Here is a 454,872-nt window from a genome sequence, read left to right as displayed (position 1 = left end):
GGTTTATCCATTCCAGATCAATTGATCGACGGCGCGCTTCGGGCACGACAGCGCGCCGCTTCATCTCAAACGAGAGCGTAATGACATGAGCGACAAACTGCAGCTGATCCTTGAAGACACCGACGGCACGCAACTGGAAACCTCCTGCACCCGCGTCGCGGTCATGTGGCAAGGCAAAGAGCTGTGGATCCAGCACGATGGTCGTGGCCAGTTGCTGATCGGTGTGGACGTCGAAGAAGGCGATGCCGAATACGCAAACCTGCTGCTGCGCCCATTGGCGACTAATCTGGTAAGTCTGCAACTGGAGATGGAACCGGCTGACCTCACCGACGAGGAACACGTTCACGGCCCGGATTGCAACCAAGACCACTAAGGAAACCGCTCTATGCTCGCCCTCGGCAAACTGCTTGAACTGACCCTCGCCGGTCGTGAACCGGCGGAGAAGACTCAACTGACTGTCGAAGGCGTGCGCATGCGCTGGTTGAGCGAAGGTGCGCTGGAAGTCCGGCCGCCCGAAGCGCGCGACAACGGCCTGGACCTGCTGCTGTCGGCGGGGATCCACGGCAACGAAACAGCGCCGATCGAGTTGCTCGATCGCCTGTTGCATGACATTGCCCGCGGCGACTTGAAGCCGCGCGCACGCATTCTGTTCCTGTTCGGCAACCCCGAAGCGATTCGCAAAGGCGAGCGTTTCATCGAACAGGACGTCAATCGGCTATTCAATGGCCGTCACGAACAAAGCAGCGGTTCCGAAGCCCTGCGCGCCTGTGAGCTGGAGCGCCTGGCCGCGAGTTTCTTCAGCGTGCCGGATCGCCAGCGTCTGCATTACGACCTGCATACCGCGATCCGTGGCTCGAAAGTCGAGCAGTTCGCGTTGTACCCCTGGAAGGAGGGGCGCCAGCATTCGCGCCTGGAACTGGCTCGCTTGCGCGCCGCCGGCATGGAAGCGGTGTTGTTGCAGAACAAGCCATCCATCGTGTTCAGCGCCTACACCTATGACAAGCTCGGTGCAGAGGCTTTCACCCTGGAGCTCGGCAAGGCGCGGCCGTTCGGACAAAACGCCGGGGTCAATGTCTCGCTGCTGGAGCATCGCCTCAAGCAGATCATTGAAGGCGCCGAGCCGGAACTGACAGAAGCGGCACTGGATGGCTTGCAGCTGTACAGCGTGGCGCGGGAAATCATCAAGCACAGCGACAGCTTCCGCCTGAACCTGCCGCCGGACATCGAGAACTTTTCCGAACTGGATGTGGGTTATTTGCTGGCGGAAGACATCGCCAATACCCGCTGGATCATCGAGGAGGAGGGTGCCCGGATCATCTTCCCGAATCCCAAGGTGAAGAACGGCCTGCGTGCCGGCATCCTGATCGTGCCGACCACCGACGAAAACCTGGCCTGAATACAACACATAACAAATGTAGGAGCGAGCCTGCTCGCGATGAGCGTAAGAACACCGCGGGATATCAGATTTCCCGCGTTATCGTTGACGACCATCGCGAGCAGGCTCGCTCCTACAGGGTTATGCGGTGATTAGACTGCTACTGCGCGTGGTTCACTGCGGCGCAGCGAGCGGATTTTCATCAGCGTATCCGCACACGTCTTCGCCGCTTCCTGGCCTTTATGCAAGAAATGCTCGAAGAAGAACTTCTGGTGCTCTTCGCCGGCATGGAAGTGGTGCGGGGTCAGGGACACCGAGAACACCGGCACTTCGGTTTCCAGCTGAACCTGCATCAGGCCGCTGACGACCGACTGGGCAACGAACTCGTGGCGGTAGATCCCGCCGTCCACCACCAGGGCTGCAGCGACGATGCCGGCATAACGGCCGGTCTTGGCCAGCAGCTTGGCGTGCAGGGGCATTTCAAAGGCGCCGCCGACTTCGAAGAAATCGATGTCGGACTCCTGATAACCCTGGGCAATCATTTCGGCGACGAAGCCTTTACGGCTCTGATCGACAATATCCTTGTGCCAGCAGGCCTGGATGAACGCGACGCGCTCGCCGTGGTGGTGTTTGCTTTTGCTGTCGATTGCGGTGGGTTGCATGTTCTGACTCCTGTTTGTGTGAAAAACAGGGCGTTATGAATCGAAGGGGATCCAAGGGGACGCACGCTCGCACGAATGCTGGCGGACGGCCCTTTGCTGTCAATCCCGTTCTCTCTTCATCCGGACTATGACCGTCGGCCCCGGGATCACACCGGGTCTGCTGACCTTGCTGCCAGGCACCGCCGAAGCCGTGCTGTCACCAAGCGCTCGCGGGCTATGCGCATTGCGCGCAATTACCGCCGGTGGGGAGTTGCACCCCGCCCTGAGAACGTTTTTGCCGCCGGAATGTTTGGCGGCGCAGCGTTTTTATCACATATTTGCGGTATGCGCATGGCCCCTTTTGGATGATTGTTATCGACTTTTCTGTTGGATTGATCGGCCTTTTCCTACGCAAGGGTTGATTAATCGTCACCATGCCCGCAGTAATTCTTTCCTGAAAGGGATTTCCCCTGCTTACCGAGGCCAGATTCATGAGCGTTATCGATCTTCGCAGCGACACCGTCACCCAACCTTCCGCCGGCATGCTCGACGCGATGGCCAACGCCGCCACCGGCGATGACGTGTATGGCGAAGACCCGACGGTCAATCATCTGGAAGCCGAACTGGCCAGGCGCCTGGGGTTTGCCGCGGCACTGTTCGTGCCGACCGGTACCATGAGCAACCTGCTTGGGTTGATGGCCCATTGCGAGCGCGGCGACGAGTACATCGTCGGCCAGCAGGCCCACACCTATAAATACGAAGGGGGTGGTGCTGCGGTACTCGGCTCGATTCAGCCGCAACCGCTGGAAGTGCAGGCCGATGGTTCACTGGACCTGGCCCACGTCGCGGCGGCGATCAAGCCGGATGACTTCCACTTCGCCCGCACCAGGCTGCTGGCGCTGGAAAACACCATGCAGGGCAAGGTCCTGCCGCTGGAATACCTGGCGCGGGCGCGCAGTTTCACCCAAGAGCATGGCTTGCAGCTGCACCTGGACGGCGCACGTTTGTATAACGCGGCAGTGAAGCTGGGAGTGGATGCCCGGGAAATCACCCAACATTTCGATTCCGTCTCGGTTTGCCTGTCCAAAGGGTTGGGTGCACCGGTGGGTTCGGTGCTGTGTGGCTCGGCCGAGCTGATCGGCAAGGCCCGGCGCCTGCGCAAAATGGTCGGTGGCGGCATGCGCCAGGCCGGGATTCTGGCGGCGGCAGGCCTGTATGCACTGGATCACAACGTAGAGCGCCTGGCCGACGACCACGCCAATGCACAATTGCTGGCCGAAGGCCTGCGTGCGGCGGGCTTCGAGGTCGAACCGGTGCAGACCAACATGGTTTACGTGCAGATGGGCGACAAGGCCGAGGCGCTCAAGGCGTTTGCCGCCGAGCGCGGGATCAGGCTCAGTGCTGCCGCGCGCCTGCGCATGGTCACGCACATGGACGTCAGCCGTGCGCAAATCGGGCAAGTCGTCGCGACATTCGTCGACTTTTCGCGCAAGTGATAGCGTTAGCACTCCAATTGACCGTTTCTATCGTATAAACACGCTGTACCCCGCGCGCAGGGCCGATATAATGCGGCCCTTTGCCGTCGCTTCGTCTGTTGACGTTTCGAACAGGCCTTTGGCCGCAGCCTCCGTGGAAGAACCTAATGAAAAGCGCAGAAATCCGTGAAGCCTTCCTTCGCTTCTTCGAAGAGCAAGGCCACACCCGTGTAGCCTCCAGCTCTTTGATTCCGGGCAACGACCCAACCCTGCTGTTCACTAACGCGGGGATGAACCAGTTCAAGGACTGCTTCCTGGGCCAGGAAAAGCGCGCGTACACCCGCGCGGTCAGCAGCCAGAAATGCGTGCGCGCCGGCGGCAAGCACAACGACCTGGAAAACGTCGGTTATACCGCTCGTCACCACACTTTCTTCGAAATGCTGGGTAACTTCAGCTTCGGCGATTATTTCAAGCGTGACGCCATCAGCTACGCCTGGAACTTCCTGACTTCCGACAAGTGGCTGAACCTGCCGAAGGAAAAGCTCTGGGTCACCGTCTACGCCAGCGATGACGAGGCGTATGACATCTGGACCAAGGAAATCGGGGTTCCGGCCGAGCGCATGGTGCGCATCGGCGACAACAAGGGCGCGCCGTACGCCTCCGACAACTTCTGGACCATGGGCGATACCGGCCCGTGCGGTCCTTGCACCGAGATTTTCTACGATCACGGCGCCGACATCTGGGGTGGCCCACCGGGCTCGCCGGAAGAAGATGGCGACCGTTACATCGAGATCTGGAACAACGTGTTCATGCAGTTCAACCGCACCGCCGATGGCGTGTTGCACCCGCTGCCAGCGCCGTCGGTCGACACCGGCATGGGCCTGGAGCGGATCAGTGCCGTGCTGCAGCACGTTCACTCGAACTATGAAATCGACCTGTTCCAGAGCCTGCTGAACGCATCGGCCAAGGCCATCGGTTGCACCAACGACGCTCAGGCTTCCCTGAAAGTCGTGGCTGACCACATCCGTTCCTGCGGTTTCCTGATCGCCGACGGCGTGCTGCCGTCCAACGAAGGCCGCGGCTACGTGCTGCGCCGGATCATCCGTCGCGCCTGCCGTCACGGTAACAAGCTGGGCGCCAAGGGCAGCTTCTTCTACCAGATCGTCGCGGCCCTGGTCGCGGAGATGGGCGAAGCCTTCCCGGAACTGAAATCCCAGCAGGCGCACATCGAGCGCGTGCTGAAGGCCGAAGAAGAACAGTTCGCCAAGACCCTGGAGCAGGGCCTGAAGATCCTCGAGCAGGATCTGGCCGAGCTCAAGGGCGACGTGGTGCCGGGCGACGTGGTGTTCAAACTCTACGACACCTACGGTTTCCCGATGGACCTGACCGGCGACATCGCTCGCGAGCGCAGCCTGACCATCGACGAAGCCGGTTTTGAACGTGAGATGGAAGCCCAGCGCGTCCGTGCCCGTTCCGCCAGTTCCTTCGGCATGGACTACAACAGCCTGGTCAAGGTCGATGTGGACACCGAGTTCACCGGTTACACCGCTCACAGCGGTTCGGCCAAGATCGTTGCTCTCTATAAAGACGGGCAATCGGTTGACGTGCTGAGCGAAGGCGAAGAGGGCGTGGTCGTTCTGAACCAGACGCCGTTCTATGCGGAATCCGGTGGCCAGATCGGCGATTGCGGCTTCCTCCAGGCTGGCGCTGCGCGTTTCGACGTGCGCGACACCACCAAGACCGGCGGTGCGTTCCTGCACCACGGTGTGCTGGATTCGGGTAGCCTGATTGTCGGTGCTCCGGTCGAGGCTCATGTCGATGCCGAAGTGCGTCACGCCACTTCGCTGAACCACTCGGCGACTCACTTGCTGCATGCCGCATTGCGCCAGGTGCTGGGCGATCACGTTCAGCAGAAAGGCTCGCTGGTCGACAGTCAGCGCCTGCGCTTCGACTTCAGCCACTTCGAGGCCATCAAGCCTGAACAGCTCAAAGCGCTGGAAGACATCGTCAACGCCGAGATTCGCAAGAACTCCGAAGTTGAAACCGAAGAAACCGACATCGAAACCGCCAAGCAGAAAGGCGCCATGGCGCTGTTCGGCGAGAAATACGGCGACAACGTGCGCGTGTTGAGCATGGGCGATTTCTCCGTCGAACTGTGCGGCGGTATCCACGCCAACCGTACCGGCGACATCGGCCTGCTGAAAATCATCAGCGAAGGCGGTGTGGCATCGGGTGTGCGTCGTATCGAAGCTGTCACCGGCGCGCAAGCGCTGGCCTACTTGAACGCAGCGGAAGAACAACTCAAGGAAGCGGCCAGCCTGGTCAAGGGCAGCCGCGATAACCTGATCGACAAGCTGTCGGCTGTGCTGGAGCGCAACCGTCTGCTGGAAAAGCAACTCGAGCAGTTGCAAGCCAAGGCTGCCAGTGCCGCGGGCGACGACCTGTCGGCCCAGGCGCTGGACGTCAAGGACGTGAAAGTGCTGGCCGTGCGTCTGGACGGTCAGGATGGCAAGGCGCTGCTGGCGCTGGTCGATCAACTGAAAAACAAACTCGGCCGCGCAGTGATCCTGCTCGGCAGTGTCCATGAGGATAAGGTCGTTCTGGTTGCAGGCGTAACCAAAGACCTGACTGGCCAACTCAAAGCCGGTGATTTGATGAAGCAAGCCGCTGCGGCAGTGGGCGGGAAGGGTGGTGGTCGTCCAGACATGGCGCAAGGCGGCGGTACCGACGCTGGCGCACTGGATGCGGCACTGGCCCTGACCGTTCCGTTTGTAGAGCAGGGTCTATAAGGCAGTGCTTGCGGCTCGCAGTCTAGTGGCGGGCCGCAACGCTGTTTGAGTGATTATTTGGGCGCCCTTCATGGGCAGAGGCGGCTTTGAAATGGCTTTGATCGTACAGAAATTTGGAGGCACCTCGGTCGGCACTGTCGAGAGAATCGAGCAGGTCGCCGACAAGGTTAAGAAATTCCGCGATGCCGGCGATGACCTGGTGGTTGTGCTGTCTGCAATGAGCGGCGAAACCAACCGTCTGATCGATCTGGCCAAGCAAATCAGTGGCGACGGTCAACCGGTTCCGCGCGAGCTGGACGTGATCGTCTCCACCGGTGAGCAGGTGACGATTGCCCTGTTGGCCATGGCACTGATCAAGCGTGGCGTGCCGGCGGTGTCCTACACCGGCAACCAGGTGCGGATTCTGACGGATAGCGCACACAATAAAGCGCGTATCCTGCAGATTGATGACCAGAAGATTCGCGGTGATCTGAAGGCCGGTCGCGTGGTAGTGGTCGCCGGTTTCCAGGGCGTCGACGAGCACGGCAATATCACCACCCTCGGTCGTGGCGGTTCCGACACCACCGGCGTGGCGCTGGCGGCAGCCCTGAAGGCTGACGAATGCCAGATCTACACCGACGTCGACGGTGTCTACACCACCGACCCGCGTGTGGTGTCCGTGGCTCAGCGCCTGGACAAGATCACCTTCGAAGAGATGCTGGAAATGGCCAGCCTCGGTTCCAAGGTATTGCAGATCCGCGCGGTCGAGTTCGCCGGCAAGTACAACGTTCCGCTGCGCGTACTGCACAGCTTCAAGGAGGGTCCGGGCACCCTCATTACTATTGATGAAGAGGAAACCATGGAACAGCCGATCATTTCCGGTATCGCTTTCAACCGCGATGAAGCCAAGCTGACCATCCGTGGCGTGCCAGACATTCCGGGCGTTGCATTCAAGATTCTCGGCCCGATCAGTGCCGCGAACATTGAAGTCGACATGATCGTGCAGAACGTCGCGCACGATAACACCACCGACTTCACCTTCACCGTGCACCGCAACGACTACCAGGCGGCGCAAGCCGTGCTGGAAAAGACCGCTGGTGAGCTGGGTGCCCGTGAAGTCGTGGGCGACACCAAGATCGCCAAGGTGTCGATCGTCGGCGTTGGCATGCGTTCCCACGCAGGCGTTGCCAGCCGCATGTTCGAATCCCTGGCCAAGGAAAGCATCAACATCCAGATGATCTCGACTTCGGAAATCAAAGTCTCCGTAGTGATCGAAGAGAAGTATCTGGAACTGGCTGTGCGCGCTCTGCACACGGCGTTCGAACTGGACGCACCGGCCCGCCAGGGCGAGTGATGCGTTTGCCAAAAGGCGCGGTCTGACCGCGCCTTTTGTTTTTTTGAATGGCGTGCCCCCCCGAGCCTGTTCTTTTGCTCGCGCTAGTCAATACTCAGGCATGTAGGGCTGCGACCGCTCCGGTTGTGGGTCGAGTGCCTTTTTTTTGCAGACTGTAGTCCCTGAAATGAAACGCGTGAGGAGAAAGGTATGCTGATTCTGACTCGTCGGTGCGCAGAAAGCCTGATTATCGGTGATGGCGAAATCACCGTGACCGTGCTCGGCGTCAAAGGAAATCAAGTGCGCATCGGTGTTAATGCTCCCAAAGAGGTAGCTGTTCACCGGGAGGAAATTTACCTGCGTATCAAGAAAGAGAAGGACGAAGAACCAAGCCATTAATTTTTATCGTTTTTTATGTTTGCAAACGGGGAAGAAGCTGGTTAATATACGCCCCGTGTTGCGGAGAGCTGGCCGAGTGGCCGAAGGCGCTCCCCTGCTAAGGGAGTACACCTCAAAAGGGTGTCGGGGGTTCGAATCCCCCGTTCTCCGCCATTATTTGCGTAGTACGTTGTAATCTGGCTTCTTCGGTAAGTTGTTGAAATTACTAGAAAAAGTGCTTGACATAGAGATTGGACGGCCTATAATGCGCGGCAACAAATGCACTCGTAGCTCAGCTGGATAGAGTACTCGGCTACGAACCGAGCGGTCACAGGTTCGAATCCTGTCGAGTGCACCATTTAAGAGTTGTTTGCAGTGATGCGAATGACTTGGCTTCAACCAGTTGTGATCTGGTCTAAAAACACAAATTGCACTCGTAGCTCAGCTGGATAGAGTACTCGGCTACGAACCGAGCGGTCACAGGTTCGAATCCTGTCGAGTGCACCATACAAACAAAAAGCCCGCCTTTAAAGCGGGCTTTTTGCCGTCCGGGATTTGGCTTTTTCTTTCGTGCATCCCCTCTCGTCGAACTCCACCTGTGCGCTGCGACCTTTGCGGGTGTCGTAACGGTAGGTCGTGGCCGAATTGCGAATACTGATCTTGTCTGGCTTGCCGAGTGCGCTCTCGACGTCTTGCTGGCTCATGCCCGCGACCACCCGCTGATGGATGATCGCTTCCCGGCGCTCCCTGGCGCTGATCAGGTTTCCACACTTGTCCTGCGTTTGGCCGACCACGGTTGGCTCTCTGCTGTTGATGTTCATTGCTGGTGTTTCACGGAGCTCGGCCGGCGGCATAAGCGCCATCGTGCTGCCAGGTGTAAAGGCGCGGGCGTCCTGAAGTGAAGCGCGTTCTCCCGCGGCGCAGCTCAGCGTGGTGAAGGTAATGCGTCCATCGGGCGCTTCACAGCGTTGAACGGTGGTGGCGAGCGCCAGGGGCAGGGGGCCGAGCAGGCTGAGCAGTAAAAGGCATTGTGAAATCGGTGGCATTGGCCGTCCTCCATGACGTTCCTTTTCAAGGGTAGCGGCTACAATTTTCGAAGCGGTGTGTTTTCTTTTCAGAATACGTCGTCGCATTTCGATGGATCAGGACGACGCTCAAGATTGTTGTGCAAGCGCTTGTTTCAGCCACGATTTTTTAACGTTTAAAACCGTCAGGCGGTGTATCATTGCGCCCGTCAGCCCCGCCGGGGCTTGTGGAATACCTCCATGGACTTACCCAGTAGTTACTCAGTACCCCGTTTTACCAATCATGAATTGACTGATTGATCCTTCCGGCGTGCCCCGCTGCTGGGAGTGGAGTTCGCCTATGTCTGAAGTTGAAGTAAAGAAAACGCAGGAAAGCTTGCAGGATCGCCTGGCTCAGGTGGTTGAGTTGCTGCAGCGCCAGCGAGTGGTAGAAGACCTGACTCACCGCCAGGAAGGCCCGCATCATGACCGGGTCGAGAACCTGGTCCACCGGCAGAACCTTGTCGAGTTGCAACGCAAGCTCGATGACCTGCACTCCGCCGACGTCGCCTACATCCTTGAAGCCTTGCCGCTGGACGATCGTCTGACGCTCTGGCAATTGGTCAAGGCCGATCGCGACGGCGACATCCTTCTCGAAGTATCCGATTCGGTTCGTGAATCGCTGATCGCCGACATGGACGATCACGAGCTCCTGGCAGCGGCCAAGGACATGGATGCCGACGAACTCGCTGACCTGGCCTCCGAGCTGCCGCGAGACGTCGTCCATGAGCTCATGGAGACCCTCGACCAGCAACAACGCGAACGCGTGCGCTCGGCACTGTCCTACGACGAGGAGCAGGTCGGTGCGTTGATGGACTTCGAGATGGTGACCATCCGCGAGGATGTCAGCCTTGAAGTTGTCCTGCGTTACCTGCGCCGTCTCAAGGAGTTGCCGGGCCATACCGACAAACTGTTCGTGGTCGATTACGACGGCGTCCTCAAGGGTGTGTTGCCGATCAAGCGCTTGCTGGTCAACGATCCGGACAAACAGGTTGCCGAGGTGATGGCCAGCGATCCGGTGAGTTTTCACCCGGACGAAGACGCTTACGATGCTGCTCAGGCATTCGAGCGTTATGACTTGATCTCCGCACCCGTGGTCGACAAGAACGGCAAGCTGATCGGTCGTCTGACCATCGATGAAATGGTCGACCTGATCCGTGAAGAGAGCGAAAGCGAAGTTCTCAACATGGCGGGTCTGCGTGAAGAAGAAGATATTTTTGCGTCGGTCTGGAAATCCCTGCGTAACCGTTGGGCCTGGCTGGCGATCAACCTGATTACCGCGTTCGTGGCTTCCCGGGTCATCGGTTTGTTCGAAGGTTCGATCGAGAAGCTCGTGGCGCTGGCGGCATTGATGCCGATCGTGGCGGGCATCGGTGGTAATTCGGGCAACCAGACCATCACCATGATTGTTCGGGCCATGGCACTGGACCAGGTGAGCACCGGTAATACCTCGCGCCTGATGCGCAAGGAATTGGCGGTCGCGTTGATCAACGGTGTGATCTGGGGTGGGGTGATTGGTGTGGTTGCCTACCTGCTCTATGGCAGTTGGTCATTGGGCGTGGTGATGACCGCCGCGATGACGCTCAACTTGCTGCTGGCGGCGTTGATGGGGGTCTTGATCCCGATGACCCTGGCGAAGATGGGGCGCGACCCGGCAATGGGTGCCAGTGTGATGATTACTGCCATGACCGACAGCGGCGGCTTTTTCATCTTCCTTGGGCTGGCGACAATCTTCCTGCTCTGAAGCCCCGTTCATTGAAAACCCGCCTTTGGCGGGTTTTTTTTGCCTGGATTTCAGGCAAAAAAAAGCCAGCGATCAGGCTGGCTTGAGCTTTCTACTTGAATCAGGACGCGTCGGCGGTCATTTCAGCATCATGCGCGATCAGCGAAACCAGGGCGTTCTGCTGTCGGTGGGAGAGTTGGCGGAAGCGTTGCAGCAGCTCCCGTTCGTGCAAGGAAAGCTCCGGGCTGTCCAGGCGCATGCTCAACTCTTCTCCCAGTGCGCCTTCCTGAATAAGACTCTGCTCAAGGCGCGCAATGATTTCGGAGTTCATGCTGCGATGATGATTGCGAGCCACCTCGGCAATGCGTTCACGCATTCCGTCTGGCAGACGTACGACGAACTTGTCAGCCGTACGGCTGGAATAAATTGCCTGTTTCAATGGGCGCATATATTTAACCGGTTAGTTCAGGGGAGCGGTTTTCGGGATTGGCCGCAGGATGTCTGGTAGGACAAGCGCTCTGACCAAATGTTCAACCTGAATTGATAGAGGCGCGCATCATGCCTCAAAGCAGCCAGATCCTTGGCGTCAATTCTGTGACAAATATTGAACTGGATAAAGGCGTTCTGCCAGCACCAATTATCAGAAATGCGGACTGGTTTGAAAAGTTCGATCGGGCCCGTAATGCTTAATGCTCCCTCCGCCCGACGAAAGGTTTCTGTCGGGAGAAAAAGGTGGACTCGATCCCTGTTCCTTGCCTTTACAGAATAGTGGCAAATGGCCGATTTACTAGGTGGAAGTCTTCTAGGGGGTTAATTGAGGATGGGTGGCAGGCCCTTGCAGCCGGTCTACCAGGCCGGGATCAACGCAGTACCGGATCGAACTTGATCTTGCGTCCGGCGATCAGTGCGAGCACGAACAGGCCGCTGAAGACAACGCAGGCGATCAGGGGGAGGGTGACGACCATGTCCTGGGTCAATGACAGATGGAAAATGCCGCTCAACAAGGCGAGGATGAAGAAACTCGCGGCTGATCTGGACATGCTGTGCTCCTGGTGGGTGATTCAAAATACCAAACGCTCGGATGACGGCGCCGGTAGCAGGATGTTTTCCTGGCTCACTTGCGGGCTGACAAATCCGTGCCGATCACTCAATTGCGCCAGTTGCGGCGCCTTCTGCAACTGAAGGTAATGCGGCATGAGCTGGGCAACCTGCGTAGTGCTGTTCTCGGGAACAAAATGAAATCCCGATAAAACGGCCAGTGCGATTGCATTCGAGAGTAAAAGGACGCTGTTCATGGCGTGGGCCTCGGTTGCTCTGTAAGAACAGTAGAGGCAGCTCGCATGCCAGAGTCTATCGGCAATTAAATTCTTAAAAAACAATGAATTAAGTTATTTTTGGTAAAACGCCATATTGCATTTTGCAAGGGTGGCTTTTTACAGCGATGCAATTTGCACGGTAAACAGGTCCGCGCCCTTCTGAGGTGTCTGCCTACACTTAAAAAGCCCTATGGACGACATGACAAAAGCCGGCCCTGCCGTTAACATGCACGCCGTCCATCGCGCCACGTTTCGTTGCGCTCGACTTGTGTCTCAGTAGCTCAATTGGATAGAGCATCCCCCTCCTAAGGGGAAGGTTGGCAGTTCGAACCTGCCCTGGGACACCATATAATTCAAGCGGTTACGGTGTTTCCCCGTCTTTATAGAATTGCCGGGGTTACGCTGGGGTTACGTTTCAGGAATATCCAGCTGCCCTTCTTGTAAAAAATGCCTCGTTTCTCAGCCATGCAAAGCGGCAAAGCATCGAGCAGAAGGCGGTGAAATTCGATGCAGCAGAGCGCCTGACTTGTAATCAGTAGGTCCCGTGTTCGATTCCTGATGCTGGCACCATATACAGAAAGGCCCGCAGCGATGCGGGCCTTTTTTGTTTCTACACTGGCTAGCGCCAACTCCGAAACCAATGCGCTGAACTTCTTGGATCACCATGACGTGGCCGTCGGACTCCAAGACGAAGCCATCATCGATTACTGCAAAATTGCACCCAGCTTGACCGCCCGCTTGCATTCGTCCTGACACCGATTGCACAGGATTTGACCAGCACGCTTTGTCACAATGATCGGCAGAGAACGGCCAAAAGCAGCCCCCGATCAGCGGCTGCTCACACCTAAAACTGATGCTCTTGATGGGCACCCACGGGTGTTAGACTTGCGCTTTTGCTCCTACCTCCAAGGTGTTGTTGCGTGAATATGGAAAATCATTCCCAGACGGCCGCTTTTCTCTGGTCGATTGCCGATCTGCTACGCGGTGACTTCAAGCAGTCTCAGTACGGTCGCATCATCCTGCCATTCACCCTACTTCGGCGCATGGAGTGTGTGTTGGCGCCGACCAAGGATGCCGTGATTCGCGAGTTCTACGCCCAGGAGGGCCGCCCAGACACCGTGCGTGAAATGTATATGCTGCGTGCGGCAGGTGGCCTGCAGTTTTTCAACGCCTCGTCGCTGACCCTCGGCACTCTATCCGATACCCAGACCCCAGCCGACCTGATGAGCTATGTCCAGGCCTTCAGCAAGGACGCCCGCGAGATATTCGAGCACTTCCACTTTGAAGACTTTGTTCAGCAACTGGCCAGCGCTAACCTGCTCTATCAGGTTGTGCAAAGGTTTGCTGCCACCGACCTGAGTCCCGAGAGCATTAGCAACTTCGGCATGGGCATCATCTTCGAAGAGTTAATCCGCAAGTTCGCCGAAAGCTCCAACGAAACTGCGGGTGAGCATTTCACTCCGCGCGATATCGTGCACCTCACCACTTCGTTGGTGATCACCGATCAGGACCACAAACTCGCGCCCAACAGCATCGTCACCATCTATGACCCAACGGCGGGTACGGGTGGATTTCTGTCCGAGGGCGATGAGTACATCCAGTCCATCAGCGAAAAGGTCAGCGTATCCCTGCACGGTCAGGAGCTAAATCCCGAGTCCTACGCCATCTGCAAAGCTGACATGCTGATTAAGGGGCAGGACGTTGCCAGCATCAAGCTCGGTAACACGCTGTCCAACGACCAGTTGGGCAACAAGCACTTCGACTTCATGCTCAGCAACCCGCCGTTTGGCGTGGAATGGAAGAAGGTGCAAAAGCAGATCACCGACGAGCATATCCACAAGGGTTTCGACGGCCGTTTCGGTCCTGGCCTTCCGAGGGTGTCTGATGGCTCGTTGCTGTTCCTCTTGCACCTGGTCAGCAAGATGCGTGACCCGCGCGACGGAGGCTCGCGCATCGGTATCATCCTCAACGGCTCGCCGTTGTTCACCGGTGGCGCGGGTTCGGGCGAGTCGGAGATTCGCCGCTATCTGCTGCAAAACGATCTGATCGAAGCCATTGTCGCGCTGCCCACGGATATGTTTTACAACACCGGTATTGCGACCTACGTGTGGATTTTAAGCAACCACAAGACCAAAGCACGTAAGGGGCTGGTACAGCTGATCGATGGCAGCCAGCACTTCGCCAAAATGCGCAAATCCCTTGGTAGCAAGCGACAATTCATCAGCGACGAGCAGATCGACGAGCTGGTGCGCCTGTATGGCCGTTTCGAGCAAACCACGCAGAGCAAGATTTTTCCGATTGAAGCCTTCGGCTACCGGCGAATCACCATTGAGCGTCCGCTACGCCTGAACTTCCAGACCAGTGCCGAGCGCATCGCTAAAGTGTTGGAAGAAAAAGCCATTCAGAGACTTGATAACGCCCCCCAACAACAGCTAATCCAGGCCATACAAGCGCTAGACGGCAGCGTGCTGCACCGCAACCGCGAGCAGTTCACTAAGTTGCTGAAAAAGGCCTTGAGCGACCAAAATGTGCTCCTCTCCACGGCGGAATTTAAAGCGCTGCTGAATGGACTGAGCGAGCGCGACCCCGAAGCGAATATCTGCAAAACCAAGGCTCAGTTTGAGCCGGACACTGCTCTGCGCGACAACGAGAACGTACCGCTGGGCGAGTCGGTGCATGACTACTTTCAACGCGAAGTCATCCCCCACGTGCCGGATGCTTGGATCGACGAGAGCAAAACGGATGCTCAGGATGGCGAGGTCGGCCTTGTTGGTTTCGAAATTCCGTTCAATCGTCACTTTTATGTATTTCAGCCGCCGCGCCCACTAGAAGAAATCGACCGCGACCTCAAAGCCTGCACTGACCGCATCAAGCAGATGATCGAGGGGCTTTCCGCATGAGTTTTTCTTCCTATGGGGCATACAAAGGCACTGACTTACCTGAGCTGGGAGCGGTTCCGGCGCATTGGGATGTGTCCCCTTTGAAGCATATTGTGGCAACCCCAATCACTGACGGTCCTCACGAAACACCTGAGTTCATTGAAGACGGTATCCCATTCGTATCTGCTGAAGCTGTTTCGACGGGTGAGATAAACTTTTCAAAATCCCGATTTATTTCTCAGACGGATCATGACCGCTATACAAAAAAATACAAACCTCGTAGAAACGATATTTTTATGGTTAAGTCCGGAGCTACTACTGGAGTAGTGGCTATTGTTTCTACTGATCGGGAGTTTAATATTTGGTCGCCATTGGCAGTGGTGCGGTGCTCTCGCTTAGCTTTACCTCGCTACGTACTACAAGCGATGAGATCTCGTAATTTTCAAGAGAGCGTTAGGCTAAATTGGAACTATGGGACGCAGCAAAATATTGGAATGTCAGTGCTCGAAAATCTGCGTATTCCATTACCCCCGATTGTCGAGCAAGCCCAAATCGCCCGCTTCCTCGACCATCAAACCGCGCGCATCGATGGTCTGATCGAGCAGCAACAGCGCTTGATCGAACTGCTTAAGGAAAAGCGCCAGGCCGTTATCTCCCACGCTGTTACCAAAGGCCTCGACCCCAACGTTTCGATGAAAGACTCCGGTGTGGAGTGGCTAGGCGAAGTGCCTGCGCATTGGGATGTGAAAGCATTGCGTTTTTTGGGGGAGTGCCAAAATGGTATCAACATCGGGGGAGAGGCTTTTGGATCTGGCTTCCCTTTTGTAAGTTATAGCGACGTACATAAGAATGACGTATTACCAGCTGAAGTTACAGGGCTCGTTCAGTCAACGGCTGAAGACCGGCAGCGTTACTCGATTGACTACGGAGATGTGTTTTTTACCAGGACATCGGAAACAGTTGACGAGATAGGTTTTAGTGCAACCTGTTTGCAAAAACTTCAAAATGCTGTTTTTGCTGGATTTCTTATTCGATTCAGGCCGAGTGGTAAATATCTGATTCCTGGATTTTCGAAATATTATTTTCGAAACCAACGGCTGCGGATTTTCTTCAACAAGGAAATGAATTTGGTTACCAGGGCATCTTTAAGTCAGGATTTATTGAAGCAACTTCCGGTAACTCTTCCGCCTGTTATTGAACAAATAAAAATCACTGATTTTCTAGATAAAGTCACTGCGGAATTTTCTTCGTTGTTGGAGCAGGGACTTGGGTCTATTGACTTACTAATCGAGCGCCGCTCCGCCCTGATATCCGCCGCCGTCACCGGCAAAATCGACGTGCGTGGCTGGCAGTCATCGGCCAACGTGGCATCTCCCGAATTAGAAATAGAGGCCGTGTAATGGCGGACAGCAAGGAAGCGCAATTTCAGCAAGACATTATCGACGCCCTAACCGCTCAGGGCTGGTTGGTGGGCACAGCCAGCGGATACGACCGGCGCACCGCGCTTTATACCGAAGATGTGCTGAGCTACTTCAAGGACGCCTGGCCCGAGCGTTGGAACAAGTTTGTAAAGGCCAATCCCAACAACCCAGACGCCGTGTTAGTGGAGAAGCTCGTGCGCGAGTTGGAGCTAAGCGGCACCCTGGATGTGCTGCGTCATGGTTTTAAGCTGCCAGCGGTAAAAGTGGAGTTATGTAGTTTTCAGCCCGACCACGACATGAATCCTGACACCCTCAAACGATACCGGTGCAACCGCTTGCGGGTGGTGCCGGAGGTGTCTTATTCGCCGCACGCGCGTGAGGCTGGCAGCAGTGGACAGAGCTACAACCCACGGTTGGATTTGGTGCTGTTTGTCAACGGAATCCCCACCGCCACGCTGGAGCTAAAAAGCGAGTTCAAGCAGTCAGTCGAGAATGCCAAGCGCCAGTATCGTTACGACCGCCCGGTAAAAGACCCGCTGACGCGCAAGCCCGAGCCGCTGCTGACCTTCAAGCGTGGCGCGCTGGTGCATTTTGCCGTAGGGCAGAATGAGGTGGCGATGACCACAAAGTTGACAGGTAAGGACACCTTCTTCCTGCCCTTTAACCTCGGTAGTGAAGAAGGCGGCGCGGGCAACCCAATGCCTGTCGACGACAGCCAATACGCCACCAGCTACCTGTGGCAACGCCTGTTGCAGCCGGATGCCTGGCTCAATGTGCTGGGGCGCTTTCTGCACCTGGACAAAAAAACCAGCGAAGGCTTCGACGGAACGTTGGTTACCAAGGAGACTATGATCTTCCCGCGTTACCACCAATGGGAAGTAGTCAACACGCTGATCAAGACCACCCGCGCCGAAGGAGCTGGCAAACGCTATTTAATCCAGCACAGCGCCGGCTCGGGCAAGTCCAACTCCATCGCATGGACGGCCCATCAACTGGCCTCGCTATACGATGATACCGGTCAGCGGTTGTTCAACTCGGTGATAGTGGTCACCGACCGCACGGTGCTGGATAGCCAACTACAAAACACCATCTACCAGTTCGAGCACGCCCAGGGCGTGGTCAAACCGATCAGTCGTGATGTCGGCAATCAGAGCAAATCCGAACAACTGGCTGAGGCGCTGGCTGAGCAGACGCGCATCATCATCGTCACCATCCAGACTTTCCCTGCATTGTTCGATGCCCTAGACAAGTACCCAAAGCTGGCTAGCGGGCGTTATGCGGTAATCGCTGACGAGGCGCATTCCTCGCAAACTGGCTCGTCCGCCAGCAAGCTGAAACAGATTCTCGGTAGCGATGCGCTGGAAGCCGAGGAAGTCAGCGCCGAAGAGTTGCTGGACGCTGCTGTACAGGCGCGCCAACCGAATGAGCGCATCAGTTACTACGCCTTCACCGCCACGCCCAAGGCCAAGACTCTGGAGCTGTTCGGTCGCCCGGCCAACCCCACGCTGCCAACCAGTTCCAGCAACAAGCCAGAGGCTTTTCATCTGTATTCCATGCGCCAGGCCATTGAGGAGGGTTTCATCCTAGATGTGCTGCGTAACTACACCACCTACAGTACCGCCTGGAAGATCGCCCACCCAGTTGGCGAAGACGACGAGGTAGACAGTAAGAAGGCGCGCATCAAGCTAGCGCGCTGGGTGCGTTTGCATCCATACAACATCAGTCAAAAGGTTGAGGTGATCGTCGAGCACTTCCGCGCCAATATCCGTAATCTGCTCAATGGCCAGGCCAAGGCCATGGTGGTGACCAGCAGCCGCCAGGAAGCGGTGCGATACCAGTTGGCGGTGAGAGCCTATGTACAGCAGATGGGTTACAACGATGTGCACCCGCTGGTAGCGTTCTCCGGCAGCGTGCTACCGGATGAGGTGATCCCCGAAGAAGTAACCGAAAGCAGCAGTCTACTCAACCCCGACCTGAATAGCCGCGATTTGGCAGTGGCGTTCGACACCCAAGACTTCAACGTGATGATCGCGGCAAACAAGTATCAGACCGGCTTCGATCAGCCCAAGCTGTGTGCCATGTACGTGGACAAAAAGCTGCAAGGCGTGGACTGCGTGCAGACCCTGTCGCGGCTGAACCGCACTTTCGGTGACAGCAAGGAAACCTTCATCCTCGACTTTTTCAACGAGCCGCAGGATATCCTCGACGCCTTCTTGCCGTACTACACCAAGGCCGAGCTGACCGATGTAACCGACCCGCAGATCATCTATGACCTGCAGAGGACGTTGGATGCCGAGGGGATCTATCACTGGCAGGAGGTCGAGGCGTTCTCTATGGCCTTCTTCGACCCCAAGGCGGCAGCCAGCAAACTCAGCTACTACTGCACTCCGGCCAAGGAGCGCTTTGCCAAGCGTTATGCCTTCTCGGTGGAGTCGCGCCAGCAAGCACTGGATTACAGGCGCACAGCCGAAGCCAACGGCGACAGTGCTGGCCTGAAAAAAGCCGAGCATGCGCTGAAAGAGGCCGGCGAACAGATAGACCAACTAGACCTGTTCCGCAAAAACCTGCAGAGCTTTGTGCGCCTGTACGAGTTCCTCTCGCAGATCGTGCCCTATGAGGACCGCGAATTGGAACAGATCTGCGTATACGCCAAGCACCTGCATCCGCTGCTGCGCGTGGATCGCTTGCAACAAGACGACGTGGACGTGGGCGAGCTGCAACTGAGCCACTACCGCCTGAGCAAGCGCGCCGAACACCAGCTACGCCTGAACGAGGAGCACGGTGAATACACCCTCAAACCTGGCAGTGATGTGGGCAGCGGAAAGCCCCATGACCCGGAGAAGAAGCGTTTGTCGGAAATCATCGAGGCACTGAACGATATCTTCGGTGCCGAGGTGAGCGATGACGACCAGCTGCAGTTCCTCACCGGCATCGCCCAGCGCATCAGCCGCCAGGAAGATGTGATGGCCCAGGTGAACAACCACTCGGTGGATCAAGTGATGCACGGACTGTTCCCCAAGCGCGTTCTGGACACCGTACTGGATGCCATGACCGACCACGAGAAGCTGTCGCTGGAAGTGCTGGATAACGAGACCAAGAGCCGAGCTTTTGCCTTGGTGATTTTGAAGATGCTGAAATCGGCAGCCGCCCTCGATGAATCCGGCTTGCACGATGCCTGAAACCATATAAATCGAATCAACGAAATACGCGCCAACATCTGCTTTTTGCCGATTTATGCTCGTTGTCACCGGCCGCAATGGGTCGGTTGTTGTCCTTCGCGACAGGCAGCAATCGGCCCAGAACCGGACAGTCAAAGCAGACACAGGGGTGGTTGGTCCTATGTCTTCTGGAAACGCTTGCAAACAAAGTGCTGTGTCCACCGCGATAGCTTTCATACCGTTCCCGTCGGCGGTGAAGTAACCCCTGCGTGCATGAGGGCCTCCCGCTCACGGAAAATGCGACATGCAGGTCGCAATCTCGGGCTATACCCAGATCGCTCCCAGCAACCTTTTATTCTTTATCTATCCTCCATCTCGACATATGCCTACAGCCCTCGGTATCGTTGGGTATTGATCGCTGATGCCCCTTGCCCGGGGATTCCCAGCAAAACATGGAATAATTTGAGGAATTTATGGATAGCACTGCAATTCAGTCTCAACTAGACGCCAATCGCAGATCTGTGTCATTCGACAGCTACGACGTCACGGTAAGGCAACTGTACGACATGATTTCAGAAGAAATCATCGATGTAACACCAGAATATCAACGACACTTTATTTGGACCCAGGAGAGACAATCTCAACTGATTGAATCAATCCTACTTGGTATCCCCGTGCCGAGCTTATTCATGGCCACCAACAAAGATTCAACCTGGGAGGTAATCGACGGCCTTCAGCGCCTTACTACCATTGTGAATTTCATCGGCAACAAAGACGTTATAGAACTAATCAGTGAAAACAGCGTCCCACTGAAGTTGAAAGGACTTGAGAAGCTAGATACCCTGAATTCTCTTACTTTTGGAGAAATCCCCAAAGCAATACAATTAATGTTTATGACGCGCCCCATCAGAATTACTGTACTGAATGACAAAAGTGATTTCGGGCTTCGCTTTGACTTATTTGAACGCCTAAATACAGGCGGTGTAATTCTCCATCCGCAGGAAATTCGCAATTGCGTTTATCTAGGCCCCTTCAATGATTTCATTAAAGAATGCGCAAAATTCGTGCCTCTAAGGAACTGTTTGAGACTTAGCTCGAACGCAGAAAAAAATGGAAACGTTGAAGAACTGGTTTTGAAGTTTTTCGCCTATCTCGAAAAGCGTGATGAATTCGTGCATAGCGTAAAAGGATTTCTTAACGACTACATGGCAGAAAAAACTGAAAGCTTTAAGAATAAAAAGCAACTGAAAACCTTGTTCGAGAAAACTTTTACCTTTATTAGCACAAGCTTGCCCGACGGAATAGTACGATCAACCAGAAAAAATACCACCCCCCTTATTCTATTCGAAGCAATCTCGGTAGGTGTAGCTGATTCTCTGAACGCTGGAAAAATTGTACGCCCTGCAAAACTCAAGGCTCTTTTAAATGACGCAACCCTAACCACTTTGACGACAGGGGCAACGAACAGCAGAAAAAAACTTACCGACAGGATTAGGTATGTAAAGGACCACGTATAAAATGAGTTATGAGGGAGTTAAACAATTAGCTAGAGAAAGGCTCACTGAAGTTCAATTACTCCTAAATCACATCACATCCTTGGAGCCCGAAGATGCTACCACGCCTCACCCACCTGAGGTTAAAATCTTAAGAGGCTTCTTTTATGTTCATCTTTATGCGGCCCTGGAAAAGAGCATTAATGAAGCAGTGCAACTTACCTTGCGCTTAATCGCAGATCACAATGCTCCCGCAAAACATTACGAATTTAACTTTGGCAGCATCGCAGCGCGGGGAAAGTTGCAATCATTCAAAAGTTGCAGTCATAAATATTACCATGACAATGCACTGGCTATCTTCACCACACTTAACTCTACTGAAATAATAAATATAGACGAAACCCAGTTCTCGGATACGCTTATGAATGTTTGGATGAAATCTATCACCGAGGTCTTAGACTCTTTTGGAATAGAATTCCCAGTCGAGCCCAGAATTCGCACCACTATTAACGAGCTAGTTGAAAATAGAAATAAGGTGGCGCACGGTCGAGAAAGCGCGCTTACAGTCGGAGAAAGGCATCGCTCAAATGTTCTGCGCGATAAATTCACAATAACGACTAACCTGATTGATGCAGTGACAAACAAGCTTGAGATATTTTATATCTCACGGTCATTCATAAAAGTCTCCGAGCGAGGCTTGTATTAACATGGCAGCTCATTTTGGTGTATTACTGCCCTGAACAGCGCTTTAAAAATTGTAGTTGCAGACTTCTGGCGGCAAGCATGCTGATATCAATAAATTTTTCGGCATTGCGATGGTACGCGTTCTGACGTCAACGGTGTTTCGACCCATTTAACGGATTCAGAGTTGAACATGATCAAGAAGGCTGGGTAGGGATTATCAAAAAGCGTACTGCGTAAAGCATCGACTGTAGCCAAGAAAGGCCAGAATGAGCCCGCATTGAGGCGACAGTCCGCTTAGGGTTGTTCTCTGCCGGTCATGTCCACGAATCGTGCTGGTCAAATCCGATGCAAATGCTGGTCAGGTCGAATGCAAATGGGTGGGCAAGTCCGTGCAATTACCCAATTACCATGACGAAGCCGTCATCGATCACCATGACGTGGCCATCGATCACGTCGCCTAGGTTGTCGAGACCGCCATCTCGATCAAATCAACCTACCCGGCATAACGGCGCGATCGGCTGGCCGCTATTTCCTATCCGTTTCGCTTGCAAGTCATTGATTCTGTGTACGCAATGACATCTGCCAATTTTTTTTAACGGAACCTGGAGCACTCCGCCGGTAATTGTCGGCATTCGGGCGGGAGGCGCCCGGGCGGGAAAGGCGCGCCATCAAGCGCCATACCGTACAAACAAAAATTTCCGTGCATGGACCCAACACACCCCCTACCGCTGATCCGAACCTCACCAGCAAACCCATGCCGCACGCACACTGCGCACGGTCCACCTCATCCAGCACCTGAACCAAACACAAAAAAACCGCACAAAAAAACCGCACAAAAAGCGCACTTTTTTGCATTGGCCGGTATCTGCCGACATTCAAAAACCAGCAGGCAGCCGAAAGCCTCGCCCGCACTGGTACGCGGCGTCCAACAAATAATCTGGAAGTTGAACCTACAAGTGGAAACGTCCGGCCAGGTCCAAGCCTGCTCCCATGGCATTACCGACGCCTTGCCAGAGTTCCAACGCCTGCCGCTTCAGCCTCGACAAGTCCGCCTGCACATAGGTGGAGGTCAGCCCCGGCATGGCGTGATTCAGCAACAGCTCCGCTGTCAGATAATCCACCCCCAGCAGCGCCCATCCCGCCCGCGCCATCTTGCGCAAGTCATGACTGGAGAACGCCCCACCACTCAGATCGCGGACGATCAACTGCGCCGCCTGCTCCGACAGCGGTTTACCCTGCGCCCCAGGGAACAGGTAGACACTCGGCTTTCGCGTTTGCGTTTCCTTGTATCGGCACAGCAGCTCCACCAACCCTGGTGCCAAGGGCACTTCCAAGCGTGTCCGGGTTTTGGTGTGTTCGGGCGGAATTACCCACACCCCCGCACCCAGGTCGAACTCAGCCCAGCGCGCTTGCCGTGTCTCGCCGATCCGCGTGCCGGTGCACAGCATCAACGTCGGCAACATGCAGGCGACCGGCTTGTTCGGGAAAAGCTCCGCGAGCCGCGCCAGCACCACCCCGGCGTCCTTGGGCAACAGCCGTGCCGGCTTCGGCCTGATCGGCCCGACGCCGAACTCCGGGAACTTCACCCCCTCCAGTGGATTGCGCGGCAGGCGTTTCAGCTTCTGCGCCGCATGGATGGCCGCCACCAGCACCCGGTAAACCTTCGCCACCGTGGCCGGCGCCAGGACTGCCTGAATCGGCTGAATCAACAGCCGATGCACCAGCGCCCGGTCCAAATCCTCTACCCACACCGCACCCAGGCGCGGCAGCAGCCATTTCAGGATTACCGTCCGACAGCTCGCCTTGCGTGCCTTCGACAGTGCGGACTTACTCAGTTGGCACTCCAAATACCAGCGCAGCAGATCCTCTACCATGACCAGTTGGCCGAACCGAGCCGCTGGGTGTCCACCGGACGCCCGACTCGCCATCACTCCCGGCAACGCAGCCTCCATCGCAACCCAGGACCAGCGCGGCCAATCGCCGGCCTTCTTCCATTTCCCGCCTTGGCGAACATCCCAGGTCGCCTGCCGTCGACTATCGCGGAACCGCAGCCTTAGCTCTGGATAAAACTCATCGCGCAGGACGCGCACATCCTCATCCTTCGCCGCCCGCTTGATCACCGCATCACTGAAGTTCACATACTCAGTCGCCATTGTTCACCTCGACATCTGGGCGCAGTTCGGCAGCAACCTCGACCACCTTCCCGCCTAACAGCCCGCCCAGGTTCAAGACTTCATGCCAGGATTCAAACACCGCCAGCAGTTCTGCATCATGCCCGCGAGCAAGATCCAGGTCGGATGGGTATGCCAACTCGCGCTCGCGCTTATTCCGCCATTCAGCATCAGCCAGATTTGGACACCGCGTCCGTGCCAGCGCCCCTAGCCCGTACAGCGAGATATGCCCGCACGTAAGGAGTAACACTCCGTCATCGGCCAGTGCCTTGCCCAGCACCGCGCCACCTGAAACCGCGAACAGGTAATCATCCGGAGCGGCACCAGCACAAAACAATAAGAGCCGGTCCAGTACCGCCAGCGCCTGCGCCGTCAGCGGGAGCCGGGCGCCACCCAACCGCAACAGCCACGCCTTTCGGTCGATGGCCGACCACCGTACTCGGAACAACACGTCCGGCGGCAAGCCGTAACCCAGCGTCAGCAACCCCGCCGCCGCTGCCTTCGGATTAGTAGCGAATCCCTCTCGAAGCCGCTTAGCTGCTTCCCTCGCCAGTAAATTTTGCTTATTCAATGGAACCCCCAGGCCGGCGAACCGGCGAGCAGACCACGATTACCACGACGAAGCCGGCATCGGTCACCATGTCGAAACCGTCGATCACCACACTCCTTCTGATTACCCGCAAGCAAAGCGTGCAGGGCGCAGCCTATGGCGTGAAGGAGCGAAACGCCGGTGACCCAAAGCCCAGGCCGTGCGCGCAGTCAACTCGGCGTGCAGCGACTGGAGCGCCATCGAACACAGCATGAGTTACCCACCCCCTACGGCGCTGCGCTCCTCCAGGCGTGGATAACTGCACCAAGGCAAAAGCATGCTCAACCCCGCAAGCGGGGACCCCTTTCGCACAGAGCCAAAGCGGATCAATCCATTGATCTAAAAATCAAAAGTAGGCACCCTTTTTGAGAGGGGTCTTGATCGACTTTTTTCTAAAGGCAGGATGAAGAGGTGCCTCGATCACAATTTCGCCGCATCCGATTCGTCGAGTACGGGGGAGGGGATTCGATAGAAGGTGCTCCCGTTTTCGAGAAGGTGCTCACAGTTTTCTGTGAGCACCTTCTGGTTTTTTGGAGCGCCTTCTGCGGTGAGCTGCCAAACCCATTGCTGTTTTTCATCGCCAAAACGACCGCCTTGCTTGACAGCTATAGCACCGACTTCCTTCTGAGCACGACGGATTGTCGCCCAGGAATAGCCGGCATCGCTCGCGTCTGCTTTTATCTGTTTGGTGGGTACGGGGCCGCGCTTGAGGGTGTCTCGCAGGAAGTCGCAAGCCTCTTCCATTTCAGTGCGCCGCTCGTCGTCGCTCGTGCTCTCGACATCGGCTAGGATGTCGCGAGCGCTGCCCTCAATGCGGTCGCCCCACAGCACGCGAGTTGTCTCCAGTCCGTCGCCGACAGTGCAGGGTTCCACCATGTAACCGACACCGCCCTGATCGTCGCTGATGTTGGACTTGGCGCGAGCGAGCACGCGTACATCCGAATCCTCTTGCTTGGCGGTTACCAGCACGGCGCGGGCGAGTGCGCCGAAGGCCTGGCTACCAATCACGCGATCTGCCGGCGAGGTACCGCCACTGCCCTTGCTGAAGTGGCTTATGCCCAGCACGGCACATTTATATGCTTCGGCAAAGTCAACTACAGTCTGGAGCGCCCGACGGACATCGTTGGCGCGATGCATGTCTCCCTTTATCACGTTGACCACAGGATCAAGTAGCAGCAATGAAGCTCCGCCAACCGACTCTACCGCCTCGCGCAGCAAGTTGAAGTCTGCGGCCGGGTCGAATGGCTCGCGCTCGCCAAACACGTTAACGCGGCCTTGGATGATGTGCACGCGCTCCAAGTTCGCACCGGCTGCCATTAAGCGCGGTACCAGTGTGTCTGCAGGGTCGTCCTCGGAAGACCAGATCAGGACATTGGCGGGCTCGTGGCAGCGCTCACCGTCAGGCCACCGACCACCGCTGGTTAGGATGCCTATCAGGTTTATTGCTAGGGTCGTCTTGCCGCTGCCACCAGCACCCGCCAAGACGGTCAACTTACCCCTAGCGATCCAACCAGGCCATAACCAGTGGATCGGCACGGGGACGATAGATGCCGCTGAAGTCATATCCGCACGCCAGATGGACTTTAGGGTTTCTGACTCGGCACACTGAGCCACGCACTTCCTGATTGAAGTACCGGTTTGACGGTCTGAATCGATGGTCTGATTGGGAGTGACTGGAGGATTCATTGACAGCCACTCCCGCCGCTTGGGTTGGGGGTATGGCAAATTACAGTGCTGTGAGGGTGCCACGAGCTACCAAAGCCTTGGCCATCCAACAAAACTAAATAGTGCCCAGTGTTTTGGCCTGGCAAGTCACCATCGGCGTGGTATCGGTGAATTTTTCCATCAAGCTCAGGCTCGCCACCAATTAGCCTGCGCAGGGCCTGTATGTCGTCTTTTGGGCTCATCAGGACCTCCCTCGATCAAGTGTTTTTGCGAGTGCGCGTTTCTAGCCACTCATCAAGGTCAGATAGGCGATAGCGAACCTTGCGGCCCACCTTCAAAAATGGAAGTTGATACCGACCAGTGCTGCGCCAGACAGATAAAGTGCCTGGGCTAACGTCGAGGTGCTTGGCTGCTTGAACTTCGTCAAGCAGGGGGCTGGCTACGATCATTGGGTTAGGCTCCGTCGATTACGAGTTGCTTTTGTTGCCTTGCGTAATCAAAAGATAACCAACATGCAGTTGCATGGAAGGGGCTCAACTGTCGCGATTTAACACCGCGACAGTTCGAGTCGTTGAGGACGGGGCTTTCAAGAAGGTGAAGCGGATCAGATCACGACAGTTGCGACAGTTTGTCTCTGTAATAGCTGCTCGACCTAGCGCCACTACGGAAAGAACAAATGTCTTTTAAGTCGCTCTTGAACGTTTTTTCGGACATCTCAAATACACGCGGATGCAATCTATGGCAAAGCTCCAGCAGATCTGCGCGAATACCCGGCATGGCGTTGGTGTGTAGATTTTGGTCAATGGCCTTGAGTCCCTCGACAACTTGGCGAAGCAGTCCTAGGCGGTGCTGGCGTGCTTGGCTGGGTCTTCCTGGGCCGACCAAGTAATCACCAAGCCAGTGCTTGAACTGTTCGCTTATCCCGTCCATTGGTTGCCGAATAGATTTAATCCACCGAAGTGCCGTCGGACGGTCGATGGATGCGATTAGCAAATCAATATGCTGAATTGTATAGTCGGTATGCTTAGGGTCGTCACCGACCCAGCGCTGTTGGGACGCGCCCATTGTCCAGACCATACTTGCCCAGGTCTGCCAGTCTTTTGAATTAACATCCTTCGTTCCGGCCAGCAGGTTAACCATGCCCATGCGTGGTATGCGCCCTGGGTAGTCGGTGCTGTCGATTACAAGCTTTTTGCACGCCGTAGTCATGAAATCATCGCCTAAGTCGGCCATCAGCGCTTACCTCTCTGGCGGAGGTCCAGAACTTCGGCTGAATTTTTTTGACTTCCAGCAGCCATCATTGCAGCAGTGGCGGTATTTACAGACTGCCGCACCGGGTCGTCATCGAGGCGCGCATAAATGCGTGTTGATTGCGTAGATTTGTGGTTTAGGCTCTTGCCGATAATCACCAGTGAAGCGCCGGTCTTGGCTTGCCAGCTACCCAAGGTGCGACGCAGATCGTGAATGCGCAGGTCAGTCATATCGTAGGTGGTTGGGTCGATATTGTGAGTGCTTGCCATTGCACGGTAGCGCTTCTCTGCCGTGACCGGGGCTTCGGCTAGGAGCTTGTCGGCGTGTTGGCGCTCTTCTTCGTTGAGATTGCTTTCAGCTTCCAACAGTTCAAGGATGCGGTAAGTGGTGGCGCGTCGAAGAATCGTTGCCCAGGCGGTTTTTGGTTCTACCAAATGGCCGGTTTTTCCGGAGCTAGCGAATACGAATTGTGACATACCGACGTTGGACCTGCGTGACTTGAGGGTGCTGACAGCTTCAGGTGAGAGGGTTACGTTCTGCGGTGTACCGTTCTTAGTCATGCCAATGCGCCAGGTGCCTGCCTCTAGGTCGATATCGCGCCAAGCCATTTCTTGTACATTTGAGCGGCGGGCTCCAGTCAGCAGCGACAGCAGAAAGTAGTCACGCAGCGTCGAGGCCTCCATCGCGGTCAGTAGATGAGGTAGTTCGTGCGGCAGGGCAAAGCGATCGCGTTCGACAGCTTCGTTTTTTTGAATGCGGCTTGCTGGGTTCAGCTTGTCGAACAACTCTAAGTCGATAGCGAAGCTGAACACTGCGGAAACAAGCCTTACAGCCCGATCAGCTTGGGCGTGGCTCTTCATTGATGCCTTGGTGTGAATAGTTTTCAGCTCCGAACGGGTGATCTGGCTGAGCTTTTTGTTTTTGATTGTGTTCAGGTAAATGCGCACTACGTCGGCATAGTTGATTTTGGTTTTTTCAGTCAGGCGCGTGCCGTTGCGTTTCTTCTTTTCGACCAGGTAGCGGTTGAAGACCTCTAGGAATGTCGGCTCGCTACGGATGGCGCGGCGCGCCTTGGCTGGGCTGGCTCCGGCTTCGATCTCGGCATTTATCGCAGCAGCGGATTTTCGCGCCTGCTCTACGGTCATTGCCGGGAAGCTCCCCAGTGTTATGCGCTCTGGCTGTCCGCCTTTTATCCGGCGATACACGGAAAACGTCTTGTTTCCGGTTGCTGAAACCCGGAGCTGTAGACCTTGAGCTTTTGTGTCGTGATAAACCTTGCGTTTGCCAGCCTCGGGCGTCGGCAGCTTCTCTAGTCTGTCCTTGCCGAACGTGATGCGTACTTCATCAGTCATGCCGCGCCCTCCAGTTGGGGTTACGCTGGGGTTACGGTTTAGGTCTAATTTGGTCTGTTTTCGTGTAACCCCATTAAAGTTATTTTAGATTGAAATGCAGGCTCTGTGTAGGTTTGTTAAGGTTGGTGTGCCTCAATAAATGAAGCAGCCTTCAAACTCCTAAGGGGAAGGTTGGCAGTTCGAACCTGCCCTGGGACACCATATTTCGCAGAACCCCCGCCCGTTTCAACGCGTCATTTTCACGATATGCAGATAAGGTTCGACAAATTCAGATGCCTGGATTGATCGAATCCATCAACTCTACCTTCGCGACTTTCCATCTCCTCTCCCAAGTAGTCTGAATCTCCCATCCCGTCTGGGAGTATCGGCCGATGTGCCGCCTCCGATGCCTGTTCATAGTTGTGACCAATAGAACCGAAAATGGTCCACGTTCGGCCCCCGATGACTGGACCCACTGAGGAGAAAGTCATGACTATGCGCAAGAAAACCTCATCGTCAACGAGTGACCTGGCCAATATCGCTGGTGACCATCCTTCACCCGTCAGCCACGACTGGACTTTTACCTACGTAAGCGACCGACCTCGTCTTTACACTCCGCTAGTCACCACCGACCTGAAAGACTATGCCCCCGGCAGCACCGCCATCATCACGGCCAGCGGTTTCGCCGCCGGCAGCACAGTGACGCTCGAAGTGGACCACGCCATCGGGGCTGGTGCGGATGCTGTGTGGGGCACGTCCGACGATGTGCTCGACACCAACACCGGCGAGGGACACGAGCCCTGGTCCGTGACCGACGGAGGCGTCGGTGATCTCGATGGCCAGGTCAACGGCAGCGTCACCACCTCGTGGTACGTGAATCCCGACGACTCGGCGGGCGCGACGTTTTTACTCACAGCGGCCTCTGCGGGCGTCGATGGAGTAGTCGGCACCGCTGACGACGCCGTGGCGACTATGTCCTTTACGGACAGCGTTTTGAGCGTCGTGGCGACTGGCGAGGACGTTACGCTGGACGAAACGGCCGGGTTGCAGAACGGCACTGCCACTCCGGGCTCTGCTGGAGACGCAGACGACAACGACATTCTGGTGGCGTCCCTGCCCACGACCTTCGCCAGTCGTTTGGCCGGACTTGGGGCAGGTACCGCCACGGGTGCGGCCTTGAGCGGCTACACCGGTGTCGCGGGCAACACAGGCAGCAATGCGTTCACCCTTACCTCTACGCCTGGAGCAAGCATTACCGATGTCAGTTTCGTCAGCAGCACTGGCGCACCACTCAATGGCGTGGACAGCGGGCTGTTGACCCTCGACGGCGCCAGCATCTTTCTCTATACGGATACGAACAACAACATCGTTCTGGGCCGAGCCGGTGGCTCAAGCGGCGCGATCGTGTTCGCTGCCTATATTGAAGAAAGCGGATCGCCGGTCACGGGCGGCAAGATCTGGACCGTGGAGTATCAACCGCTCAAGCATCCGGATATGACCAACGCCGATGATTCGCTCAATCTGCTGAACAAAGTTTTCATCGGAGCCAGCCAGGACCTGGAATTCAGTCTGGCCAATGCCCCCTCCGGTCAGAACCTCTTCCTGATGTTTACGACGGCAACCCCGACCGTTGTCAACGACGCTGGTGTCTTGCGGATCACGGACCCTACGATCATCGCCACCGGCAAGGACCCCGCTGACCAGTCAAGCGGCGCCAATATAACGACTGGCGACACGATCAATACCAGCCAGGCGGGTGGCCCGACTACCTTCGGTACCAACAATCAGATGATTGTGGAGCAAGAGGGCATCCGCTTTTCGTTCGTCACGGGTGCCAGGCAGAATGTGACCATTCCCAATCTGGATCAGAACGAAGCAGATGTTGAATCCAACATCGACTTTACCAGCGTCTTCAATGCGAAATCGGCCAGTTTCGACGTCGTGCAGTTGCAAAGCGGCAAGAGCGCTATCGTAAAAGTCAGCGCATTCAGCACTGCGTACGAACCCGGTGTGAATTTCATCAACGGATACGCGGGCGATTCGTCGATTGCAATCACCAATGTTCGCGTCATCAACAAAAGCACCGGGCAGGTGATCGAGAACTCAGACGGATCGGTAAATAGCCCGAGCATTGTCATCAGCGTTGTTGGCGGGGTTGCAACCATCACCGGCGTTTTGGCCGGCTACCAGATTCAATACACCACAACGTTGGATCACAACCGCGTGCTCGTCGAAAACGGGGCGGCTGTCGACGCCAAGGGCACTAACCACGCCGACTTTGATATCGGTGGCTTCAAGCTGGTCCAGGCCTCCATTGCAAAAACCGAAATCGGCTCCAGGATCATCTTCGACGACGATGGGCCGAGCATCAGCACCACCGGTACGGAGCCGACGCTGACGGTGGACGAAACGGTACTGACGACCAACGTCACCCAGAACTTTGCCGCCAACTTCACCTCGGCGTTTGGTGCCGATGGCGCGGGCACCCTGACCTATACGCTGGGCGTGGTGGCCGGTGCCTCCGGGTTAACCGACACGGCCACCGGTGAGGCAGTGAATCTGTCGCTCAATGGCACCGTGGTCGAAGGCCGCACGGCCACCACCAGCCTGCTGGTGTTCACGGCCAGCGTGGCCGCCAACGGTGATGTCACCCTCGACCAGCTCCGCGCCGTGGTGCATTCCAATACCAGCAATCCGGATGACTCGACCAGCTTGACTTCGGACAGCCTGGTGACGCTGACGGCAACCAAGACCGACAGGGACGGCGACAGTGCTCAGGCGACCCTCAACATCGGGCAGAACCTGGTGTTCAAGGACGACGGGCCGAGCATCAGTACCACCGGTGTGGAACCGACGTTGACGGTGGACGAAACGGTACTGGACGCCAACGCCACCCAGAACTTCGCCGCCAACTTCAGCTCGGCATTTGGCGCCGATGGTGCGGGCACCCTGACTTATGCGCTGGGCGTGGTGGCCGGAGCCTCCGGGTTGACCGACACGGCCACCGGTGAGGCAGTGAACCTGGCGCTCAATGGCACCGTGGTGGAAGGGCGTACGGCCACCAGCAACCTGCTGGTGTTCACGGCCAGCGTGGTCGCCAACGGTGATGTCACCCTCGACCAGCTCCGCGCCGTGGTGCATTCCAACGCCAGCAATCCGGATGATTCGAAGACGTTGACCTCGGACAACCTGGTGATGCTGACGGCAACCAAGACCGACAGGGATGGCGACAGCGTCCAGGCAACTCTCAACATCGGGCAGAACCTGGTGTTCAAGGACGACGGACCGAGCATCAGTACCACCGGCGTGGAGCCAACGCTGATGGTGGACGAAACGGTACTGGACGCCAATGCCACCCAGAACTTCGCCGCCAACTTCACCTCGGCGTTTGGCGCTGATGGTGCGGGCACTCTGACTTATGCGCTGGGCGTGGTGGCCGGGGCCTCCGGGCTGACCGACACGGCCACCGGCGAGGCGGTGAACCTGGCGCTCAATGGCACCGTGGTTGAAGGCCGCACGGCCACCACCAGCCTGCTGGTGTTCACGGCGAGCGTCGCCGCCAACGGTGATGTCACCCTCGACCAGCTCCGCGCCGTGGTGCATTCCAATACCAGCAATCCGGATGACTCGACCAGCCCGACCTCGGACAACCTGGTCACACTGACGGCAACCAAGACCGACAAGGACGGCGACAGTGCCCAGGCGACGCTGAACATCGGGCAGAACCTGGTGTTCAAGGACGACGGGCCGAGCATCAGTACCACCGGTGTGGAGCCGACGTTGACGGTGGACGAAACGGTACTGGACGCCAATGCCACCCAGAACTTCGCCGCCAACTTCAGCTCGGCGTTTGGCGCCGATGGCGCGGGCACCCTGACCTATGCGCTGGGTGTGGTGGCCGGGGCTTCCGGGCTGACGGACACGGCCACCGGCGAGGCGGTGAACCTGTCGCTCAATGGCACCGTGGTCGAAGGCCGCACGGCCACGGGCAACCTGCTGGTGTTCACGGCCAGCGTGGCCGCCAACGGTGATGTCACCCTCGACCAGCTCCGCGCCGTGGTACATCCCGACGCAACCAATCCCGATGATTCGAAGACGTTGACCTCGGACAACCTGGTAACACTGACCGCAACCAAGACCGACAGGGACGGCGACAGTGCCCAGGCGACGCTCAACATCGGGCAGAACCTGGTGTTCAAGGACGACGGACCGAGCATCAGTACCACCGGTGTGGAGCCAACGCTGACGGTGGACGAAACGGTACTGGCGACCAACGCCACCCAGAGCTTCGCCGCCAACTTTACCTCGGCGTTTGGTGCCGATGGCGCGGGCACCCTGACCTATGCACTGGGTGTGGTGGTGGGTGCTTCCGGGCTGACCGACACGGCCACCGGCGAGGCGGTGAACCTGTCGCTCAATGGCACCGTGGTCGAAGGCCGTACGGCCACGGGCAACCTGCTGGCGTTCACGGTCAGCGTGGCTGCCAGTGGTGATGTCACCCTCGACCAGCTCCGCGCCGTGGTGCATCCCAACACCAGTAATCCGGATGACTCAACCAGCCTGACCTCGGACAACCTGGTCACGCTGACGGCAACCAAGACCGACAGGGACGGCGACAGTGCCCAGGCGACGGTGAACATCGGGCAGAACCTGGCGTTCAAGGACGACGGACCGAGCATCAGCACCACCGGTGTGGAGCCAACGCTGACGGTGGACGAAACGGTACTGGCGACCAACGCCACCCAGAGCTTTGCCGCCAATTTCAATTCGGCGTTTGGCGCTGATGGGGCGGGCACCCTGACTTATGCGCTGGGCGTGGTGGCGGGTGCTTCCGGGCTGACCGACACGGCCACCGGCGAGGCAGTGAACCTGTCGCTCAATGGCACCGTGGTCGAAGGGCGTACGGCCACGGGCAACCTGCTGGTGTTCACGGCCAGCGTGGCTGCCAACGGTGATGTCACCCTCGACCAGCTCCGCGCCGTGGTGCATTCCGACGCCAGCAATCCGGATGATTCGAAAACGTTGACCTCGGACAACCTGGTCATACTGACGGCAACCAAGACCGACAAGGACGGCGACAGCGCCCAGGCGACGCTGAATATCGGGCAGAACCTGGTGTTCAAGGACGACGGTCCAAGCATCAGCACCACCGGCGTGGAACCGACGCTGACGGTGGACGAAACGGTGCTTTCGACCAACGCCACCCAGAGCTTCGCCGCCAACTTCACCTCGGCGTTTGGCGCCGATGAAGCGGGCACCCTGACCTATGCGCTGGGCGTGGTGGCCGGGGCCTCCGGTCTGATCGACACGGCCTCGGGCCAGGCGGTGAACCTGTCACTCAACGGCACCGTGGTGGAAGGGCGTACGGCCACGGGCAACCTGCTGGTGTTCACGGCCAGCGTGGCCGCCAATGGCAGCGTCACGCTCGACCAGCTAAGGGCCGTGGTGCATTCCGACGCCAGCAATCCGGATGATTCGAAGACGTTGACCTCGGACAACCTGATCACGCTGACGGCAACCAAGACCGACAGGGACGGCGACAGCGCCCAGGCGACGCTGAACATCGGGCAGAACCTGGTGTTCAAGGATGACGGGCCGACACTCACTTTCGGTAACCTGATCGGGACCGGTAGCGTCCTTGCGCAATCCGGGTTCTGGAGTATGGCCACGGGAGCCGACGGGCTGGGTGCAGCCGGTCTGGATATCTCGTTGGTCAATAACCAGTTCACCCTCGTCAGGCCAGACAACTCGACCACGACCGGGACCGGCACGCTCCACGAGCTGTCGCCATCACCGGATGTCAATGGCGCGTACCAATTCGCGGGAACCTTGACCGGTGATTTCGATAACAACGCCGCTACGGCGAATACCACCGTCGACTACACGCTGACTGCCTATGCCGATGGTCGCTATGCACTGGATCTGGTGCAAGGCTTCAGTTCGACGATAGTGCTCAGCAGTGCCGACGGCTCGCTCGCTGCCGGTGGCCCGGATTCTGTGCGCACCTTGTTGATTCCGCAGACGAGTAACCCGGCCATTCCTTCGACCTCCGAGGAGATTGTGTTTTTTTCCGCGAAGGCGCTGGCGTCGACTGCGGACATCCTGGCCGGCATCGGGCTCGGAGCACCCGACCCCACTGAAGCCGCGCTACAGACCAACCCGCTGCCATCGTACATAGACCCGGCGGCCATGAACGTCAGTACGTCCGGCATCGGCGTCGGCAATAACGTTTTCCAGGGCGATAACCTGGCGGCAATCAGCGCCGCCGATGAAAGTTTCGTCATCAACCCAGAGAGCCTGCTGACGGGAATGAAGGTCTTCATCGACAACTCCGTGGCGGGTTACAACACGGCGACCGAGGACCTGTACTACAGGATCTACTACGCGGATGGCTCGTTTTCGAGCCGCGTCGAGGTGAACACCCTGACTCCGGAGGCGGGTGGACAGGTGTCCTTCCTCATCCAGAAGGAGGGGGCGACACTGATCGACGCTGTGCAGCTGACGATGGGCCGGGGTGATGTCAAGATCCCGGTAATCCAGTTCATTCAGCAGAGCGAGAGCCTGGCCAGTGATGTCCAGCTGGTGTTCAGCGCGACGCTGACGGACAAGGATGGGGACTCGGCGACGAGTACATTCGACGCCAACCTGTTCGCCAACGACCCGGCCAACGCATCCTTCGACTTCACGCTGGTTGGCACAGGCGGTGAGCAAGATGCGTTCAACATCGATCTGTCAGTCAATGAGCACCTGTACCAGGTCACCGGCTTCGATGTGGGCCCGGGCGTGCGGGACAAGCTGGTGCTCAATGGCGACCCGAACGCCGTTGTCCAATCGATCAACAACACCGGCGCAGACAGCGTCGTGACGGTTGCCGAGACTGGCGGACAAACAACGACCATCACCTTGGTCGGGGTTGATGTACTGAATACCGACGTCTTTTTTGGCAGTGCCTGAAGTGTTGCGCGCATGAACGGATGCGAGGGTGGCCTGGAAACCACCCTCGCATTCTTTTTGCGGTTCCAATACGAGACTTCCCATGATCGCAGCCGCTGTGAACTGGTGAGCAGCACAGGGTTTACAGAGCGCGGCGGGTAGATACAGGATGACACGGCAGGATAGGCCGAGAACGACTTGTACTGGCTTGATACTCAGTCCAGCTCCACCCAGGTGGACTTGGGCGGTGCTTCGTTGTTGGTGAGCCCGTGTTTCAGCGCATACATCAGCAAGTCGATGCGATTGATGAGATTCAGCTTTTGATAGATGTTGCTGAGATGGTTGTGCACGGTGTGCTCGCTGATCCCCAGGCGCCCGGCGATGCTCACATATTTGGCCGACGGTTCGCCTACGATGGCGCAAATCAGCTCTCTCTCGCGCAGCGTCAACCGCGCCTGTTTCGCCTTCTCCAGATTGCATTTCAAGGGTGCATGGCCGGTCGCGGCATAGCCGGAAAGGCCGCCGGCCCAGGCTCTATCCATCGCGATGTCGCTATGGTGGACCTTGAGGATGGCCTGGGTAATCGATTCCGTCGGGTCTTCCGCCAGCACGATGCCGCGAGCGCCTGCCTCTATCGCCTGGGCAACGGGAACGGCTTCGTAAAGACCCTTGAACAACAGCACTTTCATTTCAGCGTTGCGGGTGAGTCCCGCGACGACCTCCAGAGGATTCAGCGCATCCGGGAAGAAACTGAAAAAAATGACATTGGGCTGTAACTGATCGGCAAGATCCAGTGCATGGGTATAGGTGGTAGCCTGGCCTGTCACTTCCATTCGTGGCTTTCTGGCATCAATCAAGTCGTGAAGGCCCTTGAGCACGAGGGGGCGGCAATCGATCAGCATCACGCTAATTGGCTCTTTTAGGTCAGTGATCATCTTCCTGACCTCCTTGAAAAACCAACGAAGGCCTCCGTCTGATGGCTTTTGCGGGGCAGCAACTGGCTTATCTGGTCGCCGCGATTGAAGGACAGATTTGGACGCCGGCAGGCCGCGATGATGCCCACCCAGGCATTGGCACCGAGCAGCTCCGGGGTCATCTCCATCAATATCGCCGGCAAGGAGGGCAAACATTTCAAAAAGGCAGGCAAAGCCCGAGAGAGATAATAAATACGAATAATGATCAATGGATTGCGCATGACGATGTACTCCCTCACCCCTCAACGGAGTCTAGGTCAGCCCAGGGCGCTGCCGGCCTGACCATCCGTCAGTCGTTGATGCAAGCCCGGTGCGGCCAGGCCTGACCGATGTTCCAAAAGGACGGGGTAATCCTCGAAAATCAAGGTATTAGGCTCGTCACAGATGACCTGCGACCAAAGTCCGACTCTGATCAAAATCGTCAATTAATCGACGAGTGGCGTTAACTTAGGAGTGCTATTTTGGTTTAGTCAATTTATCGGCGTATCTTGCCGGGTCGAGCCACCTGCAAGCCAGGGCCTGGCGAAATCAGTGGGTAGCACTGACCGCTCCCGTCCTTTGGGTTTGAATTGGCAGTTACTGATACCTGCGCCACGACATAGGCGTCCGGCAATTGCGGGCGTTCATTTATCAGCACTTTTTTGTGCGCGATGTCTCGTTTTCAGTAACGTCTTCACCTATTCGAAGTGAGCGTTGGGGAAGGTTCTCAAGGGAACACCACTGCTGGCCGATAACACGGGCAGTCAGGGGCCATTTTGCCTTTTGCGGTTGGCTTGGGGGGAGCTCATCTCTATGAGAAGGTGTTTGATAGCCTAGTGCCACCCGTTATCATCTGCGCGCCAAAACAAGGGCTGCGAAGCTGAGTCCGTCCGTGTATTTGCCTGTGGGTTCTTCTTCTTAAATTGCCTGGAAATCTTCGATGCTGTCGTATCACCAAAAGCGTTTTCTGATCGTCGATGATTTCTCGGACTTCCGCAGTTCGGTTCGGTCGATGCTGCGCGAATTGGGTGTCAAGGAAGTGGACACTGCCGATACCGGCGAACAGGCGCTGAAAATGTGTTCGCAGAAGCAGTACGATTTCATCCTGCAGGACTTTCACCTGGGTGACGGCAAGAAAAACGGCCAGCAGGTGCTTGAAGACCTGATGGAGGAAAAGCTGATCAGTCATGAAGCGGTGTTCGTCATGGTCACCGCCGAAACGAGCCAGGCCATGGTGCTCAGTGCACTGGAGCACGAGCCCGATGCCTATCTGACCAAGCCCTTCAACCGTTCCAGTCTGTCCCAGCGCCTGGAGCGCCTGGAGCAGCGCAAGACCCTGCTCAAGCCAATCCTGCAGGCCCTAGACCGCGGCAAGCCGATGGAGGTGCTCAACGCCTGCATCGCTTTGTGCAAGCAAGACATCCGCTATTCGCCTCTGTGCCTGCGCTACCGCGCCGATGCCCTGCGCGACCTCAATCAGAACGAAGCGCTGGAGCGGCTGTACGACGGCATCATCGCCGACCGCCCGTTGCCATGGGCGTTTGCCGGATTGGGCAAGTTGCTGTTCAAGCGTGGTCAGGTCGGGCAGGCCAAAGGCATTTACGAAAAAGCCCTTAAAGTCTTCCCGATGATGCCGTCGCTGTATGACGGCATGGCTGATGTGCTGGTCGCCGAAGGGGATACCAAAGGTGCACAGCGCGTTCTGGAAGAGGCGGTTCGCCTGTCGCCGCTGGCGGTGCGCCGGCAAGCGTTGCTGGGCAAGCTGGCAATGACCAACGAGGACTTCGATACGGCGGCCAAGGCTTATCGCCAGGCCGTGAGCCAGGGTGCGCAGTCGCGGTTCAAGGATGCCGAGAGCAATCTGGGCCTGGCCCACGCATTGATCAGCAAGGGCAGCGAAAGGGGGCTGGACACGCGGACCCGACTGGAAATCAACACCACATTGAGTGCCGTGGCCAAGGAAAACCCCTCCGACCCGGGCCTGCAAATCCGCGCACGCCTGATGAAGGCCACCAGCCTGTTGCTCAACGATGCCGAGACAGCTGACAAGCTCACCGAGCAAGCCCTGTTGCGCCTCGATGGCATGGAGCAATTCATGAGCGCCGAAGCGGCGTTGCTGGTGGCCAAGCAACTGAAAATGCTCGGGCAGAGCGAAGCCGGCACCGCAATGCTGAAAAACTGCGTGGAAATCTACGGCGACGATCCGGCAGTCATGAAGGGCATCGCCAAGCAGACCGACGACCCGAGCATCCTCAATTCCGGTAGCGCCGCGGCCGAACTCAACCGGCAGGGCGTGCGCGTGTACAAGACCGGCAATCTGGTGGAGGCCCGGCAGGTCTTTCGCAAAGCTCTGGCCATGCAGCCGAAGAACATCAGTATCGCCCTGAACCTGGCGCAGTCGTTGTTGCACGGCACCGATACCAGCGCACCTTCAGCGGAGCTGGAAGAATGCCGGACCTGCCTGAAAATGGTTGGCCTGATGCCCGACACCGACGCGCGCTATCCGCGTTACCAGAAGCTCAATAGCAAGGCGTTTGGATAATGAACGACAACCGGCAGGCACTGGATTTCTCCACGGTGATCGCCTCTACCGTGCACGACATGAAGAATTCGCTGGCCATGCTGATGCAGGCCCAGAGCCAGTGGCTGGCGCGATTGCCGGCGTCGGCGCAGCAGACGCCGGAGCAGGGCGTGATCGACTTCGAGTTCGCCCACCTCAACGGCATGCTGGTGCAGTTGCTGGGCCTGTATAAGCTCGGCGTCAACCAGATGCCGTTGCAACCGGCCTACCATGAGCTGGACGACTTCATCGAAGCGCAGTTGGCTTGTCATCAGGAAGTGTTCGCCAGCCGCGGCATCATGGCCACCTATGAAGTGGACCCGCTGAGCCCGCTGGGTTTCTTCGACCGTGAGTTGATCGCGTCGGTATTGGCCAACTGCATCAACAACGCCATTCGCTTTGCACGGCATGCCGTGTTGATCAGCGTCAGCGACGAAGCCGGACAACTGGTGTTGACCATCAATGACGATGGCGAGGGTTATCCGGCGCAGATGATCGAGCGTCAGGCCGATTACGTGCAGGGCATCAATCAAAGCACCGGCAGCACCGGGCTGGGCCTGTATTTTGCTGGACGAATTGCCGCATTGCATCAGCGCAACGGCGTCGGCGGACGCACTGAAATCGGCAATGGCGGCCCATTGGGCGGCGGGGTGTTCCGTCTTTACCTGCCCTGACAGGCAGCATATTTATCGGCGCTGCTTGAAATTCCGAACACGTGGAGCCTATTTTGTACGGTCGCCGTTCGCGGCCCGCACAATAACAAGGATAGCGTCATGACGACCGTTGGCCTGAGTTCACTCGCGCAGCGATTGACGGGCATTGATGAAGTTGAATGTGTCACGCCGGATTTGAATGGCGTTCCACGGGGCAAGGTGATGACCAGCGAGGGGTTTCTCGACGGTCGACGATTGCAGATGGCGCGGGGTGTGCTGCTGCAATGCATCATGGGCGGATACCCGCCGGCGCGTTTTTACGGCAGCGACGATGGCGACCTGGCGCTGATTCCGGACCCTGCGCAAATCCACCGCCTGCCCTGGAGCCATCCACCGCGGGCTTTCGCCATCTGTGATGCGGATGAACTGGGCACCACCACCAGCTGCAATCTGTCGACCCGTGGCCAGCTCAAGTCGGTGATTGCCCGTTATGCGGCCCGTGGCCTGGCCCCTGTGGTGGCGACCGAGCTCGAGTTTTTTGTTTTCGCTCCCAACACGGATCCGACCCTGGCTTTTCAACCGCCACTGGGGCTGGATGGTCGTCGCGAGGATGGTCAGTCGGCGTTCAGCGTCAGCTCCAACAATGGACTGCGCCCCTTCTTCAATGAAGTCTACGAGTGCATGGCTGCGTTGGGTTTGCCGCGCGATACCTTCATGCACGAAATGGGCGTCAGCCAGTTCGAGATCAACCTGCTGCATGGTGATCCGCTGTTGCTGGCCGACCAGACGTTCCTGTTCAAGCACCTGCTCAAGGAAATTGCCCTCAAGCACGGCCTGAGCGTGGTGTGCATGGCCAAGCCATTGGCACATACGCCGGGCAGTTCGATGCATATCCACCAGAGCGTCGTCGAGATCGATTCGGGGCGCAACGTGTTCAGCGATGAGGCGGGGCAGGAGACGGCCACCTTCCGCCATTTCATTGCCGGCCAGCAAGCTTGCATGGCCGACTTCACCGCGTTGTTTGCGCCGAACGTGAACTCCTATCAGCGCCTGTGTCACCCTTACGCCTCACCGAATAATGCCTGCTGGTCCCACGATAACCGGGCGGCCGGCCTGCGTATTCCGGCCAGCCTGCCGGTGGCCCGTCGGGTCGAGAATCGCCTGCCGGGCGCCGACGCCAATCCGTATCTGGCGATTGCCGCAAGCCTGGCGGCGGGGTTGCATGGCATCGAGAACGCGCTGGAACCGAGCGCGCCGATCCAGGGTGAATTCGAAGTGCCGGACAATCTTTCGTTGCCGTGTACCTTGCATGCGGCACTTGAGCGTCTGAAACGTAGTCAGTTGGCCAAGGAACTGTTTGGTGCGGAATTCATCGAAGGCTACATTGCTTCGAAGAACCTGGAGCTGAGCAGTTTCCTTGATGAAATTACTCCCTGGGAACGGCGTGTATTAGCCGCCCAGGCCTGACGATCCGTCGACATCCGGCTATCGTTTAGCGATAGCCGATTCTCACTGCAAGGAGCCGCTCGGAACGCCGATGCGCCAAATCTGGAAATCCTTTCGAGCGCTGTATTTCGCCTCGCTGATGATGTTGATCGGCTCGGGCCTGTTGAGTACTTACCTGGGCTTGCGCCTGGCTGCCGATCATGTCGACAGCCTGTGGGTCGGTGCATTGATGGCCGCCAACTACTTCGGCCTGGTGCTGGGGGGCAAGATCGGTCACCGGTTGATTGCCCGGGTCGGGCATATCCGGGCCTACTCGGCCTGTGCCGGGATTGTCGGCGCGGCGGTGTTGGGCCATGGCCTGATCGATTGGTTGCCGGCCTGGCTGTTTCTGCGGGTGATCGTCGGCCTCGGCATGATGTGCCAGTACATGGTGATCGAGAGCTGGCTGAACGAGCAGGCCGAAGCCAGGCAACGCGGCTTGGTGTTCAGCGGCTACATGATCGCCTCTTACCTGGGCCTGGTGATGGGGCAACTGATTCTGGTCATGCACCCGGCGCTGGGGCTGGAGCTGCTGATGCTGGTCGCCCTGTGTTTCGCCCTGTGCCTGGTGCCCGTGGCCCTGACCCGACGGATTCACCCTGCACCCTTGCATCCGGCACCCATGGAACCACGGTTCTTTATCAAGCGTGTGCCACAGTCGTTGAGCACGGTGCTCGGGGCAGGCCTGATCGTCGGTTCGTTCTACGGTCTGGCGCCGCTGTATGCCTCGCAACAAGGGTTGTCCACAGAGCAGGTCGGCCTGTTCATGGGGTGCTGCATTTTTGCCGGGTTGCTGGTGCAGTGGCCGTTGGGCTGGTTGTCCGACCGCTATGATCGGGCTGTGCTGATCCGCAGTTTTGCATTCAGCCTGGCCCTGGCGGCATTGCCGCTGGCGATCATGCCGCAGGTGCCGCTGGAGGTTCTGTTTATCGCCGGTTTCGTCTGTTCGCTGGTGCAGTTCTGCCTGTATCCGTTGGCGGTGGCGTTCTCCAACGACCATGTCGAAGGCGATCGCAGGGTGTCCCTGACGGCAATGTTGCTGGTGACCTACGGCGTTGGCGCGAGTATCGGGCCACTGGTGGCTGGCGTGCTGATGAAGTTGTTCGGTAGCCAGATGCTCTATGCGTTTTTCAGTTTCTTCGCGTTGGTACTGGTGTGGCGGATTCGCCCGAAAGCGGTGACCAATCTGCATCAGGTGGAAGATGCGCCGCTGCATCACGTGGCCATGCCGGACAACATGACGAGTTCACCGCTGGTGGCCTGCCTCGACCCGCGTGTCGATGAGCAGGTGGTTCAGGATCAGATGCACGGTCCGGTGAGTGCCGGGGCAGAACCTGAACCTGAAACTGTCACCGAAACTGAATCCGATCAGCCGCCGGAAGATCCCGATACAGGGCGGGCCCCAGACTTCAGTGAGCTCAGGCCTTAAACCCCGGGCGCAAAAAAAAAACGGGCAGTCACCGCAAGGGGCTGCCCGTTTTTTGTTGGCGCTTTATCAGAAGTCGTCTTTGTCGAAGCGGCGCGCTTCGCGTTGTAACTGGTAGACGAAGCGTTCGACCTGGCGCTGCACCAATCCGCTCATGTTGTGGAAGCGAACGCCAGCGAAGGTGGTGGAAATCTTTTCTTCGAAGTGCAGATAACGCAATTCGACCGGAGCGGTCATTTTGCCAAAGGGCAGGTCGGCATTGAAGCGGTCGTAAACCTGACCCAGTTGCAGGCTGCCAGTGATGTCGCCCTCGAAACGCAGTTTGCAGCCGGTCGCGGAAATATCCAGCAGCTTGCCGCTGATGGGGGCCTTGAGCTTTTCGCCGTCGAGGTTGACGTTGACCAGTTGTGCCAGCTTCAGTGCCGCACGGAACGCATTGCGGCGCTGGTGGTAGACCACTTCATCGGGCAGGCTGCCGCGATAGCAGCGGCTGTCACCGGATTCGTCGATGTTCAATTGACCGTTGCTTTCCCAGGCAATGCGCACACCTTCGTGGAAGCCTTCGACCTTGAACGGTTCGCCCGCCAGCAGGAAGCGTTCGCCATCTCGGGGAATCATTTCGTCCAGGGCAATCATGTTGCTGTCACGGTCCAGATCCACCAGATAGCTCTGGAAGCGCTGGCTGCGCTCGTGGAACGTGATGATCAGCGGGTCATGGCTTTCGATCAGCTGGCGCAGGTTGCCGGAGATTTCCAGGGGCGTGGAGAGCACCTTGGGTGGCTGCGGGGCATCATCCACGTTTAAGGCATTGGACACGGTTAATCAATCTCCAGACAAAATTTGACTACGGCTGGCCAGCATTTTGCCAGCATTTTTTGCGTCTTGGATAGAGCGGGCTCATCGAGCGGGCTAAGCCTGACTGAGCGGGCGTGGCTTGACAAGCTTGGAGAATGTTCCGCTGGCATCGTACAGCGCCGGGGTTTCACCGCCGGTGAGGATTTTCAGCTGGGTGGCCGTAGCGGCCTGCTGAGTGAGGATCGACTGACCGTTGTTGGCATTGATGGCCTGGCACTGGGCCAGGAGATCGGTCAGCACGTCACTTTGCGCCAGCAACTGGTCGCCAATGCTCGACTGACTGGCCAACTGCTCAAGGCCGCCACGGTTGGTCGGCAGGTTGAGGCTGGCGAGAGTTTCACTGCGCTTGCGGCCATGCTGTTCGAGCAAGACGATCAATGCCTGTTTCTGCGCCAGGATGTCCTCGAGCAATGGCATGTCGCGGCCATGCAATGCGAGGGATTCGGTCTGCAGCAATTCCAGCAAGTGTTGCGCTGGAGCAAAGTCGTCGGTGATCAGTTGCAGTAAATTAGTGTCGTGCATGGCTGGCCTTGGGTTTTAAGCGTCCAAAAGCCTGGCGCCGGCGGTGGCCTAGCGCTGGGCTTCGAAGTTGAGCAGTTTGCTGGCTACACGGTTGCTGTCGACCTTATAGCTGCCATCGGCAATCGCTGCTTTCAACTCGGCCACGCGGGCTTTGTCGACGGCAGGCTGATCGCGCAGCTTGTCAGTGACCTTCTGCAACTGTTGAGCCTCATTGCTGAGATGTACCGATTCCCCGCTTTTGACGGTACCGGCCTGTTCGGCCGCGGACTCCAGCGGCGCGGATTTGCCGGCTTCGGCGCTTTCCTTGCTGGCACTGGTACGTGTACTGCCCGTAAGGGACGAGGAGCTGTTCAAACGGCTGAAATCGATGACCATGATAAAAAACCTCTGGGAATTTGGACGCTTGCCATGGTTTCGGCCATTCCCTGGAAAACTTTAGGCTCATTTATCAATGAACCTCGCGCGCGTCAGCGCTTGCCCTGCATGGAGCACAGTCTAGGGAACAGCCGCGGCAAGCGCCACATTCCGGTGAACAGAGCGCCTTACATGGACACTTCCACCTGCCCCGGCGCCATGACCTGCGCCTTGATGATTCGCTGGGAGTTGAGGTTTTTAACCCGGATCTGTTCGCTCAGGCCGCCATTTGACAGGGCTTCGCCCGGCATGCGTACGCTGAGCGTCCCGCTGCGGGCGGTAATCACCACCTGATCTCCCTTGCGGATGACCTCGGCCTGTTCGATGTGCACCAGGGTAATCACCTGGTCGGCGACCGTTGGTCGGGTCAGTCGCTGCCCGATCGCCTGATCAAGGGAGGTCAGGTAGCCCTGGCTGATGAGGCTGATATCACGTTCGCGCAGGACCACATCCCCGGGCTCGACAATGGCGGTGCGGCGCAGTGGCCGGGCGGTGGTCACGACATCGCGAAACAGGCGGACTTGAGCGGGCACGAAGACGGTCCAGGGGGCGGCGCCCTCGCAACGGACCTTGACCGTGACCCGTCCCAGCGGCTTGGGGCTCTCAAGGGTTGCTGTCAATTCCTTGTCGCACACGGGCATGTGCATGCGCGGATCGAGCGGGTTGACCTGGATCTCGTAGCGACCTTCCGTTTGACTGGTAGCCAGATAGTCTTCTACGGTGAACTCAAGAAAGCCCTGAGTGACGCCGATAAGCATGTCAGGCAAGGTAACCGCGTCAGCAAGGGCAGGGCTGCCAGCGTTGAACAGGCAAACAGCCGCCAGCACGCCGGGCAATTTGCGGCAGAGTGTGGTCAGGCGTCGAAAAAATGTCGGTTCTGTGTTCATAACGATTAAAAAAGCAAGCGCCGTGCCGTTTAGTGATGAAGGCGCGTCGCAACAACACTTGGCGTTGGTGTAGGAGTCTGGGCATGGCTGGTGTAATGGATGCGGTAAACCAGCGCACGCAACTGGTGGGGCAGAATCGCCTGGAGCTGTTGTTGTTCCGTCTCGACGGCCAGCAGCTGTACGGGATCAACGTGTTCAAGGTTCGGGAGGTGCTGCAATGCCCCCAATTGACGCTGATGCCCAAATCCAGTCCTGTCGTGTGCGGCGTGGCGAACATCCGGGGGGCGACCATACCGATTCTTGATCTGGCGATGGCGACCGGCTCCGGTGCATTGAAGGACAAGAACAATCCCTTCGTGATCATCACGGAGTACAACACCAAGACCCAGGGTTTCCTGGTCCGCTCGGTGGAACGCATCGTCAACATGAACTGGGAGGAAATCCATCCGCCACCCAAGGGCACCGGGCGCGATCACTACCTGACGGCGGTGACGCGGGTCGACAATCAGTTGGTCGAAATCATCGACGTCGAGAAAGTGCTGGCAGAGGTGGCGCCGACGCCGGAAGCGATTTCCGTCGGCGTGGTGGATGTCGAAACCCAGCACAAGGCGCTTTCGTTGCGGGTGCTGACGGTCGACGACTCTTCGGTGGCACGCAAGCAGGTCACGCGTTGCCTGCAAACGGTTGGCGTCGAAGTGGTGGCGTTGAACGACGGTCGGCAAGCGCTGGATTACCTGCGCAAACTGGTCGATGAAGGCAAGAAACCGGAAGAAGAGTTCCTGATGATGATCTCCGACATCGAGATGCCGGAGATGGACGGGTACACACTGACGGCGGAAATCCGCAACGACCCGCGCATGCAAAAGCTTCATATCATCCTGCATACTTCGTTGTCGGGGGTTTTCAATCAGGCGATGGTCAAGAAGGTCGGTGCCGATGACTTCCTGGCCAAATTCCGTCCTGATGACCTGGCATCCCGGGTAGTCGACCGGATCAAGGCAGCAGATATCAGCTAGGGGCCTGCGCCCCTGGCAGTCAACATGATTTAAGAGGCGGCATCATTGTCTACGGGTAATTTGGATTTCGAACAGTTCCGGGTGTTCCTGGAAAAAGCCTGTGGCATTTTGCTCGGTGAAAACAAGCAGTACCTGGTCTCCAGCCGTCTCAACAAACTGATGGAACAGCAAGGCATCAAGTCTCTGGGGGAGCTGGTTCAGCGCATGCAGACCCAGCCGCGCAGCGGTTTGCGCGAGCAGGTGGTAGACGCCATGACCACCAACGAAACCCTGTGGTTTCGTGACACCTACCCGTTTGAAGTCTTGAAGAACAAGGTACTGCCCGAAGCGATCAAGGCCAGTCCAGGCCAGCGCCTGCGTATCTGGTCGGCGGCGTGCTCCTCAGGCCAGGAACCGTATTCGCTGTCGATGTCCATCGACGAGTTCGAGCGGGTCAACATGGGCCAGTTGAGGATGGGCGTGCAGATTGTTGCCACCGACCTGTCCGCCACCATGCTGACCAACTGCAAGACCGGCGAGTACGACAGCCTGGCCATCGGCCGTGGTCTGTCGCCAGAGCGCCTGCAGCGTTATTTCGACCCGAAAGGGCCGGGACGCTGGGCGATCAAGACGCCGATCAAGAGCCGGGTGGAGTTCCGTTCCTTCAACCTGCTGGACAGCTACGCGAGCCTGGGCAAGTTCGATATCGTGTTCTGCCGCAACGTGCTGATCTACTTCTCCGCCGAGGTGAAGAAGGACATCCTGTTGCGCATCCACAGTACGTTGAAGCCGGGCGGTTACCTGTTCCTTGGTGCCTCCGAAGCGCTGAACGGTTTGCCGGATCATTACCAGATGGTCCAGTGCAGTCCGGGGATCATTTACCAGGCGAAGTGATTTTTTGGCAGTATCAAAAAAAACGGGAGTCCTCATGGGCTCCCGTTTTTTTATGCCTGCTGATTTCTTGCAAACGCTGCTGGCCCTTGTGGGAGCGAGCCTGCTCGCGAAGGTGCCCTGACAGGTGAGATCAATGTTGCCTGACACGCCGCCTTCGCGAGCAGGCTCGCTCCCACAGAGGTAGGCGGTGTTCTGAAAAGTGGAGGAAGCGGCAGAAAAGCGGCAGGCGGCGGAAAACCGTTGCCGCTTTTCTGGCATTGCCGCGTTGCCATGGCCGGCAAAGCCCCGGTTTCCGGGCTTTTTTGAATTGGCATGGGGCTTGCTAAGTTGATCCTACGAAAAATCAGGTCACCCGAAGGTTTCCCGACATGAGCATCAGCTTCGATAAAGCGCTCGGCATCCACGAACAAGCCCTGGGCTTCCGCGCCCAGCGTGCCGAAGTCCTGGCCAACAACATCGCCAACGCCGATACCCCGAACTACAAGGCTCGGGATCTGGATTTCTCGACAGTGCTCGCCGAGCAGAACGAGAAAACCAAGAACGGCACGTTCGCCTTGAACATGACCAACAGCCGTCATATCGAAGCTGAAGGTCTGGGCAATGGCGATGAGTCGTTGCTGTATCGCACGCCGATGCAACCGTCGATCGACCAGAACACCGTGGATGCTCAGCTGGAACAGTCGAACTACGCGGAAAACGCGATCGGCTTCCAGGCCAGCTTCACCCTGCTCAACAGCAAATTCAAAGGGCTGGTATCAGCCCTGCGCGGAGAGTAAGCCATGTCTCTATCCAGTGTTTTCAATATCGCCGGTAGCGGCATGAGTGCGCAGACCACGCGTTTGAACACCGTCGCTTCGAACATCGCCAACGCCGAGACCGTCTCGTCGAGCATCGACCAGACCTACCGCGCGCGCCACCCGGTATTTGCCACCATGTTCCAGGGCGGCCAGAGCGGCGGCAGCGACTCGCTGTTCCAGAGCCAGGACGCCGCCGGTCAGGGCGTGCAGGTGCTGGGTGTGGTTGAAGACCAGAGCAATCTCGAGGCGCGCTACGAGCCGAACCATCCGGCGGCCGATGCCAAGGGCTACGTCTACTACCCGAACGTCAACGTGGTTGAAGAAATGGCCGACATGATTTCCGCGAGCCGTTCGTTTCAGACCAACGCCGAAATGATGAACACCGCCAAAACCATGATGCAGAAAGTCCTGACCCTTGGTCAGTGATAAGGGGCGACTCAGATGAGTGTTACCGATTCCACCAGTGGATTGAGCCTCAAAGACATCCTGGCCAACTCCTCGATCAAGACTAACCCCACGACTGACGGCCTCGCGTCGGCAGCCGGCAGCGCCACGGGCAACAAGGCCCTGGGCAAGGATGCGTTCCTGCAGTTGCTGGTGACCCAGCTGAAAAACCAGAACCCGCTGGAGCCTCAGGACAACGGCGCGTTCGTGGCCCAGCTGGCGCAGTTCAGTAGCCTGGAAGGCATTACCACGCTCAACGACACCGTGAGCGGCCTGGCCGGCAACTACAACTCGTCCCAGGCACTGCAGGCATCGTCGCTGGTGGGCCGTTCGGTCATCGCACCGGGCGACAAGGCCGTGGTCGATACCAACAAGAGCCTCAGCGGCACGGTGGTGGTTCCGTCTTCGGTGGCGTCTGCCGCCCTGAAGATCGTCGATGCCAGCGGCAAGACCGTGCGCAGCATCGACCTCGGTGCGCAGAAGGCCGGCAATGCCAGCTTCATCTGGGACGGCAAGGACGATGCGGGTGAGACGGTGCCTGCGGGCACCTACACCTTCGGCGCCACGACCACGATCGATGGCAAGTCCGTCGCGTTGATCACCAATCTGCCCGCGACCGTCAACAGCGTGACCATCAGCCAGACCGGCGGTGAGTTGATGCTCAACCTCGCCGGACTGGGCAGCGTTGCCCTGTCCAAAGTACAAACCATTGGTATGTAGAGCCGACTAACACGGCACAAAGGAGTGATGATGTCTTACAATATCGGCCTTAGCGGTCTCTATGCAGCCAACAAACAACTGGACGTGACCGGCAACAACATCGCCAACGTCGCGACCACCGGTTTCAAATCGTCCCGTGCAGAATTCGAAGACGTGTACTCGGCGACCCGCCTGGGCACCGGCAGCAAGACCGTTGGCAGCGGCGTGCGCCTGTCCAACGTTTCCCAGCAGTTCGGCCAGGGTGACGTGAGCAACACCGGCAACGTGCTCGACATGGGTATCCAGGGCAATGGCTTTTTTGTTCTGAGCAACAACGGCTCGCTGACCTACACCCGTGCCGGTACGTTCAAGACCGACAAGGACGGCTACGTCACCAACAGCGACGGCACTGCCCGCCTGCAAGGTTACGGTGTGGACTCCAACGGCAAGATCGTCAATGGCGTGCTGACCGACCTGCAGATCGATACCTCCAACCTCGCGCCGAAATCCACCAACTCGGTTTCGTCGACCATCAACCTGGACTCCACGTCGCCGGTGATCGACCAGACAGTAGCGACCAACAAGTTCGATCCGTCCAAGACCGAGACCTTCACCAAGTCGTTCAGTACCCCGGTTTTCGATACTCAGGGTAACCAGCACCCCATGGATCAATACATGGTCAAGACCGGGCCGAACACCTGGGATACCTATACCCTGATCGATGGTCGCAACCCTGACGGCAGCGATCCCAAGGTGATCGCGCCGATCCCTTCGACCATGAAGTTCGACGCCTCCGGCAAACTGGTCTCGGTCAGCACGCCGGTGACGCCGCCAACCACGCCACCGACTTCGGTGATCAGCAATGACCTGAAGATCACCAACTGGACGCCGGGTACCGTCACCAATGGCGTGTGGACAGTCAACGGTGCTGCCGCCGACCCGGCCGGTGTGACCATCTCCATGGCCAACACCTCCCAGTTCAACGCCGATACCGCACGTTCGATTCCTTCGCAGAACGGTTACGCCACTGGCCAGATCACCAACCTGACCATCGACGGCAGCGGTGTGCTGCTGGCCAACTTCAGCAACAACCAGACCAAACCGATCGGCCAGATTTCCCTGGCCAGCTTTACCAACGAGCAAGGCTTGCAGCCGGTGGGCGGCACCAGCTGGAAAGAAACCTATGTGTCGGGCATCCCGGGTTACGATGCGCCGGAAACCGGCACCCTGGGTTCGATCGTTTCCAACTCCCTGGAAGAGTCCAACGTCAACCTGACCAACGAACTGGTCGACCTGATCAAGGCGCAGAGCAACTATCAGGCGAACGCCAAGACCATCTCCACCCAGAGCACCATCATGCAGACCATCATTCAGATGACTTGATGCTGGATTGCGCTGCATGAAAAGCCCCTCGAGAGAGGGGCTTTTTTGTGGCCCGGGGTTTGGTATTGGATGTGATGCCCGCCTGTAGGAGCGAGCCTGCTTGCGAGGAACCTGAAATCACCGCGGGGTATCAGGCATCCAACGTTATCGTTGACGACCATCGCGAGCGAGCTCGCTCCTACAGTTGAGCGTGTTTATCCAGGAAAAAACCGGCCCTCTGTAGGAGCGAGCAGGCTCGCTCCTACGGTTGATGGTGTTTATCCAGGCAAAAGAAAACCCCCGACAAGCCGAAGGCCTGTCGGGGGTTTTTGTGTTACCGGCTCAGCTTATTGGCAAGCTTCGCAATCCGGCTCGTCGATGGCGCAAGCCTTCGGTACTGGAGCAGGGCCGGCTGGCGCTGCCAGGACCGAATCTTCACCGTGGTTGCCGCCGCTGGAAACAGCGTTCAGCTTGCCGGTGTTGATGGTCGACTTCTCGGTGCTGGTCGCGGCCAGGGCACGGAGGTAGTAAGTGGTTTTCAGGCCACGGTACCAGGCCATGCGGTAGGTCACATCCAGCTTCTTGCCCGAAGCGCCGGCGATGTACAGGTTCAGCGACTGAGCCTGGTCGATCCACTTCTGACGACGGCTGGCGGCGTCGACGATCCACTTGGTGTCCACTTCGAATGCGGTCGCGTAGAGCTCTTTGAGTTCCTGCGGGATACGCTCGATCTGCTGCACCGAACCGTCGTAGTACTTCAGGTCGTTGATCATGACCGAGTCCCACAGATCGCGAGCCTTCAGGTCGCGAACCAGGTACGGGTTGATCACGGTGAATTCGCCCGACAGGTTCGATTTCACATACAGGTTCTGGTAGGTCGGTTCGATCGACTGCGAGACGCCGGTGATGTTGGCGATGGTCGCGGTCGGTGCGATGGCCATGATGTTGGAGTTACGAATGCCTTTCTGTACACGAGCGCGAACCGGTGCCCAGTCCAGGGTTTCGTTCAGGTCGACATCGATGTACTTCTGGCCGCGAGCCTCGATCAGGATCTGTTGCGAATCCAGAGGCAGGATGCCTTTGGACCACAGCGAACCCTGGAACGTCTCGTACGCGCCGCGCTCGTCGGCCAGGTCGCAGGAAGCCTGGATCGCGTAGTAGCTGACCGCTTCCATCGACTTGTCGGCGAACTCGACGGCGGCGTCGGAACCGTAAGGAATGTGCTGCAGGTACAGCGCATCCTGGAAGCCCATGATGCCCAGGCCGACCGGACGGTGCTTGAAGTTGGAGTTCTTCGCTTGCGGCACCGAGTAGTAGTTGATGTCGATCACGTTGTCGAGCATGCGCACGGCGGTGTTCACGGTGCGTTGCAGCTTGGCGGTGTCCAGCTTGCCGTCGACGATGTGGTTCGGCAGGTTGATCGAGCCCAGGTTGCAAACGGCGATCTCGTCCTTGTTGGTGTTCAAGGTGATCTCGGTGCACAGGTTCGAGCTGTGGACCACGCCGACGTGCTGCTGCGGGCTGCGCAGGTTGCACGGGTCTTTGAAAGTCAGCCATGGGTGGCCGGTTTCGAACAACATGGACAGCATCTTGCGCCACAGGTCTTTGGCCTGGATGGTCTTGAACAGCTTGACCTTGCCCGGGTACTCGGTGAGGGCTTCGTAGTATTCGTAGCGCTCTTCGAAGGCCTTGCCGGTCAGATCGTGCAGATCCGGCACTTCGGACGGCGAGAACAGGGTCCACTTGCCGTCATCGAAGACGCGCTTCATGAACAGGTCAGGGATCCAGTTGGCGGTGTTCATGTCGTGGGTACGACGACGGTCATCACCGGTGTTCTTGCGCAGCTCGATGAACTCTTCGATGTCCATGTGCCAGGTTTCCAGGTAGGCGCACACAGCGCCTTTGCGCTTGCCACCCTGGTTAACGGCAACGGCGGTGTCGTTGACGACTTTCAGGAACGGCACGACGCCCTGGGATTTGCCGTTGGTGCCCTTGATGTACGAACCCAGCGCACGAACCGGCGTCCAGTCGTTGCCCAGGCCACCAGCGAATTTCGACAGCATGGCGTTGTCGTGGATCGCGTGGTAGATGCCCGACAGGTCATCCGGCACGGTGGTCAGGTAGCAGCTCGACAGCTGTGGACGCAGGGTACCGGCGTTGAACAGGGTCGGAGTCGAAGCCATGTAGTCGAAGGACGACAGCAGGTTGTAGAACTCGATCGCACGGGCTTCTTTGTGCTTCTCTTCGATCGCCAGGCCCATGGCCACGCGCATGAAGAAGATCTGCGGCAGTTCGAAACGCACGCCATCCTTGTGGATGAAGTAACGGTCGTACAGGGTTTGCAGGCCCAGGTAGGTGAATTGCTGGTCGCGCTCGTGGTTGATCGCCTTGCCCAGTTTTTCCAGGTCGAAGGAGGCCAGCACAGGGTTCAGCAGTTCGAACTCGATACCTTTGGCGATGTACGCCGGCAGCGCCTTCGCATACAGGTCGGCCATTTCGTGGTGAGTGGCGCTTTCGGCCACACCGAGGAAGCCCAGGCCTTCGGCACGCAGGGTGTCCATCAGCAGGCGCGCGGTCACGAACGAGTAGTTCGGCTCGCGTTCAACCAGGGTACGGGCAGTCATCACCAGGGCGGTGTTGACGTCGTTCAGGGCCACGCCGTCGTACAGGTTCTTCAGGGTTTCGCGCTGGATCAGGTCGCCGTCGACTTCTTCCAGGCCTTCGCAGGCTTCGGTGACGATGGTGTTCAGGCGGCCCATGTCCAGCGGCGCCAGGCTGCCGTCGGCACGGGTGATGCGGATCGACGGGTGAGCGTTGTTGACCGCTTCCTCGGCCGGCGCACGCACGGCACGTTCCTTGGAGCGGGCATCACGGTAGATCACGTAGTCGCGAGCGACTTTCTGTTCGCCGGCACGCATCAGGGCCAGTTCGACCTGGTCCTGGATTTCTTCGATGTGGATGGTGCCGCCCGACGGCATGCGACGCTTGAAGGTCGCGGTGACCTGTTCGGTCAGGCGGGCAACGGTGTCGTGGATTCGCGACGAGGCGGCAGCGGTGCCGCCCTCAACTGCGAGAAACGCTTTGGTGATGGCGACGGTGATTTTGTCATCGGTGTAGGGAACGACAGTGCCGTTACGCTTGATCACGCGCAGTTGGCCAGGCGCGGTGGCGGACAGATCCGAATTCGAATCAGCGGCCGGCGGCAAGGTGCCCTGCGGGTTCTCGCGAGTTGTGTCGGTTTGCATGGGGGAGTGTCTCCACATTCTCTATGTTTGTTTGGGCACCATCACGGTGCCCACCGTTCCGTCCTGAAGCACTACAACCGGCGAGCGCCGGGCATAACAACTTCGGGACAGTAGGAAGGGGCTTTATCGGGCGCCGCTTCCATGCCGAAGTCTTTGGTTTCACGCCTTGGGCCTGAAACCGGGATCCATTGCAGGTGACAGTCGGGACTGCAACACCCGTACCGTTTTCACCACTCGGGGCCGAAATACGGTAGCCATCCGCACGCGCGGTTTGGTCTTTCGAAAATACGTTTGGTTCAACCGGACAGAGGCAATAATAGCGCTTGAAATTGGTGTCTGGTTTGTGTTTGGTTTTTTGCGCAAAACCCTATATCTAGGGTTTTTTTAGCGCCGGGCTACAAGATAATGCGTTTTAGGGGGGGATTGCAACGTACTACCTGTGGATAAACCTGTGCGTAAATTGTGTGTGAAAGAGGGAACCGGCGTGTAGGCCGCGACGCTGCTGGACCGGACCTTTTTTCAGCGATTTTCTACGATCGAAAACGCTCGTTCGGATTTTTAAGGGCGCGAACCCTATCACAAAAAACCCTGTTGTCCGAACGCATTTACCCGCTTGTGTTCTCGACGGGCGGCGTTTATACAATCGGCCCAGCGTGTATACATATTAGTCCCCCCGAATCATTACAAAAAGACGGGTGGATCCTTCCTTATTAGTGTTTTTGGCAAGCAGAGGTCACCCGTGGAGCAAGAAGCCTGGCAGGTATTGATTGTGGAGGACGACCAGCGACTGGCCGAACTGACCCGCGATTACCTGGAAGCCAATGGCCTGCGTGTATCGATCGAAGGCGACGGTGCACTCGCTGCGAACCGCATCATCAAGGAACAACCGGACCTGGTGATCCTCGACCTGATGCTCCCCGGTGAAGATGGCCTGAGCATTTGCCGCAAGGTCCGCGCCCGATATGACGGGCCGATCCTGATGCTCACGGCCCGCACCGATGACACTGACCAGATTCTCGGCCTGGACCTGGGGGCTGACGACTACGTGTGCAAACCGGTACGTCCGCGTCTGCTGTTGGCGCGCATCCAGGCCTTGTTGCGTCGCAGTGAAACGCCCGAAGCCGCCCCGGAAAAACAGCGGCGACTGCAGTTCGGCCCGCTGATGGTCGACAACGCTTTACGCGAAGCCTGGTTGCAGGGCAACGGCATCGAACTGACCAGCGCCGAATTCGACTTGCTCTGGCTATTGGTGGCCAATGCCGGGCGCATCCTCTCCCGGGAAGAGATCTTTACCGCCCTGCGGGGCATCGGCTATGACGGTCAGGACCGCTCCATCGATGTGCGCATCTCGCGCATCCGCCCGAAGATCGGCGATGATCCTGAGCATCCACGGTTGATCAAGACTGTGCGCAGCAAAGGCTATCTGTTCGTTCCCGAGGCTTGCGTAGACCAGACCCTGTGAACTCGATCTTCCTGCGCATCTATGGCGGCATGTGTGCCGCGCTGATTCTGGTGGCGGTGCTCGGTGTGCTGGCGTTGCACCTGCTCAATCAGGTGCGCAGCGAGCAATACCGCGAGCGCCTGGCCCACGGCACGTTTTCGCTGATGGCCGACAACCTGCAACCGATGAACCAGACCGAGCGCCACCGGGCCTTGCTGGTGTGGGAGCGGCTGCTGGGCATTCCGCTGGCGCTGAAAACCTTTACCGAGACTGACCTCGACCTGACCCAGCGCACTCGTGTGCTGCGTGGCCAGGCATTGGTGGAGCAGACCGGGCCGCACGCGGCGAAGGTGTACAAGCTGGTCAGCGACAAGGAGCAGTTGATGCTCACCGGGGAAGTGCAGCAGATCAGCGAACAACTGGCCCGGGCGACCATCTACCTGTTGACCGATGAACTGGTGCGGACTCCGGTAGCCGACCAGCCCTTGCGCCTGGCGCAATTGAAGGAAAGCAAGGGCTTTGGCTTCGACCTGCGCCTGGTCACGGTTGACGAGGCGGACATGGACGAAGACCAGAGCCGCCGAGTGTCCGAGGGCGACACGGTGATGGCGCTGGGCAAGGGGGGCGATTCGATCCGGGTGTTTGCCGGCATGGTCGGCACGCCGTGGGTCCTGGAAATCGGTCCGTTGTACCAGATGAATCCTTATCCCCCGGAATGGCTGGTGCTGATCGCCGCGCTGGGCCTGACGCTGATCGGCTTGATCGTTTATCTGCTGGTGCGTCAGCTCGAGCGCCGCTTGCGTGGCCTGGAGGCCGCGGCCACGCGCATCGCCAAGGGCAGCCTGGAAACCCGGGTGCCGGCGCGCGGCGCGGATTCCGTGGGGCGCCTGGCCTCGGCCTTCAATGGCATGGCCGAGCACTTGCAACAGTTGCTGGCGATCCAGCGTGAACTGGTGCGCGCGGTGTCCCACGAATTGCGCACGCCGGTAGCGCGCCTGCGCTTTGGCCTGGAGATGATCGGCTCGGCCACCACACCGCAAGCCCTGGAAAAATACTGCCAGGGCATGGACCACGACATCGAGGACCTTGACCGGCTGGTCGACGAGATGCTGACCTACGCACGGCTCGAACAGGGTTCTCCGGCATTGAACTTTCAGCGGATCGACCTGGATGCCTTGGTCAACCAAGTGATTGAAGAACTGGCGCCGTTGCGCGCCGACGTCACGGTACAGCGCGGGTTGTGCCTGTCGGCGGCCGATAACGACGACGCCTGGGTCGAGGCCGAGCCGCGTTATCTGCATCGGGCGATCCAGAATCTGGTGAGCAATGCCATGCGCCATGCGCAATCACGGGTGACCATCAGCTATCAGGTGGGGCAGCAGCGATGCCGGGTGGATATCGAGGATGACGGGCCGGGGGTGCCGGAGTCGGCCTGGGAGAAGATCTTTACGCCGTTCCTGCGTCTCGATGACAGCCGCACCCGTGCTTCTGGAGGCCATGGGTTAGGCCTGTCCATTGTGCGACGCATCATCCATTGGCATGACGGGCGGGCGTTGATCGGCAAGAGCAAAAGCCTGGGTGGGGCGTGTTTCAGCCTGAGTTGGCCGAGGAATCAGGAGAAGCGCTGAGTCTTGTGTCGTTTTATAGGGCCCCATCGCGAGCAGGCTCGCTCCCACAGGGATTTTTGGTAGCGACGCGGATCCGGTGTAGGAGCGAGCCTGCTCGCGTTGGCGGCCTGACAGACGCCAAAGACTTCAGGCCTTTATGCTGACCAGACTCAACAACTGCCCATCCTTGACCCCGAACTGCGCATCCAGCTCGGTGCCGTTGCGCCATTCGCAGGACAGGTCCGTGAGCAGTCGCAACTTAACCTCACCCGACTCACGCCACTCCAGCACTTCGGCGTGTTCGAAATAAAAACGCTGCTGAACGATCGGATAGAGCGCCTTGAACAGGCTTTCCTTGACCGAGAAGGTCAGGGTGACCAGCAACGCCCGCTGATCGTGATGAGCGGCCGCCATGCGCTGCAGCTCCGGCGGATTGAGGATCTCCCCGGCCAGGCGTTCGGCCCGATCGGCATTGAGCAGGTTTTCCAGATCCATGCCCAGGCCGCGCCAATGGCTTTTGTTCGCGACAATCGCCGCAGCCCGGCCAGTGCTATGGGTGATCGAACCGGTGATATGGGCAGGCCAGACTGGTGCCCGGTCTTCGCCGATGGCCGGAATGAAACCCAAGCCTTCGAGCCGCTGTAACGCGGCCCGGGCGCACACCCGCCCGGCGAGAAACTCCGCCTGACGTTTGGCGACAGAGCGCTGAATGCTCGCCGGCGCCTCCACAGCGCTGCGCTGAAAATCATCGATTGCCAGCCGGGTGCTATCGAAATGAGTGCTCACCAGAACCGTATCGGGCAGCACAAACGGCAGCGGCCAATGGTCATCGAGGGGGGTGCAGCAGACGGGCAGGGCAGGAGTGGAGTTCATGCCGGGCATTTTGCCGGGTTGCCCTGGGGCTGGGTAGTGGCAGACGGCTTTTGTGGCGAGGGGCTTGCCCCCTCGCCACATATATCAGGGTTAACCAAAGATCCTTTTGAAGAAGGCCTGCATGTCCGCCCAGGACTTTTCATCCGCAGCTTTGTTATAACCAATGTCCGGCCCGCCATGATCGCCATGGCCCAATCGATCGGCATCCGGGTTGGTGAAGCCGTGCCTGGCGCCGTCGAGGCTGACGAATCTGTAGTCGGCACCGGCCTTGTCCATCTCGCTCTTGAACGCCGTGATGTTTTCCGGGGTGACGATGCTGTCCAGCGCCCCGTGTTCCACAAGGATCTTCGCCTTGACGCTGCCTGGTGTTGCCGGCGTATTGGTGGCCAGCGCGCCATGGAAACTCACCACGCCTGCCAATGGCACGCCCTGTCTTGCGGCATTGAGCACCACACCACCACCGAAGCAGTAGCCGATGGCGGCGATTTTATGCGGATCGGTCTGCGGTTGTTGCTTGAGCAGGTCGAGCCCGGCCTTGAACCTCGCGCTCGACACGGCACTGTCTTTTGCCACGGCTTGCATGAAGGCCATGGCGTCTTTGGGGTGCTCGGTATTTTTGCCGTCACCGTACATGTCGATGGCCAGGGCGCTGTAGCCCAGGCCGGCGAGATCCCGGGCACGCCGCTTGGCGTAATCGTTCAGGCCCCAGAACTCATGCACCACCACGACTCCGGGGCGCGGCCCTTTGAGGGCATCGTCGTAGGCGTAGTAGCCAATCATTTTCGTGCCATCGGCACTTTGGTAAGGGATTTCCCGGGTCTGGATGGCGGCCTGGCTGAGCCCGCTCATGGCCAGCAGGAGGGCGGCGAAGAACATGCGCATGGTCGGAACTCCTCTTGAAAAGTGTCGAAACATTCGGGAGGGGCGGTTCAGCCCGGGTTCAGAGTGCGTTCAGGGGGAGTTCAGGGCTCGGTGCGTAACCTTGCCCCGTACCCGAAAAACAAACGGCACATGAGGACACTCCCAATGACTGGATTCAAAAAACTGCTTCTGGCATTCACAGTTCTGGGCGCAAGCACCGCAGCCTTCGCGTCCGACGACAACTTCGCCAGCCTTATTCTTGGACAGACCAGCGACAAGGTCAAAAAATCCCACGCCCTGAATGACAACCTCAACCACCCGAACGCCGATGGCGTGATCGGCAAGGACACCACCTGGGGTGTTCGTCTGGGCCAGCAAAACACCAAGGGCCGGTACTACGCCACTTACGACAATGTGTCGGGCTCGCACAACGGCATTAAACTGCGTCAGGAAAACCTTCTGGGCAGCTACGATCTGTTTTACCCGGTGGGCGGTAGCACCAGGCTGTTCGGTGGTGCGACGGCCGGCCTGACCAAAATGACTCAGGAGTCGCCAGGCTTCAGCCGCGACAGTGATATCGGCTACGCCATCGGTGGCCAGGCGGGTGTGCTGCAACAGGTTTCGCAGAACACCTCGGTTGAACTGGGTTACCGTTACCTGCGCAGCAACGCCAGCACCGAGATGAGTGAGCGTGGTGGCAGCAAGCAGGGTTCGCTGGACCTGACCAGCAGCGCCCAGACGTACCTGTCCGCCAACTACGCTTTCTGACAAGCGTTTCGTGAGCGGCTTGCGCCGGATCAACCCGAGGGGCTGATCCGGCGTTGCCATGTTAGCTATCGAGGTGCGACGTTGCGCCTCTGGAGATGTTGATTTGCCCGGGAGAGCGTTATGAAACTGCTGGTCGTCGAAGATGAAGCGCTGCTGCGTCATCACTTGAAAACCCGCCTGACGGAGAGCGGCCATGTGGTCGAGTCGGTAGCCAACGCCGAGGAGGCGTTGTACCAGACCGCGCAGTTCAACTTTGACCTGGCGGTGATCGACCTCGGTCTGCCGGGCATGAGCGGGCTCGACCTGATCCGGCAGTTGCGCTCAAGCGGCAAGACCTTCCCGATCCTGATCCTCACCGCACGAGGCAATTGGCAGGACAAGGTCGAGGGCCTGGCCGCCGGTGCCGACGATTACGTGGTCAAGCCGTTTCAGTTCGAAGAGCTGGAGGCTCGCCTGAATGCCTTGCTGCGCCGCTCCAGCGGCTTTACCCAGTCGACCATCGTTGCTGGTCCGTTGCTGTTGGACCTGAACCGCAAGCAGGCGACCCTCGATGAACAGCCGTTGGCACTGACTGCATATGAGTACCGCATTCTCGAATACCTGATGCGTCACCATCAGCAAGTGGTGCCCAAGGACCGCTTGATGGAGCAGCTCTATCCGGATGACGACGAGCGTGATCCGAATGTGATCGAGGTGCTGGTCGGGCGTCTGCGCCGCAAACTGGAGGGGCCGGGCGGATTCAAGCCGATCGACACTGTGCGCGGCCTGGGCTACCTGTTCAATGAGCGTTGCACTTGATCCGTTCGCTGCGCATCCGCTTGATGCTCGCCGCCACGCTGTTGGCGGTGTTGTTCATGCTGGCGTTGTTGCCGGCGATGCAAGGGGCCTTCAGCCTGGCGTTGCAGGACTCCATCGAGCAGCGTCTGGCCTCGGACGTGACCACATTGATTTCTGCCGCCCGAGTGGAGAACAACAGCCTGCAGATGCCGGCGCAACTGCCCGACGAACGCTTCAACCTCACCGACAGCCGATTGCTTGGCTACATTTATGACCGTGAGGGGCATCTGGTCTGGCGTTCGAAGGCGACCCGGGAAGAACCCATCAATTACAAGCCGCGCTACGACGGACGTGGCAACGAGTTTGCGCGGATCCGCGAAGAAAATGGCCAGGAGTTCTTCGTCTACGACGTCGAGGTCAAGTTGCTCGGCGGCAAAAGTGCCGCCTTCAGCATCGTGGCGCTGCAGCCGGTTCGCGAGTACGAACTGACCCTCGAAGGCCTGCGGGAAAATCTCTATCTGGGCTTTGGCGCGGCATTGCTGGTGCTGCTGGCGCTACTGTGGATCGGTCTGACCTGGGGATTGCAGGCATTGCGGCGCTTGAGCCAGGAACTGGACCAGATCGAAGGTGGCACCCGCGAAAGCCTCAGCGAGGAACATCCCCGGGAATTGCTGCGCCTCACCGGTTCTCTCAACCGTTTGCTGCACAGTGAGCGTGAGCAGCGCAGCCGCTACCGTGATTCCCTCGATGACCTGGCCCATAGCCTGAAAACGCCCCTGGCGGTGTTGCAAGGCGTCAGCGAAGACATGGCCCAGCGTCCGGAGGATCGCGATCAGGCCTGGGTTCTGCAAACCCAGATCGAACGCATGAGCCAGCAGATCAGCTACCAGTTGCAGCGCGCCAGCCTGCGCAAAAGCGGTCTGGTACGTCACCAGGTGCGTTTGCATCCGGTGCTGAAAAGCCTGTGCGACACGCTCGACAAGGTCTATCGCGACAAGCGCGTGCACGTCGCGTTCGACCTGCCCGACCCGTGCTATGTACCGATCGAGCAGGGCGCTCTATTGGAGATGATGGGCAACCTGCTGGAAAACGCCTATCGCCTGTGCCTCGGTGAAGTACGCATTAGCGTGCGTGAAACCCTCGGCGGCATCGAGTTGTGTGTCGAGGACGACGGCCCCGGCGTACCACCGGATCAGCGCGCACGGATTCTCGAGCGCGGCGAGCGCCTGGACCGTCAGCACCCGGGGCAGGGCATCGGTCTTGCGGTGGTCAAGGACATCATCGAGAGCTACAGCGCCAAGCTGACCCTGGATGACTCTCCGATGGGCGGGGCGGCGTTCCGGATTCACTTCCCGGTGGTATGACCTTGAGTTTGGTCGTGCTCTTTCGGGCCTCTTCGCGGGCAAGCCCGCTCCCACAATGATCGGGGTCGCACACAATTGCTGTGGACGCAGTGAATCCCTGTGGGAGCGGGCTTGCCCGCGAAGGGGCCGGTGAACACACCAGATAAAATCGCTCTTGAACCTCAGCACTCCTGCGCCCGATAAGCCCCCGGCGTCAGCCCCGTCCACTTCTTGAACGCCCGGTGGAACGCCGACGGCTCGGAAAACCCCAGCTGCTCGGCGATCTGTTGCAACGACAGGTCAGCGCGGCCCAGGTGATAAATCGCGATGTCCCGGCGCATCTGGTCCTTCAATTCCTGAAAGCTCGATCCCTCTTCCCGCAAATGCCGGCGCAAGGTCTGCGGACTGATGTGCAACTGCGCAGCCACTGTTTCCAGGTCGGGCCAGCGTGAACTGTCGCGACTGAGCAAGCGGCGCAAGCGACTGCTCAAGCTGTCGCCATCGTCCGGGCGCGAGAGCAGGTCGGCGGGGGAACGCTCGAGGAAATGCTTGAGCGTGCGTTCATCCTGCAATAGCGGCATGGCCAGGTAGCGGCTGTGAAACAACAGGCTGCTCTGGGGGCTGGAAAACTCGAGCGGACAGGAAAACAGCAGGTCGTACTCGGCGCCGTGTTCCGGCCGGGGGAAGCTGAACGCGGCCTGTTCCAGGCGAATGCGCTGGCCGATCAGCCAACTGCCGAAACGGTGCCAGATCACCAGCAGGCTTTCGCTGAGAAAATGATCCGGGTCCCACAGTTGCGAGTCATCGAGGCTCAGGCGGACCCATTCATCTTCGCGGCTCAGGGTCAAACGCGGAGCTCCGGGGAATAGGCTATAAAACAATAAGCCGCGGTTGAGTGCCTTATCCAGGCTGCGGCAGTGAATCACGGCATGGCACATCATCGCGAAGCTGCCCGGCCTGCTGGGGGCTTGCCCGAACCCCAGGTACTCGTCGTCCAGTGCCAGCCACAAGGCCTGAATCAATTGGGTGAATTGCTCTGGAGCGATGCGCGCCCGGGGCTCGTCCAGCAACTCGGGGCTGATCCCCAGTTGCTGTAGCAGGCCCGAATAGTCGTAGCCGTGCCGACGCGCACCACCAAGGACGGCGCGGGCGAAATGACTGGCAATGGTGCGTTCGCGCATGGCAGCAGTTCTGACCGTTGAACGACGGATGGTAGCTGCGCACTGCGGGCGTGAACAGGGCGGATATCCGCCAAATTGCAGGACGACTTTTAATGGAAGGGCGGAAATCCGCCACATGATTGTAACCGTCCGGTGACAGGGAATTCGCTGCGACCCTTGATATCAAAAGGCTCGCAGGGATTTTGCGCAAGGTGGCACGGGCCTTGCGATACAACATGTAGATGCCTGCCGTTGCGCAGCTCGAAAAAACAAATCCCTCCAGTGCAGGAGGGTTCGCAATTGCGGTGTTGCGGGCAACAGATGGATGTTGTCACCGGGCACCCTTGAGGAACTTTGCAATGACGACTCGTCAGCCACTGTACAAATCCCTGTATTTCCAGGTGATCGTTGCAATTGTCATCGGTATCGCACTCGGTCACTACTATCCACAGGTCGGTGTGGCCGTGAAACCGTTGGGTGACGGGTTCATCAAGCTGATCAAAATGATCATCGCGCCGATCATCTTCTGTACCGTTGTCAGCGGTATCGCCGGCATGCAGAACATGAAGTCGGTCGGCAAGACCGGTGGTTATGCGCTGCTGTACTTCGAGATCGTTTCGACCATTGCCCTGCTGGTCGGCCTGGTCGTGGTCAACATCGTGCAGCCAGGCAATGGCATGCACATCGATGTCGCCACCCTTGATGCCTCCAAGGTGGCCGCCTATGTTGCAGCCGGCGCTGACCAAAGCGTTGTCGGCTTCCTGCTGAACGTGATCCCGACCACCATCTTCGGCGCCTTCGCCACCGGCGACATCCTGCAAGTGCTGATGTTCTCGGTGATCTTCGGTTTTGCCCTGCATCGCCTGGGTGACTACGGCAAGCCGCTGCTGGACTTCATCGATCGTTTCGCCCACGTGATGTTCAACATCATCAACATGATCATGAAGCTTGCGCCAATCGGTGCCTTCGGTGCCATGGCGTTCACCATCGGTGCCTACGGCGTCGGCTCGCTGGTGCAACTGGGCCAGTTGATGGCGTGTTTCTACATCACGTGCCTGCTGTTCATCCTGGTCGTGCTGGGTTCGATTGCCCGCCTGCACGGTTTCAGCGTGCTGAAAATGATCCGCTACATCCGTGAGGAACTGCTGATCGTGCTGGGTACTTCGTCGTCGGAGTCGGTGCTGCCACGCATGCTGATCAAGATGGAACGTCTGGGTGCGAAGAAATCAGTCGTGGGTCTGGTGATCCCGACCGGCTACTCGTTCAACCTCGACGGTACCGCCATCTACCTGACCATGGCCGCGGTATTCATTGCCCAGGCCACCGATTCCCATATGGACATCACGCACCAGATTACCCTGCTGGTGGTGTTGCTGCTGTCGTCCAAGGGCGCTGCGGGCGTGACCGGTAGCGGCTTCATCGTACTGGCGGCAACCTTGTCCGCCGTGGGCCACCTGCCGGTTGCCGGCTTGGCGCTGATCCTCGGCATCGACCGTTTCATGTCCGAAGCCCGTGCCCTGACCAACCTGGTCGGTAACGCTGTGGCCACCATCGTTGTGGCCAAGTGGGTCAAGGAACTGGACACCGATGTGCTGCAAGCCGAGCTGGCTTCGGGCGGTCGCGGCATTGCCGAAGAGCCTAAAGACGATGTTTTGGGCCACGTCGAAGGGGCAACCCCGACGAACGCCAAGTAAGCCTTGTCGCTATGAAAAAACCCGCTTTGGCGGGTTTTTTCATGCCTGGTGTTTGAGCGCAACGGTCACTGCACATGGCACATAAGGTGATTGCTGCAATGCCAACGGCTGCCTAGGCTGGGTGCATCGTCAAGGGAGAACGCTCATGCTCGGTCCACTGGCATCACTCAAGGTTCTGGATTTCTCGACACTGCTGCCGGGGCCGTTCGCCTCGTTGCTGCTGGCGGACATGGGGGCCGAAGTGCTGCGCATCGAATCACCGACCCGCATGGATCTGCTGCGGGTGTTGCCGCCTCACGATCAAGGCGTGTCAGCCAGCCATGCCTACCTCAACCGCAACAAGCGCAGCCTCGCCCTGGACCTCAAGCAGTCCGAGGCGCTGGAGGTGATCAAGTCGTTGCTGCAGGATTACGACATTGTGCTCGAGCAGTTCCGCCCGGGTGTCATGGAGCGTCTGGGCCTGGGTTACGAAGCCCTGAAGGCGATCAATCCAAAATTGATTTATGTGTCGATCACCGGCTACGGCCAGACCGGCCCCTATAAGGACCGCGCCGGCCATGACATCAACTACCTGGCCTTGTCCGGGCTGGCGAGTTACACCGGCCGGGCCGACAGTGGGCCGCTGCCGTTGGGCATGCAGGTGGCGGATGTCGCCGGTGGCTCGTTGCACGGGGTGATTGGCTTGCTGGCGGCGGTCATTGCCCGGCAGCAAACCGGTCAGGGCCAGCACCTGGATGTCAGCATGACCGACTGCGCGTTCAGCCTGAATGCGATGGCCGGTGCCGGGTATCTGGCCTGTGGCGTCGAACCGGAGCCGGAAAACCAGGTGCTCAATGGCGGCAGCTTCTACGATTACTACCGCTCCCGGGATGGGCGCTGGCTATCGGTGGGCAGCCTGGAGCCGGCATTCATGAAACAGTTGTGTACGGCCTTGGGGCTGGAGGAACTGGCTGGTCTCGGCCTGTCACCGCAATTGGCGCATCGGCAACAGCTTAAAGAGGTGCTGAAGGTCGAATTCGAAAAGCATGACTTTGCCGAGTTGTGCGCGCTGTTCGCAGAGCTGGATGCTTGTGTCGAGCCAGTGTTGAGCCTGGGAGAAGCGCTGCGTCATCCGCAGTTGCAGGCACGGGAATTGGTGGCGCAAGTGCCACGGGGCGACGGATCAAGCCAGGCGCAGATGGCGTGCCCGCTGAAGTTTTCAGGCGGGGTGCCTGAGCCTCGGTATATCGGCGCTGCGCTGGGGCAGCATACGGATCAGGTGTTGGGGGAGTTGGGGTTCAGCATTGAGCGCATCGAGCAGTTGCGGCGGGCCAAGGTGATTCTCTAGTGCCTGTCAGGCCGCCATCGCGAGCCTGTTCGCGAAGAGTCCGGTACTAACACCGAGAGTCCCGCTATTCGACCCGCATCTCCCCACTGAACACCAACGTATGGCGACACCGCCGACACAAATACCTGCGTCCCTGGCGCACCAGGCTGTGGCGCTGGGCCGAGAACGGGAAGTCGCTGTCGGCGCACGGGCACTTGTAGATGTAGCGGGTCACGCTGCGGCGTTTGACGTCATAGGTGTGGCAGCGGTTGGGCGGCAGTTCGTACACGCCGCGCATGATCAATTGCCACTCTTCGCCATGGGGCTGGATGCTGTCGCCGAACAACTGGTGGGCGATCAGGTGGGCGACTTCATGGGCTACGGTCTGCTTGAGGAAATCTTCGGTGTTTTCCCGATACAGCTGCGGGTTGAAGCGCAGCAGGTTCTCGTGCAAATGCGCGACACCGGCTTTTTGCCCACGCAGCTTGAGGCTCACCACGGGGCGTTTGAAAGGTCGTTTGAAAAAGGATTCGGCTAGTTGGAAACAGTCTTCGACGCGGGAATTGAGTTGCTCGGGCATGCTTGATGGATCTCCAGAGCGGTCGAGTATGCCGCAACCCTCCGGGCTTGCGAATCGCCAAGGTGCCGAATGGTCGTGTGCCTCCTCGTTGCTGAAGAATCAAAAGGCCGCCTTGCGGCGGCCTGTATCGTTGGTTTCTGATTATCAGTGATGGGCGGCTAATTGGTGTAGACCGGCCCCACGCCGAGTCCCCAGACAATCACGGTGAACGCCATGATGGCGACCAGCACCACCAGGCCTACGGCGAGCACCGAACTTGAAAACAGAAAGCCCTCGTCAGATGGAATGTTCATGAATGTCGGTAAGCCCACGTACAGCAAGTACACCGTGTAGCAGATGGCTGCGGTGCCGACGATCATCCCCAGCCACAGGTGCGGGTACAGGGCGGCGAGGCCACCGATGAACAGCGGTGTAGCGGTGTACGTTGCAAACGCAATGCAGCGGGCGAGGCTTGGGTTGGCGTCATAGGTGCGGGCCATCCAGTGAATGAATGCGCCCATTACCGCAACACCACCGAGCATCGCCACGTACGACATGATCGTCATCCATATCGCGCTTTCCACGGTCAGCATCACGGGAGCCCGACTGCCGATGACCCAGCCGACCTGTGTGGTGCCTATGAAGGCAGACACGGCGGGGATCGCCGCCAGGATCAGTGTATGGGTCAGGTACATGTGGCTGATGCTTTCCTCCTGGTCGCCACGGATCTCTTTCCATTCTTGGTCAGGGTGGGTGAAGAGCCCCACTACGTGATGGATCATGCCAGTCACTCCTCTTTTTTACCGTCGCCCCCCAGTGGAGCGCCTACGGGCCAATGTGGCCAAGCAACTCACAGGTCTGAAGTTTTCATGAGACCTTATGTCGCAGTATAGGGATGAGTTTCCCCAGAAGGAGTAGGGGCTTTAGAGCAAATCGCGCTGTAAACACCTCTGTTAATCGCCGCTGGGACTGTCAATGGATCTTTGTGGGAGCGAGCCTGCTCGCGAAAGCGATAGGTCAGACAATACGATGTTGGCTGCTGAAACCGACTTCGGGAGCAGGCTCGTTCCCACAGGGGGATAGGGGGCACTTCGCCCCTGAGGTGTTTTTGCGTAAAATGCCCGCCTTTCGTCACACCTCACGGATTTCGCGTCATGGGCACTCTCACGGTCAACCAGAACAAACTGCAAAAGCGCCTTCGCCGACTGGCCGGTGAGGCGGTTGCCGATTTCAACATGATTGAAGATGGCGACAAGGTCATGGTCTGCCTGTCCGGTGGCAAGGACAGCTACACCATGCTCGATGTGCTGATGCACTTGCAGAAGGTCGCGCCGATCAAGTTCGAGATCGTGGCCGTGAACATGGACCAGAAGCAGCCGGGCTTTCCGGAGCACGTGCTGCCGGCCTACCTGAAAGAACTGGGTATCGAGTACCACATCGTCGAGAAAGACACTTACTCGGTGGTCAAGGAGCTGATTCCGGAAGGCAAGACCACTTGCTCGCTGTGTTCGCGCCTGCGTCGCGGCACGCTCTACACCTTTGCCGATGAAATCGGCGCGACCAAGATGGCCCTCGGTCACCACCGCGACGACATCGTCGAAACGTTCTTCCTGAACATGTTCTTCAACGGTTCGCTCAAGGCCATGCCACCGAAGCTGCGCGCCGACGATGGGCGTAACGTGGTGATCCGTCCGCTGGCCTACTGCAACGAAAAAGACATCCAGGCCTACTCGGACTTCAAGCAATTCCCGATCATTCCGTGCAACCTCTGCGGCTCCCAGGAAAACCTGCAGCGTCAGGTGGTCAAGGAAATGCTGCAGGACTGGGAGCGCAAGACCCCGGGCCGTACCGAGAGCATTTTCCGCAGCCTGCAGAACGTGATCCCGTCGCAACTGGCGGATCGCAACCTGTTCGACTTCACCAGCCTCAAGATCGACGAAAGCGCCGCATCGCGTTTCGTCAATGTCGTAAACCTTTAAACACCATTGTGGGAGCGAGCCTGCTCGCGAATGCGTCCTGCCAGTCGACATTAATATTGAATGACAGACCGCCTTCGCGAGCAGGCTCGCTCCCACATCAGGTTTTTCGTTTTATTCCTCAGGAGAGGGCATGCGCGACTACAAGTGGCTGAACGAATACTGCTTGAACCGCTTCGGTTCGGCGGCTGAACTGCAAGCCCATCTGCCCGTTCCCAAGACTCCCGAGCAACTGCGCAAGATCAGCGACGATCGCTACCTCTCGATGATGGCGCTACGGGTATTCCGTGCCGGGCTCAAGCACAGCCTGGTGGATGCCAAGTGGCCGGCCTTTGAAGAAGTGTTCTTCAGATTCGACCCGGAAAAAGTCGTGCTGATGAGTGCCGAGCACCTTGAGCGCCTGATGCAGGACACGCGGATCATCCGTCACCTGGGCAAGCTCAAGAGCGTGCCGCGCAATGCCCAGTTCGTGCTCGATGTGGCCCATGAAAAGGGCAGCTTCGGCGCGCTGATCGCCGACTGGCCGGTGACCGATATCGTCGGGCTCTGGACCTTCCTGAAAAAGCGCGGACATCAGTTGGGCGGGCTGTCCGCCCCGCGCTTCTTGCGGATGATCGGCAAGGACACCTTTGTACCGAGCTATGACGTAGTGGCGGCATTGAATGCGCAGGACATCATCGACAAGGTGCCGAGCAGTCTGCGTGACCTGGCTTTGGTGCAGGACGTGTTCAACCAGTGGCATGAGGAAAGTGGCGGGCGGCCGATGAGCCAGATTTCGATGATGCTGGCTTATACCGTCAACCATTAAGACCGCGTCGCCCCATTCGCGAGCAGGCTCGCTCCCACAATGGATCTGTGCCATTCACAAATCCCCTGTGGGAGCGAGCCTGCTCGCGAAAACGGTCTGTCAGGCGACGGAGATTTCGCCCTCGCCAGCCAGCTTGCGATTCAACTGATACCGCCAGCGCACATACAGCAGCGCCGAGCAAAACACCGCCAGGCTCGCGCCCATCTCCAGCAAACCGAAAATTTGCCGGTTCGGGTCATAGGCAGCCAATGCTCCCTTGATGAAATACAGGTTTACCACAAAGCACATCCACGAATGCCCGCGAGGGTTGCCGAGGATCATCCCCGGCGCCAGGATCAATAGTGGCACCAACTCGATCAACAGAATCACCCAGGGCCGGGCGCCGTGCAGATCGGCTACAACCAGGTAGTAGATGCACAGCAGACCCACCAGACCGAAAAAACACAACAGACTGATCACGCGCATGGCCCGGACACGAGGTTCAAGCCATTCAATGGCGGGCAGGATCTTCGGCTTCTTGGCCACCCTCAGCCCTCCAGTTTCTGTGCAGTATTGGCCAAGCGCATGCCCAACGCGCGGCACAGCGCCACTTCGTGCGCGTCCAGGCCGTTTTTGCCGTCGGCACCGGCGTGGTGGCTGGCGCCGTATGGTGTGCCCCCGCCCTGGGTTTCCAGCAGGGCCGATTCGCTGTACGGCAGGCCGGTGATCAGCATGCCGTGGTGCAACAACGGCAGCATCATCGACAGCAGGGTCGTCTCCTGACCGCCATGCAGGCTCGCCGTGGAGGTGAACACACCCGCCGGTTTGCCCACGAGTGCGCCGGTCAGCCACAGGTTGCTGGTGCCGTCGAGGAAGTACTTGAGCGGTGCTGCCATGTTGCCGAAGCGTGTCGGGCTGCCGAGTGCCAGGCCGGCGCAGTTCTTCAGGTCGTCGAGGCTGGCATAAAGCGCACCTTCGTCGGGAATCTCCGGCGAAACGGCTTCGCACTCGGTGGAAATCGCCGGCACCGTGCGCAGGCGGGCCTCAAGCCCTGCCTGTTCGACGCCACGGGCAATCTGTCGGGCCATCTCGTTGGTCGAGCCGCTGCGGCTGTAGTACAGAACCAGAATGTAGGGCGCACTCATGGCAACAGTTCCAGGATCTGCTCCGGTGGGCGGCCGATGATGGCTTTGTCACCGACTTCGAGAATCGGCCGCTCCATCAGTTTCGGGTGGGCGGCGATGGCGGCAATCAATTGCGCTTCGCTCAGGCTGCTGTTGGCCAGGTCGAGGGTTTTGTACTCGTCCTCGCCGGTGCGCAGCAGTTGCCGGGCGCTGATCCCGAGTTTGCCCAGCAGGCTCTGGATTTGCGTGGCGTCCAGCGGAGTGTCCAGGTAGCGGACCACGGTCGGGGTCAGGCCACGGGCTTCAAGCAGTTCGAGCGCACCGCGGGATTTCGAGCAGCGCGGGTTGTGATAAAGCGTCAGATCGGTCATGAGCGGGTCGCATCTTGCGTAAGGTGGCGGCTATTCTAACTGTGCAGCGCGCAATCCAGAACCGTGAGAGGCGATGGGTCGCAGGCGCATTCAATTTTTGACAAGGAACACGACATGGCAAGGCGACTGGCAGCAGCATTGGCGATCATTGGAGCGTTGATGCTGGGGGGCTGCGGTAATGACTATGGTATCGACCAGGACGGCCACAAGATCGCCTCCAACAGACTGGACGGCAAATGGCTGGTACTCAATTATTGGGCAGAATGGTGCGGGCCTTGCCGTACCGAAATCCCGGAATTGAACACCTTGGCCGAGCAGCTCAAGGACAGGAAAATCGGAGTGTTCGGGGTCAACTTCGATAACGTCCAGGGTCAAGAGCTGAAGGGCGCGAGCGAGAAAATGGGGATCAGGTTCACGGTGCTGGCCCAGGACCCTTCCGAATTGTTCGAGTTACCACGTAGCGAGGCGCTGCCGGTGACGTACATCATCGATAACAAGGGCAAGGTGCGTGAGCAGTTGATGGGTGAACAGACGGCGGCGGGAGTGATGGCGAAGCTTGAGGCGTTGCAGGCGAAGAATTGAGCTTGCAGGAGCCGGCAAGCCGGCTCCTGCAGGTTTCCGATCAACCCTCCTCGAGCCACCAGCGCAGCGGCTTGCCTTCGGCTGGCCAGAAGCGGATCTGCTCGATTGGGGAAACGTCCCAGCGCTGGACGTTTTCCAGCGCAGAAAGGAAGCGTTTTTCCTGTTCCATCAGCGCCGGCGCGCACAGTTTGCGGGTGCTGCCGATTTTGCCGAAGGTCAGTTTGTCGCCATCAAGGGTGTACGGCGCGAACCAGTGGTTGCAGCCGCCATTGCCGTAGGCCCGGCCGTCTTCGCCGAGGGTGATGGTCAGGTGGCTGTAGTCCATCAATGGCCGCTCGCCGATCCACTCCAGGATGTAGCTGCGATTGTGTTCAAGTTGCACCGGCTCGGCGGCGCAGCCCAGCAGGCTGGCGCCGACCGTAGCGGTCAGAGCGAGGCGTTTCATCACGCAGGCTCCTGGCATTTCGGGCACAGGTGTTTCTCGCCAATGGTGGTCCAGCCCAGTTCGGCAATCCGCGCGGTGGCGGCAGGTTTTTCAGCCTTGTTGCCCAGTTTGGCATCGACGGCGAACTCGAAGCTCAGCTCTTTGGCGCAGCTGTCGCAGTTCACTTGCCAGGTGTGGATCGCCAGTTCGCCGAACACGGGGCCACTGGCTACCGCAACCCATTGGCCGGGCGGGTTGATCAGGTGGCGAACCGTTTCGACGGTCAGGCGCATGGACAAGTCCCTGGCACCCTTGAGGGTCACGACCAGCACGTCGTTGTTGCGAATCGAGCCACCGTTGCCGGTGACCTGATAGCGCCCCGGCACCAGGGCGCGGCATTCGGTGAGGGTGTGTTGCGGGTTCATCAGGCTGTAGCGGAAATCGTGTTCGACCATGGGTCCTCCAAATATGCGCGATATGCTAGCACGGGCTTGCACGCCGCATCGCGCAGGCAGATGACCTTCGATCCGTTTCAGTCTCCCGTGACCTGATTTTCTGCTGTGCCCGCCGCCCAGGCTGCAATGTTGCGTATCGTGGTGGCGGCAATCGCGTCCAGCGCTTCGCGGGTCAGAAAAGCCTGGTGCGCGGTGACGATCACGTTGGGGAAGGTGAGTAGCCGTGCCAGCACATCGTCTTGCAGCGGCAGGTCGGAGCGGTCCTCGAAGAACAGTTGCGCCTCTTCCTCATACACGTCCAGTCCCAGATAACCCAGGCGCCCGTCTTTCAACGCGTCGATCAGCGCGGGGGTGTCCACCAGGCCACCACGCCCGGTGTTGATCAGCATCGCGCCCGGTTGCATGTGTGCCAGTGATTCACGGTTGATCAAGTGCTTGCTCTGTTCATTGAGCGGGCAGTGCAGACTGATGATCTGTGATTCGGCCAACAGTTGCGGCAGGCTCAGGTAGCGCGCACCGAGGGCTTCGACCTGCGGGTTGGGGTAGGGGTCAAAGGCCAGCAGCCGGCAGCCAAACCCGTTCATGATCTTTGCGAAGGTGGCGCCAATCTGCCCGGTGCCGACCACGCCGACTGTCTTGCCTACCAGGTCGAAACCGGTCAGCCCCTGCAGTCTGAAATCCCCTTCGCGGGTGCGGTTATAGGCGCGGTGCAGGCACCGGTTGAGCGCGAGGATCAGCGCCACCGCGTGTTCGGCCACGGCGTGGGGCGAATAGGCCGGGACGCGCACGACGGCCAGGCCCAGGCGCTTTGCCGTCGGCAAGTCGACGTGGTTGTAACCGGCCGAGCGCAAGGCGATCAGGCGTGTGCCTCCAGCGGCCAGGCGTTCGAGCACCGCGGCGCCGAGGTCATCATTGATGAACGCACAGACCGCTTCGTACCCCTGAGCGAGCGCCACCGTGTCGAGGCTCAGGCGTGCAGGCTGAAAGTGCAACTCGATGCCGGCCGGTTGCCCGGCGGCGAGAAAACTGTCGCGGTCGTAGTTCTGGCTGCTGAAAAGAATCGTACGCATGATTTCCCCTTTGTCCCGATCCTGCAGAGTTTGCGCTGATGTTCAATCCGCGCGATTGCGCTGCATCAAGCATTCATGCGCGCCTGGGCTGCCAGGCGATTGATCGCCCGGTCGAGCTCATCCAGTGCAACACTGGCTTTCGGGTCCTGTTGCTTGAGCAGGGTTTCGCTGCGTTGGCAGGCCGCGCGCAATTGCGGTACGCCGCAGTAACGTGTCGCGCCATGCAGGCGATGGACCCGTTCGATCAGGGCGTTGTGGTCATCGCTTTGCTGGGCAAGACGGATGGCTTCGCGGTCAGCCTCCAGGGATGCCAGCAGCATCGCCAGCATGTCTGCAGCCAGATCAGCCTTGCCGGCAGCCAGGCGCAATCCTTCCTCGTGGTCGAGCACCAACAGGTCATGGGCGCCGCCATGCCCTTCGCCGGAGCGCTCCGGGCTGTGATTGCGCAGCGCCAGGCCGCTCCACTTCAGCACCACCTGCGCCAATTGCCGTTCGCTGATCGGTTTGGTCAGGTAGTCGTCCATACCGCTTTGCAGCAGCGCGCGTTTTTCGTTGGCCATGGCGTGGGCGGTGAGGGCTACGATCGGCAGCGGCGTGCAATGCCGTTCGCTTTCCCATTGGCGTATCGCCTCGGTGCTCTGGCGGCCGTCCATGCCGGGCATCTGCACGTCCATCAACACCAGGTCGAATGTCTCGTTCTGCACCGCTTTGAAGGCGGCATAACCGCTGTCCACCGCGAGCACCTTGGCGCCCATGTCTTCGAGCAGGGTCTGCACCAGCATCAGGTTGGCCGGGTTGTCGTCGACGCATAGCACCTTCGGGGCACGGCTGGACACCGGTTCGCTCGGCTCGCTGCGCATCGGGCGCGGGCTGACCAGGTCAGACAGGGAGCGTCGCAGCTTGCGGGTGCAGGCCGGTTTTGCCTGGAGCTGGCTATGCGGGTTGGGCACGGAAAGATGGAACAGTGTCTGTTCCGTGGTCGGGCACAGCACCAGCACTTTGCAACCAAGATGCTCGAGGTCCCAGATGTACTGGTTGAGGCGCTCAGGGGGCATGTCGTTGCTGGTGATGCCGAGCACGGCGAGGTCGATCGCCTGATCGGTCTGGTGGGCAGCGGTAACGCCATTGGTCAGGCTTTCCAGGGTATTGAATGCTGTGGTGCTGAGGCCGCAGTCTTCCAGTTGATGTTGCAACGCCTGCCGCGCCAACTCGTGGTTTTCCAGCACCGCCACCCGGCGCCCGAGCAAGGGTGCGGCGGGCAGGTCTTCGGCATCGTCGCGGGTTTTCGGCAGGCTCAGGCTGATCCAGAACTCCGAGCCTTCCCCCGGCGTGCTGTCGACGCCGATCTCGCCGCCCATCTGTTCGATCAGACGCTTGGAAATCACCAGGCCAAGACCGGTGCCGCCGGGTTGCCGCGACAGCGAGTTGTCGGCCTGGCTGAAGGCCTGGAACAGGGCGCGCACGTCCTGGCTCGACAGGCCGATGCCGGTGTCCTGAATGCTGATGCGCAACTGCACGGTGTCTTCGTGCTCGTCTTCGAGCATGGCACGGGCGACGATGGTGCCTTCGCGAGTGAACTTGATCGCGTTGCTCACCAGGTTCGTCAGGATCTGCTTGAGCCGCAATGGGTCGCCCACCAGTGACAGCGGCGTGTCCCGGTACACCAGGCTCACCAGTTCCAGCTGCTTGGCGTGGGCGGCGGGGGCGAGGATGGTCAGGGTGTCCTGCAGCAGATCGCGCAGGTTGAATGGAATATGGTCGAGCACCAGCTTGCCGGCCTCGATTTTCGAAAAGTCGAGAATCTCGTTGATGATGCCCAGCAGGCTGTCGGCGGATTTTTCGATGGTGCCCAGGTAGTCGAGCTGGCGTGGGGTTAACTCGCTTTTTTGCAGCAGGTGGGTGAAGCCGAGAATGCCATTGAGCGGCGTGCGGATTTCATGGCTCATGTTGGCCAGGAATTCGGACTTGATCCGGCTCGCCTCCAGGGCTTCCTTGCGCGCCAGGTCCAGCTCGATGTTCTGGATCTCGATGGTTTCCAGGTTCTGGCGTACGTCTTCGGTGGCCTGGTCGATGCTGTGCTGCAATTCTTCCTGGGCATTTTGCAGGGTGCCGGCCATGCGGTTGATGCCCGAAGCCAGCTCGTCCAGCTCCTGGCTGCCGAGGGGCGGCAAGCGGGTTTCCAGATGACCGTCCTTGAGTTGGGCCACGGCCTGCTTGATCTGGCTCAGTGGCCGATTGATCGTGCGGCCCATGCGCAGGGCCAGCAGTGCCGCACCGATCAGCCCGGCACTGATCAGCATCAGGCTGGCGAACAGGCTGCGGTAACCGCGCAACAGCATGCCGTTATGGGACAGTTCAAGTTCGACCCAGCCGAGCAGGCGGTCGGCTTCTTCGGGAATCAGGTCCCCGGCGAGGTTGCGGTGTTTGCCGAATACCGGCAGCAGATAGCGGGTTGCATCGTTGCCACTACGGCGCAGCAACTGCGTGCCAGTGCCGGAGGGCGTCTGATTGAGCATGGTCGGGCCGGCGTGAGCCAGCAGCGTGCGGTCGGGAGCCAGAAAGGTCACGGCCCGCACGTCGGTCTGTTCCAGGGCCTGGGTGGCGATGCGTTCGAGCAGTTCATTGTCCTGATGGCCCATCGCTGGCGCCGCCAGTGGTGCCAACTGCTCGGCGATCATTTCGCCGCGCTGCATGAGTTGGGTTTGCAGGTCAGCCTGTTGCATCCAGGTAAAATACCCCCCCAGCACCAACGCCATCAGGCTGGTTGGCAACAGGGTCAGCAACAGCACGCGGCCTTTGATTCCCAGTTTCTTGAGCACGCCTCTCTCCCGCATCCCGCAATTTATAAAACGGCACGTGCATCCGCCATGCGTCACTTGCGCAGTGTAGCGATTTGCTCGCGGGCAATCTTCGTAAAAATGGTGCCGTCATTCGTCGGTCCGGGTGGCTCGTTGGTGATACGGACAAACCGTGGGTTGCCCATGGCGAGGCAATCTTGAATAATCGGCTCAACTGAGAATTGTTTGCAGATAATCATGACTCCCATCACTGCCGGCCTCCCCCGAATCCTGTCCATCGAAGACGACCTTGTGCTCGGCGCCTACGTCCATGAGCACCTGGACCGCAGTGGCTTCCAGGTGACCTGGTGCCAGAACGGCCAGGAGGGCCTGGACATTGCCCGGCGGCAACCTTTCGATGTGGTGCTGATGGATATTCTGCTGCCGGGCATGGACGGCCTGGCGGTACTGACCCAATTGCGCCAGAGCCATTCCACCCCGGTGCTGCTGATGTCGGCCCTCGGCGCCGAGGCCGATCGCATCAGCGGCTTTCGCCTGGGGGCCGATGATTACCTGCCAAAGCCCTTCAGCATGATGGAGTTGCGGGTGCGCATCGAGGCCATTCTGCGGCGGGTGGCCCTCGACCGCCGACCCGCACTTGCAGTGCCGGCCCCTTCGATGGACAGCTTGCGTTTCGACGACGACAGTTTCGAGGTCTTTTATGGCGAACAGGCCGGCGGCCTGACCCGCAGCGAGTATCGGTTGCTGGAGACGCTGTACCGCAGCGCCGACGAAGTATTGAGTAAAGCCTTCCTTTATCAACAGGTGCTGCAGCGCGGTTACGCGACCCATGACCGCAGCCTGGACATGCACATCAGCCAGATCCGCCGCAAGCTCAAGGCCATTGGCTACACCGAGCGCGAAGTGCGCACGGTATGGGGCAAGGGTTACATCCTGAGCGCCGCCGATGAAATGTAACTTGCCGGGCAGGCATTCGCTGTTCTGGAAGCTTGCTTGCCTATTGGTTGCGTTCTGCTTGTTGATGATCTGGCTCAGTTGGTCCTGGGGGCGTTATATGGAGCAACGCAACCAGTTCCTCTCGGACGAAGCCCGCGGCACCCTGACAGGCTATGCCGCCGAAGCCGAACAGGCGTGGCAGCAGCGCCAGAGCGCGGGTGTCGATGACTGGCTGCAAGGCATGTATCAGCGGGAAAACGGCTGGGTCGGTGTCATCGGCGGTGATTTGCAGTCCCTGAGCAACCGATCGCTGACGGACAAGGAAGTCGAACGCCTGACTTTCTTGCGCGGCCTCGATTGGCCGATCCACAAGAAAGGCCGGCCGTGGATGCGCATACCCTTTCCCGGAGACCCGTCCGCCGGCAGCCTGGTGATCGAACTGCCCAAGCGTTTTGTGCCGGGGCATTACCGGGTGTTCTGGCGCGTGATCACCAACGGCGTGATTCCGGGGTTGTTCACTTTGCTGCTGTGCGTCGGCCTGTACCGCTTGCTGGTGGTGCCGCTCAACAGCCTGCGTGAACAGGCCAATGCCTGGCGTGCCGATCAACTGAGCGTACGGCTGTCGACCCGGACCACCAATCGATCGGATGAACTGGGCGAGTTGGGCAGGGCCTTCGATCACATGTCTGAACGCCTGCAAACCACCGTGGCCTTGCAGCAGCAACTACTGCGCGACTTGTCCCACGAATTGCGTACGCCCTTGAGTCGCCTGCGAGTGGCCAGTGAAAGTGAGCAGGGACTGGAGTTATTGCGCGAACGCATCGGCCGTGAGGTTGATGGCATGCAGCGCCTGGTGGAAGACACGCTGCAACTGGCATGGCTGGACACCGAACGTACCCGGTTGCCTGACGAGGCGATCCAGATCCAGGCCCTGTGGGAAATGCTCACGGAGAATGCCTGCTATGAAAGTGGCTGGCCCAATACTCAGCTGCAATGCACGGTGGATGCATCCTGCTGGGTGCGGGGTCATCTCAACACCCTGGCCCAGGCACTGGAAAACATTCTGCGCAATGCAATTCGGCATTCGCCGGCCGAAGGCATTGTCCAATTGGGCGGGCGGCGTGATGGCGATTTCTGGCACCTGTGGCTGGAAGATCAGGGCGGCGGTGTCGAGGAAGCAGATCTAGAGCGGATCTTCCTGCCGTTCACGCGCCTCGACGGCTCACGACCTGGTGACGGCGGGTTTGGCCTGGGTCTGAGCATCGCCAGGAACGCGGTGCAGCGTCAGGGCGGAAAGCTTTGGGCGCAGAACACGGGGGGCGGGTTGCGGATGAATATGCGGTTGTTGGTTCATGCGTCGCCGGTTTAACCGGCGATGTTCAGATTGTAGTTTTGAGACAATTCGCAACATCTTCACATGGCATTTTTTGGATAAAATTCTCAAGGTTTAAAGTTGGGTGGCGATATCTACCTTGAGAATAAAAAAGCCAAGGAGATGTTTGATGAATGTTAATTATCCGGCGTTGTCGATGAAGGCAGATGCCTATTTTGTCAAGAATCCTCTCGAAACAACCAACAGATACACAAAGGGGAACGTCGATGATGCCGTTGATGCGCTAAAGCTAAATGGCAAGCTTTCACTTGAAGAGCTGAAAAACTCATTGAAGGGGTATGATTTCACGTCAGTCAGTACCTATGAACTTGCAATGGCAGGGTCTTTGCTTTTTGAGCACGGCCTGTTAGGCCACGATGTGGCGCATTTTTTTACTTCCGGCAGGAGGGCCTATGATGAAACTGGTCGTCCAACGGGAACGGATGTTAAATTCAATGCAATAGCCATGTTCAATCAGATGCTTGAAGAAAGGCTGGCGGATGGTGAAACGCACGCGGAAGGTTTTCATAGAATAACCAAGGGCTTGATTCAAGCGAACCATGTCTTGGGAGCGCTCTCTTATTTTGCGAACTCGGCTCAAAGTGACCTTTCGGTCAGCATCCAAGCCTGACCTGCCAATGCCCGCCATGGAGCAGGCGGGCATTGGCAGACTTACTGTTTATCGACCATAACGCGTAGTGCCGGAATATCCTCTGGCCACGTTATTATCATTTACATGACGAACCCTATATGTACCTAGTGGCCCAAGTGTCGAAGCAGTGCTGCGATTGCCTCCGTCAACGTGCTTCCAGGTTGAGCCATCCAGTTTTTCAATTACAAGGCCCGGAGGGGAGCCCACTCCCAAGGCCGTAATGGTAGAAGTGATATTTGCTTGTCGGCATCCATTTGCGCCAGTGATGGTGAAAGGGCCTTGTACGATAACCTCAGAGTTGGCAGGCACAATTCCGCTATAAGTGTTTTGAATGTAAATGCATGCAGCAGAAACTTGGCCGGTCGCAAGCATCAGAGCGGCGAAGGGTAGGGCAAGTAAAGTCTTCATTTGTATTCTTCCTTGATATAAATCCAGCTTGGAAAAACTTTAAGGCGTAGGCATCGTAAACGAGTTGCTGCGTTGCCCGGCAGCCTATGCCCGGGCAGACATCTTGTTTGACTGAGCATTGAAAAAGATTATCTGCTGCTTCGGGAGCGCACTAGTTCATGCATGTCTTTATGAGGTGCAGGAAACTTCCGATGAACTCATTCTATTTTCCTACAGAAAATTGCGTTTTCTGACAGCGATTTCTTACCCCGCGTTTTTCAAGGCGGGTCGGAAGGCTGCGACCAGACCCTCCCATTCCTCGCCGAATCCGCCCTTATTCCCATAAACCATAAGCACCACACTTTGCGTGATATGGCCTGCGAACGTTTGCCGGTATGATAGTCGCCCCCGCAGTCTGGATTGCGAATACGCCATGACCTTGCAGTACCCAACCATCGCCGATTGCGTCGGCAACACTCCGCTGGTCCGTTTGCAGCGCCTGCCCGGCGCCACCAGCAATACCCTATTGCTCAAGCTCGAAGGGAACAACCCGGCGGGTTCGGTCAAGGACCGTCCGGCGCTGTCGATGATCACCCGCGCCGAACTGCGCGGGCAGATCCACGCCGGCGATACGCTGATCGAAGCGACCTCGGGCAACACCGGGATCGCCCTGGCCATGGCCGCTGCGATCAAGGGTTACAAGATGATCCTGATCATGCCGGACAACTCCAGCGCCGAACGCAAGGCGGCCATGACGGCCTATGGCGCCGAGCTGATTCTGGTCAGCCAGGAGCAGGGCATGGAAGGTGCCCGTGACCTCGCGCAGAAAATGGAAGCCGAAGGTCGCGGCAAGGTGCTGGATCAGTTCGCCAACGGGGACAACCCCGAGGCGCACTACACCGGCACCGGCCCGGAAATCTGGCGCCAGACCGAAGGCACCATCACCCATTTCGTCAGTTCCATGGGCACCACCGGTACCATCATGGGCGTGTCGCGCTACTTGAAAGAGCAGAACGACAACGTGCAGATCATCGGTCTGCAACCCATGGAAGGTTCGGCGATCCCGGGCATCCGTCGCTGGCCCCAGGAATACCTGCCGAAGATCTACCAGGCCGATCGCGTGGACCGCATTGTCGATATGGCCCAAAGCGAAGCCGAAGACGTGACCCGTCGCCTGGCTCGCGAGGAAGGCATCTTCTGCGGCGTGTCGTCGGGCGGTGCGGTGGCAGCGATGCTGCGCCTGTCCCGGGAAGTTGAAAACGCGGTGATCGTCGCGATCATTTGCGACCGCGGCGACCGATACCTGTCGACCGGCATTTTCGATGCGCCCAACTGATGGCCAAGCATGAAAGAGGCCTGCGCTTCCAGCCCACCGGCGGCAGCAAGGCCCCGCAAATCCCGACCGGCAAAAAGCAGCGCCTGACCATCGAGCGCCTGGCCAATGACGGTCGCGGCATCGCGTTTTTCGAAGGTCGCACCTGGTTCGTCATCGGCGCATTGGCCGGCGAAGAAATCGAGGCGCGGGTGCTCGGTGCCCACGGCAAAGTGGTCGAGGCGCGGACCGAACGGGTGTTCACGGCCAACGATTTGCGCCGCCCGGCACCGTGCGCCCATGCCGGCCGTTGCGGCGGTTGCAGCGTGCAGCATTTGCCGCACAACGAACAACTTGCCCTGAAACAGCGCATGCTCGCCGAGCAGTTGGCGAAGGTCGCGGGCGTCGAACCCGAAGAGTGGGCGGCGCCTTTGAGCGGTGCGGAATTCGCTTACCGACGTCGCGCCCGTGTGGCGGTGCGCTGGGACATGAAGGCGAAGAAACTCGAAGTCGGGTTCCGTGCCGCTGGCAGCCAGGACATCGTCGCCATCGATGATTGCCCGGTGCTGGTACAGCCCTTGCAACCGATCATGAGCCGTCTGCCGGAGATGTTGCGGCGCCTGAGCAAACCTCAGGCACTCGGGCATGTGGAGTTGTTCAGCGGTTCGACGCTGGCGGTTTTGCTGCGGCACATGGCGCCGTTGTCCGACGCCGACCTGACGATCCTCAAGGATTTCTGCGCGTTCCACGAAGCCCAGTTGTGGCTGCATGGCGACGGTGAACCGCAGCCGGTCGAGGCCGGTCAGTCGTTGGGCTATCGTCTTGAACGGTGGGATCTGGAACTGGCGTATCGTCCCGGGGATTTCATCCAGGTCAACGCCGGCGTCAACGAAGCGATGGTTGCTCAGGCGCTGGACTGGCTGAAGCCGACAGCGGATGAACGTGTACTCGACCTGTTCTGTGGCCTGGGCAACTTTGCCTTGCCGCTGGCCAAAGCCGCTCGCGAAGTGGTGGCGGTGGAAGGCGTACAGGTGATGGTCGACCGGGCAGCGGCGAATGCCGTTAGCAATAATCTGCATAACACGAAGTTTTTTCAGGCCGATTTATCCCAGCCTTTGACGGACGCTGAATGGGCCGCCGAAGGCTTTTGTGCGGTACTCTTGGACCCACCGCGCGACGGTGCTTTCGAGGTTGTGCGCAAGCTCAAGACCCTGGGTGCCGAACGGTTGGTGTACGTGTCGTGCAACCCGGCGACTCTGGCGCGCGACACGGTCGAATTGATCAAGCAGGGCTACCGGTTAAAACGTGCCGGGATTCTCGATATGTTTCCTCAAACGGCACATGTCGAGGCCATGGCGTTATTTGAAGCGAGCTAGGATGCTCGTCTGGTCCGACTGGCCCGCCCGTGCAGCCGCGCACCAGCCCGACGTGGGTGCACGGGCAACGAAGGTCAGCGATTTGACGCATTGAATCTGCGTCGTAGGGAAGGTAAGCAAGATGGTACAGGTGAGAGCACACCAGCCGATCAACACCGACGGCAGTATCAATCTCGAGGCTTGGCTCGATCACGCGGTGAGTGTCGATCTGGCACTGGATCGCGAAGCCTTGAAGGAGGCCTGCGAGTATGCTCGCGAGGCCGAACAACAAGCCAATGCGGCACAGAATCTGTGGTCGGAAGGTAACTCGACTTTTCGTACCGGGCTTGAGATCGCCGAGATCCTCGCCGATCTCAAGCTGGATCAGGACTCTTTGGTCGCCGCGATCCTGTATCGAGGCGTGCGCGAAGGCCAGATCAAGTTGCCGGCTGTCAGCCAGCGCTTCGGTCCGGTGGTGGCCAAGCTCATCGACGGCGTGCAGCGCATGGCCGCGATCAGCGACAGCCTGAGCCCGCGTAAATCCCTGGTGCTGGGCACCCAGGGCCAGGTTGAAAACCTGCGCAAGATGCTGGTGGCCATGGTCGACGACGTTCGCGTCGCCCTGATCAAGCTGGCCGAACGCACTTGCGCAATCCGTGCGGTGAAAACCGCCGACGACGAAAAGCGCAACCGCGTGGCCCGTGAAGTCTTCGACATCTATGCGCCATTGGCCCATCGCCTGGGTATCGGTCACATCAAGTGGGAGCTGGAGGACTTGTCCTTCCGTTACCTGGAGCCGGACCAGTACAAGCAGATCGCCAAGTTGCTGCATGAGCGGCGACTGGATCGCGAGCGCTTCATCAGCGACGTGATGAGCCAGCTGAAAAACGAATTGCAGGCCACCGGCGTCGATGCCGACATCAGCGGCCGGGCTAAACACATCTATTCGATCTGGCGCAAAATGCAGCGCAAGGGTCTGGAGTTCAGCCAGATCTACGACGTGCGTGCGGTTCGCGTGCTGGTGCCGGAAATGCGCGATTGCTACACCGCGCTTGGCATCGTCCATACCCTGTGGCGACACATCCCGAAAGAGTTTGACGACTACATCGCCAACCCCAAGGAAAACGGCTATCGCTCGCTGCATACAGCGGTGATCGGGCCCGAGGGCAAGGTGCTGGAAGTGCAGATCCGCACTCACGCGATGCATGAGGAAGCCGAGCTAGGCGTGTGCGCGCACTGGCGCTACAAGGGCACCGACGTCAAGTCCGGTTCCAATCACTACGAAGAGAAAATCTCCTGGCTGCGTCAGGTGCTCGAATGGCACGAAGAGCTGGGCGACATCGGTGGCCTGGCGGAACAGCTGCGGGTCGATATCGAGCCTGACCGGGTCTACATCTTCACCCCGGACGGTCACGCCATCGACTTGCCGAAGGGCGCGACGCCGCTGGACTTCGCTTACCGCGTACACACCGAAATCGGTCACAACTGCCGTGGCGCCAAGATCAACGGGCGCATCGTGCCGCTCAACTACAGCCTGCAAACCGGTGAACAGGTCGAGATCATCACCAGCAAGCACGGTACCCCGAGCCGTGACTGGCTGAACCCGAACCTTGGGTACGTCACGACGTCGCGGGCACGGGCGAAGATCGTTCATTGGTTCAAGTTGCAGGCTCGTGACCAGAACGTCGCGGCCGGTAAAACGCTGCTTGAGCGCGAGCTCAATCGCCTCGGTCTGCCCGTGGTGGATTTCGACAAGCTGGCCGACAAGGCCAACATGAAAACCGCCGAAGACCTGTTCGCCGCCCTCGGTGCCGGCGATTTGCGCCTGGCGCAACTGGTCAACCTGGCGCAGCAACTGGTCGAGCCGGAACGCGGCAACGAACAGCTGGAACTGATTCCGCGTAAAGCCACCGGCTACAAGCCGGGCAAGCGCGGCGATATCCAGATCCAGGGTGTAGGCAACCTGATGACCCAGATGGCTGGCTGCTGCCAGCCGTTGCCGGGCGATGCAATCGTCGGTTACATCACCCAGGGCCGCGGCGTCAGCATTCACCGCCAGGACTGCGCCTCGGTGCTGCAACTGTCCGGGCGCGAGCCGGAGCGAATCATCCAGGTCAGTTGGGGGCCGGTACCGGTGCTCACCTATCCGGTGGACATCGTTATCCGTGCCTATGACCGTTCGGGTCTGCTGCGTGACGTTTCGCAGGTGCTGCTCAACGAGCGGATCAACGTGCTGGCGGTCAATACCCGCTCGAACAAGGAGGACAACACCGCGTTGATGTCCCTGACCATCGAGATTCCGGGACTGGATGCATTGGGTCGCTTGCTGGGGCGGATTTCGCAGTTGCCGAACATCATCGAAACCCGGCGTAACCGGACACCATAAGACATGTAGGAGCAAGCTTGCTCGCGATGGACGTTAACGATGACGCGTGCAACCTGGTTAAACGCGCCGTCCTCAGGTTCTTCGCGAGCGAGCTCGCTCCTACAGAGAGCGGGCAGAAATTGATCGATGTATAGCCTTGAAGATTTATTGCACCTGATGAGCCGCCTGCGCGACCCGCAGTACGGTTGCCCGTGGGACATCAAGCAAACCTGGGCCACTATCGTCCCGCACACCCTTGAAGAAGCCTACGAAGTTGCCGACGCCATCGAACGCGGCGACTTCGATCACGTGCAGGGTGAGCTGGGCGATCTGCTGTTCCAGGTGGTGTATTACAGCCAGTTGGCCCGGGAGGAGGGGCGCTTCGAGTTCGCCGGCGTGATCGACAGCATCACCCGCAAGCTGATCCGCCGTCATCCCCACGTGTTCCCCACTGGTGACCTGTACGCACCGCTGGATGTCCCTCGTCTGAGCGAGGAACAGGTCAAGCAGCGCTGGGAAGAGATCAAGGCCGAGGAGCGCGCGGAGAAATCTTCGGCACCCGAACAATTGTCGTTGCTCGATGATGTTCCGGCCGCACTGCCGGCGTTGTCCCGTTCGGCCAAGTTGCAAAAGCGCGCAGGGCAGGTCGGCTTCGACTGGCCGGACGCCTTGCCGGTGCTCGATAAAGTGCGTGAGGAGCTCGATGAGGTCCTCGAAGCCATGTCGGAAAACGATCCCGAAGCCGTGGCCGACGAGATCGGCGACCTGCTGTTTTCCGTGGTCAATCTGGCGCGGCATCTCAAGGTCGACCCGGAAACCGCGCTGCGTGGTGCCAATGGCAAGTTTGAACGACGCTTTCGTTTTATCGAACAGGCATTGCGCGACACCCGTCGTCCCATGGAAGATTGCACCCTCGAAGAGTTGGACGCCTTGTGGGGCGAAGCCAAACGTCAGGAAAAGAATTTGCCCAGCTGCGGTTGAGCAGTGGCCTAAGTGAGTAATAAGCACCATGAGCATTTCCCTTCGCGACCAGTTGCTCAAAGCAGGGCTGGTCAACCAGAAGCAGGCCAAGCAGGTCAGCAAAGACAAGCAGAAGCAACAACGTCTGGCCCACAAAGGTCAGATCGAACTGGATGACTCGCAGCAGCGCGCGGCACAGGAAGCCATGGCCGAGAAGGTCAAGCGCGACCAGGAACTCAACCGCCAGCAGCAGGAAAAGGCCGAGGCCAAGGCCCGTGTCGCGCAGATCAAGCAATTGATCGAAGCCACGCGCCTGCCGAAGTTGACGACCGAGGACTACTACAACTTCGTCGACGACAAGAAGGTCAAACGTCTCTCGGTCAACACCCTGATGCGCAACAAGCTCAGCAACGGTTCGCTGGCCATCGTGCATCACGCCGGCGGCTATGAAGTGATCCCGCGTGAAGCGGCGCTGAAGATTCAGGAGCGCGATCCGCAACGCATCGTGCAGATGAACGTGAAGACCGAAGAGGTCAGCACCGAGGACGATCCATACGCGGCCTACCAGATCCCTGACGATTTGATGTGGTAAGCCGTTAGCCGCAGCAACAACGACAAACCCCGCTCATGGCGGGGTTTGTCGTTTTCAATGCTGTGGCAGGATCAGGCGGATCGTAAATCCCGTTGTTGTTCTTGCAGTTCCAGTTCGGCCTTGTAGTTGTGGGCATCGATTTCGTTGTGGAACATGCCGACCAGCAAGTCTTGTTGATGCACATCCCAGATCCGTACACCGGCGGCTACGCCTTCATGGGACATGTGTGAATCGTCGCGTTCAGTTACTTTTACAGTCATCTGCTAGCTCCAATCTCTGTTATCTGCAGCAAGGCGTGTGCAGGCCTCTGTTATAGGTTTTGTTAGCTTGCTAAGTAAACTCCTCGATTTGGCAACAGTCTTTTGCAGATTTGAATAAAGTCCTGTAGCCCGTCTAGCACGCGACATTCGGTCGCAGGGTGGTAAGTTTCATGACAAACGTTTCATCTTTCTGCCGAAAATCTGCGGGCAAAACACCGTCCCTGTGGGAGCTGGCTTGCCAGCGATAGCGATGGGTCAGGTGACGCTGATGTTGGCCGTGCCGACGTCATCGCTGGCAAGCCAGCTCCCACAGGTTTTGTGTTTGCTTCGAGGTTTTCTCAAGGCAAAAAAAACGCCCCGAACCAGTCGGGGCGTTTTCATGTGCGGCTCAGCAGCGGGAAATTACTTGCCTTCCCAGCGCTTCAGTACCAGCGTGGCGTTGGTGCCACCGAAACCGAAGCTGTTGCTCATCACGGTGTTGATGGTGGCGTTTTCGCGGGTCTTGGTCAGCACCGGCAGATCGGCCACTTCAGGGTCCAGCTCGTCGATGTTGGCGGAGCCGGCAATGAAGTTGCCTTCCATCATCAGCATGCAGTAGATCGCTTCGTGAACGCCGGCGGCGCCCAGGGAGTGACCCGACAGGCTCTTGGTGGAGCTGATGGCCGGAGCCTTGTCGCCGAACACTTCACGCACACCTTTCATTTCCGCGACGTCGCCGACCGGGGTCGAAGTGCCGTGGGTGTTCAGGTAGTCGATCGGAGTGTCGACGGTGGACAGCGCCTGCTGCATGCAGCGGATCGCGCCTTCGCCGCTCGGGGCAACCATGTCGTAGCCGTCGGAAGTCGCGCCGTAGCCGACGATTTCCGCGTAGATCTTCGCGCCACGGGCCAGAGCGTGTTCCAGCTCTTCAACCACGACCATGCCGCCACCGCCAGCGATGACGAAACCGTCACGGTCGGCGTCGTAGGCACGGGAGGCCTTTTCCGGAGTGTCGTTGCGCTTGCTGGACAGGGCGCCCATGGCGTCGAACAGGAACGACTGGCTCCAGTGCTCTTCTTCACCGCCACCGGCGAAGACGATGTCCTGCTTGCCCATCTGGATCTGTTCCATGGCGGTACCGATGCAGTGAGCACTGGTGGCGCAGGCAGAAGCGATGGAGTAGTTCAGGCCCTTGATCTTGAACGGAGTGGCCAGGCAAGCGGAAACGGTGCTGCTCATGGTCCGCGTTACGCGGTATGGGCCGACGCGCTTGACGCCTTTTTCGCGCAGGATGTCCAGCGCTTCCATCTGGTTCAGGGTCGATGCGCCACCGGAACCGGCGATCAGGCCGGTACGCGGGTTGGACACCTGCTCTTCGGTCAGGCCCGAATCGGTGATGGCGTCTTTCATGGCCAGGTAGGCATAAGCTGCCGCGTGGCCGACGAAGCGATAGATCTTGCGATCGATCAGCTCTTCAAGGTTGAGGTCAATGGAGCCGGAAACCTGGCTACGCAGACCCATTTCGGCATATTCCGGGTTGAACCGGATGCCAGGGCGGCTTGCACGCAGGTTAGCGGAGACGGTCTCTTTGTCATTGCCCAGGCAAGAAACGATGCCCAGACCAGTGATAACGACGCGGCGCATGCGGATAACCCTTAGAAGTTGTCAGTGGAGGTGAACACGCCGACCCGGAGGCCTTCGGCGGTGTAGATTTCGCGCCCGTCGACAGTGACCGAACCGTCGGCGATGGCCAGGTTCAGCTTGCCCTTGAGGACGCGCTTGATATGAATGTTATAGGTGACTTTCTTGGCGGTCGGCAGGACCTGGCCGAAGAATTTCACCTCGCCCGAACCCAGCGCACGGCCGCGGCCCGGCAGGCCTTGCCAGCCGAGGAAGAAGCCGACCAGTTGCCACATGGCATCGAGGCCCAGGCAGCCCGGCATCACCGGATCGCCTTCGAAATGGCAGGCAAAGAACCACAGGTCCGGAGTGATATCCAGCTCGGCGACCAATTCACCTTTGCCGTACTTGCCACCTTCTTCGCTGATCAGGGTGATGCGGTCAACCATCAGCATGTTCGGGGCGGGCAGTTGCGCGTTACCTGGGCCGAACAGCTCACCGCGACTGCAGCGCAGCAGGTCTTCCCGGGTAAAGGCGTTTTGTTTGGTCATGCGAGCTCCTCAATAGTCCCATGCGGCAGGTGGGGCAAATCTTCCCGGCCGATCGAAGCGTTCATGCCTCGAACCGGCAGCCTACTCATAGACTATTGCGTTGTGGTGAAAGTCACAGCAACAAGGACATGAATGTACACTTGTGCACTGAAATTATTATTCAAGCCCCTTTGCGGGCTTGTCGAGGTGCCTAAGACTGCCGCACTTTCGCCTTTCACGCCAGTCGCAGATGGTCGAAAGGCCTGTACTACTGCACCCAACGTTGCAGAATTTGCTGCAGATCAGTCCGTTTGAATGGCTTGGCCAGGTAATCGTTCATTCCCGCCGACAGGCAGGCTTCGCGATCGCCCTGCAAGGCATTGGCGGTCAAGGCAATGATCGGCAGGTCGGTGCAACCGGGCAACTGGCGGATCTGCCGGGTGGCTTCATAGCCATCGATGATCGGCAAGCGGCAATCCATCAGGATCGCTTCGAAAATCAGGCTCTCGGCACTGCGTACCGCCTGCGCGCCGTCAGTCGCGACGCTGACCTTGAAGCCCAGGCTGCGCAACATGGCTTCGATGACTGTCTGGTTGACCGGGTTGTCTTCGACCAGCAGCACATTGCGCCCTTCGCCGTCGCTGTTGCGTGTTTGTGCGCGTGGGGCCAACGGAGGCTGTGTCTGCTGGTGCAGGGCCAGGGGAATTTCCAGGGTGAACACCGAACCGCGGCCTTCCTCACTCTGCGCGCGCAAGGTGCCACCCATGCGTTCGGCGAGCGTGCGGGCAATCGGCAGGCCCAGTCCGGTGCCGCCGTAGCGTCTTGAAATGGAACTGTCGGCCTGCTGGAAAGCGTCGAACATCATTTCCAGGCTTTGTGCCGGGATGCCGATGCCACTGTCGCGCACGGTGCAGGTGAACCATAGCAACTCGTGGTCCAGAGACTGCCACTGAGCCGCGATGGTGACACGGCCCTGCTCGGTGAACTTCAGTGCATTGCCGACCAGGTTGACCAGGATCTGCCGGATACGCGTCGGGTCACCCTTGACCTGCAAGCCGCGCATGTCGTCGGGGATCATCAGTTGCAGGTCCAGACCGCGTTGTGCGGCGCTGTGCTGGAACGACTGGGCGCAACTGCCGATCAGGTCGGCGAGGTTGAACGCAATGTGCTCCAGTTCCAGCTCCGAACGTTCGATCCGGGAAAAGTCCAGGATGTCGTTGATGACCTTGAGCAAGTGCTCGGTGGATTCCGAGGCCAGTGCCGCGTACTCCACCTGTTCCTCGGTCATGTCGGTGGTTTCCAGCAATTGCAGCATGCCCAGTACACCATTCATTGGTGTGCGCAGTTCATGGCTCATCATGGCGAGGAAGTCGGATTTGGCGTTGTTGGCCTTTTCCGCTTCTTCACGGGTCTGGATCAACTGCGCCATGGCCTGGTGTTGTTCGCGGCTGGCCTGTTCGAGGCCGCTGGCGAGGTTGTTGATGTGTTGCGAGAGCGCCCCCAGCTCGGTGTCGTCGACAATGGGCAGCGGTTTTTTGTAGTCGCCGCCCTGGATCGCCTTGACCGCATTGCCGATATCACGGATCGGGCGCGACAGGCTGCCCGCCAGACGCCGGGCAACGAGGAAGGTAAACAGCAGGGCAAACAGCGCCAGGATGGCGGCCTTGAGCACGATTTCCTGCTGACGCCGGCTGAAGGCATCGTTGGACAGCCCGACGATCACCCGGCCGAGATAGTCTTCGGTGGGGGCCGCGCTGGCGGTTTTGCTGCTCTGGAAAAAATCATTGTGCAAGGCGATTCGCTGGAGCCGTATCGGTGCCTGGAACACTTCGAGCTGTTGCGCGCGATTGTGGTGTTCGCTCGGTTGTTCGACGTACACCAGAACCCGGTTGGCGCTGTCCTGGATTTCCAGAAAGCTCACATTAGGCGTGGCCAGCGTCGCCTTGAGCAAGGTTTCAAGCACTTCGCTGTTGCCCGAAATCACGCCATATTCGGTGGCCGGGGCCAGTTGATTGGCGATCAACTGGCCGGTGTGGGTGATTTCCTGACGCAGATCCTGGATGCGCACGAACGTGAAGAAACTGATCAGCAACAAGGTCAGCAGCAATGCAGGGCCGAGGCTGATGAGTTGGGTGCGAGTGTTGATGTCCCAGCGGCGGCGCAAGCTCATGGATGGCGTTCTCCTTCAGCCAGCAACGTGGCGACAGACGCTTCGTCTATCTGTTCAATGCCCAATGAGCGCGCCACCTGTGGATTGCTTGCGACCTTGAATCGGTCGGGGTAGTGCGTACGCGGCCAGGTGGCCGGTGGCCGGTCGAGCAATTCGTTGAGGATCGCCAGCCAATCGCTCTGATCGCTGTAAGTGCTGGCCAGACTCCCGGCCTTGACGAATCCGGCGTTCGGTCCGATCAGCGCCACTTGCTGCGAGTAGCTGCTCAGCAGCAGATTCTTTGCGGTTTGCGGGTTGTACAGGTCGGCATCGTCCAGGCCCAGCAACACGTCGCTGTTTTTCAGCAAGGCCTGTAACGGACGACTGTCGTGAATGTTGTCCCAGCGCTGGGTAACCACCTCAAGACCCAAGGGCAAGGCGGCCTGGCGCAACTCATTCAACAGGAATTCACTGTGGTTGTCGTAGAGCACGCCGATGCGTCTGGCTTGCGGCAACAGGGTACGGGTCAGGCGCAACTGGCGGTCCAGTGGTGGATCGCTCCATAGCAGGCAAAGGCGCGCAGGCAGCGTGTTGTTCAAGCGTTGCCGGGCTTGCAGGCGGCTGATGCGCAACACCAGTGTCGCCGGGCCCCGGGTGTCCTGCAGGCGCCAGTCGAGGCCGGGCAGGTCGAGCAGTATCAAGCGGATGTTTTGCGCAAGCTTGTCAGGAGGCGGCAAACTGGCCAGCGTCTGGAACCGTACGTTGTCGCTCGGTCGCAGCTCCCTCAGGGCCTGAGTAAACGCCCGCACACCGGGGCTGTCTTCGGCTCCCGTGAGCAAAATGTCGGCCGCATTACTCGCCAGGCTGCCCAGCATGCCGTTTGTCAGCAGGCAAAGCATGACCAGCAGCCGACCCAGGGTCGGCGCTCTCCACGCCGGACGATACGGCATCTTAAAGCTCCAGCTCCGCGCTGAAATACATTACGTGGCGCTGCTCATAATTGTTGTCGATGAAGGTGGTTGGCTGATTGTCCAGCCGTTGCTGGAGCACTCCAGCCAGCTCCAGACTGGCCTTGCCCAGGGCAAAACGTTTGGCGATGCGCGAATCGACCCGCTCGAAGCGGTAGCCATTGAGGGCGTCATCGCCATAGTAGAACAGAGCACTGCTCCAGCCCCGGCTCCAATCGCGCAGCCACCCGGCCGAACCACTGTTGTGTGCAGTCTGCCTGGCATCCAGCGGATTGCTGGTGTCGGCATCGACATAGGCATAGGTCAGTCGCAAGCGATCGAGGCTGCCGACACGCCAGTCGAGCTGGGTTTCGGCGCCGGTAAATCGCGCCTCGTTGGCATTGCTGGCGATGTACTGATTGTTGCGCAGCGGTTCACTGATCATGCCGGTGATTTCGTCGTGGAACAACTTAACGTCGATCGCCAGTCCCGGTTCGGGAAAGTAGCCGTTGTAGCCCAGTTCCCGGGAGCGCATGTGCTCTTGATCGAGGTCGCCGGGGCCACGGGTCTTGACGAAATAGCGGGCGCTGGACTGGCCAAAGGCACCGGGACTGAGTTTGGTGACCTGATAACTCCAGTTGACGTTGTTCTCGAACATGTCCGGCGAACGGACGGCCTCGGAGTACACAGCGCGCAAGCCGTGGCGCGGGTTGATCAGGTAGTTGACCGCCATGCGAGGTGTCAGCGAGCTGCCGATCAACCGGGTGTCCTCGAACATGGCTCCGCCCTGCAGCAGCCAGTGCTCGGTGGCACGCCACTCGAGCTGGCCAAATGCCCGCCAGGTCGTGTCATCTAAAGTGCCATTGAAGTAGGTTTCGGAATCCGCCCGGTCGTAACGATAGTTTATCCCGCTGACCAGCCGCAGGTTATCGGCAAGGCTTAGAGTGTCCTGAAGTTCGAGGTCGTAGCGTGATTCGCGGGTGCTCTGGTCGATGTCGCCGCAAAGGGTCTGGTTCGCGCCATTGCGCCATTGATCGAGAACCTGGTTGGCCAGTGCCTGCTCGACGGGTGTGCCGGCCGGTGCACCTGGACCGATGAAGCGCGTGATGTTGCGGGCCAGGCGTTCGGTGTAGTTCGGGTTCAATTGCCAAAGCTCGGTCAGCTGCGGGCTGAACGAAGCCTCCGCGTCACAGGCGCGCCAGGTTTGCTGGCGATCCCAGTGTTGGGCCGATCCCTGGATATAAAGGCTGTGGTCGGGATTGATGTCCAGATTCCAGCGCAATGACCCGGCGTAATCCTTGGCGGTGACGTCGGAGTTGTCGCCCGCGCGGGTAATCCCCGGGAACACTGGCCGGTAGGTATAGGGACGCTGGTTGGTACCGTCCTTGGCATTCAACTGCCAATCGAGGCTTTGCCGTTCGTCGAGGCTCTGGCTGACGGCAAGGTTGAAGCGATCGAGGCGACGACTGTCATGGTAGGCGGCACCGGTTCGGTCGGTGTCGAAGCCGTCGTCTTGTTGGCCGGACAGGGATAGACGCAAGTCACCGTCCTCCCAGCCCATGCCCTGGCTGGCGTAAAAGTCGTTGATGCCGCGTTGGCCCTGGGTGACCTTCATGCGCGTACCGTGACTGTCGGCCGGTCGCCGGGTAATGATATTGACCACCGCCATCAGCGCATTGGCGCCGTAGCTGACGGTATTGGGCCCGCGAAAGACTTCGATGCGCTCGATGTCTTCCATGGCTACTGGAATGTCACTCCAATCCACGGTGGCCAGGCCGGCGCGATACACCGAGCGTCCGTCGATCAGCACTTGCATGCGCCGCGCTTCAGTCGCATTGGTGCCGTGGTAATTCACCGCCGCCTGATTGCCGTTGATGTTGCCGACCATCATCCCCGGCACCAGACGCAGCAGTTCGCTGATGTCGCGGGCACCACTGGCGTGGATCAGGGCACTGTCGATGACCGTCATGCTTCCCGGAACGGCAGCCGGCGACTGCTTCAGGCGCGTGGCCGTGAGCACTTGCGGCAGCGGTTCGCTGTCCAGGAACAAGTCGTCGGCCAGCAATGGCGAGCTGAAAATCAGCGCCATTACCAGTGGCGAGCGCGGTGAAGGAACACCCGGAGTCACAACACATCCCTGTCAGTGATTGAAGGCGCGCATGTTAACCGAGCCGAATGACTTTTCCATTCACGATGTCTGCATTTTCTCAGGTTTTATTGGTCTTCTTCCTACGGCTGCCTGTATTTGATGTCGGGGCTGGCCGCCGATGGGCTGCCCCGTATAATGCTGACATCGCCACTGGTATGGATTAACGGATTGCATATGACTGAACAGCGCCCGATTGCGGTCCTGGGAGGCGGAAGTTTTGGAACCGCCGTGGCTAATCTGCTGGCCGAGAACGGGCATCAGGTCCTTCAGTGGATGCGTGACCCCGAACAGGCCGAGGCCATTCGGGTCAATCGCGAAAACCCGCGTTACCTCAAAGGCATCAGGATTTTGCCGGGTGTGACCGCAGTCACCGACCTGCAAGCCACCCTGGACGCCTGTGACCTGTGTTTTGTCGCACTGCCCTCCAGCGCACTGCGCTCGGTGCTGGTGCCGTACGCCGAACGCTTGACCGGCAAATTGCTGGTGAGCCTGACCAAGGGTATTGAAGCCCACACGTTCAAGTTGATGAGCGAGATTCTCGAAGAGATCGCTCCGCAAGCGCGCATCGGCGTGTTGTCCGGGCCGAACCTGGCCCGTGAAATCGCCGAACATGCACTGACCGCCACGGTGGTCGCCAGTGAAGACGAAGAACTGTGCCAGCAGGTTCAGGCCGCGCTGCACGGGCGCACCTTTCGTGTCTACGCCAGCGCCGACCGTTTCGGCGTGGAGTTGGGCGGGGCGTTGAAAAACGTCTACGCGATCATCGCCGGCATGGCGGTGGCAATGGGCATGGGGGAAAATACCAAGAGCATGCTGATCACCCGGGCTCTGGCGGAAATGACCCGCTTCGCGGTGAACCAGGGCGCCAACCCGATGACCTTCCTGGGGCTGGCGGGCGTGGGCGATCTGATTGTGACCTGTTCGTCGCCCAAGAGCCGCAACTATCAGGTCGGCTTCGCCCTCGGCCAGGGCCTGAGCCTGGACGAGGCCGTCACGCGCCTGGGCGAAGTCGCCGAAGGGGTCAACACCCTTAAAGTGCTCAAGGCCAAGGCCCAGGAGGTTGGCGTGTACATGCCGCTGGTCGCCGGGCTGCACGCGATCCTGTTCGAAGGCCGCACGCTGGAGCAGGTCATCGGCCTTTTGATGCGTGGTGAGCCGAAAACCGACGTCGACTTCATTTCCACCAGTGGTTTCAACTAATCACGCTTGCCATAAAGCAGGGAGTTGCACATGAACGATCCAAAAGTAGAAGCCAGTTACGAATCCATCCTGCTGCGCGTGTTGTGGATGATTGTCTTCGTGCTGGTGTGGCAAGTGGCGCAGTTCATCCTCGGCGCCGTCGTGCTGGTGCAGTTGATCTATCGTTTGTTCTATGGCGCCCCGAGCGCCAGCCTGATGAATTTCGGCGACAGCCTGAGCCAGTTTCTGGCGCAGATCGGCCGTTTCGGCAGCTTTCACAGCGACCAGAAGCCTTGGCCGTTCGCCGATTGGCCAACGCCGCGTACACCGGAAGGTGAAGCGCCGCATGCCGTGGCACCGGCACCGCATCCGGCTCGAGATGAGGAACCCAAGCTATGAAACTCTGGGTATTGCGTCATGGGGAAGCCGAACCACATGGTTCCAAACCTCACGATTCGGAGCGGGAACTGACTGCCAACGGCCGCAAAGAAGTGCTGCGCGCCGCCGCCAACCTGGTGGGCCAGCCGCTGACAGCGATCTATGCCAGCCCTTACATGCGAGCGCAGCAGACGGCGCAGCTGGTGCGCGAAACACTGGGGTTCGAACCGGAAATCCGCACCGTCGAATGGCTGACCCCGGACTCCGACCCGGACAAGGTCGCCGAGCAACTGGTTTCCGTCAGTGAAGTCCTGCTGGTCAGCCACAACCCACTGGTGGGTAACTTGCTGAGCTACCTGCAACATGGTGCCGGATATCCCCCGGAGCGAGTCAGCACCGCCGGGCTGGCCGAACTCAAGGGCGATGAACTGCTGGTCGGTTCGATGACGCTCGACAGCATCAAGCATCCGTAACGCCGCTTTTCTGTGGGACGTCACAACCCGAAAATTTTTGAATGAAATAGTCAACCAAGCACTTGCTTGGTTGACTACGCTTGCTCCAGACCAAAAAACAGGAGCGAGTCATGTCTGCTGCGTTTCGTTTGCCACTGGACGTTTTCTACGAGCGTGAGGCCCGTCATCCCCGCCAGCGGTTTCTGGTCCAGCCTGTCGCAGGTGGCCAGGTCGAGACGTTGACCTGGGCGGACGTCGGTCACCAGGCCCGCTGTGCGGCCCATTGGTTGCGTGCGCGAGAACTGCCGCAGGGCAGCCATATCGCCCTGATCTCGAAGAACTGTGCGCACTGGATCATTGCCGACCTGGCGATCTGGATGGCCGGGCATGTGTCGGTGCCGTTGTACCCCAACCTCACCGCCGAATCGGTTTCCCAGGTACTTGAACACTCGGAAGCGGTGCTGGCGTTCATCGGCAAACTCGACGACTGGCCAGGCATGTCCCGTGGCGTCAGCCCCGACCTGCCGACCATCAGCCTGCCCCTGCATCCGCCGGGCACCTTCGATTTCAGCTGGGCCGACCTGCAACGCAGTTCGCCGATCCAGGACGATCCCAAACCGGCCGCCGATCAACTGGCAACCATCATTTACACCTCCGGCACCACGGGCATGCCCAAAGGCGTGATGCACAGCTTTGGCAACCTGGGGTTCGCCACTACACACGGCACTTCGCTGTTCGGCCTCAATGAGTCGGACCGCCTGTTGTCCTACCTGCCGTTGTGTCACGTTGCCGAACGGATGTTCGTCGAACTGGCGTCGATCTATACCGGCCAAACGGTGTTTTTCGCCGAGAGCCTGGATACCTTTCTCACCGACCTGCAACGCGCACGCCCGACCGCACTGTTTGGCGTGCCGCGCATCTGGACCAAGTTCCAGATGGGCGTGTACAGCAAGATCCCGGCAAAACGCCTCGACTTCCTGCTCGGCCTGCCGTTCATCGGCAAGCGGGTCGGGCATAAAGTCCTCGCCGGATTGGGGCTCGATGCGTTGCGCATTGCGCTGTCCGGCGCTGCGCCGGTACCGCAGACCCTGTTGCTGTGGTACCGCAAACTGGGGCTGGATGTGCTGGAGGTCTACGGCATGACTGAAAGCTGCGGCTATTCCCACATCTGCATGCCGGGCCAGAACAAGCCGGGCTGGATCGGCAAGCCGTGCCCGGAAGTCGAGGTGCGGATCGCCGAGACAGGGGAGGTCATGGTGCGCAGTGGCGCAACCATGCTCGGCTATTTCAAGGAACCGGAAAAAACCGCCGACACCCTTACCGAGGACGGCTTCCTGCGCACCGGCGACAAGGGCGAGGAGGACGCCGAAGGCAATCTGCGCCTGACCGGTCGCCTGAAGGAAATCTTCAAGACCAGCAAAGGCAAATACGTGGCGCCGGCACCGATTGAAAATCGTCTGGCCGTGCATTCGCGCATCGAACAGGTCTGCGTGGTGGGCGATGGCTTGAGCGCACCGCTGGGTTTGTGCGTGTTGTCGGCCGTCGGCCAGCAGGATGCCGGTGGAACCGCGCGCGCCGGCTTGCATTCCAGCCTGGAAAAGCTGCTGGAAGAGGTCAACGGCACCCTCGACAAACATGAGCAGCTGCGGCGCCTGGTGGTGGTCAAGGACAGTTGGGCCGTGGAAAACGGTTTTCTCACCCCGACCCTGAAGATCAAGCGCAACGTGATCGAAGCGGCTTACGGGGAGCGCTTTGAAGAATGGAGCGAGCGCAGCGAAGCGGTGCTGTGGCAGGATTGATTCATGAACAAGACCAACAAGGAAACTCTGCGATGAGCCTGTGGCGCACCACCCCCAACATCGAGCAAATGAACGCATTCCAGAAAAACACCATCGGCGAAGTGCTGGACATCCGTTTCGAGGCTTTCGACGATGAGTCCCTGACCGCCAGCATGGTCATCGATCACCGCACCCATCAGCCTTACGGCTTGCTGCATGGCGGTGCCTCGGTGGTGCTGGCCGAAACGGTCGGCTCGATGGCCAGCTATCTGTGCATCGATTCCAGCAAGTTCTATTGCGTGGGCCTGGAAATCAATGCCAACCATTTGCGTGGCCTGCGCAGCGGGCGAGTGACGGCGGTGGCCAAGCCGATCCACATCGGTCGCACCACCCATGTCTGGGACATTCGGCTGACCAGCGATGAGGGCAAGGCCAGTTGCGTGTCGCGGCTGACCATGGCGGTGGTGCCGTTGGGGGAGACACCGCCGGCGAGTTAATGCGAAGGGGAATCAGGGCGTCTGAACGTTATCATTTCAATACCGTTACCTGTGAACATGTCCGGGTGCCCCGTCCACTCCCTGTTCGGTTGGGTGAAGTTGTCCAGCGTGAAGTTCGCATCGTCGTATCTGAACAGCGCGGCAGTGCCGCGCTGCACATGTTGCCCCAAATACGTCCTGGCTTCAGTGGGCGCTGCCATTGCTGCGACGGTGCCCATCCGCAAATTGACGTTTTCGATCGCGCTGGTCAGCGGGTTGAACATAAGCGTCAGTGAGGTGGTCAAGCCTGACCCGGCCGTGCGCGTAGACCAGCCATACATCAACTCCCAGAAACGTGGCATGGATGGTTGGTTGGTACCTGATGCATAGGTTCCTCCACGCAACACATTGATACTGACGATGGATACCCCATCAAGCCCTTCGACGACAGCACTGATGGCTACCCCGGCAACAGCAGGGAACTCCGCTCGAATGGCGCCGCCGCTAAACAGCAACACCCCGTAGGCGCCTGTGCGCAGGGTAGTCGCAACGCCGGACGGGGCGAGAGTGAGCCTGGGACCGAGTTCTGCGGAGACTCGTTGCCCGGTTTCCCTTGCCAGCGCCCCTGGCACACTGCTGATGATGCTGATGGCTACAACATTCAATGCCCCGGGGTTATTCAGATATGAATAAAGGGGAGCCGCTGCGCCCGCTGCTGCACCCAACAAACCACCAATACCCGCCCCGATCCTTTGCGCGGTACGGCTGTTGCTGTAACGGGAGACTATATTGCTGCCTGCACCCATCCCCATCGATCCGCCGGCCAATGTACCCACCACTGCGCCTGTCACGGTCAAGGCGAGGTTGGAGCCGGGGTCTACGGCTTGACCGTCTGCATCGTCAGACGGTGTTGCCCATTGCGTCAGTGCTTGTGCCGCAAAATACCTGGCGGCCCCACCCGCCAAGGCACTCAGTCCATCACGCGCAAACGTTGCGCCAGCCGCGTTAAACACTTCACCTACAGTGATCAGCCCCTGCAAATCCACATGTCCCATCGGATTGCCATGCACCATGGCATACAGGTTCAACCCATCGGCAACTCCCGCCGGGTCCGCGTTGAGCCAGCGTTGGCACCAGGGTACGTAGTAGCGCAACCCGTAGTAGTACAACCCGGTGGCATCCCGTTCTTGACCTGAATAGCGCAGCGTCTTGTAGCCGGCTTCAAGTTTGTTGCGCCCGGCCCACCAGCAGGTTCCACCGAAGGGGTAGTAACTTTCCCGGGAGATGAGCAAGGCCGCTTCGTCCAGTTCCAGGGCGCAGGAACCCAAATGATCGGTAAAACCGTAGCGATGCTGGTCTTGGGTAATGCCGGCTGGCGGTTCAGTCTGCCAGTGCAGGATTTGCACCGTGCTGCGTCCGGCCTTGATCGTCACGACGTGGAGCGTCTCATTGGCAGAAGTACGCACTTCCACACCCGGCAAGTAACGGGTTTCGTGAGTGCGGATCAATTTACCGGTGTAGGCCTGACGGATTTTTCGCTGACGCTGGCCACTGCCGTCGTACACATAAAACTCGCAATCGTTTGGTTCATCTTCACGCTCCACCTGATCGACCTGCCGCAGTTGGTTGCGCAGATCCCATTGCAGGGATTGCCCCGGTTGCAGCCCGGTACGGTTGCCGTTCAGGTCATGGCCGATAGCAATTTCCTGTTCGTCGGGCAGCTCGCCATTGGCTTTTTCGGGCAGGCTGCGATTGCTGAACCGGGCGACAGCCGTGCGTTCGGTTCGGCTGGCGCTGTCAGCCTGATGCTGTATGAGCTTCAGGTTGCCGGCCTCATCATAGGTGTAGATACGTGTGTAATTTTCCAGTTGTCCGGGATCGATGGTGGACTGGAAATCCGGTAGCTGTGGTCCACCCGGCGCGTTGCGCAATTGCCGGCCACTGGCCTCGATCAGGCGGTAGAGACTGTCGTAGCGATAGCGATTAACTGGCTCGATGCGTTGATTGCGATGATAGTGAGTCGCTTCAGCGGCGTCGGTGATGCTGGTGATATTGCCCACTGCGTCATATTCATAAGTCAGATCCTGCAGGGCTGGTTGACCTGTTACATAGGCTTTCAGGTGTTCCAGTCGGCCGTCGTCGGGCCGATAAGTCGCACATGAAACAACGCCGTTTCCCGCGCGTTGTTGTTCGATCTGGCCGAAGGCGTTGTACTGAATGTCCTGGACCAGTGCCGTTACATCGGCCTGTCCGGCAAGGTTCAGACGAACCTCACGCAATTCGCCTGCACAGGTATGAATGAACGTCTGCCGGTTGCCCAATGCGTCGGTCTGGCTGACGGGTTCGCTGGCGGCGTTGCAATGCAGGCGAGTGATGGCTGGCTCGTTCTCCAGCAAGGCGTCGCGTTCAGGCACTGACTCGGGCCAGTCCACCGGCCATTGCGGGTCGGCGATGAAGGTGCGGCTGTGCTGCAGCAGCGTAGTGTTCAGACTGAACTCGCTGAAGAACAGGGTGCCGGTGGTATCGTCTTGCCGAATCAACTGACCGCGCAGGTTGTGGTCGACATCAGCGTGGTTATCGGCATAGGTGAACCGTGCGACGCAGCGTTCCGATCCTTGCCATGCGCGCTCGAACGTAGCGATCGGGCGGCACTGAGGGTCATGGTCCACGCGGCTCTGGCTTAGCTTCTGATCCCAGCCCTCAACACTTTGCCCGTGCGCACCGAGCAATCCCAGGCGCCGGCCGGCATCGCTGTTTTGCGAAAGGACAACAGCGCCCGACAGACTGAACACGTTTTGCTGATTGGCCGCTGTCAGGCCGTCTTGATGTAAACGGAACAGGCGTGGATCACGACTGAGAACAGCGCGACCGGAGCCGTCATACTCCTGCTGAGTGATGCAAGGCTGCGGTGTCGAGGAGGTGTCCCGACGGTGATACGCCACACCGCGCACGCTCAGCCCGCGCGGATCATATACCGTGATGGCCGGAGTGTTGGCGCGGGTCATAGTGAGTTTGCCCATGACTCAGTTGGACAACCCTACTTATCCACTTGATGCCGGTTGGCAGTCAACTGTCAGAAATAACAGGTGGCGCCCGTAGTGGAGTCATAGCCACGGCAGGTCTGTCATCATTCCTGGCAGTTACGGTCATTGCCGCAGGACGCGCTCTTGCGGACAATCAACACCTGTTCTCGCTCATGGATTTGCAGGTATGTCGCAACAGATCTTTTTCGCCCACGCCAATGGTTTTCCGTCGGGAACCTACGGCAAGTTGTTTGCGGCGCTGGCACCCGATTATCAGGTGATGCATCTGGAGCAGCACGCCCACGACCCGCGTTTCCCGGCGGACGACAACTGGTACAACCTGGTGGATGAGCTGATCCATCACCTGCAACAACAGGCCGAACCCGTGTGGGGTGTCGGTCACTCCTTCGGGGGCGTGTTGCATCTGCATGCGGCCTTGCGCTGCCCGCAGTTGTATCGCGGCGTGGTGATGCTCGACTCGCCAGTGCTCACCCGAGCCGATCGATGGGTGATCCGGGCGGCCAAGCGCTTCGGTTTCATCGACCGCTTGACCCCGGCCGGCCGCACCCTGGGCCGTCGTGAAGAATTCGCCGACCTGGACAGCGCCCGGAAATATTTCGCCGGTAAAACCCTGTTTCGCGGTTTCGACCCGGAATGCTTCGATGCCTACCTGCAACATGGCTTGCACCAGGTCGGCGACAAGCTGCGCCTGCGCTTCGACCCGGCCACGGAAATCAGCATCTATCGCGGCGTGCCGCACACCAGTCCGGGCAGTACCCGGCAGCTGCAAGTGCCGCTGGCGGTGGTTCGCGGCCACAACAGCCGCGTGGTGATGCGCCATCACGCCAGTTCGGTCGACCGCCTGCCGTTGGGCGAATCGCTGACCATGCCCGGTGGCCACATGTTTCCGCTGGAACGTCCCCTTGATACCGCGCAAATGCTCAAAGGCCTGTTCTACCGTTGGGACGGCCGTCGACAACAGGATTGCGCATGAACCCCGTCGTCGAAGAGGTCCGCCTGAGCCTGCCGCACATTGAGCTGGCGGCGCATCTGTTCGGTCCTGAAGACGGATTGCCGGTCATTGCCCTGCATGGCTGGCTGGACAACGCCAACAGTTTTGCCCGCCTGGCGCCGAAGCTCAAAGGCCTGCGCATCATTGCCCTGGACATGGCCGGTCACGGTCATTCCGGGCATCGTCCGCCGGGCGCCGGCTACGCCATGTGGGACTATGCCCACGACGTGCTGCAAGTGGCCGAACAGCTTGGACTGCAGAAATTTGCGCTGATGGGGCATTCGATGGGCGCCATTGCTTCGCTGATCATCGCCGGTTCGCTGCCCGAGCGGGTCACCCACCTGGCATTGATCGACGGCATCATTCCTCCTACAGACAAAGGTGAAAACGCTGCCGAGCGCATGGGCATGGCCCTGCAAGCGCAACTGGATCTGCGGGAAAAGCGCAAACCGGTCTATGGCACCCTCGAACGTGCCATCGAAGCGCGAATGAAGGGGCTGGTGGCGGTCAGCCGCGAGGCTGCCGAGCTGCTGGCGCAGCGTGGCCTGATGCCGGTACCGGGCGGTTATACCTGGCGTACCGACAGTCGCCTCACGCTGCCATCGCCACTGCGCCTTACCACCGAGCAGGCCATGGCCTTTGTCCAGCGGGTCCAATGTCCTGCAACACTGGTGGTCGCTGCTGATGGCATGCTCGCCAAACACCCCGAATTGCTGGAGCGTCTACCCTTTAGCCGTGAACAGCTGCCAGGCGGCCATCATTTGCATCTCAATGACGAGGCCGGCGCGAATCTTGTCGCAGACTGTTTCAATCGGTTCTTCGCCATTCCTTGACTTGCGCCGGGCAACTGTCGAGGCTGGGCGGGTTGAAAAGGGAGACAACCATGATAGATCTCTACACCGCTGCGACCCCGAATGGCCACAAGGTCTCTATCGTGCTCGAGGAACTCGGCCTGCCCTACACGGTGCATGCCTTGAGTTTCGACAAAAAGGAGCAGAAGTCCGCGGACTTCCTCAAGATCAACCCCAATGGGCGGATTCCGGCGATTGTCGACCGTGCCAACAGCGATTTCGCGGTGTTCGAATCCGGCGCCATCCTTGTTTACCTCGCTGAACAGACCGGCAAACTGATGCCGGGCGACCCCAAGGGACGTTCGGTGGTATTGCAGTGGCTGATGTTCCAGATGGGGGGCATCGGTCCGATGCAGGGCCAGGCCAACGTGTTCTTCCGCTACTTTCCGGAAAGACTCCAGGGCGCCATCGACCGCTATCAGCATGAAACCCGTCGCCTCTACGAAGTGCTCGACACTCGTTTGCAAAGCGTGGAGTTCCTTGCTGGCGAGTACAGCATTGCCGACATCGCCACCTTTCCGTGGGTGCGTGGTTACGAGTGGTCGGGCGTCTCGGTGGAGGGCTTGACGGCGTTGCAACGCTGGATGGCAACCATGGAGGCCCGGCCGGCGGTGCAGCGTGGTCTGCAGGTACCGCAACGTGCCGATGAAGCCAGTGTCATCAAGGGTGCCCAGGCCATGCTGATCCGATGAGTCTATCCATGCGTTCATTCAGTTTGCTGGTGCTGTGCAGTTTCAGTCCCTTGTTGTTCGCCGCCGATGTTCCGGGCAGTCAGGACCTCCCGATAGTGCCGCGCATGGTCGACGCCCAGATTGTCGACTATCGTCCCGCCGCCGAGCTGGAGCGGATCTACCCATTGGGTTCGATCCGCAAAATCAGTGGCCAGTTACGTTTCGACGGTCAGGTCAGTGTCCGCGGCAAGGTCACTTCGGTGACCTACGAATTGCCCTCGGAACATTCATCCATCGAGGCGTTCACGGCTGCCCGCGAGGCTTTGCAAAAGCAGGACGCCGGGTTGCTTTTCTGGTGCCAGGCGCGCGATTGCGGTGAAAGCAGCCTCTGGGCCAACCAGGTCTTTGGCAACGCCAAGCTGTATGGCGCCGACGATCAACAAGCCTATTTGCTGCTGCGACTTGCTGCTCCACGGGACAACACGCTCGTCGCGCTGTACAGCATCACCCGTGGTAATCGCAAGGCCTACCTGCATGTCGAGCAGTTCGATGCTTCGGCACCGCTGGGCGAGCTGTTGCCGACCTCCGCGACCTTGCTGCGTGAACTCAAGAGCACCGGTGAGCTCGATTTTTCCACGCTGAACAGCGCACCCGACGAGACCTGGCTGCGCCTGATTTCACGCGGACTGAATCTGGACACCACCTTGCGGGTCAGTATTTCCGGAGCGAACGCCGAAGCCTGGCGTCAGGCGCTGATTGACCAGGGCGTGCGTGCCGCGCGGATGGAAACCGGCAGTGTCGAAGGCTCTGGCCTGCACATCGAGCTATTGCGGTAGGCTGTATCGGGCGAACGTGCACGCTGTATTCGCCTACTCTATTGCTGACTGACTTTTTCGAGACTCTTGATGATCAATAACGATCGCCTGTTGGTGCAGATCCTGCTCGTGGTGTTGTTCGGCGCGAGCTTCTGGGTGATGGCGCCGTTCTGGTCGGCGATGTTCTGGGGCGCGGTCCTGGCGTTCGCCAGTTGGCCGCTGATGCGCTTGCTGACCCGTTGGCTCAATGGCCGCGAGTCTCTGGCGGCGGCATTGTTGACGCTGGGCTGGATGGTACTGGTGGCGGCGCCGCTGGTGTGGCTGGGTTTCAACCTTGCCGATCATGTGCGCGATGCCACGGCATTCATCAAGGATGCGCAGGTCGAGGGGCTACCCGAAGCCCCCGTCTGGCTGGGTTCGATTCCCCTGGTGGGTGAGCGGCTGGTCGGGGTCTGGAACAGCATCGATGAGCAGGGCGCAGCGATGATGGTGTCGCTCAAGCCTTATCTGGGGCAGGTGGGTAACTGGTTGCTGGCGCGCAGCGCGCAGATCGGCGGCGGTATTCTCGAACTGACCCTGAGCATCGTCTTCGTGTTCTTTTTCTATCGTGACGGGCCGCGCCTGGCAGCGTTTGTACACACATTGCTGGAACGCCTGATCGGTCAGCGGGCCGGCTACTACATCGAGCTGGTGGCAGGTACGGTGCAGCGGGTGGTAAACGGTGTGATCGGCACGGCAGCGGCCCAGGCGATCCTGGCACTGATCGGCTTCCTGATTGCCGGCGTACCAGGAGCGCTGGTGCTCGGTATCGTGACGTTCATGCTCAGCCTGATTCCGATGGGGCCGCCGTTGGTATGGATTCCGGCGACCGCGTGGCTGGCCTGGAAAGGCGAGTACGGGCTGGCCATATTCCTCGGGATCTGGGGCACATTCGTCATCAGCGGTGTCGACAACGTGCTCAAACCGTACCTGATCAGCCGTGGCGGTAATCTGCCACTGGTCATTGTGCTGCTTGGGGTGTTTGGCGGTTTGATTGCCTTTGGCTTTATCGGCCTGTTCATCGGCCCGACTTTGCTGGCGGTGGCCTACAGCCTGTTGATCGACTGGAGCAAGACCCAGGCACGGGCTGAAGATCACCGGCCCTGAGATTTGTATTCTGCTCAGGGCCTCTTCGTCGGGACGCCGCCCGGAGCAAGTCGGATCGCCGCACCGCCGCTCCCACAATGGATCGGCTGGGGTTTCAGCTACGCGGCAGGCGAATCACCGCCGTCAGGCCGCCACCCGGGGTTTCTTCCAGGGTCAGTTGTCCGCCCATCCGTTGCGCGGCCTCACGGGCAATGGTCATGCCCAGGCCAACGCCGCCGGAATTGCGATTGCGCGAGCCTTCAAGGCGAAAGAAGGGTTCGAACACGGCCTCACGTTGTTCCGCAGCGATACCCGGTCCATGGTCAATGACCCGAATCACCAGCTGTTCACGATGATCCTCCAGGCTGATCAGCGCCTGCCCGGCATAGCGCAGGGCATTGTCCATCAGATTGTTGATGCAAGAGCGCAAGGCCATCGGCTGGACCTGCAGGGGGGCACAGTGGCCGAGGGCCTGGACGTTCGCGCCCTGGTCCTGGGCGTTTTCGCTCAGGGACTCCACCAGCGCCTGCACGTCCATCCACTGCGGGGCTTCGCTGGTGCGTTGTTCATGCAGATAGGTGAGGGTGGCGTCGAGCATGCTGATCATGTCGTCGAGGTCCTGGCGCATCTGGCCTTGCAGTTTGTCGTCGTCGATTTTCTCCAGCCGCAGTTTGAGCCGCGACAGCGGCGTGCGCAGGTCGTGGGACACCGCGCCGAGCATGCGTGAACGCTGCTTGACCTGTTCAAGGATGCGGCGCTGCATCTTGTTGAACGTGTGCGCCGCTTGCCGCGCTTCCCGTGGTCCCGATTCTTCCAGTGGCAGGCTGTCGAGGTTTTCGCTCAAGCGCTCGGCCGCGTCGCTCAGGCGCTGGATCGGCCGGCTCAGCAGTTTGGCGCCGTACCAGGCGGCAATGATCAGCGAGATCAATTGAAACGTCAGGGGCACCAGGGGGCCGCCGAACCACGGCCGTGGTGGCCGCTTCTCCAGGCGCGGGTCCAGTGGCGGGCGTGGCCCGTCCAGGCCTTCGGAAAACTCCGGTGGAGGCGGAGGGGGCGGCGGGCCGTAATGGTGAAACCAGGCAAAGGCCAGCAGGTGCGCGAGGATGATCGCCAGCAACAACACGCCAAACAGGCGGCCGAACAGCGTATCGAAACGCCCGCGCATCAGCCGATGTCTCGGGCATCGAACAGGTAACCCTCGCCACGGACGGTCTTGATCAACTGCGGTGCCTTGGGATCGTCGCCGAGTTTCTGGCGCAGGCGCGACACCAGCAGGTCGATGTTGCGGTCAAAGGCTTCAATCGAACGACCGCGAGCGGCGTCCAGCAGTTGTTCACGGCTGAGCACGCGGCGCGGACGTTCGATAAACACCCAGAGCAGGCGGAATTCAGCGTTGGACAGCGGTACCACCAGGCCATCGTCGGCAATCAGTTGCCGCAACACACTGTTCAGGCGCCAATGATCGAAACGAATATTCGCGCGCTGTTCGCTGCGGTCATCGCGCACCCGACGCAGGATGGTCTGGATCCGCGCCACCAGCTCACGGGGCTCGAATGGCTTGGCCATGTAGTCGTCGGCACCGAGTTCCAGGCCGATGATCCGGTCGGTCGGTTCACAGCGGGCGGTGAGCATCAGGATCGGGATGTCCGATTCCGCGCGAAGCCAGCGGCACAGCGACAGGCCGTCTTCACCGGGCAGCATCAGGTCGAGCACCACTACGTCGAAATGCTCCGCCTGCATCGCCAGGCGCATCGCGGCGCCATCGGTGACGCCGCTGGCGTGGATGTTGAACCGGGCCAGGTAGTCGATCATCAGTTCGCGGATCGGGACGTCATCGTCGACGATCAGGGCGCGAATGCTCCAGCGTTTGTCCTCAGCGGGCGCTTTCTGCTCGTCGTTCACGGGTGCTTGGGTGTTTTGCATGCGTGCGTTCATCTGCCAGGTAGGCTGCCAACCACAAAGATAGGCTGCGAGGTTGTGGTTCCAGCATAGGCGTCCGGCCTTGAGGCGGGAAGTGCTGTTGATTAGGACCTGTTGCGGTTGCCGAGGGTAGCGGGCCCGGGTGTTATGGGCGTGTCTTGTGTGTATCGAACTCGACACAATGATCTCAAGGGCTAGTCTTGCCTGAGCTGGCGCGACGATTTACCGATCATCGGGTCCCGCAGTGGCGCAGGTTCCGCTACAATGCGCGCCGATTTCGACTTGCCTGAGAGCCCACTCATGTCCGCCTGCCAGACTCCTATCATCGTCGCCCTGGATTTCCCTACCCGTGACGCCGCACTGAAGCTGGCCGATCAGTTGGACCCGAAACTGTGCCGGGTCAAAGTCGGTAAGGAACTGTTCACCAGCTGCGCTTCGGAAATTGTCGGGACCCTGCGCGACAAGGGTTTCGAAGTGTTCCTGGACCTCAAGTTCCATGACATCCCGAACACCACCGCGATGGCCGTCAAAGCGGCTGCGGAAATGGGCGTGTGGATGGTCAACGTACATTGCTCTGGCGGCCTGCGCATGATGGCCGCGTGCCGTGAAGTGCTGGATCAGCGCACCGGTCCGAAACCACTGCTGATCGGCGTGACCGTACTGACCAGCATGGAACGTGAAGATCTGGCGGGTATCGGTCTGGACATCGAACCTCAAGAGCAGGTTCTGCGCCTGGCCGCTCTGGCGGAAAAAGCCGGGATGGACGGCCTGGTGTGTTCGGCTCTGGAAGCCCAGGCCCTGAAAACGGCGCATCCGTCGTTGCAACTGGTGACTCCGGGGATTCGTCCGGCGGGCAGTGCCCAGGACGATCAGCGGCGCATTCTGACTCCGCGTCAGGCGCTGGATGCCGGTTCCGACTATCTGGTGATCGGTCGTCCGATCAGCCAGGCAGCGGATCCGGCCAAGGCGTTGGCTTCGGTCGTGGCTGAACTGGCCTGATCAGACTCTGAAGATCCTCTGTAGGAGCGAGCTTGCTCGCGATGGTCGTCAACGATAGCGCGCATCATGGATAAACGCGGTGTCATTGAGTTCTTCGCGAGCAAGCTCGCTCCTACAGTGTTTTCGGGTTAAACCTTTAGAACCAATTTGCCGAAATTCTCCCCGCTGAACAATTTCATCAGCGTCTCCGGGAACGTCTCCAGTCCTTCGACAATGTCTTCCTTGCTCTTGAGCTGTCCCTTGGCCATCCAGCCGGCCATTTCCTGTGCGGCACTGGCGTATTGGGCGGCGTAGTCCATCACCACAAAACCTTCCATGCGTGCGCGATTGACCAATAGCGACAGGTAATTGGCCGGCCCCTTGACCGCTTCCTTGTTGTTGTACTGGCTGATGGCGCCGCAAATCACTACCCGTGCCTTCATGTTCAGGCGGCTCAACACCGCGTCGAGGATGTCGCCACCCACGTTATCGAAATACACGTCGACGCCTTTCGGGCACTCGCGCTTGAGACCGGCGAGGACGTCTTCACTCTTGTAGTCGATGGCCCCATCGAAACCCAGTTCATCGATCAGGAACTTGCACTTGTCCGCGCCGCCGGCGATGCCAACCACCCGGCAGCCTTTGATCTTGGCGATCTGCCCGGCAATGCTGCCCACGGCACCGGCCGCGCCCGACAGCACCACGGTGTCACCGGCCTTCGGTGCGCCGACGTCGAGCAGGGCGAAGTACGCCGTCATCCCGGTCATGCCCAGGGCGGACAAGTAACGTGGCAGGGGTGCCAGTTTCGGATCGACCTTGTAGAAGCCCCGTGGCTCACCGAGAAAATAATCCTGCACGCCGATGGCGCCATTGACGTAATCCCCGACTGCAAAGCCCGGGTTGTTCGACGCAATGACTTTGCCTACACCCAATGCGCGCATGACTTCGCCGAGCCCGACCGGCGGGATGTAGGATTTGCCCTCATTCATCCAGCCACGCATGGCCGGATCCAGGGACAGGTATTCGTTTTTGACCAGGATCTGACCCGCCGCCGGTTCGCCGACTGGCACCTCCTGGTAAGTGAATGTCTCGCGGGTCGCTGCGCCAACCGGACGTTTGGCGAGCAGGAATTGGCGATTGGTCTGGGAGGTCATGGCAGGCGCTCAGGATGAATGAAGCTTTGTTGATAGCCGGTCAGCGACGATGCCGCAAGTTCGGCTGATGCGGCGAATGCACGTTGATCCAGTGCAGTGATAGTTGGTACAGCAGTTCCATCACTGCAACTCATGGGTGCCCAACCGGAGTCTTGATAGTGCTGCCGTGTTCAAGACCTCCATGGCTAGACTGGTCATGCGCGATTCCCCGCTTTCTACTCTTCGAGGACATAACAATGAGCATGACGTTTTCCGGCCAGGTGGTCGTGGTGACGGGTGGGGCGGCCGGTATTGGCCGCGCGACCGCCCAGGCATTTGCCGCCGAGGGTCTGAAAGTGGTGGTGGCCGATATGGACTCGGCGGGCGGCGAGGGCACGGTGGCGCTGATTCGTACGGCCGGTGGCGAAGCAACCTTCGTGCGCTGCAACGTTACCCTGGAAAGCGATGTAAAAAATCTGATGAATGAGGTGATCAATACTTACGGTCGCCTTGACTATGCCTTCAACAATGCCGGCATCGAAATCGAGAAAGGCAAGCTGGCCGAGGGGACGCTCGACGAGTTCGACGCGATCATGGGCGTCAACGTCAAAGGTGTCTGGCTGTGCATGAAGTACCAATTGCCGCTGCTGCTGGCGCAAGGGGGCGGCGCGATCGTCAATACGGCATCGGTGGCCGGCCTTGGGGCAGCGCCGAAAATGAGCATCTACGCTGCCTCCAAACATGCGGTGATCGGCCTGACCAAATCGGCGGCCATTGAGTACGCCAAGAAAAAGATCCGGGTCAATGCAGTGTGCCCGGCGGTGATCGACACGGATATGTTCCGTCGAGCTTATGAAGCCGACCCGAAAAAAGGCGAGTTCGCCAACACCATGCATCCGGTCGGTCGCATCGGCAAGGTCGAAGAGATCGCCAGCGCGGTGCTGTATCTGTGCAGCGATGGCGCGGCGTTCACTACCGGCCATTCGTTGGCGGTGGATGGCGGCGTTACCGCTTTCTGAACCCATGCATCACTGCTGAGAAAAAGCTGCAACCTGTGGGAGCGAGCCTGCTCGCGAAGAGGGTATGTCAGTCGACATTTACGTTGGCTGGTACGCCGCTTTCGCGAGCAGGCTCGCTTGTATGTTTAGACTTGAAGGGGTGGGCGGGACTAAAAGCTCGATTCCGACTCTAGCCAGTACGGACCGTGGGAGACTTCTCGTTCCGCCCTTTCTACCTAAAGCGCCGATAAGGAATTCATCGGTTAATACCGACGATAGAGGCAAGCCAGCGCTACGGTAGACCCCGACAAGCACTTAAACCCTAGCTCCGAGGATTCGTCATGACAATCCTTACCTCGCCAACGGTGGTTGGTGTCGATGTGGCCAAGGCAGAAATCGTCGTTTACCGCGAAGATCTGAAAATCACTCAGTTCATCAACAACGATCGCACAGCTATTGGGCGCTGGCTCAAATCCCTGCCGGCGCAAAGCTCGATTGCCTTGGAAGCCACCAGTCTCTACCACCTGGATACCGCTGAACTGGCCCATGGCATGGGGCACCGAGTTTACGTTGTGGACCCTTATCGGGTGAGCCACTACCGCGAAAGCATTGGCCAGCGAGCAAAAACCGACCCCTGTGATGCGCGTTTGCTGGCACGTTACCTGACCAGTGAGCAGGATCGGCTTCGCATCTGGAATCCACCTCCGAAGCTCTACACCGTGTTGAAAAGCCTCCTCAACAAACGTGCAGAACTGATGAAAGCCCGGGTTAGCATCATGCTGAGTTGGTCGAGTGAGCCCCTTCTCAAAGACCTTCTGGCCCAAGAGCTGGAGCACTTCAAACAGACTGATCAGGCTATTCAGAAATTGCTGCGCAAAGCCAGCCAAGAGGCCGGGATCACCGAAAACATCAGACGTTGCCAAGCGATTGAAGGGATTGGCGAGCTCACGGCCACGGGTCTGGCAGCCACTTTTATGCGTGGTCAATTCGCCAGTGCCGATGCGTTTATTGCCTTTTTGGGAATGGACCTGAGGCCGAAGGACCCAGGAAAGAAGCACAGTCCGCGCCACTTGAGCAAAAAAGGCGATGGGGAGCTGCGGCGTCTTGCGCACAATGCAGCAATGGCGGCTTGCCGGTCTCCCGTCTGGAAACCGCTCTATGAGTCTTACTTGGCAAGAGGCCTGGCCAGAACTCAGGCTCTGGTCATCCTCGCCCGCAAGCTCTGCCGGGTGGCATTCGCCCTCATGAAAAATCAGAGCGAATACCAGCCAAATTTAAGGCTGCAGGGTTCCCCTGCAACATAGAATCTCCCACAGTTTTTTTGGTTCCGTTGACGAACCGGGCAAAGTGTTTCAAATCATTGGATCCAATGAATTTGGCGGTGTTGTCGCACAGGTCTTCGAACACTCCTGTGATTAACTGCTTCTGGCAAAACCAACAGGAGTTTGTTTGCTCATGGAATTGAGAATCGACCGACAGGCGCTGGTGCCTGTCGTACAGCAAATTGTTGACGCACTGACTTGCTGGCTTCATTCCAGCGGGGTAACGCCCGGTACGCGCCTGCCATCGGTGCGACAGATTGCGCGAATCAATTTGCTCAGTCAGATAAGCGTCGCTCAGGCCTGCGAGCGCCTGGTGACGCAGGGGATGCTGGTGTCTGGTCATGGGGCCGGCTATACGGTTGCCGACCCGGCATTGGCCTCGGGTGCAAGACCCGAGCCGGCGTGGTTCGAGGGGGCTGAACCCGAACACGGGGTATGTTCGAGTGAGTTGCGGCTGGGTTGTGGCGGGCTGCCTGAAAGCTGGCGCGAAACCGACGACCTGATTTACGCGATTCGGCAAGTCAGTCGCAGCGATACGGCCAGCCTGTTCAACTACAGCACACCGCTGGGATTGCCAGCCTTGCGGCAGCAAATACTCAAGCGCCTCAGGCAACTGGACATCCGGGTGCAGGACGACCGGATCATGACCACCGCGGGTGCCAGCCAGGGGCTCGACCTGATTGTGCGAACACTGTTCAAGGCCGGTGACTGTGTGGTCGTGGAGAGTCCCGGTTATCCGGTGCTGTTCGATCTGCTCAGGCTGCACGGCATCCACATGGTCGATGTACCGCGAACACCGCGCGGGCCGGACCTGGACGTGCTCGAATCGGTGCTGGTCAAACACCGGCCTCAAGGGCTGCTCATCAACAGTTTTTATCACAACCCGACCGGCAGCAGCCTTGCACCGTTGGTGGCGCGCCGCGTGCTGCAGTTGGCCAGGACCTTTGGCGTGCAGGTGATCGAAGACGACGTTTATGCGGATTTGCACAGCGGTTCCGGTATGCGACTGGCTGCGCTGGACGACAACGTGATCTACCTGGGCAGCTATTCCAAGACCCTCAGCAGTTCTTTGCGGGTCGGTTTTGTGGTGGCCGGTTCTGAAGTCATTACGCGTCTGGCCGAGGTCAAGATGACCACAGGTATGGGCGCCTCACGATTTTGCGAGTCGGTGCTGGCGTGCCTGTTGGCTAACGGTGCCTACGGCAAACTGGTGCAGCGTCAGCGCCAACGCTTGAGCTGCGACCGGCTGGCGGCGTTGCAGTTGCTTGAAGATGCCGAATGGGAGGTATTCGGCAACCCGGCGGGAGGCCTGTTCATCTGGGCGCGATCGCGAATATCCGACTGCGATCAGGTGCGGACCCAGGCACGGCGTCTGGGTGTACTGCTGTCATCGAAGACCGCCTTCAACCCCTCGGGTGAGGCCAGTGACTGGCAGCGGATCAATGTGGCATATGCCTGCGACCCACGGGCCCGTGCGTTCCTTCAGGCCACTGCCCGGGATCGACCTCAAGCGTTCTGAAAACGACGCTGGCGTAGCTTTTTGCCATTATTCCGGCGCCAGAGCCTTGTGTTGCTACTGGCCCGTTGCGAATCTGCGTCTAAAGACTATGGCAGGGGACTAAGTGCAATGAATTCGGCCGTGCAAGGACGTTTTGCCAACCTCGGTATGGCGAAAAAACTGGGTATCGGGTTTGTCCTGGTGCTGTTGTTGACTGCGCTGGTGGCGGGCATTGGCGTTTGGTCCCTGCAAACCATCAGCCAGCGCTTCGACGGGCTCAAGCAAATGTCATCGCTCAACAGCGGTTTGCTCAAGGTGCGGCAGCTGGAGCAGGAGTACGCCTTGCACGGCAATCCGAAAACCGTCGATGCCCTGCACCAGGGCGTCGATGGCCTGATCGTCCTGGCCGGCCAGCTCAAGGCCGCGTCTGCGGCCAACGTGCCGGTGATGAAGGATGTCGAACAGTCTCTGGGGGCCTATCGCAAGGCCTTCGACGAGTTTGTCTCGCTCACCCAGGCCAAGGACCTGGCGCTGGAAATGGCCAGTTGGTCGGTGTCCAGCGTGGCCAATAATCTTGATGTATTGCAATCCGGGCTCGCCGATGACGGTGCCTATACGCTGAAAGATTCCGAAGGCAAGGACGGTGCGCAATTCATCGAGCAGGCCGGTCAGGTCAGCCAGGTTTCACGCTTGATGCTGCAAGCCATGAATGAAGCACGGGTGCGTCTGGATCAAAGCCGCAAAGGCGACGACAGCGCCGGGCAGGGCAAGATCGAACAGGCCAGCCAGGCATTGGCCCAGGCCGAACAGCTCAAGACCACGGTCAAGGACGAGGGTTACCAGACCGTCCTCAATGAGGTGACGGGTCATATCGCCAGTTTCAGTGACAAGCTTGCCGAGTACACCGGCCTGCTGGAGCAGGAAAAAACCGTCTATCAACAATTGCACCAGCGCGCCGCCCAAGTGGTCGAGCGGGTGGATCAGGCTTATGTCGCGCAAGACCAGGCGATGCAGGCTGAACTGAAAAAGAACTCGCTGCTGATCATCGGCTCTTCCGCGCTGGCCTTGCTGGTCGGGCTGGTTGCCGCGTGGTTCATCACCCGGTTGATCGTGGCACCGCTGCGCAGCGTGATTCATGTGGCGCAGCAGATTGCCTCAGGGGATTTGAGTGCGACCATTGACGTGACCCGCCGTGACGAAATCGGTCAGTTGATGCAGGCAATGCAACAAATGGGCGCGGGGCTCAGTCATATCGTCAGCGGCTTGCAGTCGGGTATCGAGCAGTTGGCGACTTCCGCCCAAACGCTGTCGGCGGTGACTGAGCAGACCAACCTCGAAGTCAGCACGCAGAAGGAGGAAACCGAACAGGTCGCCACTGCGATGAACCAGATGACGGCCACGGTGCATGATGTCGCACGCAATGCCGAAGAAGCTGCGTTAGCCGCGCAAACGGCTGACGGCAAGGTTGAAAGCGGCCAGCAGGTGGTGCGCCAGAGCATGGCGCGGATCGAACAGTTGGCGGATTCGGCCTCTTCGGCCAGTTCGAGCATCGAAAGCCTGAGTGCGGAAATCCAGAACATCGGCACGGTCCTGGGTGTGATCAAAAGCGTGGCCGAGCAGACCAACCTGTTGGCGTTGAATGCGGCGATCGAGGCGGCCCGGGCTGGCGAGCAGGGCAGGGGCTTTGCCGTGGTGGCCGATGAAGTGCGTGCGCTGGCCAGGCGCACCCAGCAATCGACCGAGGAAATCGAACGCCTGGTCAGCGCTTTGCGCGCGGCGGCTCAGTCGTCGGTGCAGCAGATTCAAAGCAGTGGGGAGTTGGTTAAGCTGGCGGTCAGCGATGCCTTGCAGACCGAGAGTGCGCTGGGAAGTATTGCGGCGGCGGTATCGTTGATCCAGCAGATGAACCAGCAGATCGCCGCGGCAGCCGAGGAACAGAGCTCGGTAGCCGAGGAGATCAACCGCAGTGTCACCAGTATTCGCGCCAGTGCCGATCAGTCATCGCTGGCGATGCAGGGCAATGCCGCATCCAGTATCGAGTTGGCGCAACTGGGGGTTGAGCTTAAGGGGATGGTGGGGCATTTCAGGCTTTGAAAGATCATCGGCCAGCCCAAAAAAAGCCACCTCTCGGTGGCTTTTCTGTTTTCGCTGATCAGTCGTAGATCACTTTCTTTTTCCAGTCCGCGTCGGCCTCGACGTCTTTGAGGCCTTCGGTCAACTGATTGACCTCGCCTTCGACCGGCGCAATACGATCCATGACCTGGTCATTGGCGCGGGCCAGGAGTTTTTCCAGGTATTCCAGTTGCTCGGCGTAGACCTGTGGTTCCTGTTGTTTGCGCAGGTATTGCACGCCACGCTCGAATGCCAGGCGAGCCTGTCCGGGCTGGTTCTGTTGCAGGGAGTGCTGGCCGAGGTTGTTGAAGAACTCGATGTGCAGCAGCACGAGGATGTGGCGCACTTCACGGATCCAGCGTTTGGCCTCGTTGGGGGCCAGGAAGCCGTCCTGTGCCGCGCGGGTGATCTGGCCGTGCAGGGCTTCGAGCAAGAAGCGTACATCCTTGGCCTTGGCTTCGGTCTGGATCGGTGCCGGCGGATTGTTGACCGGGAGGGATTCACCCTGGCCGACAAGCGCTTCCAGTTCGGCGATCCGTGCCTTGAGGTTGGCGCTGGATTTTTCCAGGTTGAGCAGGCGCTGGCAGACGTTCAATTCCAGGCGGGCCAACAACAGCTTGAGTGCCGGGGTCATCAATTGGCCGGGGAACGTCTCGGTGATCTCGCCGCAGCGACGCAGCCGATCGTTGAGCTCAATCTTGGTACGGGTCTTTTCCAGCTTGTTGTTTTCCACCACATGGTTGATGTAACCAATGGCGATCAACAGTGCGATCCCGGCTACAACTAGCAGGGTGATCATGAGTGGCGTCACCGGTAAGACCTCTTATAAGGGTACATATGCGAGTTTAGTGGCTTGGCATTTGAGCGCCCGGGCTCGCATGACGGGTTGGATCGGACGTGCCTGCGCTTGTATCGGCCGCAGCCCCGCTTCTATAAATGGTGGCACGCGATATACAGATTGCCATCATCGGTGGACTATAACGTCTTGGCGGGTGCCAGAATATAGGCGTCAAACGCCGGGCAGCGGAAAAACCTCAATGGCGCCCAAAAGCAGGGCGAAGTCATTGATTTAAATAAATTTATATCAGGGGGTTGACGACCTCTCAATCCATCCATAGAATGCGCGCCACTTGCAGCGTAAAGCACACAGCGAAACGAAGCAGGGAGTGAATGTTGTAGTGTGTCCCCTTCGTCTAGTGGCCTAGGACACCGCCCTTTCACGGCGGTAACAGGGGTTCGAGTCCCCTAGGGGACGCCAATGCGGGAATAGCTCAGTTGGTAGAGCACGACCTTGCCAAGGTCGGGGTCGCGAGTTCGAGTCTCGTTTCCCGCTCCAATTTTAAACAGCGTTGCTTTCGGGCAGGGCTGAGTGAAACCAGAACCAAGTCTTCGGATGCGGATCTGGGCACCGAAACACACACCATGTGTTCCGGGCAGCGTGTCCCCTTCGTCTAGTGGCCTAGGACACCGCCCTTTCACGGCGGTAACAGGGGTTCGAGTCCCCTAGGGGACGCCATTTGCGGGAATAGCTCAGTTGGTAGAGCACGACCTTGCCAAGGTCGGGGTCGCGAGTTCGAGTCTCGTTTCCCGCTCCATATTTAACGAAAACGCCGCTCATTGAGCGGCGTTTTCGTTTGCGCGTAAAAAACCGGATCAACCGCTGAGGCTTTGTACCAGGTTATCGAGCGCTTCAGTGGTTTCTTCATCCTGCTCCAGTTGCACAGCTGCAGCCGCTCTGAGTTGGCGTGCCAGGCGGTATTCGCTGGGTGTACAGTTTGCAAACTGCTTGAAGGCACGGGCGAAGTAGGAAGGATCCTTGAAGCCGGCCTCATAGCCGATGCTGGTAATCGGCATCTGGCTGTTGTCGAGCAGCTCCTTGGCGAAGTTCATGCGCTTGTCCAGGATGTAATCGGTAAAGCCAAGTCCATTGGCTTCCTTGAACAGGCGGCTGAAGCGAAATGTCGTCATGCCGCAGCGCTGTGCCAGTTCCCTCTGATCGATGCTGTCTCGAAAGTGCTGTTCGATGTACAGCATGACGCTGTTCAGCGCCTGGTGTTTTTGGTGTCCTGAGGTCAGCCGGATGCTGTCCGGCAGGCTCGGGGAGTGGTCGATCTGCGATGACTTGCCCCGGCCGTTGGTATTTCGGCGCAACTCGCAGAGTTGCACCACCGCCGTCAGATAACGCTTCTTCTCGCTGGCCGAGAACGGGAGCACCATGTATTCCCAGACACTGGAGCGCATGGCCCATACCGCCAGTTCTTCCGAGTGCTGCACGGTGAACATGGTGATCGGGATGCTGGGGGTGGTGCGTTTGATCTCCAGCAAAAACCTCAAACCTTGCGTGTCGGGGCGATCAAAGTGGATGCAGATCATGTCTGCCTGTGCCCTGATGGGCAACACGGAGTTTTTCGCCAGATTGCAGTCGCAGGTGTCCTCGAACTGCGCGACGAGTTCCTTCGTGGACCGATCATGAGTCAGATCGAACCACAGGAGCGATGGCCTTTTGGTCAAATTGGACGTCATGTCTCTACTCTGAGGTTCTTGGTGACTCTCTTGTTGTTAAAGAGTATTGCCAATGTGCCATCATATTGCAGATTTAATACTGATAAGAAAGACGATTTTTAGTTCTTTTTGCACTATGGGCTACCTGGAAGGCAACTCCGGCCGAGTGTTTGTTGGGGTGACTTCGACAAACCGGGTTTAACCGCCTGTCGCTTGTGAATCAATGACAATTGCCTTTGCGTTTCAATGCCTTGTTTACCCCTCCCCGTTACTTCTGCAAAGGCCAATGCTCCGTATTTGGCCGCCCCGCAAAAAAGTCCTAACGATCTGCAAAATCTTCCTAACGCCAATGCCTGCACCCTGACTAGGGTTGCATCAGGCAGCGCAGAAAGTACTGCCTCCGGAAAAAACAACATTCGAGTGAGGTGGGCAAAATGATCATGCAAACAATCAAGGCTTCGGTAGTGAAGTTCGTCAAAGACGAAAATGGTCTGACCATTGTGGAATACGCGGTGGCGGGTGGGTTGATTACGATAGCTGTTGTCGGGGCGTTCACGGCTCTTGGCGGGTCCGTGGACACCCGAATCAGAGCCCTTTGTACTGCAGTTGGTGGTACCGGCTGCGCTGCCGCCCCCGCCGCATAACGACAACTCTGGCAGGAGATTGGGACATGTCCATGGAGCAGCTGGTAGCTACCGTTGTGCTGATCGGACTGCTGGGCGTGGCGGTGGTGAGCGACTTGCGTCGCCACCGCATTCCCAACCTGCTGATCCTGGTAGGTCTGGCCTTGGGGTTGGCCGGCCAGACTTACTCAGGTGGTATCAGCGGGATGGGGGATGGCCTGTTGGGCCTCCTGATCGGTTTTGCGTTGTTCCTGCCCATGTATGCCCTGGGCGGCATGGCGGCCGGTGACGTCAAGCTGATGGCCATGGTTGGCAGCTTTCTACCCCCCCATTACGCCTTGTGGGCTGTGTTCTTCAGTCTGATATGGGGAGGGTTGTGCGGTTTCCTGATCGTTCTGGTGCGCGGTCAATTGTTGCAGACCCTGGGGCGCTATCGGTTGATGTTTTGGGCGCGGGCCTATATGGCGCCAAGTTCAGACGAGGCAGCCAGCAAGCCCTTTCCTTATACGGTAGCGATCCTGCTGGGGACGTTGAACAGCGTCTACTGGCAACTCACTGCCGGTGGATTCGGAGGTTAGACATGCACGTCATCGTCGATAGTGAGGCCTACCCCAGCGATCGGGACGCGGTGCAACGCCTGGCTCCTCAGCCGTGCACTGTCCGCGAAACCGGCCTGACCGACAGTTTTCTCGGCGAGTTGGTGTGCAAGCATTTGTTTGATGCCGGTGTGCTGGACATGTCGCGGCTGGTGGAACGCCTGGCGCTGACCGGCGCGGTACTTGAAGAGGTCCTGGCGTTTCTGCGCAAGGATGGCCGTGTCGAAATACTTGGCCAAGTGAGTCAAACGGGCGGGCAGATGCTGCGTTATGGCCTGACCGAACGTGGTCGCAGTGTCGCCCGCGATGCCCTGTCGCGCAGTGGCTATATCGGGGCAGCACCCTTCCCGGTGAGTACCTACCGGTCCCTGCTCAAGCTACAGACCATTCACCATGGTCGCATCAATGCCAACGATATGCGCAATGCACTTGCTGGCGTAGTGCTCACGGAGGAGATGCTCGATCAGTTGGGTGTGGCGATGAACTCCGGGCGCGCAATCATGATTTATGGCCCCGCGGGTACCGGCAAGACCTATGTCAGCAGTCGGCTGATCCGTCTGTTCGCCGAGGCCATCTGGGTCCCCTATGCCATCGTCATCAACGAGTCGGTGATCGAGATCTATGACCCGCAGGTGCATCAGCGGCTCGATGATAACGTTCAACAGAACAATCTGATGCTCAACGAAGGGGTCGACCGTCGACTGCTGCGCTGCAAACGCCCGATCGTCATCACTGGCGGTGAGTTGAGCATGGAGCAACTGGACGTTCGCTATGACCCCTTCACCCGTCAATACCAGGCCGCCTTGCAGCTCAAGGCCAGTAATGGCCTGTTCATCATCGACGACATGGGACGCCAGCGCATGGCACCCGCCGAGCTATTGAATCGCTGGATCGTCCCGATGGAAGAGAAACGCGATTTCCTCAACCTGGGCGGCGGTCGGCATTGCGAGCTGCCGTTCGACCTGATCCTGGTGTTTTCCACCAACCTCAATCCCCTGGAGCTGGCCGATGAGGCCTTCCTTCGCCGGATTGGCTACAAGCTGCAATTCGGTTACCTCAAGCCCGAACAGTACGAAAAGATCTGGCGTCAGGAAAGCGAGCGCCTGGGCGTTTCCTATGACCCGCTGCTGGTGCGTTATGTGCTGCAAAGGTTGTATGCAAGTGAAGGCATGCCCCTGGTGCCATGCCATCCCCGCGATCTCCTGAACATGGCGCTCGATCGCCAGCGTTATATCGGCGGTTCCGGACCATTGTCACCGAAAGAGTTGGAATGGGCCTGGCACAACTACTTCGTCCAGCTCGACTTTCTTTGATGCGGAGATACTGACATGAGCTCTCGTACGCTGACCCTGATAGGCGTTTCTCTGGCCATGGGCCTTGGGGCTGCATGGATGGCCGACTCCTGGCTGAGCGCGCGGCTCAATGCCAGCCCGGATGACCACCTTCGAAACGTGGTGGTCGCCACGGTAGAGATTCCATTCGGGCAGATGGTCGAGGCCCAGCAGGTCACAACCGTACGCATGCCCATGGATACGATCCCGGACGATGCCTTCGATACCAGCGAAAAAGCCGTGGGCAAGATCGCAACGTTCGACATTCTGCGCGGCGACATCGTGCGTGGTGCACGTCTGAGCGAACACCTGGGTGGCAGCACCCTGGCCTCTTTGATTGCACCTGACAAACGCGCCATATCGGTACGGGTGGACGATGTGGTCGGTGTCGGCGGATTCCTGTTGCCGGGTAACCGGGTCGATGTCCTGGCGACCAAAACCACCAATGCCGGCAGTAACAGCGCCACGTCCAGGACCATCCTCGAGAACCTGCGGGTGTTGGCGGTGGATCAGACTGCGGGCACCGACAAGACCCAACCGGTCGTGGTGCGCGCAGTGACGCTGGAAATGTCGACCGCTGAAGCGGAAGCCCTGGTCACGGCGCAGACGGAAGGCAAGTTGCAACTGGCGCTGCGTAACCCGCTGAACCTCGAGAAGAAAACCGCAGCCGTTGCGCCTGTTGCACCTGTTGCGCCGGCCATGGCCGTGGCCGCCGTCACGGAGCCGAAACGCCTGGTACCGCGCAGCATGGGTGAGGGTGGCGGGGCTATCACCATTATCCGCGGGATAGAAACCAAAGAAGTCAGAATTCGCTGACAGGGTGCAACAGGTACATGGGCACCACGGTATTGGCCGAGCCGATCCGGATCAATATCGGTATTCGAGGGCTTGATGATGAATCTTCGTATTCAGCGGCCGTTCACTTCGACGCCAACGCGCCAGGAAGGATCGGTGAGCGTATTGATGGTGATCGCGTTGGCGGCGATGGGCATGATGGCGGCGTTGGCTTTGGACGGCGGGCATATGATGCTGAACAAAACGCGCCTGCAGAATGCGGTGGACGCCGCCGCCCTGAGTGGCGCCAAAACCTTGAGTCAGGTGGAGGGGGGCGCCAACAGTGCCAGCACGACGCGTGCCGCCGCGCTCTTTACGCTGGTACAGAATGCCAATGCCGCAGGCAACGGCGAATTGGCCACGGCCGTCGCCGGCAATGCAGGCGCATTTGCAGTGGTGGAACTTGCAAGCAGTGTCTATGGCCCGTTTTCCTATCCCGGGCCGACGGATGCGAAGTACGTTCGGGTATCGGTACCGAGCTATCGTCTGACGGGATTTTTCTGGAGCTTCGCCCAGGCATTCGGCGCTGGCGGCCTGGGAACCAAAGCGGTGGCAGCTATTGCTACCGCCGGCCCCAGCCCTACCAGCCCCTGCGATCTCGCGCCGTTGATGGTCTGTGGCGATCCGACTAAAAACAACCCGGCCGCAGGCATGTTCTGGGGCTTTCAATTTGGTGATTTGCAGGTATTGAAGACGGGTGCCGGCAATAAGTCGCCCATTGGTCCAGGCAACTTTCAGTTGCTCGATTTTGGCTCGGGCGGCAGTGCGGTCAGGGAGGAGATGGCCGGCGGTGGCAAGGTCTGCCGCAATGTGGGGGACAGTGTCCCGACCGACCCTGGCAACAAGGTCGGTCCTGCCTCTCAAGGCCTGAATACGCGCTTCGGTATCTACAACGGCCCGGTCAGTGCCTCGGACTATCCGCCGGACCTGGTGACCACGTCCAGCAACCCCGCCATCACTTACGACGACTCAGTCAACCCGCCACAAATGAAGTACAAGGGGCAAAACATCACATCGAGCAACGGTAATCTAACGGCGGGCACCAACGAGATACTTGACTACAACGACTGGCGTGCGAGCGTTGCCGCGTGTGTCGCAGGGGGCAGCGGCTGTGAGAGCAATGGGGTGTTCGAGCGCCGGATGATGAAAATCGTGGTGGGCGACTGCTCCGGGAAAAACAATGGTTCAACCTCGATCCCCGTCCTCGGTTTTGGCTGCTATTTCGTGGTGCAGCCAATGGATGGCGGTGGCGGGGACGCGCAGATCTTCGGCCAGTTCGTGAAGGAGTGCGAAGGCGACAACGTGGCTGGCCCCTCGCCGTCGACCGACTCCGGCCCGCAGATCATTCAGCTGTACAAAACCTATCTCAACGGCAGCGGCACTCCGAGCACTGACTCGTAGGAGGCGTCATGAGACTTCACGGATTCAAGAGTCGGCAGCGCCAGCAAGGCCTGGCCATTTTGGAGTTCACCCTGGTCCTGCCGGTGCTGCTGTTGTTGTTGCTGGCCTTCGGTGAGTTCGGTCGCATGCTCTATCAGTACAACGTGCTGCTGCAGGCCAGCCGCGATGCCGACCGTTTCGTCGCCAGCAATGCCTGGAACTCGACACTTGGTGCGATCGCTCTGAGCAATACGCTACTGACCCAGACGAAAAACGTTGCGGTGTATGGCGTGCCCGCCAATACCGGGACCGCTGTGGTGTCAGGCCTGACGACTGGCAACGTGGACGTTGCCGCGGTGGGCACCGACCATGTGCGGGTCACTATCACTTTTACGTTCTGCCCGGTGATTGGCGGTGGCAATTGCGCCGGAGCGCTTCCCGGTTTTTTTGGCAGTCAGATTGCACTGAGCATTCCGCTGGTTGCCACTACCGTGATGAGGGCCCTGTGATGAATAGAAAACACATGAGCGGCACCTATACGGTGGAATTCGCCTTCATTGGTCTGCTGGTGTTCACGCTGTTGTTCGGCGTAGTGGAAGTCGGTCGCCTGTACTTCACTGTCAATGCGCTGGATGAAGCCGTGCGCCGTGGTACGCGCCTGGCGGCGGTGTGCAATATCAGCGATCCGGTGGTATTGCGGCGGGCGATCTTCAATGCCGCGACCGACGCAGGTACGAGCCAACTGATCAACAATCTGGCCACCACCAACCTGACCCTGACCTATCTGGACGTCAACGGTGCAGTGGTGGCAAACCCCGGCGACCTGGTCAATGTCACTGGTTTTCGTGCCATCCGTTATGTCCAGTTGAGTCTGCAAAACTTCGTTTTCAATCTGTTCATTCCCGGGTTCGGCGTGCCCATTACCCTGCCTCCATTCAGGGCAACGTTGCCACGCGAAAGTCTTGGGCGTCATTCCGATTCGGGGGAGATCACACCATGCTGAATACCAAGGACACACCACTTTCCAGTGCGACCGGCAAAGCCGGGCTCAGGTTGCTGATCAGCAGCCGTGATGCCGCGTCGTTGCGCGACCTGCAGAGCGTCTGCCAACGCATGCCCAGCCTGGAGGTGAGCACTCGCCTGGTGAGCAATGGGCACGTCGACCCGCTCTACGGTCTGGACCGGATGCCCGATCTGTTGCTGTTGCGCGTCAGCCACCTGTGGCGCGAGGAGCTGTCGGCACTGCTGCAACGCCCGGCCCATGAGCGTCCGCCGATGTTGGTGTGCGGGCTGTTGAGCGAGCAGGAGGGCATGCGCCTGGCGATGCAGGCCGGCGCCCGTGACGTGCTGCCGGAGCCCGTCGCCGAGACAGAACTGGTCGCCGCCTTGAATCGCCTGGTCATGGAGGTTCGCAGCGGCAGCGGGACAGAAGGGAAATTGCTCGCCGTGATCAGCGCCAAGGGCGGATCCGGCGGCACCATGCTGGCCTGCAACCTGGCTCAGCAGCTCAGCATGAACGGCGGCAGTACCTTGTTGCTGGACATGGACCTGCAATTTGGCAGCGTGACGCATTACCTGGATGTGGCGCAAACCCACAGTCATCTGGAGGTGTTGCATCAGATCGACGGCATGGACAGCGTCGCGCTACGCGGTTTTTGCAGCCACTTCAGCCCGACCTTGCACGTGCTGGGTGGCCGGGCCGGTGAGCTGTGTCTGCCGCAGGATGCTCAACCCGAGCAACTTGACACCCTGATGCAGTTGGCCCGCGCCAGCTACGACTGGGTAGTGATCGATCTGCCGCGGCAAATCGACCACCTCACAGGCTCCGTGCTGGAACAGGTGGATCGGGTGTACGTGGTGGTGCAGCAGAGCGTCAGCCATCTGCGCGATGCCAGCTCCCTGGTGCGGATTCTTCGCGAAGACCTGGGCGTGCGCGGGGATCAATTGCAGATAGTGGTCAACCGCTATGACAAGACGGCAGCGGTCAGCCTCAAGGATATCGGCGAGGCGCTGCGCTGCACGAACCTGTCGAAATTACCCAACGACTTCAACCTGGTCAGCCAGAGTCAGAACACTGGCGTGCCGTTGGGTCTGCATGCGCCGAAGGCGGCGATCACCGTTGCCCTGCGCAGCGTGGCCGAGGACCTGCTCGGCAACCAGATGGCTGGAAAAAAAGGCGTGTTCAAACGCGCCTTCAACCGTTTTTTCGGGGGGTGACCCATGATCAGCGACTTTCGTAACCGCTTGCGCAAACAGTCCGGTAAATCCGCCCAGTCGTCGGCTAACCAACCGGGTGACGACCTGCCGGATCCGGCAGAGGAAATAATGGCGTGGGAACGCGCAACGCCGGACGTTCTTTACGAAACCAAAAGTCAGGTCACCCCGGTGGAAGCCGAGTGGCGGGAAAGGATCTACCAGCAGTTGCTCAAGGTCATGGACCTATCCTTGCTGGACTCCCTTGAACAGGCTGAGGCCACGCGGCAGATTCGCGATATTTGCCAGCGCCTGCTCGATGAGCATTCGGCGCCGGTGAGTACTTCCAGCCGCCAGTTGATCATCAAGCAGATCACCGACGAGGTGCTGGGTCTTGGGCCTCTGGAACCGCTGCTGGCCGATCACAGTGTTTCCGACATATTGGTCAACCGGCATGACTCTGTGTATGTCGAGCGCTTCGGCAAACTGCAACGCACCGATGTGCGCTTTCGCGATGATCAGCATTTGCTGAACATCATTGACCGCATCGTCTCCAGTCTGGGGCGGCGCATCGACGAGTCCTCGCCATTGGTGGACGCCCGGCTCAAGGACGGTTCGCGGGTCAACGCGATTATTCCGCCGCTGGCGATCGACGGCCCGAGCGTGTCGATCCGGCGCTTTGCGGTGGACCTGCTCAATACCGACAGCCTGATCCAGGTGGGGGCGTTGACCCCGGCCATTGCCCTGCTGCTCAAGGCGATTGTCCGTGGGCGCTTGAACGTGTTGATTTCCGGCGGTACCGGCAGCGGCAAGACCACCATGCTCAATGTGCTGTCCAGTTTCATCCCGCACAACGAGCGGATCGTTACCATCGAAGACTCAGCCGAACTGCAGTTGCAACAGCCCCACGTGGTACGCCTGGAAACCCGGCCTGCGAATATCGAGGGGCGTGGCGAGGTGAGCCAGCGGGAGTTGGTGCGCAACAGCTTGCGGATGCGCCCGGACCGTATCGTGATCGGCGAAGTGCGCGGCGCCGAGGCACTGGACATGTTGACAGCGATGAACACCGGTCACGACGGTTCGCTGACCACGATCCACGCCAACACCGCACGCGATGCATTGGGGCGAATCGAGAACATGGTGTCGATGACCGGGGCGACCTTTCCGATCAAGGCCATGCGTCAACAGATCGCTTCGGCCATCGGAGTGGTCATCCAGCTGGAACGCCAGGAGGATGGCAAGCGCCGCCTGGTCAGCGTGCAGGAGATCAACGGCATGGAGGGCGAGATCATCACCATGACCGAAATCTTCTCCTTCGTGCGCCAAGGCGTGGGCGAAAACGGCGAAGTACTCGGTGAATTCCGGCCCAGCGGCATGATCCCCGCCTTTCGCGATGTGATGGCCAAGCGCGGTATCGAGTTGCCGCTTGCGATGTTCAGGCCTGAGTGGATGGAGGCACGGCAGCCATGAACCAAATTCCTGGTGAATTCATTCTGATGTTCCTCGGCATGGTGTTTATTGCTGTCTTCCTCCTGTCCCAGGGCGTGGCGGTGCCGGTATTCGGCGAGGCCGGCAAGATGCGCAAGCGCATCCGCGGCCGTTTGCATGTGCTGGAGAAAGCCAATAATTTGCCCAACATGCAGACGGTGTTGCGGCAGAAATACCTGACGCGCTTGTCGCCCCTGGAGGCCAGGCTCGAGCAGCTGCCCTTTATGGAGGCACTGACGCAGATGATTGAGCAGTCCGGACACGAATACCCGGCCTATCGGGTATTGCTGCTCGGGCTGGTGCTGGGGAGCTCGGCAGGTATCTTGATCTGGATGGTCTCGTCAGTCTGGTGGATGGCGCTGATCGCGGGTTTCGCGGTCTTCTGGTTACCCATACTGAAAATCTCTCGTGACCGTGGCAAGCGTTTCGCTGCGTTCGAGGAAGGCCTGCCGGATGCGCTGGATGCCATGTGCCGCGCTTTGCGCGCCGGGCATCCATTCAACGAAACCCTGCGCCTGGTGGCCGAGGAGCACAAGGGGCCGGTGGCTCATGAGTTTGGCCTGACCTTCTCGGATATCAACTATGGCAATGATGTACGTCGGGCCATGCTCGGCCTGCTGGAGAGGATGCCGAGCATGACGGTGATGATGCTGGTGACCTCGATCCTCATCCATCGCGAGACCGGCGGCAACTTGACCGAAGTGCTGGAGCGTCTGAGTCGCCTGATCCGCGGGCGCTTTCGCTTCCAGCGCAAGGTCAAGACCCTGTCGGCCGAAGGGAGGATGTCGGCCTGGATACTGGTGGCCATTCCCTTCGTGCTGGCGGGGGCGATCGTGTTCACCACCCCTAAATACATGCCGTTGCTGCTCAATGATCCGATGGGCCACAAGATGATACTCGGGGCTTTTTGTTCCATGTTGGCCGGGATTTTCTGGATTCGCAAAATCATCCGGATTCAGGTTTAAGCGGTATTCGCTACCGGGAGGTACAGGTCATGGATTTTTTGCTCGGGTTGTTCAGTCGGGTCACGGGGAACGAGGAGGTGGCGCGCCTGTTGTTCCTTGGCGCGATCGGTTTGAGTACGGTGCTAGCGGTCGTCGCCGTGATCTTGCTGATGCAGGGGCTTCAGGACCCGGTGCAGCGGCGTCTGGCGCTGATCAAGCGTGGTCATTTAGGCAACACGGCCGGGCAGGAAGCTCCAGGTAACCTGCAACTGTTGCTGGAGCGGGTCGGCCAGCGCTTTGCCTCGACCGAATCGGCTCAGACGTCCGACACCCAGACCCTGTTGATGCATGCGGGATACCGCTCCTCGTCGGCGGTGCAGATGTACTGGGCGGTACGCTTGATGTTGCCACTGATATTGATTGGTATTGCGTTGCTGCTGTTGCCAATGATTCCCAAGGTTTCCCTGATCATGGGGCTGCTGTTGGTGGTCTTGGTGGCCGGTATCGGGTGGTTGCTGCCATCGCTGTATGTCGGCAAGCGCAAGCAGTTGCGACAAGGTCGGCTGCGTGCTGCGTTTCCGGATGCGCTGGATCTGATGGTGGTGTGCGTGGAGTCAGGCCTGGCCTTGCCCACGACCATCGAACGGGTGGCAGAGGAGATGTCGGTCAGTCAGGTCGAACTGGCTGAAGAGTTGGCCATGGTCAATGCACAAATCCGCGCGGGCATTACCAGTACCGCGGCGCTCAAGCAACTGGCCGTGCGCACTGGCCTAGAAGACGTACAGGGGCTGGTCAACCTGTTGGCGCAGAGTATCCGCTTTGGTACCAGCGTGGCCGACACCTTGCGCATCTATGCCGATGAGTTCCGTGATCGGCGTACGCAGGCCGCCGAAGAGATGGGGGCGAAAATTGGCACCAAGATGATATTCCCGCTGATTTTCTGTCTGTGGCCGAGCTTCTTCCTGATAGCCATTGGCCCCGCCATGATCGGGGTATTCAAGGCATTCGGTAAGTGAGCAGGATTGGTTTGCTGTCGAACAAGGTGGCTGTACTGCATAAGAACGGGGGTGGAGCAGGCGAACGGAGTGCATTCACTCCAAGCGACTGCTCCACCTTTTAATATCCGGACTGTATTTTCCTGCACACATGATAGAGCCTGGCTCTTTAGCCAGGCCACTCTGAACTACGCCAGAGGCTGATCACCCATCGCCATGCCTCAGTTGCCGATGGTCATTTTCCCCGCTGCATCCTGGTCATAAAATTCCGGAATCGGGTAGTTGAAGCTATTCAGCCAGCGCTGCATGGCCAGGTCACGTTCGGTGGCCGAAGCGGTTTGCAGTATAGGGGAGGCAACCACGCCGCGAATCTGCAACTGCAACCACTGTTCGGTGCCTTGTTGATACGGCGAAGAGGGGCCCGGCTCGATGGCCCAGGCAGTGGTGGACAGGCAGGCCATGCACAGGATCAACAGCCTTTTGGTATTCATCTCGACTCCTCGTACGTTCTACTTGTTCGCACTGGAAGAGGCATCGGCTACCTCAGCCTTGCGATTCCTCTCGGAAGCCACCACTTTTTCGGCGGAGGCCTTGAGTTTTTCTGCGCGGGTTTGAGCCTCTACGACTTGCTTGGGGCTCAAGTCGGCGCGGGTCACCAGTTCGGCAGCCGACTTCCAGTTATCCTGGTAGATCAGCAGCGTCACCATATTGAGTGCCGCCAGTGTGTTGCCCTGCTTGAGCTCCAAGGCGGTCATGAACTCAAAGCGTGCTTCAGGGATCCGTCGCTGATTGAGGTAGACGACCCCCAGGTCATTGCGCATCCTGTCGTCAGTGGGGGCCATCTTCACCGCACGCTCAAGGTGAGCGGCAGCGCTGGCGTTATCATTCCTGGCGGCGGCCAACTGGCCCAGGCCATGTTCCCCTTCAGCCGCCAGGCAGGTGCCGAGCAGGCTTTCGTACAACGGTTGCGCGTCGCCGCCATGCCCCATCAGGCGCAGCACCCGAGCCTTGCGCAGGCGAACCTGGACCAGGTTATCGGGCAATCCTTCCAGATTCGCCAGGCTGGCATACAAACGGCCTTCGTCGGCCATGTTGTCGGCCAGGTTCAGGGCCAGTTCCTGCTCCGAACCGGGCTTGGCACAGCTGGCCGGTCGCGAAGCAATGCCATTGCTGGCACAACCTGCGAGCATCAATGTCGCCGCTATTGCAAAGACTGCTTTCATTGAAGGTCCTCTGGCGACAACACGTTGAACACCCGGCCAATGGCAATACAGCTGACCCGGCAAGCGTTCAGCGTCACCGTTACGAGTGAGGGCGAGGTACATCCGGTTCAGGCTTCGGTTCATTGCGAGAGCCCGCTGCGACTGTCGAAGTCGCCATTTTCCAGGAAGAACATGCGGTAGAAGTTCGGGTCGTAATTGCGCAGCTGTTCACCAGGCAATGATGGCAGTTGTGCGTTGGCCGCCAGTGGCTGGACCAGATGCGGGGTGACGATCATCAGCAGTTCGCGCTCTTCACGATTGATGGTGTTGTCGCGGAAAAACGCGCCCAGCACCGGGATATCGCCCAGCCCCGGAAACTTGTTCACCTGGGAGTTGTTGCGGGAGCTGATCAGGCCGCTGATGACGAAGCTTTCGCCATCGGCCAGGGAAATACTGGTATCGGTACGGCGCACGGTCAGGGCCGGGACTACCGTGCCGGCGATGCTCACGGCGTTGGTGAAGTCCAGTTCACTGACTTCCGGCGCCACCTTCAGCGCGATACGGCTTTTCCCGACGATGGTCGGTGTCAGGGTCAGGCGGATCCCGAATTCCTTGTACTCGATAGACACGCTATCGCTGCCCGAACTGGGCACCGGAATCGGTATCTCACCGCCGGCCAGGAAGCTCGCGCTCTGCCCGCTGAGCGCTACCAGGCTTGGCCGCGCCAGGGTGTAGGCGAAACCACTGCCTTCGAGCGCGTTGAGTGCCACCAGGGTATTGCCGGTGGCAAAAGTGAGGTTGAAGTTGTTGTTGTTCACCGGTATCGACGGCGTGACAATGCCGCCGATGGTGGGCAAGGTCCTCGGCGAGCCGAACAGGAAGTTGCCGCGGATGCCGAAAATCGAGGCCGAGGCTTCCTTGAGTTTGGTCCGGCTGACTTCAACGAAGCGGATATCGGTCTGTACCTGGCTCGGCAGCAGCGGGTCGTCGGAAGGCACCGACGGCACGCTGGTCAGCGCCGACGTGGCTTTACCCTTGACGAACACCATGCTTTGGCGCGGCGTTTTCGAACAGGCGGTCCAGACCATCAGGCTGGTGGTCCCCGGCGCAATGCCCGTGAGTATGAAAGCGTTACTGCCGCTGGGCTGCACGTCGGCAACTTTCGGGTCACCCACCGCCAGTTGCGTTACCGGAACGGGGCTGCGCAGTTCACTCTGCAGTCCCTGGCCGACCTCGTAGGTTGTCGGCCAATTCTCAAGTTGCGGACAGTTGGCCGGCGCGGCCTGAGCCGCATTCACGCTGAGGCCCGCCCAGAACAGGCCATGGAAAATTCGCTTGAAAGCGGGCACGGTACGAAGGCTCATTAAGTACATCCTCACTGGATAGACCGTCTTTAGGCGGACTGAGTTGTCTCGGATCACTTCACGGGGATCGGGCTATCCCCCCCAATGTGCCAGACCACTTATCCACGGCCTTGGCGTTATTCCTTGCGTGTTACACACGAGCGGGCGCAGCTCGCTGGTCTGGCTGGACAGCGAGCGACCCTGGCTGAAACGGTTTTTGGTGATCCGGTTACCTGAATGGCCTGTCGGAGCGATACTCGCGCCCATGGGCGGTACTGTCTGCTGACCTGCTTCCCCCGGAAAGTAATCGGCCATGAAGGTACAGAGCCGGAAAGCGCCTGCCAGGATCATGGTGAGGTAACTCCTTTTGCCAATCCGCTATCTGATCACTGAAGCTGACGTGGAAATTCGGGTCGTCATGACTTCTTATTGTTTGAAGGTAGTTCAATCGAACCAAAGTGCCATGATTTAAAAGAAAACCGTTGGTGAAAAGGCTGGAGAAAGGCGGGCGGACGGGCAAGGGCGCAGCGCAGTGCGGTTGTCTGATGCAGGCGGGTTGCGCTGAAGGCAAAAAAGCCCGCCAGTCTGACTGGGCGGGCCCTTTGCGTTTTGGGAAATTCTTGTATCGAAATGATCAGGCGTCCCCGAACGCCCTGTGCTCAATCGACGTGGTAGTGGACCGACAGCGTGCCTTTCTTTTGCGAAAGGGTGTTGATCGAGACCGCGCCCAAATCCTTCAGGCTACGCACATGGGTGCCACCGCAACCGTAGGCGGGCAGTTCACCGAAGCCGATTTCCCGGACGCCTTCGCGCAGTGAGGTCAGGCGCGGCAGGTCGTGGTCGATCCACTGCCCGATGCCATGCTCGATTGCCTGGGCCTCGACGTCCTGCGCCGAGTTGCCCGGTGTGAATTGCACACGGCCTTCACCAGGCCAGTGATGCGCCTTGATCGGCATCCAGCCCATGGCTTGTACAAAGTGCCCGATCAGATGCCCGGCCGAATGCATGCGCGTGTTGAACAACCGGCGTTGTTCGTCGACGCGGATCTGCGTCATGCCGGTTTTTACCGGTCGGTCGACAAAATGCATGATCCGCTCGGGATCCTGGACCACTCGCAGCACCTGGCTTTCGCCGATCCAGCCAGTGTCGCAAGGCTGTCCGCCGCCTTGAGGGTGGAACAGGGTCGCTCGCAAGACCACGGCAAACTCGTTTTCGTGGGGGATGCATTCCAGGACTTCCACGTTGGCCTTGAGCTCATCACTATGGAAAAAAAGGCGCAGCGTCATATTCCAGGCTCGTATTGATTATCTGTTTTTATTATAGAAAGCCGGTAAATGCGTGATAATCCGGGCAAACATCAAAGGACTGTTGCGCTGTGAGCATAAATCTTCCGCTGCCGCTGCTGGGTGAAATGGCGATTTTCGTCAAGGTTGTCGAGACGGGCAGTTTCTCCGAGGCGGCTCGTCAGTTGGGTACTTCGCCCTCGGCGGTCAGCCGTAGCATTTCACGTCTGGAGAAGGCGCTCGCGACCCGATTGCTGCAACGAACCACGCGCAAGTTGCGCCTGAGTGACGGTGGCGAGGAGGTGTTCAAGCGCTGCCAGGATATGGTCAATGCCGCCCGGTCAGTGATGGAGTTCAGTGGTCAATTCACCGATGAACCCGAGGGGCTGGTGCGTATCAGCGTGCCGAAAGCAGTAGGCCGAATCGTCATTCACCCGCATATGCCAGAGTTCTTGCGCCGTTATCCCAAGGTGGATGTGGAGTTGTTGCTTGAGGACCGTCAGGTCGACTTGATCGACGATCACGTCGACCTGGCGATTCGCATCACCGACCGGCCGCCTGCTGGGCTGGTGGGGCGGCAGTTGCTGACGATCGATCATTTGCTCTGTGCCACACCGCAGTATCTGGCCGAGCACGGTACGCCGACTCACCCCCATGACTTGCTCAACCACAGTTGCATTTACCTGGGCGAAACCCCGAGCGATGCGCGCTGGAAATTCAAGAAGGGCAACAAATCGGTCACCGTCGGTGTGCGTGGGCGCTATGCCGCCAATCACACCGGCGTGCGTTATGGCGCGGTGTTGCAGCACATCGGGATTGGCAGCCTGCCGTATTTCACGGCGCGGTATGCCCTGGAAAAGGGGTTGATGGTGCAAGTGCTGCCGGACTGGACATTTCTGGCGTCCTATCACGGCGGCGCCTGGTTGCTGCACTCGCCAACCCGGTACCTGCCTCCCAAGCTTCGTGTGTTGATCGATTACCTGGTGGAGTGTCTGGAGAAGGAGCCGACGTTGGGCAGGCCGGGCAGGTCGAATGGTCCGGGCTGGTCGCCATCGGAGTATGAACTGCCGGAGAGTGAGGGCTTGTTCTGAACGCAAAAAAAGGCCCGCATGTTCAACCATGCGGGCCTTTTGCATGAATCATTCGGGGATCAGTGCTTGCTGTCCTGGTTCGACAACGCCAGCAGCTGCTTTTCCTGATTCCAGTCGAACGGTTCGTCGTTCTGTTCGGCTTCGAAGCGGCGCTCTTCCAGGGCCTGATACAGGTCGATTTCTTCATCGGACAAGTAGTGCAGGCAGTCACCGGCGAAATACCACAGCAGATCCCGTGGAATCAGGTGGGCGATTTGCGGATAACGGGAAATGACTTGAGTCAGGATGTCCTGGCCCAGGTATTGGCTTTCGATCGGATCGATCGGCAGTGACGCCAGCAGTTCGTCGAAGCGCTCAAGGAACAAGGCATGGCTTTCTTCGGGAACCTGCTCGGCCTCACCTACGGCGACCAGGATGCTGCGCAGGTGGTCGAGTAAAACGAGATGATCGGCAACGATGTTGGACACGAGATAAGTCCTCAAGAGCAAAACGGGCGCGGGAGTATAAAGCCCCTGCGCCCGTTTTTACATGTTTGAAGGGATCAGCGGACTTTTCCCCCGGCCAGCGCCAAAGCCTCTTGGTCAAAGTCATCGACATCGATCACCTTGCGCCGGGCGGCCTCGGCTTCACGCAGGGTTTGGGCCTCCACTGGCTGCAACACGCCAGCCTCGAGCGCGGCATCGATCACCGACTCGCCGGCCACCGGTTTGACCTGGCCACTCTTGAGTGCCACATGCAGCTTTCTGTACAGCGGCTGTGCGGCGCTCAACAGATTGCAAGCATGTTGCAATGCACCCACCGGATCGTCGCTCGCTTGTGGGCGATAGCAACCCTGGAGCAATTCCTCCAGGGCCGGGTCACCCTTGGCGCGGCCAATCAACGCAGCGACTTCGGCAGCGAGTTTGTCCGATGGTCCTTTGTGTCGGCGACCGATCGGGAACACGATCACTCGCAGCAGGCAGCCCGTGACTTTGTTCGGGAAGTTGCTCAGCAGTTCATCCATGGCGCGCTCGGCCTGCCCCAGGCTTTCCTCCATGGCCCAGGCCAGCAGCGGTGTCATGTACTGCGGTGAGTCGAGATCGTGGTAGCGCTTGAGTGCGGCGCTGGCCAGGTAAAGGTTGCTCAGCACGTCACCCAACCGCGCGGACAAACGCTCCCGGCGTTTCAGCTCACCACCGAGCAGCATCATGCTGAGGTCGGCGAGCATGGCGAAAGCCGCGGCCTGACGATTGAGTGCACGGAAGTAACCCTGGCTGAGCTTGTCGCCCGGGGTGTGTTCCAGGTGCCCGAAACCAAGGTTCAACACCAGCGTACTGGCGGCGTTGCTCACGGCAAAGCCGATGTGTTTGAGCAGCAGACCATCGAATTCCTTGAGCGCCTGATCCTTGTCTTCACGGCCGGCAAGGGCCATTTCCTTGAGTACGAAGGGATGGCAGCGAATCGCGCCCTGGCCGAAGATCATCAGGTTACGCGAGAGAATGTTCGCGCCTTCCACGGTGATGCAGATCGGCGCACCCTGCCACATGCGTCCCAGATAATTGTTCGGCCCCATGATGATCGCCTTGCCGCCGTGCACATCCATGGCGTGGCTGATGCACTCGCGGCCGCGTTCGGTCAGGTGGTACTTGAGAATCGCCGACAGCACCGACGGTTTCTCGCCGAGGTCCACCGCGTTGGCGGTGAGCATCCGCGCGGCGTCCATCATCCAGGCGTTGCCGCCGATGCGGGCCATGGCTTCCTGAATGCCTTCGAAAGCGGCAATCGGTACATTGAACTGCTCGCGAACCTGAGCGTACTGGCCCGTCACCAGGCTGGTGAACTTGGCCATGCCGGTGCCCACCGCCGGCAGGGAAATCGAACGCCCGACCGACAGGCAATTCATCAGCATCATCCAGCCTTTGCCGAGCATTTCCTGGCCGCCGATGAGGAACTCCAACGGGACGAACACGTCCTTGCCTGAGTTCGGGCCATTCATGAAGGCGGCGCCCAACGGCAGATGCCGGCGGCCGATCTCGACACCGGCGGTGTCAGTCGGTATCAATGCCAGGCTGATACCCAGGTCTTCCTGTTCGCCCAGCAGGTGATCCGGGTCGTAGGCCTTGAAGGCCAGGCCGAGGAGGGTGGCCACCGGGCCGAGGGTGATGTAGCGCTTTTCCCAGTTCAGGCGCAGGCCGAGGACTTCCTGACCCTCCCATTGCCCTTTGCAGATCACTCCGGAGTCCGGCATGCCGCCGGCGTCGGAGCCGGCCAGCGGACCGGTCAGGGCAAAGCACGGGATGTCGTCGCCGCGTGCCAGGCGTGGCAGGTAATGATTGCGTTGTTCGTCGGTGCCGTAATGCAGCAACAGTTCGGCCGGGCCGAGGGAGTTGGGGACCATCACGGTGGAGGCGAGATCGCCGCTGTGGCTCGCCAGTTTCATCGCCACTTGCGAGTGGGCATAGGCGGAAAAGCCCTTGCCGCCAAACTCCTTGGGGATGATCAGGGCGAAAAAGCCGTTGTCCTTGATGAATGTCCAGGCTTCGGGCGGCAGGTCCATGGTTTGACCGAGCTGCCAGTCATTGACCATGGCGCAGAGCGTTTCGGTCGGCCCGTCGATGAAAGCCTGTTCCTCTTCGCTCAATTGCGCTTTGGGGTAGGACAGCAGTTTGCTCCAGTCCGGACGGCCGCTGAACAGTTCGCCGTCCCACCAGACCGTGCCGGCGTCGATGGCATCGCGTTCGGTTTGCGACATGGGCGGCAGGGTTTTCTGGAACCAGTTGAACATCGGTGCGCTGAACAATTTGCGGCGCAGGTCGGGCAGCAGCAAGGGCGCGGCGACGGCGGCGATCAAGACCCAGAAGACCAGCAGCAACCAGCCTGGCGCGCGACTGAAAGCGCCCATTGCCAGGACATAGACGGCCACGATGACCAGGGTGGGCAGCGGAGCGATGCGGCGGTGGGCCAAATAAGCCATTCCGACCAGCAGAACCAGTATCCACAACAGCAGCATATTCATTCCTCCGTGAAACCAGGGCGAACCAGCCTTCAGAGCTTAGACGGCATCCGAAAAACAGGCGGATCAGAGCGATGTGACTGGATTCGTGGCAAGCCCCGGATGATTTTCGTGCGGCAGTCGGGCCGCCGCACAGGTGGGAAAAGTGTTCATTGAGCGAGCGGCAAAGCGCCCATGTTTGGCCGAAACGTCGTTATCTCTGTGCTGAAGCTCTCGCTAGACTCGGGGCTTCCCCAGGAGATTTTTCTCATGCACGAGTATCTGAGCCCCGGCCGCTTCATCGATAGTGACCATCCGACCGTGGTGGAGTTCGCCGAAAAACACCGTGGCGCCAGTCGCGATCCGCTTGAGCAGGCAATCAGTCTCTATTACGCCGTGCGCGAAGCGGTGCGCTACAACCCGTATACATTCAGTCGCGATCCGCAGACCCTGCGCGGCAGTCATGCATTGGCGACCGGGGAGAGTTACTGCGTGCCCAAGGCCACGTTGCTGGCCGGTGCGGCGCGGCATTGCGGGATTCCCGCACGCATCGGCCTGGCGGATGTGCGCAATCATTTGTCGACGCCACGGCTGCTTGAATTGCTCAAGAGCGACATGTTCGCCATGCATGGCTACACCGAGTTTTATTTGCAGGATCGCTGGGTCAAGGCGACACCAGCGTTCAACCGGAAACTTTGCGATCTGTTCAATGTGGCGCCGCTGGAATTCGACGGGGTCAACGACAGTGTTTTTCATCCCTTCAACCGCGATGGCGCGAAGCTGATGGAGTACCTGGTCGATCACGGCCAGTTCGCCGACGTACCTGAGGCGTTCTTTTTCGAGCACCTGGAAAAATGCTATCCGCACCTGTTCGGTGAGCAACAGCAACCGCTGCTGGGCGATATGCAGAGCGATTTGAGTCACGCCTGATCCGGCGTATGCTGCCTGCCCACTTACCGAAAAAGAGGCGGTCATGCTGAAGATCTGGGGTCGGAAAAACTCATCGAATGTCAGAAAACCATTGTGGGCCGCCGAAGAACTGGGGCTGGCCTACGAGGCCATCGATGCCGGTGGCGCCTTTGGTGTCGTCGATACGCCCGAGTACCGCGCGATGAACCCAAACGGTCGGGTTCCGGTGATGGAGGACGATGGTTTTGTGTTGTGGGAATCCAACGCCATCGTACGTTACCTGATGGCCCGTCACGCCGACGGCACGGCCTGGTATCCGGCGGATCTGCAAGCCCGTGCCAGCGCTGACAAATGGATGGACTGGACCACGTCAAGCTTTGCCGGCCCGTTCCGTACCGTGTTCTGGGGGGTGCTGCGGACCCCGGCAGACCAGCAGGACTGGCCCGCCATCAAGGCCGCGATCAAGGAGTGCGACACGCTGCTGGCGATGGCCGATCAGGCGTTGGCGAACACCCCCTACCTGTCCGGAGACGCGATCGGCATGGGCGATATTCCCCTGGGCAGTTTCATTTATGCCTGGTTCGAGATGCCGATCGAGCGTGCGCCGCAGCCGCATCTGGAGGCCTGGTATGCACGATTGAAACAGCGTCCGGCGTATCGCAAGGCCGTCATGACCGCGTTGACTTAATACTCACTATCGACACACTTGACTGTACTTGTGTGGCGGCGACAAGCACCATTGTGCAGATGCGACGTGGTTGCAATGCACGCCGCCTGCCCTTACCTGACCCTTTCTTCCCTTCTTGGTGCGTAAATCCGATATGAGTTCCGCTCTGTCCATCCGGCAGCTAACCAAAACCTACGGCAACGGTTTCCAGGCCCTGAATGGTATCGATCTGGATGTCGCCGAAGGTGACTTTTTCGCCTTGCTCGGCCCTAATGGCGCCGGCAAATCCACGACCATCGGCATTCTCTCGACCCTGGTGAACAAGACCAGCGGCACGGTGAATATCTTTGGTCACGACCTGGACAAGAATCCTGCACAGCTCAAGCGCTCCATCGGCGTGGTGCCTCAGGAATTCAACTTCAACCAGTTCGAAAAGACCTTCGACATCGTCGTGACCCAGGCCGGGTACTACGGCATTCCCGCGAAAATCGCCAAGGAACGCGCCGAGCAGTACCTGACCCAGCTCGGCCTGTGGGACAAGAAGGATGTGCCTTCGCGTTCACTGTCCGGTGGCATGAAGCGTCGCCTGATGATCGCCCGCGCGCTGGTCCATGAACCGCGCCTGCTGATCCTCGACGAACCGACGGCCGGGGTGGACATCGAGCTGCGTCGCTCGATGTGGAGCTTCCTCACCGAGCTGAACCAGAAAGGCATCACCATCATCCTCACCACCCACTACCTGGAAGAGGCTGAGCAGTTGTGCCGCAACATCGGCATCATCGACCACGGCACCATCGTCGAGAACACCAGCATGCGTCAGTTGCTCAGCCAACTGCATGTCGAAACCTTTCTGCTGGACCTCAAGGGTGTCCTGCCAGCCGCGCCTCAGTTGCTCGGCTACCCGTCGCGGCTGATCGACAGCCACACCCTGGAAGTCCAGGTGGACAAGTCCATGGGCATCACCGCGCTGTTCACTCAATTGGCACAGCAGAACATTGAAGTGCTGAGCCTGCGTAACAAAACCAATCGCCTTGAGGAGTTGTTCGTGTCCCTGGTGGAGAAAAATCTGTCGAAGGTGGCGGTATGAGTTCCGAGCTGCGCCCCAACCTCGTTGCCCTCAACACCATCGTTTACCGTGAAGTCCGGCGTTTCACCCGGATCTGGCCGCAGACCTTGCTGCCGCCGGCCATCACCATGGTCCTGTACTTCGTGATCTTCGGTAATCTGATCGGTCGGCAGATCGGCGACATGGGTGGCTTCACGTACATGGAGTACATCGTGCCGGGGCTGATCATGATGTCGGTGATCACCAACTCCTACGGCAACGTGGTGTCGAGTTTCTTCGGCAGCAAGTTCCAGCGGTCCATTGAAGAATTGATGGTCTCGCCGTTGTCGCCGCACACCATCCTGATCGGCTACACCCTGGGCGGCGTGCTGCGTGGCTTGATGGTGGGGATCATCGTGACCCTGCTGTCGCTGTTCTTCACCCATTTGCAGGTGCATCACCTGGGCGTGACCATTCTGGTGGTGGTGCTGACCGCGACGATCTTCTCGCTGCTGGGCTTCATCAACGCCGTGTTTGCACGCAACTTCGATGACATTTCGATCATTCCGACGTTCGTGCTGACGCCACTGACCTACCTGGGCGGGGTCTTCTACTCGATCACCTTGCTGCCGCCGTTCTGGCAGACCGTGTCGCTGGCCAACCCGGTACTGCACATGGTCAACGCATTCCGTTACGGCATCCTCGGCGTATCGGATATCCGGATCAGCGTGGCCATCGCCTTCATGCTGGTCGCGACCGTGGTGCTGTATTTCGGTTGTGCACGGTTGCTGGTCAGCGGGCGCGGGATGCGTACCTGAGGGAAATCGCGTCGCTTTGTTCTGACACAAAAAAACGGCCTCCCAAGTGGAGGCCGTTCTGCATTCTCACATCCGGTTCTTCTTGCGCCGCTTCCATTGTCTGGTCACCCACCAGCGCCAATACATCATCACCAGAAAATAGGCCAATGCACCGAGTACCAGCCCCGTCACTACCGAGCCCAACAGAAACGGTTGCCACAAGGTCGAGATTTCACCCCTGATCCATTCCCAGGTCAGTGAGTCCGGCAACTGCCGGGCAGGAACGTCCATCAGCCAGGCGCCAGCCTGGTAGGTGCAAAAGAATACGGCGGGCATGGTGATCGGGTTGGTCAGCCAGACCAGGCTCACGGCAATCGGCATGTTGCCGCGCACGATAATGGCGAGGACTGCCGCCAGCAGCATCTGCAACGGGATCGGCAGGAACGCGGCGAACAGGCCCACCGCCATGGCACGGGCCACGGAGTGGCGGTTGAGGTGCCACAGGTTCGGGTCATGCAACAGCGTGCCGAGAAAGCGTAAGGACTTGTGTTCCCTGATGCTCATGGGGTCTGGCATGTAACGTTTGAATAAGCGCCGGGGCATAAGGCTTCTCGGTCGGTCAGGGGGGCAAGTATGTCTGGATTCTATGAACCGCCTATTCAGACTTTGTGACAATTGATAACGGCGCCTGTGCGACGGACGGGCTAAGCCTTGGAGGGGACTCTCAAGGACGGGCTTATGCGCACAGGGATGATGGCGCTGGCGTTGGGTCTGCTGACCTTGCGTTTTTTACCGGCATTGCCGCCGGTCTGGTTGTTGCTGGCGATGCCGGTGGCGGGTTTGATGTTGTTGCCGTTCAGGGCGTATCCGCTGGCGTTTTATTTGTTCGGTTTGAGTTGGGCTTGCGCGAATGCGCAGTGGGCGCTGGATGACCGCTTGCCCCCGGCGCTGGACGGAGAAACCCGTTGGCTCGAAGGGCGGGTCACGGGTTTGCCCCGGCATGACGACGGTGTCGTGCGTTTCGAATTGACCGACATCCAGTCTCGACGGACCCGGCTGCCGCGGCAAATGCGTCTGGCCTGGTATGGCGGGCCGCCGGTGAACAGCGGCGAACGTTGGCGCCTGGCAGTCAAGCTGAAGCGCCCGGTCGGGCTGCTCAATCCGCAGGCCTTCGACTACCAGGCCTGGTTGCTGGCACAACGCATCGGGGCGACCGGGACGGTCAAGGCGGGCGAACGCCTTGCGCCAGCCCGATGGGCCTGGCGCGATGGCATTCGTCAGCGTTTGCTGGCGGTGGATGCCCAGGGGCGAGGCGGCGCGTTGACGGCGCTGGTGCTCGGGGACGGCGCCGGGCTGAGTCGCGAAGACTGGCAGGTGTTGCAGGACACCGGCACGGTGCATCTGTTGGTGATTTCCGGGCAGCACATCGGATTGCTGGCGGGCGCTGTGTATCTACTGATCGCCGGCCTGGCGCGCTTTGGGTTATGGCCGGGTCGCCTGCCATGGTTGCCCTGGGCGTGTGGCCTGGCATTCGCCGCTGCGCTCGGTTACGGGATGCTGGCCGGTTTCGAAGTGCCGGTGCGACGAGCCTGCCTGATGCTCGGCCTGGTGTTGTTGTGGCGTCTGCGGTTCCGCCATCTCGGTGCCTGGTGGCCCTTGTTGTTGGCATTCAACGGCATTTTGCTGCTGGAGCCGCTGGCGAGTCTCCAGCCTGGTTTCTGGCTGTCGTTCGCGGCCGTGGCCATCTTGATATTCACCTTCGGCGGCCGGTTGGGGCCCTGGCGATGGTGGCAAACCTGGACCCGCGCCCAGTGGCTGATTGCGATCGGGCTGTGTCCGTTGTTACTGGCACTGGGGTTGCCCATCAGTCTCAGCGGGCCGCTGGCCAATTTGTTCGCCGTGCCCTGGATCAGTCTGGTGGTACTGCCACCGGCGTTGCTCGGGACCCTGTTACTGCCGGTGCCTTACGTGGGGGAGACATTGCTGTGGCTGGCAGGCGGCTTGATCGACGGGTGGTTCAGGGGATTGGGGCTCGTCTCCGGTCAGGTTACCGCGTGGGTGCCCATGGTCGTCCCGCCATGGGCCTGGGCAATCGGTGCCATCGGCGCCTTTTTGCTATTGCTGCCGCGAGGCGTACCGATGCGTGCGTTAGGGTGGCCCATGCTGTTGATTCTGGTTTTTTCACCGAGGCCGATGTTGCAGGAAGGCAGGGCCGAAGTCTGGCAACTGGATGTCGGTCAGGGCCTGGCGATCCTGGTGCGCACCCGGCATCACACGTTGCTGTATGACGCCGGACCGCGTTTCGGTGAACTCGACCAGGGAGAGCGGGTAGTGCTGCCGGCGTTGCGCAAACTGGGGGTGAAGGGCCTCGACCTGATGCTGATCAGCCACGCCCATGCCGATCATGCCGGCGGTGCCCGGGCGGTTGCCAAGGGTTTGCCGGTGAAACAGGTGGTCAGTGGTGAACCGTCAGACTTGCCTGTGGAGTTGCAGGCCGAACGTTGTGAGAGCGGTCGGCAATGGACCTGGGATGAAGTCGATTTCCAGCTTTGGCACTGGCCATTGGCCGGTGACAGCAATCAGAACTCCTGTGTCCTGCTGATCGAGGCCAATGGCGAGCGGTTGCTGTTGAGTGGCGACATCGATGCTGCCGCCGAGAGGGCCTTGCTGGACAGCCCGTTGGCCCTGCCCAACGATTGGCTGCAGGCGCCACACCACGGCAGTCGCAGTTCGTCGTCCGTGGCCCTGCTGGATGTCCTGCAACCTAAAGGTGCTCTTATCTCTCGAGGGCAGGGCAATTCGTTTGGCCACCCGCATCCCACGGTGATCGCGCGTTATCAAAAACGTGGTATGGCGATCTACGACAGCGCCGAACACGGTGCCATTCGTCTGCAACTGGGGCGCTTCGAGCCGCCGTGGTCAATGCGCCAGGAACGGCGTTTCTGGCGCGATCCGCCGCCCTTGCAGCAATAAACGAGCGTTATGAAGGCCCGACCGGATGCGGCATCACGGTCTTCGGTGCGTGCACCCCCTATGTTAGAGTGGCGCACTTTTTCGAGGGGACTGTCACTGTGTGGGAATTGGTCAAATCCGGCGGCTGGATGATGCTGCCGATCATTCTGAGTTCCATCGTGGCCATGGCCATCGTCGCCGAGCGTCTCTGGACGCTGCGCGCCAGCCGCGTGACCCCGGAGCACTTGCTCGGACAGGTCTGGGTCTGGATCAAGGACAAACAGCTCAATAAGGAAAAACTCAAGGAACTGCGCGCCAACTCCCCGTTGGGCGAGATCCTGGCGGCTGGCCTGGCCAACTCCAGACATGGTCGCGAGATCATGAAAGAGTGCATCGAAGAGGCCGCTGCCCGGGTGATCCACGAGCTGGAGCGCTACATCAACGCGCTGGGCACCATCGCCGCCATGGCGCCATTGCTGGGGCTGCTGGGTACCGTGTTGGGCATGATCGATATTTTCAGTTCGTTCATGGGCACGGGCATGACGACCAACGCCGCCGTGCTGGCCGGCGGTATTTCCAAGGCCTTGATTACCACGGCCTCGGGCCTGATCGTCGGTATCCCGTCGGTGTTCTTCCACCGTTTTCTGCAACGGCGCATCGATGAGCTCGTCGTGGGTATGGAGCAGGAAGCCATCAAGCTGGTTGAAGTGGTGCAGGGCGACCGTGACGTTGATCTGGCTGAGGGCAAAGCGTGAAATTCCGTCGCAAGCAACGGGAGAACGTGGACATCAACCTCGTGTCGCTGATCGACGTGGTGTTTGTCCTGCTGCTGTTTTTCGTCGTGACCACCACCTTTACCCGTGAGACCCAGTTGCGCGTCGACCTGCCGGAAGCGGTCAGCGGCTCCCCGACGGAAGACCAGAGCAAGCCTCTGGAAATCGCGATCAGCGCCGACGGCGTGTTCTCGGTGAACAACCAGATCCTGCCGAAAAGCGACCTGGCCTCCCTGATGGACGCGCTGCAAAAGGAAGCCAATGGCGACACCAACCGGCCACTGTCGATCAGTGCTGACGGCAAGACTCAGCATCAGTCCGTCATCACCGCCATGGACGCGGCCGGCAAGCTCGGTTTCAGCCATTTGCGCATGACCACTGTCGAAGCGGCGCCACCCTCGTCCTGATGGCCATGTCCGAACGATTGCTGGCGGCGTGGTACGCAGGTCATCCGGCCCTGAAGCTGTTGCAGCCGCTGGAATGGCTGTACCGGCGCGTGGTCATGAACAAGCGCAAGCGCTTTCTGGCGGGTGAGGGCGAGATCTACCAGCCGCCGGTGCCGTTGATCGTGGTTGGCAACATCACCGTGGGTGGCACCGGCAAGACGCCGTTGATTCTATGGATGATCGAGCACTGCCAGCGCAGTGGCCTGCGGGTCGGCGTGGTCAGCCGTGGCTACGGCGCCAAGCCGCCGCAGTTGCCATGGCGGGTCGAGGCCGAGCAGAGCGCTGACGTCGCCGGTGACGAGCCGTTGCTGATCGTCCAGCGTACGGGCGTGCCGCTGATGATCGACCCCAATCGCAGCAACGCTGTCCAGGCGTTGCTGGCCAGTGAGCCGCTGGACCTGATCCTGTCCGACGACGGCATGCAGCACTACCGCCTGGCCCGTGACCTGGAACTGGTGCTGATCGACGCCGCCCGTGGCCTGGGCAACCGCCGTTGCCTGCCTGCCGGGCCATTGCGTGAGCCGGTCGAGCGCCTGCAAAGCGTCGATGCGGTCCTCTACAACGGCGCCACGGCTGACCGCACTGACGGGTTTGCCTTTCAATTGCAGCCCACCGCGCTGGTCAATCTGCGCAGCGGCGAACGACGTCCCCTCGACCACTTCCAAAGCGGCCAGGCCCTGCACGCGGTCGCCGGCATCGGCAATCCGCAACGTTTCTTCAAGACCCTCGAAACGCTACACTGGAAGCCGATTCCACATGCGTTTGCCGACCACGCCGAATATAGCGTGGAGGCTTTGAATTTTGCGCCGTCGTTGCCGCTGGTGATGACGGAAAAGGACGCGGTGAAATGCCGTGCCTTTGCCGCCACCGATTGGTGGTACCTGGCGGTCGATGCTGTGCCATCGCCGGCCTTCGTGGCCTGGTTCGACACACAGCTGATGCGCCTGTTACCGGCTCGTTTGTTGCCTTAACTCCGTTTTTTCCAGGGAATGCTCATGGACACCAAATTGCTCGACATCCTCGCTTGCCCGGTCTGCAAAGGCCCGCTCAAGCTCAGCGCCGACAAAACCGAGCTGATCAGCAAGGGCGCAGGCCTGGCCTACCCGATTCGCGACGGCATCCCGGTGATGCTCGAATCGGAAGCGCGCACCCTGACCACCGATGAGCGCCTGGATAAATGACCACAGCCTTTACCGTCGTCATTCCATCGCGTTATGCCTCCACCCGCCTGCCGGGCAAACCGTTGCTGCTGATCGCCGGCAAGCCGATGATCCAGCATGTCTGGGAACAGGCGAGCAAAAGCAGCGCCGGGCGGGTGGTGGTGGCCACCGACGACGCGCGCATCGTCGAGGCCTGCAATGGCTTTGGTGCCGAAGTGGTGTTGACCCGTGAAGATCACAACTCCGGCACTGATCGACTGGCCGAAGTCGCGATGAAGCTGGGCCTGGCACCTGACGCCATCGTGGTCAACGTCCAGGGCGACGAGCCGCTGATCCCGCCAAGCGTGATCGATCAGGTCGCCGCCAACCTGGCGGCCCACGCTGAAGCGCGCATGGCCACCCTGGCCGAGCCGATCGAAGACGTGGACACCCTGTTCAATCCCAACGTGGTCAAGGTGGTCAGCGACCTCAACGGACTGGCGCTGACGTTCAGTCGTTCCACCTTGCCCTGGGCGCGGGATGCGTTCGCCGTGAGCCGTGAGCAGTTGCCGCAAGGTGTGCCGTATCGCCGCCATATCGGCATCTATGCCTATCGTGCCGGTTTCCTGCAGGACTTCGTCAGCTGGGGCCCCTGCTGGCTGGAAAATACCGAGAGCCTGGAACAGTTGCGTGCCCTGTGGCACGGCGTGCGGATCCACGTAGCGGACGCACTGATCGCGCCGCCAACCGGCGTCGACACGGTTGAAGACCTTGAGCGCGTTCGTCGCCTGCTGGAGGCGTGATGCGGGTTCTGTTTGTCTGCCTGGGCAACATCTGCCGCTCTCCCACGGCCGAAGGCGTACTGCGGCACAAGTTGCGTGAAGCAGGGTTGGCTGAGCGGGTCGAAGTCGCTTCCGCCGGCACCGGTGACTGGCATGTCGGCAAGGCGCCGGACAAGCGCAGTCAGGCCGCGGCGAAGCTGCGCGGTTATGACTTGTCCGCCCAGCGCGCCCAGCAAGTCACCCGTGCCGATTTCGCCACCTACGACCTGATCCTGGCGATGGACAACAGCAACCTGCGCCATCTCAAGGCCTTGCAGCCGGCCCAGGGCAAGGCCGAACTCGACCTGTTCCTGCGTCGTTACCAGTCGCCCATCGATGAAGTGCCGGACCCGTACTACGACGGCGAACAAGGCTTCGAGCAGGTGCTGGACCTGATCGAGCGCGCCAGCGATCTGCTGGTCATCGAATTGAAAGGACGGATATGAGTTTGCAGGTTCAATCGCAGGTTTCGCTCAAGCCCTTCAACAGCTTTGGCGTGGATGTCCAGGCCCGGCTGTTTGCCCAGGCCCATAGCGACGCCGATGTGCGTGAAGCCCTGGCCTATGGCCTGGAACACAAGGTCCCGGTGCTGGTGATCGGCGGTGGCAGCAACCTGCTGCTGACGGCGGATATCGATTCACTGGTGCTGCGCATGGCCACTCGCGGGATTCGCGTGCTGAGCGATGATGCCGGCAAAGTGGTGATCGAGGCCGAGGCGGGTGAGCCCTGGCATCCATTTGTGCAACACACACTGGCCTTGGGGCTGTCCGGCCTGGAAAACCTCAGCCTGATTCCCGGTACCGTCGGTGCGGCGCCGATGCAGAACATCGGCGCCTATGGGGTCGAAATCAAGGACGTGTTCGCCGGCCTGACCGCCCTCGATCGCCAGACCGGCGAATTGCGCGACTTCAGCCTGGCGCAATGCAACTTCGCTTACCGCGACAGCCTGTTCAAGCAGGAACCGGGGCGTTGGGTGATCCTGCGTGTGCGTTTCGCCCTCGACCGCGCCGCGCATTTGCATCTGGAGTACGGCCCGGTGCGTCAGCGCCTGACCGAACAAGGCATCGAGCATCCGACCGCCAGTGATGTCAGCCAGGCCATTTGCAGCATCCGCAACGAAAAACTGCCGGACCCGGCCGTGCTCGGTAATGCCGGCAGCTTTTTCAAGAACCCCTTGGTCTCGGCGGCGCTGGCTGCAAGGCTCAAGGGCGAATACCCGGACCTGGTGGCCTATGCGCAACCCGACGGGCAGATGAAGCTGGCCGCCGGATGGTTGATCGAGCGGGCAGGGTGGAAAGGTTTCCGCGAAGCCGATGCGGGAGTGCATAAACTGCAGGCGCTGGTGTTGGTCAACTACGGCCATGCGACCGGTCTGCAGTTGCTCGACCTGGCGCAGCGTATTCAGAAAGACATTTTCCAACGATTCCATGTCGATCTGGAAATGGAGCCGAACCGGTATTGAACTAAGCTTTCAGGACGGATCAACAAGCCCTGCACAATGTTTATTGTGCAGGGCTTTTTTGTTAATGCCCGGTTAACTTAGTCAGCTAACGATGCTCACACTTGCTCCATCAAAGGCCCGGTGCAGAGCGTTTGTTTCTGCACAAGAGAGCCCATTAGCCTGAGTCGATCTGCGTGCAACCCACTGAGATCCAGCGGCAGATTGCTCGACCCCATAACTCGAGAACTATGCGGGCGTGCCCATGATTACCCTGAAACTCAACGGTCAAGACCATCAACTCGACGTCACCGAGGACATGCCGCTGCTCTGGGCCATCCGTGACGTGGCCGGTTACAACGGCACCAAATTCGGCTGCGGCATGGGCCTGTGCGGGGCCTGCACCATTCATATCGAAGGGGCTCCGGCACGCAGTTGCATCACGCCCATCGGTTCCGTCGTGGGGCAGAATGTCAGCACCATCGACAACCTGCACGCCGACCCGGTCGGCAAAGTCGTGCAACAGGCCTGGCTGGATACGGCGGTCGCCCAATGCGGTTTCTGCCAGGGCGGGCAAATCATGTCCGCCACCGCGTTGCTCAAGACCAATCCGAACCCGAGCGACGAGCAGATCGAAGAAGCCATGGTCGGCAACATCTGCCGTTGCGGCACTTACAACCGCATCAAGACGGCGATCCGCCAGGCCTCCACTCACCTGAAGGAGGCCAAGGCATGAGCCGGTTACCCAAAGATTTTGCCCTGAGCAATCTGAGCCAGCTCAGTCGCCGTGGCTTTCTGAAAGGCGTAGGCGCCACCAGTGCGCTGGTATTGGCGGCGAGCTGGGGCTGGCAGGACGCTTTTGCCGAAGAAAATGACAAGAAGTTCGGCGCCGATGGCATGCCCCACGGCTGGGTCGACGATCCGAAAGTCTACGTGAGCATCGCCGCCGATGGCACGGTGACCGTGATCTGCAACCGCTCGGAGATGGGCCAGGGCGTGCGCACCAGTCTGACCATGGTGGTGGCCGATGAACTGGAAGCCGACTGGGCGATGGTCAGGGTGCGGCAGGCCCCTGGCGATGAAGTGCGCTTCGGCAACCAGGACACCGACGGCTCGCGCAGCATGCGCCACTGGTACGAGCCGATGCGTCGCTGCGGTGCCGCGGCGCGGACCATGCTTGAACAGGCCGCCGCCGCCCAGTGGAAGGTGCCGACGGGCGAGTGTCACGCGCAATTGCATAAAGTCATCCACGAACCTTCCGGTCGTGAATTGGGTTATGGAACGCTCGCCGCCGCTGCAGCTGCATTGCCCGTTCCAGCGCGGGACAGCCTGAAACTCAAGCAACCTTCGGAATTTCGCTACATTGGCAAGGAAGGCACCAAGGCCATTGATGGTGAGGACATAGTCAACGGCCGAGCGGTGTACGGCGCCGATGTGCATCTTGACGGCATGCTGTACGCGACCATTGCGCGGCCCGTGGTATATGGCGGCAAAGTCAAAAGCTTCGATGGCAGCGCGGCGATGCAAGTCCCGGGCGTGGTCAAAGTGTTGCAGATCGAAAGCCGGCCTTTGCCTTCGGAGTTTCAACCGCTAGGTGGTATCGCCGTGGTAGCGAGCAATACCTGGGCGGCGATCAAGGGCCGCGAGGCACTGAAAATCGAGTGGGACGACGGGCCCAATGCCAGTTACGACTCGATCGCTTACCGCAAGGAGCTTGAGGCCGCCTCGCTCAAGCCCGGCAAGGTGGTGCGCAATACTGGCAACATCGATGAAGCCATGACCAGCGCCGATAGCACGCTGGAAGCGTCCTACTACTTGCCGCATTTGTCCCAGTCGCCGATGGAGCCGATGGTCGCCATCGCGCGGTTCAAGGACGGTGCGTGCGAAGCTTGGGGACCAAGCCAGGCACCGCAGGTCACCCGGGAGCGGATCGCTGAACGCCTGGGCCTGCCGTTCGACAACGTCATGTTCAACGTGACCCTGCTCGGTGGCGGATTCGGGCGCAAGTCCAAGCCCGACTTCATCATCGAAGCCGCCATCCTCGCCAAGGAATTCCCCGGCACAGCGGTGCGGGTGCAATGGACCCGCGAAGACGACATCCATTGTTCCTACTTCCATACGGTATCGGTTGAATACCTCAAGGCCGGCCTGAACAAGGATGGCCTGCCGTCCGGCTGGTTGCACCGCACGGTGGCGCCGAGCATCACTGCGTTGTTCGCACCAGGCATGAACCATGAGGCAGCGTTCGAGCTGGGCATGGGATTCACCAACATGGCGTATGCGATCCCCAACATTCGCCTGGAAAACCCCGAGGCGACGGTGCATACCCGGGTCGGCTGGTATCGCTCGGTGTCGAACATTCCCCATGGCTTCGCGATCCAGAGCTTTATCGACGAACTGGCGCACAAGGCCGGGGAAGACCCGCTGAAATACCAGATCAGACTGCTCGGCCCGGACCGTCAGATCGATCCGCGTACCTTGAGTGAAGAGTGGAACTATGGCGAATCCCCGGAGCGTTATCCGATCGACACCGGGCGACTGCGCACGGTACTGGAGACCGCCGCCAAAGCCGCCGGTTGGGGACGCGAATTGCCCAAGGGGCGTGGCCTGGGCCTGGCGGTACATTACAGCTTCGTGACGTATGTGGCGGCGGTCATCGAGGTGGAGGTGAAGGACGACGGTACGCTGGTGGTACACAAGGCTGACATCGCCGTCGACTGCGGGCCGCAGATCAACCCCGAGCGGATTCGCGCGCAGTTCGAGGGCGCCTGCGTCATGGGCCTGGGTAATGCGGTGCTGGGGGAAATCAGCTTCAAGGACGGCAAGGTCCAGCAGGATAACTTCCACATGTACGAAGTGGCGCGCATGTCTCTGGCGCCGAAAGAGGTGGCCGTGCATCTGGTGACGCCGCCGGGTAATGTTCCATTGGGTGGTGTCGGTGAACCGGGTGTACCACCGATTGCGCCGGCACTGTGCAATGCGATCTTTGCCGCCACCGGCAAACGCATCCGCAACTTGCCGGTTCGTTATCAGCTGTCGGGCTGGCAGCAGGCGGGAGCCTGATGGACAGCGTCGATCTGAACGTCCTGCGCAGCGTGTTGCAGTGGCATCGCGCCGGTCAGCGGGTGGTGTTGTACAGCGTGGTCGAAACCTGGGGCACTGCGCCCCGGGCACCCGGCGCCATGCTGGCCTTGCGTGAAGACGGCATGGTGATTGGTTCGGTCTCGGGCGGTTGCGTCGAAGATGACTTGATCGCCCGGCTGCACGACGGCCGCCTTGCGCTGGACGGGCCGCCGGTGCAATTGATCACGTACGGCGTGACCCGCGAGGAAGCTGCACGTTTCGGCTTGCCCTGCGGTGGCACCTTGCGTTTGACCGAGGAGCGTATAGACGATGGGGATTGGGTCGAGCAATTGCTCGCTCGTTGCGAGGCCCATGAAATCGTTGCGCGTGAGCTGAACCTGGCCACCGGCGAAGTGCTTTTGCAGCCGGCCGATAAAACTGACGTGTTGACGTTCGACGGCCAGACCTTGCGCGCAATCTACGGTCCCCGCTGGCGCCTGCTGCTGATCGGCGCGGGGCAGCTGTCGCGCTATGTGGCGGAAATGGCCAGGCTGCTGGATTTCGAGGTGTTGATTTGCGATCCGCGGACCGAGTTCGTCTACGGCTGGGAGGAGCAGCACGGACGATTCGTTTCGGGCATGCCGGATGAGGCGGTCTTGAATATCCGGACCGACGAACGCACAGCCATCGTGGCCTTGACCCATGATCCGCGTCTGGACGACATGGCGTTGCTCACGGCTCTGGACTCCAGGGCTTTTTATGTCGGGGCGCTGGGTTCGCGGGTCAACAGTCAGAAGCGCCGGGAAAACCTGGCTCAACTGGGGTTGTCGCCATCGGCGATTGACCGCTTGCATGGTCCGATCGGTTTGCACATCGGCAGTCATAATCCGGCGGAAATTGCCTTGTCGCTCATGGCGGAAATCGTGGCGGTCAAAAATGGTGTCGAACTGATACAGAAGAAGATCCTGCAGGAGAGGGTATGAGCGAGTCGATTGGCGTCATCGTGTTGGCGGCGGGGCGGGGCAGCCGGTTTCGCCAAGCGGCGGGCGCCGAAAAGGATAAATTGCTGGCCGATTGCACCGGTCGTGACAGCGCGGTTCGATCCGTCATTGAGCACACGTTGGTCAATCTGCCAGCCGCTCTGGACAAGCGCGTACTGGTGACGACCGCTGACCGCCCGCAGGTGATTCGCATGGCTCAGGCCTATGGTTGCGAGATTGTGCTGATCGAGTCGACGGGAATGGGTGACAGTATTGCGGCTGGGGTGGCTGCCAGCACACAACTCGACGGTTGGTTGATGGTGCTGGGGGATATGCCGTTCATTCTTCCTTCGAGCATTGAGCAAGTGGTGGCAGGCATTGGCCGCGACAGTATCAGCGTGCCCGTGCAGGACGGTGAGTACGGGCATCCGGTCGGGTTCGGACGGGACTTCGCGGCGGGGTTGATGGCGCTATCGGGGGATCGTGGCGCCAAACCGCTGTTTGCCCAAGGGCGGGTGGTTGAAGTGGCAGTGGATGATCCCGGTGTGTTATGGGATGTGGATGTGCCGCAGGCATTGAACTTCAAACCCGCCTGATTCCTCTGGTCAGCCTGGGTCTACTGTGGGAGCGAGCCTGCTCGCGAAAGCGATCTGACATCCAGCAGTGATGCAATCTGATCCGCCGCCATCGCGAGCAGGCTCGCTCCCACAAGGGACAGGTTTGAAGTTTCCAGACATAAAAAAGCCCCGCCTGGATCACCAGGCGGGGCTTTTTAGTGGCCGGAGGAATCAGACGAGAGGTTTAGGCTCGTGCTCTTTTTCCTGGGCTTGCTCGTGTTGCTCTACCGCTTCCTGAACGGAACGTGGCGCTTCGTGGATCACCGACTCAACCGGCTCGGCAGCCACTTCAGCGACCGGTGCAGGTTCGGCAGCGACAACCGCTTCAGCCGGAGCAGCAGCGGCAGCCAGTTCAGCTTCCTTCTGCAGACGCTCGGCTTCACGCTTGCGACGACGCACTTCACGCGGATCGTTAGGCGCACGACCACTTGGTGTCAGGGCGCTGACAGGCGCAGCCTCGACTACCGGTGCAGGAACTTCGGCAACGACTGGTGCTTCAACGACTGGTGCTTCAACCACCGGCGCTGGAGTCGGCTCCGCAGCGGCAACTACCGGCTCGGAAACCATGGCTTCAGCCACTTGGGTTTCGGCGGCTGGTGCAGCGGTTTCAGCGACGGCTGGCTCGGCCACCCAGTTGAACGCCGTTTGCTCTTCACGTACTTCGCGAACGGTTTCAGTCACGGTTTCGACGACGGCTTCTGCAACCACGGCAGGTGCTTCAACCACTGGAGCCGGCTCGGCGGCCGCTTCAACGGCAGGCTGTGCCTCGGGCGCTGGTGCCACTTCGATTTCCGGCGACGCGATGACTTCGACCGGCGTGGTCGCTTCAACGACTGGCGCTTCAACCGGAGCAGATTCCAGGGTTGCGGCAGTGGCGCGTTCGGCTTGCTCGTTGGCCTGTGCTTCGGCTGGAGCACTGATCACGCTGCTGGCGACGGCTGCGGTAACAGCCAGGCCGGCGGCCAGATCGGCAACGCTTGGTGCTTCCGCGTTTTCGCCGGACTCGGATTCTTCCGAACCATCGATCACGTTGCCGTTGGCGTCACGCTGACGCTCGCGACGGTTGCTGCGACGACGCTGGCCACGGGAGCGACGGCGTGGACGATCGCCTTCGGCGCCTTCCTGACCTTCTTCCTGCAGTTGCTCTTCGTTGCTGGTCAGCTCTTCTTCGGCTGCGGCAGCGGCGGCTTGCTCGGCACGTGGCTGACGTTCTTCACGCGGAGGGCGTGGAGCGCGTTCTTCGCGTGGCTGGCGAGCTGGACGCTCTTCAGCGGTAGCAGCAGCGGCCGGAGCAGCCGGAGCAGCCGGAGCGGCATCCAGAGGCTCGCGCAGTTCACGAACGCGTTCTTCGCGCTCGCCACGAGGCTTGCGGTCTTCACGCGGAGCGCGCGGTGCACGTTCTTCACGAGGCGCGCGTGGTGCGCGTTCTTCGCGGGCGACTGCCGGCGTTTCTTCACGGGACTCGCGAGGTTCGCGAACTTCGCGTGGTTGACGCTCTTCGCGCGGCTCACGTGGTGCGCGTTCTTCACGCGGTGCACGTTCTTCGCGAGGCTTGCGCTCTTCATCGCGGCGACCGTTACGGCTGCGGCTTTGCTGGCGACCGTTGCGACGCTCTTCGTTGCGGGCCGGACGCTCGGCGGCCGGTTTTTCAACCACGACCGGTGCGACAGGCTCTTCCTTGGTGGCGAACAGGCTCACCAGCGACTTCACCAGGCCCTTGAACAGGCTTGGCTCTGGCACGGCAACCGGAGCCGGGGCCGGGGCAACGACTTCGGCCGGAACCGGAGCGTTGGCGCGGGCCGGGGCCGTCTTGACTGCCGCTTCCTGGCGAACCAGGGTGCGGGTCGCAGCGGCTGGCTGGACTTCTTCGACTTCGGCAGCGGCAGCGGCGATTTCGTAGCTGGACTGGTTGGTCGCGGCTTCCGGGCTGTCATCACGCAGGCGCTGCACTTCGAAGTGCGGCGTCTCGAGGTGATCGTTCGGCAGGATGACGATGCGGGCGCGGGTGCGCAGTTCGATCTTGGTGATCGAGTTGCGTTTTTCGTTGAGCAGGAACGCAGCCACCGGGATCGGCACTTGTGCACGAACTTCGGCGGTACGGTCTTTCAGGGCTTCTTCTTCGATCAGGCGCAGGATCGCCAGGGACAGCGATTCAACGTCACGGATGATGCCGGTGCCGTTGCAACGCGGGCAGACGATGCCGCTGCTTTCGCCCAGGGATGGACGCAGGCGCTGACGGGACATTTCCAGCAGGCCGAAGCGCGAGATGCGACCGACTTGCACGCGAGCGCGGTCGGCTTCCAGGCATTCGCGGACTTTCTCTTCCACGGCGCGCTGGTTCTTGGCAGGGGTCATGTCGATGAAGTCGATGACGATCAGGCCGCCGATGTCGCGCAGGCGCAACTGACGGGCGATTTCTTCAGCCGCTTCAAGGTTGGTCTGCAGCGCGGTTTCTTCGATGTCGCTGCCTTTGGTGGCGCGCGCCGAGTTGATGTCGATGGACACCAGGGCTTCGGTCGGATCGATAACGATGGAGCCGCCGGAAGGCAGTTCGACAACGCGCTGGAAAGCGGTTTCGATCTGGCTTTCGATCTGGAAGCGGTTGAACAGCGGAACGCTGTCTTCGTACAGCTTGATCTTGCTGGCGTACTGCGGCATCACCTGGCGGATGAAGGTCAGGGCTTCGTCCTGGGCTTCAACGCTGTCGATCAGCACTTCGCCGATGTCCTGGCGCAGGTAGTCGCGGATCGCGCGGATGATCACGTTGCTTTCCTGGTAGATCAGGAACGGCGCGGCGCGGTCCAGCGAGGCTTCCTTGATGGCGGTCCACAGTTGCAGCAGGTAGTCGAGGTCCCACTGCATTTCTTCGCTGCTGCGGCCCAGGCCGGCAGTGCGCACGATCAGGCCCATGTCGGCAGGGGCAACCAGACCGTTCAGGGCTTCGCGCAGTTCATTGCGCTCTTCGCCTTCGATGCGACGGGAGATACCGCCGGCACGCGGGTTGTTCGGCATCAGCACCAGGTAACGACCGGCCAGGCTGATGAAAGTGGTCAGGGCGGCGCCCTTGTTGCCACGTTCTTCTTTCTCGACCTGAACGATGACTTCCTGGCCTTCGCTCAGGACGTCCTTGATGTTGACGCGACCTTCCGGGGCTTTCTTGAAGTATTCGCGGGAGATTTCTTTGAGGGGCAGGAAGCCATGGCGCTCAGAGCCGAAATCGACAAAGGCAGCCTCAAGGCTTGGTTCGATGCGAGTAATCCGGCCTTTATAGATGTTGGCCTTCTTCTGCTCGCGTGCACCGGATTCGATGTCCAGGTCGTAGAGGCGCTGGCCATCTACCAGTGCAACACGCAACTCTTCGGGTTGAGTTGCGTTAATCAGCATTCTTTTCATGTAGTACCGTCGGTTTCCGGGCTGCCGGAAACGGCGTTCGGCACACACGACTTCTCACGGTCGGTGTCAGGTGCGTCGGGAGTGGTTGGCCATTTCCCGTGTCCAGCGAAGTCCGGCCAATGTGGGCCTTCATCGCGACGTACGCGTCCTGCTTGCTGTGGCTACTTAAGCACTCAGTCAGGAGGAGGAATCAACCAGCGGCTGTGGACGAGATGAAGCGTCTTGAGAAAGCCTGTTGCTACACAGTCCGGCGGTTGTGCATCTCCACCCTACACGTATCCCTGATAATTCGGGTGCTGCCGCGCGCAGAATCCGCAGCGGGTTGGCATTTACCGTGAGCTCCGAAAGGGGAGGTCACGCATCATGGCTAATTTAGGCGTTGTTTCCGATGCCTTCGCTCGGGGTCATTCGCAGCTGACTGCACTTTGTGAACTGGCCGTGAATATGGCGCGCAAAACGAGTGGAAAACTCTGCTTTGTGGCGTGATTCAGGCCTCATGTCACCTGCGCTCGTTACACCTGCAAACTCCACCGTTACGTAGCGAAAGCCCCGTAGGACGGCCTCGCGTCCTGGTGAATTGCGTTGGTCAGGGCCGGTTTTTGACCGTTGGTCCGCTGTCCAGGCCGCTTTTGGCGACGTTCGCGACTATAGCAGCAATGATTAAGTGCTTCAATTCCATAAAAAATTGTTATCATCCGCGCCATGACGACGACTACCCCCCCGACTCCAGGCGTACAACTGCTTGAGGTCTCGCCGGAATATGCCGGCCAACGCATTGATAATTTCCTTCTCGCCCGACTCAAAGGCGTGCCCAAGACCTTGATTTATCGCATTTTGCGCAAGGGCGAAGTGCGCGTGAACAAAGGTCGGATCAAGCCCGAGTACAAGCTGCAGGCGGGCGATATCGTGCGCGTGCCGCCGGTGCGTGTGCCTGAGCGCGACGAGCCGGTGCCACTGGCACAAGGCCTGCTGCAGCGACTCGAAGCCTCGATTGTCTTCGAAGACAAGGCGCTGATCGTGATCAACAAGCCTGCGGGCATTGCGGTGCACGGCGGCAGCGGGCTGACTTTCGGCGTGATCGAAGCCTTCCGTCAGTTGCGCCCCGATTGCAAGGAGCTCGAACTGGTTCACCGTCTCGACCGTGACACGTCCGGCCTGTTGATGATCGCCAAGAAGCGCAGCATGTTGCGCCACTTGCACACTGCGTTGCGCGGTGATGGCGTCGACAAGCGCTACATGGCCCTGGTCCGCGGTAACTGGGCGAGTTCGATCAAGCAAGTCCGTGCATCGCTGGGCAAGAGCAATCTGCGCTCCGGCGAACGCATGGTCGAGGTCGACGAGGAGGAGGGGAAGGAGTCCGTGACCGTGTTCAAGGTCCTGCGCCGCTTCGGCGACTTTGCCACCCTGATCGAAGCCAAGCCGATTACCGGCCGGACTCACCAGATCCGCGTCCATACCTTGCACGCCGGGCATTGCATCGCTGGCGACACCAAGTATGGCGACGAAGGTTTCAGCAAGGAAATCCGCGATCTGGGCGGCAAGCGCCTGTTCCTGCACGCCTACATGCTGACTGTGCCGTTGCCTGACGGTGGCGAGCTGAAGTTGCAGGCACCGGTCGACGAGATGTGGGCCAAAACCGTGGAGCGATTGAGTGCGCCCATCTGATTACAAGCTGCTGATCTTCGATTGGGACGGCACGCTGGCCGATTCCATTGGCCGGATTGTCGAGGCAATGCACGTTGCCTCGCAGCGTTCCGGGTTTGAACAGCGCGATGACTTTGCCGTCAAAGGTATTATTGGCCTGGGCTTGCCGGAAGCGATTCGCACCCTGTATCCCGAGATTGGTGACGCCGAACTGATCGCGTTCCGCGAGCATTATGCCCAGCATTACATTGCGTCGGAGGCTGTGCCTTCACCGTTGTTCGAGGGCGTGGTCGAGTCGCTCGAGGCATTCCGTGCCGAGGGTTATCATCTGGCTGTGGCGACCGGCAAGGCCCGTCGCGGGCTAGACCGGGTATTGAAGTCCCATGGCTGGGAGAATTACTTCGATATCACCCGGGCCGCTGACGAGACCGCCAGCAAGCCCCATCCGTTGATGCTCGAGCAGATTCTCGCGCATTGCGAGGTTCGCCCGGAACAGGCGTTGATGGTCGGTGATTCGTCCTTTGATCTGCAGATGGCGCGCAATGCCGGCATGGACTCGGTGGCGGTCAGCTATGGTGCTCAAACGATCGATGCGTTGAAGTTGTATGAGCCGCGACTGGCCATCGACCGCTTTTCAGAATTGCATGCCTGGCTGGGCCAGCAGGCTTAACCGGTTGTTTTTGGGGTGGATGGCATGACCGACGAATGGAAAGCTCCTGCCAAGGCGAGCGCAGAGAGCGGTGACGACAAAAACTGGAAGCTGCTGGAAAAGACGCTGCTGGCCACCGTGCAGGAGCAGCGCCGGTCCCGTCGCTGGGGCATATTCTTCAAGCTTCTGACTTTTGTGTGGCTGTTCGGCGCTGTTGTTCTGTTTTCGCCGCTGATGGATATGGAAAAAGCCGCCACCCGCAGTGCCCATTACACGGCCCTGATCGATGTGACGGGCATGATTGCCGACAAGGAACCGGCCAGTGCAGACAATATCGTTGGCAGCCTGCGCGCGGCTTTCGAGGACGAGAAGGTCAAGGGTGTCATCCTGCGTATCAACAGTCCTGGTGGCAGTCCGGTGCAGTCGGGTTACGTCTATGACGAGATCAAGCGTCTGCGCGGCCTGCATCCGGATACCAAACTGTATGCAGTCATTTCCGACCTGGGGGCTTCCGGTGCCTACTACATCGCCAGCGCGGCGGATCAGATCTATGCCGACAAGGCGAGTCTGGTCGGCTCCATCGGTGTGACAGCAGCCGGTTATGGCTTTGTCGGCACCATGGAGAAGCTGGGGGTCGAGCGTCGCACTTATACCTCTGGCGAGCACAAGTCGTTCCTCGATCCGTTCCAGCCACAAAAGCCGGATGAAACCGCCTTCTGGCAGGGCGTGCTCGATACGACCCACAAGCAGTTCATCAATAGCGTCAAGCAGGGGCGGGGTGATCGCCTGAAGGACAAGGAGCATCCGGAGCTGTTCTCCGGCCTGGTCTGGAACGGCGAGCAGGCTCTGCCACTGGGGCTGATCGATGGGCTGGGTAATGCCAGTTCGGTTGCGCGGGATGTGGTCGGCGAGAAAGAACTGGTGGACTTTACCGTTCAGGAGTCGCCATTCGATCGCTTCTCGAAAAAACTCGGTGCCAGCGTGGCTGAGCATTTGGCGATGTGGATGGGGTTCAGCGGTCCGTCGCTGCGCTGATTGTGGAGTGACATGAAAAACCGGCCTGCGAGGCCGGTTTTTTAATATTGGAACTCAGGGGATTTGCACGCCCTCGGCCAGCAGCATGTCGATCAGGCGAATCAGCGGCAGGCCGATCAGGCTGGTGGCGTCAGGCCCTTCGGTGCTGCGAAACAGGCTGACCCCCAGGCCTTCGGCCTTGAAGCTGCCTGCGCAGTCATAGGGTTGCTCGGCGCGCAGGTAACGTTCGATGCGGGGCGCGTCGAGTGTGCGCATGTGTACAGTGAAAGGAACGCAATCGACCTGGCAGTGCCCGGTCTGGCTGTTGAGCAGGGTCAGGCCGGTCAGAAACGTCACGCTGGCGCCGCTGGCGGCCAGCAGTTGTTCGCGAGCCTTTTCGAATGTGTGGGGCTTGCCGATCAATCGGTCTCCCAGCACGGCGACCTGGTCGGAGCCGATAATCAGATGAGCGGTATGGCTGTCGGCCAGGGCGCGCGCTTTCTCTTCGGCGAGGCGTTTGACCAGTTCGATGGCCGATTCACCCGGACGGTGGCTTTCATCGATATCCGGCGAGCTGCAGGTGAAAGGCAGCTGCAGGCGAGTCAGTAATTCCCGGCGATAGACCGAGCCGGAAGCGAGTAATAAGGGCAGCATGCGCATCTCCAGAAGGCAGGTGCGAATTCTAGCGAGGCTTCCAAGTGACGGACAGGGCTGAATTTCCTTTGACATGGGCGGGTGCATCCCTATAATGCTGCGCCTATGTTGAATGACCCGATTCCACCTCACGTTGACCCGCGCAAATTGGCTGATCGTGGCACCACCCTTCAAGGTGAAATGCTGCTGGCCGATTTGGAGAGACTCTGCGACCCGCTTTCCGACAATGTCGGTACGGTGCAGGCTAAATTCGTTTTTGAACGAGATGAACGTAAATCTGTGGTCATCCACAGCTTTATCGACACTGAAGTCAAAATGGTTTGCCAGCGTTGTCTTGAGCTGGTCACCCTGCCGATCCATAGCGAATGCAGTTACGCTGTGGTGAAGGAGGGTGCGAATACCCAGTCGTTGCCGAAAGGTTATGACGTGCTGGAACTGGGCGAAGATCCTTTGGATCTGCAGTCACTGATCGAGGAGGAGCTTCTGCTCGCCTTGCCCATTGTGCCTGCTCATCATCCGGAAGAATGCCAGCAGCCGGCGGGAGCAGATGAGCCCGAACCGAGCGAGGACGAGGTAACGCGGTCCAACCCGTTCAGTGTATTGGCGCAGTTAAAGCGTGACCCAAACGTTTAGGAGTTAATCAATTATGGCTGTTCAGCAGAACAAAAAATCCCGCTCTGCCCGTGACATGCGCCGTTCGCACGACGCTCTCGAGGCTAGCACCCTGTCTGTAGAAAAAACCACCGGTGAAGTTCACCTGCGTCACCACGTATCGCCAGAAGGCGTATACCGTGGCCGTAAAGTGATCGACAAGGGCGCTGACGAGTAATCACTTGTCCGCTCAAGTCATCGCGATTGACGCAATGGGCGGGGACTTCGGTCCCCGCAGCATTGTCCAGGCCAGCGTTGCTTGCCTGTCTGCCACACCCTCGCTGCACCTGACCCTCGTCGGTCAACCCTCCCTTCTTGAAGAATTGATCGCTGGCCATTCGGCTGTGGATCGCGCGCGCCTGTCGATTGCTCCGGCGAGTGAAATCATCACCATGGACGAAAAACCTGCCCAGGCCTTGCGTGGCAAGCCGGACTCATCGATGCGCGTAGCCCTTGAGCTGCTGCGCGACGGCAAGGTCCAGGCCTGTGTCAGTGCCGGCAATACCGGTGCGCTGATGGCGTTGTCGCGGTTCGTGCTCAAAACCCTGCCAGGCATTGATCGCCCGGCCATGGTGGCGGCGATTCCGACGCAAAAGGGTTACTGCCAATTGCTCGACCTGGGTGCCAACGTCGATTGCACTGCCGAGCATCTGCTGCAGTTTGCGGTCATGGGCTCGGTGGCGGCGCAGACCCTGGGCATAACCCGCCCGCGGGTAGCGCTGCTGAATATCGGTACCGAAGACATCAAAGGTAATCAGCAGGTCAAGCTGGCGGCGACGTTGTTGCAAGCCGCCCGCGGTATCAACTACATCGGCTTCATCGAAGGTGATGGTCTGTATCGCGGTGAGGCCGACGTGGTGGTCTGCGATGGCTTCGTCGGCAATATCCTGCTCAAGTCCAGCGAAGGTCTCGCGACCATGATTGCCGCGCGTATCGAAGCCCTGTTCAAGAAAAGCCTCGCTTCCCGCGCTGTCGGTGCCTTGGCGCTGCCTTTGATGAAGCGCTTGCAGGCTGATCTGGCGCCGGCGCGACATAACGGCGCAAGCTTTCTCGGTTTGCAGGGTATCGTGGTGAAAAGTCACGGGTCCGCCGGGGTCCAGGGCTTCCAGAGTGCGATTCAACGTGCATTGATAGAGATTCAGGAGAACTTGCCTGAGCGCCTCCACGGCCGTCTGGAGGATTTGTTGTCTTAGGCGTTTTCGTCGGACAATGCTTAAATGTGACCGCTTGGTTCGATGGGCCATCCAACTGTCAGTTTCTTGCGTCCCCAAGCGGGGCGTCATTCTCCGGCGACAAGATCATTAGGGGCTTGTTACATGTCTGCTTCCCTCGCATTCGTCTTTCCAGGACAGGGTTCGCAGTCCCTCGGCATGCTGGCCGAGCTGGGCGCACAACATCCGCTGATCCTCGAAACATTCAAAGAAGCTTCCGAAGCACTGGGTTACGACCTGTGGGCACTGACCCAGCAAGGGCCGGAAGAGCAACTCAATCAAACCGATAAAACCCAGCCGGCCATTCTGACCGCTTCGATCGCCCTGTGGCGCTTGTGGCTGGCAGAAGGTGGTGCGCGTCCGGCTTTCGTTGCCGGGCATAGCCTGGGCGAATACAGCGCGCTGGTTGCTGCCGGCAGCCTGACGCTGGCAGACGCGGTGAAGCTCGTTGAGCGCCGCGGCCAGCTGATGCAGGAAGCGGTTCCGGCCGGGCAGGGTGGCATGGCTGCCATCCTCGGTCTGGAAGATGCCGATGTGCTGGCTGCCTGTGCCGAAGCGGCGCAAGGCGAAGTGGTCAGCGCCGTCAACTTCAACTCCCCGGGCCAGGTGGTGATTGCCGGCGCCAAGGCTGCCGTTGAACGCGCCATCGAAGGCTGCAAGGCCCGTGGCGCCAAGCGCGCCATGCCGCTGCCGGTCAGCGTGCCCTCGCACTGTGAGCTGATGCGTCCGGCTGCCGAGCGTTTCGCCGAATCCATTGCCGCTATCGACTGGCAGGCGCCACAGATTCCTGTGGTGCAGAACGTCAGTGCCCAAGTGCCGGCCGATCTGGAAACCCTCAAGCGCGATCTTCTCGAGCAACTGTACAAGCCGGTACGCTGGGTCGAGTCCGTACAAACCCTGGCCGCCAAGGGTGCAACCGATCTGGTCGAGTGCGGCCCGGGTAAGGTGCTCGCCGGTCTGAACAAGCGTTGCGCCGAAGGCGTGTCGACATCCAACCTCAATACCCCAGACGCTTTCGCTGCCGCCCGCGCAGCGTTGGCCTGAATCAGGAGAAGCTTGCATGAGTCTGCAAGGTAAAGTTGCACTGGTCACCGGTGCGAGCCGTGGCATCGGCCAGGCCATCGCCCTGGAACTGGGTCGTCAAGGCGCCATCGTTGTCGGTACTGCGACCTCCGCGTCGGGTGCCGAACGTATTGCCGCCACCCTGAAGGAAAATGGTATTCAAGGCACCGGCCTGGAACTCAATGTCACCAGCGACGAGTCCGTGGCGGCAGTCCTGGCGAGCATTCAGGAGCAGTTCGGTGCGCCAGCGATCCTGGTCAATAACGCCGGTATCACCCGCGATAACCTGATGATGCGCATGAAAGACGACGAGTGGCACGACGTTGTCGATACCAACCTGAACAGTCTGTTCCGCCTGTCCAAGGGCGTTTTGCGTGGCATGACCAAAGCCCGTTGGGGCCGAATTATCAGTATTGGTTCGGTTGTGGGTGCCATGGGCAACGCAGGCCAAGTAAACTACGCTGCCGCCAAGGCCGGCCTGGAAGGTTTCAGTCGTGCACTGGCGCGTGAAGTCGGTTCGCGTTCGATTACGGTAAACTCGGTGGCCCCAGGGTTCATCGATACCGATATGACCCGTGAACTGCCCGAGGCGCAGCGTGAAGCCTTGCAGACGCAGATTCCGCTGGGTCGTCTGGGGCAAGCTCAAGAGATCGCGTCCGTGGTCGCTTTTCTTGCGTCGGACGGTGCGGCCTACGTTACCGGAGCTACAATCCCGGTGAACGGCGGGATGTACATGTAATTCAAATGTGACGGATTGCTTCAAAAAAATGTCATACGAGCTGTCTAAAATCCGTTATAAAGCTGCAATCTATTTTATAGGCAGAGGGTCACCGGGTTTGAGGAGTGAAGCTTTCAGTTGAAAAGCTGAAAAGCCTTTCTATACACTTACCCACTGGCCAGCTGCCTGAATTTGTCCATTAGGAGTGAAAACAAGGTATGAGCACCATCGAAGAGCGCGTCAAGAAAATCGTTGCTGAGCAACTGGGCGTTAAAGAAGAAGAAGTAGTCAACACTGCTTCCTTCGTAGAAGACCTGGGTGCCGACTCCCTTGACACCGTTGAGCTGGTGATGGCTCTGGAAGAGGAATTCGAGACCGAAATCCCTGACGAAGAAGCTGAAAAGATCACTACTGTACAAGCTGCAATCGACTACGTTACTAGCCACCAGGCGTAATAGTTTGTAATCGTTGCTCGCTGTCATGGAAAAACCGCACTGCCATCATGGCGTGCGGTTTTTTCTTTAGGCCTGATGCAAAGTCGTCATTTGAAAAAGGAGAGTGCTGTGTCGCGTAGACGCGTCGTAGTCACCGGTATGGGTATGTTGTCGCCACTGGGCACGGATGTGCCAAGCAGCTGGCAGGGCATTCTGGCTGGCCGCAGTGGCATTGGTCTGATCGAACACACCGACCTTTCTGCCTATTCCACCCGTTTTGGCGGCTCGGTAAAGGGCTTCAATGTCGAGGAATACCTGTCGCTCAAGGAAGCCCGCAAGCTCGACCTGTTCATTCAGTACGGTCTGGCCGCAGGTTTTCAGGCGGTACGCAACGCCGGCCTGGAAGTCACCGACGCCAACCGTGAGCGCATCGGCGTGGCCATGGGTTCGGGTATTGGCGGACTGACCAATATCGAAGAGACCAGCCGCACCCTGCACGAAACTGGCCCACGGCGGATTTCCCCGTTCTTCGTGCCGGGCTCGATCATCAATATGATTTCCGGTTTCCTGTCGATCCATCTGGGGGCACAGGGACCTAACTACGCCATCGCCACGGCCTGTACCACCGGTACCCACTGCATTGGCATGGCAGCCCGCAACATCATGTACGACGAAGCCGACGTGATGATTGCCGGCGGCGCCGAAATGGCAGCCTGCGGTCTGGGCATGGGCGGCTTCGGTGCCTCCCGTGCACTGTCGACCCGCAACGACGAACCGACCCGCGCCAGCCGTCCATGGGACAAGGGCCGTGATGGCTTCGTATTGTCCAATGGCGCCGGTGCGCTGGTGCTCGAAGAGCTCGAGCACGCCAAGGCCCGCGGCGCGACCATCTATGCAGAGCTGATCGGTTTCGGCACCAGTGGTGATGCCTACCACATGACCTCGCCGCCTGCAGATGGCGCGGGTGCTGCGCGCTGCATCACCAATGCGCTGCGCGATGCCAAGATCAACGGCGATCAAGTGCAGTACATCAACGCCCATGGCACCTCGACTCCCGCTGGCGATCTGGCCGAAGTCAATGCAATCAAGTCGGTGTTCGGCGATCACGCCTACAAGCTGGCCGTCAGTTCCACCAAGTCCATGACCGGCCACCTGTTGGGTGCGGCAGGCGCGGTCGAGGCGATCTTCAGTGTGCTGGCAATCAACAGCCAGGTAGCGCCGCCGACCATCAACCTTGATGAGCCGGACGAAGGCTGCGACCTCGATTTCGTGCCGCACACGGCGCGCAACATGGATATCGATGTGGTCGTGTCCAACTCCTTCGGTTTTGGCGGCACCAACGGCTCGCTGGTGTTCCGCCGGTTCGCAGACTGATGGACAGCTGGGTCGACGGTCAGCCGGCTGACGCTTTGTCGCTGAAGGATCGCGGCCTGGCTTACGGCGATGGTCTGTTCGAGACCATCGCCGTGCGCAACGGGCAGCCAGTATTGCTGGACCGTCATTTGTCGCGTCTGGCGGATGGCTGTTCGCGTTTGGCAATTACTGCCGATCATGAGTTGGTCCGCAGCGAGTTGCTGGCCTATGCGACGGCACTGGGGGACGGGGTGCTCAAGCTCATTCTCACACGTGGCGACGGTCTGCGCGGCTACGCGCCCGATCCTTGCGCCCGGGCCCGACGCATTCTGCAAGGCAATCCACCTGCGGCTTACCCTGCTGCGCATGGCGAGCAGGGTGTTCGTTTGTTCCCTTGCGCCACACGATTGTCCAGACAGCCGTTACTTGCCGGCCTCAAGCACCTGAATCGTCTTGAACAAGTCCTCGCCCGTGCCGAATGGCAGGACGCCGGGCATGCCGAAGGCTTGATGCTCGATCAGACCGGGCGCGTGATTGAAGGTGTGTTCAGCAATTTGTTCCTGGTGCGTGATGGTGTACTCGTCACCGCTGATCTCAAGCACTGTGGCGTGGCCGGCGTGATGCGTGCCGAAATATTGTTTCAGGCCAAGTCGCTGGGAATCCCCACGCAAATCACCGATATTCCACTTGAACAGCTGCAATGGGCTGACGAAGTCTTTGTCTGCAACAGCGTGTATGGCGTTTGGCCGGTGCGTGCCTATGCAGCACTGAGCTGGCCGGTTGGGCCGCTCACCCGTAAACTCCAATCCATTGCCCATGCACTACTGGATGCTTGATACGTGAGACGTAAACTCTTGCTACTGCTGGAAACCGGACTGGTTCTGGCAGGGCTGCTGTTGGGTGCTTCAGCCTGGAAAATTCATTCGGCGCTGGTACAGCCGTTGAACATTGCCCAGGAACAATTGCTGAATGTGCCCAAGGGCACCACGCCGACCCGTACCTTCTACAGACTCGAAGCCGATGGCGTCATCAAGGACGCATTCTGGCTGCGCGTGTATTGGCGCTTCAATCTCGCCAAACAACCCCTGCACAGCGGCGAATATCGCATGCAGCCTGGCATGACCGTCGAAGGCCTGATCGACCTGTGGAAACGCGGGGAAATGGTTCAGTACAGCCTGACCCTGGTCGAAGGCTGGAATTTCCGTCAGGTTCGTGCCGCGCTGGCCAAGGAAGAGAAGCTCGATCACAGCCTCAACGGTTTGAGCGATAGCCAGGTCATGGACAAGCTCGGCCACACCGGGATTTTTCCGGAAGGACGCTTCTTCCCGGATACCTATCGCTACGTGCGCGGCATGTCCGACGTCGAGCTGCTGAAAACCGCTTACGACCGCCTCGACGAAGTGCTCGCCAAGGAATGGGAGCAACGCGCCGCGGATGCGCCCTACACCGAGCCCTATCAGGCCCTGATCATGGCCTCGCTGGTCGAGAAGGAAACCGGCGTGCCGCAGGAGCGTGGGCAGATTGCCGGGGTGTTTGTACGGCGCATGGCGATTGGCATGCTGCTGCAGACCGATCCGACGGTGATCTACGGCCTCGGCGACCGCTACAGCGGCAAGCTGACCCGGGCGCACCTCAAGGAAGCGACGCCCTATAACACCTACATGAATGCAGGCCTGCCACCGACGCCGATTTCGATGGTCGGTCGCGAAGCCATCCATGCGGCACTCAATCCGGTGGAGGGCAACAGCCTTTACTTCGTGGCGCGCGGTGATGGCACACACGTGTTCTCCGATGACCTGGATGCCCACAACAATGCGGTGAAGGAGTTCCAGCTCAAGCGTCGCGCCGATTACCGTTCCAGCCCGGCGCCCGTTTCCACGCCGGAAACACCGCCAACCCAGGCTGAGCAAGCCGGTACGCAGGAGGCCAAGGCATCGCAAGAGCCAATGCCGATCCCGGCGGCTTCACCGAACACGGCCCCCGAGGCGCAGCCGCAGGTCCCGCCGAAAGAGCCTGCGCCAGCCCCTGAAACGCCGGCCCTCGATGCCAACGCATCGAAAAGCCCGCAATGACTTTGACTAAGGACTGCCTGTGACTGGCTTGTTTATTACTCTGGAAGGCCCGGAAGGCGCCGGCAAGAGCACCAATCGCGAATACCTGGCCGAGCGCCTGCGCGCTGCCGGCATCGAGGTGGTGCTGACCCGCGAGCCGGGCGGCACGCCGCTGGCCGAGCGCATCCGTGACGTTCTGCTGGCCCCCGTCGACGAAGTCATGAACCCGGATACTGAGTTGCTGTTGGTGTTCGCCGCGCGTGCCCAGCACCTGGCTGAAGTGATTCGCCCGGCACTGGCCCGCGGTGCCGTGGTCTTGTGTGATCGTTTTACCGATTCGACATACGCCTACCAGGGCGGTGGTCGCGGCTTGTCGCTGGAGCGAATCGCGAACCTGGAAACCTTCGTTCAAGGTGATCTGCGCCCGGACCTCACACTAATTTTCGATCTGCCAGTCGAAGTGGGGCTGGCCCGTGCCAGTGCTCGCGGTCGCCTGGATCGCTTCGAGCTCGAAGGCCGGGCCTTTTTCGATGCCGTACGCAATGCCTTCCTCAAGCGGGCCGAGGCCGATCCGGCGCGTTATGTGCTGGTCGATGCGGCCCAACCGTTGGCACAGGTTCAGCAATCGCTGGATGCCTTGTTGCCGCGCCTGCTGGAGTTGAGCCGTGGCTGAGGCCTATCCGTGGCAGGAAAACCTTTGGCAGCAACTGGCGGGTCGCGCCCAGCATGCGCACGCCTACCTGCTGCATGGCCCTGCCGGGATCGGCAAACGGGCACTGGCCGAACGCCTGATGGCCAGCCTGCTGTGCCAGCGCCCGATCGCGCTGGATGCCTGTGGCGAATGCAAATCCTGCCTGCTGCTCAAGGCTGGCAGCCACCCGGATAACTACATCCTGGAGCCGGAGGAAGCCGACAAGGCGATCAAGGTCGATCAGGTTCGCGACCTGGTCGGTTTCGTGGTGCAGACCGCGCAGTTGGGCGGGCGCAAAGTGGTGCTGATCGAGCCGGTCGAGTCGATGAACATCAACGCCGCCAACGCCTTGCTCAAGAGCCTTGAAGAGCCGTCCGGCGATACGGTTTTGTTGCTGGTCAGTCATCAGCCGAGCCGCTTGTTGCCAACCATCAAGAGTCGTTGCGTTCAGCAGGCCTGTCCGCTGCCGGGCGAGGCCATGAGCTTGAAGTGGCTGGCTCAGGCGTTGCCGGAGTGTTCCGAAGAAGAGCGCGTCGAACTGCTGACGCTGGCCGCCGGTTCGCCACTGGCGGCGGTCAACCTTCAGGCCCAGGGCGTGCGTGAACAGCGCACGCAGGTGGTCGAAGGGGTGAAAAAACTCCTCAAGCAACAGCAATCGCCGACGCAGCTGGCAGAAGAATGGAAAAACATTCCGATGTTGCGCCTGTTCGACTGGTTCTGCGATTGGTCGAGCCTGATCCTGCGCTATCAATTGACCCAGGATGAAGCCGGCCTCGGCCTGGCCGACATGCGCAAAGTCGTGCAATACCTGGCGCAGAAAAGCGCCCAGGGCAAAATCCTCGATATTCAGGACTGGATCCTCGCCCAGCGACAGAAAGTCTTGAGCAAGGCCAACCTCAATCCGGCCTTGCTGCTGGAGGCCTTGCTGGTGCAATGGGCGTCGTTGCCTGCCCAAAGATGACTGCCTGCGCCTAGACTCTGAGTATCAGAACACCCGACCATCCCACCCATTCGATGCAAGTTGCAGCCCTTTATGCTCGTAGATTCCCATTGTCACCTTGATCGCCTTGACCTGGCCGCCCACGACGGCTCCCTGGATGCTGCCCTGGAGGCTGCCCGGCAACGCGGGGTAGGGCACTTTCTGTGTATTGGTGTCAGCGCGGACAACGCAGCCGACGTCAAGGCCCTGGCCGAGCGCTATGACGACGTCGACTGCTCGGTGGGCGTGCACCCTCTGGATGTACAGCCGGGCGCCGCGCCAGCGCTGGACTGGCTGTTGCAGGAGCTCAATCACCCGCGTGTGGTCGCCATCGGCGAAACCGGCCTCGATTACCATTACGAGCCGGAAGCGGCGCAGTTGCAGCAGGAGTCCTTTCGCCTGCATCTGCAGGCGGCGCAGCAGACCGGCAAGCCGGTGATCATCCACACCCGTGGCGCCCGTTCCGATACCCTGGACTTGCTGCGTGAGGCGGCGCTGCCCCAGGCGGGCGTACTGCACTGCTTTACCGAAGACTGGGAAATGGCGAAGGCCGCGCTGGACATGGGCTATTACATTTCCCTGTCCGGCATTGTCACTTTCCGCAATGCCGACGCGTTGCGCGATGTGGCCAGCAAGGTGCCGGCCGACCGATTGCTGGTGGAAACCGACTCGCCCTACCTGGCGCCGATTCCCCATCGCGGCAAGCCAAACCTGCCGCAGTACGTGCGTGAAGTAGCGGAATTTCTGTCAATGTTGCGCGGTGAATCCTACGAGCGGTTTGCCGAACAAACCACGGCCAATTTCAAGCGGCTGTTCCCGCTGGCACATGTAAAAGGTTAAATCGCAGGCAAAAAAAACCCGGGTTCTGGGGGGTGAATCCGGGTTAAGACCATTAGGAGTAAAACAATGGCACGCGGTCCGTTGGTACCAATATCGGCGTGACACTTGGGGGAGATGCCCCGCCGACATTTCAAGTATTGATCAGGATTGCGCCTAGTCCAGTTTGGTGGCGCGGGTTTTTAAACAAATTTGGAATACGTGCGCTTCGGAAGAGTTCTCATCAAGCTGTAAACGTGCGCGGAATGACCAGAAAGCACAGATATGGTCGGATGATCCGTGCATTTTTGCGCAAGTTAGGCATAATACGCGGCTTCGAATTTTGACCCCGACAGACCTTTTCTTATGCATAAAGAACCTCGTAAGGTCCGTGAGTTTCGTCGCCGCGAGCAGGAAATTCTCGATACCGCGCTCAAGCTGTTCCTCGAACAAGGTGAAGACAGTGTCACCGTCGAGATGATTGCTGATGCCGTCGGTATCGGCAAAGGCACGATCTACAAGCACTTCAAATCCAAGGCGGAAATCTATCTGCGCCTGATGCTCGACTACGAGCGCGATTTGAATGAATTGCTGCATTCGGCCGATGTCGACAAGGACAAGGAAGCCCTGTCCCGTGCGTACTTCGAATTCCGCATGCGCGATCCGCAACGCTATCGCCTGTTCGACCGCCTCGAAGAGAAAGTGGTCAAGGGCAACCAGGTGCCGGAGATGATCGAGGAGCTGCACAAGATCCGTGCCTCGAACTTCGAACGCCTGACCCTGCTGATCAAAGGCAGAATCAGCGAAGGCAAGCTTGAAGACGTGCCACCTTACTTCCATTACTGCGCATCCTGGGCGCTGGTGCACGGTGCCGTCGCGCTGTATCACTCGCCGTTCTGGAGCAACGTGCTGGAAGATCAGGAAGGTTTCTTCCAGTTCCTCATGGACATCGGCGTACGCATGGGCAACAAGCGCAAGCGCGACACCGACACGCCGAGCAGCTGAGCCATTCAGTTGCCTTATTGCGCCATGATTTCGCTACTTGGCGCAGTACCGCAGGAATATACTCAGGTAGAAGGACTTGCTAAAACTTGATTTCTGAGTCAAGTTTTAGCGGCCCGATATTCTTCCGCCGGAGTGAGCATGATCGTTGACCGTCAAGGCAGGCGTTTTCGCAACTTGCGAATCAGTTTGACCTCTGCCTGCAATTACGCCTGTACCTACTGCGTGCCCAACGGCAAGCGGCTGGTGGCTGCGCAGGATGAATTGTCGGCCGAAGCCATGGCGCGCGGTGTGGCTTATCTGATTGAAGCGGCGGGGATCGAGCGTCTGCGCATTACCGGCGGTGAACCGCTGGTCAGCCCGAAACTCGAGGCGTTCATGAGGGCGGTCGGGAAGATGGGCCTGGAAGACATCAGCCTGACCACCAATGGTCAGTTGCTGGCGAAGAAACTGCCGCTGCTGGTGGACGCTGGCATTCGGCGCCTCAACGTCTCCCTCGATACTCTCGACGCCAGTGCGTTCCGCGGAATTGCCCGGGGCGGCGACCTGGCTACAGTGCTCAATGGTATGAGCGAGGCCAGTGCGGCGGGCATGAAGATCAAGGTCAACATGGTGCCGCTGCGCGGGCAGAACCTCGATCAAGTGATGCCGTTGCTCGATTACTGTCTGGAGCGCGGTTATGAATTGCGCTTCATCGAACTGATGCGCATGGGCCACCTGGCCAACGATTCCAATGCCTTTCTGCAGCAGTTCGTCAGCCTCCAGCAACTGCTGAGCCTGATTGGCGAGCGCTACGAATACTTGCAGGCCGATGCCCCGGTCGATGCAACGGCCGTTCGCTATGAAATTCCCGGCCAGGGTTACTTCGGCGTGATCGCCAACGAAAGTGTGCCTTTCTGCCGAACCTGCTCGCGACTTCGTTTGTCCTCCACCGGGTGGCTGCATGGTTGCCTGTCGTCGAGCAATCGCCATTACATCGGCGACCTGCTGGACAAGCCCCGTCACCAGGCGCTGCCGGCCTTGCAACGCCTTCTGGTGAAAGCCTTGGGCGACAAGCAGGAAGTGGCATTCTCCGGCGGCGCGACTGTCATGAAGATTATCGGCGGCTGATCGTCCTCATCGCGAGCAGGCTCGTTCCCACAGGTATTGCGCAAATCCGTGTGGGAGCGAGCCTGTTCGCGATGGCTATAGATAAGTCAGCAATGCTCATGAGCTGGCGCAAAAGCTGCATCCTACGGCCATTCGCCGGTTTTCCGACACTGGCCTCTGGAGGATAGGATGCGTAGCCTGGTTTTGCTGCTGGCCGTTTTGGCACTTGGTGGCTGCATGAACGTCAGCGATATGGCCGAAGGGACTCGTTACCATATGAGCGATGCGGGGTTGCTCGATCACAGCGACAGCCGTCGCGTAAACAACCTGCGCATTCAGCCGGACTCATTCGTCTACATCGCCCAAGGCGCTTTCGTGCCACCGGGCAGCGACCTATATCCACGGCCCAACGTGATTGCCGAAGTCGCGTTCGATGGCTTCGTCGAATACTTCCCGATGGTCCGCCGTGCCCGTACACCGGAAGGCCTCGACCAGGCCATGGGCGAAGCGCGTGCCGCCGGTGCGCACTATCTGCTCTACACCCGTTTTGCCAAGTCTGACGACCGTATTGGCAACTCTGACGAGTGGCTGGATCAGGAAGCCCTGGATCGCCTCGGCATCGACAGCGGTATGATTCAGATCATGTTGATCGAGACCAGCACCCAGTATTTGATTGATACTGCGACTATCAAGAGTCGTGGCGGTTTACTGACGTTCCACGATAAAAAACCCGAAGACCTGATGGGCCCGCCGCTGGAACAATACGCGCGCAGCCTGCTGGGGCTCAGCGACCAGTAATGCCAAGGAGAACGCCATGAGTGGCCCGCAAAAAGCCAACGATTTGCTGGGGCAAATCCCCAAGACCCAAGGCTTGCCGCCGGTGCACCTGTGGAATCCCGATTTCTGCGGCGACATCGACATGCGCATCGCCCGGGACGGCACCTGGTATTACCTGGGCACGCCGATCGGGCGCAAGCCGATGGTCAAGCTGTTCTCCACCATCATTCGCCGCGATGGCGATGATTACTTCCTGATCACGCCGGTCGAAAAAGTCGGCATCAAGGTCGACGATGCGCCGTTCGTGGCGATTGCGGTGGACGTGGAAGGCGAGGGCGAAGCGCAGGTGTTGCGCTTTACCACCAACGTCGATGAAACCACCGAGGCAGGTAGCGAGCACCCGATGCGGGTGGTTATCGACCCGGTAACGCAGGAGCCAGCTCCTTACGTGCATGTGCGTAGCAACCTTGAAGCATTGATTCACCGCAATGTGTTCTATCAGCTCGTGGAGTTGGCGGTGAGTCGCGAAATCGACGGCCAGCGCTGGCTCGGTGTCTGGAGTGGCGGCGAGTTTTTCCCCATCGGTCTTGAGCCCTGACGCATCACCTGTGGGAACAACTGTCTGCAGTGCGCCTTGCGCAGCGCCTCGACCCATTCATTTGTCCTCAAACCGGAAGTTATTGGCTGTCGCTGTCGTCGTCACCCGAGTCACCGCTAGTGGTCGAGCCAAGTCCGCCGCTGCCGGGTGTTTTGCGGCCTGGCAACTGTCGTCCTGCATCTTTGCCTTGAACCCGCGGGTCGGTGCCGGTGGACGGTGGCAGCTTGTGGTCGATCGTGGTGCCATCGGTGTTCATGCCGGGGGCACTCTGGATGGCGGGCGCCCTGGGTTTTTCCACCGGATTGGTCGGGCCGGTGCCCGGACCGATGGTCCCGGCAAGCGCGACAGAAGACAGCAGGGCGGTGAGAACGGGGGCGATCAACCTGGACAGGATCATGGTGTTGTCTCCAACGATTAGAGTCCTTACCTGATTAGTCTGCCCTCGATCCGGATGGGTGCATTATCAGCGACGAACGGCTCAGGCTTGCTCCAGTGCCCTGACCGCCGTGGCTCTTCGCCAGATCAACCGGCCCACGGTGATCATCCAGTTGAGCGAAGCGACCGCCAACACTGTGAGCAACAGCGTGGCCATGCCTTGCTCGACGATGATTTTCCCGGCCAGCAAGGGAAAGCCGAACACGCCGATGAAGTACGACAGGCTGAACAGCAGCAAGGATTGCGCGGTGGTGCCGTTCGGCGCTTCATTGGCGGCCAGGCCGTTGATCACCGAGTAGGTCAGGCCGTAGCCGATCCCGAGCATCACCGCCGCGAGCACGTAGCTGAAGCTGCTGTCGACGACAAAACCGAATATCACGATCGATGCCAGCATCAGCCCCGAAAGCAGACACGACGCACGCAATGGATCGCGCTTGACCACAAAGCCGGCAATCAGCATGCGCCCGCTGATCGCCGCGCTCATGAAACCGAGGAAGAACAGCGAATAGTCAAGTGAGCGGGCTGCGGCATAAGTGGTTTGAAAGCTCGACAGACCACCGAACACGCAGCCGCCGAGACCGACCATGATGATCGGGAAAACGGCCCTGGACGACAGCACTTGACCGGCTGCATGCCAGGAAATTCGCGACACGCTGCTCGATTGCGCGGGCACCGGTTGCAGTTGTCGACCCAAGTGCCAGAACAGCAATACTCCGATCAGGCTGGCCAGCGCCGCCAGATAAAACGCCGCGGTCACCGGATGGCCCAGCGCACTCGCCGCGCGGCCGAGCAGCGGGCCGCTGCCGATCCCGGTCATCATGCTGCCCGACAGCAGGGCGAAGTACCGGGCGCGCTGTGCGGGTGTCACCAGGCCCGCCACGATGATCGGCCCAAGGGTGTAGAACACACCCCAGCCCAGGCCCAGCAGCAACCCGAAAAACAACAGCAGATGGCCAAATCCCGGGGTCAGGGCGAAGCCCAGGCTGGCGGCTACCAGCAATACACCGAACAGCGCCACCGATCGGGCGGCACCGAGCAAGTCGGACAAATGACCGGAAACAATCACCGCCGCAAAGGTGCTGAACATCGCCGCCGAAATCACACTTCCGGCGTCGTGTTCGTTACCACCGCGAGAGCCAATCAGCAGCGACAGCAGGAACGTCGAGCCGTAGGACAACGACAACAGGTAGCTGGCGAGGCAGAACAGGCCGAACAACTTGCTTGAGACAGGGGGTGTTGCGGTAGACATGACGCGGTTCCTTGACCGGATAAATGGGCAGCGCGTCTATCTAACCACGCAGTGCCCGAATGTCAGGTCCGAGTTTATCGATTCCAGGGTTAGTGCCGACTGGAGTAAACACCCTTTGTAGGAGCGAGCTTGCTCGCGAAAAACACAAGGACACCGCATTTATTCAGGCCGCGCACGTAATCGTTGACGACCATCGCGAGCTCGCTCCTACAGGTGTTGGGACAGTTCCCTCGCCACAAATACCGCGCCGACTTAGTATGGCGTTTTCCATTTTTGACAAGGCACGTCCATGACGATCGAAATCCGCCCGGCGACCCCCAGTGACGCACCGCAAATCCTCGCGTTCATCACTGAACTGGCCGACTACGAACGTGCCCGCCATGAAGTCATCGCCAGCGTTGCCGACATCGAGCGCAGTCTGTTCAGCGAAGGCGCCACCGCCCATGGCCTGATCTGCCTGCGCGACGGTGCACCCATCGGTTTCGCAGTGTTCTTCTTCAGCTATTCCACCTGGCTAGGCAGCAATTGCCTGTATCTGGAAGACCTCTACATCACCCCGGAACAGCGTGGTGGCGGTGCAGGCAAGACCCTGCTGCGGCATCTGGCGAAAATCGCCTGCGCCAACGACTGCGGCCGTTTCGAGTGGAGCGTGCTGGAGTGGAATACCCCGGCCATCGAATTCTATAAATCCCTGGGGGCGCAGCCGCAGGAGGAGTGGGTTCGGTATCGGATGGATGGGGCAGTGCTGCGGGATTTCGCAGCAGGTAACTGATCACATTTCAAAGATCGCAGTCTTCGGGCTGCGATTTTTTTTGTCGCGTCTCACAATATGGGATTGATAGTTATATATTGAGATTTACTTCTGTGCAGGCTTATAGTCCCGCTCACTCACTGCCAAAAACCAAAACAGGTGAAGCGATGCAGGCACAATTGATCGCGCTCGACTGGGGGACGACCTCATTGCGTGCTTACAAACTGGCTGATGGCGGGCAGGTGCTCGAACAGCGCTCGCTGTCGTCGGGGATCATGCAGCTGCCGAAGGCGCCGCGAATCATTGGCGGCCGCGAATGCACCGATGGTTTCGAACTGGCCTTCGCCGAGGCTTGCGGCGACTGGCTCGATGCGCAGCCGCAATTGCCGGTGATTGCCAGCGGCATGGTCGGCAGCGCCCAGGGCTGGCGCGAAGCGGCTTACCGCGACACACCGGCGAACGTCGCCAATCTCGGTACTTCCTTGCAAACCGTGCGCAGCCTGCGCGGCGTCGATGTGCACATTGTGCCCGGCGTCATCCAGCGTTCGCGTTTGCCGAACGTGATGCGCGGCGAAGAAACCCAGGTGCTCGGTGTGCTGCACAACCTGGCAGGCGAGGCGGGCGTCGACCTGTTGATCGGCCTTCCGGGCAGTCATTCGAAATGGGTGGAAGTGGCCGATGGCTGCATCGTGCATTTCGACACGTTCATGACCGGCGAAGTCTTCGCCGTGCTCAGCGAGCACAGCATTCTCGGACGCACCCAGCAGCGTGGCGGGTCCTTCGATGGCGACGCGTTCGATCGCGGCGTGCAGGTCGCGCTGTCGGCGGACGCTGAAACCGGTCCGCTGTCGACGATATTCAGCGCCCGTAGCCTGGGCCTGACCGGCGAATTGAGCGCCACTGCCCAGGCGGACTACCTGTCCGGCCTGCTGATCGGCCACGAGTTGGCGGCCCTGGCCAATGTCCAGCGGCGTCGGCGCAACAGCGTGCACCTGCCCTCGATCATCCTCATCGGCAATACCCAACTCTGTACCCGCTACAACCGAGCGCTCGCCGCCTGCGGTTTTGCCCGGGTGACCCTGGCCGAACAGGCCACCGAACGCGGATTGTGGCAACTGGCGCTTGCCGCCGGCCTGGTCACGTCCACCGCATTACGTTAACCCTGCCTGGAGGTCTGACATGCTCAAACAAGCGCTGGCGCAAAACGGCCTGATCGCGATCCTGCGCGGCCTGCGTCCACAGGAAGCGGCCGCCATTGGCGAAGTCCTGTACGCCGCCGGATTTCGCGTCATCGAAGTGCCGCTCAATTCCCCTGAACCGTACGACAGCATCCGCATCCTGCGCAGTACTTTGCCCGCCGATTGCCTGATCGGTGCCGGCACCGTGTTGGCGCCGGAGCAGGTCGAGCAAGTGAAAGCGGCGGGCGGCCAGGTGATCGTCATGCCCCACAGTGATCCCAAGGTGTTGCGCACAGCGAAAGCGGCCGGTTTGTACCTGTCTCCGGGTGTCGCCACCCCGACCGAGGCCTTCGCGGCGCTGGCCGAAGGTGCTGATGTACTGAAGATGTTTCCGGCCGAGCAGATGGGACCGGCAGTCGTCAAAGCCTGGCTTGCGGTATTGCCAGCGGGAACGATTCTGGCGCCGGTCGGCGGGATCACCCCGGACAACATGCAGGCGTTTATCGACGCTGGCGTCAAAGGCTTCGGCCTGGGTTCCGGTCTGTTCAAACCGGGCATGACCCCGGAGGAAGTGGCGGTCAATGCCAAGGCTTACGTCGCTGCCTGGAAAGCCCTTCGCTAAGATTTCATTGGGCGCCGCGTTAGTGCTTCCTCAAGGTCGAAACCGACGAGGGTGTGACCGACCGGGGCGAGACCGTGGTCGTAGGTCGTGCCCACACCGTTGCCGTTGCTGCTGCGGTTGAGGAATTGTCCGATTACCTGATCGGCAAAGCCCCCCGCAACGCCGTGGGCGATGCGGTCGGTCCGAACCTGGGTATCGAGATCGATGAGCAGTACGTGATCGAAGGTGCTGCCGTCGGTCACCGCTGGCGCAACCCGATCTGGCGTCATGCCGATGGCAGCTTTGCAGAGTGGTGAGTGATCTCTAACCACCACAAGTCCCTGTGGGAGCTGGCTTGCCAGCGATGGCGTCCTGTTAGTCACATCATCATTGAATGTGCCTCCGTCATCGCGGGCAAGCCCGCTCCCACAGGGTTCAGCGTCAATCTTTAGACCGACCTCAATAAACATAAGAAGAGGCCCCCATACAACCGTAAACCCACACCGGCCAAGCGTCGTTGGTGACGCCCAGCCGCAAGCGTTTTTTCATCATGGTGCTGATCAACTACCTGGACCGCAGTAACCTGTCGATTGCCGCTCCGGCATTGACCAGTGACTTGGGCATCGATCCGATTCACGTCGGCCTGGCGTTCCTGACGCCGGTGCTGGCCTGGCTCCAGCACGTTTTCGGCTGTCACGGTTGCTCGGCCTGACCGGCGGGGTGTTCAACTTCATCGGCAACCGATCACGATTGCCACGCCAATCGTGATCGGTTTTCTCGCGACGGGTGATTCCTTTGCCCCGGCGATCACCTGCATCTCGGTGCTGGCATTGATCGGCGCACTGTCCTGCATCCTGCTGGTGGGCAAGGTCGAACGTATCAAGTTGTAGTCGTGGCACGCGGGCGACCATAATGCCGCCCGTTCACTCGCTCAACGGTAAAGGCTGGATATGCAGGAAGACGCCCCAAAAGTCGCCAAGGACGCCGCGCCGACCGGCACCCAAACGCTGCTGCGCGGGTTGGGTGTGGTCCAGGCGGTGGCCAGCGGCGCCCGCGATCTCAAGGAAATCGCCCGGCTGATCGGCACTACACGCAGCACCACCCATCGCCTGGCCAGTTGCCTGGTCGACGAGCGTTATCTGCGGGTGGTGCCGCAGGTCGGTTATCTGTTGGGGCCGAAACTGATCGAGTTGGGCTTTCAGGCCCGTGAAGAGCTGCCGTTGGTGACCCTGGCCGGGCCGTATCTGGATGAGTTGTCGGCGTTGACCGGCGACACCATTCATCTGGCGATTCGCGAAGGCGACGAAGTGCTGTACCTGCACAAGAATCCGGGGCGCAATGGCCCGGAAATGCGTTCACGGGTCGGCCATCGCATGCCATTGGCGCGCACCGGGATCGGCAAGGCACTGATGCTCGATGATTCAGCGCAAGAGTGGCGGCGCTTGTATGAAGTCGGCCTGCCGGTGGGTGGCAAGAACCGGTTCTGGCCGCAGCACCCGGAGCAATCCTGGGAGCAGTTCGAGCAGCGCATGCTCGAGTACGTGGCGGGCGGGTACGCCTTCGATCTGGAAGATAACGAACCGTCGATCCGTTGCGTGGCGGCACCGGTCCGCGATGCCAGCAAACGCATCGTCGCCGGCATCAGCATTGCCAGTACCGTACCCTACATGCCGCTGGAAAAAATGGCCGAGCTGATTCCCCTGATCAAAGGGGTTACGGCACGGCTGTCGGCGGAACTGGGCGCCAAAATCTGACTGTATGCGGTAACCCTTGTGGGAGCGAGCCTGCTCGCGAAAGCGCTTTATCATTCGATATGGGTATTGACTGACACACTGCTTTCGCGAGCAGGCTCGCTCCCACATCGGTTTAGTGGTGTTGCATAAATTGCAGGCAACAAAAAGGCCCCGTTTCGGGAGCCTCGTTGTTCAGGCGTTCGGCTTACATGTTCGGGTAAGTCGGGCCGCCAGCACCTTCCGGCGCCACCCAGGTGATGTTCTGTGCAGGGTCCTTGATGTCGCAGGTCTTGCAGTGAACACAGTTCTGGGCGTTGATCTGGAAACGCTTCTCGCCGTCTTCCCTGGTCACCACTTCGTATACGCCGGCCGGGCAGTAACGCTGGGCAGGTTCGTCATACAGTGGCAGGTTCTTGGCCAGAGGAATGCTCGCGTCAGCCAGCTTCAGGTGGCACGGCTGCTCTTCTTCATGGTTGGTACCCGAGATGAACACCGAGCTCAGTTTGTCGAAGCTGATCTTGCCGTCCGGTTTCGGGTAGTCGATCTTCTTGCAGTCAGCCGCCAGTTTCAGGCAAGCGTAATCCGGCTTGGTGTCGTGCAGGGTGAACGGCAGTTTGCCGCCGAAGATGTTCTGGTCCAGCCAGTTGAAGCCGCCACCGACGATGGCGCCGAACTTGTGGATCGCCGGGCCGAAGTTGCGGCTGGCGAACAGTTCGTCGTAGAGCCAGCTCTTCTTGAATGCGTCCACGTAGGTGGTCAGTTCTTCAGTGCCGTCTTTCTCGGCGAACAGCGCCTCGGCCACCGATTCTGCGGCGAGCATGCCGGACTTCATCGCGGTGTGGCTGCCTTTGATCTTGGCGAAGTTCAGGGTGCCGAGGTCGCAACCGATCAGCGCGCCGCCCTTGAAGACCATTTTCGGCAACGAGTTCAGGCCGCCCTTGCAGATGGCACGGGCGCCGTAGCTGATGCGCTTGCCGCCTTCCAGGTACTGCTTTAGCACCGGGTGATGCTTGAGGCGCTGGAACTCGTCGAACGGCGACAGGTAGGTGTTGCTGTAGGACAGGTCGACGATCAGGCCGACTACGACCTGGTTGTTTTCCAGGTGATAGAGGAACGAGCCGCCGGTGTTCTCGGTGCCCATGATGTCCATCGGCCAACCGGCGGTGTGCACCACCAGGCCTGGCTGGTGCTTGGCCGGGTCGACTTCCCAGATTTCTTTCAGGCCGATGCCGTAATGCTGGGCGTCGGCATCGCTGTCGAGGTTGAAGCGCTTGATCAGTTGCTTGCCGATGTGGCCACGGCAACCTTCGGCGAACAGCGTGTATTTGCCACGCAGTTCCATGCCCGGGGTGTACAGGCCTTCCTTCGGATTGCCTTCGCGGTCGACGCCCAGGTCACCGGTAATGATCCCGCGGACCACGCCGTTCTCGTCGAACAGCGCTTCCTGAGCGGCGAAGCCAGGGTAGATTTCTACACCCAGGTTCTCGGCCTGCTGGGCGAGCCAGCGGCACAGGTTGCCCAGGGAGATGATGTAGTTGCCTTCGTTGTGCATGGTCTTGGGCACAAAGAAGTCTGGAACTTTCTGCGCGCTTTCAGCGTTCTTCAGCACGAAGATGTCGTCGCGGGTGACGGGGGTGTTCAGCGGTGCGCCGAGTTCCTTCCAGTCCGGGAACAGTTCGTTCAGGGCGCGTGGTTCGAACACGGCACCGGACAGAATGTGAGCACCGACTTCGGAGCCTTTTTCGACCACGCAGACGCTGATTTCCTTACCGGCTTCGGCGGCCTTCTGCTTCAAGCGGCAGGCGGCGGAAAGACCAGCGGGGCCGGCACCGACGATGACCACGTCGAATTCCATGTATTCGCGTTCCACAGGTTATCTCCTACTCAAGGCTCAACAGTTTTTTTTCTAATTTGGAGGTTGGGTGTCGCATCCATGAATCCCGGCGCAGCGCCGGAAGCGGACAATCGATTGACCACCTTTCTCTTTGGGTGGCGCATTATATCTACACCACTCTCAGCGTCCAATACAAACGTTTGTTTGAATTGGCTCAAAGCCAGAGAAATCAAAGTCACGCGCCTTATGAACGGCTGTTTTGGCGTATTGACCGGAATAGGCGTTCCGGTCAAGATACGGTCGGTTTTGCGCTCGCCGTAGGCTGACTGTTGGTTTCAAGAGCACCTCTAAAGACAGGGCGATGGCAGTAGAGAGTGATGCGCCGCGCGGGTTTGCTGCGCAGTTTACACGCCGCGATGTTGAATGACTCGTCAGTCACCACTGACAAACGGTCATCCACAGCATGAGCGATGGTCACTTGACACCTTAGCCGGCGTTTTTGGAGGTGCCCTTGCGCCCGATGAGCATCAACCGCCAGGTTCGCCTAGGCGACTTTCTTTTCACCGGAGAGTAACGAGGAATCCATGAAGGTTCTTGTAGCTGTCAAACGCGTTGTGGATTACAACGTCAAGGTTCGCGTCAAGGCGGACAATTCCGGCGTCGATCTTGCCAACGTCAAGATGTCGATGAACCCGTTCTGCGAGATCGCCGTGGAAGAAGCCGTACGCCTGAAAGAGAAGGGTGTTGCGACTGAAATCGTCGTCGTCTCCGTCGGCCCGTCCACCGCTCAAGAGCAACTGCGCACCGCGCTGGCTCTGGGTGCCGACCGCGCCATCCTCGTCGAGTCCGCCGAAGACCTGACTTCCCTGGCCGTTGCCAAGCTGCTGAAGGCTGTTGTCGACAAGGAACAGCCTCAGCTGGTGATCCTTGGCAAACAAGCCATCGACAGCGACAACAACCAGACTGGCCAGATGCTTGCTGCATTGAGCGGCTACGGTCAGGGCACGTTCGCTTCGAAAGTCGAAATCAGTGGCGACAGCGTGGCTGTAACCCGTGAAATCGACGGCGGCGCGCAGACAGTTTCCCTGAAACTGCCGGCCATCGTCACCACCGACCTGCGTTTGAACGAGCCGCGCTACGCGTCTCTGCCAAACATCATGAAAGCCAAGAAGAAGCCTCTCGAGACGCTGACTCCGGACGCTTTGGGCGTTTCCACCGCCTCCACCAACAAGACCGTGAAAGTCGAAGCGCCTGCTGCACGCAGCGCGGGTATCAAGGTCAAGTCGGTGGCTGAACTGGTCGAGAAACTGAAAAACGAAGCGAAGGTAATCTAAATGACTATCTTGGTTATTGCTGAACACGACAACAAAGTGCTGGCCCCGGCCACGCTGAACACCGTGGCTGCTGCCGCCAAAATCGGTGGCGACATCCACGTGCTGGTTGCAGGCCAGGGCGCTGGTGCCGTGGCTGAAGCCGCAGCGAAAATCGCTGGCGTGAGCAAAGTCCTGAACGCTGACAATGCTGCTTACGCGCATCAGCTGCCGGAAAACGTTGCTCCTCTGGTTGCAGAGTTGGGCAAGGGCTACAGCCACATCCTGGCTGCCGCTACTTCCAACGGCAAAAACATCCTGCCGCGCGTTGCCGCTGCACTGGACGTTGACCAGATCTCCGAGATCATCTCGGTAGAAAGCGCTGACACCTTCAAGCGTCCGATCTATGCCGGTAACGCCATCGCTACCGTTCAATCGAACGCAGCGGTCAAAGTGATCACCGTGCGTGCCACCGGTTTCGACCCGGTTGCCGCCGAAGGTGGTTCGGCTGCCGTTGAAGCCGTTGGTGCTGCTCACGACGCTGGTATCTCCAGCTTCGTTGGCGAAGAGCTGGCCAAGTCCGATCGTCCGGAACTGACCGCTGCCAAGATCGTCGTTTCCGGCGGGCGCGGCATGCAGAACGGCGACAACTTCAAACACCTGTACGCCCTGGCCGACAAGCTGGGCGCTGCCGTGGGTGCTTCGCGCGCCGCGGTCGACGCAGGTTTTGTACCGAACGACATGCAGGTCGGTCAGACCGGCAAGATCGTTGCTCCACAGCTGTACATCGCCGTCGGTATCTCCGGCGCGATCCAGCACCTGGCCGGCATGAAAGATTCCAAAGTGATCGTTGCGATCAACAAGGATGAAGAAGCGCCGATCTTCCAGGTGGCCGACTACGGCCTGGTGGCAGACCTGTTCGAAGCCATCCCTGAGCTGGAGAAGCTGGTCTAATCCGGCTGCTTCACTTATAAAGAGCCCGGCCTTTTGGCCGGGCTTTTTTTTGCCTTTCGTTTACCTGTAGGAGCGAGCTTGCTCGCGATGGACGTTAACGATGACGCGTTGATCCTGGATAAACGCGGTGCCTTTGAATCCATCGCGAGCAGGCTCGCTCCTACAGGGGGCATCACCAGATTTGAGTGGAGTGTGAAGCCATGGATCTGCGCTACGTGTGGAGCTTGCTGGGATTGACGCTATTGCCGGCGCTGTCGTTCGCCGCCGGCAAATGCGAACGCCTTGTGGTAACCGGCAGCCCGGATGCGCCACCGTACCTGTGGCAAGACCCGCAGAATCCCGGACACCTGATCGGTGCCAGCGCCGATTTGCTGCAGCAAGTGGCGGGGGAGTTGGGGCTCAAGGTTGAACTGCTTTATGCCGGCAAGCGCGCCCAGGCCCTGGACGAAGTGCGCAGCGGGCGCATGGACATGCTGGCGGACGCCGCCTTGACGGTCAGCGAGCTGGAAACCCTGGATTACATCCATCCACCCTTGCTGGAAAACGACTATCTGGTCTGGACGCGCAAGGAGTCGACGCTGGTCTATAACGAAGCACAGGACCTGCACGGTCATCCCGGTGCCATTTCGGAAAAGGCCCGATTGACTGCGCCATTCAGCACCTTTTCCGGACAGCAATTGACCCTCACTCGCACGTCCAGCCTGACCCAGGCTTTTCAGAAGCTGCTGTTGGGTGAGGTCGAATTCGTACTGGCAGGACGTTACTCGGGCATGGCGACTGCACAGACACTGGGCATGGCCGGTGATCTGGTCGCTCGCTTGCAACCGGTCGACAAGCCTGGCCTGTACCTGGCGATTTCCCATGACTCGGCCTGCAACGATCCGTGGTTGCGCGGACAGTTGGCCAAAAAGATGACAGAATTGCCCGCGTCCGGACTGACGGAGACCGTGCTGATGCGCAATATCGAGCGTTGGAAGGCACAGCGCTCACAACCGCAGCAACCCTCGCAACAACCCGTCAGTACCCCAAAACAGTAGGGATATTTAGTGAGTATTCGACCTCTTTTCGCTGCCTTGGCCTTTGTGCTCCTGGCCGGTTGTGCAACCGATCCTGCGCCGAATGAACAGATTCGCCTGACCGAACAGGCACTTGAACAGGCCAAGGCCGTGGGCGCCACCGCCGACGATGTGCCGGAAATGAAACTGGCCGAAGACAAGTTCAACCGCGCCAAGGGCAACATGACCGACCAATCCTTCAAAAACGCACGCATGCGGGCCGAACAGGCCGAACTCGATGCGCGCCTGGCTGAAGCCAAAGTGTTGACGGCCAAGAGCGAGGAACAGTTGAACATGCTTAACGCCCGCATCGCCCGCCTGCGCAAGCAACTGGGAGATGCCGAATGAGCCTCAAGAGCAAAGCCATCGGCGGTTTGATCCTGGCAGGCTGCGCCGTGTTGTCCGGTTGCGCCAGCCAGCACAGCGAGAGCGCGTTGCAGCAGGCAGGAGCCGACTTTCAGAAGGTCAAGGAAGACTCCAATGTGCTGCGAGTCGCCCCCAAGGACGTGATTCGCGCCGGCGAGTCCCTGGCCCGCGCCGATCGTCTGTCCAGCTATTGGGGCAGCGGTTCGGATGTGGTGCATTACGCCTACCTGAGCCAGCGCTACAGCGCCATTGCCCGGGAGCACACCAATAAGGCGCTTAACGACGAGCAAGCGGCGAAACTCGAACTGGAACGGCAGCGCCTGCAACTGGCGTTGCGTGAATCCAAACTGTTCAGTGTGCAGCAGCAAGGCAAATGGCTTGAAGAGCAGATCCTGGCATTGACGACCACCCAGACCGACCGCGGTCTGGTGATGACATTGGGCGACATGCTGTTTGACACAGGTGAGGCGGAATTGAAACCTTCGGCCAACCGTGTGGTGTTGAAGATCGTGCAGTTCCTGCAACTCAACCCCAAGCGAGTGGTGCGGATCGAAGGTTATACGGACAGTACCGGGGGCAAACAGGAAAACCTCAAGCTGTCCCGCGACCGCGCACAATCGGTGGCTGACGTGCTGATGGACCTGGGCATCGACGACAAGCGCATCCAGGTCGAGGGTTATGGCGACGAATATCCGGTGGACGCGAATGCGTCGGAACGGGGACGAGCGCAGAACCGTCGGGTGGAAATTGTGTTTTCCGACGAAAAGGGCCAGCTCGGCGCTGCCCGCTAGGGGTTGCGTCGCTGGAAAACCCGGCCTGCCATGCAGCGCCGGGTTTTTTTTGCCTGCCGATCAGCGCACAAAACAGTACAGATTTTGCTGACACTGCACTGTATGGTCGACTATTGTGGCAACTGTCCCCGTACACTTCTAAACTGTTCCGGTATTGTTTCACACAAGAATAAAATGCCCGTGAAATCGAGTGCTGCGTCATGACCAATCTTTTGCTCTATCAACGTATTGCTCAACAACTGGCCGAAGACATCCGCCGTGGGGTCTATCAGCCGGGAGAGCGCGTGCCTTCGGTGCGCAAGATGAGCTCGCAGCTCAATGTCAGCCATGCGACGGTGTTGCAGGCGTATGCCAATCTCGAAGATCAGGGGCTGATCCGCGCCCGGCCGCAGTCGGGTTACTACGTGCACCAGACGCCGGCACTCACCGCACCGACGCCGGACATCGCCCGGGTCGAGCGCCCCGGCCTGGTCACCCGCAGCAGCATCATTCAACAAGTCCTGGTCGAATCCCGTCGTGAGGGCGTGTTCCCGCTGGGTGCAGCGGTGCCGAGCGTCGACTATCTGCCGGTGCGGGCACTGCATCAGCAATTGGCCAAAGTCACCCGTTTCCATAGCCCGCGGGCCTTCAGTTACATGTTCAGCCCCGGTTTCGAGCCGTTGCGCCGACAAGTGGCGATCCGCATGCGCGATGCGGGCGTGGTGGTCGATCCGTCGGAGGTGGTGATCACCCACGGCTGTGTCGATGCGCTGCAGATGTCTTTACGCGTGCTGACTCGTCCGGGCGATCTGATTGCGGCCGAGTCGCCGACCTATTACGGGTTGCTGCAACTGGCCGACCTGTTGGGCCTCAAGGTCATCGAGATCCCCAGTGATCCAGCCACGGGCATGAGTCTGGAAGCCCTGCAACTGGCAGCCAACCAATGGTCGATCAAGGCGTTGGTGCTGACCACCCGACTGAGTAATCCATTGGGTGGCACCATGCCTGAAGAGCGGCAGAAGCAACTGCTGCGCCTGGCGTCGGACTTTGATATCCAGATTGTCGAAGACGATATCTACGGTGAACTGATGTTCGAGCAGGGGCGCACCAAGTCCCTCAAGGCCTACGATCGGCTGGACCGGGTGATCTATTGCTCAAGCTTCTCTAAAACCCTGTCGCCGGGCGTGCGGATCGGCTGGATGATTGCCGGCAAGTATCAGCAGGAAATCCAGCGCTTGCAGACGTTCAGTACGCATTCTGCGTGCAGCGTGACTCAGATGGGTATCGCCGCTTACCTGGAAAATGGCGGGTACGACCGGCATTTGCGCTTCATCCGCCAGGAATACCGCAAGAACCTCAGTGCCTTCCAGCTGGCGGTACAGCAGTATTTCCCGGAAGGCACGCAGATGACCCGGCCTACCGGTGGCTTCATTCTGTGGGTGAGTCTGCCGGGGCGGGTCAACACCCAGGAGTTGCATGTGCGGGCCTTGCAGCAGGGCATCAGTATTGCGCCGGGGCTGATCTTCAGTAATACCGAGCAATTCAATCACTGCATTCGTCTCAATTGCGGCACGCCATGGAACCGAGAAGCCGAGCGCGCGTTGATGACCTTGGGCATGTTGGCCACCCAACTCTGCCAGGAGATGGCAGGCGGTTTGTAACAGACTGCTACTGCGCTTGTCTTGTGGGCTGCAACAGGCCAGCATATGCACCTCTGCCGTTTGCACCCACTGTGGGATACATGAAACCGATTTTTCCTGCCGCCTGGCTATTGCTCTGTCTGTTTGCGAGTATTCAGCCGGCATCCGTCGTTGCCGCCACCGAGCAGGAACAGGCTACCGGCAGTTTTCACGTTGCACCGATAAAAGCCGAACCTGCAAAAAAAGCCTCGGCGGCCAAAAAACCGGCGACGCCCGCGAAAAAGCATCCGCCCGTTACCTCCAAATCGAAACCGGTCAGCGAAGAGGTAAAGACTGAGCTTCCATCCGCCAATCTGGACCTGAGCTTGCCCAAGGATATGGTTCAGGAACTGAAGCCGGTCGGAACGGTACCCTTGACCAGGCGTGAACCGCTGTTGCCCCAGATGTTCGGAGACAAAAGCGGTAGCAGCCCGTTCCAGCTCAACGGACGCCTGCTCAGCAATGAAATGCAGCTGCAACTGCGCAATGAAGAGCGCCGCGAGGTCGAAGGCGCAGCACTGGATTTCGAGTTCAAACAGTAAGTCGTCAAGATCCGCGAGCCGCAGGGCAGACGCTTTGTCGGAGACTGCCCGGTCATGCCCGTTTGCGTTGAAAAACCCGCTCGCAGGTAATTTAAAACAACTGTTTAAGCGGGTACTCTGTGCCCCGTCCTTTAACACATTGCTCGTCGCGAGGAGCTTGTCGTCATGAAATGCCGTGAGGGCTGTGGCGCGTGTTGCATTGCCCCTTCCATCAGTTCACCGATTCCCGGTATGCCCAATGGCAAAGCCGCGGGGCAGCGTTGCCTGCAGCTTTCCGCGGACAACCTGTGCAACATTTTCGGCCAGCCGGATCGGCCGGCGGTGTGTTCCGCCTTCGAGGCTGACCCCGAGGTGTGCGGAAGCAACAGCGAAGAAGCCATTCGACTGATCGGCTGGTGGGAGCAAATGACGGCGGCGTGATGTGTTCTACGAACGGAACTTCAACAATAAGGAACAAGACTATGGGTTCGTTGCATCGTATTGCTGTGCTGTGTGGTTTAACGGTTGTGCTGGCTACCTCGGCGGCCCAGGCCGAAGACTGGAAAGTCGCGAAGAACGAAGACGGCATCAAGGTCTCCCTGAGTGAAGTGGCCGGGTCCGACTACAAGGCCTACCAGGGCGTCACGCTGATGAAGACCACCGTGGCCAAGCTGCGTGCGTTGCAGGACGACGTGTCCGGAGCCTGTGCCTGGATTCACGAGTGCAAAACCCAGAAGCTGCTCAAGCACGAAGGTGACCAGAGCTGGACCTACACTCAGTTCAACACCCCGTGGCCGGTTACTCCGCGTGATTCGGTGCTGCACGTCACCACCACCGAAGGCGCCGACGGCAGCCTGACCCGCAAGCTCGAAGGCGTACCGAAATACCTTCCTGAAGAAAAAGGCTTTGTCCGGGTCGCCAAGGTCGACGGTTTCTGGAAGTTCGTACCCAAGGGCGACCAGATCGAAGTGACCTATCAGGTGCACACCGAACCGGGCGGTAGCGTGCCGTCGATGGTGGCCAACAAGTTCGTGGTGGATGCCCCGTTCAATACTTTGAAAGCCCTCAAGGCGCGCGCCGAGAAGTAACGCTGTCGTTCCTTAAAGGTGACTTCGTAGCGCCCCGACTGGTTCGGGGCGTTTGCATTTTTGGCGGGAGGCGGGCGCTTTAATTTGTTTCCGAATATGCGTTGCACGAAATTTTCACCAAGTCTCCAAGACAATTCGCCGGCTCTCCCGCGACACGCTGCGTAGTCCTGCATACAGGATGAAAGAGTCGGGATGAGGGTAGTAATCAATGGCAATGCAGCCATTGATCGTGCAACATTTGCGCACCGCGCAAACCCCGGGCCTCGTACAGGCCGAAAAGAGGGCAAGGCGCAGCTGTATTTTCGAAACTTAAACTTCCAATGGGTCCTAAAACGACATGGCAATCCCGGACGCCCTGAATCAGCAGCGAGCCTCTAGTCGCCTGCTGCAACCGACCGTCAAATCGCATCTGGCCTACACGCTGTTGTGTGCCTTGGTCATGATGGTCATGTTCAGCCTGCTGCGCGTCGCGCTGCTGGTTTACAACCGCTCGATGATCCTCGACACACCGGCCTCGACCTTCCTCGAGGCATTCGCCAACGGTCTGCGTTTCGACCTGCGTCTGGTGGTCTATCTGAGCATTCCGTTGCTGCTGGCACTGTTCAGCGCCCGGGCCATGGCCGCACGTGGGCTGTTCCGTTTCTGGCTGACGATCGTCTCCAGCATCGCGCTGTTCCTGGGCCTGATGGAAATGGACTTCTACCGTGAATTCCACCAGCGCCTCAACGGCCTGGTCTTCCAGTACGTCAAGGAAGATCCGAAGACCGTGATGAGCATGCTCTGGTACGGTTTTCCGGTGGTTCGCTACCTGCTGGCATGGGCCGTGGGCACCTGGATCCTGAGCCTGGCATTCAAGGGCGCCGACCGTGCAACCCGTCCTCGCGGCCCGTTCAGTGGCGGCAGCATCGGCACGCGTCAGGTGGCCCCATGGTATGCGCGCATCGCGGTATTCGTGGTGTGCCTGCTGATCTGCGTGGTTGCCGCACGTGGCACCCTGCGCCAAGGCCCGCCATTGCGTTGGGGTGATGTCTACACTACCAATTCGATTTTCGCCAACCAATTGGGCCTCAACGGTACCCTGCAATTGGTGGCGGCTGCCAAGAGCCGGATGTCCGAGGAGCGCGACAACATCTGGAAGGCCACCTTGCCGCAGGAGCAGGCCCAGCAAATCGTGCGTGACATGTTGGTGCTGCCGGACGAAAAACTGGTCGAGGCCGACATTGCCGCCGTACGTCGTGACTACACGCCGCCGGCCGACAAGACGCTGCCGATCAAGAACGTCGTGGTGATCCTGATGGAAAGCATGGCCGGTCACTCGGTCGGTGCGTTGGGTGGCCCGGACAACATCACGCCGTACCTCGACAAACTGTCGAAGGAAGGCCTGCTGTTCGACCGCTTCTTCTCCAACGGCACCCATACCCACCAGGGTATGTTCGCCACCATGGGTTGCTTCCCGAACCTGCCGGGTTTCGAATACCTGATGCAGACCCCGGAAGGCAGCCACAAGCTGTCTGGCCTGCCGCAATTGCTCAGTGCCCGTCACTATGACGACGTGTACGTCTACAACGGCGATTTCGCCTGGGACAACCAGTCGGGGTTCTTCAGCAACCAGGGCATGACCAACTTCATCGGCCGTAACGACTTCGTTAACCCGGTGTTCTCCGACCCGACCTGGGGTGTGTCCGACCAGGATATGTTCGATCGCAGCCTGCAAGAGCTCAAGGCGCGGGAAAACGGCAAGCCGTTCTATGCCTTGCTGCAAACCCTGTCCAACCACACGCCATACGCATTGCCGACGCCACTGCCGGTCGAGCGCGTGACCAATCGCGGCACCCTGAACGAGCACTTGACCGCCATGCGTTATGCGGACTGGGCGCTGGGCCAGTTCTTTGAAAAGGCTCGCAAGGAGCCGTACTTCAAGGAAACCCTGTTCATCGTTGTCGGTGACCACGGTTTTGGCAACGAACAGCAGATCACCGAAATGGACCTGGGCCGCTTCAACATCCCGATGCTGATGATCGCACCGGGCATCCAGGAGAAGTTCGGTCAGCGTGACCACACCGTGGGCACCCAGATCGACATCGTGCCGACCATCATGGGCCGCCTGGGCGGCGAAACCCGCCAGCAATGCTGGGGCCGCGACCTGCTCAACCTGCCTGAGGGCGACAAGGGTTTTGGTGTGATCAAGCCTTCGGGTAACGAGCAGACCACGGCCATCCTCAGCGACGACCAGATCCTGGTGTTGCCGAAGGAAAAGGACATGGCGCCAAAGTTGTACCAGTACGAAATGGGCGCTACGGCGCACGCCGAGATCATTGACGATGCACCGCGTACCGCCGAGTTGAAACTCAAGCTCGAAGCGTTCCTGCAAACCGCGACCAAGAGCCTGCTGGACAACACCGCCGGTGTCGTTCACGGCACACCGCAGTAAGTTGTGACGCAATGGAAAAGAGGCCCTTCAAGGGCCTCTTTTTTTTGCGGGTCTATATCTTTCTCTGTTGCATCAGTTACTTCAAAGGCTCCCGCGGTTTGCTCGGGCCATTCAGCAATCTGATGGAGCGTGGGTCGGGCAATTACCTTCGCTACACTCGATGCATCTTCCGAGAACAACAAGGCTGTTTGCTATGCAAAATCGCATGATGATCACTGGTGCAGGCTCTGGCCTGGGTCGCGAAATCGCGCTGCGCTGGGCGCGTGAAGGCTGGCAACTGGCCTTGTCGGACGTCAGCGAGCCCGGCTTGCAGGAAACCCTCAAGCTGGTCCGCGAGGCGGGTGGCGATGGTTTTATCCAGCGCTGCGATGTACGCGACTACAGCCAGTTGACGGCGTTCGCCCAGGCCTGCGAGGTCAAGCTCGGCGGCATCGATGTCATCGTCAACAATGCGGGTGTAGCGTCTGGCGGCTTCTTCAGTGAGTTGTCCCTGGAGGACTGGGACTGGCAGATCGCGATCAACCTGATGGGCGTGGTCAAGGGTTGCAAGGCTTTCCTGCCGTTGCTGGAAAAAAGCAAAGGCAGGATCATCAACATTGCGTCCATGGCCGCGCTGATGCAGGGCCCGGCGATGAGTAACTACAACGTGGCCAAGGCGGGCGTGGTGGCGTTGTCCGAAAGCCTGCTGATCGAGCTGGCGCATCAGGAAGTCGGCGTGCATGTGGTGTGTCCGTCGTTCTTCCAGACCAATCTGCTGGACTCGTTTCGCGGCCCGACACCGGCCATGAAGGCTCAGGTCGGCAAGTTGCTGGAGAGCTCGCCGATCAGCGCCGCCGACATCGCCGACTACATCTATCGGCAGGTCGCCGCCGGCGAGTTCATGATCCTGCCCCACGAACAGGGCCGCATGGCCTGGGCGATCAAGCAGAAGAACCCGCAACTGCTCTACAACGAAATGACCGCCATGGCCGACAAAATGCGCGCCAAGGCCAGGCAATCCGCAAGCTGATCTTGCTCGCAGGCAACGCTGTGGTTAGGGTGGCCGCCATCGGCCATCCTAGCGGGACACTCGCATGCTCAATTACCTGTGGTTTTTCCTCGCCGCGCTGTTCGAAATTGCCGGTTGCTTTGCTTTCTGGATGTGGCTGCGCCAGGGTAAAAGCATGTGGTGGGTGGTGCCAGCGCTCCTCAGCCTGACCCTGTTCGCTCTGCTGCTGACCCGTATTGAAGCCACCTACGCCGGCCGCGCCTACGCCGCTTACGGCGGCATCTACATCATTGCGTCCATCGGCTGGTTGGCCGTGGTCGAGCGGGTTCGTCCGCTGGGTTCGGACTGGCTTGGCGTGGCGTTGTGTGTGATCGGCGCGAGCATCATCCTGTTCGGGCCGCGATTCTCCGCGTCCTGACAGATCGGTCCTACAATCAAGCGGCCTGTCAGACTTTTCTGTAAGCGTTGTGCGTCATGGCTGTCAGTCCGGTCTGGTTTGCTGTCGGAGCATTGTAGGCGTACCGCAGGCTGGGCATCTTCAGGGGCCAGTAACCCCTGAAGGACACACCTCATGCTCGTACTCACTCGCGTTGTGGGCGAAACCATTTCCATCGGTGAAAACATTTCCGTGCATGTTCTCGCGATCAACGGAAACAATATTCGCTTCGGCGTCGAAGCGCCTCGGAACGTCAATGTGCACCGCTGCGAAATCTACGAACGGATCCAGAAAAAACTGGCGAAAACCAAGGAGCGCTAAAGGCCTCAGTCAAACAGGTGCTTGGGCACGTCGTGCTTGAGCATCAGCTGGCATTGCTCGCTTTCCGGATCGAAGACAATCAGTGCCTGCCCCTTGGTCAAGGCCTGGCGCACGCGCAGTACGCGGGTTTCCAGTGGCGTGTCGTCACCATTGTCCGTGCCGTCGCGGGTCACGAAATCCTCGATCAGGCGGGTGAGGGTGTCGACTTGAAGTTGGTCGTAGGGGATCAGCATAGGTACCTCGGTTCAATCAATGGCGCGATGCTACGGCGATTGGGCGATTGCGGCTAGCCTGAGGGAAAAGTGTGGTCAGTCAGGCCCCTTCGCGAGCAGGCTCGCTCCCACATTTCAGTGCATTCCCCTGTGGGAGCGAGCCAGCTCGCGAAAGCGGCAGAACAGACAATATAAATTGCAGGTCAACTCTCCGACCGCTGCCCCACCAGACTGTCCACCGACGGCACCCGCGTATCGCTTTCCATCTGGGTATCGTGTTCGAGTTGATGGCTGAAGCGGTCCAGTGACCCCTTGGCCGGTTGCGCATCGCTGGCAAACACTGGCGGGCTGAGGATGTACGCGCCGAGCAGGCGACTCAGGGCGGCGAGGCTGTCGATATGGGTGCGTTCGTAACCATGGGTGGCGTCGCAGCCGAAGGCGAGCAGGGCTGTGCGAATGTCGTGGCCGGCGGTAACTGCCGAATGTGCATCGCTGAAGTAGTAGCGGAACAGGTCGCGGCGTGCCGGCAACTCGTTGTCGCTGGCCAGGCGCAGGAGGTGGCGCGACAGGTGATAGTCATAGGGCCCGCCGGAATCCTGCATCGCGATGCTCACTGCGTGCTCGCTGGAGTGTTGGCCGGTTGCGACCGGTGCGATGTCGATGCCGACGAATTCACTGACGTCCCAGGGCAATGCCGCCGCGGCGCCACTGCCGGTTTCCTCGGTGATGGTGAACAGCGGATGGCAGTCGATCATCAGGTCCTGGCCACTGTCGACGATGGCTTTGAGCGCCGCCAGCAGCGCAGCCACGCCGGCCTTGTCGTCGAGGTGGCGGGCGCTGATGTGGCCGCTTTCGGTGAACTCCGGCAGCGGGTCGAAGGCGACGAAATCGCCAACGCTGATGCCCAGGGATTCGCAGTCGGCACGGGTGGCGCAGTAGGCGTCCAGACGCAATTCGATGTGATCCCAACTGATCGGCAGCTCATCCACGGCGGTATTGAACGCGTGCCCGGACGCCATCAGCGGCAAGACGCTGCCGCGGATCACGCCGTTGTCGGTAAACAGGCTGACCCGACTGCCTTCGGCAAAGCGACTGGACCAGCAGCCGACTGGCGCGAGGGTCAGGCGGCCGTTGTCCTTCACCGCACGCACCGCCGCGCCGATGGTGTCAAGGTGGGCGGAAACGGCGCGGTCGGGGCTGTTCTTCTTGCCCTTGAGCGTGGCGCGAATGGTGCCGCGACGGGTCATTTCGAAGGGAATGCCCAGTTCTTCAAGGCGTTCGGCGACATAGCGCACGATGGTGTCGGTGAACCCGGTGGGGCTGGGAATGGCGAGCATTTCCAGCAGGACTTTTTGCAGGTAACCGAGGTCCGGTTCGGGGATTTTGCTGGTCATGGAAACTCCTGATGGGGTGAGGCCTTCGATGGTTTCGATGAGAAGGTTTTTGGCTGCCTGTCAGGCCGCCTTCGCGAGCAGGCTCGCTCCCACATTGGATTGCATTCTCCTGTGGGAGCGACGGTGCGACGATTCGACCTGCTCGCGAAGGGGCCAGTCCTGACAACACAGAACTAAGAGACCACCGGCTGACTGTGCGGAAACAACAAATCCACAAACCGCTCGGCTGTTGGTTGCGGTTCATGGTTAGCCAGCCCGGCGCGCTCGTTGGCTTCGATGAACACGTAGTCGGGCTGATCGGCAGCGGGCACCATCAAATCCAGGCCGACCACGGGGATATCCAGCGCCCGCGCCGCGCGGATGGCGGCATCTGCCAGCGTCGGGTGCACAATTGCGGTGACGTCCTCGAGTGTCCCGCCGGTATGCAGATTCGCCGTACGTCGTACGAACAGATGCTTGCCGGCCGGCAGAATGCTGTCGTAGTCATGACCGGCTGCATTCAAGGTGCGCCGGGTCTCGTGATCCAGCGGGATCTTGCTTTCTCCGCCCGTGGCTGCTTGTCGCCGCCGACTCTGGGCTTCGATCAGCGTGCCGATGGAGTGCTGACCATCACCCACCACTTCGGCGGGGTGGCGAATCGCAGCGGCGACCACTTCAAAACCAATCACCAGAATCCGCAGATCAAGGCCTTCGTGGAAGCTTTCCAGCAGTACGCGGCTATCGAATCGGCGGGCGGCTTCGATGGCTTGCTGGACGTCTTCGATGGTCTGCAAATCCACCGCCACGCCTTGGCCCTGTTCACCGTCCAGCGGTTTGACCACCACCCTGAGATGCTGATCGAGGAACGCCAGGTTGTCATCGGCGGTACCGGCCAGTTGCTGCGCCGGCAGGTTCAACCCGGCAGCCTTGAGCACTTTGTGGGTCAGGCTTTTGTCCTGGCACAGGCTCATGCTGATGGCGCTGGTCAGGTCGCTCAGGGATTCACGGCAGCGTACCCGGCGCCCGCCATGACTGAGGGTGAACATGCCGGTGTCGGCGTCATCGACTTGCACATCAATGCCACGACGGTGTGCTTCCTCGACAATGATCCGCGCGTACGGGTTGAACGCGGCCTCCGGACCGGGACCGAGAAACAGCGGTTGATTGATGCCGTTCTTGCGCTTGATGGCGAAGGTCGTCAGGTTGCGAAAGCCGAGCTTGGCGTAAAGGCTTTTCGCCTGGCGGTTGTCGTGCAGTACGGACAGGTCGAGGCAAGCGAGCCCGCGACTCATGAAGTGCTCGATCAGATGCCGCACCAGCACTTCACCGACACCCGGCCGCGCACAATGCGGGTCGACCGCCAGGCACCACAGGCTGCTGCCGTTTTCCGGGTCATTGAAAGCCTTGTGGTGGTTGAGGCCCATGACGCTGCCGATGACCGCGCCGCTGTCCTCGTCTTCGGCCAGCCAGTACACCGGGCCGCCGAGGTGACGCGCAGTGAGCAGGGTAGGGTCGATCGGCAGCATGCCGCGTGCCTGATACAGCTGATTGATCGCCTGCCAGTCGGCCTCGCTTTGCGCGCGTCGGATGCGGAACCCGCGAAACACCCGGGTCGCTTGACGGTAATCGCTGAACCACAGGCGCAAGGTATCGGACGGGTCGAGAAACAGCTGTGTCGGCTCCAGCCCCAACACTTGCTGGGGCGCGGCGACGTACAGCGCAATGTCCCGCTCGCCGGGCTGCTCGTTGAGCAACTCTGCGGCGAGGCTCGCGGCATCGGCAAAGGTGTGGCCGATCAGCAGGCGGCCCCAGCCGCAATGCACGGCAATCGGCGCCCCGCCGAGTTCACTGCCATCTTCGGCCAGACGTGCCTGCAAACGTTCGTAGGAAGGTGACTGGCCGCGCAACAGACGTTGGCTGAAAGCCGTGGCATGAGGTTTCATCGGTCAGATTCCTTGTTCGCTGAGCCACAGGTTGAGGGCCGCCAGCTGCCACAGCTTCGAGCCGCGCAACGGCGTCAATTGCCCCTGTGGATCCGTCAGCAGACGGTCGAGCATCGCCGGGTTGAACAGGCCGCGATCCTGGCTGGGATCGAGCAGCAACTCGCGCACCCAGTCCAGCGTATCGCCCTGCAAGTGCTTGAGGCCCGGCACCGGGAAGTAACCTTTCTTGCGGTCGATCACTTCGCCGGGAATCACCTGTCGCGCAGCCTCTTTCAAGACCTGCTTGCCGCCGTCCGGCAGTTTGAAGCGCCCCGGAATCCGTGCCGACAGCTCCACCAGGCGGTAGTCGAGAAACGGCGTGCGTGCTTCCAGACCCCAGGCCATGGTCATGTTGTCGACGCGTTTGACCGGGTCGTCCACCAGCATCACCGTGCTGTCCAGGCGCAAGGCCTTGTCCACCGCCGTATCAGCACCGGGCTGGGCGAAATGGGCTTTGACGAAGTCACCGGCGGCGTCATTCGCGGTCAGCCATTTCGGTTGCACGGTGGCGGCGTAGTCCTCGTAGCTGCGGTCGAAAAACGCTTCGCGGTACGCGGCATACGGATCACTCGCCCCGTCCACTTGCGGATACCAGTGGTAGCCGGCGAATAGTTCATCCGCGCCCTGGCCGCTCTGGACCACCTTGCAATGCTTGGCCACTTCCCGTGACAACAGGTAGAAGGCAATGCAGTCGTGGCTGACCATCGGTTCGCTCATGGCCCGGAACGCGGCGGGCAGCTGTTCGATGATCTGTTTTTCATCGATGCGCAATTGGTGGTGCCGGGTGCCGTAGTGTTTGGCGATCAGGTCCGAATAGTGGAACTCGTCACCGCGCTCGCCACCGGCATCCTGGAAGCCGATGGAGAAGGTCGACAGATTGTCCACGCCGACTTCCCGTAACAAACCCACCAGCAGGCTTGAATCGACGCCACCGGACAACAGCACGCCGACATCCACTGCCGCACGCTGACGAATCGCTACCGCTTCGCGGGTGCTGTCGAGCAAGCGGTCACGCCAGTCCTCGAGGGTCAGGTTCATCTCATCGACATGAGGGCCGTAGGGCAGGGTCCACCAGGTTTTCTGCTCGGTGCGTCCATCGGCTTCGATGCGCATCCAGGTGGCCGGCGGCAGTTTTTCAACGCCTGCCAGCAAGGTGCGTGGTGCCGGGACCACGGAATGGAAATTCAGATAATGATTGAGCGCGACCGGATCGAGAACCGGATTGATGTCGCCGCCCTTGAGCAATGCCGGCAGCGCAGAAGCAAAGCGCAGGCGCTGGCCGGTACGCGACATGTACAACGGTTTCACGCCGAGTCGGTCGCGGGCGATGAACAGGCATTGGGCATCGCGCTCCCAGACAGCAAAGGCAAACATGCCATTGAGTTTCGGCAGCAAGGCTTCGCCCCAGGCGTGATAACCCTTGAGCAACACTTCGGTGTCGCCACCGGAATAGAAGGCGTAACCCAGGCTTTCAAGCTCGGCACGCAGTTCAGGGAAGTTGTAGATCGCGCCGTTGAAGGCCAGGGATAAACCCAATTGCGGATCGATCATCGGCTGCGCCGAGCCGTCTGACAGGTCCATGATTTTCAGGCGCCGATGGCCCAGGGCAAGCGGCCCCTGGCTGTGAAAGCCCCAGGCGTCGGGGCCGCGAGGGGCCAGGTGATGGGTGATTCGTTCAACGGCTGCAAGGTCTGCAGGTTGATGATCAAAACGTAATTCGCCAGCTAGTCCGCACATAAATTCCTTACCGGTTTTTCCGTTGGGGAGGGTCAATCGATACCACGCCGAAATGGTGGGGTACTCAGAGACTGACCCACCTGGGTAAGGGGAGTTTTAGACCGATGCGTTATAAGTCGAAATCAATGGTCGAGCGGCGAGTCGGGCAGAAGTGCGTTTCACCGTGGTGGTATTTATTGATGGGATACATGGGAGTACCTGCTTGGATGCGTTGCGGACTGACCCGGTATTCGAATTATTCATGGCTGGCTGAGCTTCATAAACTGGGCATCTCTCAATGCAATAAGGATATTGCTCATGCTACCCACGACATCCGGCACCGCCTCCACGGTTGTGCCAATGACACCCGCACAACGTCTCGAAGCCTTGTTGGAACACGCAGGCGATCTGGACAAGGCGAAAGTACTGCAAGCGACCGTTCCGGACTGGTTGGTCAATGCCGATCTGCAAGTGGTGCAGGCTTTGAGAACCGCGTTCGAGCAGTCTTTTCTTGTTCAGGGCAAGGTGAGAACCGTGCTCGAAACGCTCAAGCCGCTGGACGTTTTCTGCAGAGAGCAACTGACTGCCTTCCTCAAGGCTAGATGGACGATCGATTTTGACGTCGAGCGGGACACGCTGGACATCAAAAGCACCCTGTACACGTCAACTGGAGTGTTTCCTCTGGGCTATGTGGCCCGAGAGGATGTCATTTCATGCAGCCTGCTTCAGGGGGCCATGGAAAATTTCACTCCCGAGCAAGCGCAGAGCGGCGGATTTGAAGACGGCTCCGTTATACGAATCGATAAGCGGGTTCAATCGGGACCTGAGATCACCGCTGAAAAATTCGCGGGGTTCTGTCGTGAACTCGACCTGGGTGCCCGCTATCAACGCCATATCAGTGAGGCCTTGGCGCTGCCGGCCAGACCCGCAAACAATGTCTCGGTCGACGATCGAGCCTCAACCGCCGACATCCGGCAATTGAAGAGGCTGGACATGCAAGTCGCCCTTCACATGGCCTACCTGAAAAAGGACATCAGTCCCGCCGTTTATACGATGCTGCAGAGTGTGCTCGAACAGGATGTCCCGGCGGCTCAAACCAGGGATGCAGTGTTTGATGGCGGGCCTGTACTTTGGCAAGGCCTGATGATTCATGACGCCTGCATATGTGGGGTGTTGGTATTTACCAAGGCATCGATCGATGCCGCGCCGAACGCAAGATGTGTGGTTTACATGCCGAACGAGCCGCGACGGCCGCTGTATGAATACGCTTCGCTGAATGAGTTCAAGGTTTACCTCACCCTCAAATTGCAAACTGCAAGCTACCGAAAATTCTTCGCCGAGCAGTACTTGCCCGGCCACGATAAAGCCGGTTTTTTTGCCCGTTTTGACCCAGGGAGGACCTTGGGAACACTTGCTGCGACTCCTGCCAACACATGTCTTGCCGATTTCTTTTTCAGCAGTTTTGTCAGCAAGACTCAGGAGGATGCACGAATTCTGGCGGTCCCGACCGAGGACGTCGATGAGCAACTACGGGAAAAAACCCTTCAGGTATTGCTCGATGGCGGTCTCCAGTTGTTGAACGCAGCCTCTTTTTTTGTACCCGTGATCGGCCAGTTGATGCTCGCGGCGGCCGTAGTCGACCTCGTCAGCGAGGTGTATGAAGGTGTGCGTGACTGGGCACACGGCGAACGGGCCGAGGCGTTGTCCCATTTGCTGAACGTAGTGGAAAACATCGCGCAAATGGCGGCATTCGCGGTAGGCGGCAAAGTTGTCTCTACAGCTTTCAGCAGAGGCGTAAAAGAACAGGCGGCATTCTTCGACGGATTCGAGGCTGTCACTCGCGCTGATGGCAAAGCAAGATTATGGAAGCCCGACCTCGAACCCTATAAACAGTCCACGGCACTGCCAGCTCGTCTGCAACCTGATTCGCAAGGGCTCTACCAGCATGCCGGAAAGACTTCGATCATTCTGGACGGGACGCCCCATGCGGTCACCCGTACCGCTGCGGGATCGCCATGGACCATCAGTCATCCTGCCCGACCTGATGCCTTCCAGCCTGCTGTCGAGCGAAACGTGGAGGGTGGCTGGCGGCATGTTTATGAGCACGCCGGCGAGTGGCGCGACGGTGCTTATGCGTTAGGACGCACGGATCAGCGTCTAAACGACCTTGGCGGTGATCTGCAAACGATTGCCGACATTACCGACATGACACCCGGGAAGTTACACCACTTGCATGAAAGCAACCTCAAGTTGCCACAGCGGTTGAAGGACTGTGTCGAGCACTTCAGGATCGACCGACGCATCAGCGGGCTGATTGCGGCTATGGAGCGTGGAGAGACTACGAATACGGATTTCATCCAAGAACAACTGCATACACTGCCGGGACTGTCCGGCTGGCCAGTGGAGCGTTTTATTACAGTGGTCGATGCGGAAGATGTAGTCGTCGCGCGTTTCCCCGAAACGGCGATAGGTGACGAGATCGACTGTGTGCATATTACGCAGAGGCAACTTGAAGCAGGACAACTGCTCGATACCGTCATCAGTGGCCTCAAGCCGAATGAAGTCGAGGGCATCATCGGTCACAGGACAACCGAATCGAAACCACATCTATTGGCACAGAAGATCGCAACAAGCCTCAAGAACAATCGTCAGCCGCTGCATGAGTGGCTCCATAAAACCTATGACGGCACTGCCACCGGTGACATGGCGACGTTGCGCGAGCACGCCCCCGACCTTCCCGTGCGCGTGGGGCAGGAACTGCTGGATAACGCTTCCGGCAGAGACCGCAGTTTTCTGCGCGACCGCAAGATCCTCGGAATGGATCTCGCCCGGCAAGTCAACGAGGCGCAGGCCACGATCAGGCAGGACCGCGCCCTCATGGGGTTGCATCTGCCACAACTGGCCAATGCCGATACCGACAAGCTGGCACTCGGGCTCCTGGATCGGCTGCAAGGCTGGGATGACGGCTATCGGCTTGAGGTACGAGAAGGGACAGTGACCGGCACCCTGCTGGACAGCGTGGGCGAAGCTAATGCACAGACATGCGGGGTCATCGTCAGGACGTCAAGCGGTTATCAGGTCACCCACAGCAATGGCAATGTGTCTTCAACGCTTGCCAGTACAACGCGGCTTCAGTCGATACTTGATGCATTACCTGCCAGCCAACGCACCCGGATGGGCTTCACTGGCAACGATACATTGGATCTCACGACGCTACGATCAAGACTGTCCAAGGCCGCCAGTGTCGATCCAGTGCATACCCGGCGGGTGCTACAGGGCGAGCGCATTGACGCGCCGAAACACCTTGCCGCCTGCGTCCAGGCCGATCCCCCGACCGCGAGTTCTTATGCGAGGGGTTTGATCCGCAAGGTCAAAAAGCTCTACCCGCTGTTTACGGATGCCCAGGCTGCGTCGTTTCTCGATAAAGCCGGCAGTACCCAGTGGGAGCGGGCGGTACGCATCGATGAATTGAGGCAGCAGTTGAAGAAATTGCGCGAGGTGCTGCACAACTGGCGCCACGATGAAGTACAAATGAGTGCGCAACCGGGGCAACTCAGCGATATCCGTGTCAATCGTCGTCAGGTCGCCGAGGCCATCGAGAACAGTTGGCGCCAGGTGACTCGGCACAATCAGCCCGCTTCAACGCTCACGCTGGAGCGCAATCCAGTGGGTCCGTTGCCTGTCCTGACCGAGCAGGATGTCGCCCATGTACGCAGCCTTTCCATCAAGGACATGCAGGCCGGGGACGAGTTGGCGTATTTCCTCAGGCCGTTCAAAGAGCTGGTCAGTCTGGAGCTGGACCGCAATCAACTCACACGGCTGCCCGAGGTGTTGTCGCACATGCCCAGGCTTGAACACTTGAGGCTGGACGGTAATCGGATACAGTTGACCGAACACACGCTGCGCAAGCTGGCCGACATGCGCAATCTGCGCACACTGGGGCTCAGCGGCAATCGGCTGGGGGCGACGGTCGATGTCAGCAAAATGCTGGATCTGCAATCCCTGACTTTGCGCGATACCCACGCCACGGAACTGCCCGTCGGGCTTTCCCGTTTGCCGTATCTGGATTTTGTAGACCTGCGTGGCAACGAGATTCGCGAGCTGCCGTCCTGGTTGTTCAATGTCCCGAGACGATTCGCCGAAACGATCAATCTGCGGCATAACCCCTTATCCGTCGCCAGCAGTACGCAACTTGAAGACTATCGTGCCAGAACAGGAGTCGGCATGGGTTTCCTGACCAATGATACTGCGGTTATCAATGATCAAAGGGCTCGGGACTTGTGGATGCCTGAACCGGCCGAGGCCACGTATGCCAGTCGCAACCGCACCTGGATCGCGTTGAAAAACGAACCCGGATCGAAAGGCTTTTTTGAATTGCTGGCAGAGGTTGGAAGCACGGGGGATAACCGTTTTGTGCGTGAAGACATGACACGCCGGGTCTGGGATGTCATCAAGGCGACTCAGACCGACCCGATGTTGCGCGATCAGTTGCTGTCGTTGGCAGTGAAAGCCAACTGTGCAGATTCTGCTGCGACGATCTTCAGTAATCTTGAGGTGGCCGTGGATATCGACACGGTGGTGCGAGAATCCGTCAACGCCCATGATCAGGCCGCGCGGCTATTGAGCCTGGGGCGACGACTGCTCCGTCTGGATCGCCTGGCCAGAATCGCTCGGGAACAGGCGCAGGCCAATCCTGCGCTGGATCCGGTAGAGGTGGAGCTGGCCTATCGCACCGGCCTGGCTGACCGACTCGAACTGGTCGGCCAGCCCCGGCATATGCGTTATGCGTCACTTTCCGGCGTGGCCTCAAAGGACCTGGATATTGCCTACAACAGAGTGGTTACTGCAGAGAACTCCCCAGAATTTACGACTTTCATTAATAGCTGCACGTTTTGGGAGGGTTTTCTACGACAGCATCACGGCCAGCAGTTCACCGACCTGGCTGCGCCTTTTCACGAGCGGATGCAAATGACCTTTGAAAACCAGGCGTCGCTTGGAGCGGGTTATCGCAACGAAGTCGACCGCATAGCAGAGGATTTGAACACGGCTGAGACTGATTTGTTGACCCGTCTGACCGAGGCGGCCATGCAGGCGGATGAGTCAAAAACCTGCTTTGCACTGGATTGAACGCCTCAGGCCTTGCCACGTATCAATCGACGCAAGGCGAAGCGGTTCGGATGACAGGCTTCGGCCACGGCTCTGGGCAATGGCAATGGTTCGTCATCCAGCCAAGCTGCGATCAATTCGCCTGACAACGGCGCGGTGATCAGGCCGCGTGAACCGTGGCCGCTGTTGACATACAAGCCATCCAGCCAAGGGCAAGGGATGTCCGGTGTCTGCCGGGCATCCTTGCTCAAGATGCTATAGGCATCGATAAAAGCGCGACTGTCGGCCATGGGGCCGACAATCGGCAAGTAGTCCGGGCTGGTGCAACGAAACGCCACGCGACCTGCAAGCGCCTCGGGTTGCAAGGTGTCCGCGCCGAGGCGGCCGACCAGGTCCAGCGAGATTTCTTCAAGCATTTGCAGGTTGCCGGCATGCTCGGTCGCTGTCGGTGTCAGGTCATCATTGTTGAAATCAAAACTGGCGCCCAGCGTATGTTCCCCCAATCGTGCCGGTGCGACATAGCCTTCGGCGCAGACTACGGTGCTCAGGCTTCGGCTCCCAGGTGTCTGTGGCAGGCGAGTAATCTGCCCTCGAATGCGTTTGAGCGGCATCTCGCTGCTGTACGGGAAGCGCTTGATTTCAGCGGCACCGGCCAACACCACGACGGGTGCATCGGCCAGTAACCTGTCGCCATCCCACGCTTGCCATCGACCGTTCACTTGACGCAGCTCCAATACGTCGTGATGCATCAGCAGCTCAATGTTCGATTGCGCAGCCTGCCATTGGCACAGTGCGGGAGGATGCACCCAGCCGCCCTCGGGGTAAAACAGGCCGCCCGCTGGCAGCGAGATACCCGCGCAAGCTTCGGCGTGCGTTTGATCGAGTGTGTACAGCAAGTCTTTGGGAAACGCCGCCGCCAACTGCGCTTGACGTTCGGCCTCCTTGTCGTTGAACGCCAGTTGCAGGACCCCGCAATCGTCCCAGTCCGTGCCGCGTTGCAAATGTTCGAGCAATCGTCGGGTGTAACCGAAACCGCTGACAATCATTTGCGACAGCGTCGTGCCGTGGGCTGATAGCTTGAGGTAAAGCACGCCCTGGGGATTGCCCGAGGCCTCCTGTGCCAGCGCGTCGTGACGTTCCAGCAGCTTGACCTGCCAACCCCGTGCAGCCAGGCTGGCTGCCGTTGCGCACCCGGCCAGACCGGCGCCGACCACCAGTGCCTGACGTTCGCCGCTCAGCGGCGTCGGACGCGCAAACCACGGCTTGGCCATGGCCGGTATCGGCACGCCTTCAGGCCAGCCAGTAAACGTGCCCCGCAGGATTTCCCATTTGTGGCCGATACCCGGTGTGCGTTTCATCTTGAAACCTGCAGCATTGAGCAGGCGCCGTACCCAGCCGGTGCTGGTGAACGTGCTGATGGTCGCGTCGGGAGCCGACAGCCGTGCCAGCTCGGCGAACAGCTCGGCGGTCCACATGTCGGGGTTTTTCGCCGGCGCGAAACCGTCGAGGAACCAGGCGTCGATGCGGGCATCGAGTTGGGGCAGTTGTTCCAGTGCATCGCCGATCAGCAGGGTCAGGGTGACGCGGCCGTTGTCCAGCGTCAGGCGCTGGAAACCCTGGTGGATCGCCACATACTGCGCCAGCAATTGATCGGCAAACACCTTGAGTTCCGGCCACAGCGCCAGGGCACGTTGCAGGTCGGGCGGGCTCAATGGGTATTTTTCGACGCTGACAAAATGCAGTCGAGCCCCGGCGGCTGCGTGTTGCTCGAACACCTGCCAGGCACACAGGAAATTCAGCCCGGTGCCGAACCCCGTTTCACCGATGACCAGCCGCCCACCCTCAGGCAAGGCCGCAAAGCGTTCGGCCAGGCGGTTCTGCTCGATAAAGACATAGCGGGTTTCGTCCAGCCCCGACTGGTCGGAGAAATACACATCGTCGAACACTCGCGAATACGGGCGACCTTGGTCGTCCCAGTCGAGCTGGGCGTGGGGCAATACAGGTTTCATGGCAGGCTCGGCAATAGCAAGGTCGCCATTCTAGCCGATCGACGGCGAGCCCAAGCTCTTTGTGGCGAGGGGACCTTCAGGAAAATCTCTGCTGGTCTTCAGCTCCATCCGCTAGTCTTGCTCACATCTGGAAGGGAGTCGCCCCATGTTTGAATCTGCCGAAATCGATCACGCCATCGACAAAGACACCTTTGACGCCGAAGTCCCGGCCCTGCGCGAAGCGTTGCTCGAAGCACAATTCGAATTGCAGCAGCAACGCCGGTTTCCGGTGATCATTTTGATCAACGGCATCGAAGGCGCTGGCAAGGGCGAGACAATCAAGGTTCTCAACGAGTGGATGGACCCGCGCCTGATCGAGGTTCGCACGTTTGATCAACAAACCGACGAGGAATTGGCGCGCCCCCCGGCCTGGCGCTATTGGCGGATGCTGCCGGCCAAGGGGCGCATGGGGATTTTCTTTGGCAACTGGTACAGCCAGATGCTGCAGGGACGGGTCCATGGCGAGTTCAAGGATCCGCGACTCGACCAGGCGATCAATGCCGCCGAGCGCCTGGAAAAGATGCTGTGCGATGAAGGAGCACTGATCTTCAAGTTCTGGTTTCACCTCTCCAAGAAGCAAATGAAGGCACGCCTCAAGGCCTTGACGGATGACCCGCTGCACAGTTGGCGCATCAGCCCGCTGGACTGGCAGCAGTCGCAAACCTACGACAAGTTCGTGAAGTACGGCGAGCGCGTCCTGCGCCGCACCAGCCGCGACTATGCACCGTGGCATGTGATCGCCGGGGCGGATGCACATTATCGCAGCCTGGCGGTGGGGCGGATTCTGCTGGAGGGGCTGCGCGGCGCATTACAGCGGCCGACGATCCATCCGGAAAAGGTCAGTGCCGCACCCGTGTTCCCCAGTGTCGATCAAGTGAACCTGCTAGACAGCCTGGACCTGACCCAGCAGCTGGACAAAGAAGATTACGAAGAGCAACTGATCACCGAGCAGGCGCGGTTTTCCGGGTTGATGCGTGACAAGCGCATGCGCCGCCATGCGCTGCTGGCGGTGTTCGAGGGCAACGACGCGGCCGGCAAGGGTGGGGCGATCCGCCGGGTAGCGGCAGCGCTTGATCCGCGCCAGTACAGCATCGTGCCGATTGCCGCGCCCACTGAAGAGGAACGGGCGCAACCGTATTTGTGGCGTTTCTGGCGGCACCTTCCGGCCCGGGGCAAGTTCACCGTGTTCGACCGCTCCTGGTATGGCCGGGTGTTGGTGGAGCGCATCGAAGGTTTTTGCAGTCCGGCAGACTGGTTGCGCGCCTACAGCGAGATCAACGATTTCGAGGAACAGGTAACCGACGCCGGCGTGATCGTGGTCAAGTTCTGGCTGGCCATCGACAAACAGACGCAACTGGAGCGCTTCCAGGAGCGCGAGGAAATCCCCTTCAAGCGCTTCAAGATCACCGAGGACGACTGGCGCAACCGTGAAAAATGGGACGATTATCGTGCGGCGGTCGGCGACATGGTCGACCGCACCAGCACAGAGATTTCGCCATGGACCCTGGTGGAGGCCAACGACAAGCGCTGGGCGCGGGTCAAGGTCTTGCGCACCATCAACCGGGCGCTGGAGGAGGCCTTCGAAAAGTCCGACCGGCATGAACGCAAGAAGCACAAGGACAAGGACAAGGATTGAGGCGATGGTTGCGCATACGCGGGGTGAATGATTGTCGCAGTCGGCAATTGGGTGCGCTTATTCTCAGTCCACTCTCAACCGATAACAACAATGAGGTATGCCATGCGTGAAGTGGTAATCGTCGACAGCGTGCGGACCGGCCTGGCCAAATCCTTTCGCGGTAAATTCAACATGACCCGCCCGGACGACATGGCGGCCCATTGTGTGAACGCTCTATTGGCGCGCACCGGTATCGACCCTGCCAGCGTCGAGGACTGCATCGTTGGCGCCGGTTCCAACGAAGGTGCCCAGGGTTTCAACATCGGTCGCAACGTCGCGGTGTTGTCGCACCTGGGCATCGGCACGGCCGGCATGACCCTCAATCGTTTCTGCTCCTCGGGTTTGCAGGCGATTGCCATTGCCGCGAACCAGATCGCCTCGGGTTGCAGCGACATCATCGTTGCCGGTGGCGTCGAGTCCATCAGCCTGACCATGAAAAGCGTCAACACCGATCACCTGATCAACCCGCTGCTCAAGGAGCAGGTGCCGGGCATCTACTTCCCGATGGGCCAGACCGCCGAGATCGTTGCCCGTCGCTACAACGTCAGCCGCGAAGAACAGGATCTGTACGCCCTGCAAAGCCAGCAACGCACCGCCCAGGCACAGGCCGCCGGCCTGTTCAGCGACGAAATCGTGCCGATGGCGGTGAAGTACCAGGTCGAGGACAAGGCCACCGGCCAAGTGCAGATTCTCGACGGCGTTGTCGATCGCGACGATTGCAACCGCCCAGATACCACCCTGGAAAGTCTGGCCGGGCTGAAACCGGTGTTCGCCGACGATGGCTCGGTGACGGCCGGCAACTCCTCGCAGCTGTCGGACGGTGCTTCCATGACCCTGGTGATGAGCCTGGAAAAAGCCCTGGAACTGGGGCTCAAGCCGAAAGCGTTCTTCCGTGGTTTTACCGTGGCCGGTTGCGCGCCGGACGAGATGGGTATCGGCCCGGTGTTTTCGGTACCGAAACTGCTCAAGGCCAAGGGCTTGCGGATTGACGACATCGACCTGTGGGAACTCAACGAAGCGTTCGCCTCGCAGTGCCTGTACAGCCGCAACCGGCTGGAAATCGACAACACCCGGTACAACGTCAACGGCGGCTCGATTTCCATCGGTCACCCGTTCGGCATGACCGGCTCGCGCCAGGTCGGGCATCTGGTTCGCGAATTGCAGCGACGCAATCTGCGTTACGGCATCGTCACCATGTGCGTGGGTGGCGGGATGGGGGCTACCGGGTTGTTTGAAGCAGTGCGGTAAGCCTCGATATTTCTTGTTGTCAGTTAGATAGCCATCGCGAGCAGGCTCCCACAGTGTTTAGCGGCGATCACTAATGTTGTGTACGCCACCAAATCTGTGGGAGCGACGGTGCGGCGATCCGACCTGCTCGCGATAGGCGCACCTCGGTTGTAAAAAATCCCCCTCAAAGATTACGACCCGCACAGTTTCATTCGCGGCCAGACCGAAACTGTCCCTGTGTACGCCTTGGCTCCAGGCCTAGAATGACGGCTCCTGTACTTTGGCATTGGGGTTCACATGCACATTTCATCGGGTCGCTGGGTCCACGGTCTGTTCCTGGCCTTGTTGACCGCGTTGTTGTGGGGAGTCCTGCCGATCAAGCTCAAGCAGGTATTGCTGGTGATGGACCCGGTGACGGTGACCTGGTTTCGCCTGATGGTGTCCGGCGGCTGTCTGTTCATTTACCTGGCTGCGACGAAGCGCCTGCCCAGCCGCAAAGTGCTTGGCCCGCGTGGGGGCTGGCTGGTGTTGATGGCGGTGCTCGGCCTGGTGGGCAATTACGTGTTGTATCTGATGGGGCTCAACCTGCTCAGCGCCGGCACGGCGCAACTGGTGGTGCAGATGGGGCCGATCATGCTGCTGATTGCCAGCGTGTTTGTGTTCAAGGAACGCTTCAGCCTGGGGCAGGGGATTGGACTGTTGGTGCTGCTGATCGGCTTTGCGCTGTTTTTCAATCAGCGCTTGAGTGAATTGCTCACGTCACTGACCGACTACACCGCCGGCGTGCTGCTGGTGCTGCTGGCGTCCACGGTCTGGACCTTCTATGCCCTGGGGCAGAAGCAATTGCTGACGGTGTGGAATTCGCTACAGGTGATGATGGTGATCTACCTGTTTTGCGCGCTGCTGTTAACGCCGTGGGTGCATCCACTCGAAGCGTTGCAATTGAACCCGTTGCAGGGTTGGCTGCTGCTGGCGTGTTGCCTCAACACCCTGATTGCCTATGGCGCGTTTGCCGAGGCCCTGGCCCATTGGGAAGCTTCCCGGGTCAGCGCGACACTGGCCATCACGCCGTTGGTAACCTTTGCGGCGGTTGCCATGGCTGCGTGGTTGTGGCCTGACTATGTGCATGCCGAGACGATCAATGGTTTGGGTTACGGCGGTGCGGTGCTGGTGGTACTGGGGTCGGCGCTGGTGGCGTTGGGGCCGTCGCTGATTGCCGGGTTGAGGGCGCGGAAGGCCAAAATGGTCGTTGGCTGAGTATTTTCGTCGAACCCATCGCGAGCAGGCTCGCTCCCACAGAGATCCAATGTGGGAGCGAGCTTGCTCGCGAAGACGGACTTTCAATCAATGCAAAACTCAGCCCTTGGCCCCAGCCTCCAGCATGTTCTCCGGTCTTACCCAGGCATCGAACTCTGCGTCGGTCAGATACCCGAGCTGCAACGCCGCCTCGCGCAAGGTCAGCCCTTCGCTGTAGGCCTTCTTGGCGATCTCCGCCGATTTGTCATAGCCAATGTGCGGGTTGAGCGCCGTTACCAGCATCAGGCCACGTTCCAGGTGTTCAGCCATTTTTTCCGCATCCGGCTCCAGGCCGGCCACGCAATGCTGCTGGAAGTTACTGCAACCATCACCCAGCAAACGGATCGATTGCAGCAGGTTATGGATGATCACCGGTTTGAACACGTTCAACTGCAAGTGGCCCTGACTGGCGGCAAAACCGATGGCGACATCATTACCCAGTACCTGGCAGGCCAGCATCGACAAGGCTTCGCACTGGGTCGGGTTGACCTTGCCCGGCATGATCGAGCTCCCCGGCTCATTGGCCGGCAGCTTGACTTCAGCGAAGCCGGCACGCGGACCGGAGCCCAGCAGGCGCAGGTCGTTGGCAATTTTCATCAGGGCCACGGCGAGGGTTTTCAACGCGCCGGACAGCGTGGTCAGCGGCTCATGGCCGGCCAGTGCGGCGAACTTGTTCGGTGCGGTGATAAACGGCAAACCGGAGAGGGCGGCCAGTTCTGCGGCGATGGCTTCACCGAAGCCGTGGGGGGAATTGAGCCCCGTGCCGACCGCCGTTCCGCCCTGGGCCAGCTCGCAGACAGTGGGCAGTGCGCTGCGGATCGCCCGCTCGGCGTAATCGAGTTGCGCGATGAAAGCCGAGATTTCCTGACCGAAGCTGATCGGCGTCGCATCCATCATGTGGGTGCGGCCGGTCTTGACCAGTTTCATATGGCGGACGGACAGCTCGGCCAGCCCGCCGGACAGCTCGCTGATCGCCGGCAGCAAGTGCTGATGCACCGCCTGGGCGGCCGCGATGTGCATGGCAGTAGGGAAGCAGTCGTTGGAACTCTGGGAGCGATTGACGTGATCGTTGGGGTGCACCGGGGACTTGCCACCGCGCGGGTTGCCAGCCAGCTCGTTGGCGCGACCGGCGATCACTTCGTTGACGTTCATGTTGCTCTGGGTGCCGCTGCCGGTTTGCCAGACCACCAGCGGAAACTGGTCGTCGTGGTTGCCGGCGAGTACTTCGTCGGCGGCCTGCTCGATCAGACGGGCGATATCGGCGGGTATGTCGCCGTTGCGATCATTGACCCGTGCCGCGGCTTTCTTGATCAGCGCCAGGGCATGCAACACTGCCAGCGGCATGCGTTCGTTGCCAATGGCGAAGTTGATCAGCGAGCGTTGCGTCTGAGCGCCCCAATAGGCTTCATCCGGGACTTCAACCTCGCCGAGGCTGTCGGTTTCGATACGGCTCATCTTGCTCACTCCTGTAGGTCCGATTGCGCAGTTTAGGCCGTGCTCGACGACCGTGGTTCCATCAGTCTGGATTTGACCATTCAACCCCTCTAAATCAGGCGCGACAAGGCTTGGGGTTGAGCGACACACTTTTTTAGGCGCAGAATGGACGCCCTTGGGGTCTTACCTCGCCAGTTAGAAAAGGAAACTCGATGACTCGTCTTCGTGCCATCTGTACCGCCGTTGCTTTGGTCTGCGCCAGCGGCCAGGTTCTTGCCGACACCGCCAGCCATAACGCCAGTGCCGAGGCTTTCCTGACCATGGCGCACGCTGACAAACTGGGCACCCCGGTGTACATGCAAGTACAGCAGATGTTTGCCCAGCGTTTCGAACAGGCCAAAGCTCCTGAGTCGAAAAAAGCCTTGCTGGAAACCTACCAGGCCAAGGCCAAGGCCGCTCTGGACCAGGCCATTGGCTGGAACAAGCTGAAGCCGGACATGATCAACCTCTACACCACCAACTTCACCGAGTCCGAGCTCAAGGACCTGGTTGCGTTCTACCAGTCGCCACTGGGCAAGAAAGTCCTGGAGAAAATGCCCCAGCTGACCCAGCAATCGGCCCAGATGACCCAGGCCAAGCTGGAAAGCGCGGTGCCTGTGGTCAACAAGTTGCTGGCTGACATGACCGCTGAGCTGACGCCGAAAGATGCGGCCACTCCAGCCAAGAAAAAGCCTTAAGCGGAGTTCGGTATGACCATGCAACAACGCATCGAATCGACGCTGGCCTTGCTCCAGCCCGAGCATCTGCAAGTGCTGGACGAGAGCCACATGCACAGCCGAGGGCTTTCGACCCACTTCAAGGCTGTGGTCGTCAGTACGCAGTTCGAAGGCCTGAACCGGGTCAAGCGTCACCAGAAAGTCTACGCCACGCTCGGCGAGCTGATGGGCGAGTTCCATGCGTTGGCGCTGCATACCTACACGCCGCAGGAATGGGCAAAGATCGACGCGGCTCCGGCCTCGCCGACCTGTGCCGGTGGCAGCAAGCACTAAACGCCGGTTTTTTGTTAGAATGCCCAACGCGCCGCTAACCCGGCGCGTTTTTTTTCGCATCCGGTTCACCCCTTACGAGGGTAGCCACCTGGAGATTTACCCATGACACAACAGATTGTCGTGGCGGCACTGTATAAGTTCGTCACCCTGGAAGATTACGTCGCCCTGCGCGAGCCTCTGTTGCAAGCGATGGTCGACAACGGCATCAAAGGCACGCTGCTGATTGCCGAAGAAGGCATCAACGGCACCGTGTCCGGTAGCCGCGAAGGCATTGACGGGCTGATGGCCTGGCTCAAGAACGACCCGCGCATGGACGACATCGACCACAAAGAGTCGTACTGCGACGAGCAACCGTTCTACCGCACCAAAGTCAAACTCAAGAAAGAAATCGTCACCCTCGGGGTGGAAGGTGTGGACCCGAACAAAAAGGTCGGCACCTACGTCGATCCGCAAGACTGGAACGCACTGATCAGCGACCCGGAAGTGTTGTTGATCGACACGCGAAACGATTATGAAGTCTCGATCGGTACCTTCGAAGGCGCCATCGACCCGAAAACCACCAGTTTTCGCGAATTTCCCGACTACATCAAAGCCAACTTCGACCCTGCCGTGCACAAGAAGGTCGCGATGTTCTGCACCGGCGGCATCCGTTGCGAGAAAGCGTCGAGCTACATGCTCAACGAGGGTTTTGGTGAGGTCTATCACCTCAAGGGCGGCATCCTGAAGTACCTCGAAGAGGTGCCGCAGGAAGAAACCAAATGGCAGGGTGACTGCTTTGTGTTCGATAACCGCGTGACGGTTCGCCATGACCTGAGCGAAGGCGACTACGATCAATGTCATGCCTGCCGCACGCCGGTCAGCGTGGAAGACCGCGTGTCCGAGCACTACGTGGCCGGCATCAGTTGCCCGCATTGCTGGGATAAGCTGAGCGAGAAGACCCGTCGCAGTGCCATCGACCGGCAGAAACAGATCGAACTGGCCAAGGCTCGTAACCAGCCTCACCCGATCGGCTACAACTATAAGCAAGCATCCTCCGAGGCCTGAACCATGTCTGCGCGCCTGCTCTATGTGATGGACCCGATGTGTTCCTGGTGCTGGGGGTTTGCCCCGGTGGCCAACGCACTGGTCGAGCAGGCGCAAGCCGCAGGTGTGGATGTGCACCTGATCGTGGGAGGTTTGCGCACTGGCAGCGGTTCAGCGCTGGAACCGTCTACCCGTCGCTATATCCTTGAGCATTGGCAGGCAGTCACCGAGGCCACCGGGCAGCCGTTCAAGCTCGAAGGCGCGCTGCCCGACGGCTTTGTCTATGACACCGAACCTGCCTGCCGGGCATTGGTGACGGCCCGCAGCCTGGCGCCGGATTGCGCGTGGAAACTGCTCGGGCTGATTCAGCACGCGTTTTATGCCCAGGGTCGCGACGTTACGCAGGCCAGTGTGTTGGTGGAGCTGGCGGAACAGGCCGGTTTGCCGCGCATCGAGTTCGCCGGCGCGTTCGACCGGGCCGATATGCACGCGGCCACCGCTGCCGATTTCACCTGGGTCCAGGACCTGGGCATTGCCGGTTTCCCCACCCTGCTGGCTGAGCGTAACGGCCAACTGGCGTTGCTGACCAACGGCTATCAGCCTTTGAGCGAGTTGTCCCCGCTGCTCGGCCGCTGGCTGGAGCGTGCTGCCTGTGCATGACCTGCCCGACGATGTCGCTACCGCAAAACGAGTCGATCGCCTGAGCTGGGCGGAAATCCGCCGCCTGGCCCTGCATCACAAAAAATCCCTGTGGATCGCCAACGGCGTGGCCGTACTGGCGACCTTGTGCAGCGTGCCGATTCCCTTACTGCTGCCGTTGCTGGTGGACGAGGTATTGCTGGGGCACGGTGATGCCGCGCTGAAAATCATGAACCACGCGCTGCCTGAAGGCTGGCAGAAAGCCGCGGGCTACATCGGCCTGATGTTGCTGGTGACCTTGACCCTGCGTTGCACGGCGTTGCTGTTCAACGTGGTGCAGGCGAAATTGTTCGCCGGATTGGCCAAGGACATCGTCTACCGCATTCGCATACGCCTGATCGAACGGCTCAAGCGTATCTCGCTGGGTGAATACGAAAGCCTGGGCAGCGGCACGGTGGCTACGCATCTGGTCACCGACCTCGATACGCTGGACAAATTCGTCGGTGAAACCCTCAGCCGTTTCCTCGTGGCCATGCTGACCCTGGTCGGCACCGCCGGCATCCTGATGTGGATGCACTGGAAGCTGGCGCTGCTGATTTTGTTGTTCAACCCCTTGGTGATCTACGCCACGGTGCAGTTGGGCAAGCGGGTCAAGCACCTGAAAAAACTCGAGAACGACAGCACTTCGCGCTTTACCCAGGCGCTCACCGAAACGCTGGATGCCATCCAGGAAGTTCGCGCCGGCAACCGCCAGGGGTTTTTCCTCGGGCGCCTGGGCCAGCGTGCCCGGGATGTGCGCGATTACGCGGTAAATTCGCAGTGGAAAACCGACGCATCGAACCGGGCCAGCGGATTGCTGTTCCAGTTCGGCATCGATATTTTCCGGGCTGCGGCCATGCTCACGGTGTTGTTCTCCGATCTGTCCATAGGCCAGATGCTCGCGGTGTTCAGCTACCTGTGGTTCATGATCGGTCCGGTCGAACAACTGCTGAACCTGCAATACGCCTACTACGCTGCCGGCGGTGCGCTGTCGCGGATCAATGAGCTGCTGTCGCGTGCCGACGAACCCGAATATCCGGGTGGAGTCGACCCGTTCAACGGTCGCGAAACCGTCGGGATCGAGGTTCAGGGGTTGAGCTTCGGCTATGGTGACGAGCTGGTGCTGAGCCAGATGAATCTCTCCATCGCCCCCGGCGAAAAAGTCGCGATCGTCGGTGCCAGCGGCGGCGGCAAGAGCACGCTGGTGCAACTGCTGCTGGGCTTGTACACGCCCTTGGCCGGCACCATTCGTTTCGGTGGTTCGACCCAGCAAGAGATCGGCCTGGAAACCGTGCGGGAAAATGTCGCCGTGGTCCTGCAACATCCGGCCCTGTTCAACGACACCATCCGGGCCAACCTGACCATGGGCCGTGAACGCAGTGACGAGGCCTGCTGGCAGGCGCTGGAAATCGCCCAACTGCACAACACGGTCCGCGATTTGCCCAATGGCCTGGACAGCATCGTCGGGCGCTCCGGCGTGCGTTTGTCCGGTGGGCAGCGCCAGCGCCTGGCCATTGCGCGGATGGTGCTGGCCGAACCGAAAGTGGTAATCCTCGACGAAGCGACTTCGGCGCTGGATGCCGCCACCGAGTACAACCTGCACCAGGCACTGGCGCGGTTCCTGAGCAACCGCACCACGTTGATCATTGCCCACCGTCTTTCGGCGGTAAAACAGGCTGACCGTGTGCTGGTATTCGACGGCGGGCAGATCGCAGAGGATGGCGATCATCAGCAACTGATTGCCGACGGTGGTCTGTACGCCAAGCTTTACGGTCACTTGCAGCGTTTGTAGCGAGACGACATCAAGATCGCAGGGCGCCACTTCAAAATTATAAAAAACATCATCGCGACCGGATTCCATGATCGCGATACGGCCTCCGGGCATAGCTTATCGCTTGCCGGGATCGGAATCGCAACCTAGTCTAGCTACAGCGATTTCGTCCGGAAGACGAGCAAGCAGTGCTAATGCAAGGGACCTCATGAATCAAACGCGGACTCTCGGAACGCCACGGTTGTTGGGCATCGTCTGGCCATTTATCGCCGTTGTGTTGTTTCAAGCCTTGTTGGGCGGCGTTAGCCTATATGTGCTGTCGGCGGTTCGCGGCTATGTTGCCGGCGAAAGCCTCTGGTCCAAGGGCCAGAAAGACGCCATTTTTTACCTCAATCTCTACGCCGACAGCGGCGACGAAGCGATTTTTCATAAATACCAGAACGCCATTTCCGTGCCTCAGGGCGGGCATGAGCTGCGTGTGGCGCTGGATAATCAGCCGCCGAACATCGAGGCCGCACGGGTGGCGATCCTCAAGGGCGGCAACCATCCGGACGACGTTTCCAGCCTGATTTGGCTGTATCTCAACTTTCGTCACTTCAGTTACCTCGAAAAAGCCATCAACCTCTGGACCGTGGGTGATGCCTATCTGGTCCAGCTCGACGGCGTTGCGCGGGACATGCATCGGCACATCGCCTCCGGCCCGGCCTCGGGTGCGGATGTGCAGCGCTGGAAGGAGCAGGTTTTCGCCATCAACGACGGTGTGACACCGGCGGCGAAAGCCTTCAGCGATGCTCTGGGTGAAGGGTCGCGGGTGATCCTGCGTCTGTTGTTGGTGACGAATCTGGCGACCGCCCTGGGCCTGATTGCATTGGCCTTGATGCGCACTCACAAGCTGCTCAAGCAGCGCCACGCCTTCGCCGATGCGCTGCAACTGGAGAAGGAGCGGGCACAGATCACCTTGCAATCAATTGGTGACGGCGTGATCACTACGGATGTTTCCGGTGCGATTGCCTACATGAATCCGGCGGCCGAGGCGTTGACCCACTGGAAGGCCGAGCAGGCAACAGGATTGCCACTGGCGGCGCTGTTCAACCTGCTGGATGAAAATGCGCAGACCGATGGTTTCACCCTGATCGAGCATATTCTCAGCGGCCAGCTCAGTGGCGGCAGTGAGCACTCCAAGCTGATTCAACGCCTGGACGGCAGCACGGTGTCGGTCACGTTGGTGGGCGCGCCAATCCGCAATGCCGGTAAAGTCAGCGGGACGGTGCTGGTGCTGCATGACATGACCCAGGAGCGGCAATACATCGCCAATCTGTCGTGGCAGGCGACCCACGATGCCTTGACCGGTCTCGCCAACCGCCGCGAATTCGAATATCGCCTGGAACAGGCGCTGCACAACCTGACCCGCTACTCGGGTCGCCATGCCCTGATGTTCCTCGATCTGGATCAATTCAAATTGGTCAACGATACGTGCGGCCACGCGGCGGGCGATGAACTGTTGCGGCATATCTGTGCCTTGTTGCAATCCGGGCTGCGAGAAGGCGATACCCTGGCGCGCCTTGGCGGCGACGAGTTCGGCATCCTGCTGGAGAACTGCGCACCGGAAGCGGCGGAAAAAATTGCCGAGTGCCTGCGCCAGACTGTGCAGAATCTGCATTTTGTCTGGAAGGGCCGGCCTTTCGTCACCACTGTCAGTATCGGGCTGGTCCATGTCGCACAGAATCCGACGACGCTCGAATCCTCGCTGCGTGCTGCGGACATGGCGTGCTACATGGCCAAGGAAAAGGGCCGCAACCGGGTCCAGGTCTATCATCCGGATGACTCGGAGTTGTCCCTGCGCTTCGGCGAAATGGCGTGGGTGCAGCGTTTGCACATGGCGCTGGAGGAGGACCGCTTTTGCCTGTACTCCCAGGAAATCGCCCCCTTGGGTCATATCGGTCAGGACGGCGGGCACATTGAAATTCTGCTGCGATTGCATGATGAAGCCGGGCGGATGATCTTGCCCAACAGTTTCATTCCGGCTGCCGAGCGTTATGGCCTGATGAGCTCGCTTGATCGTTGGGTTGTGCAGAACGTGTTCAAGATCATTGCCCAATGCCGAGCCGAGCAAGACCATGGACCATTGGCCATGTGTGCGATCAATCTGTCAGGAACGACGATCGGGGATGAGGCGTTCCTGGACTTCCTGCGCGAACAGTTTGTGTCGTATTCGATTCCGCCTGAAATGATTTGTTTTGAAATTACCGAGACCAGTGCTATTTCAAATCTTGGCAGCGCCATCCGATTCATTAATGAACTCAAAGGCTTAGGATGCCATTTTTCATTGGATGACTTTTGTGCCGGAATGTCCTCATTCGCGTATCTGAAACATTTGCCTGTAGACTTCCTGAAGATCGACGGGAGTTTCGTAAAGGATATGCTGGACGACCCGATTAACCGAGCCATGGTCGAAGTGATCAACCATATCGGTCATGTCATGGGTAAGCGCACGATTGCCGAGTTTGTCGAATCGCCCCAGATCGAACAGGCATTGCTCGAGATCGGGGTGGATTACGCTCAAGGGTATGTGATTGAACGCCCGCATCTGTTTACCAGCGATAGCTTGCTGAGTCGTCCTGCCAGGCCCCAACCGATATTGTTCAAGGCGCCGGGCACGTTCCGTTGAAATTCCTGCCGGTCTTACAATCACAATCAAAAGGAGCTCGACAGTGATCGACACATTCAACCGAACCGGACCGCTCATGGAAGCTGCAAGTTACCCTGCCTGGGCCCAGCGCCTGATGCAGGATTGCAGCGAGAGCAAGCGCCGGGTTGTCGAACACGAACTGTACCAACGCATGCGAGACAACAGACTCAGTGCGAAGACCATGCGCCAATACCTGATCGGTGGCTGGCCGGTGGTCGAACAGTTCGCGTTGTATATGGCACAAAACCTGACCAAGACCCGCTTTGCCCGTCATCCCGGCGAAGACATGGCCCGTCGCTGGCTGATGCGTAATATCCGCGTGGAGTTGAACCACGCCGATTACTGGGTGCACTGGAGTCGCGCGCACGGTGTCAGCCTGGAAGACCTGCAGGCACAGCAGGTTGCGCCGGAGCTTCACGCCTTGAGCCATTGGTGTTGGCACACCAGTTCAGCCGATTCGCTGATCGTGGCGATTGCCGCCACCAACTACGCCATCGAAGGGGCGACCGGGGAATGGTCGGCGGTCGTTTGTTCCAGCGGTATCTATGCCGCCTCGTTCCCCGAGGAAGATCGCAAGCGGGCAATGAAGTGGCTGAAGATGCATGCCCAGTACGACGATGCCCATCCATGGGAAGCCCTGGAAATCATCTGCACCCTGGCGGGCACCAACCCGAGCAAATCCTTGCAGGTGGAGTTACGCCAGGCCATTTGCAAGAGCTACGACTACATGTACCTGTTTCTTGAGCGTTGCATGCAATTGGAGCACGCAGAGCGGGCGCCAGTGGTTCGTGAACGAATGGCACTGGCCGAAGGCTGATTCAATCGCTGCTTGAAAAACAACTGTGGGAGCGAGCCTGCTCGCGAAAGCGGTGTATCGGGTGGCATGGATGTCACTGATATTCCGCATTCGCGAGCAGGCTCGCTCCCACATTGGGTTTTTGTTGTGACTGAAAAATCAGCCCGCCATCTCCAGGCGGTTACGACCTTCGCGCTTGGCCACATACAGCGCGCTGTCCGCCCGTCGCAACAGGCTCTCTGCGGACTCCCCGGGCAGCAGGGTCGAACAGCCGAGGCTGACTGTCAGCAAGATCGTATGAGCATCGGCCAGGTATTCTTCAGACTGCACTGCAAACCGCAGCCGTTCACCGACCATGGCTGCGGCCTCGCGGCAGGTGTTCGATAGCAGTATCAGGAACTCTTCACCGCCATAGCGAAACACCATGTCCACGTTGCGTAGCTGGTGTTTGATCGAGGCAGCGACCGCCTTGAGCACGTCATCACCAGTGCTGTGACCATAGAGGTCATTGACTTGCTTGAAGTGATCGATGTCCAGCATCAGCACCGACAACGGTTGCAGATGGCGCCGGGACAGCTCGATTTCCCTTTGCAGCGTCTGGTCCATGGCGATGCGGTTACCGGTGCCCGTCAGCGGGTCGCGCAGTGCGCTTTGGGTGGCGGTACGGTAAAGCAGCGCGTTGCGCATCGGGAAAAGCAGTGCGGCCAGCAGTGATTCGAGATTGCCCTGTTCCTGATCGCTGAAACGGTGATTGCGACGGAAAATCAACTCGCCCAGATGCTCGCCTTCGTGGCTGAGGCTATAGCTGATGGAGTGGTGGCCGCGTTGGCCAAATTCCAGGCGCAGGTCACTGCTCTTGTGCTGGTAGATCAAGGCGTCCAGCGGCACCAATCGTTGAATCTCGCGATAGAACGTCCCGAGAATGCGTTGCGGTTCCAGACTGGTTTGCAGCTGCAGGCCCAGTTGCTGGCGCATTTGCGCAAGACTGACAGGCCTTTCCAGAAGGGTCGGCTGCTGACCAAAGCCCAGGCGCTGCAATTTGGCGCTATCGAAGTCAATTGCGTTGGTCTGGGAAGGTGGTTTCATAAGGCGTTCGCCCCTAAGCAGTAAGGCTGTCTTACAAGCAGGGTGAGAGCGGCTTAGGGCTGCGCGTCGTACTGGTCCGTCAGTCCCGTAGGACATTTCGTACAAGTTTAATCCGCTTTGTAGAAGATGAGTAACTTCGGCACTCAAGCGTCACCCCCCGTCTGCTTTCACGTTGCGTGTTTGAGCAAACTTAGAGCGAAAGTCGTGCCATTCGGTTCATCTGAATAAAATATGTTTTAAATCAATTGGTTGTTGTTCGTCTTTGACCTGAAAGGCACTGCCTGTGACGTTTGTTTGACAGGTGCCTGGCCTGAATTCGAGAGCCACCGAGTGCCGCGGCGGTAAGCCGGCGCGGCACCAGAATGCGACGTACGGTCGTTACTGTGCATTGAACGCCTGGCCATTGATACCGGTGCTGTCCGGGCCCATCAGGTAAAGGTAGACCGGCATGATCTCCTCGGGCGTCGGGTTGTTCAGCGGGTTTTCACCCGGGTAGGCCTGGGCGCGCATGCTGGTGCGTGTAGCGCCCGGATTGATGCTGTTGGAACGTACCGGGGCCACGGTATCGACTTCATCAGCCAGGGTTTGCATCAGGCCTTCAGTGGCAAATTTGGAAACGCCGTAAGCGCCCCAATACGCACGTCCCTTCCGGCCGACGCTGCTGGAAGTGAACACCACCGAGGCATCCTGCGACAGCTTGAGCAGCGGCAGCAATGTGCTGGTGAGCATGAACATGGCGTTGACGTTGACCTGCATGACCCGCATGAAGTTTTCGCCGGACAACTGTTCGATCGGCGTGCGCGGGCCGATGATCGAAGCGTTGTGCAACAAGCCGTCGAGATGGCCGAATTCGTTTTCGATCATCGCTGCCAGCTCATCGTATTGATGGGGCAGGGCGGTTTCCAGGTTGAACGGGATGACCGCCGGTTGTGGATGGCCGGCGGCTTCGATTTCGTCGTAGACCTGGCTCAGGTTGGCTTCGGTCTTGCCCAGCAGCAATACGGTTGCGCCGTGGGCTGCGTAGGTTTTTGCTGCGGCGGCACCGATGCCACGACCGGCGCCGGTGACGAGGATGACCCGGCCATTGAGCAGGTCGGGGCGGGCGGAATAATCAAACATAAAAAACCTCAACAAAAATTCTTCAGGTCAAGCGCTATCCCTGTAGGAGCGAGCTTGCTCCGGGCGGCGTTCCGACGATGGGCGTAAACGATGACGCGACAAGTCTGGCACCCCGTGGCGCTCTCAGGTACTTCGCGAGCAGGCTCGCTCCCACAAGGGCCAGTCTCAGCAAAAACTCAGCAACTGCAAAGCGCGCTATCAAGCACCTTGCGCAACTCCAGCGGATGATCGACAACCACGTCCGCACCCCAGTTACGCGGGTTATCGTCCGGGTGGATATAGCCAAAGGTCACTGCCGCCGTCCTGGTGCCGGCATCGCGGCCCGATTCGATGTCGCGCAAGTCATCCCCCACGAACAATACGCTGGCCGGGTCCAGGTCGAGCATCTTGCAAGCGAGGATCAACGGCTCTGGATCCGGTTTGCTGTTCTTCACGTGATCCGGGCAGATCAGTAGCGCCGACCGCTCGGCCAGTCCAAGCTGCTGCATGATCGGTTCGGCGAAACGCAGCGGCTTGTTGGTGACCACGCCCCATATCAGGTTGGATTTCTCGATATCGGCGAGCAATTCAGCCATGCCGTCGAACAGCTTGCTGTGAACGGCGCATCCCACGAGGTAGCGCTCCAGGAACTCCTGGCGCAACTCCTCGAAACCTGGCGATTCCGGGTCCATGGCGAAGGTCACTGCGACCATTGCCTTGGCACCACCGGAAATCTCGTCGCGGATGTGCTTGTCGTTCATCGGTGGCAAGCCACGGTCGGCACGCATTGCCTGACAGATCGCGATGAAGTCCGGCGCGGTGTCGAGCAGCGTGCCGTCCATGTCGAAAAGAACTGCTCTGATAGACATCGCTTACTCCTCGCGCAGGGTCTGGATCATGTAGTTGACGTCCACGTCGGAGGCCAGCTTGTAGTGCTTGGTCAGCGGGTTGTAGGTCAGGCCGATGATGTCCTTGACGGTCAGGCCGGCCATGCGACTCCAGGCGCCGAGTTCGGAGGGGCGGATGAATTTCTTGAAGTCGTGGGTGCCGCGCGGCAGCAACTTCATGATGTATTCGGCGCCGACGATGGCGAACAGGTACGCCTTCGGGTTGCGGTTGATGGTGGAGAGGAACACCTGGCCACCGGGCTTGACCATGCGGAAGCAGGCGCGGATGACCGACGACGGATCCGGCACGTGTTCGAGCATTTCCAGGCAGGTGACCACGTCGAATTGCTCTGGCATTTCCTCGGCCAGGGCTTCGGCGGTGATCTGCCGGTATTCGACGTTGACGCCCGACTCCAGCTGATGCAATTGAGCAACCGCCAACGGCGCTTCACCCATGTCGATACCCGTGACGGTTGCGCCGCGCTGGGCCATGGCTTCGCTGAGAATGCCGCCGCCGCAACCGACGTCGAGGACTTTTTTACCGGCCAGATTGACCCGCTCGTCAATCCAGTTGACTCGCAGCGGGTTGATGTCGTGCAGCGGTTTGAATTCGCTTTCGCGGTCCCACCAGCGATGGGCCAGGGCTTCGAATTTGGCGATTTCGGCGTAGTCGACGTTGCTCATGGTTTAAGTCCTCGAAAAACTTGAAAATTCCTGTTGCCCCGGATTGTGCTCCAGGGTGCTTACGATTCGGTACGGCCGCTGATGCGCTGGCCCCAGGCCTTCGCAACAGTGCCTAGCTGCTGTTCATCAAGGCGTGTCAGGCGACGGTCGTCGAGCAGTTGCTTGCCGGCAACCCAAAGGTGTTTCACACAGTCGCGGCCGGTGGCGTATATAAGTTGCGAAACCGGGTCGTAGACCGGTTGCTGGGCCAGGCCGGAGAGGTCGAAAGCCACCATGTCTGCTGCTTTGCCGATTTCCAGCGAGCCGACCTGGGCTTCGATGCCCAGTGCCCGGGCGCCGTTGAGGGTGGCCATGCGCAAGGCGCGATGAGCATCCAGTGCGGTGGCCGAGCCGGCGACAGCCTTGGCCAGCAGGGCTGCGGTGCGGGTTTCGCCGAGCAGGTCCAGGTCATTGTTGCTCGCCGCGCCATCGGTGCCGACCGCGACATTGACCCCAGCCTGCCACAAACGCTCGACCGGGCAGAACCCGCTGGCCAGCTTCAGGTTCGACTCAGGGCAATGAATCACATTGCTGTTGCTTTCTACCAGCAGTGCCAGGTCTTCATCGCTGATCTGGGTCATGTGAACCGCCTGGAAGCGCGGCCCCAGCAAGCCCAGGCGCGCCAGGCGGGCGAGTGGGCGTTCACCGCGCTGCTCGACCGATTGCTGCACTTCGAAAGCGGTTTCATGCACGTGCATGTGGATCGAAGCGTCGAGCTCTTCGGCGATCACCCGGATTTTTTCCAGGTTTTCGTCGCCTACGGTGTAGGGTGCATGGGGGCCGAAGGTGATTTTGATGCGCTCGTGGTGCTTGAGATCGCCAAACAGTTCAACGCCCTGACGAATGGCTTCGTCCGCGGTGCTTGCGCCCGGAATGGGGAAGTCGAGGATCGGAATCGCGATCTGCGCGCGAATGCCGCTGTTGTGCACGCGCTCGCTGGCAACCTTCGGGAAGAAATACATGTCAGAGAAACAGGTGATGCCGCCTTTTATTTGCTCGGCGATGGCAAGGTCGGTGCCGTCACGCACGAAGTCCTCGTCGACCCACTTGGCTTCGGCGGGCCAGATGTGGTTTTCCAGCCAGGTCATCAGCGGCAGGTCATCGGCCAGGCCACGGAACAGGGTCATTGCCGCATGCCCGTGGGCATTGATCAGGCCGGGGCTGAGCAGCATGTCGGGCAATTCGCGGGTTTCGGTTGCGTTAAGCTTCAGGGCGGCGGAACGTGGGCCGATAAACACGATGCGTCCGTCACGGATGCCCACGCCATGTTCTTTGAGGACAACACCAGCGGGTTCGACGGGTACCAGCCAGGTCGGCAGCAATAACAGGTCGAGCGCAGCGGCAGTGTTCGGCATCGAGGGTCGGTTCCAGTGCTTTTGTAAAGGATGGCGAAGTATACCCGAGCGTCTTCGCGGGGGGATCGCTATAATCGGCGGCTTTTGTTCATGAGTGCGAGGTGAGGGATGCGCGATCGACTGTTGGCTGCGGAAAAGGTAAAGGCCATCGATTGGCGTGATGGCGCTCTCCATCTGCTGGATCAGCGTATTTTGCCGTTCGAGGAAACCTGGATCGCCTACACCAGTGCAGCCGGTGTGGCCGAAGCCATTCGCTCGATGGTGGTGCGTGGCGCGCCGGCCATCGGTATCAGTGCGGCTTATGGCATCGTGCTGGCGGCCCGTGCCCGGATTGCCGAAGGTGGCGACTGGTACGCGGCGCTGGAAGAGGATTTTGCGCTGCTGGCTGATTCCCGTCCCACGGCGGTCAACCTGTTCTGGGCGCTGGGGCGCATGCACGATCGGCTTGACCGGCTGAAAGACAATGCCGATCCGCTGGAGGTGCTGGAGGCCGAGGCTATCGCCATTCACGAAAGTGATCGCGAAGCCAACCTGACCATGGCGCAACTGGGTGTTGACCTGATCCGCAAACATCAGGGCAACGCCCAGGCAATCCTGACCCACTGCAACACCGGCGCACTGGCCACGGGCGGCTTTGGCACGGCGCTGGGGGTGATTCGCGGTGCATTCATCGAGGGCATGGTCGAGCAGGTCTATGTCGACGAAACCCGCCCATGGCTGCAGGGCTCGCGGTTGACCGCGTGGGAGCTGGCCAATGAAGGTATCCCCGTGACCCTCAATGTCGATTCCGCCGCAGCGCATATCATGAAGACCAAGGGCCCTACCTGGGTCATCGTCGGCGCTGACCGGATCACCGCCAATGGCGACGTGGCCAACAAGATCGGCACCTATCAACTGGCCGTCAATGCCATGCACCACGGCGTGCGCTTCATGGTGGTGGCGCCGAGTTCGACCATCGACATGAACCTGGCCAGTGGCGATGACATTCCGATTGAGGAGCGTGATGGTCGTGAGTTGCTGGAGGTCGGTGGCAAGCGGGTGGGCGCGGATGTCGAAGCGTTCAATCCGGTGTTCGATGTGACGCCAGCGGACCTGATCGATGCGATCGTCACCGAAAAAGGCATCGTCGAGCGCCCGGATACGGCGAAGATGGCGCAGTTGATGTGTCGCAAGCGTCTGCATTAAAGATATCTGGCGTTTGACAAGGCGCCTTCGCGAGCGGGCTCGCTCCCACAATGGATTTGCGTCGTTAACAAATTCCCTGTGGGAGTGAGCCTGCTCGCGAAGAGGCCCGCAAAGTCAACAAATCGGCCAGAATCGAGCCTGAAATCTGCATTCATCAAGCCTCTAAGCCTCTCTCGTCGCCTTCAAGCCTGTCATCGGTCAACTAACTACTCTCCATGCGCATCTGGGGGATAGGTGCGTGGCGGCTCTTGTGATAACATCCGGCGGTTTCCAGGGCTGCCCGAAGTGGCGACCCGTACTGCGCAGATCCATGGCATAACTCGTTGATTTGTCGTAAGTCGGTGCATGGCACTAAGCCTGTATCGACGAGCTTCGTTGGTCCTGACGAAGTTTCACCAGAAAAAGGAATCAGGCTTCTCATGGGCGAACTGGCCAAAGAAATCCTCCCGGTCAATATCGAAGACGAGCTGAAGCAGTCCTACCTCGACTACGCAATGAGCGTAATTGTCGGGCGGGCACTGCCGGATGCGCGCGATGGCTTGAAGCCCGTGCACCGGCGTGTGCTGTTCGCGATGAGCGAGCTGGGCAACGACTTCAACAAGCCGTACAAGAAATCTGCCCGTGTTGTCGGTGACGTGATCGGTAAGTATCACCCGCACGGTGATACCGCGGTGTACGACACCATCGTTCGGATGGCGCAGCCATTCTCCCTGCGCTACCTGCTGGTAGACGGCCAGGGCAACTTCGGTTCGGTGGACGGCGACAACGCCGCGGCCATGCGATACACCGAAGTGCGCATGACCAAGCTGGCGCACGAGCTGCTGGCCGACCTGCACAAGGAAACCGTGGACTGGGTGCCGAACTACGACGGCACCGAGATGATCCCGGCGGTCATGCCGACCCGTATTCCCAACCTGTTGGTCAACGGCTCCAGCGGTATTGCCGTGGGCATGGCGACCAACATTCCGCCACACAACCTCGGTGAAGTCATCGACGGTTGCCTGGCACTCATCGACAATCCCGAGCTGACTGTCGATGAATTGATGCAATACATTCCCGGTCCGGACTTCCCGACCGCTGCGATCATCAACGGTCGCGCCGGCATCATCGAAGCCTACCGCACCGGTCGTGGGCGCATTTACATGCGCGCCCGCTCGATCATCGAAGACATCGACAAGGTCGGTGGCCGTCAGCAGATCGTCATCACCGAACTTCCTTACCAGCTGAACAAGGCGCGTCTGATCGAGAAGATCGCCGAGCTGGTCAAAGAGAAGAAACTTGAAGGCATCACCGAACTGCGCGACGAGTCCGACAAGGACGGTATGCGCGTCGTGATCGAGCTGCGTCGCGGCGAAGTGCCTGAGGTCATCCTCAACAACCTCTACGCCCAGACCCAGCTGCAAGCGGTGTTCGGTATCAACATCGTCGCGCTGATCGACGGCCGTCCGCGGATCCTGAACCTCAAGGACCTGCTGGAAGCCTTCGTCCGTCACCGTCGCGAAGTGGTTACCCGCCGTACCGTGTTCGAACTGCGCAAGGCGCGCGAGCGTGGTCACATCCTTGAAGGTCAAGCCGTTGCCCTGTCGAACATCGACCCGGTGATCGCCCTGATCAAGGCCTCGCCAACCCCGTCGGAAGCCAAGGAAGCGCTGGTCAGTACGCCTTGGGAGTCCTCGGCTGTGGTGGCGATGGTTGAGCGTGCCGGCGCCGATTCGTGCCGTCCGGAAAACCTCGATCCGCAATACGGTCTGCGCGACGGCAAGTACTTCCTGTCGCCAGAGCAGGCACAAGCCATTCTGGAACTGCGTCTGCACCGCCTGACCGGTCTGGAACACGAAAAACTGCTGGCCGAGTATCAAGAGATCCTCAACCAGATCGGCGAGCTGATCCGCATCCTCAACAGCGCCACGCGCCTGATGGAAGTGATCCGCGAAGAGCTGGAAGTGATTCGCGCCGAATACGGCGACGTGCGTCGTACTGAAATTCTCGATGCCCGACTCGACCTGACCCTGGGTGACATGATCCCGGAAGAAGAGCGCGTCGTGACCATTTCCCACGGTGGCTACGCCAAGACCCAGCCGCTGGCTGCGTACCAGGCCCAGCGTCGTGGCGGTAAAGGCAAGTCGGCGACCGGCGTCAAGGATGAGGACTATATCGCTCACCTGCTGGTTGCCAACAGCCACACCACGCTGCTGCTGTTCTCCAGCAAGGGCAAGGTGTACTGGCTGAAAACCTACGAAATTCCCGAGGCATCCCGCGCTGCCCGTGGTCGTCCGCTGGTCAACCTGTTGCCGCTGGATGACGGTGAGTACATCACCACCATGCTGCCGGTCGAGGAATACACCGAAGGTCACTACATCTTCATGGCCACCGCCAACGGCACCGTGAAGAAGACCCCGCTGGAATCCTTCAGCCGTCAACGCAGCGTCGGCCTGATCGCGCTGGAACTGGACGAGGGCGACGTGCTGATTTCCGCGGCCATCACCGATGGCGAGCGCGAAGTGATGCTGTTCTCCGATGGCGGCAAGGTGACTCGCTTCAAAGAGTCCGACGTTCGCGCCATGGGCCGTACCGCCCGTGGTGTGCGCGGCATGCGCCTGCCGGAAGGCCAGAAGCTGATTTCCATGCTGATCCCGGAAGAAGGCAGCCAGATCCTCACCGCTTCCGAGCGTGGTTTTGGCAAGCGCACGGCAATCACCGAGTTCCCTGAGTACAAGCGTGGCGGTCAGGGCGTTATCGCCATGGTCAGCAACGAGCGTAACGGCCGTCTGGTCGGTGCGGTTCAGGTGCTCGACGGCGAGGAAATCATGCTGATTTCCGACCAGGGCACCCTGGTGCGCACCCGTGTCGACGAAGTGTCCAGCCTGGGTCGTAATACCCAGGGCGTGACCCTGATCAAGCTGGCCAACGACGAAACACTCGTCGGGCTGGAGCGGGTTCAGGAGCCGTCGGAAGTCGAGGGTGAAGAACTGGAAGGCGAAGAGGGTGAAGGATTTGTCGGTGAGGTCGTGATTGACGACGTTGCCCAAGACCAGCAACTCGACGCCGCTGCTGACGAAGAGCCACAAGAGTAAGTGGATATGAGGGGGCGGATGAAAATTCGCCCCCTTGTTGTTTGTCCGAACGGAAAATTTCGACACCCATGGATATCCCCTGTGGGAGCGAGCCTGCTCGCGAAGCAGGCGCCGCGGTACCTCTGAAACACCGCGGTGATGCATTCGCGAGCAGGCTCGCTCCCACAGGTTGTCTGCTTCAGCAGGGATCCTGTGTCGATTGATATTGTGATTTATCGCGTGTTACCACCAAATCAGAGCGAGATTGGATGTGAGCAAGAGAGCCTATAACTTCTGTGCCGGTCCTGCGGCGCTTCCCGAAGCTGTCCTGCAGCGCGCCCAGGGTGAACTCCTCGACTGGCACGGCAAGGGTCTGTCGGTCATGGAAATGAGCCATCGCAGCGATGAGTTCGTGTCCATTGCCACCAAGGCCGAGCAGGATCTGCGTGATCTGCTGAATATCCCCTCGAACTATAAAGTGCTGTTTCTGCAAGGTGGCGCCAGCCAGCAATTTGCCCAGATTCCTCTGAACCTGCTGCCGGAAAACGGCTCGGCCGACTATATCGACACCGGTATCTGGTCGCAGAAAGCCATCGAAGAAGCTTCGCGCTACGGCCACGTCAACGTTGCCGGCACCGCCAAGCCTTACGACTATTTCGCCATTCCCGGCCAGAACGAGTGGAAGCTGTCGAAAGACGCGGCCTACGTCCACTACGCGCCGAACGAAACCATCGGCGGTCTGGAATTCCAGTGGATTCCGGAAACCGGTGATGTTCCGCTGGTCGCCGACATGTCTTCGGACATCCTGTCGCGCCCGATCGATGTTTCGCGTTTCGGCATGATCTACGCCGGTGCCCAGAAAAACATCGGCCCGAGCGGTATCGTCGTCAACATCGTTCGCGAAGACCTGCTGGGCAAGGCTCGTTCCCTGTGCCCGACCATGCTCAACTACAAGATCGCGGCCGATAACGGTTCGATGTACAACACCCCGCCGACCCTGGCGTGGTATTTGTCCGGCCTGGTGTTCGAGTGGCTGAAAGAGCAGGGTGGCGTAGAGGCCATCGGCAAGCTCAACGAAGTCAAGCAGCGCACGCTGTATGGCTTCATCGATGCCAGCGGCCTGTACAGCAACCCGATCAACAAGTCGGACCGCTCGTGGATGAACGTGCCGTTCCGCCTGGCTGATGATCGTCTGGACAAGCCGTTCCTGGCCGGTGCCGACGAGCGTGGCCTGTTGAACCTCAAGGGTCACCGTTCCGTGGGCGGCATGCGCGCCTCCATCTATAACGCCGTCGACATCAACGCCGTCAACGCGCTGGTTTCGTACATGGCAGAGTTCGAGAAGGAACACGGCTAATGTCTGAGCAAGAACTCAAGGCACTGCGCCTGCGCATTGATGCCCTGGACGAAAAGGTCCTGGAGCTGATCAGTGAGCGAGCGCGCTGCGCCCAGGAAGTCGCGCGAGTAAAGATGGCCTCGCTGGCCGAAGGCGAAGTGCCGGTGTTCTATCGTCCCGAGCGTGAAGCTCAGGTGCTCAAGCGTGTCATGGAGCGTAACCAGGGGCCGCTGGGCAACGAGGAGATGGCGCGGTTGTTCCGCGAAATCATGTCCGCCTGCCTGGCGCTCGAGCAGCCGCTGAAAGTGGCTTACCTCGGACCTGAAGGCACCTTCACCCAGGCGGCGGCCATGAAGCACTTCGGCCACGCCGTGATCAGCAAGCCGATGGCGGCGATCGACGAGGTGTTCCGTGAAGTGGCGGCGGGGGCGGTGAACTTTGGCGTGGTGCCGGTGGAAAACTCCACCGAGGGCGCGGTCAACCACACCCTCGACAGCTTCCTCGAACACGACATGGTGATCTGTGGCGAAGTCGAGCTGCGCATCCACCATCACCTGCTGGTTGGTGAAAACACCAAGACCGACAGCATCAGCCGCATTTATTCCCACGCCCAGTCACTGGCCCAGTGCCGCAAGTGGCTGGATGCCCATTACCCGAATGTAGAACGCGTGGCGGTGTCCAGCAACGCCGAAGCGGCCAAGCGGGTCAAGGGTGAGTGGAACTCGGCGGCGATTGCCGGCGACATGGCGGCCGGCCTGTACGGGTTGACCCGATTGGCCGAGAAGATCGAGGATCGCCCGGACAACTCCACGCGCTTCCTCATGATCGGCAATCAGGAAGTGCCGCCAACCGGCGACGACAAGACCTCGATCATCGTCTCGATGAGCAACAAACCGGGTGCGCTTCATGAGTTGCTGGTGCCGTTCCACGACAACGGTATCGACCTGACACGAATCGAGACTCGTCCGTCGCGCAGCGGTAAATGGACCTACGTGTTCTTTATCGATTTTGTCGGCCATCATCGCGACCCGTTGGTCAAAGGTGTGCTGGAAAAGATCAGTCAGGAAGCAGTGGCACTCAAAGTGCTGGGTTCCTACCCGAAAGCAGTTCTCTAAGGGGCGGTAGCAAATGAGTGGCAATTTCCTCGCTCTGGCACAGCCGGGCGTGCAACAACTTTCGCCTTACGTTCCGGGCAAACCTGTGGACGAACTGGCGCGTGAGCTGGATCTCGATCCAGCCAGCATCGTCAAGCTGGCGAGCAACGAAAACCCGTTGGGCCCCGGCCCCAAGGCGCTGGCGGCCATCCGCGATGCGCTGGCCGAGCTGACCCGCTATCCGGACGGCAACGGTTTTGCGCTCAAGACCCTGCTGGCCGAACAGTGTCGTGTCGAGATTAATCAGGTGACGTTGGGGAATGGTTCCAACGATATTCTGGAACTGGTCGCGCGTGCCTATCTGGCGCCTGGCCTGAACGCCGTGTTCAGCGAGCACGCGTTCGCTGTCTATCCGATTGCCACTCAGGCTGTCGGCGCACAGGCCAAGGTGGTCCCGGCCAAGGATTGGGGGCATGACCTGCCTGCCATGCTGGCGGCCATTGATGCCAATACCCGCGTGGTGTTCATCGCGAACCCGAACAACCCGACCGGGACCTGGTTCGACGCCGAGGCGCTGGACGAATTCCTGCAGGATGTTCCGGAGCATGTGCTGGTCGTGCTGGACGAGGCTTACATCGAGTACGCCGAAGGCAGTGATCTGCCGGATGGCCTGGACTTCCTGGCGGCCTATCCGAACCTGCTGGTTTCCCGCACCTTCTCCAAGGCCTACGGCTTGGCGGCGCTGCGCGTGGGTTATGGCTTGTCCACAGCGGTAGTCGCGGACGTGCTGAACCGTGTGCGCCAGCCGTTCAACGTCAACAGCCTGGCCCTGGCCGCTGCCTGTGCCGCTTTGAAGGACGAAGAGTATCTGGCGCAGAGCCGTCAGTTGAACGAGTCCGGCATGCAGCAACTGGAAGCCGGTTTCCGTGAGCTGGGGCTGAGCTGGATTCCGTCGAAGGGCAATTTCATCTGCGTCGATCTCGGTCGGGTCGCGGCCCCGGTGTTCCAGGGCTTGCTTCATGAAGGCGTGATCGTGCGTCCGGTGGCCAACTACGACATGCCGAATCACCTGCGCATCACCATTGGTCTGCCGGCGGAAAACAGCCGCTTCCTTGAAGCGCTGAGCAAGGTTCTGGCTCGTGGTTGATGTCACTGCTCTGCAATCTGCTGAACCTATGATCGGTCGCCTGGTGGTGGTCGGTCTTGGGTTGATCGGCGGTTCGTTTGCCAAGGGTTTGCGTGAAAGCGGTATATGCCGCGAAGTGGTCGGGGTTGATCTCGATCCGCAATCGCGCAAACTCGCGGTCGAGTTGAGTGTTGTGGATCGCTGCGAGGAAGACCTGGGCGTTGCTTGTCAGGGCGCCGACGTCATTCAGCTGGCGGTGCCGATTCTGGCCATGGAGAAAGTGCTCGCGCGTCTGGCCGGCATGGATCTGGGGCAAGCGATCCTGACCGATGTCGGCAGCGCCAAGGGCAATGTGGTGCGTGCCGCCACCGAAGCATTTGGCAGTATGCCGTCCTGCTTCGTGCCGGGGCATCCGATTGCCGGTTCGGAGCAGAGTGGGGTGGAGGCCTCCAATGCCGAGCTGTTCCGTCGTCACAAAGTGATCCTCACCCCGCTGGAGCAAACCGATCCGGCTGCCCTGGCGGTGGTCGACCGTCTGTGGCGCGAATTGGGCGCCGATGTCGAGCACATGCAGGTCGAGCGTCACGACGAAGTATTGGCTGCGACCAGCCATCTTCCGCACTTGCTGGCGTTCGGTTTGGTCGACTCACTGGCCAAGCGCAATGAAAATCTTGAGATCTTCCGTTACGCTGCGGGCGGTTTCCGCGATTTCACAAGAATCGCCGGTAGCGACCCGGTCATGTGGCATGACATCTTCCTCGCCAACCGCGAAGCTGTCCTGCGCACACTCGATACATTTCGCAGCGATCTCGACGCCTTGCGCGACGCGGTCGATGCAGGGGATGGGCACCAATTGTTGGGCGTTTTCACTCGCGCCCGGGTTGCCCGCGAGCATTTCAGTAAAATCCTGGCCCGCAGGGCCTATGTGGACGCTATGAATTCCAACGATCTGATTTTCCTGGCTCAACCTGGTGGCCGCCTGTCCGGTCGGATTCGCGTACCAGGTGACAAATCGATTTCCCACCGTTCGATCATGCTCGGCTCCCTCGCTGAAGGTGTCACTGAAGTCGAAGGTTTCCTCGAGGGTGAAGATGCCCTGGCGACCCTGCAGGCTTTTCGTGACATGGGTGTGGTCATCGAAGGTCCGCACCACGGTCGCGTGACCATTCACGGCGTCGGCCTGCATGGCCTGAAGCCGGCACCGGGCCCGATCTATCTGGGTAACTCCGGTACTTCGATGCGCCTGCTGTCCGGCCTTCTGGCTGCGCAGGACTTCGACAGCACCCTGACCGGTGATGCGTCGCTGTCCAAGCGCCCGATGAATCGCGTGGCCAATCCGCTGCGTGAAATGGGCGCAGTGATCGAAACCGCCGCTGAAGGTCGTCCGCCGATGATCATTCGTGGTGGCAACAAGCTCAAAGGGCTGACCTACACCATGCCGATGGCCAGTGCCCAGGTTAAGTCCTGCCTGCTGTTGGCCGGCCTGTATGCCGAAGGCAAGACCACGGTTACCGAGCCTGCTCCGACCCGCGACCATACCGAGCGCATGCTTCGTGGCTTCGGCTACCCGGTAACGGTCAACGGTGCGACCGCATCGGTCGAGTCCGGCAGCAAACTGACCGCGACCCACATTGAAGTCCCGGGTGACATTTCGTCCTCGGCGTTCTTCCTGGTGGCCGCATCCATCGCTGAAGGTTCCGAACTGGTGCTTGAGCACGTCGGCATCAACCCGACCCGTACCGGCGTGATCGACATCCTGCGCCTGATGGGCGCCGACATCACCCTGGAAAACCAGCGTGAAGTGGGTGGCGAGCCGGTGGCGGATTTACGCGTGCGTGCAGCTAAACTCAAAGGTATCGATATTCCCGAGGCGCTGGTTCCGCTGGCGATCGACGAGTTCCCGGTGCTGTTCGTCGCCGCAGCCTGTGCCGAAGGGCGCACTGTGTTGACTGGCGCTGAAGAGCTGCGGGTCAAGGAGTCGGATCGCATCCAGGTCATGGCGGATGGTTTGCTGGCGCTGGGCGTCAAGTGCGAGCCAACCCCGGACGGCATCATCATCGACGGCGGCCAGATCGGCGGCGGTGAAGTGCACGGTCATGGTGATCACCGTATCGCCATGGCGTTCAGCGTTGCTTCGCTGCGCGCCAGTGCCCCGATCCGCATCCATGATTGCGCCAACGTCGCGACGTCGTTCCCGAACTTCCTGGCGCTGTGCGCACAGGTCGGTATCCGCGTGGCGCAAGAGGCACAGTCGTGAACAACATTGCACCGGTCATCACCATCGATGGGCCAAGCGGTTCGGGCAAGGGCACGGTAGCCGGGATTCTGGCCAAACGCCTGGGCTGGAACCTGCTGGATTCCGGTGCGTTGTATCGATTGCTGGCCTTCGCTGCGCATAACCATGGTGTCGACCTGACCAATGAAGAGCTGCTGAAGAAACTCGCCGCTCATCTGGATGTGCAATTCATCGCGGCGACAGACGGTCAGTTGCAACGCATCATCCTGGAGGGTGATGAAGTCAGCGATGTCATTCGCACCGAAAGCGTCGGTTCCGGCGCTTCCCAGGTGGCTGCGCTGCCTGCTGTACGCGAGGCGCTGCTGCAGCGCCAGCGAGCTTTTCAGGAAGCGCCGGGCCTTGTGGCGGATGGGCGTGACATGGGCACAGTGGTTTTTCCTGACGCGCCGCTGAAGATTTTTCTGACTGCCAGCGCCGAGGAGCGGGCGCGCCGTCGATATTTGCAGTTGAAGGGCAAGGTCGAGGGTGTTAGTCTGTCGAGTCTGCTAGATGAGATACGTGCGCGCGATGAGCGTGACACCCAGCGAGCGGTAGCCCCGCTCAAACCGGCGGCTGACGCCATACAGCTGGATTCCACGGAATTGTCCATCGACCAGGTGCTGGAACGCATCATGAGCGAGATCGCCATTCGCGATATCGCCGGGTGACCAAGAAGGCCGCAGGGGACCAGTCATAGTCCTGCGGTGGCTTCTTTTAAATGAAACTAACCCACACCGTCTGGGGTGTGGAGATGGGCGTATTCTTCGCCCTCATCAACAGGAATTAAAATGAGCGAAAGCTTTGCGGAACTCTTTGAAGAAAGCCTAAAGACCCTGAACCTTCAGGCAGGCTCCATCATCACCGGTGTTATCGTTGATATCGATTACCAGGCTCGCTGGGTAACCGTTCACGCTGGCCTGAAGTCTGAAGCACTGATCCCGCTGGAGCAGTTCTACAACGACGCTGGCGAACTGAACATCAACGTCGGTGACGAAGTTCACGTTGCTCTGGACTCGGTTGAAGACGGTTTCGGTGAAACCAAGCTGTCCCGTGAAAAAGCCAAGCGCGCTGAATGCTGGATCGTTCTGGAAGCAGCCTTCGCAGCCGAAGAAGTGGTCAAGGGCGTTATCAACGGTAAGGTTAAAGGCGGCTTCACTGTCGACGTTAACGGCATCCGTGCGTTCCTGCCAGGTTCTCTGGTTGACGTCCGTCCAGTGCGCGACACCACGCACCTGGAAGGCAAAGAGCTGGAATTCAAGGTCATCAAGCTGGACCAGAAGCGCAACAACGTTGTCGTTTCCCGTCGCAGTGTCCTGGAAGCCGAGAACTCCGCCGAGCGCGAAGCTCTGCTGGAATCCCTGCAGGAAGGCCAACAAGTCAAAGGTATCGTCAAGAACCTCACCGATTACGGCGCATTCGTCGATCTGGGTGGCGTCGATGGCCTGCTGCACATTACCGACATGGCCTGGAAGCGTATCAAGCATCCTTCCGAAATCGTCAACGTTGGCGACGAGATCGATGTCAAGGTTCTGAAGTACGATCGCGAGCGCAATCGTGTTTCCCTGGGCCTGAAGCAACTGGGCGAAGATCCGTGGGTTGCTATCAAAGCCCGTTACCCGGAAAGCACTCGCGTTACCGCTCGTGTAACCAACCTGACCGACTACGGCTGCTTCGCTGAGCTGGAAGAAGGCGTTGAAGGTCTGGTGCACGTTTCCGAAATGGACTGGACCAACAAGAACATCCACCCTTCGAAAGTCGTACAAGTCGGCGACGAAGTGGAAGTTATGGTTCTGGACATCGACGAAGAGCGTCGTCGTATCTCCCTGGGCATCAAGCAGTGCAAATCGAACCCATGGGAAGATTTCTCTGGCCAGTTCAACAAGGGCGATAAAATCTCCGGCACCATCAAGTCGATCACCGATTTCGGTATCTTCATTGGTCTGGACGGCGGCATCGACGGTCTGGTTCACCTGTCCGACATCTCCTGGAACGAAGTGGGCGAAGAAGCCGTTCGCCGCTTCAAGAAGGGCGACGAGCTGGACACCGTTATCCTGTCGGTTGACCCAGAGCGCGAGCGCATCTCCCTGGGTATCAAGCAACTGGAAAGCGATCCGTTCTCCGAGTACGTTCAAGAGAACGACAAAGGCGCCATCGTTAAAGGCATCGTGAAGGAAGTTGACGCTAAAGGCGCCATCATCACTCTGGCCGACGATATCGAAGCGACTCTGAAAGCCTCCGAAATCAGCCGTGACCGCGTTGAAGACGCGCGCAACGTTCTGAAAGAAGGCGAAGAAGTAGAAGCCAAGATCATCAGCGTTGACCGCAAGAGCCGTGTAATTCAGCTCTCGATCAAGTCGAAAGACGTTGAAGACGAGAAAGAAGCAATCCAGAGCCTGCGCGACAAGCCAGTAGCTACTGATGCTCCTGTGGCCACCACTCTGGGTGACCTGCTGCGTGCACAAATGGAAAAACAGAACTAAGTTCTGATTTTCTGTAAAAAAGGGCGACTTCGGTCGCCCTTTTTTGTGCCTGGAATTTGGTGAGTTGCACCGGCTTTAGCTGCTCGAGTCGTGAACCAAAGGTGCTGAAAAAATGTCTGATTGTTTAGTCGGATCAAGCGCTTATTTGCAGCTAGTCTTTAGTCTGAGACTAATGATCGCCCGGTGGGCTTTCTGGCAAAAGGATGTGAATGAACAAGTTGATTGTCGCAGTGGCAATGCTGGCTCTAGCAGGTTGTACCACCAATGCCAAAACTCATGCAGTGCGCGGGGTAAGTGGCATTGAGGTTGATTGTTCGGGGCTTGGTTCGAAATGGGACAGGTGTTACAAGCGTGCGGCCAAAGAGTGCAAAGGGGTGGGCTACAAGGTTGTGGCGAGGTCCGATGATCTCAAGGAAGAGGAGGATGCTTTCCCCTTCGGATTCAATCCGGCAGGTTTCCTGACGCGCACCCTGTTGGTGATTTGCCGATGAGGTTGTGATGGCTCAAGGGGCTTCTCTCTTCCAGGGGGCAAGCATTTTGGGGGAGGGGGATAGATGGCAAAACTCGAGCTGTTCAAAATCATGCGGTCGTGCTAAAACCTTTGGAGCGCTGATCTAGCTGCTTGAAAAAGAAGGGAAAAATATGACGAAGTCGGAGTTGATCGAACGAATTGTCACCCATCAAGGGCTGCTCTCATCCAAGGATGTGGAGTTGGCCATCAAGACCATGCTTGAGCAAATGTCCCAATGTCTGGCCACCGGGGATCGTATCGAGATTCGTGGCTTTGGCAGCTTCTCCTTGCACTATCGCGCGCCGCGGGTTGGGCGTAATCCGAAAACCGGTCAGTCCGTCAGCCTCGATGGTAAGTTCGTCCCGCATTTCAAGCCGGGAAAAGAGCTTAGAGATCGGGTAAATGAGGACGAAGAGGAAGAGGTGTGATGTCTGTAGCACTTCAAGGGTTCGTTCATGCGTAACTTCAAGCGTGTACTGCTCGCTGTATTCGTACTAGTACTGATGCTGGCGTTCCTTGCGTTTATCCTCGAAAATCAGCAATCAATTTCCCTGCTGTTCTTTGGGTTCGCCGGACCGCAGCTGCCAGTTTCGTTGCTCATGGTCCTGGCGCTATTGGTCGGCATGGCAATCGGACCGATACTGGGTTGGGTTTTTGGACGAGAGTTCAGATCTTCGCGCAAGCGTGTAGTCTGATTGCGATCAACCCAAGATGCTCGTCGAGTTGGGTCGCAGCTTGTCTATATCCAATAGTAAAACCTTCATTAAGCTGTAAAATGCTGCGCTTGTTCGATAGTGGCATTTGCCCACATCGCATCAGGCTGACTCTGTCAGAAGCCACAGCAAGCATGATGGCTTTTGCGTTTATGGATTAGACAGTGCTCGGTTGACGGCCCTGTCAGCTACTCAAGGGTATGGTTTCGCGTGAAAATTCTAGTAACCGGTGGCGCCGGGTTTATCGGGTCGGCAGTTATCCGTCATGTCATTTCCAACACTACCGATTCGGTCGTTAACGTCGATAAGCTCACTTATGCGGGCAACCTTGAGTCCTTGGCAGGAGTCAGCGAAGATTCGCGATATGTATTCGAGCGTGTTGATATTTGTGACCGTGAACAGATCGATCGGGTTTTGCGCGAGCACCAACCGGACGCCATCATGCACTTGGCTGCAGAGTCTCATGTCGATCGTTCCATCTCTGGTCCGTCTGAATTCATCCAGACCAATATCATCGGCACCTATACTTTGCTGGAAGCTGCTCGTCACTATTGGCTGGCGCTCGACGATACGCGTAAAGCCGGTTTCCGATTCCATCATATTTCGACTGATGAAGTTTATGGAGACCTTGAAGGTCCCGAAGACCTTTTCACTGAAACCACCCCCTATCAGCCAAGTTCGCCTTACTCCGCCAGCAAGGCCAGTTCCGACCACTTGGTTCGCGCCTGGGCTCGCACCTATGGCTTGCCGACACTAGTAACCAATTGCTCGAACAACTACGGCCCTTGCCACTTCCCCGAGAAGTTGATCCCGCTGATTATCCTCAATGCGCTGGAAGGCAAGTCGCTTCCTGTCTACGGCAAAGGTAACCAGATTCGTGACTGGCTTTATGTCGAGGATCACGCCCGGGCACTCTACAAAGTTGTCACCGAAGGCGTGATTGGCGAGACGTACAACATCGGCGGTCACAACGAAAAGCAAAACATCGAAGTGGTTCACGCCCTGTGCACATTGCTTGATGAACTGCGTCCAGATTCCGCGCACCGCCCGCATGCCAGTCTGATCACCTACGTTCAAGATCGACCTGGCCATGATCAGCGCTACGCGATCGATGCCGGAAAAATCCAGCGCGAGCTAGGCTGGACTCCGGAAGAAACCTTCGAAACCGGCATCCGCAAGACGGTTGAATGGTATCTGGACAATACCGAGTGGGTAGAGCACGTCAAGAGCGGCACCTATCAGCAGTGGATCGACCAGAACTACGCGGATCGCTCGAGCAAAGCATGAAAATCCTTCTGTTGGGAAAAAATGGTCAAGTGGGCTGGGAGCTGCAACGCTCCCTTACGCCTTTGGGTGAGCTGATCGCATTGGACCGTCGTGAAAGTGATGGTTTGACGGGAGATATTTCCGATCTCGATGCCTTGCGCGCCACCATCCGCAAGGTCAAACCTGATGTCATCGTCAATGCGGCGGCCTACACTGCCGTGGACAAGGCCGAGTCCGAAACCGATTTGGCAGACAGAGTGAACAGTCTGGCAACCCAGGTCATGGCTGAAGAGGCCGCCTCCTCGGGTGCATGGCTGATTCACTATTCTACCGATTATGTTTTCAATGGGCAGGGCTCCACCCCTTGGCGGGAGACAGATGCTGTCGCCCCCGTGAATCATTACGGCGCCACCAAGCTGGCGGGAGAGCAGGCAATAACTGCGTCCGGATGTAAGCACCTGATTTTCCGTACAAGCTGGGTCTACGGAGCTCGCGGTAACAACTTCGCCAAGACCATGCTGCGTCTGGCCAAGGATCGAGAAACACTGAACGTCATTGCAGACCAGATCGGAGCCCCCACGGGTGCCGACCTGATTGCAGATGTGACGGCGTTGGCCATCCAGCAAGCCGTCCAGCGTCCGGAGCTGTCAGGTCTATATCACTTGGCCGCAAGTGGTGAGGTTTCCTGGCATGGCTATGCCAGCTATGTGATCGAATTTGCCAAGGCCAATGCCGAGCAACTCGCCGTCACAGCTGTAGATCCCATAGAAACCACTGCGTATCCGACGCCTGCACGCCGTCCTTTGAATTCCAGGCTGAATACCCGGAAACTGCGTGATAGTTTTTCTCTGCACTTACCGGATTGGCAAAGTGGTGTGACCCGAATGCTTATGGAAGTTCTGAACAAATGACAACGACAAATCGTAAAGGCATCATTCTGGCCGGTGGTTCGGGAACTCGGTTGCACCCGTTGACGCTCGGTGTTTCCAAGCAAATGCTACCGATATATGACAAGCCAATGATTTTTTATCCGCTGTCGGTGCTCATGCTTGCCGGAATGCGTGAAATTCTGATCATTTCCACCCCGGAAGACTTACCGTGCTTCCGCAAGCTGCTGGGTGATGGCAGCCTTTATGGCATCAAGCTTACTTACGCGGAACAGCCAAGCCCGGATGGTCTTGCGCAAGCATTCATCATAGGTGAAGAGTTCATCGGCAAAGATCCATGCTGCCTCATCCTGGGTGATAACATTTTTTACGGTCAGCACTTTTCGGACAAACTCCGTTCCGCTAATGCTCAAACTCATGGTGCGACAGTTTTCGGATATCACGTTTCCGATCCCGAGCGATTCGGCGTGGTGGAATTTGATTCTTCAGGCCGTGCCTTGAGTATTGAAGAAAAACCGCTCAGGCCTAAATCCAGCTACGCGGTGACGGGTTTGTATTTCTTTGACAATCAGGTTGTCGAGATAGCAAAAAATATCAAGCCGTCCGAACGTGGCGAATTGGAAATTACTGACGTCAACCGTGTCTATCTCGAAAAAAAGACTCTCAACGTTGAAATGCTCGGACGCGGGTTTGCATGGTTGGATACCGGTACTCATGATTCGCTGCTTGAAGCCAGCCATTTTGTGCACACCATCGAGCAGCGTCAGGGGTTGAAGGTGGCTTGTCTGGAAGAAATTGCTTACAACAGTGGCTGGATTACTGCTGAGCAGTTGGGATCTCAAGCTGATGCACTGAAGAAGACTGGCTATGGTCAGTACCTGCAAAAGTTGTTGGTCTTGCCTTCCCTGTGAGGTGGTCGCGAATCGTTCGCTCCAGCCCGCGCTCGTCAGAGAGTTTCAGTCGCTACTAATAGCTGGTAGCTCTGCGGATCGCCTGGTTATTGTGATGATTCGTGTCGACAGGATGCGAAAGAGTTAAAGCTTGCATCCTGTCTACAATTAAAATGAATAGGCGAAATTTTATATGGCGAACACCCCGGCATCCACGCAGCGCAACAATGATATTGACCTGTTTGAACTGTTTGCGGCGTTATGGGCTCAGAGGCTTTTGATATTCAGCATCGCATTAGTTGGAACATTGGCAGCAGCGACTTATGCATTTTTGAGTAAGCCGGTGTATGAGGCGAGTGTTTACCTGCAGCCACCTACCATGAACGATATCGCCGATTTCAACTATGGTCGGACTTTAGGTACAGAACTGACGCCATTTACGATTAAAGATGTATACGATGTGTTCACCCGTAACTTGCAGAGTGAATCATTACGACGTGCTTTCTTCAATCAAGTATATCTACCTTCACTGTCGCCGTCCGAGCGCAGTGGATCGCAAGATCTGCTGTACTCTGATTTTTTAAAATTATTGACTATAGGCCTACCAACCAAGGAACAGCCAGATCGTTATTCCGTTGTCGCTAAAGGTGAGGATCCTGCAAGTACCGTCGTGTGGGTGAAGGATTTTGCAGCGCGGGCGGGTGACGCAGCGGAAAAAGAAATGATCAATAATATCACCCGTGAAGCTGAAGTACGGGTACGCAATCTTGGCCAGCAGATCACTACGCTGCAGGAAGCTGAAAAGCGGGTTCGCCAGGATTCCATCACACGATTGCGCGAGGCGCTAGCGGTTGCCGAGGCCATTGGGCTGGAAAATCCACCTATCATCTCGGGCAATCTTTCCGCCGAGGTCTCCGCTGGTATGGATGGGCAGCTGACATATATGCGCGGTAGTAAAGCTCTAAAGGCGGAAATTCAGAACCTTGAAGCGCGAAAATCTGATGATCCTTTCATTGGGCAACTAAGAACGCTTCAAAACAGGCAAAGCTTTTACAAGGATCTACATGTTAGCCCGGAGACTGTCTCTGTCTATCGTCAGGATGGTCCAATCGAGCAACCCGACCGCCCTGTCAAACCCAAAAAGAGTCTCATCATATTGTTGGGGCTATCGCTGGGCTGTGTACTTGGTTTCATGATCGCGATGATTCGTCATTTTGTCATTATCGGGAAAAGTCGTGCTTGAGCTTTCACTTATTTAGTTGTTTGTCGCCACATAACAAAGCTGTAGAAATGGCGGGTAGTTAAATGTCACCCACGCCTGCGTAGCATCGTCGGTCCAAGGGTGCGGCGGGTGGATCTTCTGGTTTCTTTTTTGGGTGTTGACTAGGAGTAAATATGTTTTCGGTTAGCGTTTGTGTGGCTACTTACAATGGGGCTGAATTCATTAGGGATCAGCTTGTTTCAATACTCGAGCAAATCCCGGAAGATTCCGAAGTTTTGATTGGTGATGATGGTTCTGTCGATGACACAATTCGCATTGTTGAGGAGTTTCAAGACGACAGAATCAGGATTATCAAAAACACCTCGAATCTTGGATATGTCGGCAATTTTGAGAATTTAATTAGCGAGGCAACGGGTACATATATTTTTTTAAGTGATCAAGATGATCTCTGGCCTGCAGGCAGAGTCGACAAGATGATTTCTGCAATGAAACTTTCGGGTAGCATGCTGGTGGTGGGTTCATTGGAGTCATTTGTCGATGATGTTGACTCTTGCAAGTTTTTTAGTGGTTTTGATCATTCGAGGGATGGTACTTCTTACAAGAATATATTTGACATTTTTGTCGGGCGTAACGTTCCTTATTATGGCTGTGCCATGCTTTTGTCGAAGAAGATAAAGCCCTGTCTGATCCCTTTTTATTCGAAATTGATTAGTCATGATATATGGATCGCTTTTGTCGCAAATAGACGTAACTCAGTCGTTCATTTGAGTGACACGGTTACATTAAGGCGTATTCATGGCGGTAATCTGAGCAGTAGTAACCGTAGATTGTTCGATAAAATCAAAACCCGTTTTTTCTGGTCGTTGGCTATTCTTCATATTGTTTAACAAAGAGGGTAGGCCGTGTTTGATAAAAAACTCTACTGATACTGGGGGCAAGTTTTATTGGCAGCGCTGTGCTCATGCGATTTCTAGATACTGACATAACTGAAATTCGCACTTCCAGCCGCGACGAGAAAAAGCAGGATGACATGCGCAAGCGCTATGTCAGTCCGAGGATGAAATTTTACATTGGGGATGTGCGGGATTATCAAAGCATATTGAATGCTCGTTGTGGTGTAGGTGTCATTTTTCATGCCGCAGCGCTCAAGCCATCTCTGGAGAGCAATTCCACAGCAATAACGCTTCGCAATCCGCTTCCGACTGAACATGTGGCAGCCTCTCCAGTATGCGGGCAGCCACGTATAGGGTTCCTGGCCGTCGACCTTGGCGGTCTCGACCTGGCAGTCGCGCCATTGGGCGTGTCGCTGAACAGCCGAGCGTTGCGACTGATTACAAACGGTTTTATTGCACACTCTACCGGGTTGTTGTCGATGGGTAGAAACCCAGCCGCTACATAGCGCTCCAACCGGCTCCAGTTGTTGGCCAGATAATTGACGGCCTTGCCCAAAACACTTTTCGGTGTCACCTGCGACTGCGTTTGTTCAGCCAGCTTTTCAACTGCTCCAGGATCGACAGGCGCTTTTCCTGACTTCCCATAAAGCGCTGTTCATCGCTGACGCCCTTGAGTTCACGCTCGATGCCATACAGTTTGTTGATCATCGTCAGCGCGATATCGGCACCTCCCGCCTTGCACTTGGGCTGCACTTTTGGTGGGCTGGGCGTTTTCACGAAGCCCGATGCCGACCTGGCAATCAAGGCTTTGGACACGGCCTATGAGGAGGTTGGCCGGCCTCAGAACGGATATTGGCCGGTTTTTGATGCAACGCTACAACTGGAAACGGTCACATCAAATCAACGACGGGCTGCCGCCTGCTGTTGCCGAGGAAAAGCTGAACGCAGTGTCCGGATTAGTTGGCCATTACAGATATTTGACAGGCGTAAAGCCAGCACCCGCTGAGTGGCCATGTCGAGAACCGCGCTCAGATAGACGAAGTCCCGGCACATTCGGGATGTAGGTTGAATCCATGGCCCAGACCTGATTTGGCCGCTCGGTACTTGCCTGGCAGCAGCGTACTCATGCGGCCAGCCTGATCAGGCTGGCTGGACAAAGGAGTTCTGAAGCTCTGACGATTCAATGAATGGTAAAACGGTAGTTCCCAGAACCGGCCTCATAGACCGAATACCCTGGCTCGGTACGGACGAAATTTGCGCCGTCGCTTTGAACGCTACCACCTCTATTTGGTACCCAGATTTCCGCGCTCGTGTTCACCGGGATGCTGACAAAAAGCTCCCCTTGATCACTTCCTTCTTTCCAGCGCACGGCAATCGTTCCGTAACCCGATCTATAACGGAAATTCGCCGAGTGTACTTCGTCCCCTGGGATAGGTCTGACGACAAATTGTCGAAATCCCGGCGCCATGGGACGGATACCGGCAATGTTTTGGTACATCCATTCTCCAATCGACCCGTAGGCGTAGTGGTTGAATGAATTCATCGCTTTGTCTTGAAAGCTCCCATCTGGCCGAATTCCGTCCCAACGCTCCCACATCGTCGTTGCTCCTTTGCTGATCTGATAGCCCCAGGATGGATAGCTATTCTGAAGCAGCAGGCGGTACGCCACGTCTGCATGACCCGCTTCCGATAGTGCGGGTAGCAGACGAGGTGTACCGAGGAATCCTGTGGACAGGTGCCAGTTCTTGTCCTTGATCAATTGAACCAATCGATCTGCGGCAGACTTCCGTGATGCTGCCGGCAAGAGATCCATAGTCAGCGCAAGTGCATAGGCAGTTTGCGTGTCAGCCTTCAATCTGCCATCTGAAAGGACAAACTCACGATTAAATGCATTTCGAATATTCGCGTAAAGATCCGCATAACGGCGGGGATCCTTATTGAGCGCGCGAGCAACTTTTTCGAGGGTGTGGGCGCTGTCCGCGAAGAATGCTGTCGCAATTAGATCTTTTGGCGTCTCATCATTCACGTTCATCCAGTCACCGTACCCGCTACTGGGACGAAGATAGTCAGTACTATTTTTTTCAAGATACGAAAGCCAACTGTCCATTGCATTGAAGTTTTGCTCGAGTATGCGCAGGTCTCCATATCGCTCATACAAGGTCCAAGGCACAGATACACCGGCGTCACCCCAGCCAGCGTCAGCGTTTCTGATACCCTGAAGAGTAGGTGCAACCTCGGCAAAAACCCCGTTTGGCGATTGAGTATCACGAAGATCGGTCAGCCATTTTTCCAGGAAGGATAACGTATGCATATTGTATGCGGCTGTACCCGCAAATGCTGCGAGGTCCCCCGTCCACCCCAAGCGCTCATCTCGCGCAGGTGTATCCATTGGAACCGAGAGAAAGTTCCCGCGCTGACTCCATAATATATTCTGTTGCAACTGATTCAGCATCGGCACATTGGTAACAAAGGAGATAGTCAATGGCATAGCTGTCCGCAATACACGACCGACGATTTCAGGCTTGGACGTTGCCCCGCTAACTTCGACATATCGGAAACCATGAAACGTGAATGTGGGCTCAAATTTCTCCATTCCCCGCCCGTTCATGATGTACTGATCCGTTGATTTTGCAGTGCGAAGGTTTTCCGTATACAACGTGCCGTTCGCGTTTAAAACTTCACCGTACCGAAGCGTAATAACCTGCCCAGCCTTCCCTTGTGCGCGGAATCTTACGACTCCCACCATGTTTTGACCCATATCGTAAATGTATGTGCCGGGCTTGATTTGCGTAACCTTTATGGGCTTGATTTCATGGTCAACGCGAATTGGAGGGTCGACTTGCGCAACCAGGGCGGCTTCCACATTTGGACCTGGCAGTACCTGCTTCCAGTTTCTATCGTCGTAGTTGGGTAAATTCCAGCCTGGCGTTTTCAATCGGGCATCGTATTGTTCACCCATTATCAGATCGGAATTAACAATTGGCCCAAGTGCGCTCTTCCAACTGTCATCCGTAGTGATCTGTTCGCTGCTGCCGTCCGTATATTGCAGCTCGAGTTGTGCAAGCAAGTAAGGCAACTGGCCATACTGGTTCGGACCTAATGATCCAACATGTCCGGCGTACCAGCCGGGGCCCAAATCGACTGCAATTGCATTTCGGCCCGCGTGGATCAGTTTTGTCACGTCGTAGGTCTGGTATTGAATCCGTTTCCGATAGTCGGTCCAGCCCGGTGCGAAATAGTCGGTACTTACAGTTTGGCCATTAATTTGAGCTCGATACAGCCCGAGGGCAGTGATATACAGCCTGGCTTGTTTAATTTCTTTGCTGGCAGAAAAGTGTCGGCGTAATTGGGATGTCAGTCCATCGGGTTCTCGCGTACCACTGACTTCCCATTTTGTCTTATGGTCTCCTGATATTTCCAGCGCATTGGCGTAGGATTCTCCAAACGCATAAGTGCTGTCAGGATATGTGTACCATCCCGCGTCACCGACTAACTCGGATTGTTCGAGATAATATTTTCCAGGTGGGAGGGGGCTGTCGAGCTTCAGGGTTGCCCATTCATTATCCGGGTGGTTCTGGACGCGCCCTTTGGCCACCAGTTCACCATGGGGCCCGTTTTTTCTTAACGAGAGGGTAAAGCTGGAGTTTTTAGTATTGAAGGTCGGAACCTCTGCACTGACTGACGCGATAGCATGATCGGTAGTGAAACTCTGACCTTGAGTTTCACCTGGCTTGAGTCGGGCCTCAGCGGCGGGAAGTTGCGATTTGATAATGTCTGGGGGCACGGGCACCTCGCCACCACGGCCGATCCATTGGGCTTTCCAATCGGAAGCGGTCAACAATCCCATTTCCCACCAGGAAGGTTTGCTCCAGGCAGATGGCCGGCCATGAGCATCCCAGACGCGGACCGTCCAAAAATACCTTGTACGTGAACGTAGGGGGGCACCGTGATACGGAACAAATTGCGATTGCTCGTCGGCGATCTTGCCACTATCCCAAACATCCGCGTCACGGAGTTTCTCCGGACTTGATGCAACTCGGATTTGATAGAAGGTCTGTTTCTGGTTACGCTCGTTCGATGCAATCACCCAGCTGAATTTTGGGGTCGGAGTGTCAATGCCAAGCGGTGTGTTGGCATTTTCGATAGAAACACTCTCAACTTTCACTGTCTCCGTGGCACTTAATGTAACAGTGCAAAACCACAGAATGGCCGCGAGAAGAAAGACGGAAATAATTCCTCGATTTTTCATTTGCAAAGATTTTAATCTCGATCGCCGACCTAGTAGATACGCCTGGATTCCAGACGAGCGATGGAGTGCGGGCCGTGGCCTTCGAGTACATTGAGGTTTTCTACAACCGCAAGCGTCTGCATTCGACCTTGGACTATCGCTCCCCCTGTCAGTTGCTCAGTGACTGGAGCCCTGAGCAACAAGCGGCGAAAAGAGTAGCACAACCACCGCCCTTTGGAAGGCGAAAACCCGAGGGAACCTCAAAGGCGGCTTTGGGGGGGGAGAAGTAAGAGTGCTTTGATCCTAGTCGGGAACGAGCTTGTATAGCTATGGTGAATTTTCAAACTATAGATATCCATTTATACGCGGGTAACTCGCTCCGAATATACAATATGCCTATCAATCAAGATGTATTGGTCAACTAATCCCGGGCTCTGCGTTAAGCTTTTCCTCGGTAACAGCGGGCGCAAGCCCGTCGTTGAATTGATATGGCAGTTCCCGCGTCGGCTCATGCTCTGCTTGAAGCGATAGCACCAGAGTCGCTGACATATTGGCAACCTTGGTCTGAGTGAAAGAGCACGTTCTGAGGCAGGCCACGCTGCTTATAGGCCATGTCCAAGGTCTTGATTACCAGGTCGGTAGCGGGCCTCGATGAAAACGCCCAGTCCACCACGCGACGTCGGCTTCAATGGTCACGCCAAGGATTGGCGCCTGCCACCCACTCCGTTGATGCCCGCCCCTTTGATCGACTGCGGCCGTTCCAGGGCGCGGAAACCTCGGCTAAAGGCAGATCCTGCGTCGATCGTCGGTCCATCGAATTTCACCTGGATACGGTCAAGGAACTGATCGCCACCCATGTCCGAATTCAGCACGTCCTAAACCCTTTTGGGATAAAGAGGTGCCAAAGTGGGTCAAGCAAGGCCGTTCCCAGCAGGGCTTCGAGCAACTGCCAACCGTCGATAGCCATCAAGCACATTTGAAGATGGTTCGCTATCTGATGGCAGCCGCTCGTCCGGCCATCGTCAATGCAGGGAACGGAATGTGTCGCAGCGGTCGAATCGTCAACTATCTGATAGCCATGCTGCACGACCTGCGACACAATGTTCTCTTCGTCGGTTACCGAGCCTAACGCACACTGGGCCGGGCCATTCAAGCCTACGGCCAGCGTGGTGGTTACGTGGAACTGCACAAACAACGCTATGACATCCGAGCACAAGTCCATACCATGGGCGGCTATTCGGCCCATGTGAACCATAAAGGCGTAGTGAATTTTGTTACGCTAATGCGTGCGCGATCGTCAGAAGGGTGCATCGTGCATGGCGAACTGCGGGCCAATCAACAATTAGTCGAAATGCTATCCAGCAAGTAAAAGAGTAGAGGAAGGTTCGTAGCTGCTGTTTACCCGAGCCAGGTAAGGGGGGGCAGTTGATATGTCAGATAAACAAGCAACGATAAAGAAAAATGTAGATGAGAATTTTAGTTACAGGTGGAGCTGCATTTAATGGATCTGTCGTCATTCCTCACATCATTTGCAACACCAGCGATAGCGTGGTCAATCTCGACAAGCTGACCTATAGCGGCAACCTCGAATCACTGGTTGCAGTCAACGACAGCGAGTGCTTTGCCTTCGAGCAGCTGAACATCTGCGACCGTACCGAAGTCGAGCGGGTATTCCGTGAGCTTCAGCCAGATGCTGTGCTGCATCTGGCTGCGGAAAGCTACGTCGATCGGTCTGTAGACGGTCCGGCTGCGTTCATCGAGAACAATATCATCGTGCACCTATGAATAAAATATTATTATCTCTGCTATCTAATATTCTGTTTAGTGCGCCTCCGGTTTTGTTGGTCCTGGTTTATGCACGAGCCGGTAGCTTTGAGGATTCAGCTGCTTTAGGGCTGGCATTAGCAGTTTGCGCTCCCCTGCAGTTGTTTTTTTCAATGCAGCATGGACTTTCTATTCTCTCAGGCCGGATGTCGCTACAGTCGGCCTTGTCGATGAGAGTGTTGTTGCTTGCTCCTTTATTGCTTTTGTCTGCTGCGGCTGCATGGGTTTTAAAAGAGCCGATCGTTATTGTGTTTGCATTATACCGAGTGGGGGATTTTTTATACGAGCCATTTTTCTTTGATTTGATTAGGCAAGCTCGTATGGGAATGGTTTTCACCCAGTCCTTAATCAGATTTTTATTGCAATTTATGTGCGGATGGCTCGGGCTATACTTTTCTGCTGATATTTTGGTGGTTGTCTCACTGCTGGCGTTGATAAATGTATTGTATTCGATTGCAAAAATCATTCGTTGCCGGGAGCTTCTATCATTAGGCTTTTCGCGTCAATATTTCTCAGGGTTCTTCTTGGGGGCGGGCGCATTGATTGCTGCTGTATGCATCAACCTTCCAAGGTACTTTTTGTCGAGTGGCAAAGTAGAAGATTTAGCGGTTTATTCAAACATATTAACTATCGTTGTGGGAGGGACGCTGCTGTTTGGGGCCGTTAACAGTGTGGTTTTTGCGCGAGCGTCCTCGCTTGGCTTGAAGGGGGTCATCGTGTTTCTGAATAGATCGATGTTTGTTACATCTTTAGGTGTTGCAGCTTCGTTTTTGTTTATTGTCTTTGATAGTGCTCTGTCGAAGTTGTTCATTGATATTTTTTTAGGTAGTAAATACTCGGCCTACTATTCTCTGATAGTTGGTTTTTCAGTATTTTATTTTATCTTGTATATGCAGAATTCCTTAAATCTTGTTTATTTATATTTTGGTCGCGAGAAGGATTTTATGATTGGGGCTGCTGTTTTGCTTGTCATGCTTCTTGTTGCTGTTTATTGGAGTAATGCGGCTTTGTCTATAGGGCTTGAATTGATGGTGTGGCTTGTTAATTTGCTCTATTTTTTATTTTGTTTTTCGATGTCTATTATTGTCAAGTGCAAGGCGGAGCGAGTGAAGTGATTGCATATTTTTCAGTAAGCTTGACGTTGTGGATTTTGTTTTTCATGTCTATAAGCCTGGACCAGGATAGCCGGGATAGTCGGGCTCTGGATTTTTGTGCGTTGTTATTGTTTGTTTTGTTTTCTGGTCTCAGGTTTGAAACTGGTAATGATTGGCTTATATACAAGCAGGACTACGAGAGTATTGAGTTTTCTAATTTTTTTGCATTTGCTCATGAGTCGTCATTGGAACCGCTATATTTGGCCATCACATTTATATGCAGCCAGGTTATAAGCTTTCAGGTGTTCCTGTTTTTGGTGTCTGTTTTTAATGGCGCTATTCTTTACAGGTTTTGCAGGTATTTTGGCGCAGGGTTTTCTGGTGTTGGAGCTATTTGCTTTTGTTGGACGTACTTGGCAACAAATATGGCAACGATAAGGTTTTCGCTTTCGATTTCATTGGTGTTGCTTGCGGTATTGTTTTGGCTTGAAAAGGATAAGTTTAAATCCATACTTTACACTTGCTTGTCTGTTGGCTTTCATACCTTTTCGCTTGCTTTTATGCCTTTATTGCTGTTGTCGGAGATTAAATTAAAGGCGCGCATGGCTTTTCTGATCTTGTTGGTCGGTGTTGTTTTTGGTTTGAGCTTTCAGTTTTTGTTAGATTCGGGACTCTTCTCTTATATTCCTTTCTCTGAAAAACTGTTGTTTTATTCTGAAAGATCTGCTCAATCTGAGATATCTATCGGTTCTTTGTTTTATGTGGCGTTAAATGTTTTTTTTATGATTTGCTTGTTTAGGGATCGAATTGAATCAGTTCTGCTGAATCTTGCCAGCTGGAGTACGCTTATACTGCTTGCCTTTCAAGTTGGTATGTGGTTCTTGCCTGTTTTTTGGAATAGATACCAAGTTATCACGGTTTTAATTCAGGCTGTTTATATTTCATTTTGTTTTGTAAGGCGCGGGTTTGTATTGGAAACCTTGGCTCCCATGCTGGTTTCGTTCTTTGCCCTCATGCTTATTTCGTTATCGGTTTTGGCGAGATTTTTGTTGGATCCTGCTTTTGTCTCATATGTGCCTTATCAAAATGTGATTTCCGAAGCTTTGGGTACTTATGGTGGAGATGGAGAACGAAGATTTTATGAGGCTCTCGACGCTCATATAGAACGGAATGTCAAATGATAGTGGCGGAGAAGCAATGCGATTCTGTATTTGCGTTCTAGATGGGGCTTTTATGATTAGTGTTTGTATTGCTACGTATTATGGGCCCTTGTTGCTAGTGTTATCGATTCGCGAATCAAGTTGTTAAGAAATAATTCAAATATTGGGTGTGTAGGACATTTAGGATTCGGGTGATCAAACGTATCCGTAAAGTCTACGGTTGCCGTGATTGTGAAACCGCTCCGGCCACTGCTGAGCAGCAAGTATGTCTGGCCTGGAGTCGGTTACCACGGCCCCTGCTCAACGTGACGCCATGGGCGTTGCCGCTCGGTCTTACATTCGAGCCATTTTTCCAGGCCTACCCTTATGGGGGAGGGCGTCCTGGTTTTGACCACCTGGTTGAGTGGAACACCGAGTGAGTATTTTATTTTTGAATGTGATCGAAGATTTTTCGATTTCGGGGATCAGCGCAGCCCTGCAAACGGTGGATAATCGAGACCAGCAGCTTTTGTTACAGAAGGCGGCATGTGGTAGAGTTTGGACCTTGGAACGCAAGTCTAGCGCCGCCGCCGGTCGAAAAATTGTAGATTTTATGGAGAAATATAGTTGACTATTTTTAGCGGTAAAAAACTGTTGATCACTGGCGGTACCGGTTCTTTTGGCAACGCGGTGCTGAAGCGTTTCCTCGACTCTGACATTGCTGAAATCCGGATTTTCAGTCGCGATGAAAAGAAGCAGGACGACATGCGTAAGCATTACGCCAGTTCAAAGCTAAAATTCTATATTGGCGATGTGCGCGACTATCAAAGCGTCTTGAATGCTACCCGAGGTGTTGACTACATTTTTCATGCGGCGGCTCTGAAGCAGGTCCCATCTTGCGAATTCCACCCTATGGAAGCTGTCAAAACCAACGTGATAGGTACGGAAAACCTGCTCGAAGCAGCTATCCAGAACGAGGTCAAGCGGGTTGTTTGCCTGAGTACCGATAAAGCGGTTTACCCAATCAACGCTATGGGTATATCCAAGGCGATGATGGAAAAGGTCATGGTCGCAAAATCGCGTAATGCTGATGACGATAAAACCGTGATTTGCGGGACTCGTTACGGAAATGTGATGGCGTCCCGGGGATCGGTCATTCCCTTGCTTATTCAACAAATTCGCGACGGTAAGCCATTGACGTTGACCGATCCGAACATGACCCGTTTCATGATGACGCTTAGTGATGCGGTCGATCTGGTGCTGTATGCCTTCGAGCACGGCAGCAACGGCGACCTCTTCGTGCAGAAAGCTCCTGCTGCAACGGTTGAGGTTTTGGCCAAGGCGCTGACCCAGATGCTGAAGAAGCCTGATCATCCTATTCAGGTGATTGGTACTCGCCACGGTGAAAAGCTGTTTGAGGCGCTTTTAAGTCGGGAAGAAATGGCGTGTGCCGAGGACCGTGGCGAGTACTACCGCGTGCCGCCAGACTTGCGCGATTTGAATTACTCAAAATTCGTCGAGCAGGGTGAAGAGAAGATTTCAAGAACAGAAGATTACAACTCCCATAATACCGAACGCCTGGATGTTGAAGGCATGAAGCAGTTGTTGTTAAAACTGACTTTCATGCAAGCCATCCAGCGTGGCGAGCATGCAACGCCGGAGGAGTGATCGATGAAAGTATTGATCACCGGTTCTAACGGTTTTGTAGGTAAGAACCTCATTGCGCACCTGAGGGAGCGGGCGGATGTGGAGCTGGTGCCTTTCACTCGAGAGGACAGCATTTCACAGCTTCCCCAGTTGGTGAGCACTGTGGATTTCATATTCCATCTCGCTGGTGTGAACAGGCCTCAGAACCCGAAGGAGTTCAAAGCTGGTAACACTGATCTGACCAAGGCTTTGTGTGAAGCTGTCGCCGCGAGTGGAAAGTCGATCCCGGTGCTTTACACTTCATCCAGCCAGGCGGAGCTGGATAATGAGTATGGCATTAGCAAACGAGGCGCCGAAAATGCTTTGCTTGAACTGGCTGAGCAGTCTAATTCTCCCGTGTATTTGTTTCGTTTGCCGAACGTTTTTGGGAAGTGGGCTCGGCCCAACTACAATTCTGCAGTCGCCACATTCTGCCACAACATTGTCCACGATCTTCCGATAAAGATTAATGATCCTCTGGCGGTCATTAATCTTGTTTATATTGACGATGTTGTTGCTCGGTTTATCAGCGTTATGGACGGGCACTTGTCCGGTGAGACATTTGTTCGAGTTGAACCGCAGTACAGTATCAGTGTAGGGGCATTAGCCGACCAACTACGAGCATTTCGTGATAGTCGCTCAAGCCTTATAACGGAAGCAGTTGGGACAGGGCTCGTTCGTGCTCTTTACTCAACGTATGTAAGCTATATACCTCCAGACCTGTTCAAATACTCTGTGCCTAAGTATGGGGATCCTCGCGGTACATTTGTAGAGATGCTAAAGACAAGTGACAGCGGGCAGTTTTCCTACTTTACTGCACACCCTGGTGTGACTCGTGGCGGGCATTACCATCATTCGAAAACCGAAAAATTTTTGGTTATTAGAGGAAAGGCTTGCTTCCGTTTTCAGCATATTTTGTCCGGTGAGTACTATGAGCTTTTCACTGCCGGCGAACAGCCAGAAATTGTGGAGACAGTGACAGGGTGGACGCACGACATTACCAATGTCGGAGATGACGAAATGATTGTTATGCTTTGGGCTAATGAGATTTTTGATCGTCAGGCCCCTGATACCTATGCGCGGCCGGTTAGCTCTGAAGTGTGATCATTGAAAGCGCTGCCCGAATTCGTTGAAAAGGGTGGGCAGCGTATTTTAGCGTCATTGACGTAATGGGATGAGAGGCTCATTTTTTGGCAAGGCTTCTTGATGTGCGTATGTCGTCTAAAATGCTCTCCTTTATATTGTGCTGTTTGGTAGCTGAGTCAAGGCAGGTGAACTGAGTTGCCAATTCTGCAATATTGCTATCCAGTAGATGCAATAAAATTTCATATGCCGTTTAGCTCTAACGCTAAATCTAGGCGGCAATCGAAGCCTTTGTTGCCTGACAAGCTGGAGCAAATTCCGCTGATGGATGGCGCTAAAGACGGTTGTAGATTAGAATTTTCTATCGTTTTTTCACCTATTTATAAAATGTGATGTTTAAACATGAAAAAATTGAAAGTCGTAACTGTAGTGGGAACCCGTCCCGAAATCATTCGCCTATCACGTGTTATGGCCGCGCTGGATAGAGATTGTGAGCATATTTTGGTGCACACGGGACAAAATTACGATTATGAATTAAATGAGATTTTCTTTCAGGATCTCGGAATCCGTAAGCCCGATCACTTTCTGAACGCTGCGGGATCTACCGGAGCAGAAACTATTGGCAACGTGATCATCAGCGTCGACCGTGTGCTTGCTGAAGTAAAGCCTGAAGCTCTTCTTGTTCTGGGTGATACAAATAGCTGTATGGCGGTGATTCCTGCCAAGCGTCGCAAGATTCCGACCTTTCACATGGAAGCCGGTAACCGCTGTTTTGATATGCGTGTACCAGAGGAAATCAATCGACGTATTGTGGACCATACAGCTGATATTAATTTAACTTATAGCACAATCGCGCGTGATTATTTGCTGCGTGAGGGTTTGTCTCCGGATATGGTTATAAAGACCGGTAGCCCGATGTTCGAAGTTCTTAATTACTATCGTGATGGTATTGATGCTTCTGACGTTCTTGAGCGCCTGAAACTTGTTCCTGGCGAGTTTTTTGTAGTGAGTGCTCACCGAGAAGAAAATATCGATTCCGATACCAACTTCTTGAAGTTGGTAGACGTGTTAAACTCAACCGCTGAAACATTTGGCTTGCCAGTGATTGTGTCAACGCATCCACGGACGCAGAAGCGTGTTGATGCGATGGGGGTAAAGTTTCATAAAAACGTACGTCTGCTTAAGCCGTTGGGTTTTAAAGATTATAATAAGTTGCAGCTTGAATCTAAAGCAGTGCTTTCGGACAGTGGTACAATTAACGAAGAGTCATCAATCTTGAACTTTCCTGCTTTGAATATCAGAGAGGCGCATGAGCGCCCGGAGGGTATGGAGGAAGCCGCGGTCATGATGGTTGGACTAGAGGTTGAGAGGGTCATGCAAGGTCTGCATTTACTGCAGGTACAAGCACGAGGTGAGCAACGCACGTTGCGCCTGGTTCAAGATTACAGTATGCCTAACGTCTCGGAGAAAGTGGTAAGAATAATCCATAGCTACCGTGATTATGTGATGCGTGTAGTGTGGAAAAAATACTGATCGAAGCGAGATGTATTGATGGCAAACGTTTTTGTTGTTTCAGAGTACGTTGATGCAGGGCAAAACTCTACCGGTTTTTATTGGTCAGGAATTATAAGAAAGATAGGGGTTGAGCTTGGTAATGTTTCGGTTATTTATCCAAGTGATAATCGGGTGTCAACAAATTTTGACGAGTTTACGGTAAGAGAAGTTTCCTTTTCATCTCCGAAATTTGACAAAAACAAATTGCTTTCTAGGCTGTTTGGTCAGCTTTTTCAGATTGCCGGGTTCTGCTGGCATATTGTTCGGCAAGTGAAAAAAAATGACGTCGTATTAAGTGGTACGAACCCGGCGTTGCTTTTAATGGTTCTCCCGCTTTTAAAGTTCATTAAAGGTTTTAAGTGGGGAGTGCTCGTTCATGATGTTTTCCCTGAGAGTCTTGTCCCAGCTGGGATAGTAAAGGTATCCAACCCTGTTTATCCGGTATTCAGTCGGCTGTTTTCTGCTATTTACAATTCTGCAGATCTGTTGATTGTGATTGGTCGTGATATGAGGGAGTTGGTGTGTCAAAAAGTAGAGCGCGTTGACAAAGTCGTGTTTGTCCCTAATTGGGCGGATGAGACGGAAGTGTTTCCTCTTTCTCGGCAAGATGCTCCATTCTTAAATGAATTAGGTTGGCAGGGTAAAGTTGTATTCCAGTTTTTTGGCAATATTGGTCGAGTGCAAGGGATTGAGAATATTCTTGAATCAATTTCCTTGGTGGAGGACGAGCGAGCTGCTTTTTTATTCATCGGTGACGGGGCGTTGGTTTCGAAAGTAAACGATTTTATCAAAAGAAATCCCGATAAAAATGTTGCTTATGTGGGTTCTGTTCCCCTGAAAGACAAAAATCTGGGGCTTGCCGCATGTGATGTGGCGTTGATTACTCTTGAGGAGGGAATGCTTGGTTTGGGCGTTCCCAGTAAAGCATATTTTTCTATGGCCGCAGATAAATTGCTCCTGGCTGTTATGGATGATGACGCCGAAATTTCAAGGGTCGTTCGGGAGGCCGGAGTTGGCTGGCAATGCAAGCCCGCAGACTCTCAAGCATTGGCTGATTTGATAACGATGATTTGTAATATTGATCTTGGTCCTTTCCGCGGTCGTTCTCTTGCGGTGTTTCGTGAAAATTATTCCGAGCAGCAGGCGCTAGATAAATTTTTCAATAATGTTGCCAATCTAATCGGATCAGACAATATATGAAGATTCTTCTTACAGGTGCAAATGGATTTGTAGGACGGGAATTGGCAAAAGTACTGAGTTCTGAGTACGATCAGCTCATCTGTTGTTCTAGAAGTTTCGAGGAGTCAATCCCGGGTTTTTGCTTGGCTCCCTCTTTGAGTGCTGAAGCAGATTGGAAGCCGCTTTTACAGGGTGTTGATGTGGTTATTCATTTGGCAGGTAAGGCTCATAACCTGGGTGAACCAAGGAGTGTTGCGCAGCGTGGTTTCAGGGAGGTCAATGTAGAGGGCACTCTTCGTTTGGCTGAGCAGGCACTTGAAGCCAATGTAAAGCGATTTATTTTTATTAGCTCTATTGGTGTTAATGGATTGTATACAACTGGGGGGGCGTTTGATGAGTCATCTCCTAAAGCTCCGCATGCCGATTATGCGGAAACAAAGGCGGAGGCCGAAGAGAAGCTCGTCGCATTAACTCGAGGCTCTTTGATGGAGCTCGTGATAATAAGGCCACCTCTAGTCTATGCGGCACAAGCGCCGGGTAACTTTCAGAGAATGTTGAAGGCAGTGTCTGCTGGGTTGCCATTACCGTTCGCAACGATAAAGAATTGCCGCAGTATGATAGCCTTGGAAAATCTTGTTGACTTTATACGAGTCTGTGTGAGTCACCCAGCAGCAGCCAATAGTGTGTTCCTGGTTTCTGACGGCATAGATTTATCAATCGGTGAGATAGTCACCTTATTAGCCAACGGAATGGATAGGAAGGTACGCTTGGTTCCGATACCTCGGTTTTTGTTATTAGTCGTTGCGACGATTTTGGGTCGGCGTGCTATGTACTGGCAACTCTGTGGTTCGTTGGTGATTGACTCGTCTAAATCACGCAGTGCTCTGGGGTGGACGCCTGTCGTCTCCCCTCAACAAGCATTGTTTGAGGCAGGTCGGAAATTCAAATCGCTCTAAACTTACGGTATGCGGTGTCCCTATAATGGAAAATGTTCCTCTATCTACCGGTTATTTCTGGTTGGCTCTTTGTGTTGTGATTTGTCTTTCCCTGGTATTGACGGGGGCGTTACGTCGTTATGCCTTGAAAAATAGCCTGATCGACGTACCGAATACACGTAGCTCGCATACGGTTCCCACTCCACGCGGAGGAGGTGTCGCTATCGTCTTTTCCTTCCTGCTAATGATGCCATTGCTGGCATGGTTCGGTTTTGCCACATGGGCACAGGTATTGGGATTGATGGGCGCCGGGTCATGGATCGCGGTGATCGGGTTCCTTGATGATCACGGTCATATTGCTGCCCGTTGGCGTTTGTTGGCTCACTTCATTGGCGCTGCTTGGGCGCTTTTCTGGTTAAGCGGTTTTCCTTCAGTCAGCTTGTTTGGCACAACTTTTAATCTAGGTTGGATTGGACATGTTTTGGCTGCTTTCTATTTGGTTTGGATGCTCAATCTTTATAATTTCATGGATGGCATCGACGGTATTGCAGGTGTCGAAGCTGTAACTTCGTGTGCTGGTGCCTGCGTAATTTATTGGTTGTTGGGGCTGGACGATCTGGTTTGGGCTCCGTTGTTGCTCACCGCTGCTGTTTTGGGTTTCCTTTGCTGGAATTTTCCGCCTGCCCGAATCTTCATGGGAGATGCCGGTAGTGGGTTCCTCGGTATCATTCTAGGTATTCTTTCCCTTCAGGCCGCCTGGAGTGCTCCTCAGTTGCTTTGGGCCTGGCTGATTTTGCTGGGCGTGTTTATTGTGGATGCCACATTTACCTTATTACGGCGGTTGATACGCGGCGATAAAGTTTATGAGGCGCATCGTAGCCATGGTTATCAGTTTGCATCGCGTCAATTTGGTCGTCATTTACCTGTGACGATTGCTGTAGCGCTGATCAATATGGTTTGGTTGCTTCCGATTGCTGTGTGTGTAGGCGTGTTGGGTCTTGATGGTTTGCTCGGGCTAGTGTTAGCTTATTTCCCTCTTGTATTGCTGGCAATCAAGTTTCATGCGGGAGAGCGGGAAGAAGTACGTTAGTTTGAATTTCGCTGGATGTATCGGGGGCATCCGGCGAATCAGGTGCTTTAATATCTGAGCATTTAATTTTCAGAGTTCAGTAGTAGCAGCGTCCAGAAGTGCGAAAGAGGATTTATGGATAAAACACGAGCGTACCTGTTAAGCCTTTCACGTCGAAACAAGCGAATTTTGCAAGTCGTAATAGACTTTCTCTTGGTTTGGCTCGCGTTGTGGATGGCGTTTGCCGTTCGCTTGGGCATCGACGAAATGAGCAATCCATTTACTCAACATTTTTGGTTGTTTATTGCTGCTCCGCTTATTGCGATCCCTCTGTTCATTCGTTTTGGTATGTATCGAGCGGTGTTGCGTTACTTCGGTAATGACGCGTTGATTGCGATTATCAAGGCCGTCAGTCTTTCATCATTGATTCTCGGCGTGATAGTGTACTGGTACGGTAATCATCAGTACGTGGTACCTCGCTCGATTATTTTTAACTACTGGTGGTTGAGTCTGATCATGGTGGGCGGACTGCGCCTGGCCATGCGTCAGTATTTTCTGGGCGACTGGTTTACAGCTGCACAACACGTTCCATTCACCAGTCGTGACGACGGATTGCCTCGCGTGGCCATATATGGTGCAGGTGCCGCCGGTAACCAACTGGTTGCGGCATTGCGTATGGGGCGGTTAATGCGTCCGGTTGCCTTTATTGATGATGATAGAGGTATCGCTAGTCGTATAATTTCAGGGTTGCAAGTTTATACGCCAAAACATATCCGACAGATGATTGATGAAACCGGGGCACAAGAAATACTGCTTGCCATCCCTTCTGCTACCCGAGGCCGACGACGCGAAATACTGGGCTTTCTCGAGGGCTTTCCGCTTCACGTGCGAAGCGTCCCTGGTTTTATGGACTTGGCCAGTGGTCGGGTAAAGGTTGATGATATCCAGGAGGTGGACATCGCCGACCTGCTGGGCCGCGATGCCGTTCCGGCTCAAGATGACTTGCTTGAGCATTGCATCAAGGGTAAGTCTGTATTAGTTACTGGGGCGGGGGGGTCAATCGGGTCCGAACTGTGCCGCCAGATTCTGGCTTTGCAGCCCACCACGCTTTTACTCTTTGAGCATAGCGAGTTTAACCTTTACAGCATTTTGTCCGAGCTTGAACAGAGAATTGCCAGAGAATCAATTTTTGTTCGTCTTTTACCAATTCTTGGTTCTGTACGAAACCAGGACAAGCTACTGGATGTGATGAAAACCTGGCATGTAGACACGGTCTATCACGCCGCGGCTTATAAGCATGTGCCAATAGTTGAACACAATATCGCGGAAGGCGTGCTCAATAATGTAATTGGTACGCTTAATACTGCTCAGGCTGCATTGAGGGTTGGGGTTGCCAACTTCGTCTTGATTTCTACCGATAAAGCGGTACGTCCGACAAATGTTATGGGTAGCACAAAACGTCTTGCCGAGCTTACGCTCCAGGCGCTTAGCCAAGAACTGGCCCCTGTGCTATTTGGAGATAAAACCAACGTCTCCCACGTGAACAAGACACGTTTTACCATGGTGCGATTCGGTAATGTCCTGGGTTCTTCTGGCTCGGTTATTCCGTTATTTCACAAGCAAATCAAGTCCGGTGGGCCGTTGACCGTCACGCACCCTAAAATTACTCGTTACTTCATGACAATTCCCGAGGCTGCTCAGCTTGTGATACAGGCGGGTTCGATGGGGCAGGGGGGCGATGTTTTTGTATTGGACATGGGAGAACCTGTAAGAATCGTCGAACTTGCTGAAAGGATGATTCATCTTTCCGGTCTGAGTGTGCGTTCGGAAAAGAATATTCACGGCGACATTTCTATTGAGTTCACTGGCCTTCGACCGGGGGAGAAACTCTACGAAGAGCTGCTGATTGGCGACAACGTAGCGGGTACTCGACATCCGATGATCATGAGTGCTAACGAGGAGTATCAGCCATGGGATGTGCTCAAGTCCAAGCTGACGGAGTTACTCGTCGCTGTTGAAATGGATGACTACGTACGTGTTCGCCAGCTCCTGCGCGACACTGTCAGTGGCTATACGCCGGAAGGCGAAATCGTTGACTGGATTTACCAACAGCGCCGCCTCGAGCCATGATTGTGTCATATTCTGTAAGAGACACATTTTAACATGCTCCAGATATCAGCTACTTCGGGGGCGGTTTTGGTTTATCTGGCCCTGAATAGTTGAACGTTTTTTAAGTCCGCTGTGCTTGAGTCCTGTATTCCACAGGCCTCAGGCCACTTAGCTTCAAACTCATCGAAATTGTTGAATTTGCTCAGGCGAAAGAACTCGGATTTCATCGAGTCGAAAAAGCTTTTGATAGCCGCATTGCCTTGGCTATTTTCTTTGCTGGGCATGCTTGGCTTTGTTGTGCGCTCGTTCAGCACGCGCCGGTAAATAGGCATCCGGTACCCAGTACATAAGCGCTCCATGAAGCCTACCTATTAAAGATAGTCAGCGCGCTTAGCGAGCTGACATGAGCGAGCAGTTCCAGGGCATCAGGGCTTCGTAATTTTCAACCAGGGCCGCTTGTGGTTGGCGTTCAAGTGCGTGGCGCAGCTACGCATGGGGCTCTTGGCCGTTGGCTTTAGCCGTCTCGACCAGACTGTAGATCTGAGCGCTGGCCATTTCACCTCTAGGGACGCTCTGAAAATGACTTCCATCTCTGGTGAAATACTCGCTTCACGCGAATTGAACGGTTGAGCTCCGATGTAACAGATTTCCTCCGCCGATGCCGAGTTTGCCGGTAAACCCAAGCAGACCCGCCGCGAGCGCTTCCTGATCGGGATGGATCAGGTGGTGCCCTGGAAAGCTTTGATTACCTTGATAGAGCCGAATTATCCGAAAGGCGAAGGTGGTGGCCCGGCGTATCTGTTCATGGTTCTGTTACGGGATCATCTGATGCAAAACTGGTTCGGCAGCCTCGTTGGCAAGGCGGCGAATGTGGCCGACGTGACGCAGGTCGAAAAGTTGCTGTGCGCGAGGAAGCTTATGTGTGCGGTGATGCTGGTTATGCTGGTGTGGAGAAGCATGCTGAGCATCAGAACCGCAGCATGATTATCTGCTCGATTGCCACGCGCCCCAGCAGCTATAAAAAGCACAGAAAACAATGCGAACGACGTCGTTTGCTGAGCGATGTTTTTCACCAAATCGCGAAAGCGCACTTTTGTATAACGAAACTGACGCCGGATTACTCGAAAAGGATGTTCAACCTTAGTCCTGACTTGCGTCTTGACGTATTCGATCTTGCGTCGAATACGACCGATCAAACCGTTCGATGGCTGGCACGCGCAACCGGAGCTTCCATTTCTGGTTTTTTTATCTTGCATGGCATATCCGGTAAAATAGAGGCACCAACGGAGTTTGCAGCGATTACAATTGCATATTTAATTTTTGACTTGGCAAGGACAAAGGCTGCGCAGACGAGAATAGGATAAATCGGAACCCGGGCTGTTTAATATATAGCAATGATATCAAATACCCCTATGCGAAAAGTTACAGCAGAAAGTAATAGGTCTTTAGGTCTTCAATTCTTTCGTCCGGTATAATGAAGGCCTTAAATTCAAGGTGCCGGTCGTTGGCGCGAACTCTATGATGGACTCATAAAGAAAGAGCAGAGTTTCTGCTTACGATCTCACAAAACTGACATGCGTAAGCCAAGAACATTGTGTACGCGGTCTCAAACGGCTATTTTTTTGCTTAGAGCAAAGTAAAAAATCGCGACACCTTACCCGCGCGCAGTCGGGGCACACGCGCGATGGAGTGCAGCCTGTCCCGATCTACGCCTTATGGGCCATGCGCAATAGCGCCAATCACGACAAGGCGCAGTCATGGTGATGAGGGGAATGCAGATCTGTTGCTGAAGCCTTACAGCTCAGCTAGAGAATCAAATTGTCGCTTGGCATCGGGCGAACGAAAACAGCCGCAAGCTGGCCAGGATGCCAGGATGCCAGGATGCCAGGATGCCAGGATGCCAGGATGCCAGGATGCCAGGATGCCAGGATGCCAGGATGCCAGGCATCGGGCCGATCGCGGCCAGTGCAATGGTGCTCACTCTTGGTGATGCCAAGAGTTTCAAGAATGGCCGACAGGTGATTGCTCGGCTGGTGCCGACGCACAATTCCAGTGGCGGTAATACGATACTGACGGGGATGAGTAAGGGAGGGGCTGCGATATACGGGCGCTACTGATCCAGGGGGCACGGTCGATGATCTGCGCAGCACAGCGAAAAGGGATCTCTGACAGCTGGCTTCGCCGGCTACTTAAGCGGCGTAACACCAATGTGGCAGCCGTTGTGCTGGCTAATGAAAACGCCCGAATCATAAGGGCCTTGTTGGTCGGTGACCACGAGTTCCGCTCTGATTACACGCCCGTCGTCGCGTAATCGAAGCGGTTTGAAGACGTCAGCGTAACCCTGTAACGGACTAACTCTAATGATTGCTCAGGTGAGCATGAATTGATTGCAAAATTGGTAAGACCGTGGCCAGGAAATCGACCCGCACAGCGTGCCATGAGCACATGGATCCATTGAGAACTCGGCCAGCGGATTCGATCAAAGACAGCAGCAACGCCGCCCCGTATGAGTGCAACCTCTACCATCGAACCGTCACAGATTGAAGCTTGGCAATGCCCGGGCGTCCATGTGTTTTTTTTGAGGGGGGGCAACCGTCACCTTGATTCGTTGCCCGTTTCGCGGTGACAAGATTTACCTGGCACACCGTAGTCACATATATCAGTTTGCTTCTCGCAACTATCGCAAGCATTCACCCTTGCCGTTGGTGTAAAAAATGGCGGCTGGTTGCTGCCAATTGTGCTTTGCGTGACTTCCATGGAGTAGAGGGTTTGCTGGGGCGGATAGTCACCTACAGTTCTTGTGATTCTGGCAATAAAATTTCACGCGAGTGGATCAAAAAAATGCCAGACGATCAGTAATTGTTTTATGATTGTTTGAAGCAACGAGTGCGTCGGGAGACGTGCACTGATCAAGTACTGTCATGGGGAGCGGTTCGAGGTGTACGATGGAGTGATGGATAAGTTGCGCAAACTGTTGCTTAAACTGCCGCGACGTAAAAAAAGGTTCATTCAGGTTTTGGCCGACATCGTTCTCGTGTGGGTAGCGTTGTGGCTGGCATTTTTGGTACGCCTTGGCATTGACGATATGGTCAATCCACTTATCGTGCATTCGTGGCTCTTTCTGAGTGCTCCCGTAGTCGCGATTCCTTTGTTTGTCCGTTTCGGCATGTATCGTGCCGTGATGCGTTATTTCGGTAACGATGCGCTGATCACAATCATTAAGGCAGTCAGCTTATCGTCTCTGATTCTCGGCGTAATCGTATATTGGTACAGCAATCATCAAACTCTAGTCCCGCGCTCAATTATCTTCAACTACTGGTGGTTGAGTTTGATTATGGTCGGTGGTTTGCGTTTGGCGATGCGTCAATATTTTCTCGGTAATTGGTTCGCTACCGCGCAGCATGTGCCTTTCACTAGTAGAGACGACGGGTTGCTTAGAGTCGCGGTTTTTGGGGCCGGGGCTGCAGGGAACCAACTTGCTGCAGCATTGCGTATGGGGCGGATAATGCGTCCTGTCGCCTTCATCGACGATGATATGAGTATCGCTGGCCGTGTCATTTCGGGACTTCAGGTTTATACATCCCAGAACATTCAGAAAATGATCGATACTACCGGCGCGCAAGAAATTCTATTGGCGGTTCCTTCCGCCACTCGTGGCCGTCGCCGGGAAATTCTCGGTTTCCTTGAAGGTTTCTCGCTCCATGTGCGAAGCGTTCCAGGTTTCATGGATCTGGCCAGCGGTCGGGTAAAAGTCGACGACATTCAGGAAGTGGACATCGCTGACCTTTTGGGCCGCGATACTGTTCCGGCTCAGGAAGACTTGCTTGAGCATTGCATCAAAGGTCAGTCGGTCCTGGTCACCGGGGCGGGAGGGTCGATTGGTTCCGAATTGTGCCGTCAGATTCTGTCACTGCACCCCACCACGCTTTTACTTTTTGAGCACAGTGAGTTCAATCTTTACAGCATCTTGTCCGAACTTGAGCAGAGAATCACCCGAGAGTCGCTATCTGTTCGTCTTTTGCCGATTTTGGGCTCTGTACGCAATCAGGATAAGTTGCTGGATGTGATGAAAACCTGGCACGTGGATACGGTTTATCACGCCGCAGCCTATAAGCATGTGCCAATGGTTGAACACAACATCGCAGAAGGCGTGCTCAATAATGTGGTGGGTACTCTCAATACCGCCCAGGCAGCGCTGAAGGCCGGTGTGGCCAACTTTGTATTGATCTCGACCGACAAGGCCGTGCGTCCTACAAATGTCATGGGCAGCACCAAACGCCTTGCCGAGTTAACGTTGCAGGCGCTCAGTCGAGAACCGGCACCGGTGCTGTTTGACGATAACACCAACGTCTCCAGGGTCAACAAAACGCGCTATACGATGGTACGTTTCGGTAATGTCCTTGGATCCTCCGGCTCGGTTATTCCATTATTTCACAAGCAGATCAAGTCTGGCGGGCCGTTGACCGTTACCCACCCCAAGATCACTCGTTATTTCATGACTATTCCCGAGGCCGCTCAGCTGGTAATTCAGGCGGGTTCAATGGGGCAGGGGGGCGATGTCTTTGTGCTGGATATGGGGGAACCGGTTAAAATTGTCGAACTGGCTGAAAAGATGATTCATCTTTCCGGCTTGAGTGTTCGTTCGGAAAAAAATGTGCACGGCGACATCTCTATCGAGTTCACTGGTCTTCGCCCGGGTGAAAAGCTCTACGAAGAGTTGTTGATCGGCGACAACGTATCAGCCACTCAGCATCCGATGATCATGAGCGCCAATGAAGATCACCTGCCTTGGGATTTGCTCAAGGCTAAGCTAACGGAATTGCTTGCAGCCGTTGAACAAGACGACTACACACGTGTTCGACAACTCCTGCGCGACACGGTCAGCGGCTACACCCCAGACGGAGAAATCGTCGACTGGATCTACCAACAGCGCCACCTCGAACCCTGATTGTTTCACATCTTGCAACGGACACACTTTTGACGGTTCCATCCCATCGCCTAAGTTTGGAAGGCAGCTTCGGAAAGGCTGCTTTCTAAAACGATGTCATGGAGCTTCAATTATGCGTACTGGCTATTTCTGCTCTCTGGTTTTTGCCCTGCTCACCAGTGCTTCTGTTGCCACAATGGCTGCACCTGTGGCGAAACCCGAATCAGGCAGCGCACCTGTGGTGCTGGAGATTTCCCCTAAGACGCCGTCTGGCAAAGTCGATCTCAATGCAGCCGATGCGCCGACACTGCAGCGCGAGTTGACCGGTATCGGAGAGGCCAAGGCCAATGCGATTGTTGCTTATCGTGAGAGTAATGGGCCATTTTCATCCGTAGACGAACTGCTGGAAGTGAAGGGGATAGGTAAAGCGATTCTGGACAAGAATCGCGAGAATCTCCACGTGAACTAAACTTGTAACTCAACGCCAGGGGCCGGTCATTGACCGGCCTTTTTGCTTTTTGGCGAAAGGGTTGGTACTGCGCCTTCCATTGGCCAACAAAAAATTATATCTATCATATTTCGCTTAAATTATGCCTATAATCCATTTGTCGTTCGCTGACGCGCACGGGCACGAGCACTCAGTGCGCGCACTTCCCCTTGATATCTCCCAGGAGCACAGCCATGACTTCCACCCAATCCCAAGGTACGGCCCTCGTCACCGGTGCTTCTTCCGGTATCGGTGCAATTTACGCTGAGCGATTGGCAGCGCGTGGTTTTGATTTGTTGTTGGTTGCTCGTGACGAGCAGCGGCTTGAGGCTGCTGCGAGCAAGTTGCGCGCCGAGCACGGTGTTCAGGTGGAAGTATTCAAGGCAGACCTGACACAAAAGGATGATGTACTGAAGATCGAACAGCGTCTTCGCAGCGATTCGAATATCAGTCTGCTGCTGAACAACGCTGGTGTCGCGGCGGATGGCCTGCTGGCGAATGCCGACATGGAGCAGCTGGAAAAGTTGATTCAACTGAACGTCACCACGGTCACACGTCTGGCATCGGCGGCAGCCGCCAGTTTTGCCAAGGCAGGCCGGGGTTCTATCATCAATATAGCGTCAGTGGTTGCGTTGTTTCCCGAGCGATTCAATGCGACTTACAGCGCTAGTAAAGCGTACGTGTTAAGCCTGACGCAGTCCTTGAATGCCGAACTGGACGGCACCGGGGTCAAGGTTCAAGCCGTGTTGCCAGGCGTGACGCGCACCGAAATCTGGGAGCGCTCCGGTATCGACGCTAGCCAGATTCCGGCGGACATGGTCATGGAAGCAGGTGAAATGGTCGATGCCGCGTTATCCGGTCTGGACCAAGGTGAACTGATCACCATTCCATCGTTGCCAAACGCCTCCGAGTGGGACGACTTTGTAAAAGCCCGCCTGGTAATGGCCCCTAATCTTTCCAGAAGTACGGCCGCCGCACGTTACAAATGAGGCGCCTTCCATCGGTTTGAGGTATTTGCGACATGATTGATCGTCGAGTAGTTGTCACCGGCATGGGCCTGGTGTCTCCGCTGGGCAGCGGTGTTGAAGCTGTCTGGAAGCGTTTGCTGGCCGGGCGTTCCGGGTTGCGTAATTTAGCTGAAGAGGTGGTCGCCGATTTGCCGGCCAAGGTTGGCGGAGCGGTACTCACAGTGGCCGAAGATCCCGAGGCGGGTTTTGACCCGGATCGAGCAACGCCACCCAAAGAGCAGAAGAAGATGGACCGCTTCATCCTGTTTGCCATGGAGGCCGCGCGGCAGGCCTTGGAGCAGGCCGGTTGGCAAGCGCTGGACCCGCAAGCCCAGGAACGCACGGCAACCATTATCGGGTCTGGGGTCGGTGGGTTCGGCGCGATCGCCGATGCTGTTCGCACCACCGACAGCCGTGGACCTCGGCGACTGTCGCCCTTCACCATTCCATCGTTCCTGGTCAATCTGGCGGCGGGGCATGTGTCGATCCAGCACGGATTCAAGGGCCCGTTGGGCGCTCCGGTGACGGCGTGTGCGGCCGGGGTGCAAGCGATTGGTGATGCTGCGCGGCTGATTCGTTGCGGCGAAGCGGATATTGCCGTTTGTGGCGGCGCTGAGGCAGCGATAGATCGGGTCAGCCTGGCCGGGTTCGCGGCGGCGCGTGCCTTGTCCATTGGTTACAACGAAACGCCTGAGCGGGCGTCTCGGCCGTTCGACAGTGATCGTGACGGCTTTGTGATGGGGGAGGGCGCGGGACTTCTGGTGATTGAATCCCTGGAGCATGCCCTGGCGCGCGGGGCCCAACCTCTAGCCGAGTTGGTCGGCTATGGCACCAGTGCTGACGCCTTTCACCTGACCGCGGGGCCCGAAGATGGCAGCGGCGCGCGCCGGGCGATGTCGCTGGCATTGGCGCAGGCTGGTATTTCAGCGGCTCAGGTGCAACACCTCAATGCGCACGCTACATCGACGCCGGTTGGCGACCTCGGCGAGTTGGCTGCTATCAAGTCGTTGTTCGGTACAGACAACAAGGTGGCGGTGACGTCGACCAAATCGGCGACAGGGCATCTGCTCGGAGCGGCTGGCGGGATTGAGGCGATCTTCACGCTGTTGGCAATTCGTGATCAGATCGTGCCGGCCACCCTGAATTTCGATAGCCCGGACCCGGCGACGCAAGGCGTGGACATCGTCCACGGTCAGGCGCGGTCGATGGCTATCGAGTATGCGCTGTCCAACGGCTTCGGGTTCGGCGGAGTCAATGCCAGCGTATTGTTCAAGCGCTGGCAGGATTAGTCCTGGGGTTGTTTAAGAAACGTGCGTGTTACGTCGAGAATCCGCTGGGCCAGTTGCGGGTTCTCGACACTGCGCGATAACAGCAACGCCCCGACCAGTGCGGACATGATGACGATGCTCTGGTCCGCAGCATCCTCGCCTTCAAGGGTGTCTTCTATTTGTTGGAGCCGTGCGTTCAACACTACGTCCGAGGTTGGACTTGGCTGCCCACGCAAACCAAGTTCTGATGACATGGTTGGCAACGGGCAGCCTTCCTGAGGTGAAGTCTGGTGCCATTCGGACAAATAAGCGTCGATGAAGGCATCCAGTGGGCGATCCTGGGCGAACAGCTCGGCACACAACCCTTCGACCTGATCGCCAGCCGCTTGCAACGCCTTTTCAACCAGTTCGTCTTTGGACTTGAAGTGCGAGTAGAAGCCGCCGTGGGTCAACCCCAGCGCTTTCATCAGCGGTTGCAGGCCAGTCGCCCCAATACCGTCCCTACGGAATCGCGCTGAAGCTTCCTTGATGATGCGCTTGTGGGTCTGGGCTTTATGGTCCTGCGAGTAACGCATCTGAAATCTCCGCAACAATGCGCCATCTTAACCAATGAAAATAGGATGGTGACTGTACTTCTACTTTTAAAAAGCATGCAGATACGTCTAACGGTGCTCTAAAAGCGTCAAAGACTTGTCAAAAGTAATGACTGCTCCTATACCAAAGTTTATTGGGCAATCATAAGACCAAGTACATCAGCAAGGGAAAGTCCCTGGCCGACGTGACGCTGGTGGAGAAAAACCAGGTGTTTGCCTGCAACGCCAGATAAACAAAACCCTGTCATTCACTGAGAATGACAGGGTTTTTGGGTTAGCGGTCCTTCGCTTCCTTGGCATCCATTTCCGCATTGCGTTCAGCGACGCGTTTACGTTGCTCATCGGTCAGTTCGATCTTGTTGGCGGTGTCGCGCAACATCATCAAACCGCCAACAATCGAGCCGATTGCAACGATCAGAATCAACCAGGCATACCAGGGCATAGGGCTCTCCTTGAGGGCACGCCAATTGACGGAGTTCGCCAATCGATCGTGCATACCACTTTGATCGATGGATTTTCGCAGTGGTTCCATTCTATGCCTGATAGGCCAAACGCACCTGAGCTGTTTATAACCCGGTCAACATTGCGTCCGCCGGCGCATCCACGCGCAACTGCGCGGTCAGCAGAAAGTACACGAGACCCACTGCCATGAAGCCGAGGAAGATCAGCCCGATCAAGGTGTTGAGCCAGGCCATCGCCACCAGACCGAACAGGCCGATCCACACCAGCATGTGCAGCCCCTTGGAGCTTTCGCCGACCACGGTTTTCATCGCTTGGGGCAATGGGTCGTTGATGTTCGACAGGGTGCGCCAGTCGCCTATGAGTTTGACTCTCTGATCCGTTGGGGACTCTCGATTCCAGGGTAGGGTCAGGCACCTCCTGACCGTATTTCATACTTGTAAACGATGTTTCCGGTTTAAAACGTAAAGGATGTCCCCGGTTTCAGGAAAAAACCTCAGCCTCCTTGAAGTACGCCGCCGCCTGGTCCTTTGCCGACAGTTGCGGCGCTTCGCTCAATTGCCATTCGATAGCCAGGTCGGGGTCATTCCAACGGATGCTGCGTTCGGCTGACGGGGTGTAGTAGTCGGTAGTTTTGTAGAGAAACTCGGCGAAATCACTCAACACCACGAAGCCATGGGCGAAACCTTCCGGAACCCAAAGCTGACGATGGTTCTCGGCGGACAGGCGCACAGCAACCCATTTGCCGAAATGCGGCGAGCTTCGGCGGATATCCACGGCAACGTCGAGTACTTCACCAACGGTTACACGAACCAATTTGCCTTGGGTGTTTTCCAGTTGGTAGTGCAGGCCACGCAATACGCCTTTTTGCGAGCGCGAATGATTGTCCTGAACGAATTTGGTGTTCAGGCCAGTCGCATCTTCAAAAGCCTTGGCATTGAAGCTCTCATAAAAGAAACCTCGTTCATCACCAAATACCTTCGGCTCGATGATCAGAACACCGGGCAGGTCGGTGGTGATTACATTCATGGGGGATTCTCCAGTTGTAGGCGTAGATAACCGACATTCTTGCTCAAAGTGCACACCGAAGCGAGTGGCAGGTTTGGAAACTCATCCAGCATGTCGAGTTTGATCAGCCATTCGAGCAATAGGTGTTATTGCCGTAACGAAACCACAAACCCACTCTTTACGCTTTCTTTATGCCCTGCGTGCACCCTCGGTCTCGTTCCTTTACAGCCTCCTTTCCGACAATGACTCCACACGCGGCAATACGCCGTAACACGGAGAACTTCCATGAGCGTTCTGGACGGGGTGTCACTGCTGTTGGCAGTGGGGCTGTTCATCTATCTGTTGGTTGCGCTGTTGCGCGCGGACCGGAACTAGGAGCGGCTATGCACAGTTATGATTATTGGCTGATCCTCGCGTTTTTCGCGGTGGTATTGGTCCCGGCACCGTTTCTCGGGCGCTTCTACTACAAGGTGATGGAAGGACAGCGCACCTGGCTGACGCCGATTCTCGGCCCGGTCGAACGCGGTTGTTATCGCCTGGCCGGCGTCGATCCGCAGGCCGAACAGAGCTGGCAGAAGTACACACTGGCTCTGCTTGCGTTCAACCTCGCAGGTTTCCTGCTGCTGTTCGCGATACTGCTGTTCCAGGACCACTTGCCGCTGAACCCGCAAAACCTGCCGGGCCAGGAGTGGACGCTGGCGTTCAACACCGCCATCAGTTTCATGACCAACACCAACTGGCAGGCCTACAGCGGCGAAGCGTCCTTGAGCTATCTGAGCCAGATGGTCGGCCTCACCGTGCAGAACTTCGTCAGCGCCGCCACCGGCCTGGCCGTTCTGGTTGCGTTGTGCCGCGGCATCGGTCGCAAATCCACTGCATCGCTTGGCAACTTCTGGGTCGACATGACCCGCGCCACCCTCTACGGCCTGTTGCCGCTGTGCCTGTTGCTGGCGCTGTATCTGGTCTGGCAGGGCGTGCCGCAAACCTTCGCGCAATACGTGAATGCAGTAACCGTGCAGGGCGTTGATCAAGTGATCCCGCTGGGCCCGGCCGCCAGCCAGATTGCGATCAAGCAATTGGGTACCAACGGTGGTGGTTTCTTCGGCGTGAACTCGGCGCACCCGTTCGAGAACCCGACCGCCTGGTCCAACCTGTTCGAGTTGGCATCGATCATCCTGATTCCGGTGGCGCTGGTGTTTACCTTCGGCCACTACGTGAAGGACCTGCGTCAGAGTCGCGCGATCATCGCCTGCATGCTGGCGCTGTTCCTGATCGGCGGCGCGACCTCGCTGTGGGCTGAATACCAACCGAACCCGGCGTTGAACAATGTCGCTGTCGAACAGACCGCGCCGCTGGAAGGTAAGGAAGCACGTTTCGGCACCACCGCTACCGTGCTGTGGTCGGTGACCACCACGGCCGCGTCCAACGGTTCGGTGAACGGCATGCACGACAGCCTCAACCCACTGAGCGGTATGGTGGCGCTGGTCAACATGATGGTCGGCGAAGTGATCTTCGGCGGCGTCGGTGCCGGGCTCTACGGTATGTTGCTCAACGTGTTGATCGCGGTGTTCCTCGCCGGTCTGATGATTGGCCGTACTCCGGAATACCTCGGCAAGAAACTGCAGGCCAAAGAGGTGCAATTGCTGGTGGTGACCCTGATGGTCATGCCGATTGGCGTACTGGTGCTCGGCGCGATCGCCGCCAGCCTGCCTGGCCCGGTGGCTGCCGTGAGCAACCCTGGCGCCCACGGTTTCAGTCAATTGCTCTACGCCTACACCTCGGCCAGTGCCAACAATGGCTCCGCGTTCGGCGGCTTTGGTGCCAACACGCCGTTCCACAACCTGATGCTGGGGCTTGGCATGTTGATCGGGCGTTTCGGTTACATCCTCCCGGTCCTGGCCCTGGCCGGCAGCCTGGCGATGAAGAAAACCGCACCGATTGGCCAGAACAGTTTTCCGACCCACGGCCCGCTGTTCGTCACCCTGCTGACCGTGACCATTTTGCTGGTGGGTGGTTTGACCTTCCTGCCGACGCTGGCGTTGGGCCCGATTGCTGAACATCTGAGCATGGCCTTCTGAGGAAGTTGAAGATGAATATGCCCGTATCCAAAACCGTCGCCGTCAAGGCGCCGGAACAACCGAAAACCGCGATCTCGGCCCTCTGGCGCCCGGCGTTGCTGCAAGCCTTCGTCAAGCTCGACCCACGGCAATTGCAACGTGCCCCGGTGATGTTGGTGGTCGAGCTGACCGCGATCCTGACCACCGTGCTGTGCTTCGTACCGGACACGGCGGTACCGACCTTCGTCGCGGCGCAGATCGCGGTGTGGCTGTGGTTCACCGTGCTGTTCGCCAACTTCGCCGAGGCCCTGGCCGAAGGTCGCGGCAAGGCCCGTGCCGACAGCCTCAAGGCTGGTAGCGAAGGCCTCGGCGCCCGGCGCAAAACCAGCAACGGCACCTTTCAGGTAGTGCCGGCCACCAGCCTGCGCAAGGGCGATGTGGTGCGCGTCGAAGCAGGGGAGATGATCCCAGGTGACGGCGAAGTGATCGAAGGCATCGCGGCGGTCAACGAAGCGGCGATTACCGGTGAATCGGCGCCGGTGATCCGCGAGTCCGGCGGCGACCGCTCGGCCGTCACCGGCAATACAAGGCTGGTGTCCGACTGGCTGCTGGTGAAGATCACCGCCAACCCTGGCGAGTCGACCCTGGACCGCATGATCGCTCTGGTCGAAGGCGCCAAACGCCAGAAAACCCCGAACGAAGTGGCGCTGGACATCCTGCTGATCGGCCTGACCCTGATCTTCCTGATGGTGGTCGTGACCCTGCAACCCTTCGCCCACTTCGCCAATGGCAGCCTGCCGCTGGTGTTCCTGGTGGCGTTATTGGTCACGCTGATTCCGACCACCATCGGCGGGTTGCTGTCGGCCATCGGTATCGCCGGCATGGATCGGCTGGTACGCCTGAACGTGATCGCCAAGTCCGGTCGTGCGGTGGAAGCGGCAGGCGACGTGCATGTCTTGCTGCTGGACAAGACCGGCACCATCACCTTCGGCAACCGTCGTTGCTCGGCGGTGTATGCCGCCCCGGGTGTGACCGCCAGGGAACTGGCCGAAGGCGCATTGCTGGCTTCGCTGGCCGATGACACCGCTGAAGGCAAGTCGATCGTCGAATACCTGCGTGGCACTCATCCGCAACCGGAGCCGTCCGCCGATGTACTGACCGCCGTGCCCTTCAGTGCCGAAACCCGCTTGTCCGGTGTCGACTATCAGGGGCGTGTGTTTCGCAAAGGTGCGGTGGATTCGTTGCTGGCGTTCGTTGGCCTCAAGCGGGCTGATCTGGCTGCACCGTTGTCCCGTGAAATCGACCGGATCGCCCAAAGCGGCGGCACGCCGTTACTGGTCTGCGCCGACGGCAATTTGCTTGGCGCGATCCACCTCAAGGACGTGGTCAAGCCCGGCATTCGCGAGCGTTTTGCCGAACTGCGCAAACTGGGCATTCGCACGGTCATGGTCACCGGCGACAACCCGTTGACCGCCGCCGCCATCGCCGCCGAAGCGGGTGTGGATGACGTGCTGGCGGAAGCCACGCCGGAGAAAAAACTGGCACGCATTCGTCACGAGCAAAACGACGGTCGCCTGGTCGCCATGTGCGGCGACGGCGCCAACGACGCCCCGGCACTGGCCCAGGCGGATGTCGGCATGGCGATGAACGATGGCACGCAAGCGGCACGTGAAGCGGCCAACATGGTCGACCTCGACAGCGACCCGACCAAGCTGCTGGATGTGGTGCAGATCGGCAAGGAATTGCTGGTGACCCGCGGTGCGCTGACGACCTTTTCCATCGCCAACGACGTGGCCAAGTACTTCGCGATTCTGCCGGCGCTGTTCGCCGCGATCTACCCGCAACTGGGCGTGCTCAACGTGATGCACCTGAGCAGTCCGCAGAGCGCGATTCTTTCGGCGATCGTATTCAACGCCCTGATCATTGTGGTGCTGATTCCCCTGGCATTGCGTGGTGTGCGCGTGCAGGCGGCGAGTGCGGCGGCGTTGCTGCGACGCAATCTGCTGATCTACGGACTGGGCGGGATTCTGGTGCCGTTCGTGGGCATCAAAGCGATCGACATGCTGTTGACGGCGTTGCATCTGGTTTGACTGAACACCCCCACACCCACTGTAGGAGCTAGCTTGCTAGCGATGGGCGTTAACGATAACGCGTTCTGTCTGGATGAATGCAGTGCTCTGCGGTACATCGCGAGCAAGCTCGCTCCTACAATTCGAGGATTTTGAAATGTCCACATTGATACGCCCGGCCCTGAGCCTGTTGGTCCTGATGACGCTGATCACCGGCGTCGCTTATCCACTGGTGGTCACCGGCGTGGCCCAGGTCGCGTTCCCGGATCAGGCCAACGGCAGCCTGGTGCGTGATGCCGAGGGCAAGGTCCGTGGTTCCTCGCTGATCGCCCAGGATTTCGTCGGTGATGCCTGGTTTCACCCGCGCCCATCGGCCGGTGCCTTTGCCACCGTGTCGAGCAGTGCCAGCAACCTGTCGCCGAGCAACCCGGCCCTGGCCACTCGCGTGATCGACGACGCCAACAAACAACTGGTGCCAGGCCAGGGGCCGGTGCCATTGGCGCTGGTCACTACGTCCGGCAGCGGTCTGGATCCGCACTTGCCACCGTCGGCGATTGCCTATCAACTGGCGCGTGTTGCGGCAGCGCGCAATCTGCCGGTAGCGACACTGCAACAACTGCTGGACGCCCACATCGAGCAGCCATTGATTGGCCCGCCGGTGGTGAATGTGCTGGAGTTGAATCTGGCGCTGGAAAAACTGTAAGCCGGCGGTGCTGCCATTCGCGAGCAGGCTCGCTCCCACATCGGAATGCGTACACCTGTGGGAGCGAGCCTGCTCGCGAAGACGACCTCGGCATCACCACATCAACATCTGAAAAATGAGATCCCCAGGCATGAGCAACTCCGGCCGCGCCGACGCACTGTTAGCAGACCTGCCCCGCGATGGCCGTGGCCGGCTCAAGGTATTTCTCGGCGCCGCGCCGGGAGTGGGCAAGACCTACGCCATGTTGCAAGCAGCCCACACCCAGTTACGCCAAGGGGTGAAAGTCATTGCCGGCGTCGTCGAAACCCACGGCCGGGCCGAAACCGAAGCACTGCTTGGCGGCTTGTCGCAGCAGCCGTTGCTGCGCTCGGAATACCGTGGCGTATTGCTTGAGGAAATGGACCTCGACGGTCTGCTGGTCGCCAAACCGAAACTGGTGCTGGTCGACGAACTGGCGCACACCAACGCCCCCGGCAGCCGTCACGAAAAACGCTGGCAGGACATTCAGGAGCTGCTCGCCGCCGGCATTGACGTGTACACCACGGTCAACGTCCAGCATCTGGAAAGCCTCAACGATCAGGTGCGCGGCATTACCGGCGTGCAGGTCCGTGAAACCCTGCCGGACTGGGTATTGCAGGAGGCCTACGAACTGCTGCTGATCGACTTGCCGCCACGGGAACTGCTGGAGCGCCTGCGTGACGGCAAGGTCTATGTACCGGAGCAGGCGCGGGCGGCCATCGACGCATTCTTTTCCCAGACCAACCTGACGGCCCTGCGCGAACTGGCGATGCAAACCGCAGCGGCCCAGGTCGATAACGATCTGGCCCAAGGCTATCGCCAACTCGGTCAAGCGGCGCCAGCGGTGCGCGGGCGTTTGCTGGTAGGGGTCGACGGCGATGCCCAGGCCGAGCGTCTGGTACGGCATGCCAGTCGCGTGGCCCAACGGCGGCACCTGCCCTGGAGCCTGGTGCATGTGGACAACGGCCGCGTGCGGGACGAACAGTCGCGCCTGCGCCTGCAAAACGCTCAGCAACTGGCCGAACGGCTGGGGGGGGAAGTGGTGTTGCTGCGCGCTGGCGAGGTGGCGAAAACCTTGATTCAGCATGCCGCCGAACGCCGTGCCAGCCTGGTGCTGGTCGGCCAGTCCCGGCCGCGCTTGCGCCGACGTCTGTTCGGTGGCGGGCTGGCGGCGCGGCTGCTGCGCAATGCCCGCGGACTGGAAATCAACGTTCTCGACAGCGATCACCAACCGCATCAACCCCTTCAGCGGTCGATGCATTCACTGGTCTGGTTCGACTATGCGTTGGCCGTGGTCGCGACGCTTCTGGCCAGCGCCCTGGCCTGGGCCGTGGCGAGTGTTCTGCCACTGCCCAATATTTCACTGGTGTTCCTCGCCGCCGTGTTGCTGGTGGCGGTGCGCAGCAGTCTCGGGCCGGCCCTGGCCTGTGCGGCGCTGTCGTTTCTGACCTACGACTTTCTGTTCATTCCACCGACTTTCTCTCTCAGCATCCAGCGCGAAGAAGACGTGCTGACCTTGCTGTTCTTCCTGCTGATGGCGGCCCTTACCGGCAACCTCGCGGCGCGCCAGCGCCGGCAATTGCAGGCCCTGCGCGACACCCAGGAAGAGACCACTGAATTGCTCGACCTGTCACGCAAACTGACCGCCGCCACCGACCGCCAGGCGGTGGTCAGTGCGGCCGCCCAGCACCTCAACGGCTGGAGCGATGTGCAACTGTGCCTGCTCAATCGCGACGGGCAAAACGGCTGGAAAGTCGAAACCGGTGGCCCGCTGGCGTTCACTGAAGCCGAGCGCGCCGCCGCCGATTGGGCCTGGCAGCACGATCAGCCGGCGGGTGCGGGCACCGGCACCTTGCCGCTTGGCCGCTGGTGGTGGTGGCCGTTATCGGTGGAGGACGGCCCGCTGGCGTTGCTTGGCGTATGCGCCAGGGAAGGCCAGACCCTGAGCGGCCAGCGCCGACGCTTGTTGACCGCGTTGACCCAACCCTTGGCCCAGGCGCTGGCCCGGGCGCAACTGGCCGATGATCTGGAAGCGGCGCGGCTGCACGGCGAAACCGAGCAGTTGCGCAGTGCCTTGCTGGCGTCGGTGTCCCACGATTTGCGCACACCGTTGACATCCATGCGCGGCAGTATCGATAGCCTGCTGGCCCTGGGTGAAGCGATCCCGCTGGAGGATCGACGTGAACTGCTCGAAGGTACCCGCGATGAAGCCGAGCGCCTCGACCGCTACATTCAAAACCTGCTCGACATGACCCGGCTCGGCCACGGTGCCCTGAAGCTGGCGCGGGACTGGGTATCGCCGGCAGACATCGTCGGCAGTGCGTTCAACCGTCTGCGGGCAGTCCTTGCGCCGTTGCAGGTCAGCACCGACGTACCGGCCGAGTTACCGTTGCTGTTCGTGCATGCCGCACTGATCGAACAGGCACTGATCAACGTGCTGGAAAACGCCGCGCGGTTTTCGCCGTCCCACGGGCGTTTGCAATTGTGCGCCGGGGCGGATGACAGTGAGCTGTTTTTCTCGGTCAGCGACGAGGGCCCGGGGATTCCGGAGCAGGAGCGGGCGAAGATTTTCGACATGTTCTACACCGCGGCGCGGGGCGATCGTGGCGGGCAGGGGACCGGGCTGGGGCTGGCGATTTGTCAGGGCATGGTCGGTGCCCATGGCGGGCGCATCAGTGTTGCCGACGGCATCGAGGGGCGCGGCACCTGCATCACGTTGCACCTGCCGCTGCAGGCTCAGCCGGGATACGAGAGTGAAGCCTGATCGTGCTTGCGCTACTCTCTCTTGCCACTTCTTTTTTGTGTTGATGTGAATTCATGAGCCAGACCGCGACCATTCTGGTCATCGACGACGAACCGCAGATCCGCAAGTTCCTGCGCATCAGCCTTGTTTCCCAGGGCTATAAGGTGCTCGAAGCCGGCACCGGCAATGACGGATTGGCACAGGCTGCGTTGAACAAACCGGACTTGCTGGTGCTCGACCTCGGCTTGCCGGACATGGACGGCCAACAGGTATTGCGCGAATTTCGCGAGTGGTCGACGGTGCCCGTGCTGGTGCTGTCCGTGCGCGCGGGTGAAGGGCAAAAAGTCGAGGCACTGGATGGCGGCGCCAATGACTACGTGACCAAGCCGTTCGGCATTCAGGAATTCCTGGCGCGGATTCGTGCGCTGTTGCGCCAGGCGCCCGTCGGCGAGGTCCAGCAAGCGGCGCTGACCTTCGGTCCGTTGACGGTCGACCTGGCGTATCGCCGGGTGCTGCTCGACGGTATCGAAGTTGCGCTGACTCGCAAGGAATACGCCGTGCTGGCGCAACTGGCGCGGCATCCCGGGCGGGTGATCACCCAGCAACAATTGCTCAAGGACATCTGGGGGCCGACGCACACCGAAGACACTCATTACCTGCGCATCGTGGTCGGGCACTTGCGCCAGAAACTGGCGGATGACCCGACTCGACCACGGTTCATCGTGACTGAGGCGGGGGTGGGGTATCGGTTGTTGAGTGAGGAGGTCTGAAATTTTGTGGTGACTGATCTGGCCCCATCGCGAGCAGGCTCGCTCCCACTTGGGGTCAGGGCCAGACACAAACGTTGTGAACACCGAAGATTTACTGTGGGAGCGAGCCTGCTCGCGAAGAGGGCACTACAGTAAATCGAAAACCTTCAGACATTCAGTTCTGCTCATTCTCATACCGATCCAGCGTATCCCGCGCAATTTCCCGTCCCAAAGCGATCAGCTCCGGCGCCTTGTAGAACTCGAAAAAGCGGCACACGCGCTTGGGCACGTTGATCAGGATGTCCGGCGGATACCCGGCAATCTTGTACTGTGCCAGCGACGTCTGCATCACCTCGAAACTCTGGTTGATCAAATCCAGCAAGGACGCCGGTCCTACGTTGTCGATGATGAACGAGCCGGTGGCGGAGCGGGGCGCACCACTGGTTTCCGGAGCGGCCGCGGGTTGCTGCCCCTCGGGCTCGGCGGACTCGATCCACGGGTTGAGGTCCGCACCTTCGGCCTTCAAGGCTTCCTGTTCCAGAACCAACAATTGTTCAGCCTGTTTGCGCCGGAACGGCAACTTCGAACCGACGGAATTGATCAGGCTGTCGAAGCGGGTCTTGAAGGCGGCGGGACGCTGGATGACCGGCAATTGATAGTGGCGCTGGTTGGTGGAGTTGAGGTTGACTGCGATGATCAAGTCGCAATGGCTCGACACCACCGGCACGATCGGTAACGGGTTGAGTATGCCGCCATCCACCAGCATGCGGTTGCCTTGCATCACCGGGGTAAACAGGCTGGGAATTGCTGCCGAGGCGCGCATGGCCTGATGCAGGCAACCTTCCTGGAACCAGATTTCCTGCTGGTTGGTCAGGTCGGTGGCAACCGCGGTATAGGGGATACGCAAATCTTCGATGTTGATCTCGCCGACGATCCTGCGGATTTGCCCGAAGACTTTCTCGCCACGAATCGCCCCCAGTCGAAAACTGACGTCCACCAGACGCAGCACGTCGAGATAGTCCAGGCTCTCGATCCAGTCGCGGTAATCATTGAGTCTGCCAGCGGCATAGATCCCGCCCACCACCGCGCCCATGGAGCAACCGGCGACACAGGCGATGTCATAGCCGCGCCGTTCGATCTCTTCAATGACGCCAATATGCGCGTAACCCCGGGCTCCACCCGAGCCCAACACCAGTGCGACACGCTTTTTCATGAATCGCCCTCGTTTGAATGGTTCAACAATGCACCCATCGAGGGTCATGCTTCAATCGCCATGGTCGTTCGATGGGGCAGGAGCGTCGTATTTTCGACACTCCATGGCGGCACATGATTATTCTCGTCGGCGCTATAGTTTGCACAAGGGACCAACGGCACTTTTCAGGTGCCACACCGTCTTACCTGCATGACTGTTGACCTATCTTTGAGGAGTGAGTGATGAAAGCCTGGATTTGCGTGCCATTGATTGCCCTGGCGCTCGCCGGTTGTGCCGGCAAAACCGCCTACCGCGACAGCTGTGGCAGCCAACTCGATGCCGCCTGGCGTGAGCTGGACCTGGCCAAGGCCGAAGGTTTCGCCGGGACTGTCAGCTACTCCAAAGCCTTGTCGCTGTTGACCGCGGCCAAGACCCAGCAGCAATTCGAGGGCTTCGAGGGCTGCTCCCAGAAGGCCGAGAAGGCCCGTTTCTATATTCGTGAATCGCGCGCGGGGCGTTGAAGGCAAAAAGCAGCGCCAGGCTCTAAGCTTCGAATTGCAAGACTCATCGGGCTTGCAATTCGTAGCCTGGAGCCTGGCGCTGTTTACGGAGTAAACCCCCATGATCGATCGGTTGGTGGCTCAAGTTCTGGGCCTGGAAGTTCGTCTGCTGGCCTGTCAGGCCCGCTTGAAAGAGCGTACTGACCCTGAAGCGTTACACGATCTGCGCACAACCATGCGTCGGCTGCGCAGCCTGTTGCGGCCCTTGCGCGGGCTGCCCGGTGTTGAACAACTGGAAGCGGCAGCCTCCCGGGTGGGCGAGTTGACCACGCCATTGCGTGATCGCGAAGTGCTGGCGGCGTACCTGCTACAGCACCATCAACCCCAGGCCGCACAGTGGCGCATGGCGCAAATGACCGAGGCCTATCCGGCCGTGGCGGCCAGCCCGGAGCTCGCGCAATTGCTGATCGTCCTCGATGCGTTTCCGCGTTTTCTGCGGGCCGCCCAGCGTCAGGGATTGCTCAAGGGCCTGCGCAAGCGCATCGAAAAGCGCTTGGGCAAACAGTGGAAAATACTCGACGAGGCGCTGCACGACCCGGCCCACGACCGTCATCGCTTGCGCTTGCTGATCAAGCGCGTGCGCTATGGCATCGATGCTTACCCCGAACTGGACCGTTTGCCGAAAGCAGCCATGCCCCGGTTGAAATCGGCCCAGGGTGCGCTGGGTGACTGGCACGATTGTGTGCAATGGCTGGCCATGGCTGAACGGGAAGCGGATTTGCAACCCTGTGTTGCAGTCTGGACCGTCACCATGGCCGAAGCCGAAAGCCGTGCAGACCAGGTACTGGAAAAGCTCAGCAAGGCCTGTTTCAAATCCTGAAAACACCGGAGATCCATTGTAGGAGCGAGCCTGCTCGCGATGAGGTCGTGACATTCAACATTGATGTTGGCTGTCCGGGCGCTATCGCGAGCAGGCTCGCTCCTACAGGGTTATATGTTCGGCACGAGCCTTTTGCGGCTCATCTGTCAGTCAATTTGGCCGGAATAGGCGATGTATCAACTTCGCTGACTGGTTAAGATCCTTTCGTCTTTTTATCGATCCTTGAGGTTTTCATGCGTTTTTCCGAACTGCTTGACGCTGTCCGTAGCCAGCCGCTTGAGCTGTCTATTCCGGCCTCCTGGGCCCAGGGACGCGCCACTTTTGGTGGCCTGGTGGCCGCCTTGCAGTACGAAGCCATGCGTGCCCGGGTGCCGGTGGACCGTCCAGTGCGTTCTCTGGCAATCACCTTTGTCGGCCCGGTTGAACCCGAGGTTCCGGTCAGTTTTGAAGTCGACGTGTTGCGCGAAGGCAAGGCGGTCAGCCAGGTGTTGGGCCGGGTGATGCAGAAGGGGCAGGTGGTGACGTTGATCCAGGGCAGCTTTGGCGCCTCACGCCCTTCGGAAGTGGCGGTGGCCGCGCAATCGGCACCTGAAATGAAGCACTGGGACGAGTGTCAGGAATTGCCTTTTGTCGAAGGTGTCATCCCGGAGTTCATGCGGCATCTGGCGATGCGCTGGAGTGTCGGCGGTTTGCCGTTCAGCGGTAGCACATCCCGGCAAATGGGCGGCTGGGTGCGCCTGCGCGGCGACGTGAAAGAAGAGGCCGTCAGCGAGGCGCATATCCTGGCGCTGGTGGACGCCTGGCCGCCGGCCCTGATGCCATTTCTGAAGAAACCGGCGATGGGCAGCACACTGACCTGGACCATCGAGTTCGTGCAACCGTCGCTGGAACTGAACACCCTGGAGTGGTGCAAATACCTTGTCGAAACCGAGCACGCCACCGACGGCTACGGGCATGCCGCCGCGAAAATGTGGAGCGCGGATGGTCGGTTGATCGCCATGAGCCGGCAGACGGTGACGGTGTTTGCCTGATCAGTGACGGCGGTGGCGCTCGCGCCAGGCGCGCCACCAGCCACCGCTGAGGAAGAACCGCGGAAACGTCAGGAACTGCTCGACCATCAAGCGCGATATCGCATCCTTGCGGTCACTGAAGGGTTCGGCGGCTTGCGTCTCCAGGCTGTGGCCGTGACGTTGCAAGGCCAGCGCGGCGATCACACCGATCAAGCCGATGGCGATGTTCGCCAGGCTCAGGCTGAACACCCCGGAAACGATCAACAGAAACGCCACGATGAACAGCGGTACCGCGATCAGGTGCAACACCAGATTGGTCGGGTGCTGATGATTGTTCGGGTACGCTCGCCATTGCCAGGCGGGAAGGTTGGGGTGACGTTTGCCCATGATGCTGATCCTCGATCCATGTTGAACTACATGATTGAAGGATAGGCCCGGTAAATGCCGGCGGCGAATCAAGGATGGCTATAGAGCTGATAGGGGGGCAATGGTCAAATTTGATGTCGTCAAGGCAGACGCCTTCGCGAGCAGGCTCGCTCCCACAATGAGTCTGTGTTGAACCTGAAATTGCGGATCACTGAAGATCCTCTGTGGGAGCGAGCCTGCTCGCGATGGGGCCCTTACAGTTTCAGCTGACCTATCGCCTTGCTCAACTCCCCGGCCAATGCCGCCAGCTCATTGCTGGTGGTTGCCGAAGTCACCGTCTGCTGCACGGTGTTCTCGGTCACGTCACGGATGCTCACCACCGCCCGGTTCATCTCTTCCGCCACCTGGCTCTGCTGCTCGGCCGCCACCGCGATCTGTGTATTGCTTTCACGCATCTGCGCCACCGCGCCGGTGATCTCGGCCAATGCCGCGCCAGCCTCTTGCGCCTGTTGCACGCAGTCGTCGGCCTTGAACGAGCTCTCCTGCATGAAATCCACGGCGTCCCGCGTTCCGGCCTGCAACGCTGACACCATGATGGTGATTTCGTCAGTGGAGGTCTGCACGCGTTTGGCAAGGTTGCGCACTTCATCGGCGACCACGGCAAACCCGCGACCCATTTCACCGGCCCGGGCTGCTTCGATGGCGGCGTTGAGTGCCAACAGATTGGTCTGCTCGGCGATGCTGTGAATCACGTTGACCACGCCGTTTATCTTCTGACTGTCCTCGGCCAGGCGCTGAATCATCTCGGCGGTCTGCTGGACACCTGTGGACAGTCCGGCAATCGAGTGCTGCACCCGTGTCACGACCTCCTGGCCGCTGCCAGCCAGGGTATCGGCCGATTGCGAAAGGTCCCGGGTGGCACCCGCGTGTTGGGCGATGTGATAGACCGTTGCGGTCATTTCATTGATCGCCGTGGCGGCTTGATCGGTTTCGCTTTGCTGGCCCAGCATGCCGTGGCGCACTTCATTCATGCTGGCCGCCAGCCGTGCGGCACCGACGTCCAGTTGCCGGGCGGTGCTGGCGACGGTGTTGACCACCCGTTGGTACCCGGCCTGCATGGCATTGAAGGCGTTGGCCATTTGCCCGACTTCGTCGCTGCAAGCCAATGGCACGCGGGCTGACAGGTCGCCGGTTTTCTCCACATGCAGCATGACGTCTTTCAAGGTGTTGAGCTGACTGAGCAGGAAGCGGATCAATAACTGCGATGCGCCAAGCATTGCCAGCATCAGGATGAACACCGCCAACGCGTAGTTGGCGAAGCGCTCGCTGAACACCTGGCTCAGGCTTGGACCATAGGCAATCACGGCGACCTGCTGGTCGCCGGTGCGCGAGAACACTTCGGCACCCATCAACGGATTGTCACCGAACAGCGGCATTGGGTTGATCTCGACCCAGCCGTTTTCATGGGTGAGTTCCGGCACGGTTTGCCCATTCAGTGACGGCGCCTGACCGCGATTGAACGTCAGCAGATTATCGGCCTTGGGCAGCGGTTGCCCGGCAGGCCAGGCGCCAAGCAATCGCGCCTGTGACTGAGCCGAAGCCCGGGATGCATGACTGCGGGCCTGTTGTTCGAGCTGCACGGCGTACAGCACCAGTAAAAGCGTGGTGATGAAGGCGACAGCGTTGACTGCCCAGAATTTGTATTTCAGCGAGATATTGCTAAGCCAGGCACCCATGGAGGTCTTCTCTGATAGCGGAAACAGTTTTGGCAAGGTGCCATTATTGTGCTGCTACTCAGGTGGCTGAATTTTGATACAGGTCAACGAGCCCCCATTACTCCGGTGGGAGCGAGCCTGCTCGCGAAAGCGGTAGACCTGTCCTATGTGAGGCGACTGTCAGAACGCAATCGCGAGCAGGCTCGCTCCCACAGGGGATTTGTGGTTATTGAGGGATTGATGGCAACCCGAAAAATGCCCGCGCACACGCCGTGGTATGCGCTGCCAGATCTTCCTGGCTTTCCCCGCGATGCAACGCCACTTCGCGTAATACTTCGGTCAGGTAGGCCGGCTCGTTTCGCCCGTTTTTCGGCTTGGGCCGCAGGCTGCGTGGCAGCAGGTACGGTGCATCGCTTTCGAGCATCAGGCGCCCGCGCTTGATCTCCTTGACCAGCGGATGCAAATGCGTGCCCCGGCGTTCGTCGCAGATCCAGCCGGTAATGCCGATGTGCAAGTCCAGGTCGAGATAGCTGAACAGTGCCTTCTGCTCACCCGTGAAACAGTGCACCACGGCAGCCGGGAGTCGGTCGCGGAAGTCGCGCAGGATTTCCAGCAAACGCTGGCTGGCGTCGCGCTCGTGCAGAAAGACCGGCAGCTGCATTTCAACGGCCATGGCCAGATGTTCTTCGAGGACCTTTTCCTGCTGCGCACGCGGCGAGAAGTCGCGGTTGAAATCCAGCCCGCATTCGCCCACGGCCACCACATTCGGTTCCTTGAGCAAGCTGCGCAAACGTCGGGCGCTGTCGGCGTTCCAGTCGCTGGCGCAGTGAGGGTGAATACCTGCGGTGGCGAACAGGTGCTGAGTGCTTTCGTCCAGTTGCTGGCACAGTTCAAGGGCCTGCTCGCTGCCCTCGACGCTGGTGCCGGTCAGCACCAGTTGGCATACGCCGGCCGCGTAGGCACGGTCGAGTACGGCCCGGTGTTTGTCGGCAAAACAGGGGTTGGTCAGGTTGACGCCGATATCGATGAGTTGCATGGTGCTACCTCGGCCCAAAGGCCGGAAAGCATATCAGAGCCGTGGATTTATAAGAAAAGCCAAGAACTACAACGGGTTAACGCTGTCTCTTGAGCCGCGGGGCAGGCCGGGTTGGTAGTTTTGCCATCATTGTGCCAGTCTTCCGCACGTTGCCAGCGCCCAAGGCGCTCTGTTTTTGTCGCTGCGCTGGATGCCATTCGTCATTGAAGCGTGCCTCATATTCTTTCCGGAGAGTGGATGATTCGTCCCTCGGTTTTGCTACTGCTGTGCTGTTCGCTGCTACTGCCGATGTCGGCGGTCGCGCGTCTGCCCGGGCCGCTGCAAGCCGTACCGACGAGCAAGGTGCGTGATCTTGCGGAAATCCGCAGCAGCCGCGTGCTGCGGGTATTGGTCAATCAGAGCCGCAACAGTTCCGGCGAAGTCCAGGGGCAGGCGATAGGAGTCGAGTACCATCGCCTCAGAGCGTTCGAGCAATACCTCAACGGCCACGCCCGTGACGGTCAGGAAATCACCCTGAAGATCATTCCCAAGGCCAAGGATCAACTGCTCGGCGCATTGCAGCGCGGGGAGGGCGATCTGGTGGCGCCAGGCGAGTTGCTCGATCTGCAGGCGGGTTTCGCCGTCAGCACCAGTGAGCCAATTGCCAGCAACATCCCGTTGGTCCTGGTGGGCATCAAGGGCGAACGCCGCTACACCCGTCTTGAACAGCTTTCCGGCAAGACCCTGGCCTTACCTGCCGGCAGCGCCGCCGGGGATGCCGTCAGCCAGATCAATCAGAAGCTCGCCTTGCACAAACTGCCACCCATCAAAATCGAATGGGTCGATCCGAGCCTTGCCATCGAGGATGTGCTGGAAATGGTGCAGGGCGGGATCTTCCACCTGACCATCGTCGAACAGCCGATCGCCGAACGCTGGGGCAAGATCCTGCCCAATTTGCGTTTCGACAAACAGGTACTCATCAGCGATCCGGGAGAGGAGTTCTGGTTCGTGCGCCGTGATGCCTCGATGCTGCGGGCCAGCATTGATCGCTTTCTCACCGTTTACAAAAAACCGTCGGATCAGGACGCCGCGTTCCTGCGGATCTATCGGCGTCTGTATCAAGTGCACTACCCACTGGCCAAGGCCGACCGTCAGCGTCTGGAAAAACTTCGCCCGGTGCTGCAAAAACACGCCGACGCCCAGGGCATGGACTGGCTGAACCTGGCGGCGTTGGCGTTCAAGGAATCAGCGCTGCAGCCCGCAGCCGGAAGTGGCGGTGGCCCGACCGGTCTGATGCAGATCACGGCGTCTGCTGCGCAGCGGGTGGGGGTCAACAATATTCAGGACGTAGACGGCAATGTGCAGGCCGGGGCCAAGTACCTGGCGATGATCCGGCGCAAGTTTTTTGCCAGTCCGAAACTCAATGAACGCGAACGCATGGCCTTTGTGCTGGCAGCCTATAACATCGGGCCGGAGCGGGTTCAGGGCATGCGCGCCGAAGCCCGGCGGCGAGGGTTGAATCCCAACCAGTGGTTCTTCCAGGTCGAGCGCGTTGCCATGGAGCAAGTGGGTATGGGACCCGTCAGCTATGTTAATAGCGTGAACAAGTATTACTTGGCGTTCGACCGCGAGCGGGAGTCGTTGGAGCCTCAGGGACAAACGGTTATCTCACGCAAATGATCAGCCAACCTGATTGGTATGGTGAGTTTTTTGCGCTTTTAACATATATTTTATTGATTAATATAGCGGCCAACCAATACACACTTACAAGGAACGGAACAGCATGAGTACTCTGATCAACAAGGTACTGTTTACCCGAGCTGGCTACGGCCTGACGGTTCTGCGCATCATTGTCGGTATTGTCTTCGCCGCTCACGGTTCGCAGAAACTCTTCGGCGCATTCGGTGGCTATGGTCTGGCGGGAACCGCGCAGTTCATGGAAAGCATCGGGCTGACGCCGGGTTACCTGATAGCGGCAATGGCGGGGGGCATCGAATTCTTCGCCGGTCTGGCCCTGATCATCGGCTTGCTGGTTCGCCCGGCCGCACTTGGCCTGACAATACTGTTGCTGGTCGCGATTTTCTCGGTGCACATCAGCAATGGTCTGTTCATGGCCCACAACGGTTATGAATTCGCCCTGGCGTTGCTCGGTGGCAGCATCGCGGTATTGATCGAAGGTGCGGGCAAACTCTCGGCGGACCGTGTCATCGCCGGTTGACCGCTCTGGCTCAACGAAAAGGCCCGCATTGTGCGGGCCTTTTTTGTTGCGCGTCATTCTTGACACTGTCCAGTCAGCTTCTCTAGGATGTTGCTCATGCGCCGATTTAAACAGCTACTTGCGGGGCGCCAGGTGACTCATTCAGTTGCCGATAGAAGCCGGAACCGGCTTCGAAATACCGCTAAAGCGCTGGTTCGGTGTTGCCTCTCACCTGCCATGCAGACTTTTGAGGCAGAGACACGACACAATGAATGCACTAAACCCCGTTGTACGTCCCGCGCCGATCACGGCACATCTCACCCAGCGCAATCCAAAAATCCTGCTTGGCGGCAAACATCAGCCGACGCTCTTGCGTTATCTCGATGGCTGGCCACGTCGTACCGGCGGTCCCGCTGCCTTCCTGATCCAGTTTGTCGAAGACGGTGAGTCGCTCGCTCGTTTTGCCGACGACAGTTTCGATCTGGCAGTGATTCAATCCCCCAGCCTCGAAGACGCTCCAGAGGTGATCAGGCAACTGACCCGCGTTGCCCGGCAAGGCCTGATCACTCGCCGTTGATTTTTTACGGGTAGTCGATCGCCACGATATAAACACACTGCTCACCGGTCGGTGTCTGGACTCGAACTTCGGCGTCCAGTGCCTTGCCGATCAGGGCACGGGCCAGTGGCGAATCAATGCTGATCAGGCCTTGTTTGAGGTCCAGTTCATCCGGCCCGACAATGCGGTAGCGCGACTCTTTGCCGTCCTCGTCCTCGATCGTGACCCAGGCGCCGAAATAGACCTTGTTCGGATCGCTGGGTTTTTCGCTGACGACCTTGAGCGCCTCCAGGCGCTTGGTGAGGAAACGCACGCGGCTGTCGATCTCTCGCAGCATCTTTTTGCCATAGGTGTATTCGGCGTTCTCCGAGCGATCCCCCTGGGCCGCGGCTTCGCTGACAGCCTGGGTAACCTGGGGCCGACGTACATGCCACAGTTCATGGAACTCGGCACGCATGCGCGCTTCACCCTCGGGGGTGATCAGCGCGGTGCCGGCGGTGCGGGGAGGGCGGTAACGGCTCATGACAGCTTCTTGTGGTGAGGATGACTGGAGTCTATCAACCCTCGCGCAGGACTGTCAGCGGGCTGGCGTTCAATGCCCGACGGGTGCCGAACACCCCGGCACCACCGATCAGCACGGCACCTGCCAATGGCAGCAACAACAGCCATGGGTGAGGATGCCATGGCAGGTCGAAGGCGTAGCGATAGAGCACCAGGCTCACCAGTTCCGATCCCAGCGCCGCCAGCAAACCGCTGACTGCACCGAGCAAGCCGAACTCGATGCGCCGCGCCTTGATCAGCAACTGCCGTTCGGCCCCCAGCGCTCGCAGTAATGCGCCCTGGCGTATGCGTTCGTCCAGTGTCGCCTGCAGGCCGGAAAACAGCACCGCCATCCCCGCCGCCAATACGAACAGCAACACATACTCCACCGCCAGGGTGACCTGGGCGAGAATGCTGCGCAGTTGTTCCAGCAAGGCCTCGACCTGCAGGATCGTCACCGCCGGGAAGGCACGGGACAGGTCGACGATCTGTTGGTCATGACCTGGTGCCAGATAGAAGCTGGTCAGGTAAGTCGCCGGCAGATCCTTCAGAGTGCCAGGCTGGAAGATCATGAAGAAGTTCGGCTGGAAGTTGTCCCAGTTGATCTCCCGCAGGCTGGTGACTTTCGCCTCGCGATTGACTCCGCCAACGCTGAAAACCAGATGGTCGCCAAGCTTGATTTTCAGGCTTTCAGCGACCTTGCCTTCCACTGACACGCCGGGAATGTCGTCCGGCTTCTGTTCGTTCCACCAATTGCCGGTCGTGAGTTTGTTGCCCGACGGCAGGTCCGCGGCCCAGGTCAGGCTCAGGTCGCGCTGGATTGCCCGATCACCCGCCGATTCCTTGGTGACGATCTGCTGCACCGGTTCGCCGTTGATGCTGATCAAGCGCCCCGGCACCACCGGGTATAAAGGTGCCGATTGCGCCGACACGGCGATCAGGTGCTCGGTGAAGGCCTGTTTATCCGCGGGCAGGATGTTCAGAGCGAAGTAATTGGGGGCGTTTTTCGGCAACTGGTTTTGCCAGGTATCCAGCAACTCGCCGCGCAGCAGCGCTATCAGCGCCATCGACAGCAGAATCAGGCCGAAGGCCAGGGACTGGCCCGCGGCGGCGAGTGGGTGACGCAGCAATTGCCCGAGTCCCAGGCGCCAGGGCAGGGACGCACGCGCGAGCATGCGCCGCAGACTCTTCAACAGCAGCAGCAACAAACCGCCCAGCACCAGCGCTGCAATCACGCCGCCGCCGAGCAGGGCAAAGGTCAGCAGCAGGTCCAGGCTCAGGCGCCACATGATCAGGCCGAGGGCACCCAGTGCTGCACCGTAGACCATCCAGGTGCTGGAAGGGATCGGCAGCATATCGCGACGCAATACACGCAATGGCGGAACCCGGCCCAGAGCCGCCAGCGGCGGCAAGGCGAAACCGGCCAGCGCCACCAGTCCGGTGCCGATCCCGGCAACGGCCGGAAACAGCCCGCCCGCAGGCACGTCGGTCGGCAGCAAGTCATGCAGCAGGGCAAACAATCCCAACTGTGCGAACCAGCCGAGAAGGGCGCCGCTGATGCTGGCCAGCAGTCCGAGGGCGCTCAGTTGCAGGCTGAACAGCACCAGGGTTTCCCGGCGCGACAGCCCGAGGCAACGCAGCAACGCACTGGCGTCGAATCGACGGCTGGCGAAACGGTTGGCCGACAGCGCCACCGCCACGCCGGACAGCAACACCGCCACCAGGCTGGCCATGTTCAGGTAGCGTTCGGCTTTGCCCAGGGCGCCGCCGATCTGCCGGTTGCCGTCGCGGGCGTCCTGCAGGCGCTGATTGGCGGCGAGGCCCGGCTTTATGAGTTGCCGATAGGTTTCCAGCGCCTTGGCATCGCCGCGCCACAACTCCCGATAGCTGACCCGGCTGCCGGGCTGCACCACACCGGTGGCTGCAAGGTCGCCGAGGTTGATCAGCACTCGCGGTGTCAGGCTGTAGAAATTGCCGGCGCGGTCGGGTTCGTACGTCAGCACCCGTGTCAGTTTCAGGGTTTTCATGCCGACATCGATGCTGTCGCCGATCTTCAGGTCCAGGGCGGTCAGCAGGCGCGCCTCGACCCAGGCTTCGCCGGACTTTGGTCCTCCACCAGGTTCCTCCACGGCAAAGGGCGCAGGCGCGCTTTTCAGTTCACCGCGTAGCGGGTAGGTGCTATCGGCTGCCTTGATGCTGGACAGCTGGATGCCTTTGTCGGTGGCGATAACACTGGAGAACTCCACCACTTGAGCGTGTTCCAGACCCAGTTCGGTGCCGCTTCCTATTTGCTCGGGCCGCGCCGGGGAGCTGCCTTCGAGCAGCAGGTCGGCACCGAGGAATTCGGTGGCCCGCAACATCATGGCGCCGTTCAGGCGAGCACCAAAGTAACCAATGGCGGTGCTGGCGGCCACGGCCACCAGCAAGGCGAAAAACAAAACGCGCAATTCACCGGCGCGGGCGTCGCGCAGCAATTGACGGATGGCGAGACTGAACAGGCGCGACAGCGGCAGACGTGCCATCAAGGCTCCAGAGGGGCGACCAGCAGGCCGGCTTCAAGACGGATCAGGCGCCGGCAGCGATGGGCCAGGCGTTCATCGTGAGTCACCAGCACCAGGGTCGTGCCGCGTTCCTTGTTGAGCTCGAACAGCAGGTCGCTGATGCGCTCGCCGGTGTGGCTGTCGAGGTTGCCGGTCGGTTCGTCGGCGAACAGCACATCGGGCTCGGCGGCAAATGCGCGGGCAATCGCCACGCGTTGTTGCTCGCCCCCCGAGAGCTGGCGCGGCGAGTGGGTCAGGCGCTGGCCCAGCCCCACGCGTTGGAGCAATTGGGTTGCGCGTTCGCGGGCGTCTTTGCGGCCATCGAGTTCCAGCGGCAGCATGACGTTTTCCAGGGCATTGAGGCTGTCGAGCAACTGGAATGACTGGAACACAAAACCCACGTGCTCGGCGCGGATGCGCGCACGCTGGTCTTCATCGAGTTTGCTCAGGCCTTGCCCGGCGAGGGTGACTTCGCCACTGCTCGGCAGGTCAAGACCGGCGAGCAGGCCCAGCAGGGTGGATTTGCCGGAGCCCGAAGCGCCGACGATGGCCAGGCTGTCGCCCTTGTTCAGTTCCAGGCTGAGTTCGTGCAGGATGGTCAGTTCACCTTCCGCGCTGGGAACCACTTTGCTAAGGTCCTTCGCGATGAGAATGCTTGCGCCCATGGAGAGTCCGATGCGTGTCTGGTTTTTGAGTGCTGGCCTGGCCTTGTTGTGCATGGCCCAAAACGCAGCGGCGGGTACAGTCCTGATCGTTGGCGATAGTATCAGCGCCGGTTTCGGGCTGGATACCCGATTGGGGTGGGTGTCGCTGCTTGAGCAACGGCTCAGGCGCGAAGGTTTCGACGACAAAGTGATCAATGCGTCCATCAGTGGCGACACCAGTGCCGGAGGCCGGGCGCGCCTGCCCTTGCTGCTTGCAGAGCATAAGCCGGAGCTGGTGATCCTTGAGCTGGGCGGCAATGACGGGCTGCGCGGATTGCTGCCAACTCAATTGCAACAAAATCTTGCGTCGATGATCGACAGCTCCCGGGCCAGTGGTGCCAGGGTGTTGCTGCTCGGCATGCAATTGCCACCCAATTACGGTGCGCGTTACACAAAGGCGTTTGCCGAGGTCTACAGCAACCTGGCCGACGAGAAAAAAATCCCGCTGGTGCCGTTTTTCCTCGATGGCGTGGGCGGCCATCCGGACTTGATGCAGGCTGATGGCATACACCCGGCGGCCGGGGCCCAGGAGAAGTTACTGGAAAATGTCTGGCCTACCCTAAAACCGCTGTTATGACACTTTTCTAGACGCAGGCTTTCGGCTAAGGTGGCGCCCCCGATTTGGAGCCCCCGATGCCGCGTCCCGCCTGGTCACTCTTTGCCTACCAACTGATCGAGCCTGACGAACAGCTGGATCTGTTCGCCTGCCAGGAAGTGCGGGTACATCTGGTGACCCGTCAACTGGAGCTCGGTGGCTCGGCGGATCGCACCTTGTGCGGCAGCCTGTTGCCGGCGCAGCCTCGCTGGTCGAGTGTTGATCGCCGGGTGTTCCAGGATCAGCGGCTGTGTTCGTTGTGCCGGGCCATTCTTGAGTCGCAGAAGCGGGGTACTTCGCCGATCTGGCCGGAATTGCGTTTCGAGCTTTGATCCGTCATTGCGCGTTAGCCTTTTGCTGGCTGTGTGCATATCCGTTTTTTGGGTAACGGCCACTTGGGGTTTCGCCCTTACGTACGGCCCCTCGCCAAGGCTCGGGGTCCCTTCGCTTCGGCATTCATCCGGGGGCATTGCCCTCCGATGGGGCGGGTGGATCAAGATCAATAGCGGCAGGCGAGCTAACGCTCGGCCTGTTGAGCGGTGAAGAGCAGAGCGGGTGTTCGCCGACCCATTGTAGGAGCGAGCTTGCTCGCGATGGTCGTCAACGATGACGCGGGCGGCCTGAATCCCCGCGGTGTCCCGGCGTTTTTAGCGAGCAAGCTCGCTCCTGCAGGGGCACGCGTTCAATCGCGATCAGGCCGGCCAGCAGGCCGCCTCGCTTTGGCTTTTGATCTGCTTGCCCCCTCGAGAGGCTTCGTTCCGGTTCTGCGCAGTGGGTAACCCGGCATGGATGGCCGATCGCGGCGGGCCCACGGAGCAGGACCGGAGCGAGGGCAGAAACGGATATGTACACCGGTAAAAACACATCGCCCAACACTCTGACACCGGATTGACCTGCGCCGCGAGGACACCCTCAGCCCATACCGTGATCCGTTGGAAAACCCGCTGGTGCAACCGGTACCGGTGATGGATCATACGCCGGGCCTACGGGCAGATCTGATGCAAGCGCAATCAGGACAATCTGCCGTGGGTCCGGCAAACAGGGTGAAAAATGAAGAGGTTGGTTTGATGGCTGGCAGGTTGATCTATCTCATCGGGCCTTCAGGTTCGGGCAAGGACAGCCTGCTGGATGCTGCGCGAACACGGTTGGCCGAACGCGGCTGCCGCGTGGTGCGGCGGGTCATCACGCGTTCGGCGGAGGCCGTGGGCGAAGCGGCGCTGGGCGTCAGCGCACAGCAGTTCGCCGATATGGAGGCCCAGGGCGCATTTGCCCTGAGCTGGCACGCCAACGGATTGTCCTATGGCATCCCGCGGGAAATCGACGATTGGCTGGCCGCCGGGCAGGACGTGCTGGTCAATGGCTCTCGCGGGCATTTGCAGAACACGCGTCTGCGTTATCCGAACGTGTTGGTGCTGTTGTTGACTGTGGATCAAGCGGTACTGCGCCAGCGCTTGCTGGAGCGCGGGCGGGAGTCGCTGGCCGAGATCGATCAGCGTTTGGCACGCAATGCCCGGTTCAGCGAGCAATTGCTGGCGCAAGACTCGAATGCGCACGTGCTCGACAACTCCGGGCCACTTGAGCAAACGGTCGAACGGTTGCTGGGTTGCATTGACGAGTAACGCGCATCCGCTTGTCAGGCCTCCCAGGTCAGGCAGTACCCAATCCTTCCTCCTCCCTACAAGCGAGCCTGTTCCGAGCGTTGATCCGGCCGGGCTTTGAGGCCTATGCCGTCGCCAGCGAAACCTTCTGCGAAACACTCAGAAACCGCAGCAATGCCAGCAGCGGGAACGCACTGCCGACGATCACGATCCACAACCAGCCACCGTGTTCGTACACCGCGCTGGCCACCGAAGAGCCGAAGGCGCCGCCGATGAAGATGCTGGTCATGTACAGCGCATTCAGGCGGCTGCGGCTTTTGCCGTCGAGGGCGTAGACCGCGCGCTGGCCGAGGACCATGTTCATCTGCACGCAGAAGTCGAGCAGCACGCCGGTCACGGCCAGGCCGATGACGCTGTAGGCCGGATGGATGAACGCCGGCAGAAAACTCAGGCTGGCGAACAGCAGGGCCAGCAATGACGCGATGCGGGTGTGTCCGGCATCGGCCAGGCGTCCGGCGATCGGGGCGGCAATGGCGCCGATGGCTCCCACCAGCGCGAAAATCGCGATCTCGCTTTGCGACAAGCCGTGATTGCGCGCCAGTTCCAGCGGCACGGCGGTCCAGAACAGGCTGAAGGTGGCAAACATGCAGCCCTGGTAAAACGCGCGCTGGCGCAGCACCGGCTGCTTGCGCAACAGCGTCCACAGCGAGCCCAGCAATTGGCCATAGGACGCACTGTGATCAGGTTCCCGCTTGGGAATGGTCATCGCCAGCACGATGCTGATGGCCGCCATCAACAGCGCGGCAATCACAAACATCGCCCGCCAGCCGAAGTGATCGGCCACCACACTGGACACCGGCCGGGCCAGCAGGATGCCGAGCAACAAACCGCCCATGATTGCGCCAACCACTCGGCCACGGGTTTCTTCCGGCGCCAGGTGCGCGGCCAGCGGAATCAGGATTTGCACCGAAACCGAACTGAACCCCACCAACAGCGAAATCAGCAAGAACACGTTCGGCTGATCGGTGAACGCCGCACCCAGCAGGCTGACAATCGCCACCAGCGTGGTGATGATCATCAACCGGCGGTTCTCCAGCAGATCCCCCAGCGGCACCAGGAAAAACAGGCCCAGCGCATAGCCGATCTGAGTCAGGGACACGATCAGACTGGCCATGGCATTGCTCAGGCCGATGTCCGGAGCAATCAGGCCGATGATCGGCTGTGCGTAGTAGATGTTGGCGACAATGGCGCCGCAGCAGAAGGCGAACAGCAGCACCATGCCTCGGGTCATTGTCGCGGTGCCGTGAGGCATCCGGGTCGCTGGGTTCATAACGGGTCTCGCAGTACGGAAAGGATTGCGCGCAGGCTAACGGGCTGACTGAAACGGCGGAAGCGGGATTGGAGTGATAGTAATCATTCCATTGCGAAATGATTGACGGACGCTTGTGTCGTGCGCCGAAGTGCCTTGCGTCAGAACATCGAGGTGAATGATACATTCACTTACATCTTGTTCGATAGCGTGCTTATGTTTTCACTCCACGTCTTGTCAGCAGAGGGCCGCTCCATGAATCCGATGTTCCGTCAGTTGAATCGCTGCGTTTCAATCGTCACCTTGATCAGCCTCTTCAGTGCTGGCCTGGTCCAGGCCGAAGACGCACCGGGCACGCGCATCGGTGTGCGCGGCGAGATCACCGGCGTCAGCCAGGACGTCCTGAATGTCCATGCCAACAGTGGCGACAATGTGGTGATCAATCTGACCAAGGACACCAAGGTCCGCGCCGTGACCCTGGCCAACATCGAAGACATCAAGCCTGGCAGCTACATTGGCTCGGCAGCCATTCCTCAGGAGGATGGCACCCTCAAGGCCCTGGAGGTCCACGTTTTCCCGCCGGAACTGGCCGGCAGTGGCGATGGTCATCGGCCGTTTGACCTGGTCAAGGGCAGCAGCATGACCAACGGCAGCGTCGGCGACCTGGTGGTGAGCAATGGCCGGGTGCTGACGGTCAACTACAAGGGCGGCCAACAGAAGATCCTCGTACCCGAGGACGTACCCATCGTTAACCTGACGCCCGCCGATCGCAGCCTGTTGAAGGTGGGCGTGAAGATCGTGACTTTTGTGACGCAGGGCGCTGATGGCACGCTCACGGCGCAATCCATCTCGGCGGGCAAGGATGGCGTGACTCCGCCGATGTAGTCGGTACGTGGCGACCGACCATCCGAAGAAAAGCCCGTAAAGCCCCGGCAGCTAGAATCTACAGGGGGGATCACTTCAATGTGTCCTTACAAGCGGGAGTATCACGATGAAAATCGTATCTTCGCTGGCGTTAGTCGTAGCAGTCGGCGGGCTCTGTGGATGTTCAACAGTGCCTGACAACCAGGTCACCAATGTTCCCCTGAAAGGCACCTCGGCCAATGTCGGGAAAATCGGCCGGCCGATCATGATGCCCAGTGGGCATGACACCGTGTTCTGGTTTGCAGTCAGTGGCGAGCCCATGGGCAGTGCGTTACCGGGTCGTCTGCTGGCTTACATCTACCCCGGCAGTTGCGAGAACCTGGGCGCAAAACCGGCCTATGACATGAACGACGGACCGAATGCACGGTTCTATTCGGCGGCGTCGTACCAGTATTTCTGGAAAAGCGCACCGGTCGCCGTCGAGACCCTTCGAGCCGGCGGCTATGCCCTGGTGGTGCGGGAAAACCCGGCCGATGGTCACCAGGCTATTTTCTGCGGCAACCTGAGCTGAAACATGCACGGAACACTGTAGGAGCGAGCCTGCTCGCGATGGACGTCAACGATAATGCGTTTTTTCTGAATAAACGCGTTGACCGTGACTCCATCGCGAGCAAGCTCGCTCCTACAGGTGTTTATTGCGCATAAATCTGGTCGAAAACCCCGCCATCATTGAAGTGGGTCTTCTGCACGGTGCGCCAGTCACCGAAGGTCTTCTCGACAGACAGGAAGTCCACTTTCGGGAAACGGTCGGTGTACTTGGCCAGCACGGCCGGATCACGCGGGCGCAGGTAGTTCGCTGCTGCAATCTCCTGGCCTTCCGGCGACCACAGGTACTTCAGGTATTCCTCGGCGGCGGCACGGGTGCCTTTCTTGTCGACCGATTTGTCGACCACCGACACCGGTGGCTCGGCTTCGGCAGAGACGCTTGGGTAGATGACTTCGAACTGATCACGGCCAAACTCGCGGGCGATCATTTCCGCTTCGTTCTCGAAGGTCACCAGCACGTCGCCGATCTGGTTGGTCATGAAGGTGGTGGTGGCGGCACGGCCACCGGTGTCGAGTACTGGCGCTTGCTTGAACAGCTTGCCGACGAACTCCTTCGCCTTGTTCTCGTCGCCGCCGTTTTTCAGCACGTAGCCCCAGGCCGAGAGGTAGGTGTAGCGACCGTTGCCGGAGGTTTTCGGGTTCGGCACGACGACCTGAACGCCGTCCTTGAGCAGGTCCGGCCAGTCCTTCAGGGCTTTCGGGTTGCCCTTGCGCACGATGAACACGGTGGCCGAGGTGAACGGCGCGCTGTTGTTCGGCAGGCGCGTGACCCAGTTGTCCGGGACCAGTTTGCCGTTGTCGGCCAGGGCGTTGATGTCGGTGGCCATGTTCATGGTGATCACGTCAGCCGGCAAGCCGTCGATGACCGAACGCGCCTGTTTGCTGGAACCGCCGAAGGACATTTGCAGGGTGATGTTTTCGTTGTGCTCGGCTTGCCAGTGTTTCTGGAACGCAGTGTTGTAGTCCTTGTAGAAATCGCGCATCACGTCGTAGGAAACGTTGAGCAGGGTCGGTGCGGCCTGGGCGATGTTGCCCAGGGCCAGGCCAGCGGCGAGAAGTGAGGCGCCAAAGAGTTTTTTCACTGCGCAGTCCTTGTTCTTTGTGTAGGAGCCGCCGCACCAACACTGTAGGAGCGAGCCTGCTCGCGATGGACGCTAACGATGACGCGGGCTGTCTGAGTGCCCGCGTTGTCCCGGCGTTTTTCGCGAGCGAGCCCGCTCCTGCAAGTGGTGCGGTCGATACGATTTTGCCAGCGACTATAACCGGGCTCGTTTAGTCCTTTAAATATTAAAAAGCTCTTTGCTTATTCCAGTTTTTTGAAAAGTGCGTTGCCGCAACGGGAGCAGAACGACGCTTCCTGTTCGTGGCTGTTTTTCGCACACACCGGGCAGTCGCGCTGCAACTGGCCGCCACGCATGGCCGTGGCCAGTTCGGCGGTGAAGATCCCGGTGGGCACGGCAATGATCGAGTAACCGGTGATCATCACCATCGACGAGATGACCTGGCCCAGTGCGGTCTTGGGCACGATGTCGCCGTAGCCGACGGTGGTGAGGGTGACGATCGCCCAGTAAATGCCCTTGGGGATGCTGGTGAAGCCATGCTGCGGGCCTTCGACCACGTACATCAGGGTGCCGAACACCGTCACCAGGGTGCAGACGCTGAGCAGGAACACGAGGATTTTCTGCTTGCTGCCGCGCAGGGCATCGAGCAGGTAGTGGGCTTGCTTGAGGTAGGGGCCGAGTTTGAGCACGCGGAAGATCCGCAGCATCCGGATCACCCGGATGATCAGCAGGTACTGGGCATCGCTGTAGTACAGCGCGAGGACGCCGGGCACGATGGCCAGCAGGTCCACCAGGCCATAGAAACTGAAGGCATAGCGCAGGGGCTTGGGCGAGCAGTACAGGCGCAGGATGTATTCGCCGAGGAAGATCACCGTGAAGCCCCACTCGATGAACGCCAGCAGGCTGGAGTAGCTCTGGTGGACGTCATCGATGCTGTCCAGGATCACCACCACCAGGCTGGCGAAGATGATCAGCAGCAGGGCGGTGTCGAAGCGTCGCCCGGCAATGGTGTCGGTCTGGAAAATAATCACGTACAGGCGATTGCGCCACGTGTCGTTGCTGTTCATGCCCATCGCCTTGGCCGTAAATCAACGCAGCCTAGGTTGATTCTCCCCGGTAGCGCAAGGCGCGCTTTCGACGGTGGCTTTGCCGAGCATTTGCATAACGCTGCGAATCAGCCAGCAGGCAAGAATGAACGGCGCGGTCAGTGTGGGCAAACCGATGGCGGCAAAGACCGGCGTCAGCAGCAGCGCCAGGCCGATGCCAACCAGCGGCAGCCAGGGTTGGCGACGCTGCGAACTGAAGGCGAGGGCGGCGAGTACGGCGTTATAGCCACCGAGACCGAGCAATGCGCTATAGAAATCGTGGTTCAGGAAGCTCCAGCCCATGCCCGCGACAGACGCCAACAACGCCCAGCCGAATGCGCGGCGATCGGCGATCAGCAAACCGGCGGCAATCATTGCACCGGCCAGCGGATGACCGAGGAACATCACCTGGCCTAGGCCTTTGAAAGGGGCGGCGAGCATGTTCAGGGTGCTGACTTCGATCAAGTGCGCTTGTGTCGAGGGTGTGGCGAAACACAGCAGCAACCAGCCCAGTCCGACGAAGGGCGCGGTATAGGCAGGCAGGTATTGGCTGACCCGGACGCGTTTGAGCCACTGTTGGGTGATCATTGCGCTCAAGCCACCGGCGGCCAGAATCAGCAGCGGCATCATCGCCGACCAGGGGAAATACAGGCTCAGCAACAGGCCGAGCAGAACGCCGTTGTAGCTGAACAAGCCGGCCTGACGATCAGCCTTGGCATAGTTGCGGCGTTGCGCGGTGAGCAGCCCGGCGACACCGCCGAGCAAAGCGCCGCCGAGCAAGGCGGGCGCCGTGAACAGAATGGCCAGCAGGCACAGCAGGCCGCACAGCGGATTGCGCTGGAGAAAGATCTGGCTGAAGCCGTTGAGCAATGCTTCGGCCCAGTCGGGGCAGTGGGTGTTGAAATGGTTGGCAGGCATGGCAGGTCTGAAAGTCAGTGGGACCGGGTTGCCTGCATCGCGAGCAGGCTCGCTCCCACACTGAATCTTTGTTCAGTCCTGGTTCCGTGAACGACACAAAACCAATGTGGGAGCGAGCCTGCTCGCGAAGAGGCCGGTATGGGCGCTAAATCAACGTCTCAATGCGCAAAGAGTTAGTCGATCCCGGCTGCCCAAAGGGCACACCGGCGGTGATCAATAACGTGTCGCCACGCTGCGCCATACCTTGCGCCTGGGCAATCTCCAGTGCCGTCGAGCAGACTTCATCGACCTGACGCAGGCGATCGTTGACCACCGAGTGCACACCCCACGCCACGCTCAGGCGACGGGCGGTCTGCAGGTTCGGTGTCAGGTTGAGGATCGGCACCGTCGGTCGCTCCCGCGCCGCACGCAGGCTCGATGCGCCGGACTCGCTGTAGTTCACCAGCACCGCCACCGGCAGCACGTTGCTGATGCGACGAATGGCGCAGCTGATCGCGTCGGAAACCGTCGCCTCGGCTTTCGGTCGGCTGACGTCGAGTTGAGTCTGATAGTCCGGACCGTTTTCCACCTGGCGGATGATCTTGCTCATCATCTGCACGGCTTCGAGCGGGTATTCGCCGGACGCGGTTTCCGCCGACAGCATCACCGCGTCCGCACCTTCGGCCACGGCGTTGGCCACATCGGTGACTTCGGCGCGGGTGGGCGCCGGTGAGAAGCGCATCGACTCCAGCATCTGGGTCGCCACCACCACCGGTTTGCCGAGCTGGCGGCAGGTGCTGATGATGTTCTTCTGAATCTGCGGCACGCTTTCGGCCGGCACTTCCACACCCAGGTCGCCACGGGCAACCATGATCGCATCGCTCAATTCAGCGATCTCGCGCAGTTGTTCGACGGCCGAGGGCTTCTCGATCTTGGCCATCAGGAAGGCCTTGTCGCCGATCAGGGTACGGGCCTCGCGGATGTCATCGGGACGTTGTACGAATGACAGCGCCACCCAGTCCACACCCAGCTCCAGACCGAAGGTCAAGTCGCGACGATCCTTGGCGGTCAGCGGGCTCAGGTCGAGTACCGCTTGCGGCACGTTCACGCCTTTGCGGTCCGAGAGTTCGCCGCCATTGAGCACGGTGGTGTCGATGGCGTCGGCGTACTTGGTCACGACGCGCAGGCGCAGCTTGCCGTCGTCCAGCAGCAGGTCCATGCCCGGTTCCAGCGCGGCGATGATTTCCGGGTGTGGCAGGTTGACCCGGCGCTCATCGCCTGGCGTGGCATCGAGGTCCAGGCGCAAGGCCTGGCCACGGATCAGGTGCACCTTGCCTTCGGCGAACTTGCCGACCCGCAGTTTCGGGCCTTGCAGGTCCATCAGAATGCCCAATGGATAATTGAGCTGGCGCTCGACTTCACGAATCCACTGAAAACGCTGGGCGTGGTCGGCGTGATCGCCATGGCTGAAGTTCAGCCGGAAGATATTGACCCCGGCCCGCACCAGTTCACGGATTTCGTCGATGCCGTCGATGGCCGGACCCAGGGTGGCGAGGATTTTGACCTTTTTGTCAGGCGTCATGGTTAGTGCTCTCAAGGATCAGGATGGCGCGGAAGTCGTTGACGTTGGTACGGGTCGGCTCTGTGACGATCAGGGCGTCGAGTGCCTCGAAGTAGCCGTAGCCATTGTTGTTGTCCAACTCGTCGCTGGCGCTCAGGCCCAGCGCCGCAGCACGGGCATAGCTGTCCGGGGTCATGATTGCGCCGGCGTTGTCTTCCGAACCGTCGATGCCGTCGGTGTCGCCGGCCAGCGCGTAGACGCCGGGCAGGCCCTTGAGACTGTCGGTCAGGCTCAGCAGGAACTCGGCGTTGCGCCCGCCGCGGCCATTGCCGCGCACGGTGACGGTGGTTTCACCGCCCGAGAGAATCACGCAGGGCGCCGCCAGCGGCTGACCGTGCAGGACGATCTGTCGTGCGATGCCGGCGTGGACTTTCGCCACCTCGCGGGATTCGCCTTCGAGGTCGCCGAGGATCAGCGGACTGAACCCGGCCTGACGGCATTTCACCGCCGCCGCTTCAAGGGATTGTTGCGGGCGGGCGATCAACTGGAAATGACTGCGTGCCAGGCTCGGGTCACCGGGTTTGACGGTTTCCGATTCAGGGCTTTGCAGCCAGTTGCGCACCGAGGCCGGAACCTCGATGGCGTAGCGTTTGAGGATCGCCAGCGCTTCGGCCGACGTGCTCGGGTCGGCCACGGTAGGGCCAGAGGCGATGACCGTGGCGAGGTCGCCCGGTACATCGGAAATCGCATAGGTGTAGACCGTGGCAGGCCAGCAGGCTTTGCCCAGGCGGCCGCCCTTGATCGCTGAGAGGTGCTTGCGCACGCAGTTCATCTCGCCAATGGTTGCGCCGGACTTGAGCAGGGCTTTGTTGATCGACTGCTTGTCGGCCAGGGTGATGCCTTCGGCCGGCAATGCCAGCAGGGCAGAGCCACCACCGGAGAGCAGGAAGATCACGCGGTCGTTTTCGCTGAGATCGCTGACCAGTTCCAGCACACGCTTGGCCACGGCCAGGCCGGCAGCGTCCGGGACCGGATGCGCGGCTTCGACCACTTCGATTTTTTCGCAAGGGGCGCCGTGACCGTAACGGGTCACCACCAGCCCGGACACTTCACCCTGCCAGCAGCGCTCGACCACCTGGGCCATGGCGGCTGCGGCTTTGCCGGCACCAATGACGATCACGCGGCCGCTGCGGTCGGCAGGCAGATGGGCTTCGAGCACTTGTTGCGGATGCGCCGCGTCGATGGCTGTGGCAAACAGCTCGCGCAGCAATTGTTGCGGATCGACCGACATGGCGGGCTCCCGGAATTCTTGTTATTGGGTTTGTCGCGGACCCAGTGGGAGCGAGCCTGCTCGCGAAGACGGAGTGTCAGTCAACAGATCTGTTGAATGTTAGGCCGCTTTCGCGAGCAGGCTCGCTCCCACAGGTTTGATGCGGTTTGGAGTAGGGCTTACTTCTTGTCGCGAATCGAGAAGTTCGCCATGTGTTCCAGGCCCTTGATCAGCGCCGAGTGGTCCCAGTTGCTGCCACCGATGGCCGCACAGGTGCTGAACACTTGCTGGGTGTTGGCGGTGTTCGGCAGGTTGATGTTCAGCTCTTTGGCGCCTTGCAGGGCCAGGTTCAGGTCCTTCTGGTGCAGGCTGATGCGGAAGCCCGGATCGAAGGTGCCCTTGATCATGCGCTCGCCGTGCACTTCGAGGATCTTCGAGGAGGCGAAACCGCCCATCAGTGCTTCACGCACCTTGGCTGGATCGGCACCGTTTTTCGAAGCGAACAGCAGGGCTTCAGCCACGGCCTGGATGTTCAGGGCCACGATGATCTGGTTGGCCACTTTCGCGGTTTGACCGTCGCCGTTGCCACCGACCAGGGTGATGTTCTTGCCCATGGCCTGGAACAGCGGCAGGGCGCGTTCGAAGGCGTCGGCATCGCCGCCGACCATGATGCTCAGGGTCGCAGCCTTGGCGCCGACTTCACCGCCGGAGACCGGGGCGTCGAGGTATTGCGCGCCTTTTTCGTTGATCTTTGCAGCGAAAGCCTTGGTGGCGGTCGGCGAGATCGAGCTCATGTCGATCACCACTTTGCCTTTGCCAACACCGGCAGCAACGCCGTCGGCGCGGAACAGCACGTCATCGACCTGTGGGGTATCCGGCACCATGACGATGATGAATTCGGCTTCCTGGGCCACTTCCTTCGGGGTCGCCAGAGCGACGGCGCCAGCGGCGACCAGGTCGGCAGGTGCAGGGTCGTGGTGGGCCGACAGGAACAGGCTGTGACCGGCTTTCTGCAGGTTCGCTGCCATTGGGTGGCCCATGATGCCGGTGCCGATAAATCCGATTTTAGCCATGAGAAAATCCTCTTGTTTTTATTGCTGCTTCAACCAAATAGGGGACTGCTTTTTTGTGGGAGCGAACCTGCTCGCGAAAGCGGTGTGCCAGGCACCACAGATGTCGGATGTGCTGGCCTCTTCGCGAGCAGGCTCGCTCCCACAAGGGGAATTGCGTCAGATAGCGTTATGGGTCTTCAGCCAGCCAAGGCCCGCTTCAGTGGTGGTCAGCGGCTTGTACTCGCAACCGACCCAACCCTGATAACCGATGCGGTCCAGGTGTTCGAACAGGAAGCGGTAGTTGATTTCACCGGTACCTGGTTCGTTGCGCCCCGGGTTGTCCGCGAGCTGCACATGGTTGATCTCGCCCAGGTGCGATTGCAGGGTGCGGGCCAGATCGCCTTCCATGATTTGCATGTGATAGATGTCGTATTGCAGGAACAGGTTGGCGCTGCCGACCTGCTCGCGAATCGACAGGGCTTGCGCCGTGTTGTTCAGGTAGAAGCCTGGAATGTCACGGGTGTTGATCGCTTCCATCACCAGCTTGATGCCCGCCGCTTGCAGCTTGTCGGCTGCGTACTTGAGGTTGGCGACGAAGGTTTTCTCCACGGTGGCATCGTCAAAACCCTGCGGACGAATGCCGGCCAGGCAGTTGACCTGGGTGTTGCCCAGCACTTGTGCGTAAGCGATGGCCAGGTCGACCCCGGTGCGGAACTCTTCAACCCGATCCGGCAGGCACGCGATACCGCGTTCGCCCTTGGCCCAGTCACCGGCCGGCAGATTGAACAACACTTGAGTCAGACCGTTGGCGTCGAGCTGGGCCTTGATTTCGGCAGAGCTGAAGTCGTACGGGAACAGGTATTCGACACCACTGAAGCCGGCTTTGGCGGCCGCTTCGAAACGGGCAAGAAAGTCCTGTTCGGTGAACAGCATGGACAGGTTGGCTGCGAAACGCGGCATGGTGGTCTCCCGTAAATATGTGCAGATCCCCTGTGGGAGCGAGCCTGCTCGCGAAAGCGGTGTATCAGCCAATATCCTTGTTGGATATGAAGCAGTCTTCGCGAGCAGGCTCGCTCCCACAGGGAGAGCGGTCAGCTATCAATCAAGCAACGAAATCGCAGTCGGTGCGTCGTCGCCGACCAGCGCCAGGTCTTCGAATTCGTTGACGGCGTTGATCTCGGTACCCATGGAAATGTTGGTCACGCGCTCCAGAATAATCTCGACGATCACTGGAACCTTGAACTCCTCGATCAGTTCCTGAGCCTTGCGCAGGGCAGGCTGGATCTGAGCCGGTTCGAACACGCGCAGCGCCTTGCAGCCGAGGCCTTCGGCCACCGCGACGTGGTCGACACCGTAACCGTTGAGTTCAGGGGCGTTGAGGTTGTCGAAGGACAGCTGAACGCAGTAGTCCATGTCGAAACCGCGCTGCGCCTGACGGATCAGGCCCAGGTACGAGTTGTTCACCACAACATGAATGTACGGCAGCTTGAACTGCGCACCCACCGCCAACTCCTCGATCATGAACTGGAAATCATAGTCCCCCGACAGGGCCACGACTTTACGGTTCGGATCAGCCTTGACCACGCCCAGCGCTGCCGGAATGGTCCAGCCCAACGGGCCGGCCTGACCGCAGTTGATCCAGTGACGCGGCTTGTAGACGTGCAGGAACTGCGCGCCGGCAATCTGCGACAGACCGATGGTGCTGACGTAGCAGGTGTCTTTGCCGAACACCTGGTTCATTTCTTCGTAGACGCGTTGCGGCTTGACCGGCACGTTGTCGAAGTGAGTCTTGCGCTGCAGGCTGGCTTTACGCTGCTGGCAGTCTTGCAGCCAGGCGCTGCGGTTCTTCAGTTTGCCGGCGGCTTGCCATTCGCGAGCGACTTCGATGAACACGGTCAGCGCGGCAGCGGCGTCGGACACGATGCCCAGGTCCGGGGTGAACACGCGGCCGATCTGAGTGCCTTCGATGTCGACGTGAATGAACTTGCGGCCTTCGGTGTACACGTCGACCGAACCGGTGTGACGGTTGGCCCAACGGTTACCGATGCCCAACACCACGTCCGACTTCAGCATGGTCGCGTTGCCATAGCGGTGCGAGGTCTGCAAGCCAACCATGCCCACCATCAGCGGGTGATCGTCCGGGATGGTGCCCCAGCCCATCAGGGTCGGGATAACCGGAATACCGGTCAGCTCGGCGAACTCCACCAACAGATCGCTGGCGTCGGCATTGATGATGCCGCCACCGGCTACCAGCAATGGGCGTTCTGCCTGATCCAGCAAGGCCAGAGCCTTCTCGACCTGGACGCGGCTAGCGGTTGGCTTGGCCAGCGGCAGTGGCTGGTAAGCGTCGATGTCGAATTCGATCTCGGCCATCTGCACGTCGAACGGCAGGTCGATCAGCACCGGGCCTGGACGGCCGGAGCGCATTTCGTAGAAGGCTTTCTGGAACGCGTAAGGCACCTGGCCCGGTTCCAGAACGGTGGTTGCCCACTTGGTTACCGGCTTGACGATGCTGGTGATGTCGACAGCCTGGAAGTCTTCCTTGTGCATACGGGCGCGGGGTGCCTGGCCAGTAATGCAGAGGATTGGAATCGAGTCGGCCGAGGCGCTGTAGAGCCCGGTGACCATGTCGGTGCCGGCAGGGCCGGAAGTGCCGATGCACACGCCGATGTTGCCGGCCTTGGTGCGGGTGTAGCCCTCGGCCATGTGCGAGGCGCCTTCAACGTGGCGAGCGAGTACGTGATCGATGCCGCCGACCTTTTGCAGGGCGGAGTACAGCGGGTTGATGGCGGCACCCGGGATGCCAAAAGCGGTATCGACCCCTTCACGGCGCATCACCAGAACGGCGGCTTCGATTGCTCTCATTTTGCTCATGGTTTTGTGCCTCTTTACGTTTTGTAATTGTATACAAGTGGCTTTGCGCAGAGTGTATTCACGGCGGACGGCGCAGGTCAATCCATTTTCTCAAGCGCTCGTTTCATTCGTCGGAAGCCCAATCTACTGTGGCTTTTCGTCGCATGTGGCGCTTTTCGAGAATTATTGTATACAAAAAAATAATTCATTGTGTTCTATTTGTTGCATCGGGCTGCGGCACAACGGCGCAGCCCAACGGCTTTCCGAAAAACAAAATGAGGACGGCACCATGAGCGCTTTAACCTTGAAAGTCGCAGTCAACCTGGTCAACGAGGCCATCAGTGCGGGGCGGGCCATCTCGGCAGCGCCCTTGACCATTGCGGTACTGGATGCCGGCGGGCATCTGATCACCCTGCAACGCGAAGACGGCGCCAGCCTGTTGCGCCCGCATGTCGCCATCGGCAAGGCCTGGGGCGCCATTGCGCTGGGCAAGGGCTCACGCCTGCTGGCGCTGGACGCCCAGCAACGCCCGGCGTTTATCGCCGCGTTGAACAGCCTGGGGCAGGGCAGCGTCGTGCCGGCACCGGGTGGTGTACTGGTTCGGGATCAGGAGGGGAACGTGTTGGGGGCGGTGGGGATCAGCGGTGATCTGTCCGATGTGGATGAGCAGTGCGCGATCAATGCGATCGAGGCGTTGGGGTTGGTGGCGGATGCGGGGGTGGCGGCTTGATTTGCGCTGACTGAACCACCGCTTTCGCGAGCAGGCTCGCTCCCACAATGGATCCCTGTTGCTCAGATGATTTCTGTGGGAGCGAGCCTGCTCGCGAAGGCATTTCCCCTGACACATCCAGCTAAAAGTTTGCCACTTCCTTTGGTAGTCGCCGGTCTAGCCTTTTTCATGACTTCCTCAGGAGAAGGGCAAAGGAATGCCAGAATTATCCGCTTCACATCGACTTCGGGTCGGTCGCTACGCTGAAGCCAACCGGATTTACCTGCTGACCACCAACACACTCGATAGAAAGCCTGTTTTCAACGATTTTACTTCGGGCAGATTGGTCGTCTCACAGTTTCGCGCAGCGCAGGATCAAGGCTTTGCTAAATCACTCGCCTGGGTGGTCATGCCTGATCACTTTCATTGGTTGATCGAACTGCAGCGAGGATCACTGAGTGGGCTGATGCAAAGGACAAAATCACTGAGTACCAAAGCTGTGAATAGGTCCACTGGTCGCAGGATCAGCCTATGGCAGCAAGGATTTCATGATCGAGCACTACGCCGTGAGGAAGATTTGGTAAAGCTGGCTCGATACATCGTGGCCAACCCGCTACGGGCTGGCTTGGTCGAGAAGTTGGGTGACTATCCGTTATGGGATGCTGTTTGGGTTTGAGCGGAAACCGAGTCGCCTTCATTCGCGAGCAGGCTCGCTCCCACAGTAGATTGGTGGGTACTGAAGATCCAGTGTGGGAGCGAGCCTGCTCGCGAATAGCCGCGCCGCGGTCTACCGCTCCGGCTCACACCCCTTGAGCACCAACCGGATAATCGTCTGCGCCGCCGCTTCGTAATCCTCTTCATCCAGCCTGGCCTTGCCGGTAATGGCGGTGATCTGCCAGTCGAAGTCGGCGTAGGTCTGGGTCGCGGCCCAGATGCTGAACATCAGGTGGTTGGGGTCGATGGGGGCGATTTGCCCGCGGTCGATCCAGGTCTGGATACACTCGATGTTGTGTTTGGCCTGACCATTGAGCTGTTCGACCAGATCGCTGCTCAGGTGGGGGGCGCCGTGCATGATTTCGCTGGCGAACACCTTGGAGGCGAAAGGCAGGTCGCGGGAGATGCGGATTTTCGAGCGAATGTAGCCGCTGAGCACTTCACCGGGTTCGCCATCCGGATTGAACGGTGTCGAAGCCTGCAGGATTGGCTCGATGATACTTTCCAGAACCTCGCGGTAGAGGTTTTCCTTGGATTTGAAGTAGTAGTAGACGTTGGGCTTGGGCAATCCCGCCTTGGCTGCGATGTCACTGGTTTTGGTCGCAGCGAAGCCTTTGTCGGCAAATTCCTCACTGGCGGCACGCAGGATCAGTTGTTTGTTGCGCTCGCGGATAGTGCTCATAACCCAGGTGATTCCTTGCCTGTTCTGGCGGTTGCGCATGGTATCACCGGCCTCGCGCGGCGCTCAAGAATGCACCGCAGCCCTTGATGCCGCGCTATGCTGCTGCGCATTCATTGCAGAAGGAAACCCGATTCATGGCAGGAAGCAGTTTGCTGGTGCTGATCGACGACATCGCGGCCGTGCTGGACGACGTGTCATTGATGACCAAAATGGCCGCCAAGAAAACGGCCGGCGTACTCGGTGACGACCTGGCACTCAATGCCCAGCAAGTCAGTGGCGTGCGGGCCGAGCGGGAAATCCCGGTGGTCTGGGCGGTCGCCAAGGGTTCGTTCATCAATAAATTGATCCTGGTGCCGTCAGCGCTGGCCATCAGTGCGTTCATTCCGTGGCTGGTCACGCCGCTGTTGATGCTCGGCGGTGCGTATCTGTGCTTCGAAGGGTTCGAAAAGCTCGCCCACAAGTTCCTGCACAGCAAGGCTGAAGATCAGGCTGAACATGCCGAATTGGTCGAGGCGGTAGCAGACCCGGCAGTGGATCTGGTGGCGTTTGAAAAGGACAAGATCAAAGGCGCGATCCGTACCGATTTCATTCTCTCGGCAGAAATCATCGCCATCACCCTTGGCGTCGTGGCCGAGTCGGCGCTGAGCCAGCAGGTCATCGTGCTGTCGGGGATCGCCATCGTCATGACCATCGGTGTCTACGGGTTGGTCGCCGGCATCGTCAAACTCGATGATCTGGGGCTGTGGCTGACCCAGAAGTCTGGCCAGCTGGCCAGGAGCATCGGTGGCGGGATTTTGCGTGCGGCACCGTACATGATGAAAAGCCTGTCGGTGATTGGCACTGCGGCGATGTTCCTGGTCGGCGGTGGCATCCTGACCCACGGCGTGCCGGTGGTGCATCACTGGATCGAAAGTGTCGGTGCGGCGGCGGGCGGTGCCGGGTTTATCGTGCCAACGTTGCTCAATGGGGCGGCGGGGATTGTGGCGGGGGCGGTGGTGCTGGTGGGGGTGATGGCTGTCAGCAAAATCTGGAAAACGCTCAAAGGCTAAAGCCAACACCAGGCAAATGTGGGAGCGAGCCTGCTCGCGAAGACGGAGTGTCAGTCGACATCAACATTGACTGACAGACCGCTTTCGCGAGCAGGCTCGCTCCCACAGTGCTTTTTGGGGGGCTATTTACTCAGCGATCTGCAACTTGCGCGCTTCGGTGTACACGTAGCGTACTTTCTCGTACTCGAACGGCGAGTTCAGCTGGCCATAGCGGAAGCTGGTCTGGTGGCGCTTGTCGATGCTGCGCAGGATCCAGACTTCCGGATGGTTGGAGCTGACCTCGGCGACGTTGAGAAAGTTGATTGCGTTCTCGGCGGTGAAATCCACCGCCAGGCCGCCGGTGTCACGCAGGTTCGACGGACCGAGGATCGGCAGGACGAAGTAAGCGCCGCCCGGTACACCGTAGAAGCCCAGGGTCTGGCCGAAGTCTTCGCTTTGGCGCGGCAGGCCCATGGCGGTGGCCGGATCCCACAGGCCGGCGATGCCGATCGTGGTGTTGAGCAGCAGTCGCCCGGTGGTTTCCAGCGAGCGCTGGCCCTTGAGTTGCAGCAGGCTGTTCAACAGGTTGGGGACGTCGCCCAGGTTGTTGAAGAAGTTGCTGACACCGGTACGCAGGAAGCTCGGGGTGACATAGCGGTAACCATTGACCACCGGCATGAACACCCATTGGTCGAAGCGGTAGTTGAAGTGATACACGCGCCGGTTCCACTCTTCCAGCGGATCGTAGACCGCCAGTGCGCTGAGCGTCGAGCGCTCGAACTCGCGCTGATCCAGGCCCGGGTTGAATTTGAGTTTGCTCAACGGTTCCTTGAAGCCGTCACTGTCGACGACCACGGGAGCGTTGGCTTTGCTGTTGTCGGCATTGGCGACGCCTGCACAGAGTAACGCTGCGAAAAGCAGGAGATATTTAGCCACGGAAGAACTCCAGCATGGCGTCGCTGTTGACGCGGTAGTTAATGTTGCCGCAGTGGCCACCGAGCGGGTAAACAGTCAGGCGATCACCGAAGGTCTTGCGCAGGAAGCCCAGGTCGCCAGGGCCGAGGATCACGTCATCGGCGTTGTGCATCACGGCAATTTTCGGGCTTTCGTGCAGATAGTCCTTCAGTGCGTACAGGCTTACCTGGTCAATCAGTTGCAGCAGGCTGCCGCCGTCGGTGCGGGCGCGCCACATCGGGATCACCTGTTCGGTGATGTAGCAGTCGAAGTCGCATTGCAATGCGCGCTTGAGGAATGGCGTGAGGCTGGTGCCCTCGGTAATCGGAAACTTGGGCGGGGTGATCAGGCCGCGACGGTTGATCAGGTCCGAAGTGAAGGCAATGTCGGCCGCCGAAAAGCGGAACGAGGTGCCGATCAGCATGGCCATCTGTTCGTTGCTCAGCTGCTGTTTGGACTGCTGGAAGTCATAGACCAGGGCGTCGTTGAGGTCGATGTAGCCCTTTTGCTGGAAGTAGCGGGTCAGTTTGTTCAGCACCAGTTCATAGAACGTGGTGCTGTTGTTGATGCCCTTGACCTCGGTCTGGACCAGCTTGTCGAGGTTGGTGATCGAGGTGTAGAGGTTGACTGGCGGGTTGAGCAGCAGGACTTTCTTGAAGTTGAAGCTGCGGCGGGTTTCATCCAGGTGCGAGACGAAAGCGGCATCCAGTGCACCCAGGCTGTACCCGGTCAGGTAGTAATCGGTGACCGGTAGTTTTGGGTTCTGTGCCCGCACGGCCTGCATCACACGGTACAAGTCTTCGGCGTCTTCCTTGGAAATGCCCGGCGTGGCGAAGCGCGATGCAGCACTCATGAAGTCATAGCTGGTGGGCGATGACAGCTGCACCACGTGGTAGCCGGCTTTGTAATAGAGCTTCTTCAGGTATTCGTTCAGGCTGGCGTCATAGCGCGCACCGGTGCCGGCGATCAGGAAAATCAGCGGCGCGGCGTGATCCTGCGTGGCAATGCGGTAGTCGAGTTTCTTGACCGCCCAGAAATTATCCGGCAAATCGAATTCCCGTTCCGGACGCAAGGTGACGCTGCGCACCGCCTGATCGATGTCATCGTCCAGGGGCAGCTCCGGACGCAGGTCCGGCGGCGTGGTCGCGATGGTCGCCTCGAACGGGTTGGTCAGGGGGTAGCCATAACTGGCGGCGTCAATCTCGACCGCCAGTGCGGACGCACTCAATATAAGGCCGCTAAACAGGGCGGCGAAGCGCAAGGAACGGAGCATGACTAAATCCCTTAGAGGAAGGTGCCGAATGAATTTCGCAGGCTATGACCGCTGGAATTGCGCCAAAGTGCCACGCATCGACACCAAACTGGCCTGATTTCGAAGTAATAGTAGCTGGACGATACACTTTGCAGCGATTGAATGGCCAGTTAACAGTTGTTAGTGCTTGCGCAAGGCTGTCGTGCGATTAAGCTGGCCGCCGTTTTTCGCCTTTTGGAGTGTTACATGTCCCGCCGTTTGCCCGTGATTTTGCTGCTTGTGTTGCTGCCGGCATGGCTGGCCGCCAGTTATGGCGCGCGTTTTGGCTTCATGGAGGATGCGCAGTGGGTCGGCATTTGCGTGGATGAAGCAAGCCGCTGGGAATGCCAGGTGCGTTCGAACCTGGGGCTGATGATCCACTTCGCGGTTCTGGGCTGGGCTGCGCTGGGCGCGGCGATCCTGGGCTTTGTCGTGCCGGGGCGGGCAGGCTGGTGGCTGGCGGTGCTGGCGCTGGCGTTCGGGTTTCCGGCGCTGGCTTTGTACAACACGACGCTGGCGGTGTTTGCGGTGGTGATTGCGGGGTTGCGGTTGGTCAGGGCTTCTCTTAACGCCTGATAGTCAGTCTTCGCGAGCAGGCTCGCTCCCACATTTGATCGTTGTCGAACACAAAAATTATGTTCGCTGAAGGACTTTGTGGGAGCGAGCCTGCTCGCGAAGAGGCCGGCAGAGTCGCTAAAGAATCAAACTGTGCGAACCCGCAAGCAACGCCACAACGCCGCAACCATCAATCCACTCGCCAGCGCCCAGCCCCAGGCCTGCTGATTCTGCAAGCCTTCACGGAACAGCTGCGGCGCAATGCCGGCGCCGATGATGAAGGTCAGCAACGCGATCTCGCGGCGCGGCACATTCACCGGGCGGCACAGATACACTAGCGCCGGCAGGATGAACGCGACACTCGGGAAGCTGCGGTAGCGCGGGTCGAACACCAGTTCCAGCATCATCACGGCTGCCGCGAAACCTGCCGTTGCCACCAGCCAGCCGGCACGGCGTTCGAGCAAGTTGAATGCCTGTCCGCGCCAACCGCTGCGAGGGCTCAATGTCAGCGCGGCATGGGCCAGCACGAGCAGATTCAGCGCAGTCAGCAACGCGACCCACAGCCACTCACTGGTAAAACGCGTGGTAACCCGCGCCAGGTCACCCCAGGCGCCGATCGAGCACGCCGCCAATGCACCGAGCAGGGGCAGCACCAGCGCCGAGCGCGTCGTGCGAACCCGGCCGCCAAGCAGCAACGTGCCGATGAAGATCAATCCGCCCACCGCCAGCCATTGCGACCAGTAGGGTACGTTTGTCACTGGCCCGGCCAGTACGCCCTTGTCCTGGCGATCGGCATCGAACAATCCCCAGTAACCCCCGACAGCACCTTCGCTGGCGCGTTTCCACGGTTGGTCGAAGGCTTCGATCAGGTTGTAGTGCCAGCCCTGTTGTTCGGCCATGGCGACAAAACCACGAATGAACCTGGCTTCGTTGACCCGGCTCGGCAGGGCCGTTTCGCGCTGGCGACCTTCGCTTGGCCAGCCGGTTTCGCCGATCAGTACATCCTTGGGCGCGAACTTGTTGCCGAACACCTGGCGTACTTCGGCCACATGTTGAAGGGCTGCGTCGATGTTCGATGGGTCATCTTCCCAATACGGCAGCAAATGGATGGTCAGGAAGTCCACGGCGGGAGCGATTTCCGGGTGCTTGAGCCAGAACTCCCAGACGTCGGCATAGGTGACAGGCTGTTTGACGTGGCTTTTGACCTTGTTGATCAGCTTCGCCAATTGCGCACCGGTGACTTCTTTGCGCAACAGGGTTTCGTTGCCGACGATCACCGCGCTCACCACATCCGCGTTGGCGTTGGCCGAGGCGATCAGCAGGTCGACTTCTTTTTCGGTGTCCACCGGGTTGCTGTTGACCCAGGCGCCGATCATCAGCTTCAAGCCATGCTTGCGCGCCAGGTCCGGCAGGGCTTCGAGGCCGGTCATGGAATAGGTACGGATGCATTCGAAGCTTTTGGACAGCAGCGCGAGGTCGGCGTCCATGCGCTCGGGGCGCAGGTTGAATGGCACGTCGAACGGCGATTGGTCTTTGTCGAACGGCGTGTAGGACGCGCATTGCAGCTTGTGCGTGGCGCTGGCGACATCCGGCAGGATCACCGGTTTGCCAATGCCGTACCAGAAGCCACCGAGGGCAAAAAGCCCCAGCAGGCAGGCGAATAGATAAGCAGGAAAAGGAAAGCGTGATGTCGCGGACATGGTCAGGCCGTGTGGGAACAAAGCGGCGCATGTTACCTGCATTTATCGCGTGCTTGGTGGCCTGCATGATTTTGACATGCAAAGTTCGGGCGGAGCCTGCGGTGCGTTGGTCGCGTTGAAGATTAATGGCGTTCTGATGTCGTTTCTCGATGCCTTGAGGTCGCTGGTAGAGCAGGTCGCGATGAGCGTCAGGTTGATTATCGAAGGCGTCAGTACTCCGCTGATGTTCGAACGAGTTTGCGGTTAGGCGTGATGGGGGCGCTGTGCACCATAACAATACGTTTAAGCGACTCGGCAACCGTCGAGCGCAGCACTTTCGGGGAAGTAACGATGAAGATGCGACGACTCTTGGGCGCAGGTGCCGCTTTGGTGCTGGCGATCAGCGCTACCGTGGCCAGTGCCGCCGGTAAGGAAGTGACTTTAGGTTATGTCGACGGCTGGTCGGACAGTGTCGCCACGACCAACGTGGCCGCAGAGGTGATCAGACAGAAACTCGGCTATGACGTGAAGCTGCAAGCGGTCGCTACCGGGATCATGTGGCAGGGCGTGGCCACCGGCAAACTCGACGCCATGCTGTCGGCCTGGCTGCCGGTGACCCACGGCGAATACTGGGCGAAGAACAAGGATCAGGTCGTCGATTACGGCCCGAACTTCAAGGACGCGAAAATCGGCCTGATCGTGCCGGAGTACGTCAAAGCCAAGTCCATCGAGGACCTGAAAACCGACGACAGCTTCAAGAAACGCATCGTCGGCATCGACGCAGGTTCAGGTGTGATGATCAAGACCGATCAGGCCATCAAGGACTACGACTTGACCGGGTATCAAAACAAGGCCAGTTCCGGCGCCGGCATGATTGCCGAGCTGACCCGTGCCGAGAAGAAAAACGAATCCATCGCCGTGACCGGTTGGGTGCCGCACTGGATGTTTGCCAAGTGGAAGCTGCGCTTCCTCGAAGATCCTAAAGGCGTGTACGGCGCGGCTGAAACCGTGAACAGCATCGGCAGCAAAGGCCTGGAAGCCAAGGCGCCGGAAGTGGCCAAGTTCCTGAAGAACTTCCAGTGGGAATCCAAGGACGAAATCGGTCAGGTCATGCTGGCGATTCAGGATGGTGCCAAGCCTGACGCCGCCGCGAAGGATTGGATTGCCAAACACCCTGAGCGTGTTGCTGACTGGACCAAGTAATAGCAAAGAGCGCGCTTGACCCTGTGGGAGCGAGCCTGCTCGCGAAGGCGGTGTAACAGACAACAATGATGTTGAATGTTATGGCCCCTTCGCGAGCAGGCTCGCTCCCATACTTGTTTATGGCGTGCTGGAGATTGGCGAAAACGCCTTGTGGTTCTAAGACTAAGGTCGTCTGGAACCTGTCCCGCAGCCGCATAGAGTGGATACCGTTCCAACTAAATCTGTGCTGCGAGGATAAAAACAATGAACGACAGCATTTACCTCTCGATTCAAAACAGCCCGCGCTTCAAGGAGCTGGTTAGCAAGAGGGAACGATTCGCCTGGATTCTTTCGGCGGTCATGCTAGGGCTTTACTCCGCATTCATCCTTTTGATCGCTTACGGGCCGCAAGTGCTGGGGACGAAAATCAGTCCCGAGTCTTCGATTACCTGGGGCATACCGATTGGCGTCGGGCTGATTGTTTCGGCCTTCGTCCTGACCGGTGTCTACGTACGACGTGCCAATGGCGAGTTTGACGACCTGAACAATGCGATTCTCAAGGAGGCTCAGCAATGATCCGGCGTCTACTGGCTCTATTGAGCATCGCGGCTTTTGCACCGGGCGCCTGGGCGGCTGACGCCCTGACCGGTGAAGTGCATAAACAACCTCTCAACGTCGCCGCGATCCTGATGTTCGTTGTGTTCGTGGGGGCCACCCTGTGCATTACCTACTGGGCCTCCAAGCGCAACAAGTCGGCTGCCGACTACTATGCGGCGGGTGGCAAGATCACCGGGTTCCAGAACGGCCTGGCGATTGCCGGCGACTACATGTCGGCCGCCTCGTTCCTGGGGATTTCCGCGCTGGTGTTCGCTTCCGGTTATGACGGGCTGATCTATTCGATCGGCTTCCTGGTGGGCTGGCCGATCATTCTGTTCCTGATTGCCGAGCGCCTGCGTAACCTGGGTAAATACACCTTTGCCGACGTGGCGTCCTACCGCCTGGGGCAAACCCAGATCCGCACACTGTCCGCCTGCGGTTCGCTGGTGGTGGTGGCGTTCTACCTGATCGCCCAGATGGTCGGTGCGGGCAAGCTGATCCAGCTGCTGTTCGGCCTCGACTATCACGTCGCGGTGATCCTGGTGGGTGTGCTGATGTGCCTTTACGTGTTGTTCGGCGGCATGCTGGCGACCACCTGGGTGCAAATCATCAAGGCTGTTCTGCTGCTGTCCGGCGCTTCCTTCATGGCGCTGATGGTGATGAAACACGTCAACTTCGACTTCAACATCCTGTTTTCCGAGGCGATCAAGGTTCACCCTAAAGGTGAGGCGATCATGAGCCCGGGCGGTCTGGTGAAGGATCCGGTTTCGGCGTTCTCCCTCGGCCTGGCACTGATGTTCGGTACTGCGGGTCTGCCGCATATCCTGATGCGCTTCTTCACCGTGAGTGACGCGAAGGAAGCTCGCAAGAGTGTGCTGTACGCAACCGGCTTCATTGGCTACTTCTACATCCTGACCTTCATCATCGGTTTCGGCGCGATCCTGCTGGTCAGCACCAACCCGGCCTTCAAAGACGCGGCCGGCGCGTTGCTCGGTGGTAACAACATGGCGGCGGTGCACCTGGCCAATGCGGTCGGTGGCAGCATTTTCCTGGGCTTCATCTCGGCGGTGGCGTTCGCGACCATTCTGGCGGTAGTGGCCGGCCTGACCCTGGCTGGTGCTTCGGCGGTGTCCCACGACCTGTATGCCAGCGTGATCAAGAAGGGCAAGGCCAACGAGAAGGATGAGATTCGTATTTCGAAGATCACCACCGTTGCCCTGGGTGTGCTGGCCATCATTCTGGGCATCTTGTTTGAAAGCCAGAACATTGCGTTCATGGTGGGCTTGGCGTTCTCCATCGCGGCGAGCTGCAACTTCCCGGTGCTGCTGCTTTCGATGTACTGGAAAAAGCTGACCACTCGCGGTGCGATGATCGGCGGCTGGATGGGGCTGATCAGTGCGGTAGGCCTGATGATCCTTGGCCCGACCATCTGGGTGCAGATCATGCATCACGAGAAAGCCATCTTCCCGTATGAGTATCCGGCGTTGTTCTCGATGATGATTGCCTTTGTCGGGATCTGGTTCTTCTCGGTTACTGACAAGTCCACGGCGGCTGACAATGAGCGGGCGTTGTTCTTCCCGCAGTTTGTTCGTTCGCAGACTGGGTTGGGGGCGAGTGGGGCGGTTTCGCACTAAGTCTTCAAGGTTTTATATATAAGTTGCACTGACATCCAATGCCCCGGTCGAGAGATCGGGGCATTTTTGTTGGGCGATAATCGACCGGAATTTGGTGGGTGTACCCAATTGACTGAGTACATATCCATTATTTGGGTAACGGCGGCTGGCGGTTTCGCCCTGACGGCGACTCACTTTTTTTGGCAAACGCCTCAAAAAAAGTAAGCAAAAAAAACGCTCGCCCCGAACGTCCGGCCCCTCGCCAAGGCTCAGGGTTCCTTCGCTCCGGTATTCATCCGGGGGCATTGCCCTCCGGTCGGCTTCGCTGCACCTCCCTGCAATGTGTGCGGCTTCGCCGCACGGCGTTGCGCGCCATTCCCCGGATAAACACCTCCGCTCAGCCTGCCGAGGGGGCGGGTGGATCAAGATCAAGAGCGGCAGGCGAGCTAACGCTCGGCCTGCTCTTTTCTTCTGTAGGAGCGAGCCTGCTCGCGATGGACGTCAACGATGACGCGGGCTGTCTGAATCCCCGCGGTGTCCCGGCGTTTTTCGCGAGCAAGCTCGCTCCTACAGGCCTTTCCAAGTGATCCGCTGTAAAAGCGGAACCATAAGCCGCCGTTACCTGAATAACGGATATGTACACAATTAAAAAAGGAAAACAAAAACGGCCTCTATATAAGAGGCCGTTCCCGGTACAACTCAACACGCTACAGCAAGAAAACTCTTACTTGCGGTCTTCCAGCTTGGTGATGTCACGCGACTCGTAGCCGGTGTACAACTGGCGCGGACGGCCGATCTTGTACGGGCTGGAGAGCATTTCTTTCCAGTGGGAGATCCAGCCGACGGTCCGCGCCAGGGCGAAGATCACGGTGAACATGCTGGTTGGAATGCCGATCGCCTTGAGGATGATCCCCGAGTAGAAGTCGACGTTCGGGTACAGCGAACGCTCGATGAAGTACGGGTCGGTCAGGGCGATCTCTTCCAGGCGCATGGCCAGTTCGAGTTGCGGATCGTTCTGGATGCCCAGTTCCTTCAATACTTCGTCGCAGGTCTGCTTCATCACTGTGGCGCGCGGGTCGCGGTTTTTGTAAACGCGGTGACCGAAGCCCATCAGTTTGAACGGATCGTTCTTATCCTTGGCCTTGGCGATGAACTTGTCGATGTTCGAAACATCGCCGATTTCATCAAGCATGGTCAGTACGGCCTCGTTCGCACCGCCGTGGGCAGGGCCCCACAGTGCGGCGATACCGGCGGCGATACAGGCGAACGGGTTGGCACCCGAAGAGCCCGCCAGACGCACGGTGGACGTCGAGGCGTTCTGCTCGTGGTCGGCATGGAGGATGAAGATCCGGTCCATGGCCTTGGCAAGCACCGGGCTGATCGGTTTGATCTCGCACGGGGTATTGAACATCATGTGCAGGAAGTTTTCCGCGTACGACAGGTCGTTGCGCGGGTACATCATGGGTTGGCCCATGGAGTACTTGTAAACCATCGCGGCCAGGGTCGGCATCTTGGCAACCAGGCGGATCGCGGAGATTTCGCGATGCTGCGGGTTATTGATGTCCAGGGAGTCGTGGTAGAACGCCGAGAGGGCGCCGACTACGCCGCACATGACGGCCATCGGGTGGGCGTCGCGACGGAAGCCGTTGAAGAAGGTCTTCAGCTGCTCGTGAACCATGGTGTGGTTCTTCACGGTGCTGACGAACTGGGCCTTCTGTTCTGCGGTCGGCAGTTCGCCGTTGAGCAGCAGATAGCAGGTTTCCAGGTAGTCCGACTTTTCAGCCAGCTGTTCGATCGGGTAGCCGCGGTGCAGCAGAATGCCGTTGTCGCCGTCGATATAGGTGATCTTCGACTCGCACGAGGCGGTCGACATGAAGCCTGGGTCAAAAGTGAAACGGCCCGTGGCCGTCAGGCCCCGAACATCGATAACATCGGGACCAACGGTGCCGGTTAAAATGGGCAGCTCGACGGGGGCTGCGCCCTCGATGATCAACTGCGCTTTTTTGTCAGCCATGTGGCCTCCTATTTATGCTTGAAATCATCAGACAGACCCCCCACGCAGGGCCCGCACCACTATAGTGAGATAAATTCGAATGTCAATTTGCCTAAAGTCTTGCTCCAGAAGGCTTTAACCGGACTTTTTCCTCGAAATTGACTGCCATTTACGCCTTTTATTCAAGATGTGCAATCAGCTGTTTGGGTTAGGTGTTTGCGTTGTCATTAGTAGCCTAACTGTCTATACTCGGCCACCGACCGCCAAGGGCTTTTGGGCTTGCTTTCATTGGGGGTCGCATCCCTGGGTGGTGGTTACCTGACCAGTGCACTCCCCAACAACTTTGCCCTGATTGTTAGGGGCTCTTCAGTGTGAAAAAAAAGCCGTGAAAAGCCAACGACCTGTAAACCTAGACCTAAGGACCATCAAACTCCCAGTCACTGCTTACACGTCCATTCTTCACCGTATTTCCGGTGTCATCCTCTTCGTGTGCCTTGCCATCATGCTTTACGCATGGGACAAGTCGCTGAGCTCCGAGGAAGGCTTCGGTCAGGTGAAAGCGTGTCTGACCAGTCCGCTAGCCAAGCTAGTGATTTGGGGCATCCTGTCCGCTCTGCTGTATCACCTGGTAGCCGGTGTGCGCCATTTGATCATGGACATGGGCATCGGCGAGACGCTGGAAGGCGGCAAGCTGGGCTCGAAAATCGTTATCGCCGTTTCCGTGGTGGTAATCGTTCTGGCAGGAGTTTGGATATGGTAACTAACGTCACGAACCTGTCGCGTTCGGGCCTCTATGACTGGATGGCGCAGCGCGTTTCTGCGGTCGTTCTCGCGGCTTACTTCATTTTCCTGATCGGATACGTCGTGGCCCACCCTGGCCTCGAGTACGCCCAGTGGCATGAACTGTTCGCCCATAACGGGATGCGTATCTTCAGCCTCCTGGCCCTTGTTGCCCTCGGCGCTCACGCCTGGGTCGGCATGTGGACCATCGCGACCGACTACCTGACGCCAATGGCGCTGGGCAAGTCCGCGACGGCTGTGCGTTTCCTTTTCCAGGCAGTATGCGGCGTTGCGATGTTCGCTTACTTCGTCTGGGGTGTGCAGATTCTCTGGGGTATCTGAGTCATGGCTAACATTCCAACGATTTCTTTCGACGCCATCATTATTGGTGGTGGCGGTGCCGGCATGCGCGCAGCGCTGCAACTGGCACAGGGCGGTCACAAGACTGCCGTGATCACCAAGGTTTTCCCGACCCGTTCGCACACTGTATCCGCCCAGGGCGGCATCACCTGCGCAATCGCGTCCGCCGACCCGAACGATGACTGGCGCTGGCACATGTACGATACCGTCAAGGGTTCCGACTACATCGGTGACCAGGACGCTATCGAATACATGTGTCAGGAAGGCCCGGCTGCCGTTTACGAGCTGGACCACATGGGCATGCCGTTCTCGCGTACCGAGCAAGGTCGTATCTATCAGCGTCCATTCGGCGGTCAGTCGAAGGATTACGGTAAAGGCGGGCAGGCTGCCCGTACTTGCGCCGCTTCCGACCGTACCGGTCACGCGCTGCTGCACACCCTTTATCAGGGCAACCTGAAAGCCGGTACCGTGTTCCTGAACGAGTACTACGCTGTCGATCTGGTGAAGAACGGCGAAGGCGAGTTCGTCGGTGTGATCGCGATCTGCATCGAAACCGGTGAAACCACCTACATCCGCGCGAAAGCCACCGTATTGGCCACCGGCGGTGCAGGTCGTATCTACGCTTCGACCACCAACGCCCTGATCAACACCGGTGACGGCGTTGGCATGGCGCTGCGTGCCGGCGTACCGGTACAAGACATTGAAATGTGGCAGTTCCACCCGACCGGCATCGCCGGCGCCGGTGTACTGGTTACAGAAGGCTGCCGTGGTGAAGGTGGATACCTGATCAACAAGCACGGCGAGCGTTTCATGGAGCGTTATGCTCCGAACGCCAAGGACCTTGCCGGTCGTGACGTGGTTGCCCGTTCGATGGTTAAAGAGATCATCGCCGGTAACGGTTGCGGTCCGAACGGTGACCACGTGATGCTCAAACTCGACCACCTGGGCGAGGAAGTGCTGCACAGCCGTCTGCCAGGCATCTGCGAACTGTCGAAGACTTTCGCGCACGTTGACCCGGTTGTCGCTCCGGTTCCGGTTGTTCCGACTTGCCACTATATGATGGGCGGCGTTGCCACCAACATTCATGGCCAGGCGATCACCCAGGACGCCGAAGGCGTGGACAAGATCATTCCTGGTCTGTTCGCGGTAGGTGAAGTGGCTTGCGTATCGGTACACGGTGCCAACCGTCTGGGCGGCAACTCGCTGCTCGACCTGGTGGTATTCGGCCGCGCTGCCGGCCTGCACCTGGAGAAGGCTCTGACCGACGGCATCGAATACGATGACGCTACCGAAGCCGATATCGAAGCTGCACTGTCGCGCCTGAACGCACTGAACAACCGTACCGACGGCGAAGACGTCGCTACCCTGCGTCGCGAGCTGCAAAGCTGCATGCAGAACTACTTCGGTGTATTCCGTACCGGCGAATACATGCAGAAGGGTATCGCCCAGCTGGCTGAGCTGCGTACCCGCATTGCCAACGTGAAGATCAACGATAAGTCGCAGGCGTTCAACACTGCACGTATCGAAGCGCTGGAACTGCAAAACCTGCTGGAAGTGGCCGAAGCTACCGCTATCGCCGCTGAAGTTCGCAAGGAGTCCCGTGGTGCTCACGCCCGTGAAGACTTCGAAGACCGTGACGACGAAAACTGGCTGTGCCACACCCTGTACTTCCCGGGTGACAAGCGCGTCACCAAGCGTGCCGTGAACTTCTCGCCGAAGACTGTTCCGACTTTCGAACCTAAAGTCCGGACTTATTAAGGGTGACCGCCATGTTGCAAGTCAGTGTTTATCGCTACAACCCTGATCAGGACGCCGCGCCGTTCATGCAGGAATTCCAGGTCGATACCGGTGGTAAAGACCTGATGGTGCTGGATGTGCTGGCCCTGATCAAAGAGCAGGACGAAGGTTTCTCCTATCGTCGCTCTTGCCGTGAAGGTGTTTGCGGTTCCGACGGCATGAACATCAACGGCAAAAACGGTCTGGCGTGCATCACGCCGCTGTCCGCTGTCGTAAAAGGTAACAAGTTGATCGTTCGTCCTCTGCCAGGTTTGCCGGTTATCCGTGACCTGGTCGTCGATATGAGCATCTTCTACAAGCAATACGAGAAGGTTAAGCCTTACCTGCAGAACGACACGCCGGCTCCGGCCATCGAGCGTCTGCAGTCCCCTGAAGAGCGTGAAAAGCTGGACGGTCTGTACGAGTGCATCCTGTGCGCCTGCTGCTCGACTTCCTGCCCGTCCTTCTGGTGGAACCCGGACAAGTTCCTGGGTCCGGCCGCCCTGCTGCAAGCGTACCGCTTCCTGGCAGACAGCCGTGATACCAAGACATCCGAGCGTCTGGCTTCGCTGGATGACCCGTTCAGCGTATTCCGCTGCCGCGGGATCATGAACTGCGTCAACGTATGTCCGAAAGGCCTGAACCCGACTAAGGCCATCGGTCACATCCGTAACATGTTGCTCTCGAGCGGCGTGTGATTCAGCTGCTGTACCCGTAGAACCGCTGTACCCGTAGATGCTGCGGCGCAGGCTTCAACCGGCGCCGTAGTTTTAACCTGAGCAGCAGCTTAAAAGGCTGCGGCTCTTATTTTGAAGAAATGAGACAAGCAGGGGCATCCGGGCTGGTACCCGGACTATCAGTGTGATCCTAGTGGCTTGTTTTGGTCGCTGCATTCGGACTTCTGCAAGTTTGCTCGGTGTCGACACCGATGGTGTTCCCCTAACCGAGGGTGACCAAGCATGCAAGAAAGCGTGATGCAGCGCATGTGGAACAGTGCCTACCTATCCGGTAGTAACGCTGCCTATGTGGAAGAGCTTTACGAGCTCTACCTGCACGACCCTAACGCTGTGCCAGAAGAGTGGCGCACCTACTTCCAGAAGTTGCCTGCTGACGGCAACTCTGCCACCGATGTTTCGCACTCCACAATTCGCGATCATTTCGTCTTGCTGGCAAAGAACCAGCGCCGCGCCCAACCGGTTTCCGCCGGCAGCGTGAGCAGTGAGCACGAGAAGAAGCAAGTTGAAGTGCTGCGATTGATCCAGGCCTACCGTATGCGTGGCCACCAGGCAGCCCAGCTTGACCCGCTGGGGCTGTGGCAGCGTCCTGCACCTGCAGACCTGTCGATCAATCATTACGGCTTGACCAATGCCGATCTTGATACGACCTTCCGTGCCGGCGACCTGTTCATCGGCAAAGAGGAAGCGAGCCTACGCGAAATTCATGAAGCGTTGCAGCAGACATATTGCCGCACCATCGGCGCTGAATTCACGCATATCACCGATTCCGAGCAGCGCCAGTGGTTCCAGCAGCGTCTGGAAAGCGTGCGCGGTCGTCCGACGTACTCCGCCGACATCAAGAGCCACCTGCTCGAGCGCGTGACCGCCGGCGAAGGCCTGGAAAAATACCTGGGCACCAAATACCCGGGCACCAAGCGTTTCGGTCTGGAAGGCGGCGAGAGCCTGATTCCGATGCTTGACGAGCTGATCCAGCGTTCCGGTTCCTACGGCACCAAGGAAATCGTCATCGGCATGGCCCACCGTGGCCGTCTGAACGTGCTGGTCAACACCTTCGGCAAGAACCCGCGCGAGCTGTTCGACGAGTTCGAAGGCAAGAAGAAGGTCGAGCTGGGTTCCGGTGACGTGAAATACCACCAGGGCTTCTCGTCCAACGTGATGACCACCGGCGGTGAAGTTCACCTGGCCATGGCGTTCAACCCGTCCCACCTGGAAATCGTATCCCCGGTGGTCGAGGGTTCGGTTCGCGCCCGTCAGGATCGTCGTAACGACCCGACCGGCGAGAAGGTTCTGCCGATCTCCATCCACGGTGACGCTGCGTTCGCAGGTCAGGGCGTGGTCATGGAAACCTTCCAGATGTCGCAGACCCGCGGTTTCAAGACCGGCGGTACCGTGCACATCGTGATCAACAACCAGGTCGGTTTCACCATCAGCAACCCGCTGGACTCGCGCTCCACCGAGTACGCGACCGACGTTGCGAAAATGATCCAGGCGCCGATCCTCCATGTGAATGGTGATGATCCGGAAGCCGTACTGTTCGTGACCCAGCTGGCCATCGACTACCGCATGCAGTTCAAGCGTGACGTGGTGATCGACCTGGTCTGCTATCGTCGTCGCGGCCACAACGAGGCCGACGAGCCAAGCGGTACGCAGCCTCTGATGTATCAGCAGATCACCAAGCAGCGCACCACCCGTGAGCTGTATGCCGATCGTCTGACCCAGGGCGGTGTGCTGGATGCAGAGCGCGTTCAGGCGAAAGTCGACGACTATCGCAACGCGCTGGACAATGGTCTGCACGTAGTGAAAAGCCTGGTCAAAGAGCCGAACAAAGAGTTGTTCGTGGACTGGCGTCCTTATCTGGGCCACGCCTGGACTGCTCGTCACGACACTCGCTTCGACCTCAAGACCTTGCAGGAACTGTCCGCCAAGCTGCTGGAAATCCCGGAAGGCTTCGTGGTTCAGCGCCAGGTTGCCAAGATCTACGAAGACCGCCAGAAAATGCAAGCAGGCGGCCTGCCGATCAACTGGGGTTACGCCGAAACCATGGCGTACGCGACCCTGGCGTTCGAAGGTCACCCGATCCGCATGACCGGCCAGGACATCGGCCGCGGTACGTTCTCGCACCGCCATGCTGTCCTGCACAACCAGAAAGACGCGGGCACCTACATCCCGCTGCAGAACCTGTACGACGGTCAGCCGCGTTTTGACCTGTACGACTCGTTCCTGTCCGAAGAAGCGGTATTGGCGTTCGAGTACGGTTACTCGACCACCACGCCGAATGCCCTGGTTATCTGGGAAGCCCAGTTCGGCGACTTCGCCAACGGCGCCCAGGTGGTTATCGACCAGTTCATCACCAGTGGCGAGCACAAGTGGGGCCGTCTGTGCGGTCTGACCATGCTGCTGCCGCACGGTTATGAAGGTCAGGGGCCGGAGCACTCCTCGGCTCGTCTGGAGCGTTACCTGCAGCTGTGCGCCGAGCACAACATTCAGGTGTGCATGCCGACGACGCCGGCGCAGATCTACCACTTGCTGCGCCGTCAGGTGATCCGCCCGCTGCGCAAGCCATTGGTAGTCCTGACTCCGAAGTCGCTGCTGCGCCACAAGCTGGCCATCTCGACGCTGGAAGATCTGGCCGAAGGTTCGTTCCAGACCGTGATCCCGGAAATCGATGCCCAGGACCCGAAAAAGGTCGAGCGCGTTGTTCTGTGTAGCGGCAAGGTCTACTACGACCTGCTGGAAAAACGCCGTGCCGAAGGTCGTGACGACATCGCCATCGTGCGTATCGAGCAGCTGTACCCATTCCCTGAGGACGACTTGAAAGAAGTCCTGGCTCCTTACACCAACGCCAAGCATGCCGTCTGGTGTCAGGAAGAGCCGATGAACCAGGGTGCGTGGTACTGCAGCCAACACCACTTGCGTCGCAGCATCAGCACCCTCAACAAGTCTCTCGTACTCGAGTACGCGGGCCGTGAGGCTTCTGCTGCACCTGCATGTGGTTACGCATCGATGCACGCCGAACAGCAGGAAAAACTGCTGCAAGACGCCTTTACTGTTTAACGCCTTCGCGCACCTGAAACCGAATTTAAGGAACCACAGACAATGGCTATCGAGATCAAAGCCCCCACTTTCCCGGAATCGGTTGCCGATGGCACCGTTGCCACCTGGCACAAGCAACCGGGCGACGCGGTCAAGCGCGACGAACTGATCGTCGACATCGAAACCGACAAAGTCGTGCTGGAAGTGCTGGCTACCGCTGACGGCGTGCTGGGCGCAATCGTCAAGAACGAAGGCGACACCGTTCTGTCCGACGAAGTCCTCGGCTCCATCGTTGAGGGCGGCGCTGCTGCTGCCGCTCCGGCTGCCGCTGCTGCTCCGGCCGCTGCTGCCGCTGCTCCAGCTGCTGGCGCTGGCGCTGACGAAGACGCTATCGCCGCTCCAGCCGCTCGCAAGCTGGCTGAAGAAAACGGCATCAACCTGGCTTCCGTCAAAGGCACCGGCAAAGATGGCCGTGTAACCAAGGAAGACGTGGTTGCCGCTGTCGAAGCCAAGAAAGCCGCTCCTGCTGCCGCACCTGCCAAGGCTGCCGCTCCGGCTGCCGCTGCTCCTGTGTTCGCCGCTGGCGACCGCATCGAGAAGCGCGTTCCGATGACCCGCGTTCGCGCCACGGTGGCCAAGCGTCTGGTTGAAGCTCAGTCGAACATGGCGATGCTGACCACTTTCAACGAAGTCGACATGACCGAAGTCATGGCGCTGCGTTCGAAGTACAAGGACCTGTTCGAGAAGTCCCACAACGGCGTGCGCCTGGGCTTCATGTCGTTCTTCGTGAAAGCAGCCACCGAAGCGCTGAAACGCTTCCCGGCTGTCAACGCCTCGATCGACGGCGGCGACATCGTTTACCACGGCTACGCTGACGTCGGCGTTGCAGTTTCCAGCGATCGTGGCCTGGTTGTACCGGTCCTGCGTAACGCCGAACTGATGAGCCTGGCTGAGATCGAAGGCGGCATCGCCACCTTCGGCAAGAAAGCCCGCGACGGCAAACTGTCGATGGACGAAATGACCGGTGGTACCTTCACCATCACCAACGGCGGTACCTTCGGTTCGATGATGTCGACCCCGATCGTCAACCCGCCACAAGCAGCCATCCTGGGCATGCACAACATCATCCAGCGTCCTATGGCCATCAACGGTCAGGTCGTTATCCGTCCGATGATGTACCTGGCACTGTCCTACGATCACCGTCTGATCGATGGCAAAGAAGCTGTGACCTTTCTGGTGACCATCAAGAACCTGCTGGAAGATCCGGCTCGTCTGTTGCTGGATATCTGATAGAAGCAGCCATGAGCTGCAAGCCAGTCTGTCGGAAAACCCGCAGCCTGGCTTGCCGCTCGCGGCTTGAAGCTTTTCGCTAAAGAGGATTTTTTGAATGTCGCAGAAATTTGACGTAGTAGTGATCGGTGCGGGCCCTGGCGGTTACGTCGCTGCCATCAAGGCCGCGCAGTTGGGTCTTTCCACTGCCTGCATCGAGAAGTACACCGACAAGGAAGGCAAACTGGCTCTGGGCGGTACTTGCCTGAACGTCGGCTGCATTCCATCCAAGGCCCTGCTGGACAGCTCGTGGAAATTCCACGAAGCCCAGGACGGTTTCGCGATCCACGGTATCAATCACGCTGGCGTGACCATGGACGTGCCAGCGATGGTCGGCCGTAAAGCCAACATCGTCAAAGGCCTGACCTCCGGCGTTGCGACCCTGTTCAAAGCCAACGGTGTGACCTCCATTCAGGGTCACGGCAAGCTGCTGGCCGGCAAGAAAGTCGAAGTCACCAAGCCAGACGGCTCGGTTGAAATCATCGAAGCCGAAAACGTCATCCTGGCTCCGGGTTCGCGTCCGATCGACATTCCGCCAGCTCCGGTTGACCAGAATGTGATCGTCGACTCCACCGGCGCCCTGGAATTCCAATCCGTACCCAAGCGTCTGGGCGTGATCGGCGCTGGCGTGATCGGTCTGGAACTGGGTTCGGTCTGGTCGCGTCTGGGTGCAGAAGTGACTGTCCTGGAAGCCCTGGACACCTTCCTGATGGCAGCGGACACCGCTGTTTCCAAGGAAGCGCTGAAAACCCTGACCAAACAAGGTCTGGACATCAAGCTGGGCGCTCGCGTAACCGGTTCCAAAGTGAACGGCGACGAAGTCGTGGTGAACTACACCGATGCCAAGGGCGAACAGAACATCACTTTCGACAAGCTGATCGTAGCCGTTGGTCGCCGTCCGGTGACCACTGATCTGCTGGCTGCCGACTGCGGCGTGACCCTGGACGAGCGCGGTTTCGTGCACGTTGACGATCACTGCGCCACCACCGTACCGGGCGTCTACGCCATCGGCGACGTGGTTCGCGGCATGATGCTGGCGCACAAGGCCTCGGAAGAGGGCATCATGGTTGTCGAGCGCATCAAGGGCCACAAGGCCCAGATGAACTATGATCTTATTCCTTCGGTTATTTATACTCACCCGGAAATCGCATGGGTTGGTAAAACCGAGCAGGCCTTGAAAGCTGAAGGCGTTGAAGTTAACGTCGGCACCTTTCCGTTCGCAGCCTCTGGCCGTGCCATGGCTGCCAACGACACCGGTGGTTTCGTCAAGGTCATCGCAGATGCCAAGACAGACCGCGTTCTGGGCGTCCACGTGATTGGCCCAAGCGCCGCAGAACTGGTTCAGCAGGGCGCGATCGGTATGGAATTCGGCACCAGCGCTGAAGACCTGGGCATGATGGTTTTCTCCCATCCGACCCTGTCTGAAGCCTTGCACGAAGCTGCTTTGGCAGTGAATGGCGGCGCCATCCACATCGCCAACCGCAAGAAGCGTTAAAACATAATAAGAAACCACGGCGGTTTGGCCCGTCGTGAGCCTTGCATGCAAGACTCACCGCGGAATATCCGCTGGACGCAGTCTTGCATAGCTGCACCGGGTATCCGGAAAGGCTATGCAAGCAGCAGTCACAGGTGGTGCGGCACTTGAATGAGTGCAGCACCGAATGCGCAGTACCTAACGAAGACGGTAATAAGCATGAATCTTCACGAGTATCAGGGTAAGCAGCTGTTCGCTGAGTACGGCCTGCCAGTTTCCACCGGTTACGCGGTAGACACCCCGGAAGCAGCAGCAGAAGCTTGCGACAAGATCGGCGGCAGCGAGTGGGTTGTCAAAGCCCAGGTCCACGCCGGTGGTCGCGGTAAAGCGGGCGGCGTCAAGCTGGTTCGCAACAAAGAAGACGCCAAAGCCTTCGCACAGCAGTGGCTGGGCAAGCGTCTGGTGACTTACCAGACTGACGCCAATGGTCAGCCAGTCACCAAGATCCTGGTTGAATCGTGCACTGATATCGCTAAAGAGCTGTACCTGGGCGCTGTCGTTGACCGTTCGAGCCGTCGTATCGTGTTCATGGCTTCCACCGAAGGTGGCGTGGATATCGAGAAAATCGCTCACGACACTCCAGAAAAAATTCTGAAAGCCACTATCGACCCACTGGTTGGCGCTCAGCCATTCCAGGGTCGCGAGCTGGCATTCCAGCTGGGTCTGGAAGGCAAGCAAGTTGCCCAGTTCGCCAAGATCTTCGTAGGTCTGGCCAAACTGTTCCAGGATCACGATCTGGCCCTGCTGGAAGTGAACCCGCTGGTGATCAAGGCTGACGGCGATCTGCACTGCCTGGACGCCAAGATCAACATCGACGCCAACGCCATGTACCGTCAGCCTAAGCTGAAGACTTTCCACGATCCGTCGCAAGACGATCCGCGCGAAGCGCACGCTGCCAAGTTCGAACTGAACTACGTAGCACTGGAAGGCAACATCGGTTGCATGGTCAACGGTGCTGGCCTGGCCATGGGTACCATGGACATCGTCAACCTGCATGGCGGCAAGCCAGCCAACTTCCTCGACGTGGGCGGCGGCGCTACCAAGGAACGCGTTACCGAAGCGTTCAAGATCATCCTGTCCGACACTAACGTCGCTGCAGTACTGGTCAACATCTTCGGCGGCATCGTTCGTTGCGACATGATTGCCGAAGGCATCATTGGTGCAGTGAAAGAAGTCGGCGTGAAAATCCCGGTTGTTGTTCGCCTTGAAGGCAACAACGCTGAGCTGGGCGCTAAAGTACTGGCAGAAAGCGGTTTGAACATCATCGCTGCTACCAGCCTGACCGACGCTGCTCAACAAGTTGTCAAAGCTGCGGAGGGCAAATAATGAGCGTCCTGATCAATAAAGACACCAAAGTTATCTGCCAGGGTATTACCGGTTCGCAAGGTAGTTTCCACACCCAGCAAGCCATCGAGTACGGCACCAAGATGGTTGGTGGTGTAACTCCAGGCAAAGGCGGCACCGAGCACCTGGGCCTGCCAGTGTTCAACACCGTGAAAGACGCTGTAGCTGCCACTGGCGCCACCGCCAGCGTGATCTACGTTCCGGCTCCTTTCTGCAAAGACTCGATCCTGGAAGCTGCCTTCGGCGGCATCAAGCTGATCGTGTGCATCACCGAAGGCATTCCTACCCTGGACATGCTGGACGCTAAAGTTAAGTGCGACGAGCTGGGTGTTACCCTGATCGGCCCTAACTGCCCAGGCGTGATCACTCCAGGCGAATGCAAGATCGGCATCATGCCAGGTCACATTCACTTGCCAGGCAAGGTCGGTATCGTTTCCCGTTCCGGCACCCTGACCTACGAAGCTGTGAAGCAGACTACTGACGCCGGTTTCGGTCAGTCGACTTGCGTCGGCATCGGTGGTGACCCGATCCCGGGTTCGAACTTCATCGACATCCTGAAGCTGTTCCAGGAAGACCCGAAGACCGAAGCGATCGTGATGATCGGTGAGATCGGCGGTTCGGCTGAAGAAGAAGCGGCTGCCTACATCAAGGCACACGTGACCAAGCCGGTTGTTTCCTACATCGCTGGTGTGACTGCTCCTCCGGGCAAGCGCATGGGCCATGCTGGCGCAATCATCTCTGGCGGCAAAGGCACTGCAGACGAGAAATTCGCTGCTCTGCAAGACGCAGGCGTGAAAACCGTGCGTTCGCTGGCAGACATCGGCAAGGCCCTGGCCGAGCTGACTGGTTGGGCTGTCAAGTAAGCCTCATGCTTGGCTGACGCTTTACCAAACAAAGGCCACCTTCGGGTGGCCTTTGTCGTTTTTGGGGGGTTGTGTTGCCGCCATCGCGAGCAGGCTCGCTCCCACAGAAGTACGCATTCCCATGTGGGAGCGAGCCTGCTCGCGAAGACGGACTTACAGGCGCAAACCATTTACATGCGAAAATGCGACACGCAAATGTCGCGTATCGGAATGTTCGCCCTCTAACAGTGCGTTTGTCGGCCAAATTCGTTAGGCTACGCGCCATTTTTGCGTCCGCGGCCCACAAGGCGGCAACGCGCTAAAAGGGTTGGTCTTATACGGACTGACAGCATTTCCCTCACCCATAGGGAAATCCCTCTCTAAATTCCGATTCAGTAGTGTGGTATTTCCTTAATGAAAGTGTTGAAAGGCCAGGACATCCTGGCACTTGGTTTTATGACGTTTGCCCTGTTCGTCGGGGCTGGCAACATCATCTTCCCGCCTATCGTCGGTTTGCAGTCCGGACCTAATGTCTGGATGGCGGCGCTGGGCTTCCTGGTCACGGCGGTCGGTCTGCCGGTGATCACCGTTGTGGCCCTGGCCAAGGTCGGTGGCGCAATGGATGCGTTGAGCAGCCCGATCGGTAAAGTCGCCGGCGGCCTGTTGGCGGCAGCGTGCTACCTGGCCGTGGGCCCGCTGTTCGCCACGCCACGTACCGCGACGGTATCGTTCGAAGTGGGCCTGGCGCCGCTGACCGGCGAGAGCCCGCTGGCGTTGTTCCTGTACAGCTCGGTCTACTTCCTGCTGGTGTTCTTCATTTCGCTGTATCCGGGCCGTTTGCTGGATACCGTAGGGCGCTTCCTCGCTCCGCTGAAGATCATCGCCCTGGCGGTGCTGGGCATTGCCGCATTCGCCCTGCCGGCCGGTGACATCGGCCAGGCGACGCCGGAATACGTGGCGGCACCGTTCTCCCAAGGCTTCATCAATGGTTACCTGACCATGGATACCCTGGGCGCCCTGGTGTTCGGCATCGTCATCGTCAACGCCATCCGTTCCCGTGGCGTCGAGTCGCCAGCACTGATCACCCGCTATGCGATCATTGCCGGCCTGATTGCCGGTGTGGGCCTGGCGCTGGTGTATGTCAGCCTGTTCCGTCTTGGTTCGGGCAGCCATGAAGTGGCCGCAGGCGCGACCAACGGCGCGGCGGTACTGCACGCTTACGTGCAGCACACCTTCGGTTCGCTGGGCAGTGGTTTCCTCGCCGTGTTGATTTCCCTGGCGTGCCTGGTGACTGCAGTCGGCCTGACCTGTGCCTGCGCCGAGTACTTCAGCCGGGTGTTGCCACTGTCCTACAAGACGCTGGTCATCATCCTGGCTGCATTCTCCCTGCTGGTGTCCAACCTGGGCCTGACCAAGCTGATTGCGTTCTCGATCCCGGTGCTGACCGCGATCTACCCGCCGTGCATCGCCCTGGTGGCCCTGAGCTTCTGCAAGGACTTCTGGCACGAGCAGGGGCGCATTGTCGGCCCGGTCATGCTGGTATCGTTCATCTTTGGTCTGATCGACGCCCTGAAGGGTGCAGGTCTGGCGGACTGGATGCCGACTCAGATGTCCCACTTGCCGCTCAGTGAGCAAGGCCTGGCGTGGCTGGTGCCGTCGGTAATGACTCTGGTGGTCGCCGTGGTTTGCGATCGCCTGCTGGGCAAGCGCGCCGAAGCCTTGGCTTAAGTCGCTTCACGGCCCGCCACAAGCGGGTTTCGAGCAGAAACGGAAATGCCCCGTATCAATCGATACGGGGCATTTTTTTATCCGGGGATGCGGTGCCTTTTTCATTGAGCTAACGTCGAAAGACTGCCAAGACCTGATGTGGGAGCGAGCCTGCTCGCGAAGGCGTCGTTACATTCAACGTAAATGTTGATTGATCTGCCGCTTTCGCGAGCAGGCTCGCTCCCACAGGATTTCAGTGTTCCATGACTACTTCACAAGGACCTGCATGTCGTTCATCCAAGCCAACCTGATCCACATTCTTGCCGCCGTCTGGTTCGTTACCTGCTGGGGCGGGTACACCCGCTATGCCACCTGGAAAGGCCGTGACACTGCGTGCCTGGCCAGTGTGCTGCACCTTTATCGTGAGGACTGGATGCGCCGCATGCTGCTGCGTGACAACCGCATCGCCGATGCCAGCGTGATCGGCAATCTGGAGCGCAATGCTTCGTTCTTCGCCTCCAGTACGCTGATTATCCTGGCCGGTATTCTCACCGTGTTGGGGGCTTCGGAGCGGGCGGTATCGTTGCTGGCGGATATCCCGATGGTGCAACAGGCGTCCCAAGGCATGTCGGAAATCAAGTTGCTGTGCTTGGCGCTGGTGTTTGTCTATGCGTTCTTCACGTTCAGTTGGTGCATGCGTCAGTACAACTTCGCGGCCGTCCTGGTTGGCTCGGCCCCCATGGTCGGTGAGCGCCATGTTTCCGAGCAGGAACGCAAAGCCTTCGCTGCAAGAGCGGCTCGTGTCATTTCCATGGCCGCCAACCAGTTCAACTTCGGGCTGCGTTCCTACTACTTCGGCATGACCATGCTGGCCTGGTTTGTCAGCCCATGGTTATTCATGTTGATGAGTGCCGGTGTCGTGTTTGTGTTGTACCGCCGCGAGTTTCATTCCGACGTTCTCGACGTGATGGTCTATACACCTACAGAGGCGCCGTTGCCGGAGGTAATCAAAGAGGCTGCTTGATGAGTATTCCATTGTGGTGCGTGTTTATCAGTGCAGTGTTGATCTACCTGGCACGCATCCCCGTTACCAGCGCCATGAAAGAGCAGGGCGGCTACGATAACCACCTGCCGCGCCAACAGCAGATGCAACTCACAGGCCTGGGTGCCAGGGCGGTGGCGGCGCATCAGAATAGTTTCGAAGCGTTCATGTTGTTCGCGGTGGGGGTGTTGATGGCGCATACCACGCAGACGACGGGATGGCTGATCGACTGTCTGGCGATCATCTTTGTGGTCTCGCGGGTTACTTACCTGGTGTGTTACTGGAAGGACCTGGCCTGGCAACGCAGTCTGGTTTGGCTGGTGGGATTAATCTGTTCGCTGTTGCTGATGATTAGTCCGACTTTTCGAACGATTTTGCTCTAACCGCTTTTTTCAAGACAAAAGAAAACCCGCACTTGGCGAGTTTTCTTTTGTCACGCTAAAAACCGGATTAGTTCTTAGGGGCTTCCGGAGCGGCCGGAGCGGCTGGAGCGACCGGAGCAGCCGGAGCAGCCTCTTTCGCCGCGTCGTTCATTTTTTGCTGGGCTTGCTCAGCATTTTGGTTAGCATCTTGAGCTTTGTCCTCGGTTTTTTTGCCGCAGGCAGCGAGACCGAGGGAAGCGGTCAACATCAAGGCAATAGCTAAAGTCTTACGCATGGGGTGTTTCTCCTGATGAAAAGCATCTACTGGCCTTAAGAGCCCACGCATCAGGGTTAAGTTCCTTAATTCTTTCAGATATATAAGTTTGCTCTAGTGCGGAACTTTTACCCGAACCTCCACCGCACTCTACGAACATCAACAAGAGTTTTAATAAAATGGCTGAAAACCCCGTTTTTGAGCGTGCGATGCGCTTTTTGTCGGCGCTGCGGCATTGTCAGGTACTTGGACTAAGCGTTCACAGCGCCAGCAGCGAGGGGCTGACGATTGTGCTGCCGTACAGCCCGCAAATCGTCGGCAATCCCGAAACCGGCGTGATTCATGGCGGGGCACTGACTTCACTGATGGACACGGCCTGTGGCATGGCGACACTCTGCGTGCTCCCGGAATTCGAAGTCTGCCCGACCCTCGACCTGCGCATCGACTACATGCATGCCGCCGAGCCGCATAAGAATGTCTACGGCTTTGCCCAGTGCTATCGGGTTACCACCGACGTGATTTTTGCCCGTGGCTTCGCCTATCAGGATGACCCCGGGCAACCCATTGCCCATGTGGTAGGCACTTTCATGCGCATGGGCAAGGGCATCAAGGGTACCAAGGGCTTCGGTGGCGCGGTTGCCGGAGGTGCGCAATGAGCGAGTCTCTGAAGGACCAATTGCAAAAGGCCCACGAGCAGGGCAATTACGCCTCGCTGCTGGATCTGATTCCTTATGCCCGGCTGATCGGCGTCGAATGCTCAAGGGTGGGAGATGAGTTGCTGTTCAAGCTGCCAGCGAACAAGGACAACATTGGTAACCCTTTGTTGCCGGCGATTCACGGCGGTGTGATCGCCGGTTTCATGGAATTGGCCGCGGCACTTCACCTGCTGGTGTTTACCGGAACGCCCGGGGTGCCGAAGATCATCGACTTCTCCCTCGATTACCTGCGTGCCGGGCAGTTTCGCGATACCTGGGCCCGATGCCAGGTTTGCCGCCAGGGTCGTCGGGTTGCCAACGTGGCGATTACCGCCTGGCAAAGCACCGAGGCTGAACCCATTGCCACGGCGCGCGCACATTTCAAACTCGAGGAGCCCTTGAAATCCTGAACTCAGCCCCCAACTCTGAGGACAACCCGCCGCCGACCCTCAAGGTCGCGGCTTATGCCATCTGATTGGAGTTTGATGACCATGAGTGTGGAAACTCAAAAGGAAACCCTGGGCTTCCAGACCGAGGTAAAGCAGCTGCTGCACCTCATGATCCATTCGCTGTATTCCAACAAGGAAATTTTCCTTCGCGAATTGATCTCGAACGCCTCTGACGCTGTCGACAAATTACGTTTCGAAGCCCTGGCCAAGCCAGAGCTGCTGGAAGGTGGCGCCGAACTGAAAATCCGCGTGAGCTTCGACAAGGACGCTAAAACCGTCACTCTCGAAGACAACGGTATCGGCATGAGCCGCGAAGATGCGATCACCCACCTGGGCACCATCGCCAAGTCCGGCACCGCCGACTTCATGAAGCACCTGACCGGCGACCAGAAGAAAGATTCGCACCTGATCGGCCAGTTCGGTGTCGGTTTCTACTCCGCCTTCATCGTCGCCGACAAAGTCGATGTGTACAGCCGTCGTGCCGGCAGCGCTGCCAGCGAAGGCGTGCACTGGTCGTCCAAGGGCGAAGGTGACTTCGAAGTCGCAACCATCGACAAGGCCGAACGCGGTACCCGTATCGTCCTGCACCTGAAATCTGGTGAAGACGAGTTCGCCGATGGCTGGCGCCTGCGCAACATCATCAAGAAGTACTCCGACCACATCGCCTTGCCGATCGAACTGCCGAAAGAAGTGGCCGCTGCCGAAGGCGAAGAGAAGCCGGCCGTCGAGTGGGAAACCGTCAACCGCGCCAGCGCCCTGTGGACCCGTCCGCGTACCGAGATCAAGGACGAGGAATACCAGGAGTTCTACAAGCACATCGCCCACGATTTCGAAAACCCGCTGAGCTGGAGCCACAACAAGGTCGAAGGCAAGCTGGAGTACAGCTCGCTGCTGTACGTGCCGAGCCGTGCACCCTTTGACCTGTACCAGCGCGAAGCGCCGAAGGGCCTGAAACTGTACGTGCAGCGCGTGTTCGTCATGGATCAGGCCGAGTCCTTCCTGCCACTGTACCTGCGCTTCATCAAGGGCGTGGTCGACTCCAACGACCTGTCGCTGAACGTGTCGCGGGAAATCCTGCAGAAAGACCCGATCATCGATTCGATGAAGTCGGCGCTGACCAAGCGTGTTCTGGACATGCTGGAAAAACTGGCGAAGAACGAGCCGGAGCAATACAAGGGCTTCTGGAAAAACTTCGGTCAGGTCATGAAAGAAGGCCCGGCAGAAGATTTCGCCAACAAGGAAAAAATCGCCGGTCTGCTGCGTTTCGCATCGACCAGTGGCGACGATGGCGAACAGGTTGTCGGCTTGGCCGAGTACCTGGCGCGCGCCAAGGAAGGTCAGGACAAGATCTACTACCTGACCGGCGAAACCTACGCGCAGGTCAAGAACAGCCCGCACCTGGAAGTCTTCCGCAAGAAAGGCATCGAAGTGCTGCTGTTGACCGACCGCATCGACGAGTGGCTGATGAGCTACCTCAGCGACTTCGACGGCAAGAGCTTCGTCGACGTGGCGCGCGGTGACCTGGACCTGGGCAACCTGGACTCGGAAGAGGACAAGAAAGCTGCGGAAGAAGTCGCCAAGGCGAAGGAAGGTCTGGTCGAGCGTCTGAAGACTGCATTGGGCGAGTCCGTTGCGGAAGTACGGGTTTCCCACCGTCTGACAGACTCCCCGGCGATCCTGGCCATCGGCGAACAGGACCTGGGCCTGCAGATGCGTCAGATCCTCGAAGCCAGTGGCCAGAAAGTGCCGGATTCGAAGCCGATCTTCGAATTCAACCCGGCTCACCCGCTGATCGAGAAACTCGACAACGAGCAGAGCGACGAGCGCTTCGGCGATCTGTCGCACATCCTCTTCGATCAGGCCGCCCTGGCGGCCGGTGACAGCTTGAAAGATCCGGCGGCTTATGTGCGTCGCCTGAACAAGCTGTTGGTCGAGCTATCGGCTTAACTGCGTTGTATAAAAACCCGCTTCGGCGGGTTTTTTCATTCTGGTGTTCAAAAATCAGGAGTCAGAAATGAGCCAAATCACTGTACGTTCCGTTGCTTATCAGATCGATGGCCAAACCTACGAAAGCCGCCTGGCCTTCGACGCTGACCACAAAGGTCCGCGCCCGGGTCTATTGATGGCGCCGAACTGGATGGGTGTCGGCGCCGGTGCCGAAGAGATCGCCAAATCGGTGGCGGCCAAGGGCTACGTGGTGCTGATTGCGGACCTCTACGGCCAGGCGGTTCGTCCAACGAACAACGATGAGGCGGGCGCGGCGATGATGCCGCTGAAGAACGACCGGGCATTGCTGCGCAAGCGGATGCAGGCAGCGTTCGAGCAACTGCAAAAGCAGGGCGAGGCGGCGGTCGATACGTCGAAACTGGCGACCTACGGTTTCTGCTTCGGCGGTTGCTGCGCTCTGGAGTTTGCCCGTACCGGCGCGCCGGTGAAGGCGGCTGTGTCGTTCCACGGCACCCTCGATACTCCGGACGTCAACGATGCGAAAAACATCAAGGGCAAGGTGCTGGTGCTGCACGGTGCCTCCGATCCGTTGGTGCCGAAGGAGCAGTTGCCAGCGTTCGAGGATGAAATGAACGCAGCCGGTGTGGACTGGCAATTGCTGAGCTACGGTGGTGCGTTCCACTCCTTCACCGACCCGCACGCCAAGGTGCCGGGCATGATGATGTATGACGCGAAGATCGCCGCGCGGGCGTTCACGTCGATGCATAACCTGCTGGATGAAGTGTTCAAGGGTTGATTCAATTTTAGGCACTGAGTGAATCGGTGCCTGACAAGGCCTCTTCGCGAGCAGGCTCGCTCCCACAGTGGAATGCATATCCCTGTGGGAGCGAGCCTGCTCGCGAAGACGGTGTAACTGGCGGAAAAGATTCTAAGGCAATTCGATCCGCTCAACTTCCCCCGGTACTGTCGGCCAATCCCCGGCCGCCCAGCGCCGGCGCGCTTCATCGATAGCCGCCGGATCGCTCGCGACAAAATTCCAGTTGATCCGCCGTGGCCCGTCCAGTGGCGCTCCGCCAAACAGCACGGCATGACAGTCGCTTTCAGCAAACAGCGTCATCTCTTCCCCGGCCGGCAGCACCACTAGCGTGTAGGGCTCCAGCAGTTCGCCCTCCAGTTGCACCTCGCCGCTCAACACATACAGCGCACGTTCTTCATGCTCGGTGGGGATCAGCAGCGTTGTCGCCGTTTGCAGGTGCAGTTCCGCGTACAGCGTAGGAGAAAGCACCGGTACCGGCGATTCCAGGCAAAAGCCTGACCCGGCGATCATGCGAATCTTCACCCCCAGGTTTTCGCTGACCGGCAATGTGGACGCCGGATGGTGGCTGTAATGCCCTGGGCCCTGTTCTTTGTCCTTGGGCGAAGCCAGCCAGATCTGCAAGCCGTGCATCGTGAAGCCACTTTCTTTCAGGGGCTCTGGTGTGCGTTCGACGTGGGCGATGGCGCTGCCGGCCGTCATCCAGCTGACATCGCCGGTATCGACAACCTGATCGGAACCGAGGCTGTCCTTGTGCTGGATTTGCCCCTGGAACAAATAGGTGAGGGTGGACAGGCCAATGTGCGGATGCTGGCGGATGTTCATGCCTTTGCCCGGCGGATAGCGGGTTTCCAGCATGTGATCAAAAAACACGAATGGTCCGACGCTGCGGCACTTGGCGGATGGCAACGGGCGGAGGATCGGCTGGCCTTCGACATCTTCGGTGCGGGGGCGGATCACGAGCGGAGTGTTCATGGTGCGTTCCAGGCTGAGCGGGTGATGCGGACGAGCATAACCCGCTTGGGCAGCCCTTGCCGCTATTGGCTGAACGCGCCTTCGGACAAGTGCGTTTCGATGCTGACTTCAGAGGTGGTCATCAGCTTGTGGATCGGGCAACGATCGGCCACGCGGTGCAGTTCTTCGCGCTGGGCGTCGGTGAGCACGCCCTTGAGGGTCAGTTTGACGTGCAGTGCGTATTGGCCTTTCTGTTCCAGGCTGTTGTCGCGCTTGACCTCGACGCCGACACCGGTCAACGGGATGTCTTTTTTCTTTGCATACAGCTTCAAAGTCAGGGCCTTGCACGCGCCGAGTGCGGCGTCGAAGTAATCGTGTGGCTCGGGCGCCGAGCCTTCGCCGCCTGCGGTGGTCGGCACATCGGCAAAGAGCTCATGGTCATCGATTTGCACACTGTGACGGAAACCTTCGGCGGAGACGGTGTTGACAGTAACGGTCATGGGAAACCTCGCAAGCAACAGGACATTTATTCGATCAAAAAAGACCTTGAAGGTATAGAACATGGTGCCGGATGTGCGTTCCGGTTTTCTTGTACAGGTGAGTCTTTTCGCTGAATCGTTACCGTAGCAGTAGTGGTGTTTTGATATCGCTTTTTCGCCTTGCACAAATTTTCAACAGTCCGATACCGCCTATAGAACCAGCTGCCTGGTGCAGCGCATTTGGAAGGAGCCAGGGGAATGAGTATCAGAAGTCTCAATATTGCGCCTGGCGCGATTGCCGAGCTGACCAATCCTCTGGTGGCGCGGTTTCCGGTCTGAATGACAGGCGAAAAAAAGCCCCGCGATTGCGGGGCTTTTCGTCTCGATCCGGATCAGCTGCCTTTGACAGCCTTGCCGTTGACCGTGCCGTCCAGGAGCATGATGTTGTACTCCTTGCCGTCGGTTTCGACCTGTTGCAGACGGACCAGCAGGTAATCCCAGTCCTTGGCGAACCACATTACTGTGATGCGCTTGTTTTGTGTCGGGTCGCGTACACGTTCAACCTTGATTGCATCGATCTTGCCGGCCTTGGTATCGACCTTTTCAGCGCCCAGCACGCGGAAGTCATAGGTATCGACTTCATTGCCGTCGACCACCTGATAGCTCATGCTTTTCTTGCCTGCGGCAACGTCTTGCTGCAAGGCCAGCTGGTAGGTGGATTTGTCGAGCATGCCGCGGTTCAGCGCAACCTTGACCGCGTCGCCGCGATCGGTGCCGGTGATCACTTTGGTGTTCCAGTCGAAATCCAGATCCGATTTCTTGGCCTTGCCCAAACCGCCGCGTTCGAAGTGGTACGACTGTGGAAGAAGCGTGTCCTTGTCCGGGGTCAGGGTGCTTTCCTCGGACAGGCTGGCGATCATCATCGACGCCTTGAAGCTGAGTTTCCATTTGCCGTCGCTGGTTTTTTCGAGGCTGCGCTCGGCGGTGCCGCTCATGGGCAGCTGTTTCCAGTCGGCGGTGTAGCTGGCGGAGAAGGGCTGAAGGTCTGCCGCCTGGGCGAGGGGCAAGGCGAGCAGAGCGCAAGCGAAGAGCAGGGCGCGACGCATAAAATCTCCTAGTTTCGAATCAAGTGGCCGCTGGCCGCAAGTAACTGTCCATCCAGTAAAGCACCTTGCTCGCCGAGGGCCAGACGGCCTTCGGCAAACCAGCGTACGGCCATCGGGTAGATCAGGTGTTCCTGAACATGGACCCGCTGCGCCAGACTCTGCGGCGAATCCTGTAACTCTACCGGTATTACAGCTTGTACGACCAGTGGTCCGCCATCGAGTTCCTCGGTGACGAAGTGCACGGAGCAGCCATGCTCGGCGTCGCCAGCCTCCAGCGCGCGCTGATGAGTGTGTAACCCTTTGTATTTGGGTAGCAGCGAGGGATGGATATTGAGCAGGCGACCCTGATAGTGGCGTACGAAACCCGCGCTGAGAATGCGCATGAATCCGGCCAATACCACGAGTTCGGGATTGAAGGCGTCGATCAGTTCGATCAGCGCGGCGTCGAAGGCCTCGCGGCCTTCGAAAGCCTTGTGATCCAGGGTGCGGGTGTCGATACCCGCGTCCCTGGCGCGTTGCAGGCCGTAGGCGTCGGCGCGGTTGGAAATCACCGCAGCGATGCGGGCCGGGCTGTCGCCGGTCCGCGTGCTGTCGATCAAGGCCTGCAAGTTACTGCCGGTGCCGGAGAGCAGCACCACGACATTACAGGTTTTAGGCATCAGTGAGCCTTGAGGTTCTTCAGTTCAACCTGAGCCGCGCCTTCGGCAGCGGTGGAGATCTGGCCGATGACCCAAGGCTGCTCGCCCGCTTCGCGCAGAACGTTCAGGGCGGTTTCAACGTGCTCCTGAGCCACGCAGATGACCATGCCCACGCCGCAGTTCAGCACGCGGTGCATTTCGTTCTCGTCAACGTTGCCTTTTTCTTGCAGCCAGTCGAACACGGCCGGGCGGTTCCAGCTTGCTACGTCAACCACCGCTTGTGCGCCTTTTGGCAGCACGCGCGGGATGTTGTCCAGCAGGCCGCCACCGGTGATGTGGGCCATGGCTTTGACTGCGCCGGTTTCCTTGATCAGCTTGAGCAGCGGCTTCACATAGATGCGGGTCGGCGCCATCAGCAGGTCGGTCAGCGGTTTGCCATCGAGCTGGGTGTTTTCGATGTCGGCGCCGGACACTTCGATGATCTTGCGGATCAGCGAGTAGCCGTTGGAGTGCGGGCCGGAAGACGGCAGGGCGAGCAGGGCATCGCCAGCGGCAACCTTGGAGCCGTCGATGATTTCGGATTTTTCCACGACGCCGACGCAGAAACCGGCCAGGTCGTAGTCTTCGCCTTCGTACATGCCCGGCATTTCAGCGGTTTCGCCACCAACCAGCGAGCAACCCGACAGTTCGCAGCCAGCGCCGATACCGGTCACAACCTGGGCAGCGGTGTCGACGTTCAGTTTGCCGGTTGCGTAGTAGTCGAGGAAGAACAGCGGCTCGGCGCCACACACCACCAGGTCGTTGACGCACATGGCCACCAGGTCGATGCCGATGCTGTCGTGCTTGTTCAGGTTCAGAGCCAGGCGCAGCTTGGTGCCGACGCCGTCAGTACCGGAAACCAGCACAGGCTGCTTGTAGCCGGCCGGGATTTCGCAGAGGGCGCCAAAACCGCCCAGGCCGCCCATGACTTCCGGGCGCGCAGTGCGCTTGGCGACGCTCTTGATGCGTTCGACCAATGCTTCACCGGCGTCGATGTCTACACCGGCGTCCTTGTAGCTCAGGGAGGGTTGCTTGCTCATGATCCAGGCCTTTAGGGGGGGATTTCTGGGTAACGACCGAGTCCATCGGGACCGCTCAAACAGGCGAAGGCGAGGGCCAAACGCGAATTTCAGGGTACCCGGCTGTTGCCGGTCTGCGAAGGCGCGCGATTTTATCAGGCTTGAGCCGCAGCGGCCATCCTCAGGCCGACAGCAGGGTCATATCCGTTCAAAAAAAACCGTTGAAGCGCGGTGTCGGTGACATCCTGCATGGCTGTATAAGGTATCGCGATTAACCGTCTATCGTTATGACAGTGCGAAAACTTACCCCGGACGTGTGAATGTTTTGCATCGGGCGATGGTCACAGCCTTGCTCGATTGTCTTCACGCGGTCTGTTCCAGCCGCTCTTGTCGCCAGGAATCTCCCATGCGTTTTTGTAAATTCTTGTTTGCGGGCTGTTTGTCGTTGGTCAGCCTGGTCAGTCATGCCGAAACCGTCAAAGGCCTTTACCAGGTGCGCGAGCCGGTGAATGGCCAGTCGCCCGAGGAGCGTGACCAGGCGACTCAACGAGCGTTGGATACCTTGGTGTTGCGCCTGACCGGCGACCCCAAGGCCGCTCAAAGTCCGGGGCTGGCAGCCATTCGCAAAGACCCGCAACAGATCATCAGCCAATACGGCTTTGATGCCGGGCCGCCGGAGGTCCTGAAAGTCGATTTCGATCCCGGCACCACCGAGCAGGCCTTGCGTCGCGCCGGGCTGTCCGTGTGGGGGGCCAGTCGGCCGTCGATTCTCGGCTGGTGGCTGAATGATTCCGCCGAGGGTTCCAGCCTGGTCGGCGACGGTCAGGCCAGCGCGGCGCCGCTGCGTCGGGCCGCACAGCACCGAGGCTTGCCATTGCGCCTGCCATTGGCGGATTTGAATGAGCAGATCGTCGCGACCGCGCCGAATCTGGAAGCTGCGGATCCCGCGCCTTTGCATGCAGCATCGGAACGCTACAACGCCGATGCCTTGCTCGCGGTACACGCCCAGGAAGAGGGTGGACAGTGGCAAGCCAAGTGGCGTCTGTGGCTGGGCGATCAGAAGGAGGCTGGCACCGTGCAGGGCGCCGATCAGGCCGCCGTGGCCGATGCGGTGATGCTGGCGGTCAACGAGCGCCTGGCGCCGCGATTTGTCGCCAGGCCCGGTAGTTCGGGGGCGCAATTGCTGGAAGTGCAAGGCATGAATCTTGAGCACTACGCGTCCCTTGGGCGCTTGCTGGAGCCATTTGGCGGGCGCGTTCAAAGCGTCGAGGGCGACCGGATCGTGTACCGGGTCAATGGCAGCGCCGATCAGCTGCGTGCACAACTGTCGCTGGCGCGGCTGCAGGAAGCGCCGGCCAGTCCGGCCCCGACTCCGGCTGTGGCGGTTCAGCCTGCCGCCGGTGGTGCAGTGCCTGCCCCAACGCCGGCACCGACACCGCAACTGCGTTTTCGCTGGTAGTTATTCTTTCTCTATATAGAAGCAATGGAGTGGTTCATGGCCGATACGCGGCGTTGGTTCTGGCTCGGTGGGGTGGTCCTGCTTTGCGCGTTTGTCTGGTTGTTGCACCCGATCCTCACGCCGTTCCTGGTGGCGCTGCTGTTGGCCTACCTGTTCGATCCGCTGGTGGATCGACTGGAGAGGGCTGGCCTCTCCCGAACCTGGGGTGTAGTGGCGGTGTTTGCGTTGTTTACATTGATCCTCACCGCATTGCTGTTGGTCTTGGTGCCGCTGCTCGCCAGGCAGTTGTTTCGTTTGTATGAGCTGGCCCCGCAGATGCTCGACTGGGTTCAGCACACCGCATTGCCTTGGGCACAATCGAAGTTCGGCCTGTCGGACGGTTTCTGGAAGTTCGACAAGCTGAAGGCAGCCATCAGCGAGCATATGGGCCAGACCACCGATGTCGTCGGCGTGGTGCTCAGTCATGCCACGGCCTCGGGGCTGGCGTTGATCGGCTGGCTGGCGAATCTGGTGTTGATTCCGGTGGTGAGCTTCTACTTGTTGCGCGATTGGGACCTGATGATGGCCAGAATCCGCAGCCTGCTGCCCCGTGAGCGTGAAGAGCGCGCGGTGTCGCTGGCGGGTGAATGCCATGAAGTGCTCGGGGCGTTCGTTCGCGGGCAGTTGCTGGTGATGGTGGCCTTGGGTGTGATCTACGCGGCAGGCCTGATGCTGGTCGGGCTGGAACTGGGCTTGTTGATTGGCCTGATTGCCGGTCTGGCGGCGATCGTGCCGTACATGGGGTTTATCATCGGCATTGGCGCGGCGCTGATTGCGGGGCTGTTCCAGTTCGGTGGTGATCTCTACCCGATGCTCGGCATCGTCGCGGTGTTCATGGTCGGCCAGGCACTGGAGGGTATGGTACTGACGCCGTTGCTGGTCGGTGACCGGATTGGCCTGCACCCGGTGGCGGTGATTTTCTCGATCCTGGCTGGTGGTGAACTGTTTGGCTTTACCGGTGTGCTACTGGCATTGCCGGTCGCCGCAGTGATCATGGTGCTGCTGCGCCATGTGCATGATTTGTATAAGGATTCTGAAATCTACTCAGGCGTCGACGAGCCGGAGCTGTAAGGGCCGACAATGGGTGATGGCGGGCTGCCCGGGTTCGTGCCGGGTCAGCCTGCTTCTATCGAGTGACTGTCGCATGCACCGCCAAAGAATCTGTCACCAAACCGGGGCATTAACGCAAACCTTTGATTTTGCTTGTGGTCTGTCGCATTGTGCGGCCCGCTTCACGGGTATAAACTTCGCAAACTTTACACAGAGGCCACTAACGGTTCCTATGGAACTGTTCAGTCAGCATGAAACCGATTCAGCTGCCCCTAGGTGTGCGTCTGCGTGACGACGCCACCTTTATCAACTACTACCCAGGCGCCAATGCCGCTGCACTCGGCTATGTCGAGCGGCTATGCGAAGCCGACGCCGGCTGGACCGAAAGCCTGATCTACCTTTGGGGCAAGGATGGGGTAGGGCGTACGCACCTGTTGCAGGCCGCCTGCCTGCGCTTCGAGCAATTGGGGGAGCCCGCGGTGTATCTGCCGCTGGCCGAACTGCTCGATCGCGGCATTGAAATTCTCGACAACCTTGAACAGTACGAACTGGTCTGTCTCGATGACCTGCAGGCGGTTGCCGGCAAGGCGGACTGGGAAGAGGCGCTGTTCCATCTGTTCAATCGCTTGCGCGACAGCGGCCGACGCTTGCTGATTGCCGCGTCGACCTCCCCGCGCGAATTGCCGGTGAAGCTGGCGGATCTCAAATCCCGTCTGACCCTGGCCTTGATCTTCCAGATGCGCCCGCTGTCCGATGAGGACAAATTGCGTGCCCTGCAATTGCGCGCATCCCGTCGCGGGCTGCATCTGACCGATGAAGTCGGGCATTTCATCCTGACCCGTGGTACCCGCAGCATGAGTGCGCTTTTCGAACTGCTGGAGCGTCTCGACCAGGCCTCCCTCCAGGCTCAGCGCAAGCTGACCATCCCGTTCTTGAAAGAAACCCTCGGCTGGTAAACCCGCTGAAACCGCGGCTTTCAGTGGGTTTCGGCATATTTCAGGCGTCAGAAAGCCCGCTTTCCTGCAGGGTGGCAGGCAGCGCGTATGTTTAAAATGGGCTTAAGCGCTTAGATGTAAACGAGAAACGGATAAGTCACAAAAAGATCGATTGAATTTGCAAATGAGGTTGATAGAGGGCATAGTCTCGGCTTCTTTACAACTTTCAGCCACGGTCGTGCCCATGCTCAATCGCTTCGCACCCCTCGTGCCTCTCGCACTCGTCACCCTGCTGTTCGGTTGCGCTGCCCACACTCCAGTGGCCCAGCAAGCGCCGCAACAACAGGTTCAAAACTCTGTTACTGCCCAGTCTTCCGCTCTTTTCCAGGAAGAACTGGCTACCGAAAAAGAGCTCGCAGACTTCGCCGGTGGCAAGTCCTACCAGCTTCCGGTCCTGGCTGACAGCATCCTCGAACGTGGCATGTCCCTGATCGGTACCCGTTACCGTTTCGGCGGTACCTCTGAAGCCGGCTTCGATTGCAGTGGTTTCATCGGTTACCTGTTCCGCGAAGAAGCGGGCATGAACCTGCCACGCTCCACCCGCGAAATGATCAACGTGGACGCTCCTCTGGTCTCGCGCAGCAAGCTCGAGCCGGGCGACCTGTTGTTCTTCGCAACCAACGGCCGTCGCGGTCGTGTCAGTCACGCCGGGATCTACCTGGGTGACAACCAGTTCATCCATTCCAGCAGCCGTCGCAGCGGTGGCGTGCGGATCGATAGCCTGGGTGACAGCTACTGGAACAAGACCTTCATCGAAGCCAAGCGCGCCCTGGCGATGGCACCTAATGCGTCGCCAATCGTCACTGCCCGCAAATAAGCGCACAGTTTGTAAGGCAAACTTAAAGTCTTACTTGAAGTTTGCCACGTAGCCGCTAGAATCCTGATGTATCAATGATGGCAAACCGCCTGCGTCCCGCGCAGGCGGTTTTCTTTTCTGCACTCCCGGCAGAAAAAGCCGCAGCCAGATCAGGATGCTCTGCTTATGACGACGTCGGCCCGCCTCGCAATCATGTTTTTCGCAGCGCTGCTCAGTGCCTGCGCCAGCCGTACACCACCAGCGCCGGTGGTTCGCACCCCCATCGTATTTGGTTCCTCTCAAGCTTTTTCGCCCGAGGCGGAAGACGTGCTGTTTCGCGCGCTCGGTCTGGTGGGCACGCCTTATCGCTGGGGTGGCAATACACCGGATTCCGGGTTTGATTGCAGCGGCCTGATCGCTTACGTGTACCGCGATGTCGCCGGCATTTCCTTGCCGCGCACCACTCGCGAAATGATCTCCATGCAAGCGGCGAGTGTGGGCAAGGAAGGCCTGCAAACCGGTGACCTGATTTTCTTCGCCACCAATGGCGGTTCCCAGGTCAGTCATGCCGGTATCTACGTGGGAGAAGGGCGTTTCGTCCACGCGCCGCAAACCGGTGGCACCGTAAAGCTCGACAGCTTGTCCAAGACGTATTGGCAAAAGGCTTATCTGAGCGCCAAGCGTGTTCTGCAGCCTGAACATCTGGCGCGCAATCCGTAACTTCCGGAGCTGGTTGTCATGACTGCCCGCACGCTCAATCTCGACGATTCGCTGTATCAGTACCTGCTCGACGTTTCCCTGCGGGAAACCCCGCTGCTCAAGCGCTTGCGCGATGAAACCCAGGCGTTGCCCATGGCCCGCTGGCAGGTGGCGCCGGAGCAAGGGCAGTTTCTCGCCTTGCTGGTGAAACTGACGGGGGCCAGGCGCTTGCTCGAAGTTGGCACCTTTACCGGCTACAGCGCCTTGTGCATGGCGGCGGCATTGCCCACTGACGGTTCGCTGATTTGCTGTGACATCCCCGGCGACTACAACGCCACGGCCCTGCGCTACTGGCAGGAAGCCGGGCTCGCCGGACGAATTGACCTGCGTCTGGCGCCTGCGCTGGAAACCCTCGGCAAGCTGGACCAGCCAGGCCAGTTCGATCTGATTTTCATCGATGCCGACAAGGCCAACTATCCGGCCTACCTGGAGCATGCGTTACGTCTGTTGCGTGCTGGTGGCCTGGCGGTGTTCGATAACACCCTGTGGAGCGGGCGCGTGCTTGAGGCCAATCCAGAGAGCGCGGACACCCGAGCGATCCAGGCACTCAACCGGGCCTTGAAGGATGATGTGCGGGTGGATCTGTCGTTGTTGCCGCTGGGTGATGGTTTGACCCTTTGCCGCAAACGCTGAACCCCTGTGGGAGCGAGCCTGCTCGCGAATGCGGCAGGACAGGCAACATCGATATTGAATGTGCTGGCCTATTCGCGAGCAGGCTCGCTCCCACACTGTTATTTGGCGTTATTTGATCGCCGACACCCGCCACACCTTGTTCCCCACATCGTCGGCCACCAACAGATCACCTTGCTGGTCGATCACCACGCCAACCGGCCGGCCCATGGCTTGTTCCTTGTCGTTGAGGAAGCCGGTGAGTACTTCAACCGGATTTCCAGTTGGCTTGCCGGCGCTGAACGGCACGAAAATCACCTTGTAGCCGCTGTGCGGCTTGCGGTTCCAGGAGCCGTGCTGGCCGATGAAGGCGCCTTCCTTGAATTGCGCCGGCAACTTGTTGCCTTGCGCAAACGTCAGGCCCAGTGACGCCGTGTGCGGGCCGACGGCATAGTCCGGGGCGATAGCCCTGGCCACCAGGTCCGGGTTTTGCGGCTCGACGCGAATATCGACATGCTGGCCGTAGTAACTGAACGGCCAGCCGTAGAACGCGCCGTCCTTCACCGAGGTGATGTAGTCCGGTACCAGATCGCTGCCGATTTCATCCCGTTCGTTGACCGCTGTCCACAACGCGCCACTGCGCGGTTCCCAGGCCATGCCGTTAGGATTGCGCAGACCGGAGGCGAAGATCCGGTGCTGGCCGGTGGCGCGATCCACTTCCCAGATCGCCGCACGGCCTTGTTCCTTGTCCATGCCGTTTTCCGCAACGTTGCTGTTGGAGCCCACGGTGACGTAGAGCTTGCTGCCATCCTTGCTGGCGATGACGTTTTTGGTCCAGTGGTGGTTCAACGGGCCGCCGGGCAGGTCGATCACCTTGATCGGCGGTGACTGGATCTGCGTATCGCCACTTTCATAGTGAAAGCGCAGCAGGCGATCGGTATCGGCCACGTACAGATCATTGCCGACCAGCGTCATGCCGAAGGGGGAGTTGAGGTTTTGCGCAAACACCGTGCGGGTTTCCGCAATGCCATCGTGATCCTTATCGCGCAGCAATGTGATGCGGTTCGGGCTGGGCACACGAGCTCCGGCACGCCCCATGACTTTCTTCATCACCCAGCCGCGAATGCCTTTGCCGTCCTCGGGTTTGGCGGGTGCGTTGGTTTCCGCCACCAGCACATCGCCATTGGGCAGCACATAAAGCCAGCGCGGGTGATCCAGGTCTTCGGCAAAAGCGGCCACTTGAGTGCCCGTGGCGGCGACGGGTTTCGCACCCGGTGGCCAGCCGATGGCCGGGGCGATGTTCACGGTCGGGATCAGGGTTTTGTCCGGTTCCGGCAGTCGGGGCGAAGGACCGGTGCCATCGGAGACTTGCAGGCGGGAGGTCTCGCCACAAGCGGCGAGCCCTGCGCAGAGCGCGATAACGAGAACGAGCGGGAACGTGCGCATGCTGGTCTTCCCTATGAATGCCTTGTTCTATTCATAGAGAAGAATTGCGGTCCGATGGTTCAACCCTTAGCCGCGTGCTTCCTTGAACAGCACCGCAATGCCGGGGTGATAATTGCCGGCTTCGTTGCGCAACTTGCGGTAGGCATAAGGGAAATACCAGGCGACCGCGCAGCTGTGTTCCTTTTGCAAGTCGTCGAGCATGTCCTGGAGTTCTTCCGGCGTTGCGCCTTGCTGGGCTTTTTGCGGGGCGACGAACAGGCAGCCGAGTTTCAGGTCACTGGCATGGCTCACGCGTTTCGCATCGCTGGCGATATCGAGCAAGGCCTGGGTCAGGTTGAGGCTGTTGACCCGTGGCCAGCGCTGGCTGGTCTGGATGTAGGCGCGGATTTCGGGCGAGGCGAGGAACAGGTCGGCACGGCCATTGCGGTCGCCCTCTTCGGTCTGCTTACGGGTGGGCGCCTGTTGCAGCGTGACCATCTCGGCCATCCAGGCAGCGGTAGAGAGCAGTCCGAGGTTGGTTTTTTCGTCGTACCAGTACGGTGTGTCGCCATCGCCGCGGACGGCGTTATAGCGGTCGATGCATTCGAACCAGCGCTCGAGCACCGGGCGCAGGAATTCCAGCTTTGGATTGCTGATGATCATGCCTTGCATGGGTTCACCCTTGTTATTGTGTTGTGAAGTTGTGGCTCTTTGATATCACTGCTGCGAGCGTGGCACAAGATTGACGTCAGTTTATTGATTGATGACAGTTATTCGGCAGGTGGGCTCCCGGCTTTAATTGACGCTCCACCCCCAACCCTCTAACCTTCGCGGCTTGTTTCAGGTGCTCTGTGACTTGGGTCGACAGAGTGAAACAGGGAAGCCGGTGAGCGAGTCCTTCCGTACGTCGAAGGCCTGCAATTCCGGCGCTGCCCCCGCAACGGTAAATGAGTGAAAACTGTGTGTGATGCCACTGTGTCGATTCGATGCGGGAAGGCGCACAGTCCGGCCCCGCGGCCACTCATGAGCCCGGAGACCGGCCTGATTCATCCAGCGGCATCACGGTGGGCGATGCCAGGCTTGTTGCCTTCTATTGCTGTGCCTGCCCGCCGTTAATCCTGCCTCAACGGAGAGCTCCCCATGACTGATACCCCCGATCGTGACGAACGCCACCTGGCGCGCATGCAGCGCAAAAAAGCCGTGATCGACGAGCGCATCGCCAATTCCCCGAACGAGTGCGGCCTGTTGCTGGTGCTGACCGGTAACGGCAAAGGCAAGAGCAGTTCGGCCTTTGGCATGCTCGCCCGCGCCTTGGGGCATGGCATGCAATGCGGCGTGGTGCAGTTCATCAAGGGCCGCAACAGCACGGGTGAAGAATTGTTTTTCCGACGCTTTCCCGAGCAGGTGCGTTTTCATGTGATGGGCGAAGGTTTTACCTGGGAAACCCAGGACCGTCAGCGCGACATCGCTGCCGCCGAAGCCGCCTGGGCGGTGTCGCAGCAACTGCTACGCGACCCGTCTATCGGTCTGGTGGTGCTGGACGAGCTGAACATCGCCCTCAAGCATGGCTACCTCGACCTCGAACAGGTGCTCAGCGACTTGCAGGCCCGGCCACCGATGCAGCATGTGGTGGTCACCGGTCGTGCCGCCAAACCGGAAATGATCGAGATGGCTGACACCGTCACCGAAATGGGCGTGATCAAACATGCCTTCCAGGCCGGGATCAAAGCGCAGAAAGGCGTCGAGCTGTGAACCAGCCCCGTCAATGCCCGGCGGTACTGATTGCCGCGCCGGCTTCCGGCCAGGGCAAGACCACCGTCACCGCGGCGCTGGCACGGTTGCATCGCAATCAGGGGCGCAAGGTTCGCGTGTTCAAGTGCGGCCCTGACTTTCTCGATCCGATGATCCTCGAGCGCGCCAGCGGTGCGCCGGTGTATCAACTGGACATGTGGATGGTCGGCGAGCAGGAAAGTCGCCGGTTGCTGTGGGAAGCCGCAGCCGACGCCGATCTGATTCTGATCGAAGGCGTCATGGGATTGTTCGACGGTACGCCGTCGAGCGCCGATCTGGCGCGGCATTTTGGTGTGCCGGTGCTGGGTGTGATCGATGGCACCGCCATGGCCCAGACCTTCGGCGCATTGGCCCTGGGGCTGGCGCGTTATCAGCCGGACTTGCCGTTCGCCGGCGTGCTGGCCAACCGCGTCGGCACACTGCGCCATGCACAACTGCTCGAAGGCAGCCTGACTGAAGGCTTACGCTGGTACGGCGCGCTGTCCCGGGAAACCGGGATCGAACTGCCGAGCCGGCACCTGGGGCTGGTTCAGGCCAGTGAGTTGAACGATCTCGACCTGCGCCTCGATGCGGCCGCCGATGCCCTGGCTAGCAGTTGTGAGGTCGCGCTGCCACCGGCAGTCGAGTTCGCCGCACCGGATGCCATCGCAGCCGAACCATTGTTGGCCGGTGTGCGCATTGCCGTCGCCCGGGATGAAGCCTTTGCATTCACCTACGGCGCGAGCCTGGACTTGCTGCGGGCGATGGGCGCCGAGTTGTCGTTCTTCTCGCCGATCCGCGACCGAGCGTTGCCAGAGGCCGACAGTCTGTATCTGCCGGGTGGTTACCCGGAGCTGCACCATGTGGCGCTGGCGCAAAACACTGCGATGCTCGAGGCGATCCGCGCCCACCACCGGGCAGGCAAACCGTTGCTCGCCGAGTGTGGCGGCATGCTGTATCTGCTCGATTCCCTGACCGATGTCGAGGGTACTCGCACCGAACTGGTTGGTTTGCTGGCCGGTGATGCGGTGATGCAAAAGCGTCTGGCGGCACTGGCGTTGCAAGCGGTGGAGCTGCCGGAAGGTTCGCTGCGCGGGCACACCTATCATCATTCGCTGACCACCACTGAATTGACACCGATTGCCCGTGGCTTGAGCCCTAACGGCGGGCGAGGGGCGGAAGCGGTTTATCGTGAGGGGCGGATGACGGCCTCTTATGTGCATTTCTATTTTCCGTCCAATCCATCGGCGATTGCCGCGCTGTTGGCGCCTGACCGGGAGGGCGCCTTCGCGAGCAGGCTCGCTCCCACATTGGGTGATGCAATGCCTGAAGAAACGCAATCACCTGTGGGAGCGAGCCTGCTCGCGAAGAGGCCATGACGGATAACGCATTTTCCGAAGCCGAGCGCGCAGCGGTCTATCGCGCCATCGCCGAACGCCGCGACATGCGCCACTTCAGCGGCGGCACCGTCGAGCCTGAATTGCTCCGGCGCCTGCTCGAGGCCGCACACCAGGCACCCAGTGTCGGCCTCATGCAGCCCTGGCGTTTTATCCGCATCAGTGATCGAGTCTTGCGCGGGCAAATCCAGGCCCTGGTGGAAGAAGAACGCATCCGCACCGCCGAAGCCCTCGGCGAGCGCAGCGATGAGTTCATGAAACTCAAGGTGGAAGGCATCAACGATTGCGCCGAGGTACTGGTTGCCGCACTGATGGACGACCGCGAGCAGCATATCTTCGGCCGCCGCACCTTGCCGGAAATGGACATGGCTTCACTGTCCTGTGCCATCCAGAACCTGTGGCTGGCGTCACGCGCCGAAGGGCTTGGCATGGGCTGGGTGTCGCTGTTCGAACCCCAGGCACTGGCCGACCTGTTGCGGCTGCCGTCAGGCGCCAAACCACTGGCCGTGCTGTGCCTGGGACCGGTCAAAGAGTTCTACCCGGCGCCAATGCTGGTGATCGAAGGCTGGGCGCAGGCGCGTCCGCTACATGAATTGCTGTACGAAAATTATTGGGGAGTGAGTCAATGAGTGTGGCGTTGTTGAGTGTCGCCGCGGTTGCGCTGGATGCGCTGCTGGGTGAACCCAAACGCTGGCATCCGCTGGTGGCGTTCGGCCGATTTGCCGAGCGCATCGAGCAACGTTTCAATGGCGGCGGTCGCGGCTGGCGCAGCCATGGTGTCACCGCGTGGGTGATCGCCGTGTTGCCGCTGACGCTGCTGGCCACGGCATTCTCCTGGGCGCCTTATGTCGGTTGGATCGTCGATATTCTCGCGCTCTATTGCGCCCTCGGCATGCGCAGCCTCGGCGAGCATGTCGAGCCTGTGGCCAAGGCCCTGCGCGGTGGTGATCTTGATGAAGCCCGCAAACGTGTGAGCTATCTGGTCAGCCGTAAAACCAGTGATCTGGATGAAACCGAAGTAGCCCGTGCCGCTACCGAATCGGTATTGGAAAACGGCAGCGATGCAGTGTTCGCGGCGTTGTTCTGGTTCGCCGTGGCGGGGGTTCCGGGCGTGGTGCTCTATCGCCTGAGCAATACGCTGGATGCGATGTGGGGCTATCGCAATGAGCGCTTCGAACGGTTCGGCTGGGCGGCGGCGAAGATCGACGACGTGCTCAATTACATTCCTGCACGTCTGGTGGCACTGACTTACGCGCTGCTGGGCAAGACCCGGCTGGCGTTGAAATGCTGGCGCACCCAGGGCCCGACCTGGGACAGCCCGAACGCCGGCCCGGTGATGGCGGCAGGGGCGGGTGCCCTGGGTGTCGAATTGGGTGGGGCGGCGATTTATCACGGCGAACTGCATCAGCGTCCTCAGCTGGGCGAAGGCGTGCCGGCGGATGCCGACTCCATTGACCGGGGCTGGCAATTGGTCCAGCGCGGGGTATGGTTATGGCTGCTGATTCTCTGCATGGGGGCTGAGTTTTATGCTTGAGCACGGTGGACGATTGCGCAAGGCAGCGCTCGAGTACGGCATCGATGAAGCCGACTGGCTGGACTTGTCCACGGGCCTTGCACCCTGGCCGTTCCCGGTGCCGGATATTCCGCTGCGGGCCTGGGCCCGTTTGCCGGAAGCTGACGATGGGCTGGAGCAAGCCGCCTGTGATTACTACGGCACCCTGCAGGCGCTGCCGGTGGCCGGCTCGCAAATGGCGATTCAACTGTTGCCGCGATTGCGTCGGGCGGGCAAGGTCGGCGTGCTGTCGCCGTGTTATGCCGAGCACGCCGAGGCGTGGCGTCGCAACGGCTACATCGTGCGGGAAGTGCTGGAACAGGAAGTCGACTTCTTTATCGACAACCTCGACGTGCTGGTGGTGGTCAATCCGAATAACCCCACAGGCCTGAGCCTTACGCCCGGTCGCCTGCTCGACTGGCACGCGCGACTGGCCCAACGCGGTGGCTGGCTGGTGGTGGACGAAGCGTTCATGGATAACACACCGCAACTGAGCCTGGCACCGTTTGCCCATCAAGTCGGGTTGATCGTCTTGCGCTCCTTCGGCAAGTTTTTCGGCCTGGCCGGTGTGCGCCTGGGCTTTGTGCTGGCCGAACGCAAGTTGCTCAAGTTGCTGGCTGAACAGGTGGGGCCGTGGGCCGTGAGCGGGGCGACCCGGGTGGTGGGCCAGGCCTGCCTGCGCAACACCGAAGAGCAGACGCGGCAACGAGTACGCGCGGATGACGCCAGCGAGCGCCTGGCGTCGTTGCTGGAGCAACACGGGCTCCAGCCTCAGGGCGGTTGCGCGCTGTTCCAGTGGCTGATCACCGAACGCGCCGAAGGGCTGCATGAATTCATGGCCCGGCGCGGCATTCTCCTGCGCTTGTTCACGCACAACAGCAGCCTGCGATTCGGCTTGCCCGGTGACGAAGCCGCCTGGGTGCGACTGACGCAGGCCTTCGAAGATTTCGCCAAGGAAAGCCAATGACCACGCTGATGGTGCAGGGCACCACCTCGGATGCCGGTAAAAGCACGCTGGTGACCGCGCTGTGCCGTTGGGCCACGCGCCAGGGCACCAGGGTGGTGCCGTTCAAGCCGCAGAACATGGCACTCAACAGTGCGGTGACCGCCGACGGTGGCGAGATCGGCCGCGCCCAGGCGGTACAGGCCCAGGCCGCGCACCTTGAACCGCACACCGACATGAACCCGGTGCTGCTCAAGCCCAACAGTGACACCGGTGCCCAGGTGATCATCCATGGCCGCGCCGTCACGACCATGAACGCCGTTGCCTATCACGACTACAAAACCATCGCGATGCAGGCGGTACTGGCCTCCCACGAGCGCTTGAGCGCGGCGTATCCACTGGTGATGGTCGAGGGCGCGGGCTCGCCGGCGGAAATCAATCTGCGGGCTGGCGACATCGCCAACATGGGCTTTGCCGAAGCGGTGGATTGCCCGGTGGTGCTGATCGCCGATATCAATCGCGGCGGGGTTTTCGCCCATCTGGTGGGTACCCTTGAACTGTTGTCGCCGAGCGAACAGGCGCGGGTCAAAGGCTTCGTCATCAACCGGTTTCGCGGCGACATCGCGTTGCTGCAACCCGGTCTCGACTGGCTCGAAGAACGCACCGGCAAGCCGGTGATCGGCGTGCTGCCCTACGTGATGGACCTGCACCTGGAGGCCGAGGACGGCATCGATCAACGCCAGACCGATAAAGCCGACCAGGTACTGAAAGTGCTGGTGCCGGTGTTGCCGCGCATCAGCAACCACACCGATTTCGATCCGCTGCGCCTGCATCCGCAAGTGGACCTGCATTTCATCGGCCCCGGCCAGGCGATTCCGCCCGCCGACCTGATCATTCTTCCTGGTTCGAAAAGTGTGTGCAGCGACCTCGCGTACCTGCGGGCCAGTGGCTGGGAAACCGCCATCGCCCGGCACCTGCGTTACGGCGGAAAATTGCTGGGCATTTGTGGCGGCCTGCAGATGCTCGGCGAGCAGGTGCACGACCCTCTGGGTCTCGAAGGTGCGCCGGGTTCCAGTGCCGGTCTGGGGCTGCTGGCGTTGCAGACTCGACTCGAACAAGAGAAGCAGTTGCGCAATGTCCGTGGGCGCCTGGCGCTGGAGGATGCGCCGGTAGCGGGTTATGAAATTCATGCCGGCGTGACCACCGGGCCGGCGCTGGAAAATGCCGCGGTGCAACTGGATGACGGCCGCTGTGACGGTGCGCGAAGTGCAGACGGGCAGATTTTCGGCACCTACCTGCACGGGTTGTTCGAATCGCCAGAGGCGTGCAGTGCGCTGTTGCGCTGGGCCGGGTTGCAGGATGTGCAGGCTGTGGATTACCACGCCTTGCGCGAGCGCGATATCGAGCGGCTGGCGGATCTGGTGGAGAAGCATCTGGATACCGGGCTGTTGCGTCAGCTCTGCGGGATTTGAGGCGCCTGCCATGGCCTCACCGAAGATTTCAAGGAAACAACCATGCTGCAACTGATCCTCGGCGGCGCCCGCTCCGGCAAGAGTCGCCTGGCTGAAAAACTCGCCATCGACAGTGCTCTGGCCGTGACCTACATCGCCACCAGCCAGCCGCTGGACGGCGAAATGAGCGAGCGGGTGGCCCATCACCGCGCCCGTCGTCCAGCCGAATGGGCATTGATCGAAGAACCCGTGGAACTGGCCAGGGTGCTGCGCGAATCCGCCCGTACCGACAGTTGCCTGCTGGTGGATTGCCTGACCCTGTGGCTGACCAACCTGCTGATGCTCGACGATGCCAAGCGCCTGGCGGCCGAGCGTGATGCCTTGCTGGACTGCCTGGCGTCGCTGCCGGGTGAAATCATTTTTGTCAGCAACGAGACCGGAATGGGTGTCGTGCCGCTGGGCGAATTGACTCGCCGTTATGTCGATGAGGCCGGTTGGCTGCATCAAGCTCTGGCTGAGCGCTGTCAGCGTGTCGTCCTGACCGTCGCCGGCCTGCCCCTGACTCTTAAAGGAACTGCGTTATGACTCAATCCTGGTGGCTGAACCCGAGCAAGCCGGTCGATACCCAAGTGGTCGAACAGGCACAGGCACGGCAACAGCAACTGACCAAGCCGGCCGGCTCCCTCGGCCAGTTGGAGTCAGTGGCGGTGCAACTGGCGGGTTTGCAGGGGCGGGTCAAACCGAGCATGGAGCAGGTGTGGATCGCGATTTTTGCCGGCGACCATGGCGTCGTCGCCGAGGGTGTGTCGGCGTTTCCCCAGGAAGTCACCGGGCAGATGCTGCACAACTTCGTCAACGGCGGTGCGGCTATCAGCGTACTGGCGCGGCAACTGGGCGCTTCCCTTGAAGTGGTGGACCTGGGCACGGTAACGCCGTCGCTGAAGCTGCCGGGTGTGCGCCACCTGAACATCGGCCCGGGCACGGCGAATTTTGCACAGGGTCCGGCCATGACCGAGGCGCAGGGGCAACGTGCCTTGCAAGCTGGCCGTGACAGCGTGCAGCGGGCAATGGCCAGCGCTGCGCAGCTGTTTATCGGTGGCGAAATGGGCATCGGTAACACCACCGCCGCCAGCGCCCTGGCATGTGCTTTGCTCGATTGCCCGGTGGGGCATTTGACCGGGCCAGGTACCGGGCTCAACGCCGAAGGTGTCAGCCACAAGGCCCAAGTGATCGAGCGCGCCTTGGCATTGCATGGCGCACAGCGTGACGATGCCTTGCAGACCCTGTTCAACCTCGGCGGTTTCGAGATCGCCGCTCTGGTCGGTGCCTATCTCGCTTGTGCCCAGGAGGGTGTCGCGGTGTTGGTGGACGGTTTCATCTGCAGTGTCGCGGCACTGGTTGCGGTGCGCTTGAACCCGGAATGCCTTCAGTGGCTGTTGTTCGGTCATCGTGGCGCCGAGCCGGGCCATCGTCATGTGCTGGAAACCCTGAATGCGCAACCGTTGCTCGATCTTGGCCTGCGGCTTGGCGAAGGCAGTGGTGCGGCATTGGCCGTGCCGCTGCTGCGTCTGGCTTGCGATCTGCACGGGCAAATGGCGACCTTCGCCGAGGCCGCCGTGGCGGATCGTCCGGCATGACCTTGCGCCTGGATCTGTTGCGTCACGGTGAAACCGAACTCGGCGGCGGGCTGCGCGGTAGTATCGATGATGCGTTGACCAACATGGGGTGGGCGCAGATGCGCGCCGCCGTGGTCGGGCGAGGGCCTTGGGACCGGCTGGTCAGTTCGCCGTTGCAGCGTTGTGCGCGGTTTGCCGAGGAGCTCGGTGCGCAACTGGCTGTGCCGGTGCAACTGGACAGCGACCTGCAAGAGTTGCATTTCGGCACCTGGGAAGGGCAGAGCGCGGCGGCGTTGATGGAAACCGACGCACAGGCGCTGGGCTTGTTCTGGGCTGATCCCTATTCGTTCACGCCGCCTCAGGGTGAGCCGGTTGCAGACTTTTCGGCACGGGTGCTGAAAGCGCTGGAGCGTTTGCATGCGACCTTTCCCGATGAGCGCATTTTGCTGATCAGCCACGGCGGAGTGATGCGATTGTTGCTGGCACAGGCTCGCGGGCTGCCGCGAGAGCAACTGCTTAACGTTGAGGTCGGGCATGGCGCCGTGTTTTCGCTGACGCTGGAGTCCGCTGGCTTGTTGAAGGAAGTGCTCTGACCATGCTGCCGTTCTGGATTGCCTTGCAGTTTCTCAGCAGCCTGCCGATTCGCCTTCCCGGCATGCCTGAACCCCGGGAGCTGGGGCAGTCGCTGCTGTTTTATCCGCTCGTGGGATTGCTCTTTGGCTCGATTCTGTGGGCGGTGAGCTGGCTGTTGCTCGGCACGCCGACGTTGCTGCACGCGGCGTTGCTGCTGAGCGTTTGGGTCTTGCTCAGTGGCGGGTTGCATCTGGATGGCCTGGCGGACAGCGCCGATGCCTGGCTCGGCGGTTTTGGCGATCGTGAGCGTACGCTGACCATCATGAAAGACCCGCGCAGCGGGCCGATCGCCGTGGTGACGCTGGTGCTGGTGTTGTTGCTTAAATTCACCGCACTGCTGGCGTTGACCGAGCAAGCGCATTCGCTCGCCTTGATCATCGTGCCGTTGATAGGGCGCAGCGCATTGCTCGGCCTGTTCCTGAGCACGCCGTATGTGCGTGCCGGTGGTCTGGGGCAGGCGCTGGCCGATCATCTTCCGCGTTCGGCGGGCAAGCAGGTGCTGGTGGCCAGCGCACTGGTCTGTGTGTTGATCGCCGGCCTCAGTGGTGTGCTGGCGCTGGTGTTGGCTGTGTTGGGGTTTGTCTGGTTGCGGCAGGTGATGCTGCGGCGCCTGGGCGGCACGACGGGGGACACGGCGGGGGCAATGCTGGAGTTGCTGGAAGTTGCAGTGCTGGTAGGCTTGGCGCTGTCCTGACTGTTACTGCGGTTCTGTAACTTGATTTAAACGACTCGCGGGTATATACACGCACCATGCTCGATTCCCAATGTTTATGCATCAACCTGCGTCGCGCCGCCCGTGGCGTCAGCAGGCATTACGACGGCGCTCTCGACGGCTTCGGGATCAACGTTGCGCAGTATTCTTTGCTGTGCAATCTGCAGCGTCTGGATCAGCCGAGCATCTCGGCCCTGGCCGAGGCCATGGGGCTGGATCGCAGCACCTTGGGGCGCAATTTGCGGGTGCTGGAGGGTGACGGCCTGGTGACGCTGGTCGAGGGCGAGGACATGCGCAATCGCATCGTCCTGCTGACCGAGGCCGGGGCAGCGCGTCTCAAGGCTGCCTTGCCGGCCTGGGAAGCCGCACAGCAGCGTTTGATCGATCGCCTGGGTGCCGAGAAGCGCGAAACCTTATTGAAGCTGCTGGACGAACTGGCATGAAGCCGGTTTTTCCGATCTTAAGCGGGTATATACCCGCTACTGGAGAATAACAATGACATCGATGTGGCGTACTTGCGGCTGGGTTCTGTTGGGGAGTGCGCTGATCCTTGCGTTGTCTCTGGGCGTTCGACATGGCTTCGGGCTGTTTCTGGCGCCGATGAGCGCCGAGTTCGGCTGGGGCCGTGAAGTCTTTGCCTTCGCCATCGCCTTGCAGAACCTGATCTGGGGCCTTGCTCAGCCATTCACCGGTGCGTTGGCCGACCGCTTCGGCGCGGCAAAAGTGGTGCTGATCGGTGGCGTCCTGTACGCGGTGGGGCTGATTTGCATGGGGCTCTCCGATTCGGCGATGACCTTGTCGCTGAGCGCCGGCCTGCTGATCGGCATCGGGCTGTCCGGTACGTCGTTCTCGGTGATCCTGGGGGTGGTCGGTCGTGCAGTGCCGCCGGAAAAACGCAGCATGGGCATGGGCATCGCCAGTGCTGCCGGTTCGTTCGGCCAGTTCGCGATGTTGCCCGGCACACTCGGTTTGATCGGCTGGCTTGGCTGGTCCGCAGCGCTGCTGGCGCTGGGCTTGCTGGTGGCGCTGATCGTGCCGCTGGTGAGCATGCTCAAGGACAAGCCGCTGCCAGTCCTGGGTCACGAACAGACCCTTGGCGAAGCGCTGCGCGAAGCCTGCTCTCACTCCGGATTCTGGCTGCTGGCGTTCGGCTTTTTCGTGTGCGGATTCCAGGTGGTGTTCATCGGTGTGCACTTGCCGGCCTATCTGGTGGATCAGCATCTTCCGGCGACGGTCGGCACCACGGTGCTGGCGCTGATCGGCTTGTTCAACATTTTCGGCACCTACACCGCTGGATGGCTTGGCGGGCGAATGTCCAAGCCGCGTTTGCTCACTGGTTTGTACGTGCTGCGGGCGGTGGTCATTGCGTTGTTCCTGTGGGCGCCGGTGACCACCACCTCGGCCTACCTGTTCGGCATGGCCATGGGCTTCCTGTGGCTGTCGACGGTGCCGTTGACCAACGGTACGGTGGCGACCTTGTTCGGTGTGCGAAACCTGTCCATGCTGGGTGGGATCGTTTTCCTGTTTCATCAGCTCGGTTCGTTCCTGGGCGGCTGGCTGGGTGGCGTGGTGTACGACCGTACCGGCAACTATGACCTGATCTGGCAGGTCGCGATTCTCTTGAGCCTGTTGGCCGCCGCCCTGAACTGGCCGGTGCGTGAACGGCCGGTGGCGCGTCTGCAAACACAAATGAGTGCGACATGAACAGCCTTTGGCCACGGATCACGATACTTGCCGTCTGCGCGTTGCTGCTCGCCGTAGTGTGGTGGGGCTGGCATCAGGGCGGGCTGGCGCTTTTGCAGTTGGGCATGGGGACTTGCTAGCGGGATGGCGGGGCGAGTAACGTCGAACCCCGACGAACTCCCAAGGATGTCCCGAGATGCTGATGCGCTGTCTGGCAGTTCCCGCGTTACTGGTCGCGTTTTCCGGGTTGGCTCACGCGGCAGGTTGCCCGGATCTTTTGCAAGGCTCGTTGCCCAAGCTGCGTGCCAAGGAATCCATCGACTTGTGCCAGCGCTTTGCCGGTAAGCCGTTGGTGGTGGTCAATACCGCAAGTTTCTGTGGCTTTGCTCCGCAGTTCAAAGGCCTTGAGGCGCTGAATCAGCGCTTCAAGGATCAAGGGCTGGAGGTGATAGGCGTGCCGTCCAATGACTTCAAGCAGGAGTCAAAGGATGGCGCCGAGACTGCCAAGGTCTGCTACGTCAACTATGGCGTGACCTTCACCATGACCGAGCCGCAAAAGGTTCGTGGCGACGATGCGACGCATTTGTTCAAGGTCCTCGCCAGTCAAGCCAGCGCGCCGAAGTGGAATTTCTACAAGTACGTGGTGGATCGCCAAGGCAAGGTGATCGCCAGTTTCTCCAGCCTGACCAAGCCGGATGATCCCGAGTTCATTGCCGCGGTGGAAAAAGCCCTGGCTTCGCCGCCGCTCGTTTCGACCCCCTGATCGACACCCATTAAAAAGCCCCGCCTCTGTGAAGAGAGCGGGGCTTTTTTGATTCGGGTGGCGAGCGGTTCAGGCTCGCCGGGAATCATCAGAAGCGGTAGGTCGCACCGAGACCGAAACCGTTTGCGTAGTTTTCATACTTGGCGTTGTAGCGTTGGTTACGGACGTCGTCGTTTTTGTTGTCGACCTTGACCGACTCTTCGCGCAGGTACGAATACGCCAGGTCGATGGTCAGGTCGTCGGTCGGGCTCCAGCCGGCGCCCACGCTGAATGCCTTGCGATCGCCCGTCGGGATGCGTGGGGAACGGTCGACGTTGTTGGTCGGTGCCTGGTCAACGGACAGGCCGCCACGCAGTACCCATTGCTTGTTCAACTGATAGGACGCGCCGATGGCGTGAGCCCAGGTGTCGTGCCAGTTCTGTTCTTCGGTGATGGTGCCGAACTGGCTGTTCAGAGCAGCCGGAACACCCGTGTTTTCAACGGTGATGTCTTTCAGGCGGCTCCAGCGGGTCCAGGTGCTGCCTGCATACAGAGTCCACTTGTCGTCTAGCTGGTGAGTGACCGAGAAGTCCACCGATTCAGGGGTGGTCAGGTCCAGCGAAGCATCGTATTTCTGATTCGGGTTCTGGCCGATCAGGCCCAGCACGCCGTAGTTGACCTTGGTGCTGCCCTCGAGCTTGTACTTCACTTTCGAGTGGTAGGTCAGGCCGACACGAGTGCTGTCGGTGGCTTGAACCAGCACGCCGATGTTGTAGCCCAGCGCGGTGTCGTCACCTGTGATCTTGACATTGCCGTCTGGCGCGGCCTGGGTGATCGACAGGCTCGATTCCAGGGTGCCGTCAATGCGGTTGATGGTCGGGCCAATACCGATGGAAACCTTGTCGTTGAAGGCGTAGCTGACAGTCGGTTGCAGGGTGACGATCTTGACTTCGCTCTTGCTGCCGAAGTAACGACCGGCAAAGCCGCTCTCGTAGTCGGTTACCAGACCGAATGGTGCGTACACGCCCACACCGACGGCCCACTTGTCGTCGATTGGCTTGACGTAGTAACCCATGGGTACGGCGATGAACGGAACCATGTCGCCTTTGTTGGTGCCGTCGTTCGGGCTGGAGCTGGCGTGGCTGATATCGGTGTGTGCGTCGATCATCGCAACACCGCCGGTGACTTGTTCGCGCTTGAGGCGCGACATGCCGGCAGGGTTGCCAAAAAGGGTGCTTGCGTCATCGGCAGCGGAAGATCGCCCGGCAAAACCTGTACCCATCCCGCTGATGCTTTGTTCGTTGACGGCAAAGCCACTTGCGAAAATCTGGGTGGATGCCATGGCAACGGCGAGACTGATACTGGTTTTGAGCATTACTTTTTTCATTATTAGAACTCCTGGTGATCACCGGGGCGAAAATTACCAACATTTTCGTCCCGGCGCCATAGGCTGTATGCCTTGATTTAGAGCGGTTTTGTAGGACAATCCGACCAGATTCGCGGCGTGTTGCGCGATTTTTGGATCCAGAGGTGTCAGCAGGCTACCTGATTCAGCGGTGAAACACAGGTTTGCCAGGCGCAAGTGAAGTCACGCAGGCGCCCCTGGGGATGAAATGTCTGGCGCCAGATTCTGGCCATACCCAACAAATCATCGGGGGCGGGGAGGGGGGTATTCTGTTCTTCCACCAGGAGCCAGGCGATGGCTGTGGCGTAACGCAGGTTGACGGTCAACTCGAGGTGCGGGCCACTCAGAAACGCATGCTGGCTGGCCAGGCCGCGGACCAGGCTCGCACGTTCCGGATCAAGGGCCAGGTAATGGTCCCAAAGGGCCTGATGACGGGGCTCGGCGATGCGGTACAGGCCGTGCCCACGGCGGTCATGCAGGGCGGAACCAAGGGCGGACTGGCTGGCGGCAATGCCCAGCAGCAGGGATTCGGCAGTAGCGCTATGTTGTCCGAGATAGATCAATGTCGGACGAATCACATAGCGGCACAGTTCGCTGGCAGCGATACCCATATAACCCTCGAAACCTGAATTGGACGGCGATACCTGAAGGGGGCTTGGCAGCTGTGAATCGACTCAGGCTCGCCGCAAGCGGGTCAAGCCGCTTGAGTTGAAGTGTAGTGTCATATTCGCGCTGTAAAGGCCTGTTTTTAAAATATTTCCAGCGGCCAGTTATAACCGTTATATCGGATCGTGATTAGGCGTGGTGCGAGAGGAGGGAAACATTGGGCAATAAAAAGCCCTGCTATTTCGGCAGGGCTTTCGGGGGTTTCAGCCTTTCTGGCGTTTCAGGCAACCAGTGCCTGACGGGTACGCTCGATCACGGCCTGCAGCGGCTCGGCGCTGGAGTATTGATCGGGGTACAGGCGTTCGCTGTGACGAGCGATGCCGTGTTCGTTGACCAGGGTGAAGCTGAAGCAGCCTTTGCGAGCCGCCATGATCAGGCAGTTCATTGGTGCAAACGCGTTGGTTAGGGTGCGAATGGCATCCTGAGTCTGGATTTGAGTAGACATTATTGGGTGTTCCTACAAATGACACGGATAAGAACCGTGCAGCGTTAAAACGTTCCAGTAACGTCGATCACCATTGATCGAACGAAGAACCCGACTGGAACAAAGCAGCCAGTTTGAAGCGCTGACAAGTTGGCGCGCTTGGGCTGGCAGGTAGGTACTTAGGAGGGCAGGCAACACATCGAGGGCAAAGGTTCTGGGCCCGGGGTGAAGATCCTGATCAATTTGCAGGTTGGTTCGAGCAGAGTAGACAGGCGGAACAGCACCCTTTGCTTTCGATTCAAAGGTGGTGTTGGCGCAAGATTTACCTGGAAACCATCGAGGTGGTCGATCCCGCTTGTTCGGTGGAGGCTTCCGTCGGGAAGGCTGACCGGGGGGATTTGTTCGACCAGAATTGACTTTCAGCTTGGTACTAACGCCGCGGATACTAACGGATTGAACTGGTTAAGGGAAGTGTGCTAGCGAAAAAATTTCCCGGCAGGTGCCTGATCGGGCCGTTTTGCCCTGTAGAGAGGTGGGCATAAAGCTGTGCTGCCTACGATCGATACGCCCTGTTTCAGGACAAAATCCGACCACCGGTTATCGAAGTTTGCAGCAGCGCGGTTGTCTAGATGCCGGGTTTGCCAGGGTTTATCCCCAGGCATGACAAAAAATGCGCCGAAGAAGTGCATCGATATAACCGTCGCAAAGGCACTTGTGCACATTAGTTGCGCAGCCTGTCACCCCGCTGTCATCTCATGTTCAAGCGCAATGGCTGCCTGTAACCAAAATTTAAGTCAATGAAAAACATCGCTTTTTTTTACTGGTGAAAAAATCGTCAGTTTGACTGCGAGCCCCATTCCACACGGCTTTGAGCGGGTTCAAGAGCGGTTGTCCACTGAGTTATCCACAGCTTCTGTGGATTGTCCCGAGCGCTTGCTCTAGGACGGGCGTGCCGGGATATTTTCAGCTTTACCTGTAAGAAAAAGAGAGTAAAGTTGCGCGCCTTCCGATCTGCCCCACAGTGCTTTATGAAGTTTCGCTCAGCCCCTGTTTCCTCTTCCTCCACTTCACCCTCTGTTGCCCCTACCAAGCGCTTTTCCATGCGCGTGGCAGAGTGGCTGCTGGACAGCCCGCATCTGGGCGAAAACCGTAACGTCAAACACATCGCCGGACGCCTGCTAAAGCAACCGGCCCGTGAAGGCGTGGTGGCTGCGCAAAGTCGCCTTGGCCAGTTGATGTGCCGGGAATGCGGGAATGCCCGGGACCGCCGGATCGGTCAGGACCTGCTGCGTCAGGCCGCTCGGGCAGGTGATCGCCGTGCTCAACAGGAACTGGGGCTGATCGAAGACTGAGCTGTCCAAGATCAGGCGCCTTGGTTAACCTTCAGGCTTTATCCGAATGGCAGGAGTGGCTATGGCAATGGACTTGACCAGCGTATTGCTGGGTCTGGCAGCGGCTGGGTTGCCATTGCTGGTATTGGCCTGGCAACTTCAGCGTCGGGCCGGTACCACGCAAGCCGACGTTGCACTGCTGCAAGAACGCCTGGCCATGGCGCAATTGGCGCAGGACGGATTGAATGCACAAATCGAATCCAGCCGCGATGACGTCGGCGATCTGACCCAGGCAAACGCCGCCAAACAGGCTGATCTGGCTGCGCTGCGTCGTGAAGTCGAACTGCTGCAGATCGAGCGCGACGACGCCCGGGACGCCGCTCATGCGTGGAATATCGAACGCGCCGGCAAAGAAGCCGAATTGCGCCGTCTGGATGCCCAGGCCGCGTCGCTCAACGCCGAATTGCGCGAGCAGCAGGACAGTCATCAGCAACGCCTCAGCGACCTGCAAGGTTCGCGGGACGAGTTGCGTGCGCAGTTTGCCGAGCTGGCGGGGAAGATTTTCGATGAGCGCGAGCAGCGTTTTGCCGAGACCAGTCAACAGCGCCTGGGGCAGTTGCTCGATCCGCTGAAGGAGCGCATCCAGTCCTTCGAGAAACGTGTCGAGGAAAGCTATCAGAACGAGGCTCGTGAGCGTTTCTCCCTGGCGAAGGAACTGGAGCGTCTGCAACAGCTGAATTTGCGTTTGAGCGATGAGGCCACCAACCTGACCCGCGCCTTGAAAGGGCAGAAGACCCAGGGCAATTGGGGCGAGCTGATTCTTGAGCGCGTGCTCGAGCATGCGGGGCTGGAGAAGGGCCGCGAGTACCAGACTCAGGTCAATCTCAAGGGGCCGGACGGCGAGCGCTTCCAGCCGGACGTGATCATTTACCTGCCGGGCGACAAGCAGGTGGTGGTCGACTCCAAGGTCAGCCTGACGGCCTATCAGCAATACGTGGCGGCTGAGGACGAGGCCATCGGCCAGATCGCCATCAAGCAACATGTGCTGTCGTTGCGAAATCACGTCAAGGGCTTGGCCGGTAAGGATTACAAGCGCCTCGATGGCTTGCACAGCCTGGATTTCGTGTTGCTCTTCGTGCCGATCGAGGCGGCGTTTTCTGCCGCGTTGCAGGCTGAGCCGACGCTGTTTCAGGAGGCATTCGACCGCAACATCGTGATCGTCAGCCCGACCACGTTGCTGGCCACCCTGCGGGTCATCGACAGCCTGTGGAAACAGGAGCGCCAGAGCCAGAATGCCCGGGAAATCGCCGAGCGGGCCGGGTGGTTGTACGACAAGTTCGTGCTGTTCATCCAGGATCTGGACGAGGTCGGCAATCGCTTGCAGCAACTGGACAAGGCCTACAGCTCAGCACGCAACAAGCTGACAGAGGGACGGGGCAACCTGGTCAGCCGCAGTGAACAACTCAAGCTCTTGGGAGCACGAGCGAGCAAGAGCTTGCCGGCGGACTTGCTGGAGCGGGCGATGACGGATGTCGACGGGTTGGTCGAGCTGCCTGAGTAACTTCCAGCCCAAGGCTGCGTCGGAACACCGCTGGCTCCTGTGGGAGCGAGCCTGCTCGCGAAGGCGTCAGATCCATCACCACATCGCTTAAACCCTACAACGGCAAATATCGGCTCAACAACGCGCGCAACGCTGCCGGTTTCACCGGTTTGGCCAGATAGTCCAGCCCCGCGGCATGCACCTGGTCAACCGTCTCCGGCCGGCCATCGGCGCTGATCACTACCCCGGGAACCGGTTCGCCCATCTGGGTGCGCAACCAGGCCATCAAGTCGGTTCCGGTCTCGCCATGATCGAGGTGGTAGTCCACCAACGCCAATTGCGGGCGCACACCTTCGGCCAGCAGCGTTGCGCATTCTTCGCGATTGCGCGCGGTCCAGACCTGGCAACCCCAACGGCTGAGCAGGCTGTTCATGCCGATCAGGATGCTGTCCTCGTTGTCGATACACAGCACCTGCGCGCCATTGAGCAATTTGCCATTGAGTTCGGCGACTTTGACCGGCGCTGCGGTTTGCGTCCGGGCCAGCGGCACGCTGACGCTGAACACGCTACCGCGTCCCGGCCAGGAGCGAACGCGCAAGGTATGACCGAGCACGCGACATAGCCCGTCGGCAATCGCCAGCCCCAGGCCGAGGCCTTTTTCGGCCCGCGTCTGGTGGCTGTCGAGGCGCTTGAACTCTTCGAAAATCACCTGCTGTTTATCTTCCGGAATGCCTGGCCCACGGTCCCAGACTTCCAGGCTCAGCTGTTCTTTGCGCCGACGAACCCCCAGCAACACCGGCCCTTTGCCGTAGCGAAAAGCGTTGGTCAGGAAGTTCTGCAGGATCCGCCGCAACAGTTTGATGTCGCTGTCGACCCGAAGCGCACTGCCGCGAACGCGGAACTCCAGTTTTTGTTCTCGCGCCAGCACCTTGAACTCGGTACCGAGGGTGTCGAACAGTTCGTTGAGTGCGAATGGCTGGCGATTCGGGTTGATCTTGCCGTTCTCCAGGCGGGAAATGTCCAGCAGGTCGCTGATCAAGTCCTCGGCCGAGCGCAGCGAGCTGTCCAGGTGCTCGACCAGTTTCTGCGCTTCGCCGGACAAGCCATCGTCCTGATGGGAGAGGGCGGCGGAGAACAGCCGCGCAGCGTTCAGCGGTTGCATCAAGTCATGGCTGACGGCCGCGAGGAAACGGGTCTTCGACTGGTTGGCCGCCTCGGCGTTACCCTTGGCTTCGGTCAGGGCAACGTTGAGTTGCGAGAGTTCGTGGGTCCGTTCGGTCACCCGTTGCTCCAGGCCTTCGTTGGCCTCGGTCAGCGCCTGCTCGGCTTCGCGGAACGCAGTGATGTCGGTGAAACTCATGACGAAGCCACCGCCCGGCATCGGGTTGCCGATCAGCTCGATCACCCGGCCATTGGGGAACAATCGTTCGGACGTATGCGCGCGGCCCTGACGCATCCAGTGCAGGCGACGCGCGACGTGAACTTCGGCTTCGCCGGGGCCGCACAGACCACGTTCGGCATTATGGCGAATGATGTCGGCGATGGGCCGGCCAACACTGATCAAGCCGTCCGGGTAGTTGAACAGCTCCAGGTATCGACGGTTCCAGGCCACCAGTTTCAGCGACTGGTCGACCACGCTGATGCCCTGGGTGATGTTCTCGATGGCGCCTTGCAGCAAGGCGCGGTTGAATTGCAGCACCTCCGAGGCTTCGTCGGCGATGCGCACGACGTCCTCCAGTTGCATCTCCCGGCCTTCAATGGCCGCTTTTACCACCGCGCGGGTCGAAGAGGCGCCGAGCACACCGGCCAACAGGCGTTCGGTATGGGCGATCCATTCACTGTCGGCGTTCTGGTTCGGGTTGAAGCCTTTGCCCTGGCGATAGGCAAAGCGGATGAAGCTTTGACGGGCGCGCTCTTCGCCGACGAAGCGCGCCGCCAGTTGCAGCAGGTCGTCGATCTGCACCGCCAGCAGCGAGCGTGTGCTGGGGCGGGCACTGATTTCCTGGCCGATGAAACGGCCCGCTTGCCAGTGCTCGGAAACCCGGGTGCGCGACAGCACCGAGACCCAGGCGAACAGCGTGAAGTTGCCTGCCAGTGACAGCACCACGCCTTGGGTCAGCGGGGTGATCGGCAGGTTCAGCGGGTTGCTGTGCAACCAGGCCAGCCCCGGGAATGTGCTCAGGGACAGGCCGAGGCTGAGGGCGGCGATCGGCAGGATCAAGGTGTAGAACCACAGGAACGTGCCCGCGGCGAGGCCAGCGAAAACGCCACGGCGGTTGGCTTGTTTCCAGTACAGCGCACCGAGCATGGCGGGGGCCAGTTGGGTCACGGCCGCGAAGGCGATCTGGCCAATGGTCGCCAGGCTGGCGGTCGAGCCCAGCAGACGGTAACTGACGTAGGCCAGCAGCAGAATGACCACGATGCTGACGCGGCGCACCGACAACATCCACTGGCGGAACACTTCGAACGGGCGCTCGGCGTTGTTGCGACGCAGCAGCCAGGGCAACAGCATGTCGTTGGAGACCATGGTCGACAGCGCCACGCTGGCCACGATCACCATACCGGTGGCCGCCGATGCGCCACCGATAAACGCCAGCAGGGCCAGCGCCGGATGCGCCTGGGCCAGGGGCAGGCTGATCACGAACGAATCCGGCAACACGGAACTGGGCAGCATCATCTGCCCGGCCAGGGCGATCGGCACGACAAACAAGGCAGCGAGGGCGAGGTAGGCCGGGAACACCCACTTGGCGAGACGCAGATCCTGGGGGTCGATGTTCTCCACAACGGTCACGTGAAACTGCCGCGGCAAGCAAATGATCGCCATCATCGCCACGCCGGTCTGCACCACCATCGACGGCCAGTTGATGGTTTCCTTCCAGTACTGTTCGAGCCGTGGCGCCAGCATGGCCTGGTCGAACAGGTCGTCGAAACCGTCGTACAGACCGTAGGTCACGAACGCGCCAACGGCGAGAAATGCGAACAGCTTGACCAACGACTCGAAGGCAATCGCCAGCACCATGCCGCGGTGGTGCTCAGTGGCATCGAGGTTGCGGGTACCGAAGACGATGGTGAACAAGGCCAGCACCAGCGACACGATCAGTGCGGTGTCCTGGGCTCGGGTGCCCATGGCGTCGGCACCGGCGCCGATCAGCAGGTTCACGCCGAGCACAATGCCCTTGAGCTGCAGCGCGATGTAGGGCAGCACGCCGACCAGGCAAATCAGCGCCACCACCACCGCCAATGGCTGGGACTTGCCATAGCGCGCAGCGATGAAGTCGGCGATCGAGGTGATGTTCTCCTGTTTGCTGATCATCACCATTTTTTGCAGGACCCACGGCGCACCGATCAGCAACAGGATCGGCCCGAGGTAAATCGGCAGGAACGACCAGAGCTGTTCGGCGGCCTGGCCCACGGCGCCGAAGAACGTCCAGCTGGTGCAATAGACCGCCAGCGACAGGCTGTACACCCAGGCTCGCACACGCGGCGGCAAGGGCGCGCTGCGACGGTCGCCATAGAAGGCGATGGCGAACATGATGGCCATATAGGCCAGGGCGACGGCGGCGATCAGCCCGGTGGACAGCGACATGGGGACTCCAGACAAAAGACACCCGGACCTCCCGCCCGGACAGACAGTCTCGCACGACCGCCAGCGTTAGTCAGTGTCGACCAAGGTCGTGGCGTGGCGGGGTGTCGCAGGGGGATTTGCAGTGTCTGGACGGGCGCCTTCGCGAGCAGGCTCGCTCCCACAGGGGTCTTGTGTGCGACACAGATTCATTGTGGGAGCGAGCCTGCTCGCGAAGGGGGCCTCACTGACTGAATGCGATCTCGATCAATCGATGCAACTCTTCGATCTCCAGCGGCGCCTCGGAAAACAGGATGCGAAACACCGTCGGCGCGGCGATCAGATTGATCAGCCGATCGACACTGGGCCTGGGCACATCCGGATAGCGATCCAGAATCGTCTGCAGTTGCCCGCCAATGATCGTTGCGCAATAACTCGGCTTCAGCGCCGCCTGTACGTCGCAGAGCATGTTGCGGCCGGGTTCGGAGCTCATCTCGTCGAGGTACTGTTCGGCCCAGGCCCGCACATCACCGTGAAGGCTGCCGGTGTTGGCCGGCTCGTTGTCGGGCTGCATGCGGGCGAGGGCGACGTCGGCCAGCAGCGCCGATACATCGCCCCAGCGCCGATAGATGGTTGACGGCGTGACGCCGGCGCGCGCAGCGATTTGCGGGACGGTCACGCTGGCGCGGTCCTGCTCCTGCAGGAGTTGGCGCACGGCCGCATGGATCGACTCTTGTACCCGCGCGCTGCGGCCGCCGGGGCGTAATGTGGGAGATGTCATCCTGTGTTTCCTGTATTGCGTCGGGTGCCATTGCAGGCACCCGGTCCTGAAAGCCATGCCTGGGACCTTAACACAAAGAATTTGCTTTAAGAGGGATCCGGTAGCACACTCCGCAAAAGCAAAAAATTAGCTTTTGCGGAGTGTGTCCATGCCCGGTTCTCGTTCAAATCGTGCCAGCCTGTGGTTTCTGGCCGTGACCTTGCTCAGTTTCCTGGCGGCCTCCACAGCGCCGACGCCGCTGTATCACCTGTATCAGGAGCAGATGCGGTTTTCTGCCGCGACGCTGACCCTGATCTTTGGCGTGTACGCCTTCAGCTTGCTGGCGGCGTTGCTGACGGTCGGTTCGCTGTCGGATTACCTGGGGCGCAAGCCGGTGATTTTCACTGCGGTGATTCTGAATATTCTGGCGATGCTGCTGTTCATTCACGCCGACAGCGTCGCCTGGCTGATCAGTGCCCGGGTGCTGCAGGGTTTTGCCACCGGGATGGCGACCGCCGTGCTGGGTGCAACGCTACTGGATACCGACCGCGAGCGGGGGCCGCTGGTCAATAGCGTTGCACCGTTGACCGGCATGGCCATTGGCGGGCTGGGCTGCGGTGCGTTGGCCGAGTACGCCCCGGCTCCGTTGCACCTGACTTTCTGGCTGCTGCTGGCTTTGTTCGTGATGCAGGCGTTGTATGTCTGGCGCTTGCCGGAAAGCGTCTCGCGGCAGGTCGGGGTCTGGGCGTCATTGCGACCGACGCTGCATGTACCACTGCAAGCACGCTCGACTTTGTGGCGGGTGCTGCCGCTCAATACTGCCCTGTGGGCCCTCGGCGGTTTCTACGCATCCCTGGCGCCTTCGTTGGTGCGCACAGCCACGGGCTCGACCTCGAACATGATTGGCGGAGCGACCGTGGCCGCCTTGACGTTAACCGGCGCGCTGATGATTTACAGCATGAGCAACCGACCCGCCGGCAAGGCCCTGTTATTGGGCGCCAGCATGATGCCAGCGGGTGTCGTGCTGATTTTGCTGGGGGTGCACAGTGCCAGCCTGCCGCTGTTCTTCCTTGGCACACTGGTCGCAGGATGTGGTTTCGGCTCCGGTTTTCTCGGCACCTTGCGTAGCCTGGTGCCACTGGCCTTGCCCCATGAGCGTGCCGGGTTGGTGTCGGCGTATTACGCGCTCAGCTATCTCGCCTTTTGCCTGCCATCGCTGCTGGCCGGGAACCTGAGCCGGACCCTCGGCCTGGTGGCGACCACTGATGGGTATGGTGCGGTGTTGATTATTCTGGCCCTTGGCGCTTTGGCAGGTTTGATGCGCCCGCGTTCCAGCAGGGTGTGTGAGGCCAATCCATGACATTGCGTCACTGGCATGTCTGATTGAATATCTATGAAGTAGATAAGATATAGAGAAATTACCCGTTATATAGATATTCGATTCGGATCTAACATGGGCTCCACCTCACGAGAGGACAGGAGTTCGCCATGACATGCGCCAATAGCATCAAGCCCGGAATCAAACCTTTCAGTCACTTGCAGCATCCCCGCGAGGTGATCCGTCAGTTCACCCCCAACTGGTTCGCGGCCACCATGGGCACCGGCGTGCTGGCGTTGGCGCTGGCGCAATTGCCGGTCGCCATACCCGCCTTGCACGCCTTCGCCGAAGCCCTGTGGTTGTTCAATATCGGGCTGTTTCTGCTGTTCACGGTGATGTACACGGCGCGTTGGCTGATGTTTTTCGATGAAGCACGCCGGATCTTCGGCCACTCCACGGTTTCGATGTTTTTCGGCACCATCCCGATGGGCCTGGCAACCATCATCAATGGCTTCCTGGTGTTCGGCCTGCCGCGCTGGGGTGAAGGCGTGATTCACGTCGCCGAGGTGCTGTGGTGGCTGGATGTGGCGATGTCGCTGGCCTGTGGCGTGCTGATTCCCTACATGATGTTCACCCGCCAGGAGCACAGCATTGACCAGATGACAGCGGTCTGGTTGTTGCCGGTGGTCGCGGCAGAAGTGGCGGCCGCCAGCGGTGGTCTGTTGGCACCGCATTTGGCCGACGCTCATTCGCAACTGGTGGTGCTGGTGACCAGCTACGTGCTCTGGGCCTTTTCCCTGCCGGTGGCCTTCAGCATCCTGACCATCCTGTTGTTGCGCATGGCCCTGCATAAACTGCCCCACGAAAACATGGCCGCCTCGAGCTGGCTGGCCCTTGGCCCGATCGGCACCGGTGCCTTGGGCATGCTGGTACTGGGCGGCGATGCACCGCTGATTTTTGCGGCCAACGGGTTGCCGGGCATCGGGGAGATTGCTGCAGGGTTGGGGCTGGTGGCCGGCATTACCCTGTGGGGCTTCGGCCTGTGGTGGATGCTGATGGCGCTGCTGATCACGGTGCGCTACCTGCGTGCCGGCATTCCATTCAACCTCGGCTGGTGGGGCTTCACCTTTCCGTTGGGCGTCTATTCTCTGGCGACATTGAAGCTGGCCAGTACCTTGAGCCTGACGTTTTTCAGTGTGTCTGGCTGTGTGCTGGTGGCGTTGCTGGCCGTGATGTGGCTGATCGTCGGCAAGCGCACGGTGTTGGGCGCCTGGCGTGGCGAACTGTTTGTCTCGCCGTGCATTGCCGGATTGAAGAAATAACCGGCAAAGATTAGGTAATGTGTGGCCTGGATCGGCATTTGATAATCCAATAAGAATCCAGGCCACTCGCTACCTAACATCAGGGACACATGGAAGATGAGTCACCCCTCACAGTTCACCTTGCTGCGTACCCGGCGCTTCCTGCCGTTCTTCATCACCCAGTCCCTCGGGGCGTTCAACGACAACGTGTTCAAGCAGTCGTTGATCCTCGCCATCCTCTACAAGCTGACCATCGAAGGTGACCGCTCCATCTGGGTCAACCTGTGTGCGCTGCTGTTTATCCTGCCGTTTTTCCTGTTTTCGGCCCTGGCCGGGCAATTCGGGGAAAAGTTCGCCAAGGACGCGTTGATCCGCCTGATCAAGCTTGGGGAAATCGCCATCATGGCGGTCGGCGCCGTCGGTTTCCTGTTCGATCACCTGTCGTTGATGCTGGTGGCGCTGTTCGCCATGGGCACCCATTCGGCGCTGTTCGGGCCGGTGAAGTACTCGATCCTGCCGCAGGCCCTGCGTGAGGATGAACTGGTAGGCGGCAACGGCCTGGTGGAAATGGGTACCTTCCTGGCGATCCTCGCCGGCACCATTGGCGCCGGGGTCATGATGTCTTCGGCGCATTACGCGCCAGTGGTGTCCACAGCGATCATCGGCATTGCGGTGCTCGGCTACCTGGCCAGCCGCAGCATCCCCCGCGCGGCGGCCGCCACACCGCAAATGCGCCTGAACTGGAACATCTTCAGCCAGTCCTGGGCCACGTTGAAACTCGGCCTGGGGCAAACTCCGGCGGTGTCGCGCTCGATTGTCGGCAACTCGTGGTTCTGGTTTGTCGGGGCGATCTATCTGACGCAGATCCCGGCGTATGCCAAGGAATGGATGCACGGCGACGAAACCGTGGTGACGCTGATTCTGACGGTGTTCTCGGTCGGCATCGCCTTGGGTTCGATGCTTTGCGAGAAACTCTCCGGACGCAAAGTCGAGATTGGCCTGGTGCCATTCGGATCGTTCGGCTTGACCGTCTTCGGTCTGCTGCTGTGGTGGCATTCCGGCGGGATCCCGGACAGTGCCGCCGGCCATGGCTGGATCGAAATCCTCGGTTTCGGCCACACCTGGCTGGTGTTGCTCGACATCCTCGGCCTGGGCGTCTTCGGCGGATTCTATATCGTGCCGCTGTATGCACTGATCCAGTCGCGTACCGCCGAGAACGAGCGGGCGCGGGTGATTGCCGCCAACAACATCCTCAACGCATTGTTCATGGTGGTGTCGGCGATTGTCTCGATCGTCCTGCTAAGTGTGGCCAAGCTGTCGATCCCGCAACTGTTCCTGGTGGTCTCGTTGCTGAACATCGGCGTCAACGCCTACATCTTCAGGATCGTCCCCGAGTTCACCATGCGTTTCATGATCTGGCTGCTCAGCCATTCCATGTACCGCGTCGAGCACCGCAACCTGGACCTGATCCCCGATGAGGGCGCGGCGTTGCTGGTGTGCAATCACGTGTCCTTCGTCGATGCCTTGCTGATTGGCGGCGCAGTGCGTCGGCCGATTCGCTTTGTGATGTACTACAAGATCTACAACCTGCCGGTGCTTAACTTCATCTTCCGCACCGCGGGGACGATTCCTATCGCGGGGCGTCACGAAGACATCCAGATCTACGAAAAGGCCTTCACGCGCATTGCCCGGTATCTGAAGGACGGTGAGCTGGTGTGCATCTTCCCCGAGGGTAAATTGACCGCCGATGGCGAGATGAATGAGTTCAAGGGCGGCCTGACGCGCATTCTCGAAGAGACGCCGGTGCCGGTGATTCCGCTGGCCTTGCAAGGGCTGTGGGGGAGTTTCTTCAGCCGCGATCCGGGCAAGGGGCTGTTTCATCGCCTGTGGTCGCGGGTGACCCTGGTGGCTGGGCCGGCGGTGGCGGTCGAGGCGGCGGAGCCTGCGAAATTGCAGGCGTTGGTGGGGGAGTTGCGCGGGGCCGTAAGATAATCGGTGATTTCGCGGGCCCCTTCGCGAGCAGGCTCGCTCCCACATTGGATCTTCAGTGAACACAATATTTGTGTGAAACGGAAAATCCCTGTGGGAGCGGGCTTGCCCGCGATGGCGTCAGTGGCCTAGGCGCTGACCTTGAGCCCGACCAATCCGGTAATGATCAACGCCACACTGGCCAGCCTCACCAGCGCCATGGACTCGCCAAACAGAATGATCCCGGCGATCACCGTGCCAACGGCACCGACACCGGTCCAGATCGCATAGGCCGTACCCAGCGGCAATTCCTTCATGGCAAGGCCGAGCAGGCCAAGGCTGACAGCCATGGCCGTAACGGTCAAAACAGTGGGGAGCGGGCGGGTGAAACCGTCGGTGTACTTGAGGCCGACGGCCCAGCCGACTTCGAACAGGCCGGCGAAAAACAGAATGATCCAGGACATGAAGACCTCCATCGTCTGACGGGGTCGTCCCCAGGTTAATGACTCGATCGAGCTGCGGGGTCGTCCCCGCGATGCGCAATATGGTGCCCAGTATTAACCCGGGGATCAAGATCGCGGGTCAGTCAGTGGCTTGTTGGGCGGCGATTTCCCGGTCTTCCTTTTCACTCATCCGACGGAAGTACGTCGACAACAGTGCCCCGGAAATATTGTGCCAGACGCTGAACAATGCGCTGGGCACCGCCGCCAGTGGCGAAAAGTGCGCACTGGCCAGTGCGGCACCCAGTCCGGAGTTCTGCATGCCGACTTCCAGGGCCAGGGACTTGCGCTGTGCCAGAGGCAGCTTGAACAGGCGCCCGGTGAAGTAACCCAGCAAGTAGCCAAAGCTGTTGTGCAGCATGACCACGGCCATGATCAGCAGGCCGGACTCGGCAATCTTCGCCTGACTGGCGGCGACTACCGCAGTGACGATGATCACGATGCTCACCACTGACACCAGCGGCAGCACGTCCACGGCGTGCCTGACCTTGTCGCCGAGCAGCCGTTGGGCAACCACGCCCAGCACGATCGGCAACAGCACCACTTGCAGGATCGACCAGAACAACTCCATGAACGACACCGGCAACCACGCCGAGGCCAGCAGCCAGATCAGCGCTGGCGTCAGCAGCGGGGCGAGGAGGGTGGTGACGGCCGCGATGGCCACCGACAACGCGAGGTCGCCACGGGCCAGCCAAGTCATCACGTTAGACGAGGTGCCGCTTGGGCAGCAGCCCACCAGAATCACGCCGACGGCGATTTCCGCTGGCAAGTGGAACGCCTGGCAGAGCAACCACGCCACACCGGGCATGATCACGAAATGTGCAACCACGCCCAGGGCCACGCGCCATGGATGGCGAGCGACTTCGGCGAAGTCTTCGAGTTTGAGGGTCAGGCCCATGCCGAACATCACCAGCCCCAGCAAGGGCACGATGGCGCCTTTGAGGCCGAGGAACCATGCCGGCTGCAGAAACGCCACGGCCGCGAAAATCAGAACCCAGTAAGCGAAGGTGTTGCCGACAAAACGACTCAATGCAGCCAGTGCGCGCATGGCTTGATCCTTGTTATTAAGTAGCACCACAAAACACCAATGTGGGAGCGAGCCTGCTCGCGAAGGCGGTGGGGCAGTCAATCTATATGTCGACTGACACTCCGCTTTCGCGAGCAGGCTCGCTCCCACAGGGGAACCGGCAGGCTTTAGATCCCTTGCGGAGTCTCTTCGCCACCCAGCGCTTCAACCAGCGCCGGCAGGAAATCGCCGAAGGTCAGCATCATCAGGGTGAAGCTGGCGTCCAGTTGGCCCAGGGCTTCGTCGCCGCCGTCCTGTTCCGCCTGGTCTTGCAGCAGGTCTTCGAACTTCAGGCGCTTGACCACCATCTTGTCGTCGAGGACGAACGACAGTTTGTCCTGCCAGGCCAGGGACAGTTGCGTGACCACTTTGCCGGTGCTCAGGTGCAGCTGGATTTCTTCGCTGGTCAGGTCCTGGCGCTTGCAACGCACAATGCCGCCGTCTTCGTGGGTGTCGCGCAGTTCGCACTCGTCCAGCACAAAGAAATCGTCTGCGGCTTTCTGCGTGGTGACCCACTCGGTCATGGTCGCGGTCGGGGACATTTTCACGGTCAGTGGACGCACCGGCAGGGTGCCGATCACTTCGCGCAAGGTCGACAGCAGGTCTTCGGCGCGTTTCGGGCTGGCCGAGTTGACCAGGATCAGGCCCTGTTTCGGCGCGATGGCGGCGAAGGTCGACGAGCGGCGGATAAAGGCGCGTGGCAGGAAGGCCTGGATGATTTCATCCTTGATCTGGTCGCGCTCCTTCTTATAGACCTTGCGCATTTGCTCGGCTTCGATCTCTTCGACCTTTTCCTTGACGGCGTCACGCACAACGCTGCCCGGCAAAATACGTTCTTCCTTGCGCGCGGACACCAGCAGGAAGTCACCGCTGACGTGCACCAGTGGGGCATCTTCGCCTTTGCCGAACGGCGCGACGAAACCGTAGGTGGTCAACTCCTGGCTTGCACATGGGCGCGCCAGTTTGGTGGCCAGTGCAGTTTCCAACGCCTCGGCATCAACAGGCAGATCTTGGGTCAGGCGATAGATAAGCAGGTTTTTGAACCACATGGGGTGAGTCTCTCCTTTATACAAAGGCGGGCATTATTGTCTTCGCCGTGCCATAGGCCAACCTTTCTCTAAGCCTTTGGAAGGCCTGAGAAAATTATTTTAAAAAGTGCTTGCCAGAGGTTGGGTCGCTCCGTAGAATGCGCGCCACACCGAAGCGAAGGGTGATTAGCTCAGCTGGGAGAGCGTCTGCCTTACAAGCAGAATGTCGGCGGTTCGATCCCGTCATCACCCACCATTCGTTTCAAGTGTTTAGCGCAGCGGTAGTTCAGTCGGTTAGAATACCGGCCTGTCACGCCGGGGGTCGCGGGTTCGAGTCCCGTCCGCTGCGCCATATTCGGTAACCTGGAACACTGAACGCCAGGTCACCACGGAAAAGCCCGCTTAGGCGGGCTTTTTTCTGCCTCAAGTTTGTACGTTGTACCCGCGGGATGTGTCGTTTCACCGGTTTTTAGATTTTTTTGAAAAAAACTTCAAATAAATCAACACTTTACAAAAACCTGTGGCATAATGCGTCCCGTAACGAAGCGAAGGGTGATTAGCTCAGCTGGGAGAGCGTCTGCCTTACAAGCAGAATGTCGGCGGTTCGATCCCGTCATCACCCACCATTCGTTTCAAGCGTTTCGCGCAGCGGTAGTTCAGTCGGTTAGAATACCGGCCTGTCACGCCGGGGGTCGCGGGTTCGAGTCCCGTCCGCTGCGCCATATTCGGTAATCTGGAACACTGAACGCCAGATCACCACAGAAAGCCCGCCTAGTGCGGGCTTTTTGCTGTCTGGCGTTTGGCAATTCCCCCTCCCGTACCGTGCATATACATATATACCGCCTGACAGGTACTCAGCTTTCGGACACTGGCAATGTTCTCCATGACCAACCCCGTCATGGAGCAAATTTTTACCAGCCGAGACTGAAGCAATGAAATCCACTACGCATGACCTGGTTGTTCCATCATCCACGGTTGATTCGGGCATTGAATCGAACCGGGCCTTCACCACTTGCGATGATGCCGCTGCTTATTTGCATGAGTCATTGAAAGAGCGACGAGATACCGAGTTCGCTGGATTTATCCTTCAGAACGAGAACGGACACTACTTTTATGCCGCAGAAAAAGTTGAGGAGGAACAAGACCCGACGCTGCCGCTGGTCGTATCTGTGAGTTTGAGCGGCGAATTAGAGATACCTGCCGGATACACGATCGAAGCGCGGTTCATTTCGCGTGCACAAGGGCTGCGAGGTCTGCAGGAAAGTGATGTGGAGTGGAGCCAGCGCAAGCTCTTCTTTAGGGTGTCTGACATGTTCGAGGTGATGACCCGTCGGCGAACGTTCTCCAGGTGTTATCTGTCGGGAAGTGATAATGGCCTCATCTCCTACACCTCCATCGACTCGGCGTTTGAGCGGGAGTTGTCATCAACGTTAGCGAGAAAGCCGGGCGGTACACTCAATTTGTTCGAGAGCCTGTATGAGAGGGGTGCAGTGCCAAGCAGCATTCTGATTTTGCTGGCAGTGGCGGCGGGCGAGGTGACCACGGTGCTACCCGGAAGTCTTTGGAGGCGCAGGGGAAAGCTGAAAGCCAGTTGGAGAGACGATATATTGGCGCAACGTCCGCCGATTGAGCTGATGCCGATCTGTGGGCCGATCTGCAAGGATGACAAAGAGGTAGCTCAATTTCTCAATTGCCGGATGCGCAATCTTTCGTCAGAGCATGTCGGTCTTGTTCTCAAGCATCGAACGCAGAAATCATTTGTCGTCACTGACCCTATTGTCAGTGATTACGCCACTTTCAACCGGACGGTGCTCTTTCCCAAGGATGTGCATGGTAATCCCCTGATTCCAGCAGAGTTTCAAGTCGATGGTTTTTTCCATTCAACCAAACCAGCTCCTGCAAGCAAACTGCCCTCCACGGAAGTTGAACGCTATAAAAATTTCTTCTCCCCCGCAGATTTGAAAGTCGGCCTGGATCGCCTTTCGAGTGCACCTCTTCATCGCTTGTTTTTGTATACGCCCGATGGGGCGGTGTTGCGTTTCACTCATCCGGATAACGCGAAAGTGACAGAGCTACGGCAGCTTCTTGCGCCTGAATCCGACAGCCAGCAAAGCATTGAGCAGCAAGTCATCTCAGGGGGCATGAGCATGCAGACATACATTGAAAAAGTAGCGGCTGCCGGGGAGCTGACTGTCCTTTTTCCAAGCGCGACGTGGCCGGCTGCCGGCAGGGTCAGTGCTCATGCTGCGGTTGACAGCGTTGATCCTGAGGTATTGGAGTGATTATTTGTCATTACGCCTGTGCCGGTAGTCGCTGACGGCTTCATACACGGCCTTGTGCAGGCGATTGATTCCGCCGACAGGGCGATGTGCTTCGACGCCGAACCAGGGGGTGAACGACTGGTTGTCGCATTGCAGGTTCAGCGCCGGTGTATCGAAGTCCTGCGCCGGTACTTTGATCCGCGCCACCGTCTCGAAGGGCGCATCGCTTTTCACGGACGGCGGCGCTCCATTGCTCAAGGTAATGGATCTGTTGTGCAGGCGACCAGGCCGGTAACTTCGGGTTGGCGACGTAGTAAAGAACCACGGCCATGACCAGCCCGAGCAGTACTGCGATGAGAGCCAGCGAGCGAAGGAAGAGGCGCAAGATAGACATCCTTGTCGAGTTGTCATGCCGTTATGCCCAAGGCCCCACGGTGCGGCAAGAAGCCATTACGCCGGATGTTGCAGGTTCTGGAATCAGTCTGCGTCGGAACAAGATGAAAGAAGCTTCATCAGCCGAATTGTGAAAAGCGTTTAAACACCTGAACTTATCAAGTGTTTCCGGCTCTCATGCCGGTAGCCATTGGTCGTGGCGGCCTGATAAGCTCGCGGCTTTACTCGATTGCCCTTTAGGCGCATGAACAAGGAAATAGCATGAAACAGCATCGGTTGGCGGCGGCGGTGGCCCTGGTTAGCCTGGTACTCGCGGGTTGTGATTCGCAGACCAGCGTAGAGCTGAAAACTCCGGCGCAAAAAGCTTCCTACGGCATTGGCCTGAACATGGGCAAGAGCCTGGCTCAGGAAGGCATGGATGATCTCGATTCCAAAGCTGTAGCCCAGGGCATCGAAGACGCCGTCGGCAAGAAAGAGCAGAAGCTCAAGGACGAAGAACTGGTCGAGGCGTTCGCCGCACTGCAAAAGCGTGCCGAAGAGCGCATGGCCAAGATGAGTGAAGAGTCGGCCGCTGCCGGCAAGAAATTCCTCGAGGAAAACGGCAAGAAAGCCGGTGTGACCACCACGGCTTCGGGCCTGCAGTACGAAGTTGTGCAGAAAGCCGATGGCCCTCAGCCAAAGCCGACTGACGTAGTGACCGTTCACTACACTGGCAAACTGACCAACGGCACCGTATTCGACAGCTCCGTCGAGCGCGGCAGCCCGATCGATCTGCCGGTCAGCGGTGTGATCCCGGGTTGGGTCGAAGGCCTGCAACTGATGCACGTTGGCGAGAAGTACAAACTGTACATCCCGGCTGACCTGGCTTACGGCGCTCAAAGCCCAAGCCCGGCGATTCCAGCCAATTCGGTGCTGGTATTCGACCTGGAACTGCTGGCCATCAAGGATCCGGCAAAAGAAGACGGCGCTGCCAAGTAACCAGCGTCTGCTTCGATAACAACGCCTCGCTCATGCGGGGCGTTGTTGCATCTGGCGCCCGGCAGGGGTAAACAAAACGAACAGACGTTCTAGACCGGAGTCTCAGGCATAGTGGCGTTGGCAGTAGACGCACAACGCCGCCAAGTCAATGAAATTATGGGTTTTTTTTGATGAGTAAAAAACGCCCGATCTGAACGCAAGCCTTGTAAAGCGGGGCTTTCAGCGCTGAAAAGCAGCTCTGTTCACAAGGTTATCCACAATTTGTGTGGATAACATTTCAACGGGAGAAATCATGAAAGCACCCTGGAATTTCGCTCGTTTCCTGCCACTGGCCGGGCGCCTGCTGGCGCGCGGTCGCTTGCCGACCCTGCTGTTTGCGGTTGCCAGCAAAGACGCGAGCCAAGGCAATCGACTGGGCAGGCTCAAGGACGACTTGAAGCTGTTGCAGGCACTCTGCCTGGCCTACTGGCGCGGTGAATATCGCGCTATCAGCCCCAAGGCGCTGATTTCGGTCGTCGCGGGCCTGATGTACTTCCTCAGCCCGGTGGATGCGATCCCGGATTTCATTCCGGTATTCGGCATGCTCGATGACATTGCGGTATTGGCGTGGCTGATGAAAGTGCTCGACGACGAACTCAATGCCTTCCGCACCTGGCGCAAACGGCAGGCACCGGAAAAGCTCGCGGTGGTTGAGCGTCTGCCTGATACCCCCGAGCAACTTCAACTTCAAGGTCCGAAAAAAACCTGAGTCGATTTCGACCTGTTCACAGATTGATACGCCCCCGCGACCTTGGCCGCTGTTAGGATTACACTTCTAAGGAAAAGTGCCGACTCGCTAAGTGTTTTTGTCCTACGGGGTAGTCATGGATATTCAGATAATTACACGCGAAGGCGAGCCCGAATATGCGGTTCTGCCATGGGCTCAGTATCAGGCGTTACTGAAAGCAGCAGGCATCAAAGAGCAAGCGTCGCCTGAAGCCGTGAAGCTTCAGGCGGCAACACCAGACCCGATTCTTCCGGGGCTGGATCAACTACGCAGTTTGCGCGAAGGAAAGGGCATCGCCATCGAGGCGCTGGCCCGCACGGTAGGCATCAGCCCGTCTTACCTGGCCATGATCGAAAGTGGCGAGCGTCTGCCCGACGCCGCGATTCGCCGCAGCCTGGCCTGGGAATTGACGGTGCCAGGGTGGAGGGATGAATCGTGAGCGTACGCATCAGTCGTCAACACTGGGACGGATTGCTGGGCGAACTGGATCAGGCGCGGCGCCAGCGCCATCTGTTGACGTATCGGGCACTGCTGGAGCGTTTGCAGCTGCCGACCCCGGCCATGCAGACCCTGACGGCAGCCCTTGAGCATCTGGCGGCCCTGGACGCGAGGGCGGAGCAACCATTGCGCAGTTCACTGGTGATCAGTCAGGGCGCCAGCCGCTTGCCGCGTACCGGGTTCTTTGAGTGCGTCGAGCGCCTCGGGCGTTTTTCCGGGCCGTCGGATGGCGTTGCCGCCGCGTCCTGGCACGCTTCGGAAGTGGTGCGGGTGTTCGAGTACGAATACCCGGAATCGGCCGAGGCCTGAGTGTTTTTACAACTCAAGGCACGGGCCGGTTACTGGCTCGCGCGCCGATTGTTTCACTGGTCATGGTTTGTCCGTCAGCCACGAGGCTGGCGCTGGCTCGAAGGCCAGTTCGCCCGCATGGCCAACCTGGGCAATGTCGGCGCCCAGAGCTTCTATGGGCACATCCTGACGTTTCGTGGCGTCGGCCTCGGTGCTCGTGAGGAGGGCGTGCGTTTGTTGCGCCTGGCGGCGTTGGCGGGCGATGGCAAGGCGGCGTATCAAGTGGGCGTGATCAGCCTGGCCGGGACGGCGAGCAAGGCGCCGGATCCGGTCGAGGCGGCACGGTTCTGGGAGATCGCCGCGAAGGCCGGGCATCCGTTGGCCGAGATCAAGCTCAAAGAGTTGGCGTCTCGCGGTCCTTTGGATAGTTAGTGGCTGGTCTGACGCCTTCGCGAGCAGGCCCGCTCCCACAGGATTTGGTGTCGTTCGCAATACCCACATTTGACTCGACATCTGTGGGAGCGAGCCTGCTCGCGTAAGCGTCAGTTCAATCACCGCTGTCCCACGAACAACTCCCCGTACGACATCTGCTGCGCCAGACTATCAATCACGTGCACGCTGTAGCCCTGCACATTCTTCGCATGATGCTTGGCCTGCGAAGCCAGCTCCGCCAACTGGCTCGCATCGAGTTGTGCACAGGCCTGTGGATGAAGGTGCACCACCCCGATCGACAGCGATAACAGCGCAAACTCCTGCCGCACGCCCTGGCGATTCGGTGCGATGAAGCAGCCGGCTTCCAGGTGCTCGTTGCGGTAGAAGCGCCGGCACTGGCTCTGGAAGTCGTCGAGCAACTGGTTCAAACGTTTGCGCCAGTCTTCCGGGCCGAGCACCAGCAGGAAATCGTCACCGCCGATGTGGCCGACGAAGTCGCGGGAGGGGTCGACGCGGTCGATCAGGCATTGCGCCAGGCACAGCAGGACTTCGTCACCGCGGCCATAGCCGTAGATGTCGTTGAAGGGTTTGAAGCTATCGATGTCCACGTAGCAGATCACCGATTCCCGTTGCTGTTGCAGCAGCCGCGTCAGGCATTGCTGGATCGGTACGTTGCCCGGCAGCAGGGTCAGCGGGTTGGCGTAGCGGGCCTGCTGGATCTTCAGTTCGGTTATCAGTTTGAGCACGTCTATTACGCGGCCAAGCCCGAGATAGCCGCCATTGAGGGTGATGATGAAGTCTTCTTCGATACGCTGGCGGGCGCGGCTGGTGATCAGGCGGCTGACTTGTTGCAGCGACTGGTTCAGTTCGACGGCGAGGAAGTCATCGCTCATCAGGCGGCTGATGGGCTTGCGGGCGAACAGGTCGGTGGCAAAGGGCTTGAGCAGGGCGTCGGAGAGTGAATGGCGATGGACAATGCCGCAGGGCTGGCCCTGGTCATCCACGACCGCCAGCGAGTTCAGGTTGGCCTGGCGGCGAAAGGCTTCGAGCACCGTGGCGGTCGGGGTGTCCCGGTTCACTGCGGGTTGCTCGTTGAGCAGGGCACTGAGGTCGCTGCCGTCTTCGCTCAATACAACGGCGGTGCTGTCCTGTCGGGGCATCAATGCCCGGGCATCCCGCGGTGGGTGTTCCTGGGGGCGACAGAGCAGGTAGCCCTGCACCAGGTCCACGCCCATTTCGGTCAGCACCGTGAGCTCTTCGGATAGCTCGATACCTTCGGCGATGACTTGTGCCCGCGAGGCCTTGGCGATTTGCAGGATCGAGCCGACGAACTCGCGCTTGAGCGCATCCTGATGAATGCCATCAATGAAATGCCGGTCGATTTTCACGTAATCCGGCCGTAGCTCGGACCACAGCCGCAAACTCGAATAGCCCGCCCCGAGATCATCCAGCGCAATCGAAAACCCCATCGCCCGATAGTGATGCAGGGCGGTTTGCAGCAGCTGGAAATCATCCGTTGGCGTCTGTTCCGTGAGCTCGATGACCACCTGGCTCGGCGGAATGCCGAAGTCCTGCAGCAATTGCAGGGTACGCCCCGGTTGATGCGCCGCTTCGAGCAGGGATTCCGGAGAGACGTTAAGGAACAACAGGCCAGGCAGTTGTTGCTCATTGAAACGTCGGCATGCGCTTTCGCGGCAGGCAATTTCCAGCTCGCTCAGGCGTCCGGCCTGGCGGGCGACGGCAAACAGGGCGACAGGGGAGTGCAGAGGGCTGTTGGAGGGGCCGCGACTGAGGGCTTCGTAACCGAGAATGCGCCGTTCAGAGAGGCTGATGATCGGCTGGAACAGGCTGTGCAAACCGCCTTGAGTCAGAATCGAGCTCAATGCACTCAGCTGTTCGGTTGTGGTCATGGCGATCTCTGGCGATTAAAAAAGGACCGGGCGTGCCCTTGGTAAAAAGTGCACGCCCGATCCTTTATTTCACGACAGAATGATGACTGTTTAATGACGCCCCGGGGAGCCTCAGCATTAAATTGCCATCATTGTTTGCAAAACTCAGTGCTTGGCCACCGCCGTGTTGAGTTTCAGGTAGTCCAGCAGAATCCGCCCGGTTTCGCTCAGGTAGGCATCGTCTTCCGGTTTGGTCTTGGCATCCTCGGCCGCAATGGCATCCTCGTCTTCTTTCTTCAGCTCTTTGAGCGGTTCTTCGCCCTTGGCCTTGCGACGGATGTTTTCCATGGCCAGCTGTTTGGCTTCAATGTCGGCGTGCTGGGCGCGACGCTCGGCTTCATTGAGGCTGACGGTCTTTTCGGCCATCAGTTTCTGCGCCAGGGCCAGCTTGTCACGGATGAACACGAACTCCGCATCCTTGGCCGTGCGCACGTCATGCTCGGACTTGAGCTGCGAAATGTACGGCTTGAACGGGTCCACGGCAGGCTTGATTGCAGCCTTGATGGTGTCCCACGGCATGGCTTCCGGCAGGGCGCTTTCACCGATTTCCTTGGTGTCGATGATCGACGGGTAATCGATGTCCGGCAGGACACCCTGATGCTGGGTGCTCTGCCCGGAAACCCGGTAGAACTTGGCCAGGGTCAGTTTCAGTTCGCCATGGTTGAGCGGCTGAATGGTCTGCACGGTGCCTTTGCCGAAGGTCTGGCCGCCGATGATCAGCGCGCGGTGGTAGTCCTGCATGGCGCCGGCAAAAATCTCCGACGCCGAGGCGGACAGGCGGTTGACCAGCAACGCCATCGGGCCTTTGTAGAACGCGCCCGGGTTTTCATCTTCGAGGACATCGACACGGCCATCGGCGTTGCGCACCAGCACGGTCGGGCCTTTGTCGATGAACAGGCTGGTCAGCTCGGTGGCCTCTTGCAAGGAACCGCCGCCGTTGTTACGCAGGTCGATCACCACGCCGTCGACTTTCTCTTTCTGCAACTCGGTCAGCAGTTTCTTGACGTCGCGGGTGGTGCTCTTGTAGTCCGGATCGCCAGCGCGGAAGGCCTTGAAGTCCAGGTAGAACGCCGGGATTTCGATAATGCCGAGCTTGTAGTCCTTGCCGTCCTGCTTCAGGTTCAGCACCGACTTTTTCACGGCCTGGTCTTCGAGCTTCACCGCTTCACGGGTGATCGGCACGATCTTGCTGGTCTGGTCGTTCGGCGCATTGCTGGCCGGAATCACTTCCAGACGCACCACGGTGCCTTTCGGACCACGGATCAGCTTGACCACTTCGTCCAGACGCCAGCCCACCACGTCGACCATCTCTTTGTTGCCCTGGGCCACGCCGATGATCTTGTCGGCCGGTGCAACCAGCTTGGTCTTGTCCGCCGGGCCTGCCGGCACCAGGCGCACGACTTTCACCTGGTCGTTATCGCTCTGCAACACAGCGCCGATGCCCTCCAGGGACAGGCTCATGTTGATGTCGAAGTTCTCCGCGTTATCCGGCGACAGATAGTTGGTGTGCGGGTCGTAGGACATGGCGAAGGTGTTGATGTACGCCTGGAAGATGTCTTCCGCACGGGTCTGGTCCAGGCGTGCCAACTGGTTCTTGTAGCGCTTGGTCAGGGTTTCCTGGATCTGCTTGGGCTCTTTGCCGGCGATCTTCATCCGCAGTACTTCATCCTTGACGCGTTTGCGCCACAGGTCGTCGAGTTCTGCGGTGGATTTGAGCCAAGGGGCGTCCTTGCGGTCGATCAGCAAGTTTTCCCTGGTGGTGAAATCAATCTTGTCGACGCCTTTGCCAAGTTCGGCAAGGGCGAAGTCCAGACGCGCCTTCACGCGGTCCAGGTAGCGCTTGTAGATGGTGAACCCGGCGTTCAGGTCGCCGCTCTTGAGGAAGTCGTCGAACTGCGTCTTCCACTTGTCGAATTCGGCAATGTCGCTGGCCATGAAGTAGCTGCGCGACGGATCCAGCAGCTTGAGGTAGCTGTCGTAGATGATCACCGAGCGTGCGTCATCGAGTGGCGGCTTGCTGTAGTGGTGGCGTTTGAGCAACTCCACGACGTTCAGACTGGCGATCACTTCGTCACGATCGGGTTGAAGCTTGTCCCAGCTATTGGCTGCGAATGTATTGCTCGACATCGGCAGCAAGCCGATACCGATGAACAAGGCGAGGGCAGTGCTGGGGAACAGATGCTTCATGCTGATTCGACGCGGGGACAATTGATAACGCATATTAGGCCGTCTTTGAAGTCGCCGACTCTTTTGGAGCCGGTCGCATAATGCAAAAAGCCCGGCGCTACAGCTTCGGGCTCAGTCCAGACTCACTATGGAGGCACTGTGAAAGCATTGCAAGGCGTTGACGGTCAAGTGGTATGGGTTGATGAGCCGAGTCCTGCGTGCGATGCAGGACAAGTTCGTATTCGAGTGGCGGCATCGGGCCTCAATCGCGCCGATTTGTTGCAGAAGGCCGGCCTTTATCCTCCACCGCCCGGGGCCAGTCAGGTGCTCGGTCTAGAGTGCTCCGGCGTGATCAGCGAGGTCGGCGCCGGGTCTTCCTGGCAGGTGGGCGATCGGGTTTGCGCCTTGCTGGCCGGGGGCGGGATGGCCGAAGAGGTGGTTGTCGACGGGCGGCATGTATTGCCGGTTCCCGACGGAATGTCACTGGTCGAGGCGGCGGCATTGCCGGAAGTCTATGCAACAGTCTGGCTGAATCTGTTTCAACTGGCGGCGCTCAAACCGGGTCAGAAAGTGCTTCTGCACGCCGGGGCAAGTGGAATTGGTTCAGCGGCCATTCAGCTGTGCAAGGCCTTCGGTAACCCGTGCTGGGTCAGCGTCGGCTCTGCCGAGCGACTGGCATACTGCGAAGCACTCGGCGCCCAGGGCGGCGTGGTGCGTAACGATGATCTGGAGGGCTTGCGGGACCTGGGGCCGTTCGACGTGATACTCGACCCGGTGGGCGGCAATTATGCGGCGTTGAACCTCAAGCTGCTCGCGCAGGATGGCCGTTGGGTGTTGATCGGTCTGATGGGCGGGCGCGAGGCCAAGCTGGACCTGGCCCAGGTGCTGGCCAAGCGAGTGCATTTGCTGGGTTCGACGCTGCGCAGCCGTGATGATCAGTTCAAGGCCGATCTGTTCAGCGACCTGAGCCAGCATGTGTGGCCGTTGTTCGCCGAAGGGCGCTTGAACCCGCAACTGGCCAGGACATTCCCGATCAAGGATGCCGAGGCGGCGTTTGCCGAGTTGGCGAGTAATACCGTGGCGGGGAAGGTGGTGCTGGTGATTGACGAAAGCCTCACCTGAGAACACGGAACCTGTAGGAGCGAGCTCGCTCGCGATGAACTTGAAGACGACGCTGATTATCAGGTAGCACGCGTCATCGTTCACGACCATCGCGAGCGAGCTCGCTCCTACAGGGTTATCTGTTATTTCCAGTCGTGAATCGGCCAGCCGGCCTTTTCAGCCTGCTCGCGCAGCACCGGATCGGGGTTGACCACGTGGGGGAAGTCCACCTTCAGCAACAGCGGCAGGTCGTTGCGTGAGTCGGAATAGAAACTCGCGTCTTCGAGGTTTTCCTCTTGCGCATCCAGCCATTCCAGCAGGCGGGTGATCTTGCCTTCACGGTAGGTCAGGGTGCCGACGGTATGGCCGGTGTAAACGCCGTGGGCCACTTCCAGTTCAATGCCGAGAATCTCGTCGATGCCCAGACGCTCGGCAATGGGGCCGACCAGATGAGTGCCCGAGGCCGAGATCACCAGAATCCGGTCGCCGGCCTTGCGATGCGCCGCGATGGTTTTGGTGGCGTCGCTGAAAATGATTGGCTCGATGTAGTCTTCCACCCAAGGGCCAACCAGATGCTCGACCTCTTGCGGCGTGCGGCCGATCATCGGCTCCAGGCTGAAGGTCATGTAGTCTTCCATGCGCAGTTTGCCGTGGCTGTAGGCGTCCATCAGCGCGTTGTTCTGTCGCATGAACGACTCGGGATCGACCCAGCCCAGTCGTCCCATCTGTTCGCTCCAGAGGGTGGCGCAGTCGCCGTGGATCAGGGTTTCGTCCAGATCAAAAATTGCCAGGGCCATCAGTGCAGTTCTCTCTTCAGGATAAGCAAAGGCATCAGGCTACCTCACACAGGGCCGTCGGATCGATGGAAAGCGCCAGCCGCTGACCGTCGGGATGCAAGTCGACCGCCGAACGGTTGAGCACGTCCACCACCAGTTCCACGCCCCTGGCTTCGATTCGGTAGCGAATCACGTTGCCCAGCAGGCTGTGGCTGCGCACCTGCGCGTCCAGCTCGCCGTTGAGGCTCAGCTCGATGGCCTCCGGGCGAATGGCGATGCGATGGTTGACCGGCCGTTGCAACAGCTTCGAGGCCGCGGCGGCGTCCAGCAGGTTGTAGTTGCCGATGAACCCGGCGGCGAACACATCCACGGGCGCGGTATAGAGGGTTTCGGCGTCGCCGCTTTGTACGATTTTTCCCTGATTCATCAGGAAAATCCGGTCAGACATGGTCAGGGCTTCTTCCTGATCGTGTGTGACGAAAATCGTGGTCAGCCCCAGTTCGCGCTGGATCTGACGGATCTGTTCGCGCAGGTGCTTGCGGATACGCGCATCGAGGGCCGACAGCGGTTCGTCCAGCAACAACAGCCGTGGTCGGGTGACCAGCGAGCGGGCGAGGGCAACGCGCTGGCATTGGCCACCGGACAGCTGATGCGGATAGCGGGCGGCAAAATCCTGCAGCTCCACCAGTCTCAGCACTTCGGCGACGCGCTTCTGGCTGTCGTCGGCGTTGACCTTCTGCATGCGCAAACCGAAGGCGACGTTCTGCTCGACGGTCATGTTGGGGAACAGCGCATAACTCTGGAACACCATGCCGATCCCGCGTTTCTGCGGGCTCAATGGCACGATATCGACACCATCGAGCAGGATCTTGCCGCCATCCACCGGAGTCAGCCCGGCGATGCAACGCAGCAGTGTGGATTTGCCGCAGCCGGACGGGCCGAGCAGGGTGACGAATTCGCCTTTCTGGATTTCGCAGTTGATGTCGCTGAACACCGTGGTGCCCGCGTAATTCTTTTGCAGATGTTGGACGCTGACATAGCTCATTCGCTTTTGTCCTTGTTCAAGATATTGGCCGCCCAGGTCAGAACCAGCACGAAGAAGAAGTAGGAAATCACCAGCGCACTGGTGAAGTGGCCGCTGCTGTTGCGCATGTTGTTGAGGTAGACCTGCAAGGTTTCGTAGCGGGTGCCGACGAGGATGTTGGCGAACACGAACTCACCGAACAGGAACGAGAACGACAGCAGCAATGCCACCATCAGGCCTTTGCGCAGGTTCGGCAGCACCACCAGGATCGCCGCTTGCCAGGTGCTGGCACCGAGCAGTTGGGAGGCGTCCATCAGGTCGCGCAGGTTGATCGCCTGCAGGTTGTTGGTGATCGCCCGGTACATGAACGGCAGCGCCACGGTGAAGTAGCAGCCGATCAGTATCCATGGCGTGCCGACCATGGCGAACGGCCCGGAACCGTAGAGCTGCAACAGCCCTACCGACGACACCACCGGCGGCACGGCGAAGGGCAGCAGGATCAGGATGTTCATCAGCGCGTCGAGTTTCGGGAAGTGGTAATGCACCACGAACAGCAACGGCAGAATCAGCACTACCGAAAGTATCAATGAACCAACGCAAACCAGCAGCGATTGCCCGAACGCTTGCAGGAAGCGCGGATCGCTCCACAGCTGCACATACCATTTGATGCTGAAACCGCTGGGCAGGATGGTGGCCGACCAACTGCTGGAAATCGAATAGATAAAGGTGCCGAGCAGCGGCAACAACAGAATGGCGAACAGCAGGTAGACCACTACCCGGTGGTAGATACCGATGGGGCCCGATTCAGCGCGAGACATGGTAGCTCCTCTTCAACAGCAGCTGATGCACGATGGTCACCAGGGTCATCAAGGCCACCAGCACTACGGCCAGGGCGCTCGCCAGGTTCGGGTCCAGGGAAATGTCCCCGGACACCATCGCCGCGATGCGGATCGGCATCACGTTGAAGTTGCCGGTGGTCAGGGCGTACACCGTGGCATAGGCGCCGAGGGCATTGGCCAGCAAAATCACGAAGGTGCCAAGCAGTGCCGGGGTCAGCACCGGCAGGCCGATGTGGCGCCAGAACTGCCAGCCGTTCGCGCCGAGCAGTGCGGCGGACTCGCGCCAGTCTTCGCGCAAGGCGTCGAAGGCCGGGTAGAGCAGCAGCACGCCAAGGGGAATCTGGAAGTAGGTGTAGAGAATGATCACCCCGGTTTTCGAATACAGGTTGAAATCCTGAATGATGCCGGCCTGTTTGAGCATGATGGTGAAGGTGCCGTTGAAACCCAGCAGGATGATGAACGCAAAAGCCAGGGGCACGCCGGCGAAGTTGCTGGTCATGTTGGCGAAGGCGTTGACGAAATTGCGCAGTTTCGAGTCGACCCGGCGCAAGGAATAGGCCCCGAGCACGGCGATGATGATCCCGAATACGCTCGACCAGAAGCTGATCTCGAGGCTGTACTGGATCGCTTGCATATAGAACTTTGAATTGAAGATCCTGGTGAAATTGGCGATGCCCCAGCCAAACTCTTCCGATTCCAGGCTGTTGATCACCACCCACACCAGCGGGGCGATTTCGAACACGATAAAGAACAGGGCGAAGGGCACCAGACACAATGCTGCCAGCCATTTGCCGCGCGTCATGGAGGTCACTTGAGCAGCTCCCGGCACACGGGTTTGTCATGGGGCACGCCCAGCAGTTCGCAGACGGTGCCGCAGATGTCGGTCTGTTTTGGCGCGGCTTTGGTGTTGAAGCTGAAGGCATCGCCGAGCACGAACAGCGGCACTTCGCGTTCTTCGGGCAGCAGGCCGTTATGGGAGCGGTCGTTGTTCATGCCGTGGTCGGCGGTGACCAGCACCTGGTAACCGGCATCGAGCCAGCCTTGCAGGTAGTCGGCCAGGATGATGTCGGCCGAGCGGGCGCTGTTGCGGTACTGCGGGGTGTCGAGGCCGTGCTTGTGCCCGGCGTCGTCGATGTTCATCGGGTGGATCAACAGGAAGTCCGGCGCATGACGCTGACGCAGGCTTTCGGCGTCGGCGAACAGGTGCGAATCGGGGTAGTGGTCGTTCCAGTAGAAATGCCCGTGCTGGATCGGCAGTTGCGGGTCATCGGTGTGGCGATCCCGGGCCGGGACGAAGGGCGAACGGTTGTACAGCTCACTGACCCAGTGATAAGCCGCCGCGGCAGTCACAAGACCGGCGTCGGTGGCGTAGTGATAGATGCTGCGCTGGTTGGACAGGCGCGAGACGTTGTTGTGGACGATGCCGCTGTCGATTGGCGGTACGCCGGTCAGGATGCATTCGTACAGCGGGCGGGACAGGGCCGGCAACTCGCACTCCAGTTTGTAGAGTGCGGCGCGTCCGGCGCCAACGTAAGCCTGAAGGTGCCCCATGGCGTGGCGGGCGACTTCGTAGTTGAGGCCGTCGAGCACGACAAGGATGACGTTGTGTTTCATAGGGGCTGGAGCTCCGCAAAACAGGAATTCGAATTGACTCAGTCCACTGTGGGAGCGAGCCTGCTCGCGAAAGCGGTCTGACATTCAACACAGGCTTTGAATGTTGAGCCGCCTTCGCGAGCAGGCTCGCTCCCACAGGGGGGGCATCAGATCCCGAAGTGGGGATCTACAGCATTACTTCATTTCAACAATGACTTCTTCATTCCACTTCTGAGGCAGGGCCTTGGAAGTCTTTTCCCACGCATCCGCGTCCTTGATCGGCGTGACTTTCTTGTACTGCTCGTTAGGCAGCAGCTTGGCCTGCACTTCGGCTGGCAGGGTCAGGTGCTCGGCGCGGATCGGACGGGCGTTGCCCTTGGCCAGGTTGATCTGGCCGGCGTCGCTGAAGATGTACTCGCGGGCCAGCTTGGCGGCGTTCGGGTTCTTCGCGTACTTGTTGATGATGGTGGTGTAGCCGGAAATCACCGAACCGTCGGACGGGATCAGCACCACGTAGTCATCCGGGTTGGCCATCTTGGCCTTGTAGCTCAAGCCGTTGAAGTCCCAGACCACGCCGACTTCGATCTCGCCCTTTTCCATGGTGGCGATGGTCGGGTTGGCCATCGACAGGCGACCTTGCTTGGCGATGTCGGCGAACAGTTTCAGGGCAGGATCGAGGTTTTTCTCGTCGCCACCGTTGGCCAGTGCAGCGGCCAGTACGCCGTTGGCGGCCTGGGCTGCGGTGCTCACGTCACCGATGGACACTTTGTATTTGCCGCCCTTGAGGTCAGCCCACTTGGTCGGGGCTTCGGAGCCGTGCAGCAACTTCTTGTTGACGATGAAAGCGATGGTGCCGGTGTAGGCCAGTGCCCAGTGGCCGTCCTTGTCTTTGGCCCAGGTCGGTACCTGGTCCCAGGTGGATGGCTTGTAGGGCTGGGTAACGTTCTGCTTGACCGCGATCGGGCCGAACGCTGCGCCGACGTCGCCGATGTCGGCGCTGGCGTTGTCTTTTTCAGCGGCGAACTTGGCGATTTCCTGGGCCGAGCTCATGTCGGTGTCGATGTGTTTCAGGCCATAGGTCTTGGCCAGGTCTTCCCAGGTGCCTTTCCAGTTGGCCCAGTCATCGGGCATGCCGACGCTGTTGACGGCGCCTTCCGCTTTCGCAGCGGCTTCCAGGGTTTTCAAATCATCAGCCGCCATGGCGGCGGTGCACATGGCAATGGTCGAGCCTAACAGTGATGCCAGGAAAAACTGTTTCATTCCGAAGCTCCTTGGGTCGTGTTCAACGCTGCGATTGCGGTTGGTGTTGGTCTAGGTCAGCAATACCTGAGCCAATTTAAGGGGGCTGGATGACACTTTGATGTCGTTCGTCGCCCGGGACGACTATTTGTTCGACGGTATCGCCAGTGGCCTGATAAGCGTAGACCATGGGCAAGGCCCCGGCTGGCAAGGGACTTGGCCGATGAATTGCAGGTTCTTGCAGGCAGCGTATGGCGACCGTTCGGCAGCTTTGTCACATCTCGGTCATCTGCACTGCCTACGCTTGCAGACTATTGAATGAGCCGGTTTGCGCTGCGGTTCTGCCCAGAATTGGTGCTGGTCTAGTCCAGATAGGAAACGTTGATGCGTGACGAGGCAACAAAAGCGGTAACCGCCATCGGCCAGGTGCTTCAGGAGCAGATCGACCACGGTCTGTTGGCTCCCGGCAGCAAGTTGCCGGCTGAGCGCAAGCTCAGTGAGTTGTTCGGTACCACGCGGATCACTTTGCGTGAGGCGTTGTTGCAGCTGGAGTCACAGGGGCAGATCTACCGCGAGGAGCGCCGCGGCTGGTTCGTCTCGCCGCCGCGCCTGGCGTACAACCTGATGCAGCGCAGCCACTTTCACGCGATGGTCAGCGCGCAGGGGCGAGTGCCATCCACCGAGGTGATTTCGGCGCGCTTGCAACCGGCATCGGCGGCGGTCTGCGCCTGGTTGCAATTACCGGCGCTGTCGAGCGTGATCCAGATCTGCCGCGCTCGGCGGATCGACGGGCGACTGGTGCTGTATGTGGAGCATTATCTGAACCCGCTGTATTTTCCCGGGATCCTCGATTTCGATTTGAATCAATCAATCACCGAGTTGTACGCGCGGCATTACGATTTGCATTACGGGCGGGTGCGTTTCGAGATTGTGCCCACGGCGTTGTCGGTGGACGCGGCGGCGGCGTTGAAGGTGTCGGCGGGCAGCCCGGGCTTGCAGATTGCCCGGGTCAACTATGACCAGCATGAACGCTTGATCGACTGCGATCTGGAGTTCTGGCGGCATGATGCGATTCATGTCGGGGTGGATGTGGTCTAACGTCCGACCCTTCTACACGGACTGTTCTGGTGCACCACCCGCGGTAATCACCTGGATACTCATCCGCGGTGTCGCCAGGTCCAGCCCGGCTTCATCCATATGCCGTTTCAGCGACAGGTTGAACGCTCGCGACACTTCCCACTGCTTGATTGGCGCGGTCTTGAAACGGGCGCGCAGGATCGCGTTGCCCGACTCGAAGCTTTCCACTCCCTGAAACTCCAGTGGCGACCAGATGTTGCGCCGTTGCAGCGGGTCGGTGCGCATTTTCTGGCCGACTTCGCGCATCAGCTTGATCGCGTTGTCGATGTCCATGCTGGCCGGCACCGCGACCCGGAAGATTGCGTAGCCGAATTCCCGGGAGTAGTTCTTGATGCTTTTGATTTCGCTGAACGGAATGGTGTGGACGATGCCATCGATGTCCCGCAGCCGCACGGTGCGGATGGTCAGGCCTTCGACCGTACCGAGGTGGCCGCCGACATCCACGTAGTCGTCGATGGCCAGGGAGTCTTCGATGATGATGAACAACCCGGTAATCAGGTCGGCGACCAGCGACTGCGCACCAAAGCCGATGGCCAGGCCGATGACACCGGCACCGGCCAGCAGTGGCGTGACGTTCATGCCCATGTTCGCCAGGGCAACGATCAACGCAACGATGAAAATGGCCACGAACAGCACGTTGCGGATCAGCGGCATCATCGTCTGTGCGCGGGCATTGGCCAGGCCTTTGCGTGAGCGGGTCAGCGCGTGATGCACGGCGGTGTCGCTGAGAATCCAGATCAGCCAGGCGAACAGCAGCGTGCCGGCGAGGCTGAACAGTTTGACGCTGATTTCATGGCCGTCGCCTTCGGTAAAGCGGATCAACGACATGCCCCAGACCCGCAGGCCGAGTTCGATAAAGCCCAGCCACACCAGCAGGTGGACGATGGTGTAGAAGAAGTTTTTCAGCCGTTCCGAATACACCGCGTAGCGCCGGATGCCGTGCTGCGGCTTGAGGGCGTGGCGGCGTACCAGGCCGTTGATGACCATGCACAACACCAGCAAAACGGTGCAGATCAGCGACTGGCGCAGGGCGGTGCTGGTGTCGCCGGCGGAAATGAACGTCGCGAACAGCGAGATGGCCACCAACACCAGCGCCGGCACGTACCAGAAGGTGCCGAGAATCGACAGGGTGTCGTTGAGGGCGCGACGGGTCAGGCGTCGGGACAGCGGCTGGTTGCGGATCAGGTGGGCGATCGGCCGGCGAAAACGCAGGATGAAGCGCCCCGTGGAGAGTGCTGCCAGGACATTGGCGACAGTCGCGGCGGTATGGGCCAGATGGCTGCCGAGGCTGACGACCAGTTGCGGGTCGCTCAGCGCTTCGCCAAACGCGGCAAAGCTGCCGATCAGCCACAGTGGCCGGAACGCCTGGTGCCGCAGGATGTACAGGGCGCGGTGGCGGTGCGGGCCGTCGAGCAGGGAAAAGGCAATTACGCAGATGGCCGAGAAGCAGGTACCGACCACCAACGCATAGGCCAGTACCATGGCCAGGCTTTTGCCCAGGGACGAGGGCAGGGCATAGCTCATGTAGACGGTGATCACCAGAGCGATCAGCCATGGCCCGAGTTTGCGCAAGGCGAAGCGCAACATGTCCAGGGCCCGGGGGTGTTGCGGCAGTTCTTCAGGCAGGCCGAAGCGCATCCGCACGCGGTGGCTGATCCAGATCAGGGCGGCGGCCAGCAGGCTCCAGACCACCAGGATCATGGCGAAGGCAAACAGCATCGGCAGCCATTCGTTGGCCGGCAACGCCAGTGCCACCAGTTCCTCCCTGGCCTGATCGAACTCACTGGACCAGCGCGTGAGCGGACTGTCGTCGCCGGATAACTTCTTCTCGATATTGGTCAGGGTTCCGCCGATCAGGCCCAGCACACCTTCTTCGGTCGTCGGCTGGGCCTTTTTGGTGGCGTCACGGAGCTTTTTCAGGTCGGCCAGCAGCCTGGTGCGTTGCTGATCGTTTTCCAGCGACTTGATCACTTCGTCCAGGGATTGCCCCAGCGGCTCCTGTGCTTCGGGCTGGGTCTTGGCCTGGCTGCCGAGCAGGCTTGGCAGGCCGGCCGCCTGGGCAGGCGCCACTGACAGCAGCGTCATCAGGCAGACAAGGAAAATACACGGGAGGGCAAAAAGACGAGCGAACACTAGGCGGTCAACCTCGCAAGGAGCGGATCGACCGAGTGTACGAGCCCGTCAAAATCAATGCGAGCCAAGGGCGATGAATTATTCGTTGAGTTTGGCAAGGATCTTGATGATCACAGTCGCGAGGATGGTCAGCATGCCGATCCACATGACAAACACACCGGCATTTTTATCGCGAAAGTTGAAGCCGACGGCGAGCATGAGCATCCCGGCAAGAATCGGGATGAGCATGGCGTGAAAGGTAGACATCGAAATCATGGTGACAGCCTTGTCGAAGGAATACTGGAAGTCTAGGCAGCTTTTTGCACGGTGTTGTCTGTCTGTAGGAGCGAGCTTGCTCGCGATGGACTTCAGGGCGCCGCGATTATCCAGGCAACCCACGTCATCGTTCACGTCCATCGCGAGCGAGCTCGCTCCTACACAGGGTGTTGCGGTGCTTACGGCAAATCGCGGCAGGTATAGAACGCGCTCAGCACCTTGACCAGGTGCGCCAGGTCATGGCTGCCGCACAGTTCGCGGATCGAGTGCATGGCGAACGTCGGCAGGCCGATGTCCACGGTGCGCACACCCAGGTGGCTGGCGGTGATCGGGCCGATGGTCGAACCACAACCCATGTCGCTGCGCACCACGAAGCTTTGCACCGGCACTTCTTCAGCCATGCACAGGTGACGGAAGAACCCGGCGGTTTCGCTGTTGGTGGCGTAGCGCTGGTTGCTGTTGACCTTGATCACCGGACCGGCGTTGAGTTTCGGGCCGTGGTTGGCATCGTGCTTGTCGGCGTAGTTGGGATGCACGCCGTGGGCGTTGTCGGCCGAAACCAGCAGGGATTTCTGAATGGTGCGTACGAACTCATCGCCTTCGGGCAGCAGGCGACGCAAGGTCTGCTCAAGCATCGGGCCGTCGGCGCCGCAGGCCGAGCAGGAACCCACCTCTTCGTGATCGTTGCACACCAGCACGCAGGTTTCGTCGGTGTCGGCCGTCAGCAGCGCTTGCAGGCCGGCGTAGCACGACAGCAGGTTGTCCAGGCGCGCACCGGCGATGAAGTCGCCATGCAAGCCAATGACCGCAGCGCTTTGGGTGTCGTAGAAGCTCAGCTCGTAATCGAGCACCACGTCCGCGTTCAGGCCGTGTTCGCGGGCGAGTTGGTCGGTGAGCACCGCGCGAAAGTCCACGCGCTCGTCACCGGCAAATTGCGCGAGGATCGGCGGCAGTTCGGTCTGGGCGTTGATGGCCCAACCCATGTTGGCTTCGCGGTTGAGGTGAATCGCCAGGTTCGGAATGATCGCGACCGGAGCCTTGAAGTCGATCAACTGGCTCTCGACCTTGCCATCACGCCGGAAGGTTACACGGCCTGCCAGCGACAGGTCGCGGTCGAACCACGGCGCCAGCAGCGCACCGCCATACACTTCGACGCCCAATTGCCAGAAGCCCTGGCGTTGCAGTTCCGGTTGCGGCTTGACCCGCAGGCAAGGGCTGTCGGTATGGGCGCCGACCAGGCGAATGCCGCCGTGCAGCGGCGAGTGGCGGCCCATCTTGATCGCGACAATCGAAGAGTCGTTGCGGGTGACGTAGTAGCGACCGTTGGTTTCGGTATTCCACGGCTCGCGTTCGTCGAGGCGCTGATAACCCGCCGCTTCCAGGCGCTTTACAAGGCTGGCGGTGGCGTGGAACGGGGTAGGGGAGGCCTTGAGGAAATCGATCAGGCCTTGGTTCAACTCTTCGCGCATAAAGTAGCTCCAGACAGCAATGGCGCCAGTTTAACGTATTGGTCAGAGAATTGGCGGTGACGTGCGGGTGGAGTGGCGCCCCACCCTGTAGGAGCGAGCTTGCTCGCGATGGTCGTCAACGATAACGCGGGAAGCCTGGCGCCCCGCGGCGTTTTTGGGATCATCGCGAGCAAGCTCGCTCCTACAGGGGGGAGTGCGTTGCGTTCAGAACGGTGCCGGGCACTCGAAGCGCAGGCGTTCGCCGGTCTGGGGATGGGTGAACGTGAGCATGCTCGCGTGCAGGCACAGGCGCGGCCAGGCCGCCAGTGCCTGCTCATGGGCATACAGCCCGTCGCCCAGCAGCGGGTGACCGATCGAGAGCATGTGCACGCGCAACTGGTGGGAGCGGCCGGTGATCGGTGTCAGCTCGACGCGGCACCAGTCGCCGCAACGTTCCAGTACCCGCCAGAAAGTCAGCGCATGTTTGCCGAATTCGTGATCGACCACATGCCGTGGCTTGGTTGGTGGGTCGTAGCGCAGGGGCAGGTCGATGCTGCCACTGTCCAGTTCCGGCTGACCCCAGCACAGGGCGGTGTAGGCCTTTTCGGTTTCGCGGTCGTGAAATTGCCGGGACAGTTCACGGTGCGTATCCGGATCGCGGGCCAGCAGGATGATGCCGGAGGTTTCCCAGTCCAGCCGATGGACGATTCGCGCTTCCGGGTAGCCGTTTTCCTGCAGGCGGGTAATAAGGCAGTCCTTGTTGTCATCGGCCCGACCAGGGACGGAGAGCAACAGGGTCGGTTTGTTCACCACCAGTACGGCGGCGTCCTGATGGATGATGTGGACGTTGGACAACGGCATTAAAACAGCCTCGTAACAAACGCCAACGGCGGTTCAGGCCCCCCGCAGTCGCGCGTGGGGCCTGAACCGCCGTGGCTCCTGCCGGATCGACTCAGCGATCAGGCAGGGTGATATTGAGTTCCAGAATCGAGCAGCTGCCCTGGCTTTCCAGTGCGACATGCACGTCATCGGACCCGATGTTGACGTACTTGCGGATCACCTCGACCAGTTCCTTCTGCAAGGCCGGCAGGTAGTCCGGGGTGCTGCGTTGGCCGCGTTCGTGCGCCACGATGATCTGTAGACGCTCTTTCGCTACCGACGCGGTGCTTTGCTTTTTGTTGGCACGAAAGAAGTCAAAAAGGTTCATTGCTTAGTTGCCTCCAAACAGGCGCTCGAAGAATCCCTTCTTCTGTACATCGAGGAATCGATGATCCACGGTCTTGCCCAGCAGGCGGTCAACGGTATCGCTGTAGGCCTGGCCGGCATCGCTCTGGTCGTCGAGAATCACCGGAACGCCCTGGTTGGATGCCTTGAGCACCGCCTGGGATTCAGGGATCACGCCGAGCAGGGTCACCGAAAGGATTTCCTTGACGTCTTCTACGCCGAGCATTTCGCCTTTGCTCACACGCTCCGGGTGGTAACGGGTAATCAGCAGGTGTTCCTTGATCGGGTCTTCGCCGCGTTCGGCACGACGGGACTTGCTGGCCAGCAGGCCGAGCATGCGGTCCGAGTCACGTACCGAGGAGACTTCCGGGTTGGTCACGACGATCGCTTCATCGGCGAAGTACATGGCCAGGTGGGCGCCTTTTTCGATGCCCGCCGGGGAGTCGCAGACCACGAACTCAAAGTCTTCCTTGAGTTGCATCAGGACTTTTTCCACGCCTTCGACGGTCAGCGCGTCTTTGTCGCGGGTCTGGCTGGCGGCCAGCACGTAGAGGTTTTCCAGGCGCTTGTCTTTGATCAGGGCCTGTTGCAGGTTGGCTTCGCCGTTGACCACGTTGACGAAGTCATACACCACGCGGCGCTCGCAACCCATGATCAGGTCGAGGTTACGCAAGCCCACGTCGAAGTCGACGATAACTGTTTTGTGACCGCGCAGAGCGAGGCCGGTACCGATAGCGGCGCTGGTGGTGGTCTTACCCACACCACCCTTGCCGGATGTAACCACGAGAATCTTGGCCAAGGTGTTTCACCCCTAAGGAAAAAGGACTTTCCAGCCCCTGAAAAACATCTCCTGAAAAACTACTGCAGTCGGACAGCCTTGGCTGGAATCCGGTTTTGAGCGGCATTTACCCCCGGTAAACACTGCTTTCGGCCTTTTTCCTACTTCGTTTGAGCCGTTTTCGCTACGTTTTAGAGATGCTTGAAAATGCGGCAGTATCCGTTAAAGCCGAATGATGTTCAACACGTCGCCGGACAGGCTGACCTGCACACCCGACCCCCATAGAGGATCGCGGCGCAGATCTTCGGAAACCTTGTAATGCCCGGCGATGGAAATCAGTTCAGCACTCATTTGCTGACAGAAAATCCGCGCCTTGGTGTCGCCCTTGACGCCGGCCAACACGCGACCGCGCATCGGGCCGTATACATGGATGTTGCCATCGGCGAGAAGTTCCGCCCCCGGGCTGACCGAGGAAATCACCACCAGGTCGCTGCCCTGGGCATAAATCTGCTGGCCACCACGTACCGGCGAGGTGATGATTTTCGTCGGCTTGATCGTCGGCTCGGGCGGTTTTTCCGGTTTTTTCTTCGGTTCACCTTCGCTCAGGTCCAGTGGACGCTCCCGGGCACCGGACGGCGGCAGCACCGGCAGGTCGACCGCGATGGCGGCGGCAATGTCTTCGATGCGACTGGCACGGATCGCCAGGGTACGCAGGCCATGCTGGCGGCAGATACGCATCAGCCCCGGCAGATCGATAGCGCCTTCGTTGGCCGGGAGTTTGTCCAGGGCCAGTACCAGCGGCGCGTTGCTGAAGAAGTTGGGCGCCTGGGCGACCTTGGCGGCCAGTTGCCGATCAAGGCTTTCGAGGTCGTTACGGGCCAGTTCCAGCACCGTAATGGCCAGCATGCTGCCCTTCAACTGGAACACGGGATCTTGGTCTAGCGGTTCGGTTTGGCTCATGGTCGGCATACAACGACTTGTCACTAAAAGTGCCGAGACTTATAACGAGAACGCCCGCAGGCCGCAAGCCGGGTCGAACGATGTAGAATGCGCGGCCATTGTCATTCCGGAAGCATTAATGGACCGCCCGCGTTTTCGAAAAGCATTTCTATCTCCACGTTTCTGGCCGCTGTGGTGTGGCCTGGGGCTGTTGTGGCTGATCGTCCAGTTGCCGTATCCGGCACTGCTGCGGATCGGTCGCGCACTGGGCGCATTGATGTATCGCGTGGCCGGCGACAGACGGCGCATTGCCCAGCGCAATCTGGAACTGTGTTTTCCTGAAAAAACCGCCGCCGAACGCAAACGCCTGCTCAAGGAAAACTTCGCCTCCACCGGCATCGCTTTTTTTGAGATGGCGATGAGCTGGTGGTGGTCGCGCAAGCGCCTGGCGGCTCTCGCTCACGTTGAAGGGCTGGAGTATCTGCAGCAGGCCCAGCGCGAAGGCAAGGGCGTGATCCTGATGGCCCTGCATTTCACCACCCTGGAAATCGGTGCGGCACTGCTCGGCCAGCAACACACCATCGACGGCATGTACCGCGAGCACAAGAACCCCTTGTTCGACTACATCCAGCGCCAGGGCCGCGAGCGGCACAACCTCGATTCGCTGGCGGTGGAACGCGAAGACGTGCGCGGCATGCTCAAATTGCTGCGCTCGGGCCGCGCGATCTGGTACGCACCGGATCAGGACTATGGCGCCAAGCAAAGCATCTTCGTGCCGCTGTTCGGCATTCAGGCCGCGACTGTCACCGCCACCAGCAAGTTTGCACGGCTGGGCAAGGCGTTGGTGGTGCCGTTCACCCAGGAGCGTCTGGCGGACGGCAGCGGTTATCGCCTGGTGATCCATGCGCCGCTCGAAGGCTTCCCCGGCGAAACCGAGGAAGCCGACTGCCTGCGCATCAACCAGTGGATCGAAAGTGTGCTGCGCGATCATCCTGAGCAATACCTGTGGGCCCACCGCCGCTTCAAGAGCCGTCCACCGGGCGAGCCGAAGCTGTACGCCAAACGCGGTTGAACAACGATCCCCTGTAGGAGCGAGCCTGCTCGCGATGGTGGTCAACGATAACGCGGGGCACCTGACACCCAGCGGCGTTATCACGACCATCGCGAGCAGGCTCGCTCCTACAGGGGAATGGAAAATCCCATCAAGCACCATGGAGAGTTGTGCATGAGTCCAGGCGAACCGGTTACAGGGTTGATTCTTTCCGGCGGCGGGGCTCGGGCGGCCTATCAGGTCGGTGTGTTGGCGGCGATTGCCGAATTGCTGCCGCCGGGGGCGAGCAATCCGTTTCCGGTGATCGTCGGCACCTCGGCAGGTGCGATCAACGCGGTCAGCCTCGCCAGCGGGGCAATGGACTTTCGTAACGCCATCGAACGCCTGACGGCCTTCTGGCAGGGTTTTCGCAGTCATCTGGTGTTGCGCAGCGATTGGCCCGGGGTGATCCGCCAGGCCAGCCGCTTTGTCAGCCACAGTTTGCTCGGCATCGGTAAACACATGCCGGTGGCCTTGCTCAACAGTTCTCCGCTGCGCCATCTGCTCAACGACAAGCTGCATATGAGTGGCATCACCGAAGCAATCGCACAGAAGCAATTGCACGCGGTGGCGGTCACGGCCTTCGGCTATGAGTCCGGCCAGGCAGTCACCTTCTATCAGGGCGGCGGCAAGATCGATGCCTGGTTGCGCCATCGGCGCATCGGCGTCCCCACTCAATTGTCCGTTGAACACCTGCTCGCCAGTTCGGCCATACCGCTGCTGTTCGCCCCGGTGAAAATTGGTGAAGAATATTTTGGTGATGGCGCGGTGCGTCAGTCGGCGCCGATCAGTCCGGCACTGCACCTGGGCGCCAGTCGCGTGCTGGTGGTGGGCGTCAGCGGCAACCCGCGTGGTTTCGATCCGGAGCAGCCACTGCAACGCGCTTACACCGGGCAACAACCCACCCTGGCGCAGATTGGCGGGCACATGCTCAACAGTACGTTCATTGATAGCCTGGAAAGCGATATCGAGTTGTTGCAGCGCCTGAACCAGTTCAGTCGCTTGATGCCCGACGGTACGCCGACCCGCGCCTTGGGCGTGGCGCCGGTGGACGTGCTGGTGATTTCACCGAGCCAGCCGATCGATGAGATCGCTGCGCGACATCGCCAGGAATTGCCACCCGCATTGCGCCTGTTTCTGCGCGGGCCGGGCGCGACCAAGACCAGTGGGGCAGGGGTTTTGAGTTACCTGCTGTTCGAGGCGGGGTATTGCAGCGAGTTGATCGAACTGGGGCGGCGGGATGCGTTGGCCAAGCGCGGGGAGTTGTGCCGGTTTCTGGGAATCCCGGTGGCTGAGACCGTTTGAACTGTCAGATCTGACAGTAGATGTGCTCAAGTTATTCCATCAGATTGAACCCCATTGGCGGAGGGTTCGAAGATGGCGGCTGCGCAATGGATTGATGCTCACACACCGAGCGTGTCAGTGGTGGATTCGCGCGGTTTGGCTGTACGCAGTATCGCGTATTGTCGTCATCCGCTGAACCCGAGCATTGAGACTCGCATCACCCGCAATCACCTGGACGCTGCCGGAAGACTGGTGGCTGCCTGGGACCCACGATTATGGGGAACGGCGCCGAAGCCGAATCTTGCAACGATCTATGATTTACGCAGTCAGCCTTTGCTGGTGGACAGCGTCGATGCCGGATGGCAACTGAGCTTGCTGGATCAGGCCGGTATGGCACGGTCATTCTGGGACGGTCGCGGGAGCGAGCGCCACACTGAGTACGATGAGCTTCAGCGTCCGACAACTGTGACGGAGCAGATGGAGGATGACTCGCCGCGTGTCGCCGAGTGTTTTGCTTATGGTAGTGGGGCAGATGAGTTTGCGGTTCATAACCAGTGCGGCCAACTGGTCCGTCATGATCATCCGGCTGGCACACGCATCCTGAGTGAGTACGGCGTGGGCACTGTCGCATTGGCGGAGCAGACCCGGTTTTTGCTCACCCTTGATCCACCAGACTGGCCGTCCAATGTCGTGGAGCGTGAGCGCTGGCTGGAGACAGAGGTGTTCACGACGGCTCAGCGATACGGTCCGTTGGGGGAGATGTACGCTCAGGCCGACGCGATGGACAACTCCAGGTTTTTCGCTTACGACCGGGCCGGTCAGTTACTTGACGTTCGATTGAAGTTGGCGGGTTCTGCAGAAAGCCCGCATTTGCTCGTCAGTGAAATCCGCTACGACGCCTTCGGCAGGGTTGAAAGCGAACGGGCCGGAAACGGCGTTACCACCACCGCTCGCTACGCCGATGAAGATGGGCGTTTGCTGCAGTTGCTGTCCCGCAATGACCAACCATTGCAAAACCTCGAGTATGAATACGATCCGGTCGGCAATATTTCAAGTATCGAAGACAAGGTGGCGTTGACGCGCTATTTCAATCATCAACGGATCGACCCGATCAACCGCTATCGCTATGACAGCCTCTATCAGCTGATCGAAGCAACCGGCCGGGAAGTGAGTCGGCCCGATTATGGTCCGGCATTACCAGCCTGGCAGGCCACGCCGCTGGACCCCAACCAGTTGCGCAATTACACCCAGACCTTCAATTACGACGCTGCCGGGAATCTGCAATCCCGTCATCACAGCGGCGTGGAGACGTTCGAGATGTTTACCTCGACCGCCAGCAATCGCAGCGTTGCGGATGAAGGCAATCTGGCGGGTGGCTTTGATGCCAACGGTAATCAACTGGAACTGCTGCGCGGCCAGAATATGAGTTGGGACTTTCGCAACCAGTTGAGTCGCGTGACGATGGTCCGGCGGGAGGACGGGCCTGACGATAGCGAATGTTATGTCTACGACAGTCCCGGGCATCGACTGAGAAAGGTCCGACTCATCTCGACGGCTCGTCGCACGCTGCGTGCTGAAGTTCGTTACTTGCCGGGGCTGGAAATCCATCGTGATACGGCTACCGGCGAAGAGCGGCATGTGCTGAGTGTCGAGGCGGGGCTTAGCCATGTGCGGGCCTTGCACTGGGTTGAGAGGCGGCCCAAAGGTGTACGCAACGACCAACTGCGTTATTGCTTGAGTGATCATTTGAATAGCTGCACGCTGGAGCTGGATGAACTGGGAGCGCTGCTGAGTCGGGAGGTTTACTACCCGTTTGGCGGGACTGCGTTGTGGTGTGGCTCCCGCGAAATCGAGGCTGAATACAAGACGATTCGTTATTCGGGTAAAGAGCGGGATGCGACGGGCCTTTACTATTATGGCTATAGGTACTACGCACCTTGGTTGCAGCGCTGGGTGAGTGCGGATCCTGCGGGAAATATTGACGGTGTAAATTTTTTTATCTTTGTTGCGAATGATCCTATTGCTAATGCGGATCTCGGTGGGTTGGTGAGGAAGGGGATAAACGAATTTCTCACAAAAAATGGAAACTGGGAGGATATGAAAGTCAATGCAGGGCGTGTCGCGATGGAGCGTCAAGAGTCTGTTTATAATGCTTTTGATGTCAAGCCAAGTAGTATGCGTCGGGATTATTTTAGGGCTTATGCTTACGATTCGAATTTGATGGTAAATGATTACTTAAGGTATGGCAGAGAGCATGGAATGCTGACTGGGCCACCTTTTTCTTTATTTTTTGTGGCGTCAAATGATATCGCTCGTGTTAGTGCGTTGACAAAAATTGTTAACGCTCTCCCGCATACCGGTGTTGTACCTCTCTATCGGGGTGGTTCAGGAGGACGAGGAACATCAGGAGAGTTTTTCAGGCAGGGCAACCTCGGTCCCGGCTCTGTTTTAATTAATACTGACTTTACTTCGCTTACTGAAAACCCTTACATCGCTGCCGAATTTGCGGGTCTTAATGAAAGCGCTATTTATTTTGATGAAACATCGGTGATTTTTGAGATCGCTGAACATTTCAGTCCAAAACCAATTGCGCCTGATGCATTACGAGTCAAAGATCGCATTAATGAAGCTGAGTCCGTTGTAATGCCTGCAGCAGCGTTTGAGATTATCTCTGTCGGCGTTGTAGATGTCTTTGTTAAAGGTAAAGACCAGAGTTATGTACATGTATCGATGAAAGAGGTTGAACCTCCAAAAGTGACGCGAGGCTCATCTGGCGTGGAGAGTGTATTACCGAATAATGTCTTCGATTTTCGTACTGGCACTACCGTAAATTTCGAACAGTTGAAAAGCAGGCTGGGTGGCTCCTCGAATCTGCTATTGCAACATTATTACTCTTAAGTGAGTGGTAAGGGTGCCACTTGGCGATTTCACACCGCCAAGTGGCAATCAGACCCGGTTTTGACGTCAGAAATGAACCTTCACCAGGAAGCTGGTCACGCTCTGATCAGTCTTGAAGCCCTGGCTGTCTTCAATCCCGTACTTGTTTTTCCAGTAGTCGTACTCGACACCGACGTACAACTGCTTGGCACCCAGGTTCAACGCCTTGCCCAGGTCGTATTTGACCTGTGGATTGAAGTGCAAGTTGGCGTGGTATTCGCCTTTTTTGTTCACATCATTGTCGACGACCCAGTCCATGAAGCCGTCGATCAGCACGTCCGAGCCACCCACCGGGATGGTGTAGGACCAGACCGGCGTGACCTGCCAGATGTTGTCGCCCGGGCGGTCGCCTTCGGTGTGACGGTTGTAGAAGTTCAACTGGAAGTAGTCGAAGCCCGGGATGGCCAGGTCGAAGCCCGGACCGATCAGGTAGGACTCGGTGTCGTCCTCGCCGAATTCATAGGTCATGGCCAGCAGCACGTCCTTGATCGGGCCGAACTCGAACTTCTGGTCGAAGATCTTGTTGAACGACAGGCGCGGGCTGAACTCGCCGTAGTGGGTGTTCTTGCCCGCGAAGGCGTCTTCCTTGCCGTTGTAGAAGATTTTGTCGATGAAGAAGAAGTTGTCGCCGTACTTCCAGCCGTCGGCGTGTTCGAAGGTCACCGTCTGCTGGATGCGCGGGTTGACCTGGAAGTCCTTGCCATACAGGTAGGTCAGGCTATTGTTCTGCCACTGCAGCAAATCGCCGGCCATGGCCTGGCCCCCGGCCAGCATCGATCCCGCCAGCATCAGGCTAGTGCACGTACGTTTCATTCGGTTGCTCCCAAAAAGTAGGTGGTTCCACGTTATTTTTTTAAGGTCGGCGCTCTGGTGTGGCGCCTGTTCTGTAGCTGTAAAAAAATCATCCGTTCGGTCAGCTTCAGTGCGGTTGGCAAGAGCTGGGCCAAGGCTTTCAAAAAGCAAAAAAACTCCCGTTCGGCGGCTCAAGAGCAGTCGATTGAGAGGGGTTTTGGGGTGCCTTGGTACCTGCCAGCGCCGGGATAAGTTGGCCTGCTGGTCAGGTTTTAAATCCGGGCTTTTTTTTAAACCGGATTCGGGCGGCCGCGGAGAATACTGACTCCTCGGCCAGGTCTCAAGTGCTCCGCAACGACGCACCGACGACAGGTTTGGGGCGCGGTTGCGGGGCAGCATCAGAAATGCACCTTCACCAGCAGGCTGGTGGTGTTTTCATTGGTGTCGAAACGGGAGCTGTTTTCGATGCCGTACTTGTCTTTCCAGTAGCTGTACTCGACGCCGGCGTACACCTGTTTCTCCCGCCAGCCCAGGGCCTTGCCCAGGTCGTACTTGATCTGCGGGTTGAAGTGCAGGTTGGCGTGATAAGTGCCATGTGAGTTCTGGTCGTTATCCACCACCCAGTCGATGTAGCCGTCGATCAACAGGTTCGAGTTGCCTAATGGCAGGATGTAGGACCAGGCCGGCGTGATTTGCCAGACATCGTCGCCGGGGCGCGAGCCTTCGGTCTGACGGTAATAGAAGTTCAAGGTGAAAAAATTGAAGCCCGGTACCGCAAGGTCGAAGCCAGGGCCGATCAGGTAGGCCTCGGTGTCGTCTTCGCCGTTCTCGTAGGTCATGGCCAGCAGCACGTCCTTGACCGGGCCGAATTCGAAACGGCGGTCGAGGATCTTGCCGAAGGAGAGACGCGGGCTGAACTCGCCGTAATAGGCGTGAACGCCTTTGTTCCGGTCTTTGTCGCCGTTGTAGTAAGTGCTGTCGATGAACATGAAGTTGTCGCCGTACTTCCAGCGGTCGGCATGTTCGAAAGTGATCGTCTGCTGGATGTGCGGGTTGACCACGAAATCCTTGCCGTACAGGTAGCTCAGGCTGTTGGTCTGCCACAGCAGCAAATCGCCGGCCATGGCCTGACTCGCGGCCAGCAGGCCACCACACAACAGCAGGTTGGTTTGTGTCCGAATCATCTGTTGCTCCCTCTTGTTTTTATTTTTCTGTGGCGCAGGCAGCCCCAAACCCTGTAGGAGCGAGCCTGCTCGCGATGGTCGTCAACGATTACGCGTGTTATCTGGATAAACGCGGTGTTCTCGGGTTCATCGCGAGCAGGCTCGCTCCTACAGAGGGGGGGCGTTTATGTCTTAGTGGGCGTGGCAGTCGTTGGCGGATGCGCGTTCAGCGCCGCCAAGGATGTTGAACAGCAGGTTCAGCGCCAGCGCGCTGAGGGTGGCCATGGCGATGCCGCTGTGGGTGATCGGGCTCATCCACACGGGCAGGTGGGCGAAAAACTCCGGGCGTACTACCGGGATCAGCCCCATGCCGATGCTCACCGCCACCAGCAACTGGTTGCGACGGTCACCGATGTCGGCTTCCTGGAGAATCTTGATCCCGGTGGCGGCGACCATGCCGAACATCGCAATCGCTGCGCCACCCAGTACTGCCGGAGGAATCGAGGCCACCAGGAACGCGGCTTTGGGCAGCAGGCTCAGCACGATCAGCAACCCGCCGGCAACGATGGTCACCGAACGGCAACGCACGCCGGTCATCTGCACCAGGCCGATGTTCTGGGCAAAGGAAGAGTGGGTGAAGGTGTTGAAGAAGCCGGCGAAGAACGAAGCGCCGGCATCGCACAGCAAGCCGCGACGCAGCATCCGTGGGCAGACTTCCTGGCCGGTGATCTTGCCCAGCGCGATGAACATCCCGGTGGACTCGACGAAGATGATCACTACCACCAGGCACATCGACAGGATCGGTGCCAGTTCGAATTTCGGCATGCCGAAATGCAGCGGGGTGACGAATTGCAGCCACGGTGCCTGAGCCATGCCACTGAGGTCGACCATGCCGAGCAGGCCGCAGAGTACGTAGCCCAGGCACATGCCGATCAGTACGGAAATATTGACCCAGAAACCGCGCATGAAACGGTGCACCAGCAAAATGGTACCCAGCACCAGTGCGGCAATGGTCAGGTAGATGGGGGAGCCGAATTGAGTGGCGTCAGCACCACCGCCGGCCCAGTTCACGGCCACGGGGAACAGCGACAAGCCGATCGAGGTGATGACCGTGCCGGTCACCAGCGGCGGGAAGAAGCGCACGACTTTGGACATGAACGGGGCGATGAGCATGCCGAAGAACCCGGCGGCGATGGTGGCGCCGAAGATCCCCTGCAGGCCGATACCGGGCATGCCGGCCATGGCGACCATGCTGCCGACGGCGGCGAAACTGGCGCCCATCATCACTGGCATGCGAATGCCCATGGGGCCGATGCCGAGGGACTGGACGATGGTGGCGATACCAGCCACCAGCAGGTCGGCGTTGATCAGGAAGGCGATTTCTTCACGACTCAGGCCAGCGGCCTGTCCGATGATCAGCGGCACTGCGATGGCTCCGCCGTACATCAGCAGAACGTGTTGCAGGCCAACCAGGATCAGTTGCAAAAGGGGCAAACGCTGAATGGCGGGTGCGTCGGGGATGCGCGCTGCGGATAGCTCGGACATGCAACACCTCGGATCTTTTTTATTCTTGTGTTTTTGTGCATCAGATTGACCGCGGTGCGGCCATTCGCGAGCAGGCTCGCTCCCACACAAGCTATGCAAAACCTGTGGGAGCGAGCCTGCTCGCGAAGCTTTTTACTTAGTTGGTCGGAGCACCCTGAACAATCCAGGCACCGATCAGGTCACGTTCCTGCTGGGTCATCTGCGTGATGTTACCCAGTGGCATGATCTGGCTGGTGACGGCTTGCGCCTGGATGCGCGCCGCGTTCTGGCGGATCTGCTCGGGGGTGTCGAACATCACACCGGCAGGGGCCGCACTGAACAGCGGACTGGTCGGCTTGGCCGAATGGCAGACGGCGCAACGTTCCTGGATCACGCTGTGTACCTTGTCGAAGCCCGGGCCGGCGTTGGAGGCCTGCGCCGGTGCAGCTGCAGGCGCTTCGGCAGGTTTGGCTTCAGCGGGTTTCAAACCACCACCCACGGCTGTTTCCGGCAGTGGCTGGTATTCGATCTTCGCTGGCGCCTTGGCCACTTCCGGGCTGTTCAACGGCGCAGGGCCGGTAACGTAAGCCAGGCTGATCATGCCGACGGCTGCCACAGGCAGGGTCCAGGCAAACTTGTGGCTGTCGTGACGGGTGTTGAAGTAGTGACGCACCAACACCGCCAGTACCGCGATCCCGGCCAGGATCAACCAGTTGTACTGGCTGCCGTAGGTGCTCGGGAAGTGGTTGCTGATCATGATGAACAGCACTGGCAAGGTGAAGTAGTTGTTGTGGCGCGAACGCAGCAGGCCTTTGGCCGGCAGCGCCGGATCCGGCGTGCGGTTCTCGGCGATCGCTGCTACCAGTGCACGCTGCGCCGGCATGATGATGCGGAACACGTTGCCGACCATAATGGTGCCGATGATCGCACCGACGTGCAGGTACGCACCCCGACCGCTGAACACTTTGCTGAAGCCGTAGGCCGCGCCGATGATCAGTACGAACAGGATGAAACCCAGCAGGGCAGGGCGTTTGCCCAGGGCCGAGTCGCACAGGAAGGAGTAGATGAACCAGCCGATGAACAGCGAGCCGATACCAATGGCCACGCCTTCCGGACCGCTCAGGGTGCTGCCCGGAGCCAGCAGGTAGAGCGTCGGGTTGGAGTAGAACACCACGCACAGCAGCGCGATACCCGACATCCAGGTGAAGTAGGCTTCCCATTTGAACCAGTGCAGGTTGTCCGGCATGGTCGGTGGCGCCAGTTTGTATTTTTCCAGGTGGTAGATACCGCCACCGTGGATTGCCCACAAATCGCCCGCCAGACCGCTTTTCGGGTTGACCCGATTGAGGTTGTTTTCCAGCCAGACGAAATAGAACGACGCACCGATCCAGGCCACGCCAGTAATCATGTGAACCCAGCGCACGCTCAGGTTCAGCCATTCCAACAGATGTGCTTCCACAGTCTTTACCTCTCGCCCGTCACTCTGTTGTCGAGTGATCGGACCTTCTCTTATTGGTGGGGGGCGAGGATCAAACGCTCATCCTCTTTGAAAAAATGCTCATCGCAGTTATTGCCTGTGCCACTGCGATCAACCACCAGGAAGTCATCCCGCTTTTCGATCGTCAGCACCGGGTGGTGCCAGACGCCGCGATGGTAATTGATGCCCTGCCTGCCGTTGGTGACGAAGGCGCGGACCAAGCCTGATACAGGTGCATCGCCAAGTGGCGCGACCACGATCAGAAAGGGGTTGCCGAGCAGCGGAATGAAAGCCTGGCTGCCCAGCGGATGACGCTCCAGCATGCTGACGGTTAGCGGCATGTCCTGCGCGTCGGCGCGGAAAATGCTGATGATCGCCTTGTCCTCTGGCGTGGCGGTTTCCACCGTCGCCAGTTTGTGGAAGCGCATGGTCGAACCGTTGTTGATCATGAAGTGATCGCTGCCGTCGGTTTCGATCACGTCACCGAAAGGGGCGAAGGCTTCTTTGGTCAGCGGTTCAATCGTCAGTGTGCGCATGCTGTTCTTCTTATCCGAATTCGTTGTTGTCTGTTCTATTGTCTTCGCGAGCAGGCTCGCTCCCACATTTCGACCGCGTACCCTTGTGGGAGCGAGCCTGCTCGCGAATGGCCGCACCGCTTACTTCGCGACCTTGCCCAAAACGCGCAGGCGGCTCACACCACCATCCGGGAACACGTTCAGGCGGATGTGGGTGATCGGGCCCAGTGCCTTGATCTGCTCGGCGAAGGTGTGTTCGGCGTGCATTTCCAGCTTCTGGCTTGGCAGCAGTTCGCGCCAGAACAGCGACTGGGTTTCGATCTGGCTGTCGGTACCGCCCTTGACGAAGGCGCCCTGGATCGAGCAGCTGTCCGGGTAGTTGCCCTTGAAGTGCAGGGTGTCGACGATGACTTTCTCGACTTCACCGGCATGGCCCAGCGCGACGATGACCCAGTCATTGCCCGGCGTGCGACGACGCGCGGTTTCCCAGCCGTCGCCCATGTTGATGCCACGGCCCGGGTTGAGGATGTTGCTCATGCGGCCGAAGTGTTCGTCGGAGCAGGCGAGGGCGCGACCACCGTTGAGGGCTGCGGCCAGGTCGACCTGTTCGTTGTCGCCGATGGCCGACCAGTCGCGGAACGGCACGCCGTACACGCGCAGACGGGCCACGCCGCCATCCGGGTAGATGTTGAAGCGCAGGTGGCTGAAGGCCTGGTCGTTGTTGATTTCGTGGTAGTGGTGGCTGTTGCCTTGCAGCTCGACGGCCGACAGCACTTCAACCCACTGGGTGTTTTCGTCCGGTTCGCCCGAGGCCAGGAAGCAGGCTTCCAGGGAGGCCGATGGCGGGAAGTTGCCGGTGAAGAATGAAGTGTCGATGTCGACGCCCTTGATCGAACCTGGCACGCCCAGGCGAATCACTGCGCTGTCGAAGCCTTCGAAGCGCTTGCGACGCGATTCCCAGCCGTCCATCCACTTGCCGTTGTCATCGAACACGCCCTCCTTCCATACGGCCGGGGTCGGTTGGAACAGACGGTTGGCGTCTGCGAACCAGTCATCGGTGACCGAGATGATTTTGGTGCCCAGGCGGGCATCGGCCAGGTTGACGAACTTCTCGAAAGGTACGGCGTAAGCTTTCATTCTTCTTGTCTGCCTTTAAATAAGTGGCTTGGGATGCTTGCCAGGCCCCGGGCGGTTTCGGCGTTCTTGAATCCGCCGGGGCCAGGCTTGCTATAGGGTCAGTAATCGGAACAGGGCGATCTTGTTGATCTGCGCCAGCGCGCACTTGAACTCGGTGTCGACCGGGTTGTGGATGCGCGTTTCGAACGCTGCGAGGATCTGATGCCGGTTGCTGCCTTTTACCGCCATGATGAAGGGAAACTTGAACTTGGCCTTGTAGGCGTCGTTCAGCTCGGTGAAGCGCTGGAACTCTTCGGCCGTGCATTGGTGAATACCGGCGCCAGCCTGTTCATGGGTGCTGGCTTCGGTCAGCTGGCCCTGGACGGCGGCTTTGCCAGCCAGGTCCGGGTGAGCGTTGATCAGGGCCAGCTGACTGGTGTGATCGGCGCTCAACAGGATGTCGCTCATGCGCTGGTGCAGGGTTTCGATCTGGTCGATCGAAGCGTCCTGGCCCAGGTCGAAGGCCTTCTCGGCCACCCATGGCGAATGTTCGTAGATGTCGGCGAAAGCGGCGACGAAAGCATCGCGGCTCAGGGTCGACGGTTTGACGGTTTGAAAGGTGCTCATTTGGCAGCCCCTTGGTACGGGTGGGTTTCCTGCCAGTGGCGCGCGATGTCGACGCGACGGCTGAACCACACCTGTTCATGACTTTTAGCGTATTCGATAAAGCGCTTGAGCGAAGCCAGACGCGCCGGACGGCCGATCAGGCGGCAGTGCAGGCCGATCGACAGCATTTTCGGTGCTTCGGCGCCTTCGGCGTAGAGCACGTCGAACGCATCCTTGAGGTATTCGAAGAAGTCGTCGCCCTTGTTGAAACCCTGTACCTGGGTGAAGCGCATGTCGTTGGTGTCCAGGGTGTACGGGATCACCAGGTGTGGCTTGCCGGTCGGGTTGTTCGGTTCCCAGTAGGGCAGGTCATCGTCGTAGGTGTCGCTGTCGTAGAGGAAACCACCTTCTTCCATCACCAGGCGACGGGTGTTCGGGCCGGTGCGGCCGGTGTACCAGCCCAGCGGGCGTTCACCGGTGATTTCGGTGAGGATGCGGATCGCTTCGAGCATGTGCTCGCGTTCCTGGGCCTCATCCATGTACTGGTAGTCGATCCAGCGGTAGCCGTGGCTGCAGATCTCGTGGCCGGCATCGACCATGGCGCGGATCACGTCCGGGTGACGCTGGGCGGCCATGGCCACGGCGAAGATGGTCAGCGGAATGTCGAATTCCTTGAACAGCTTGAGGATCCGCCATACACCGGCACGGCTGCCATACTCGTAAAGGGACTCCATGCTCATGTTGCGCGCGCCTTGCAGCGGTTGGGCAGAAACCATTTCCGAGAGGAACGCTTCGGACTCTTTGTCGCCGTGCAGGATGTTGCGCTCGCCACCTTCTTCGTAATTGAGTACGAACGACAGGGCAATGCGGGCATTGCCCGGCCAGTGTGGGTGCGGAGGGTTACTGCCGTAACCGACCAGTTCGCGTGGGTAGTCAGCGCTCACTGCGGGCTTCCTTCTTGTTCGATGATGACGGTGGGTGCGACGCAGCTGAAAAATGGGTGGCAGGCTTGCGTCACAGCGATGGGCTGATTGTATACAACTTTATATTCACTTTGTAAGCCTGAATTTTCGCATTTTTCACCGGCGGTCATCTTTTACTGCGATTGGCGTGAGCCTGCAAGAAATCTGCCTGACTGGTCAGTAATTTGCTGAGGGGGGCATAGGCTGTACGGTTTGGCCGGAAATCGATGCCAAATACGCTGGTGGCGGGGGTTAAGCGAAAAATGTCGTTTTTATTGTGTACAATTTTTATGGAAAGTGTCTTAATCAATCGCTCGCCGCAGCTTTTCGTGTTCAGAATCGGTGCGGTCTCCTTTTCAACTGACTTCGGGAGGCGCGAAGTCTGACTGCTCCACGCAGGCAGGCGCGCAGAATCAATGGGACGTTTGACTACACACGTTTTAGACGCAGCACACGGTTGCCCGGGCAGCTCGATCAAGGTCGAGTTGTACCGCGTTGAAGGTTCGCAGCTGGAATTGGTCGCCACTGCAGTTACCAACAGCGATGGCCGTGTCGATGCACCGCTGCTGCAAGGCGATGACTACCGCACCGGGGTCTATCAGGTTCAGTTTCATGCCGGCGATTACTACCGCGCCCGTGGCGTCAAGCTGCCGGAGCCTGCCTTCCTGGATGTCGTAGTGCTGCGTTTCGGCATCTCTGCCGAGCAGGATCACTACCACGTGCCGCTGCTGATTTCGCCTTACAGCTATTCGACATACCGCGGCAGCTGATCCCCCAAGCAGCTGCTGCACCCTGGAAGCGACTGCGCATATAGCTTCTTTGGTCTTTCGCCCGCTCACACTGCGGGCTTTTTTTCGTCTTGAAAAATGCTGCGCCTGGTCTGACGCCATCGTCGGATCTGCGGCGCTCACAAATCCCCTGTAGGAGCGAGCTTGCTCGCGATGATCTCCGGTACGCCGCGCTGATCCAGAACGCACGCGTTATCGTTGACGACCATCGCGAGCAAGCTCGCTCCTACAGCTGTTAGCGGCTCAGAAGGGACGCAGCCCCCGCACCACTGAACAAGCCCGCACTCACCCTATTGAACCAGCTCTGCCCCTTGCCGCTGCGCAGATACCGCGCCGCACCATGGGCGCCGAGGCCATAGGCCAATTTGCACAGCAGGTCGAGCAGGGTCCAGGTCGCAATCATCACCAACAGTTGCGGCAGGAACGGCTGTTCGGCACTCAGGAACTGCGGCAGGAAGGCGGCGAAGAACAGAATGTCTTTCGGGTTGCTCGCGCCCAGCATGAACGCACGCCCGAACAGTGCACGAAAGCGTGGCACCGCTGCTGCCTGTGGCACTTCAGCGCCGTGGGACGGCTGGCGCGACTGCTGCCAGCTCTGCCAGGCGAGGTAGAACAGGTAAAGCGCGCCAAGAATCTTCAGGGCACTGAACAGCTGTTCCGAAGCCAGCAACAACGCACCCAGGCCCAACGCCGAAGCGCTCAACAGGCAGATCGAGGCCGATACGCCGCCAAGAAAGGCCGGGTAAGAGCGGCGCAGGCCGTAATTCAGACTGTTGCTGATCATCAGCAACGACAGCGGCCCCGGGATCAGGATCACTATCAGCGCAGCGCCGCTGAACAGCAGCCAGGTTTCCAGATTCATCACTTTCCTCCATTTGCACAAAAGCCCCACCCGACGGGGTGAGGCTGTTTTCAAGCCTGTACAGCCTGTGATTTACAAGAAGATGAACTTGGCGATGAAGATCGCGCAGAGCACCCACAGGCTGACCGAGATTTCCTTGTACTTGCCGGTGCCGGCCTTCAGCGCCACATAGGTGATGAAGCCCAGCGCGATACCGTCGGCGACCGAGAAGGTCAGGGGCATCATGATTGCGGTGACGATCGCCGGAATGCTGTCGGTCGCTTCGTCCCATTCGATGTGGGCCATGCCGCCCATCATCAGCATTGCCACATAAATCAGTGCGCCAGCGGTGGCATAGGCAGGAATCATGCCGGCCAGTGGTGCGAAAAACATTGCCGCAATAAATAGCACACCGACGGTGACTGCGGTAAGACCAGTCCGACCACCAGCGGCCACACCGGCAGCACTTTCCACGTAGCTTGTCACTGGCGGAACACCCACCACTGCGCCGAATACGCTGGAAGCACTGTCGGCTTTCATGGCGCGGGAAAGGTTTTCGATCCGGCCATCAGCGCCTACCAGGTTGGCGCGCTGGGCAACCCCCATCAAGGTGCCGGCGGTGTCGAACATGTGCACGAAAAGGAACGCCAGGACCACGCTGATCATGCTGACGTTGAACACGCCGGCGACGTTCATGGCCATAAAGGTCGGAGCCAGGCTCGGCGGGGCCGACATGATGCCCTCGTAGTGCACCAGCCCAAGGCCCCAACCGGCGAGGGTCACGGTGATGATGCTGATGAGGATCGCGCCGAACACCTTGTGATAGCTGAGGATGGCGATCATCAGGAAGCATACGGCGGCGAGCAGCGGGCCGGGTTCGCGCAGGGAGCCGAGCTTGATCAGGGTGGCCGGGCTATCGACGACGATACCCGCGGTTTTCAGGCCGATCAGCCCCAGGAACAGCCCCACGCCGGCGCCCATGGCGAAGCGCAGGCTGACCGGGATGCTGTTGAGCAACCATTCGCGGATCCGCGAGAACGTCAGGATCATGAACAACACACCGGAAACGAACACCGCACCGAGGGCGGTTTCCCAGTTGTAGCCCATGGTGCCGACCACGGTGTAGGTGAAGAAGGCGTTCAGCCCCATGCCCGGTGCCAGGCCGACCGGCCAGTTGGCGTACAGGCCCATCAACAGGCAACCGAGTGCGGCGGCGATGCAGGTGGCGACGAACGCGGCACCATGATCGATCCCGGCGTCGGCCATGATGTTGGGGTTGACGAAAATGATGTAAGCCATAGTGATGAAGGTTGTCAGACCGGCAATCAGCTCGGTCTTCACCGTGGTGCCATGCAAGCTGAGTTTAAAGATGCGCTCCAGCCAGCCATTGCGTAAAGGCGGCGAGAGATCCAGCGTCGATGCTTCGGATTTGCGGCTTTCCACAGCGAGGTACTCCTCAAGAGTTTTATTGTTATTTCCAGGGCCGGACCCATGAGGGTGGCAGCGACCCTTTGAGGTACTTGCGAATTTGTTGACCTATTGGTCAGGAACTCGCACGAAGTGGATTATGCTTTTGTATACAAAGAAAGCAAATAATGTTTTTGATTTTGTAGACGAAATATTTGGCTTTAGGGATATATCGCCTGGAAAGACGCTTTCGCGAGCAGGCTCGCTCCCACAGTTGAGCGCATTACCCTGTGGGAGCGAGCCTGCTCGCGAAGGTTTTGAGGTATCAGATTTTTTGTTGGTTCTCGCCTAGTGCCAGGTTCACCGCCAACCAGCCATTCACCGCCGTCTCCCCAGCCTCGGCGAACACCCGCTCCAGCAATTTCACCTGCTCATGGCGCAACGACTGTTCGAAACGAGCGCCGTCCTCGGTCAGCTCCAGCAGTCGCTTACGCTTGTCCGACTCGGAAGCGACGCTGTCCACCAGATGCATTTCCACCAACTGACGCAACGGCATGTTCAACGCCTGCTTGCTCACCCCGAGCAATGCCAGCAGCTCCTTGACGCTCAGGTTCGGATAGCGGGCGATGAAAAACACGATGCGTTGGTGCACCCGACTCAGGCCGCGACGTTCGAGCATTTCATCGGCTTTGGCGGTGAAGGCCTGGTAGCCGAAGAAAAACGCTTCCATGGCCTGTTGCTGGGAAAGCGGTTTTTTAAGGTCAAGCATATTGACGTATCCGTTCGACGAAGCGTAATTTTGGTCAATAAGTTTGACTCATTTTATTCGTGCCTCGCTACCGGTGATCCCCATGGCTTTTTCCGAACGTGTCTCGCGCCTTAAAAGTTCTTTGATCCGTGAAATCCTCGCCGCTGCCCAGCGCCCGCAGATGATGTCGTTTGCCGGTGGCCTGCCAGCCGAGGCCATGTTGCCGAAGGTCGAATGGGCCGGGATGCCGCTGTCCATCGGCCAATACGGCATGAGCGAAGGGGAGCCGGCGCTGCGCGAAGCGTTGGCCGACGAAGCGCGAGCGCTGGGTGTGCCGTGCGAGGCCAGTCAGGTGCTGGTGGTCAGTGGCTCACAGCAGACCCTGGACCTTGCCGCCAAGCTGTACATCGACAAGGGCACCAAGATCCTGCTCGAAGCGCCGACTTATCTGGCTGCGTTGCAAATCTTCCAACTGTTCGGCGCCGATTGCCTGACCGTGCCGCTGGAAGCCGACGGGCCGAACCTTGTGGAGCTTCGTACTCGCCTGGAACACCACCGCCCGGCCTTCATCTACCTGATCCCGACCTTCCAGAATCCATCGGCCGTGCGTTACAGCGAATCAAGTCGCGATGCGGTAGCGGCGTTGCTGGATGAATTCGGCGTGACGCTGATCGAAGACGAGCCTTACCGCGAACTGACCTTCGACGGCGGCAGTGCCACGCCGATTGTCAGTCGCTTGAAAAAAGCCAGCTGGATCTACACCGGCACCGTGTCGAAAACCCTGCTGCCGGGTTTGCGCGTCGGCTTTCTGATCGCCAGCCCTGACCTGTTTCCCCATCTGTTGAAACTCAAGCAATCGGCGGACCTGCACACCAATCGGGTAGGTCAGTGGCAGGCACTGCAATGGATCGGCAGCGAAAGGTATCGGCAGCACCGCAGTGAGTTGCGTGACTTTTACCGTGGGCGTCGGGATGCGTTTCAGGCGGCACTGATCACGCATTTCTCCGATCTGGCGGACTGGAACGTGCCGCAGGGTGGGCTGTTTTTCTGGCTGAAACTCAAGCAACCGCAGGACACCCGCACCTTGCTCGACACCGCGTTGGCCAATGACGTGGCGTTCATGCCGGGCGAACCGTTCTTCCCCGAGCCGGATAACCATCCGGGGTATCTGCGGTTGAATTTCAGCCATATCGATCCGGCGCGGCAGGATGAGGGGCTCAAGCGATTGGCGGCGGTGGTGCGCACCGCCCAGGCCGCAAAAGCAGCCTGACGGGAGGGTAGAAACAAACAAACCGGCTTGAGGGCCGGTTTGTTTTTGAAACTTATGGTGCCCAGGCGGGCCTCTTCGCGAGCAGGCTCGCTCCCACTTTGGGGCTGTTTTGAGCACAGATCTTGTTCACAACAACGTTCTATTGTGGGAGCGAGCCTGCTCGCGATAGGGCCATCAGCCCCACCACAGCAACATCAAACTGCAGCGAAACGCTTGTCCAGATAATCAATGATCACCTTGGACTCATACATCCACGTGGTCTGGCCATTCTCTTCGATACGCAGGCACGGCACCTTGATCTTGCCGCCTTGCTCCAGCAAGGTCTGGCGATCCTGCTCGTTGTTCTTCGCATCGCGAAGGGCCACCGGCACATTCAGGCGGTGCAGGGTGCGGCGGGTCTTCACGCAGAACGGGCAGGCGTGGAATTGATACAGGGTCAGGCCCTTGGCGGCGGATTCGACCTGGGCCTGAGCGGCAGCAGGGCGCTTTTTCTTGCTCGGGCGCGTGATGAAGTCGATGAAGATGATCAGTTGGCCAAGGCCGACACGAAGCGCTTTTACGAACACGTTGAAAGCCTCACGGTGCAAATGAATAAGGGCGCGCAGCTTACCTGATTTTTTGCGGGCGAAAAAAAACCGGCGATGAACGCCGGTTTTCTTCGTGCCGCGAATTACTTGATGAGACTGAGGAATTCGCTGCGGGTGGCTGCATTCTCGCGGAACTCACCGAGCATCACCGAGGTGATCATCGACGAATTCTGCTTTTCCACGCCGCGCATCATCATGCACATGTGCTTGGCCTCGATCACCACGGCAACGCCCAGGGCGCCGGTGACTTGCTGGACCGCTTCAGCGATCTGACGGCTGAGGTTTTCCTGGATCTGCAGGCGGCGGGCGTACATGTCGACGATGCGCGCCACCTTCGACAGGCCCAGGACCTTGCCGCTCGGGATGTAGGCGACGTGAGCCTTGCCGATGAACGGCAGCAGGTGGTGTTCGCACAACGAGTACAACTCGATGTCCTTGACCAGCACCATTTCGCTGTTGTCGGAGCTGAACAGGGCACCGTTGGTGACCTCTTCGAGTGTCTGTTCATAGCCGCGGCAGAGGTACTGCATGGCTTTGGCGGCACGCTTGGGCGTGTCGAGCAGGCCCTCGCGGGAGACGTCCTCGCCCAGTTGGCCAAGGATCGCGGTGTAATTCTGTTCCAGGGACATGAAACTACCTGTGGGATTTTACGCAAAGGGCAAGGGTACGGTGGCGGACACGACGCTGCAAGCGTGGCGCATCAGCTTTACTCGTCGCGACCTTCCATCATGGTGCGTTTGAGCATGACGTAAACCGCTCCGGCACCGCCGTGTTTCGCCTGGCAGGAGGTGAAGCCGAGCACCTGTGGATGCTGGCGCAGCCAGGTGTTGACGTGGCTCTTGATCATCGGGCGCTTGCCGTCCAGGCGTACCGCCTTGCCATGGGTGACGCGCACGCAGCGGATTTCGAAGCGGGTTGCCTCGGCCAGGAACGCCCAGAGGGTTTCCCGGGCCTTTTCCACGTTCATGCCGTGCAGGTCGAGGCTGCCTTCGAACGGAATCTGTCCGGTCTTGAGCTTGCGCATCTGGCTCTCCTGCACACCATCACGTGCCCACATCAGATCGTCTTCAGGGCCGACGTCGATGACGAACTGATCGGACAGCCCGTCGACGGTGGTGGATTCGGTGCGCACAGTGGCCGCTTGACGCAGCTTGGCGATCTGCGTGCGGTCAGCCTTGGGTTTGCCGGTTTCGGCGCGATCGTGCTTGATCGGCTTGACGCCTTGGATCGCGCTTTTGAACAGGGAAAAATCGTCGTCTTGCATGTCAGCCTCCGCGAAGGGCGGCCAGTTTACCCAACTCGAAGCGAATCGGGCGCGACAAAAACGCGCGCGACGCTTGGCTCAGTCGTGTTTTTTCATCAGGTGCGGGGACATGGCCAGTTCTTGCGACTGGCGCGAGCGCCGACGGCAACGACGCCACAGCCAGACCCCGAGGTACAGCACGAACAGGCCGATGACCAGGATCACGGCAGCCCCGGTGCGGCTTGTGTTCAATTCACCCAGGGCAGGTGCGTGGCCAAGCAGGCTGGCGGTACCGGCCATGGCGAGCAACACGCCGCACATCGCCAGCAATGCCGCAAACGTCGCGCCGATTCGAAAACGCCAGTTTCTTTGGCCTTTGGGCCGCAAGCGGCGAGCGTCAAAACCATCGGATAACTTCATTCCGACCTTCCTCAATGGGTATCGGCCCTTCGACCGGGAGTTGACCGGGATGTTCCTGAGGCTAAGACAATTATGGCAAACGAGAGGTTTTTGCGGATGAGCGGCGTACCAGGCCGCTCATTGAGCGTCGATCAGATCAGTTCACAGGTCAGTGCGAGGGTGGCGAAGTTGTCGCCCATGATCGCCATTTCGGTCTGGTGAACGTGCGCGGCGCTCAGGACTCCGCCCTTGTAGGGCAAGTCGCGTGTGGCGCAGGCATCTTCAATAAGTGTGCATCGGAAACCCAGGTTCTTCGCTGCGCGCACCGTGGTGCTGACACTGGAGTGGCTCATGAAGCCACAGACGATCAGGTCGAGGGCGCCGAGGTCTTCCAGGCGTTTGGCCAGTTCGGTGCCGTGAAACGCGCTTGGCAGCAATTTGCCAATGACGGTTTCGTCACTCTGTGGCTCCAGGCCCGGAATGAACTCGCCACCGACGCCTTGCGGGTTGAACATTCCACCGAGCGTTCCGAGGTGGCGCACATGCACGATCGGCCGACCAGCGGCACGGGCTGCGGCGAGTAACTGCTTGATGTTCGCGACGGCCTCATCCATGCCGCTGAGGGCCAACGGCCCGCTCAAATACTCTTTCTGGGCATCGATGATGATAAGGGTCGCTTGACTCAGTTTGGCTGCCGGATAACCGCGGCCGCTGAGTTGAAACATCGTTTTTGGAACGGACATTCTGGGGCTCCTTGGAGTGGGGCTTTTGCGACATTGTCCTCTGGCTGAGCGGTTCTGTGAATCGCTACGATCGTAGGTGCCGTCGTTGCTGGCCTGTAGCCTTGTCAATAGTCGCATTTTGTTCAATAGCCTGGCGAAAAAACGGATAACTCCTACATTTGAACCGGTAGTTTTCCCGCGTCGTCGTGGCGCCGTTTGACTGGTAGAATCGCCCGTCGATTTTTCTGGAGTTTGCCGTCGTGATCACTTCCCGCCTTCGCACCCTGCGTGACCATATCCGTTGGGCTGTCAGCCGCTTCCATGGGGAGGATCTGTTTTTCGGCCATGGCACCGACAATGCCTGGGACGAAGCTCGGCAGTTGGTGCTGGGCGCGCTGCATCTGCCGTGGGAAATCGCCGACAGTTACCTCGACTGCAATCTGGAAGACGACGAACTGGTCCACTTGCAGAACTTGCTCAAGCGCCGTATCGAAGAGCGGGTTCCGACGGCGTATCTGCTGGGCGAGGCCTGGTTCTGCGGCATGTCGTTCATCGTCGATGAGCGCGTGCTGATCCCGCGTTCACCCATTGGCGAACTGATCGAAAACCGTTTTACGCCGTGGCTGGCTGCCGAACCGGCGCGGATTCTCGACCTGTGCACCGGTTCCGGTTGCATCGGCATCGCCTGCGCCTACGAGTTCCAGCATGCCGAGGTGGTGTTGGCAGACCTGTCGTTCGAAGCGCTGGAAGTGGCTAACCAGAACATCGAGCGCCACGGTGTCGATGAGCGCGTGTACACGGTGCAGGGCGACGGTTTCGAGGGCTTGCCGGGGCAACGTTTCGATTTGATCGTGTCGAACCCGCCTTACGTCGATGCCGAAGATTTCGCTGACATGCCGGACGAATACCAGCACGAACCGGAACTGGGCCTGGCCTGCGGTGACGACGGTTTGAACCTGGTGCGGCGCATGCTTGCCGAAGCGGCGGATCATCTGACCGAGAAGGGCCTGCTGATTGTCGAAGTGGGCAACAGCCAGGTGCACGTCGAGGCGTTGTACCCGGAAGTCGACTTTGCCTGGCTGGAGTTCGAGCGTGGCGGCCATGGTGTGTTCATGCTGAGCGCGCAGCAGTGCCGGGAGCATCAGGCAGTGTTCGCTTCTCGCGTCTGACTGTCAAAAACTTCGCGAGCAGGCTCGCTCCCACAGAGGATTTGTGGCGTTCACAAAACCTGTGGGAGCGAGCCTGCTCGCGAATGGCGGCGACTCGTTCTCAAGCCATTACCGATGCGTGGCAATCCAGATCAGCAACCCCGCCTGAAACACCGCAAACGCCACCAGGCAAGTAATGGTGAAACGCAGCCCGGCGTCTTCGCGTTTGTATTTGCTGACTTTCTCTTCGTGTTTCTTGAGTTTGACTTCCTGCTCGGCCAGGTTCTGCTCGGCTTGCTGGAGCATCTGCGCCGCCTCGAGAATTTCCACGACCTGCAGTTTTTCGCTGTTCCAGTCGCCAGTAAGGTCGCCGATCTGGACCGGCTTGACGCTGCCTTTCAAATGCTGGGCATCGGCATACACCACGTCGAAACCGTGCACACGCAAAAAATGATCGCGGCGCAGGCGGGTGTCTTCGTTCAGCGCATCCTTGTTGTTCAGGTCAAAGCCGTCGACGGTGTAGGTCGGCCAGCGTTTCTTCGCCCAGTTGATGCCCTGGGCCGCCAGGAATCGGCCGATGCCACGGTTCAGCGGTTCAACCTGCAAGCCGCTTTCCGGGCCGAAATGCACGCGTTTGTCGGCATGGTTGACCCACACGTCCAGATGATTCTGCTCCTTGCGCACGCGCTGGCCGGGCAGGGTGATGTTCATGCGCATCAGGCTGCGCTCCTTGTCGCTGCGCTCGGCATAGCCGAACTCGACAAAGCGCAATGGCCGCCCGCCGGTGTTGCGGTCAGTCTGCAACGGCGCCAGACGGAGCATCCTGTGGTGCTCGACGTGGACGTCCGCCCAGGGCAGCTCGACCGCTGGCGGTGCGTCTTGTTCAGCGGTGGTGTCGGGTGAAGTCTGGGTGTCAGTCATAACGGCGAGATCCTGTCCAAGCTCAGCTTGTCGCCAGCCAATGTGGCGGCGACAAAGGCTTATCGGCCGTTTTCTTCAAGACTGGAGGGCTGGGGGGTGTGAAAACTGGTTGAGAACGCCCCCTACAGCGCTTAACTGGTGCGAAGTCCGTCAATAAACCCGAGGATCCGCGAGCCCAGTTCCGCCGCCAGCGGCAATTGCGGATCTTTATAGGAGGCCAGTTGGCGTTTGACGTCGTTGGGTACGATGCGCATGACGTGGTTCATGCCCTCGATCAGCGCCAGTTCGGCATCCGGTTTGGCGGCCTTGAGCAGCCTTGCGTCATTGACGCCGACCTGGATGTCGTTGCTGCCCTGGATGATCAGCGCCGGCATCTTCAGTTTGGCAAACGCTGCGGCCGGGTCCTGGCGGAACAGGGAAATCAGGTACGGCTGTACGCTCGGACGGAAAATGGCCTGCAACGGTGGCGGCACGTTGTCGTCGGGTTTCCCGGCCTTGAGGCTGTCGAGCAACTCATTGCTGCGCAGCATCAGCGGCGGTGGCAGGCGATTGCCCAGTTGCTGGCGGATGACCTGATCGACCGGCCTTGCGCTGCCCGAGACAGAAATCACCGCGTCGGCATCAATGCCGGGCGCTGCGAGGCTGGCGATCAAGGCACCCTCGCTGTGACCCAGCACAATCAGCTTGCCGAAACGCGGATCGGTCTTGAGCTTGTGGCCCCAGGCTTGGGCGTCGGCGACATAGGCATCCACCGTCAGGTTGCGTTCGTCCGGCGTGGCCGCCAGGCTCGCGGCCACACCGCGTTTGTCGTAGCGCACACTGGCGATGTTGTGCTTGGCCAGTACCCAGGCCAGGCGCTTGAGGCTGTCATTGCGCCCGCCGTCGGTGTTGTTGCCGTCACGATCCGTAGGGCCAGAGCCGGAAATGATCAGGACAACCGGTACCGGGTTATCGGATTTTGGCAGCAACAGCGAGCCGAAAAGCTCGCCGGTGCCGGTATCCAGGGTAATAGGGCGTTGCAGGACGGTCGCCTGGGCGAAGCCGGAAATCAGGGTAAGGCTCAAGGCTAAAACTCGCAGCATCATCGCGCCATCATCAAGAAGATGCCGGTTGGACTCACAGGCACCCATAAGGTTCGAGGATGAACTACTTGGGTAGCCTGCGTATACTGGCGCGCATTACGTATTCAGGTTCATTTCACGGAGCGTCCTGCATGTCCGGCAATACCTACGGCAAGCTGTTCACTGTCACCACCGCGGGCGAAAGCCATGGTCCGGCGTTGGTCGCCATTGTCGATGGCTGCCCGCCGGGCCTGGAGATATCCCTGGAGGATCTGCAGCGTGACCTCGACCGTCGCAAGCCCGGCACCAGCCGCCACACCACCCAGCGTCAGGAGGCCGACGAAGTCGAAATCCTCTCTGGCGTGTTCGAAGGCCGCACCACCGGTTGCGCCATCGGCCTGTTGATCCGCAACACCGACCAGAAGTCCAAGGACTACTCGGCGATCAAGGATCTGTTCCGCCCGGCCCACGCCGATTACACCTACCACCACAAGTACGGCGAGCGCGACTACCGCGGCGGCGGTCGCAGCTCGGCCCGTGAAACGGCGATGCGCGTGGCGGCGGGGGCGATTGCAAAAAAATACCTGGCGAGCCAGGGCATCGTCATTCGCGGCTACATGAGCCAGCTCGGGCCGATTGAAATCCCGTTCAAGACCTGGGAATCGGTCGAGCAGAACGCCTTCTTCAGCCCGGATCCGGACAAAGTGCCGGAACTGGAAGCCTACATGGACCAGTTGCGCCGCGACCAGGATTCGGTCGGTGCGAAAATCACCGTGGTCGCCGAAGGCGTGATGCCGGGCCTGGGCGAGCCGATTTTCGACCGCCTCGATGCCGAACTGGCCCATGCGCTGATGAGCATCAACGCGGTCAAGGGCGTGGAGATCGGCGCCGGTTTCGCCAGCGTCGCCCAGCGCGGCACCGAGCATCGCGATGAAATGACCCCGCAAGGTTTCCTCAGCAACAACGCGGGCGGCATTCTCGGTGGTATTTCCTCCGGTCAGCCGATCGTTGCGCACCTGGCGCTGAAGCCGACGTCGAGCATCACCACGCCGGGCCGTTCCATCGATATCCATGGCAACCCGGTGGAAGTGATCACCAAGGGGCGTCACGATCCGTGCGTCGGCATCCGCGCCACGCCGATCGCCGAGGCGATGATGGCCATCGTGCTGATGGATCACCTGTTGCGTCACCGTGGGCAGAACGCCGATGTGCGTGTGAGCACGCCGGTGCTGGGTCAGCTCTGAATGGCTGACTTCACAGCCGCAGCCGTCTGATGGCGACTGCGGCGCTCCCGTACTGGCGGCTCTCCAGTTTCTATCTGTTCTATTTCGCCTTGCTCGGTTCGACAGCGCCGTTTCTGGCGCTGTACTTCGATCACCTCGGATTCAGTGCCGCGCGCATTGGCGAGCTGGTGGCGATCCCGATGCTGATGCGCTGCGTGGCGCCGAACATCTGGGGCTGGCTGGGCGACTACACCGGCCGGCGGCTGGCCATCGTGCGCTTCGGCGCGGTGTGCACGCTGCTGACCTTTTCGCTGATTTTCGTCAGCAAGACCTACGCCTGGCTGGCGATGGTCATGGCCTTGCATGCGTTCTTCTGGCACGCGGTGTTGCCACAGTTCGAAGTCATCACCCTCGCGCATTTGCAGGGGCAGACCTCGCGCTACAGCCAGATTCGCCTGTGGGGCTCGATCGGTTTCATCATCACCGTGGTCGCGCTGGGCCGGCTGTTCGAATGGCTCAGCCTGGACATCTACCCGGCGGCACTGGTGCTGATCATGGCCGGCATCGTGCTCAGCAGCCTGTGGGTGCCCAATGCCCAACCGGCGCCGGGCAACCGGGTGGCGGGGGAAGGGTTCCTCAAGCAGCTGCGCAGCCCCGGCGTGCTGGCGTTTTACGCCTGCGTGGCGCTGATGCAGATGAGCCACGGGCCGTATTACACCTTTTTGACCCTGCACCTTGAGCGATTGGGTTACAACCGTGGCGTGATCGGCATGCTCTGGGCGGTCGGGGTGGTGGCTGAGGTGCTGATGTTTCTGGCCATGAGCCGGATCCTCGCGCGCGTCTCGCTGCGCCGGGTGCTGATGGCCAGTTTTCTGCTGGCGGCGTTGCGTTGGCTGTTGCTCGGTTCGCTGGCGGAATTTCTCTGGGTGCTGCTGTTCGCCCAGGTGCTGCACGCGGCGACATTCGGCAGCTTTCACGCCGCTGCCATTTCCTTCGTGCAACGTAGCTTCGGTGCGCGCCAGCAAGGCCAGGGCCAGGCGCTGTACGCCGCACTGGCCGGCACCGGCGGTGCACTGGGCGCGTTGTATTCCGGCTACAGCTGGAACGCCCTCGGCGCGGCATGGACCTTTAGTATTGCCAGTCTCGCAGCCGTCGCGGCTGCCGTTATCATTGCCACATGTATGCAAGAGGACAGGCCATGAGCCTTACCCGTGAACACCTCGCCCAGGAAATCATCGACGCCGGGCGTTTTCTGTATGGCCGCGGCTGGTCGCCGGCCACCAGCAGCAATTACTCGACGCGCCTGTCGCCGACCGAAGCCTTGCTGACCGTGTCCGGCAAGCACAAGGGGCAACTCGGCATGGACGATGTGCTCGCCACTGACCTTGCCGGCAACAGTCTGGAACCGGGCAAGAAACCGTCCGCCGAAACCCTGTTGCACACCCAGCTCTACAGCTGGCGCCCGGAGATCGGTGCCGTGCTGCACACCCACTCGGTGAATGCCACCGTGCTGTCGCGCCTGACGCCGCAGGACTTCATCGAGTTCGAAGACTACGAACTGCAGAAAGCCTTCAGCGGCGTGACGACCCACGAATCCCGGGTGCGCGTGCCGATTTTCGACAACGACCAGGACATTGCGCGCCTGGCCGCCAAGGTGCAGCCTTGGCTCGACACCCATCCCGATTGCGTCGGCTACCTGATCCGCGGTCATGGCCTGTACACCTGGGGCGCGCGCATGAGCGATGCCCTGCGGCAGATCGAGGCCTTTGAATTTTTGTTCGAGTGCGAGCTGAAGACGCGCTCGCTCTTTAACCGTAACGCATGAACCGTTAAGGAGTTGCCACGATGAGCAGCCTGTCCGTTTATCACGTCTCCAGCCCTGAAATTCCCAACAAGGTGCTGACCCATTTCGAAGACATCGCCTCGACCCTGGCCGAGCAGGGCGTACGTTTCGACCGCTGGCAAGCAGCGGCGAAGATACAGCCGGGCGCCACCCAGGAAGAAGTGATTGCTGCCTACCAGGAGCAGATCGACAAGCTGATGACCGAACGCGGTTACGTTACCGTCGACGTGATCAGCCTCAACAGCGATCACCCGCAAAAAGCCGAACTGCGCGCCAAGTTCCTCGACGAACATCGCCACGGCGAAGACGAAGTACGATTTTTCGTTGCCGGCCGTGGCTTGTTTACCCTGCACATCGACGATTACGTCTACGCGGTCCTGTGCGAGAAAAACGACCTGATCTCGGTGCCGGCCGGTACCAAACACTGGTTCGACATGGGCGAACATCCGCACTTCGTCGCGATCCGACTGTTCAACAACCCGGAAGGCTGGGTGGCCAATTTCACCGGCGAAGACATCGCCAGCCAATTCCCGCGTCTGGAGGACTGAGTCGATGCCGATCAAAGCGATTCTCACCGACATCGAAGGCACCACCAGCGCGGTGAGTTTTGTGTTCGACGTGCTGTTCCCTTATGCCGCCAAACACCTGCCGGCGTTTGTCCGCCAGCACGCCGAGCGCGCCGACGTGGCAGCACAACTGGCTGCCGTGCGCCGCGACAGCAACGAACCGAACGCTGACGTCGAGCGGGTTATTGCGATCCTGTTGGGCTGGATTGCCGAAGACCGCAAGGCCACGCCGTTGAAAGCGTTGCAGGGGATGGTCTGGGAGCAGGGCTATCAGGCCGGACAATTGAAAGGCCACGTTTACCCCGACGCCGTCGAAGCGCTCAAGCAATGGCATCAGAGCGGCTATCGACTGTTCGTTTATTCCTCGGGCTCGATCCAGGCGCAGAAGTTGATCTTCGGCTGCTCGGAGGCGGGGGATTTGACGCCGCTGTTCAGCGGCTACTTCGATACGACGTCAGGGCCAAAGCGCGAGGCGCAGTCCTACGCCAACATCACCCGGGCGATCCAGGTCGAAGCGGAGCACATTCTGTTTTTGTCGGACATCGTCGAAGAGCTCGACGCCGCGCGTGCGGCGGGTATGGCCACTTGCGGCCTGGCCCGTGAGGGCGGGGAGCTGGCGGGGCATGTCACCGTGGACAGCTTTGCGCGGATAAATCCTTCAGCCTTCTAAACACCGCTCGGAAATCGCCGTATAACCTGTGGGAGCGAGCCTGCTCGCGAAGAGTGCATGTCAGTCAACATCAACGTTGAATGACGCACCGTCTTCGCGAGCAGGCTCGCTCCCACAGTTGTTTTCCACATCTCTTACAGCGAATGATAAGTCGGCAGGGCAAACCGTTGCTGGCTTTGCAGCAGGGAAATCTGCGGCAGCTCACTGGCCTGTTCGGCGAGGTCGCGGCGAATCGCACTGATGACCCACATCAATTGGTCGCCATTGTGCAATTGCTGGTAAGAGATCGAGCGCTTGAATTCTCTGCCGTCATCGCTGCACAAGGTCAGCAGGATCCCGCCGTCAGGGCGGTCCTGGGCAGTGACTGCGAAGTGGGAGAACAGGGATGAAAACTTTTCCTGGATAAGGCTCATGTCGTTCAGCTCCGTGATGACTTGAATGGCAAGCATGGGGAGACAGTTGCAGCCTTTGTGCCAGTCATTTCAGCTGAATAATATTGATAAAAATCAATAAGTTACGTTTTTTGATGATTTTTGCTTTCGTGCAATCTGCATGAATGGCCATCGTGCATCCTGCATTTTGCAGGCATGTCGGCGACTCGATGGAACCAATGGGCGTGCACGGGATCACCTTCGCGCAGCGCGTCGCGGATCAAGATCGTGGATCAAGATCGTAGATACAAAACATTTCAAAAACCGCGTGTACAGCTCAAGAACCGTTGACGTATTTTCGGGCTCAGTCATCGCCGCCCGACAATAAAAAAACATCGAACGGGAGCATTCATGAGCCGTACGTCGAACGACACGATTACCTGGGGCATGATGCTCCGCAAGCTGCCTTCCATTGCCAAAGCCATCCCCCGGGTGGTGAAGGGCATGAAGGTCGCCAACGTCAAGGACCCGACCCAGGCGTGTGGTTTGGGCTGGTGTTTCGAGCAAGCCACGTTGCGCAACCCGGATGGCCCGGCGCTGCTGCAAGGCGACGTGACGCTCGGTTACTCCGAGGTCAACCAATGGGCCAACCGCATCGCCCATCACCTGATCGGCCAAGGCATCGGCAAGGGGGATGTGGTGGCGGTCTTCATCGAGAACCGCCCGGAACTGCTGGTGACGATTCTGGCGGTGGCCAAGGTCGGCGCGGTCAGTGCGCTGCTCAATACCTCGCAGACCCGCGACACCCTGGTGCACAGTGTGAATCTGGTGTCTCCGGTGGCGATCATTGTCGGTGAGGAGTTGGTCCCGGCGTACCTGGCGGTTCGTGACCGGGTGTCGATCCAGGCTGCGCGAACCTGGTTCGTCGCCGATCAGGACACCTCTCGCCAACCGGGCATCGCGCCTGAAGGTTTCATCAACCTGATGACCGTCAGTCTCGATGACGCCAACGACAACCCGGCCAGCAGCCAGCAGATTTTCTTCGACGATCCCTGCTTTTATATCTACACCTCGGGCACCACGGGGCTGCCCAAGGCCGGTGTGTTCAAGCATGGCCGCTGGATGCGCAGCTCGGCGAGTTTCGGCATGATCGCCCTGGACATGCACCCGGACGATGTCGTCTATTGCACCTTGCCGCTGTACCACGCCACGGGACTTTGCGTGTGCTGGGGTTCAGCCGTCAGTGGTGCCAGCGGGTTCGCCATCCGCCGCAAATTCAGCGCCAGCCAGTTCTGGAACGACGTGCGCAAGTACCGGGCGACCACCATCGGTTATGTCGGCGAACTGTGCCGCTACCTGGTCGATCAACCGGCCAGTGTCGACGACAGTCGGCACGAGGTGAGGAAGATGATCGGCAACGGCCTGCGTCCCGGCGCCTGGAACGCCTTCAAGACGCGCTTTGCGGTAAATCACATCTGTGAGCTGTACGCCGCCAGCGACGGCAATATCGGGTTCACCAACATCCTGAATTTCGACAACACCATCGGTTTTTCCCTGATGTCCTGGGAGCTGGTGGCGTACGACCACGACAGCGGCGCGCCGATTCGCGGGGCCAACGGCCTGATGCGCAAGGTCGCCAAGGGCGAGCGGGGGCTGTTGCTGGCAAAGATCTACGACAAGGCGCCGCTGGACGGCTACACCGATCCGCAGAAAACCGCCAAGGTCGTGCTCCATGATGTATTCGAGCAGGGCGACCGCTACTACAACACCGGCGATCTGTTGCGCAATATCGGTTTTGGTCATGCACAGTTCGTCGACCGCCTGGGTGATACCTACCGCTGGAAGGGGGAAAACGTGTCGACCACGGAGGTCGAAAACATCCTCCTGAAACACCCGAGTATTTCCGAAGCCGTGGCCTATGGCGTGGAAATCCGCAACACCAATGGCCGGGCCGGGATGGCGGCGATTACCCCCGCCGAATCCCTGGCAACCCTGGACTTCAGCGAACTGCTGGCCTTCGCCCGAGAGCAAATGCCGGCTTATGCGGTGCCGTTGTTCCTGCGGGTGAAAGTGAAAATGGAAACCACCGGGACTTTCAAGTATCAGAAGACCCGACTCAAGGACGAGGCCTTCGACCCGGGTAAAACCGGGGATGATCCGATCTATGCCTGGCTGCCGGGGACCCAGACGTATGTGCAGGTCACGGAGCAATTGTGGTCTGACATTCAAGGCGGCAAGTACCGCTATTGAATCTGGCTATGGCGGCCCATGAGAAAAAACAAGTGACAGTGCCGGGGTGGCTCGGGAAACTGTCGGCTTTTACGAATGACAGAAAAGGGAGTGCCCAATGTCAGACAAAAGCCGCCAGATGACCCCCGAAGAAGCCGCTGAATTTGCCGAACAGGTATTCAACAAGGCACGGGAGGGCGATGCGGCGATGATGGCCGCGCTGCTGACCAAGGGATTGCCGCCGAACCTGCGTAACCACAAGGGCGACACCTTGCTGATGCTGGCCGCGTACCACGGTCATGTGGACACGGTAAAAGTCCTGCTCGAGCACAAGGCCGACCCGGAGATCCGCAACGACAACGGCCAGAGCCCGATTGCCGGCGCCGCCTTCAAGGGCGATCTGGCGGTGATCAAGGCCTTGGTCGACGGCGGCGCGCAGGTTGAAGGTTCGTCCTTCGATGGCCGCACGGCGCTGATGATGGCGGCGATGTTCAACCGCGTCGAAGTGGTCGATTACCTGATCAGCAAGGGCGCCGACCCGAAAGCCAAGGACGCCAATGGCATCACCGCGCTGGAAGCGGCCAAGACCATGGGCGCTTCCGATGCCGTAGCGCACCTGGAAAAACTGCTGGGCTAATGCCGAGCCTTGTGGCGAGGGGACGCTCACTACAGGTCCACAATTGCGCTATCCTTCGCGCCCTCAACATTCCCCTCGCTACAGGATCCGCCCCCATGAAAGCCGCACTCGTCGAACTCATCAGCAAAATCAGCTCCGGGTGCATGGGCGAAGACGAAATCCTCAAGATCGCGGACGAAGCGGCACAGGCCTACGCCGATCCACAGGCGTTTCTGACCGCCAATCCGGACATCAACTACGACGACAGTTTCCCGATCCCGCTGGGTGAGTGGGTGGTGGTCGGCAGCCTGCCGGAAACGGTGCTGTTCCAGGCTGACACCTACATGGACCTGTTCGCCCAGGTCGTCGCTTCGTTCGGCCCGGGTGTGGATTTCAATCTCAAGCCCAAGCAACTGGCCAAGACCGAAGCCCTGACCGCGCTCAACCGTATCCAGGTGCAGATGAGCAGCCTGAACAAGGAAAACGGTGGCTACACGCTGATGAACTTCAGCCAGTTGCTCGATGACGAGTTGCAGGTGGTGCTGGTCTACGGCAATGACGTGCCACGCGTGCTGGAATTGTGCGCAGAAGTCGGTATTGCAGCCGCACCATCACTGGAAGCCCTGAAAGTGGCGATCCACGTCTGATAGCTAAACACTGTCAATAAAACGGAGCCCTCGCGACGACCGTCTATCCTGAGAGGGCAAATCACTCTTCAGGAGCGTCACCATGGGTTCCACGTTCAACAGTCTGGTTGCCTTGATCATTTTTGTCCTGGACATCTGGGCCATCATCAACGTATTCAAAAGTAGCGCCGAGACCGGGATGAAAATCCTCTGGGTGCTGTTGATCGCACTGTTGCCGGTGCTGGGACTGATCATCTGGGCCATCGCCGGGCCGCGGGGCAATGTCAAATTCTGAGCAGGCGACACCGAACCTGTGGGAGCGGGCTTGCCCGCGAAGGCGGCATCACATCCAGTATATATGTGACTGACAGACCGCTTTCGCGAGCAAGCCGGCTCCCATATTCGACCTGTCATGTTCGGCGACGTAGAATGCGCGCCTTTCCCGGTCAATCGAGACGATCGATTGGCCATCATGGGCGGGTAGCCGTCCGTTGCCACCCGCATTCATCGGAGCACTTCCCATGAGCAACACCCCGACCAGCGACTACCTGGAAACCCTCTACGAAGGCTACGGCCAGCGTTTTCGCATGGAAAAACTGCTGCACGAAGTGCGCACCGAACACCAGCACCTGGTGATCTTCGAGAACCCGCGCATGGGCCGGGTGATGGCGCTGGACGGTGTGATCCAGACCACCGAAGCCGACGAATTCATTTATCACGAAATGCTGACCCACGTACCGATCCTCGCCCATGGCACGGCCAGGCGCGTGCTGATCATCGGCGGTGGTGACGGCGGCATGTTGCGTGAAGTGGCCAAGCACCGCAGTGTCGAACACATCACCATGGTCGAGATCGACGGCACCGTGGTCGACATGTGCAAGGAATTCCTGCCGAACCACTCCAAGGGTGCATTCGATGATCCACGCCTGAACCTGGTGATCGACGACGGCATGCGCTTCGTTGCCACCACCACCGAAAAGTTCGACGTGATCATTTCCGACTCCACCGACCCGATCGGACCAGGAGAAGTGCTGTTCTCGGAAAACTTCTACCAGGCCTGCCACCGCTGCCTGAACGAAGGCGGCATTCTGGTGACCCAGAACGGCACGCCGTTCATGCAGATCGAAGAAGTGAAGACCACCGCCGGTCGCCTGCGCAGCCTGTTCCCGGACTGGCACTTCTACCAGGCCGCCGTGCCGACCTATATCGGTGGCTCGATGACCTTCGCCTGGGGCGCCACCAATACCGCTTATCGCAAGTTGTCCCGCGAAACCCTGCAACAGCGCTTCACGGGCAGCGGCATCATCACCCGCTACTACAATCCAGAAATCCACATCGGTGCCTTCGCTTTGCCGCAATACGTGTTGCAGGCAGTGAACAAGCCAAGCAACGACTGATTGGCTGAAACGCAAACCCTGTGGGAGCCTGCTCCCACAGGGTTTGCGCGCGGGTGTCGGGAGATATTTTCACATGCGTCGATGTGTTGGCTCCGGCGGAACATCAGCCAGCTAACAAGGTCGAGATAGAGGTGAACCCATCAATGGGTTTTATCGAGGAGGCACCAATGCAAAAGTGGAAAGTCACTTTCGTGGATGATCATGGCGAAACCGTCAACGAAGTCTTTGAGTGCCCCGAGCGTCCGGACTACGAGCGTGCCGCCAAGCTCATCAAGGCCCGGCTTCTTCCTGTTGCTGCCGCCCTGGACCTGAACGATCTGGAAGGGCGAACCACCGATGCGGGCGTCAAGGAACTCAAGGCCCAGAACAGCATTCAAATCCTCGATATCGCTCCAATCTGAACGACACCTGTCACATTCAAATCCAGACCTTGGCAGAGGCTCTATCTTGGGGCTACTCTGCAAGCGAGATCAGCGAATGGATCGCTAAGGTCTGGTCTTGTCAGCTCCATGCTTGTTTCCCGCCGGCACATCGATTGCCGTCGCTCGCGCTGTTCGGTTGCGGGTGAGGGAGTACGGAAAGTCTATCCATCGTTTTGAGGAGGACGTTTCATGAGCACAGCCTATCAAGAAGACATCAGCAGCAGCGTGCTGCGCCGCATGAAAGAAGGCGGTTTTGACTTTTCACGGTTTCATCCCATCGAGTTCTACGCCATTTTCCCGGATGAGGAGCGGGCACGCAGGGCGGCAGGTTATTTCCACCGTGGTGAATCCCTGAATGCGCAAGTCAGTGTGCGCGACGACGGCGCCTGGGCGCTGGAACTGTGCAAAGTCATGTATGCCACCTATGACGGCATCGGCGATTTCGAACAGGGTTTCGAAGCTGTGGTCGAGCCGTTGGGCGGCATCATCGAAGGCTGGGGTGTGAAACAGGAGGTACGAGGGCGACTCGCATAACCTTATGAGCAGTGACATCCAGCAATGACGGCTGACCTTCGGGTTGGCCGTTTTCATTTGCGGGCATTGAACACTGATAAAAAAAGCCGCCTGGGCAGGCGGCTAAAAGGGAAGTCCGATGGGCTTTTCAGCGAATGCCCGGATTATCCAGAGCCGTAGCCGGGCAGTGAAATCAACTCTGGCTATGCTGCTGATAGGCGACCACCACGCCTTGCAATGAAGCGGGGGCGATCAGGTTGGGGCATTTGCCGCACAGGATTGGTGCGGTGCGTGCGTGTAGATTATCCAACCGATTGAAATCTAAGCGTTTATGCCGATGGCACGGGCCTTGCGAAGGTCTGTACGTCCGAGTGACAAGGAGTACGGCATGATCCGCACCTGTTTTGATGAGATGTACGATGCCGGCGGCCTGGTCCGCCCGCATTATCGGGAGTTTGCCCGTTGGCTGGCCGAGACGCCTGACGAGCTTCTGGCACAACGGCGACGCGAGGCCGATCTGTTGTTTCATCGCGCCGGGATTACCTTCACGCTCTACGGGGACGAGCAAGGCACTGAGCGCCTGATTCCCTTCGACACCATCCCGCGCAGCATTCCTGCCAGTGAATGGCGGGTCGTCGAGCGCGGCTGCATCCAGCGGGTCAAGGCGTTGAACATGTTCCTCGCCGACCTCTATCACGAGCAGCGCATCATCAAGGCCGGCATCATTCCGGCCGAACAGGTGCTGGCCAACGAGCAGTACCAGTTGGCGATGCAGGGCCTGGACCTGCACCGCGATATCTACTCGCACATCTCTGGCGTCGACCTGGTGCGCGATGGCGACGGCACCTACTACGTGCTCGAAGACAATCTGCGCACACCCAGCGGCGTCAGCTACATGCTTGAAGACCGCAAGATGATGATGCGCCTGTTCCCCGAACTGTTCGCGGCGCAACGCATCGCGCCCATCGACCATTACCCGAACCTGCTGCTCGACACCCTGAAAAGCTCGAGCCCTATCGACAATCCGAGCGTGGTGGTGCTGACACCCGGCCGCTTCAACAGCGCGTTCTTCGAGCATGCGTTCCTGGCGCGGGAAATGGGCGTGGAACTGGTGGAGGGCGCGGACCTGTTCGTGCGCGACGACAAGGTCTACATGCGCACCACCGACGGGCCGAAAGCGGTCGACGTGATTTACCGTCGCCTCGACGACGCTTTCCTCGATCCGCTGGCCTTCAACCCGGAATCGATGCTCGGCGTACCCGGGCTGCTGTCGTCCTACCGCTCCGGCAACGTGGTACTGGCCAATGCCATCGGCACGGGGGTGGCGGACGACAAGTCGGTGTATCCGTTCGTTACCGACATGATCCGTTTCTACCTCGATGAGGAGCCGATCCTGAAGAACGTGCCGACCTGGCAATGCCGTAATCCTTCTGAACTGTCCCATGTACTGGCCAACCTTCCAGAACTGGTGGTCAAGGAAACCCAGGGCTCCGGCGGGTACGGAATGCTGGTGGGGCCGGCGGCGACGGCGGCGGAAATCGAAGCCTTCCGCGCACGGATCATCGCCAAGCCCCATGCGTATATCGCGCAACCGACGTTGTCGCTGTCGACCTGTCCGACCTTTGTCGAAAACGGCATTGCGCCACGCCATATCGACTTGCGGCCGTTTGTCCTGTCGGGTCGTGAAACCCGGGTCGTGCCCGGCGGCTTGACCCGTGTCGCCCTGCGCGAAGGCTCCCTGGTGGTCAACTCCTCCCAGGGGGGCGGAACCAAGGACACCTGGGTGGTCGAGGATTAAAGGAAGCCTGCCATGTTAAGTAGAACTGCCTCGGATTTGTATTGGATGTCGCGTTACCTGGAGCGGGCGGAAAACCTCGCACGGATGCTCGACATCAGCTATTCGCTGTCGCTGATGCCGCAAGACGGTCGTGGCGACGGTTTGCACGAATTGGCCATGCCGCTGTTGATCACCGGCACCCTGGACGATTACCTGGAACGCCATGGCGAACTGCATGCCGAACGGCTGCTGCATTTCTTCGCCCTGGATGCGGCCAACCCGGCGAGCATCTACAGCTGTCTCGGTGCGGCACGGGCCAGCGCTCATTCGGTACGTGGGCGCATCACCGCCGACATGTGGGAAAACATCAACGCCACCTGGCTGGAAATTCGCGGAATTGCCGAGCAGGGCCTCAGTCGCTACGGCATGAGCCGTTTTTGCGAGTGGATCAAGGAACGTTCCCACCTGTTCCGGGGCGCGTCCTACGGCACCATCATGCGTAACGATGCGTTTCGCTTCATTCGCCTGGGGACCTTTATCGAACGGGCGGACAACACTTTGCGCCTGCTCGATGCCCGCTACGAAATGGCTGGGGATCAGGCCGAAGCGGTGAGCGATGGCACCGCTCACGCGTATTACCAATGGAGCGCGTTGTTGCGGGCGTTGTCGTCGTTCGAGGCCTACACGGAAATCTACCGCGACGCCCCCGGCGCCCGGCATGTCGCCGAACTGCTGTTGCTGCGGGCCGACGTACCGCGATCCCTGCGCGCCTGCACCGAAGAAATCGACCAGATCCTTGCGCAATTGCCAGGGGCCAATGGTCGTCCCGCACAACGCCTGGCGGCGGAAATGGACGCACGCCTGCGTTACACCGGCATCCATGAAATTCTCGAAGAAGGCCTGCACGCCTGGCTGACCGAGTTCATCCCGCTGGTGCGCCAGTTGGGTAACGCGATACACAGTTCTTATCTGGAGGCCGCATGAGACTTTCCATTAGCCACGAGACCACCTATCACTACGAAGACAAGGTGCGGGCGAGCATCCAGTACCTGCGACTGACTCCCCACGACAGCGAGCGCCAGCACGTGCTCAGCTGGCAACTCGACCTGCCGCGTCCGGTGCGGGCGCAACTCGATCCGTTCGGCAACATCCTGCATGTGCTGACCATGGATGAGCCGCACGAGGCGATCATCATCGGCGCCCGTGGCCAGGTCGATATCGACGAGTTGCGTGAGGCCGAACACGAGAGCCAGTCGGCACTGCCGTTTCTGCGCTTCACCCGTTTGACTGAAGCCGATGCCGCCCTGCGTGCGTTCGCCGAGAAGGCGTGCAAGCAGCGCCGCGATCGCACGGCGTTGATCGATCTGATGCATGGGCTCAACCAGCATATGACCTATACGCCAGGCTCCACGGAAGTGGACACCAGCGCGGCCCAGGCCTTTGCCGGGCGTTCCGGCGTGTGTCAGGACCATACCCATGCATTCCTTGCCTGCACGCGCAGCCTGGGCATTCCGGCGCGTTATGTATCGGGGTATCTGTACAGCGAGAGCAGCGAACACCTGGCCAGCCACGCCTGGGCCGAGGCCTGGCTGGATGACGCCTGGTACAGCTTCGACGTGACCAACGAACTGGCCCGGCCGGAACGTCACCTGAAACTGGCGGTGGGCCTGGATTACCTGGATGCCTGCCCGGTGCGCGGGATGCGCCGGGGCGGCGGGTGTGAGCAGATGCACGCCAAGGTGCTGGTTTCACCGACGCCGGCGCCGGTGATCTCCGTTCAACAGCAGTAGACGAGACACTGCGGAACCCCGTGGGAGCGAGCCTGCTCGCGAAAGCGATTTTTCAGTCAGGACTTTTGTCGCTGACACACCGCCTTCGCGAGCAGGCTCGCTCCCACACAGGATCCGGTTTCAGGGCTTAACCTTGCGCCCAACCATATGCTGCAAATACCCCACCAGCATCCCCAGGTCTCCATCTGGCAACACCTCGGTCGAGAACCCTGGCATCTTCGCCTGCGGCCACTGGCGCAAACTCTGTGGTTCGCGGATGTAGCGCTTGAGGAATTCCGCGCCGAAATACTCGGTCGGGTTATACGGAATATTCAGGTCCGGCCCGAACTGCGAGTCGCCGGCGCCATTAAGTCGATGGCACGCCAGGCAGTTCTTCTGGAACAGCGCAAAACCCTTGTTCACCGGATCATCCGCCTTCAACGCCGGATCGGGCAGCAGGGCAGGGAAGCGTTGGGCCACGGGCGCCAGGCGTTTGATACTCGCCACCTGGAACGGCCATTGTTCGGGGCTGATGTTGCCGGCCTGCGGGTTGGTCCAGACCAGATAGAACGGCCCGGCGCCTGGCTTGCCTTCGGATAGCGGTGGCCAGGGCTTGGCCGGGTCTTCAATCGCCAGCCAAGCCTGTGCACCCTGGGTATTGAGCAACGGCGCTGCGGCCATTTCGGCGGCAAAGCCATCCAGGGCCACGGCTTGCAGGTGGTCGTCGGGCTTGATGCCGGTCAGCAACGCGGACAGAGGCACGGCGCGGTAGCTCATGTCCTGCTTGTAGGAAACGTCGTTGCTGATGTTGATGGTTTGCAGCTGAGGATGCTTGAGCAATTCCTCGGTCTGCCAGGTGCGACTGTTCGCGCCCAGCTCCAGGTTCAGCTGTGCGGCATACAGGGGCGAGCCGAACAGCAGGGCCCCGAGCAGAATGAGCTTTTTCAAATGATCGCCGTCCATGTCGTGCAAGTGCCGTCAAGGTTGGCACAGCCACGCTGGCCCGGGTAGCGGGCCAGTCACATTTTGATAGTGGCAATTCAAAAACCGTGACGCCGTATCTTACAGACGTGACTAACCGATCACCTTGGTCAGGTTCGGCAATATCAACAACAGTGTGGTGGCGAAAAGGATGAGCCCGGCTTGTCGTACTTTCGATTGTTTGAACATGGCTTGACCGCCTTTTTTGTTATTTCCTGATGCCTGCCTGCATTGCTCCATGACGGCAGGTGCACTTCCTGTAGCGACGAGCGCCTCGGCAAAACCCGACGACAACTTCGTACAAGTTCACCTTAGAGCCCGCGCAGCGCTTGGCTTAGATCCATTTCATATGGGGTTGTTGCGATTCGCTTTAAAAAAGACATGAGGCCTATTGCCAGCTTCTTTGCCGCCCGTTGGCTAGACAGCTTGGTGTCCGGAATCGGCAAATCAGGTAGCTCACTACCGTCCGTCTGAGCGTGAGCGTCAATGTCTGTGAGCGCTGCGGTCATTGAATCAAACGCGGCTCGGGCCAAGAGTGAGCACTCGATATTCACCCACCCGCACTGTGGTTCGAGGACGTCATGACCCAAGCATTGATTTTCGACGCGTTACGCACGCCCCGTGGCAAAGGCAAGGCCGACGGCGCCTTGCACAGTGTCAAACCGGTGGACCTGGTTGCCGGTTTGCTCACCGCGCTGCAACAGCGCACGGCGCTGGACACCAGCCAGGTCGATGACGTGGTGCTCGGCTGCGTGACGCCGATTGGCGATCAAGGCTCTGACATCGCCAAGACCGCCGCTCAGGTGGCCGATTGGGATGTCAGCGTGGCGGGGGTACAGATCAACCGTTTCTGTGCGTCGGGGCTGGAAGCGGTCAACCTCGGCGCAATGAAAGTGCGCTCAGGTTTCGAGGACCTGGTGGTGGTCGGTGGTGTCGAGTCAATGTCCCGGGTGCCGATGGGCAGCGATGGCGGAGCCTGGGCACTGGACCCGGCGACCAATCTGCACAGTCACTTCACGCCACAGGGCGTGGGCGCGGACCTGATCGCCACCCTTGAAGGCTTCAGTCGTCAGGATGTCGATGCCTATGCGCTGCATTCCCAGCAAAAGGCTGCGCGGGCGCGGGCCGACGGTTCATTCAGCAAGTCGCTGGTGCCGGTGCAGGACCAGAACGGCATCATCCTGCTCGATCACGATGAGTTCATCCGCGCCGATTCGACCCTCGAAGGCCTGGGCAAGCTCAAGCCGAGTTTCGAGATGATGGGGCAGATGGGGTTCGATGCCACCGCGCTGCGGGTCTATAGCCATGTCGAGCGGATCAATCATGTTCACACCCCCGGCAACAGCTCCGGAATCGTCGATGGCGCGGCGCTGATGCTCATCGGCTCCGAAGCCAAGGGCCGGGCGCTGGGCCTGCAGCCACGGGCGCGGATTGTCGCCACGGCAGTGACCAGCACCGATCCGACCATCATGCTCACCGGCCCCGCACCGGCGACCCGCAAGGCGTTGGCCAAGGCCGGGCTGCGGGTCGAAGACATCGATCTGTTCGAGGTCAACGAGGCGTTCGCTTCCGTGGTGTTGAAATTCATCAAGGACATGGCCGTCGACCCGGACAAGGTCAATGTCAATGGCGGTTCCATTGCCATGGGCCACCCGCTGGGCGCCACGGGCTGCGCCATTCTCGGCACGCTGCTCGATGAACTGGAAGCCCGACGCCTGCGTTATGGCCTCGCGACCCTGTGTGTCGGCGGCGGCATGGGCATTGCCACCATCATCGAACGCCTCTGAGCCCGGACTTCAAGGAATCCAGTTATGAACGAAGCCATTCGTTACGAAAAAGGCCAGGACCAGATCGTCGTCCTGACCATCGACATGCCGGGCCAAAGTGCCAACACCATGAACGCGGTGTACCGCGAGGCCATGGCCGGCTGCGTGGCGCGCCTGGTGGCCGACAAGGACAGCATCGCCGGTGTGGTCATCACCTCGGCCAAGAAAACCTTCTTTGCCGGCGGCGACCTCAATGAACTGATCAAGGTCGGCAAGCCCGAAGCCAAAGCCTTCTACGACATGGTGTTGACCCTCAAGGGCCAGTTGCGCACCCTGGAAACCCTCGGAAAACCGGTGGTTGCGGCGATCAACGGCGCGGCACTCGGCGGCGGCTGGGAAATCTGCCTGGCCTGCCATCATCGCGTGGCGCTGGACAACCCGTCGGTGCAACTCGGCCTGCCGGAAGTTACTCTCGGCCTGCTGCCGGGCGGCGGTGGCGTGGTGCGCATGGTGCGCATGCTCGGAATCGAAAAGGCCCTGCCATATCTGCTCGAAGGCCAGAAAGTTCGCCCGCAACAGGCATTGCAGGCGGGGTTGATCGACGAGCTCGCGGCAGATCCCGAAGAGCTGATGGCCAAGGCGAAGGCATGGATTCTCGCCAACCCGACGGCGGTACAACGTTGGGATGTGAAGGGCTACCAGATTCCAGGCGGTACGCCGTCTAACCCGAGAGTCGCGCAGATGCTGGCGATCGCACCGTCGATCCTGCGCAACAAAACCCAGGGCACGATGCCCGCACCGGAAAAGATCCTGTGTGCGGCGGTCGAGGGCGCCCAGGTGGATTTCGACACGGCGCACCTGATCGAAACCCGCTATTTCACTGAGCTGACCACCGGCCAGGTGTCGAAAAACCTGATCGGCACGTTCTGGTTCCAGCTCAACGAAATCAATGCCGGCGGGTCGCGACCTCAAGGCTATGCACCTTATGTCACCCGCAAGGTCGGGGTGCTCGGCGCCGGGATGATGGGCGCCGGAATTGCGTTTGTCAGCGCATCGGCTGGTATCGAGGTGGTGCTCAAGGACATCAACATCGCCGCTGCGGACAAGGGCAAGGCGCATTCGGCGGCACTGCTGGACAAACAAGTCGCTCGCGGACAAATGAGCATCGAGCAACGCGACACCGTGCTGGCGCGCATTCAAGCCACCGAAAGCGATGCCGACCTGGCCGGTTGCGACCTGATCATCGAGGCCGTGTTCGAGGATCGGGATTTGAAGGCCAAGGTCTCGTTGGCTGCTCAGAAGGTCGTCGGCGCAGACGCGGTGATTGCTTCCAACACCTCAACCTTGCCGATCAGCGGCCTGGCGTGCGCCGTGCCCGATCAGAGCAAGTTCATCGGCCTGCATTTTTTCAGCCCTGTGGAAAAAATGCCGCTGGTGGAAATCATCAAGGGCGCCAATACCAGCGACGAAACCCTGGCCCGCGGGTTCGATTACGTCCTGCAAATCAGGAAAACCCCGATTGTGGTCAACGACAGCCGCGGGTTCTTCACCTCAAGGGTGTTCGGTACCTTCACCAACGAAGGCATTGCCATGCTGGGCGAAGGCGTGAACGCGGCGATGATCGAGACTGAAGCACGCAAGGCCGGCATGCCTGTTGGGCCGCTGGCGATCTCTGACGAAGTTTCCCTCAGCCTGATGAACCATATCCGCCTGCAAACGGCCAAGGACCTGCAAGCGGAGGGGAAACCGCTGAGAGAGCATCCGGCATTTGCCGTGATTGACTTGCTGCTCAATGAATACAAGCGTCCGGGCAAGGCTGCCGGGGGTGGTTTCTACGAGTATCCGGCGGGCGGCCAGAAACACCTGTGGCCGCAGTTGAAAACCCGCTTCGAGAAAACCGACGGGCAGATTTCGCCCAAGGATGTGCGAGATCGCCTGCTGTTCGTGCAGGCCATCGAAACCGTGCGCTGTGTGGAAGAGGGCGTGTTGACCTCGACGGCGGACGCCAACGTTGGTTCGATCTTCGGCATCGGTTTCGCCGCGTGGACCGGCGGTGCGCTGCAGTTCATCAACCAGTACGGCGTACAGGACTTTGTCGCCCGTGCCCAGTACCTGGCCAGGCAATATGGCGAGCGGTTCGCGCCGCCCGCATTGCTGCTGGAAAAGGCCGCCAAAGGGGAGGCATTCTAAGGGCGCGCTGACGCATTTCGGGGCTTGCCTTGTCACGGTGTTTCAGGGCAGGCTCTGGGGTGTGCATTATTCCCATCACGTGTCAGGTATTTTTTATGTCGTTACGCATCTGCATTCTGGAAACCGACCACCTGCGTCCGGAATTGGTTGACCAATATCAGGGCTACGGGCAGATGTTCAAACACCTGTTTTCGCAGCAGCCGATTGCCGCCGAGTTCACGGTCTACAACGTGGTGCAGGGTGAATACCCAAGCGACGACCTGACATTCGACGCCTACCTGGTAACGGGCAGCAAGGCCGATTCCTTCGGCACCGACCCGTGGATCGAAACCCTCAAGAAATACCTGCTGGCCCGCTACGAGCGCGGCGACAAGCTGCTGGGCGTCTGCTTTGGTCATCAGTTGCTGGCCTTGCTGCTCGGTGGCAAGAGCGAGCGAGCGACCCAAGGCTGGGGCGTCGGCACCCACAAATACAAACTCGCCGCCAAGGCGCCGTGGATGAGCCCGGTGCGCGAAGAGCTGACGCTGCTGATCAGCCACCAGGACCAGGTCACGTCGCTGCCGGAGAACGCTACGGTCATTGCTTCCAGCGATTTCTGCCCGTATGCCGCTTACCACATCAACGACCAGGTGCTGTGCTTCCAGGGGCATCCGGAGTTCATCCACGACTACTCACGCGCCCTGCTGGACATTCGTCAGGAGGCGCTGGGCGAGCAGGTCTACAGCAAAGGCATTGCGAGCCTGGAGCAGGAACACCACGGCGCCACGGTTGCCGAGTGGATGATGCGGTTTGTCGCGCACAAGCCAACAGCTGGTTAAAACCTGCAGGAGCGAGCCCTGCTCGCGATGGTCGTGAACGATAACGCGCCAAACCTGACAGCCCGCAGTGCTCCCAGGTTTTTCGCGAGCGAGCTCGCTCCTACAACCACCCCGATCTCTTGAAGCTCGCCCACAACCCCAGACAACCCACCGTAATGAATCCCAGCACGCCGAAATAGCCGTAGTGCCAGCTCAACTCCGGCATGTTCTGGAAGTTCATCCCGTAGATCCCCGCCACCGCCGTGGGGAAGGCCAGAATCGCCGCCCAGGCGGCAAACTTGCGTTGCACCACGCTCTGGCGAGAGGCCTCCAGCAGCACCCCGACCTCAATCGTCTGGCTGGCAATATCCGCCAGGGTCGTCAGGTCTTCCATTTGCCGCGTTACATGGATCTGCACGTCGCGAAAGTATGGGCGCATGTTTTTATCGATAAACGGGAAACTCAGCCGCTGCAATTCCTCACCGATCTCGATCATCGGTGCCACATAACGACGCAGGCGCAATACATCACGACGCAGGCCATGCAGTTTCTGGATGTCGTAGTCATTCAACACACCGCATAACACGTTGCGCTCCAGTTCATCGATTTCCGCGTGAATGACTTCGCCCATCGGCTGGTAGTTCTCGATCACAAAATTGAGGATGGCATAGAGAACGAAATCTTCCCCATGCTCGAGCAATAGCGGACGCGCCTCACAGCGTTGTCGGACATGGGCGTAGGACGCCGAGTGACCGTTGCGTGCAGTAATGATGTAGCCATTGCCGGCAAAGATGTGCGTCTCGATGAACTCAAGCTTGCCTTCATGGCGGATGGGCGAATACGTGACGATGAACAGCGCATCGCCGAAGGTTTCCAGCTTTGGCCGGCTGTGCTTTTCCAGGGCGTCTTCAATGGCCAGTTCGTGCAGGTTGAACTGGCGTTGCAGGTTGTAGAGCTCCTCGGCATTCGGCTCCTCGAGGCCGATCCAGACAAAGTGCCCGGGTTTGGCAGCCCAGGCTGCGCCTTCGTCGAGGGTGATATTGGTGACTCTCTTACCGGCGCTATAAACCGCAGCAGCAACAACTCTACCCATGATGGTGGTTCACTTCTTATTGGCAGCTTTCAATTGGCAGCAAATGCAATGGTTGTGTTGATCAGCTTAGCCTTGCAGTGTTTGAGAGTCAGTTAAATCTGCCGAGTTCGCCGGTAAAGTCTTGCAGGCAAAAGAAAACCCGCACCAGGCGGGTTTTCTTGTTCAGGCAGCTTGCAGTTGCCGGTCCATCGAATCGATGCACTCACGCATCTGCTCGCGGCACTGGGCAATCAGCATGGGCATGTCGTCCAGGCTCAGTCCGGCGGTGGGAATCGCCGGCAACGAACGAATCAGGATTTTCCCGCTGCGCCAGCGGTTCAAGCGCATGTGTTTGACGTAACTGCTGACACACACCGGCACGATCGGCACTCCGGCGGCAATGGCCATCTGGAAGGCGCCTTTCTTGAAGGGCAGCAAGTCCTCACCCAGGTTACGCGTGCCCTCCGGGAAGACCCAGATCGAGGTGTCCTTGTTTTGCAGGGTGTGGGTGGTGGTCAGCATCGATTGGCGCGCCTTGTGCGCATTGCCACGGTCGATCAGCACGTTGCCGGCCAGCCAGAACAACTGCCCGAACAGCGGTACCCATTTCAGGCTCTTTTTGCCGATGCACACGGTACGGCGGGGCACCACGTTGCCAAACACAAACAAGTCGTAGTTGGACTGGTGATTGGCGATGATCACGCAACTGTCAGGTTTATCCATCAGCGGCCCGACTTCGGCCTTCACCCGCAAGCGCAAAATACACATGGCCGGCCACGCGTACAGGCGTGCGCACAGACGGCTGTTGTCCGGGTTGAACGGCCGGCACAGGCCGAGAATCACACCCAGCACACCCGCCACAATAAAGTGCAGGCCCATCAATGACATACGCAACAAGAACAGCATTTACAGGCCCCACCGGGACAAAAGGTGGCGCAGTGTACGGATGTGCACTGTTTTCGGCAATTGCTGCCAGAGTAGTGGGAGATAGCCGATGTTTGTGCTGATGTTTCCGATCAATTGGTCAGATGCTGTCTAGAGCGGTTACAGATGTTTAACACGGACATGCATGAAAAAGCCCGACACGATGGCCGGGCTTTGCGTTGTAGCAGATCCGGGCTTAACCCAAATGCTCCTGATCCTGGATGATCGCGTTGTCCAGAGCCTCCAGCAGCGCTTTGCGCACTTTCAATTTGGTGTTCTTGTGCGCGGTCATGTTGATCTTCTTCAACTGACGAGCCGCCGCCAGTGCCGCACCTTGCAGTTCTTCAGCCGACACCACGACATCAAGGAAACCGGCAGCCACGGCGCCCTGTGGAGTGAACATCTCGCCGTTGACCACCGAACGCTGCAGCGCCACTTTGTTCAGGCGGTCACGTGCGATCTCAATGCCCGCGTGGTGCATGGTCATGCCGATCTGCACTTCGTTCAGGCCAATGCTGAACGGGCCCTCAACACCGATGCGATAGTCAGCGGACAGCAGTAGAAACGCGCCCTTGGCCACTGCATGCCCCGGGCATGCAACGATCACCGGGAAGGGGTGCGACAGCAGGCGGCGGGCCAGTGTCGAACCGGAGGTCACCAGTGCCACGGCTTCTTTAGGGCCGGCGGTCATCACCTTCAAGTCATAACCGCCAGAGAGAATGCCCGGCTGGCCGGTAATGATCACCACCGCACGATCAGTCACAGCCTGATCCAGCGCAGCGTTGAACGCGGCAATCACATCCGGGGAGATGGCATTGACCTTGCCGTTGCTCAAGGTCAGGGTCGCGATACCGTCTTCGAGATGGTAGGAAATCAACTCACTCATGACGCTATTCCTTTCAATAAAGATGGGCAGACGTTACCCACCGCCGCAGGCCAGGTAAAGCGCCGTGACTGACCCGCCGGTCACCCTTTACCCGCCCGCCAGGCTTAGCCCGCCGTGCCTGCCGCGTATTCCCCTCTATATAGAAGAGGGGGCGAAGCCGGAGATTGGCCGGTTTGCCATGGCCTCGAGCGACCACAAACGCCGAATCGCGTTAACCGCATGAAAATTCTGAAAAAAATGTTTGCCATCGGAAAAGCTTTCGACTACATTAGCGCGCCTCGACAGACAGAACATGTTTGAAGAGATACGGTGAAGTGTCCGAGTGGCTTAAGGAGCACGCCTGGAAAGTGTGTATACAGGAAACTGTATCGAGAGTTCGAATCTCTCCTTCACCGCCACATTCTGAGAACCCTCGCAAATCCATGGTTTGCGGGGGTTTTTCTTTTTCAGCTGTACGACTCGATTGTACTGCTCACTACATCCCGCCTTCCGTCACTTCGATCCATACCTTTCGCCGACCCGTGTGTCTCCACTACGTGAGCTTGAATCGCTCTAGCGCATAGTCCTTACCTGCCAGGGTAAGTTCAAAAGTGGTGGCGCCGAACGTACCCCGTGTCACTTTTTGCTTCACAAGACATTTGGCCTGGAGTTGCTTTAGACCTTCTTCAACTTCCAATTTGCTGAGTGAGACAAGTTTGCAAACCGAGTCCAGGTTTGCAATTTTTCTGAAGTTTGCATGATAGGCCAAAGTTTCCATCAGCAGCGTTTGGTTATCTGTCAATTGTGGGAACTGAGGGTTGTTCGATTTGTAAATTTTCCGCTCTATCTCGTGTAGCTCGCCATGAGCGCCGTCAGGGGTTCGGTAGTAGTAAATCGCTGCAGTCAGAATGCTGATCAAAGCCGCGACAATCATCAGCAGCGACCAATTCGGCATTGGCGTTTCTAACAGAAGCCAGCTCCACGCACGTAGCAGCCGGCTTTTGGTATCTGCCAACAACGTCAACTCGAAGTAAGTGTCGAGCAGCTTTGTGGCAGATACCAAGGCGACAAGAAAGCCTCCGGTCGAGTAGGCAATAGCTTTGAAAGTGAAGGGGAAATGATTGCCTTCTGCTGTCATGCTGCTCGTCTCCAGCGTAGAGAACCGACGCTATCAGCATAGCAGTGGAAAAGTGGCACCCCGGCATTGGTGCGGGTTGGTGTGATGCTGATCCCGTAACATTGCCGGCGTTCGATGCGCTGGCTGAAAATCTGAACAGGAAGGAACAGCAATGATCACCACCACTACCCATTCCATTGAAGGTCGGCAAATTACGGCCTACCTGGACATCGTCAGCGCCGAGTCGGTGCAAGGGATCAACGTCGTGCGTGACGTGTTTGCCGGGATGCGCGACTTTTTCGGCGGGCGCTCCCAGACACTGGAGCGAGCGTTGAAGGAAGCGCGCATTCAGGCCACCGATGAAATCAAGGAGCGGGCACGGGCGCTTGGGGCGGATGCGGTGGTCGGGCTTGATTATGAGATCAGCATGCCGGCCGGCAAGGGCGGGATGGTCGTGGTGTTTGTGACCGGGACTGCGGTCCAGTTGCGGTGAAAGTGCGAAGCCATTCGTCGGTCACGGGGAGATCAGAACGGTAAGTCCATTAGTGACCAGCTAGTCTCAAAAACCTTGGCGATCGATATTTTTTCGGCAAAAGGGCTTGCCGGTGTCGGTCCCGCTTTTTGAAAAGGGGTGATGAGATGGCTGATCCGTATATCGAGGACGATGACGCAGAGTTTCCGATCAACAATTGCGTGCGGTGTGGCCAGACCCAGTATGTGGCCAGTTTCGGCGAGGACCAGACAGAGGTCGACAAGATCAAGACCAGGGCGTGCCGGGTACTGAAGGGCAAATTCCTGCCCAAGGTGACAGCACCGGTCAGGAAGTAAACGAACGCGAGTAGACCCCGTCATCGAACGGGGTTTTACCCGACTGAAAGGGTTGTATGACAAATTTTTCAAGGGGCTGATCTTTCACAAACTTTTCACGGTTCCCTCCGTAATCTCGACTCATCCGTTAGAAAGCAACACCTGGCCCGTCTCCCCAGCGGGCTTTTTTTTGTCCGTCATAAAACCTTTTCCAAAAATGCTGTCCAATCGTCGCCAATCGCGAAGTTGGACCGGTGTGCTGGACTTTATCCGCGCAAAAGCATTCAATCTCGCCCCCCTTTTTTTGTGTCCCTTTTGTTTGAGGTTTTTGTCATGCGTTTAACACTGCCCGCTCTGGTTCTGGGGCTTCTGGTTGCTCAAGGTGCAATGGCTGGTGACGGCACTGCCGCGCTGGGCGGTGGCTTGGGTGGCGCATTGGGTAACGTGGTCGGCCAGAAGATGGGCGGCAGCACTGGCGCAGCGATTGGCGCAGGCGTCGCTGGCGCGGCGGGCAGCGCAGTTGCCGCCAAAAAAGGTCATCGCACCAGCGCTGCCATCGGTGGCGGTGTCGGTGCGGCCGGTGGTTCGGTGATCGGTAACAGCCTTGGCGGCAAATCCGGTGCCACCATCGGCGCGGGCTTGGGCGGGGCATTGGGCGGCGGCGTAGGCAGCAACCTGGCCAATGGTCACAAGCGTCACTGATACTGATCCAGACTTCAAAAAAGCCCGGCTTGATGCCGGGCTTTTTCATTTATGAACGTTTTACCCCGCAGCGGCTCAAATCCTCCAAACCCCCTGAAGAATGCGAGGCGTACCATGAACCCGAAAACCGACGGCAATAAAACCGCAAGCCTGTGTGCTGCGATTGCTTTTGGATTGTTGGTCTCCCAAGCGGCGCTGGCGGGAGGTAATGGAGATGCCGCGGTAGGCGGTGGCCTTGGTGGGGTGTTGGGCAACGTTGTCGGTGGCCAGGTGGGCGGCAGTACTGGCGCGGCGATTGGTGCGGGTGTTGGCGGAGCGGCCGGTAGTGCCATTGGCGCACCCAAGCACAGTCGTACCGAGGCAGCGGTTGGCGGTGGTTTGGGCGCGGCAGGTGGTTCGGTGGTCGGTAACAGTCTGGGCGGTTCGACCGGATCGGCCATCGGTGCGGGTCTTGGCGGTGCGGCGGGTGGCGCGGTCGGCAATGATCTGGGGAGTGACAGCGGCCATTCCCATTCCGGTGGCGGTCATAAACACTCGAACAAGCACCACCATAAACATCACTAGTTAAGCGAGGCACGCCATGGCTGCGCAAACTGAAAGCAAGAAAGAAAAAGACCCTGGCGAACGGCCGTTTATCAACGATCCCGGCAATGAAGATCCGGGATCGCTGATGGACGATGCGACGGTGCCGCTCAACGATGCTGATGATGCGGGCGATGTGGGGAATATTGATTTTGAAGATGAGGAAGAGGACGAAGATTGATCTGATGGTCTTATCGAGCTGAAGTCATCGATCAATTAGAGCCATTGAGTGTTGATCGGGATTTCATCGTTGCTCTGATCCGGTGGCGCTCGTTATGCTGCTGAATCCTTTAATCCATCTGGGCATCAGGTCGTACCTGAACTGCCCTGGATGCCTCGGAAAACGGATCAGATGCGATGAATGCACCCCTGAAAGCATTCGGCCCGATCAAGGCCGTGATTTTCGATATGGACGGCTTGTTGCTGGACACTGAGGGTATCTACACCGAAGTCACGTCTATCATCGCCGCACGTTACGGTCGAACGTTCGACTGGAGCATCAAACAGAACATCATTGGTCGGGGCGCGGGCGATCTGGCGCGCTATGTGGTTGAAGCGCTGGACTTGCCGATTACGGCGCAAGAGTTTCTGGTGATCCGCGAGCCGTTGATGCGCGAGCGCTTTCCTGGCGCGCAAGCGATGCCTGGCGCACAGGAGCTGGTACGGCATCTGAAGGCCAACAACATTCCCATTGCTGTCGGCACCAGTTCTTCAAGTCAGTCGTTCGGCCAGAAAACCACCTTGCACCGCGACTGGTTCGCCTTGTTCGACTTCATCGTCACCGCCGATGACCCCGAAGTGGGTGCGGCCAAACCGGCACCGGATATTTTCCTGACGGCGGCGCGGCGTCTGGGCGTCGCGCCTGAAGATTGCCTGGTGTTCGAGGATTCGCCCTTTGGTGTCACCGCAGCGAAGGCGGCGGGGATGACGGCGATTGCAATTCCGGATGCGGCAATGGCCGACGCCAGGTACGCACATGCCGATGGCATTCTTCGCACGTTGAAGGCGTTCGAGCCGAGTGCTTTTGGTTTACCTGCGCTTGAATGGACCTAGCTAAAAAGACTGGTCGACACTGGCAAGTGTGGGAGCGAGCCTGCTCGCGAAGGTGATGTATCAGACGCAATCAACGTGTCTGATACTCCCTCTTCGCGAGCAGGCTCGCTCCCACAGGTACTGTTGTGGCTGACAGGCTTCAGGCGCCGAAGCCACCGTCGATGCTCAGGCTGGCCCCTGTGATATAGCCGGCTTCAGGGCCGACGAGGTAGGCGACGAAGCTGGCGATCTCTTCGGCCTTGCCGTAGCGGCCCACGGCCATCATCGGGATCAGGCTTTCCGCAAAGTCACCGTGTGCCG

General features: G+C 59.0%; 422 protein-coding genes, 13 tRNA genes, 10 pseudogenes and 2 riboswitches (2 of these 447 only partly in view). Of the genes and pseudogenes, 292 read left to right on the top strand and 153 right to left on the bottom strand.

Features of this window, described 5'->3' with window-relative positions:
* The 3 genes in view from astB to astE are tightly spaced (at most 60 nt apart) and all read left to right on the top strand, a layout consistent with a single transcriptional unit that may run on beyond the window.
* On the top strand, positions 1–25 hold the end of the coding sequence (astB, locus tag ACEN8E_RS22985) for an N-succinylarginine dihydrolase (RefSeq protein WP_495589991.1). The gene continues 1,322 nt to the left of window position 1, outside the view; the window shows 25 of its 1,347 coding nt (coding positions 1,323–1,347); the start codon falls outside the window, past its left edge; the stop codon is at positions 23–25.
* 60 nt (positions 26–85) lie between these two features.
* Complete coding sequence (locus tag ACEN8E_RS22980) at positions 86–373, top strand: topoisomerase II (protein WP_495589990.1); 288 nt, start codon at positions 86–88, stop codon at positions 371–373.
* 12 nt (positions 374–385) lie between these two features.
* Positions 386–1,396: a succinylglutamate desuccinylase gene (gene astE, locus ACEN8E_RS22975; protein ID WP_495589989.1), complete on the top strand. Its 1,011-nt coding sequence runs from the start codon at positions 386–388 to the stop codon at positions 1,394–1,396.
* Positions 1,397–1,527: 131 nt separating this feature from the next.
* On the opposite strand, the gene ACEN8E_RS22970 is transcribed toward astE, so the two are convergent.
* The gene (locus ACEN8E_RS22970) at positions 1,528–2,037 is read right to left on the bottom strand and encodes a 6,7-dimethyl-8-ribityllumazine synthase (protein WP_495589988.1); all 510 of its coding nucleotides are present in this window, start codon (positions 2,035–2,037) and stop codon (positions 1,528–1,530) included.
* Positions 2,038–2,140: 103 nt separating this feature from the next.
* Positions 2,141–2,311: riboswitch (FMN riboswitch) on the bottom strand.
* A gap of 196 nt (positions 2,312–2,507) precedes the next feature.
* Here ACEN8E_RS22970 and ltaE point away from each other — a divergent pair.
* The 7 genes from ltaE to ACEN8E_RS22935 all read left to right on the top strand — a co-directional run bounded on the left by ltaE (position 2,508) and on the right by ACEN8E_RS22935 (position 8,477).
* The gene (ltaE, locus tag ACEN8E_RS22965) at positions 2,508–3,512 is read left to right on the top strand and encodes a low-specificity L-threonine aldolase (protein ID WP_495589987.1); all 1,005 of its coding nucleotides are present in this window, start codon (positions 2,508–2,510) and stop codon (positions 3,510–3,512) included.
* Positions 3,513–3,658: 146 nt separating this feature from the next.
* Entirely contained in the window at positions 3,659–6,280 is a 2,622-nt protein-coding gene (gene alaS, locus ACEN8E_RS22960; RefSeq protein WP_495589986.1) for an alanine--tRNA ligase, read from the top strand.
* A 91-nt stretch (positions 6,281–6,371) separates the two neighbouring features.
* A complete protein-coding gene (locus ACEN8E_RS22955) occupies positions 6,372–7,613 on the top strand; it encodes an aspartate kinase (protein ID WP_007971040.1) in 1,242 nt (413 codons plus the stop codon).
* Between the two features lie 189 nt (positions 7,614–7,802).
* Complete coding sequence (csrA, locus tag ACEN8E_RS22950) at positions 7,803–7,991, top strand: carbon storage regulator CsrA (RefSeq protein ID WP_002554426.1); 189 nt, start codon at positions 7,803–7,805, stop codon at positions 7,989–7,991.
* Positions 7,992–8,053: 62 nt separating this feature from the next.
* Positions 8,054–8,144 (top strand) — tRNA-Ser (locus ACEN8E_RS22945).
* A 107-nt stretch (positions 8,145–8,251) separates the two neighbouring features.
* Positions 8,252–8,328, top strand: a tRNA-Arg gene (locus tag ACEN8E_RS22940).
* Positions 8,329–8,400: 72 nt separating this feature from the next.
* Positions 8,401–8,477 (top strand) — tRNA-Arg (locus ACEN8E_RS22935).
* Positions 8,478–8,497: 20 nt separating this feature from the next.
* Here the strand turns inward: ACEN8E_RS22935 and ACEN8E_RS22930 are convergent.
* Complete coding sequence (locus ACEN8E_RS22930; protein WP_495589985.1) at positions 8,498–9,016, bottom strand: cell envelope protein SmpA; 519 nt, start codon at positions 9,014–9,016, stop codon at positions 8,498–8,500.
* A gap of 319 nt (positions 9,017–9,335) precedes the next feature.
* On the opposite strand from ACEN8E_RS22930, the gene mgtE reads away from it, so the two are divergent.
* On the top strand, positions 9,336–10,778 hold the full coding sequence (mgtE, locus tag ACEN8E_RS22925) for a magnesium transporter (RefSeq protein WP_008004215.1): 1,443 nt from the start codon (positions 9,336–9,338) through the stop codon (positions 10,776–10,778).
* A 100-nt stretch (positions 10,779–10,878) separates the two neighbouring features.
* Here mgtE and ACEN8E_RS22920 read toward each other — a convergent pair whose 3' ends face one another.
* The gene (locus tag ACEN8E_RS22920; RefSeq protein WP_008066583.1) at positions 10,879–11,205 is read right to left on the bottom strand and encodes an Arc family DNA-binding protein; all 327 of its coding nucleotides are present in this window, start codon (positions 11,203–11,205) and stop codon (positions 10,879–10,881) included.
* A 110-nt stretch (positions 11,206–11,315) separates the two neighbouring features.
* Here ACEN8E_RS22920 and ACEN8E_RS22915 point away from each other — a divergent pair, with 110 nt between their 5' ends.
* Complete coding sequence (locus tag ACEN8E_RS22915) at positions 11,316–11,447, top strand: hypothetical protein (RefSeq protein WP_495589984.1); 132 nt, start codon at positions 11,316–11,318, stop codon at positions 11,445–11,447.
* A 170-nt stretch (positions 11,448–11,617) separates the two neighbouring features.
* Here ACEN8E_RS22915 and ACEN8E_RS22910 read toward each other — a convergent pair whose 3' ends face one another.
* Positions 11,618–11,797: a PA3371 family protein gene (locus ACEN8E_RS22910; RefSeq protein WP_495589983.1), complete on the bottom strand. Its 180-nt coding sequence runs from the start codon at positions 11,795–11,797 to the stop codon at positions 11,618–11,620.
* A 21-nt stretch (positions 11,798–11,818) separates the two neighbouring features.
* Positions 11,819–12,052 carry a hypothetical protein gene (locus tag ACEN8E_RS22905; RefSeq protein WP_495589982.1) on the bottom strand — a complete coding sequence of 78 codons (234 nt, stop codon included), beginning with the start codon at positions 12,050–12,052 and terminating at the stop codon, positions 11,819–11,821.
* Positions 12,053–12,343: 291 nt separating this feature from the next.
* On the opposite strand from ACEN8E_RS22905, the gene ACEN8E_RS22900 reads away from it, so the two are divergent.
* From ACEN8E_RS22900 to ACEN8E_RS22870, 7 genes are all read left to right on the top strand, one after another.
* A tRNA-Arg gene (locus tag ACEN8E_RS22900) sits at positions 12,344–12,420 on the top strand.
* Between the two features lie 573 nt (positions 12,421–12,993).
* Positions 12,994–14,973 (top strand): type I restriction-modification system subunit M, encoded by a 1,980-nt coding sequence (locus ACEN8E_RS22895; protein WP_495593377.1) that lies wholly within the window; start codon positions 12,994–12,996, stop codon positions 14,971–14,973.
* Positions 14,970–16,352, top strand: a complete 1,383-nt coding sequence (locus tag ACEN8E_RS22890) for a restriction endonuclease subunit S (protein ID WP_495589981.1) — start codon at positions 14,970–14,972, stop codon at positions 16,350–16,352. Before ACEN8E_RS22895 ends, ACEN8E_RS22890 begins: the two co-directional genes overlap by 4 nt.
* On the top strand, positions 16,352–19,552 hold the full coding sequence (locus ACEN8E_RS22885) for a type I restriction endonuclease subunit R (RefSeq protein WP_495589980.1): 3,201 nt from the start codon (positions 16,352–16,354) through the stop codon (positions 19,550–19,552). The genes ACEN8E_RS22890 and ACEN8E_RS22885 overlap by 1 nt, the downstream gene beginning before the upstream one ends.
* A 452-nt stretch (positions 19,553–20,004) precedes the next feature.
* Entirely contained in the window at positions 20,005–21,048 is a 1,044-nt protein-coding gene (locus ACEN8E_RS22880) for a DUF262 domain-containing protein (RefSeq protein ID WP_495589979.1), read from the top strand.
* 1 nt (position 21,049) lies between these two features.
* Positions 21,050–21,730 carry an MAE_28990/MAE_18760 family HEPN-like nuclease gene (locus ACEN8E_RS22875; protein ID WP_495589978.1) on the top strand — a complete coding sequence of 227 codons (681 nt, stop codon included), beginning with the start codon at positions 21,050–21,052 and terminating at the stop codon, positions 21,728–21,730.
* Positions 21,731–22,037: 307 nt separating this feature from the next.
* Positions 22,038–22,169 carry a hypothetical protein gene (locus ACEN8E_RS22870; RefSeq protein WP_495589977.1) on the top strand — a complete coding sequence of 44 codons (132 nt, stop codon included), beginning with the start codon at positions 22,038–22,040 and terminating at the stop codon, positions 22,167–22,169.
* Positions 22,170–22,658: 489 nt separating this feature from the next.
* Here ACEN8E_RS22870 and ACEN8E_RS22865 read toward each other — a convergent pair whose 3' ends face one another.
* From ACEN8E_RS22865 to ACEN8E_RS22840, 6 genes are all read right to left on the bottom strand, one after another.
* The gene (locus ACEN8E_RS22865; protein ID WP_495589976.1) at positions 22,659–23,861 is read right to left on the bottom strand and encodes a tyrosine-type recombinase/integrase; all 1,203 of its coding nucleotides are present in this window, start codon (positions 23,859–23,861) and stop codon (positions 22,659–22,661) included.
* A complete protein-coding gene (locus ACEN8E_RS22860) occupies positions 23,851–24,450 on the bottom strand; it encodes a hypothetical protein (protein WP_495589975.1) in 600 nt (199 codons plus the stop codon). The genes ACEN8E_RS22865 and ACEN8E_RS22860 overlap by 11 nt, the downstream gene beginning before the upstream one ends.
* A gap of 438 nt (positions 24,451–24,888) precedes the next feature.
* The gene (locus tag ACEN8E_RS22855) at positions 24,889–26,031 is read right to left on the bottom strand and encodes an AAA family ATPase (RefSeq protein WP_495593376.1); all 1,143 of its coding nucleotides are present in this window, start codon (positions 26,029–26,031) and stop codon (positions 24,889–24,891) included.
* A gap of 359 nt (positions 26,032–26,390) precedes the next feature.
* Entirely contained in the window at positions 26,391–26,582 is a 192-nt protein-coding gene (locus ACEN8E_RS22850) for a helix-turn-helix domain-containing protein (protein WP_495589974.1), read from the bottom strand.
* Between the two features lie 160 nt (positions 26,583–26,742).
* The gene (locus ACEN8E_RS22845; protein ID WP_495589973.1) at positions 26,743–27,366 is read right to left on the bottom strand and encodes a hypothetical protein; all 624 of its coding nucleotides are present in this window, start codon (positions 27,364–27,366) and stop codon (positions 26,743–26,745) included.
* Positions 27,366–28,736, bottom strand: coding sequence for a tyrosine-type recombinase/integrase (locus tag ACEN8E_RS22840; protein ID WP_495589972.1), 1,371 nt, complete (start codon positions 28,734–28,736; stop codon positions 27,366–27,368). The genes ACEN8E_RS22845 and ACEN8E_RS22840 overlap by 1 nt, the downstream gene beginning before the upstream one ends.
* 468 nt (positions 28,737–29,204) lie before the next feature.
* On the opposite strand from ACEN8E_RS22840, the gene ACEN8E_RS22835 reads away from it, so the two are divergent.
* On the top strand, positions 29,205–35,669 hold the full coding sequence (locus ACEN8E_RS22835) for a DUF5801 repeats-in-toxin domain-containing protein (RefSeq protein WP_495589971.1): 6,465 nt from the start codon (positions 29,205–29,207) through the stop codon (positions 35,667–35,669).
* A 194-nt stretch (positions 35,670–35,863) separates the two neighbouring features.
* On the opposite strand, the gene ACEN8E_RS22830 is transcribed toward ACEN8E_RS22835, so the two are convergent.
* Positions 35,864–36,583 (bottom strand): response regulator transcription factor, encoded by a 720-nt coding sequence (locus tag ACEN8E_RS22830; RefSeq protein ID WP_495589970.1) that lies wholly within the window; start codon positions 36,581–36,583, stop codon positions 35,864–35,866.
* Positions 36,580–36,843: a hypothetical protein gene (locus ACEN8E_RS22825; protein WP_495589969.1), complete on the bottom strand. Its 264-nt coding sequence runs from the start codon at positions 36,841–36,843 to the stop codon at positions 36,580–36,582. The genes ACEN8E_RS22830 and ACEN8E_RS22825 overlap by 4 nt, the downstream gene beginning before the upstream one ends.
* A gap of 698 nt (positions 36,844–37,541) precedes the next feature.
* On the opposite strand from ACEN8E_RS22825, the gene ACEN8E_RS22820 reads away from it, so the two are divergent.
* The 4 genes from ACEN8E_RS22820 (at position 37,542) to ACEN8E_RS22805 (ending at position 42,728) form a co-directional block, all read left to right on the top strand.
* Positions 37,542–39,143 carry a response regulator gene (locus tag ACEN8E_RS22820; protein ID WP_495589968.1) on the top strand — a complete coding sequence of 534 codons (1,602 nt, stop codon included), beginning with the start codon at positions 37,542–37,544 and terminating at the stop codon, positions 39,141–39,143.
* Positions 39,143–39,835, top strand: coding sequence for a sensor histidine kinase (locus ACEN8E_RS22815; RefSeq protein ID WP_495589967.1), 693 nt, complete (start codon positions 39,143–39,145; stop codon positions 39,833–39,835). The genes ACEN8E_RS22820 and ACEN8E_RS22815 overlap by 1 nt, the downstream gene beginning before the upstream one ends.
* Before the next feature lie 201 nt (positions 39,836–40,036).
* A complete protein-coding gene (locus ACEN8E_RS22810; protein ID WP_495593375.1) occupies positions 40,037–41,281 on the top strand; it encodes a glutamine synthetase family protein in 1,245 nt (414 codons plus the stop codon).
* A gap of 70 nt (positions 41,282–41,351) precedes the next feature.
* On the top strand, positions 41,352–42,728 hold the full coding sequence (locus tag ACEN8E_RS22805) for an MFS transporter (protein ID WP_495589966.1): 1,377 nt from the start codon (positions 41,352–41,354) through the stop codon (positions 42,726–42,728).
* Positions 42,729–42,794: 66 nt separating this feature from the next.
* On the opposite strand, the gene ACEN8E_RS22800 is transcribed toward ACEN8E_RS22805, so the two are convergent.
* From ACEN8E_RS22800 to flgA, 4 genes are all read right to left on the bottom strand, one after another.
* Complete coding sequence (locus tag ACEN8E_RS22800) at positions 42,795–43,541, bottom strand: flagellar brake protein (RefSeq protein WP_495589965.1); 747 nt, start codon at positions 43,539–43,541, stop codon at positions 42,795–42,797.
* 93 nt (positions 43,542–43,634) lie between these two features.
* Positions 43,635–44,102, bottom strand: a complete 468-nt coding sequence (locus tag ACEN8E_RS22795; protein ID WP_085717181.1) for a flagella synthesis protein FlgN — start codon at positions 44,100–44,102, stop codon at positions 43,635–43,637.
* Positions 44,103–44,150: 48 nt separating this feature from the next.
* Complete coding sequence (gene flgM, locus ACEN8E_RS22790; protein ID WP_429367111.1) at positions 44,151–44,477, bottom strand: flagellar biosynthesis anti-sigma factor FlgM; 327 nt, start codon at positions 44,475–44,477, stop codon at positions 44,151–44,153.
* 167 nt (positions 44,478–44,644) lie between these two features.
* Positions 44,645–45,403, bottom strand: a complete 759-nt coding sequence (gene flgA, locus ACEN8E_RS22785) for a flagellar basal body P-ring formation chaperone FlgA (RefSeq protein ID WP_495589964.1) — start codon at positions 45,401–45,403, stop codon at positions 44,645–44,647.
* Between the two features lie 83 nt (positions 45,404–45,486).
* Here flgA and ACEN8E_RS22780 point away from each other — a divergent pair, with 83 nt between their 5' ends.
* From ACEN8E_RS22780 to flgE, 6 genes are all read left to right on the top strand, one after another.
* Positions 45,487–46,419, top strand: a complete 933-nt coding sequence (locus ACEN8E_RS22780; RefSeq protein WP_085717184.1) for a chemotaxis protein CheV — start codon at positions 45,487–45,489, stop codon at positions 46,417–46,419.
* Between the two features lie 45 nt (positions 46,420–46,464).
* The gene (cheR, locus tag ACEN8E_RS22775) at positions 46,465–47,292 is read left to right on the top strand and encodes a protein-glutamate O-methyltransferase CheR (RefSeq protein ID WP_495589963.1); all 828 of its coding nucleotides are present in this window, start codon (positions 46,465–46,467) and stop codon (positions 47,290–47,292) included.
* 368 nt (positions 47,293–47,660) lie between these two features.
* Positions 47,661–48,068 carry a flagellar basal body rod protein FlgB gene (flgB, locus tag ACEN8E_RS22770; protein ID WP_495589962.1) on the top strand — a complete coding sequence of 136 codons (408 nt, stop codon included), beginning with the start codon at positions 47,661–47,663 and terminating at the stop codon, positions 48,066–48,068.
* A 3-nt stretch (positions 48,069–48,071) separates the two neighbouring features.
* On the top strand, positions 48,072–48,515 hold the full coding sequence (gene flgC / locus ACEN8E_RS22765; RefSeq protein WP_007980123.1) for a flagellar basal body rod protein FlgC: 444 nt from the start codon (positions 48,072–48,074) through the stop codon (positions 48,513–48,515).
* A 15-nt stretch (positions 48,516–48,530) separates the two neighbouring features.
* Positions 48,531–49,253 carry a flagellar hook assembly protein FlgD gene (gene flgD / locus ACEN8E_RS22760; RefSeq protein WP_495589961.1) on the top strand — a complete coding sequence of 241 codons (723 nt, stop codon included), beginning with the start codon at positions 48,531–48,533 and terminating at the stop codon, positions 49,251–49,253.
* A 30-nt stretch (positions 49,254–49,283) separates the two neighbouring features.
* Positions 49,284–50,615: a flagellar hook protein FlgE gene (flgE, locus tag ACEN8E_RS22755; RefSeq protein ID WP_495589960.1), complete on the top strand. Its 1,332-nt coding sequence runs from the start codon at positions 49,284–49,286 to the stop codon at positions 50,613–50,615.
* Positions 50,616–50,941: 326 nt separating this feature from the next.
* Here the strand turns inward: flgE and ACEN8E_RS22750 are convergent, their stop codons facing one another.
* On the bottom strand, positions 50,942–53,839 hold the full coding sequence (locus ACEN8E_RS22750) for a ribonucleoside-diphosphate reductase subunit alpha (protein ID WP_495589959.1): 2,898 nt from the start codon (positions 53,837–53,839) through the stop codon (positions 50,942–50,944).
* A gap of 739 nt (positions 53,840–54,578) precedes the next feature.
* Here ACEN8E_RS22750 and ACEN8E_RS22745 point away from each other — a divergent pair.
* Together ACEN8E_RS22745 and ACEN8E_RS22740 are read left to right on the top strand one after the other, a co-directional pair.
* A complete protein-coding gene (locus ACEN8E_RS22745; protein ID WP_495589958.1) occupies positions 54,579–55,301 on the top strand; it encodes a winged helix-turn-helix domain-containing protein in 723 nt (240 codons plus the stop codon).
* Positions 55,298–56,908 (top strand): ATP-binding protein, encoded by a 1,611-nt coding sequence (locus ACEN8E_RS22740; protein ID WP_057399094.1) that lies wholly within the window; start codon positions 55,298–55,300, stop codon positions 56,906–56,908. Before ACEN8E_RS22745 ends, ACEN8E_RS22740 begins: the two co-directional genes overlap by 4 nt.
* Positions 56,909–57,034: 126 nt before the next feature.
* Here ACEN8E_RS22740 and ACEN8E_RS22735 read toward each other — a convergent pair whose 3' ends face one another.
* Together ACEN8E_RS22735 and ACEN8E_RS22730 are read right to left on the bottom strand one after the other, a co-directional pair.
* Positions 57,035–57,760 carry a 4'-phosphopantetheinyl transferase family protein gene (locus ACEN8E_RS22735; RefSeq protein ID WP_495589957.1) on the bottom strand — a complete coding sequence of 242 codons (726 nt, stop codon included), beginning with the start codon at positions 57,758–57,760 and terminating at the stop codon, positions 57,035–57,037.
* A 90-nt stretch (positions 57,761–57,850) separates the two neighbouring features.
* Positions 57,851–58,642: a dienelactone hydrolase family protein gene (locus ACEN8E_RS22730; RefSeq protein ID WP_495589956.1), complete on the bottom strand. Its 792-nt coding sequence runs from the start codon at positions 58,640–58,642 to the stop codon at positions 57,851–57,853.
* Positions 58,643–58,786: 144 nt separating this feature from the next.
* Here ACEN8E_RS22730 and ACEN8E_RS22725 point away from each other — a divergent pair, with 144 nt between their 5' ends.
* From ACEN8E_RS22725 to ACEN8E_RS22715, 3 genes are all read left to right on the top strand, one after another.
* Complete coding sequence (locus ACEN8E_RS22725) at positions 58,787–59,389, top strand: hypothetical protein (RefSeq protein WP_495589955.1); 603 nt, start codon at positions 58,787–58,789, stop codon at positions 59,387–59,389.
* Between the two features lie 120 nt (positions 59,390–59,509).
* The gene (locus ACEN8E_RS22720; RefSeq protein WP_495589954.1) at positions 59,510–60,187 is read left to right on the top strand and encodes a response regulator; all 678 of its coding nucleotides are present in this window, start codon (positions 59,510–59,512) and stop codon (positions 60,185–60,187) included.
* Complete coding sequence (locus ACEN8E_RS22715) at positions 60,184–61,530, top strand: ATP-binding protein (protein ID WP_495589953.1); 1,347 nt, start codon at positions 60,184–60,186, stop codon at positions 61,528–61,530. Before ACEN8E_RS22720 ends, ACEN8E_RS22715 begins: the two co-directional genes overlap by 4 nt.
* A gap of 161 nt (positions 61,531–61,691) precedes the next feature.
* On the opposite strand, the gene ACEN8E_RS22710 is transcribed toward ACEN8E_RS22715, so the two are convergent.
* On the bottom strand, positions 61,692–62,690 hold the full coding sequence (locus ACEN8E_RS22710) for an AraC family transcriptional regulator (RefSeq protein ID WP_495589952.1): 999 nt from the start codon (positions 62,688–62,690) through the stop codon (positions 61,692–61,694).
* A gap of 338 nt (positions 62,691–63,028) precedes the next feature.
* On the opposite strand from ACEN8E_RS22710, the gene ACEN8E_RS22705 reads away from it, so the two are divergent.
* Positions 63,029–64,363 carry a dicarboxylate/amino acid:cation symporter gene (locus ACEN8E_RS22705; protein WP_495589951.1) on the top strand — a complete coding sequence of 445 codons (1,335 nt, stop codon included), beginning with the start codon at positions 63,029–63,031 and terminating at the stop codon, positions 64,361–64,363.
* A gap of 145 nt (positions 64,364–64,508) precedes the next feature.
* The gene (locus tag ACEN8E_RS22700) at positions 64,509–65,690 is read left to right on the top strand and encodes a CaiB/BaiF CoA transferase family protein (protein ID WP_495589950.1); all 1,182 of its coding nucleotides are present in this window, start codon (positions 64,509–64,511) and stop codon (positions 65,688–65,690) included.
* Between the two features lie 64 nt (positions 65,691–65,754).
* On the opposite strand, the gene ACEN8E_RS22695 is transcribed toward ACEN8E_RS22700, so the two are convergent.
* Together ACEN8E_RS22695 and ACEN8E_RS22690 are read right to left on the bottom strand one after the other, a co-directional pair.
* Positions 65,755–66,249 (bottom strand): SprT family zinc-dependent metalloprotease, encoded by a 495-nt coding sequence (locus ACEN8E_RS22695; RefSeq protein WP_495589949.1) that lies wholly within the window; start codon positions 66,247–66,249, stop codon positions 65,755–65,757.
* A gap of 158 nt (positions 66,250–66,407) precedes the next feature.
* The gene (locus tag ACEN8E_RS22690; protein ID WP_495589948.1) at positions 66,408–67,010 is read right to left on the bottom strand and encodes a Yip1 family protein; all 603 of its coding nucleotides are present in this window, start codon (positions 67,008–67,010) and stop codon (positions 66,408–66,410) included.
* 372 nt (positions 67,011–67,382) lie between these two features.
* Between ACEN8E_RS22690 and ttcA the strand changes: the two genes are divergently transcribed.
* Together ttcA and ACEN8E_RS22680 are read left to right on the top strand one after the other, a co-directional pair.
* A complete protein-coding gene (gene ttcA / locus ACEN8E_RS22685) occupies positions 67,383–68,207 on the top strand; it encodes a tRNA 2-thiocytidine(32) synthetase TtcA (RefSeq protein ID WP_008016509.1) in 825 nt (274 codons plus the stop codon).
* 130 nt (positions 68,208–68,337) lie between these two features.
* A complete protein-coding gene (locus ACEN8E_RS22680) occupies positions 68,338–69,012 on the top strand; it encodes a DNA-3-methyladenine glycosylase I (RefSeq protein WP_495589947.1) in 675 nt (224 codons plus the stop codon).
* 99 nt (positions 69,013–69,111) lie between these two features.
* Here the strand turns inward: ACEN8E_RS22680 and ACEN8E_RS22675 are convergent, their stop codons facing one another.
* The 3 genes from ACEN8E_RS22675 to arsC are packed head-to-tail and all read right to left on the bottom strand — an operon-like array spanning position 69,112 to position 70,486.
* Entirely contained in the window at positions 69,112–69,537 is a 426-nt protein-coding gene (locus ACEN8E_RS22675) for a DUF2069 domain-containing protein (protein ID WP_495589946.1), read from the bottom strand.
* A gap of 2 nt (positions 69,538–69,539) precedes the next feature.
* Positions 69,540–70,136 carry an NAD(P)H:quinone oxidoreductase gene (gene wrbA / locus ACEN8E_RS22670; RefSeq protein ID WP_495589945.1) on the bottom strand — a complete coding sequence of 199 codons (597 nt, stop codon included), beginning with the start codon at positions 70,134–70,136 and terminating at the stop codon, positions 69,540–69,542.
* Positions 70,133–70,486, bottom strand: a complete 354-nt coding sequence (gene arsC / locus ACEN8E_RS22665; RefSeq protein WP_495589944.1) for an arsenate reductase (glutaredoxin) — start codon at positions 70,484–70,486, stop codon at positions 70,133–70,135. The genes wrbA and arsC overlap by 4 nt, the downstream gene beginning before the upstream one ends.
* 114 nt (positions 70,487–70,600) lie before the next feature.
* On the opposite strand from arsC, the gene ACEN8E_RS22660 reads away from it, so the two are divergent.
* Positions 70,601–71,068: a TlpA disulfide reductase family protein gene (locus ACEN8E_RS22660; protein ID WP_495589943.1), complete on the top strand. Its 468-nt coding sequence runs from the start codon at positions 70,601–70,603 to the stop codon at positions 71,066–71,068.
* Between the two features lie 40 nt (positions 71,069–71,108).
* Here ACEN8E_RS22660 and ACEN8E_RS22655 read toward each other — a convergent pair whose 3' ends face one another.
* From ACEN8E_RS22655 to ACEN8E_RS22635, 5 genes are all read right to left on the bottom strand, one after another.
* A complete protein-coding gene (locus ACEN8E_RS22655) occupies positions 71,109–71,513 on the bottom strand; it encodes an META domain-containing protein (protein WP_057396391.1) in 405 nt (134 codons plus the stop codon).
* Positions 71,513–71,947 carry a hypothetical protein gene (locus ACEN8E_RS22650; RefSeq protein ID WP_495589942.1) on the bottom strand — a complete coding sequence of 145 codons (435 nt, stop codon included), beginning with the start codon at positions 71,945–71,947 and terminating at the stop codon, positions 71,513–71,515. The genes ACEN8E_RS22655 and ACEN8E_RS22650 overlap by 1 nt, the downstream gene beginning before the upstream one ends.
* A 77-nt stretch (positions 71,948–72,024) precedes the next feature.
* Positions 72,025–73,017, bottom strand: coding sequence for a 2-hydroxyacid dehydrogenase (locus ACEN8E_RS22645; RefSeq protein ID WP_495589941.1), 993 nt, complete (start codon positions 73,015–73,017; stop codon positions 72,025–72,027).
* A 65-nt stretch (positions 73,018–73,082) separates the two neighbouring features.
* Positions 73,083–75,836, bottom strand: a complete 2,754-nt coding sequence (locus ACEN8E_RS22640) for a response regulator (protein WP_495589940.1) — start codon at positions 75,834–75,836, stop codon at positions 73,083–73,085.
* Positions 75,837–75,889: 53 nt separating this feature from the next.
* Entirely contained in the window at positions 75,890–76,054 is a 165-nt protein-coding gene (locus ACEN8E_RS22635) for a hypothetical protein (RefSeq protein WP_495589939.1), read from the bottom strand.
* Here ACEN8E_RS22635 and ACEN8E_RS22630 point away from each other — a divergent pair.
* The 8 genes from ACEN8E_RS22630 (at position 76,053) to ACEN8E_RS22595 (ending at position 85,746) form a co-directional block, all read left to right on the top strand.
* Positions 76,053–76,772 carry a response regulator transcription factor gene (locus ACEN8E_RS22630; protein ID WP_495589938.1) on the top strand — a complete coding sequence of 240 codons (720 nt, stop codon included), beginning with the start codon at positions 76,053–76,055 and terminating at the stop codon, positions 76,770–76,772. The genes ACEN8E_RS22635 and ACEN8E_RS22630 overlap by 2 nt on opposite strands.
* Positions 76,762–78,120 carry a sensor histidine kinase gene (locus ACEN8E_RS22625; RefSeq protein WP_495589937.1) on the top strand — a complete coding sequence of 453 codons (1,359 nt, stop codon included), beginning with the start codon at positions 76,762–76,764 and terminating at the stop codon, positions 78,118–78,120. The genes ACEN8E_RS22630 and ACEN8E_RS22625 overlap by 11 nt, the downstream gene beginning before the upstream one ends.
* 133 nt (positions 78,121–78,253) lie before the next feature.
* Positions 78,254–78,754, top strand: a complete 501-nt coding sequence (locus tag ACEN8E_RS22620; protein WP_495589936.1) for a hypothetical protein — start codon at positions 78,254–78,256, stop codon at positions 78,752–78,754.
* Positions 78,755–79,595: 841 nt separating this feature from the next.
* Entirely contained in the window at positions 79,596–80,498 is a 903-nt protein-coding gene (gene cysM / locus ACEN8E_RS22615) for a cysteine synthase CysM (protein WP_495589935.1), read from the top strand.
* On the top strand, positions 80,498–81,850 hold the full coding sequence (rlmD, locus tag ACEN8E_RS22610) for a 23S rRNA (uracil(1939)-C(5))-methyltransferase RlmD (protein WP_495589934.1): 1,353 nt from the start codon (positions 80,498–80,500) through the stop codon (positions 81,848–81,850). The genes cysM and rlmD overlap by 1 nt, the downstream gene beginning before the upstream one ends.
* A 121-nt stretch (positions 81,851–81,971) precedes the next feature.
* Positions 81,972–84,215 carry a GTP diphosphokinase gene (gene relA / locus ACEN8E_RS22605; RefSeq protein WP_495589933.1) on the top strand — a complete coding sequence of 748 codons (2,244 nt, stop codon included), beginning with the start codon at positions 81,972–81,974 and terminating at the stop codon, positions 84,213–84,215.
* A gap of 126 nt (positions 84,216–84,341) precedes the next feature.
* A complete protein-coding gene (gene mazG / locus ACEN8E_RS22600; protein ID WP_495589932.1) occupies positions 84,342–85,175 on the top strand; it encodes a nucleoside triphosphate pyrophosphohydrolase in 834 nt (277 codons plus the stop codon).
* Between the two features lie 28 nt (positions 85,176–85,203).
* Positions 85,204–85,746, top strand: a complete 543-nt coding sequence (locus ACEN8E_RS22595; protein ID WP_008016527.1) for a DUF2058 domain-containing protein — start codon at positions 85,204–85,206, stop codon at positions 85,744–85,746.
* A gap of 71 nt (positions 85,747–85,817) precedes the next feature.
* On the opposite strand, the gene ACEN8E_RS22590 is transcribed toward ACEN8E_RS22595, so the two are convergent.
* From ACEN8E_RS22590 to ACEN8E_RS22565, 6 genes are all read right to left on the bottom strand, one after another.
* Complete coding sequence (locus tag ACEN8E_RS22590) at positions 85,818–86,006, bottom strand: hypothetical protein (RefSeq protein ID WP_008016528.1); 189 nt, start codon at positions 86,004–86,006, stop codon at positions 85,818–85,820.
* Between the two features lie 402 nt (positions 86,007–86,408).
* A complete protein-coding gene (fabB, locus tag ACEN8E_RS22585) occupies positions 86,409–87,629 on the bottom strand; it encodes a beta-ketoacyl-ACP synthase I (protein ID WP_007974551.1) in 1,221 nt (406 codons plus the stop codon).
* A gap of 11 nt (positions 87,630–87,640) precedes the next feature.
* Positions 87,641–88,156 (bottom strand): 3-hydroxyacyl-[acyl-carrier-protein] dehydratase FabA, encoded by a 516-nt coding sequence (gene fabA, locus ACEN8E_RS22580; protein WP_003179264.1) that lies wholly within the window; start codon positions 88,154–88,156, stop codon positions 87,641–87,643.
* A gap of 247 nt (positions 88,157–88,403) precedes the next feature.
* Positions 88,404–90,305 carry an ATP-binding protein gene (locus tag ACEN8E_RS22575; RefSeq protein WP_495589931.1) on the bottom strand — a complete coding sequence of 634 codons (1,902 nt, stop codon included), beginning with the start codon at positions 90,303–90,305 and terminating at the stop codon, positions 88,404–88,406.
* Positions 90,302–91,234 (bottom strand): ABC transporter substrate-binding protein, encoded by a 933-nt coding sequence (locus ACEN8E_RS22570; protein WP_495589930.1) that lies wholly within the window; start codon positions 91,232–91,234, stop codon positions 90,302–90,304. The genes ACEN8E_RS22575 and ACEN8E_RS22570 overlap by 4 nt, the downstream gene beginning before the upstream one ends.
* 1 nt (position 91,235) lies before the next feature.
* Positions 91,236–93,320 carry a TonB-dependent receptor plug domain-containing protein gene (locus ACEN8E_RS22565; RefSeq protein ID WP_495593374.1) on the bottom strand — a complete coding sequence of 695 codons (2,085 nt, stop codon included), beginning with the start codon at positions 93,318–93,320 and terminating at the stop codon, positions 91,236–91,238.
* Between the two features lie 234 nt (positions 93,321–93,554).
* Between ACEN8E_RS22565 and ACEN8E_RS22560 the strand changes: the two genes are divergently transcribed.
* From ACEN8E_RS22560 to ACEN8E_RS22540, 5 genes are all read left to right on the top strand, one after another.
* Positions 93,555–94,580 (top strand): NAD(P)H-dependent glycerol-3-phosphate dehydrogenase, encoded by a 1,026-nt coding sequence (locus tag ACEN8E_RS22560; protein WP_413427753.1) that lies wholly within the window; start codon positions 93,555–93,557, stop codon positions 94,578–94,580.
* A 30-nt stretch (positions 94,581–94,610) separates the two neighbouring features.
* Positions 94,611–94,958, top strand: coding sequence for a DUF4389 domain-containing protein (locus ACEN8E_RS22555; protein WP_495589929.1), 348 nt, complete (start codon positions 94,611–94,613; stop codon positions 94,956–94,958).
* Positions 94,955–95,410 carry a phosphohistidine phosphatase SixA gene (sixA, locus tag ACEN8E_RS22550; RefSeq protein ID WP_495589928.1) on the top strand — a complete coding sequence of 152 codons (456 nt, stop codon included), beginning with the start codon at positions 94,955–94,957 and terminating at the stop codon, positions 95,408–95,410. The genes ACEN8E_RS22555 and sixA overlap by 4 nt, the downstream gene beginning before the upstream one ends.
* Before the next feature lie 110 nt (positions 95,411–95,520).
* Positions 95,521–97,188: an AMP-binding protein gene (locus ACEN8E_RS22545; protein WP_495589927.1), complete on the top strand. Its 1,668-nt coding sequence runs from the start codon at positions 95,521–95,523 to the stop codon at positions 97,186–97,188.
* A 32-nt stretch (positions 97,189–97,220) separates the two neighbouring features.
* Positions 97,221–97,664, top strand: a complete 444-nt coding sequence (locus tag ACEN8E_RS22540; protein ID WP_495589926.1) for a hotdog fold thioesterase — start codon at positions 97,221–97,223, stop codon at positions 97,662–97,664.
* On the opposite strand, the gene ACEN8E_RS22535 is transcribed toward ACEN8E_RS22540, so the two are convergent.
* Positions 97,661–100,663, bottom strand: coding sequence for an RHS repeat domain-containing protein (locus tag ACEN8E_RS22535; protein ID WP_495589925.1), 3,003 nt, complete (start codon positions 100,661–100,663; stop codon positions 97,661–97,663). The two genes, ACEN8E_RS22540 and ACEN8E_RS22535, sit on opposite strands and share 4 nt — an antisense overlap.
* 190 nt (positions 100,664–100,853) lie before the next feature.
* Here ACEN8E_RS22535 and ACEN8E_RS22530 point away from each other — a divergent pair, with 190 nt between their 5' ends.
* From ACEN8E_RS22530 to ACEN8E_RS22510, 5 genes are all read left to right on the top strand, one after another.
* Positions 100,854–101,660 carry an alpha/beta fold hydrolase gene (locus ACEN8E_RS22530; RefSeq protein WP_495589924.1) on the top strand — a complete coding sequence of 269 codons (807 nt, stop codon included), beginning with the start codon at positions 100,854–100,856 and terminating at the stop codon, positions 101,658–101,660.
* Complete coding sequence (locus tag ACEN8E_RS22525) at positions 101,657–102,511, top strand: alpha/beta hydrolase (RefSeq protein WP_495589923.1); 855 nt, start codon at positions 101,657–101,659, stop codon at positions 102,509–102,511. Before ACEN8E_RS22530 ends, ACEN8E_RS22525 begins: the two co-directional genes overlap by 4 nt.
* Positions 102,512–102,561: 50 nt before the next feature.
* Positions 102,562–103,221, top strand: a complete 660-nt coding sequence (locus ACEN8E_RS22520; RefSeq protein WP_495589922.1) for a glutathione S-transferase family protein — start codon at positions 102,562–102,564, stop codon at positions 103,219–103,221.
* Between the two features lie 8 nt (positions 103,222–103,229).
* Positions 103,230–104,036, top strand: a complete 807-nt coding sequence (locus tag ACEN8E_RS22515; RefSeq protein ID WP_495589921.1) for a DUF4892 domain-containing protein — start codon at positions 103,230–103,232, stop codon at positions 104,034–104,036.
* Between the two features lie 69 nt (positions 104,037–104,105).
* Positions 104,106–105,161 (top strand): AI-2E family transporter, encoded by a 1,056-nt coding sequence (locus ACEN8E_RS22510; RefSeq protein WP_495589920.1) that lies wholly within the window; start codon positions 104,106–104,108, stop codon positions 105,159–105,161.
* Positions 105,162–105,255: 94 nt separating this feature from the next.
* Here the strand turns inward: ACEN8E_RS22510 and ACEN8E_RS22505 are convergent, their stop codons facing one another.
* Both ACEN8E_RS22505 and ACEN8E_RS22500 read right to left on the bottom strand, forming a co-directional pair.
* Entirely contained in the window at positions 105,256–106,305 is a 1,050-nt protein-coding gene (locus ACEN8E_RS22505) for a sensor histidine kinase (protein ID WP_495589919.1), read from the bottom strand.
* Positions 106,305–107,063, bottom strand: a complete 759-nt coding sequence (locus ACEN8E_RS22500; protein WP_495589918.1) for a response regulator — start codon at positions 107,061–107,063, stop codon at positions 106,305–106,307. The genes ACEN8E_RS22505 and ACEN8E_RS22500 overlap by 1 nt, the downstream gene beginning before the upstream one ends.
* Positions 107,064–107,360: 297 nt before the next feature.
* Between ACEN8E_RS22500 and pyrF the strand changes: the two genes are divergently transcribed.
* Positions 107,361–108,059: an orotidine-5'-phosphate decarboxylase gene (gene pyrF, locus ACEN8E_RS22495; RefSeq protein ID WP_173677935.1), complete on the top strand. Its 699-nt coding sequence runs from the start codon at positions 107,361–107,363 to the stop codon at positions 108,057–108,059.
* Positions 108,060–108,187: 128 nt separating this feature from the next.
* On the opposite strand, the gene ACEN8E_RS22490 is transcribed toward pyrF, so the two are convergent.
* Positions 108,188–109,192, bottom strand: a complete 1,005-nt coding sequence (locus tag ACEN8E_RS22490) for an NADP-dependent oxidoreductase (protein ID WP_429367066.1) — start codon at positions 109,190–109,192, stop codon at positions 108,188–108,190.
* Positions 109,193–109,428: 236 nt separating this feature from the next.
* On the opposite strand from ACEN8E_RS22490, the gene ACEN8E_RS22485 reads away from it, so the two are divergent.
* From ACEN8E_RS22485 to ACEN8E_RS22465, 5 genes and pseudogenes are all read left to right on the top strand, one after another.
* Positions 109,429–110,190 carry an SDR family oxidoreductase gene (locus ACEN8E_RS22485; RefSeq protein ID WP_495589917.1) on the top strand — a complete coding sequence of 254 codons (762 nt, stop codon included), beginning with the start codon at positions 109,429–109,431 and terminating at the stop codon, positions 110,188–110,190.
* 320 nt (positions 110,191–110,510) lie between these two features.
* Complete coding sequence (locus ACEN8E_RS22480) at positions 110,511–111,473, top strand: IS110 family transposase (RefSeq protein ID WP_495589916.1); 963 nt, start codon at positions 110,511–110,513, stop codon at positions 111,471–111,473.
* 151 nt (positions 111,474–111,624) lie between these two features.
* Positions 111,625–113,010, top strand: coding sequence for an aminotransferase-like domain-containing protein (locus tag ACEN8E_RS22475; RefSeq protein ID WP_495589915.1), 1,386 nt, complete (start codon positions 111,625–111,627; stop codon positions 113,008–113,010).
* 108 nt (positions 113,011–113,118) lie between these two features.
* Positions 113,119–114,222: pseudogene (locus ACEN8E_RS22470) on the top strand (HAMP domain-containing protein); the annotation flags it as partial.
* A complete protein-coding gene (locus ACEN8E_RS22465; RefSeq protein WP_495593373.1) occupies positions 114,202–115,083 on the top strand; it encodes a methyl-accepting chemotaxis protein in 882 nt (293 codons plus the stop codon). The pseudogene ACEN8E_RS22470 and the gene ACEN8E_RS22465, both read left to right, overlap by 21 nt.
* 58 nt (positions 115,084–115,141) lie before the next feature.
* On the opposite strand, the gene ACEN8E_RS22460 is transcribed toward ACEN8E_RS22465, so the two are convergent.
* Positions 115,142–115,900 carry a hypothetical protein gene (locus ACEN8E_RS22460; protein WP_495589914.1) on the bottom strand — a complete coding sequence of 253 codons (759 nt, stop codon included), beginning with the start codon at positions 115,898–115,900 and terminating at the stop codon, positions 115,142–115,144.
* A 383-nt stretch (positions 115,901–116,283) separates the two neighbouring features.
* Between ACEN8E_RS22460 and ACEN8E_RS22455 the strand changes: the two genes are divergently transcribed.
* From ACEN8E_RS22455 to ACEN8E_RS22440, 4 genes are all read left to right on the top strand, one after another.
* Positions 116,284–116,359 (top strand) — tRNA-Glu (locus tag ACEN8E_RS22455).
* Positions 116,360–116,361: 2 nt separating this feature from the next.
* A tRNA-Gly gene (locus tag ACEN8E_RS22450) sits at positions 116,362–116,437 on the top strand.
* A gap of 104 nt (positions 116,438–116,541) precedes the next feature.
* Positions 116,542–116,617: transfer RNA gene (locus ACEN8E_RS22445), tRNA-Glu, on the top strand.
* A gap of 3 nt (positions 116,618–116,620) precedes the next feature.
* Positions 116,621–116,696: transfer RNA gene (locus tag ACEN8E_RS22440), tRNA-Gly, on the top strand.
* 58 nt (positions 116,697–116,754) lie between these two features.
* Here the strand turns inward: ACEN8E_RS22440 and ACEN8E_RS22435 are convergent.
* Entirely contained in the window at positions 116,755–117,624 is an 870-nt protein-coding gene (locus ACEN8E_RS22435; RefSeq protein ID WP_495589913.1) for an AraC family transcriptional regulator, read from the bottom strand.
* Positions 117,625–118,037: 413 nt separating this feature from the next.
* Between ACEN8E_RS22435 and ACEN8E_RS22430 the strand changes: the two genes are divergently transcribed.
* The 11 genes from ACEN8E_RS22430 to ACEN8E_RS22380 all read left to right on the top strand — a co-directional run bounded on the left by ACEN8E_RS22430 (position 118,038) and on the right by ACEN8E_RS22380 (position 128,008).
* Positions 118,038–118,247 carry a Flp family type IVb pilin gene (locus ACEN8E_RS22430; RefSeq protein ID WP_495589912.1) on the top strand — a complete coding sequence of 70 codons (210 nt, stop codon included), beginning with the start codon at positions 118,038–118,040 and terminating at the stop codon, positions 118,245–118,247.
* A gap of 26 nt (positions 118,248–118,273) precedes the next feature.
* Positions 118,274–118,804, top strand: coding sequence for an A24 family peptidase (locus ACEN8E_RS22425; RefSeq protein WP_495589911.1), 531 nt, complete (start codon positions 118,274–118,276; stop codon positions 118,802–118,804).
* A 2-nt stretch (positions 118,805–118,806) separates the two neighbouring features.
* Positions 118,807–120,135 carry an ATP-binding protein gene (locus tag ACEN8E_RS22420; protein WP_495589910.1) on the top strand — a complete coding sequence of 443 codons (1,329 nt, stop codon included), beginning with the start codon at positions 118,807–118,809 and terminating at the stop codon, positions 120,133–120,135.
* Between the two features lie 15 nt (positions 120,136–120,150).
* Positions 120,151–120,969, top strand: a complete 819-nt coding sequence (gene cpaB, locus ACEN8E_RS22415; protein ID WP_495589909.1) for a Flp pilus assembly protein CpaB — start codon at positions 120,151–120,153, stop codon at positions 120,967–120,969.
* Positions 120,970–121,044: 75 nt separating this feature from the next.
* Positions 121,045–122,388 carry a TadE/TadG family type IV pilus assembly protein gene (locus ACEN8E_RS22410; protein ID WP_495589908.1) on the top strand — a complete coding sequence of 448 codons (1,344 nt, stop codon included), beginning with the start codon at positions 121,045–121,047 and terminating at the stop codon, positions 122,386–122,388.
* Between the two features lie 8 nt (positions 122,389–122,396).
* Complete coding sequence (locus ACEN8E_RS22405; protein WP_495589907.1) at positions 122,397–122,876, top strand: TadE/TadG family type IV pilus assembly protein; 480 nt, start codon at positions 122,397–122,399, stop codon at positions 122,874–122,876.
* Positions 122,876–123,370: a TadE/TadG family type IV pilus assembly protein gene (locus ACEN8E_RS22400; RefSeq protein ID WP_495589906.1), complete on the top strand. Its 495-nt coding sequence runs from the start codon at positions 122,876–122,878 to the stop codon at positions 123,368–123,370. Before ACEN8E_RS22405 ends, ACEN8E_RS22400 begins: the two co-directional genes overlap by 1 nt.
* A complete protein-coding gene (locus tag ACEN8E_RS22395) occupies positions 123,364–124,584 on the top strand; it encodes an AAA family ATPase (RefSeq protein ID WP_495589905.1) in 1,221 nt (406 codons plus the stop codon). Before ACEN8E_RS22400 ends, ACEN8E_RS22395 begins: the two co-directional genes overlap by 7 nt.
* A 3-nt stretch (positions 124,585–124,587) precedes the next feature.
* Complete coding sequence (locus tag ACEN8E_RS22390) at positions 124,588–126,030, top strand: TadA family conjugal transfer-associated ATPase (protein ID WP_495589904.1); 1,443 nt, start codon at positions 124,588–124,590, stop codon at positions 126,028–126,030.
* Complete coding sequence (locus tag ACEN8E_RS22385) at positions 126,027–127,013, top strand: type II secretion system F family protein (protein ID WP_495589903.1); 987 nt, start codon at positions 126,027–126,029, stop codon at positions 127,011–127,013. The genes ACEN8E_RS22390 and ACEN8E_RS22385 overlap by 4 nt, the downstream gene beginning before the upstream one ends.
* 29 nt (positions 127,014–127,042) lie before the next feature.
* On the top strand, positions 127,043–128,008 hold the full coding sequence (locus ACEN8E_RS22380) for a type II secretion system F family protein (RefSeq protein WP_495589902.1): 966 nt from the start codon (positions 127,043–127,045) through the stop codon (positions 128,006–128,008).
* A 200-nt stretch (positions 128,009–128,208) separates the two neighbouring features.
* Here the strand turns inward: ACEN8E_RS22380 and ACEN8E_RS22375 are convergent, their stop codons facing one another.
* The 4 genes from ACEN8E_RS22375 to ACEN8E_RS22360 form a co-directional block, all read right to left on the bottom strand.
* Positions 128,209–128,478: a DUF3613 domain-containing protein gene (locus ACEN8E_RS22375; protein ID WP_495589901.1), complete on the bottom strand. Its 270-nt coding sequence runs from the start codon at positions 128,476–128,478 to the stop codon at positions 128,209–128,211.
* Between the two features lie 18 nt (positions 128,479–128,496).
* The gene (locus ACEN8E_RS22370; protein WP_495589900.1) at positions 128,497–129,210 is read right to left on the bottom strand and encodes a tetratricopeptide repeat protein; all 714 of its coding nucleotides are present in this window, start codon (positions 129,208–129,210) and stop codon (positions 128,497–128,499) included.
* 119 nt (positions 129,211–129,329) lie between these two features.
* Positions 129,330–130,553: a type II and III secretion system protein family protein gene (locus ACEN8E_RS22365; protein ID WP_495589899.1), complete on the bottom strand. Its 1,224-nt coding sequence runs from the start codon at positions 130,551–130,553 to the stop codon at positions 129,330–129,332.
* A gap of 638 nt (positions 130,554–131,191) precedes the next feature.
* Complete coding sequence (locus tag ACEN8E_RS22360) at positions 131,192–131,818, bottom strand: alanyl-tRNA editing protein (protein WP_495589898.1); 627 nt, start codon at positions 131,816–131,818, stop codon at positions 131,192–131,194.
* Positions 131,819–131,907: 89 nt separating this feature from the next.
* Here ACEN8E_RS22360 and ACEN8E_RS22355 point away from each other — a divergent pair, with 89 nt between their 5' ends.
* Positions 131,908–132,906 (top strand): LysR family transcriptional regulator, encoded by a 999-nt coding sequence (locus tag ACEN8E_RS22355; RefSeq protein ID WP_495589897.1) that lies wholly within the window; start codon positions 131,908–131,910, stop codon positions 132,904–132,906.
* Positions 132,907–132,965: 59 nt separating this feature from the next.
* On the opposite strand, the gene ACEN8E_RS22350 is transcribed toward ACEN8E_RS22355, so the two are convergent.
* Together ACEN8E_RS22350 and ACEN8E_RS22345 are read right to left on the bottom strand one after the other, a co-directional pair.
* Positions 132,966–133,373, bottom strand: a complete 408-nt coding sequence (locus tag ACEN8E_RS22350) for a PA2817 family protein (RefSeq protein ID WP_007991629.1) — start codon at positions 133,371–133,373, stop codon at positions 132,966–132,968.
* A gap of 74 nt (positions 133,374–133,447) precedes the next feature.
* Positions 133,448–135,895 (bottom strand): acyl-CoA dehydrogenase, encoded by a 2,448-nt coding sequence (locus ACEN8E_RS22345; RefSeq protein ID WP_495589896.1) that lies wholly within the window; start codon positions 135,893–135,895, stop codon positions 133,448–133,450.
* A gap of 252 nt (positions 135,896–136,147) precedes the next feature.
* Here ACEN8E_RS22345 and ACEN8E_RS22340 point away from each other — a divergent pair, with 252 nt between their 5' ends.
* From ACEN8E_RS22340 to ACEN8E_RS22325, 4 genes are all read left to right on the top strand, one after another.
* Positions 136,148–136,807: a transglutaminase-like domain-containing protein gene (locus ACEN8E_RS22340; protein ID WP_495589895.1), complete on the top strand. Its 660-nt coding sequence runs from the start codon at positions 136,148–136,150 to the stop codon at positions 136,805–136,807.
* Positions 136,808–136,850: 43 nt separating this feature from the next.
* Positions 136,851–137,474, top strand: coding sequence for a glutathione S-transferase family protein (locus ACEN8E_RS22335; RefSeq protein WP_495589894.1), 624 nt, complete (start codon positions 136,851–136,853; stop codon positions 137,472–137,474).
* 133 nt (positions 137,475–137,607) lie between these two features.
* Positions 137,608–138,540: an ABC transporter ATP-binding protein gene (locus ACEN8E_RS22330; protein WP_007991636.1), complete on the top strand. Its 933-nt coding sequence runs from the start codon at positions 137,608–137,610 to the stop codon at positions 138,538–138,540.
* On the top strand, positions 138,537–139,316 hold the full coding sequence (locus ACEN8E_RS22325) for an ABC transporter permease (protein ID WP_007991638.1): 780 nt from the start codon (positions 138,537–138,539) through the stop codon (positions 139,314–139,316). The genes ACEN8E_RS22330 and ACEN8E_RS22325 overlap by 4 nt, the downstream gene beginning before the upstream one ends.
* 66 nt (positions 139,317–139,382) lie before the next feature.
* Here the strand turns inward: ACEN8E_RS22325 and ACEN8E_RS22320 are convergent, their stop codons facing one another.
* Positions 139,383–139,898, bottom strand: coding sequence for a DUF2062 domain-containing protein (locus tag ACEN8E_RS22320; RefSeq protein WP_495589893.1), 516 nt, complete (start codon positions 139,896–139,898; stop codon positions 139,383–139,385).
* A 135-nt stretch (positions 139,899–140,033) separates the two neighbouring features.
* On the opposite strand from ACEN8E_RS22320, the gene ACEN8E_RS22315 reads away from it, so the two are divergent.
* The 12 genes from ACEN8E_RS22315 to ACEN8E_RS22260 all read left to right on the top strand — a co-directional run bounded on the left by ACEN8E_RS22315 (position 140,034) and on the right by ACEN8E_RS22260 (position 151,503).
* A complete protein-coding gene (locus ACEN8E_RS22315; RefSeq protein WP_495589892.1) occupies positions 140,034–142,268 on the top strand; it encodes a DNA internalization-related competence protein ComEC/Rec2 in 2,235 nt (744 codons plus the stop codon).
* A gap of 98 nt (positions 142,269–142,366) precedes the next feature.
* Positions 142,367–143,002, top strand: a complete 636-nt coding sequence (locus ACEN8E_RS22310) for a MotA/TolQ/ExbB proton channel family protein (RefSeq protein ID WP_495589891.1) — start codon at positions 142,367–142,369, stop codon at positions 143,000–143,002.
* Complete coding sequence (locus ACEN8E_RS22305) at positions 142,999–143,427, top strand: ExbD/TolR family protein (protein WP_495589890.1); 429 nt, start codon at positions 142,999–143,001, stop codon at positions 143,425–143,427. The genes ACEN8E_RS22310 and ACEN8E_RS22305 overlap by 4 nt, the downstream gene beginning before the upstream one ends.
* The gene (gene lpxK, locus ACEN8E_RS22300; protein WP_495589889.1) at positions 143,427–144,437 is read left to right on the top strand and encodes a tetraacyldisaccharide 4'-kinase; all 1,011 of its coding nucleotides are present in this window, start codon (positions 143,427–143,429) and stop codon (positions 144,435–144,437) included. Before ACEN8E_RS22305 ends, lpxK begins: the two co-directional genes overlap by 1 nt.
* A 24-nt stretch (positions 144,438–144,461) precedes the next feature.
* Positions 144,462–144,647, top strand: coding sequence for a Trm112 family protein (locus ACEN8E_RS22295; protein WP_003179363.1), 186 nt, complete (start codon positions 144,462–144,464; stop codon positions 144,645–144,647).
* Positions 144,644–145,408, top strand: coding sequence for a 3-deoxy-manno-octulosonate cytidylyltransferase (gene kdsB, locus ACEN8E_RS22290; protein WP_495589888.1), 765 nt, complete (start codon positions 144,644–144,646; stop codon positions 145,406–145,408). The genes ACEN8E_RS22295 and kdsB overlap by 4 nt, the downstream gene beginning before the upstream one ends.
* Positions 145,408–145,872 carry a low molecular weight protein-tyrosine-phosphatase gene (locus tag ACEN8E_RS22285; protein ID WP_495589887.1) on the top strand — a complete coding sequence of 155 codons (465 nt, stop codon included), beginning with the start codon at positions 145,408–145,410 and terminating at the stop codon, positions 145,870–145,872. The genes kdsB and ACEN8E_RS22285 overlap by 1 nt, the downstream gene beginning before the upstream one ends.
* Complete coding sequence (murB, locus tag ACEN8E_RS22280; protein WP_495589886.1) at positions 145,869–146,888, top strand: UDP-N-acetylmuramate dehydrogenase; 1,020 nt, start codon at positions 145,869–145,871, stop codon at positions 146,886–146,888. The genes ACEN8E_RS22285 and murB overlap by 4 nt, the downstream gene beginning before the upstream one ends.
* Positions 146,889–147,129: 241 nt before the next feature.
* Positions 147,130–147,600 (top strand): (2Fe-2S)-binding protein, encoded by a 471-nt coding sequence (locus tag ACEN8E_RS22275; RefSeq protein WP_495589885.1) that lies wholly within the window; start codon positions 147,130–147,132, stop codon positions 147,598–147,600.
* Positions 147,597–149,927: a xanthine dehydrogenase family protein molybdopterin-binding subunit gene (locus tag ACEN8E_RS22270; RefSeq protein ID WP_495589884.1), complete on the top strand. Its 2,331-nt coding sequence runs from the start codon at positions 147,597–147,599 to the stop codon at positions 149,925–149,927. The genes ACEN8E_RS22275 and ACEN8E_RS22270 overlap by 4 nt, the downstream gene beginning before the upstream one ends.
* A complete protein-coding gene (locus tag ACEN8E_RS22265) occupies positions 149,927–150,910 on the top strand; it encodes an XdhC family protein (RefSeq protein ID WP_495589883.1) in 984 nt (327 codons plus the stop codon). The genes ACEN8E_RS22270 and ACEN8E_RS22265 overlap by 1 nt, the downstream gene beginning before the upstream one ends.
* On the top strand, positions 150,907–151,503 hold the full coding sequence (locus ACEN8E_RS22260) for a nucleotidyltransferase family protein (RefSeq protein ID WP_495589882.1): 597 nt from the start codon (positions 150,907–150,909) through the stop codon (positions 151,501–151,503). Before ACEN8E_RS22265 ends, ACEN8E_RS22260 begins: the two co-directional genes overlap by 4 nt.
* A gap of 192 nt (positions 151,504–151,695) precedes the next feature.
* Here the strand turns inward: ACEN8E_RS22260 and rne are convergent, their stop codons facing one another.
* Positions 151,696–154,917 carry a ribonuclease E gene (gene rne / locus ACEN8E_RS22255; RefSeq protein WP_495589881.1) on the bottom strand — a complete coding sequence of 1,074 codons (3,222 nt, stop codon included), beginning with the start codon at positions 154,915–154,917 and terminating at the stop codon, positions 151,696–151,698.
* 702 nt (positions 154,918–155,619) lie between these two features.
* Here rne and rluC point away from each other — a divergent pair.
* From rluC to ACEN8E_RS22240, 3 genes are read left to right on the top strand one after another with little or no spacing between them, the layout of a single operon-like run.
* The gene (rluC, locus tag ACEN8E_RS22250) at positions 155,620–156,582 is read left to right on the top strand and encodes a 23S rRNA pseudouridine(955/2504/2580) synthase RluC (RefSeq protein ID WP_007977058.1); all 963 of its coding nucleotides are present in this window, start codon (positions 155,620–155,622) and stop codon (positions 156,580–156,582) included.
* Positions 156,569–157,231, top strand: a complete 663-nt coding sequence (locus ACEN8E_RS22245; protein WP_495589880.1) for an HAD-IA family hydrolase — start codon at positions 156,569–156,571, stop codon at positions 157,229–157,231. Before rluC ends, ACEN8E_RS22245 begins: the two co-directional genes overlap by 14 nt.
* A gap of 24 nt (positions 157,232–157,255) precedes the next feature.
* Positions 157,256–158,245: a S49 family peptidase gene (locus ACEN8E_RS22240; protein WP_495589879.1), complete on the top strand. Its 990-nt coding sequence runs from the start codon at positions 157,256–157,258 to the stop codon at positions 158,243–158,245.
* A 54-nt stretch (positions 158,246–158,299) separates the two neighbouring features.
* Here ACEN8E_RS22240 and ACEN8E_RS22235 read toward each other — a convergent pair whose 3' ends face one another.
* The gene (locus ACEN8E_RS22235; RefSeq protein ID WP_495589878.1) at positions 158,300–158,878 is read right to left on the bottom strand and encodes a Maf family protein; all 579 of its coding nucleotides are present in this window, start codon (positions 158,876–158,878) and stop codon (positions 158,300–158,302) included.
* 105 nt (positions 158,879–158,983) lie between these two features.
* On the opposite strand from ACEN8E_RS22235, the gene ACEN8E_RS22230 reads away from it, so the two are divergent.
* The 16 genes from ACEN8E_RS22230 (at position 158,984) to ACEN8E_RS22155 (ending at position 172,310) form a co-directional block, all read left to right on the top strand.
* Entirely contained in the window at positions 158,984–159,511 is a 528-nt protein-coding gene (locus tag ACEN8E_RS22230) for a YceD family protein (protein WP_007942001.1), read from the top strand.
* Between the two features lie 13 nt (positions 159,512–159,524).
* Positions 159,525–159,707, top strand: a complete 183-nt coding sequence (gene rpmF, locus ACEN8E_RS22225; RefSeq protein ID WP_003179396.1) for a 50S ribosomal protein L32 — start codon at positions 159,525–159,527, stop codon at positions 159,705–159,707.
* Positions 159,708–159,711: 4 nt separating this feature from the next.
* On the top strand, positions 159,712–160,722 hold the full coding sequence (gene plsX / locus ACEN8E_RS22220; protein ID WP_495589877.1) for a phosphate acyltransferase PlsX: 1,011 nt from the start codon (positions 159,712–159,714) through the stop codon (positions 160,720–160,722).
* A 123-nt stretch (positions 160,723–160,845) separates the two neighbouring features.
* Positions 160,846–161,784 carry an ACP S-malonyltransferase gene (gene fabD, locus ACEN8E_RS22215; RefSeq protein ID WP_495589876.1) on the top strand — a complete coding sequence of 313 codons (939 nt, stop codon included), beginning with the start codon at positions 160,846–160,848 and terminating at the stop codon, positions 161,782–161,784.
* Positions 161,785–161,800: 16 nt separating this feature from the next.
* Positions 161,801–162,541 (top strand): 3-oxoacyl-ACP reductase FabG, encoded by a 741-nt coding sequence (gene fabG / locus ACEN8E_RS22210; protein ID WP_007997043.1) that lies wholly within the window; start codon positions 161,801–161,803, stop codon positions 162,539–162,541.
* Between the two features lie 197 nt (positions 162,542–162,738).
* Positions 162,739–162,975 carry an acyl carrier protein gene (acpP, locus tag ACEN8E_RS22205; protein WP_003175607.1) on the top strand — a complete coding sequence of 79 codons (237 nt, stop codon included), beginning with the start codon at positions 162,739–162,741 and terminating at the stop codon, positions 162,973–162,975.
* A 108-nt stretch (positions 162,976–163,083) separates the two neighbouring features.
* Positions 163,084–164,328: a beta-ketoacyl-ACP synthase II gene (gene fabF, locus ACEN8E_RS22200; protein WP_495589875.1), complete on the top strand. Its 1,245-nt coding sequence runs from the start codon at positions 163,084–163,086 to the stop codon at positions 164,326–164,328.
* Entirely contained in the window at positions 164,328–165,143 is an 816-nt protein-coding gene (gene pabC / locus ACEN8E_RS22195) for an aminodeoxychorismate lyase (RefSeq protein ID WP_495589874.1), read from the top strand. Before fabF (ACEN8E_RS22200) ends, pabC begins: the two co-directional genes overlap by 1 nt.
* A gap of 3 nt (positions 165,144–165,146) precedes the next feature.
* A complete protein-coding gene (mltG, locus tag ACEN8E_RS22190; RefSeq protein ID WP_495589873.1) occupies positions 165,147–166,379 on the top strand; it encodes an endolytic transglycosylase MltG in 1,233 nt (410 codons plus the stop codon).
* 19 nt (positions 166,380–166,398) lie between these two features.
* The gene (gene tmk / locus ACEN8E_RS22185; protein WP_495589872.1) at positions 166,399–167,031 is read left to right on the top strand and encodes a dTMP kinase; all 633 of its coding nucleotides are present in this window, start codon (positions 166,399–166,401) and stop codon (positions 167,029–167,031) included.
* Positions 167,024–168,010 (top strand): DNA polymerase III subunit delta', encoded by a 987-nt coding sequence (locus tag ACEN8E_RS22180; protein ID WP_495589871.1) that lies wholly within the window; start codon positions 167,024–167,026, stop codon positions 168,008–168,010. Before tmk ends, ACEN8E_RS22180 begins: the two co-directional genes overlap by 8 nt.
* 72 nt (positions 168,011–168,082) lie before the next feature.
* Entirely contained in the window at positions 168,083–168,868 is a 786-nt protein-coding gene (locus tag ACEN8E_RS22175) for a TatD family hydrolase (protein ID WP_495589870.1), read from the top strand.
* 342 nt (positions 168,869–169,210) lie between these two features.
* Positions 169,211–169,849 carry a TetR/AcrR family transcriptional regulator gene (locus ACEN8E_RS22170; RefSeq protein WP_034149949.1) on the top strand — a complete coding sequence of 213 codons (639 nt, stop codon included), beginning with the start codon at positions 169,211–169,213 and terminating at the stop codon, positions 169,847–169,849.
* A 138-nt stretch (positions 169,850–169,987) separates the two neighbouring features.
* Entirely contained in the window at positions 169,988–170,956 is a 969-nt protein-coding gene (locus tag ACEN8E_RS22165) for a GTP 3',8-cyclase MoaA (RefSeq protein ID WP_495589869.1), read from the top strand.
* Between the two features lie 168 nt (positions 170,957–171,124).
* Complete coding sequence (locus ACEN8E_RS22160; RefSeq protein WP_495589868.1) at positions 171,125–171,733, top strand: DUF4823 domain-containing protein; 609 nt, start codon at positions 171,125–171,127, stop codon at positions 171,731–171,733.
* Positions 171,734–171,749: 16 nt separating this feature from the next.
* Positions 171,750–172,310 (top strand): DUF1285 domain-containing protein, encoded by a 561-nt coding sequence (locus ACEN8E_RS22155; RefSeq protein WP_413704199.1) that lies wholly within the window; start codon positions 171,750–171,752, stop codon positions 172,308–172,310.
* Positions 172,311–172,389: 79 nt separating this feature from the next.
* Here the strand turns inward: ACEN8E_RS22155 and ACEN8E_RS22150 are convergent, their stop codons facing one another.
* On the bottom strand, positions 172,390–172,707 hold the full coding sequence (locus ACEN8E_RS22150) for a hypothetical protein (protein WP_495589867.1): 318 nt from the start codon (positions 172,705–172,707) through the stop codon (positions 172,390–172,392).
* 81 nt (positions 172,708–172,788) lie between these two features.
* Positions 172,789–173,994: an MFS transporter gene (locus ACEN8E_RS22145; protein ID WP_495589866.1), complete on the bottom strand. Its 1,206-nt coding sequence runs from the start codon at positions 173,992–173,994 to the stop codon at positions 172,789–172,791.
* Positions 173,995–174,283: 289 nt separating this feature from the next.
* Between ACEN8E_RS22145 and ACEN8E_RS22140 the strand changes: the two genes are divergently transcribed.
* From ACEN8E_RS22140 to ACEN8E_RS22110, 7 genes and pseudogenes are all read left to right on the top strand, one after another.
* Positions 174,284–174,766, top strand: a complete 483-nt coding sequence (locus tag ACEN8E_RS22140; protein WP_093216099.1) for a GNAT family N-acetyltransferase — start codon at positions 174,284–174,286, stop codon at positions 174,764–174,766.
* 146 nt (positions 174,767–174,912) lie between these two features.
* On the top strand, positions 174,913–175,905 hold the full coding sequence (locus ACEN8E_RS22135; protein WP_495589865.1) for a 2-dehydro-3-deoxygalactonokinase: 993 nt from the start codon (positions 174,913–174,915) through the stop codon (positions 175,903–175,905).
* Positions 175,906–175,924: 19 nt separating this feature from the next.
* Positions 175,925–176,545: a 2-dehydro-3-deoxy-6-phosphogalactonate aldolase gene (locus ACEN8E_RS22130; RefSeq protein WP_495589864.1), complete on the top strand. Its 621-nt coding sequence runs from the start codon at positions 175,925–175,927 to the stop codon at positions 176,543–176,545.
* Positions 176,546–176,598: 53 nt separating this feature from the next.
* Positions 176,599–176,841 (top strand): hypothetical protein, encoded by a 243-nt coding sequence (locus ACEN8E_RS22125; RefSeq protein ID WP_495593413.1) that lies wholly within the window; start codon positions 176,599–176,601, stop codon positions 176,839–176,841.
* Positions 176,842–177,044: 203 nt separating this feature from the next.
* Positions 177,045–177,236, top strand: a complete 192-nt coding sequence (locus tag ACEN8E_RS22120) for a hypothetical protein (RefSeq protein WP_495589863.1) — start codon at positions 177,045–177,047, stop codon at positions 177,234–177,236.
* Positions 177,221–177,414, top strand: a pseudogene (locus ACEN8E_RS22115) (MFS transporter); the annotation flags it as partial. The gene ACEN8E_RS22120 and the pseudogene ACEN8E_RS22115, both read left to right, overlap by 16 nt.
* A gap of 60 nt (positions 177,415–177,474) precedes the next feature.
* On the top strand, positions 177,475–178,278 hold the full coding sequence (locus tag ACEN8E_RS22110) for an IclR family transcriptional regulator (RefSeq protein ID WP_495589862.1): 804 nt from the start codon (positions 177,475–177,477) through the stop codon (positions 178,276–178,278).
* A gap of 184 nt (positions 178,279–178,462) precedes the next feature.
* Here ACEN8E_RS22110 and ACEN8E_RS22105 read toward each other — a convergent pair whose 3' ends face one another.
* On the bottom strand, positions 178,463–180,127 hold the full coding sequence (locus ACEN8E_RS22105; RefSeq protein WP_495589861.1) for an electron transfer flavoprotein-ubiquinone oxidoreductase: 1,665 nt from the start codon (positions 180,125–180,127) through the stop codon (positions 178,463–178,465).
* Between the two features lie 548 nt (positions 180,128–180,675).
* Here ACEN8E_RS22105 and ACEN8E_RS22100 point away from each other — a divergent pair.
* The 13 genes from ACEN8E_RS22100 (at position 180,676) to csrA (ACEN8E_RS22040) (ending at position 192,010) form a co-directional block, all read left to right on the top strand.
* Entirely contained in the window at positions 180,676–181,425 is a 750-nt protein-coding gene (locus ACEN8E_RS22100) for an electron transfer flavoprotein subunit beta/FixA family protein (protein WP_008017740.1), read from the top strand.
* Positions 181,426–182,355: an electron transfer flavoprotein subunit alpha/FixB family protein gene (locus ACEN8E_RS22095; RefSeq protein ID WP_338585344.1), complete on the top strand. Its 930-nt coding sequence runs from the start codon at positions 181,426–181,428 to the stop codon at positions 182,353–182,355.
* Between the two features lie 200 nt (positions 182,356–182,555).
* On the top strand, positions 182,556–183,392 hold the full coding sequence (locus ACEN8E_RS22090; protein ID WP_495589860.1) for a substrate-binding periplasmic protein: 837 nt from the start codon (positions 182,556–182,558) through the stop codon (positions 183,390–183,392).
* A 9-nt stretch (positions 183,393–183,401) separates the two neighbouring features.
* Positions 183,402–183,758 carry a DUF4398 domain-containing protein gene (locus ACEN8E_RS22085; RefSeq protein ID WP_495589859.1) on the top strand — a complete coding sequence of 119 codons (357 nt, stop codon included), beginning with the start codon at positions 183,402–183,404 and terminating at the stop codon, positions 183,756–183,758.
* On the top strand, positions 183,755–184,567 hold the full coding sequence (locus ACEN8E_RS22080) for an OmpA family protein (RefSeq protein ID WP_495589858.1): 813 nt from the start codon (positions 183,755–183,757) through the stop codon (positions 184,565–184,567). Before ACEN8E_RS22085 ends, ACEN8E_RS22080 begins: the two co-directional genes overlap by 4 nt.
* A 200-nt stretch (positions 184,568–184,767) precedes the next feature.
* Complete coding sequence (locus ACEN8E_RS22075; protein WP_007973699.1) at positions 184,768–186,207, top strand: aminotransferase-like domain-containing protein; 1,440 nt, start codon at positions 184,768–184,770, stop codon at positions 186,205–186,207.
* An 80-nt stretch (positions 186,208–186,287) separates the two neighbouring features.
* Entirely contained in the window at positions 186,288–186,767 is a 480-nt protein-coding gene (locus ACEN8E_RS22070) for a translation initiation factor 2 (RefSeq protein ID WP_495589857.1), read from the top strand.
* 165 nt (positions 186,768–186,932) lie between these two features.
* Positions 186,933–187,187, top strand: coding sequence for a YkgJ family cysteine cluster protein (locus tag ACEN8E_RS22065; RefSeq protein WP_495589856.1), 255 nt, complete (start codon positions 186,933–186,935; stop codon positions 187,185–187,187).
* A gap of 41 nt (positions 187,188–187,228) precedes the next feature.
* Positions 187,229–187,834 (top strand): START domain-containing protein, encoded by a 606-nt coding sequence (locus ACEN8E_RS22060; RefSeq protein WP_429366991.1) that lies wholly within the window; start codon positions 187,229–187,231, stop codon positions 187,832–187,834.
* A 337-nt stretch (positions 187,835–188,171) separates the two neighbouring features.
* A complete protein-coding gene (locus tag ACEN8E_RS22055; RefSeq protein ID WP_495589855.1) occupies positions 188,172–190,265 on the top strand; it encodes an LTA synthase family protein in 2,094 nt (697 codons plus the stop codon).
* A gap of 193 nt (positions 190,266–190,458) precedes the next feature.
* The gene (locus ACEN8E_RS22050) at positions 190,459–191,274 is read left to right on the top strand and encodes an SDR family oxidoreductase (RefSeq protein WP_495589854.1); all 816 of its coding nucleotides are present in this window, start codon (positions 190,459–190,461) and stop codon (positions 191,272–191,274) included.
* Between the two features lie 64 nt (positions 191,275–191,338).
* Entirely contained in the window at positions 191,339–191,671 is a 333-nt protein-coding gene (locus tag ACEN8E_RS22045) for a YnfA family protein (protein WP_495589853.1), read from the top strand.
* Positions 191,672–191,824: 153 nt separating this feature from the next.
* Entirely contained in the window at positions 191,825–192,010 is a 186-nt protein-coding gene (gene csrA / locus ACEN8E_RS22040) for a carbon storage regulator CsrA (protein WP_495589852.1), read from the top strand.
* A gap of 5 nt (positions 192,011–192,015) precedes the next feature.
* Here csrA (ACEN8E_RS22040) and ACEN8E_RS22035 read toward each other — a convergent pair whose 3' ends face one another.
* From ACEN8E_RS22035 to ACEN8E_RS22020, 4 genes are all read right to left on the bottom strand, one after another.
* Entirely contained in the window at positions 192,016–192,243 is a 228-nt protein-coding gene (locus tag ACEN8E_RS22035) for a YheU family protein (protein WP_008017754.1), read from the bottom strand.
* Between the two features lie 182 nt (positions 192,244–192,425).
* Positions 192,426–193,616, bottom strand: coding sequence for an osmoprotectant NAGGN system M42 family peptidase (locus ACEN8E_RS22030; protein ID WP_495589851.1), 1,191 nt, complete (start codon positions 193,614–193,616; stop codon positions 192,426–192,428).
* A 173-nt stretch (positions 193,617–193,789) separates the two neighbouring features.
* Positions 193,790–195,538, bottom strand: a complete 1,749-nt coding sequence (gene ngg / locus ACEN8E_RS22025) for an N-acetylglutaminylglutamine synthetase (protein ID WP_495589850.1) — start codon at positions 195,536–195,538, stop codon at positions 193,790–193,792.
* Between the two features lie 3 nt (positions 195,539–195,541).
* Positions 195,542–197,314: an N-acetylglutaminylglutamine amidotransferase gene (locus ACEN8E_RS22020; protein ID WP_495589849.1), complete on the bottom strand. Its 1,773-nt coding sequence runs from the start codon at positions 197,312–197,314 to the stop codon at positions 195,542–195,544.
* 297 nt (positions 197,315–197,611) lie between these two features.
* Here ACEN8E_RS22020 and ACEN8E_RS22015 point away from each other — a divergent pair, with 297 nt between their 5' ends.
* Positions 197,612–202,420: an NEL-type E3 ubiquitin ligase domain-containing protein gene (locus ACEN8E_RS22015; RefSeq protein ID WP_495589848.1), complete on the top strand. Its 4,809-nt coding sequence runs from the start codon at positions 197,612–197,614 to the stop codon at positions 202,418–202,420.
* 5 nt (positions 202,421–202,425) lie between these two features.
* Here the strand turns inward: ACEN8E_RS22015 and mnmC are convergent, their stop codons facing one another.
* Complete coding sequence (mnmC, locus tag ACEN8E_RS22010) at positions 202,426–204,408, bottom strand: bifunctional tRNA (5-methylaminomethyl-2-thiouridine)(34)-methyltransferase MnmC2/FAD-dependent 5-carboxymethylaminomethyl-2-thiouridine(34) oxidoreductase MnmC1 (RefSeq protein ID WP_495589847.1); 1,983 nt, start codon at positions 204,406–204,408, stop codon at positions 202,426–202,428.
* A 145-nt stretch (positions 204,409–204,553) separates the two neighbouring features.
* On the opposite strand from mnmC, the gene pap reads away from it, so the two are divergent.
* The 3 genes from pap to ACEN8E_RS21995 all read left to right on the top strand — a co-directional run bounded on the left by pap (position 204,554) and on the right by ACEN8E_RS21995 (position 208,606).
* Entirely contained in the window at positions 204,554–206,083 is a 1,530-nt protein-coding gene (pap, locus tag ACEN8E_RS22005) for a polyphosphate:AMP phosphotransferase (protein ID WP_495589846.1), read from the top strand.
* Between the two features lie 102 nt (positions 206,084–206,185).
* Positions 206,186–207,370 (top strand): thiolase family protein, encoded by a 1,185-nt coding sequence (locus tag ACEN8E_RS22000; RefSeq protein ID WP_495589845.1) that lies wholly within the window; start codon positions 206,186–206,188, stop codon positions 207,368–207,370.
* A gap of 276 nt (positions 207,371–207,646) precedes the next feature.
* Entirely contained in the window at positions 207,647–208,606 is a 960-nt protein-coding gene (locus tag ACEN8E_RS21995) for a DMT family transporter (RefSeq protein ID WP_495589844.1), read from the top strand.
* A 99-nt stretch (positions 208,607–208,705) separates the two neighbouring features.
* Here ACEN8E_RS21995 and ACEN8E_RS21990 read toward each other — a convergent pair whose 3' ends face one another.
* On the bottom strand, positions 208,706–210,100 hold the full coding sequence (locus ACEN8E_RS21990) for a class II fumarate hydratase (RefSeq protein WP_495589843.1): 1,395 nt from the start codon (positions 210,098–210,100) through the stop codon (positions 208,706–208,708).
* A 191-nt stretch (positions 210,101–210,291) separates the two neighbouring features.
* Here ACEN8E_RS21990 and ACEN8E_RS21985 point away from each other — a divergent pair, with 191 nt between their 5' ends.
* The 7 genes from ACEN8E_RS21985 (at position 210,292) to ACEN8E_RS21955 (ending at position 218,106) form a co-directional block, all read left to right on the top strand.
* The gene (locus tag ACEN8E_RS21985) at positions 210,292–210,816 is read left to right on the top strand and encodes a DUF2059 domain-containing protein (protein WP_495589842.1); all 525 of its coding nucleotides are present in this window, start codon (positions 210,292–210,294) and stop codon (positions 210,814–210,816) included.
* 12 nt (positions 210,817–210,828) lie between these two features.
* Positions 210,829–211,128, top strand: a complete 300-nt coding sequence (locus ACEN8E_RS21980; protein WP_495589841.1) for a BolA family protein — start codon at positions 210,829–210,831, stop codon at positions 211,126–211,128.
* 102 nt (positions 211,129–211,230) lie between these two features.
* Entirely contained in the window at positions 211,231–212,172 is a 942-nt protein-coding gene (gene trhO, locus ACEN8E_RS21975) for an oxygen-dependent tRNA uridine(34) hydroxylase TrhO (RefSeq protein WP_495589840.1), read from the top strand.
* 36 nt (positions 212,173–212,208) lie between these two features.
* On the top strand, positions 212,209–212,811 hold the full coding sequence (locus ACEN8E_RS21970) for a DsbA family protein (protein WP_495593372.1): 603 nt from the start codon (positions 212,209–212,211) through the stop codon (positions 212,809–212,811).
* A complete protein-coding gene (locus ACEN8E_RS21965; RefSeq protein WP_495589839.1) occupies positions 212,804–214,621 on the top strand; it encodes an ABC transporter ATP-binding protein in 1,818 nt (605 codons plus the stop codon). Before ACEN8E_RS21970 ends, ACEN8E_RS21965 begins: the two co-directional genes overlap by 8 nt.
* A gap of 187 nt (positions 214,622–214,808) precedes the next feature.
* Complete coding sequence (locus ACEN8E_RS21960; protein WP_495589838.1) at positions 214,809–217,268, top strand: EAL domain-containing protein; 2,460 nt, start codon at positions 214,809–214,811, stop codon at positions 217,266–217,268.
* Positions 217,269–217,344: 76 nt separating this feature from the next.
* The gene (locus tag ACEN8E_RS21955; RefSeq protein WP_495589837.1) at positions 217,345–218,106 is read left to right on the top strand and encodes an iron-containing redox enzyme family protein; all 762 of its coding nucleotides are present in this window, start codon (positions 217,345–217,347) and stop codon (positions 218,104–218,106) included.
* 138 nt (positions 218,107–218,244) lie between these two features.
* On the opposite strand, the gene ACEN8E_RS21950 is transcribed toward ACEN8E_RS21955, so the two are convergent.
* The 5 genes from ACEN8E_RS21950 to ACEN8E_RS21930 form a co-directional block, all read right to left on the bottom strand.
* Positions 218,245–219,171 carry a GGDEF domain-containing protein gene (locus tag ACEN8E_RS21950; RefSeq protein ID WP_495589836.1) on the bottom strand — a complete coding sequence of 309 codons (927 nt, stop codon included), beginning with the start codon at positions 219,169–219,171 and terminating at the stop codon, positions 218,245–218,247.
* 378 nt (positions 219,172–219,549) lie between these two features.
* On the bottom strand, positions 219,550–220,290 hold the full coding sequence (locus ACEN8E_RS21945; RefSeq protein WP_495589835.1) for a YciK family oxidoreductase: 741 nt from the start codon (positions 220,288–220,290) through the stop codon (positions 219,550–219,552).
* Between the two features lie 176 nt (positions 220,291–220,466).
* A complete protein-coding gene (mupP, locus tag ACEN8E_RS21940) occupies positions 220,467–221,138 on the bottom strand; it encodes an N-acetylmuramic acid 6-phosphate phosphatase MupP (RefSeq protein WP_495589834.1) in 672 nt (223 codons plus the stop codon).
* A 3-nt stretch (positions 221,139–221,141) separates the two neighbouring features.
* Entirely contained in the window at positions 221,142–221,840 is a 699-nt protein-coding gene (gene ubiG, locus ACEN8E_RS21935) for a bifunctional 2-polyprenyl-6-hydroxyphenol methylase/3-demethylubiquinol 3-O-methyltransferase UbiG (protein ID WP_495589833.1), read from the bottom strand.
* A 59-nt stretch (positions 221,841–221,899) separates the two neighbouring features.
* Complete coding sequence (locus ACEN8E_RS21930; RefSeq protein ID WP_495589832.1) at positions 221,900–223,234, bottom strand: TRZ/ATZ family hydrolase; 1,335 nt, start codon at positions 223,232–223,234, stop codon at positions 221,900–221,902.
* A 108-nt stretch (positions 223,235–223,342) separates the two neighbouring features.
* Here ACEN8E_RS21930 and mtnA point away from each other — a divergent pair, with 108 nt between their 5' ends.
* The 17 genes from mtnA (at position 223,343) to ACEN8E_RS21845 (ending at position 242,671) form a co-directional block, all read left to right on the top strand.
* A complete protein-coding gene (gene mtnA / locus ACEN8E_RS21925; protein WP_413425551.1) occupies positions 223,343–224,419 on the top strand; it encodes an S-methyl-5-thioribose-1-phosphate isomerase in 1,077 nt (358 codons plus the stop codon).
* A 419-nt stretch (positions 224,420–224,838) separates the two neighbouring features.
* Entirely contained in the window at positions 224,839–227,493 is a 2,655-nt protein-coding gene (gene gyrA / locus ACEN8E_RS21920) for a DNA gyrase subunit A (protein ID WP_495589831.1), read from the top strand.
* Positions 227,494–227,743: 250 nt separating this feature from the next.
* Complete coding sequence (serC, locus tag ACEN8E_RS21915; protein ID WP_008017789.1) at positions 227,744–228,829, top strand: 3-phosphoserine/phosphohydroxythreonine transaminase; 1,086 nt, start codon at positions 227,744–227,746, stop codon at positions 228,827–228,829.
* Positions 228,829–229,923 carry a prephenate dehydratase gene (pheA, locus tag ACEN8E_RS21910; RefSeq protein ID WP_495589830.1) on the top strand — a complete coding sequence of 365 codons (1,095 nt, stop codon included), beginning with the start codon at positions 228,829–228,831 and terminating at the stop codon, positions 229,921–229,923. The genes serC and pheA overlap by 1 nt, the downstream gene beginning before the upstream one ends.
* Before the next feature lie 13 nt (positions 229,924–229,936).
* Complete coding sequence (gene hisC, locus ACEN8E_RS21905) at positions 229,937–231,049, top strand: histidinol-phosphate transaminase (protein ID WP_495589829.1); 1,113 nt, start codon at positions 229,937–229,939, stop codon at positions 231,047–231,049.
* 28 nt (positions 231,050–231,077) lie between these two features.
* Positions 231,078–233,285 (top strand): bifunctional prephenate dehydrogenase/3-phosphoshikimate 1-carboxyvinyltransferase, encoded by a 2,208-nt coding sequence (locus ACEN8E_RS21900; protein WP_495593371.1) that lies wholly within the window; start codon positions 231,078–231,080, stop codon positions 233,283–233,285.
* Positions 233,282–233,971, top strand: a complete 690-nt coding sequence (gene cmk, locus ACEN8E_RS21895) for a (d)CMP kinase (protein ID WP_007973641.1) — start codon at positions 233,282–233,284, stop codon at positions 233,969–233,971. Before ACEN8E_RS21900 ends, cmk begins: the two co-directional genes overlap by 4 nt.
* Before the next feature lie 120 nt (positions 233,972–234,091).
* Entirely contained in the window at positions 234,092–235,783 is a 1,692-nt protein-coding gene (gene rpsA / locus ACEN8E_RS21890; RefSeq protein ID WP_007973639.1) for a 30S ribosomal protein S1, read from the top strand.
* A gap of 209 nt (positions 235,784–235,992) precedes the next feature.
* Positions 235,993–236,274: a hypothetical protein gene (locus ACEN8E_RS21885; protein ID WP_495589828.1), complete on the top strand. Its 282-nt coding sequence runs from the start codon at positions 235,993–235,995 to the stop codon at positions 236,272–236,274.
* Positions 236,275–236,425: 151 nt separating this feature from the next.
* The gene (gene ihfB, locus ACEN8E_RS21880; protein WP_045060270.1) at positions 236,426–236,722 is read left to right on the top strand and encodes an integration host factor subunit beta; all 297 of its coding nucleotides are present in this window, start codon (positions 236,426–236,428) and stop codon (positions 236,720–236,722) included.
* A gap of 27 nt (positions 236,723–236,749) precedes the next feature.
* A complete protein-coding gene (locus tag ACEN8E_RS21875; protein ID WP_495589827.1) occupies positions 236,750–236,989 on the top strand; it encodes a lipopolysaccharide assembly protein LapA domain-containing protein in 240 nt (79 codons plus the stop codon).
* Between the two features lie 228 nt (positions 236,990–237,217).
* Positions 237,218–238,294, top strand: coding sequence for a dTDP-glucose 4,6-dehydratase (gene rfbB, locus ACEN8E_RS21870; RefSeq protein WP_495589826.1), 1,077 nt, complete (start codon positions 237,218–237,220; stop codon positions 238,292–238,294).
* On the top strand, positions 238,291–239,184 hold the full coding sequence (gene rfbD, locus ACEN8E_RS21865) for a dTDP-4-dehydrorhamnose reductase (RefSeq protein WP_495589825.1): 894 nt from the start codon (positions 238,291–238,293) through the stop codon (positions 239,182–239,184). The genes rfbB and rfbD overlap by 4 nt, the downstream gene beginning before the upstream one ends.
* Positions 239,181–240,071, top strand: coding sequence for a glucose-1-phosphate thymidylyltransferase RfbA (gene rfbA, locus ACEN8E_RS21860; protein ID WP_495589824.1), 891 nt, complete (start codon positions 239,181–239,183; stop codon positions 240,069–240,071). Before rfbD ends, rfbA begins: the two co-directional genes overlap by 4 nt.
* 172 nt (positions 240,072–240,243) lie before the next feature.
* The gene (locus ACEN8E_RS21855; protein ID WP_495589823.1) at positions 240,244–241,293 is read left to right on the top strand and encodes an LPS O-antigen chain length determinant protein WzzB; all 1,050 of its coding nucleotides are present in this window, start codon (positions 240,244–240,246) and stop codon (positions 241,291–241,293) included.
* 152 nt (positions 241,294–241,445) lie between these two features.
* Positions 241,446–242,159 carry a glycosyltransferase gene (locus tag ACEN8E_RS21850; protein ID WP_495589822.1) on the top strand — a complete coding sequence of 238 codons (714 nt, stop codon included), beginning with the start codon at positions 241,446–241,448 and terminating at the stop codon, positions 242,157–242,159.
* Between the two features lie 74 nt (positions 242,160–242,233).
* Positions 242,234–242,671: a polysaccharide biosynthesis protein gene (locus tag ACEN8E_RS21845; RefSeq protein WP_495593370.1), complete on the top strand. Its 438-nt coding sequence runs from the start codon at positions 242,234–242,236 to the stop codon at positions 242,669–242,671.
* On the opposite strand, the pseudogene ACEN8E_RS21840 reads toward ACEN8E_RS21845, so the two are convergent.
* Together ACEN8E_RS21840 and ACEN8E_RS21835 are read right to left on the bottom strand one after the other, a co-directional pair.
* Positions 242,617–242,873: pseudogene (locus ACEN8E_RS21840) on the bottom strand (IS66 family transposase); the annotation flags it as partial. The gene ACEN8E_RS21845 and the pseudogene ACEN8E_RS21840 sit on opposite strands and share 55 nt — an antisense overlap.
* Before the next feature lie 472 nt (positions 242,874–243,345).
* The gene (locus tag ACEN8E_RS21835) at positions 243,346–246,414 is read right to left on the bottom strand and encodes a family 78 glycoside hydrolase catalytic domain (RefSeq protein ID WP_495593369.1); all 3,069 of its coding nucleotides are present in this window, start codon (positions 246,412–246,414) and stop codon (positions 243,346–243,348) included.
* Positions 246,415–246,422: 8 nt separating this feature from the next.
* Between ACEN8E_RS21835 and ACEN8E_RS21830 the strand changes: the two genes are divergently transcribed.
* Entirely contained in the window at positions 246,423–246,683 is a 261-nt protein-coding gene (locus ACEN8E_RS21830) for an IS3 family transposase (RefSeq protein WP_495593368.1), read from the top strand.
* A 189-nt stretch (positions 246,684–246,872) separates the two neighbouring features.
* Here the strand turns inward: ACEN8E_RS21830 and ACEN8E_RS21825 are convergent.
* Positions 246,873–247,072 (bottom strand): annotated as a pseudogene (locus ACEN8E_RS21825) (DDE-type integrase/transposase/recombinase); the annotation flags it as partial.
* 219 nt (positions 247,073–247,291) lie between these two features.
* On the opposite strand from ACEN8E_RS21825, the gene ACEN8E_RS21820 reads away from it, so the two are divergent.
* From ACEN8E_RS21820 to ACEN8E_RS21760, 13 genes and pseudogenes are all read left to right on the top strand, one after another.
* Positions 247,292–247,522 (top strand): hypothetical protein, encoded by a 231-nt coding sequence (locus ACEN8E_RS21820; RefSeq protein ID WP_495589821.1) that lies wholly within the window; start codon positions 247,292–247,294, stop codon positions 247,520–247,522.
* A gap of 48 nt (positions 247,523–247,570) precedes the next feature.
* Positions 247,571–247,762 carry an MBL fold metallo-hydrolase RNA specificity domain-containing protein gene (locus ACEN8E_RS21815; protein WP_495589820.1) on the top strand — a complete coding sequence of 64 codons (192 nt, stop codon included), beginning with the start codon at positions 247,571–247,573 and terminating at the stop codon, positions 247,760–247,762.
* A 98-nt stretch (positions 247,763–247,860) separates the two neighbouring features.
* A pseudogene (locus ACEN8E_RS21810) lies at positions 247,861–248,166 on the top strand (GDP-mannose 4,6-dehydratase); the annotation flags it as partial.
* Between the two features lie 8 nt (positions 248,167–248,174).
* Positions 248,175–249,332: a hypothetical protein gene (locus tag ACEN8E_RS21805; RefSeq protein ID WP_495589819.1), complete on the top strand. Its 1,158-nt coding sequence runs from the start codon at positions 248,175–248,177 to the stop codon at positions 249,330–249,332.
* Positions 249,333–249,376: 44 nt separating this feature from the next.
* Complete coding sequence (locus ACEN8E_RS21800; protein WP_495589818.1) at positions 249,377–250,492, top strand: EpsG family protein; 1,116 nt, start codon at positions 249,377–249,379, stop codon at positions 250,490–250,492.
* 394 nt (positions 250,493–250,886) lie between these two features.
* Positions 250,887–251,081: a hypothetical protein gene (locus tag ACEN8E_RS21795; RefSeq protein WP_495589817.1), complete on the top strand. Its 195-nt coding sequence runs from the start codon at positions 250,887–250,889 to the stop codon at positions 251,079–251,081.
* 2 nt (positions 251,082–251,083) lie between these two features.
* On the top strand, positions 251,084–252,118 hold the full coding sequence (locus tag ACEN8E_RS21790; RefSeq protein WP_495593367.1) for a polysaccharide biosynthesis protein: 1,035 nt from the start codon (positions 251,084–251,086) through the stop codon (positions 252,116–252,118).
* A gap of 3 nt (positions 252,119–252,121) precedes the next feature.
* On the top strand, positions 252,122–253,240 hold the full coding sequence (wbjC, locus tag ACEN8E_RS21785) for a UDP-2-acetamido-2,6-beta-L-arabino-hexul-4-ose reductase (RefSeq protein ID WP_495589816.1): 1,119 nt from the start codon (positions 252,122–252,124) through the stop codon (positions 253,238–253,240).
* Between the two features lie 381 nt (positions 253,241–253,621).
* The gene (gene wecB / locus ACEN8E_RS21780; protein ID WP_495589815.1) at positions 253,622–254,752 is read left to right on the top strand and encodes a non-hydrolyzing UDP-N-acetylglucosamine 2-epimerase; all 1,131 of its coding nucleotides are present in this window, start codon (positions 253,622–253,624) and stop codon (positions 254,750–254,752) included.
* An 18-nt stretch (positions 254,753–254,770) separates the two neighbouring features.
* Complete coding sequence (locus ACEN8E_RS21775; RefSeq protein WP_495589814.1) at positions 254,771–255,973, top strand: glycosyltransferase family 4 protein; 1,203 nt, start codon at positions 254,771–254,773, stop codon at positions 255,971–255,973.
* Positions 255,970–256,908, top strand: coding sequence for an NAD-dependent epimerase/dehydratase family protein (locus ACEN8E_RS21770; RefSeq protein ID WP_495589813.1), 939 nt, complete (start codon positions 255,970–255,972; stop codon positions 256,906–256,908). The genes ACEN8E_RS21775 and ACEN8E_RS21770 overlap by 4 nt, the downstream gene beginning before the upstream one ends.
* Positions 256,909–256,933: 25 nt before the next feature.
* Positions 256,934–257,977 carry an MraY family glycosyltransferase gene (locus ACEN8E_RS21765; RefSeq protein ID WP_495589812.1) on the top strand — a complete coding sequence of 348 codons (1,044 nt, stop codon included), beginning with the start codon at positions 256,934–256,936 and terminating at the stop codon, positions 257,975–257,977.
* Positions 257,978–258,091: 114 nt separating this feature from the next.
* Positions 258,092–260,086 carry a polysaccharide biosynthesis protein gene (locus ACEN8E_RS21760; RefSeq protein WP_495589811.1) on the top strand — a complete coding sequence of 665 codons (1,995 nt, stop codon included), beginning with the start codon at positions 258,092–258,094 and terminating at the stop codon, positions 260,084–260,086.
* A 369-nt stretch (positions 260,087–260,455) separates the two neighbouring features.
* Here ACEN8E_RS21760 and ACEN8E_RS21755 read toward each other — a convergent pair.
* Positions 260,456–260,644 (bottom strand): annotated as a pseudogene (locus tag ACEN8E_RS21755) (transposase domain-containing protein); the annotation flags it as partial.
* Positions 260,645–260,710: 66 nt separating this feature from the next.
* Here ACEN8E_RS21755 and ACEN8E_RS21750 point away from each other — a divergent pair.
* Positions 260,711–261,144: pseudogene (locus ACEN8E_RS21750) on the top strand (transposase); the annotation flags it as partial.
* Here ACEN8E_RS21750 and ACEN8E_RS21745 read toward each other — a convergent pair.
* Positions 261,100–261,252: pseudogene (locus ACEN8E_RS21745) on the bottom strand (IS5/IS1182 family transposase); the annotation flags it as partial. The pseudogenes ACEN8E_RS21750 and ACEN8E_RS21745 overlap by 45 nt on opposite strands.
* Positions 261,253–261,930: 678 nt before the next feature.
* Between ACEN8E_RS21745 and ACEN8E_RS21740 the strand changes: the two are divergent.
* From ACEN8E_RS21740 to fabF (ACEN8E_RS21720), 5 genes are all read left to right on the top strand, one after another.
* Positions 261,931–262,182 (top strand): transposase, encoded by a 252-nt coding sequence (locus ACEN8E_RS21740; protein ID WP_495589810.1) that lies wholly within the window; start codon positions 261,931–261,933, stop codon positions 262,180–262,182.
* A gap of 833 nt (positions 262,183–263,015) precedes the next feature.
* On the top strand, positions 263,016–265,013 hold the full coding sequence (locus ACEN8E_RS21735) for a polysaccharide biosynthesis protein (RefSeq protein ID WP_495589809.1): 1,998 nt from the start codon (positions 263,016–263,018) through the stop codon (positions 265,011–265,013).
* A gap of 112 nt (positions 265,014–265,125) precedes the next feature.
* A complete protein-coding gene (locus tag ACEN8E_RS21730; RefSeq protein ID WP_495589808.1) occupies positions 265,126–265,461 on the top strand; it encodes a ComEA family DNA-binding protein in 336 nt (111 codons plus the stop codon).
* Between the two features lie 212 nt (positions 265,462–265,673).
* Positions 265,674–266,468, top strand: a complete 795-nt coding sequence (locus ACEN8E_RS21725) for an SDR family NAD(P)-dependent oxidoreductase (RefSeq protein WP_495589807.1) — start codon at positions 265,674–265,676, stop codon at positions 266,466–266,468.
* A 32-nt stretch (positions 266,469–266,500) separates the two neighbouring features.
* Positions 266,501–267,775 carry a beta-ketoacyl-ACP synthase II gene (gene fabF, locus ACEN8E_RS21720; protein WP_495589806.1) on the top strand — a complete coding sequence of 425 codons (1,275 nt, stop codon included), beginning with the start codon at positions 266,501–266,503 and terminating at the stop codon, positions 267,773–267,775.
* Here fabF (ACEN8E_RS21720) and ACEN8E_RS21715 read toward each other — a convergent pair.
* The 4 genes and pseudogenes from ACEN8E_RS21715 to rfbC form a co-directional block, all read right to left on the bottom strand.
* Positions 267,772–268,329 carry a TetR/AcrR family transcriptional regulator gene (locus tag ACEN8E_RS21715; protein ID WP_495589805.1) on the bottom strand — a complete coding sequence of 186 codons (558 nt, stop codon included), beginning with the start codon at positions 268,327–268,329 and terminating at the stop codon, positions 267,772–267,774. The genes fabF (ACEN8E_RS21720) and ACEN8E_RS21715 overlap by 4 nt on opposite strands.
* A gap of 292 nt (positions 268,330–268,621) precedes the next feature.
* A complete protein-coding gene (locus ACEN8E_RS21710; RefSeq protein ID WP_495589804.1) occupies positions 268,622–268,789 on the bottom strand; it encodes a DUF2897 family protein in 168 nt (55 codons plus the stop codon).
* A gap of 124 nt (positions 268,790–268,913) precedes the next feature.
* Positions 268,914–269,168, bottom strand: a pseudogene (locus ACEN8E_RS21705) (ethanolamine permease); the annotation flags it as partial.
* Between the two features lie 121 nt (positions 269,169–269,289).
* Positions 269,290–269,835 (bottom strand): dTDP-4-dehydrorhamnose 3,5-epimerase, encoded by a 546-nt coding sequence (gene rfbC, locus ACEN8E_RS21700; RefSeq protein ID WP_008017830.1) that lies wholly within the window; start codon positions 269,833–269,835, stop codon positions 269,290–269,292.
* Between the two features lie 264 nt (positions 269,836–270,099).
* Between rfbC and kdpF the strand changes: the two genes are divergently transcribed.
* From kdpF to ACEN8E_RS21670, 6 genes are all read left to right on the top strand, one after another.
* Entirely contained in the window at positions 270,100–270,189 is a 90-nt protein-coding gene (kdpF, locus tag ACEN8E_RS21695; protein WP_007899818.1) for a K(+)-transporting ATPase subunit F, read from the top strand.
* Between the two features lie 8 nt (positions 270,190–270,197).
* Entirely contained in the window at positions 270,198–271,892 is a 1,695-nt protein-coding gene (gene kdpA / locus ACEN8E_RS21690) for a potassium-transporting ATPase subunit KdpA (RefSeq protein ID WP_495589803.1), read from the top strand.
* Between the two features lie 11 nt (positions 271,893–271,903).
* Positions 271,904–273,961, top strand: a complete 2,058-nt coding sequence (gene kdpB, locus ACEN8E_RS21685; protein ID WP_495589802.1) for a potassium-transporting ATPase subunit KdpB — start codon at positions 271,904–271,906, stop codon at positions 273,959–273,961.
* Between the two features lie 136 nt (positions 273,962–274,097).
* Positions 274,098–274,643 carry a potassium-transporting ATPase subunit KdpC gene (gene kdpC, locus ACEN8E_RS21680; RefSeq protein ID WP_495589801.1) on the top strand — a complete coding sequence of 182 codons (546 nt, stop codon included), beginning with the start codon at positions 274,098–274,100 and terminating at the stop codon, positions 274,641–274,643.
* Positions 274,644–274,773: 130 nt separating this feature from the next.
* Entirely contained in the window at positions 274,774–277,425 is a 2,652-nt protein-coding gene (locus ACEN8E_RS21675; protein ID WP_495589800.1) for a DUF4118 domain-containing protein, read from the top strand.
* Between the two features lie 53 nt (positions 277,426–277,478).
* On the top strand, positions 277,479–278,174 hold the full coding sequence (locus ACEN8E_RS21670; protein WP_495589799.1) for a response regulator: 696 nt from the start codon (positions 277,479–277,481) through the stop codon (positions 278,172–278,174).
* A 154-nt stretch (positions 278,175–278,328) separates the two neighbouring features.
* Here the strand turns inward: ACEN8E_RS21670 and ACEN8E_RS21665 are convergent, their stop codons facing one another.
* The gene (locus tag ACEN8E_RS21665; protein WP_495589798.1) at positions 278,329–279,366 is read right to left on the bottom strand and encodes a patatin-like phospholipase family protein; all 1,038 of its coding nucleotides are present in this window, start codon (positions 279,364–279,366) and stop codon (positions 278,329–278,331) included.
* A 221-nt stretch (positions 279,367–279,587) separates the two neighbouring features.
* Here ACEN8E_RS21665 and ACEN8E_RS21660 point away from each other — a divergent pair, with 221 nt between their 5' ends.
* From ACEN8E_RS21660 to ACEN8E_RS21650, 3 genes are all read left to right on the top strand, one after another.
* Positions 279,588–279,866 carry a hypothetical protein gene (locus ACEN8E_RS21660; protein WP_095056711.1) on the top strand — a complete coding sequence of 93 codons (279 nt, stop codon included), beginning with the start codon at positions 279,588–279,590 and terminating at the stop codon, positions 279,864–279,866.
* 100 nt (positions 279,867–279,966) lie between these two features.
* Positions 279,967–280,725, top strand: coding sequence for a CHAD domain-containing protein (locus ACEN8E_RS21655; RefSeq protein WP_495589797.1), 759 nt, complete (start codon positions 279,967–279,969; stop codon positions 280,723–280,725).
* A gap of 233 nt (positions 280,726–280,958) precedes the next feature.
* Positions 280,959–281,756, top strand: a complete 798-nt coding sequence (locus ACEN8E_RS21650) for an acyl-CoA thioesterase (RefSeq protein ID WP_495589796.1) — start codon at positions 280,959–280,961, stop codon at positions 281,754–281,756.
* Here the strand turns inward: ACEN8E_RS21650 and ACEN8E_RS21645 are convergent, their stop codons facing one another.
* The 3 genes from ACEN8E_RS21645 to ACEN8E_RS21635 form a co-directional block, all read right to left on the bottom strand.
* The gene (locus tag ACEN8E_RS21645; RefSeq protein ID WP_495589795.1) at positions 281,757–282,122 is read right to left on the bottom strand and encodes a terminase; all 366 of its coding nucleotides are present in this window, start codon (positions 282,120–282,122) and stop codon (positions 281,757–281,759) included.
* A 233-nt stretch (positions 282,123–282,355) separates the two neighbouring features.
* Entirely contained in the window at positions 282,356–283,837 is a 1,482-nt protein-coding gene (locus ACEN8E_RS21640; protein ID WP_495589794.1) for a methyl-accepting chemotaxis protein, read from the bottom strand.
* A 205-nt stretch (positions 283,838–284,042) separates the two neighbouring features.
* Positions 284,043–284,852 (bottom strand): TatD family hydrolase, encoded by an 810-nt coding sequence (locus tag ACEN8E_RS21635; protein ID WP_495589793.1) that lies wholly within the window; start codon positions 284,850–284,852, stop codon positions 284,043–284,045.
* Positions 284,853–285,089: 237 nt separating this feature from the next.
* Here ACEN8E_RS21635 and ACEN8E_RS21630 point away from each other — a divergent pair, with 237 nt between their 5' ends.
* The 3 genes from ACEN8E_RS21630 to ACEN8E_RS21620 all read left to right on the top strand — a co-directional run bounded on the left by ACEN8E_RS21630 (position 285,090) and on the right by ACEN8E_RS21620 (position 287,605).
* A complete protein-coding gene (locus tag ACEN8E_RS21630) occupies positions 285,090–286,511 on the top strand; it encodes an MltF family protein (protein WP_495589792.1) in 1,422 nt (473 codons plus the stop codon).
* Between the two features lie 103 nt (positions 286,512–286,614).
* Positions 286,615–287,049 (top strand): DoxX family protein, encoded by a 435-nt coding sequence (locus ACEN8E_RS21625; protein WP_495589791.1) that lies wholly within the window; start codon positions 286,615–286,617, stop codon positions 287,047–287,049.
* Positions 287,050–287,296: 247 nt separating this feature from the next.
* Positions 287,297–287,605, top strand: a complete 309-nt coding sequence (locus tag ACEN8E_RS21620; RefSeq protein WP_008001428.1) for a hypothetical protein — start codon at positions 287,297–287,299, stop codon at positions 287,603–287,605.
* A 4-nt stretch (positions 287,606–287,609) separates the two neighbouring features.
* On the opposite strand, the gene greB is transcribed toward ACEN8E_RS21620, so the two are convergent.
* Genes greB through ACEN8E_RS21605 form a run of 3 tightly spaced genes read right to left on the bottom strand, consistent with a single transcriptional unit; the run spans position 287,610 to position 291,329 of the window.
* Positions 287,610–288,107, bottom strand: coding sequence for a transcription elongation factor GreB (greB, locus tag ACEN8E_RS21615; RefSeq protein ID WP_007973570.1), 498 nt, complete (start codon positions 288,105–288,107; stop codon positions 287,610–287,612).
* 34 nt (positions 288,108–288,141) lie between these two features.
* Positions 288,142–290,646: an ABC transporter permease gene (locus ACEN8E_RS21610; RefSeq protein ID WP_495589790.1), complete on the bottom strand. Its 2,505-nt coding sequence runs from the start codon at positions 290,644–290,646 to the stop codon at positions 288,142–288,144.
* Positions 290,646–291,329 (bottom strand): ABC transporter ATP-binding protein, encoded by a 684-nt coding sequence (locus tag ACEN8E_RS21605; RefSeq protein WP_495589789.1) that lies wholly within the window; start codon positions 291,327–291,329, stop codon positions 290,646–290,648. Before ACEN8E_RS21605 ends, ACEN8E_RS21610 begins: the two co-directional genes overlap by 1 nt.
* 10 nt (positions 291,330–291,339) lie before the next feature.
* Here ACEN8E_RS21605 and ACEN8E_RS21600 point away from each other — a divergent pair, with 10 nt between their 5' ends.
* The 3 genes from ACEN8E_RS21600 (at position 291,340) to phnN (ending at position 293,582) form a co-directional block, all read left to right on the top strand.
* Complete coding sequence (locus ACEN8E_RS21600) at positions 291,340–291,945, top strand: arylesterase (RefSeq protein WP_495589788.1); 606 nt, start codon at positions 291,340–291,342, stop codon at positions 291,943–291,945.
* Positions 291,946–292,001: 56 nt separating this feature from the next.
* The gene (locus ACEN8E_RS21595; protein WP_003226812.1) at positions 292,002–292,295 is read left to right on the top strand and encodes a hypothetical protein; all 294 of its coding nucleotides are present in this window, start codon (positions 292,002–292,004) and stop codon (positions 292,293–292,295) included.
* Positions 292,296–293,030: 735 nt separating this feature from the next.
* Positions 293,031–293,582, top strand: a complete 552-nt coding sequence (gene phnN / locus ACEN8E_RS21590) for a phosphonate metabolism protein/1,5-bisphosphokinase (PRPP-forming) PhnN (protein WP_495589787.1) — start codon at positions 293,031–293,033, stop codon at positions 293,580–293,582.
* A gap of 103 nt (positions 293,583–293,685) precedes the next feature.
* On the opposite strand, the gene ACEN8E_RS21585 is transcribed toward phnN, so the two are convergent.
* Positions 293,686–294,891 (bottom strand): MFS transporter, encoded by a 1,206-nt coding sequence (locus ACEN8E_RS21585; RefSeq protein WP_495589786.1) that lies wholly within the window; start codon positions 294,889–294,891, stop codon positions 293,686–293,688.
* A 234-nt stretch (positions 294,892–295,125) separates the two neighbouring features.
* On the opposite strand from ACEN8E_RS21585, the gene ACEN8E_RS21580 reads away from it, so the two are divergent.
* Together ACEN8E_RS21580 and ACEN8E_RS21575 are read left to right on the top strand one after the other, a co-directional pair.
* Entirely contained in the window at positions 295,126–295,755 is a 630-nt protein-coding gene (locus ACEN8E_RS21580) for a hypothetical protein (protein ID WP_495589785.1), read from the top strand.
* 106 nt (positions 295,756–295,861) lie between these two features.
* A complete protein-coding gene (locus tag ACEN8E_RS21575; RefSeq protein WP_495589784.1) occupies positions 295,862–296,305 on the top strand; it encodes a hypothetical protein in 444 nt (147 codons plus the stop codon).
* A gap of 121 nt (positions 296,306–296,426) precedes the next feature.
* Here ACEN8E_RS21575 and ACEN8E_RS21570 read toward each other — a convergent pair whose 3' ends face one another.
* From ACEN8E_RS21570 to gcl, 8 genes are all read right to left on the bottom strand, one after another.
* Positions 296,427–297,422, bottom strand: coding sequence for a sulfate ABC transporter substrate-binding protein (locus ACEN8E_RS21570; RefSeq protein ID WP_495589783.1), 996 nt, complete (start codon positions 297,420–297,422; stop codon positions 296,427–296,429).
* A gap of 221 nt (positions 297,423–297,643) precedes the next feature.
* Positions 297,644–298,468, bottom strand: coding sequence for an ion transporter (locus ACEN8E_RS21565; protein ID WP_495589782.1), 825 nt, complete (start codon positions 298,466–298,468; stop codon positions 297,644–297,646).
* 21 nt (positions 298,469–298,489) lie between these two features.
* Positions 298,490–299,404 (bottom strand): urea transporter, encoded by a 915-nt coding sequence (locus ACEN8E_RS21560; protein ID WP_495589781.1) that lies wholly within the window; start codon positions 299,402–299,404, stop codon positions 298,490–298,492.
* Between the two features lie 145 nt (positions 299,405–299,549).
* Positions 299,550–300,965, bottom strand: coding sequence for a pyruvate kinase (gene pyk / locus ACEN8E_RS21555; protein WP_495589780.1), 1,416 nt, complete (start codon positions 300,963–300,965; stop codon positions 299,550–299,552).
* Positions 300,955–302,235 (bottom strand): glycerate kinase type-2 family protein, encoded by a 1,281-nt coding sequence (locus tag ACEN8E_RS21550; RefSeq protein WP_495589779.1) that lies wholly within the window; start codon positions 302,233–302,235, stop codon positions 300,955–300,957. The genes pyk and ACEN8E_RS21550 overlap by 11 nt, the downstream gene beginning before the upstream one ends.
* Before the next feature lie 158 nt (positions 302,236–302,393).
* Positions 302,394–303,287 carry a 2-hydroxy-3-oxopropionate reductase gene (locus ACEN8E_RS21545; protein ID WP_495589778.1) on the bottom strand — a complete coding sequence of 298 codons (894 nt, stop codon included), beginning with the start codon at positions 303,285–303,287 and terminating at the stop codon, positions 302,394–302,396.
* A gap of 156 nt (positions 303,288–303,443) precedes the next feature.
* Positions 303,444–304,226: a hydroxypyruvate isomerase gene (gene hyi, locus ACEN8E_RS21540; RefSeq protein ID WP_495589777.1), complete on the bottom strand. Its 783-nt coding sequence runs from the start codon at positions 304,224–304,226 to the stop codon at positions 303,444–303,446.
* Positions 304,227–304,364: 138 nt separating this feature from the next.
* Positions 304,365–306,140 (bottom strand): glyoxylate carboligase, encoded by a 1,776-nt coding sequence (gene gcl, locus ACEN8E_RS21535; RefSeq protein ID WP_008020595.1) that lies wholly within the window; start codon positions 306,138–306,140, stop codon positions 304,365–304,367.
* A 268-nt stretch (positions 306,141–306,408) separates the two neighbouring features.
* Here gcl and ACEN8E_RS21530 point away from each other — a divergent pair, with 268 nt between their 5' ends.
* Positions 306,409–306,849, top strand: coding sequence for a GlcG/HbpS family heme-binding protein (locus ACEN8E_RS21530; RefSeq protein ID WP_495589776.1), 441 nt, complete (start codon positions 306,409–306,411; stop codon positions 306,847–306,849).
* 196 nt (positions 306,850–307,045) lie between these two features.
* A complete protein-coding gene (locus ACEN8E_RS21525) occupies positions 307,046–307,504 on the top strand; it encodes an REP-associated tyrosine transposase (protein ID WP_495589775.1) in 459 nt (152 codons plus the stop codon).
* Between the two features lie 111 nt (positions 307,505–307,615).
* Here the strand turns inward: ACEN8E_RS21525 and ACEN8E_RS21520 are convergent, their stop codons facing one another.
* Positions 307,616–308,224 (bottom strand): TetR/AcrR family transcriptional regulator, encoded by a 609-nt coding sequence (locus ACEN8E_RS21520; protein WP_015096199.1) that lies wholly within the window; start codon positions 308,222–308,224, stop codon positions 307,616–307,618.
* Positions 308,225–308,358: 134 nt separating this feature from the next.
* Here ACEN8E_RS21520 and ACEN8E_RS21515 point away from each other — a divergent pair, with 134 nt between their 5' ends.
* Positions 308,359–309,273 (top strand): DUF808 domain-containing protein, encoded by a 915-nt coding sequence (locus ACEN8E_RS21515; protein ID WP_495589774.1) that lies wholly within the window; start codon positions 308,359–308,361, stop codon positions 309,271–309,273.
* A gap of 126 nt (positions 309,274–309,399) precedes the next feature.
* On the opposite strand, the gene ACEN8E_RS21510 is transcribed toward ACEN8E_RS21515, so the two are convergent.
* Complete coding sequence (locus ACEN8E_RS21510; RefSeq protein ID WP_495589773.1) at positions 309,400–310,188, bottom strand: MlaA family lipoprotein; 789 nt, start codon at positions 310,186–310,188, stop codon at positions 309,400–309,402.
* Positions 310,181–311,479, bottom strand: coding sequence for a serine/threonine protein kinase (locus ACEN8E_RS21505; protein ID WP_495589772.1), 1,299 nt, complete (start codon positions 311,477–311,479; stop codon positions 310,181–310,183). The genes ACEN8E_RS21510 and ACEN8E_RS21505 overlap by 8 nt, the downstream gene beginning before the upstream one ends.
* A 225-nt stretch (positions 311,480–311,704) precedes the next feature.
* Here ACEN8E_RS21505 and ACEN8E_RS21500 point away from each other — a divergent pair, with 225 nt between their 5' ends.
* On the top strand, positions 311,705–312,073 hold the full coding sequence (locus tag ACEN8E_RS21500; RefSeq protein ID WP_495589771.1) for a hypothetical protein: 369 nt from the start codon (positions 311,705–311,707) through the stop codon (positions 312,071–312,073).
* A 125-nt stretch (positions 312,074–312,198) separates the two neighbouring features.
* On the opposite strand, the gene ACEN8E_RS21495 is transcribed toward ACEN8E_RS21500, so the two are convergent.
* Entirely contained in the window at positions 312,199–313,794 is a 1,596-nt protein-coding gene (locus tag ACEN8E_RS21495) for a glycoside hydrolase family 17 protein (RefSeq protein ID WP_495589770.1), read from the bottom strand.
* A 34-nt stretch (positions 313,795–313,828) separates the two neighbouring features.
* Between ACEN8E_RS21495 and ACEN8E_RS21490 the strand changes: the two genes are divergently transcribed.
* The 4 genes from ACEN8E_RS21490 to ACEN8E_RS21475 all read left to right on the top strand — a co-directional run bounded on the left by ACEN8E_RS21490 (position 313,829) and on the right by ACEN8E_RS21475 (position 317,144).
* Positions 313,829–313,999, top strand: a complete 171-nt coding sequence (locus ACEN8E_RS21490; protein ID WP_495589769.1) for a hypothetical protein — start codon at positions 313,829–313,831, stop codon at positions 313,997–313,999.
* Between the two features lie 83 nt (positions 314,000–314,082).
* Entirely contained in the window at positions 314,083–314,934 is an 852-nt protein-coding gene (locus ACEN8E_RS21485; protein ID WP_495589768.1) for a glycine betaine ABC transporter substrate-binding protein, read from the top strand.
* 243 nt (positions 314,935–315,177) lie between these two features.
* A complete protein-coding gene (locus ACEN8E_RS21480; RefSeq protein WP_495589767.1) occupies positions 315,178–315,489 on the top strand; it encodes a DUF485 domain-containing protein in 312 nt (103 codons plus the stop codon).
* On the top strand, positions 315,486–317,144 hold the full coding sequence (locus ACEN8E_RS21475) for a cation acetate symporter (protein WP_495589766.1): 1,659 nt from the start codon (positions 315,486–315,488) through the stop codon (positions 317,142–317,144). Before ACEN8E_RS21480 ends, ACEN8E_RS21475 begins: the two co-directional genes overlap by 4 nt.
* A 703-nt stretch (positions 317,145–317,847) precedes the next feature.
* On the opposite strand, the gene gltA is transcribed toward ACEN8E_RS21475, so the two are convergent.
* A complete protein-coding gene (gene gltA, locus ACEN8E_RS21470) occupies positions 317,848–319,137 on the bottom strand; it encodes a citrate synthase (RefSeq protein ID WP_007977501.1) in 1,290 nt (429 codons plus the stop codon).
* Positions 319,138–319,501: 364 nt separating this feature from the next.
* On the opposite strand from gltA, the gene sdhC reads away from it, so the two are divergent.
* The 12 genes from sdhC to ACEN8E_RS21410 all read left to right on the top strand — a co-directional run bounded on the left by sdhC (position 319,502) and on the right by ACEN8E_RS21410 (position 333,983).
* Complete coding sequence (gene sdhC / locus ACEN8E_RS21465) at positions 319,502–319,876, top strand: succinate dehydrogenase, cytochrome b556 subunit (RefSeq protein WP_043302324.1); 375 nt, start codon at positions 319,502–319,504, stop codon at positions 319,874–319,876.
* Positions 319,870–320,238, top strand: a complete 369-nt coding sequence (sdhD, locus tag ACEN8E_RS21460; RefSeq protein ID WP_495589765.1) for a succinate dehydrogenase, hydrophobic membrane anchor protein — start codon at positions 319,870–319,872, stop codon at positions 320,236–320,238. Before sdhC ends, sdhD begins: the two co-directional genes overlap by 7 nt.
* A 3-nt stretch (positions 320,239–320,241) precedes the next feature.
* Positions 320,242–322,014, top strand: coding sequence for a succinate dehydrogenase flavoprotein subunit (sdhA, locus tag ACEN8E_RS21455; RefSeq protein WP_413425351.1), 1,773 nt, complete (start codon positions 320,242–320,244; stop codon positions 322,012–322,014).
* Positions 322,015–322,025: 11 nt separating this feature from the next.
* Positions 322,026–322,730, top strand: a complete 705-nt coding sequence (locus ACEN8E_RS21450) for a succinate dehydrogenase iron-sulfur subunit (protein WP_003223007.1) — start codon at positions 322,026–322,028, stop codon at positions 322,728–322,730.
* A 261-nt stretch (positions 322,731–322,991) separates the two neighbouring features.
* A complete protein-coding gene (locus ACEN8E_RS21445; RefSeq protein WP_495589764.1) occupies positions 322,992–325,823 on the top strand; it encodes a 2-oxoglutarate dehydrogenase E1 component in 2,832 nt (943 codons plus the stop codon).
* A gap of 42 nt (positions 325,824–325,865) precedes the next feature.
* On the top strand, positions 325,866–327,092 hold the full coding sequence (gene odhB, locus ACEN8E_RS21440; RefSeq protein WP_495589763.1) for a 2-oxoglutarate dehydrogenase complex dihydrolipoyllysine-residue succinyltransferase: 1,227 nt from the start codon (positions 325,866–325,868) through the stop codon (positions 327,090–327,092).
* Between the two features lie 97 nt (positions 327,093–327,189).
* Entirely contained in the window at positions 327,190–328,626 is a 1,437-nt protein-coding gene (lpdA, locus tag ACEN8E_RS21435; protein ID WP_007998079.1) for a dihydrolipoyl dehydrogenase, read from the top strand.
* A gap of 198 nt (positions 328,627–328,824) precedes the next feature.
* Positions 328,825–329,991 (top strand): ADP-forming succinate--CoA ligase subunit beta, encoded by a 1,167-nt coding sequence (gene sucC, locus ACEN8E_RS21430; protein ID WP_003223015.1) that lies wholly within the window; start codon positions 328,825–328,827, stop codon positions 329,989–329,991.
* A complete protein-coding gene (gene sucD, locus ACEN8E_RS21425; RefSeq protein ID WP_003223019.1) occupies positions 329,991–330,872 on the top strand; it encodes a succinate--CoA ligase subunit alpha in 882 nt (293 codons plus the stop codon). Before sucC ends, sucD begins: the two co-directional genes overlap by 1 nt.
* 393 nt (positions 330,873–331,265) lie before the next feature.
* The gene (gene brnQ, locus ACEN8E_RS21420; RefSeq protein ID WP_429373140.1) at positions 331,266–332,579 is read left to right on the top strand and encodes a branched-chain amino acid transport system II carrier protein; all 1,314 of its coding nucleotides are present in this window, start codon (positions 331,266–331,268) and stop codon (positions 332,577–332,579) included.
* Between the two features lie 265 nt (positions 332,580–332,844).
* Entirely contained in the window at positions 332,845–333,582 is a 738-nt protein-coding gene (locus ACEN8E_RS21415) for a DUF599 domain-containing protein (RefSeq protein ID WP_495589762.1), read from the top strand.
* Positions 333,582–333,983: an MAPEG family protein gene (locus ACEN8E_RS21410; RefSeq protein WP_495589761.1), complete on the top strand. Its 402-nt coding sequence runs from the start codon at positions 333,582–333,584 to the stop codon at positions 333,981–333,983. Before ACEN8E_RS21415 ends, ACEN8E_RS21410 begins: the two co-directional genes overlap by 1 nt.
* Positions 333,984–334,050: 67 nt before the next feature.
* On the opposite strand, the gene ACEN8E_RS21405 is transcribed toward ACEN8E_RS21410, so the two are convergent.
* Positions 334,051–334,257, bottom strand: coding sequence for a hypothetical protein (locus ACEN8E_RS21405; protein WP_495589760.1), 207 nt, complete (start codon positions 334,255–334,257; stop codon positions 334,051–334,053).
* A gap of 158 nt (positions 334,258–334,415) precedes the next feature.
* Between ACEN8E_RS21405 and ACEN8E_RS21400 the strand changes: the two genes are divergently transcribed.
* From ACEN8E_RS21400 to ACEN8E_RS21385, 4 genes are all read left to right on the top strand, one after another.
* A complete protein-coding gene (locus tag ACEN8E_RS21400) occupies positions 334,416–334,892 on the top strand; it encodes a PaaI family thioesterase (protein ID WP_495589759.1) in 477 nt (158 codons plus the stop codon).
* Positions 334,889–335,341 (top strand): PaaI family thioesterase, encoded by a 453-nt coding sequence (locus ACEN8E_RS21395; RefSeq protein WP_495589758.1) that lies wholly within the window; start codon positions 334,889–334,891, stop codon positions 335,339–335,341. The genes ACEN8E_RS21400 and ACEN8E_RS21395 overlap by 4 nt, the downstream gene beginning before the upstream one ends.
* A gap of 81 nt (positions 335,342–335,422) precedes the next feature.
* Positions 335,423–337,327, top strand: coding sequence for a molecular chaperone HtpG (gene htpG, locus ACEN8E_RS21390; protein WP_495589757.1), 1,905 nt, complete (start codon positions 335,423–335,425; stop codon positions 337,325–337,327).
* Between the two features lie 67 nt (positions 337,328–337,394).
* The gene (locus ACEN8E_RS21385) at positions 337,395–338,123 is read left to right on the top strand and encodes a dienelactone hydrolase family protein (protein WP_495589756.1); all 729 of its coding nucleotides are present in this window, start codon (positions 337,395–337,397) and stop codon (positions 338,121–338,123) included.
* 132 nt (positions 338,124–338,255) lie between these two features.
* On the opposite strand, the gene ACEN8E_RS21380 is transcribed toward ACEN8E_RS21385, so the two are convergent.
* From ACEN8E_RS21380 to purM, 5 genes are all read right to left on the bottom strand, one after another.
* Positions 338,256–339,116 carry a pirin family protein gene (locus ACEN8E_RS21380; RefSeq protein WP_495589755.1) on the bottom strand — a complete coding sequence of 287 codons (861 nt, stop codon included), beginning with the start codon at positions 339,114–339,116 and terminating at the stop codon, positions 338,256–338,258.
* A 62-nt stretch (positions 339,117–339,178) separates the two neighbouring features.
* Positions 339,179–339,595: an OsmC family protein gene (locus ACEN8E_RS21375; RefSeq protein ID WP_495589754.1), complete on the bottom strand. Its 417-nt coding sequence runs from the start codon at positions 339,593–339,595 to the stop codon at positions 339,179–339,181.
* 371 nt (positions 339,596–339,966) lie between these two features.
* On the bottom strand, positions 339,967–340,680 hold the full coding sequence (locus tag ACEN8E_RS21370; protein ID WP_495589753.1) for a DUF3108 domain-containing protein: 714 nt from the start codon (positions 340,678–340,680) through the stop codon (positions 339,967–339,969).
* 8 nt (positions 340,681–340,688) lie between these two features.
* Positions 340,689–341,339, bottom strand: coding sequence for a phosphoribosylglycinamide formyltransferase (gene purN, locus ACEN8E_RS21365; RefSeq protein ID WP_495589752.1), 651 nt, complete (start codon positions 341,337–341,339; stop codon positions 340,689–340,691).
* Positions 341,339–342,397 carry a phosphoribosylformylglycinamidine cyclo-ligase gene (gene purM, locus ACEN8E_RS21360; RefSeq protein WP_007984558.1) on the bottom strand — a complete coding sequence of 353 codons (1,059 nt, stop codon included), beginning with the start codon at positions 342,395–342,397 and terminating at the stop codon, positions 341,339–341,341. Before purM ends, purN begins: the two co-directional genes overlap by 1 nt.
* Positions 342,398–342,782: 385 nt before the next feature.
* Between purM and ACEN8E_RS21355 the strand changes: the two genes are divergently transcribed.
* The 6 genes from ACEN8E_RS21355 (at position 342,783) to ACEN8E_RS21330 (ending at position 348,107) form a co-directional block, all read left to right on the top strand.
* Positions 342,783–343,835 (top strand): DUF2066 domain-containing protein, encoded by a 1,053-nt coding sequence (locus tag ACEN8E_RS21355; RefSeq protein ID WP_495589751.1) that lies wholly within the window; start codon positions 342,783–342,785, stop codon positions 343,833–343,835.
* A 36-nt stretch (positions 343,836–343,871) separates the two neighbouring features.
* Complete coding sequence (locus ACEN8E_RS21350) at positions 343,872–344,945, top strand: AI-2E family transporter (protein WP_429373112.1); 1,074 nt, start codon at positions 343,872–343,874, stop codon at positions 344,943–344,945.
* Between the two features lie 230 nt (positions 344,946–345,175).
* The gene (gene hda / locus ACEN8E_RS21345) at positions 345,176–345,880 is read left to right on the top strand and encodes a DnaA regulatory inactivator Hda (protein ID WP_007898944.1); all 705 of its coding nucleotides are present in this window, start codon (positions 345,176–345,178) and stop codon (positions 345,878–345,880) included.
* Between the two features lie 223 nt (positions 345,881–346,103).
* The gene (locus tag ACEN8E_RS21340; protein WP_495589750.1) at positions 346,104–346,736 is read left to right on the top strand and encodes a C40 family peptidase; all 633 of its coding nucleotides are present in this window, start codon (positions 346,104–346,106) and stop codon (positions 346,734–346,736) included.
* Positions 346,737–346,901: 165 nt separating this feature from the next.
* The gene (locus ACEN8E_RS21335) at positions 346,902–347,435 is read left to right on the top strand and encodes a C40 family peptidase (RefSeq protein ID WP_495589749.1); all 534 of its coding nucleotides are present in this window, start codon (positions 346,902–346,904) and stop codon (positions 347,433–347,435) included.
* An 18-nt stretch (positions 347,436–347,453) separates the two neighbouring features.
* Positions 347,454–348,107, top strand: coding sequence for an O-methyltransferase (locus ACEN8E_RS21330; RefSeq protein ID WP_495589748.1), 654 nt, complete (start codon positions 347,454–347,456; stop codon positions 348,105–348,107).
* Positions 348,108–348,215: 108 nt separating this feature from the next.
* Here ACEN8E_RS21330 and ACEN8E_RS21325 read toward each other — a convergent pair whose 3' ends face one another.
* Together ACEN8E_RS21325 and ACEN8E_RS21320 are read right to left on the bottom strand one after the other, a co-directional pair.
* A complete protein-coding gene (locus ACEN8E_RS21325; protein ID WP_495589747.1) occupies positions 348,216–349,529 on the bottom strand; it encodes a PQQ-dependent sugar dehydrogenase in 1,314 nt (437 codons plus the stop codon).
* A gap of 66 nt (positions 349,530–349,595) precedes the next feature.
* Positions 349,596–350,180: a hypothetical protein gene (locus ACEN8E_RS21320; protein WP_495589746.1), complete on the bottom strand. Its 585-nt coding sequence runs from the start codon at positions 350,178–350,180 to the stop codon at positions 349,596–349,598.
* A 153-nt stretch (positions 350,181–350,333) separates the two neighbouring features.
* Positions 350,334–350,567: riboswitch (cobalamin riboswitch) on the top strand.
* An 81-nt stretch (positions 350,568–350,648) separates the two neighbouring features.
* Between ACEN8E_RS21320 and cobO the strand changes: the two genes are divergently transcribed.
* Genes cobO through ACEN8E_RS21250 form a run of 14 tightly spaced genes read left to right on the top strand, consistent with a single transcriptional unit; the run spans position 350,649 to position 362,028 of the window.
* Entirely contained in the window at positions 350,649–351,260 is a 612-nt protein-coding gene (cobO, locus tag ACEN8E_RS21315) for a cob(I)yrinic acid a,c-diamide adenosyltransferase (protein WP_495589745.1), read from the top strand.
* A complete protein-coding gene (locus ACEN8E_RS21310; RefSeq protein ID WP_495589744.1) occupies positions 351,257–352,657 on the top strand; it encodes a cobyrinic acid a,c-diamide synthase CobB in 1,401 nt (466 codons plus the stop codon). Before cobO ends, ACEN8E_RS21310 begins: the two co-directional genes overlap by 4 nt.
* Complete coding sequence (bluB, locus tag ACEN8E_RS21305; RefSeq protein WP_495589743.1) at positions 352,654–353,304, top strand: 5,6-dimethylbenzimidazole synthase; 651 nt, start codon at positions 352,654–352,656, stop codon at positions 353,302–353,304. The genes ACEN8E_RS21310 and bluB overlap by 4 nt, the downstream gene beginning before the upstream one ends.
* The gene (gene cbiB / locus ACEN8E_RS21300; RefSeq protein ID WP_495589742.1) at positions 353,301–354,209 is read left to right on the top strand and encodes an adenosylcobinamide-phosphate synthase CbiB; all 909 of its coding nucleotides are present in this window, start codon (positions 353,301–353,303) and stop codon (positions 354,207–354,209) included. The genes bluB and cbiB overlap by 4 nt, the downstream gene beginning before the upstream one ends.
* On the top strand, positions 354,202–355,194 hold the full coding sequence (gene cobD, locus ACEN8E_RS21295; RefSeq protein ID WP_495589741.1) for a threonine-phosphate decarboxylase CobD: 993 nt from the start codon (positions 354,202–354,204) through the stop codon (positions 355,192–355,194). Before cbiB ends, cobD begins: the two co-directional genes overlap by 8 nt.
* Positions 355,191–356,642, top strand: coding sequence for a cobyric acid synthase (locus tag ACEN8E_RS21290; protein WP_495589740.1), 1,452 nt, complete (start codon positions 355,191–355,193; stop codon positions 356,640–356,642). Before cobD ends, ACEN8E_RS21290 begins: the two co-directional genes overlap by 4 nt.
* Before the next feature lie 42 nt (positions 356,643–356,684).
* Complete coding sequence (gene cobU, locus ACEN8E_RS21285; RefSeq protein WP_495589739.1) at positions 356,685–357,206, top strand: bifunctional adenosylcobinamide kinase/adenosylcobinamide-phosphate guanylyltransferase; 522 nt, start codon at positions 356,685–356,687, stop codon at positions 357,204–357,206.
* Entirely contained in the window at positions 357,203–358,258 is a 1,056-nt protein-coding gene (cobT, locus tag ACEN8E_RS21280) for a nicotinate-nucleotide--dimethylbenzimidazole phosphoribosyltransferase (RefSeq protein ID WP_495589738.1), read from the top strand. Before cobU ends, cobT begins: the two co-directional genes overlap by 4 nt.
* Positions 358,255–358,830 carry an alpha-ribazole phosphatase family protein gene (cobC, locus tag ACEN8E_RS21275; protein ID WP_495589737.1) on the top strand — a complete coding sequence of 192 codons (576 nt, stop codon included), beginning with the start codon at positions 358,255–358,257 and terminating at the stop codon, positions 358,828–358,830. The genes cobT and cobC overlap by 4 nt, the downstream gene beginning before the upstream one ends.
* 2 nt (positions 358,831–358,832) lie before the next feature.
* Positions 358,833–359,564, top strand: a complete 732-nt coding sequence (locus ACEN8E_RS21270; protein WP_495589736.1) for an adenosylcobinamide-GDP ribazoletransferase — start codon at positions 358,833–358,835, stop codon at positions 359,562–359,564.
* A 56-nt stretch (positions 359,565–359,620) separates the two neighbouring features.
* Entirely contained in the window at positions 359,621–360,025 is a 405-nt protein-coding gene (locus ACEN8E_RS21265) for a MarR family winged helix-turn-helix transcriptional regulator (RefSeq protein WP_495589735.1), read from the top strand.
* A 52-nt stretch (positions 360,026–360,077) separates the two neighbouring features.
* Entirely contained in the window at positions 360,078–361,286 is a 1,209-nt protein-coding gene (locus tag ACEN8E_RS21260; protein ID WP_495589734.1) for an MFS transporter, read from the top strand.
* Positions 361,283–361,405: a hypothetical protein gene (locus tag ACEN8E_RS21255; protein ID WP_269058862.1), complete on the top strand. Its 123-nt coding sequence runs from the start codon at positions 361,283–361,285 to the stop codon at positions 361,403–361,405. The genes ACEN8E_RS21260 and ACEN8E_RS21255 overlap by 4 nt, the downstream gene beginning before the upstream one ends.
* A 56-nt stretch (positions 361,406–361,461) precedes the next feature.
* Entirely contained in the window at positions 361,462–362,028 is a 567-nt protein-coding gene (locus ACEN8E_RS21250; protein ID WP_495589733.1) for a glutathione peroxidase, read from the top strand.
* Positions 362,029–362,116: 88 nt separating this feature from the next.
* Here the strand turns inward: ACEN8E_RS21250 and ACEN8E_RS21245 are convergent, their stop codons facing one another.
* The 3 genes from ACEN8E_RS21245 to ACEN8E_RS21235 form a co-directional block, all read right to left on the bottom strand.
* Positions 362,117–363,394 carry an OmpP1/FadL family transporter gene (locus ACEN8E_RS21245; protein WP_495589732.1) on the bottom strand — a complete coding sequence of 426 codons (1,278 nt, stop codon included), beginning with the start codon at positions 363,392–363,394 and terminating at the stop codon, positions 362,117–362,119.
* Positions 363,395–363,540: 146 nt separating this feature from the next.
* Positions 363,541–364,023, bottom strand: coding sequence for a hypothetical protein (locus ACEN8E_RS21240; protein ID WP_057399385.1), 483 nt, complete (start codon positions 364,021–364,023; stop codon positions 363,541–363,543).
* A 275-nt stretch (positions 364,024–364,298) separates the two neighbouring features.
* Complete coding sequence (locus ACEN8E_RS21235; RefSeq protein ID WP_008051046.1) at positions 364,299–364,523, bottom strand: hypothetical protein; 225 nt, start codon at positions 364,521–364,523, stop codon at positions 364,299–364,301.
* Between the two features lie 1,007 nt (positions 364,524–365,530).
* Here ACEN8E_RS21235 and ACEN8E_RS21230 point away from each other — a divergent pair.
* Positions 365,531–365,854, top strand: coding sequence for an SEL1-like repeat protein (locus ACEN8E_RS21230; protein WP_057399384.1), 324 nt, complete (start codon positions 365,531–365,533; stop codon positions 365,852–365,854).
* Positions 365,855–366,029: 175 nt separating this feature from the next.
* Positions 366,030–367,394 carry a DNA recombination protein RmuC gene (locus ACEN8E_RS21225; RefSeq protein WP_495593366.1) on the top strand — a complete coding sequence of 455 codons (1,365 nt, stop codon included), beginning with the start codon at positions 366,030–366,032 and terminating at the stop codon, positions 367,392–367,394.
* Positions 367,395–367,488: 94 nt separating this feature from the next.
* Here ACEN8E_RS21225 and ACEN8E_RS21220 read toward each other — a convergent pair whose 3' ends face one another.
* Together ACEN8E_RS21220 and ACEN8E_RS21215 are read right to left on the bottom strand one after the other, a co-directional pair.
* Complete coding sequence (locus ACEN8E_RS21220; RefSeq protein WP_495589731.1) at positions 367,489–370,959, bottom strand: hybrid sensor histidine kinase/response regulator; 3,471 nt, start codon at positions 370,957–370,959, stop codon at positions 367,489–367,491.
* A gap of 220 nt (positions 370,960–371,179) precedes the next feature.
* On the bottom strand, positions 371,180–371,716 hold the full coding sequence (locus tag ACEN8E_RS21215; RefSeq protein WP_495589730.1) for a TetR/AcrR family transcriptional regulator: 537 nt from the start codon (positions 371,714–371,716) through the stop codon (positions 371,180–371,182).
* A 148-nt stretch (positions 371,717–371,864) separates the two neighbouring features.
* Here ACEN8E_RS21215 and ACEN8E_RS21210 point away from each other — a divergent pair, with 148 nt between their 5' ends.
* From ACEN8E_RS21210 to ACEN8E_RS21200, 3 genes are all read left to right on the top strand, one after another.
* Positions 371,865–373,055: an MFS transporter gene (locus tag ACEN8E_RS21210; protein WP_495589729.1), complete on the top strand. Its 1,191-nt coding sequence runs from the start codon at positions 371,865–371,867 to the stop codon at positions 373,053–373,055.
* A gap of 128 nt (positions 373,056–373,183) precedes the next feature.
* Positions 373,184–374,335, top strand: a complete 1,152-nt coding sequence (locus ACEN8E_RS21205) for a TDT family transporter (protein ID WP_495589728.1) — start codon at positions 373,184–373,186, stop codon at positions 374,333–374,335.
* Positions 374,336–374,431: 96 nt separating this feature from the next.
* Positions 374,432–376,306, top strand: coding sequence for an MFS transporter (locus ACEN8E_RS21200; RefSeq protein ID WP_495589727.1), 1,875 nt, complete (start codon positions 374,432–374,434; stop codon positions 376,304–376,306).
* Between the two features lie 125 nt (positions 376,307–376,431).
* Here ACEN8E_RS21200 and sugE read toward each other — a convergent pair whose 3' ends face one another.
* The 3 genes from sugE to rdgC form a co-directional block, all read right to left on the bottom strand.
* Positions 376,432–376,746 carry a quaternary ammonium compound efflux SMR transporter SugE gene (sugE, locus tag ACEN8E_RS21195; protein WP_085716911.1) on the bottom strand — a complete coding sequence of 105 codons (315 nt, stop codon included), beginning with the start codon at positions 376,744–376,746 and terminating at the stop codon, positions 376,432–376,434.
* A gap of 118 nt (positions 376,747–376,864) precedes the next feature.
* A complete protein-coding gene (locus ACEN8E_RS21190) occupies positions 376,865–377,830 on the bottom strand; it encodes a bile acid:sodium symporter family protein (protein ID WP_495589726.1) in 966 nt (321 codons plus the stop codon).
* A gap of 146 nt (positions 377,831–377,976) precedes the next feature.
* On the bottom strand, positions 377,977–378,897 hold the full coding sequence (gene rdgC, locus ACEN8E_RS21185; protein ID WP_007969735.1) for a recombination-associated protein RdgC: 921 nt from the start codon (positions 378,895–378,897) through the stop codon (positions 377,977–377,979).
* A 159-nt stretch (positions 378,898–379,056) separates the two neighbouring features.
* On the opposite strand from rdgC, the gene ACEN8E_RS21180 reads away from it, so the two are divergent.
* From ACEN8E_RS21180 to ACEN8E_RS21160, 5 genes are all read left to right on the top strand, one after another.
* A tRNA-Val gene (locus ACEN8E_RS21180) sits at positions 379,057–379,132 on the top strand.
* A 19-nt stretch (positions 379,133–379,151) separates the two neighbouring features.
* Positions 379,152–379,228: transfer RNA gene (locus ACEN8E_RS21175), tRNA-Asp, on the top strand.
* Between the two features lie 198 nt (positions 379,229–379,426).
* A tRNA-Val gene (locus ACEN8E_RS21170) sits at positions 379,427–379,502 on the top strand.
* Between the two features lie 19 nt (positions 379,503–379,521).
* Positions 379,522–379,598: transfer RNA gene (locus tag ACEN8E_RS21165), tRNA-Asp, on the top strand.
* Between the two features lie 210 nt (positions 379,599–379,808).
* Positions 379,809–381,158, top strand: a complete 1,350-nt coding sequence (locus ACEN8E_RS21160; RefSeq protein ID WP_495589725.1) for a hypothetical protein — start codon at positions 379,809–379,811, stop codon at positions 381,156–381,158.
* On the opposite strand, the pseudogene ACEN8E_RS21155 reads toward ACEN8E_RS21160, so the two are convergent.
* Positions 381,159–381,368: pseudogene (locus tag ACEN8E_RS21155) on the bottom strand (catalase family protein); the annotation flags it as partial.
* A gap of 423 nt (positions 381,369–381,791) precedes the next feature.
* Here ACEN8E_RS21155 and bamJ point away from each other — a divergent pair.
* The 5 genes from bamJ to ACEN8E_RS21130 all read left to right on the top strand — a co-directional run bounded on the left by bamJ (position 381,792) and on the right by ACEN8E_RS21130 (position 384,492).
* On the top strand, positions 381,792–382,508 hold the full coding sequence (gene bamJ, locus ACEN8E_RS21150) for a BamJ family beta-barrel-assembly machinery protein (protein ID WP_495589724.1): 717 nt from the start codon (positions 381,792–381,794) through the stop codon (positions 382,506–382,508).
* 292 nt (positions 382,509–382,800) lie between these two features.
* On the top strand, positions 382,801–383,256 hold the full coding sequence (locus ACEN8E_RS21145) for a YkvA family protein (RefSeq protein ID WP_495589723.1): 456 nt from the start codon (positions 382,801–382,803) through the stop codon (positions 383,254–383,256).
* 115 nt (positions 383,257–383,371) lie between these two features.
* Entirely contained in the window at positions 383,372–383,713 is a 342-nt protein-coding gene (locus tag ACEN8E_RS21140) for a helix-turn-helix domain-containing protein (protein WP_495589722.1), read from the top strand.
* Entirely contained in the window at positions 383,710–384,081 is a 372-nt protein-coding gene (locus tag ACEN8E_RS21135) for a hypothetical protein (RefSeq protein ID WP_007898892.1), read from the top strand. The genes ACEN8E_RS21140 and ACEN8E_RS21135 overlap by 4 nt, the downstream gene beginning before the upstream one ends.
* A complete protein-coding gene (locus tag ACEN8E_RS21130; protein WP_495589721.1) occupies positions 384,082–384,492 on the top strand; it encodes an SEL1-like repeat protein in 411 nt (136 codons plus the stop codon).
* A gap of 119 nt (positions 384,493–384,611) precedes the next feature.
* Here ACEN8E_RS21130 and ACEN8E_RS21125 read toward each other — a convergent pair whose 3' ends face one another.
* Together ACEN8E_RS21125 and ACEN8E_RS21120 are read right to left on the bottom strand one after the other, a co-directional pair.
* A complete protein-coding gene (locus tag ACEN8E_RS21125; protein WP_495589720.1) occupies positions 384,612–386,402 on the bottom strand; it encodes a bifunctional diguanylate cyclase/phosphodiesterase in 1,791 nt (596 codons plus the stop codon).
* A gap of 144 nt (positions 386,403–386,546) precedes the next feature.
* On the bottom strand, positions 386,547–388,628 hold the full coding sequence (locus tag ACEN8E_RS21120) for a carboxy terminal-processing peptidase (protein WP_495593365.1): 2,082 nt from the start codon (positions 388,626–388,628) through the stop codon (positions 386,547–386,549).
* A gap of 138 nt (positions 388,629–388,766) precedes the next feature.
* Here ACEN8E_RS21120 and ACEN8E_RS21115 point away from each other — a divergent pair, with 138 nt between their 5' ends.
* Positions 388,767–389,729 (top strand): NAD(P)H-quinone oxidoreductase, encoded by a 963-nt coding sequence (locus ACEN8E_RS21115; protein WP_495589719.1) that lies wholly within the window; start codon positions 388,767–388,769, stop codon positions 389,727–389,729.
* 122 nt (positions 389,730–389,851) lie between these two features.
* On the opposite strand, the gene ACEN8E_RS21110 is transcribed toward ACEN8E_RS21115, so the two are convergent.
* The 6 genes from ACEN8E_RS21110 to ACEN8E_RS21085 form a co-directional block, all read right to left on the bottom strand.
* A complete protein-coding gene (locus ACEN8E_RS21110) occupies positions 389,852–390,505 on the bottom strand; it encodes an HAD family hydrolase (protein WP_495589718.1) in 654 nt (217 codons plus the stop codon).
* 34 nt (positions 390,506–390,539) lie between these two features.
* Entirely contained in the window at positions 390,540–391,529 is a 990-nt protein-coding gene (locus ACEN8E_RS21105) for an ABC transporter ATP-binding protein (RefSeq protein ID WP_495589717.1), read from the bottom strand.
* Positions 391,526–392,326: an ABC transporter permease gene (locus ACEN8E_RS21100; RefSeq protein ID WP_495589716.1), complete on the bottom strand. Its 801-nt coding sequence runs from the start codon at positions 392,324–392,326 to the stop codon at positions 391,526–391,528. The genes ACEN8E_RS21105 and ACEN8E_RS21100 overlap by 4 nt, the downstream gene beginning before the upstream one ends.
* A complete protein-coding gene (locus ACEN8E_RS21095; protein ID WP_495593364.1) occupies positions 392,313–393,149 on the bottom strand; it encodes an ABC transporter permease in 837 nt (278 codons plus the stop codon). Before ACEN8E_RS21095 ends, ACEN8E_RS21100 begins: the two co-directional genes overlap by 14 nt.
* Before the next feature lie 5 nt (positions 393,150–393,154).
* On the bottom strand, positions 393,155–393,961 hold the full coding sequence (locus ACEN8E_RS21090) for an alkaline phosphatase family protein (RefSeq protein ID WP_495589715.1): 807 nt from the start codon (positions 393,959–393,961) through the stop codon (positions 393,155–393,157).
* 174 nt (positions 393,962–394,135) lie between these two features.
* Positions 394,136–395,200 carry an ABC transporter substrate-binding protein gene (locus ACEN8E_RS21085; protein WP_495589714.1) on the bottom strand — a complete coding sequence of 355 codons (1,065 nt, stop codon included), beginning with the start codon at positions 395,198–395,200 and terminating at the stop codon, positions 394,136–394,138.
* A 363-nt stretch (positions 395,201–395,563) separates the two neighbouring features.
* On the opposite strand from ACEN8E_RS21085, the gene ACEN8E_RS21080 reads away from it, so the two are divergent.
* Positions 395,564–396,277 (top strand): UTRA domain-containing protein, encoded by a 714-nt coding sequence (locus ACEN8E_RS21080; protein WP_495589713.1) that lies wholly within the window; start codon positions 395,564–395,566, stop codon positions 396,275–396,277.
* Between the two features lie 12 nt (positions 396,278–396,289).
* On the opposite strand, the gene ACEN8E_RS21075 is transcribed toward ACEN8E_RS21080, so the two are convergent.
* The 7 genes from ACEN8E_RS21075 to minC form a co-directional block, all read right to left on the bottom strand.
* Positions 396,290–398,401, bottom strand: a complete 2,112-nt coding sequence (locus ACEN8E_RS21075) for a mechanosensitive ion channel family protein (RefSeq protein ID WP_495589712.1) — start codon at positions 398,399–398,401, stop codon at positions 396,290–396,292.
* Between the two features lie 126 nt (positions 398,402–398,527).
* Positions 398,528–398,845, bottom strand: a complete 318-nt coding sequence (locus ACEN8E_RS21070) for a hypothetical protein (protein WP_495593412.1) — start codon at positions 398,843–398,845, stop codon at positions 398,528–398,530.
* A gap of 38 nt (positions 398,846–398,883) precedes the next feature.
* Complete coding sequence (locus tag ACEN8E_RS21065) at positions 398,884–400,173, bottom strand: M18 family aminopeptidase (RefSeq protein ID WP_495589711.1); 1,290 nt, start codon at positions 400,171–400,173, stop codon at positions 398,884–398,886.
* A 204-nt stretch (positions 400,174–400,377) separates the two neighbouring features.
* Positions 400,378–401,013 carry an RluA family pseudouridine synthase gene (locus ACEN8E_RS21060; RefSeq protein ID WP_008017695.1) on the bottom strand — a complete coding sequence of 212 codons (636 nt, stop codon included), beginning with the start codon at positions 401,011–401,013 and terminating at the stop codon, positions 400,378–400,380.
* Positions 401,014–401,104: 91 nt separating this feature from the next.
* Positions 401,105–401,359, bottom strand: a complete 255-nt coding sequence (minE, locus tag ACEN8E_RS21055; protein ID WP_007974947.1) for a cell division topological specificity factor MinE — start codon at positions 401,357–401,359, stop codon at positions 401,105–401,107.
* Positions 401,360–401,362: 3 nt separating this feature from the next.
* Positions 401,363–402,175 carry a septum site-determining protein MinD gene (minD, locus tag ACEN8E_RS21050; RefSeq protein WP_007974946.1) on the bottom strand — a complete coding sequence of 271 codons (813 nt, stop codon included), beginning with the start codon at positions 402,173–402,175 and terminating at the stop codon, positions 401,363–401,365.
* A gap of 201 nt (positions 402,176–402,376) precedes the next feature.
* Entirely contained in the window at positions 402,377–403,114 is a 738-nt protein-coding gene (gene minC, locus ACEN8E_RS21045) for a septum site-determining protein MinC (RefSeq protein ID WP_495589710.1), read from the bottom strand.
* 118 nt (positions 403,115–403,232) lie between these two features.
* On the opposite strand from minC, the gene ACEN8E_RS21040 reads away from it, so the two are divergent.
* The 3 genes from ACEN8E_RS21040 to ACEN8E_RS21030 all read left to right on the top strand — a co-directional run bounded on the left by ACEN8E_RS21040 (position 403,233) and on the right by ACEN8E_RS21030 (position 408,365).
* Positions 403,233–404,165, top strand: a complete 933-nt coding sequence (locus ACEN8E_RS21040; protein ID WP_495589709.1) for a lipid A biosynthesis lauroyl acyltransferase — start codon at positions 403,233–403,235, stop codon at positions 404,163–404,165.
* Between the two features lie 153 nt (positions 404,166–404,318).
* The gene (locus ACEN8E_RS21035; protein ID WP_495589708.1) at positions 404,319–405,488 is read left to right on the top strand and encodes a patatin-like phospholipase family protein; all 1,170 of its coding nucleotides are present in this window, start codon (positions 404,319–404,321) and stop codon (positions 405,486–405,488) included.
* 72 nt (positions 405,489–405,560) lie between these two features.
* Complete coding sequence (locus ACEN8E_RS21030) at positions 405,561–408,365, top strand: RHS repeat domain-containing protein (protein ID WP_495589707.1); 2,805 nt, start codon at positions 405,561–405,563, stop codon at positions 408,363–408,365.
* A gap of 66 nt (positions 408,366–408,431) precedes the next feature.
* On the opposite strand, the gene ACEN8E_RS21025 is transcribed toward ACEN8E_RS21030, so the two are convergent.
* From ACEN8E_RS21025 to puuE, 8 genes are all read right to left on the bottom strand, one after another.
* The gene (locus ACEN8E_RS21025) at positions 408,432–409,217 is read right to left on the bottom strand and encodes an outer membrane protein OmpK (RefSeq protein ID WP_322614256.1); all 786 of its coding nucleotides are present in this window, start codon (positions 409,215–409,217) and stop codon (positions 408,432–408,434) included.
* A 377-nt stretch (positions 409,218–409,594) separates the two neighbouring features.
* The gene (locus tag ACEN8E_RS21020) at positions 409,595–410,380 is read right to left on the bottom strand and encodes an outer membrane protein OmpK (protein ID WP_495589706.1); all 786 of its coding nucleotides are present in this window, start codon (positions 410,378–410,380) and stop codon (positions 409,595–409,597) included.
* Positions 410,381–410,551: 171 nt separating this feature from the next.
* Positions 410,552–411,904, bottom strand: a complete 1,353-nt coding sequence (locus ACEN8E_RS21015; protein ID WP_495589705.1) for a nucleobase:cation symporter-2 family protein — start codon at positions 411,902–411,904, stop codon at positions 410,552–410,554.
* A gap of 136 nt (positions 411,905–412,040) precedes the next feature.
* Positions 412,041–413,342: a urate hydroxylase PuuD gene (locus ACEN8E_RS21010; protein ID WP_495589704.1), complete on the bottom strand. Its 1,302-nt coding sequence runs from the start codon at positions 413,340–413,342 to the stop codon at positions 412,041–412,043.
* Positions 413,343–413,392: 50 nt separating this feature from the next.
* Positions 413,393–413,896, bottom strand: coding sequence for an ureidoglycolate lyase (locus tag ACEN8E_RS21005; RefSeq protein ID WP_008017683.1), 504 nt, complete (start codon positions 413,894–413,896; stop codon positions 413,393–413,395).
* 120 nt (positions 413,897–414,016) lie between these two features.
* The gene (gene alc, locus ACEN8E_RS21000) at positions 414,017–415,012 is read right to left on the bottom strand and encodes an allantoicase (protein ID WP_495589703.1); all 996 of its coding nucleotides are present in this window, start codon (positions 415,010–415,012) and stop codon (positions 414,017–414,019) included.
* A gap of 90 nt (positions 415,013–415,102) precedes the next feature.
* Positions 415,103–415,618, bottom strand: coding sequence for a 2-oxo-4-hydroxy-4-carboxy-5-ureidoimidazoline decarboxylase (gene uraD / locus ACEN8E_RS20995; protein WP_495589702.1), 516 nt, complete (start codon positions 415,616–415,618; stop codon positions 415,103–415,105).
* Positions 415,615–416,541, bottom strand: coding sequence for an allantoinase PuuE (puuE, locus tag ACEN8E_RS20990; protein WP_495589701.1), 927 nt, complete (start codon positions 416,539–416,541; stop codon positions 415,615–415,617). The genes uraD and puuE overlap by 4 nt, the downstream gene beginning before the upstream one ends.
* Positions 416,542–416,975: 434 nt before the next feature.
* Between puuE and uraH the strand changes: the two genes are divergently transcribed.
* Positions 416,976–417,329, top strand: a complete 354-nt coding sequence (gene uraH, locus ACEN8E_RS20985; RefSeq protein WP_008017679.1) for a hydroxyisourate hydrolase — start codon at positions 416,976–416,978, stop codon at positions 417,327–417,329.
* 253 nt (positions 417,330–417,582) lie between these two features.
* Here uraH and ACEN8E_RS20980 read toward each other — a convergent pair whose 3' ends face one another.
* The 3 genes from ACEN8E_RS20980 to ACEN8E_RS20970 form a co-directional block, all read right to left on the bottom strand.
* Positions 417,583–418,209, bottom strand: coding sequence for a LysE family translocator (locus ACEN8E_RS20980; RefSeq protein WP_495589700.1), 627 nt, complete (start codon positions 418,207–418,209; stop codon positions 417,583–417,585).
* A gap of 72 nt (positions 418,210–418,281) precedes the next feature.
* Positions 418,282–419,631, bottom strand: coding sequence for an NCS2 family permease (locus ACEN8E_RS20975; RefSeq protein ID WP_495589699.1), 1,350 nt, complete (start codon positions 419,629–419,631; stop codon positions 418,282–418,284).
* Positions 419,632–419,920: 289 nt separating this feature from the next.
* Complete coding sequence (locus ACEN8E_RS20970) at positions 419,921–420,364, bottom strand: MarR family winged helix-turn-helix transcriptional regulator (protein WP_495589698.1); 444 nt, start codon at positions 420,362–420,364, stop codon at positions 419,921–419,923.
* An 82-nt stretch (positions 420,365–420,446) separates the two neighbouring features.
* On the opposite strand from ACEN8E_RS20970, the gene ACEN8E_RS20965 reads away from it, so the two are divergent.
* Positions 420,447–421,613, top strand: a complete 1,167-nt coding sequence (locus ACEN8E_RS20965) for an aminotransferase-like domain-containing protein (RefSeq protein ID WP_495589697.1) — start codon at positions 420,447–420,449, stop codon at positions 421,611–421,613.
* A gap of 194 nt (positions 421,614–421,807) precedes the next feature.
* Here the strand turns inward: ACEN8E_RS20965 and ACEN8E_RS20960 are convergent, their stop codons facing one another.
* The 5 genes from ACEN8E_RS20960 to ACEN8E_RS20940 form a co-directional block, all read right to left on the bottom strand.
* Positions 421,808–422,179 carry a glutathione S-transferase N-terminal domain-containing protein gene (locus tag ACEN8E_RS20960; protein WP_495589696.1) on the bottom strand — a complete coding sequence of 124 codons (372 nt, stop codon included), beginning with the start codon at positions 422,177–422,179 and terminating at the stop codon, positions 421,808–421,810.
* Between the two features lie 104 nt (positions 422,180–422,283).
* Complete coding sequence (gene folE, locus ACEN8E_RS20955; RefSeq protein ID WP_060541549.1) at positions 422,284–422,829, bottom strand: GTP cyclohydrolase I FolE; 546 nt, start codon at positions 422,827–422,829, stop codon at positions 422,284–422,286.
* A 77-nt stretch (positions 422,830–422,906) separates the two neighbouring features.
* Positions 422,907–423,464, bottom strand: coding sequence for a Smr/MutS family protein (locus tag ACEN8E_RS20950; RefSeq protein WP_495589695.1), 558 nt, complete (start codon positions 423,462–423,464; stop codon positions 422,907–422,909).
* Between the two features lie 78 nt (positions 423,465–423,542).
* Positions 423,543–423,863, bottom strand: a complete 321-nt coding sequence (locus tag ACEN8E_RS20945; protein WP_495589694.1) for a hypothetical protein — start codon at positions 423,861–423,863, stop codon at positions 423,543–423,545.
* Positions 423,864–423,994: 131 nt separating this feature from the next.
* Entirely contained in the window at positions 423,995–424,585 is a 591-nt protein-coding gene (locus ACEN8E_RS20940; RefSeq protein WP_495589693.1) for a cysteine hydrolase family protein, read from the bottom strand.
* A 239-nt stretch (positions 424,586–424,824) separates the two neighbouring features.
* Between ACEN8E_RS20940 and prmB the strand changes: the two genes are divergently transcribed.
* A complete protein-coding gene (prmB, locus tag ACEN8E_RS20935) occupies positions 424,825–425,733 on the top strand; it encodes a 50S ribosomal protein L3 N(5)-glutamine methyltransferase (protein WP_495589692.1) in 909 nt (302 codons plus the stop codon).
* Positions 425,734–425,841: 108 nt separating this feature from the next.
* On the opposite strand, the gene ACEN8E_RS20930 is transcribed toward prmB, so the two are convergent.
* Together ACEN8E_RS20930 and ACEN8E_RS20925 are read right to left on the bottom strand one after the other, a co-directional pair.
* Positions 425,842–426,633, bottom strand: a complete 792-nt coding sequence (locus ACEN8E_RS20930; RefSeq protein ID WP_495589691.1) for a hypothetical protein — start codon at positions 426,631–426,633, stop codon at positions 425,842–425,844.
* Positions 426,634–426,764: 131 nt separating this feature from the next.
* Positions 426,765–427,763: an alpha/beta hydrolase gene (locus ACEN8E_RS20925; protein ID WP_495589690.1), complete on the bottom strand. Its 999-nt coding sequence runs from the start codon at positions 427,761–427,763 to the stop codon at positions 426,765–426,767.
* 83 nt (positions 427,764–427,846) lie between these two features.
* Between ACEN8E_RS20925 and aroC the strand changes: the two genes are divergently transcribed.
* The 5 genes from aroC to mtnC are packed head-to-tail and all read left to right on the top strand — an operon-like array spanning position 427,847 to position 431,996.
* Positions 427,847–428,938 (top strand): chorismate synthase, encoded by a 1,092-nt coding sequence (gene aroC, locus ACEN8E_RS20920; RefSeq protein ID WP_085716874.1) that lies wholly within the window; start codon positions 427,847–427,849, stop codon positions 428,936–428,938.
* Between the two features lie 29 nt (positions 428,939–428,967).
* Complete coding sequence (locus ACEN8E_RS20915; RefSeq protein WP_495589689.1) at positions 428,968–430,119, top strand: MFS transporter; 1,152 nt, start codon at positions 428,968–428,970, stop codon at positions 430,117–430,119.
* On the top strand, positions 430,116–430,742 hold the full coding sequence (locus ACEN8E_RS20910) for a methylthioribulose 1-phosphate dehydratase (RefSeq protein WP_495589688.1): 627 nt from the start codon (positions 430,116–430,118) through the stop codon (positions 430,740–430,742). The genes ACEN8E_RS20915 and ACEN8E_RS20910 overlap by 4 nt, the downstream gene beginning before the upstream one ends.
* Positions 430,743–430,762: 20 nt before the next feature.
* Positions 430,763–431,308 carry a 1,2-dihydroxy-3-keto-5-methylthiopentene dioxygenase gene (locus ACEN8E_RS20905; protein WP_008017665.1) on the top strand — a complete coding sequence of 182 codons (546 nt, stop codon included), beginning with the start codon at positions 430,763–430,765 and terminating at the stop codon, positions 431,306–431,308.
* Between the two features lie 4 nt (positions 431,309–431,312).
* Positions 431,313–431,996 (top strand): acireductone synthase, encoded by a 684-nt coding sequence (gene mtnC, locus ACEN8E_RS20900; protein WP_495589687.1) that lies wholly within the window; start codon positions 431,313–431,315, stop codon positions 431,994–431,996.
* A 134-nt stretch (positions 431,997–432,130) separates the two neighbouring features.
* On the opposite strand, the gene ACEN8E_RS20895 is transcribed toward mtnC, so the two are convergent.
* Entirely contained in the window at positions 432,131–432,409 is a 279-nt protein-coding gene (locus ACEN8E_RS20895; RefSeq protein WP_495589686.1) for a DUF3509 domain-containing protein, read from the bottom strand.
* 369 nt (positions 432,410–432,778) lie between these two features.
* Here ACEN8E_RS20895 and ACEN8E_RS20890 point away from each other — a divergent pair, with 369 nt between their 5' ends.
* From ACEN8E_RS20890 to ACEN8E_RS20845, 10 genes are all read left to right on the top strand, one after another.
* Complete coding sequence (locus ACEN8E_RS20890; RefSeq protein ID WP_495589685.1) at positions 432,779–434,617, top strand: long-chain-acyl-CoA synthetase; 1,839 nt, start codon at positions 432,779–432,781, stop codon at positions 434,615–434,617.
* Between the two features lie 97 nt (positions 434,618–434,714).
* Positions 434,715–435,233, top strand: coding sequence for an ankyrin repeat domain-containing protein (locus tag ACEN8E_RS20885; RefSeq protein WP_057399332.1), 519 nt, complete (start codon positions 434,715–434,717; stop codon positions 435,231–435,233).
* A 95-nt stretch (positions 435,234–435,328) separates the two neighbouring features.
* Positions 435,329–435,859: a hypothetical protein gene (locus ACEN8E_RS20880; RefSeq protein WP_495589684.1), complete on the top strand. Its 531-nt coding sequence runs from the start codon at positions 435,329–435,331 to the stop codon at positions 435,857–435,859.
* Between the two features lie 82 nt (positions 435,860–435,941).
* Positions 435,942–436,133 (top strand): PLD nuclease N-terminal domain-containing protein, encoded by a 192-nt coding sequence (locus ACEN8E_RS20875; RefSeq protein WP_085716868.1) that lies wholly within the window; start codon positions 435,942–435,944, stop codon positions 436,131–436,133.
* Positions 436,134–436,359: 226 nt separating this feature from the next.
* On the top strand, positions 436,360–437,235 hold the full coding sequence (gene speE, locus ACEN8E_RS20870; protein WP_429369308.1) for a polyamine aminopropyltransferase: 876 nt from the start codon (positions 436,360–436,362) through the stop codon (positions 437,233–437,235).
* Positions 437,236–437,402: 167 nt separating this feature from the next.
* Positions 437,403–437,636: a hypothetical protein gene (locus ACEN8E_RS20865; RefSeq protein WP_495589683.1), complete on the top strand. Its 234-nt coding sequence runs from the start codon at positions 437,403–437,405 to the stop codon at positions 437,634–437,636.
* 210 nt (positions 437,637–437,846) lie between these two features.
* Complete coding sequence (locus ACEN8E_RS20860; RefSeq protein ID WP_495589682.1) at positions 437,847–438,191, top strand: ribonuclease E inhibitor RraB; 345 nt, start codon at positions 437,847–437,849, stop codon at positions 438,189–438,191.
* Positions 438,192–438,558: 367 nt separating this feature from the next.
* Entirely contained in the window at positions 438,559–439,968 is a 1,410-nt protein-coding gene (locus ACEN8E_RS20855) for a circularly permuted type 2 ATP-grasp protein (RefSeq protein WP_429369306.1), read from the top strand.
* A 12-nt stretch (positions 439,969–439,980) separates the two neighbouring features.
* Positions 439,981–440,931 carry an alpha-E domain-containing protein gene (locus ACEN8E_RS20850; RefSeq protein ID WP_495589681.1) on the top strand — a complete coding sequence of 317 codons (951 nt, stop codon included), beginning with the start codon at positions 439,981–439,983 and terminating at the stop codon, positions 440,929–440,931.
* Entirely contained in the window at positions 440,928–441,737 is an 810-nt protein-coding gene (locus ACEN8E_RS20845) for a transglutaminase family protein (protein ID WP_495589680.1), read from the top strand. The genes ACEN8E_RS20850 and ACEN8E_RS20845 overlap by 4 nt, the downstream gene beginning before the upstream one ends.
* A gap of 120 nt (positions 441,738–441,857) precedes the next feature.
* On the opposite strand, the gene ACEN8E_RS20840 is transcribed toward ACEN8E_RS20845, so the two are convergent.
* A complete protein-coding gene (locus tag ACEN8E_RS20840) occupies positions 441,858–442,679 on the bottom strand; it encodes a c-type cytochrome (protein WP_495589679.1) in 822 nt (273 codons plus the stop codon).
* Positions 442,680–443,278: 599 nt separating this feature from the next.
* Here ACEN8E_RS20840 and ACEN8E_RS20835 point away from each other — a divergent pair.
* The 3 genes from ACEN8E_RS20835 (at position 443,279) to ACEN8E_RS20825 (ending at position 447,471) form a co-directional block, all read left to right on the top strand.
* Positions 443,279–444,484 carry an acetyl-CoA C-acetyltransferase gene (locus ACEN8E_RS20835; protein ID WP_429369299.1) on the top strand — a complete coding sequence of 402 codons (1,206 nt, stop codon included), beginning with the start codon at positions 443,279–443,281 and terminating at the stop codon, positions 444,482–444,484.
* 24 nt (positions 444,485–444,508) lie between these two features.
* Positions 444,509–446,653, top strand: coding sequence for a 3-hydroxyacyl-CoA dehydrogenase NAD-binding domain-containing protein (locus ACEN8E_RS20830; protein WP_495589678.1), 2,145 nt, complete (start codon positions 444,509–444,511; stop codon positions 446,651–446,653).
* 95 nt (positions 446,654–446,748) lie between these two features.
* A complete protein-coding gene (locus ACEN8E_RS20825) occupies positions 446,749–447,471 on the top strand; it encodes an amidotransferase (protein WP_495589677.1) in 723 nt (240 codons plus the stop codon).
* A gap of 100 nt (positions 447,472–447,571) precedes the next feature.
* Here ACEN8E_RS20825 and ACEN8E_RS20820 read toward each other — a convergent pair whose 3' ends face one another.
* The 3 genes from ACEN8E_RS20820 to ACEN8E_RS20810 form a co-directional block, all read right to left on the bottom strand.
* The gene (locus ACEN8E_RS20820) at positions 447,572–448,543 is read right to left on the bottom strand and encodes a magnesium and cobalt transport protein CorA (protein WP_495589676.1); all 972 of its coding nucleotides are present in this window, start codon (positions 448,541–448,543) and stop codon (positions 447,572–447,574) included.
* A gap of 162 nt (positions 448,544–448,705) precedes the next feature.
* Positions 448,706–449,428: a lysophospholipid acyltransferase family protein gene (locus tag ACEN8E_RS20815; protein ID WP_429369291.1), complete on the bottom strand. Its 723-nt coding sequence runs from the start codon at positions 449,426–449,428 to the stop codon at positions 448,706–448,708.
* 214 nt (positions 449,429–449,642) lie between these two features.
* A complete protein-coding gene (locus ACEN8E_RS20810) occupies positions 449,643–450,332 on the bottom strand; it encodes a crotonase/enoyl-CoA hydratase family protein (RefSeq protein ID WP_495589675.1) in 690 nt (229 codons plus the stop codon).
* Positions 450,333–450,640: 308 nt separating this feature from the next.
* Between ACEN8E_RS20810 and ACEN8E_RS20805 the strand changes: the two genes are divergently transcribed.
* Positions 450,641–450,730 (top strand) — tRNA-Ser (locus tag ACEN8E_RS20805).
* A gap of 134 nt (positions 450,731–450,864) precedes the next feature.
* Here the strand turns inward: ACEN8E_RS20805 and ACEN8E_RS20800 are convergent.
* Positions 450,865–451,449 carry a hypothetical protein gene (locus tag ACEN8E_RS20800; protein WP_495589674.1) on the bottom strand — a complete coding sequence of 195 codons (585 nt, stop codon included), beginning with the start codon at positions 451,447–451,449 and terminating at the stop codon, positions 450,865–450,867.
* A gap of 151 nt (positions 451,450–451,600) precedes the next feature.
* Here ACEN8E_RS20800 and ACEN8E_RS20795 point away from each other — a divergent pair, with 151 nt between their 5' ends.
* The 6 genes from ACEN8E_RS20795 to ACEN8E_RS20770 all read left to right on the top strand — a co-directional run bounded on the left by ACEN8E_RS20795 (position 451,601) and on the right by ACEN8E_RS20770 (position 454,572).
* Positions 451,601–451,921, top strand: a complete 321-nt coding sequence (locus tag ACEN8E_RS20795) for a YbjQ family protein (protein ID WP_495589673.1) — start codon at positions 451,601–451,603, stop codon at positions 451,919–451,921.
* Between the two features lie 146 nt (positions 451,922–452,067).
* The gene (locus ACEN8E_RS20790) at positions 452,068–452,256 is read left to right on the top strand and encodes a hypothetical protein (RefSeq protein WP_495589672.1); all 189 of its coding nucleotides are present in this window, start codon (positions 452,068–452,070) and stop codon (positions 452,254–452,256) included.
* 312 nt (positions 452,257–452,568) lie between these two features.
* Entirely contained in the window at positions 452,569–452,937 is a 369-nt protein-coding gene (locus tag ACEN8E_RS20785; protein ID WP_007988063.1) for a hypothetical protein, read from the top strand.
* 114 nt (positions 452,938–453,051) lie between these two features.
* Positions 453,052–453,501 (top strand): hypothetical protein, encoded by a 450-nt coding sequence (locus ACEN8E_RS20780; protein WP_495589671.1) that lies wholly within the window; start codon positions 453,052–453,054, stop codon positions 453,499–453,501.
* A gap of 16 nt (positions 453,502–453,517) precedes the next feature.
* Positions 453,518–453,700: a hypothetical protein gene (locus tag ACEN8E_RS20775; RefSeq protein WP_495589670.1), complete on the top strand. Its 183-nt coding sequence runs from the start codon at positions 453,518–453,520 to the stop codon at positions 453,698–453,700.
* Between the two features lie 176 nt (positions 453,701–453,876).
* Complete coding sequence (locus tag ACEN8E_RS20770; RefSeq protein ID WP_495589669.1) at positions 453,877–454,572, top strand: HAD-IA family hydrolase; 696 nt, start codon at positions 453,877–453,879, stop codon at positions 454,570–454,572.
* 139 nt (positions 454,573–454,711) lie between these two features.
* On the opposite strand, the gene ACEN8E_RS20765 is transcribed toward ACEN8E_RS20770, so the two are convergent.
* Positions 454,712–454,872: the end of a 3-oxoacyl-ACP reductase family protein gene (locus tag ACEN8E_RS20765; RefSeq protein ID WP_495589668.1), read on the bottom strand. The gene runs 586 nt beyond the window's last position; only the last 161 of its 747 coding nucleotides appear in the window; its start codon lies beyond the right edge, outside the window — the gene reads right to left on this strand; it ends in the stop codon at positions 454,712–454,714.

Source organism: Pseudomonas sp. Pseusp9 (genome assembly GCF_059491265.1).
The sequence above is the reverse complement of the archived record's forward strand: the minus strand, read 5'-3'. Positions and strand labels throughout refer to the sequence as shown.

Bases quoted from the DNA above. Each gene is read 5' to 3' on its own strand.
- ACEN8E_RS22980 (WP_495589990.1), top strand. From the start codon at position 86: ATGAGCGACAAACTGCAGCTGATCCTTGAAGACACCGACGGCACGCAA.
- astE (WP_495589989.1), top strand. From the start codon at position 386: ATGCTCGCCCTCGGCAAACTGCTTGAACTGACCCTCGCCGGTCGTGAA.
- ACEN8E_RS22970 (WP_495589988.1), bottom strand. From the start codon at position 2,037: ATGCAACCCACCGCAATCGACAGCAAAAGCAAACACCACCACGGCGAG.
- ltaE (WP_495589987.1), top strand. From the start codon at position 2,508: ATGAGCGTTATCGATCTTCGCAGCGACACCGTCACCCAACCTTCCGCC.
- alaS (WP_495589986.1), top strand. From the start codon at position 3,659: ATGAAAAGCGCAGAAATCCGTGAAGCCTTCCTTCGCTTCTTCGAAGAG.
- ACEN8E_RS22955 (WP_007971040.1), top strand. From the start codon at position 6,372: ATGGCTTTGATCGTACAGAAATTTGGAGGCACCTCGGTCGGCACTGTC.
- csrA (WP_002554426.1), top strand. From the start codon at position 7,803: ATGCTGATTCTGACTCGTCGGTGCGCAGAAAGCCTGATTATCGGTGAT.
- ACEN8E_RS22930 (WP_495589985.1), bottom strand. From the start codon at position 9,016: ATGCCACCGATTTCACAATGCCTTTTACTGCTCAGCCTGCTCGGCCCC.
- mgtE (WP_008004215.1), top strand. From the start codon at position 9,336: ATGTCTGAAGTTGAAGTAAAGAAAACGCAGGAAAGCTTGCAGGATCGC.
- ACEN8E_RS22920 (WP_008066583.1), bottom strand. From the start codon at position 11,205: ATGCGCCCATTGAAACAGGCAATTTATTCCAGCCGTACGGCTGACAAG.
- ACEN8E_RS22915 (WP_495589984.1), top strand. From the start codon at position 11,316: ATGCCTCAAAGCAGCCAGATCCTTGGCGTCAATTCTGTGACAAATATT.
- ACEN8E_RS22910 (WP_495589983.1), bottom strand. From the start codon at position 11,797: ATGTCCAGATCAGCCGCGAGTTTCTTCATCCTCGCCTTGTTGAGCGGC.
- ACEN8E_RS22905 (WP_495589982.1), bottom strand. From the start codon at position 12,052: ATGAACAGCGTCCTTTTACTCTCGAATGCAATCGCACTGGCCGTTTTA.
- ACEN8E_RS22890 (WP_495589981.1), top strand. From the start codon at position 14,970: ATGAGTTTTTCTTCCTATGGGGCATACAAAGGCACTGACTTACCTGAG.
- ACEN8E_RS22885 (WP_495589980.1), top strand. From the start codon at position 16,352: ATGGCGGACAGCAAGGAAGCGCAATTTCAGCAAGACATTATCGACGCC.
- ACEN8E_RS22880 (WP_495589979.1), top strand. From the start codon at position 20,005: ATGGATAGCACTGCAATTCAGTCTCAACTAGACGCCAATCGCAGATCT.
- ACEN8E_RS22875 (WP_495589978.1), top strand. From the start codon at position 21,050: ATGAGTTATGAGGGAGTTAAACAATTAGCTAGAGAAAGGCTCACTGAA.
- ACEN8E_RS22865 (WP_495589976.1), bottom strand. From the start codon at position 23,861: ATGGCGACTGAGTATGTGAACTTCAGTGATGCGGTGATCAAGCGGGCG.
- ACEN8E_RS22855 (WP_495593376.1), bottom strand. From the start codon at position 26,031: ATGACTTCAGCGGCATCTATCGTCCCCGTGCCGATCCACTGGTTATGG.
- ACEN8E_RS22850 (WP_495589974.1), bottom strand. From the start codon at position 26,582: ATGATCGTAGCCAGCCCCCTGCTTGACGAAGTTCAAGCAGCCAAGCAC.
- ACEN8E_RS22845 (WP_495589973.1), bottom strand. From the start codon at position 27,366: ATGGCCGACTTAGGCGATGATTTCATGACTACGGCGTGCAAAAAGCTT.
- ACEN8E_RS22840 (WP_495589972.1), bottom strand. From the start codon at position 28,736: ATGACTGATGAAGTACGCATCACGTTCGGCAAGGACAGACTAGAGAAG.
- ACEN8E_RS22835 (WP_495589971.1), top strand. From the start codon at position 29,205: ATGACTATGCGCAAGAAAACCTCATCGTCAACGAGTGACCTGGCCAAT.
- ACEN8E_RS22830 (WP_495589970.1), bottom strand. From the start codon at position 36,583: ATGATCACTGACCTAAAAGAGCCAATTAGCGTGATGCTGATCGATTGC.
- ACEN8E_RS22825 (WP_495589969.1), bottom strand. From the start codon at position 36,843: ATGCGCAATCCATTGATCATTATTCGTATTTATTATCTCTCTCGGGCT.
- ACEN8E_RS22820 (WP_495589968.1), top strand. From the start codon at position 37,542: ATGCTGTCGTATCACCAAAAGCGTTTTCTGATCGTCGATGATTTCTCG.
- ACEN8E_RS22815 (WP_495589967.1), top strand. From the start codon at position 39,143: ATGAACGACAACCGGCAGGCACTGGATTTCTCCACGGTGATCGCCTCT.
- ACEN8E_RS22810 (WP_495593375.1), top strand. From the start codon at position 40,037: ATGACCAGCGAGGGGTTTCTCGACGGTCGACGATTGCAGATGGCGCGG.
- ACEN8E_RS22805 (WP_495589966.1), top strand. From the start codon at position 41,352: ATGCGCCAAATCTGGAAATCCTTTCGAGCGCTGTATTTCGCCTCGCTG.
- ACEN8E_RS22795 (WP_085717181.1), bottom strand. From the start codon at position 44,102: ATGCACGACACTAATTTACTGCAACTGATCACCGACGACTTTGCTCCA.
- flgM (WP_429367111.1), bottom strand. From the start codon at position 44,477: ATGGTCATCGATTTCAGCCGTTTGAACAGCTCCTCGTCCCTTACGGGC.
- flgA (WP_495589964.1), bottom strand. From the start codon at position 45,403: ATGAACACAGAACCGACATTTTTTCGACGCCTGACCACACTCTGCCGC.
- ACEN8E_RS22780 (WP_085717184.1), top strand. From the start codon at position 45,487: ATGGCTGGTGTAATGGATGCGGTAAACCAGCGCACGCAACTGGTGGGG.
- flgB (WP_495589962.1), top strand. From the start codon at position 47,661: ATGAGCATCAGCTTCGATAAAGCGCTCGGCATCCACGAACAAGCCCTG.
- flgC (WP_007980123.1), top strand. From the start codon at position 48,072: ATGTCTCTATCCAGTGTTTTCAATATCGCCGGTAGCGGCATGAGTGCG.
- flgD (WP_495589961.1), top strand. From the start codon at position 48,531: ATGAGTGTTACCGATTCCACCAGTGGATTGAGCCTCAAAGACATCCTG.
- flgE (WP_495589960.1), top strand. From the start codon at position 49,284: ATGTCTTACAATATCGGCCTTAGCGGTCTCTATGCAGCCAACAAACAA.
- ACEN8E_RS22750 (WP_495589959.1), bottom strand. From the start codon at position 53,839: ATGCAAACCGACACAACTCGCGAGAACCCGCAGGGCACCTTGCCGCCG.
- ACEN8E_RS22735 (WP_495589957.1), bottom strand. From the start codon at position 57,760: ATGAACTCCACTCCTGCCCTGCCCGTCTGCTGCACCCCCCTCGATGAC.
- ACEN8E_RS22730 (WP_495589956.1), bottom strand. From the start codon at position 58,642: ATGCGCATGTTCTTCGCCGCCCTCCTGCTGGCCATGAGCGGGCTCAGC.
- ACEN8E_RS22725 (WP_495589955.1), top strand. From the start codon at position 58,787: ATGACTGGATTCAAAAAACTGCTTCTGGCATTCACAGTTCTGGGCGCA.
- ACEN8E_RS22720 (WP_495589954.1), top strand. From the start codon at position 59,510: ATGAAACTGCTGGTCGTCGAAGATGAAGCGCTGCTGCGTCATCACTTG.
- ACEN8E_RS22710 (WP_495589952.1), bottom strand. From the start codon at position 62,690: ATGCGCGAACGCACCATTGCCAGTCATTTCGCCCGCGCCGTCCTTGGT.
- ACEN8E_RS22705 (WP_495589951.1), top strand. From the start codon at position 63,029: ATGACGACTCGTCAGCCACTGTACAAATCCCTGTATTTCCAGGTGATC.
- ACEN8E_RS22700 (WP_495589950.1), top strand. From the start codon at position 64,509: ATGCTCGGTCCACTGGCATCACTCAAGGTTCTGGATTTCTCGACACTG.
- ACEN8E_RS22695 (WP_495589949.1), bottom strand. From the start codon at position 66,249: ATGCCCGAGCAACTCAATTCCCGCGTCGAAGACTGTTTCCAACTAGCC.
- ACEN8E_RS22690 (WP_495589948.1), bottom strand. From the start codon at position 67,010: ATGATCCATCACGTAGTGGGGCTCTTCACCCACCCTGACCAAGAATGG.
- ttcA (WP_008016509.1), top strand. From the start codon at position 67,383: ATGGGCACTCTCACGGTCAACCAGAACAAACTGCAAAAGCGCCTTCGC.
- ACEN8E_RS22680 (WP_495589947.1), top strand. From the start codon at position 68,338: ATGCGCGACTACAAGTGGCTGAACGAATACTGCTTGAACCGCTTCGGT.
- wrbA (WP_495589945.1), bottom strand. From the start codon at position 70,136: ATGAGTGCGCCCTACATTCTGGTTCTGTACTACAGCCGCAGCGGCTCG.
- arsC (WP_495589944.1), bottom strand. From the start codon at position 70,486: ATGACCGATCTGACGCTTTATCACAACCCGCGCTGCTCGAAATCCCGC.
- ACEN8E_RS22660 (WP_495589943.1), top strand. From the start codon at position 70,601: ATGGCAAGGCGACTGGCAGCAGCATTGGCGATCATTGGAGCGTTGATG.
- ACEN8E_RS22655 (WP_057396391.1), bottom strand. From the start codon at position 71,513: ATGAAACGCCTCGCTCTGACCGCTACGGTCGGCGCCAGCCTGCTGGGC.
- ACEN8E_RS22650 (WP_495589942.1), bottom strand. From the start codon at position 71,947: ATGGTCGAACACGATTTCCGCTACAGCCTGATGAACCCGCAACACACC.
- ACEN8E_RS22645 (WP_495589941.1), bottom strand. From the start codon at position 73,017: ATGCGTACGATTCTTTTCAGCAGCCAGAACTACGACCGCGACAGTTTT.
- ACEN8E_RS22630 (WP_495589938.1), top strand. From the start codon at position 76,053: ATGACTCCCATCACTGCCGGCCTCCCCCGAATCCTGTCCATCGAAGAC.
- ACEN8E_RS22635 (WP_495589939.1), bottom strand. From the start codon at position 76,054: ATGATTATCTGCAAACAATTCTCAGTTGAGCCGATTATTCAAGATTGC.
- ACEN8E_RS22625 (WP_495589937.1), top strand. From the start codon at position 76,762: ATGAAATGTAACTTGCCGGGCAGGCATTCGCTGTTCTGGAAGCTTGCT.
- ACEN8E_RS22620 (WP_495589936.1), top strand. From the start codon at position 78,254: ATGAATGTTAATTATCCGGCGTTGTCGATGAAGGCAGATGCCTATTTT.
- cysM (WP_495589935.1), top strand. From the start codon at position 79,596: ATGACCTTGCAGTACCCAACCATCGCCGATTGCGTCGGCAACACTCCG.
- rlmD (WP_495589934.1), top strand. From the start codon at position 80,498: ATGGCCAAGCATGAAAGAGGCCTGCGCTTCCAGCCCACCGGCGGCAGC.
- relA (WP_495589933.1), top strand. From the start codon at position 81,972: ATGGTACAGGTGAGAGCACACCAGCCGATCAACACCGACGGCAGTATC.
- mazG (WP_495589932.1), top strand. From the start codon at position 84,342: ATGTATAGCCTTGAAGATTTATTGCACCTGATGAGCCGCCTGCGCGAC.
- ACEN8E_RS22595 (WP_008016527.1), top strand. From the start codon at position 85,204: ATGAGCATTTCCCTTCGCGACCAGTTGCTCAAAGCAGGGCTGGTCAAC.
- ACEN8E_RS22590 (WP_008016528.1), bottom strand. From the start codon at position 86,006: ATGACTGTAAAAGTAACTGAACGCGACGATTCACACATGTCCCATGAA.
- fabB (WP_007974551.1), bottom strand. From the start codon at position 87,629: ATGCGCCGCGTCGTTATCACTGGTCTGGGCATCGTTTCTTGCCTGGGC.
- fabA (WP_003179264.1), bottom strand. From the start codon at position 88,156: ATGACCAAACAAAACGCCTTTACCCGGGAAGACCTGCTGCGCTGCAGT.
- ACEN8E_RS22575 (WP_495589931.1), bottom strand. From the start codon at position 90,305: ATGAGCTTGCGCCGCCGCTGGGACATCAACACTCGCACCCAACTCATC.
- ACEN8E_RS22570 (WP_495589930.1), bottom strand. From the start codon at position 91,234: ATGCCGTATCGTCCGGCGTGGAGAGCGCCGACCCTGGGTCGGCTGCTG.
- ACEN8E_RS22565 (WP_495593374.1), bottom strand. From the start codon at position 93,320: ATGGCGCTGATTTTCAGCTCGCCATTGCTGGCCGACGACTTGTTCCTG.
- ACEN8E_RS22560 (WP_413427753.1), top strand. From the start codon at position 93,555: ATGACTGAACAGCGCCCGATTGCGGTCCTGGGAGGCGGAAGTTTTGGA.
- ACEN8E_RS22555 (WP_495589929.1), top strand. From the start codon at position 94,611: ATGAACGATCCAAAAGTAGAAGCCAGTTACGAATCCATCCTGCTGCGC.
- sixA (WP_495589928.1), top strand. From the start codon at position 94,955: ATGAAACTCTGGGTATTGCGTCATGGGGAAGCCGAACCACATGGTTCC.
- ACEN8E_RS22545 (WP_495589927.1), top strand. From the start codon at position 95,521: ATGTCTGCTGCGTTTCGTTTGCCACTGGACGTTTTCTACGAGCGTGAG.
- ACEN8E_RS22540 (WP_495589926.1), top strand. From the start codon at position 97,221: ATGAGCCTGTGGCGCACCACCCCCAACATCGAGCAAATGAACGCATTC.
- ACEN8E_RS22535 (WP_495589925.1), bottom strand. From the start codon at position 100,663: ATGGGCAAACTCACTATGACCCGCGCCAACACTCCGGCCATCACGGTA.
- ACEN8E_RS22530 (WP_495589924.1), top strand. From the start codon at position 100,854: ATGTCGCAACAGATCTTTTTCGCCCACGCCAATGGTTTTCCGTCGGGA.
- ACEN8E_RS22525 (WP_495589923.1), top strand. From the start codon at position 101,657: ATGAACCCCGTCGTCGAAGAGGTCCGCCTGAGCCTGCCGCACATTGAG.
- ACEN8E_RS22520 (WP_495589922.1), top strand. From the start codon at position 102,562: ATGATAGATCTCTACACCGCTGCGACCCCGAATGGCCACAAGGTCTCT.
- ACEN8E_RS22515 (WP_495589921.1), top strand. From the start codon at position 103,230: ATGCGTTCATTCAGTTTGCTGGTGCTGTGCAGTTTCAGTCCCTTGTTG.
- ACEN8E_RS22510 (WP_495589920.1), top strand. From the start codon at position 104,106: ATGATCAATAACGATCGCCTGTTGGTGCAGATCCTGCTCGTGGTGTTG.
- ACEN8E_RS22505 (WP_495589919.1), bottom strand. From the start codon at position 106,305: ATGCGCGGGCGTTTCGATACGCTGTTCGGCCGCCTGTTTGGCGTGTTG.
- ACEN8E_RS22500 (WP_495589918.1), bottom strand. From the start codon at position 107,063: ATGCAAAACACCCAAGCACCCGTGAACGACGAGCAGAAAGCGCCCGCT.
- pyrF (WP_173677935.1), top strand. From the start codon at position 107,361: ATGTCCGCCTGCCAGACTCCTATCATCGTCGCCCTGGATTTCCCTACC.
- ACEN8E_RS22490 (WP_429367066.1), bottom strand. From the start codon at position 109,192: ATGACCTCCCAGACCAATCGCCAATTCCTGCTCGCCAAACGTCCGGTT.
- ACEN8E_RS22485 (WP_495589917.1), top strand. From the start codon at position 109,429: ATGAGCATGACGTTTTCCGGCCAGGTGGTCGTGGTGACGGGTGGGGCG.
- ACEN8E_RS22480 (WP_495589916.1), top strand. From the start codon at position 110,511: ATGACAATCCTTACCTCGCCAACGGTGGTTGGTGTCGATGTGGCCAAG.
- ACEN8E_RS22475 (WP_495589915.1), top strand. From the start codon at position 111,625: ATGGAATTGAGAATCGACCGACAGGCGCTGGTGCCTGTCGTACAGCAA.
- ACEN8E_RS22465 (WP_495593373.1), top strand. From the start codon at position 114,202: ATGCAGGCAATGCAACAAATGGGCGCGGGGCTCAGTCATATCGTCAGC.
- ACEN8E_RS22460 (WP_495589914.1), bottom strand. From the start codon at position 115,900: ATGATCACCCTGCTAGTTGTAGCCGGGATCGCACTGTTGATCGCCATT.
- ACEN8E_RS22435 (WP_495589913.1), bottom strand. From the start codon at position 117,624: ATGACGTCCAATTTGACCAAAAGGCCATCGCTCCTGTGGTTCGATCTG.
- ACEN8E_RS22430 (WP_495589912.1), top strand. From the start codon at position 118,038: ATGATCATGCAAACAATCAAGGCTTCGGTAGTGAAGTTCGTCAAAGAC.
- ACEN8E_RS22425 (WP_495589911.1), top strand. From the start codon at position 118,274: ATGTCCATGGAGCAGCTGGTAGCTACCGTTGTGCTGATCGGACTGCTG.
- ACEN8E_RS22420 (WP_495589910.1), top strand. From the start codon at position 118,807: ATGCACGTCATCGTCGATAGTGAGGCCTACCCCAGCGATCGGGACGCG.
- cpaB (WP_495589909.1), top strand. From the start codon at position 120,151: ATGAGCTCTCGTACGCTGACCCTGATAGGCGTTTCTCTGGCCATGGGC.
- ACEN8E_RS22410 (WP_495589908.1), top strand. From the start codon at position 121,045: ATGATGAATCTTCGTATTCAGCGGCCGTTCACTTCGACGCCAACGCGC.
- ACEN8E_RS22405 (WP_495589907.1), top strand. From the start codon at position 122,397: ATGAGACTTCACGGATTCAAGAGTCGGCAGCGCCAGCAAGGCCTGGCC.
- ACEN8E_RS22400 (WP_495589906.1), top strand. From the start codon at position 122,876: ATGAATAGAAAACACATGAGCGGCACCTATACGGTGGAATTCGCCTTC.
- ACEN8E_RS22395 (WP_495589905.1), top strand. From the start codon at position 123,364: ATGCTGAATACCAAGGACACACCACTTTCCAGTGCGACCGGCAAAGCC.
- ACEN8E_RS22390 (WP_495589904.1), top strand. From the start codon at position 124,588: ATGATCAGCGACTTTCGTAACCGCTTGCGCAAACAGTCCGGTAAATCC.
- ACEN8E_RS22385 (WP_495589903.1), top strand. From the start codon at position 126,027: ATGAACCAAATTCCTGGTGAATTCATTCTGATGTTCCTCGGCATGGTG.
- ACEN8E_RS22380 (WP_495589902.1), top strand. From the start codon at position 127,043: ATGGATTTTTTGCTCGGGTTGTTCAGTCGGGTCACGGGGAACGAGGAG.
- ACEN8E_RS22375 (WP_495589901.1), bottom strand. From the start codon at position 128,478: ATGAATACCAAAAGGCTGTTGATCCTGTGCATGGCCTGCCTGTCCACC.
- ACEN8E_RS22370 (WP_495589900.1), bottom strand. From the start codon at position 129,210: ATGAAAGCAGTCTTTGCAATAGCGGCGACATTGATGCTCGCAGGTTGT.
- ACEN8E_RS22365 (WP_495589899.1), bottom strand. From the start codon at position 130,553: ATGAGCCTTCGTACCGTGCCCGCTTTCAAGCGAATTTTCCATGGCCTG.
- ACEN8E_RS22360 (WP_495589898.1), bottom strand. From the start codon at position 131,818: ATGACGCTGCGCCTTTTTTTCCATAGTGATGAGCTCAAGGCCAACGTG.
- ACEN8E_RS22345 (WP_495589896.1), bottom strand. From the start codon at position 135,895: ATGCTGCTGTTGTGGATACTGGTTCTGCTGGTCGGAATGGCTTATTTG.
- ACEN8E_RS22340 (WP_495589895.1), top strand. From the start codon at position 136,148: ATGCACGAGTATCTGAGCCCCGGCCGCTTCATCGATAGTGACCATCCG.
- ACEN8E_RS22335 (WP_495589894.1), top strand. From the start codon at position 136,851: ATGCTGAAGATCTGGGGTCGGAAAAACTCATCGAATGTCAGAAAACCA.
- ACEN8E_RS22330 (WP_007991636.1), top strand. From the start codon at position 137,608: ATGAGTTCCGCTCTGTCCATCCGGCAGCTAACCAAAACCTACGGCAAC.
- ACEN8E_RS22325 (WP_007991638.1), top strand. From the start codon at position 138,537: ATGAGTTCCGAGCTGCGCCCCAACCTCGTTGCCCTCAACACCATCGTT.
- ACEN8E_RS22320 (WP_495589893.1), bottom strand. From the start codon at position 139,898: ATGCCCCGGCGCTTATTCAAACGTTACATGCCAGACCCCATGAGCATC.
- ACEN8E_RS22315 (WP_495589892.1), top strand. From the start codon at position 140,034: ATGCGCACAGGGATGATGGCGCTGGCGTTGGGTCTGCTGACCTTGCGT.
- lpxK (WP_495589889.1), top strand. From the start codon at position 143,427: ATGGCCATGTCCGAACGATTGCTGGCGGCGTGGTACGCAGGTCATCCG.
- ACEN8E_RS22295 (WP_003179363.1), top strand. From the start codon at position 144,462: ATGGACACCAAATTGCTCGACATCCTCGCTTGCCCGGTCTGCAAAGGC.
- kdsB (WP_495589888.1), top strand. From the start codon at position 144,644: ATGACCACAGCCTTTACCGTCGTCATTCCATCGCGTTATGCCTCCACC.
- ACEN8E_RS22285 (WP_495589887.1), top strand. From the start codon at position 145,408: ATGCGGGTTCTGTTTGTCTGCCTGGGCAACATCTGCCGCTCTCCCACG.
- murB (WP_495589886.1), top strand. From the start codon at position 145,869: ATGAGTTTGCAGGTTCAATCGCAGGTTTCGCTCAAGCCCTTCAACAGC.
- ACEN8E_RS22275 (WP_495589885.1), top strand. From the start codon at position 147,130: ATGATTACCCTGAAACTCAACGGTCAAGACCATCAACTCGACGTCACC.
- ACEN8E_RS22270 (WP_495589884.1), top strand. From the start codon at position 147,597: ATGAGCCGGTTACCCAAAGATTTTGCCCTGAGCAATCTGAGCCAGCTC.
- ACEN8E_RS22265 (WP_495589883.1), top strand. From the start codon at position 149,927: ATGGACAGCGTCGATCTGAACGTCCTGCGCAGCGTGTTGCAGTGGCAT.
- ACEN8E_RS22260 (WP_495589882.1), top strand. From the start codon at position 150,907: ATGAGCGAGTCGATTGGCGTCATCGTGTTGGCGGCGGGGCGGGGCAGC.
- rne (WP_495589881.1), bottom strand. From the start codon at position 154,917: ATGAAAAGAATGCTGATTAACGCAACTCAACCCGAAGAGTTGCGTGTT.
- rluC (WP_007977058.1), top strand. From the start codon at position 155,620: ATGACGACGACTACCCCCCCGACTCCAGGCGTACAACTGCTTGAGGTC.
- ACEN8E_RS22240 (WP_495589879.1), top strand. From the start codon at position 157,256: ATGACCGACGAATGGAAAGCTCCTGCCAAGGCGAGCGCAGAGAGCGGT.
- ACEN8E_RS22235 (WP_495589878.1), bottom strand. From the start codon at position 158,878: ATGCTGCCCTTATTACTCGCTTCCGGCTCGGTCTATCGCCGGGAATTA.
- ACEN8E_RS22230 (WP_007942001.1), top strand. From the start codon at position 158,984: ATGTTGAATGACCCGATTCCACCTCACGTTGACCCGCGCAAATTGGCT.
- rpmF (WP_003179396.1), top strand. From the start codon at position 159,525: ATGGCTGTTCAGCAGAACAAAAAATCCCGCTCTGCCCGTGACATGCGC.
- fabD (WP_495589876.1), top strand. From the start codon at position 160,846: ATGTCTGCTTCCCTCGCATTCGTCTTTCCAGGACAGGGTTCGCAGTCC.
- fabG (WP_007997043.1), top strand. From the start codon at position 161,801: ATGAGTCTGCAAGGTAAAGTTGCACTGGTCACCGGTGCGAGCCGTGGC.
- acpP (WP_003175607.1), top strand. From the start codon at position 162,739: ATGAGCACCATCGAAGAGCGCGTCAAGAAAATCGTTGCTGAGCAACTG.
- pabC (WP_495589874.1), top strand. From the start codon at position 164,328: ATGGACAGCTGGGTCGACGGTCAGCCGGCTGACGCTTTGTCGCTGAAG.
- ACEN8E_RS22175 (WP_495589870.1), top strand. From the start codon at position 168,083: ATGCTCGTAGATTCCCATTGTCACCTTGATCGCCTTGACCTGGCCGCC.
- ACEN8E_RS22170 (WP_034149949.1), top strand. From the start codon at position 169,211: ATGCATAAAGAACCTCGTAAGGTCCGTGAGTTTCGTCGCCGCGAGCAG.
- ACEN8E_RS22165 (WP_495589869.1), top strand. From the start codon at position 169,988: ATGATCGTTGACCGTCAAGGCAGGCGTTTTCGCAACTTGCGAATCAGT.
- ACEN8E_RS22160 (WP_495589868.1), top strand. From the start codon at position 171,125: ATGCGTAGCCTGGTTTTGCTGCTGGCCGTTTTGGCACTTGGTGGCTGC.
- ACEN8E_RS22155 (WP_413704199.1), top strand. From the start codon at position 171,750: ATGAGTGGCCCGCAAAAAGCCAACGATTTGCTGGGGCAAATCCCCAAG.
- ACEN8E_RS22150 (WP_495589867.1), bottom strand. From the start codon at position 172,707: ATGATCCTGTCCAGGTTGATCGCCCCCGTTCTCACCGCCCTGCTGTCT.
- ACEN8E_RS22145 (WP_495589866.1), bottom strand. From the start codon at position 173,994: ATGTCTACCGCAACACCCCCTGTCTCAAGCAAGTTGTTCGGCCTGTTC.
- ACEN8E_RS22140 (WP_093216099.1), top strand. From the start codon at position 174,284: ATGACGATCGAAATCCGCCCGGCGACCCCCAGTGACGCACCGCAAATC.
- ACEN8E_RS22135 (WP_495589865.1), top strand. From the start codon at position 174,913: ATGCAGGCACAATTGATCGCGCTCGACTGGGGGACGACCTCATTGCGT.
- ACEN8E_RS22130 (WP_495589864.1), top strand. From the start codon at position 175,925: ATGCTCAAACAAGCGCTGGCGCAAAACGGCCTGATCGCGATCCTGCGC.
- ACEN8E_RS22110 (WP_495589862.1), top strand. From the start codon at position 177,475: ATGCAGGAAGACGCCCCAAAAGTCGCCAAGGACGCCGCGCCGACCGGC.
- ACEN8E_RS22100 (WP_008017740.1), top strand. From the start codon at position 180,676: ATGAAGGTTCTTGTAGCTGTCAAACGCGTTGTGGATTACAACGTCAAG.
- ACEN8E_RS22095 (WP_338585344.1), top strand. From the start codon at position 181,426: ATGACTATCTTGGTTATTGCTGAACACGACAACAAAGTGCTGGCCCCG.
- ACEN8E_RS22090 (WP_495589860.1), top strand. From the start codon at position 182,556: ATGGATCTGCGCTACGTGTGGAGCTTGCTGGGATTGACGCTATTGCCG.
- ACEN8E_RS22080 (WP_495589858.1), top strand. From the start codon at position 183,755: ATGAGCCTCAAGAGCAAAGCCATCGGCGGTTTGATCCTGGCAGGCTGC.
- ACEN8E_RS22075 (WP_007973699.1), top strand. From the start codon at position 184,768: ATGACCAATCTTTTGCTCTATCAACGTATTGCTCAACAACTGGCCGAA.
- ACEN8E_RS22070 (WP_495589857.1), top strand. From the start codon at position 186,288: ATGAAACCGATTTTTCCTGCCGCCTGGCTATTGCTCTGTCTGTTTGCG.
- ACEN8E_RS22065 (WP_495589856.1), top strand. From the start codon at position 186,933: ATGAAATGCCGTGAGGGCTGTGGCGCGTGTTGCATTGCCCCTTCCATC.
- ACEN8E_RS22060 (WP_429366991.1), top strand. From the start codon at position 187,229: ATGGGTTCGTTGCATCGTATTGCTGTGCTGTGTGGTTTAACGGTTGTG.
- ACEN8E_RS22055 (WP_495589855.1), top strand. From the start codon at position 188,172: ATGGCAATCCCGGACGCCCTGAATCAGCAGCGAGCCTCTAGTCGCCTG.
- ACEN8E_RS22050 (WP_495589854.1), top strand. From the start codon at position 190,459: ATGCAAAATCGCATGATGATCACTGGTGCAGGCTCTGGCCTGGGTCGC.
- ACEN8E_RS22045 (WP_495589853.1), top strand. From the start codon at position 191,339: ATGCTCAATTACCTGTGGTTTTTCCTCGCCGCGCTGTTCGAAATTGCC.
- csrA (WP_495589852.1), top strand. From the start codon at position 191,825: ATGCTCGTACTCACTCGCGTTGTGGGCGAAACCATTTCCATCGGTGAA.
- ACEN8E_RS22035 (WP_008017754.1), bottom strand. From the start codon at position 192,243: ATGCTGATCCCCTACGACCAACTTCAAGTCGACACCCTCACCCGCCTG.
- ACEN8E_RS22030 (WP_495589851.1), bottom strand. From the start codon at position 193,616: ATGACCAGCAAAATCCCCGAACCGGACCTCGGTTACCTGCAAAAAGTC.
- ngg (WP_495589850.1), bottom strand. From the start codon at position 195,538: ATGAAACCTCATGCCACGGCTTTCAGCCAACGTCTGTTGCGCGGCCAG.
- ACEN8E_RS22020 (WP_495589849.1), bottom strand. From the start codon at position 197,314: ATGTGCGGACTAGCTGGCGAATTACGTTTTGATCATCAACCTGCAGAC.
- ACEN8E_RS22015 (WP_495589848.1), top strand. From the start codon at position 197,612: ATGCTACCCACGACATCCGGCACCGCCTCCACGGTTGTGCCAATGACA.
- mnmC (WP_495589847.1), bottom strand. From the start codon at position 204,408: ATGAAACCTGTATTGCCCCACGCCCAGCTCGACTGGGACGACCAAGGT.
- pap (WP_495589846.1), top strand. From the start codon at position 204,554: ATGTTTGAATCTGCCGAAATCGATCACGCCATCGACAAAGACACCTTT.
- ACEN8E_RS22000 (WP_495589845.1), top strand. From the start codon at position 206,186: ATGCGTGAAGTGGTAATCGTCGACAGCGTGCGGACCGGCCTGGCCAAA.
- ACEN8E_RS21995 (WP_495589844.1), top strand. From the start codon at position 207,647: ATGCACATTTCATCGGGTCGCTGGGTCCACGGTCTGTTCCTGGCCTTG.
- ACEN8E_RS21990 (WP_495589843.1), bottom strand. From the start codon at position 210,100: ATGAGCCGTATCGAAACCGACAGCCTCGGCGAGGTTGAAGTCCCGGAT.
- ACEN8E_RS21985 (WP_495589842.1), top strand. From the start codon at position 210,292: ATGACTCGTCTTCGTGCCATCTGTACCGCCGTTGCTTTGGTCTGCGCC.
- ACEN8E_RS21980 (WP_495589841.1), top strand. From the start codon at position 210,829: ATGACCATGCAACAACGCATCGAATCGACGCTGGCCTTGCTCCAGCCC.
- trhO (WP_495589840.1), top strand. From the start codon at position 211,231: ATGACACAACAGATTGTCGTGGCGGCACTGTATAAGTTCGTCACCCTG.
- ACEN8E_RS21970 (WP_495593372.1), top strand. From the start codon at position 212,209: ATGTGTTCCTGGTGCTGGGGGTTTGCCCCGGTGGCCAACGCACTGGTC.
- ACEN8E_RS21960 (WP_495589838.1), top strand. From the start codon at position 214,809: ATGAATCAAACGCGGACTCTCGGAACGCCACGGTTGTTGGGCATCGTC.
- ACEN8E_RS21955 (WP_495589837.1), top strand. From the start codon at position 217,345: ATGGAAGCTGCAAGTTACCCTGCCTGGGCCCAGCGCCTGATGCAGGAT.
- ACEN8E_RS21950 (WP_495589836.1), bottom strand. From the start codon at position 219,171: ATGAAACCACCTTCCCAGACCAACGCAATTGACTTCGATAGCGCCAAA.
- ACEN8E_RS21945 (WP_495589835.1), bottom strand. From the start codon at position 220,290: ATGTTTGATTATTCCGCCCGCCCCGACCTGCTCAATGGCCGGGTCATC.
- mupP (WP_495589834.1), bottom strand. From the start codon at position 221,138: ATGTCTATCAGAGCAGTTCTTTTCGACATGGACGGCACGCTGCTCGAC.
- ubiG (WP_495589833.1), bottom strand. From the start codon at position 221,840: ATGAGCAACGTCGACTACGCCGAAATCGCCAAATTCGAAGCCCTGGCC.
- ACEN8E_RS21930 (WP_495589832.1), bottom strand. From the start codon at position 223,234: ATGCCGAACACTGCCGCTGCGCTCGACCTGTTATTGCTGCCGACCTGG.
- mtnA (WP_413425551.1), top strand. From the start codon at position 223,343: ATGCGCGATCGACTGTTGGCTGCGGAAAAGGTAAAGGCCATCGATTGG.
- gyrA (WP_495589831.1), top strand. From the start codon at position 224,839: ATGGGCGAACTGGCCAAAGAAATCCTCCCGGTCAATATCGAAGACGAG.
- pheA (WP_495589830.1), top strand. From the start codon at position 228,829: ATGTCTGAGCAAGAACTCAAGGCACTGCGCCTGCGCATTGATGCCCTG.
- hisC (WP_495589829.1), top strand. From the start codon at position 229,937: ATGAGTGGCAATTTCCTCGCTCTGGCACAGCCGGGCGTGCAACAACTT.
- ACEN8E_RS21900 (WP_495593371.1), top strand. From the start codon at position 231,078: ATGATCGGTCGCCTGGTGGTGGTCGGTCTTGGGTTGATCGGCGGTTCG.
- rpsA (WP_007973639.1), top strand. From the start codon at position 234,092: ATGAGCGAAAGCTTTGCGGAACTCTTTGAAGAAAGCCTAAAGACCCTG.
- ACEN8E_RS21885 (WP_495589828.1), top strand. From the start codon at position 235,993: ATGAACAAGTTGATTGTCGCAGTGGCAATGCTGGCTCTAGCAGGTTGT.
- ihfB (WP_045060270.1), top strand. From the start codon at position 236,426: ATGACGAAGTCGGAGTTGATCGAACGAATTGTCACCCATCAAGGGCTG.
- ACEN8E_RS21875 (WP_495589827.1), top strand. From the start codon at position 236,750: ATGCGTAACTTCAAGCGTGTACTGCTCGCTGTATTCGTACTAGTACTG.
- rfbD (WP_495589825.1), top strand. From the start codon at position 238,291: ATGAAAATCCTTCTGTTGGGAAAAAATGGTCAAGTGGGCTGGGAGCTG.
- rfbA (WP_495589824.1), top strand. From the start codon at position 239,181: ATGACAACGACAAATCGTAAAGGCATCATTCTGGCCGGTGGTTCGGGA.
- ACEN8E_RS21855 (WP_495589823.1), top strand. From the start codon at position 240,244: ATGGCGAACACCCCGGCATCCACGCAGCGCAACAATGATATTGACCTG.
- ACEN8E_RS21850 (WP_495589822.1), top strand. From the start codon at position 241,446: ATGTTTTCGGTTAGCGTTTGTGTGGCTACTTACAATGGGGCTGAATTC.
- ACEN8E_RS21845 (WP_495593370.1), top strand. From the start codon at position 242,234: ATGCGATTTCTAGATACTGACATAACTGAAATTCGCACTTCCAGCCGC.
- ACEN8E_RS21835 (WP_495593369.1), bottom strand. From the start codon at position 246,414: ATGAAAAATCGAGGAATTATTTCCGTCTTTCTTCTCGCGGCCATTCTG.
- ACEN8E_RS21805 (WP_495589819.1), top strand. From the start codon at position 248,175: ATGAATAAAATATTATTATCTCTGCTATCTAATATTCTGTTTAGTGCG.
- ACEN8E_RS21800 (WP_495589818.1), top strand. From the start codon at position 249,377: ATGTCTATAAGCCTGGACCAGGATAGCCGGGATAGTCGGGCTCTGGAT.
- wbjC (WP_495589816.1), top strand. From the start codon at position 252,122: ATGAAAGTATTGATCACCGGTTCTAACGGTTTTGTAGGTAAGAACCTC.
- wecB (WP_495589815.1), top strand. From the start codon at position 253,622: ATGAAAAAATTGAAAGTCGTAACTGTAGTGGGAACCCGTCCCGAAATC.
- ACEN8E_RS21775 (WP_495589814.1), top strand. From the start codon at position 254,771: ATGGCAAACGTTTTTGTTGTTTCAGAGTACGTTGATGCAGGGCAAAAC.
- ACEN8E_RS21770 (WP_495589813.1), top strand. From the start codon at position 255,970: ATGAAGATTCTTCTTACAGGTGCAAATGGATTTGTAGGACGGGAATTG.
- ACEN8E_RS21765 (WP_495589812.1), top strand. From the start codon at position 256,934: ATGGAAAATGTTCCTCTATCTACCGGTTATTTCTGGTTGGCTCTTTGT.
- ACEN8E_RS21760 (WP_495589811.1), top strand. From the start codon at position 258,092: ATGGATAAAACACGAGCGTACCTGTTAAGCCTTTCACGTCGAAACAAG.
- ACEN8E_RS21740 (WP_495589810.1), top strand. From the start codon at position 261,931: ATGCCAGGATGCCAGGATGCCAGGATGCCAGGATGCCAGGATGCCAGG.
- ACEN8E_RS21730 (WP_495589808.1), top strand. From the start codon at position 265,126: ATGCGTACTGGCTATTTCTGCTCTCTGGTTTTTGCCCTGCTCACCAGT.
- ACEN8E_RS21725 (WP_495589807.1), top strand. From the start codon at position 265,674: ATGACTTCCACCCAATCCCAAGGTACGGCCCTCGTCACCGGTGCTTCT.
- fabF (WP_495589806.1), top strand. From the start codon at position 266,501: ATGATTGATCGTCGAGTAGTTGTCACCGGCATGGGCCTGGTGTCTCCG.
- ACEN8E_RS21715 (WP_495589805.1), bottom strand. From the start codon at position 268,329: ATGCGTTACTCGCAGGACCATAAAGCCCAGACCCACAAGCGCATCATC.
- ACEN8E_RS21710 (WP_495589804.1), bottom strand. From the start codon at position 268,789: ATGCCCTGGTATGCCTGGTTGATTCTGATCGTTGCAATCGGCTCGATT.
- rfbC (WP_008017830.1), bottom strand. From the start codon at position 269,835: ATGAATGTAATCACCACCGACCTGCCCGGTGTTCTGATCATCGAGCCG.
- kdpF (WP_007899818.1), top strand. From the start codon at position 270,100: ATGAGCGTTCTGGACGGGGTGTCACTGCTGTTGGCAGTGGGGCTGTTC.
- kdpA (WP_495589803.1), top strand. From the start codon at position 270,198: ATGCACAGTTATGATTATTGGCTGATCCTCGCGTTTTTCGCGGTGGTA.
- kdpB (WP_495589802.1), top strand. From the start codon at position 271,904: ATGAATATGCCCGTATCCAAAACCGTCGCCGTCAAGGCGCCGGAACAA.
- kdpC (WP_495589801.1), top strand. From the start codon at position 274,098: ATGTCCACATTGATACGCCCGGCCCTGAGCCTGTTGGTCCTGATGACG.
- ACEN8E_RS21675 (WP_495589800.1), top strand. From the start codon at position 274,774: ATGAGCAACTCCGGCCGCGCCGACGCACTGTTAGCAGACCTGCCCCGC.
- ACEN8E_RS21670 (WP_495589799.1), top strand. From the start codon at position 277,479: ATGAGCCAGACCGCGACCATTCTGGTCATCGACGACGAACCGCAGATC.
- ACEN8E_RS21665 (WP_495589798.1), bottom strand. From the start codon at position 279,366: ATGAAAAAGCGTGTCGCACTGGTGTTGGGCTCGGGTGGAGCCCGGGGT.
- ACEN8E_RS21660 (WP_095056711.1), top strand. From the start codon at position 279,588: ATGAAAGCCTGGATTTGCGTGCCATTGATTGCCCTGGCGCTCGCCGGT.
- ACEN8E_RS21655 (WP_495589797.1), top strand. From the start codon at position 279,967: ATGATCGATCGGTTGGTGGCTCAAGTTCTGGGCCTGGAAGTTCGTCTG.
- ACEN8E_RS21650 (WP_495589796.1), top strand. From the start codon at position 280,959: ATGCGTTTTTCCGAACTGCTTGACGCTGTCCGTAGCCAGCCGCTTGAG.
- ACEN8E_RS21645 (WP_495589795.1), bottom strand. From the start codon at position 282,122: ATGGGCAAACGTCACCCCAACCTTCCCGCCTGGCAATGGCGAGCGTAC.
- ACEN8E_RS21640 (WP_495589794.1), bottom strand. From the start codon at position 283,837: ATGGGTGCCTGGCTTAGCAATATCTCGCTGAAATACAAATTCTGGGCA.
- ACEN8E_RS21635 (WP_495589793.1), bottom strand. From the start codon at position 284,852: ATGCAACTCATCGATATCGGCGTCAACCTGACCAACCCCTGTTTTGCC.
- ACEN8E_RS21630 (WP_495589792.1), top strand. From the start codon at position 285,090: ATGATTCGTCCCTCGGTTTTGCTACTGCTGTGCTGTTCGCTGCTACTG.
- ACEN8E_RS21625 (WP_495589791.1), top strand. From the start codon at position 286,615: ATGAGTACTCTGATCAACAAGGTACTGTTTACCCGAGCTGGCTACGGC.
- ACEN8E_RS21620 (WP_008001428.1), top strand. From the start codon at position 287,297: ATGAATGCACTAAACCCCGTTGTACGTCCCGCGCCGATCACGGCACAT.
- greB (WP_007973570.1), bottom strand. From the start codon at position 288,107: ATGAGCCGTTACCGCCCTCCCCGCACCGCCGGCACCGCGCTGATCACC.
- ACEN8E_RS21610 (WP_495589790.1), bottom strand. From the start codon at position 290,646: ATGGCACGTCTGCCGCTGTCGCGCCTGTTCAGTCTCGCCATCCGTCAA.
- ACEN8E_RS21605 (WP_495589789.1), bottom strand. From the start codon at position 291,329: ATGGGCGCAAGCATTCTCATCGCGAAGGACCTTAGCAAAGTGGTTCCC.
- ACEN8E_RS21600 (WP_495589788.1), top strand. From the start codon at position 291,340: ATGCGTGTCTGGTTTTTGAGTGCTGGCCTGGCCTTGTTGTGCATGGCC.
- ACEN8E_RS21595 (WP_003226812.1), top strand. From the start codon at position 292,002: ATGCCGCGTCCCGCCTGGTCACTCTTTGCCTACCAACTGATCGAGCCT.
- phnN (WP_495589787.1), top strand. From the start codon at position 293,031: ATGGCTGGCAGGTTGATCTATCTCATCGGGCCTTCAGGTTCGGGCAAG.
- ACEN8E_RS21585 (WP_495589786.1), bottom strand. From the start codon at position 294,891: ATGAACCCAGCGACCCGGATGCCTCACGGCACCGCGACAATGACCCGA.
- ACEN8E_RS21580 (WP_495589785.1), top strand. From the start codon at position 295,126: ATGAATCCGATGTTCCGTCAGTTGAATCGCTGCGTTTCAATCGTCACC.
- ACEN8E_RS21575 (WP_495589784.1), top strand. From the start codon at position 295,862: ATGAAAATCGTATCTTCGCTGGCGTTAGTCGTAGCAGTCGGCGGGCTC.
- ACEN8E_RS21565 (WP_495589782.1), bottom strand. From the start codon at position 298,468: ATGAACAGCAACGACACGTGGCGCAATCGCCTGTACGTGATTATTTTC.
- ACEN8E_RS21560 (WP_495589781.1), bottom strand. From the start codon at position 299,404: ATGCCTGCCAACCATTTCAACACCCACTGCCCCGACTGGGCCGAAGCA.
- pyk (WP_495589780.1), bottom strand. From the start codon at position 300,965: ATGACGCCTGACAAAAAGGTCAAAATCCTCGCCACCCTGGGTCCGGCC.
- ACEN8E_RS21550 (WP_495589779.1), bottom strand. From the start codon at position 302,235: ATGTCGGTCGATCCGCAACAATTGCTGCGCGAGCTGTTTGCCACAGCC.
- ACEN8E_RS21545 (WP_495589778.1), bottom strand. From the start codon at position 303,287: ATGGCTAAAATCGGATTTATCGGCACCGGCATCATGGGCCACCCAATG.
- hyi (WP_495589777.1), bottom strand. From the start codon at position 304,226: ATGCCGCGTTTCGCAGCCAACCTGTCCATGCTGTTCACCGAACAGGAC.
- gcl (WP_008020595.1), bottom strand. From the start codon at position 306,140: ATGAGCAAAATGAGAGCAATCGAAGCCGCCGTTCTGGTGATGCGCCGT.
- ACEN8E_RS21530 (WP_495589776.1), top strand. From the start codon at position 306,409: ATGAGCGCTTTAACCTTGAAAGTCGCAGTCAACCTGGTCAACGAGGCC.
- ACEN8E_RS21525 (WP_495589775.1), top strand. From the start codon at position 307,046: ATGCCAGAATTATCCGCTTCACATCGACTTCGGGTCGGTCGCTACGCT.
- ACEN8E_RS21520 (WP_015096199.1), bottom strand. From the start codon at position 308,224: ATGAGCACTATCCGCGAGCGCAACAAACAACTGATCCTGCGTGCCGCC.
- ACEN8E_RS21515 (WP_495589774.1), top strand. From the start codon at position 308,359: ATGGCAGGAAGCAGTTTGCTGGTGCTGATCGACGACATCGCGGCCGTG.
- ACEN8E_RS21505 (WP_495589772.1), bottom strand. From the start codon at position 311,479: ATGCTCCGTTCCTTGCGCTTCGCCGCCCTGTTTAGCGGCCTTATATTG.
- ACEN8E_RS21500 (WP_495589771.1), top strand. From the start codon at position 311,705: ATGTCCCGCCGTTTGCCCGTGATTTTGCTGCTTGTGTTGCTGCCGGCA.
- ACEN8E_RS21495 (WP_495589770.1), bottom strand. From the start codon at position 313,794: ATGCAGGTAACATGCGCCGCTTTGTTCCCACACGGCCTGACCATGTCC.
- ACEN8E_RS21490 (WP_495589769.1), top strand. From the start codon at position 313,829: ATGCAAAGTTCGGGCGGAGCCTGCGGTGCGTTGGTCGCGTTGAAGATT.
- ACEN8E_RS21485 (WP_495589768.1), top strand. From the start codon at position 314,083: ATGAAGATGCGACGACTCTTGGGCGCAGGTGCCGCTTTGGTGCTGGCG.
- ACEN8E_RS21480 (WP_495589767.1), top strand. From the start codon at position 315,178: ATGAACGACAGCATTTACCTCTCGATTCAAAACAGCCCGCGCTTCAAG.
- ACEN8E_RS21475 (WP_495589766.1), top strand. From the start codon at position 315,486: ATGATCCGGCGTCTACTGGCTCTATTGAGCATCGCGGCTTTTGCACCG.
- gltA (WP_007977501.1), bottom strand. From the start codon at position 319,137: ATGGCTGACAAAAAAGCGCAGTTGATCATCGAGGGCGCAGCCCCCGTC.
- sdhD (WP_495589765.1), top strand. From the start codon at position 319,870: ATGGTAACTAACGTCACGAACCTGTCGCGTTCGGGCCTCTATGACTGG.
- sdhA (WP_413425351.1), top strand. From the start codon at position 320,242: ATGGCTAACATTCCAACGATTTCTTTCGACGCCATCATTATTGGTGGT.
- ACEN8E_RS21450 (WP_003223007.1), top strand. From the start codon at position 322,026: ATGTTGCAAGTCAGTGTTTATCGCTACAACCCTGATCAGGACGCCGCG.
- ACEN8E_RS21445 (WP_495589764.1), top strand. From the start codon at position 322,992: ATGCAAGAAAGCGTGATGCAGCGCATGTGGAACAGTGCCTACCTATCC.
- odhB (WP_495589763.1), top strand. From the start codon at position 325,866: ATGGCTATCGAGATCAAAGCCCCCACTTTCCCGGAATCGGTTGCCGAT.
- lpdA (WP_007998079.1), top strand. From the start codon at position 327,190: ATGTCGCAGAAATTTGACGTAGTAGTGATCGGTGCGGGCCCTGGCGGT.
- sucC (WP_003223015.1), top strand. From the start codon at position 328,825: ATGAATCTTCACGAGTATCAGGGTAAGCAGCTGTTCGCTGAGTACGGC.
- sucD (WP_003223019.1), top strand. From the start codon at position 329,991: ATGAGCGTCCTGATCAATAAAGACACCAAAGTTATCTGCCAGGGTATT.
- brnQ (WP_429373140.1), top strand. From the start codon at position 331,266: ATGAAAGTGTTGAAAGGCCAGGACATCCTGGCACTTGGTTTTATGACG.
- ACEN8E_RS21415 (WP_495589762.1), top strand. From the start codon at position 332,845: ATGTCGTTCATCCAAGCCAACCTGATCCACATTCTTGCCGCCGTCTGG.
- ACEN8E_RS21410 (WP_495589761.1), top strand. From the start codon at position 333,582: ATGAGTATTCCATTGTGGTGCGTGTTTATCAGTGCAGTGTTGATCTAC.
- ACEN8E_RS21405 (WP_495589760.1), bottom strand. From the start codon at position 334,257: ATGCGTAAGACTTTAGCTATTGCCTTGATGTTGACCGCTTCCCTCGGT.
- ACEN8E_RS21400 (WP_495589759.1), top strand. From the start codon at position 334,416: ATGGCTGAAAACCCCGTTTTTGAGCGTGCGATGCGCTTTTTGTCGGCG.
- ACEN8E_RS21395 (WP_495589758.1), top strand. From the start codon at position 334,889: ATGAGCGAGTCTCTGAAGGACCAATTGCAAAAGGCCCACGAGCAGGGC.
- htpG (WP_495589757.1), top strand. From the start codon at position 335,423: ATGAGTGTGGAAACTCAAAAGGAAACCCTGGGCTTCCAGACCGAGGTA.
- ACEN8E_RS21385 (WP_495589756.1), top strand. From the start codon at position 337,395: ATGAGCCAAATCACTGTACGTTCCGTTGCTTATCAGATCGATGGCCAA.
- ACEN8E_RS21380 (WP_495589755.1), bottom strand. From the start codon at position 339,116: ATGAACACTCCGCTCGTGATCCGCCCCCGCACCGAAGATGTCGAAGGC.
- ACEN8E_RS21375 (WP_495589754.1), bottom strand. From the start codon at position 339,595: ATGACCGTTACTGTCAACACCGTCTCCGCCGAAGGTTTCCGTCACAGT.
- ACEN8E_RS21370 (WP_495589753.1), bottom strand. From the start codon at position 340,680: ATGCGTCGCGCCCTGCTCTTCGCTTGCGCTCTGCTCGCCTTGCCCCTC.
- purN (WP_495589752.1), bottom strand. From the start codon at position 341,339: ATGCCTAAAACCTGTAATGTCGTGGTGCTGCTCTCCGGCACCGGCAGT.
- purM (WP_007984558.1), bottom strand. From the start codon at position 342,397: ATGAGCAAGCAACCCTCCCTGAGCTACAAGGACGCCGGTGTAGACATC.
- ACEN8E_RS21355 (WP_495589751.1), top strand. From the start codon at position 342,783: ATGCGTTTTTGTAAATTCTTGTTTGCGGGCTGTTTGTCGTTGGTCAGC.
- ACEN8E_RS21350 (WP_429373112.1), top strand. From the start codon at position 343,872: ATGGCCGATACGCGGCGTTGGTTCTGGCTCGGTGGGGTGGTCCTGCTT.
- hda (WP_007898944.1), top strand. From the start codon at position 345,176: ATGAAACCGATTCAGCTGCCCCTAGGTGTGCGTCTGCGTGACGACGCC.
- ACEN8E_RS21340 (WP_495589750.1), top strand. From the start codon at position 346,104: ATGCTCAATCGCTTCGCACCCCTCGTGCCTCTCGCACTCGTCACCCTG.
- ACEN8E_RS21335 (WP_495589749.1), top strand. From the start codon at position 346,902: ATGACGACGTCGGCCCGCCTCGCAATCATGTTTTTCGCAGCGCTGCTC.
- ACEN8E_RS21330 (WP_495589748.1), top strand. From the start codon at position 347,454: ATGACTGCCCGCACGCTCAATCTCGACGATTCGCTGTATCAGTACCTG.
- ACEN8E_RS21325 (WP_495589747.1), bottom strand. From the start codon at position 349,529: ATGCGCACGTTCCCGCTCGTTCTCGTTATCGCGCTCTGCGCAGGGCTC.
- ACEN8E_RS21320 (WP_495589746.1), bottom strand. From the start codon at position 350,180: ATGCAAGGCATGATCATCAGCAATCCAAAGCTGGAATTCCTGCGCCCG.
- cobO (WP_495589745.1), top strand. From the start codon at position 350,649: ATGACTGATACCCCCGATCGTGACGAACGCCACCTGGCGCGCATGCAG.
- bluB (WP_495589743.1), top strand. From the start codon at position 352,654: ATGACGGATAACGCATTTTCCGAAGCCGAGCGCGCAGCGGTCTATCGC.
- cbiB (WP_495589742.1), top strand. From the start codon at position 353,301: ATGAGTGTGGCGTTGTTGAGTGTCGCCGCGGTTGCGCTGGATGCGCTG.
- cobD (WP_495589741.1), top strand. From the start codon at position 354,202: ATGCTTGAGCACGGTGGACGATTGCGCAAGGCAGCGCTCGAGTACGGC.
- ACEN8E_RS21290 (WP_495589740.1), top strand. From the start codon at position 355,191: ATGACCACGCTGATGGTGCAGGGCACCACCTCGGATGCCGGTAAAAGC.
- cobU (WP_495589739.1), top strand. From the start codon at position 356,685: ATGCTGCAACTGATCCTCGGCGGCGCCCGCTCCGGCAAGAGTCGCCTG.
- cobT (WP_495589738.1), top strand. From the start codon at position 357,203: ATGACTCAATCCTGGTGGCTGAACCCGAGCAAGCCGGTCGATACCCAA.
- cobC (WP_495589737.1), top strand. From the start codon at position 358,255: ATGACCTTGCGCCTGGATCTGTTGCGTCACGGTGAAACCGAACTCGGC.
- ACEN8E_RS21270 (WP_495589736.1), top strand. From the start codon at position 358,833: ATGCTGCCGTTCTGGATTGCCTTGCAGTTTCTCAGCAGCCTGCCGATT.
- ACEN8E_RS21265 (WP_495589735.1), top strand. From the start codon at position 359,621: ATGCTCGATTCCCAATGTTTATGCATCAACCTGCGTCGCGCCGCCCGT.
- ACEN8E_RS21260 (WP_495589734.1), top strand. From the start codon at position 360,078: ATGACATCGATGTGGCGTACTTGCGGCTGGGTTCTGTTGGGGAGTGCG.
- ACEN8E_RS21255 (WP_269058862.1), top strand. From the start codon at position 361,283: ATGAACAGCCTTTGGCCACGGATCACGATACTTGCCGTCTGCGCGTTG.
- ACEN8E_RS21250 (WP_495589733.1), top strand. From the start codon at position 361,462: ATGCTGATGCGCTGTCTGGCAGTTCCCGCGTTACTGGTCGCGTTTTCC.
- ACEN8E_RS21245 (WP_495589732.1), bottom strand. From the start codon at position 363,394: ATGAAAAAAGTAATGCTCAAAACCAGTATCAGTCTCGCCGTTGCCATG.
- ACEN8E_RS21240 (WP_057399385.1), bottom strand. From the start codon at position 364,023: ATGGGTATCGCTGCCAGCGAACTGTGCCGCTATGTGATTCGTCCGACA.
- ACEN8E_RS21235 (WP_008051046.1), bottom strand. From the start codon at position 364,523: ATGTCTACTCAAATCCAGACTCAGGATGCCATTCGCACCCTAACCAAC.
- ACEN8E_RS21230 (WP_057399384.1), top strand. From the start codon at position 365,531: ATGAAGTTTCGCTCAGCCCCTGTTTCCTCTTCCTCCACTTCACCCTCT.
- ACEN8E_RS21220 (WP_495589731.1), bottom strand. From the start codon at position 370,959: ATGTCGCTGTCCACCGGGCTGATCGCCGCCGTCGCCCTGGCCTATATG.
- ACEN8E_RS21215 (WP_495589730.1), bottom strand. From the start codon at position 371,716: ATGACATCTCCCACATTACGCCCCGGCGGCCGCAGCGCGCGGGTACAA.
- ACEN8E_RS21210 (WP_495589729.1), top strand. From the start codon at position 371,865: ATGCCCGGTTCTCGTTCAAATCGTGCCAGCCTGTGGTTTCTGGCCGTG.
- ACEN8E_RS21205 (WP_495589728.1), top strand. From the start codon at position 373,184: ATGACATGCGCCAATAGCATCAAGCCCGGAATCAAACCTTTCAGTCAC.
- ACEN8E_RS21200 (WP_495589727.1), top strand. From the start codon at position 374,432: ATGAGTCACCCCTCACAGTTCACCTTGCTGCGTACCCGGCGCTTCCTG.
- sugE (WP_085716911.1), bottom strand. From the start codon at position 376,746: ATGTCCTGGATCATTCTGTTTTTCGCCGGCCTGTTCGAAGTCGGCTGG.
- ACEN8E_RS21190 (WP_495589726.1), bottom strand. From the start codon at position 377,830: ATGCGCGCACTGGCTGCATTGAGTCGTTTTGTCGGCAACACCTTCGCT.
- rdgC (WP_007969735.1), bottom strand. From the start codon at position 378,897: ATGTGGTTCAAAAACCTGCTTATCTATCGCCTGACCCAAGATCTGCCT.
- ACEN8E_RS21160 (WP_495589725.1), top strand. From the start codon at position 379,809: ATGAAATCCACTACGCATGACCTGGTTGTTCCATCATCCACGGTTGAT.
- bamJ (WP_495589724.1), top strand. From the start codon at position 381,792: ATGAAACAGCATCGGTTGGCGGCGGCGGTGGCCCTGGTTAGCCTGGTA.
- ACEN8E_RS21145 (WP_495589723.1), top strand. From the start codon at position 382,801: ATGAAAGCACCCTGGAATTTCGCTCGTTTCCTGCCACTGGCCGGGCGC.
- ACEN8E_RS21140 (WP_495589722.1), top strand. From the start codon at position 383,372: ATGGATATTCAGATAATTACACGCGAAGGCGAGCCCGAATATGCGGTT.
- ACEN8E_RS21125 (WP_495589720.1), bottom strand. From the start codon at position 386,402: ATGACCACAACCGAACAGCTGAGTGCATTGAGCTCGATTCTGACTCAA.
- ACEN8E_RS21120 (WP_495593365.1), bottom strand. From the start codon at position 388,628: ATGAAGCATCTGTTCCCCAGCACTGCCCTCGCCTTGTTCATCGGTATC.
- ACEN8E_RS21110 (WP_495589718.1), bottom strand. From the start codon at position 390,505: ATGGCCCTGGCAATTTTTGATCTGGACGAAACCCTGATCCACGGCGAC.
- ACEN8E_RS21105 (WP_495589717.1), bottom strand. From the start codon at position 391,529: ATGAGCTATGTCAGCGTCCAACATCTGCAAAAGAATTACGCGGGCACC.
- ACEN8E_RS21100 (WP_495589716.1), bottom strand. From the start codon at position 392,326: ATGTCTCGCGCTGAATCGGGCCCCATCGGTATCTACCACCGGGTAGTG.
- ACEN8E_RS21095 (WP_495593364.1), bottom strand. From the start codon at position 393,149: ATGACGCGCGGCAAATGGCTGGCAGCATTGTGTCTGGTGCCCTTCGCC.
- ACEN8E_RS21090 (WP_495589715.1), bottom strand. From the start codon at position 393,961: ATGAAACACAACGTCATCCTTGTCGTGCTCGACGGCCTCAACTACGAA.
- ACEN8E_RS21085 (WP_495589714.1), bottom strand. From the start codon at position 395,200: ATGAAACAGTTTTTCCTGGCATCACTGTTAGGCTCGACCATTGCCATG.
- ACEN8E_RS21080 (WP_495589713.1), top strand. From the start codon at position 395,564: ATGCGTGACGAGGCAACAAAAGCGGTAACCGCCATCGGCCAGGTGCTT.
- ACEN8E_RS21075 (WP_495589712.1), bottom strand. From the start codon at position 398,401: ATGACGCTGCTGTCAGTGGCGCCTGCCCAGGCGGCCGGCCTGCCAAGC.
- ACEN8E_RS21070 (WP_495593412.1), bottom strand. From the start codon at position 398,845: ATGGACGTGAACGATGACGTGGGTTGCCTGGATAATCGCGGCGCCCTG.
- ACEN8E_RS21065 (WP_495589711.1), bottom strand. From the start codon at position 400,173: ATGCGCGAAGAGTTGAACCAAGGCCTGATCGATTTCCTCAAGGCCTCC.
- ACEN8E_RS21060 (WP_008017695.1), bottom strand. From the start codon at position 401,013: ATGCCGTTGTCCAACGTCCACATCATCCATCAGGACGCCGCCGTACTG.
- minE (WP_007974947.1), bottom strand. From the start codon at position 401,359: ATGAACCTTTTTGACTTCTTTCGTGCCAACAAAAAGCAAAGCACCGCG.
- minC (WP_495589710.1), bottom strand. From the start codon at position 403,114: ATGAGCCAAACCGAACCGCTAGACCAAGATCCCGTGTTCCAGTTGAAG.
- ACEN8E_RS21040 (WP_495589709.1), top strand. From the start codon at position 403,233: ATGGACCGCCCGCGTTTTCGAAAAGCATTTCTATCTCCACGTTTCTGG.
- ACEN8E_RS21035 (WP_495589708.1), top strand. From the start codon at position 404,319: ATGAGTCCAGGCGAACCGGTTACAGGGTTGATTCTTTCCGGCGGCGGG.
- ACEN8E_RS21030 (WP_495589707.1), top strand. From the start codon at position 405,561: ATGGCGGCTGCGCAATGGATTGATGCTCACACACCGAGCGTGTCAGTG.
- ACEN8E_RS21025 (WP_322614256.1), bottom strand. From the start codon at position 409,217: ATGAAACGTACGTGCACTAGCCTGATGCTGGCGGGATCGATGCTGGCC.
- ACEN8E_RS21020 (WP_495589706.1), bottom strand. From the start codon at position 410,380: ATGATTCGGACACAAACCAACCTGCTGTTGTGTGGTGGCCTGCTGGCC.
- ACEN8E_RS21015 (WP_495589705.1), bottom strand. From the start codon at position 411,904: ATGTCCGAGCTATCCGCAGCGCGCATCCCCGACGCACCCGCCATTCAG.
- ACEN8E_RS21005 (WP_008017683.1), bottom strand. From the start codon at position 413,896: ATGCGCACACTGACGATTGAACCGCTGACCAAAGAAGCCTTCGCCCCT.
- alc (WP_495589703.1), bottom strand. From the start codon at position 415,012: ATGAAAGCTTACGCCGTACCTTTCGAGAAGTTCGTCAACCTGGCCGAT.
- uraD (WP_495589702.1), bottom strand. From the start codon at position 415,618: ATGAGCACCTTTCAAACCGTCAAACCGTCGACCCTGAGCCGCGATGCT.
- uraH (WP_008017679.1), top strand. From the start codon at position 416,976: ATGGGACGTTTGACTACACACGTTTTAGACGCAGCACACGGTTGCCCG.
- ACEN8E_RS20980 (WP_495589700.1), bottom strand. From the start codon at position 418,209: ATGAATCTGGAAACCTGGCTGCTGTTCAGCGGCGCTGCGCTGATAGTG.
- ACEN8E_RS20970 (WP_495589698.1), bottom strand. From the start codon at position 420,364: ATGCTTGACCTTAAAAAACCGCTTTCCCAGCAACAGGCCATGGAAGCG.
- ACEN8E_RS20965 (WP_495589697.1), top strand. From the start codon at position 420,447: ATGGCTTTTTCCGAACGTGTCTCGCGCCTTAAAAGTTCTTTGATCCGT.
- folE (WP_060541549.1), bottom strand. From the start codon at position 422,829: ATGTCCCTGGAACAGAATTACACCGCGATCCTTGGCCAACTGGGCGAG.
- ACEN8E_RS20950 (WP_495589695.1), bottom strand. From the start codon at position 423,464: ATGCAAGACGACGATTTTTCCCTGTTCAAAAGCGCGATCCAAGGCGTC.
- ACEN8E_RS20945 (WP_495589694.1), bottom strand. From the start codon at position 423,863: ATGAAGTTATCCGATGGTTTTGACGCTCGCCGCTTGCGGCCCAAAGGC.
- ACEN8E_RS20940 (WP_495589693.1), bottom strand. From the start codon at position 424,585: ATGTCCGTTCCAAAAACGATGTTTCAACTCAGCGGCCGCGGTTATCCG.
- ACEN8E_RS20930 (WP_495589691.1), bottom strand. From the start codon at position 426,633: ATGACTGACACCCAGACTTCACCCGACACCACCGCTGAACAAGACGCA.
- ACEN8E_RS20925 (WP_495589690.1), bottom strand. From the start codon at position 427,763: ATGGGTGCCTGTGAGTCCAACCGGCATCTTCTTGATGATGGCGCGATG.
- aroC (WP_085716874.1), top strand. From the start codon at position 427,847: ATGTCCGGCAATACCTACGGCAAGCTGTTCACTGTCACCACCGCGGGC.
- ACEN8E_RS20915 (WP_495589689.1), top strand. From the start codon at position 428,968: ATGGCGACTGCGGCGCTCCCGTACTGGCGGCTCTCCAGTTTCTATCTG.
- ACEN8E_RS20910 (WP_495589688.1), top strand. From the start codon at position 430,116: ATGAGCCTTACCCGTGAACACCTCGCCCAGGAAATCATCGACGCCGGG.
- ACEN8E_RS20905 (WP_008017665.1), top strand. From the start codon at position 430,763: ATGAGCAGCCTGTCCGTTTATCACGTCTCCAGCCCTGAAATTCCCAAC.
- mtnC (WP_495589687.1), top strand. From the start codon at position 431,313: ATGCCGATCAAAGCGATTCTCACCGACATCGAAGGCACCACCAGCGCG.
- ACEN8E_RS20895 (WP_495589686.1), bottom strand. From the start codon at position 432,409: ATGAGCCTTATCCAGGAAAAGTTTTCATCCCTGTTCTCCCACTTCGCA.
- ACEN8E_RS20890 (WP_495589685.1), top strand. From the start codon at position 432,779: ATGAGCCGTACGTCGAACGACACGATTACCTGGGGCATGATGCTCCGC.
- ACEN8E_RS20885 (WP_057399332.1), top strand. From the start codon at position 434,715: ATGTCAGACAAAAGCCGCCAGATGACCCCCGAAGAAGCCGCTGAATTT.
- ACEN8E_RS20880 (WP_495589684.1), top strand. From the start codon at position 435,329: ATGAAAGCCGCACTCGTCGAACTCATCAGCAAAATCAGCTCCGGGTGC.
- ACEN8E_RS20875 (WP_085716868.1), top strand. From the start codon at position 435,942: ATGGGTTCCACGTTCAACAGTCTGGTTGCCTTGATCATTTTTGTCCTG.
- speE (WP_429369308.1), top strand. From the start codon at position 436,360: ATGAGCAACACCCCGACCAGCGACTACCTGGAAACCCTCTACGAAGGC.
- ACEN8E_RS20865 (WP_495589683.1), top strand. From the start codon at position 437,403: ATGCAAAAGTGGAAAGTCACTTTCGTGGATGATCATGGCGAAACCGTC.
- ACEN8E_RS20860 (WP_495589682.1), top strand. From the start codon at position 437,847: ATGAGCACAGCCTATCAAGAAGACATCAGCAGCAGCGTGCTGCGCCGC.
- ACEN8E_RS20855 (WP_429369306.1), top strand. From the start codon at position 438,559: ATGATCCGCACCTGTTTTGATGAGATGTACGATGCCGGCGGCCTGGTC.
- ACEN8E_RS20850 (WP_495589681.1), top strand. From the start codon at position 439,981: ATGTTAAGTAGAACTGCCTCGGATTTGTATTGGATGTCGCGTTACCTG.
- ACEN8E_RS20845 (WP_495589680.1), top strand. From the start codon at position 440,928: ATGAGACTTTCCATTAGCCACGAGACCACCTATCACTACGAAGACAAG.
- ACEN8E_RS20840 (WP_495589679.1), bottom strand. From the start codon at position 442,679: ATGGACGGCGATCATTTGAAAAAGCTCATTCTGCTCGGGGCCCTGCTG.
- ACEN8E_RS20835 (WP_429369299.1), top strand. From the start codon at position 443,279: ATGACCCAAGCATTGATTTTCGACGCGTTACGCACGCCCCGTGGCAAA.
- ACEN8E_RS20830 (WP_495589678.1), top strand. From the start codon at position 444,509: ATGAACGAAGCCATTCGTTACGAAAAAGGCCAGGACCAGATCGTCGTC.
- ACEN8E_RS20825 (WP_495589677.1), top strand. From the start codon at position 446,749: ATGTCGTTACGCATCTGCATTCTGGAAACCGACCACCTGCGTCCGGAA.
- ACEN8E_RS20820 (WP_495589676.1), bottom strand. From the start codon at position 448,543: ATGGGTAGAGTTGTTGCTGCTGCGGTTTATAGCGCCGGTAAGAGAGTC.
- ACEN8E_RS20815 (WP_429369291.1), bottom strand. From the start codon at position 449,428: ATGCTGTTCTTGTTGCGTATGTCATTGATGGGCCTGCACTTTATTGTG.
- ACEN8E_RS20810 (WP_495589675.1), bottom strand. From the start codon at position 450,332: ATGAGTGAGTTGATTTCCTACCATCTCGAAGACGGTATCGCGACCCTG.
- ACEN8E_RS20800 (WP_495589674.1), bottom strand. From the start codon at position 451,449: ATGACAGCAGAAGGCAATCATTTCCCCTTCACTTTCAAAGCTATTGCC.
- ACEN8E_RS20795 (WP_495589673.1), top strand. From the start codon at position 451,601: ATGATCACCACCACTACCCATTCCATTGAAGGTCGGCAAATTACGGCC.
- ACEN8E_RS20790 (WP_495589672.1), top strand. From the start codon at position 452,068: ATGGCTGATCCGTATATCGAGGACGATGACGCAGAGTTTCCGATCAAC.
- ACEN8E_RS20785 (WP_007988063.1), top strand. From the start codon at position 452,569: ATGCGTTTAACACTGCCCGCTCTGGTTCTGGGGCTTCTGGTTGCTCAA.
- ACEN8E_RS20780 (WP_495589671.1), top strand. From the start codon at position 453,052: ATGAACCCGAAAACCGACGGCAATAAAACCGCAAGCCTGTGTGCTGCG.
- ACEN8E_RS20775 (WP_495589670.1), top strand. From the start codon at position 453,518: ATGGCTGCGCAAACTGAAAGCAAGAAAGAAAAAGACCCTGGCGAACGG.
- ACEN8E_RS20770 (WP_495589669.1), top strand. From the start codon at position 453,877: ATGAATGCACCCCTGAAAGCATTCGGCCCGATCAAGGCCGTGATTTTC.